The 461373-nt window shown below is 42.8% G+C and carries 467 protein-coding genes, 7 tRNA genes, 1 other RNA gene and 4 pseudogenes (2 of these 479 cut by a window edge); 238 read left to right on the top strand and 241 right to left on the bottom strand.

Annotated elements, in window-relative coordinates:
* On the top strand, positions 1 to 60 hold the final stretch of the coding sequence (locus METLIM_RS15530; protein ID WP_004077313.1) for a PKD domain-containing protein. 2103 nt of this gene lie to the left of the window's left edge; 60 of the gene's 2163 nt are visible here — the last part of the coding sequence; its start codon lies off the left edge, out of view; the stop codon is at positions 58 to 60.
* 134 nt (positions 61 to 194) lie between these two features.
* Here the strand turns inward: METLIM_RS15530 and METLIM_RS07300 are convergent.
* Positions 195 to 269 (bottom strand) — tRNA-Met (locus METLIM_RS07300).
* Between the two features lie 311 nt (positions 270 to 580).
* Positions 581 to 655: transfer RNA gene (locus METLIM_RS07295), tRNA-Met, on the bottom strand.
* Between the two features lie 164 nt (positions 656 to 819).
* On the opposite strand from METLIM_RS07295, the gene trxA reads away from it, so the two are divergent.
* Complete coding sequence (trxA, locus tag METLIM_RS07290; protein ID WP_004077312.1) at positions 820 to 1245, top strand: thioredoxin; 426 nt, start codon at positions 820 to 822, stop codon at positions 1243 to 1245.
* A gap of 161 nt (positions 1246 to 1406) precedes the next feature.
* On the opposite strand, the gene METLIM_RS07285 is transcribed toward trxA, so the two are convergent.
* The gene (locus METLIM_RS07285) at positions 1407 to 1745 is read right to left on the bottom strand and encodes a 4a-hydroxytetrahydrobiopterin dehydratase (protein WP_004077311.1); all 339 of its coding nucleotides are present in this window, start codon (positions 1743 to 1745) and stop codon (positions 1407 to 1409) included.
* 255 nt (positions 1746 to 2000) lie between these two features.
* On the opposite strand from METLIM_RS07285, the gene METLIM_RS07280 reads away from it, so the two are divergent.
* The 5 genes from METLIM_RS07280 (at position 2001) to METLIM_RS07260 (ending at position 5572) form a co-directional block, all read left to right on the top strand.
* Positions 2001 to 2546, top strand: a complete 546-nt coding sequence (locus tag METLIM_RS07280; protein ID WP_004077310.1) for a pyruvate ferredoxin oxidoreductase subunit gamma — start codon at positions 2001 to 2003, stop codon at positions 2544 to 2546.
* Complete coding sequence (porD, locus tag METLIM_RS07275) at positions 2546 to 2806, top strand: pyruvate synthase subunit PorD (RefSeq protein WP_004077309.1); 261 nt, start codon at positions 2546 to 2548, stop codon at positions 2804 to 2806. Before METLIM_RS07280 ends, porD begins: the two co-directional genes overlap by 1 nt.
* Before the next feature lie 2 nt (positions 2807 to 2808).
* Positions 2809 to 3969: a 2-ketoisovalerate ferredoxin oxidoreductase subunit alpha gene (gene porA, locus METLIM_RS07270; RefSeq protein WP_004077308.1), complete on the top strand. Its 1161-nt coding sequence runs from the start codon at positions 2809 to 2811 to the stop codon at positions 3967 to 3969.
* 1 nt (position 3970) lies between these two features.
* On the top strand, positions 3971 to 4870 hold the full coding sequence (locus tag METLIM_RS07265) for a thiamine pyrophosphate-dependent enzyme (protein ID WP_004077307.1): 900 nt from the start codon (positions 3971 to 3973) through the stop codon (positions 4868 to 4870).
* 63 nt (positions 4871 to 4933) lie between these two features.
* Entirely contained in the window at positions 4934 to 5572 is a 639-nt protein-coding gene (locus METLIM_RS07260; RefSeq protein WP_004077306.1) for a tetratricopeptide repeat protein, read from the top strand.
* Positions 5573 to 5612: 40 nt separating this feature from the next.
* On the opposite strand, the gene METLIM_RS07255 is transcribed toward METLIM_RS07260, so the two are convergent.
* Positions 5613 to 6674 carry a DUF3821 domain-containing protein gene (locus METLIM_RS07255; protein WP_004077305.1) on the bottom strand — a complete coding sequence of 354 codons (1062 nt, stop codon included), beginning with the start codon at positions 6672 to 6674 and terminating at the stop codon, positions 5613 to 5615.
* Positions 6675 to 6913: 239 nt separating this feature from the next.
* Between METLIM_RS07255 and METLIM_RS07250 the strand changes: the two genes are divergently transcribed.
* The 3 genes from METLIM_RS07250 to METLIM_RS07240 all read left to right on the top strand — a co-directional run bounded on the left by METLIM_RS07250 (position 6914) and on the right by METLIM_RS07240 (position 12178).
* The gene (locus METLIM_RS07250; RefSeq protein ID WP_004077304.1) at positions 6914 to 8308 is read left to right on the top strand and encodes a glutamate decarboxylase; all 1395 of its coding nucleotides are present in this window, start codon (positions 6914 to 6916) and stop codon (positions 8306 to 8308) included.
* Between the two features lie 210 nt (positions 8309 to 8518).
* Positions 8519 to 9376, top strand: coding sequence for a cache domain-containing protein (locus METLIM_RS07245; protein WP_004077303.1), 858 nt, complete (start codon positions 8519 to 8521; stop codon positions 9374 to 9376).
* Positions 9377 to 9577: 201 nt separating this feature from the next.
* Complete coding sequence (locus METLIM_RS07240) at positions 9578 to 12178, top strand: toll/interleukin-1 receptor domain-containing protein (protein ID WP_004077302.1); 2601 nt, start codon at positions 9578 to 9580, stop codon at positions 12176 to 12178.
* Positions 12179 to 13264: 1086 nt separating this feature from the next.
* Here METLIM_RS07240 and larE read toward each other — a convergent pair.
* Positions 13265 to 14080, bottom strand: a complete 816-nt coding sequence (gene larE, locus METLIM_RS07235; protein ID WP_048146265.1) for an ATP-dependent sacrificial sulfur transferase LarE — start codon at positions 14078 to 14080, stop codon at positions 13265 to 13267.
* A 205-nt stretch (positions 14081 to 14285) separates the two neighbouring features.
* Here larE and METLIM_RS07230 point away from each other — a divergent pair, with 205 nt between their 5' ends.
* From METLIM_RS07230 to METLIM_RS07210, 5 genes are all read left to right on the top strand, one after another.
* Entirely contained in the window at positions 14286 to 15023 is a 738-nt protein-coding gene (locus METLIM_RS07230) for a HesA/MoeB/ThiF family protein (protein ID WP_004077300.1), read from the top strand.
* A gap of 87 nt (positions 15024 to 15110) precedes the next feature.
* Complete coding sequence (locus METLIM_RS07225; protein WP_004077299.1) at positions 15111 to 15383, top strand: MoaD/ThiS family protein; 273 nt, start codon at positions 15111 to 15113, stop codon at positions 15381 to 15383.
* A gap of 3 nt (positions 15384 to 15386) precedes the next feature.
* Entirely contained in the window at positions 15387 to 15785 is a 399-nt protein-coding gene (locus METLIM_RS07220) for a molybdenum cofactor biosynthesis protein MoaE (RefSeq protein ID WP_004077298.1), read from the top strand.
* Positions 15773 to 16999 (top strand): YcaO-related McrA-glycine thioamidation protein, encoded by a 1227-nt coding sequence (locus METLIM_RS07215; RefSeq protein WP_004077297.1) that lies wholly within the window; start codon positions 15773 to 15775, stop codon positions 16997 to 16999. The genes METLIM_RS07220 and METLIM_RS07215 overlap by 13 nt, the downstream gene beginning before the upstream one ends.
* Positions 16950 to 17609 (top strand): TfuA-related McrA-glycine thioamidation protein, encoded by a 660-nt coding sequence (locus tag METLIM_RS07210; protein ID WP_004077296.1) that lies wholly within the window; start codon positions 16950 to 16952, stop codon positions 17607 to 17609. The genes METLIM_RS07215 and METLIM_RS07210 overlap by 50 nt, the downstream gene beginning before the upstream one ends.
* Positions 17610 to 17654: 45 nt before the next feature.
* Here METLIM_RS07210 and METLIM_RS07205 read toward each other — a convergent pair whose 3' ends face one another.
* On the bottom strand, positions 17655 to 18263 hold the full coding sequence (locus tag METLIM_RS07205; RefSeq protein ID WP_004077295.1) for a type 1 glutamine amidotransferase family protein: 609 nt from the start codon (positions 18261 to 18263) through the stop codon (positions 17655 to 17657).
* 367 nt (positions 18264 to 18630) lie between these two features.
* On the opposite strand from METLIM_RS07205, the gene METLIM_RS07200 reads away from it, so the two are divergent.
* Both METLIM_RS07200 and METLIM_RS07195 read left to right on the top strand, forming a co-directional pair.
* Positions 18631 to 19284 carry an RNA polymerase sigma factor sigma-70 region 4 domain-containing protein gene (locus METLIM_RS07200; RefSeq protein ID WP_004077294.1) on the top strand — a complete coding sequence of 218 codons (654 nt, stop codon included), beginning with the start codon at positions 18631 to 18633 and terminating at the stop codon, positions 19282 to 19284.
* Positions 19281 to 19526: a DUF3307 domain-containing protein gene (locus METLIM_RS07195; protein ID WP_004077293.1), complete on the top strand. Its 246-nt coding sequence runs from the start codon at positions 19281 to 19283 to the stop codon at positions 19524 to 19526. Before METLIM_RS07200 ends, METLIM_RS07195 begins: the two co-directional genes overlap by 4 nt.
* 80 nt (positions 19527 to 19606) lie before the next feature.
* Here METLIM_RS07195 and METLIM_RS07190 read toward each other — a convergent pair whose 3' ends face one another.
* The gene (locus METLIM_RS07190; protein WP_004077292.1) at positions 19607 to 20188 is read right to left on the bottom strand and encodes a nitroreductase family protein; all 582 of its coding nucleotides are present in this window, start codon (positions 20186 to 20188) and stop codon (positions 19607 to 19609) included.
* Between the two features lie 72 nt (positions 20189 to 20260).
* On the opposite strand from METLIM_RS07190, the gene METLIM_RS07185 reads away from it, so the two are divergent.
* Entirely contained in the window at positions 20261 to 20902 is a 642-nt protein-coding gene (locus METLIM_RS07185) for a 3'-5' exonuclease (RefSeq protein ID WP_004077291.1), read from the top strand.
* A 115-nt stretch (positions 20903 to 21017) separates the two neighbouring features.
* On the opposite strand, the gene METLIM_RS07180 is transcribed toward METLIM_RS07185, so the two are convergent.
* Positions 21018 to 22583 (bottom strand): sodium-dependent transporter, encoded by a 1566-nt coding sequence (locus METLIM_RS07180; RefSeq protein ID WP_083824942.1) that lies wholly within the window; start codon positions 22581 to 22583, stop codon positions 21018 to 21020.
* Positions 22584 to 22624: 41 nt separating this feature from the next.
* On the opposite strand from METLIM_RS07180, the gene METLIM_RS07175 reads away from it, so the two are divergent.
* Complete coding sequence (locus METLIM_RS07175) at positions 22625 to 22972, top strand: STAS domain-containing protein (RefSeq protein WP_004077289.1); 348 nt, start codon at positions 22625 to 22627, stop codon at positions 22970 to 22972.
* Between the two features lie 182 nt (positions 22973 to 23154).
* The gene (locus tag METLIM_RS07170; RefSeq protein WP_004077288.1) at positions 23155 to 25065 is read left to right on the top strand and encodes an ATP-grasp domain-containing protein; all 1911 of its coding nucleotides are present in this window, start codon (positions 23155 to 23157) and stop codon (positions 25063 to 25065) included.
* Positions 25066 to 25104: 39 nt separating this feature from the next.
* Here METLIM_RS07170 and METLIM_RS07165 read toward each other — a convergent pair whose 3' ends face one another.
* Positions 25105 to 26517: an MFS transporter gene (locus METLIM_RS07165; RefSeq protein WP_217178006.1), complete on the bottom strand. Its 1413-nt coding sequence runs from the start codon at positions 26515 to 26517 to the stop codon at positions 25105 to 25107.
* Positions 26518 to 26812: 295 nt separating this feature from the next.
* Here METLIM_RS07165 and METLIM_RS16910 point away from each other — a divergent pair, with 295 nt between their 5' ends.
* The 4 genes from METLIM_RS16910 to METLIM_RS07150 all read left to right on the top strand — a co-directional run bounded on the left by METLIM_RS16910 (position 26813) and on the right by METLIM_RS07150 (position 31727).
* The gene (locus METLIM_RS16910) at positions 26813 to 26971 is read left to right on the top strand and encodes a hypothetical protein (protein ID WP_004077286.1); all 159 of its coding nucleotides are present in this window, start codon (positions 26813 to 26815) and stop codon (positions 26969 to 26971) included.
* Positions 26968 to 27519 (top strand): GNAT family N-acetyltransferase, encoded by a 552-nt coding sequence (locus tag METLIM_RS07160; RefSeq protein WP_004077285.1) that lies wholly within the window; start codon positions 26968 to 26970, stop codon positions 27517 to 27519. Before METLIM_RS16910 ends, METLIM_RS07160 begins: the two co-directional genes overlap by 4 nt.
* A 463-nt stretch (positions 27520 to 27982) precedes the next feature.
* On the top strand, positions 27983 to 29782 hold the full coding sequence (locus METLIM_RS07155) for a cation:proton antiporter (RefSeq protein ID WP_004077283.1): 1800 nt from the start codon (positions 27983 to 27985) through the stop codon (positions 29780 to 29782).
* Positions 29783 to 30020: 238 nt separating this feature from the next.
* The gene (locus METLIM_RS07150; protein WP_004077282.1) at positions 30021 to 31727 is read left to right on the top strand and encodes a cache domain-containing protein; all 1707 of its coding nucleotides are present in this window, start codon (positions 30021 to 30023) and stop codon (positions 31725 to 31727) included.
* 176 nt (positions 31728 to 31903) lie between these two features.
* On the opposite strand, the gene METLIM_RS07145 is transcribed toward METLIM_RS07150, so the two are convergent.
* Positions 31904 to 32095, bottom strand: a complete 192-nt coding sequence (locus tag METLIM_RS07145; protein ID WP_048145738.1) for an acetate uptake transporter — start codon at positions 32093 to 32095, stop codon at positions 31904 to 31906.
* A gap of 286 nt (positions 32096 to 32381) precedes the next feature.
* On the opposite strand from METLIM_RS07145, the gene METLIM_RS07140 reads away from it, so the two are divergent.
* From METLIM_RS07140 to METLIM_RS07085, 14 genes are all read left to right on the top strand, one after another.
* Entirely contained in the window at positions 32382 to 32855 is a 474-nt protein-coding gene (locus METLIM_RS07140) for a flavodoxin family protein (RefSeq protein WP_004077281.1), read from the top strand.
* A gap of 112 nt (positions 32856 to 32967) precedes the next feature.
* Positions 32968 to 33999: a mechanosensitive ion channel family protein gene (locus METLIM_RS07135; protein ID WP_004077279.1), complete on the top strand. Its 1032-nt coding sequence runs from the start codon at positions 32968 to 32970 to the stop codon at positions 33997 to 33999.
* Between the two features lie 202 nt (positions 34000 to 34201).
* Entirely contained in the window at positions 34202 to 36295 is a 2094-nt protein-coding gene (locus METLIM_RS07130; protein WP_004077277.1) for a M3 family metallopeptidase, read from the top strand.
* Between the two features lie 126 nt (positions 36296 to 36421).
* On the top strand, positions 36422 to 36976 hold the full coding sequence (locus METLIM_RS15525; RefSeq protein WP_004077275.1) for a class I SAM-dependent methyltransferase: 555 nt from the start codon (positions 36422 to 36424) through the stop codon (positions 36974 to 36976).
* 167 nt (positions 36977 to 37143) lie between these two features.
* Positions 37144 to 37308: a DUF2080 family transposase-associated protein gene (locus tag METLIM_RS16080; RefSeq protein WP_004076083.1), complete on the top strand. Its 165-nt coding sequence runs from the start codon at positions 37144 to 37146 to the stop codon at positions 37306 to 37308.
* Between the two features lie 6 nt (positions 37309 to 37314).
* On the top strand, positions 37315 to 38172 hold the full coding sequence (locus tag METLIM_RS17535; RefSeq protein WP_048145736.1) for an IS66 family transposase zinc-finger binding domain-containing protein: 858 nt from the start codon (positions 37315 to 37317) through the stop codon (positions 38170 to 38172).
* A complete protein-coding gene (locus tag METLIM_RS17530) occupies positions 38108 to 38680 on the top strand; it encodes an IS66 family transposase (protein WP_217178004.1) in 573 nt (190 codons plus the stop codon). The genes METLIM_RS17535 and METLIM_RS17530 overlap by 65 nt, the downstream gene beginning before the upstream one ends.
* Before the next feature lie 272 nt (positions 38681 to 38952).
* Positions 38953 to 39825, top strand: coding sequence for a tetrahydromethanopterin S-methyltransferase subunit H family protein (locus METLIM_RS07110; RefSeq protein WP_004077274.1), 873 nt, complete (start codon positions 38953 to 38955; stop codon positions 39823 to 39825).
* A gap of 5 nt (positions 39826 to 39830) precedes the next feature.
* A complete protein-coding gene (locus METLIM_RS07105) occupies positions 39831 to 41669 on the top strand; it encodes an ASKHA domain-containing protein (protein WP_004077273.1) in 1839 nt (612 codons plus the stop codon).
* Between the two features lie 312 nt (positions 41670 to 41981).
* A complete protein-coding gene (locus METLIM_RS07100) occupies positions 41982 to 42617 on the top strand; it encodes a cobalamin B12-binding domain-containing protein (protein ID WP_004077272.1) in 636 nt (211 codons plus the stop codon).
* Positions 42618 to 43874, top strand: a complete 1257-nt coding sequence (locus METLIM_RS07095; RefSeq protein ID WP_004077271.1) for a uroporphyrinogen decarboxylase family protein — start codon at positions 42618 to 42620, stop codon at positions 43872 to 43874.
* Between the two features lie 128 nt (positions 43875 to 44002).
* Positions 44003 to 46015, top strand: a complete 2013-nt coding sequence (locus METLIM_RS07090) for a prolyl oligopeptidase family serine peptidase (protein ID WP_169312364.1) — start codon at positions 44003 to 44005, stop codon at positions 46013 to 46015.
* Positions 46016 to 46110: 95 nt separating this feature from the next.
* Positions 46111 to 46449 (top strand): hypothetical protein, encoded by a 339-nt coding sequence (locus METLIM_RS17360; RefSeq protein ID WP_052300889.1) that lies wholly within the window; start codon positions 46111 to 46113, stop codon positions 46447 to 46449.
* Positions 46347 to 47075 (top strand): alpha/beta fold hydrolase, encoded by a 729-nt coding sequence (locus tag METLIM_RS07085; protein ID WP_342633014.1) that lies wholly within the window; start codon positions 46347 to 46349, stop codon positions 47073 to 47075. Before METLIM_RS17360 ends, METLIM_RS07085 begins: the two co-directional genes overlap by 103 nt.
* A 571-nt stretch (positions 47076 to 47646) precedes the next feature.
* Here the strand turns inward: METLIM_RS07085 and METLIM_RS07080 are convergent.
* Positions 47647 to 48450, bottom strand: a complete 804-nt coding sequence (locus tag METLIM_RS07080; RefSeq protein ID WP_004077269.1) for a winged helix-turn-helix transcriptional regulator — start codon at positions 48448 to 48450, stop codon at positions 47647 to 47649.
* Positions 48451 to 48458: 8 nt separating this feature from the next.
* Entirely contained in the window at positions 48459 to 49175 is a 717-nt protein-coding gene (locus METLIM_RS07075) for a hypothetical protein (RefSeq protein ID WP_157202256.1), read from the bottom strand.
* 410 nt (positions 49176 to 49585) lie between these two features.
* Here METLIM_RS07075 and METLIM_RS07070 point away from each other — a divergent pair, with 410 nt between their 5' ends.
* From METLIM_RS07070 to METLIM_RS07050, 5 genes are all read left to right on the top strand, one after another.
* Positions 49586 to 50290: a hypothetical protein gene (locus tag METLIM_RS07070; RefSeq protein WP_048145730.1), complete on the top strand. Its 705-nt coding sequence runs from the start codon at positions 49586 to 49588 to the stop codon at positions 50288 to 50290.
* A 92-nt stretch (positions 50291 to 50382) separates the two neighbouring features.
* Complete coding sequence (locus METLIM_RS07065) at positions 50383 to 51564, top strand: hypothetical protein (RefSeq protein ID WP_048145728.1); 1182 nt, start codon at positions 50383 to 50385, stop codon at positions 51562 to 51564.
* A 410-nt stretch (positions 51565 to 51974) separates the two neighbouring features.
* On the top strand, positions 51975 to 52940 hold the full coding sequence (locus METLIM_RS07060; protein ID WP_004077264.1) for an alpha/beta fold hydrolase: 966 nt from the start codon (positions 51975 to 51977) through the stop codon (positions 52938 to 52940).
* A gap of 543 nt (positions 52941 to 53483) precedes the next feature.
* Positions 53484 to 57386, top strand: a complete 3903-nt coding sequence (locus tag METLIM_RS15515) for a DUF4062 domain-containing protein (RefSeq protein WP_004077263.1) — start codon at positions 53484 to 53486, stop codon at positions 57384 to 57386.
* A 45-nt stretch (positions 57387 to 57431) separates the two neighbouring features.
* Complete coding sequence (locus METLIM_RS07050) at positions 57432 to 58337, top strand: metal-dependent hydrolase (protein ID WP_004077262.1); 906 nt, start codon at positions 57432 to 57434, stop codon at positions 58335 to 58337.
* 121 nt (positions 58338 to 58458) lie between these two features.
* On the opposite strand, the gene METLIM_RS07045 is transcribed toward METLIM_RS07050, so the two are convergent.
* Both METLIM_RS07045 and METLIM_RS07040 read right to left on the bottom strand, forming a co-directional pair.
* Positions 58459 to 59070 (bottom strand): hypothetical protein, encoded by a 612-nt coding sequence (locus METLIM_RS07045; protein ID WP_245543611.1) that lies wholly within the window; start codon positions 59068 to 59070, stop codon positions 58459 to 58461.
* Between the two features lie 118 nt (positions 59071 to 59188).
* Positions 59189 to 60376 (bottom strand): hypothetical protein, encoded by a 1188-nt coding sequence (locus tag METLIM_RS07040; protein ID WP_004077260.1) that lies wholly within the window; start codon positions 60374 to 60376, stop codon positions 59189 to 59191.
* Between the two features lie 301 nt (positions 60377 to 60677).
* Here METLIM_RS07040 and METLIM_RS07035 point away from each other — a divergent pair, with 301 nt between their 5' ends.
* Positions 60678 to 61133, top strand: a complete 456-nt coding sequence (locus METLIM_RS07035; protein WP_004077259.1) for a hypothetical protein — start codon at positions 60678 to 60680, stop codon at positions 61131 to 61133.
* Between the two features lie 92 nt (positions 61134 to 61225).
* Positions 61226 to 61906, top strand: a complete 681-nt coding sequence (locus METLIM_RS07030; RefSeq protein ID WP_245543610.1) for a winged helix-turn-helix transcriptional regulator — start codon at positions 61226 to 61228, stop codon at positions 61904 to 61906.
* A gap of 13 nt (positions 61907 to 61919) precedes the next feature.
* On the opposite strand, the gene METLIM_RS07025 is transcribed toward METLIM_RS07030, so the two are convergent.
* Complete coding sequence (locus METLIM_RS07025; RefSeq protein WP_245543609.1) at positions 61920 to 63500, bottom strand: S41 family peptidase; 1581 nt, start codon at positions 63498 to 63500, stop codon at positions 61920 to 61922.
* 242 nt (positions 63501 to 63742) lie between these two features.
* On the opposite strand from METLIM_RS07025, the gene METLIM_RS07020 reads away from it, so the two are divergent.
* The 3 genes from METLIM_RS07020 to METLIM_RS07010 are packed head-to-tail and all read left to right on the top strand — an operon-like array spanning position 63743 to position 65397.
* Positions 63743 to 64561, top strand: a complete 819-nt coding sequence (locus METLIM_RS07020; protein WP_004077255.1) for a nitroreductase family protein — start codon at positions 63743 to 63745, stop codon at positions 64559 to 64561.
* A 10-nt stretch (positions 64562 to 64571) separates the two neighbouring features.
* Positions 64572 to 64790, top strand: a complete 219-nt coding sequence (locus tag METLIM_RS07015) for a hypothetical protein (protein ID WP_004077254.1) — start codon at positions 64572 to 64574, stop codon at positions 64788 to 64790.
* On the top strand, positions 64765 to 65397 hold the full coding sequence (locus METLIM_RS07010) for a DUF2115 domain-containing protein (RefSeq protein ID WP_004077253.1): 633 nt from the start codon (positions 64765 to 64767) through the stop codon (positions 65395 to 65397). Before METLIM_RS07015 ends, METLIM_RS07010 begins: the two co-directional genes overlap by 26 nt.
* Before the next feature lie 199 nt (positions 65398 to 65596).
* Here the strand turns inward: METLIM_RS07010 and METLIM_RS07005 are convergent, their stop codons facing one another.
* The 4 genes from METLIM_RS07005 to METLIM_RS06995 all read right to left on the bottom strand — a co-directional run bounded on the left by METLIM_RS07005 (position 65597) and on the right by METLIM_RS06995 (position 68339).
* Positions 65597 to 66187, bottom strand: a complete 591-nt coding sequence (locus METLIM_RS07005; RefSeq protein WP_004077252.1) for an acetate uptake transporter — start codon at positions 66185 to 66187, stop codon at positions 65597 to 65599.
* Between the two features lie 283 nt (positions 66188 to 66470).
* Positions 66471 to 66599, bottom strand: coding sequence for a hypothetical protein (locus tag METLIM_RS17525; RefSeq protein WP_281034214.1), 129 nt, complete (start codon positions 66597 to 66599; stop codon positions 66471 to 66473).
* A gap of 90 nt (positions 66600 to 66689) precedes the next feature.
* A complete protein-coding gene (locus METLIM_RS07000; RefSeq protein WP_004077251.1) occupies positions 66690 to 68054 on the bottom strand; it encodes a PFL family protein in 1365 nt (454 codons plus the stop codon).
* A gap of 12 nt (positions 68055 to 68066) precedes the next feature.
* Complete coding sequence (locus tag METLIM_RS06995) at positions 68067 to 68339, bottom strand: ACT domain-containing protein (protein WP_004077250.1); 273 nt, start codon at positions 68337 to 68339, stop codon at positions 68067 to 68069.
* Between the two features lie 389 nt (positions 68340 to 68728).
* Between METLIM_RS06995 and METLIM_RS06990 the strand changes: the two genes are divergently transcribed.
* Positions 68729 to 69367 (top strand): cobalamin B12-binding domain-containing protein, encoded by a 639-nt coding sequence (locus METLIM_RS06990; RefSeq protein WP_004077249.1) that lies wholly within the window; start codon positions 68729 to 68731, stop codon positions 69365 to 69367.
* Positions 69368 to 69631: 264 nt separating this feature from the next.
* Here the strand turns inward: METLIM_RS06990 and METLIM_RS17675 are convergent.
* Positions 69632 to 69778 (bottom strand): annotated as a pseudogene (locus tag METLIM_RS17675) (transposase); the annotation flags it as partial.
* Positions 69779 to 70216: 438 nt separating this feature from the next.
* Here METLIM_RS17675 and METLIM_RS06985 point away from each other — a divergent pair.
* A complete protein-coding gene (locus tag METLIM_RS06985; protein ID WP_004077248.1) occupies positions 70217 to 71521 on the top strand; it encodes a Fic family protein in 1305 nt (434 codons plus the stop codon).
* Positions 71522 to 71585: 64 nt separating this feature from the next.
* On the opposite strand, the gene METLIM_RS16065 is transcribed toward METLIM_RS06985, so the two are convergent.
* A complete protein-coding gene (locus METLIM_RS16065; protein ID WP_169312336.1) occupies positions 71586 to 71750 on the bottom strand; it encodes a type I restriction-modification system subunit M N-terminal domain-containing protein in 165 nt (54 codons plus the stop codon).
* Positions 71751 to 71893: 143 nt separating this feature from the next.
* Between METLIM_RS16065 and METLIM_RS06975 the strand changes: the two genes are divergently transcribed.
* Positions 71894 to 72346 (top strand): hypothetical protein, encoded by a 453-nt coding sequence (locus METLIM_RS06975; protein WP_004077247.1) that lies wholly within the window; start codon positions 71894 to 71896, stop codon positions 72344 to 72346.
* 97 nt (positions 72347 to 72443) lie between these two features.
* On the opposite strand, the gene METLIM_RS06970 is transcribed toward METLIM_RS06975, so the two are convergent.
* The gene (locus tag METLIM_RS06970) at positions 72444 to 73346 is read right to left on the bottom strand and encodes an alpha/beta fold hydrolase (protein WP_004077246.1); all 903 of its coding nucleotides are present in this window, start codon (positions 73344 to 73346) and stop codon (positions 72444 to 72446) included.
* A 394-nt stretch (positions 73347 to 73740) separates the two neighbouring features.
* On the opposite strand from METLIM_RS06970, the gene METLIM_RS16565 reads away from it, so the two are divergent.
* Complete coding sequence (locus METLIM_RS16565; protein ID WP_157202255.1) at positions 73741 to 73893, top strand: hypothetical protein; 153 nt, start codon at positions 73741 to 73743, stop codon at positions 73891 to 73893.
* 25 nt (positions 73894 to 73918) lie between these two features.
* On the opposite strand, the gene METLIM_RS17355 is transcribed toward METLIM_RS16565, so the two are convergent.
* From METLIM_RS17355 to METLIM_RS06955, 3 genes are read right to left on the bottom strand one after another with little or no spacing between them, the layout of a single operon-like run.
* Positions 73919 to 74179, bottom strand: a complete 261-nt coding sequence (locus tag METLIM_RS17355) for a hypothetical protein (protein WP_004077244.1) — start codon at positions 74177 to 74179, stop codon at positions 73919 to 73921.
* A gap of 9 nt (positions 74180 to 74188) precedes the next feature.
* Positions 74189 to 74488, bottom strand: a complete 300-nt coding sequence (locus METLIM_RS17350) for an ECF transporter S component family protein (RefSeq protein ID WP_004077243.1) — start codon at positions 74486 to 74488, stop codon at positions 74189 to 74191.
* Positions 74489 to 74532: 44 nt separating this feature from the next.
* Entirely contained in the window at positions 74533 to 75291 is a 759-nt protein-coding gene (locus METLIM_RS06955; protein WP_004077242.1) for a hypothetical protein, read from the bottom strand.
* Positions 75292 to 75536: 245 nt separating this feature from the next.
* On the opposite strand from METLIM_RS06955, the gene METLIM_RS06950 reads away from it, so the two are divergent.
* The gene (locus METLIM_RS06950) at positions 75537 to 76235 is read left to right on the top strand and encodes a phosphoribosylaminoimidazolesuccinocarboxamide synthase (RefSeq protein WP_004077241.1); all 699 of its coding nucleotides are present in this window, start codon (positions 75537 to 75539) and stop codon (positions 76233 to 76235) included.
* 103 nt (positions 76236 to 76338) lie between these two features.
* On the opposite strand, the gene METLIM_RS06945 is transcribed toward METLIM_RS06950, so the two are convergent.
* A complete protein-coding gene (locus METLIM_RS06945; RefSeq protein WP_048145722.1) occupies positions 76339 to 76746 on the bottom strand; it encodes a gamma-glutamylcyclotransferase family protein in 408 nt (135 codons plus the stop codon).
* Positions 76747 to 76896: 150 nt separating this feature from the next.
* Between METLIM_RS06945 and nifS the strand changes: the two genes are divergently transcribed.
* From nifS to METLIM_RS06925, 4 genes are all read left to right on the top strand, one after another.
* Complete coding sequence (nifS, locus tag METLIM_RS06940; RefSeq protein ID WP_004077239.1) at positions 76897 to 78084, top strand: cysteine desulfurase NifS; 1188 nt, start codon at positions 76897 to 76899, stop codon at positions 78082 to 78084.
* 49 nt (positions 78085 to 78133) lie between these two features.
* Positions 78134 to 78547 (top strand): Fe-S cluster assembly scaffold protein NifU, encoded by a 414-nt coding sequence (gene nifU / locus METLIM_RS06935; protein WP_004077238.1) that lies wholly within the window; start codon positions 78134 to 78136, stop codon positions 78545 to 78547.
* Between the two features lie 197 nt (positions 78548 to 78744).
* Positions 78745 to 79368: a hypothetical protein gene (locus METLIM_RS06930; protein WP_004077237.1), complete on the top strand. Its 624-nt coding sequence runs from the start codon at positions 78745 to 78747 to the stop codon at positions 79366 to 79368.
* A gap of 4 nt (positions 79369 to 79372) precedes the next feature.
* Positions 79373 to 80344 carry a cation diffusion facilitator family transporter gene (locus tag METLIM_RS06925; protein WP_004077236.1) on the top strand — a complete coding sequence of 324 codons (972 nt, stop codon included), beginning with the start codon at positions 79373 to 79375 and terminating at the stop codon, positions 80342 to 80344.
* A gap of 191 nt (positions 80345 to 80535) precedes the next feature.
* On the opposite strand, the gene METLIM_RS06920 is transcribed toward METLIM_RS06925, so the two are convergent.
* The 8 genes from METLIM_RS06920 to METLIM_RS06885 all read right to left on the bottom strand — a co-directional run bounded on the left by METLIM_RS06920 (position 80536) and on the right by METLIM_RS06885 (position 88865).
* Positions 80536 to 81234, bottom strand: a complete 699-nt coding sequence (locus METLIM_RS06920; RefSeq protein WP_004077235.1) for a hypothetical protein — start codon at positions 81232 to 81234, stop codon at positions 80536 to 80538.
* Entirely contained in the window at positions 81174 to 82376 is a 1203-nt protein-coding gene (thrC, locus tag METLIM_RS06915) for a threonine synthase (RefSeq protein ID WP_004077234.1), read from the bottom strand. The genes METLIM_RS06920 and thrC overlap by 61 nt, the downstream gene beginning before the upstream one ends.
* 57 nt (positions 82377 to 82433) lie before the next feature.
* Entirely contained in the window at positions 82434 to 83165 is a 732-nt protein-coding gene (locus METLIM_RS15510) for a metal-dependent hydrolase (protein WP_004077233.1), read from the bottom strand.
* Positions 83166 to 83180: 15 nt separating this feature from the next.
* Entirely contained in the window at positions 83181 to 83933 is a 753-nt protein-coding gene (locus METLIM_RS06905; RefSeq protein WP_169312363.1) for a nitrilase-related carbon-nitrogen hydrolase, read from the bottom strand.
* A gap of 42 nt (positions 83934 to 83975) precedes the next feature.
* Positions 83976 to 84179, bottom strand: a complete 204-nt coding sequence (locus tag METLIM_RS06900; RefSeq protein WP_004077231.1) for a hypothetical protein — start codon at positions 84177 to 84179, stop codon at positions 83976 to 83978.
* Between the two features lie 115 nt (positions 84180 to 84294).
* Positions 84295 to 84885 carry an indolepyruvate oxidoreductase subunit beta gene (locus METLIM_RS06895; RefSeq protein WP_004077230.1) on the bottom strand — a complete coding sequence of 197 codons (591 nt, stop codon included), beginning with the start codon at positions 84883 to 84885 and terminating at the stop codon, positions 84295 to 84297.
* Entirely contained in the window at positions 84882 to 86654 is a 1773-nt protein-coding gene (gene iorA, locus METLIM_RS06890; protein WP_004077229.1) for an indolepyruvate ferredoxin oxidoreductase subunit alpha, read from the bottom strand. Before iorA ends, METLIM_RS06895 begins: the two co-directional genes overlap by 4 nt.
* 141 nt (positions 86655 to 86795) lie before the next feature.
* Positions 86796 to 88865 carry an acetate--CoA ligase family protein gene (locus METLIM_RS06885; RefSeq protein ID WP_048146259.1) on the bottom strand — a complete coding sequence of 690 codons (2070 nt, stop codon included), beginning with the start codon at positions 88863 to 88865 and terminating at the stop codon, positions 86796 to 86798.
* 91 nt (positions 88866 to 88956) lie between these two features.
* Between METLIM_RS06885 and METLIM_RS06880 the strand changes: the two genes are divergently transcribed.
* A complete protein-coding gene (locus METLIM_RS06880; RefSeq protein ID WP_004077227.1) occupies positions 88957 to 89205 on the top strand; it encodes a DUF504 domain-containing protein in 249 nt (82 codons plus the stop codon).
* A gap of 38 nt (positions 89206 to 89243) precedes the next feature.
* On the opposite strand, the gene METLIM_RS15505 is transcribed toward METLIM_RS06880, so the two are convergent.
* Together METLIM_RS15505 and METLIM_RS06870 are read right to left on the bottom strand one after the other, a co-directional pair.
* Positions 89244 to 92912, bottom strand: a complete 3669-nt coding sequence (locus METLIM_RS15505; RefSeq protein ID WP_004077226.1) for an AAA family ATPase — start codon at positions 92910 to 92912, stop codon at positions 89244 to 89246.
* Positions 92913 to 92921: 9 nt separating this feature from the next.
* Positions 92922 to 94151 (bottom strand): exonuclease SbcCD subunit D C-terminal domain-containing protein, encoded by a 1230-nt coding sequence (locus METLIM_RS06870; RefSeq protein WP_004077225.1) that lies wholly within the window; start codon positions 94149 to 94151, stop codon positions 92922 to 92924.
* Positions 94152 to 94521: 370 nt separating this feature from the next.
* Between METLIM_RS06870 and METLIM_RS06865 the strand changes: the two genes are divergently transcribed.
* Positions 94522 to 94594 (top strand) — tRNA-Ile (locus METLIM_RS06865).
* Positions 94595 to 94669: 75 nt separating this feature from the next.
* Here the strand turns inward: METLIM_RS06865 and METLIM_RS16055 are convergent.
* Entirely contained in the window at positions 94670 to 95191 is a 522-nt protein-coding gene (locus tag METLIM_RS16055; RefSeq protein ID WP_004077224.1) for a zinc ribbon domain-containing protein, read from the bottom strand.
* 190 nt (positions 95192 to 95381) lie between these two features.
* On the bottom strand, positions 95382 to 95927 hold the full coding sequence (locus tag METLIM_RS06855; protein WP_004077223.1) for a hypothetical protein: 546 nt from the start codon (positions 95925 to 95927) through the stop codon (positions 95382 to 95384).
* An 86-nt stretch (positions 95928 to 96013) separates the two neighbouring features.
* Here METLIM_RS06855 and METLIM_RS06850 point away from each other — a divergent pair, with 86 nt between their 5' ends.
* Complete coding sequence (locus METLIM_RS06850; RefSeq protein ID WP_004077222.1) at positions 96014 to 96514, top strand: hypothetical protein; 501 nt, start codon at positions 96014 to 96016, stop codon at positions 96512 to 96514.
* A 61-nt stretch (positions 96515 to 96575) separates the two neighbouring features.
* Here the strand turns inward: METLIM_RS06850 and METLIM_RS06845 are convergent, their stop codons facing one another.
* Entirely contained in the window at positions 96576 to 97787 is a 1212-nt protein-coding gene (locus METLIM_RS06845; protein ID WP_004077221.1) for a tRNA (N(6)-L-threonylcarbamoyladenosine(37)-C(2))-methylthiotransferase, read from the bottom strand.
* Between the two features lie 297 nt (positions 97788 to 98084).
* Between METLIM_RS06845 and METLIM_RS06840 the strand changes: the two genes are divergently transcribed.
* On the top strand, positions 98085 to 99728 hold the full coding sequence (locus METLIM_RS06840) for a hypothetical protein (protein ID WP_004077220.1): 1644 nt from the start codon (positions 98085 to 98087) through the stop codon (positions 99726 to 99728).
* Positions 99729 to 99768: 40 nt separating this feature from the next.
* Here the strand turns inward: METLIM_RS06840 and METLIM_RS06835 are convergent, their stop codons facing one another.
* Entirely contained in the window at positions 99769 to 100230 is a 462-nt protein-coding gene (locus METLIM_RS06835; RefSeq protein ID WP_004077219.1) for a GNAT family N-acetyltransferase, read from the bottom strand.
* A 103-nt stretch (positions 100231 to 100333) separates the two neighbouring features.
* The gene (locus tag METLIM_RS06830; protein WP_245543607.1) at positions 100334 to 100720 is read right to left on the bottom strand and encodes a DUF5518 domain-containing protein; all 387 of its coding nucleotides are present in this window, start codon (positions 100718 to 100720) and stop codon (positions 100334 to 100336) included.
* A gap of 120 nt (positions 100721 to 100840) precedes the next feature.
* Here METLIM_RS06830 and METLIM_RS06825 point away from each other — a divergent pair, with 120 nt between their 5' ends.
* The 4 genes from METLIM_RS06825 (at position 100841) to METLIM_RS06810 (ending at position 103907) form a co-directional block, all read left to right on the top strand.
* The gene (locus METLIM_RS06825; RefSeq protein WP_004077217.1) at positions 100841 to 101437 is read left to right on the top strand and encodes an HdeD family acid-resistance protein; all 597 of its coding nucleotides are present in this window, start codon (positions 100841 to 100843) and stop codon (positions 101435 to 101437) included.
* 139 nt (positions 101438 to 101576) lie between these two features.
* Positions 101577 to 102872, top strand: a complete 1296-nt coding sequence (locus tag METLIM_RS06820) for a uracil-xanthine permease family protein (RefSeq protein WP_004077216.1) — start codon at positions 101577 to 101579, stop codon at positions 102870 to 102872.
* Positions 102844 to 103197 (top strand): hypothetical protein, encoded by a 354-nt coding sequence (locus METLIM_RS06815; RefSeq protein WP_004077215.1) that lies wholly within the window; start codon positions 102844 to 102846, stop codon positions 103195 to 103197. Before METLIM_RS06820 ends, METLIM_RS06815 begins: the two co-directional genes overlap by 29 nt.
* Before the next feature lie 221 nt (positions 103198 to 103418).
* Positions 103419 to 103907 (top strand): type IV pilin, encoded by a 489-nt coding sequence (locus tag METLIM_RS06810; protein WP_004077214.1) that lies wholly within the window; start codon positions 103419 to 103421, stop codon positions 103905 to 103907.
* A 59-nt stretch (positions 103908 to 103966) separates the two neighbouring features.
* On the opposite strand, the gene METLIM_RS06805 is transcribed toward METLIM_RS06810, so the two are convergent.
* The 12 genes from METLIM_RS06805 to METLIM_RS06750 all read right to left on the bottom strand — a co-directional run bounded on the left by METLIM_RS06805 (position 103967) and on the right by METLIM_RS06750 (position 115837).
* Complete coding sequence (locus tag METLIM_RS06805; RefSeq protein ID WP_004077213.1) at positions 103967 to 104977, bottom strand: chorismate synthase; 1011 nt, start codon at positions 104975 to 104977, stop codon at positions 103967 to 103969.
* Positions 104974 to 106368 carry a shikimate dehydrogenase gene (gene aroE / locus METLIM_RS16050; RefSeq protein WP_281034221.1) on the bottom strand — a complete coding sequence of 465 codons (1395 nt, stop codon included), beginning with the start codon at positions 106366 to 106368 and terminating at the stop codon, positions 104974 to 104976. The genes METLIM_RS06805 and aroE overlap by 4 nt, the downstream gene beginning before the upstream one ends.
* Positions 106365 to 107669 (bottom strand): 3-phosphoshikimate 1-carboxyvinyltransferase, encoded by a 1305-nt coding sequence (aroA, locus tag METLIM_RS06795; RefSeq protein ID WP_004077211.1) that lies wholly within the window; start codon positions 107667 to 107669, stop codon positions 106365 to 106367. The genes aroE and aroA overlap by 4 nt, the downstream gene beginning before the upstream one ends.
* Positions 107645 to 108472 (bottom strand): prephenate dehydratase, encoded by an 828-nt coding sequence (locus METLIM_RS06790; protein ID WP_004077210.1) that lies wholly within the window; start codon positions 108470 to 108472, stop codon positions 107645 to 107647. The genes aroA and METLIM_RS06790 overlap by 25 nt, the downstream gene beginning before the upstream one ends.
* Complete coding sequence (locus METLIM_RS06785; RefSeq protein ID WP_004077209.1) at positions 108469 to 109308, bottom strand: prephenate dehydrogenase/arogenate dehydrogenase family protein; 840 nt, start codon at positions 109306 to 109308, stop codon at positions 108469 to 108471. The genes METLIM_RS06790 and METLIM_RS06785 overlap by 4 nt, the downstream gene beginning before the upstream one ends.
* Before the next feature lie 14 nt (positions 109309 to 109322).
* Entirely contained in the window at positions 109323 to 110309 is a 987-nt protein-coding gene (locus METLIM_RS06780) for a 3-dehydroquinate synthase II (RefSeq protein WP_004077208.1), read from the bottom strand.
* A gap of 11 nt (positions 110310 to 110320) precedes the next feature.
* Entirely contained in the window at positions 110321 to 111103 is a 783-nt protein-coding gene (locus METLIM_RS06775) for a 2-amino-3,7-dideoxy-D-threo-hept-6-ulosonate synthase (RefSeq protein WP_004077207.1), read from the bottom strand.
* A 4-nt stretch (positions 111104 to 111107) separates the two neighbouring features.
* Positions 111108 to 111905 (bottom strand): 2-amino-3,7-dideoxy-D-threo-hept-6-ulosonate synthase, encoded by a 798-nt coding sequence (locus METLIM_RS06770; protein ID WP_004077206.1) that lies wholly within the window; start codon positions 111903 to 111905, stop codon positions 111108 to 111110.
* A gap of 391 nt (positions 111906 to 112296) precedes the next feature.
* A complete protein-coding gene (locus tag METLIM_RS06765) occupies positions 112297 to 112908 on the bottom strand; it encodes a hypothetical protein (RefSeq protein ID WP_004077205.1) in 612 nt (203 codons plus the stop codon).
* 1 nt (position 112909) lies between these two features.
* Positions 112910 to 113413, bottom strand: a complete 504-nt coding sequence (locus METLIM_RS06760) for a hypothetical protein (protein ID WP_004077204.1) — start codon at positions 113411 to 113413, stop codon at positions 112910 to 112912.
* A 296-nt stretch (positions 113414 to 113709) separates the two neighbouring features.
* On the bottom strand, positions 113710 to 115203 hold the full coding sequence (locus tag METLIM_RS06755; RefSeq protein WP_004077203.1) for a DNA-directed DNA polymerase II small subunit: 1494 nt from the start codon (positions 115201 to 115203) through the stop codon (positions 113710 to 113712).
* A gap of 148 nt (positions 115204 to 115351) precedes the next feature.
* Positions 115352 to 115837, bottom strand: coding sequence for a peptidylprolyl isomerase (locus METLIM_RS06750; protein ID WP_004077202.1), 486 nt, complete (start codon positions 115835 to 115837; stop codon positions 115352 to 115354).
* Positions 115838 to 115909: 72 nt separating this feature from the next.
* Between METLIM_RS06750 and METLIM_RS06745 the strand changes: the two genes are divergently transcribed.
* The 13 genes from METLIM_RS06745 (at position 115910) to METLIM_RS06690 (ending at position 127628) form a co-directional block, all read left to right on the top strand.
* Positions 115910 to 116281 carry a cupin domain-containing protein gene (locus tag METLIM_RS06745; RefSeq protein WP_004077201.1) on the top strand — a complete coding sequence of 124 codons (372 nt, stop codon included), beginning with the start codon at positions 115910 to 115912 and terminating at the stop codon, positions 116279 to 116281.
* A 51-nt stretch (positions 116282 to 116332) separates the two neighbouring features.
* The gene (locus METLIM_RS06740; RefSeq protein WP_004077200.1) at positions 116333 to 117844 is read left to right on the top strand and encodes a glycosyltransferase family 39 protein; all 1512 of its coding nucleotides are present in this window, start codon (positions 116333 to 116335) and stop codon (positions 117842 to 117844) included.
* A 2-nt stretch (positions 117845 to 117846) separates the two neighbouring features.
* Positions 117847 to 118971 (top strand): glycosyltransferase, encoded by a 1125-nt coding sequence (locus tag METLIM_RS06735; RefSeq protein WP_004077199.1) that lies wholly within the window; start codon positions 117847 to 117849, stop codon positions 118969 to 118971.
* 69 nt (positions 118972 to 119040) lie between these two features.
* Entirely contained in the window at positions 119041 to 119751 is a 711-nt protein-coding gene (locus METLIM_RS06730; protein ID WP_004077198.1) for a methyltransferase domain-containing protein, read from the top strand.
* A 199-nt stretch (positions 119752 to 119950) separates the two neighbouring features.
* A complete protein-coding gene (locus METLIM_RS17670) occupies positions 119951 to 120163 on the top strand; it encodes a hypothetical protein (protein WP_394295887.1) in 213 nt (70 codons plus the stop codon).
* Positions 120112 to 120837 (top strand): class I SAM-dependent methyltransferase, encoded by a 726-nt coding sequence (locus METLIM_RS17665; protein WP_004077197.1) that lies wholly within the window; start codon positions 120112 to 120114, stop codon positions 120835 to 120837. Before METLIM_RS17670 ends, METLIM_RS17665 begins: the two co-directional genes overlap by 52 nt.
* The gene (locus METLIM_RS06720; protein WP_004077196.1) at positions 120834 to 121592 is read left to right on the top strand and encodes a sugar phosphate nucleotidyltransferase; all 759 of its coding nucleotides are present in this window, start codon (positions 120834 to 120836) and stop codon (positions 121590 to 121592) included. The genes METLIM_RS17665 and METLIM_RS06720 overlap by 4 nt, the downstream gene beginning before the upstream one ends.
* A complete protein-coding gene (rffA, locus tag METLIM_RS06715) occupies positions 121576 to 122739 on the top strand; it encodes a dTDP-4-amino-4,6-dideoxygalactose transaminase (protein ID WP_004077195.1) in 1164 nt (387 codons plus the stop codon). The genes METLIM_RS06720 and rffA overlap by 17 nt, the downstream gene beginning before the upstream one ends.
* Entirely contained in the window at positions 122739 to 123512 is a 774-nt protein-coding gene (locus METLIM_RS06710; RefSeq protein WP_004077194.1) for a class I SAM-dependent methyltransferase, read from the top strand. Before rffA ends, METLIM_RS06710 begins: the two co-directional genes overlap by 1 nt.
* A gap of 8 nt (positions 123513 to 123520) precedes the next feature.
* Positions 123521 to 124498, top strand: a complete 978-nt coding sequence (locus METLIM_RS06705; RefSeq protein WP_004077193.1) for a glycosyltransferase family 2 protein — start codon at positions 123521 to 123523, stop codon at positions 124496 to 124498.
* Positions 124499 to 124553: 55 nt separating this feature from the next.
* The gene (locus tag METLIM_RS06700) at positions 124554 to 124880 is read left to right on the top strand and encodes an EamA family transporter (RefSeq protein WP_048146255.1); all 327 of its coding nucleotides are present in this window, start codon (positions 124554 to 124556) and stop codon (positions 124878 to 124880) included.
* A 24-nt stretch (positions 124881 to 124904) separates the two neighbouring features.
* Positions 124905 to 125276 (top strand): EamA family transporter, encoded by a 372-nt coding sequence (locus METLIM_RS06695; protein ID WP_004077191.1) that lies wholly within the window; start codon positions 124905 to 124907, stop codon positions 125274 to 125276.
* 87 nt (positions 125277 to 125363) lie between these two features.
* Complete coding sequence (locus METLIM_RS06690) at positions 125364 to 127628, top strand: hypothetical protein (protein ID WP_004077190.1); 2265 nt, start codon at positions 125364 to 125366, stop codon at positions 127626 to 127628.
* A gap of 67 nt (positions 127629 to 127695) precedes the next feature.
* On the opposite strand, the gene rfbB is transcribed toward METLIM_RS06690, so the two are convergent.
* Positions 127696 to 128688, bottom strand: coding sequence for a dTDP-glucose 4,6-dehydratase (gene rfbB, locus METLIM_RS06685; protein WP_004077189.1), 993 nt, complete (start codon positions 128686 to 128688; stop codon positions 127696 to 127698).
* Between the two features lie 162 nt (positions 128689 to 128850).
* Here rfbB and METLIM_RS06680 point away from each other — a divergent pair, with 162 nt between their 5' ends.
* Together METLIM_RS06680 and tsaA are read left to right on the top strand one after the other, a co-directional pair.
* Positions 128851 to 129468, top strand: coding sequence for an FmdE family protein (locus METLIM_RS06680; protein ID WP_004077188.1), 618 nt, complete (start codon positions 128851 to 128853; stop codon positions 129466 to 129468).
* Positions 129469 to 129567: 99 nt separating this feature from the next.
* On the top strand, positions 129568 to 130002 hold the full coding sequence (tsaA, locus tag METLIM_RS06675) for a tRNA (N6-threonylcarbamoyladenosine(37)-N6)-methyltransferase TrmO (protein WP_004077187.1): 435 nt from the start codon (positions 129568 to 129570) through the stop codon (positions 130000 to 130002).
* Positions 130003 to 130068: 66 nt separating this feature from the next.
* On the opposite strand, the gene METLIM_RS06670 is transcribed toward tsaA, so the two are convergent.
* Positions 130069 to 130341 carry a DUF5320 domain-containing protein gene (locus METLIM_RS06670; protein ID WP_004077186.1) on the bottom strand — a complete coding sequence of 91 codons (273 nt, stop codon included), beginning with the start codon at positions 130339 to 130341 and terminating at the stop codon, positions 130069 to 130071.
* A gap of 264 nt (positions 130342 to 130605) precedes the next feature.
* On the opposite strand from METLIM_RS06670, the gene METLIM_RS06665 reads away from it, so the two are divergent.
* The 5 genes from METLIM_RS06665 to METLIM_RS06645 all read left to right on the top strand — a co-directional run bounded on the left by METLIM_RS06665 (position 130606) and on the right by METLIM_RS06645 (position 136036).
* Positions 130606 to 131745 (top strand): iron ABC transporter substrate-binding protein, encoded by a 1140-nt coding sequence (locus tag METLIM_RS06665; RefSeq protein WP_004077185.1) that lies wholly within the window; start codon positions 130606 to 130608, stop codon positions 131743 to 131745.
* Between the two features lie 41 nt (positions 131746 to 131786).
* Entirely contained in the window at positions 131787 to 132857 is a 1071-nt protein-coding gene (locus tag METLIM_RS06660) for a FecCD family ABC transporter permease (protein WP_004077184.1), read from the top strand.
* On the top strand, positions 132854 to 133612 hold the full coding sequence (locus METLIM_RS06655) for an ABC transporter ATP-binding protein (RefSeq protein ID WP_004077183.1): 759 nt from the start codon (positions 132854 to 132856) through the stop codon (positions 133610 to 133612). The genes METLIM_RS06660 and METLIM_RS06655 overlap by 4 nt, the downstream gene beginning before the upstream one ends.
* A gap of 258 nt (positions 133613 to 133870) precedes the next feature.
* Complete coding sequence (locus METLIM_RS06650) at positions 133871 to 134254, top strand: ArsR/SmtB family transcription factor (protein ID WP_004077182.1); 384 nt, start codon at positions 133871 to 133873, stop codon at positions 134252 to 134254.
* A 381-nt stretch (positions 134255 to 134635) separates the two neighbouring features.
* Positions 134636 to 136036 carry a histidine kinase dimerization/phosphoacceptor domain -containing protein gene (locus tag METLIM_RS06645; protein ID WP_004077181.1) on the top strand — a complete coding sequence of 467 codons (1401 nt, stop codon included), beginning with the start codon at positions 134636 to 134638 and terminating at the stop codon, positions 136034 to 136036.
* Positions 136037 to 136347: 311 nt separating this feature from the next.
* Here the strand turns inward: METLIM_RS06645 and METLIM_RS06640 are convergent, their stop codons facing one another.
* Both METLIM_RS06640 and METLIM_RS06635 read right to left on the bottom strand, forming a co-directional pair.
* A complete protein-coding gene (locus tag METLIM_RS06640; protein WP_004077180.1) occupies positions 136348 to 136728 on the bottom strand; it encodes a response regulator in 381 nt (126 codons plus the stop codon).
* Between the two features lie 9 nt (positions 136729 to 136737).
* A complete protein-coding gene (locus METLIM_RS06635) occupies positions 136738 to 137916 on the bottom strand; it encodes a sensor histidine kinase (RefSeq protein ID WP_004077179.1) in 1179 nt (392 codons plus the stop codon).
* Between the two features lie 154 nt (positions 137917 to 138070).
* On the opposite strand from METLIM_RS06635, the gene artA reads away from it, so the two are divergent.
* A complete protein-coding gene (gene artA, locus METLIM_RS06630; protein ID WP_004077178.1) occupies positions 138071 to 138889 on the top strand; it encodes an archaeosortase A in 819 nt (272 codons plus the stop codon).
* Between the two features lie 181 nt (positions 138890 to 139070).
* On the opposite strand, the gene cbiB is transcribed toward artA, so the two are convergent.
* The 8 genes from cbiB to METLIM_RS06590 form a co-directional block, all read right to left on the bottom strand.
* Positions 139071 to 140000, bottom strand: coding sequence for an adenosylcobinamide-phosphate synthase CbiB (gene cbiB / locus METLIM_RS06625; protein WP_004077177.1), 930 nt, complete (start codon positions 139998 to 140000; stop codon positions 139071 to 139073).
* Positions 139982 to 140500: a DUF7524 family protein gene (locus METLIM_RS06620; RefSeq protein WP_004077176.1), complete on the bottom strand. Its 519-nt coding sequence runs from the start codon at positions 140498 to 140500 to the stop codon at positions 139982 to 139984. The genes cbiB and METLIM_RS06620 overlap by 19 nt, the downstream gene beginning before the upstream one ends.
* A gap of 259 nt (positions 140501 to 140759) precedes the next feature.
* On the bottom strand, positions 140760 to 140969 hold the full coding sequence (locus tag METLIM_RS06615; protein ID WP_004077175.1) for a methytransferase partner Trm112: 210 nt from the start codon (positions 140967 to 140969) through the stop codon (positions 140760 to 140762).
* 20 nt (positions 140970 to 140989) lie between these two features.
* Entirely contained in the window at positions 140990 to 142000 is a 1011-nt protein-coding gene (locus METLIM_RS06610) for an adenylosuccinate synthetase (RefSeq protein WP_004077174.1), read from the bottom strand.
* A gap of 421 nt (positions 142001 to 142421) precedes the next feature.
* Positions 142422 to 143018 carry a pyridoxal 5'-phosphate synthase glutaminase subunit PdxT gene (pdxT, locus tag METLIM_RS06605; protein WP_004077173.1) on the bottom strand — a complete coding sequence of 199 codons (597 nt, stop codon included), beginning with the start codon at positions 143016 to 143018 and terminating at the stop codon, positions 142422 to 142424.
* Positions 143008 to 143904: a pyridoxal 5'-phosphate synthase lyase subunit PdxS gene (gene pdxS, locus METLIM_RS06600; RefSeq protein ID WP_048146254.1), complete on the bottom strand. Its 897-nt coding sequence runs from the start codon at positions 143902 to 143904 to the stop codon at positions 143008 to 143010. Before pdxS ends, pdxT begins: the two co-directional genes overlap by 11 nt.
* Positions 143905 to 144197: 293 nt before the next feature.
* Positions 144198 to 145355 carry an aminotransferase class I/II-fold pyridoxal phosphate-dependent enzyme gene (locus tag METLIM_RS06595; protein ID WP_004077171.1) on the bottom strand — a complete coding sequence of 386 codons (1158 nt, stop codon included), beginning with the start codon at positions 145353 to 145355 and terminating at the stop codon, positions 144198 to 144200.
* A gap of 217 nt (positions 145356 to 145572) precedes the next feature.
* Positions 145573 to 146064, bottom strand: coding sequence for an Lrp/AsnC family transcriptional regulator (locus tag METLIM_RS06590; RefSeq protein ID WP_004077170.1), 492 nt, complete (start codon positions 146062 to 146064; stop codon positions 145573 to 145575).
* Positions 146065 to 146127: 63 nt separating this feature from the next.
* On the opposite strand from METLIM_RS06590, the gene METLIM_RS16555 reads away from it, so the two are divergent.
* Complete coding sequence (locus METLIM_RS16555; protein WP_048145713.1) at positions 146128 to 146931, top strand: hypothetical protein; 804 nt, start codon at positions 146128 to 146130, stop codon at positions 146929 to 146931.
* Here the strand turns inward: METLIM_RS16555 and METLIM_RS06580 are convergent.
* From METLIM_RS06580 to METLIM_RS06545, 6 genes are all read right to left on the bottom strand, one after another.
* Entirely contained in the window at positions 146924 to 148213 is a 1290-nt protein-coding gene (locus tag METLIM_RS06580; protein WP_048145712.1) for an ORC1-type DNA replication protein, read from the bottom strand. The two genes, METLIM_RS16555 and METLIM_RS06580, sit on opposite strands and share 8 nt — an antisense overlap.
* 2372 nt (positions 148214 to 150585) lie before the next feature.
* Positions 150586 to 151287 (bottom strand): KEOPS complex subunit Cgi121, encoded by a 702-nt coding sequence (cgi121, locus tag METLIM_RS15490; protein WP_004077166.1) that lies wholly within the window; start codon positions 151285 to 151287, stop codon positions 150586 to 150588.
* A gap of 172 nt (positions 151288 to 151459) precedes the next feature.
* A complete protein-coding gene (locus tag METLIM_RS06565; RefSeq protein WP_004077165.1) occupies positions 151460 to 153823 on the bottom strand; it encodes an ATP-dependent DNA helicase in 2364 nt (787 codons plus the stop codon).
* Between the two features lie 173 nt (positions 153824 to 153996).
* Positions 153997 to 154539: a KH domain-containing protein gene (locus tag METLIM_RS06560; RefSeq protein ID WP_004077164.1), complete on the bottom strand. Its 543-nt coding sequence runs from the start codon at positions 154537 to 154539 to the stop codon at positions 153997 to 153999.
* Positions 154540 to 154769: 230 nt separating this feature from the next.
* The gene (locus METLIM_RS06550; RefSeq protein WP_004077163.1) at positions 154770 to 155573 is read right to left on the bottom strand and encodes a serine protein kinase RIO; all 804 of its coding nucleotides are present in this window, start codon (positions 155571 to 155573) and stop codon (positions 154770 to 154772) included.
* A 100-nt stretch (positions 155574 to 155673) separates the two neighbouring features.
* Positions 155674 to 156627: a tyrosine--tRNA ligase gene (locus METLIM_RS06545; protein WP_004077162.1), complete on the bottom strand. Its 954-nt coding sequence runs from the start codon at positions 156625 to 156627 to the stop codon at positions 155674 to 155676.
* 239 nt (positions 156628 to 156866) lie between these two features.
* On the opposite strand from METLIM_RS06545, the gene putP reads away from it, so the two are divergent.
* Both putP and METLIM_RS06535 read left to right on the top strand, forming a co-directional pair.
* Complete coding sequence (gene putP, locus METLIM_RS06540) at positions 156867 to 158357, top strand: sodium/proline symporter PutP (protein WP_004077161.1); 1491 nt, start codon at positions 156867 to 156869, stop codon at positions 158355 to 158357.
* Between the two features lie 310 nt (positions 158358 to 158667).
* Positions 158668 to 162786, top strand: a complete 4119-nt coding sequence (locus tag METLIM_RS06535; RefSeq protein WP_004077160.1) for a HEAT repeat domain-containing protein — start codon at positions 158668 to 158670, stop codon at positions 162784 to 162786.
* A gap of 110 nt (positions 162787 to 162896) precedes the next feature.
* On the opposite strand, the gene thiE is transcribed toward METLIM_RS06535, so the two are convergent.
* Entirely contained in the window at positions 162897 to 163526 is a 630-nt protein-coding gene (thiE, locus tag METLIM_RS06530; protein WP_004077159.1) for a thiamine phosphate synthase, read from the bottom strand.
* Positions 163526 to 164326 carry a hydroxyethylthiazole kinase gene (gene thiM / locus METLIM_RS06525; RefSeq protein WP_004077158.1) on the bottom strand — a complete coding sequence of 267 codons (801 nt, stop codon included), beginning with the start codon at positions 164324 to 164326 and terminating at the stop codon, positions 163526 to 163528. Before thiM ends, thiE begins: the two co-directional genes overlap by 1 nt.
* Positions 164327 to 164589: 263 nt before the next feature.
* Between thiM and METLIM_RS06520 the strand changes: the two genes are divergently transcribed.
* Positions 164590 to 165417, top strand: coding sequence for a methyltransferase domain-containing protein (locus tag METLIM_RS06520; protein ID WP_004077157.1), 828 nt, complete (start codon positions 164590 to 164592; stop codon positions 165415 to 165417).
* 38 nt (positions 165418 to 165455) lie between these two features.
* On the opposite strand, the gene METLIM_RS06515 is transcribed toward METLIM_RS06520, so the two are convergent.
* Positions 165456 to 166478, bottom strand: a complete 1023-nt coding sequence (locus METLIM_RS06515) for a type II glyceraldehyde-3-phosphate dehydrogenase (RefSeq protein ID WP_048146251.1) — start codon at positions 166476 to 166478, stop codon at positions 165456 to 165458.
* Positions 166479 to 166741: 263 nt separating this feature from the next.
* On the opposite strand from METLIM_RS06515, the gene METLIM_RS06510 reads away from it, so the two are divergent.
* The 5 genes from METLIM_RS06510 (at position 166742) to asnB (METLIM_RS06490) (ending at position 175203) form a co-directional block, all read left to right on the top strand.
* Positions 166742 to 167839, top strand: coding sequence for a WD40 repeat domain-containing protein (locus METLIM_RS06510; RefSeq protein WP_157202252.1), 1098 nt, complete (start codon positions 166742 to 166744; stop codon positions 167837 to 167839).
* Between the two features lie 652 nt (positions 167840 to 168491).
* The gene (locus METLIM_RS06505) at positions 168492 to 170204 is read left to right on the top strand and encodes a PAS domain S-box protein (RefSeq protein WP_004077153.1); all 1713 of its coding nucleotides are present in this window, start codon (positions 168492 to 168494) and stop codon (positions 170202 to 170204) included.
* A 198-nt stretch (positions 170205 to 170402) separates the two neighbouring features.
* The gene (locus METLIM_RS06500) at positions 170403 to 171431 is read left to right on the top strand and encodes a hypothetical protein (protein WP_048145706.1); all 1029 of its coding nucleotides are present in this window, start codon (positions 170403 to 170405) and stop codon (positions 171429 to 171431) included.
* 136 nt (positions 171432 to 171567) lie between these two features.
* On the top strand, positions 171568 to 173217 hold the full coding sequence (locus METLIM_RS06495; RefSeq protein ID WP_004077151.1) for an ABC1 kinase family protein: 1650 nt from the start codon (positions 171568 to 171570) through the stop codon (positions 173215 to 173217).
* Positions 173218 to 173379: 162 nt separating this feature from the next.
* Positions 173380 to 175203, top strand: coding sequence for an asparagine synthase (glutamine-hydrolyzing) (gene asnB / locus METLIM_RS06490; protein ID WP_004077150.1), 1824 nt, complete (start codon positions 173380 to 173382; stop codon positions 175201 to 175203).
* 71 nt (positions 175204 to 175274) lie between these two features.
* Here asnB (METLIM_RS06490) and METLIM_RS06485 read toward each other — a convergent pair whose 3' ends face one another.
* Positions 175275 to 175685, bottom strand: a complete 411-nt coding sequence (locus METLIM_RS06485) for an LEA type 2 family protein (protein ID WP_004077149.1) — start codon at positions 175683 to 175685, stop codon at positions 175275 to 175277.
* Positions 175686 to 175842: 157 nt separating this feature from the next.
* On the opposite strand from METLIM_RS06485, the gene METLIM_RS06480 reads away from it, so the two are divergent.
* The 4 genes from METLIM_RS06480 (at position 175843) to METLIM_RS15480 (ending at position 179844) form a co-directional block, all read left to right on the top strand.
* Complete coding sequence (locus tag METLIM_RS06480; protein ID WP_004077148.1) at positions 175843 to 177033, top strand: ABC transporter substrate-binding protein; 1191 nt, start codon at positions 175843 to 175845, stop codon at positions 177031 to 177033.
* A 239-nt stretch (positions 177034 to 177272) separates the two neighbouring features.
* Positions 177273 to 178061, top strand: a complete 789-nt coding sequence (locus METLIM_RS15485) for a response regulator (protein WP_004077147.1) — start codon at positions 177273 to 177275, stop codon at positions 178059 to 178061.
* A gap of 207 nt (positions 178062 to 178268) precedes the next feature.
* Positions 178269 to 179222, top strand: coding sequence for a PAS domain S-box protein (locus METLIM_RS06470; RefSeq protein ID WP_004077146.1), 954 nt, complete (start codon positions 178269 to 178271; stop codon positions 179220 to 179222).
* Positions 179215 to 179844 (top strand): response regulator, encoded by a 630-nt coding sequence (locus METLIM_RS15480; RefSeq protein ID WP_004077145.1) that lies wholly within the window; start codon positions 179215 to 179217, stop codon positions 179842 to 179844. The genes METLIM_RS06470 and METLIM_RS15480 overlap by 8 nt, the downstream gene beginning before the upstream one ends.
* A gap of 201 nt (positions 179845 to 180045) precedes the next feature.
* On the opposite strand, the gene METLIM_RS06460 is transcribed toward METLIM_RS15480, so the two are convergent.
* On the bottom strand, positions 180046 to 181554 hold the full coding sequence (locus tag METLIM_RS06460; RefSeq protein WP_004077144.1) for an MBL fold metallo-hydrolase: 1509 nt from the start codon (positions 181552 to 181554) through the stop codon (positions 180046 to 180048).
* A gap of 18 nt (positions 181555 to 181572) precedes the next feature.
* Complete coding sequence (locus METLIM_RS06455) at positions 181573 to 182322, bottom strand: class I SAM-dependent methyltransferase (RefSeq protein WP_004077142.1); 750 nt, start codon at positions 182320 to 182322, stop codon at positions 181573 to 181575.
* A gap of 373 nt (positions 182323 to 182695) precedes the next feature.
* On the opposite strand from METLIM_RS06455, the gene METLIM_RS06450 reads away from it, so the two are divergent.
* On the top strand, positions 182696 to 184222 hold the full coding sequence (locus METLIM_RS06450; protein WP_004077140.1) for an SLC13 family permease: 1527 nt from the start codon (positions 182696 to 182698) through the stop codon (positions 184220 to 184222).
* Between the two features lie 221 nt (positions 184223 to 184443).
* Positions 184444 to 185262 carry a hypothetical protein gene (locus tag METLIM_RS06445; RefSeq protein ID WP_004077139.1) on the top strand — a complete coding sequence of 273 codons (819 nt, stop codon included), beginning with the start codon at positions 184444 to 184446 and terminating at the stop codon, positions 185260 to 185262.
* 120 nt (positions 185263 to 185382) lie between these two features.
* Here METLIM_RS06445 and METLIM_RS06440 read toward each other — a convergent pair whose 3' ends face one another.
* Positions 185383 to 185760, bottom strand: a complete 378-nt coding sequence (locus METLIM_RS06440) for a hypothetical protein (protein WP_004077138.1) — start codon at positions 185758 to 185760, stop codon at positions 185383 to 185385.
* A gap of 122 nt (positions 185761 to 185882) precedes the next feature.
* The gene (locus METLIM_RS06435; protein ID WP_157202251.1) at positions 185883 to 186503 is read right to left on the bottom strand and encodes a hypothetical protein; all 621 of its coding nucleotides are present in this window, start codon (positions 186501 to 186503) and stop codon (positions 185883 to 185885) included.
* 370 nt (positions 186504 to 186873) lie between these two features.
* On the opposite strand from METLIM_RS06435, the gene METLIM_RS06430 reads away from it, so the two are divergent.
* On the top strand, positions 186874 to 187701 hold the full coding sequence (locus tag METLIM_RS06430) for a tetratricopeptide repeat protein (RefSeq protein ID WP_004077136.1): 828 nt from the start codon (positions 186874 to 186876) through the stop codon (positions 187699 to 187701).
* A 251-nt stretch (positions 187702 to 187952) separates the two neighbouring features.
* Here the strand turns inward: METLIM_RS06430 and mch are convergent, their stop codons facing one another.
* From mch to METLIM_RS16535, 33 genes are all read right to left on the bottom strand, one after another.
* Entirely contained in the window at positions 187953 to 188900 is a 948-nt protein-coding gene (mch, locus tag METLIM_RS06425) for a methenyltetrahydromethanopterin cyclohydrolase (RefSeq protein WP_004077135.1), read from the bottom strand.
* Between the two features lie 57 nt (positions 188901 to 188957).
* On the bottom strand, positions 188958 to 190097 hold the full coding sequence (locus tag METLIM_RS06420; RefSeq protein WP_004077134.1) for an ORC1-type DNA replication protein: 1140 nt from the start codon (positions 190095 to 190097) through the stop codon (positions 188958 to 188960).
* A 35-nt stretch (positions 190098 to 190132) separates the two neighbouring features.
* A complete protein-coding gene (locus METLIM_RS06415) occupies positions 190133 to 190714 on the bottom strand; it encodes a hypothetical protein (protein WP_004077133.1) in 582 nt (193 codons plus the stop codon).
* Positions 190715 to 191235: 521 nt separating this feature from the next.
* Positions 191236 to 192201, bottom strand: a complete 966-nt coding sequence (locus METLIM_RS06410) for a P-loop NTPase family protein (RefSeq protein ID WP_004077132.1) — start codon at positions 192199 to 192201, stop codon at positions 191236 to 191238.
* On the bottom strand, positions 192156 to 192356 hold the full coding sequence (locus METLIM_RS06405; RefSeq protein WP_004077131.1) for a hypothetical protein: 201 nt from the start codon (positions 192354 to 192356) through the stop codon (positions 192156 to 192158). Before METLIM_RS06405 ends, METLIM_RS06410 begins: the two co-directional genes overlap by 46 nt.
* Positions 192356 to 192778: a hypothetical protein gene (locus METLIM_RS06400; RefSeq protein WP_004077130.1), complete on the bottom strand. Its 423-nt coding sequence runs from the start codon at positions 192776 to 192778 to the stop codon at positions 192356 to 192358. Before METLIM_RS06400 ends, METLIM_RS06405 begins: the two co-directional genes overlap by 1 nt.
* Entirely contained in the window at positions 192779 to 193240 is a 462-nt protein-coding gene (locus tag METLIM_RS06395) for a hypothetical protein (protein WP_004077129.1), read from the bottom strand. It abuts the gene before it with no gap.
* 4 nt (positions 193241 to 193244) lie between these two features.
* A complete protein-coding gene (locus METLIM_RS06390; protein WP_004077128.1) occupies positions 193245 to 193790 on the bottom strand; it encodes a hypothetical protein in 546 nt (181 codons plus the stop codon).
* Positions 193790 to 193936, bottom strand: coding sequence for a hypothetical protein (locus METLIM_RS16550; protein WP_004077127.1), 147 nt, complete (start codon positions 193934 to 193936; stop codon positions 193790 to 193792). The genes METLIM_RS06390 and METLIM_RS16550 overlap by 1 nt, the downstream gene beginning before the upstream one ends.
* Before the next feature lie 7 nt (positions 193937 to 193943).
* Positions 193944 to 194855, bottom strand: coding sequence for a hypothetical protein (locus tag METLIM_RS06385; RefSeq protein ID WP_004077126.1), 912 nt, complete (start codon positions 194853 to 194855; stop codon positions 193944 to 193946).
* Positions 194856 to 194868: 13 nt separating this feature from the next.
* Positions 194869 to 196305 (bottom strand): hypothetical protein, encoded by a 1437-nt coding sequence (locus METLIM_RS06380; RefSeq protein ID WP_157202250.1) that lies wholly within the window; start codon positions 196303 to 196305, stop codon positions 194869 to 194871.
* 65 nt (positions 196306 to 196370) lie between these two features.
* Positions 196371 to 196715: a hypothetical protein gene (locus METLIM_RS06375; RefSeq protein WP_004077124.1), complete on the bottom strand. Its 345-nt coding sequence runs from the start codon at positions 196713 to 196715 to the stop codon at positions 196371 to 196373.
* A 28-nt stretch (positions 196716 to 196743) separates the two neighbouring features.
* Positions 196744 to 197109, bottom strand: coding sequence for a hypothetical protein (locus METLIM_RS06370; RefSeq protein WP_004077123.1), 366 nt, complete (start codon positions 197107 to 197109; stop codon positions 196744 to 196746).
* Positions 197110 to 197120: 11 nt separating this feature from the next.
* Positions 197121 to 197282, bottom strand: coding sequence for a hypothetical protein (locus METLIM_RS16545; protein ID WP_004077122.1), 162 nt, complete (start codon positions 197280 to 197282; stop codon positions 197121 to 197123).
* 380 nt (positions 197283 to 197662) lie between these two features.
* On the bottom strand, positions 197663 to 198235 hold the full coding sequence (locus tag METLIM_RS06360) for a tyrosine-type recombinase/integrase (RefSeq protein WP_004077120.1): 573 nt from the start codon (positions 198233 to 198235) through the stop codon (positions 197663 to 197665).
* 302 nt (positions 198236 to 198537) lie between these two features.
* Entirely contained in the window at positions 198538 to 198888 is a 351-nt protein-coding gene (locus tag METLIM_RS06350) for a hypothetical protein (protein WP_048145700.1), read from the bottom strand.
* Positions 198878 to 199096 carry a hypothetical protein gene (locus METLIM_RS06345; RefSeq protein WP_004077118.1) on the bottom strand — a complete coding sequence of 73 codons (219 nt, stop codon included), beginning with the start codon at positions 199094 to 199096 and terminating at the stop codon, positions 198878 to 198880. Before METLIM_RS06345 ends, METLIM_RS06350 begins: the two co-directional genes overlap by 11 nt.
* The gene (locus METLIM_RS06340) at positions 199093 to 199503 is read right to left on the bottom strand and encodes a hypothetical protein (RefSeq protein ID WP_157202249.1); all 411 of its coding nucleotides are present in this window, start codon (positions 199501 to 199503) and stop codon (positions 199093 to 199095) included. The genes METLIM_RS06345 and METLIM_RS06340 overlap by 4 nt, the downstream gene beginning before the upstream one ends.
* 59 nt (positions 199504 to 199562) lie before the next feature.
* A complete protein-coding gene (locus METLIM_RS06335) occupies positions 199563 to 199760 on the bottom strand; it encodes a hypothetical protein (RefSeq protein WP_004077116.1) in 198 nt (65 codons plus the stop codon).
* Between the two features lie 20 nt (positions 199761 to 199780).
* Positions 199781 to 200062, bottom strand: a complete 282-nt coding sequence (locus METLIM_RS06330) for a hypothetical protein (protein WP_004077115.1) — start codon at positions 200060 to 200062, stop codon at positions 199781 to 199783.
* A gap of 1 nt (position 200063) precedes the next feature.
* Complete coding sequence (locus tag METLIM_RS06325) at positions 200064 to 200594, bottom strand: HNH endonuclease (RefSeq protein ID WP_004077114.1); 531 nt, start codon at positions 200592 to 200594, stop codon at positions 200064 to 200066.
* Entirely contained in the window at positions 200591 to 201067 is a 477-nt protein-coding gene (locus tag METLIM_RS06320; protein ID WP_004077113.1) for a hypothetical protein, read from the bottom strand. Before METLIM_RS06320 ends, METLIM_RS06325 begins: the two co-directional genes overlap by 4 nt.
* Positions 201067 to 201402, bottom strand: a complete 336-nt coding sequence (locus METLIM_RS06315) for a hypothetical protein (protein ID WP_004077112.1) — start codon at positions 201400 to 201402, stop codon at positions 201067 to 201069. The genes METLIM_RS06320 and METLIM_RS06315 overlap by 1 nt, the downstream gene beginning before the upstream one ends.
* Complete coding sequence (locus METLIM_RS06310) at positions 201399 to 201599, bottom strand: hypothetical protein (protein WP_157202248.1); 201 nt, start codon at positions 201597 to 201599, stop codon at positions 201399 to 201401. The genes METLIM_RS06315 and METLIM_RS06310 overlap by 4 nt, the downstream gene beginning before the upstream one ends.
* Before the next feature lie 47 nt (positions 201600 to 201646).
* Positions 201647 to 201922 carry a hypothetical protein gene (locus tag METLIM_RS06305; RefSeq protein ID WP_004077110.1) on the bottom strand — a complete coding sequence of 92 codons (276 nt, stop codon included), beginning with the start codon at positions 201920 to 201922 and terminating at the stop codon, positions 201647 to 201649.
* Entirely contained in the window at positions 201919 to 202224 is a 306-nt protein-coding gene (locus tag METLIM_RS06300; protein WP_157202247.1) for a hypothetical protein, read from the bottom strand. The genes METLIM_RS06305 and METLIM_RS06300 overlap by 4 nt, the downstream gene beginning before the upstream one ends.
* A gap of 69 nt (positions 202225 to 202293) precedes the next feature.
* The gene (locus METLIM_RS06295; RefSeq protein WP_004077107.1) at positions 202294 to 202620 is read right to left on the bottom strand and encodes a hypothetical protein; all 327 of its coding nucleotides are present in this window, start codon (positions 202618 to 202620) and stop codon (positions 202294 to 202296) included.
* A gap of 265 nt (positions 202621 to 202885) precedes the next feature.
* On the bottom strand, positions 202886 to 203248 hold the full coding sequence (locus METLIM_RS06285; RefSeq protein WP_048145691.1) for a hypothetical protein: 363 nt from the start codon (positions 203246 to 203248) through the stop codon (positions 202886 to 202888).
* On the bottom strand, positions 203241 to 203501 hold the full coding sequence (locus METLIM_RS06280; protein ID WP_004077105.1) for a hypothetical protein: 261 nt from the start codon (positions 203499 to 203501) through the stop codon (positions 203241 to 203243). The genes METLIM_RS06285 and METLIM_RS06280 overlap by 8 nt, the downstream gene beginning before the upstream one ends.
* Positions 203498 to 203860: a hypothetical protein gene (locus METLIM_RS06275; RefSeq protein WP_004077104.1), complete on the bottom strand. Its 363-nt coding sequence runs from the start codon at positions 203858 to 203860 to the stop codon at positions 203498 to 203500. The genes METLIM_RS06280 and METLIM_RS06275 overlap by 4 nt, the downstream gene beginning before the upstream one ends.
* The gene (locus METLIM_RS06270; RefSeq protein WP_004077103.1) at positions 203857 to 204078 is read right to left on the bottom strand and encodes a hypothetical protein; all 222 of its coding nucleotides are present in this window, start codon (positions 204076 to 204078) and stop codon (positions 203857 to 203859) included. Before METLIM_RS06270 ends, METLIM_RS06275 begins: the two co-directional genes overlap by 4 nt.
* Entirely contained in the window at positions 204075 to 204236 is a 162-nt protein-coding gene (locus METLIM_RS16540) for a hypothetical protein (protein ID WP_004077102.1), read from the bottom strand. Before METLIM_RS16540 ends, METLIM_RS06270 begins: the two co-directional genes overlap by 4 nt.
* Before the next feature lie 52 nt (positions 204237 to 204288).
* Positions 204289 to 204444: a hypothetical protein gene (locus METLIM_RS16535; protein ID WP_157202246.1), complete on the bottom strand. Its 156-nt coding sequence runs from the start codon at positions 204442 to 204444 to the stop codon at positions 204289 to 204291.
* Positions 204445 to 204583: 139 nt separating this feature from the next.
* Here METLIM_RS16535 and METLIM_RS06265 point away from each other — a divergent pair, with 139 nt between their 5' ends.
* Positions 204584 to 204892, top strand: coding sequence for a hypothetical protein (locus tag METLIM_RS06265; protein ID WP_004077100.1), 309 nt, complete (start codon positions 204584 to 204586; stop codon positions 204890 to 204892).
* 67 nt (positions 204893 to 204959) lie between these two features.
* Positions 204960 to 205442, top strand: coding sequence for a hypothetical protein (locus tag METLIM_RS06260; protein WP_004077099.1), 483 nt, complete (start codon positions 204960 to 204962; stop codon positions 205440 to 205442).
* Between the two features lie 428 nt (positions 205443 to 205870).
* Here METLIM_RS06260 and METLIM_RS16530 read toward each other — a convergent pair whose 3' ends face one another.
* The 5 genes from METLIM_RS16530 to METLIM_RS06230 form a co-directional block, all read right to left on the bottom strand.
* Positions 205871 to 206077: a hypothetical protein gene (locus METLIM_RS16530; protein WP_157202245.1), complete on the bottom strand. Its 207-nt coding sequence runs from the start codon at positions 206075 to 206077 to the stop codon at positions 205871 to 205873.
* Positions 206078 to 206850: 773 nt separating this feature from the next.
* A complete protein-coding gene (locus METLIM_RS06245) occupies positions 206851 to 208044 on the bottom strand; it encodes a site-specific integrase (RefSeq protein ID WP_004077093.1) in 1194 nt (397 codons plus the stop codon).
* A gap of 236 nt (positions 208045 to 208280) precedes the next feature.
* Positions 208281 to 209444: a cofactor-independent phosphoglycerate mutase gene (locus tag METLIM_RS06240; RefSeq protein ID WP_004077092.1), complete on the bottom strand. Its 1164-nt coding sequence runs from the start codon at positions 209442 to 209444 to the stop codon at positions 208281 to 208283.
* 9 nt (positions 209445 to 209453) lie between these two features.
* The gene (locus METLIM_RS06235; RefSeq protein ID WP_004077091.1) at positions 209454 to 210401 is read right to left on the bottom strand and encodes an NAD-dependent epimerase/dehydratase family protein; all 948 of its coding nucleotides are present in this window, start codon (positions 210399 to 210401) and stop codon (positions 209454 to 209456) included.
* A 72-nt stretch (positions 210402 to 210473) separates the two neighbouring features.
* Positions 210474 to 211430: a hypothetical protein gene (locus METLIM_RS06230; protein WP_004077090.1), complete on the bottom strand. Its 957-nt coding sequence runs from the start codon at positions 211428 to 211430 to the stop codon at positions 210474 to 210476.
* Positions 211431 to 211802: 372 nt separating this feature from the next.
* Here METLIM_RS06230 and METLIM_RS06225 point away from each other — a divergent pair, with 372 nt between their 5' ends.
* Genes METLIM_RS06225 through METLIM_RS06215 form a run of 3 tightly spaced genes read left to right on the top strand, consistent with a single transcriptional unit; the run spans position 211803 to position 214580 of the window.
* A complete protein-coding gene (locus METLIM_RS06225; RefSeq protein WP_004077089.1) occupies positions 211803 to 213050 on the top strand; it encodes a uracil-xanthine permease family protein in 1248 nt (415 codons plus the stop codon).
* Between the two features lie 2 nt (positions 213051 to 213052).
* Positions 213053 to 213682, top strand: a complete 630-nt coding sequence (gene upp / locus METLIM_RS06220) for a uracil phosphoribosyltransferase (protein ID WP_004077088.1) — start codon at positions 213053 to 213055, stop codon at positions 213680 to 213682.
* Between the two features lie 25 nt (positions 213683 to 213707).
* Positions 213708 to 214580: a DUF368 domain-containing protein gene (locus METLIM_RS06215; protein WP_004077087.1), complete on the top strand. Its 873-nt coding sequence runs from the start codon at positions 213708 to 213710 to the stop codon at positions 214578 to 214580.
* Positions 214581 to 215158: 578 nt separating this feature from the next.
* Here METLIM_RS06215 and METLIM_RS06210 read toward each other — a convergent pair.
* Positions 215159 to 216313, bottom strand: coding sequence for a CPBP family intramembrane glutamic endopeptidase (locus METLIM_RS06210; RefSeq protein ID WP_004077086.1), 1155 nt, complete (start codon positions 216311 to 216313; stop codon positions 215159 to 215161).
* A gap of 116 nt (positions 216314 to 216429) precedes the next feature.
* Between METLIM_RS06210 and METLIM_RS06205 the strand changes: the two genes are divergently transcribed.
* Together METLIM_RS06205 and METLIM_RS06200 are read left to right on the top strand one after the other, a co-directional pair.
* Positions 216430 to 217308 (top strand): methanogenesis marker 12 protein, encoded by an 879-nt coding sequence (locus tag METLIM_RS06205; protein ID WP_004077085.1) that lies wholly within the window; start codon positions 216430 to 216432, stop codon positions 217306 to 217308.
* Positions 217309 to 217436: 128 nt separating this feature from the next.
* Positions 217437 to 219392 carry a methyl-accepting chemotaxis protein gene (locus METLIM_RS06200; protein WP_004077084.1) on the top strand — a complete coding sequence of 652 codons (1956 nt, stop codon included), beginning with the start codon at positions 217437 to 217439 and terminating at the stop codon, positions 219390 to 219392.
* A gap of 84 nt (positions 219393 to 219476) precedes the next feature.
* On the opposite strand, the gene METLIM_RS15475 is transcribed toward METLIM_RS06200, so the two are convergent.
* From METLIM_RS15475 to METLIM_RS06185, 3 genes are all read right to left on the bottom strand, one after another.
* Positions 219477 to 221366 carry a HAMP domain-containing sensor histidine kinase gene (locus METLIM_RS15475; RefSeq protein ID WP_004077083.1) on the bottom strand — a complete coding sequence of 630 codons (1890 nt, stop codon included), beginning with the start codon at positions 221364 to 221366 and terminating at the stop codon, positions 219477 to 219479.
* A 312-nt stretch (positions 221367 to 221678) separates the two neighbouring features.
* A complete protein-coding gene (gene thsA, locus METLIM_RS06190; protein ID WP_004077082.1) occupies positions 221679 to 223331 on the bottom strand; it encodes a thermosome subunit alpha in 1653 nt (550 codons plus the stop codon).
* A 55-nt stretch (positions 223332 to 223386) separates the two neighbouring features.
* Positions 223387 to 224304: a transcriptional regulator gene (locus tag METLIM_RS06185; protein ID WP_004077081.1), complete on the bottom strand. Its 918-nt coding sequence runs from the start codon at positions 224302 to 224304 to the stop codon at positions 223387 to 223389.
* Between the two features lie 55 nt (positions 224305 to 224359).
* On the opposite strand from METLIM_RS06185, the gene METLIM_RS06180 reads away from it, so the two are divergent.
* Together METLIM_RS06180 and METLIM_RS06175 are read left to right on the top strand one after the other, a co-directional pair.
* Complete coding sequence (locus tag METLIM_RS06180; RefSeq protein ID WP_004077080.1) at positions 224360 to 225625, top strand: tRNA(Ile)(2)-agmatinylcytidine synthase; 1266 nt, start codon at positions 224360 to 224362, stop codon at positions 225623 to 225625.
* 7 nt (positions 225626 to 225632) lie between these two features.
* Positions 225633 to 226745, top strand: coding sequence for a glycosyltransferase (locus METLIM_RS06175; protein WP_004077079.1), 1113 nt, complete (start codon positions 225633 to 225635; stop codon positions 226743 to 226745).
* On the opposite strand, the gene asnB (METLIM_RS06170) is transcribed toward METLIM_RS06175, so the two are convergent.
* Positions 226742 to 228562 carry an asparagine synthase (glutamine-hydrolyzing) gene (gene asnB / locus METLIM_RS06170; RefSeq protein WP_004077078.1) on the bottom strand — a complete coding sequence of 607 codons (1821 nt, stop codon included), beginning with the start codon at positions 228560 to 228562 and terminating at the stop codon, positions 226742 to 226744. The two genes, METLIM_RS06175 and asnB (METLIM_RS06170), sit on opposite strands and share 4 nt — an antisense overlap.
* Before the next feature lie 111 nt (positions 228563 to 228673).
* Here asnB (METLIM_RS06170) and METLIM_RS06165 point away from each other — a divergent pair, with 111 nt between their 5' ends.
* The gene (locus METLIM_RS06165) at positions 228674 to 231244 is read left to right on the top strand and encodes an oligosaccharyl transferase, archaeosortase A system-associated (RefSeq protein WP_004077077.1); all 2571 of its coding nucleotides are present in this window, start codon (positions 228674 to 228676) and stop codon (positions 231242 to 231244) included.
* A gap of 381 nt (positions 231245 to 231625) precedes the next feature.
* On the opposite strand, the gene METLIM_RS06160 is transcribed toward METLIM_RS06165, so the two are convergent.
* Positions 231626 to 232750, bottom strand: coding sequence for a YcaO-related McrA-glycine thioamidation protein (locus METLIM_RS06160; protein ID WP_048145684.1), 1125 nt, complete (start codon positions 232748 to 232750; stop codon positions 231626 to 231628).
* A gap of 67 nt (positions 232751 to 232817) precedes the next feature.
* On the opposite strand from METLIM_RS06160, the gene METLIM_RS06155 reads away from it, so the two are divergent.
* Positions 232818 to 233144, top strand: coding sequence for a DUF2098 domain-containing protein (locus METLIM_RS06155; protein ID WP_245543604.1), 327 nt, complete (start codon positions 232818 to 232820; stop codon positions 233142 to 233144).
* 60 nt (positions 233145 to 233204) lie between these two features.
* Here the strand turns inward: METLIM_RS06155 and nikR are convergent, their stop codons facing one another.
* Entirely contained in the window at positions 233205 to 233627 is a 423-nt protein-coding gene (nikR, locus tag METLIM_RS06150) for a nickel-responsive transcriptional regulator NikR (protein ID WP_004077074.1), read from the bottom strand.
* Positions 233628 to 233962: 335 nt separating this feature from the next.
* Here nikR and METLIM_RS06145 point away from each other — a divergent pair, with 335 nt between their 5' ends.
* The 13 genes from METLIM_RS06145 to METLIM_RS16035 all read left to right on the top strand — a co-directional run bounded on the left by METLIM_RS06145 (position 233963) and on the right by METLIM_RS16035 (position 246582).
* A complete protein-coding gene (locus METLIM_RS06145) occupies positions 233963 to 235198 on the top strand; it encodes a translation initiation factor IF-2 subunit gamma (protein WP_004077073.1) in 1236 nt (411 codons plus the stop codon).
* Positions 235162 to 235575, top strand: a complete 414-nt coding sequence (locus METLIM_RS06140; protein ID WP_004077072.1) for a type II toxin-antitoxin system VapC family toxin — start codon at positions 235162 to 235164, stop codon at positions 235573 to 235575. Before METLIM_RS06145 ends, METLIM_RS06140 begins: the two co-directional genes overlap by 37 nt.
* Before the next feature lie 20 nt (positions 235576 to 235595).
* Positions 235596 to 236168 (top strand): DNA-directed RNA polymerase, encoded by a 573-nt coding sequence (locus tag METLIM_RS06135; protein ID WP_004077071.1) that lies wholly within the window; start codon positions 235596 to 235598, stop codon positions 236166 to 236168.
* Complete coding sequence (gene spt4, locus METLIM_RS06130; protein WP_004077070.1) at positions 236152 to 236355, top strand: transcription elongation factor subunit Spt4; 204 nt, start codon at positions 236152 to 236154, stop codon at positions 236353 to 236355. The genes METLIM_RS06135 and spt4 overlap by 17 nt, the downstream gene beginning before the upstream one ends.
* A 2-nt stretch (positions 236356 to 236357) precedes the next feature.
* Positions 236358 to 236864, top strand: a complete 507-nt coding sequence (locus METLIM_RS06125) for a GTP-dependent dephospho-CoA kinase family protein (RefSeq protein ID WP_004077069.1) — start codon at positions 236358 to 236360, stop codon at positions 236862 to 236864.
* Between the two features lie 41 nt (positions 236865 to 236905).
* On the top strand, positions 236906 to 237211 hold the full coding sequence (locus METLIM_RS06120) for a 30S ribosomal protein S24e (protein WP_004077068.1): 306 nt from the start codon (positions 236906 to 236908) through the stop codon (positions 237209 to 237211).
* Between the two features lie 5 nt (positions 237212 to 237216).
* Positions 237217 to 237369: a 30S ribosomal protein S27ae gene (locus tag METLIM_RS06115; RefSeq protein ID WP_004077067.1), complete on the top strand. Its 153-nt coding sequence runs from the start codon at positions 237217 to 237219 to the stop codon at positions 237367 to 237369.
* A 5-nt stretch (positions 237370 to 237374) separates the two neighbouring features.
* Positions 237375 to 238967, top strand: a complete 1593-nt coding sequence (locus tag METLIM_RS06110; RefSeq protein ID WP_004077066.1) for a bifunctional N(6)-L-threonylcarbamoyladenine synthase/serine/threonine protein kinase — start codon at positions 237375 to 237377, stop codon at positions 238965 to 238967.
* Positions 238968 to 239329: 362 nt separating this feature from the next.
* Positions 239330 to 243520, top strand: a complete 4191-nt coding sequence (locus METLIM_RS15470) for a PAS domain S-box protein (protein ID WP_004077065.1) — start codon at positions 239330 to 239332, stop codon at positions 243518 to 243520.
* A gap of 216 nt (positions 243521 to 243736) precedes the next feature.
* Positions 243737 to 245020 (top strand): APC family permease, encoded by a 1284-nt coding sequence (locus METLIM_RS06100; RefSeq protein WP_004077064.1) that lies wholly within the window; start codon positions 243737 to 243739, stop codon positions 245018 to 245020.
* Positions 245021 to 245096: 76 nt separating this feature from the next.
* On the top strand, positions 245097 to 245690 hold the full coding sequence (locus tag METLIM_RS06095) for a GNAT family N-acetyltransferase (protein WP_004077063.1): 594 nt from the start codon (positions 245097 to 245099) through the stop codon (positions 245688 to 245690).
* A gap of 106 nt (positions 245691 to 245796) precedes the next feature.
* Positions 245797 to 246357, top strand: a complete 561-nt coding sequence (gene rdgB, locus METLIM_RS06090) for an RdgB/HAM1 family non-canonical purine NTP pyrophosphatase (protein ID WP_004077062.1) — start codon at positions 245797 to 245799, stop codon at positions 246355 to 246357.
* Positions 246358 to 246435: 78 nt separating this feature from the next.
* Positions 246436 to 246582, top strand: a complete 147-nt coding sequence (locus METLIM_RS16035; RefSeq protein WP_004077061.1) for a 50S ribosomal protein L40e — start codon at positions 246436 to 246438, stop codon at positions 246580 to 246582.
* A 70-nt stretch (positions 246583 to 246652) separates the two neighbouring features.
* Here METLIM_RS16035 and METLIM_RS06085 read toward each other — a convergent pair whose 3' ends face one another.
* Both METLIM_RS06085 and METLIM_RS06080 read right to left on the bottom strand, forming a co-directional pair.
* A complete protein-coding gene (locus METLIM_RS06085; RefSeq protein WP_004077060.1) occupies positions 246653 to 247309 on the bottom strand; it encodes a putative phosphothreonine lyase domain-containing protein in 657 nt (218 codons plus the stop codon).
* Positions 247310 to 247426: 117 nt separating this feature from the next.
* Complete coding sequence (locus METLIM_RS06080; protein ID WP_048146245.1) at positions 247427 to 248191, bottom strand: sulfide-dependent adenosine diphosphate thiazole synthase; 765 nt, start codon at positions 248189 to 248191, stop codon at positions 247427 to 247429.
* Between the two features lie 140 nt (positions 248192 to 248331).
* Here METLIM_RS06080 and htpX point away from each other — a divergent pair, with 140 nt between their 5' ends.
* The 3 genes from htpX (at position 248332) to METLIM_RS06065 (ending at position 250529) form a co-directional block, all read left to right on the top strand.
* Entirely contained in the window at positions 248332 to 249219 is an 888-nt protein-coding gene (gene htpX / locus METLIM_RS06075) for a zinc metalloprotease HtpX (protein WP_004077058.1), read from the top strand.
* Positions 249220 to 249384: 165 nt separating this feature from the next.
* Positions 249385 to 249455 (top strand) — tRNA-Gly (locus METLIM_RS06070).
* A 111-nt stretch (positions 249456 to 249566) separates the two neighbouring features.
* On the top strand, positions 249567 to 250529 hold the full coding sequence (locus tag METLIM_RS06065; RefSeq protein WP_004077057.1) for a phosphotransferase family protein: 963 nt from the start codon (positions 249567 to 249569) through the stop codon (positions 250527 to 250529).
* Between the two features lie 64 nt (positions 250530 to 250593).
* Here the strand turns inward: METLIM_RS06065 and METLIM_RS06060 are convergent, their stop codons facing one another.
* Both METLIM_RS06060 and METLIM_RS06055 read right to left on the bottom strand, forming a co-directional pair.
* On the bottom strand, positions 250594 to 251475 hold the full coding sequence (locus tag METLIM_RS06060; protein WP_004077056.1) for an alpha/beta fold hydrolase: 882 nt from the start codon (positions 251473 to 251475) through the stop codon (positions 250594 to 250596).
* A gap of 127 nt (positions 251476 to 251602) precedes the next feature.
* Positions 251603 to 252988 (bottom strand): MFS transporter, encoded by a 1386-nt coding sequence (locus tag METLIM_RS06055; RefSeq protein ID WP_004077055.1) that lies wholly within the window; start codon positions 252986 to 252988, stop codon positions 251603 to 251605.
* Between the two features lie 219 nt (positions 252989 to 253207).
* Between METLIM_RS06055 and METLIM_RS06050 the strand changes: the two genes are divergently transcribed.
* From METLIM_RS06050 to METLIM_RS16030, 5 genes are all read left to right on the top strand, one after another.
* Positions 253208 to 253281, top strand: a tRNA-Val gene (locus tag METLIM_RS06050).
* A gap of 219 nt (positions 253282 to 253500) precedes the next feature.
* Positions 253501 to 254748: an AAA family ATPase gene (locus tag METLIM_RS06045; RefSeq protein ID WP_004077054.1), complete on the top strand. Its 1248-nt coding sequence runs from the start codon at positions 253501 to 253503 to the stop codon at positions 254746 to 254748.
* A gap of 5 nt (positions 254749 to 254753) precedes the next feature.
* Positions 254754 to 255206: a DUF4276 family protein gene (locus METLIM_RS06040; RefSeq protein WP_169312361.1), complete on the top strand. Its 453-nt coding sequence runs from the start codon at positions 254754 to 254756 to the stop codon at positions 255204 to 255206.
* A gap of 315 nt (positions 255207 to 255521) precedes the next feature.
* Positions 255522 to 256487 carry a hypothetical protein gene (locus tag METLIM_RS06035; protein ID WP_157202243.1) on the top strand — a complete coding sequence of 322 codons (966 nt, stop codon included), beginning with the start codon at positions 255522 to 255524 and terminating at the stop codon, positions 256485 to 256487.
* 166 nt (positions 256488 to 256653) lie between these two features.
* Positions 256654 to 256809, top strand: coding sequence for a type II toxin-antitoxin system HicB family antitoxin (locus METLIM_RS16030; RefSeq protein ID WP_004077052.1), 156 nt, complete (start codon positions 256654 to 256656; stop codon positions 256807 to 256809).
* A 25-nt stretch (positions 256810 to 256834) separates the two neighbouring features.
* Here METLIM_RS16030 and METLIM_RS06030 read toward each other — a convergent pair whose 3' ends face one another.
* From METLIM_RS06030 to METLIM_RS06010, 5 genes are all read right to left on the bottom strand, one after another.
* Positions 256835 to 258340 (bottom strand): BCCT family transporter, encoded by a 1506-nt coding sequence (locus METLIM_RS06030; protein WP_004077051.1) that lies wholly within the window; start codon positions 258338 to 258340, stop codon positions 256835 to 256837.
* Between the two features lie 12 nt (positions 258341 to 258352).
* A complete protein-coding gene (locus tag METLIM_RS06025) occupies positions 258353 to 259159 on the bottom strand; it encodes a universal stress protein (protein WP_004077050.1) in 807 nt (268 codons plus the stop codon).
* A gap of 196 nt (positions 259160 to 259355) precedes the next feature.
* The gene (locus METLIM_RS06020; RefSeq protein ID WP_004077049.1) at positions 259356 to 260774 is read right to left on the bottom strand and encodes an MFS transporter; all 1419 of its coding nucleotides are present in this window, start codon (positions 260772 to 260774) and stop codon (positions 259356 to 259358) included.
* A 281-nt stretch (positions 260775 to 261055) separates the two neighbouring features.
* Positions 261056 to 261445: a protease inhibitor I42 family protein gene (locus tag METLIM_RS06015; protein ID WP_004077048.1), complete on the bottom strand. Its 390-nt coding sequence runs from the start codon at positions 261443 to 261445 to the stop codon at positions 261056 to 261058.
* 158 nt (positions 261446 to 261603) lie between these two features.
* Entirely contained in the window at positions 261604 to 262395 is a 792-nt protein-coding gene (locus METLIM_RS06010) for a MerR family transcriptional regulator (RefSeq protein WP_004077047.1), read from the bottom strand.
* A gap of 135 nt (positions 262396 to 262530) precedes the next feature.
* Between METLIM_RS06010 and METLIM_RS06005 the strand changes: the two genes are divergently transcribed.
* Both METLIM_RS06005 and METLIM_RS06000 read left to right on the top strand, forming a co-directional pair.
* A complete protein-coding gene (locus METLIM_RS06005) occupies positions 262531 to 263007 on the top strand; it encodes a cation:proton antiporter regulatory subunit (RefSeq protein ID WP_004077046.1) in 477 nt (158 codons plus the stop codon).
* Between the two features lie 3 nt (positions 263008 to 263010).
* The gene (locus METLIM_RS06000; RefSeq protein ID WP_004077045.1) at positions 263011 to 264147 is read left to right on the top strand and encodes a cation:proton antiporter; all 1137 of its coding nucleotides are present in this window, start codon (positions 263011 to 263013) and stop codon (positions 264145 to 264147) included.
* 124 nt (positions 264148 to 264271) lie between these two features.
* Here METLIM_RS06000 and METLIM_RS05995 read toward each other — a convergent pair whose 3' ends face one another.
* The 7 genes from METLIM_RS05995 to METLIM_RS05960 form a co-directional block, all read right to left on the bottom strand.
* Entirely contained in the window at positions 264272 to 264745 is a 474-nt protein-coding gene (locus METLIM_RS05995; RefSeq protein ID WP_004077044.1) for a chemotaxis protein CheW, read from the bottom strand.
* A gap of 13 nt (positions 264746 to 264758) precedes the next feature.
* Positions 264759 to 266768, bottom strand: coding sequence for a methyl-accepting chemotaxis protein (locus METLIM_RS05990; RefSeq protein WP_004077043.1), 2010 nt, complete (start codon positions 266766 to 266768; stop codon positions 264759 to 264761).
* A gap of 272 nt (positions 266769 to 267040) precedes the next feature.
* Complete coding sequence (locus tag METLIM_RS05985; protein WP_004077042.1) at positions 267041 to 267490, bottom strand: hypothetical protein; 450 nt, start codon at positions 267488 to 267490, stop codon at positions 267041 to 267043.
* Positions 267491 to 267625: 135 nt separating this feature from the next.
* A complete protein-coding gene (locus tag METLIM_RS05980; protein WP_004077041.1) occupies positions 267626 to 268210 on the bottom strand; it encodes a hypothetical protein in 585 nt (194 codons plus the stop codon).
* 1 nt (position 268211) lies between these two features.
* Entirely contained in the window at positions 268212 to 269486 is a 1275-nt protein-coding gene (locus METLIM_RS05975; protein ID WP_004077040.1) for a hypothetical protein, read from the bottom strand.
* A 455-nt stretch (positions 269487 to 269941) separates the two neighbouring features.
* On the bottom strand, positions 269942 to 270520 hold the full coding sequence (locus METLIM_RS05965) for a hypothetical protein (protein WP_004077039.1): 579 nt from the start codon (positions 270518 to 270520) through the stop codon (positions 269942 to 269944).
* Positions 270520 to 271782, bottom strand: coding sequence for a nucleotide-binding protein (locus tag METLIM_RS05960; RefSeq protein WP_245543603.1), 1263 nt, complete (start codon positions 271780 to 271782; stop codon positions 270520 to 270522). The genes METLIM_RS05965 and METLIM_RS05960 overlap by 1 nt, the downstream gene beginning before the upstream one ends.
* A 228-nt stretch (positions 271783 to 272010) precedes the next feature.
* On the opposite strand from METLIM_RS05960, the gene METLIM_RS05955 reads away from it, so the two are divergent.
* Positions 272011 to 272202, top strand: a complete 192-nt coding sequence (locus tag METLIM_RS05955; protein WP_004077037.1) for a DUF1858 domain-containing protein — start codon at positions 272011 to 272013, stop codon at positions 272200 to 272202.
* 130 nt (positions 272203 to 272332) lie between these two features.
* Here the strand turns inward: METLIM_RS05955 and METLIM_RS05950 are convergent, their stop codons facing one another.
* A complete protein-coding gene (locus METLIM_RS05950) occupies positions 272333 to 273307 on the bottom strand; it encodes an adenosylcobinamide amidohydrolase (RefSeq protein WP_245543602.1) in 975 nt (324 codons plus the stop codon).
* On the bottom strand, positions 273250 to 273612 hold the full coding sequence (nrdD, locus tag METLIM_RS05945) for an anaerobic ribonucleoside-triphosphate reductase (RefSeq protein ID WP_004077035.1): 363 nt from the start codon (positions 273610 to 273612) through the stop codon (positions 273250 to 273252). Before nrdD ends, METLIM_RS05950 begins: the two co-directional genes overlap by 58 nt.
* A gap of 136 nt (positions 273613 to 273748) precedes the next feature.
* On the opposite strand from nrdD, the gene METLIM_RS17055 reads away from it, so the two are divergent.
* The gene (locus METLIM_RS17055; RefSeq protein WP_004077034.1) at positions 273749 to 273943 is read left to right on the top strand and encodes a MerR family transcriptional regulator; all 195 of its coding nucleotides are present in this window, start codon (positions 273749 to 273751) and stop codon (positions 273941 to 273943) included.
* Between the two features lie 475 nt (positions 273944 to 274418).
* Here METLIM_RS17055 and pyrF read toward each other — a convergent pair whose 3' ends face one another.
* Both pyrF and METLIM_RS05925 read right to left on the bottom strand, forming a co-directional pair.
* Positions 274419 to 275057 (bottom strand): orotidine-5'-phosphate decarboxylase, encoded by a 639-nt coding sequence (gene pyrF / locus METLIM_RS05930; RefSeq protein WP_004077033.1) that lies wholly within the window; start codon positions 275055 to 275057, stop codon positions 274419 to 274421.
* Entirely contained in the window at positions 275054 to 275995 is a 942-nt protein-coding gene (locus METLIM_RS05925; RefSeq protein ID WP_004077032.1) for a deoxyhypusine synthase, read from the bottom strand. The genes pyrF and METLIM_RS05925 overlap by 4 nt, the downstream gene beginning before the upstream one ends.
* Positions 275996 to 276156: 161 nt before the next feature.
* Between METLIM_RS05925 and METLIM_RS05920 the strand changes: the two genes are divergently transcribed.
* Both METLIM_RS05920 and METLIM_RS15465 read left to right on the top strand, forming a co-directional pair.
* Positions 276157 to 276702 (top strand): HEAT repeat domain-containing protein, encoded by a 546-nt coding sequence (locus tag METLIM_RS05920; protein WP_052300884.1) that lies wholly within the window; start codon positions 276157 to 276159, stop codon positions 276700 to 276702.
* A gap of 147 nt (positions 276703 to 276849) precedes the next feature.
* Positions 276850 to 278505 (top strand): sensor histidine kinase, encoded by a 1656-nt coding sequence (locus METLIM_RS15465; protein ID WP_004077030.1) that lies wholly within the window; start codon positions 276850 to 276852, stop codon positions 278503 to 278505.
* A 45-nt stretch (positions 278506 to 278550) separates the two neighbouring features.
* Here METLIM_RS15465 and METLIM_RS05910 read toward each other — a convergent pair whose 3' ends face one another.
* The 7 genes from METLIM_RS05910 to METLIM_RS05885 form a co-directional block, all read right to left on the bottom strand.
* On the bottom strand, positions 278551 to 279372 hold the full coding sequence (locus METLIM_RS05910; protein ID WP_004077029.1) for an EFR1 family ferrodoxin: 822 nt from the start codon (positions 279370 to 279372) through the stop codon (positions 278551 to 278553).
* Positions 279369 to 279983 carry a class I SAM-dependent methyltransferase gene (locus tag METLIM_RS05905; RefSeq protein ID WP_004077028.1) on the bottom strand — a complete coding sequence of 205 codons (615 nt, stop codon included), beginning with the start codon at positions 279981 to 279983 and terminating at the stop codon, positions 279369 to 279371. The genes METLIM_RS05910 and METLIM_RS05905 overlap by 4 nt, the downstream gene beginning before the upstream one ends.
* A gap of 51 nt (positions 279984 to 280034) precedes the next feature.
* On the bottom strand, positions 280035 to 280502 hold the full coding sequence (locus tag METLIM_RS05900) for a MarR family winged helix-turn-helix transcriptional regulator (RefSeq protein ID WP_048146241.1): 468 nt from the start codon (positions 280500 to 280502) through the stop codon (positions 280035 to 280037).
* Between the two features lie 155 nt (positions 280503 to 280657).
* Positions 280658 to 280828, bottom strand: a complete 171-nt coding sequence (locus METLIM_RS16520) for a hypothetical protein (protein WP_004077026.1) — start codon at positions 280826 to 280828, stop codon at positions 280658 to 280660.
* A 177-nt stretch (positions 280829 to 281005) separates the two neighbouring features.
* Positions 281006 to 281752, bottom strand: coding sequence for an ABC transporter permease (locus METLIM_RS05895; RefSeq protein WP_004077024.1), 747 nt, complete (start codon positions 281750 to 281752; stop codon positions 281006 to 281008).
* Positions 281753 to 281754: 2 nt separating this feature from the next.
* Positions 281755 to 282672 (bottom strand): ABC transporter ATP-binding protein, encoded by a 918-nt coding sequence (locus tag METLIM_RS05890; protein ID WP_004077022.1) that lies wholly within the window; start codon positions 282670 to 282672, stop codon positions 281755 to 281757.
* 331 nt (positions 282673 to 283003) lie between these two features.
* A tRNA-Ile gene (locus METLIM_RS05885) sits at positions 283004 to 283075 on the bottom strand.
* A gap of 327 nt (positions 283076 to 283402) precedes the next feature.
* Between METLIM_RS05885 and METLIM_RS05880 the strand changes: the two genes are divergently transcribed.
* Entirely contained in the window at positions 283403 to 283789 is a 387-nt protein-coding gene (locus METLIM_RS05880; protein ID WP_004077020.1) for a YigZ family protein, read from the top strand.
* 65 nt (positions 283790 to 283854) lie between these two features.
* On the opposite strand, the gene METLIM_RS05875 is transcribed toward METLIM_RS05880, so the two are convergent.
* On the bottom strand, positions 283855 to 284469 hold the full coding sequence (locus tag METLIM_RS05875) for a class I SAM-dependent methyltransferase (RefSeq protein WP_004077019.1): 615 nt from the start codon (positions 284467 to 284469) through the stop codon (positions 283855 to 283857).
* A gap of 61 nt (positions 284470 to 284530) precedes the next feature.
* Complete coding sequence (locus tag METLIM_RS05870; protein ID WP_004077017.1) at positions 284531 to 284947, bottom strand: hypothetical protein; 417 nt, start codon at positions 284945 to 284947, stop codon at positions 284531 to 284533.
* 273 nt (positions 284948 to 285220) lie between these two features.
* Between METLIM_RS05870 and hxlB the strand changes: the two genes are divergently transcribed.
* The 4 genes from hxlB to METLIM_RS05850 all read left to right on the top strand — a co-directional run bounded on the left by hxlB (position 285221) and on the right by METLIM_RS05850 (position 288219).
* A complete protein-coding gene (gene hxlB / locus METLIM_RS05865; RefSeq protein ID WP_245543601.1) occupies positions 285221 to 285805 on the top strand; it encodes a 6-phospho-3-hexuloisomerase in 585 nt (194 codons plus the stop codon).
* A gap of 22 nt (positions 285806 to 285827) precedes the next feature.
* Positions 285828 to 286877 (top strand): hypothetical protein, encoded by a 1050-nt coding sequence (locus tag METLIM_RS05860; RefSeq protein WP_004077015.1) that lies wholly within the window; start codon positions 285828 to 285830, stop codon positions 286875 to 286877.
* A gap of 12 nt (positions 286878 to 286889) precedes the next feature.
* Positions 286890 to 287202, top strand: an RNA gene (ffs, locus tag METLIM_RS16025) — signal recognition particle sRNA.
* 12 nt (positions 287203 to 287214) lie between these two features.
* Positions 287215 to 288219, top strand: coding sequence for a malate dehydrogenase (locus METLIM_RS05850; RefSeq protein ID WP_048146239.1), 1005 nt, complete (start codon positions 287215 to 287217; stop codon positions 288217 to 288219).
* Between the two features lie 260 nt (positions 288220 to 288479).
* Here the strand turns inward: METLIM_RS05850 and METLIM_RS05845 are convergent, their stop codons facing one another.
* Genes METLIM_RS05845 through METLIM_RS05835 form a run of 3 tightly spaced genes read right to left on the bottom strand, consistent with a single transcriptional unit; the run spans position 288480 to position 289557 of the window.
* Positions 288480 to 288737, bottom strand: a complete 258-nt coding sequence (locus tag METLIM_RS05845; protein ID WP_004077013.1) for an elongation factor 1-beta — start codon at positions 288735 to 288737, stop codon at positions 288480 to 288482.
* A gap of 2 nt (positions 288738 to 288739) precedes the next feature.
* Entirely contained in the window at positions 288740 to 288901 is a 162-nt protein-coding gene (locus METLIM_RS05840; RefSeq protein ID WP_004077011.1) for a zinc finger domain-containing protein, read from the bottom strand.
* A gap of 44 nt (positions 288902 to 288945) precedes the next feature.
* Positions 288946 to 289557: an amino acid kinase family protein gene (locus METLIM_RS05835; RefSeq protein ID WP_004077010.1), complete on the bottom strand. Its 612-nt coding sequence runs from the start codon at positions 289555 to 289557 to the stop codon at positions 288946 to 288948.
* 40 nt (positions 289558 to 289597) lie between these two features.
* Here METLIM_RS05835 and METLIM_RS05830 point away from each other — a divergent pair, with 40 nt between their 5' ends.
* Complete coding sequence (locus METLIM_RS05830; RefSeq protein ID WP_004077008.1) at positions 289598 to 291328, top strand: phospholipase D-like domain-containing protein; 1731 nt, start codon at positions 289598 to 289600, stop codon at positions 291326 to 291328.
* Positions 291329 to 291365: 37 nt separating this feature from the next.
* Here the strand turns inward: METLIM_RS05830 and METLIM_RS05825 are convergent, their stop codons facing one another.
* Positions 291366 to 291845, bottom strand: coding sequence for a response regulator (locus METLIM_RS05825; RefSeq protein WP_004077006.1), 480 nt, complete (start codon positions 291843 to 291845; stop codon positions 291366 to 291368).
* 417 nt (positions 291846 to 292262) lie between these two features.
* A complete protein-coding gene (locus METLIM_RS05820; RefSeq protein WP_004077004.1) occupies positions 292263 to 292757 on the bottom strand; it encodes a DUF367 family protein in 495 nt (164 codons plus the stop codon).
* A gap of 65 nt (positions 292758 to 292822) precedes the next feature.
* Here METLIM_RS05820 and METLIM_RS05815 point away from each other — a divergent pair, with 65 nt between their 5' ends.
* The 4 genes from METLIM_RS05815 to METLIM_RS05795 all read left to right on the top strand — a co-directional run bounded on the left by METLIM_RS05815 (position 292823) and on the right by METLIM_RS05795 (position 297302).
* Complete coding sequence (locus METLIM_RS05815; protein ID WP_342633009.1) at positions 292823 to 293626, top strand: nucleoside 2-deoxyribosyltransferase; 804 nt, start codon at positions 292823 to 292825, stop codon at positions 293624 to 293626.
* 238 nt (positions 293627 to 293864) lie between these two features.
* A complete protein-coding gene (locus tag METLIM_RS05810) occupies positions 293865 to 295229 on the top strand; it encodes a histidine kinase dimerization/phosphoacceptor domain -containing protein (protein WP_004077002.1) in 1365 nt (454 codons plus the stop codon).
* Between the two features lie 27 nt (positions 295230 to 295256).
* Complete coding sequence (locus METLIM_RS15460; RefSeq protein WP_004077001.1) at positions 295257 to 296678, top strand: response regulator; 1422 nt, start codon at positions 295257 to 295259, stop codon at positions 296676 to 296678.
* Positions 296679 to 297116: 438 nt separating this feature from the next.
* Positions 297117 to 297302 (top strand): hypothetical protein, encoded by a 186-nt coding sequence (locus METLIM_RS05795; protein ID WP_004077000.1) that lies wholly within the window; start codon positions 297117 to 297119, stop codon positions 297300 to 297302.
* A gap of 276 nt (positions 297303 to 297578) precedes the next feature.
* Here METLIM_RS05795 and METLIM_RS05790 read toward each other — a convergent pair whose 3' ends face one another.
* The 4 genes from METLIM_RS05790 to METLIM_RS05775 all read right to left on the bottom strand — a co-directional run bounded on the left by METLIM_RS05790 (position 297579) and on the right by METLIM_RS05775 (position 301562).
* Complete coding sequence (locus METLIM_RS05790) at positions 297579 to 298163, bottom strand: flavodoxin family protein (protein WP_004076999.1); 585 nt, start codon at positions 298161 to 298163, stop codon at positions 297579 to 297581.
* Between the two features lie 375 nt (positions 298164 to 298538).
* Positions 298539 to 299651 carry a DUF362 domain-containing protein gene (locus METLIM_RS05785; RefSeq protein WP_004076998.1) on the bottom strand — a complete coding sequence of 371 codons (1113 nt, stop codon included), beginning with the start codon at positions 299649 to 299651 and terminating at the stop codon, positions 298539 to 298541.
* A 95-nt stretch (positions 299652 to 299746) separates the two neighbouring features.
* A complete protein-coding gene (locus METLIM_RS05780) occupies positions 299747 to 300586 on the bottom strand; it encodes an ABC transporter permease (protein ID WP_004076997.1) in 840 nt (279 codons plus the stop codon).
* 1 nt (position 300587) lies between these two features.
* Positions 300588 to 301562 carry an ATP-binding cassette domain-containing protein gene (locus METLIM_RS05775; protein WP_004076996.1) on the bottom strand — a complete coding sequence of 325 codons (975 nt, stop codon included), beginning with the start codon at positions 301560 to 301562 and terminating at the stop codon, positions 300588 to 300590.
* A gap of 197 nt (positions 301563 to 301759) precedes the next feature.
* On the opposite strand from METLIM_RS05775, the gene METLIM_RS05770 reads away from it, so the two are divergent.
* The 3 genes from METLIM_RS05770 (at position 301760) to METLIM_RS05760 (ending at position 304718) form a co-directional block, all read left to right on the top strand.
* Positions 301760 to 301957, top strand: coding sequence for a hypothetical protein (locus METLIM_RS05770; protein ID WP_157202240.1), 198 nt, complete (start codon positions 301760 to 301762; stop codon positions 301955 to 301957).
* Between the two features lie 138 nt (positions 301958 to 302095).
* A complete protein-coding gene (locus tag METLIM_RS05765) occupies positions 302096 to 302542 on the top strand; it encodes a universal stress protein (RefSeq protein WP_004076994.1) in 447 nt (148 codons plus the stop codon).
* 100 nt (positions 302543 to 302642) lie between these two features.
* Positions 302643 to 304718 carry a response regulator gene (locus METLIM_RS05760; RefSeq protein WP_004076993.1) on the top strand — a complete coding sequence of 692 codons (2076 nt, stop codon included), beginning with the start codon at positions 302643 to 302645 and terminating at the stop codon, positions 304716 to 304718.
* Between the two features lie 94 nt (positions 304719 to 304812).
* Here the strand turns inward: METLIM_RS05760 and METLIM_RS05755 are convergent, their stop codons facing one another.
* The 7 genes from METLIM_RS05755 to argF form a co-directional block, all read right to left on the bottom strand.
* Positions 304813 to 306498 carry a PKD domain-containing protein gene (locus METLIM_RS05755; protein ID WP_004076992.1) on the bottom strand — a complete coding sequence of 562 codons (1686 nt, stop codon included), beginning with the start codon at positions 306496 to 306498 and terminating at the stop codon, positions 304813 to 304815.
* 88 nt (positions 306499 to 306586) lie between these two features.
* Complete coding sequence (locus tag METLIM_RS05750) at positions 306587 to 307858, bottom strand: YIP1 family protein (protein ID WP_004076991.1); 1272 nt, start codon at positions 307856 to 307858, stop codon at positions 306587 to 306589.
* Between the two features lie 314 nt (positions 307859 to 308172).
* Entirely contained in the window at positions 308173 to 309330 is a 1158-nt protein-coding gene (locus tag METLIM_RS05745) for an SLC13 family permease (RefSeq protein ID WP_157202239.1), read from the bottom strand.
* 217 nt (positions 309331 to 309547) lie between these two features.
* A tRNA-Ser gene (locus METLIM_RS05740) sits at positions 309548 to 309632 on the bottom strand.
* A gap of 154 nt (positions 309633 to 309786) precedes the next feature.
* Positions 309787 to 311118, bottom strand: coding sequence for an arginine deiminase (locus METLIM_RS05735; protein WP_004076989.1), 1332 nt, complete (start codon positions 311116 to 311118; stop codon positions 309787 to 309789).
* A complete protein-coding gene (gene arcC / locus METLIM_RS05730) occupies positions 311115 to 312065 on the bottom strand; it encodes a carbamate kinase (protein WP_004076988.1) in 951 nt (316 codons plus the stop codon). The genes METLIM_RS05735 and arcC overlap by 4 nt, the downstream gene beginning before the upstream one ends.
* Positions 312062 to 313108 (bottom strand): ornithine carbamoyltransferase, encoded by a 1047-nt coding sequence (gene argF, locus METLIM_RS05725; protein ID WP_004076987.1) that lies wholly within the window; start codon positions 313106 to 313108, stop codon positions 312062 to 312064. Before argF ends, arcC begins: the two co-directional genes overlap by 4 nt.
* A gap of 184 nt (positions 313109 to 313292) precedes the next feature.
* Here argF and METLIM_RS05720 point away from each other — a divergent pair, with 184 nt between their 5' ends.
* Positions 313293 to 313700: a hypothetical protein gene (locus tag METLIM_RS05720; RefSeq protein WP_004076986.1), complete on the top strand. Its 408-nt coding sequence runs from the start codon at positions 313293 to 313295 to the stop codon at positions 313698 to 313700.
* 77 nt (positions 313701 to 313777) lie between these two features.
* Here the strand turns inward: METLIM_RS05720 and ablB are convergent, their stop codons facing one another.
* The 5 genes from ablB to METLIM_RS05695 all read right to left on the bottom strand — a co-directional run bounded on the left by ablB (position 313778) and on the right by METLIM_RS05695 (position 319262).
* On the bottom strand, positions 313778 to 314617 hold the full coding sequence (gene ablB, locus METLIM_RS05715; RefSeq protein ID WP_004076985.1) for a putative beta-lysine N-acetyltransferase: 840 nt from the start codon (positions 314615 to 314617) through the stop codon (positions 313778 to 313780).
* A complete protein-coding gene (kamA, locus tag METLIM_RS05710) occupies positions 314604 to 315923 on the bottom strand; it encodes a lysine 2,3-aminomutase (protein WP_004076984.1) in 1320 nt (439 codons plus the stop codon). Before kamA ends, ablB begins: the two co-directional genes overlap by 14 nt.
* 239 nt (positions 315924 to 316162) lie before the next feature.
* On the bottom strand, positions 316163 to 317047 hold the full coding sequence (locus METLIM_RS17345) for a glycine betaine ABC transporter substrate-binding protein (protein ID WP_004076983.1): 885 nt from the start codon (positions 317045 to 317047) through the stop codon (positions 316163 to 316165).
* A gap of 89 nt (positions 317048 to 317136) precedes the next feature.
* On the bottom strand, positions 317137 to 318048 hold the full coding sequence (locus METLIM_RS05700) for an ABC transporter permease (protein WP_004076982.1): 912 nt from the start codon (positions 318046 to 318048) through the stop codon (positions 317137 to 317139).
* Positions 318048 to 319262: a quaternary amine ABC transporter ATP-binding protein gene (locus METLIM_RS05695; RefSeq protein WP_004076981.1), complete on the bottom strand. Its 1215-nt coding sequence runs from the start codon at positions 319260 to 319262 to the stop codon at positions 318048 to 318050. The genes METLIM_RS05700 and METLIM_RS05695 overlap by 1 nt, the downstream gene beginning before the upstream one ends.
* Before the next feature lie 216 nt (positions 319263 to 319478).
* Here METLIM_RS05695 and ilvD point away from each other — a divergent pair, with 216 nt between their 5' ends.
* A complete protein-coding gene (gene ilvD, locus METLIM_RS05690) occupies positions 319479 to 321122 on the top strand; it encodes a dihydroxy-acid dehydratase (RefSeq protein ID WP_048146237.1) in 1644 nt (547 codons plus the stop codon).
* 59 nt (positions 321123 to 321181) lie between these two features.
* Here ilvD and METLIM_RS05685 read toward each other — a convergent pair whose 3' ends face one another.
* From METLIM_RS05685 to METLIM_RS05675, 3 genes are all read right to left on the bottom strand, one after another.
* The gene (locus tag METLIM_RS05685) at positions 321182 to 322138 is read right to left on the bottom strand and encodes an ion transporter (RefSeq protein ID WP_004076979.1); all 957 of its coding nucleotides are present in this window, start codon (positions 322136 to 322138) and stop codon (positions 321182 to 321184) included.
* Positions 322139 to 322207: 69 nt separating this feature from the next.
* Positions 322208 to 322711, bottom strand: a complete 504-nt coding sequence (locus METLIM_RS05680; RefSeq protein WP_004076978.1) for a C-GCAxxG-C-C family protein — start codon at positions 322709 to 322711, stop codon at positions 322208 to 322210.
* 76 nt (positions 322712 to 322787) lie between these two features.
* Positions 322788 to 323426 carry a DUF2284 domain-containing protein gene (locus tag METLIM_RS05675; protein ID WP_004076977.1) on the bottom strand — a complete coding sequence of 213 codons (639 nt, stop codon included), beginning with the start codon at positions 323424 to 323426 and terminating at the stop codon, positions 322788 to 322790.
* A 180-nt stretch (positions 323427 to 323606) separates the two neighbouring features.
* On the opposite strand from METLIM_RS05675, the gene METLIM_RS05670 reads away from it, so the two are divergent.
* A complete protein-coding gene (locus METLIM_RS05670; protein WP_004076976.1) occupies positions 323607 to 324068 on the top strand; it encodes a GNAT family N-acetyltransferase in 462 nt (153 codons plus the stop codon).
* Between the two features lie 58 nt (positions 324069 to 324126).
* Here METLIM_RS05670 and METLIM_RS05665 read toward each other — a convergent pair whose 3' ends face one another.
* Together METLIM_RS05665 and METLIM_RS05660 are read right to left on the bottom strand one after the other, a co-directional pair.
* Complete coding sequence (locus tag METLIM_RS05665; protein ID WP_004076975.1) at positions 324127 to 324825, bottom strand: hypothetical protein; 699 nt, start codon at positions 324823 to 324825, stop codon at positions 324127 to 324129.
* A gap of 3 nt (positions 324826 to 324828) precedes the next feature.
* Positions 324829 to 326178 carry an ATP-binding protein gene (locus METLIM_RS05660; protein WP_004076974.1) on the bottom strand — a complete coding sequence of 450 codons (1350 nt, stop codon included), beginning with the start codon at positions 326176 to 326178 and terminating at the stop codon, positions 324829 to 324831.
* Between the two features lie 233 nt (positions 326179 to 326411).
* On the opposite strand from METLIM_RS05660, the gene METLIM_RS05655 reads away from it, so the two are divergent.
* Both METLIM_RS05655 and METLIM_RS05650 read left to right on the top strand, forming a co-directional pair.
* Entirely contained in the window at positions 326412 to 327485 is a 1074-nt protein-coding gene (locus METLIM_RS05655) for a DNA adenine methylase (protein WP_004076973.1), read from the top strand.
* Between the two features lie 72 nt (positions 327486 to 327557).
* Positions 327558 to 328187, top strand: a complete 630-nt coding sequence (locus METLIM_RS05650) for a hypothetical protein (RefSeq protein WP_004076972.1) — start codon at positions 327558 to 327560, stop codon at positions 328185 to 328187.
* A gap of 77 nt (positions 328188 to 328264) precedes the next feature.
* Here METLIM_RS05650 and METLIM_RS16515 read toward each other — a convergent pair whose 3' ends face one another.
* From METLIM_RS16515 to METLIM_RS05635, 4 genes are all read right to left on the bottom strand, one after another.
* The gene (locus METLIM_RS16515) at positions 328265 to 328411 is read right to left on the bottom strand and encodes a hypothetical protein (RefSeq protein ID WP_004076971.1); all 147 of its coding nucleotides are present in this window, start codon (positions 328409 to 328411) and stop codon (positions 328265 to 328267) included.
* A 27-nt stretch (positions 328412 to 328438) separates the two neighbouring features.
* Complete coding sequence (locus METLIM_RS05645) at positions 328439 to 328765, bottom strand: hypothetical protein (RefSeq protein WP_004076970.1); 327 nt, start codon at positions 328763 to 328765, stop codon at positions 328439 to 328441.
* 102 nt (positions 328766 to 328867) lie between these two features.
* Positions 328868 to 329698 carry a hypothetical protein gene (locus METLIM_RS05640; RefSeq protein ID WP_004076969.1) on the bottom strand — a complete coding sequence of 277 codons (831 nt, stop codon included), beginning with the start codon at positions 329696 to 329698 and terminating at the stop codon, positions 328868 to 328870.
* Between the two features lie 27 nt (positions 329699 to 329725).
* A complete protein-coding gene (locus METLIM_RS05635; RefSeq protein ID WP_004076968.1) occupies positions 329726 to 330850 on the bottom strand; it encodes a hypothetical protein in 1125 nt (374 codons plus the stop codon).
* Positions 330851 to 331131: 281 nt separating this feature from the next.
* On the opposite strand from METLIM_RS05635, the gene METLIM_RS05630 reads away from it, so the two are divergent.
* The 5 genes from METLIM_RS05630 (at position 331132) to METLIM_RS05610 (ending at position 335599) form a co-directional block, all read left to right on the top strand.
* Entirely contained in the window at positions 331132 to 331584 is a 453-nt protein-coding gene (locus tag METLIM_RS05630) for a peptidase (protein ID WP_394295886.1), read from the top strand.
* Positions 331585 to 331711: 127 nt separating this feature from the next.
* A complete protein-coding gene (locus METLIM_RS05625) occupies positions 331712 to 332389 on the top strand; it encodes a winged helix-turn-helix transcriptional regulator (RefSeq protein ID WP_245543598.1) in 678 nt (225 codons plus the stop codon).
* Between the two features lie 54 nt (positions 332390 to 332443).
* Positions 332444 to 333886, top strand: coding sequence for an ATP-binding protein (locus METLIM_RS05620; protein ID WP_004076965.1), 1443 nt, complete (start codon positions 332444 to 332446; stop codon positions 333884 to 333886).
* Between the two features lie 196 nt (positions 333887 to 334082).
* Positions 334083 to 335120: an AAA family ATPase gene (locus tag METLIM_RS05615; protein ID WP_004076964.1), complete on the top strand. Its 1038-nt coding sequence runs from the start codon at positions 334083 to 334085 to the stop codon at positions 335118 to 335120.
* Complete coding sequence (locus METLIM_RS05610; RefSeq protein ID WP_004076963.1) at positions 335117 to 335599, top strand: hypothetical protein; 483 nt, start codon at positions 335117 to 335119, stop codon at positions 335597 to 335599. The genes METLIM_RS05615 and METLIM_RS05610 overlap by 4 nt, the downstream gene beginning before the upstream one ends.
* A 33-nt stretch (positions 335600 to 335632) precedes the next feature.
* Here METLIM_RS05610 and METLIM_RS05605 read toward each other — a convergent pair whose 3' ends face one another.
* The 6 genes from METLIM_RS05605 to METLIM_RS05580 are packed head-to-tail and all read right to left on the bottom strand — an operon-like array spanning position 335633 to position 342179.
* A complete protein-coding gene (locus tag METLIM_RS05605) occupies positions 335633 to 336751 on the bottom strand; it encodes an isocitrate/isopropylmalate dehydrogenase family protein (RefSeq protein WP_004076962.1) in 1119 nt (372 codons plus the stop codon).
* Entirely contained in the window at positions 336739 to 337227 is a 489-nt protein-coding gene (locus METLIM_RS05600) for a 3-isopropylmalate dehydratase small subunit (RefSeq protein ID WP_004076961.1), read from the bottom strand. The genes METLIM_RS05605 and METLIM_RS05600 overlap by 13 nt, the downstream gene beginning before the upstream one ends.
* A gap of 3 nt (positions 337228 to 337230) precedes the next feature.
* Positions 337231 to 338481 (bottom strand): 3-isopropylmalate dehydratase large subunit, encoded by a 1251-nt coding sequence (locus METLIM_RS05595; protein WP_004076960.1) that lies wholly within the window; start codon positions 338479 to 338481, stop codon positions 337231 to 337233.
* Positions 338482 to 338486: 5 nt separating this feature from the next.
* Positions 338487 to 338990, bottom strand: coding sequence for an acetolactate synthase small subunit (gene ilvN, locus METLIM_RS05590; protein ID WP_004076959.1), 504 nt, complete (start codon positions 338988 to 338990; stop codon positions 338487 to 338489).
* Positions 338987 to 340690 carry a biosynthetic-type acetolactate synthase large subunit gene (gene ilvB, locus METLIM_RS05585; RefSeq protein ID WP_004076958.1) on the bottom strand — a complete coding sequence of 568 codons (1704 nt, stop codon included), beginning with the start codon at positions 340688 to 340690 and terminating at the stop codon, positions 338987 to 338989. Before ilvB ends, ilvN begins: the two co-directional genes overlap by 4 nt.
* Positions 340662 to 342179, bottom strand: a complete 1518-nt coding sequence (locus METLIM_RS05580) for a 2-isopropylmalate synthase (RefSeq protein ID WP_048145660.1) — start codon at positions 342177 to 342179, stop codon at positions 340662 to 340664. The genes ilvB and METLIM_RS05580 overlap by 29 nt, the downstream gene beginning before the upstream one ends.
* A gap of 274 nt (positions 342180 to 342453) precedes the next feature.
* On the opposite strand from METLIM_RS05580, the gene METLIM_RS05575 reads away from it, so the two are divergent.
* Together METLIM_RS05575 and ilvC are read left to right on the top strand one after the other, a co-directional pair.
* Entirely contained in the window at positions 342454 to 343977 is a 1524-nt protein-coding gene (locus METLIM_RS05575; RefSeq protein WP_004076956.1) for a 2-isopropylmalate synthase, read from the top strand.
* 135 nt (positions 343978 to 344112) lie between these two features.
* Positions 344113 to 345123, top strand: a complete 1011-nt coding sequence (ilvC, locus tag METLIM_RS05570; protein WP_004076955.1) for a ketol-acid reductoisomerase — start codon at positions 344113 to 344115, stop codon at positions 345121 to 345123.
* An 86-nt stretch (positions 345124 to 345209) separates the two neighbouring features.
* On the opposite strand, the gene METLIM_RS05565 is transcribed toward ilvC, so the two are convergent.
* The gene (locus METLIM_RS05565) at positions 345210 to 346517 is read right to left on the bottom strand and encodes an MFS transporter (RefSeq protein ID WP_245543597.1); all 1308 of its coding nucleotides are present in this window, start codon (positions 346515 to 346517) and stop codon (positions 345210 to 345212) included.
* Positions 346518 to 346673: 156 nt separating this feature from the next.
* Between METLIM_RS05565 and METLIM_RS05560 the strand changes: the two genes are divergently transcribed.
* The 3 genes from METLIM_RS05560 (at position 346674) to METLIM_RS05550 (ending at position 348633) form a co-directional block, all read left to right on the top strand.
* Positions 346674 to 347444, top strand: coding sequence for a TrmB family transcriptional regulator (locus METLIM_RS05560; RefSeq protein ID WP_004076953.1), 771 nt, complete (start codon positions 346674 to 346676; stop codon positions 347442 to 347444).
* Between the two features lie 79 nt (positions 347445 to 347523).
* A complete protein-coding gene (locus METLIM_RS05555) occupies positions 347524 to 348363 on the top strand; it encodes a GNAT family N-acetyltransferase (protein ID WP_004076952.1) in 840 nt (279 codons plus the stop codon).
* Between the two features lie 66 nt (positions 348364 to 348429).
* The gene (locus METLIM_RS05550) at positions 348430 to 348633 is read left to right on the top strand and encodes a ubiquitin family protein (protein WP_004076951.1); all 204 of its coding nucleotides are present in this window, start codon (positions 348430 to 348432) and stop codon (positions 348631 to 348633) included.
* 90 nt (positions 348634 to 348723) lie between these two features.
* Here METLIM_RS05550 and METLIM_RS05545 read toward each other — a convergent pair whose 3' ends face one another.
* Both METLIM_RS05545 and METLIM_RS05540 read right to left on the bottom strand, forming a co-directional pair.
* Entirely contained in the window at positions 348724 to 349401 is a 678-nt protein-coding gene (locus METLIM_RS05545) for a hypothetical protein (RefSeq protein ID WP_004076950.1), read from the bottom strand.
* Positions 349402 to 349549: 148 nt separating this feature from the next.
* Positions 349550 to 351160, bottom strand: a complete 1611-nt coding sequence (locus METLIM_RS05540; RefSeq protein WP_004076949.1) for an IS1634 family transposase — start codon at positions 351158 to 351160, stop codon at positions 349550 to 349552.
* Positions 351161 to 351405: 245 nt separating this feature from the next.
* On the opposite strand from METLIM_RS05540, the gene METLIM_RS05535 reads away from it, so the two are divergent.
* The 7 genes from METLIM_RS05535 (at position 351406) to METLIM_RS05520 (ending at position 354520) form a co-directional block, all read left to right on the top strand.
* Positions 351406 to 351822, top strand: a complete 417-nt coding sequence (locus METLIM_RS05535) for a hypothetical protein (RefSeq protein ID WP_048145659.1) — start codon at positions 351406 to 351408, stop codon at positions 351820 to 351822.
* A 90-nt stretch (positions 351823 to 351912) separates the two neighbouring features.
* Positions 351913 to 352077, top strand: a complete 165-nt coding sequence (locus METLIM_RS16020) for a DUF2080 family transposase-associated protein (protein WP_004076083.1) — start codon at positions 351913 to 351915, stop codon at positions 352075 to 352077.
* 6 nt (positions 352078 to 352083) lie between these two features.
* Positions 352084 to 352740 (top strand): IS66 family transposase zinc-finger binding domain-containing protein, encoded by a 657-nt coding sequence (locus tag METLIM_RS05530; RefSeq protein WP_048145658.1) that lies wholly within the window; start codon positions 352084 to 352086, stop codon positions 352738 to 352740.
* 51 nt (positions 352741 to 352791) lie between these two features.
* The gene (locus METLIM_RS15455) at positions 352792 to 353277 is read left to right on the top strand and encodes an IS66 family transposase (RefSeq protein WP_052300882.1); all 486 of its coding nucleotides are present in this window, start codon (positions 352792 to 352794) and stop codon (positions 353275 to 353277) included.
* A gap of 56 nt (positions 353278 to 353333) precedes the next feature.
* Positions 353334 to 353450 carry a hypothetical protein gene (locus METLIM_RS17660; protein ID WP_394295885.1) on the top strand — a complete coding sequence of 39 codons (117 nt, stop codon included), beginning with the start codon at positions 353334 to 353336 and terminating at the stop codon, positions 353448 to 353450.
* Between the two features lie 135 nt (positions 353451 to 353585).
* A complete protein-coding gene (locus METLIM_RS17340) occupies positions 353586 to 353753 on the top strand; it encodes a hypothetical protein (protein WP_245543596.1) in 168 nt (55 codons plus the stop codon).
* Between the two features lie 47 nt (positions 353754 to 353800).
* Positions 353801 to 354520: a transposase gene (locus METLIM_RS05520; RefSeq protein ID WP_048145656.1), complete on the top strand. Its 720-nt coding sequence runs from the start codon at positions 353801 to 353803 to the stop codon at positions 354518 to 354520.
* Positions 354521 to 355228: 708 nt separating this feature from the next.
* On the opposite strand, the gene METLIM_RS05515 is transcribed toward METLIM_RS05520, so the two are convergent.
* From METLIM_RS05515 to METLIM_RS05505, 3 genes are all read right to left on the bottom strand, one after another.
* The gene (locus tag METLIM_RS05515; RefSeq protein WP_004076948.1) at positions 355229 to 356554 is read right to left on the bottom strand and encodes an IS4 family transposase; all 1326 of its coding nucleotides are present in this window, start codon (positions 356552 to 356554) and stop codon (positions 355229 to 355231) included.
* A 431-nt stretch (positions 356555 to 356985) separates the two neighbouring features.
* Positions 356986 to 357366 carry a hypothetical protein gene (locus METLIM_RS15450; RefSeq protein ID WP_004076947.1) on the bottom strand — a complete coding sequence of 127 codons (381 nt, stop codon included), beginning with the start codon at positions 357364 to 357366 and terminating at the stop codon, positions 356986 to 356988.
* A 128-nt stretch (positions 357367 to 357494) separates the two neighbouring features.
* Complete coding sequence (locus METLIM_RS05505; protein ID WP_004076946.1) at positions 357495 to 358877, bottom strand: M12 family metallo-peptidase; 1383 nt, start codon at positions 358875 to 358877, stop codon at positions 357495 to 357497.
* 276 nt (positions 358878 to 359153) lie between these two features.
* Between METLIM_RS05505 and METLIM_RS17335 the strand changes: the two genes are divergently transcribed.
* Complete coding sequence (locus METLIM_RS17335; protein WP_245543595.1) at positions 359154 to 359327, top strand: hypothetical protein; 174 nt, start codon at positions 359154 to 359156, stop codon at positions 359325 to 359327.
* Between the two features lie 391 nt (positions 359328 to 359718).
* Here METLIM_RS17335 and METLIM_RS05495 read toward each other — a convergent pair whose 3' ends face one another.
* Together METLIM_RS05495 and METLIM_RS05490 are read right to left on the bottom strand one after the other, a co-directional pair.
* The gene (locus METLIM_RS05495) at positions 359719 to 360333 is read right to left on the bottom strand and encodes a hypothetical protein (RefSeq protein ID WP_004076943.1); all 615 of its coding nucleotides are present in this window, start codon (positions 360331 to 360333) and stop codon (positions 359719 to 359721) included.
* A gap of 33 nt (positions 360334 to 360366) precedes the next feature.
* Positions 360367 to 361311: a hypothetical protein gene (locus tag METLIM_RS05490; RefSeq protein WP_004076942.1), complete on the bottom strand. Its 945-nt coding sequence runs from the start codon at positions 361309 to 361311 to the stop codon at positions 360367 to 360369.
* 252 nt (positions 361312 to 361563) lie between these two features.
* Between METLIM_RS05490 and METLIM_RS05485 the strand changes: the two genes are divergently transcribed.
* Positions 361564 to 361719 (top strand): hypothetical protein, encoded by a 156-nt coding sequence (locus METLIM_RS05485; protein ID WP_157202236.1) that lies wholly within the window; start codon positions 361564 to 361566, stop codon positions 361717 to 361719.
* Positions 361720 to 361993: 274 nt separating this feature from the next.
* Here METLIM_RS05485 and METLIM_RS16890 read toward each other — a convergent pair whose 3' ends face one another.
* Together METLIM_RS16890 and METLIM_RS05475 are read right to left on the bottom strand one after the other, a co-directional pair.
* Positions 361994 to 362671, bottom strand: a complete 678-nt coding sequence (locus METLIM_RS16890; protein WP_004076941.1) for a hypothetical protein — start codon at positions 362669 to 362671, stop codon at positions 361994 to 361996.
* A 60-nt stretch (positions 362672 to 362731) separates the two neighbouring features.
* Positions 362732 to 363928, bottom strand: coding sequence for a hypothetical protein (locus METLIM_RS05475; protein WP_004076940.1), 1197 nt, complete (start codon positions 363926 to 363928; stop codon positions 362732 to 362734).
* Positions 363929 to 364203: 275 nt separating this feature from the next.
* Between METLIM_RS05475 and METLIM_RS05470 the strand changes: the two genes are divergently transcribed.
* The 4 genes from METLIM_RS05470 (at position 364204) to METLIM_RS05455 (ending at position 367384) form a co-directional block, all read left to right on the top strand.
* A complete protein-coding gene (locus METLIM_RS05470; protein WP_245543594.1) occupies positions 364204 to 364584 on the top strand; it encodes a hypothetical protein in 381 nt (126 codons plus the stop codon).
* A gap of 51 nt (positions 364585 to 364635) precedes the next feature.
* Positions 364636 to 365397: a winged helix-turn-helix transcriptional regulator gene (locus METLIM_RS05465; protein WP_004076933.1), complete on the top strand. Its 762-nt coding sequence runs from the start codon at positions 364636 to 364638 to the stop codon at positions 365395 to 365397.
* Between the two features lie 221 nt (positions 365398 to 365618).
* Complete coding sequence (locus METLIM_RS05460) at positions 365619 to 366821, top strand: AAA family ATPase (RefSeq protein ID WP_004076931.1); 1203 nt, start codon at positions 365619 to 365621, stop codon at positions 366819 to 366821.
* 2 nt (positions 366822 to 366823) lie between these two features.
* On the top strand, positions 366824 to 367384 hold the full coding sequence (locus tag METLIM_RS05455) for a DUF4276 family protein (protein WP_004076929.1): 561 nt from the start codon (positions 366824 to 366826) through the stop codon (positions 367382 to 367384).
* Between the two features lie 211 nt (positions 367385 to 367595).
* Here METLIM_RS05455 and METLIM_RS05450 read toward each other — a convergent pair whose 3' ends face one another.
* The 7 genes from METLIM_RS05450 to METLIM_RS05415 all read right to left on the bottom strand — a co-directional run bounded on the left by METLIM_RS05450 (position 367596) and on the right by METLIM_RS05415 (position 372988).
* A complete protein-coding gene (locus METLIM_RS05450) occupies positions 367596 to 368051 on the bottom strand; it encodes a tetratricopeptide repeat protein (protein WP_004076927.1) in 456 nt (151 codons plus the stop codon).
* The gene (gene msrA, locus METLIM_RS05445) at positions 368044 to 368523 is read right to left on the bottom strand and encodes a peptide-methionine (S)-S-oxide reductase MsrA (protein WP_004076925.1); all 480 of its coding nucleotides are present in this window, start codon (positions 368521 to 368523) and stop codon (positions 368044 to 368046) included. The genes METLIM_RS05450 and msrA overlap by 8 nt, the downstream gene beginning before the upstream one ends.
* A 108-nt stretch (positions 368524 to 368631) precedes the next feature.
* On the bottom strand, positions 368632 to 370209 hold the full coding sequence (gene thsA, locus METLIM_RS05440) for a thermosome subunit alpha (protein WP_004076923.1): 1578 nt from the start codon (positions 370207 to 370209) through the stop codon (positions 368632 to 368634).
* A gap of 248 nt (positions 370210 to 370457) precedes the next feature.
* Positions 370458 to 370919, bottom strand: coding sequence for a chemotaxis protein CheW (locus METLIM_RS05430; RefSeq protein WP_004076920.1), 462 nt, complete (start codon positions 370917 to 370919; stop codon positions 370458 to 370460).
* A gap of 37 nt (positions 370920 to 370956) precedes the next feature.
* Positions 370957 to 371565, bottom strand: a complete 609-nt coding sequence (locus METLIM_RS05425; RefSeq protein WP_004076918.1) for an orotate phosphoribosyltransferase-like protein — start codon at positions 371563 to 371565, stop codon at positions 370957 to 370959.
* A gap of 21 nt (positions 371566 to 371586) precedes the next feature.
* Complete coding sequence (locus tag METLIM_RS05420; RefSeq protein WP_004076917.1) at positions 371587 to 372039, bottom strand: NOB1 family endonuclease; 453 nt, start codon at positions 372037 to 372039, stop codon at positions 371587 to 371589.
* 103 nt (positions 372040 to 372142) lie between these two features.
* Positions 372143 to 372988 carry a ribose-phosphate diphosphokinase gene (locus tag METLIM_RS05415; RefSeq protein WP_004076916.1) on the bottom strand — a complete coding sequence of 282 codons (846 nt, stop codon included), beginning with the start codon at positions 372986 to 372988 and terminating at the stop codon, positions 372143 to 372145.
* 82 nt (positions 372989 to 373070) lie between these two features.
* Between METLIM_RS05415 and lonB the strand changes: the two genes are divergently transcribed.
* Genes lonB through METLIM_RS05395 form a run of 4 tightly spaced genes read left to right on the top strand, consistent with a single transcriptional unit; the run spans position 373071 to position 378119 of the window.
* A complete protein-coding gene (lonB, locus tag METLIM_RS05410; RefSeq protein ID WP_004076915.1) occupies positions 373071 to 375170 on the top strand; it encodes an ATP-dependent protease LonB in 2100 nt (699 codons plus the stop codon).
* A gap of 49 nt (positions 375171 to 375219) precedes the next feature.
* Positions 375220 to 376551: a TldD/PmbA family protein gene (locus tag METLIM_RS05405; protein ID WP_004076914.1), complete on the top strand. Its 1332-nt coding sequence runs from the start codon at positions 375220 to 375222 to the stop codon at positions 376549 to 376551.
* Positions 376544 to 377845: a TldD/PmbA family protein gene (locus tag METLIM_RS05400; RefSeq protein ID WP_004076913.1), complete on the top strand. Its 1302-nt coding sequence runs from the start codon at positions 376544 to 376546 to the stop codon at positions 377843 to 377845. Before METLIM_RS05405 ends, METLIM_RS05400 begins: the two co-directional genes overlap by 8 nt.
* A gap of 19 nt (positions 377846 to 377864) precedes the next feature.
* Entirely contained in the window at positions 377865 to 378119 is a 255-nt protein-coding gene (locus METLIM_RS05395) for a pro-sigmaK processing inhibitor BofA family protein (protein WP_004076912.1), read from the top strand.
* A gap of 430 nt (positions 378120 to 378549) precedes the next feature.
* Here the strand turns inward: METLIM_RS05395 and METLIM_RS05390 are convergent, their stop codons facing one another.
* From METLIM_RS05390 to METLIM_RS05375, 4 genes are all read right to left on the bottom strand, one after another.
* On the bottom strand, positions 378550 to 378765 hold the full coding sequence (locus METLIM_RS05390; RefSeq protein WP_004076910.1) for a type II toxin-antitoxin system HicA family toxin: 216 nt from the start codon (positions 378763 to 378765) through the stop codon (positions 378550 to 378552).
* 4 nt (positions 378766 to 378769) lie between these two features.
* Positions 378770 to 378988 carry a type II toxin-antitoxin system HicB family antitoxin gene (locus METLIM_RS05385; RefSeq protein ID WP_004076909.1) on the bottom strand — a complete coding sequence of 73 codons (219 nt, stop codon included), beginning with the start codon at positions 378986 to 378988 and terminating at the stop codon, positions 378770 to 378772.
* A 117-nt stretch (positions 378989 to 379105) separates the two neighbouring features.
* Complete coding sequence (locus METLIM_RS05380) at positions 379106 to 379804, bottom strand: KaiC domain-containing protein (RefSeq protein WP_004076908.1); 699 nt, start codon at positions 379802 to 379804, stop codon at positions 379106 to 379108.
* Positions 379801 to 380631, bottom strand: a complete 831-nt coding sequence (locus tag METLIM_RS05375) for an RAD55 family ATPase (RefSeq protein ID WP_004076907.1) — start codon at positions 380629 to 380631, stop codon at positions 379801 to 379803. The genes METLIM_RS05380 and METLIM_RS05375 overlap by 4 nt, the downstream gene beginning before the upstream one ends.
* 239 nt (positions 380632 to 380870) lie before the next feature.
* Here METLIM_RS05375 and METLIM_RS17615 point away from each other — a divergent pair, with 239 nt between their 5' ends.
* The 6 genes from METLIM_RS17615 (at position 380871) to METLIM_RS05350 (ending at position 388255) form a co-directional block, all read left to right on the top strand.
* Complete coding sequence (locus tag METLIM_RS17615) at positions 380871 to 383735, top strand: type II/IV secretion system ATPase subunit (RefSeq protein ID WP_004076905.1); 2865 nt, start codon at positions 380871 to 380873, stop codon at positions 383733 to 383735.
* A complete protein-coding gene (locus tag METLIM_RS05365) occupies positions 383732 to 385675 on the top strand; it encodes a type II secretion system F family protein (RefSeq protein WP_004076904.1) in 1944 nt (647 codons plus the stop codon). The genes METLIM_RS17615 and METLIM_RS05365 overlap by 4 nt, the downstream gene beginning before the upstream one ends.
* 164 nt (positions 385676 to 385839) lie before the next feature.
* Positions 385840 to 386424: an archaellin/type IV pilin N-terminal domain-containing protein gene (locus tag METLIM_RS05360; protein ID WP_004076903.1), complete on the top strand. Its 585-nt coding sequence runs from the start codon at positions 385840 to 385842 to the stop codon at positions 386422 to 386424.
* A gap of 42 nt (positions 386425 to 386466) precedes the next feature.
* Positions 386467 to 387366, top strand: a complete 900-nt coding sequence (locus tag METLIM_RS05355; protein WP_048145639.1) for a cation diffusion facilitator family transporter — start codon at positions 386467 to 386469, stop codon at positions 387364 to 387366.
* Between the two features lie 228 nt (positions 387367 to 387594).
* Positions 387595 to 387756: a hypothetical protein gene (locus METLIM_RS16500; protein ID WP_157202234.1), complete on the top strand. Its 162-nt coding sequence runs from the start codon at positions 387595 to 387597 to the stop codon at positions 387754 to 387756.
* 7 nt (positions 387757 to 387763) lie between these two features.
* Complete coding sequence (locus METLIM_RS05350) at positions 387764 to 388255, top strand: hypothetical protein (protein ID WP_004076900.1); 492 nt, start codon at positions 387764 to 387766, stop codon at positions 388253 to 388255.
* A 51-nt stretch (positions 388256 to 388306) separates the two neighbouring features.
* Here the strand turns inward: METLIM_RS05350 and METLIM_RS16495 are convergent, their stop codons facing one another.
* On the bottom strand, positions 388307 to 388498 hold the full coding sequence (locus tag METLIM_RS16495) for a hypothetical protein (RefSeq protein ID WP_157202233.1): 192 nt from the start codon (positions 388496 to 388498) through the stop codon (positions 388307 to 388309).
* Between the two features lie 29 nt (positions 388499 to 388527).
* Here METLIM_RS16495 and METLIM_RS05340 point away from each other — a divergent pair, with 29 nt between their 5' ends.
* The 9 genes from METLIM_RS05340 to METLIM_RS05300 are packed head-to-tail and all read left to right on the top strand — an operon-like array spanning position 388528 to position 396833.
* On the top strand, positions 388528 to 388851 hold the full coding sequence (locus METLIM_RS05340; protein ID WP_004076899.1) for a V-type ATPase subunit subunit G family protein: 324 nt from the start codon (positions 388528 to 388530) through the stop codon (positions 388849 to 388851).
* Positions 388844 to 390820, top strand: a complete 1977-nt coding sequence (locus tag METLIM_RS05335) for a V-type ATP synthase subunit I (RefSeq protein WP_004076898.1) — start codon at positions 388844 to 388846, stop codon at positions 390818 to 390820. The genes METLIM_RS05340 and METLIM_RS05335 overlap by 8 nt, the downstream gene beginning before the upstream one ends.
* 3 nt (positions 390821 to 390823) lie before the next feature.
* Positions 390824 to 391075: an ATP synthase subunit C gene (locus tag METLIM_RS05330; protein ID WP_004076897.1), complete on the top strand. Its 252-nt coding sequence runs from the start codon at positions 390824 to 390826 to the stop codon at positions 391073 to 391075.
* A gap of 36 nt (positions 391076 to 391111) precedes the next feature.
* The gene (locus METLIM_RS05325; RefSeq protein ID WP_004076896.1) at positions 391112 to 391690 is read left to right on the top strand and encodes a V-type ATP synthase subunit E family protein; all 579 of its coding nucleotides are present in this window, start codon (positions 391112 to 391114) and stop codon (positions 391688 to 391690) included.
* A gap of 15 nt (positions 391691 to 391705) precedes the next feature.
* Positions 391706 to 392764 carry a V-type ATP synthase subunit C gene (locus METLIM_RS05320; protein ID WP_004076895.1) on the top strand — a complete coding sequence of 353 codons (1059 nt, stop codon included), beginning with the start codon at positions 391706 to 391708 and terminating at the stop codon, positions 392762 to 392764.
* Positions 392765 to 392768: 4 nt separating this feature from the next.
* Complete coding sequence (locus tag METLIM_RS05315; RefSeq protein WP_004076894.1) at positions 392769 to 393071, top strand: V-type ATP synthase subunit F; 303 nt, start codon at positions 392769 to 392771, stop codon at positions 393069 to 393071.
* Complete coding sequence (locus tag METLIM_RS05310) at positions 393062 to 394810, top strand: ATP synthase subunit A (RefSeq protein ID WP_004076893.1); 1749 nt, start codon at positions 393062 to 393064, stop codon at positions 394808 to 394810. Before METLIM_RS05315 ends, METLIM_RS05310 begins: the two co-directional genes overlap by 10 nt.
* A 5-nt stretch (positions 394811 to 394815) precedes the next feature.
* Positions 394816 to 396192: a V-type ATP synthase subunit B gene (locus METLIM_RS05305; protein WP_004076892.1), complete on the top strand. Its 1377-nt coding sequence runs from the start codon at positions 394816 to 394818 to the stop codon at positions 396190 to 396192.
* A gap of 8 nt (positions 396193 to 396200) precedes the next feature.
* Complete coding sequence (locus tag METLIM_RS05300) at positions 396201 to 396833, top strand: V-type ATP synthase subunit D (protein WP_004076891.1); 633 nt, start codon at positions 396201 to 396203, stop codon at positions 396831 to 396833.
* Positions 396834 to 397022: 189 nt separating this feature from the next.
* Here METLIM_RS05300 and METLIM_RS05295 read toward each other — a convergent pair whose 3' ends face one another.
* Positions 397023 to 398087: a hypothetical protein gene (locus METLIM_RS05295; RefSeq protein ID WP_004076890.1), complete on the bottom strand. Its 1065-nt coding sequence runs from the start codon at positions 398085 to 398087 to the stop codon at positions 397023 to 397025.
* A gap of 166 nt (positions 398088 to 398253) precedes the next feature.
* Here METLIM_RS05295 and METLIM_RS05290 point away from each other — a divergent pair, with 166 nt between their 5' ends.
* The 10 genes and pseudogenes from METLIM_RS05290 (at position 398254) to METLIM_RS05255 (ending at position 405590) form a co-directional block, all read left to right on the top strand.
* Positions 398254 to 398730, top strand: a complete 477-nt coding sequence (locus tag METLIM_RS05290; RefSeq protein ID WP_004076889.1) for an ArsR/SmtB family transcription factor — start codon at positions 398254 to 398256, stop codon at positions 398728 to 398730.
* A gap of 17 nt (positions 398731 to 398747) precedes the next feature.
* Positions 398748 to 398894 (top strand): annotated as a pseudogene (locus METLIM_RS16015) (V-type ATP synthase subunit D); the annotation flags it as partial.
* 338 nt (positions 398895 to 399232) lie between these two features.
* The gene (locus METLIM_RS05285; RefSeq protein ID WP_342633008.1) at positions 399233 to 400624 is read left to right on the top strand and encodes an ATP-binding protein; all 1392 of its coding nucleotides are present in this window, start codon (positions 399233 to 399235) and stop codon (positions 400622 to 400624) included.
* A gap of 109 nt (positions 400625 to 400733) precedes the next feature.
* Positions 400734 to 401186, top strand: a pseudogene (locus tag METLIM_RS05280) (V-type ATP synthase subunit D); the annotation flags it as partial.
* Positions 401187 to 401259: 73 nt separating this feature from the next.
* On the top strand, positions 401260 to 402054 hold the full coding sequence (locus METLIM_RS05275; RefSeq protein WP_004076886.1) for a hypothetical protein: 795 nt from the start codon (positions 401260 to 401262) through the stop codon (positions 402052 to 402054).
* Between the two features lie 95 nt (positions 402055 to 402149).
* Entirely contained in the window at positions 402150 to 402884 is a 735-nt protein-coding gene (locus METLIM_RS05270; RefSeq protein ID WP_004076885.1) for a hypothetical protein, read from the top strand.
* A gap of 10 nt (positions 402885 to 402894) precedes the next feature.
* Positions 402895 to 403674 (top strand): PepSY domain-containing protein, encoded by a 780-nt coding sequence (locus METLIM_RS05265; RefSeq protein WP_004076884.1) that lies wholly within the window; start codon positions 402895 to 402897, stop codon positions 403672 to 403674.
* Between the two features lie 447 nt (positions 403675 to 404121).
* On the top strand, positions 404122 to 404616 hold the full coding sequence (locus METLIM_RS05260; RefSeq protein ID WP_004076883.1) for a winged helix-turn-helix domain-containing protein: 495 nt from the start codon (positions 404122 to 404124) through the stop codon (positions 404614 to 404616).
* A gap of 31 nt (positions 404617 to 404647) precedes the next feature.
* Positions 404648 to 404773: pseudogene (locus METLIM_RS16010) on the top strand (V-type ATP synthase subunit D); the annotation flags it as partial.
* Positions 404774 to 405014: 241 nt separating this feature from the next.
* Entirely contained in the window at positions 405015 to 405590 is a 576-nt protein-coding gene (locus METLIM_RS05255) for an AlbA family DNA-binding domain-containing protein (protein WP_245543592.1), read from the top strand.
* A gap of 61 nt (positions 405591 to 405651) precedes the next feature.
* On the opposite strand, the gene METLIM_RS05250 is transcribed toward METLIM_RS05255, so the two are convergent.
* The 5 genes from METLIM_RS05250 to METLIM_RS05240 form a co-directional block, all read right to left on the bottom strand.
* Positions 405652 to 406701, bottom strand: coding sequence for a helix-turn-helix domain-containing protein (locus METLIM_RS05250; protein ID WP_245543591.1), 1050 nt, complete (start codon positions 406699 to 406701; stop codon positions 405652 to 405654).
* 160 nt (positions 406702 to 406861) lie between these two features.
* On the bottom strand, positions 406862 to 407344 hold the full coding sequence (locus METLIM_RS17145; protein ID WP_245543624.1) for a PDDEXK nuclease domain-containing protein: 483 nt from the start codon (positions 407342 to 407344) through the stop codon (positions 406862 to 406864).
* A 165-nt stretch (positions 407345 to 407509) separates the two neighbouring features.
* A complete protein-coding gene (locus METLIM_RS17655) occupies positions 407510 to 407758 on the bottom strand; it encodes a DUF1016 N-terminal domain-containing protein (RefSeq protein ID WP_394295891.1) in 249 nt (82 codons plus the stop codon).
* Positions 407737 to 408012 (bottom strand): hypothetical protein, encoded by a 276-nt coding sequence (locus tag METLIM_RS17135; RefSeq protein WP_217178003.1) that lies wholly within the window; start codon positions 408010 to 408012, stop codon positions 407737 to 407739. The genes METLIM_RS17655 and METLIM_RS17135 overlap by 22 nt, the downstream gene beginning before the upstream one ends.
* Before the next feature lie 246 nt (positions 408013 to 408258).
* The gene (locus METLIM_RS05240; RefSeq protein ID WP_052300881.1) at positions 408259 to 408477 is read right to left on the bottom strand and encodes a hypothetical protein; all 219 of its coding nucleotides are present in this window, start codon (positions 408475 to 408477) and stop codon (positions 408259 to 408261) included.
* A 281-nt stretch (positions 408478 to 408758) separates the two neighbouring features.
* Between METLIM_RS05240 and METLIM_RS05235 the strand changes: the two genes are divergently transcribed.
* The 6 genes from METLIM_RS05235 (at position 408759) to METLIM_RS05215 (ending at position 413453) form a co-directional block, all read left to right on the top strand.
* Positions 408759 to 409430 carry a hypothetical protein gene (locus METLIM_RS05235; RefSeq protein ID WP_004076880.1) on the top strand — a complete coding sequence of 224 codons (672 nt, stop codon included), beginning with the start codon at positions 408759 to 408761 and terminating at the stop codon, positions 409428 to 409430.
* Between the two features lie 13 nt (positions 409431 to 409443).
* Entirely contained in the window at positions 409444 to 410313 is an 870-nt protein-coding gene (locus METLIM_RS05230; RefSeq protein WP_004076879.1) for a PepSY domain-containing protein, read from the top strand.
* A 115-nt stretch (positions 410314 to 410428) separates the two neighbouring features.
* The gene (locus METLIM_RS16005; RefSeq protein ID WP_245543590.1) at positions 410429 to 410617 is read left to right on the top strand and encodes a tetratricopeptide repeat protein; all 189 of its coding nucleotides are present in this window, start codon (positions 410429 to 410431) and stop codon (positions 410615 to 410617) included.
* Positions 410618 to 410850: 233 nt separating this feature from the next.
* Positions 410851 to 411234, top strand: a complete 384-nt coding sequence (locus METLIM_RS05225) for a hypothetical protein (RefSeq protein WP_004076877.1) — start codon at positions 410851 to 410853, stop codon at positions 411232 to 411234.
* Positions 411231 to 411809 (top strand): hypothetical protein, encoded by a 579-nt coding sequence (locus tag METLIM_RS05220; protein ID WP_004076876.1) that lies wholly within the window; start codon positions 411231 to 411233, stop codon positions 411807 to 411809. Before METLIM_RS05225 ends, METLIM_RS05220 begins: the two co-directional genes overlap by 4 nt.
* Before the next feature lie 114 nt (positions 411810 to 411923).
* A complete protein-coding gene (locus tag METLIM_RS05215) occupies positions 411924 to 413453 on the top strand; it encodes a LolA family protein (protein ID WP_157202232.1) in 1530 nt (509 codons plus the stop codon).
* A gap of 90 nt (positions 413454 to 413543) precedes the next feature.
* On the opposite strand, the gene METLIM_RS16490 is transcribed toward METLIM_RS05215, so the two are convergent.
* The gene (locus tag METLIM_RS16490; protein WP_157202231.1) at positions 413544 to 413711 is read right to left on the bottom strand and encodes a hypothetical protein; all 168 of its coding nucleotides are present in this window, start codon (positions 413709 to 413711) and stop codon (positions 413544 to 413546) included.
* 304 nt (positions 413712 to 414015) lie between these two features.
* On the opposite strand from METLIM_RS16490, the gene METLIM_RS05210 reads away from it, so the two are divergent.
* The 3 genes from METLIM_RS05210 to METLIM_RS05200 all read left to right on the top strand — a co-directional run bounded on the left by METLIM_RS05210 (position 414016) and on the right by METLIM_RS05200 (position 417059).
* A complete protein-coding gene (locus tag METLIM_RS05210) occupies positions 414016 to 415323 on the top strand; it encodes an ATP-binding protein (RefSeq protein ID WP_004076874.1) in 1308 nt (435 codons plus the stop codon).
* 129 nt (positions 415324 to 415452) lie between these two features.
* Positions 415453 to 415932, top strand: a complete 480-nt coding sequence (locus METLIM_RS05205) for an AlbA family DNA-binding domain-containing protein (protein WP_083824981.1) — start codon at positions 415453 to 415455, stop codon at positions 415930 to 415932.
* A gap of 206 nt (positions 415933 to 416138) precedes the next feature.
* Positions 416139 to 417059 carry an ATP-binding protein gene (locus METLIM_RS05200; protein WP_052300879.1) on the top strand — a complete coding sequence of 307 codons (921 nt, stop codon included), beginning with the start codon at positions 416139 to 416141 and terminating at the stop codon, positions 417057 to 417059.
* Between the two features lie 72 nt (positions 417060 to 417131).
* Here METLIM_RS05200 and METLIM_RS16485 read toward each other — a convergent pair whose 3' ends face one another.
* Positions 417132 to 417290: a hypothetical protein gene (locus tag METLIM_RS16485; protein WP_157202230.1), complete on the bottom strand. Its 159-nt coding sequence runs from the start codon at positions 417288 to 417290 to the stop codon at positions 417132 to 417134.
* 196 nt (positions 417291 to 417486) lie between these two features.
* Here METLIM_RS16485 and METLIM_RS05190 point away from each other — a divergent pair, with 196 nt between their 5' ends.
* From METLIM_RS05190 to METLIM_RS05180, 3 genes are all read left to right on the top strand, one after another.
* A complete protein-coding gene (locus tag METLIM_RS05190; RefSeq protein WP_004076873.1) occupies positions 417487 to 417957 on the top strand; it encodes a tetratricopeptide repeat protein in 471 nt (156 codons plus the stop codon).
* Positions 417958 to 418048: 91 nt separating this feature from the next.
* The gene (locus METLIM_RS05185) at positions 418049 to 419257 is read left to right on the top strand and encodes an MFS transporter (RefSeq protein ID WP_004076872.1); all 1209 of its coding nucleotides are present in this window, start codon (positions 418049 to 418051) and stop codon (positions 419255 to 419257) included.
* A 121-nt stretch (positions 419258 to 419378) separates the two neighbouring features.
* Entirely contained in the window at positions 419379 to 419861 is a 483-nt protein-coding gene (locus tag METLIM_RS05180) for a YkgJ family cysteine cluster protein (protein ID WP_004076871.1), read from the top strand.
* 81 nt (positions 419862 to 419942) lie between these two features.
* On the opposite strand, the gene METLIM_RS05175 is transcribed toward METLIM_RS05180, so the two are convergent.
* The 3 genes from METLIM_RS05175 to METLIM_RS05165 all read right to left on the bottom strand — a co-directional run bounded on the left by METLIM_RS05175 (position 419943) and on the right by METLIM_RS05165 (position 422113).
* On the bottom strand, positions 419943 to 420488 hold the full coding sequence (locus tag METLIM_RS05175) for a YqhA family protein (protein ID WP_004076870.1): 546 nt from the start codon (positions 420486 to 420488) through the stop codon (positions 419943 to 419945).
* A 219-nt stretch (positions 420489 to 420707) separates the two neighbouring features.
* A complete protein-coding gene (locus tag METLIM_RS05170) occupies positions 420708 to 421310 on the bottom strand; it encodes a flavodoxin family protein (RefSeq protein ID WP_004076869.1) in 603 nt (200 codons plus the stop codon).
* A 56-nt stretch (positions 421311 to 421366) separates the two neighbouring features.
* A complete protein-coding gene (locus METLIM_RS05165) occupies positions 421367 to 422113 on the bottom strand; it encodes a class I SAM-dependent methyltransferase (RefSeq protein ID WP_004076868.1) in 747 nt (248 codons plus the stop codon).
* Positions 422114 to 422305: 192 nt separating this feature from the next.
* On the opposite strand from METLIM_RS05165, the gene METLIM_RS05160 reads away from it, so the two are divergent.
* From METLIM_RS05160 to METLIM_RS05145, 4 genes are all read left to right on the top strand, one after another.
* Entirely contained in the window at positions 422306 to 423529 is a 1224-nt protein-coding gene (locus METLIM_RS05160) for a phosphoglycerate kinase (RefSeq protein ID WP_004076867.1), read from the top strand.
* Positions 423530 to 423788: 259 nt separating this feature from the next.
* Positions 423789 to 425600 carry a methyl-accepting chemotaxis protein gene (locus METLIM_RS05155; protein WP_004076866.1) on the top strand — a complete coding sequence of 604 codons (1812 nt, stop codon included), beginning with the start codon at positions 423789 to 423791 and terminating at the stop codon, positions 425598 to 425600.
* A 200-nt stretch (positions 425601 to 425800) separates the two neighbouring features.
* A complete protein-coding gene (locus tag METLIM_RS05150; protein ID WP_004076865.1) occupies positions 425801 to 426193 on the top strand; it encodes a hypothetical protein in 393 nt (130 codons plus the stop codon).
* A 61-nt stretch (positions 426194 to 426254) separates the two neighbouring features.
* Positions 426255 to 426743 (top strand): helix-turn-helix domain-containing protein, encoded by a 489-nt coding sequence (locus METLIM_RS05145; protein ID WP_004076864.1) that lies wholly within the window; start codon positions 426255 to 426257, stop codon positions 426741 to 426743.
* 79 nt (positions 426744 to 426822) lie between these two features.
* Here the strand turns inward: METLIM_RS05145 and METLIM_RS05140 are convergent, their stop codons facing one another.
* The 4 genes from METLIM_RS05140 to METLIM_RS05120 form a co-directional block, all read right to left on the bottom strand.
* On the bottom strand, positions 426823 to 429288 hold the full coding sequence (locus METLIM_RS05140; RefSeq protein ID WP_245543589.1) for a heavy metal translocating P-type ATPase: 2466 nt from the start codon (positions 429286 to 429288) through the stop codon (positions 426823 to 426825).
* A 402-nt stretch (positions 429289 to 429690) separates the two neighbouring features.
* Complete coding sequence (locus METLIM_RS05130) at positions 429691 to 429990, bottom strand: YunC family protein (protein ID WP_004076862.1); 300 nt, start codon at positions 429988 to 429990, stop codon at positions 429691 to 429693.
* Between the two features lie 85 nt (positions 429991 to 430075).
* Positions 430076 to 431185, bottom strand: coding sequence for an ATP-NAD kinase family protein (locus METLIM_RS05125; protein ID WP_004076861.1), 1110 nt, complete (start codon positions 431183 to 431185; stop codon positions 430076 to 430078).
* Between the two features lie 37 nt (positions 431186 to 431222).
* On the bottom strand, positions 431223 to 432584 hold the full coding sequence (locus METLIM_RS05120; protein ID WP_004076860.1) for a TrpB-like pyridoxal phosphate-dependent enzyme: 1362 nt from the start codon (positions 432582 to 432584) through the stop codon (positions 431223 to 431225).
* Positions 432585 to 432685: 101 nt separating this feature from the next.
* Between METLIM_RS05120 and METLIM_RS05115 the strand changes: the two genes are divergently transcribed.
* The 6 genes from METLIM_RS05115 to METLIM_RS15445 all read left to right on the top strand — a co-directional run bounded on the left by METLIM_RS05115 (position 432686) and on the right by METLIM_RS15445 (position 439100).
* On the top strand, positions 432686 to 433987 hold the full coding sequence (locus tag METLIM_RS05115) for a DNA methyltransferase (protein ID WP_004076859.1): 1302 nt from the start codon (positions 432686 to 432688) through the stop codon (positions 433985 to 433987).
* 39 nt (positions 433988 to 434026) lie between these two features.
* Complete coding sequence (locus tag METLIM_RS05110; protein ID WP_048145621.1) at positions 434027 to 434884, top strand: cache domain-containing protein; 858 nt, start codon at positions 434027 to 434029, stop codon at positions 434882 to 434884.
* A gap of 95 nt (positions 434885 to 434979) precedes the next feature.
* Complete coding sequence (locus METLIM_RS05105) at positions 434980 to 435381, top strand: GerW family sporulation protein (protein WP_004076856.1); 402 nt, start codon at positions 434980 to 434982, stop codon at positions 435379 to 435381.
* Between the two features lie 44 nt (positions 435382 to 435425).
* The gene (locus METLIM_RS05100) at positions 435426 to 436172 is read left to right on the top strand and encodes a DUF2953 domain-containing protein (RefSeq protein ID WP_004076855.1); all 747 of its coding nucleotides are present in this window, start codon (positions 435426 to 435428) and stop codon (positions 436170 to 436172) included.
* A 17-nt stretch (positions 436173 to 436189) separates the two neighbouring features.
* Positions 436190 to 436459, top strand: coding sequence for a hypothetical protein (locus METLIM_RS05095; protein WP_004076854.1), 270 nt, complete (start codon positions 436190 to 436192; stop codon positions 436457 to 436459).
* Between the two features lie 100 nt (positions 436460 to 436559).
* Positions 436560 to 439100, top strand: a complete 2541-nt coding sequence (locus tag METLIM_RS15445; RefSeq protein ID WP_004076853.1) for a PAS domain-containing protein — start codon at positions 436560 to 436562, stop codon at positions 439098 to 439100.
* 114 nt (positions 439101 to 439214) lie between these two features.
* Here the strand turns inward: METLIM_RS15445 and METLIM_RS05085 are convergent, their stop codons facing one another.
* From METLIM_RS05085 to METLIM_RS05020, 12 genes are all read right to left on the bottom strand, one after another.
* The gene (locus tag METLIM_RS05085; RefSeq protein ID WP_004076852.1) at positions 439215 to 440381 is read right to left on the bottom strand and encodes an ABC transporter permease; all 1167 of its coding nucleotides are present in this window, start codon (positions 440379 to 440381) and stop codon (positions 439215 to 439217) included.
* Positions 440378 to 441055, bottom strand: coding sequence for an ABC transporter ATP-binding protein (locus METLIM_RS05080; protein ID WP_004076851.1), 678 nt, complete (start codon positions 441053 to 441055; stop codon positions 440378 to 440380). Before METLIM_RS05080 ends, METLIM_RS05085 begins: the two co-directional genes overlap by 4 nt.
* Before the next feature lie 32 nt (positions 441056 to 441087).
* Positions 441088 to 442251: a COG1361 S-layer family protein gene (locus METLIM_RS05075; RefSeq protein WP_004076850.1), complete on the bottom strand. Its 1164-nt coding sequence runs from the start codon at positions 442249 to 442251 to the stop codon at positions 441088 to 441090.
* A 9-nt stretch (positions 442252 to 442260) separates the two neighbouring features.
* Positions 442261 to 442899, bottom strand: a complete 639-nt coding sequence (locus tag METLIM_RS05070; RefSeq protein ID WP_004076849.1) for a Yip1 family protein — start codon at positions 442897 to 442899, stop codon at positions 442261 to 442263.
* 114 nt (positions 442900 to 443013) lie between these two features.
* Positions 443014 to 443874 (bottom strand): arsenate reductase/protein-tyrosine-phosphatase family protein, encoded by an 861-nt coding sequence (locus METLIM_RS16885; RefSeq protein WP_004076848.1) that lies wholly within the window; start codon positions 443872 to 443874, stop codon positions 443014 to 443016.
* A gap of 95 nt (positions 443875 to 443969) precedes the next feature.
* Positions 443970 to 444380 (bottom strand): arsenate reductase/protein-tyrosine-phosphatase family protein, encoded by a 411-nt coding sequence (locus METLIM_RS15435; protein ID WP_004076847.1) that lies wholly within the window; start codon positions 444378 to 444380, stop codon positions 443970 to 443972.
* A 47-nt stretch (positions 444381 to 444427) separates the two neighbouring features.
* The gene (locus METLIM_RS05055) at positions 444428 to 445165 is read right to left on the bottom strand and encodes a small multi-drug export protein (protein ID WP_004076846.1); all 738 of its coding nucleotides are present in this window, start codon (positions 445163 to 445165) and stop codon (positions 444428 to 444430) included.
* Between the two features lie 203 nt (positions 445166 to 445368).
* Positions 445369 to 446505 carry a pyridoxal phosphate-dependent aminotransferase gene (locus METLIM_RS05045; protein WP_004076845.1) on the bottom strand — a complete coding sequence of 379 codons (1137 nt, stop codon included), beginning with the start codon at positions 446503 to 446505 and terminating at the stop codon, positions 445369 to 445371.
* 31 nt (positions 446506 to 446536) lie between these two features.
* Positions 446537 to 446944: a 6,7-dimethyl-8-ribityllumazine synthase gene (gene ribH, locus METLIM_RS05040; RefSeq protein WP_004076844.1), complete on the bottom strand. Its 408-nt coding sequence runs from the start codon at positions 446942 to 446944 to the stop codon at positions 446537 to 446539.
* A gap of 44 nt (positions 446945 to 446988) precedes the next feature.
* Positions 446989 to 447450: a riboflavin synthase gene (gene ribC / locus METLIM_RS05035; RefSeq protein WP_004076843.1), complete on the bottom strand. Its 462-nt coding sequence runs from the start codon at positions 447448 to 447450 to the stop codon at positions 446989 to 446991.
* 14 nt (positions 447451 to 447464) lie between these two features.
* Positions 447465 to 448595 carry a pyridoxal-phosphate-dependent aminotransferase family protein gene (locus METLIM_RS05030; RefSeq protein ID WP_004076842.1) on the bottom strand — a complete coding sequence of 377 codons (1131 nt, stop codon included), beginning with the start codon at positions 448593 to 448595 and terminating at the stop codon, positions 447465 to 447467.
* A gap of 519 nt (positions 448596 to 449114) precedes the next feature.
* A complete protein-coding gene (locus METLIM_RS05020) occupies positions 449115 to 449771 on the bottom strand; it encodes an HAD family hydrolase (RefSeq protein ID WP_004076841.1) in 657 nt (218 codons plus the stop codon).
* A 125-nt stretch (positions 449772 to 449896) separates the two neighbouring features.
* On the opposite strand from METLIM_RS05020, the gene METLIM_RS05015 reads away from it, so the two are divergent.
* Positions 449897 to 450292 carry a 5-(carboxyamino)imidazole ribonucleotide mutase gene (locus METLIM_RS05015; protein WP_004076840.1) on the top strand — a complete coding sequence of 132 codons (396 nt, stop codon included), beginning with the start codon at positions 449897 to 449899 and terminating at the stop codon, positions 450290 to 450292.
* A 132-nt stretch (positions 450293 to 450424) separates the two neighbouring features.
* Here METLIM_RS05015 and thiC read toward each other — a convergent pair whose 3' ends face one another.
* Entirely contained in the window at positions 450425 to 451693 is a 1269-nt protein-coding gene (thiC, locus tag METLIM_RS05010) for a phosphomethylpyrimidine synthase ThiC (RefSeq protein ID WP_004076839.1), read from the bottom strand.
* A 39-nt stretch (positions 451694 to 451732) separates the two neighbouring features.
* On the opposite strand from thiC, the gene METLIM_RS05005 reads away from it, so the two are divergent.
* From METLIM_RS05005 to METLIM_RS04990, 4 genes are all read left to right on the top strand, one after another.
* Positions 451733 to 452329: an MBL fold metallo-hydrolase gene (locus METLIM_RS05005; protein WP_004076838.1), complete on the top strand. Its 597-nt coding sequence runs from the start codon at positions 451733 to 451735 to the stop codon at positions 452327 to 452329.
* Positions 452330 to 452341: 12 nt separating this feature from the next.
* Positions 452342 to 452794, top strand: coding sequence for a GIY-YIG nuclease family protein (locus METLIM_RS05000; protein ID WP_004076837.1), 453 nt, complete (start codon positions 452342 to 452344; stop codon positions 452792 to 452794).
* A 146-nt stretch (positions 452795 to 452940) separates the two neighbouring features.
* On the top strand, positions 452941 to 453513 hold the full coding sequence (locus METLIM_RS04995) for a flavodoxin family protein (RefSeq protein WP_004076836.1): 573 nt from the start codon (positions 452941 to 452943) through the stop codon (positions 453511 to 453513).
* A gap of 131 nt (positions 453514 to 453644) precedes the next feature.
* A complete protein-coding gene (locus METLIM_RS04990) occupies positions 453645 to 457736 on the top strand; it encodes a tetratricopeptide repeat protein (protein ID WP_004076835.1) in 4092 nt (1363 codons plus the stop codon).
* A 277-nt stretch (positions 457737 to 458013) separates the two neighbouring features.
* Here the strand turns inward: METLIM_RS04990 and METLIM_RS04985 are convergent, their stop codons facing one another.
* Together METLIM_RS04985 and METLIM_RS04980 are read right to left on the bottom strand one after the other, a co-directional pair.
* Positions 458014 to 458562, bottom strand: a complete 549-nt coding sequence (locus METLIM_RS04985; RefSeq protein ID WP_004076834.1) for a hypothetical protein — start codon at positions 458560 to 458562, stop codon at positions 458014 to 458016.
* Between the two features lie 21 nt (positions 458563 to 458583).
* Positions 458584 to 458943: a tetratricopeptide repeat protein gene (locus METLIM_RS04980; protein WP_004076833.1), complete on the bottom strand. Its 360-nt coding sequence runs from the start codon at positions 458941 to 458943 to the stop codon at positions 458584 to 458586.
* A gap of 519 nt (positions 458944 to 459462) precedes the next feature.
* On the opposite strand from METLIM_RS04980, the gene METLIM_RS04975 reads away from it, so the two are divergent.
* Positions 459463 to 461373: the 5' portion of a methyl-accepting chemotaxis protein gene (locus METLIM_RS04975; protein WP_245543588.1), read on the top strand. It continues 363 nt past the right edge of the window; the window shows 1911 of its 2274 coding nt (coding positions 1-1911); the start codon lies at positions 459463 to 459465; the stop codon falls past the right edge of the window.

The raw sequence follows: 461373 nt of genomic DNA, 5'->3' as shown, positions 1-461373 counted from the left end.
ATTCAGGATTTCATAACAGGCACCAGTAATCCGGCAAATCGGTTTAAAGACTTATTCTGAAAGGATAAATCCTCACAGTTCAGAGTAAAAGCTGCCTGAAAATAAAAATAATTCATTTTTTAGATAAAAATGCACAATCAATGCCCGGACACGGCATACGCTGCTACAAAAAATAACATAACTAAGAGAAATAATAGCGAAGAATGGATTTGAACCATTGGTCTTCGGGTTATGAGCCCGACGGGATTTCCTGACTACCCCACCTCGCTCCACTGTGCTATATTACATTCACCTGCGAAGGGATAAACCTTCACCACAATAAGCCGCAGAATTCAGCAGAGAATAACCCGTAAAGTGCAGGCAGAAAAGCGCATAAACAGAATATAACTCTAAAAAAAGACCATATGGCTGATTAAATAACTCATCTGACCGGAGAGGCTCAAAAAGTTCCGGAGATAAACAAAAAAACAAACAGCAGGCCCTGACAGGATGAAGGTACAGTATGATGCAAAAGATTCCGGAAAACAAAGAAAGACTGCTTCTGCTCAAAGAAAATATTTCGGTAAAAGAAGAACGTTTATAGCGAGGAATGGATTTGAACCATTGATCTTCGGGTTATGAGCCCGACGGGATTTCCTGACTACCCCACCTCGCTCTGCGAGTGCTATATAACATCTACCAGATAACAGATATAACTTTCCATTCCTGATGCAAATACCGGAGAAGGGCTTAGCCGGCGCATTACTGAAATAAACAATTCAACAAAAATGGCCTCAGGAATCCGGAATATATTAAAGGATACGAGTCTGAACACTCATTATGGATCGCAGTGAAAGCTTTGATGATGACCTTGAGATGATAAGGCAGAAGAGACTTATGGAGATGCAGAGGACAATTGAGAGAAAATGTGCCATATCCGGCCAGGGAGTTACAGAGATAAATGAACTCAGCCTTGATGACTTTGTCGCTGCAAACAGACACGTAGTTATAGATTTTTGGGCTGAATGGTGCGGCCCGTGCAAAAAAATAGGACCGGCAATGGAGGAGCTGGCGGCAGAATTCTGTGGTGAGGTCGCCTTTGCCAAATGCAACACCGATGAAAATCAGCAGGTTGCAATGCGCTTTCAGATCTCTGCAATTCCGACTCTAATCTTCTTCTCAGGTGGGCAGATGGCAGACAGACTTACAGGCGCATATCCGAAGGAGAACATCAGGAAGAGAATAAAATCCACATTCCGCATATGAAGAATAACAGCTGAAAATAATAAATCAGCAGAATAAAAGAATAAAAAGGGGAGCAGAGAAGATAATTTTCAAAAATCGCCAGTGTGCCGTAATGTTCTGCCTGCATACAGATAATAGATGAAACATTCAGTTGCGCCCGGATGTGAATGTTTCATAAGAGATCATACCCTGAATCTTTCGCTGAAATTCATCTTTGCGGCCATAATAAAGTCATTCCTTGTGATTCCACCGCTCTCGTAAGTGTACCAGGCAATTACAAGATTTTTACGGTTATAAATAATAACATCCGGAAAATGACCCTCGCGCTTTGAGAGATCGTTTAGATCTCCAAGAAAATCCAGACATTCCTCAAATGATTCGAGATCAAACTTCCGTGTGAGTTTCCTCTCGGAAATCTCCCATCCGGGCACTTTGTCAATATAATCAAGTAGGTCTCTGCGTGCCAGAGGCGAAATTCTCGAAGGTTCAGGGTCACATCTCTGCTTATGAAGATCCATCATATAATTCTGCATGCTTATATAAGAAAAATATAATCATGCCTGACGCACAGGAAAACGCAGGATAAATCCGCACAGTCATGAATATCCTCCGGTAAAACAGCAGGTAAAGCATGGCAGTCACTGCACAGATATACCGGATACATCCCGGAACAGGAAGGAAACAACCCTTTTGCATTTATTTTTTTAAAAAATGAACAATTTGCGAATAACAAAAATTCTTATTAATTAATCATGTAAAATTACTTAGGGATTTTTTTGAGAGAACTCAGGATACACGGAAGAGGAGGACAGGGCTCAGTGACTGCTGCCGAGCTGATAGCTACAGCAGCATTCAGGAGCAAAGTCTATTCACAGGCATTCCCTGCATTCGGCGTAGAAAGAAGAGGAGCGCCGGTGCAGGCATTTGTCAGGTTTGATGACAATAAAATCAGGCTCAGAAGCCAGGTCTATGAACCTGATTATATTATCGTACAGGACAGCACTCTGATTAAAGACGTCGATGTCTTCAGTGGTCTTAAATCAGGCGGAATCGCACTGATTAACACAGAAAAGGATATAGATGCAGAAGTTCCCGAAGGTGTAAGGCTTATAAAAATCGATGCAACTTCTATTGCGCTTGAAATACTCGGCCTTCCGATTGCAAACACAACCCTTATGGGCGCGTTTGCGGCAGCAACAGGTGAGATCGAACTTGAGGCGCTTGAAGAGGCCTTAAAAGAGAGATTCCCCGGAGCACTCGGCGAAAAGAACATTATGGCCGCAAAGAAGGCCTTTGAATTAATAAAAGGGGAGGCGGAATAATGGCGCTTTCAGTCGGATGCACATCAAGACCGGGAAAAGCAAGAGACAATAAGACCGGATCATGGCGCGTCTTCAAACCGGAAATTGACCAGGAGAAATGCAACAAGTGCGGCACATGCACTATGATCTGCCCGGAAGTCTGCATCAAAGAGAGCGATGAGGGCTATCCTGAGGTTGATTATGACTACTGCAAAGGGTGCGGCATGTGCGCCGAGGAATGCCCGAAAGATGCAATTGAAATGAAACAGGAGGAGAAATAACAATGCTTCAGATAATGGAAGGATCACACGCCGTAGCAGAGGCAGTCAGGCTTTCCAGACCGGAAGTTGTATCTGCGTACCCAATCACACCGCAGACACATATCGTCGAGAGGCTTGCAGAGATGGTTGCTGACGGCGACCTTGACGCAGAGTACATCTGTGTCGAGAGCGAGTTCTCAGCTCTCTCCTCATGCCTTGGTGCGGCATGCGCCGGGTCAAGGGTATATTCAGCCACAACATCACAGGGACTCGCTTTTATGGCAGAGGTCGTCTTCAATGTTGCAGGCATGCGCCAGCCTGTTGTAATGACGATTGCAAACCGTGCACTTGGTGCCCCGCTGAACATATGGAATGATCACCAGGACTCACTCTTCCTCCGTGATTCAGGATGGATGCAACTCTATGCCGAGGATGCACAGGAGTCAATGGACCTTCACTTCCTTGCATACAAGGCAGCTGAAAACTACGATGTCCTTCTTCCGGCTATGGTCTGCTTTGACGGTTTCATTCTCACACATACCTATGAACCGGTTGACATTCCTACACAGGAAGAGGTTGACAGTTTCCTGCCGGCATTTAAACCATATCAGAGGCTTGACGCAAAGGATCCAATCTCATTTGGTATGTATGCAACACCTGACTATTACCAGGAGTTCAGATACGAGATCCATGCCGCTATGATCAAAGCAAAGAAAGTCTTAAGGGAAGTGGGTCAGGAATTCTCAGAGACCTTCGGACGTGACTACTCTGAGCTTGTGGAAGGCTACCGCCTTGACGATGCAGACACCGCAATTGTTGCACTTGGATCTGTATGCGGAACAGTAAAGGATGCAATTGACGAGATGAGAGAGGCAGGAAGAAAGGTAGGACTTTTAAAGATACGCTCATTCAGGCCTTTCCCGTATGAAGACGTAAGGGTTGCCCTCTCCGGAGTGTCAAAGATTGCAGTCCTTGAGAAGAATATCTCAATCGGTTCCAGGATGCTTGGTGCAGTCGGCCTTGAGGTCAAGGACGCCGTAGGAAAGCAGGGTGCTGATGTCTATTCATACGTCGGGGGACTCGGCGGAAGGGACATAAGAAAGAAAGATATTCACAAACTTGCAGACTGGGCAGAGCAGGGCAGAAATGACTGCTTCTTCGGCCTTAGAGAGGAGTTGCTTTAAAATGACGGGAGAAGAGACGGAATACTTTGACGCAGGGCACAGGGCGTGCGGAGGATGCGGCCCGGCACTTGCGGCAAGGCTGATTACAAAAGCCGCAGGTGAGAATACAATCGTTGTTGCATCAACAGGATGTATGGAAGTTTTCTCAACACCTTATCCCGAAACGGCATGGAAAACACCATGGGTTCACTCACTCTTCCAGAATGCCGCAGCTGTGGCATCCGGAGTTGAGGCCTCGATTAAAAAGCAGGGCCGGAGTGAGAAGGTTGTTGTCATTGCAGGTGATGGTGCAACCTTTGATATCGGAATCTTATGTATAAGCGGCCTCTTTGAGAGAGGGCATGATGTGACATACATCTGCTACGACAATGAGGCATACATGAACACCGGAATTCAGCGTTCAGGTGCAACGCCATACGATGCCGATACGACCACAAGTCCGTCAGGGAAACTTTCAACCGGAAACAAGAGGCCAAAAAAAGACCTCCCCGCAATACTTGCAGCACACGGATCACCTTATGTGGCAACGGCCTCTGTGGCATACCCGGCTGACCTCATGAAGAAGGTTGAGAAAGCGATCAACACGGAAGGCCCGTGCTACATTCAGGTGCACACACCGTGCTGCACAGGCTGGGGATTTGACGGCGCCAAAACGATGGAAATCGGAAAGATGGCAATCAACTCCGGACTCTGGGTTAACTTCGAGATGGAGGACGGTGTTGTCACAAAGGCAAAGAAGGTCAAAAGAGTACCTGTCGATGCCTACTTAAAAGCACAGAAGAGATTCCGCCACCTTTACAGGCCAACAGAGAATGCAGAGGAGATAGCAAAGATTCAGGCTATCGCCGACAAAAATGCAGAAAAATACGGCATTGATATAAAAATGCCGGATAAAAACTAAACCCGCAATATCTTTTTTCTCTGCCTTACAAACTATTCATTACAGAATATAAGAGGCAATAATTTGAAAATAACATACCAGAGATTACTGATTACAGCACTTGCAGTAACACTTTTTATTGCTGCACAGCCGGTTTCTGCCGGAGATATGAACAAAATAGAGTATTATAACCTTGCAGTGGACTGTGCAAATGCCGGAAATTTTGAAGAAGCGCTCTCTGCGGCTGACAGTGCCATTGCCATAGACGAAAACTTCACACTTGCATATACTACAAAGGCCGGAATCCTGAATGCAATGGGCCGGTATGACGAGGCTCTTGAATCTGCCGGAAAGGCGACTGAAATCCGGCCGGATCAGCCTGAAGGCTGGGTTAATATGGCATCTGCACTTATAGGGCTTGAGAGGTATGAAGAGGCCATAGAGGCATCGGAGAGTGCAATTAAGGCAGATCCTGAATCTGTCGAGGGATATATCACAAAAGGGACGGCACTTGGAGAACTGGGGCGGTACGATGAAGAGATTGCGGTCTCTGAAAAGGCACTCAGGATCTCACCCGGAGACAGCCATGCACTGGCCAACAAAGGATATGCAGAAGAGATGTCAGGCGGAGAGAAGAATACTGAAAAATCACCTGTAACTCTGCCGTTTGTGGTGACCGGAGTAATAATTGCAGGAATATTATTCTGCTTAAGAAAAAAATAAGCTCTGAAAATTAATTTTCAGACCGGAATATTAAGATAATTTATTCTTTTTTCAGGACATTTACTGCAATAAAAACCGCCAGAATTCCGGCAATAGCTGTATAAAGACTTAAAGGAGTCTGCGGGAGATCTGCCGGACCTTTCGATTCAGCTGTTACAGCCGGTGTCACAACCGGAGTATCGGTTACAACAGGTGCAGGAGTCTCCGTTTCAGTTACAGCATCTGTCGGTGCAGGTGTGGGGGCGGTCGTTGCAGGCACAGGGGTTGGAGTTTTTGCTGCTGTTGTCTTTTCCGGAGTCGGTGTAGGTGTCGGTGTTGCAGCAGCCGCAAGTGACGGGATCGGAGCGGTTGTGGTCTCGCCCATAACTGATCCAAGATTGTCCATCATTCCGTTTACATTGCATTCCGCCCAGACCTTATAGCTGCCCATCTTATAGGCGTCATTGCCCGTATCCCATACACATGCAGGGGTTCCGGACGGCAGGTAGAACACGGACGATGTCGGGTGGATGTTTACAATGCTTACAACTGCACCTGTGCAGTCATAAAGCGCTGTGAGGGTAGCGCCGACCTCATCCTGAAACTTTATGTCAACTCCGTCATCACCGGCGGCAACTCCGCTCCTTGTAAATATCGGGTAGAGGTTTGAGTCAATCCTGAAGTCAAGCCCCTCACCTTTCACAACTTTGCCGTTTGTAAGGTCAAAGGAGTCGCCCGGACGTACGGCATAGAGTTTCACTGAAAGTGACGGGGAGTTCACATAAAATGCAACATGCCCGTTCTTTGAGCCGTTCGGATAGGAGTACCATGCAGAACTCTTATCTCCGAATGTATTCGGATCTACATAAAAGCTGCTCTTGTCAGGTGTTATAACATAATTCGGTGCAGATGCTGCAGGATTTGCACCGGAACCAAAGTATGCCAGCTGAGTGTCAGTTACTCCGCCTGAGCTGTAGAATACCGATGGTGTAAGCGTCAGACCCTCCTCACCCAGAAAGACAGTATCTCCCTGACCTATATTTGTCAGCACGGCGGATGCCGGTGCTGTGAATATCAGGAAGAGGAGAAATCCTGTTATAACAATTAATCCGGTTTTTTTCATATGGATACCTCTATTAATTCTGATATTTTAATTCCTCCCTGAACTGATATAGTTTTTACTCCGGAATTTTACCCAGGATTATCTTAGGTGATCGCTTCAGAAAGTTGGAAAGGCTTATCAGTCTGCTGTAAAAAGAACTTAACTTACTGAATAATAAAATTCAGGATTCCGGGCGTGAACAGTCATCTCAGCTGATGCACTTTATCCCGGACAATACAGATATTAAAAGGAGAATTATCATGGGACTAAAACATCCGAAAGGGCCGCAAAAAAAGATTAAAGACCTGAAAATAGATCCTCTTTTCGTACAGGAAGGCGATGGAACAATACCGAGGGATCGCCTTGGACAGGATGAGACAGATCCGGATCTTGCATACCAGATTGTACACGACGAACTGATGCTGGACGGGAATGCAAGACTGAACATGGCAACCTTTGTCGGTACATGGATGGAACCACAGGCACAGAAACTTGCAGCTGAGACGTTTGACAAGAATATGATCGACAAGGATGAGTACCCGCAGACCGCCGATCTGGAGATGCGTTGTGTCAGCATTTTAAGCCACCTGTGGAATGCACCTGATGTGGATAAGGCCACCGGATGCTCGACTACGGGTTCGAGCGAGGCCGCCATGCTTGCCGGGCTTGCGCTTAAGAGGAGATGGCAGCATAAACAAAAGGCAGAGGGAAAACCGGCAGACAGGCCAAATATTGTAATGGGGATAAATGTGCAGATCTGCTGGGAGAAGTTTGCCAATTACTGGGATGTTGAGATGCGTCTTGTCCCGATGGAAGAAAACCGCTTCCATATCTCTGCCGAAGAGGCGGTAAAGCTCTGTGATGAAAATACAATTGCAGTGGTGGCGATACTTGGGTCAACATTTGACGGCTCTTATGAACCAGTACAGGATATCTGCACAGCACTTGACAGGTTTGAGGAGAAGACCGGAATTGATGTTCCGGTTCATGTTGATGCAGCTTCCGGGGGTATGATCGCACCTTTCCTTGACAGGGACCTCATCTGGGACTTCAGGCTGCCAAGAGTTGCATCCATCAACACTTCCGGGCATAAATACGGCCTTGTCTATCCGGGTGTCGGGTGGATTATATGGCGTGATGCCGCTTCCCTTCCCGAAGATCTGATATTTTACGTCAATTACCTCGGATCAAACATGCCCACATTTGCCCTGAACTTCTCAAGGCCGGGATCACAGATTGTGCTTCAGTACTACAATTTCCTGCGGCTCGGTATGGAGGGCTTTACAAAGGTGCAGCAGTATTCACGCGATATCGCCGTGCACCTTGCCTCCGAAATTGAAAACTTAGGTCCTTTTGAGCTGATTACAAGAGGAGATGAACTGCCGGTCTTTGCCTTTAAGTTAAAGGATGAAATTGATAATTTCACGGTCTTCGATGTCTCAAACAGAATGAGGGAGAGAGGATGGCTCATTCCGGCATACACATTCCCCAAAAACCGTGAAGATCTGGCCGCACTCAGGATCGTTATCAGAAGAGGATTTTCATTTGACCTTGCGGATATGCTGCTTGCAGATCTTAAAAGACAGCTCCCGCTTCTGGAGAGGCAGCCGGAGCCTGTCCATGATGAGAAGTCAGGAACGGGATTTCATCACTGAAGCTGAAGGGAGATAACCATCACAGGTGATGACGAAAAGGAGGAACGGGATTTAAGACCGGAAGAGAAAAGGGAGCAGTGACAGGAGGAAGAAAACCGGCCCAAATTAATATGAATAGAAATATTTTAACCAGATATATTTTAGACCTTAAGACCTGATGATGAGGGAGAATAGGTATCAGTAATAACCTTCTTGAGCTAATTTTATTATATGTCCCTCTCTGATAAACTGCCTCTATCAACAATTGCTGTGATAATAATTGCAGTAGCCGTTCTTCTTGCAGCACAGTACCTCTTTCCGCCTGCGATGGGAGAAGGGGAGAAGGCCATAATAAAAGACCTTGAATATCTTAAAAATAATATTGAGACAATCCTCGACTCCATATCAGGTGATCTTGAATCCGCCGCCGGGGAACTGTCAGCAGGTGATTCGGTGTCATCACCGGAGGTTCAGATGGTTCTTGACGGACTGTGGAACAGGTCGAAGTATGCACTATCATATGCCACAGTCGGTCCGGACGGTACAATTACAGCCGTTGCACCGGAGATCTACTCCGGCTCAGTCGGGATTGACATAACCGGGGCAGAACCCGGAGATTCCATAGTCGGTTCAGAAGAGCCATTCTTATCTGATGCATTCGTTGCAAAGGAGGGTTTCACAGGAATTCAGATTGCATGGCCTGTATTATCCTCCGGCGGAGAATACAGGGGCAGTGTTCTTGCAATGGCCGACCCTTCCGATTTTCTTGCAGAGGTAATAGGCCCGACTGAACATGAGAAGGACATTACAGTCACAGTAATGCAGCCTGACGGCTTTATTCTCTATGACAGGGATAAGGCACAGGTCGGCAAAAATCTCTTTACAGATGAGACATTCAGGAGGTTTAAAAACCTCCAGATGCTTGGAAAGACAATTTCTGCCAATGATGCCGGAAGCGGGGCATATACATTCTATAAATCTCCGGACAACACAGGTCAGCTTGCAAAGAAGCTGGCATACTGGAACACTCTGAAATTCTTAGGAAAGGAGTGGAGGATTATAATCTTTAAGGAAGCTATTTCGGGTTAAACAAGAAAACCAATCTGAAATTAAAAATAATGAGGCCACATAATAATCAACATAATATATCGAAATAATAATTTATAACTACATCATTTTTAACAAAAATTATAATTATCCACACACAAATAATAAATATAATATGCATTTGCCGCCAAAAGCGCCATAAATAATTATATAATAAAGAATTCAGATATTGGGGATATTTATATGCAAACATCAAAATTAAAACTATTTATAAGTTATTCACATGTGGATAACTTAAATGAACCATATATAGACAACTTTTACAATTACATTTCGCCTTTTGAAAAAAATGGACTAATTGAAATTTGGTATGATAAAAAAATATCACCAGGCGATGATTTTCAAAATATAATTGATTCAAATCTTGAAACTTCAGATATCATTTGTCAGTTTATATCAAAAGATTTTTTAATATCCAATAGTTGCATTAGTGAGAAAAATAAAGCAATCGAATTGAAAAATAAAAAGAATGTCAAAATATTACCAATAATATTATCTACGTGCTTATGGAAAGAAGATAATGAAATCTCTAAATTATTAGCATTGCCCACAGATGGAAAGCCAGTTACAGATTTTGAAGATCAAACCAAAGCTTGGGATAATGTTAGCACAAGATTAAAAGAGATAATAAATATTGAAAATTATATTAGGAATGTAAAAGTCAAAGATAATTTTAAAGATTTTTTAAATAATGCTGAAATGTTAACCAAAGCGCACCGTAATAAAGAGGAAGTATATTTAAACGATATTTATATTCATACTGAATTAGAAGAGTTTGATCGCTTAAAGGATTATTGTGACACTATTAATTCAAAGGACATATTAGATGTACTATTAAAAGAAGAAAAAATTACAATATCTGGAGAGGGACAATCAGGAAAAACAACACTTTGCAAAAAAATATATTGTGAATTAAGAAAATTAAATTATGTTCCAGTGTACATATCATTTAAGAGTTCCACATTTCTTGGAGAAAAACTTACTGGAAAAACAAGCAATATTATATTTAAACTATTAAAAAAACAATACATAAATATAGAGCTTGAAAAAATTAATCAAAACAGGATTGTACCAATAATTGATGATTTCCATTATACAAATAATAAAGAAAAACATCTAAAAGAATTTTTAAAATATCGCCTATGCACAATAGTAATTGATGACATATTTAGCTTAAATATTAATGATGTAGCGCTTACATCTTCATTTAAGAGTTATAGGATCAAAGAACTAAAACCATCTTTAAGAAATGAACTAATTAAAAAATGGAATCGTTTAACTGATAAAAATGGAAAAACAGATTATTTTGATATTGATAGAAACACAGATCTAATTAACACTACTTTAGGTAAAAATCTAGGTAAGGGAATAATGCCCGCCTATCCTTTTTTCATATTATCCACAATTATGACCTATGAGACATATATGGTTCCCCTTGATCAAGAAATAACTTCTCAAGGATATTGTTATCAAGCATTTATAACTTTTTACTTAAGAAATCGAGACGTTAAAAACGATGAAATTGACATTTATATTAATTATTTAACTGAATTTGCATCATATATATTTGAATCAAAAAAAGATTATCTAGATAAAAACGAGTTTTCAAAATTTAGGACAGAATATTCAGATAAATATAATCTGCCAATAAATGAAAAAGAATTATTAGAGAATTTAACAGACATTATTACAAAAAGCAGTTTCAATAGTTATTCATTCACATACCCATACCTATTTTATTTCTTTGTTGCTAAATCAATTTCCGAAAATCCTGAATTAGCAAAAGAAAAAAAGACAATTAGTAAAATTCTAAAAAATTTGCATGTAAATGAAAATGCGTATATTGCAATTTTTTTAACACATCATTCTAGAAATAATGAAATTTTTAAAGAAATTGAAGATATATCATCATCATTATTTAATAGGTACAAACCTGCTAAATTAACAAAAGATGAAACAAGTTTCATAGATGAACAAGCACACAATATAATTAATGCAATTCTACCACATAATAATGCCACACCCGAAAAAAACAGAACTCAAAAATTAAGTTTTGAAGATGAATTAGAACAATCTAATGAGGAATATCAAGAATTCACTAAAGAAGGAGAAGATGAAATAGCTAACGATCTTTCTAAAGACTTAAGGAGGGCAATTAAAACTGTTGAAGTTATCGGCTGTATTATAAGAAACAGGTCTGGTTCAATAGAGAAGATGAAGCTACATAACTTATTCCTAGAAGGAATGAATGTTCATTTAAGAATATTATCATCATTTTGTGAATTAATAAGGGAAGAAGATAATCAGAAATATACAATAGAGATCATATCTGAAAGATTAAATAAACTTGATGAAAATCTCCCACCACACCATAAAAAAAGTGAGGAAGAAAAAAGGAAAATAGCCAATAAAATCTTTTGGAATCTTGATTTCTTCATAATATATGGGATTATAGACAAGATAATTCAATCATTAGGTTGTGATAAAATTATAGAAATATCTAACAATGTTTGTGATGAAATTAACAATCCAGCAAGTTTTCTAATAAAGCATGGAATAACAATTAGATATAATAAAGAATTACAAATAAATGAACTTTCTAAAAAAATTGACGATAAAGATTTTTCTGAGGTCGCAAGAAAGATAACAAATTTTATGATTGTCGAATATTGTTCCTTAAATCCAATCAATTACAGAGATAGACAGAAAATAAAAACTAAATTAAAAATTCCAGATAATAAAATAAAAAGAAACATCTCAAAAATCAAAAAATATAATGGATAAAGAATTATTCAGTTATAATTTCAACAACAAGTCGAATAAGGGCGCAGGAGTGATCCTGTGCCCTTATTCGACACAATCACTGATGCAATGTATATTCCGGGTAGAACTGAACACTCAAAATCAAACCAATTAATAAGTTTGGCAACCCTTGCGCAGTCCGCTTCGCGAACACGCCCTGACCTCAGGGCCTGCGCTTGAGTGATAACCTGCTTCAAGAATACCCTCGTGGGTATTCTCAGCAGGCGATAAATCATTCTATGATGTGTCACCATATGCCTAAAAGCTTCAACCTAAGTTTGCCAGTTTACGCAACCGCTCTAATTTTGGTGAAAAAGAATTTGACAGTTTCATAATTTTGTGAAATAATCGCCCAAAATCTCCTTATTTTGAGATTAGATTTAATCCAACATTGTCATTCTGAAAATAAAACTCTCATTTTGCCCTTAAATTTATCCAAATGTCAAATTAAGTTTCGATTTTTTTGGATATTTTAGGGGTTTAAAACCTGGATTCCCGGAGACACATAACCGGGGTAGGACAAATGCGGCCAAATTCATATTTAATCAGAATTTAGCCAACATATTGCAGCCATTTTAAAAATGCACGGCCCAGTTATGCTTCGTAATTACTACCTAACGAGCGAAACAACATCCATCAATAAAATACGCACTATTTCTAATTTAAAATGTGATACGGCCATTTTAAAAATGGCTCGTTAGGAATTTTCGGGAATCCAGGTTAAAAAGCATTCATGGGCAAAGTGTCAAACTTGGGCTTCAAATCAGAATAAATTATAAAAATAAGCCTTATTTGTTGTCTTATGCAGTTTCATTTACTGCCAGTGTTACTGGGGGTGGATCAATTACGATGATTTTTTACAGTTGTCAATCATCTATAAATTTATGTGGGAAAAACTACTATATAGAGAATATTTTTATCGGCTTCATAAGCTGTTCAATGTCACAGGAAAGGGAGTCTAGTTTTGCCGGACTTAATGTTCAGTCCTGACGGAACGAGTGTCCAGTATTAGACAGAACAGGTGTTCAACTCAAGCGGAATATACAACAACACAATATTTATTTTAATTCATATACGCCGCAAATATTTCCGGTCAAAGTTCCCGCCGGAGAAATCCTCAAGGTCAAGTGTGGTGTAGAGATAACCGGCTTTCTGGAATTCTTCGGTTATTTCGTCCCGGAATTCCAGTATATTTTTCATTTCACCGCCGGAAACTTCAATCCTTGCAATATCGCCGTGATCCCTCACCCTGAAATATTCAAAACCAAGCCTTCTCAGGCAGTCCTCGGTTTTTTCAATCCTTCCAATCTTATCTTCCGTAATTTCAGTGCCGTATGGTATTCTTGTCGCAAGGCAGGGAGAGGGCGGTTTTTTGGCATTCGGAAGGCCGAATCTTTCAGACATTCTTACAATGTCCTGCTTTGTAATCCCGCATTCTACAAAGGGGTGCAGGATGCCTGCCTCACATCCTGCGGTGTAACCGGGGCGGTAGCCTTCGATCTCACTTGCATTTGTGCCGTCTGCAACATGATTAAAGCCTAAACTGCGTGCATGGTTCAGAAGAACTTCAGATAATGCCTTCTTGCAGAAGTAGCACCGTTCTCTGCTGTTTTTGCAGACATCCGGAATATTCAGGAGGTCAATGCTGACTGTTTCCAGTGGAAGTCTCAGCTCTTCCGCTATATTTATGGCAGAAAGATATTCACTTTCCGGCATAAAAGAAGTCTTCACAAGGCAGCATGACATTTTATCTCCTAAAACTTCCCTTGCAATTACTGCCAGAAGAGTGCTGTCAATCCCGCCTGAGTATGAGACCAGAAGGCTTCCGGCTTTACCTATTATTTTCTCAAGGCATTCGTCTATGCCGCTTTTTCCCAAATCCATACAATATACCCCGAATGTGAAACGAAAATCCCGGCCGCAGCCATATTCTGAAATGCCCGGAACTTTCGATAATCTAAATACCCCTTTGAGCAGATTCAATATATAGTTGTGTACCGGAAATATGCAGCAGTTGCCGGGTTCATCTTTAATAACCACAACAGCTGTTAAATTACATATATTTCCGGGATTGCGACACTTAAAGGTGATGAAGATAAATTCCGAGAGGTATAAGAGACAGATCCTCCTCTTCGGGGAGGAGGGGCAGGAGAGGCTCTCCGGTTCAAAGGCATTTATTGCAGGTGCAGGCGGGCTTGGAAGTCCGGTTGCGACATATCTCACAATTGCAGGGGTAGGTGAGATTACAATATCCGACTGTGATTCGGTTGATCTCTCAAACCTTAACAGGCAGTTTCTTCATCATGATAAGGACATAGGCAGGAGAAAGACTGAATCTGCGGCAGATAAGCTCTCCTCAATGAATCCGGATGTTGTCATCCGCGGCATTGATATGAGAATAAGTGAGGATAATGTCTCCGGGCTTGTGAAAGGCTGTGATATTATAATAGACTGTCTTGACAACTTTGAAACAAGGCAGGTCCTGAACAGGGCAGCGGTAAACCTGAATATTCCGCTGGTCCACGGAGGAATTTCGGGATGGTCCGGCCAGGCAACAACCGTTATCCCGCATAAGACAGCATGCCTCTCCTGCCTCTACCCGGCATCAGGTAAAACAGAGATATTCCCGGTTATCGGCCCGACCGCCGGTGTTATAGGGGCCATTCAGGCAGGTGAGGCGGTAAGAGTCCTTACGGGAGATAAAGGCGGACTTGAGGATGTTCTTATGCTCTGGGACGGAAGATACTGCACTGCCGAGAGGATTGAGATCAGCCGTGCTCCAAACTGTCCTGTATGCGGCAATAAGGAATTCGTTCCGGATATATAGATAAAATGGCAGTAAAATGATTCCGGCAGTAAAATCATAAAATATTCAGGGATGAGGTAAAATAATAGATAAAGGAGATTTTTGAGGATGAAAGTGGAATTTCAGGCATTTGCAAGATATAAGGATGTTTTCGGCCCGGGAGGGGAGGTAAGCCTTCCGGACGGGACCACAATAAAAGGGGCTTTACTCATTTTTGCGGAAGAGAAGAAGAGCAGGGAGACGCTCTTTGACGGCGATGAAATCCGTGATGATGTATTAATAATGCTGAACCGTCAGAGGGTGGACGCTGAATCTGCGGATGGGATAATTCCGGAAGACGGGGATAAGATAATTATCTATCCGCCGGTTTCAGGAGGATGAGATATGGGCAGAATTGAGATAACAAAGGAGGATATTGACATTGCAGCACTCTTTAAGGAGGCTGCAAACCCTCTTGCAGGCGGATTTGTAATCTTTGTCGGGACTGTCAGGGATGACGGCATTGAAGCGATAGACTTTGAGTCCTTTGATGAGGTGGCAGTTTCGGATATGAATAAAATTGCCGCTGAGGCAGAGGAGAAGTATTCTCTACTATCAATTGATATCATCCACAGAAACGGACTGTTAGCTGTCGGAGAGACGATACTCGTAATTCAGGTCTCGGCATCACACAGGCATGAGGCATTTGAAGGGTGCAGTTTCATTCTTGAGGAAATAAAGAGATTTGTGCCGATATGGAAGAAGGACATCAAAGCAGGAGGAGAAGAGGAGTGGCATCACTGAAGCTCAGACCATGCAAAAAGAAATACTGCGGCGGCACACACAGGACAAAATCCCCTGAAGAGACGCTCGATATTGTTGAACCTCTGGCACGATCCTGCGGCATTACAAGGGTTGCTGACATCACAAAACTTGACAGGCTTGGAATTCCGGTATACTCCTGTATGAGACCCGGTGCAGCCGAGGGTGCAATTTCGGTGTACAACGGAAAAGGGGCAACCCATACAGCCGCAAAGGTCTCTGCCATTATGGAGGGCATTGAGAGATATTCAGCTGAGGTGAACGGCCGTGAGCTGATTACTGAGAAGTTCTCAGCACTGGGCGAAGATTCGGCTGTGAACCCGGCAGATCTTATCCTTCCCCGTGGAATTGACCCGGATTCACCAATCCCGTGGACAACCGGATATGACATAATAAGTAATGAGGAGATTTTAGTCCCGGCACATGCGGTATTTCATCCTGTGCCTCACGGAAGTGTGAGGTTTTTCCGGACAGGAACCAATGGTATCGCATCCGGAAATGCGACTGAAGAGGCGGTTTTTCATGCCCTCTGCGAGATTGTTGAGAGGGATGCCTGGTCGGTTGTTGAGGCATCAGGAAATGCAGGGCCGGTCATTGAGAATTTCAGACATGAGATTCTTGACGGTATGATCTCGGCATTTGCAGAGAACGATGTTGATGTAATATTAAGGGACATCACAAGTGACCTGGGAATTCCGACCGTTGCTGCGGTTGCGGATGATGTTAAGCTTAAAGACCCGGCACTTCTCTGCATAGGCATGGGAACGCACCTCTCACCTGCGGTCGCTGCAATGAGGGCGGTCACCGAGGTTGCACAGAGCCGTGCAACCCAGATTCACGGTGCAAGGGAGAATGCAACCGAAGCTTCATTCAGGGTAAATCTTGGGTATGAGAGGACAAAGAGGCTTAATAAGAAGTGGTTTGATCTCTCAGAGTTCTCTGATTTTTCGTCCGCACACACCTTTGAGTCTGATGACTTCCTGACAGACATAAACTATCTCTCTGAAAAGCTGCATAGTGCCGGGTTTGAGAGGATAATTGTCTCAGATCTCACAATGGATGAGATCGGAGTTTGTGTTGTGAGAGTTGTAGTGCCCGGACTTGAGGTATTTGCGATGGACAATGAGAGGTATGGAAAGAGGTGCAATGAAGCCAGACGCAGTCGTGTTTCTCGGGCCAAGTCTGCCGGAAACTGAGGCAGAAAAGATTCTGCCCACCCCTCCTGCGGAGTACCGCCCTCCTGTTAAACGCGGTGATCTTGAAGCAGTAATGGCAGAAAAGCCAAAGATAGTCTGCATAATAGACGGCCTCTTCTTTCAGGACTGTTCGGTAGGCCATCGTGAGGTTTTAAAGCTGTTAAATTCCGGAATTAAAGTTTACGGTGCGTCCTCGATGGGTGCCCTTCGTGCGTGTGAACTTGAGGATTTCGGGATGACAGGCATCGGCAGGGTATTTGAGATGTACAGGGATGGTGTTGTTGAGTCTGATGATGAGGTTGCACTTGCCTGTGATCCGTTTACCGGGGAAGCAGTCTCCGATGCTCTGATTGATATAAGAATAAACCTTGAGAGGGCTGTTTACGAAGGAATCATAACTCCGGATGAGAGCGATATAATCCTGAAAACTGCCTCTGAGATCTATTATCCGGAAAGAACATACAAAAAAATAATTAAGGCTGCATCGGAAAGCATCGGAGAAGCATCAGCCGGAAAATTCCTTGAGTTCATCGGGAAAGTTCCCTATTCACAGAAGAAGGAGGATGCAAAGGCACTGCTCTCTCTTGTTGCCGGAAAGATGCAGGAATAAAAAAAAGATATTCACCGGAAGTATCAGGCCGGTCGCTTTTTTGTCCTAAAACTGATCCACATCCAGATATCCGGATTTAACCGCACCATGCCAGATTTCCAGAAATTCCGGCGTGAAAACTTCCAGTTCTTTTATGATATTGCAGGCAAAACCGACAAAACCCAAGGGATTTGCCGTGATGATGCCTCCGTCGCTTACACTCGGCACGGCCTCGTACAGGTGCTCTCCACGGTAATCCGGGGCATGCTCTTTCAGCCACTCCTGCCCGCAGCTTGTGTGCCTGACAGTATCGAGAAATCCATGTTTTGCAAGAAACAGTGTTCCGCCGCATATCCCCGCCACCGGGATATTATTATTGATACAGTTCCGGATGAGCGGGACCAGCTGAGCAGGGTCGTCACGTTCGTACTGCGATGAACCGGGAAGAATGACCATCGCCGCTTCGGTGAGATCTACGGTATCCACATCACAATCGGGAAGGATGGTAACTCCGCCGGAAGTTTTAACCGGATCTCCGGTAAGCCCGAATGTAATGATATTATAACTTCTTATCTTTGGGAGGTCAGTATTGAGGCTGGAGATCATTGCTATAGCAAGTGAAGGTTCCCAGTCAGCGAGGCCCGGGCATACATAGAGATATACATTTCTGTCCATTTCATCACCAATTTTCTGAGAATAATATGTGACTGTTCTCTTTAAAAATGAATGGAGACGGGCGGAACCAACACAGGGACAGTTCAGAACATAATGACTGAAATCATGCCGGATAAATTCTGCTTCACGACTGGCTATACTGTTATTTCACTGAATTCAGCAATTCACATCATCCGGAATTTCACTTTAACCAGGTAGGTAATCTCCGGTGGGTTCTTAACAGGAGTATCAGGTTCTTCTACTTTCACAGATTTCCAATTAGAACATGATAAATCATAAATATCATGCCACAGCACAATATTACAATAAAACACTATAATGCAATATTATCATATTATCAGTTGATATTTGGAGAGAGAGACAAAAGATGAGTAAAAGATTATTTGCAGCTCTAACCGGAGATTTAACTGACTATTCAAAACTGGAAGAAGAAGACAGAATCAACTATGTGAATTGCCTGCGGGAAATACTAAGCATTTTGAAAGAGAGAGGGCTTATTTATCAAATCTTCCGGGGAGATAGTTTTCAGGCGGTTCTGCCTTCACCAGGAGATGCCCTTAGTACTGCATTGATCATCAGAGCCTATATCATTTCCCGCAAATTTGATTCCAAAAGTAAGATCAGACCTGATGTAAGAATCGCCATTGGTGTAGGGGGCATAGATCACTATAATGAAGAAAATATTAGCAGTTCCGATGGCGAAGCATTCAGAAATTCCGGGCCGGAACTTGACAGGATGGATAAAAAAAGACAAAAAACGGTTATCAAAACGAATTTTCCGGAAGTAAACAGAGAACTAAAGACTGAATGTGCCCTTTTGGACGCAGTAATCTCAAAATGGACATCAAATCAGGCTGAGGTTGTTTATTATACACTCTCCGGAAAAAACCAGACTGAAACAGCTAAAATCCTCAATATCAGCCAGAGCAATGTATCATCAAAATTAAATTCAGCAAATTTTGATTCATTTAAAGTGATGATTGAAAGGTATAGAGAATTAATTGACGGAGCTGAACAATGATCATTGCAGTTCAGGCAGTGTTTCTCAGAATGTTTATAGCACACCTGCTTGGTGACTTTTACCTTCAGAAAGATGAATGGGTCGAAGATAAAAGAGAGAATATCTGGAGATCAAAAAAGTTATACATTCACTCATTTCTTGTTGCGGCACTAACATATCCATTTTCATTGGCAGTGTTATCTCCGGGATCATTGAGCGGGCTGATGAATATTTTAAGCCCTGCACCCGGAATATTACCTTAATCTGAAGACGCTGACAGATAAACTATCTAAACAGAACCTGCATCGGAAGTATAACCAAACCTTCAATATGGCCTGTGTTTTCACTTCAGCCAGGTAATTTCCGGCGGGTTTTTCACAGGGGTTTCAGGCTCTTCTGCCCTGTAGCCGAATATTATCGGGGCGACTATGTGGCAGCCGTCCGGAATTTTAAGTTCTGCCATCAGTTCCGGACTGTTCTCTGCGGTTTTTGCAGAACCGATCCAGCATGTCCCTATCCCAAGCGATGCTCCGGCAAGCATGATATTCTCAGCACATAAGGAACAGTCGATATCAGAATATAATAGATCATTCCGGCCGAGAATAAGTAGAAGATGCGGTGCATTGTAAAATATAGAAAATCCCTCCTCCCCGACCATCTCAAGGTACTTTTTCGTCATCCCGCCTGTCTTTGCCTTTTTCAGGCTTTCGATGACAATCGGCTTTGCATAGTCCGAAACTTTGTTCATAAGTGTCCTGTCCTTAATTACAACAAAACTCCACGGCTGAAGTGCAAGGGCAGACGGTGCATGTATGCCGGCATTGATAATCGTTTCAATAACTTCGTCAGGAACCTCCCTGTCCTGATAATTCCTGATGCTTCTCCGGTTCATTATTGCTTTGATTACTTCGTTTTCCCCAGACATAGTAAACTCATATACTACGCCTCTGTTATTTGATAATTTCCTCAGATCTCTCACAGATCCCAAACTCTGGTTATGCCGTTTAAATTTTCCGAATCAAATACCTACAAATACAATGCTCTCCGAAAATTGTGCATAATGTATCTCTTCTTCGATGTCGAAACCAACGGATTTCCAAGACGCAGCCATGATCCGTCAAACAATGAAATAATCCAGCCGAGGGTTGTTCAGATTGCCTTTGCCAGATATTCAGAAGAAGGGGAAGAGATGAGTTCATATGATGCAATTGTGCACCCGCTGACCTTTAGTATACCCATGCAGACCGTAAAAGTTCATGGGATTACAAGACAAAAAGCACTAAAAGTTGGAATTCCGGGAAAAGAGGTATTTAGTGTATTCAGTGCCGAAGCCCAAAAATCAAGATGTCTGGTTGCCCATAACATTAGTTTTGATTATCCGGTTGTATGTGCAGAATTAGCCAGATATGGCATCGAAAACGGGATAGAGGATAAAGAGTCAGTATGCACAATGAGACCAAAACCGGTTAAGGATTATTGTGCACTGCCAAGAAAGAACGGCGGATATAAAACACCGAAACTTAGTGAACTGCATGAAATATTATTCGGAGAATCGTTTGTTGGCGCACATGACGCAGCTGCCGATGTCAGGGCATGTGCACGCTGCTTCTTTGAGTTAAAAAACAGAGGCGTTTTGTAAAGAAGTCAATCCATCTGTTTTGATTTATTCATTCGTCAAAAACAGGAGGATAGTAATTTTCTTTAGCAATTGCTTATGATCTCCGGCATTTTGTCTCCCATGAGAAAACCATCCCTCAATGCTCTGAATCCATATCTCCCGGCACTTCGGAGTCCACATCATCATCACTATTACGGATAAGCCGGGACATGAATATTGCAAGAATAAAAATCACGCCGATAAGCAGGTATACGATTATATTGTCAAGCATCTCATAACCTCCATACGGCTGGAATATACCTTCATAAACGTTGAGACAAAGAGCGAAGATCAAAAAAACGGGCACGACAAAACAAATGCAGTAATCCCACCACCTGCCCAGATGAAGATCTGAGTACCTGTTGATAAAGGTCCTCATTTTTGGGGCACCATAAAGATATCCTATGAATACCACCTCTAAAAGCCCGATAAACGGCAGGATGTAAGCCATCAGATAGTGGTCTACAAGGTCAATCATATACAGACCCCCATTCGTCATATAAATGATGCCTACTATAAACGCGGCTATACAGATCACACCTGTTACCACCCATTCCGGCTTTTTTACGTAATCCAGAATTCCGGCATTCAGACTCTCAACTATGGAAAAAGACGAGCTTATACCAAGATTTACAAGCATCAGGAAGAAAAGAACGCCAAATAGTTCAGGCATTATAGGAAGGGCATTTATAACGGACGGGTAAGTGATGAAGGCCAGTTCAATTCCTCCTTTCACGACCTCAGTTACCTCAACACCACTGGTATGTGCAAGATATCCAAGAGTTGAAAATACCGCAAGCCCGGCAAAGATCGAGGTGAAACTATTAGCCAGGGCGATGATGATCCCGTTCTTGACGAGATCCTGCTTTTCACCGATAAGACGTGAATATGCGATGATTACCCCAGTTGCAAGTGAGAGTGAATAAAAGATCTGCCCGTATGCCGCAACCCAGACATCCGGATTCAGAAGTGCCCGGAAATCGGGTGTAAGGTAAAAAGCAAGCCCGTCCATCGCTCCCGGAAGCGTGATGCCGCGGACCACGAAAACAATGATAAGAATCCAGGGCAGAACCACAGTGATCCAGAGCATCTTCTCTAACGATATGACACCCTTGAATACAGATGCGTAAATCCAGAGCCATGCAACGATCGCTCCACCTATAACAACAATGTCGATACTGCCGATTCCATCAAAAGCATCCGAAATGTTTAGAAACGAATCATAAAAGAAAGCCGGTGGATCGGAGCCCCATGAAAGATTGATAGAGAAAACAGTATAATCAACGCACCAGGCGACGATCACTCCGTAATATGTAACAATTAAAAATGCGACCAGAACCATCATCCATCCAAACAGGTTATACTTCCTCCCAAGTAGCCTGCTGAAGGCACGTGGAGCACCGGATCGAGTCCTGTAGCCGATTCCCATCTCAAGAATAAGAAGAGGAATTCCTATGGTAAGAAGTGCAATCAGGTACGGAATGAGAAAAGCCCCTCCACCATTCGTGTAAACGACATAAGGAAATCTCCACAGATTTCCCAATCCGATGGCACTGCCTACCACCGCCAGGATAAATGTCGTTCGTGAACTCCAGATTTGCCGTTCTGCCATTATTATTACAATTGTATAAACATGATAAATAGATGATGATTCCTTTCGCATAACTGAAAAAACAGGAAGATATTATCTGTTCCGATTAGAAAATGAATATCATGGAAATTAACCGGAAAAAATCGGAACCAGCTGAAATTATTATGGTCAAAGGCAGGATAGATGCACAAAACTCAAGTATTCTCGATGAATATCTGAAAGAGGCTATAGAATCAGGTTCTGAGAAGATTATAATCAATATGAATGAAGTGGATTATATCAGCAGCTCGGGGCTTAGAGTAATGCTTTTGGCATCGAAAAAAGTAAAGCTATCAGGAGGAGACATAAAATTATCCGGATTAAAACCTTTTGTCATGGATGTATTCGTTGTATCCGGATTTAACAATATTTTTGATTTTTACGACTCGGATAATGAAGCACTTTCAGATTTTATAAAATAAATTTTTTTACCATCTGAGCGTGGAACCGGACTTTTTCATAGACCTTTTTTAACTGACAGGCGACAGATCTCTTCAATCTGACTAAATCCGGTTATCTCTGTAATTTCAAATTGAAAATCCGTTTTTAATCGCCGGACCACAATATTATAATTAAAAATAGCACAAACTAAAAATTAGATAATATGACCATGACAGAGAAACAAAAACCTGCAGTCGTAATCATTGATGCTTTTTCCACGGGAAAATTCTTTCCGGTGAAACTTTTCAATCGCGGTTACGACATCATCCATGTGGTAAGCACCCCTGATATGTCACCTGTATTCCGCTCGGAGATGGAAGAGACAAAGAACAAACTGGGAGATGTCTTTTCAGAGTGGCTGGTCAGCGATAACAACCCGGAAGAGATTGCAGAGAAGCTGAAAGGCTGTAATATTATTGCAGTTATCCCCGCAGCGGATTCCGGAGTAGAATTTGCCGAAGCACTTGCCGAATTGCTGAATCTGCCCGGAAACGGCAAGAATAAACGTGCTGCAAGAAAGGATAAATTTCTGATGCAAAAGGCCCTGACCGAGGCAGGTGTGCCCACTATGGCATATCATGAAGCCGAATCTGAAGACGACCTCCTGAAATGGGCAGAAAAACTTGGCAAATGGCCTATCGTCATAAAACCGAACAAAGGTGCAGCAACAGTAGGGGTTCATATATGCAGGAATGAAGAGGAATTGAAAACGGCATGGAAGGATCTGGCAGGAACCAGCGATCTGTTTGGGAACAAAAACAACACTGTACTTGCGGAGGAGTATCTTAAAGGCACGGAATATATCGTCAATACCGTAAGCTACAACGGAAGACATCTCCTGACCGATTTCTGGGTATATAAAAAGATCTACCTCCCCGGAATCTCGCAGATATATGACTATGCAAGGCTCCTGCCGTACCCTGAACCCGGAGATCCCCTTTATGAGATAATATCATATACTCTCAGCACTCTCGAAGCCCTTGAAATAACACGCGGACCCGCACACACGGAGATAATGATGACCGAATCAGGCCCCAGACTGATAGAAACAAATTTAAGGGTAATGGGAGGTTCACTGCCGCCCGATTTGATGGATGAGTGCATCGGACAGAACCAGGTGGACCTTGCAATTGATTCTTACGTGAATCCTGAAAAATTCATGGAGGAGATTGAAAATAAATATACAATTAAAAATCACCTGATGATGAAAGTCTTAAGATCAGGCAGGAGCGGGCAGCTTAAGGAGATACCGCTTCTTGATCTGCTGTGCGAACTTCCCAGTATGCACAGCGGAAATCTGGTCCATCTGATAGAGTCGGGGAATCTTGAAGATACCATTGATCTTCAGACGGCTCCGGGGCTTATATTCCTCAGGCACCCGGTAGAAGATGTTCTGCTTGCGGATTACAGGACAATATCTGATCTTGAAGATCTTGCACAGGACCGGCTTTATGAACTCGATGAAAAGGCGGATGAAAATTCCGGCATAGACAGTGTATTCAGAGAGAGCCTTAAATCCGGCATCGTGAGAGAGCAGGGAGAGTGCATATCGGATGCAGAATTGATATTCACTCATTTAAATCTCAAAGACGGCGAGGAAATTCTCTATTGCCCCTGCAATGACTGGGAAATGATCAGGGTTCTCGCGGGAAAGGGGCTGAAGATTACCGGAATAGACAATAATGCGGAAAGCGTCAGAACAGCCAGGGAGAAGTTTAAGGCCGACAATATTCCCGGAGAGTTCCTGAACCTGGACCTGAATGAAATGGCCTTCGAAAGTCGCTTCGACATTATATTGACAGGGCCGGGCCCGTTCAATGAAAAACGCGATCCGCTCACACTTCGCAGGTACATAACCTTCCTGAGACCGGGAGGAAAACTGGTTGTTGAAGCTCCGGTATCTCAGGGAGAGGGCAGCAGTCTTCCCGGTGAGCAGTCCGCCGGTGCCTACTCTTCAGTGTACAGGATTATGATGATTGCAGGCGGACTTGGGGACATATCTATAATCGATGAAAAAGGTGGGGATATTTCTGAAGACTCTGAGAGAATGTTCATATCAGGCATTAAACCGTAACGGCCAGAAAAGGATTTATTATAATGAGATCTCCAGAATTCAGGTATTGATCTCTTCTTTCACAAATTCATTTTTACCTTCATTTTTATCTTTTTTCTCTCCTGCCAGAATGTAGTTTGCTATTATCAGCAGGATCGAGACAATCATTCCGTATACAAAAAGTACACCGAATCCACCAGGATTAATCTCCTGTGTGAGCTCAGATATTTTTTGTGTATCACCCACAAATATGCTGAACAGAAGGCCGAATACCGCAATCCCCGTGACAGAGCCAAGACCGCTTATCGTCATTATCATACTCCATACAACTCCCTGTGATTCAGGCGGAGTTTTTGCAGTGACGATGTGGTTGTTAGCAGTTGTAAGCAGTCCAATTGCCGAACCACCGAGAAACAGAGCGACTGCAATCATAAAAAGGCCGGGAGAAAACATACTTATCAATGCACCTGCAAATGATAGCAAAAGGATCACAGAGGCTATGATACTGATCTGCTCCGAACTTCTTTTGCTGGAAATTTTCCCGTATAAAAACCCGAATACGCCCATGCCGGCTGCAAAGATCAAAATTAAAAGTCCCGAGGTCCATGCAGAAAGATCCTTTCCTGTTTCAAGGTAAAACGGATAGAGATATACCGAACCTGCATCCATCTGGGCGTTTCCGAGGCACACCAGGATTGCAAGTGCAAACCCGGATGAGCCAAGAAGGTGCAGGGGAAGAAGAGGACAGTTTGATCTTTTCTCCCTCCGGATAAATATTACCCAGCATGCTGCTGCAATGGCAAGTATCAGCACCATGAGGAGCGGATTTCTGATGAGATGATCGGCATATGACAGAAGGACAACCGATAATATCATGCCGGCAAAAAAAAGGGCCGAAGCAGGAAGATCGATTGGCAGTCCTTCTTCTTTTTGTTTTTTTATTTCCGGAATTATGAATGAGGCAATGAGCAGTATAATTACGGCCAAAGGAACGCTGATTAAAAAAACCCAGTTCCATGAGAGAAAACTGCTGATAAATCCCCCCAGTGGCGGACCGACTACATAACCGACAGCTATTGCGCATGTCATCAGTCCAAGATTCTTCCCGGCTGATTCCTGAGGTAAAAATCTGTTGACAATAATTCCGCCGACAGAAACAAGCATTGCTGCACCGATTCCCTGACAGAACCTGACTGCGACTAACAGCTCCAGATTCGGCATAAAAGCGGACATAAATGAAAAGAACCCGAAGATTCCAAGTCCGGTTATAAATATCCGCTTTGGAGAGCTTACATCCGCCAGCCGCCCGAATATGATAAGAGTCCCTGTAAGGCTCAGCAGGTATGCGAGGACCACCCATGAGGCATCGTCTGCAAAAACATGATAAGATTCGGCAATCGTAGGGAGGGCAACGCACACGATTGTGCTGTTAAGCGATATCATAAGCATCGAGAAGCAGACCGTAGCGAGCATTATTTTCTGTCTGAAATCCCCTGAAGGATTCTTATTGTTATTACCAGGCAAAATTCCCATCAATATAAAGAGTAATTTCTATGTAATGTTAAACCTTATGAAATCGTCTGGTATTAATTCTGACAAAACCCCGGCTTGAGCCTTTCGATCGCGGACCTGCGCAATGCCAGGACAGGCTCCTGAAATTTTCCGGGAGAAACAGACATTAATATTAATAATAACAGACAATACAGTTACGTTTTACATCTTCCACATAACAATGTAGAAAGAATAAATATAACAAAGCGAGGGAGAAATGGCAAAAAAAATTGAACTGGGTTTGTCTTTAAAAGGTGCTGATGCCCGAAGATTTCATGAGTATATGGAACATCCGGATGATACCAAAGAAGGCAGAGAACTTCTTAAAGAAGCATTGCGGTTGTCAAAACGTTCACGCACTTCTTCAGAAGTATGAAAATTCCTTTTAATCAGTTCTCTTTTTCAATAATAGATCCAAATACAGATATATCAGGATTTGAATGTGACAACCCGGATCTGAATGACTTTTTGTATACAGATGCAATCCATTATCAGGAAGAAAGACTGGCTGTAACCCGGTTAATCCACTTGCAAAATAATGTTGTCGGATATTTCACTCTTGTAAGTGACAGTATTGAAGTTGCAGCAATTCATTCTGATGATGGAAATTTTGAGTATCCTTATCGCAGATATCCAGCATTAAAAATTGCAAGACTTGCAACTGACAGCCACTATCAAAAGCAGGGCATTGGCCGTGCAATGCTTTTAAAGACTATGCAGATTGCAATTGTATTGTCAGGATATATAGGTGTAAGAATCCTCACTGTAGATTCAAAGCATGATTCCGTTGAATTTTATGAAAAATTTGGTTTTAAAAGAGCAACGAGAAAGAATCATGAAACTATCTCTCTATATAGGGATTTTCACAGGACATTATGTGACATCCAGGATAAAAGGGAAGAAAGTGATATAACGAAATATTAACCACCATGAGAGACTGTTGCACGGTTACTTTTCTGTAGACAATAAGATAATTTCGCACGACAATTGTTTATTGTTTGCCAATACTTTGCCCAAATGTGCTAATCATTTATTCATTTGTCTATTAATTTTTATTCACGCAACAGCCTCATGAGGTCTTAGTTAATTTCCAGATTCCGCATTCTCCACCCATATTCTGAAATCTATTCAGGATGAGGCAGGATTACTTCCTCATCCCATAAAAACTGAATTAATATAGAACAATAATAAATCGGGCCTCAAATGAAAAATATGAATTATTTAAAGGAAACAGGAACCGGAGATGAGACAACATTTGTATCAGAGATGAAAACGGCCAGGTACACAATGGATGGGACTGATTTTAATGCAAAACGGAGTTGAAAGAACTGATAATTCCTGTTTTTCCGGGCTGTTGGTGTGCGAATATCCAACATGGGTGGTTTGAATGAGCAGTGAATTAATTTATATTGGTCTGGGTCTTATCATCGGTCTTGGCATCTCAATGCAGTGGCTGGCAAAGATATTCAGAATTCCGGGAATCCTTCTTCTTCTGCCGGCCGGTATGATTGCCGGCCCGGTACTGGGGCTTGTTAAACCACAGGAAATCTTTGGAGATGCCTTATTTCCACTGGTGACAATTGGTGTTGGAATTTTACTGTTAAAGGGGGGACTGGAACTTCGTCTGAATAACCTGCAGTCCGGTGTGAGCCGTTCTGTCTGGCGGCTGGTAACTTCCGGGGCGGTTTTGACACTGGCCATCGGTACTGCGGCCGCACTCTTACTCCTTAATGTCCCTTTCCCACTGGCATTTCTCCTCTCTGCCCTGCTGGTGGTGTCCGGTCCCACCGTGGTTGGGCCAATCCTCAGCTTTGCCCGCCCAAAGGAGCCGGTAGGCACGGTTCTGCAATGGGAAGGCATTATTATTGACCCGATTGGTGCTGCTCTTGCGGTGGCCGCGATCAGCTTTATTACTGCTGAGAATCCAAACCCGTTCCTGGATATATTTCTGACCATGGCAGTGGGCGTGATTCTTGGTATTGCGGCAGCTCTTTCCTACACGTACGCGGATCGTACACGCAATATACCCAAAGGACTCAGCGGCCTCATTGCTTTGATGCTGGGGATAGTGGTTATCACCGTAGGGGAACTGATATTTTCAGAGGCAGGTCTCTTCGCCGCGTTAACCATGGGTTTTGTCATAGCAAACCAGCGCCTGACACCATTTGGCAGCATACGGGTCCTGACTGAAACACTTGAACCGCTTATCATCGGCATTCTGTTCATCATGCTGGCTGCAATGGTTGATCTCTCTGCCATGGGAGAGTATCTGTTACCCGCCCTGGCTCTGGTGGCGGTATATGTACTCATTGCCCGGCCGCTGGTAGCCTTCCTGGCCACCCATGGTCTGGGTTACAGCCGTGCACAGCGGATATTTATCGGGGCTCTGCACCCGCGTGGTATTGTGGCTGCGGCTACTGCTTCATTATTCGCCCTTAATTTAACCGAAGTCGGGGTTGATTTTCCCGGGATGGTTCCCATTGTTTTCATTGTGATACTGTCCACAGTAGTTATCTACGGACTGGGAACTCCTGTCCTCTCCCGTGTCCTGAATATTTCAGACCCGGAACCCACCGGAATTGCAATCTATGGGGAACAGCGCTGGGCTCTCGATCTGGCATCAGCCCTGCATTCAGCAGGAGCAACGGTTATGCTGCTGGCACCGGGCAGTAAGAGACTTCAGAGTGTTGCGGACTCCGGAAAGATACCGTTTGAATCCTATACCGGTTCTTTGGTTGATCTGGGGGATGAAGAAATTCTGAACGATGCACATTTTTTTAAGATGAAAATTGCGTGGCTCCTGATAGCTTCTTCAAATAAAGACAGCATCGGATCAGCGGAGGATGCGTTTATTGACTCTGTCGGACCGGAAAATATGATCATATTCGGAACGGAACGGGATATGCAGGACAGAAGGGTTTTTGAAGGGAAAATTGACATACTGACGAAAACTCCGTACGGCCTTTTTGGTCGTATGGAGGATGAACTGCTGGAGATGCTTGAGAACGGATATAGTTTCAGGGCCATCGACAGCAGAGAACAGCCAAAAGATGGCGGAACACCTGAAGGGACAAAACCCTTCATGAGAGTGAACAGTGACGGAACCCTTGCCGTACCCGGAAGTGATTCACGTCTTGGAGACGGAGAATTCCTTATTATCATCGCACAAAAAATAGAATCTGCATAAAAGAGAGTTTTTGATTCCAAAAAAATCAATCTGAGCCGGAAACGGGTCTTTGTGTACCGGAGAAACGGGAGATGTACTGTCCCGTCTAACACAAAGATCACCAATGATAATATCCAAAAAAACTCTTCTGATATTCAGCTAACTTCATATCCGTAAAACATACATATTAACAGTAAGACAGGGACGGGAATACCTGTCAGAATATTCTGGTAAAAATATTTACAGGTGAAATGGTTTCATGAAAAAATATTCAATCATCTCAGTTCTTCTGATTCTGGCAATTATAACTGCTTTTGCAGGGTGCACCGGAGAGGAGAGCGATACACAGACAAACGGAATCAACACTGCAAATGACACAAAAACAGAAAACGCTATGGAATCCGTTGCAGAAGAACTCACAAAGTCCATAAATGCAGGACTGGAAGAGATAAACAGCGGCCTTTCCGGAAACAGTGCCGCCCTCTCAGAAGCAGGACTCACAGGAGATTCGGCTGAAAAAATCCTCTCAGAAAACCTTCTCAGTTATCCGTGGGCGGTTTCATCACTGATAATATCAAAAGAGGGTGTAGTCCTGACAGCGATGCCGAAAAACTACGCAGACGTTGCAGGTGAGGATTTAAGCTGGCAGTCGCAGGTTCAGACCGCAAACAGAGAGCAGATACCGATTGTAAGTGATGTATTTACAATGGCAGAAGGGTTCACCGGAATATCACAGAGTTCTCCGGTATTCTCAGAATCAGGCGAATACCTCGGATACACCGATATAACCTACAAACCGGACACATTCCTTGCAAGACAGATAATTCCGGTCATTAAAAATACGCCATATGATATCTGGGTTGCACAGACAGACGGAACCCTGATCTATGATACCAAAGAAGAGGAGATCGGCAACAACCTTATGACCGATACGATGTACAGCAATCCGGATCTCCAGACAGTACTAAAACGGATTCTTAAGGAGCCGTCCGGAACAGCGGAATATACATTCTCGGACAAAAACTGGAACAAAAATGTCACAAAGACAGCCTCCTGGAAGACAGCCGGAATTAACGGTGCTGAATGGAGGGTTGTAGTCACTTATTCAGGAAATGAAAACGAAGGCGAAGCAGCAGCTGAGCCGGTGAATATTCCGGAAACGACTGACTCACGATATGAAAATCTTAAAGCTTTTGTGGATGATGCCGCTGCATACGCAAAGGAACACGGAAAAGAAGCTGCATTAAATGAATTCAATAACGTAAACGGATCTTTCATCAGCAAAGAACTGTACATATTTGCATATGAGACAGACGGAACGGTAATTGCACTCCCTTACCAAAAGGAGCTTTTGGGAACAGACCGTGCCGAAATAACTGATGCAAACGGCGTTGAATTTATCAGAGCAGCAATTGATACAGCAGAAAAAGGCGGCGGTTCACTCTACTACATATACCCCAATCCTGAAGATAACTATAAAGAAGAGTTCAAACTCTCATATGTAATGCCGGTTGATGACGAATGGTTTGTCGGGGCAGGGATTTACCTCCCGGAAATTCCCGCAGTATTCAATGAGAAAGAGATAGACGAACTTGTTAAAAGAGTGAAGAGTGCACGGGATTATGCGCAGGCAAACGATAAAGAAGAGGCAATTGCCGATTTCAATGACCTTAACGGGACCTTCGCAGACGGTGCAAATTACATCTTTGCCTACGAATATGATGGAGCCACGCTGGCACTTCCGTTCCAGCCGGAACTTATCGGCACAAACCGGCTCGAGTTCTCCGACACCTACGGAGTAGAAATTATCAGATGGGAGATATCCGCTGCAAAGCGTGGCGGAGGCTTTGTTTATGCTGAATATTTCAACCCTGAAACAGGAGATTCCGGATTAAAACTCTGCTATGTCACACCGGTTAACGATGAATGGCTTGTCGGTTCAGGCATCTATACCAAAAGCATATAGACGCATAAACAAAACTCAATTTTTTTCTGAGAATCAATTATCTGATCTAATATAATAGCTCATCAGTGCCAGTCAGGAATACAATTGTATTTTCTGCTGTGCCGGTGCAATTTCACGTAGATCTATTAAATCAGGACCACGCTGCATTCGCACAGACATATATCTGAAAATATGGATTAAACCGGAAGAATCCTTCTCCCGAATACCTCATTAATCACAGCACCGATTCCCAGGTAAAATGCAAGAAAACCTGTTATCACTCCAAGAAAGCCTGCAAACAGGTGGAAAAATACATTTCCGGTCAGGTCTGAGAGCACAGGCAGGATAAACACGATCAGAAGAGAGGCAAATGTCAGCCGGAGAATCATGAACACTCAGAAGAATTGTGGTCATAACAAATGCACATAATACCATTACCCTGAAACGCTTCCACAGCCGGTTGACGACCAGAAAGATTACCGGATTACCGGCCTTCACAGTCCAACAGAATTAAAAAACCTATTTTACCCGCAGGTCACCGGAGTATACCGGATCATTCACAGTATATTTTACTGATGCTAATGTTCATAATAATTACTCACACATAGGTATTAATTGCAGAAAGTAAAAAGAACAGATTACTTAAGCAGTATCCAGAGAGGAGGAGAAATAAAAATGAAACCGGCAATTATATTCTATTCATACACCGGAATCACCCGCGGAGTGGCAGAAAAAATTCAGCAGGCATGTGGAGGTGATCTAATTGAAGTTAAGACAAAAAAGCCATATTCAAAGATAACCGCTTACTCACTCGGATGCCTTCGGGCAGCAAAAGGTGAATGTGATGAGATCAAACCGGCATCAATTGATGTCTCCGCATCGGATGTAATTGTGATCGGCACTCCTGTATGGGCATTCAGGGCAGCACCTGCTGTAAATGCAGCAGTACAGGCTCTTTCAGGGTGCGAAGGAAAAAAAGCAGTAATCTTTGCCACCTGCGGAGGAAAGCCCGGAGATACACTGCCAAAACTTGCAGAGGCACTTGAAGAGAAGGGAGTGAAAGTTGCAGGCGGGTTTATATTCGACAGAAAAGACGTGAAGGATGAAAACAAAATCTGTGCACTAAACGATGCTGTGAAATCAGCATAAAACTATTTTTCCCGGAATTATCATAATTCCGGCCGGAAACAACAACCACACAAAGAATATTCATCACAAAATATAGCTTAAAATATTTTATAAAACAAACCTGTAAACCCAAATGGCAGATCTTAACATCGCAGCGGCAATCTTCTTTACAGGCATAATTCTGACATATGCCACGTACAGGATTTTTAAGGTACTTGAAAGGAAAGCCGAAAAAACAGAGTCAAAACTTGACGATATACTGATTCTGTCACTAAAAAAACCGGTGATTATTGGCATATTAGTATCAACAGTCTTTATCACCCTTCAGTATATCCCCTTTCCCGCAGATTATGCATGGATACTGAGCAGCAGATACTTCAATACACTGATCATCATCTTCGCAACTTGGATCGCGGCCACATTTGCTGAGAGTTTTATATGCCTTTACGGAAGATGGGTATCTGATCAGACTGAGAGCGACCTGGATGATAAAATAATTGATGTACTGGAGGTTTCAGCAAGGTACATCATCTGGTTCATAGGATTCCTCCTGATTCTAAGCTATCTTGAGATTAATATAACTCCACTTCTTGCAGCCGGAGGAATATTCGGAATAGCAATAGCACTCGCAGCACAGGACCTAATCTCAAACTTCTTCGGAGGAGCCTTAATAGTGGTTGACAAACCTTTCAAAATAGGCGACAGAATAAAAATCGAGGGCAAACTTGGGGATGTAATTTCTGTAGGCCCGCGTTCAACACGTCTTAAGACACTTGACCATCAGATGCTCACCATACCAAATTCAAAGATCTCCAATACCATCATCACAAATTACGCGATGCCGGATGTGAAGCTTAAAGTCAGGATTCCGGTATCCGTAGCATACGGAAGTAATGTCAGAAGAGTAAAGGAGATACTCTATGAAATTGCCGGTGATGCCATAAAAAACACAGATTATGTCTTAAGCGACCCCGCACCATCCGTTTATTTCCTGGAATTCGGGGCATCAAGTCTTGACTTCATGATGCTCGTCTGGGCGAAGAAGTTCAATATGTCATGGGACATAAAGGATCACGTAAACTTCGAGATAGAAAGCAGATTTGCCGAAGAAGGAATAGAGATCCCGTTCCCACAGATGGATGTTCATTTAAAAGATGGTGAGTAACCACAGCCACAATGCGTATAAAAACTGAAAATATCCCGAAAATTCAGGGAAACAGACAGCAAACAAAGAATTACATTTTTTAAAATCAGAGGAACCGCTGAAGGGAGATTAACACACAAACCGGCCGGCCTCTCCTCTTTTTGTCCTGCACAGATAATATTCTTTATCCCCCTTCAGAAAAATATCAGAATACTGATTTCCTATGCATAAAGACAGCAATAAATTTCTTAGATACAGTTTTTCATTTATCATTATCCTGACCGTTATACTTCTCATGGCAGCAGGATGCCTCCAGAATACAAGAGATGAGGAGACAGCAGGAACTGAACTTCCGGAAGAAAACAGTCCCATAAAGGCCCATTACTCCCCCGGAGAGATTACACAACTTACTGAGGAAGCAGAAGAGGCCGCAGATGTCTCACTGAATGCCATTGCTGAAATACCCCCGGAAGAGCGGAACTTTGACAACACAGTCCTTGCATTTGACCGGATAACGACGGACTATTCAGATGCCATCGGTCCTCTGACACTGATGGGATATGTATATCCTGATGCAGAAATAGCTGCGGAAGGCACATCCTGTGAAGAATCAGCATATACTTTCGAAACTGGGGTTTATACCCGCCGGGATCTTTATGATGCACTTAAGGAGCATAAGCCACGTAATCCGGAGGAAGCACGCCTCTACAGCGTAATAATCAGGGAGTTTGAAAAGAACGGGCTTAAACTTCCGGAAGAAAAGCTTTCAGAGGTCCGTGAGATGAAAAACAGACTCGGACAGCTTGAAACCCGGTATTCTGCCAACCTGAACAGTGACAACACCACACTTGAGTTTACCGCTGAAGAGCTTGCCGGGGTGCCGCTTTCATCAGTCAAAACATTTGCAAAAACTCCTCAGGGAACATACCTTGTCACCACGAAATCTCCCGACTATCTTGCGGTTATGACATATGCCGAAGATGAGAGAACGAGAATGAGGATGTACGGGGCATACAATAACCGGCAGGCAGATACAAACACGGCTCTACTTGAAGAAGCAATACTTCTCCGGCAGAAAATTGCTAAGGCACTCGGATACTCCACATGGGCAGATTATAAAACTGACGGCAGAATGGCAGAGAACACCGGCAATGTCATGGAATTTCTGGCATCAATGAAAGAACCCATAAAGGAGAAATACACCGGTGAGATGAGAGAACTCCTTACAGTCAAAAGGAGTACTGACCCTGAAGCAGCAACGGTCAGTCCCTGGGACATTACATACCTCCAGAACATAAAGAAAAAAGAGCAGTATGCATATAATGAAGAGAAGGTCAGAGAATATTTTCCGGCGGAAACAGTTCTTCAGGGACTTTTCAACACCTATGGTACCCTATTTGACATCAGATTTTCCGGGGTTGAGAATGCGCCCGTATGGTCTCCTGACGTGCAGCTTTACGAGGTGAAGAACGCAACCGGCAATGAGACTATAGGATATATGTATCTTGATCTCTATCCCCGTGAGGGCAAATACGGGCATTTCTGTGCCTCTCCGCTTATAACCGGGAGGCTGAAGGACGACGGATACTCAGTTCCGGTTGTGACAATCATAGGCAATTTCCACAGACCGGAAGAAGAGAGGCCGTCACTTCTGACAGTTAATGAGATAGAGACACTCTTTCACGAGGCCGGGCATGCAATGCACTTCCTTCTGACAGATGCTCCATATGGCAGTCTCTCCGGGTTTCATGTAGAATGGGACTTCATTGAGACACCCTCCCAGACGCTTGAGGAGTGGGCATGGGACCCAGAAGTGTTAAGATCAATATCCGGCCATTACAATAACTCCTCTGAAAAGATTCCGGCGGAACTGTGTGAACGGGTTATTGACGCCCGGAATGTCGGGTCAGGCAGTAAATACAGCCGCCTGATCATAAACTCCCTTGAGGATATGCGGTTTCACACTGCTGCGGGACCTGTAAATGCAACTGAGATCTGGTATCAGACATATGAGGAGATGACAGGAACGAGACCACCTGCCGGGATACATCAGCCGGCCTCATTCGGTCATATGATGGGTGGGTATGATGCCGGATATTACGGGTATCTCTGGTCAAAGGTCTATGCAATGGAAATTGTTGACGAATTCAAAGAGAACGGCATGACCAACCAGACAACCGGAATGAAATTCCGCAACGAAATTCTCTCAAAGGGCAATATGCAGGACGGAATGACACTTCTCAAAAATTTCCTCGGAAGGGAACCGGGACCGGAAGCACTGTATAAACACCTTGGAATAGAGAAAACACAGGCATAACAGTCCGGGGATTTTCCTTAAGGCCGGGATTCAGTCAGGGACACCTGGAAAAACCCTGAATCCGGCCCCACATATTACATAAAAAATATCCAAAAAACAGGCTAAAATTAATTAAGAGAGATGACAATGAGAGATTCCGCAGAAGAAAATAAGTGTTGGAATGAAGAAGATTTTGTAAAGGTCAGGAAGAAGGTTCTTGATCTCGCCAGGGTAAACAACCTCGAAATACTCGATATAGGTGCAGGACCACTCTCCGCCATAGCCGCGAAGTATTATGGCTGCACCGTCACATCCATTGATATTGACCGGAAAGAACTCCGGTTATGGAAGGAGTATGCAATAAAAGAGGGTGTTTCAGACAGAATCAGTTTTGAAGAGGAGGATGCAGCAGATCTCTGCTACTGCGACGATGCATTCGATGTCTGCATCAGCTTTTGTGCCCTGCACCATTTTCCCACAGGAATCAGAAATAAGGCCATATCTGAATTCCGGCGTGTCTCCTCAAAACGCCTTATAATTGCAGAATACACTGAAGAAGGATTTTCAGAGGTGCACAGCAGGGAGGATTTTGAACCTGTTGACCTCAAACGTCTGGAGGAAGATCTGAAAAATATGGGGGAACTCAGAGCATTTCCGGTAGTTAATATGATGATATATACTGTCGATAAGAATGACATATAGTTCCGGCAGCGGATACTAAAACCACAATATTAAGAGAATTTTTGTAAATGTTCAGTCTTCTGAAGCAATATCCTAATTTCCCATTTTTTTGAATCACTTTTCTGGAAATATCGCTATTTTGATTCAAATCGTAAGTTATATATACTTTAGATATCTAATAGATATCTGTGAAAAAAGTACCAATTGTTGCAGAAACTGAACTTAATGTCAAAAACATTGAGGGGTTCTACATTCGAAAAGTTACACCCTTTGGAACAAGTGCGAAGGTTGATTGTCCAAAGGAACACCTTGGAAAGAAAGTCTATCTTGTAATTGTAGGGCCTGAAGACTGATATCAGATGAATTGCGAAAGTATCCGTAATTACAACAAAACATACAGGTACAAGAAAGAAATAGCCAAATTATCTCATGATATTATTCAACTGAAGGTCGAAAACGAGAAGTTGAATAAAAAATTGAGTCAGGCTAATTCCACCAACATAGAGTTACTCTACGAAAATGAAAAGCTGAAAAAAGAATTCAATGAGTACAAATTCAGGCATCCACCAACTACAGGAGAAAAAGGTGGCAAACCATATGCCATAAAAAAAGAGTCAAAAAAAAGCACAACTAAAGATTCCAAGGATCCAGATAATAATAAAACAGAGAAGAAAAAGAAGAGAGGGGCACAACCTGGACATAAGGGTAATTTTAGGCCAAAACCGGAGAAGGTTGACATACATAAGACAATTGATGTGGCTGAATGCCCTTACTGCGGCAATACCAAATTGAGCAAAGTGCAGGAAGAAAGGACAAGAATTGTTGAGGATATCCCCATAGTTAAACCAATTGTTACAATGTATCATATCCCTCGGAGATATTGCTCAAAATGTAAAAAAATGGTTGAAGGAGAAGTTTTAGATGCTCTTCCAAACGCAAGGATAGGTTTAAGGGCTATGCTTACTGCGGTCTGGATGGATGTTGTAATGAAAGGTACTGCAGTTGGAATACCTAAAATATTTAAGAACTTTACCGGTTTAAAAATCAGCACTGGTGAAGTCAAAAAAATGGGTGAATTGATTGCAAAGGAATTCTCTGAATATTATGAGGTTCTCAAAGAGATGGTCAGAGAAGCCGGTGTCAGATACATGGATGAAACTTCCTGGAGAGAGAGTGGAATTAACAAATGGTTGTGGGTTTTGTTGCGGAAGGTGTAGCACTATACATGATTGCAAAACCCGCAGTCACAAGGAACCACTTTCTATTCTTGGAGAAAACCCAAAAGGAATAGATGTTCATGACCGATTCTCTGCGTATAATACATTGGCAAGAAAAACCGGAAACAGAGCACAACAGATTTGCTGGTTTCATCTTCTTGTAGATTCTAAAGATCTTTCAAAACTTTATGGTGAAGAGGGCAAACATATCCATGAAACAATGAAGTACATCCATGCTAAAGCAAAATCATTCGAGGGAAAAGGCCGCCCGGAGGATGTTGAAAATTTAATCTCAGAATTGCAGGATAAATTAGACCGACCTTATAAAAATTTAAAATGCAGGAAATTTGGGGAGAGTTTAAAGAGAGTTAAGGAAAAATTATTTCAGTTTGTGATTAATCCGAAAGTAGAGAGTACTAACAATAAAGCTGAAAGAGCTGTTAGGCCAATGACTGTAAAAGGAAAATTTCCGGAGGAACGAGATCACCAGAAGGTTCTCGGACATTAGAAATACTTGCATCTGTACTTTTTACCAGTCAGAACAATGGTGCAGATTTAATTGAAGATTTGCTTAATTTGATTCATCCTTCACAACACTGAATATATACGAATTTTTGTTATAACGCAACTGTGAAACTCATTTAATACAGGGGAATATGCCGGCTCTGACTACAGCAGAAGATATTTATCAGATTAACAGAGAATAGTCACAAATAGCCCGGAAAATTTATTTTCCGCCCTGTTCTATAACAGGACTGCATAATAAACAGGAGGAGAAATATGTTCAGATTTAAAGCAGACCAGAAGACGTATGATATAGCAGGCGTAAGAATTGGCGGACAGCCCGGAGAGAACCCGACTGTACTTATAGGCAGCATGTTTTATGGCGGGCATAAAATAGTCTCAGATGAGAAGAGAGGAATCTTTGATAAGGACGCGGCTGAAACACTTGTCAGAAGACAGGAAGAGCTCGGAGAGATCACAAAAAACCCTCCCCTCGTTGACATCATCGCCTCAAGCCCTGAAGCGATGATAAAATATATCGATTTCATTGCCGGAATTAATGACAAACCTTTCTTCATCGATTCCGCAAGCCCGGATGTGAAAATTGCAGCTATAAAATATGCAAAAGAGACAGGTCTTGAAAAGAGAGTAGTCTACAACTCAGTCTCAATAGAGACAAAAGAGAATGAGTTTGTGGCCTTAAAGGAGAACAGGATCGAGGCGGGAATACTTCTGACATATACAAAAGATCTCATGAGAAGCGGGGCAAGGGAGAAGGTGGTGGAAGATCTAAGGCCAAAGATGGAGGAAAAAGGTGTCACAAAGATTCTTGTTGACACTTTCGTAATGGATGTCCCCTGTCTTACACCTTCCGGAAAAGCAACCATTGAGATAAAAAGCCATACAGGCCTCCCATGCGGAACGGCGGCACACAATGCCGTATCCACGTGGAAAGGCCTTAAAGGAATGGTTGGAAAAGAGGGTGTAAAGGCAGCAGACCTGACTGCAAGCCTTATGCCGGCAGTAGCAGGTGCGGACTACATACTTTACGGCCCGATAGGAAGCTGTGAATACATATTCCCGGCCGTATTTACGGTGGATACATCATACAGGTACGCATACAGAATGAAAGAGACAATAGAAATCTGATTCCGATGCCTGAAGAGAAAAGCAGTGTCTCAGTGATGTTTGAACCGGACGGGAAAGTTGTCTCCGGAACTTCAGACACCCTTCTTGAACTTGCCCTGAACGGAAATGTGAGCCTTCGCGGAGAGTGCGGAGGGGCCGGAACATGCGGCAAGTGCAGAGTTCAGATAATAAGGCATTACGGGTCACTGAATGAACTTACACGGACAGAAGAAGAAAAGCTCAGTGATGACGAGATAAAAGACGGGTACCGCCTTGCCTGCCAGGCAAAAATCCTCAGCGGAAACTGCACAGTCTATATCCCTCCGGGAAGCAGAAGTGCAAAAAGAGAGATATCGGCAGTAGGACTTGACGAGGATGTAACACCGGAACCTGCGGTTAAAAAAATACACATACATATTGGAAAAAGTTCATTCAGTGACATCAGACCTGATCTGGAGAGGCTCAGGAGTGAACTCAGATGCCCAAAAGAAACTGAAATATCCCTTGGAACCCTGACAGAACTCCCGAAGATACTTAGAAAGTCCGGCTGGGATGTGACCGTTGGCATGTACGGCAACCGGATAATCTCCGTTGAACCGGGGGATACGACAGAAGAGATATTCGGTATTTCAGTTGACATCGGCTCATCAAAGGTCATATGCCACCTTGTAAATCTTATTACAGGTGAGACCATCGCAAGGGCAAATGCAGAAAACCCGCAGGTAATGTACGGCGAGGACATTGTCTCAAGAATAACCTATGCATCAAGAAAGCCGGAAAATTTAGGCAAACTGCGGAGACTTATAGCTGACACCATAAATTTCCTGATAGACTCTGTATGCAGGCAGAGCGGGATATCACCTGAAAGTGTATATGATATGGTATTTGTCGGAAATTCAGTGATGCACCATATATTCCTGGGAATAACCCCGAAATACATAGGTGTTGCACCATTTATTCCGGCTGTCGGGGATCTTGTCAGTTTCCCTGCAAAGGACCTCTCACTAAATATGAACGGCGAGGGGCTTGTGACTGCAATACCGCTGATCGGCGGATATATAGGATCAGATGCCGTTGCAAACCTTCTTATTACAAAAATCTATGAGCAGGACGAGATATCCCTTGTAATTGATATCGGAACAAACTCTGAAATTCTCCTTGGAAACTCAGAAAAGATCCTGGCATGCTCTGCTCCGTCAGGCCCCTCCTTTGAGGGTGCCCATATAAGCTCAGGCATGAAGGCAGTCAGCGGTGCAATCGAGAGTGTAAAAATCGAAGACGGAAATGTCATCTACAGAACAATAGATGATGTTAAACCAAAAGGGATCTGCGGAAGCGGCGTAATCGATCTTGTAGCAGAACTCTACAGGGAGAAGATAATTACAGGAACCGGAAAATTCAGGGACCTTTCCCATCCGAAAATCAAAGTGGACGGAGTCCCTGAATTTGTCATCGAAGAAAGCTTTGATACCGGAAATAACGGAGATATAACAATAACAGAGAAGGACATAAATGAATTCCTCCTTGCAAAAGGCTCACTTAAAACGGGCTGGACAATCCTTGCCGAAAAATTCGGAATAGAACCGTCACAGATAAAAAAAGTGTACCTTGCAGGGTCATTCGGGACTCACGTCAATATAGAGAATGCAGTAATTCTTGACATCATTCCGGGGATAAAGAGGGAGAATATTGTATTTGCAGGTGAGACTGCTGTTGGCGGGGCAAAGATAGCTTTAAAGTCGGTGCATGAAAGGAGAAAGCTTGAAAAAATTCTTGAAAAAGTTGAATATATTGAACTATCTGTTGAAAAATCATTTAACAGGCGATATATCAGGTCAATCCCTATATCCCGGGACAAAAATTAACAGTTACACCATGATTGCGAGAGAAACCCCGTCACGGAGGTTAATCCTGAACATTTCCGGATTAAGTCCGGACCGGACTTAATTCCATAATATCCAGATGTTACATCACAGCAGATATAAACTTTATGCATCTGTCAAAATAAAATGTCATATTAAAACCCTTTTTTTCCGGAAAATACTAAATTAAGGTCAGTTAGACCTAAAGTTCCTGCTAAAATGAGGCAGTCAGCGCCGGAGCATGGGAAAACTATTTTTACAACCTCCTCCAGATCACACACTTATCTCACATAGCTGTGAGAGGAGGCCATAAATATGACAGATATAAGAGAAAATTTCATCAATGCACTTGTCGATCTCGATGAAGTAAAGTGCATAGATATTCTTAATCAGAGAGTTAAATCTGAGGAAGATCCTTTCATCATTATTGAGGATGTGAGAAAAGCAACCGATATTGTAGGCCAGAGATTTGAAGAAGGACGCTTTTTTGTATCTGATCTTATGATGGCAGGGGAAATCCTGAATCAGATAATGGAAATACTAAAACCCGTCTTTGGTGAGAGCAAAGAGAACAAAGGAACAATCGTCATCGGAACTGTCGGGGGCGATGTCCATGATATAGGCAAAAACATAACTTCGGCCCTTCTTGAAGCCGAAGGATTCAATGTCATCGATCTTGGCGTGGACCAGCCTCCGGATGCATTCATTGAGGCGATTAAGGAAAACAAGCCCATAATTGTCGCCTTAAGCGGACTATTAACAGAAGCGACAGAGTCGATGAAAATTACTGTTGATGCCATAAAAGAGGCCGGACTCCGTGACCAGGTCAAAATCATCGTCGGAGGAGGACGGACAGACGAGGAGACCAGGGAATACACGGGCGCTGACGAATGGTCAGATGACGCAACAGCAGGAGTCAGGAAGTTTAAAAAGCTCGCAGGGGTGGAGTAGATGGATCCTGCACAGAGATATAATGAGAAACTTGCCCGCCTTGAGGCTGTAATTAAAGGAAAAGAACCCGACAGGGTACCGATTACCCCTATGATGAGCATATTTCATGCACATTATGCAGGCTATAAGTCAAATGATGTCATCTACGACTACCAGAAAAACAAAGAAGCAGCTCTGAAGGTAGCAAATGATTTCGACTTCGATTCCATGATCATTCTGACCGGCCTTGAAGCAACATTTATGAGCCTTACCTTCCTGCGCAATGCACCGGATGTTGTGCCGGTGGCAAGGTTTATGCAGGCGCAGTTCCATGAGGTGCTGGATGATGTCTATACCAAGTGGCCGGGCATTGAACTGGGGGACGACACTCAGCCACAGTTCATTGGCAGGGAGATTATGAAGGTTGATGAGTATGAGCTATTTACCAGAGATCCGACAGACTTCCTGAACAGGGTGGCATTCCCAAGAGTATGCAGAGCAATGGCTGAACCAGGATCTCCTGAGGCAAATGCAGCTTTTGCACAGTACGGCGCAGAGCTTGCAAAATTCGGTGCGGCACAGGGCGATCTTATTCAGTCACTCGCGCAAGCCGGAGTTCCCACATTTCCTACAGCCTGGAGTTATGCACCGCTCGATGTCATAAGCGATTTCCTCCGTGACATTAAAAACATCGTTCTTGACATCTACAGGCACCCGGATGAGGTAAAACGGGCGACAGAGGCACTAATACCATTACTTATAGAATCTGCAAAGGTAACCGGAAATATTCCGCCTGAAGTTCAGAAGGCACTCGGAACAGAGGTTGTGGAGTGCTTCTTCCCCCTCCACCTGAATGAATACCTGAATCCAAAGCTCTACAATGAGTTCTACTGGCCGGCACTCAGAAAGGTACTGGAAGAGGTGATCGCAATGGGCCAGACGCCGTATATTCTCTTTGAAGGAAGGCATGACGCCCACCTTGAAACTCTTCTCGAACTCCCGAAAGGAAAGGTAATCGGTGTATTTGACAAGACTGATCCAAGAAAGGTGAGAGAAGTGCTCGGTGACCATGTAATACTATCAAGCGGTCCGCCAAACTCACTTCTTATCGGAGGAACCCCTCAGAAGGTAGACAGCTTCATGAAAGATATGCTTAACGACTGCAAAGAAGGCGGAATGATGGTATATCCGGGAGTAGACGGCGGCATATCAGGTGAAGCAAAACCTGAAAACGTCCAGGCAGTTGTAGAAGCGGTAAAGAAATACGGGACATACTAATCTTACAGGAATAATAACCCAATCACATCTATTTTTAGAAATCGTACATCGTTTCGCCCGGAAATAAACTGCCAAATGTTATATATCAGAACAACCTCTGTAAAAATATGATATTGCGGCGCATTCCTGTGATTTTAACATATATTCTGCTTTCTGCTCTGGTACTGGCATTTATACCGGGGGCATCTGCTTCCACCCTGACACCGGATGATATTCTCTATATGGAGACTCCCGGCCATTTCACCCTCTCGGCAGACGGGGGAAACCTTGTGTATATCCGGTCAGCAGGAACCGATCTTACTCCTCCTGCAAACAACGGCACCCTGATGTATATTGATGTGAACTCCGCCACTGAACTTGCACTTACCGGCCCTGATCAGTCGGTCACCGCCTGTGCACTATCTCCTGACGGCAAAACGGTGGCATATGCGGCAATGCCCCGTGAAGGCGGGCCTGTATCCATGTATCTTGTGGATCTTTCAGATAAAAAGAGAACCCCTCTTTCCGGCATAACAGACGAACCTGCCGGAAGTTTTGCCTTCCTTGGAAACGACCGCCTGATCTTCACGGGAGCACCGGCCGGTGCTGCACCTGCGGATACCGAAGTTGCGATTGTCGTGGACGAACTGCCGGAACCTGTCATCCTCAGGACCTATTCGCTGAAAGACGGGGTTATTGCTCCCCTCTCTGCAAACAATGATGTCATTACGATCTGGTCGCCCTCGCCGGACGGAAAATATGTATTATACAAAGCATCCACAGACCCAAAGTCCTGGGAGACGGGGGCAACCTTCCGGTATGTTCTCCTAAACACGCTTACAGGAGAGGAGAAGGAACTCTTCATTCTTGTTGAGGGATACCAAGACGAAAATCAGTTTGCCTGGTCACCGGACAGCAGTGACGTCTATATCGAGAAGATCATCAACGGAGGACTTAGGTACCCGGTAGAAAATGCAGCAGAACTTCTTGTATATTCACCGGCCACCCAGAAACTTGAGGAAGTGCCCCTCAACTGGGAACGCGGGCTGCATATTGATATATTCAACAGTGATATTGAGGTCAACCCGTTCAACGGCGGAGCCTATCTCTTCCTCGCTGACGGCACAAACCCGAAACTTGTCCGGGCAACGCGGAGCAATGGCGGATGGAAGATGACAACACTTAACGGCAGGGATGCAGGAAACATCTTTGCTGCCGAATCCGACAGTACAGGCTCCACCATAGTATACAATTACAATTCAGCAAGCTCACCGCCCCAGTTATTCAGGGCAGCGGTTTCGGGAAGTGAGATAACAGACCCTGTAATGCTGACCGGCCTGAACCAGGATCTGATACAGAAGGACCTCGGGACTTCCGAAGTCACGAAATGGAAAGGTGCTCAGGGCGATACGGTATATGGTGTCATCCGGTACCCGCCCGGATATGAGAAGGGAAAGCTGTACCCACTGGTGCTTGTCATCCACGGCGGGCCGAACTATGCCGATTTTGACAGCTGGCGTGACACCTGGGAGTTTCCGTACCACCTGATAACAGACAAAGGTGCGGTAACCCTCTCGGTCAATTACCACGGCAGCACAAATTTCGGGCTGGATTTTGCCCGTTCAATTGAAGGAGGAAATTATTATAGCCTGCCAACAGAGGACATTATGACAGGAGTCGATCACCTTGCAGAAAGGGGCATCATTAACCGGTCGCAGGTCGGGGTGACCGGATGGTCGAACGGCGGAATCCTGACTCTTGCCCTTATAACCAAAGATCCAACGCTGAAAGCTGCGGTTTCAGGTGCAGGGACAGCCGACGAGAACTCACAGATAGCGAACACAAACGGCATCGTGATGGACAAGATGTATTATGAGAAGAGCCCTTACCAGGACCCTGCGGCATTCCGGAGTATTTTACCCGTCTACCAGGCAGAAAATGTCAGAACCCCGCTTCTGATGATGATCGGAACGAAAGATCCGCAGGTGGACCCGTCCAGTGCCTGGGTCACCTACCGGGCATATAAGGAGGGAAGCCAGGCACCAGTGAGGTTCGTTCTCTTCAAAGATCAGCCGCACCACATGACAACGCCGGAGACGCAGGCACGTAAGATACAGGAAGAGTTGGACTGGCTTGACCAGTATCTCTTCTCTTCATTATAACAGGGAAGATATAACAATCCGGCCTGTCACGAAGAGATATTACACAGACCGGACGCATCATAAATTATTTTAACCTCTTTTCTTAACAACTATCCATGGCAGAAAATTCATCGGACTCACTCTTCTCATCGGACTATCACAGGTGGCTGAAGGAGGAGATAGCACGGCAGAACGAACTCCTCAGTACAAAACAGACAACTGAAACATCCTGCGGGACGATGGAATACTCTCTCATCGGAAAAGGACCTGTAATACTTGCAATTCATGGTACACCGGGCGGATATGATCAGTCCCTGCTCCTCTTCGACTGGATAACACAAAAGGATTCTCACTGCTTTCTGTCAGCCGTCCGGGTTACCTGGGAACTCCCCTTGACACCGGAAAAACTCCGGCTGAGCAGGCTGATGCACTCGCTGCCCTGCTGGACGCCTTAAAAATAGAGAAAGTCCACCTGATGTTCGGCTCTGCCGGCGGAGCTTCCGGTTACGAATTTGCGATCCGGCATCCTGACAGGGTCAAATGCCTTGTTGCCATGGATGCAGTCTCTTCGCAGTATCTGCTCTCCGTCAATATCGGTAAGGTCATGGAAAAGCTCGTGATGTCAGGGCCGGGAGTTGAGTTAATGGAGCAGATGAGCCTGCATTTCCCTGAAAAGAGCCTTCAGGATGTCCTTAAGCACTCCTCACTCTGCCGTCCGGAGCAGATTAAAGAGCAGGTAAAGACAGCCATAAAGGACCCCGGTCAGATCAGAATGTTCTTCCGGATGGTACGCTCGATGACGGACTATAAGCACAGAAAACCCGGCCTTGAAAACGACCTGGATAAGATGGCCCGGATCGGCGACCTTCCGGTGGAGAAGATCACCTGCCCCTCTTTAATCGTACATGGCACTCATGACAGTGACGTACTCTTCTATCACGGTGTATATGCATATGAGAACATACCGGGTGCTGAGTGTTACTGGGTGAGAGAGGGATCGCACCTGCTCTGCGGGTGGATCTCACCTCGTGCAGATGAACTCAGGGAGAGGGTTGTTTCATTCCTCCTTGAGCACAAATAAGAATAAGAGTTCAGATTAGCTCAAATACACACAAATTTTGATCAAAATCAAAAACAAGCCAGCATAGGCCAATATAAACCAAAATAAACCTAAATTTTGACAAAATAAAGGACAAATTCCGACTAAAATCAAAAAATAACCGAAATAACCAGCAATAATCAATAATAAACAACCATAACAGAAGCCCGTCATTCCATGATCTCAGGTCAATCCGATATAAACACCGGCTGAAAAAAAGTGCCAATAGCAGGCCGTTATATCTCTGAATTTTATGCTCTGATTCCTGTAAAAAGCATGATATATGGCGAGAGGGTATGACTCTCAGATCTAATCGCTAGATCACAAAAATAAGCTCAAAATGGCGTTATTTTGGATAATATTTAGTTCCAAAATAGAGTGTTTTTCGCATCCTGATGAAGATCAGTTGGAATATAGGCTGTTCACAGGAGAGGTATCTTCAAGAACGGAAAAATTTATCATTGTAGTTTTGGTTTTGAAGCGGTGCACAAAAGGCAATAACAAAGAACAGAGATGTTGTTGACAGAGCAATATACATCCATTTCAGGCATCATTAGTGAACCCACCGGATAACATCCTCGTAAACTTCGATCATATGTCCAGTGAGATAATGACGGGTAATTGTCCCTTCTTTTTCCTGTACAATTATCTGATCATCTACCAGAAAGTGCATATGCCAGCTTACAGAAGGCCCTGATATCCCGGCATAACTACTAATCTCATGCCGTGATATACCCCTATGGTTCAAAACAGCCTCTATAATCTTTTTATCACTCCCATGTTTAAGGTGCATTATCATCTTTCGTTCTGCATCTGAAAAACTGCCTGAATTCTCAAAATACCGTACAGTATTCTTGCATTTCATCATTGTTATCATCCCAAAACCTATAAGGAGATCAAGATGATAAACCAGATTTTTATACGTATTTCCGGTACACTTTCCAATATCGGCCATCTGTACTCCCGGATTTTCCTTTACATAATTATAGATCTCACTCCTTGAGGGATTTTTAAGGATATTTTTCCGGGAAACCCTTTTAAATCCCCCTATAAGAAATAAACCGGACGATGAAAAACACTTGCACAAACAGATAATCACGGAGGATACCGCAGTAACTCCCAGAGCAACAAGTATCCAGAGAGGTAAATCAGAGAGATTTATCGTTTCCGGTACAGGATCATTGAGAAGTACAGTCTCTTCTGATCTGGGAGTAAAGTATAGATCACTATATTCAGGATATAGATCATATGCAGGCTGAACCACATAACCTCCTGTCTCAAAGGCCAAAACAGGAAATGTCACAACCGATGACAGGAGCAAAAGAAAAATTGGACACACCACCTTTAGATTAAACATAATTCACCTCAAAGTACAAGCAGCATAAATTTCCGTGTCCCAAAAACCCGTTCTCCTTCAACAACTGCATACCAGTCACCCGGATCAATACCATCCGGACGTGAGATCTGAAGAAATATTCTACCGTTTACCACACCATCACTGTCATCATAATATGGTCCCATAACTCCGTCCGGTGCAAAAATGGTGAGCTTTAAAGAGTCTTCTGCATCCCCCCATACCAGATCATAAGTAAACCTGTCAAGATCTTCCGGCATATCCCGGTGAAAATACTTTTTTTCGCCATCTGAGATGGATTTATCCATGTACCCGATTATGCGATACCCACTATAATCAGTGACAACATCTTCAAGACCCATCTCAGTTATCTGTGAAAGGTTTAGTTCGTGAATGTTTAATGGCCCGGTTTCATCCCAGATACTTGCACCGAACGGACACTCCGGGTATTCTTCACAAACCCGTGGATGCCTGCTGCCCCAGTAGTATGGCTGACCCCATACCTCATTAAGGAGTTTTAGATCAACATTTTCAATAATATTCTGATAATCCTCCTCAAAGTAAGCAATACGGGCTACATCTCCCAGCGTTATATTTTCTCCCCAGTGTTCATTGAGCCACTTCTGGCCTTCCACGGTATACTCTCCGGAAATTTCAAAGGCCAAAACTCCGGCATGCAAAGAGAGAATTGTTATTAATACACCAATAAACAGACAACTATTATTCACGGCAGTCAGACCCTCACCAAACCTCTGGGAAATACCCCGGATAAATCTAATATGACCAGCATAAATATAAATAGCTTATTCCGGATCGCTCTACACATTTATGGCACAGTCCTATAAAGGGGTTTTAACACGGAAAACCGGATCATTGAAGGTTAGACTATAGGAGTTTTTGATAGCCGTAATTTCAAAGTAAACCCATCACAAGTTAATTATTCACGACATTTTTGTAAAATTATCACATATAATACATATGTAGAGTATTCCGGAATAAAACGTTTTTAATACCACATCTTATCTGTTACTGTCAGCCGCCGGAAGAGAGGATTTTAACAATAACCTGCTCATCAGGGGGTTACGACAGCAAAACGGCAGGTCGGGCATAAAATGACCGGCTAAATGGAAGTGAAAATATGAAAAAATCTCTGAAATTCTCAATGCTTGCAGCATTTGTAATCCTGCTGGCATTTACAGCGCCTTCAGTAAGCGCCTTTGAAATATCAGGTACTTATACAGAAGAAGGACAGAAGTGGCTCAATGAACACTGGGGAGAAAAGATTACACTTGGTGAACTGGCGAAAATCGCATACACTGAAGAAAATTACGAAAAGATCAAAGAAAATGTAGACCCTAAACTGCTTGAAGAAGTCTGGAGTCAGACATACTTCTGGGGAGAGCACTACCCACCCAAAGAAGAGGTTGTACCCGGCCCAAAGATATTTAATGAAAATAGCAAGCTCGTCGAGGACCCGGACGGATCAATCCTTGCAGATATTATTAGTGGAAATATCAGAACACTTCGTTCAGGTATCATAGTTGACGCAGATCCGGTATCATACTCAGGAGGCCGCATCAGGCACAGTGGTAGCGGGTATGTATACGGGGCAGATCCAGTTGGATCTTTAATGGTTGAATCAAAACTACATGGAGATGGAAACTGGTTATCAACATCATACAATGCTGCATACGGTTATGACAACAGTCCTTATTACACTGTTTCTGCATCCGGCTCCAGAAGCCCTGTAAGCGGTACACTGTATCAATCACAAACAGTTGCACAGTCAGCAGATCCAACTGGCAGTGGAAGTACATGGTCACCTTCATACTATTATTCATGAAAAAAACTCATCTTTTTAGGAAATAAAGTATGAAACCAAAAATACATAACAACCATTTTTGTTTGCTATCTGCTCTATCAGTTATTTTCTGTTTGTTCTCTGTTGTGCCCTGTTACGCAACACCCACAGATATTGAAATACCAATACAGGCTTCTATCACGTCCAAAGTTTTTGTCTGCACTGACGATAATCTGGTTGCTACATATATAGGCAAATCCTGCCCTCCGGAGATCAAAGTATTCTATCCGGATGGAACACATTATAAGACCATTCAGCTATCAAATGAAACTTCAGACCTGGAATACCTTCAGATCTCAGATGACCGGCTTTATTACACTGAATATGACAGATCTGTAATATGGACTTCCCGGACTAAAACTGTCTATGAGTACAATATGACAACCAATAAAAAAAGTGTAATATATTCAGCAGGCTTCTATAACAATGTTGAACCAAGAATTGTTAAAATTGCCGCACACGAAGACTATGTTATAATTTATGAAGAATTTGGTGGTTCTGCCATTATACTCCACAAACTTTCAACCGGAACCAACCGGACAATATTTACATCTAATAAGATGATCCACGGCCTGTCTATTGATGGTGACAGAATAATGTGGGGATGTGAACGAACAGACGGGGAACCTGGAAGAGAGATCCATGTATATAATATCTCTTCCGGCAGAGATTACATCATTCCGGAGAGCAGATCCATTAAAACCTGGGGTTATGGAGACATTTCAGAAGATTATGTCGTCTGGAGCAGAACAGCAGAAGAACCCGACACATCTTGCGGACACCCCAGTCTCCTGACAGCTGGTTGTGAAATCCTGTTAACCGATCTTAATTCCGGAGATACCACCGTTGTGGAAGAAATCAACACGATAAGTACTCCATATATATCCGGAGATCAGATTGCATATTTAAAAAAGCCTGAGCTGGATTTTGAAAATACCGATACAGGTCTAATCAGGATATATGATCTCAAAAAGGAGGCATTCACCAATGCTGGATCAGATGTTGCAGGAATTTCCGATTTTGACGGTGAAATGCTGTTGTGGTACAGATTCCATCCGGCGAGTCACTGGATGACTGCAATATCAGGTAATATTCCGGATGTAACTGACCAAAAATCTATACAGGATAACCAGGAGGCTTTAGAAAAAGCCCAGAATATAAGATCTCAACACGAAAGTCCGATAGATTTTCCGGTTATCATTTCAGCATTAATAATCGACATCGTGTACCTTGTATCTGCAAATAAGAGAGAATAGCACTCTCTTTCAGAAATTTTGAGAAGAATTAAAACAATAAAAAGTGCATGAAGTTCCAAATGCATAAATAATTCAGAAAATCCATTTCAACAGTCCGGATTTATTCTATGCATAAAACAATCTGCAAAACGTGCAAAAATGAACTGACAGTCATGATAGACAACAAAGAAGAGAACAAATTAGGTAACGAAGATGAATATACAGAGATCAGGAAGAGTTAGACTGGCCTGACCAGTATCTCTTCTCTTTATTATAACGGGGAACATACGACAGCAGGGGAATGTAAAACCGTCATTGACAACAGGAGAACATCCAAAACCACACCCGTCTATACAGCATCATTCAGGTCAGGATTTCTGCGGAGCAGATACATCATAAATTATTTTAACCTCTTTTCTTAACAACTATCCATGGCAGAAAATTCATCGGACTCACTCTTCTCATCGGACTATCACAGGTGGCTGAAGGAGGAGATAGCACGGCAGAACGAACTCCTCAGTACAAAACAGACAACTGAAACATCCTGCGGGACGATGGAATACTCTCTCATCGGAAAAGGACCTGTAATACTTGCAATTCATGGTACACCGGGCGGATATGATCAGTCCCTGCTCCTCTTCGACTGGATAACAACAAAAGGATTCTCACTGCTTTCTGTCAGCCGTCCGGGTTACCTGGGAACTCCCCTTGACACCGGAAAAACTCCGGCTGAGCAGGCTGATGCACTCGCTGCCCTGCTGGACGCCTTAAAAATAGAGAAAGTCCACCTGATGTTCGGCTCTGCCGGGGGAGCCTCCGGTTACGAATTTGCGATCCGGCATCCTGACAGGGTCAAATGCCTTGTTGCCATGGATGCGGTCTCTTCGCAGTATCTGCTCTCCGTCAATATCGGTAAGGTCATGGAGAAACTTATTATGTCGAGAACCGGAGTTGAGTTAATGGAGCAGATGAGCCTGCATTTCCCTGAAAAAAGCCTTCAGGATGTCCTTAAGCACTCCTCACTCTGCCGTCCGGAGCAGATTAAAGAGCAGGTAAAGGTAGCCATAAAGGACCCCAATCAGGTAAAAATGTTCTTCCGGATGGTACGCTCGATGACGGACTATAAGCACAGAAAACCCGGCCTTGAAAACGACCTGGATAAGATGGCCCGGATCGGCGACCTTCCGGTGGAGAAGATCACCTGCCCCTCTTTAATCGTACATGGCACTCATGACAGTGACGTACTCTTCTATAACGGTGTTTATGCGTATGAAAACATACCAAATGCTGAGTCTTACTGGGTGAGAGAGGGATCGCACCTGATCTGCGGGTGGATCTCACCTCATGCAGACGAACTCAGGGAGAAGGTTGTTTCATTCCTCCTTGAGCACAAATAAGAATAAGAGCTCAAAATAGTTCAAATAACCCCAAAAAAGACCAAATGAACTAAAATTAGCCAGCATAAGCCAATATAATCCCAAAAACCCCCAAATTTTGACGAAATCAAGGCCAAATTTCGATTAAAATCAAAAAATAACCGAAATAACCAGAAAGATCCAACCATAACAGAAGCCCGTCATTCCATGATCTCAGGTCGATTGGATACAAACACCGACTGAAAAAAAGTGCCAATAGCGGGCCGTAATATCTCTATATTTTAGGCCCTGATACCTGTAAAAAGCATGAAAAGGAGCTGGAATTTATGACCCACAGATCCGATCGCCAGATCACAAAAATAAGCCCAAAATGGTGTTATTTAGGGTGATGTTTAGTTCTAAAATAGAGGGTTTTCGCCTCGTGACGAAGATCAAGCAGAGGAGGGACTATTCAAAGGAAGGCAATTTTTAAGAACAGTGAAGTCTCGGATGAAGTTGTTTTTGTTTGATTTAAACGGATAATACTTATCCCATTGGAAATAATTGAACTAATAAAGGCAGTTTATGAAATCCATATTTATCAGTTCAACATATGAAGACTTAATAAATGAAAGAAAGAAGGTAATTGAGACTATTGATAGACTTGATTCCACAGAAGCAATTGCAATAAATGAGAAAATACCTTCAAATCCTAACCCATCTCCAGAAGTCTGTTTATCTTATTTACAGAAGAGTGATTTGGTAATTCTAATTCTTGGTTCTAAATATGGTTCAGAAGATCCAAAAGAAAATATCTCAATTACAGAACTAGAGTACAATGAAGCAAAAAAACTTGAAATTCCGGTATTAGTTTTCATAAAAACCGACGATAATGGCACATGGATAGCTGATAAAGAAGATGTGAATAAAAAAAATAAACTTGAAAAATTTAAGAAAAAACTCGATTTTGAAAGAACAAGAGTCAAATTTAAAACTCCTGATGAATTATGTTATGAAATAACTACAGCATTATATAATTTTGAATCCGAAAATGGAGAGATAGGGATAAAAAATCCTCAGTTTTTAACAGGAGAGTCTTTTTTTAAACCCTTTTTAGAAAAGAACCATTTATTCAATTACTGTCAAACTTTTTTTGGAAGAATAAAAATAATCGAAGAACTTTTTAGTTTCGTAGAATCTGAAAAAAATGTATTAATATTATTCGGAAGAGGAGGAATTGGAAAAACTAAACTGCTTTATGAATTTTATAAACAATTATCAGAAGAAGAAGGATGTAAAATATGGTTTTTACGTGATAATGCACAATTTTCAAAAGATTCGTTTAAGCAACTTCCTTTGAAGAAGAAAAATCTAATTATTATTGACGATGTACATCGCCAAAATAGTTTATTTGAACTTTTAAAAATTGCAATTGAAAAACCAGAATCTATACAATTGATTTTTTCAACTAGAAATTATGGATTAGAATATATAAAAAATCTAATTTTCCAAAGCGGATTTGATCCAAGTGATATTGAAATTTTACCTGAAATTACTAATTTAAAGCGTAAAGATCTAATAGCTCTTGCAGATTCAATACTGGATAATAACCACAAATATTTTACCAACCCTCTTGTATCTGTAGCAAAAGACTCACCACTGGTTCTTGTAATAGAAGCTAAGCTAATAAATGAAAATTCAATAGATCCTGCACTATTATCAAATAATGAAAACTTTAAAAACATCGTTTTTAGTAGATTTCAAGACATTCAGATCGGTGATATCAGTAGAATATTTGATAAAACAGATATAAAGAAAATTCTCAGTTTGTTATCTGCTATCCAGCCCATTGATCTAATTAAATTAGATGTAAGACAAAGCGAACTATCTGAAAAAATATCAGAGTTCACAAAAATTGAACTGGAGCAAGTAATCTCAATAATCTCAGAATTAGAATCGGCTGGAGTATTATTAAAAAGAAGATATGGTGGATTAAGAATAACTCCAGATACTTTCTCGGATTATCTATTAAAAGAGGCTTGTGTAACTAAAAACGGATACATCACTGGATATTCGGACAAAGTGATAGATACTTTCTATAATCTTTCTTTTAAAGAGATAATTACCAATTTTGCTGAATTAGACTGGCGTATACAGGCTTGTGGCAATTCTATTGATTTAATGAATAATATTTGGACAAAAATATTCCAAGATTTTGAGCTTGGACCAAATTTATTTCGTCATCATATTTTAATATCTATTGAAAAAATTGCTAACATTCAACCTAGGAAATCGCTTGAACTTGTAGAATTTACGTTAAATAATCCTTCAACAGACAATGTAAATTATTCCGGATTGAAAGAATATACTCATGAAGATGTAAAAGATAAAATCCCAAAAATTCTTCAAAACATTTCGTATAATCTAAAATATCTCCCCAAATGTTGTGATCTCCTATGGGAACTTGGGAAAAATAAAGAGGGAATTTTACACTCCGATCTCAATCATCCGATAAGGATTCTTCAGGACATTGCAGAATATGGGTATTCTAAACCCAAAGAAGTTCAGGAAATAATTTTAGATTCCGTGGAAAAATGGATTAAAGACCCCTCGAAATATTACACTCTTCATTCTCCACTTGACGTAATTGATCCAATCCTGAAAAAAGATGGAGATGACCACTGGCTGAAGGGAAATACAATTGAAATTACATCATTTATGATAAGCTATCAAAAAACCAAATTAATCAGAAAAAGGGCTTTAGATATAATATCTTTAGCTTCTACACAAAAATCCACAAAAATAAGTTTAAGAGCAATACAGAGCCTTGCAGAAATGTTGCGCCCTCCCAGACCAATCCACGGAAGAAAAATTTCACAAGAAGAATTATCTCAATGGATTCCAGAAGAAAAGGAAATTTTAGACTTATTTGAAAAAATAGTTAATGGAACAAAAGATCCTATTGTTAAAATTAAAATTCGACAGGAATTAAAAACTTATGCAAGAGATTGCAAAGATGAGGACAATCAAAGACATGCCAGAAAAATAATTAAAAAAATAAGAGACAATTTTGATATTCGCTTGATGAAAGCTCTTCTTTTTTCATTTGATGATGATTACAGATTTGATTATGAAAAAAGAATTAAAGACACCGATACTAAAATCGAAAAAACAATTCATGATTTTATCTCAAAGAATCAATCCTATGATAAGATCTATTCCACTCTAAATAGATTAATTTACAACTTAGAAAATGAACAAATTTATCATCAACCGGGACGTTTTTTTTATCTTTTAGGGAAATTATATCCAAAAAAGTCAGGGATGATGTGTCAAAAAATAATATCAGATAACTCATCAGCCCTTGATAAATATTATGGAACAATCTTATCCGGGATAATCCAATCTGACACTAAACTTGCAGGTCAATTCATAAAAAAAGGAATTCAATCCAATCGATTATTAATTTGCAGATCAATTGCCTTTGGATATTCAAATGGATGGTTACAAGGAGGGATTAAAAAGGGAGAACTATCCATTATTGAAAAAATGCTAAATTCATCTGATGGTTTAATTAAAGAATATGCAATCTCATCACTTTCTAAATTCCCTGAATCGAAGAATAGGATGATAAAAACAATTGCATTAAATTTAGAGATTGAAGATAACATCTCTTATGCAGATGCTTTCTTAGAACTTTTTACTCCACCAAAATCAAAAAAAAGTATTACTTTTACTAAACCCGAAATAACGAAAATTTTAAAGAAATTAGTAATATTACCATTATTGACAAGAAATTATAATTCAAGGGGATATTACATTTGTAATTTTTTAAATTATGCAAGTGAAAAAAATCCAGAAGCAATGCTTTCTTTCTTTTTAGAGAGAATAATGCATGCTCAGGAAATTAATGATAATTCATGGAATAGATACGAACCAATTCCATTTCCTGAAAATTTTCATTGCATAGAGAATTTCTACAAACATTCGGAGTATAAAAATTTATTAAAAAAATTCCTATATGAGGCATACAATGCAAAAGGTAACAAATATAATTATGTGCAATTATTTGAAATCTTATCGAACAATTATTCTGAAGACGCTCTTCAAGTCCTAAAAAATTGGCCAGATTATAAAAATCAAGATGAAATTCTATTCTGCTGTGATTTACTAAAAGAAGCTTCTCCAAAATTCCTTATAGAATATCCAGATATTATTCATATAATTCTTGAATCATCATTAAAAATTAATGAGGCTCTATTAGATAATGTTAAAAGAAAACTCTTTGCAATTGCAAAATTTAGTCCCAGATTTGGATCTGTAGGCGAACCTTATCCTATTGATATTGAATTAAAAAATGGAGCTGAAGACTGTGTAAATAATTTCTCTGAAGGATCGGTTACAAACCAGTTTTATAATGAATTAGCCAAGATGGCAGTGGGATGGATGGAAGAATCAATTCTGGATGACGAAGATTTAATCGATTAAATAAAAAGACACACCTTTAATCACCCCACCCGCCAAAATGCATCCATGGATTTCCTCACTCATGCCTTCTCCATGATCCTCCTCGGAGGGCATATGGACATTTATCTGGTGTGTTTTGGCGTTATCGGGACGGTTCTTCCTGATATGGATATCCTTATGCAGCGCTTCTCCTATACCGACTCCCGCCTGTACATCTTCTCCCACGGCGGGATCACCCACAGCATTGCAGGGTCGATAATTCTGTCGGTCACCGGATTTATTACAATCTGCCTCCTGCAGCTCGCCGGGATATTATCGCTTCCGGCAGAACCCGGATTCCGGATATTCGGCTTTGGGATGATTCTCGGCGGAGCACTCCTGCATGTGACGCTCGATTACCTTGCCTGTCCCGGGATACCGCTGCTCTACCCGTTTTCGGATAAGAAATACACCCTCGGCATATTCCCCGGCCCAAGCATCTTCCTAACGATTATAAGCGTTGTATTTCTGGTTCTGCTCATTACGGGACTTATTACAGAATTTGCAGATACCGGCGGGATTTATACATGGGGGATAATCTTCTTCACAGTCATCGCCTTTGCTCTCATAAAAAAGAGCTTTGTCGCCGGCAGGTTCAGGGGTCATGAGGCAATTCCCACATTCAATCCCCTGCACTGGATACTCATATCGGATAATGGGAAGGAGTACACTGTCAGCCGGTACTCCATAACCAAAGGCGTGTATGAGGAATCAACATACAAAAAAACGGACGGTGTCGGAGAGGAGGATATCAAAGGCCTTGCAGACGACCCGGAGATGAAGAGGCTGAGGTATTATTCGTACCTCATTATATTTGAACGGAAAGATGGAAAAGTCAGGGCATATGATCCCCTGAGGGTTTCGGGACTGATTTTTTACCCGCCGAAATTCCGGGAATGTGAATTTATTGAAGAGCATAAGCAACAGAGATGACTGGAAGAAAGTTAAAAGGAGACCAGTCAATTTGTCGTCTGCCTTGTGAGGAAACATAGAAAATTAAATAGAAATTCAATCCCCCTGTCTTTCAACAGTAAGTTCAAAGAAATTTGGAGGTTTACACCATACTGCCGGCAAGGTATGCCTTATGAACAAAGAGAACATCTTCATCCTCGTTTATTTCTTCCAATAGTCTGATCATTTCTTCATTTGAATTATCAGGAGTGTACTTTTTTGTATAAGCGGTTTTTGTTCTTTTCACCGGAATTCCAGCTTTTTTCATCTCTTCAAAACAGTTTTTATGACTGATAGGACAATTATCAAGGCCAAGAATTACATTGTTATCTCTTTCTTTTTCAAATTCAATTATTCCCTCGTCATAACAGCCATAATGACAGTTCAGATGCAAACCCCAGTTTTCTTTGATGAGTGAAGTATAGTAGTTATACTGTGCCCTGGGAGAATCCAGATAATAAGGGAATTCTGATGAGCCGTCAAGGATTGTCCATTCATCATCATAATTGCCGAAATACCTGATCATAATCTCCTGAATTTCATCATCGGAAGTTTCCGAATCAAAAATCAGAGCGGGTTTCCATGAAGCATTTTTCAAAATAGACTGGCATCCGTCACTGTACAGTGCCGGCTCATAATATTCAGGACAATCATATTCAACCTTTTCGTAATATGAACTTTCATTTAAAGGTCCTGTACCATTATTTTCTTCCAAACATCCGGCTGATAATATGAATATATAAATTATCATTCCTGATATGATGGTTTTTTTTGTTAAATTCATTGAATATCACCGCAATAATGAGTAAATAATTCATTCATTAATAAAATGGTTAGGAGATGAAGATGGAACTATCCTTTGAAACTCCATACTTCGTAACTCCCCACACGCTTTCCCAGTAACTGCTTCCTGCAGGATCGTAGATATGCATATACTGACCGCCGGAATCATAGAATCCATATCCGTCGCACGCTCTTGCATGACTGGGTATTGAAGATACTATCACATCATCATTGTTTATTTGAGCTTTAAAGTCCAACCACTGGAAGTATTGATGATCAATCCGAACTGCATTCATCTGTAAACCCTCACTTGATCCGTCATAGTAATATTCTTCTTCTGAATCTGTAGCTCCTCCAGGAGATTTGGGCATCGTTGAATAATTCCATGCATCCATAACATTTGCAATATGAATTAAGGAATGTGAAGTACCATACCAGTACGCAATCATTTTTGCAGTTGTAACCTGACACCAATAATTATTTGGCTGTGTTTCAAGACTTCCAGCTGCCCAGAGAGTCTTATAATGGAAAGATTTGGATTTGTGACTGTTAGATGAGATATTAAAAACATTGATTTCCATGTTCCATTTATCAAGCCTTTCAGTTATTTGATCATCTTCAACTCCATCGTATAACGACCAGATACCTGCATCACCGGGATTCTGTGGATATTTATCCGGTACAATATACAGATTGTTCGCGTCGATAATTACTTTCTCAGCCTCACTGCCTTTTTTAGTTACTTCATACATTATTCCAATCTTGGGATAACTATAGCAGACCCATAGAGGTTCTGAACACTCTGCATCCTTAAATGTCGATTTTAAAAGCTCTTCAGATTTAGTAACGACATTATGATAATTTATATAATCAGGAGTTTCCTGAAGCATAATTAAAGGCGAACCGAGTACTTTGCTTGCTGCCATTCGTATAAGTCCAACATTTTTACCATCTTGTTTGATCTCATATTGATGAAACAGTTTCAAACCGTTCGAATCGTAAATTATCATAGGATCCTTTGACAATTGCGAATCAGCAAATATTTCATTGTCTAACGCTCCGGAAGAAATGAAATCATCAAGAGTCTGTTTTGCAATCAAATATGAATTTTCTGGATTAACATAATATTTTCCGACATTCTTAGCATCAACAGCACTAACTGCCGGAACAAACATCACCCCAACAAGTGCAACTACTAAAAGCAGGCTCAACGCCCGCATTCCTTTCTTTGCGTTCATGTTTTCGTCTCCATTTCTTATCTCATGCCCCCGGAGACAGAAAATCTAGAGGTTTCAAGTAGTATTTGAGACCAATCATATTTTGCCCCCGAGCACGCACAGGGCTCTGGACGTTACTGATCGTCGGGCAGAACCCCCTGCAACATCTTTTAGATGCTACATGGATTATTTTTCGTTCCGTGCAATATAAATTCAATAACCCGATCGTCAAACAATAAGTTTTCAGTTTGACGATCAGGCTATAGAACTTAAATAATTTCTTTTCCAACTGATCAATCATAGAGAACAGGAAAATGAAATTATGGTTAAAAAGATTGCAATTACATTAATAGTCCTTTTTTGCTGCGTTTCTTTTGTATCCGGCGCGTCCGTTGAAGAAAAAGCAGGTACAGACATTAAAAATAAATTTGGGGGTTACACCATACTGCCGGCAAATGATTCCGGTGGAGAACCCGGCATAAAGTATGTATCCGATACCATCACACAGGGCGAGACAAACTGGCATTCAAAATATGTCGGCTCGGATATCACAGTCTTAAACGTCGATCTCAACTGGGCCGATAACACAGATTCACTGAGACTGAAAATTTATACACCCGACTGGGAGTGCTTAGGCAGTTATTATGACAGTGCCGACGGATCAATTGACGGCAGGATCAATATTGACATCTATAATTCCGGCGGAATAGCAAAAGGCACATGGTATTATGAAGTGTATGGTTACGATGTCTCCGGAACCGAAGATTATTATATATAATGGCTCATAATTGATCATCAATGGGAGGAATAATAAGAATCTTCATCCTTTTTTCCGTTTTTCTGGTTTTTACAGTCCCGGGGATTGCATCAGTGGAATATATCGTACAATCGCATGAAAACAAACCGGAGCTTATTGAAAAAGGACTCATTGACTCAGCCGGTGCCGATAAAAATATCACATTTTGGGATCTCCCGTTATGGATCAAAATTTCGTTTATTGCCGGAATGCTTGCGGCAGGTTTGGGAATTATAAAATTAATCCCCGCCATCCTGGGCAGGATCATAGATCCACTGGAAAATGGAATGCGGCAGGAGATATTTGACTACATATCAGAAAATCCAGGATGCACAATTACAGATGTTTCAGACAATCTGGATCTTAACAGGAATTCAACAAAGTATCACGTCCTGAAACTCAAATACCATAAAGTAATTAATATGGATAAATATGAAAAATCACTTCGATTATTCAAATATTCAGCGACTTTCGACGAACACCAGAGAACAATTATATATCTCCTGAAAAATAAGACAGGGAGAACGCTTCTGATGAGCATACTGGAAAACCCCGGGATAACAAACAGTGAACTTTCAAGGAAGCACAACATGAATAAGAGCTCCATCCACTGGCACATCAGTAGATTTCAAAAAACGGGTGTCATCAATTATATTCCTGAAGGAAAACTCAGAAGATATTACCTCACCTCGTCTTTTGAAGACATCATAAAAAAGGAGAGAAACCTGAAGGCCGTCAGCCATTCACAGGAATAACTTTTTTTCAATTTTATTGCCCGGCCAGCCACTCCAGTGCATAAGTCAGCTGAACATCCTCGCCATCCATAGCCCTTGCAACCGTCTCCTCATTCAGCGGCACACGGATGTCAGGGGAAACTCCACCGGTGAGTTCAGCATTGCTGTCAACCTGAATATTACCGTTTTTATCAAGCGAAGCTCCGTCAGGGAACATGACGTACATGTCTAGCGGCATTATCGCCTGAACATTGTTCATACCAAATGCCCCGTCTGTTCCGTACCACGAGATTATTTTTCCTCTGCCCGTATTCTTAAAGACCATTGCAACACCCTCACCCGAACTTACTGTATCAGGGCTTACGAGCACCGCCACCGGACCTGTATAACCTTCAGGCTGCGGTGATGACCATGTTTCTGAGGCTACCGGAAATTCTCCTGTTCCGGGATCATAGGTTGTGGTATATTCATAGAATACAGGTTCTTCAACGAACCATCCGGCAAAACAGGCCGCAAGGTTGTCGTCACCGCCGTTGTTGAACCTGAGGTCAAGGACGATACCCGGCGAACCACTCTCAATCGCCGAGATCATCGCCGCCCTGAACGGTTCATATACATCGAAAGACTCCTCGTAGATGGCGATATAGGTGTAACCGCCGGGAAGCACCCGGTATGTCACCTTATCGCTGGTGAACTGTGGAAGGATATCCTCCCACGCCTTATCGACACCGTAATCGTTCACCTCTTTTCCGAGGAAGAACGAAGTCTTCTTCAGGCCCTCGTACCCGTCGTCATAGGCTGTCAGGTTCACGGCCCGGACGTCGCCCGACTCACCGGCAACGGATACGGAGGCAGTCGTCCCGACAGGAGCACGTGTAATCAGCCTCTCCCGGTGAAGCAGAATTCCTTCATTCGTGGAGGGTTTCTTGGTGGCCCAGATATATGAGGTCTCATTAACCGCATCATTGATCTCCTCTTCGTTCCAGGTCAGAACTTCATCTCCAAAAGCGATCCCTGCATCCTCTGCTTCACTTCCCTCTGCAACATAACTCACTATTACTTTCCCCGAATCGAGCTGTATTATACCGATACCGTAACCACCACCAATATCTGCGGACCTTGCACCGAACTCCCCGGACAGTGGAAGGACATTTACATGGCCGTCGGGGATTGAGAACAGGTACTCCCTTAAAGCCCTGTAGTATGCAGCTTTGTCCTGCTTTTCTTCTGCATCAGCAAATGCCGGGGCATAAGTGCTGTAGAGTCTGTCAAAGTCAACCGATCTCCACTCCTTAAATGCATACCGCTCATCCAGCAGAGTGTTAAGGGAGAGAAATGCAGAACTCCACGACTGGTTTGAGTAATCCGCAATTCCGGTCTTATTCGCAGCCGCACCTCCTGGTGCCCCTGCCAGGAGATCGTTATAATCAGACTCATTGCCGCATTCAAACGGAGTGCAGGCATCCTTCAGGACCAGCCTGTCAGAAACATTTTCAAAAGCAGCTCCTGAAACCGTCACAGGAGACTGCACATCAGTTTCAGACTGGATACACCCGGAAAATGCAATAAAAACTGCAAGAAGGCACATAATGAATAAAAGGAGAATTTTCGACATTTATTGTTCTAAACCGGATTTAGGAGAGATGAAAATAATAATGTTGTTATTCTGACTGCGGACAAAAATGAGAGTTGGAAATACGGTCTTCTCAGCAGACCGGATCACACCCCCTGAGGCATTCATATTCATAATCAGCATATTCGCAGTTACTTTTGCATATGTCGCATAGGACCGGGGAAGGGAAGAAAGTTAAAGGAGACCGGCCAAAACAAATCTGATAGTTAAGGAGAATATAAGAGATGGATACAATAATCGTTGACGAAGAACTCTGCACGAAATGCGGGATCTGCTCAGAAGCCTGCCCCATTAGCATTATCGATCCCGCCGGAGATGAAAAATTCCCGGAGGTCAGGGAGGAAAATTCGGGAAAATGCATCCGCTGCGGACACTGCGAAGCGTTCTGCCCAAAGGGAGCCCTTATCCTGAACTTCCGCCCGGAGGAGAAAGAGATCCTGCCTGAAGGTGCAGGAGAGATCCCGGAGAAGGAGATCGGGTTCTATCTAAAAAAACGCCGCTCGGCAAGGACGTATAAGACGAAATCCGTACCAAGGGAAAAGATCGAAGAACTCCTCGAAGTTGCAAGTTATGCACCCTCGGCAGAGAACGGCCAGCCGGTGGAGTGGATCGTCGTACACGATCCGGAGAAGGTCAGGAGAATAGGAGACCTTACAGTCGAATGGATGAAGACGTTCATAGGAAGCGATCATCCCGCAAGCGGATTCTTTGCGGCGCTGGCGGGGATATACGAAGGCGGCCATGATGTTATCTGCCGTGGAGCGCCCCACATGCTCTTTAACCATATCCCGGAGGACAGACCGGTCGCACAGGTTGACGGGATTATCGCCATGACATACTTCGATGTCGCAGCCCCTGCAGCAGGGATCGGTACCTGCTGGGCAGGGTTCGTCGCGATGGCTGCCGCTGAATATGAACCGCTTAAAAAGGAGATAGGAATTCCGGCCGGGCGGAAATGCTCTTACGCGATGATGTTCGGCTACCCGAAGCACAGTATTCACAGCATTCCACGGAGAGATCCGGTAAAAGTTACATGGATCTAAGTTATATCGGATGAAAGTCCCGGCAGAAAACAAAAATACTGCAAAAAGGCATATGAATCCGGGCGCAGGCCTGCCCTTATGCCCCGGTGCTGATTATAAAAAAGAGAACGAGAAGCCAGGCAGGGAAGAAAAGACCGGGGTAATGCAGAGACTGCACAGAGATGAAGCGATATTATCCCAAAAAACAGATATATGTGATAATTATGGCAGAAGAAAAACCAGAGAATGAATGTGAAAAGCTTGGAAGGCTTCAGACCCGTGGTGAACTTGGCAGGGCAATCGCGGCAATAGTTAACGGATACTCAACCCTCGACCTCCGCCGGATGCAGTGGAACTTTTCAGGCAGTGTAAAAGGAATTGAGCCTTCATACAAAAAGAAGCTTGAGAAGATGATTACAGGGCACCTGCACGAAACATGGGAGAATATAAGGCTTATGAACCAGCAGGGATCTTTTTCTCAGATGAAAGACCTTCTGCCTGAAAATAACAGAGAATTCTGGGAAATGGTTGCCCTTAAATGCTCAGATAAAGACGGAAGCACCCGCATACGGTTCCTGAAATTTCTTCTTGCAGGATTCTGTATATTCGTTAAAAAAATCCCCCCGCACCCTGTAGGGATGCCGTTTCCGGGCGGAGATTCAGTACAGTTTATTGAAGGCATTTATTACTGTCCGGTAAGAGAGAAAGCAAATGACGTTGATTCAGCATTATGTCCCTTCTGTCCGGCACTTCAGACACCTGAGGTCGGGTACCTTAAGCCGCCTGTAAAGGGAAGCACTCACAGAAAAGAAGAATACTTAAAAAAGACCTTCGATTTCCATCATTACAACGGGTAAACAGGAAAATATTCATTAAAGATCTCACCGTGACAAGGCATATGAATAGATCATTTAGAAAGAGAGAATCAGATCTTATCTTCCTATAAAATAATTACTCATATCCGTTCTTTATTGAAATAATTCTCCCTCATCCGGCTTTTGACAGGAAAGGCAGAAAAAAAGGAGAGATTATCTCTGTTAATACTGAAATTAAGGATTATACCGGAAGAATCCGGCTTCCGTAAATCTCGTTTATTACCGCACCGACACCCATATAAAGTGCAAGCAGACCGGCAATAATTCCGGTAACTCCGGCAAGTGTATGAACCATGTGAATGCCGGTTAAATTTGCGGCAACAAGGAATATCACAAGGAGCAGAACCGCTGCGAATGTTACCATAAGGATGCGGTGCATCTTTAAGGTGCAGATGAAAAGACCCAGGATTAGAAGACCCCAGACAATAAGGAAGGACGCCATATCAACGGCTGTTGGTGATGCTGCAAGTCCCAGTTCAGGCAGTATCAGAATTGCCGCAAACGAGATCCAGAAGAGGCCAAAACTCCCGAAAGTGACCATTCCAAAGGTGTTGTTCTTCTTCCATTCCATAATCCCGACTATGAGCTGTGCAAGTCCGCCGTATAAGAGAGCCATTGCAATAATGGGGCTTGTAAGTCCGGTTATTCCGGCATTGTGTATACTGAGCAGAATTGTAGTCATCCCAAATGCACACAGACCCAGCGGTGCCGGATTTGCTGTATTATCCATCAGGAAAAGATTGTTCCTGCTTTTCTCTTCAATAGGTTCCATAAACTCCTCAGATGCGGTGCACAACGCCAGAACATATCAAACAAATGTGCACCAAAATATTGACGATCACATATTGGAGGTGCAAGGTATTAAACTGTTTCAATTGATACGGCACCAAAATGGAGATTTAATACACCTAAAATCAATAAAAACACAAAAACTCCGCACCACGCAGGACATACCCTAATCATCCCCGTGTCCGGAGGCAAAAAAAAGTGAAGATAATATAATAAACAGAATGAAGACCCTAAAAATCAAATATAACTAAATTTTTTTCTCTGATTCATCTCTCCTGAGAGTTTTCCTGTACACCCATGCCCTGAAATATTGCTGTTTTACATTCGTCTTCATCGGTGATGGTCACTGTATATGTACCAGGTTTTGGATTTTTTGTAAACTCCTCTGCTGACATTCTAAAAGTTTGCAGGCGATGCAATAAAAATTTACTCTTACTTCAGGGGATCATAAGGAGGGGAGAAAATAGATTAATTAATTGTCCCATTTAGTTTTTAAAACTGTGAATCGGTGCCGGAATTCTGCCTCCTCGGTTGATGAATTCGGTGCAGCTGAACCTGTTCACCGGCTGAACGGGTGCATGGCCCAGAAGGCCTCCAAACTCAACGGTATCCCCTACATCCTTTCCGATTACAGGAATCAGGCGTACTGCTGTTGTCTTCTGGTTGATCATCCCGATTGCAGCTTCATCAGCGATAATTCCTGATATGGTTGATGCCGGAGTATTGCCCGGAATTGCAATCATGTCAAGGCCGACCGAGCATACACAGGTCATAGCCTCAAGTTTTTCAAGTGTAAGTGCACCACGGTTTACGGCATCGATCATACCCTGGTCCTCACTTACAGGAATAAAAGCACCGGAAAGTCCGCCGACAAAGGAGCTGGCCATCACACCGCCCTTCTTCACCTGATCATTTAACAGGGCAAGAGCTGCCGTTGTTCCCGGAGCACCGACAGACTCAAGGCCCATCTCCTCCAGTATCTCCGCAACACTGTCACCGACTGAAGGTGTCGGTGCCAGGGAGAGATCAACAATTCCGAAAGGAACACCCAGCCTCCCCGAAGCCTCCTGAGCAACAAGCTGTCCGGCACGGGTCACCTTGAACGCCGTTTTTTTAATGGTCTCACAGAGAACCTCAAAGTTCTCACCACGCACCTTCTCAAGTGCACGCTTAACAACACCCGGCCCGCTCACACCCACATTAATTACAACATCACCCTCAGTCACACCATGAAAAGCTCCGGCCATGAACGGGTTGTCATCCGGAGCATTGCAGAATACTACCAGTTTCGCACAGCCAAGGGAACTGTCATCCTTTGTAGCCTCCGCGGTTTCCTTAACAATCTCACCCATCAGCTTAACGGCATCCATATTGATTCCGGTTTTTGTAGATCCGATATTTACCGAACTGCATACCCTCTCAGTGGAAGAGAGAGCCTGCGGGATTGACCGGATGAGATTTTCATCGACAGGAGTCATGCCTTTGGAGACAAGGGCTGAATAACCCCCTAAAAAATTCACCCCCATATCTTTGGCAGCCTTATCAAGGGTTTTTGCAATTGTCACAAAATCCTCGGGGGATTTGCATGCCCGCCCTCCGACAAGTGCAACAGGAGTGACAGAGATGCGTTTGTTTACTATAGGGATACCATATTCAAGTTCGATATCACGTCCGGTGGAGACGAGGTCCTTCGCCGCAGAGGTGATCTTATTGTATATATTCCGGTTCAGAGTATCAAGATCAGAATCACAGCAGTCCAGAAGGCTGATGCCCATTGTTATTGTACGGACATCAAGCATCTCCTGCTCGATCATCTTATTTGTCTCATTCACCTCAAGTCTGTTTATCATTAAAAATACCTCTCAGATGCGGTGCATTTTTGTAAAAATATCCTCACGCTGGCATCTGATCTTTACACCGATCTCATCGCCGAGAGTTTCAAGTTCAGTCACCATCTCACCAAACGGTTTTGAAGATCCGCCGGTATCAACGATCATCATCATATTGAAATATCCCTGAACAATGGTCTGTGATATATCCTCGACATTGACCTGGTTATCTGCAAGGTAGGTACAGACCTTCGCGATAATCCCAACCGTATCTTTCCCGACGACAGTAATAATGGTTTTATTCATGCTCTCTCATTCCTGTAATATTATTGGTTTTCATCCGGCATTAATGCAAGTTTAAGTAGCATCCGACATCAGGTTTGTACTGTGAATCCAGATTAGCTGTAAACACAAATTAAACCAGAGAAGCAGAAAAAGAGCTTAAATAACAGCACCCCACATAACTGTAAAAATCATCAGCAGCGGATCACCGGGAGCACATTTATATATAAATATAGATAATACACCCAGTTCCCGGAATCAGATGTCACGGCCCATATTTGAGACATATATCAATAATTGCATTCCCCAGCCAAATACAGCATTATACCAAAATACTCTCTGCCGGGAAAGTATTATTTTAGCCCGGCACATATACCCCCTCAGTTTACCAAACTCAGGGGTGAAGAATTGTCATGACGGGGCGGAGTGAAGGATTTATAACCGCATTTCTGGAACACGACGAAGATACATGTATTGAGTCTGTCAGTAAAAGAATCAAAACAGGTGAAAAGCCGTCCGCAATCCTTGATGACATCAGGGAAGCCACGGCAAATGCCGGGCAGAAATTTGAAAGCGGAGAATATTCCGTCGCCGACCTCATGATGGCAGGGGAGAACCTCAACCAGGTGATGGAAGTTCTAAAACCGGCATTCGGTGAGAACAAACCTGAGAGCAGAGGGAAAATAGTTATCGGAACCGTTGAAGGGGATATCCACGATATCGGAAAGAACATTGTTGTGGTTCTCCTTGAAGCGGAAGGCTTCGAAGTAATTGATCTCGGTGTCAATCAGCCCCCGGAGGTATTTATCGATGCCATAAAGGAGCACAGGCCAATAGTCGTAAGTCTCAGCGGGCTGCTTACAGAGGCAATACATTCGATGAAAATTACAATCGACGAAATATGCAGGGCAGGTCTCAGGAACGACGTGAAGATAATCATCGGAGGGGGAAGAACAAATGAAGAGGCAAGGGAGTACACAGGTGCAGATGACTGGGCCGATGACGCAATAAGCGGAATAAGGAAGATAAAAAAACTTGCAGAAACTGAGTAAATATAAACAGTGACCTGTAGAGGCTGTTGCACAAATAAAATCCGGAGGACAATTGTATAATGTACAGACATAATAAACACAATATTTGTGGAAAAATTATCCGAAACAGACAATTCAATTATACCATGGTCAGTTGAAAAACAGTCATGCAACAGCCTCATATGATTTATTCTTCTCCATAGAGGCATTTGCTTCTATTTTCATCCCATCTAATGCAATAATTCCGGCTTTTGCAGCACCTCCCTCTCTTAAAATTTTGAGTACCTAAGCAAAAGCATTGGAGAAAGGTTCTCCAAATTCCTGTCTGAACCGTGCAATAGTTGTATGATCAATATAATTGTTCCTTGCTAATACACGAAATGAAATATCATATTTGATTGATTCTTCAATTTTTCTTGAAGAATTTACTCCCGTACAATAAGCTTAAATAAGAATCGAAAGTTTTACCGCCGGATCTAAAAATTTCCCTCCTTTACCATCATTTCGATACTTTTTGTAAAAGGGACTCATATCCATATCTGAAATTACATCAATAATGGTACATGCAAGAGATTATTCAGGCAACCATTCCATTAAATCAGGAGGTAAAAGGATGTGTCGATCTAAAGGCAGCTTACGCTCATTATATGTGATATATTGTTAGTTTACAAATCAAAAATAATTCATATTTTATATATTTGTCAATAATAAATATTTTTTGCATATATATCATTCGTGCAACAGCCTCCTGATTTTCTCTAAATACTAACGAACTACTAATACTTACCAAATTAGTATTATATTTATACCTGCAGATCTAAATACTAATGGAATACTAAAAAATACCAAATTAGTATTTTGGTGATCACCATGAAGAAACTCCCCGAAAAGCCACCGGACAGCCAGGAAAAGCCAAATCTTTTGGATATAATTGATAAAGGCGATCCGGAATTAATTAAGATGGTCAATGAATACAACAGCCGTTATCTCTACTATGATGAAATGAAGTACCGCATCCCTGATCTCAATAAGAGAACTGGGACATGGAGATTCATGAAGCTTCTCCGGATGATGAATTACGAGTCAGTCCCTTATCCGTGTCTTGATCTACAATATTCAACAACACCGGAGATATCGAAAAGTCTTCATATTTTCGATCAGTATCTCTCCGGAAAGATCAAAGTCAACGAGAGGAATATAAAGCTCGGGAATTCCTATATCCTGAATTCACTGATGGAGGAGGCGATTGCTTCCTCGATTATCGAAGGTGCAGTTACAACCCGGAGAGCCGCAAAAGAGATGCTCAGGAAAGGAAAGAGACCATCAAACAAGTCTGAGCAGATGGTAATGAACAATTACCGGGCGATGCAGTATATCATAGAAAACAAGGACGACCCGCTCACACCTGAGTTTATTCTTGATGTACACCGGATTGTTACGGAGAACACCCTTGAAGATGATGCGGTCGGCAGGTTCAGGGATAACGATGATGTCGTGGTTGCTGATCCTGTTAACGGAACAATTCACCATATCCCGCCTGTATATACTAATATTCCCGGCATGGTTGAGGAATTCTGCCGGTTTGCAAACGGGGATGATGAGGGATCGGAAAGTTTCATCCACCCGATAGTGAAGGGAATGATACTACACTTCCTTATCGGCTACATCCACCCATTCGTGGACGGAAACGGCAGATGTGCGAGGAGCATCTTCTACTGGTATGTCCTTTCAAGAGGCTACTGGCTCTTTGAGTACATGCCGATATCGAGGATAATCCTCCGGTCAAGGAAAGATTATTCGCTTGCATATCTTCACACCGAATATGACGAAATGGATCTGACTTACTTCATCCTGTACAATATCAGGTGCATCGAAAAAGCGAGAACAGATCTTCTCTCATATATCAAGCAGAAGCAGGCCGAACAGAGTTCGGCAAAGAAGATGATAAAGAATATCCCGAGGCTCAACACGAGGCAGGCGGAGATCTTAAGGGAGATGATGGAGAAGAAAGAAGATTTGTTCACGATCCGGGAGATAACGGAGACCTGGGGTGTCGTCTATGAGACGGCAAGAACCGATCTCATGACGCTTGCAGATCTCGGTTATATCATGAAGGAGAAGAGAGGAAGGGAGTTCATGTTTCGCTTTGATGAGGGGAGTAGGTTGGAGGACTGATAATGCAACCTCGTTCCTGTTGATCCCTTCAATTATCTTTTTGATTGTCAGAATGTCGCCTGTATCAAATATCTCGGAGATGCTTCCGGCGGCTGTCATTGAGATCCAGATCCCTGATGAAGATCAGGTACGTAATCTGCTCGATGACATCAAGGGGGTTGGTAAGGCCTCCGGTCCAGAACATCGTCCAGAGGGAATCGACCCTGTTCTTCATCTCGCCGGTAATCATTACCAGAATATTTCGCGGCTGTCAAAATAACCCTGACGAGTCGAAGCCGCAGGCATGCCCCGGAAACCCAAGTCCACTATAACCTAAAAAACTTGCAATAAGTTTTAATTTAGACTAAATGGACAATTATACAGGGATATTTCATGGTGGAGAATTTCAAAGGCGACAGTGTACCGGACATCTTTCAGAGAGTCTTAAAAATAGCAGAGATTTCTGAAAAAATTATCAGGTACTGCCTGATTGCAGTATTAATATTCTGGGGCGGTATGCTCATGTTTGTATTCATACTAAACTGGGAGGGCTGGTTTTTCGGCATCAGAATTGCAGGATTATATGCAGGAATTTATCTTCTTGCGGAAAGCCTGACTGCATTATTCCTGGCGGTTTCAGTCATCCGGTTCACTGGAAGAAGAATTATAACAGGAGGTCTGTCACTGATATTCTTCAGCTTTATGCTCCTTGATTCAGCAGTGACAAGACAGATTATTCATCCGGGCAGTAAAACCATACCGGAGTTATTTGTAATATTTGCACTCATCTCCCTTCTCTACCTAATCTCCTGCATCATAAAGGAATATACCGCCAAAAGGAGCTGAACAAGCTGGCATCTGGAGCGACTGTGACAGCGTTGCCCCTGGTGTATAGAAAATTTCAGGAAAAATAAAGAGAATATTATTGAACAGGCACAGGGTGTTAAGATAAAGCCTGCACTATAGCCACAAATGCTAAGTCCAGGATACCCAGCGGAGACTCGTCCGTATCAAGGAAGTATAATGCATTTTCACCGTATTCAACAGGGGCATAACCGGCACCGGCATGCGGGAGATCCTTAAACCGCACGAGCCAGGAACCGTTGATCTGTCCGGCCATCTGTACGGAGACGGAATCGGGCGTAAGGTCGTCTGATGTTCCGACGACAAGCATTACGTCCTTCTCAATTCCTGAAAGACCATCCCACGAACCTTGCCACGCCAGATTTGCCTCAGCCTCCATACGGATTCCTTCAGATGTCTCCGGATTGGATGCGGCCGACTCGATCTCCCCGAACAGTTTTTTAGTCTCCGGGATTTTGACGCTGTAGGTATTCGAATCGAGAATCATCTTCCTTACAGAATCAGGATGTGCAATTGCAAGCTGCTGAGATACCGATGAACCCATCGAAACGCCGTAGACATTCATGCTCTCATAGCCCAGCTCCTGTATGAAGACTGCAGCATCGTCGGCGTACATTGGTATGGTCGTATTAACATCCGATTCACTGCTGTAACCCATGCCCCGGTGATCGTAAATATAGACATGATACCCGGATGCCAGAATTCCAATAAAAGTCTCATCCCAGTCGTCGATAGTCGCACCAAATCCCTGTACCATAAGCAGAGGTTCTCCTGATCCAAATTCACGGTATCCGAGCGTAACACCGTTGACGGATATATACTCCACCGGAGTGTCGGCAAACGAAACTGGCGTATATACATGTGCAGCACCGGAATCACCCGGTCCCGGTGCGGACCCACCTGTATCGGCTGTGCATCCCGCTGCGGCGAGAAGACATACGATAAGGGCAATAAACAGAGAATAGATTTTCAGATTGTTCACACAAAGACCTCTTTTTCCGGTTTAGATTAAAACCGGTATTACCTGTTTGATAAATCCTGATAAATATATTCTGAAATCAACAGAAAAAGAAGGGAGACCAATACTGGAAATGAGAGACAACAGCCTGAAATGCGAATCTGAAACCCCCAATGGAAGGAAGTGCACACAGGAAGCAGAAGTTTTTAAGGAACACCTGTGATTCCCGTCACTACAACGGGTAAAACCCCTTAACCACAACTATTTCGTTATTTGTAATCCTGTTTATATTATTTTTTATCACCTTAGGTCGATGCCTGTTCAGGAATAATCATGGCAGATTTTGTTCTGATTCACGGCGGAAATATGGATACAGTCACATGGAACAGACTTACTACAGGCGATCCGGTTCACACAGATGACGGAAAGATGGGACGGAACCGCTGAATATCTCCGGAAGCATGGCCACAGGGTCTTTGCACCTACACTCACCGACGAATACACCTGCACGCTGACAGATCATATCGAAGAGATATGCAGGCTGCCGGCAGCGTCCCGAATCAGATCATAAAAGCCATTAATTTGAAATCCACGAATTAAACCTTCCATTTCTTTCCACAGACCAGCCCTTTCCGGACTGCAACATTAAATGTCAGCCATGAGAGAAGAGAACCTGCAATCATTGTCCATATGATATTGTTGCTAAAGTAATCGATGAACTTGCTCTCAAAGGGCCGGCCGAAGAAAACCGCCCCAAGAGCCGCAAGAAGTGCCATACACACGAAAGTGGCAATAAATGCAGTAAGCAGATAATAACCCGTACCATACCTGTCCATCTTTAATTCACGCCCTTTCATAAGCCTGTGTCAAAGGAGATAAGAAAGATACGGGTAGAGAAAGTTGATAAGAAAACCAGAGACACTCATCAGCGACCACGAACCGGTCAGATCTCCGGCAATGTTGCCAATCCCAAATCCCCAGGCTGCGGCAGGCCCCAGCAGGATCCCGAAGAGAACAGGAAGTGCTGCCGCAGGGCGTACCGCGATGCCTGCAATATCCCACTGGATCTCATTAAAGACAGTCAGAATAAGTGCATACATGACCGCAGTCGCTGCAATCAGAACCAGCCCTCTTTTGTTCTTCCAGACTTCTATGAGTTCATCCATAACACTCTTTTTCGTTTATCCGGAAAAGACCTTTTCCAAAACTATCACATAAGGGCTGCCTCTTCAGCGGCTATTACCCATGACATCTCCGGCCTGCAGAACCATATGACCAAAAAGAAAGCGATAAAGGCAATTGTGCCCATAATCCAGTCATTTGCTTCTGCCAGACGGATTCCGCCTGAAAACAGAAACAGGAAGAAGGCCATAACTATGAGGGTTATGTACTTATTTACTTTTGAACCGGGAGTAACGACGGCATTCATCCCCGGAAGTACATACCTGAGCAGGTACCAGAGCCAGATCAGAACAAGAGCAGTCCCAAAAACTGCTGCCGGCCACGGAGATAGCCCAAGCCCGTGATTGATGTTACCTATATCACCATGAGAAGAAAATGACCGCATAGGCATATAGGCGATAAGCTCAGCCAGATTTACGATGATAAACCAGAATATGAGATGAAAAGCCCACTTCCTCCGGACAAAGGCACCTGACTTCAGAATAAATATTCCGCAGGTTACAACAACGGCATGAAAGATCAAGGGCATCACGGCAATTACAGCAGCATGAACCCCAAGTCCCGATGCAAAGAGCGATGAATAACTGACCCCTTCATCCCATCCGGACAGAGTAATGGGATTTCCCCATTCAATTGCAAGAGGGTTCTGCATGTTTCCAAGTAGGAATGCAGTGGTGCTGTGAATGTGCTCGTGCGTGATTACGATGACAGTCTGGAAGAAGAAATAGGTTGCAATAACGATGAGAAGATATAGCAGAGCGCCCCTGACCTCATTCCTGCACAGCATAATATTACCCTGTTGATTTTGGGGGATAATAAAAGGATGGAATATATTCTGAAATTGGTGCAAAAAAGATCTTCCCCATAAACCATCAGGGAAGAACATATTCCGGTCTCTTAAAAGAGTTTTACGGAGTTTTCCCGGTTATCCCATCGCAGTCAACCGGAGCAGTACCCGTTCTGCCATGACAGCACCCTTTTAAACATTCTGAACCAAAAATATCATATAAAATTTATTAAATGAGGGAAACTATGAGTTCAACGGAGTCCATGAAACTTGTCTATACAGGCAAGACAAAAAACGTCTATGCACTTGATAACGGAAATTATCTGCTTAAATTCAAAGATGACTGCACCGGAGCTGATGGTGTATTTGACCCGGGCATGAATACCATCGGCCTTACTATGGAGGGTGCGGGCCGTGCAGGCCTCAGGATGACAAAATTCTTCTTTGAAATCCTGAACCAGAAGGGAATTCCAACCCACTATATAGATTCTGACATCGACAACGTCACAATGATTGTCAGGCCTGCAAAAACATTTGGTAAGGGACTGGAAGTTATCTGCCGTTTCCGTGCGGTAGGAAGTTTTTACAGGCGCTACGGAGATTATATAGAAGAGGCTGCACCACTGCCGGCGTTTGTAGAGACAACATTAAAAGACGATGACCGCGAAGATCCTCCGATTACAAAGGACGCACTCGAAAATCTTGGAATTCTCACCCCGGATGAATACGAAAAGGTCAAATCATTAACCCAGCAGATCGCAACCATCATAAAGGAAGAACTTGCGAAGAAAAATATCGAACTCTACGACATCAAATTTGAATTCGGCAGGATTGGAGACGAGATCATTTTAATAGATGAGATCTCAGGAGGAAATATGCGTGCTTTCCGGAACGGAGAGTACATCATGCCGCTTGAACTCGAAAGAATGGTTCTTGATGAATAAAATAACTTTTTTAAGGAGATCTCATCACAATTTACTTCAATAATCTGTAAATCCAAATTACGATGTGAAGTGTGTAAAAACTCTCAAAATAGCCTGCCTTTTTTCAGACATAATCCACATCCTCAATTTCATAGAGATAAGCCACTGTTCCGCTCTTTAAGGTAACCTCTCTTCTGCTGTAATACTCTCCCTCATAAATATCAGCATTCATGAAATCTTCACCAGAAAGCGTCAGAACAATACCTTTCACTTCATTATCAGCCATCTCATCCGCAGGACTACCCTCTGAATTAAGTCCGTCCAAAGGACCTGAAGAATTCCGGCCATTTTTATCTCCGGAAAGTGAATCTGAAATTTTCCGTACCGCGGGAAATGTCTCATTCCCAAAAGTAACCGTTCCAAGTCTGTAGCCATACAGTGAATCCGAAACTCCGGAAATTTCCCTGCCAAATACATCCTTCTGAATGTCAGAATCCATCAGTGTTCCGTACACAAAAAGTTTCTCAGTCATAAACCCTGCAATAATATTTGTCACACAAATTAAAAAAAGCAAATCAACAATACTATTACAGTATAACAATAGAGAAAAATCCTTCTGCATAATATCCCGGCAGAAAAAATCCTGACAGATATTACCCGGATAACGGAGATACAAACACCTATGAAAGAGATAAAACCCCTTATTTACATGGACAACGCCGCAACAACACCGACAAGGCCGGAGATTGTCAGCATTATGACAGAATATATGACAGAGAAGTTCGGCAATCCCTCTTCACTGTACAGTATTGCCAGAGATTCCAGAGAAGCGGTTGAAAAGGCACGTGAACAGGTCGCATCTGCAATAAACGCAGAGCCAAAGGAGATATATTTCACATCCGGCGGAACCGAATCTGACAACTGGGCAATAAAGGGTGCCGCCTTTGCGAACCAAAAATCCGGCAACCACATAATAACAACACCCATTGAGCACCACGCAGTTCTGCATACGGTTGAATGGCTTGAAAAACAGGGTTTTGAGATAACATATCTTCCCGTTGACAAATACGGGCTTGTTGATCCAGAGGACTTTGAGGCCGCCATAACAGACAGAACAATTCTTGCATCAGTTATGTCTGCCAACAATGAGATAGGAACGATAGAGCCGATTGCTGAACTAGGGCGAATTGCCAGGGATAAAGGAGTTATCTTTCATACCGATGCAGTGCAGGCGATAGGGCACATACCGATTGACGTTGAGGCTATGAACATCGACATGCTCTCACTCTCCGGTCACAAGTTCAGCGGCCCGAAAGGAACAGGTGCACTTTACATCCGGACGGGTGTAAAGATTGATCCCCTGATGCACGGCGGAGCACAGGAGAGAAGAAGGCGGGCAGGAACAGAGAATGTACCGGGAATTGCCGGACTTGGTCTGGCAATCGAAATAGCGGTAAAAAACATGGAAGAAGAATCTGCAAGAATTGCTGCACTAAGGGACAGGCTTACAGAAGGGCTTTTAAATATTCCAAAGACACATCTAAACGGTCATCCGGAGAAGAGGCTCCCCAATAATGTAAACGTGGTCTTTGAATACATCGAGGGTGAGTCAATCCTTCTCATGTTGAACAGAAAGGGCATATGTGCATCCACAGGAAGTGCATGCACTTCGGATTCACTTGACGCCTCTCATGTTCTGACAGCCTGCAATGTTCCCATTGAAATAGCACATGGTTCCCTTCGCCTGACCCTTGGTGAGGTGAACAGTGTTGAGGACGTTGAATATGTGCTTAATACAGTGCCCGGCATTGTTCAGAAACTGAGGAATATGTCACCGCTTACACCTGATGAACTCAGAACTGCGGAGTAACCAGCAGTATAAAGATTTGCAAAAAATACAGTCAGCCGAGGAGAAAAAAATGTACAATGAAAAGGTAATGGACCACTTTGAAAATCCAAGAAATACGGGCGTAATAAAAGATGCAGACGGCATAGGAGAGGAAGGAAACCCGCAGTGCGGCGATATAATGAAGGTTTTCATCAAAGTTAAGGACAACATTATTGAGGATATAAAATTCCAGACCTTCGGTTGCGGAGCCGCCATTGCATCAAGCAGCATGGCAACCGAACTTGTGAAGGGAAAAACCCTTGAGGAGGCATGGGACCTCTCCAATAAGGCTGTCGTTGAGGCACTTGAGGGCCTTCCTCCGGCAAAGGTCCACTGCTCCGTTCTTGCCGAGGATGCGATACACAGGGCAATAAACGACTACCGCAAAAAGCAGGGACTGCCTCAATGGGAAGAAAAATCTGGTAAAGAGTCACACCACCACTGACAAAAAAACAGCCCAACAGAATTGGAACCAACACAAATATATTTTGACAATATTATATTACACACATTACCGTGCGGATTTATCCTGTCAATACCAGACAGAGAGTAATTGAATCATACGCTCCCTATCATTTTATACGGCGAATATTTCTAAAAAACAGTCATGTATATCATTAATGATATACAGACCTAAATATTATGATTGAGTCGGACATAGCTTTCATACTGCTTTTTGCATATATAGGAGGCAGTCTGAAATATATTGATTCAGCTTTTGATGATGGTGTATTTAACCGGAAACTTGCTCTGATTCTTTCAGTATTGACCGGGTTTGTATTCTGTCTGGTTATCGCACTGAATGGATACACTGCCGGAATATATCTTGGAATTGTGATTTCTGTCATTCTTGCCGGTAAAATTGATAATTTTGCATTTTCTCTTATTACAGCAATGGTTCTTGCAGGAGTTATTCTTCTTGGTGCTGAAGGTCTGCTCTACGTAAATATCTTAACACTTGCTGTAATCGTACTGACATCATTTATCGATGAAATAGGAAACGACAGCGCTGATGCCCTTAAGACATCCATAAATATAAACAAACCGGCAGGAGTTAAAGGCGTTTTAACTGATCTTTACATACGGTGGTTTACATTCCGGTGCACTGCCTTTGCAGGGCTGATATTTCTTGCCCTGTTTGCAGATATGCCCTGGATATTCTTTGTTGCTGTTTTAGCTGATGAGGGAATGTACCAGTTTGTCGGTTCAGTTGCAGGGAAAAGGAAAAAAACGACAGATACAAATCCGGTAGTTCAGGTGGACTGAAACTGTGTTTAAAAGATATAAACGGCAGAATAATAAAAATTACCCCGATATATACGGCAGAGATGATCCATATTCACGTGCTGCAACTAAGGCTCTGATTATTTCCCTGATAGTCAGTGCCATTATCGGATTTGTAGAGATAATATTCTGGTTTTTCTCTAAAAATGACCTCTTTTTTATTGAAGGGTTTGGCAATCTTGCCTGGCTGGTTCCTGATACAATACTGCTCGCAACGGTTCGCTTGGGGGCCAGAAAAGCGGATTTAAAGATGCATTACGGTTATCAACGCATAGAAACACTGGCTTTGCTTATCTTCTCACTTGGTATTGCTGCTTATATCCTTAACTTCTTCTTTGAGACTCTTATGTCTCAGTCAAATGAACTTAATCCTGGATATGGAATGGCTACAATCTTCCTTTCACTTATGATAATTACAATGCTCTTTTTCCTTTACCGCTATCTGAGAGATGTAGGAAGAAGAATTAACAGCCGGCTGCTTCTGCTTAATTCAGTTATTATTAAGGCAGACATGGCCTGTGTGGCAATAATTCTTATAAGCGGAATGTTTCAGGTGATTGCACCTTCATTTGATATAATTCATACAGCACTGACACTCTTTGTTGCCCTTGCTCTCTTTGTTTATAGTTCCGGAGAATTTATAGGGGCTGCAAAAGAGCTTATCGATGCAAATCCTTCAGTTAATGTGATGAACCTCACAGAAGAGATCACTGAAGAAATGCCTGGGGTTTTTTTTATATCAGAACAGCGTATTCGGAGTTTTGGTGGTGCTATATCAGTAGATATTACAATCGAAACTGATCCTGAGATCACTGTCAGAGAAGCGTACTCAATAGCCTGCATGATTGAAGAACGGATATGTTCATCAGTTGAGGATGTTATTGATGTCCATGTACGGGTACACCCGGCAGGGGCATATCTGGCAAAAGAAACCTCTGAATGGAATATTTCCGGATAAACCACAAATAACAGTATTATCTCGGCTTTGTAGAAATCATACTGTAAACTGGTTTTGTTCCGGGATATTTATTATTACTTTATGTTCTCTCAACCGTGAATTCCCTTACAAATATAACAGATCCGCTGAATTACGCTGAACCTGACAAGAACAGTCGTGGCAGAAAAAACGCCTGAAAAAGTATGATGATTTTATCCCTTTCTTCTCCTTGTCATCATATATGGCACTAAAAAGACCACAGCAACAACAAGCCACAATGACCCAAATATCATCAGGATCTTCTCCTGGAAAGAGTCATAAAACCTTATTTCTGCATAAGTTCTCTTCACCCAGTCAATCCGGAGTCCGTCATAACCGGATCCTGTGCTGCTTAAAGTTTCGTCCCCGGCACCATCCACACTGCCGGCCCCGTTCTCTGAAACCTCAGCACCGGAAATAACCTCACCACCGGTGGATACCATCCCTAAAAGAGGATTTCTGACATCAAAGACCGGTGGCAGATATACCGAAATATTGTACCGGTCATCAAATATAAGCTGCAGATTATGGTTATCAATGGCGGAATCATAACCTACGGTATAATTGCCCTTCTCAAACTCTATGCTTCTCCCCTTATCCTCAAAAGATGCCTCAGTTCCGTTGGTATAATACAGGGATACATTCCCGTATTCCGCCGGAACCTTCTCGCCAAGCACACCGGGCTTTTCAAAACGGTATTCCGAGGCCTCTTCAATCTCTAAAGAGGCATGGTACGAAGAGCCATTCTCAGCCACAAAAAATGTGGCATTAAGGGCGGATGCCGGAAACACCACAAAGACAAGCAGCAGAATCAGCGCAGAACAGCACGCAAGGACATTAAGTCCGCGTCTATCTCCACCGGAGCATCGCATTGTCTTATCACCGTCTCCGGATCCTTTAGGAGATGTCCTGTTACAACACATACAATCTTTTCATCCTTATCAAGCAGACCTTCCTCTGCCATCTTCTTAATACCTGCAACAGATGCCGCAGATGCAGGTTCAACACCAATACCTTCCTTTCTGGCAAGATCACGCTGCATAGCAAGGATCTCATCATCGGTAACAGAGAGAGCAGTTCCGCCGGTCTTTCTGATAGCCAGAAGCGCTTTTTCTGCGTTTACAGGAGCACCAATCCTTATTGCGGTTGCGATCGTCTCAGGGTCCTTCTGAGGGACAAGCACATCAAGACCCTCTGCAATCGCCTTCACAACCGGCATAGAGCCTGCTGCCTGAACTCCGGTCATAACCGGAATTTTGTCTGTAAATCCAAGCTCCTCAAGCTCAAGCATTCCTTTGTAAACCGCAGATATATTGCCTGCGTTTCCTACCGGCAGAACCATCCTGTCAGGAACCTCTCCAAGCTGATCGACAGTCTCAAGCCCTATCGTCTTCTGCCCTTCAAGCCTGTACGGGTTCACCGAATTGAGAAGATACAGACCTTCGGTCAGGCAGAGTTCATGCACCATCTCAAGGGCACGGTCAAAATTACCCCTGATTGCAATGACCTTTGCCCCGTGCATCAGAGCCTGGGCAACCTTTCCAAGTGCAACCTTTCCTGCCGGAAGAAGAACCACTGCCGGAATTCCGGCTTTTGCCGCATACTGGGCAAGGCTGGCGGATGTATTTCCTGTGCTCGCACAGGCGACCGTCTTCATCCCAAGCTGAAGGGCCATTGAAACTCCGACAGTCATACCCCGATCCTTAAAGGAACCTGACGGGTTCAGACCTTCGTGCTTTGCATAGAGGTTTTTAAGGCCGAGTTCCTCACCAATCTTCTTCATATGGTACAGAGGGGTGCCGCCCTCCTGAAGGGTAACAGGTTCTCCTTTAACCGGAAGGATCTCCTTATACCTCCACAGACTGAGCGGGCGTGAATTCCAGTCAGCCCTTGAAAAGCCGGGTGACTCAAGGTCATATTTAACCGCCAGAAGGTGGTCACATTTTGAACAGCGGTATATTATCTCACTTTGATCATATTCGGCACCGCAGTTCACACAGACGAGACGAAACATACCTTATCCTATTGCTCTTGACGGAATTATAGCTGATGGATATGCACCGTCCCGGCATCAGGAATGCACACCGGAAACGGCCAGCACACCCGCCCACGCAATCGAAAAAACAATGAGGGCATATATAATTCTCCCGCCATCCGGAACCGGGATATGCAGCACAGGTGACGATACGAGCATAAAAAGAAAGGCACCTGCAATAATTACAGCCGACAGCCTCATCCTGAAACTCTTTGCAGCCAGATTTCCGGAGAGCTTTCTTTTGCTGAACGGATAAATCCAGCAGACTCCGGTTTTGGAGCATGAATCCTCAATGAGGTGCATCAGGTAACCGAACAAAAATCCGGCCATGAAGATATATATCCATCTTTCAGCATCAAACCCGGCAGAAATTACAAATATTCCATATAAAATCAGCCCGATTGCCAGTCCGGCAATAAAAGCGCCCAGCAGTGAATGCATGACACCACGATGGCGCGGTTTTTCCCGCCCAAGAGTAAAAACCCAGACAAGTGCCGAGGCAGGATAGAAGACAAGGTACCTCAGGATGTAGCCAAAGAAAGGCAGGAAGATCACAGTATGCCTCCTTACAGCCCTTAAATTTCCCCGTCCGCCTAAAAAACCATGCATAATGGAAGAATCCGCAGCATCGGCATCAGGTGCAAGTGAACCTATGAATACCCCGATGAGGCAGACCAGAGGGATTATCGGATCAACACTGCCAAAAAGCGGCGTGAGGATAATCCCGGCTGATAAAAGGCTCAGAAATACGTGCTCTTCTCCATGCATCAGATCAGCAGAGTACTATCTGATCCATTTTATGTATAACTCTTCTTTGCGGTCAGGAAATACAGGCAAAATCCTGCCTGCTTCCCCAACAGACGAGAGATCTGCCGATGCGAATGTCAGGCACTCACCTTCACCGGAATCAGCCGCAACTTCACCGTAAGGGTCAGCCAGAAATGAACCGCCACAGTATGAATCAACGTAATTTTCTCCGGCTGTATTAACCCCTGCAACAAAAAACTGATTCTCAGCCGCACGGGAGATGATAAACGTCCGCCAGTGCTTCATCCTCCTGCACGGCCATGCAGCAGGAACAAAGACAATTTCCGCACCGCATCTTTTGTAATATGTAAATAATTCCGGAAACCTGAGGTCATAGCATATCGCAATCCCGATCCTGGCACCCTTATATTCTGCAACAACAGGACTTTCTCCTGACCTGAATGCCTCACCCTCTCTTCCGGGTGTGAAGAGATGAATCTTTGAGTATGAGGCAATAATATCACCATTGTCCCCGATTAAAAGAGAGGTGTTCTCCGGAAATCCGTCTGTTTTTTTCCTGTACGAGCCGAGTATCCCGACAGAATATTCCTCAGCATATTTTTTTAGAGATGAGACGATAAGGCTCTCTTCACCGTCTGCATATCTCTGAGATAACGGATCCCAGCCCGTAAAGGCCTGCTCAGGGAAGATAATAATATCCGAACCATGAGAAGATGCCTCCCGAATCATACCTTCAGCCCGGACAAGATTCTTCTCCGGTTCTTCCATAAGGGATTTAAACTGGGAAAAACAGAGATTCAGCAGCATATATCAGTTTTCACTGGAGCATTCAGGCTCTTTTGAACCAAGAAGCATCAGCAGAACGCCTAAGACAACAAGAAGAGCAAAAACCGGCATCAAAGTATATATTATTCCTGTTTTAAAGCTGATTATCTCCATGCCAAGAATAACTCCCAAAAGAATTATCCCAACAGAAGCAAGTATTCCCCCGGCATAAACCTGAATTTCACTCATATAGCTTCTAAAAATTGGGCACTAACTGTTTTATACTATTCGGAGACAGAGCAGGAGCGGGAATTTCTCCGGAAATCAGATATACGCACAGAACAAAAGTTCCAAAAAAAGAATATTATTGAATATTATTTCCACAGGCATCAAAACCACACTCAAACGCACGGGTATTTACCTCAATAGTCTTTGGAGGTACAAGACCCTTTACAGCCTGTACCAGAGACTCTTTCTTCAGCGGAAGCGCAGAGGCGGAGGCGCCGAGCATCACCACATTCTGTGAAAGCAGACTTCCCGCTTCCTCTGCAATCTTCTCCGCGTCAATGACAGTAAGGTCAAATCCGGACATTCTCTCAATGATCTCTTCAGGAGACGGTATAACAATATTATGCTGGAAGGCAGAGACCGGAATTATAATTCCGGATGAGGTGATTATCTTTCCTCCTTCCTTCAGGAAATGACTGTACCTGAGTGCCTCGAGGAGATCGAATGATATTATCAGGTCAGCAGTTCCAGGTGAGATGAGTGACCCGTATTTCCCGTCTATCCTTATATGAGTCTCAACCGAACCGCCCCTCTGTGCCATTCCGTGAGTCTCGGCTGATCTTACAGACCTCTTCTCAAGGAGGCATGACTCCCCGATTATATTTGAGGCCAGAACAGTGCCCTGTCCTCCTACCCCGACAATTAACAGGTCAAAACTTTCGCTCATCTCTTTCCCTCCGGTCTTATTGCACCTGCCGGACAGATGTCAGCACAGACTCCACAGCCCATGCAGAGTGAATTTACTGATGCCTTCTTATCCGTAAATTCAACCGCCGGGCAGCCGAATTTTACACAGAGTCCGCATCCGTTGCATAGGTCTGTATCAACAATGACAGGCTTTCTTTTGATTCCTGATCTCTTCGCGTCAATCACGCATGGCTGCCTTGCTATGATGACTTTAACACCCTTCTTCGCTTTTGCCTTCTCAAAGGTCTTCAGAGTGCAGGTGAGGTCATACGGATCAATGGTCTCCACAAAGGAGACACCGCATGACCGGCAGAGCATCTCAAGAGAGAGAGAAGGACTTTCAATCCCTTTTGCCGTCATTCCGGTGTTCGGATTGGGCTGGTGGCCGGTCATTGCCGTAATCCTGTTGTCAAGGATCACGACCGTAATATTGGCGCCGTTGTATGCCGCATTAATCAGACCGTTAATTCCGGTATGCAGGAAAGTCGAGTCACCGATTGTGCAGACGACATCACTATCATCACCCGCTGATGAAATCCCGCTCCCGACTGTTATGGACGCACCCATGCAGATCGTTGTATCGACAGTTCCAAGCTGGATGCCAAGGGTATAACAGCCAATGTCACTTGGGTATATCGCTTTGCTGCCGAATACCTTCTTCATCGCATAAAATGCTGCCCTGTGTCCGCATCCTGCGCAGAGAATCGGCGGCCTTGGCGGCAGATCCTTTACAGGCTCAGGAATTATGTACTCGTATTTATGCTCAAAACCTGCCTTATCAAAGGCAAGTGCCACAGATGCGGGATCAAGTTCGCCCTCATAAGGAACACAGCCGTTCTTTTTGCCAAAAACTTCAGCACCGCAGGATACCTGCCGCAGAAGGTCTTCAGCCACCGGCGACAACTCTTCAACCACAAGGATCTTCTCATGCTTTGATGCAAACTCCCTTAACCATCCCTCATCTATCGGATATGCACCAATCTTTGCAAAAGATACATCATCCGGGATTATCTCAGCCACATATGAGGATGCAATTCCGGCTGCGACAACAGCAGTCTTACCCCTGATTTCAGCCCTGTTAAAGCCAAGTTCTACGAGTCTTTCTGCAATTTTACCCTGCTTCTCATTCAGTTTTTTATGAAGAACCCTGGTGTGCACCGGAATTACAACAAACTGCTTTGGATCTTTCTCAAAAGCCGCAGTTCTGTGCTCCTGACCGGCCTCACCCACGACAACATCACTCTTGGAGTGGCAGATGCGTGTTGTCGGCCTGAAGATTACAGGCAGGCCAAACTCTTCAGAGAGGTCATAGGCTGAGACCATCATTGAATAAGCCTCCTGAATATCTGCCGGATCAAGGCATGGAATTTTTGCAAACGCTGCATAATTCCTTGAGTCCTGCTCATTCTGGGAGCTGTGTGCATACGGATCGTCTGCCGAAACTATGACCATGCCGCCTTTAATTCCGGTATATCCGCTTGTCATTAGCGGGTCAGCAGCAACATTTAAGCCGACATGCTTCATTGTGACAAGCGATCTGACACCTGTCCATGCCGCCCCGAGGGCATTTTCAAACGCCACCTTCTCATTGACCGACCATTCCACGTAAAAGTCCCTCTCCTTTTGATATCGTAAAAAATCCACAATCTCAGAAGAAGGCGTTCCCGGATAACCGCTTGCGAAATCGAGGTTTGCCTCAAGGCATGCACGTGCAATGGCCTCATTTCCAAGCAAATATCTTTCAGACATATTTCAAACCTGTTGATTATGTCTGTCTCCGGTTGGCATTTAAGATGACGGAAAATATCCCGGCATTTCATGACCGGAAATTACAGTGCCGGGTTTCAGGACAACGGTGAAATAAAGCAGGATAAAAAATAAAGGAATTATCTATTTATCAAAGATACCGGCGCCTTTGCCGGCCTCAAGTGCAAGACCGACCGACTTAAAGGCGTCATACAGCTCAACGAAGTTGGGGATATGATTATCATTCAGGATATTAATTCCGGGCTGCATACTCTCACCGCTGATCATGCATCCGACAACCATCTTGTCAGTCTGTCTTGAAAACCGGACAATCTCCTTTGCAAGCTTAATCGGATCAATTGATGTCACAGGAGAGGCGACGACAAAGGCGATATCCCAGAAGTCCTGATATCTGATGAGAATGTCAAGCGCCCTTGCATACCTCTCAGCCCCGGCATCCCCGATTATGTCCACCGGATTGCGCCCGCTCCATCCGGCCGGCATGAACCCGTCAAGCTCCTCTCTCATCTCATCCGGAAGCGTGATCAGTTCTATACCGTTTTCACCCGCAAAATCAGCTGAGAGAACCGCAAAACCTCCGCCGCTTGTAACGATAACAGCACGGCTGCCTTTTGGCCAGCCTTCAGATGCCAAAAGACCCGCAACAGAGAAGGCGCTGCTGAGAGAGAAAGCGTTTATTATACCGGCCTCCCTGAAGGCCTCCCTGTATATCTCATAACTCCCTGCAAGCGAACCTGTATGTGACATTGCCGCCTTCTTTCCGGTCTCGCTCTTTCCGGCCTTAAGGACAATTACAGGCAGCTCTTTTGCATGCTTTCTTGCCGCCTCGGTAAATTCACGACCTGACTTAAGGCCTTCAATATAGAATACAGCGGCCTTTGACTTACTGTCTTTCAGGAGCATTCCAAGATAATCGGCAAAATTAAGGTCTGCCTGGTTTCCAACCGAAACCACAATTGAGAGGCCCGTATTACCGACAATACCCTTATCAGCCGCCGCCGTGATTATCGCGCCGCTCTGGGATATGAATGCAACAGGCCCTGGTTTTGGCATTTTCTGCCCGAATGTCGCATTCAGCCCTTCATAGGGAAGCATTACACCAAGACAGTTTGGTCCGGCAAACCTGATGCCGTATTTTTCTGCAATAGCCAAAACCTCGTCCTCAAGCCGGGAGCCTCCGTCTCCAAGCTCCTTAAATCCGGCAGAAATAATCACTGCATACTTTATTCCCTTCTCCCCCGCCTCCTTCATAACCTGCGGGACAGACTTTGCAGGAACAACAATAACCACCCAGTCAGGAACAGCAGGGATATCAGAGATACTCCTGAATACCTCTTTGCCAAGTATTGACCCGCCTTTGGGATTGACAGGATAGATACTGCCCGAGAAGGGCAGGAGGTTATGCATGAGATAATATCCGAGTTTACCCGGAGATGAGGATGCACCGACTACGGCAATGCTCTCCGGTGAAGAAAAACCCTCAGGAATTGCTGCGGTTTTCAGCTCAGAGGCAGGAACATCTCCCGGGATCTTCTCATCTCCGGCAATGATCCTTGCATCCACGGCGACAGCACCTTCAGGATAGAGGATAAGAGGATTTATGTCAAACGAGATAATATACTCATTTTCAAGAAACATCCGGGCGGCATCATGGATAATCTTCTCAAGTGTACACCGGTCATACTCCTCACCACCCCTGTACCCGCCGATAATTGCAGAGATCCTGGTCTCATCGATCATCCCGGATATTTTAGCTCCGTCAACAGGGAGGAGCCTGACAGAAATATCCTTTAAAAGCTCAACAAGAGTTCCGCCAGTGCCAAAGGTTATCACCCTTCCAAAAACAGGGTCCCATTTCCCGCCAACGATCACTTCAAGCCCCTTTTGCACATGCCTGGATACCAGCACACCTGAAATCCCGGCATCCGGCATCTTATCCTTTACACGGAGTAAAAGGTGCTCATACTCATATTCAAGCTCTTCCGGAGATGAAATCCCGGTAACCACCCCCCCCACATCACTTTTATGCGAAATATCAGGCGAGGTTATCTTCAGTACAACAGGATAGCCGATCTCTTCGGCAAAAGAGAGAGCCTCATCGGCGGATTTCGACAGATGATACTCCGGAACGGGGATATCATAGCGTTTCAGGAGATCATAACCTTCCGGTTCGGATAAAAGATGCCCAGCCATATCCTCTATTATATCCCATCTGGTATTTTTTACCTGCGGCAGATTTACCGCCCGGCAAACCTGAAATAAAATCAGCACCACTATCTGCATCATGAGAACAAGCCATAATCTTCTTCTCCGGATATGGCATGACCCGGAGTTTGACATGAAAAAAGCAGCCGTATATTACACCGATCGCGGTGCACCCGGCGATATCTCAGTTGCAGAGGGGGAATTTATCAGAAAACCTGAAAGGGACTGGTTTGAAGTGGAGACAGAAAAAGGGATTAAGATAATACCATATCACCGCATAAGAAAGATTTCATATGCCGGAATACCTCTGTGGGAGCATGACGGGTAAAGTGAACAGGGAAAATATAAAAAAAAAATATCTGATAATTATGCCATCTCCCTGCATCCCGGCCCGTTGATTACACTTCTCCCGCTGCTCTTCCTCTGCACCCGGATACGGGTTGATATTCTCTCTTTAAGGGCAGGAACGTGGGATATTACTCCTATTGTCTTGCCTTCATGCTGAAGCCCTGAGAGCGTGTCAAGTGCAATATCAAGGGCATTCTCATCAAGTGTTCCAAATCCCTCATCAAGGAAGAGCGAATCCACCCTGACCCGGCTGCCCGACATATCGGATAGTCCAAGTGCAAGGGCGAGGCTGACAATGAAACTCTCACCTCCTGAGAGATTTTTGGTTGACCTGACCTCTCCGGCCTGATAGTTGTCAACTATGCCAAGCTCAAGAGGATCTGAATCGCTTCTGACAAGTATGTACCGATCACTCATCTTCCTGAGCTGACTGTTAGCATGAGATACCAGAATCTCAAAGGTAAGCCCCTGCGCAAACCTCTGGAATTTGCTCCCGTTATGTGAGCCGATAAGCTCATTGAGCTTACCCCACCGGAGAAGAACCTTCTTCTGCTCCTCAATCTCCTTTAATTTTCCGGATGCGAGACCCTTCTGCTCATCATTTGTCTTCAGCCTCACGGAGACTTCACCGGTTGAACGGTCAGTCTCCCTCTGCCTCTCAGTAAACGCTGTATAAACATCACGGAGTTCACCCTCCGGCATCTCAGTCAGTCTCTTCTCCCTCTCAGCAGCAAGAATTCCGGACTGCTCCGAGAGAAGGTTTGTAACCCTCGTCTCTCCGGTTTTGATCTCCTCTTCCACTGCCGCAATACGTTCAGCGTCAGACTCCGGCATGAGCGCCTCCTCGAAAGTGGCTTCTGATTCAAAACCGGAATTCCGTATTTTAGAGAGGAAGCTTTCGCTTAAAACCGCAGTATCATATTTCAGGGAAGAGATCGTCTTCTCAAGGCCTTCAGCTCTGCTCTCAAGCCTTATAACTTCAGAATAGAGATTTTCCTTCTTTTCACGCACCTCAACAAGTAAAGCTTCAGCCAGGTCTGCAAGATTTTTAAGCCGCCCCTCCTCATCATCAGGATTTTTATCCCCGAATAATTTAAATCTTTGGGATTTCAGGATATCAAGCTCAGATTCAAGCTTTCCGGCCTCCCCGGAGCTGTGCTGAATCCGCTCTTCAGCCTCTGAGAGCAGTGCAGAATATTTATCGAGATCTGAACGGCAGATAGCAAGTTTTTCTTCGCAGCCTGCATACTCTCTCTCCTTTGTACTGTACACAGAGAGAATATCCCTCAGGATAACAGGTATTTCTCCTCTCTCTTCCGGCAGTTCATCTCCCGGAGAGTACGAAAGGAACTCATTCTCAAGCAGAGCCATAAGAACCCCTGCCTCATCCCTAATCTTTACGAGATCACCTGAAATTCTCTCTTCCGCAGATATGGCCTCCTTCAGGAGAAATTCGGCATCCCGGAGATCGCTCTCAGCAGCCGCTGACCTCTCAGAAAGTCCGGAGAGCATCTCTTCTGACTCACGGAGTTCATTGTACAGGGGTTCATAATCCCTGAGAACGGCCCGGACCTTTGCGAGTTCACCGTCATAACAGGCGATCTTCTCCAGGATCTCATCCCTGCCTGACTCTTCAGGGTTCATTCCGGCATTATCCAGGCACACTGAAAGCTTCGCATTAAGCTCTTTTGTTCCGGACATCAGCTCTTCAGATCTCTTCTTATCCGCTTTAATCTTTGATTCAAGAACCGCAATCGCGGAAAATATCCCTGAGATCTGAGAGGTGATCTCATCAAGAAGCAATTTCTCAGCCTCAATTTCAGGCTTCATTTTGTCAGATACAGGAGCCTCTTCTGCGTACGGATGTTCTGCCGAACCGCAGAGCGGACATGGTTTTCCTGGAACAAGCCTCTTCCTCTCCTCGTCAAGGCTTTTAATCTTCGATGCAAGTGCGTAATTCTCCTCCAGCACCCTGATAAATTCAGCCTTCTCAACCTTTCTGCCGGAGAGATCTGAATACTTATCTTTAAGTTTTATCAGCTCAGAACTGTCCTTTTCAACCTCTGCACCGAGCGAGGAGAGTTTATCATCAGCAGCTTTTATCTCATCGGAATACCGGAGAGCATCCTTAAGATATATGGACAGTCCGGAATATTCCCTGTCAAGTCCATAAAAGTCACCAATTTTCCGGCCGCCAAGAAGGCTCTCTGTTTTTTCCGAGAGTTCTTCAGTCTTAACCCTGCTTTCAGAAATGCTGCCTTTAATCTCTGCAAGGGTTTTTTGTCTGCCGGAAATATCCTCCTCTCTCTCAGAGATGTCATTTTGGGATTTTTCAAGTTTTAACGCCAGTGCCTCTCCATCCCTAAGGAAGGCAGAATATCTCTTTGCCTTCTCTTCAATGAGGGCAATATTATCCCTGAGTTTTTTGAGCCTCTCATTCCCGGAGAGATACTGCCTGAGTTTTTCTGCTTCAGACTCCAGACAGAGAATGTTGCCTGATATACGGGAGATATTTTCCTTATAGCTCTCCTTCTTATCCTTCATCTCCTCAAGGCTCTTTAAAGCAGAGGATATACTCTTCAGGCAACCGTTGATCCGTATATCATACTCTCTGGTTTTTTTAATAACTTCAAGGCTGTCGTTAAAATTCCGGGAAGCACCATCCCTCTGCCTGAGTGCAGACTCATACTCAGCTACAGAGAGCTGATATCGCTTTTGCAATTCAGGAAGAACCGCACTTAGTTCATCAAAGGCTTTACTCTCATCATACAGCCGTGCCCTGCTCTGCAGGAGATTATCATATATATTCTTAAAATGCGAGGCTCTTCTGAAAACTTCAAGCCTCTCAAGGTCCTCTGATGAATTGTCCCTTAAAAGAGAAATTCTCTCTCTTTCATCATTTAAACGGCCAATATCCGCTTCAATGCGGGAGATGTTTTCAATCCAGCGGATAAACCTTTCAGTCTCTTCAAGCTTTGCTTTTACAAGGGAACTTTCCTTTTCAAGTGAACAAAGCCTCTCCTTCAGTTCCGACTCCTCCTCATCAGAGAGAATGTTTATGGCCCTGAGCGACTCCTCCATTCCGTCAAGAATATTCTGCTCATATTTCCTTCTTTCATGCACCTTTACAGAGATTTCAGTGTAGATCTCAGTGCCGGTGATCTGCTCAAGAACGGGCGCACGATCTGCCGGACGGGAATTCAGGAAGACCGCAAAGTCACCCTGTGCCAGCATAATTGAGCGCTTGAAGCGATCATAATTCATGCCCGTCACCTCCTCGACAACAAGAGGCACCTTCGATTTTTTCTCCTCGATTATCTTTCCGGTTTTAAGGTCAGAAATCTCATGTTTAGGCCCCTGGAGTTTTCCGCCGGGAATATTTCCGGACTTCTTCTGGCTGAAACTACAGCAGAAGGACCCTTTCGCAGATTCAAACTCAACTTCGGCAAAGCAGTCGGATGAGAGCCTTGACATCGTCTCATTTGCAGACTGTGAGATCTTTCCAAGCCTTGGCGTCTCACCATAGAGGGCAATGGACAGAGCATCAAGTATTGTTGTCTTGCCTGAACCTGTCGGCCCTGTTATCGCAAAGATACCGCCGGACTCATACTCAGGCACTGTAAAATCAATCTCCCACCTGCCGTAGAGCGAGTTGAGGTTTTTAAAGCGTAATTTCAGAATCTTCATTTAAGCCACCTACTCTGCATTATGGTCTCCTTCATGGATCCCGGCAAGAATCTCACCATAAGCGCAGAGGAGTTCCCCGTAATCCTCTTCCGGCACCCCGTTTTCAGCAAGGCACCGCCTGAAGACCTCATTTTCATCGAGGTCCTCAAGTGTTGTGCAGGAGTCGTACGATTCCTCAGACTCCCTGGCAATACGGATATTCTTAATCCGGAGTACCTCGACAGGCGTATCCTTAACCATCTCAGAAAAGCGCCTGTTCACCTCAACTGCCGATGCCCCGCCTTCATAGATAATCTCCACAGAGCATTTTTCACCGGATGCTATAAGCTCCCTGAGTCTGCCGGCAACCTCTGCACTGTCACCCTTAAGGGAATAAAGCGGCAGAAAGCACGGTACAGTAATCTCTTCAAGAAGAGGTGTTTTTCCGGATGAAAAATCGGCAACCACCACAGACTTCTTCCTCCCTGCCTCACAGAACCCTATCGGGAGAGGTGCGCCGCTGTACCTGATATGATCTTTTCCTGATTTCTGCGGCATATGCAGATGGCCAAGCGCCACATAATCAAAGGCATCCGGAAAACCTGACGGGCTGAAAGCCGAAAGTTTCCCGACATAAAGGTCACGCACGCCGTCTCCTTCGGTGGTCATTCCTCCGGCAGCGAAGAGATGCCCGGTTGCGATGACAGGGATCTCACAGCCGGACTCTTTAACGGTTTTTTCTGCCTCATCTGCGACCTTTCTGTAAAATTCACCTATTGCAGCTATCATTTCAAGGCCCTTCTCTTCGGCATCCAGTCCGGGCCTGTATCTTCTTATATCCCTGTCCCTCAGATACGGCACTGCACAGACAACCGCACAGGGAATACCTTCAGCATTGTTAAGAACTACAATATGATCACGTATCTCATCTGTCACCGCCCCGAAGATATGAAGGTTCATGCACCTGAGAATCTCCCTTGGCGCGTTCAGAAGGGAGGGAGAGTCGTGATTGCCGCCGGTGATTATTGCGTAACGGCAGCCGGTCTCCGACAGTCTCCATAAAAACCTGTAATATATCTCAAGCGAACGGTTGGACGGATTTGTTGTATCAAATATATCACCCGAAACTATGAGGGCTTCAATGCGCTCTTTATTTATACAGTCGATAAGCCAGTCAAAAAAGGCCTCAAATTCCTCATATCTGCTTTTGCCATAGAGGTTATGCCCTATATGCCAGTCCGAGGTGTGAAGTATTCTCATTATCAATCAGTTCCTTGTTTTTTTTCCGGAAATTACGGCGCTCTTACATTATTGCCCGGTTACTTTCAGGAGCAGTCTCCTGAACAGTCATACTGAATAATACATTAAAGGCAGCATAACAGAATGGAAAACCGGAGTTTTCCCACTGTTCATGAGGGAACAAACAGGCCTTATATTCCTCTCATCTAAAATTCCGGATAATTATACAGTTTAAATTAGACATTTTAATAATAAAAGAGTGCTGTTATTTCACCCGGGAATCCGGTACAAAAAAAAGAGAAATAATTCCCCGATAACCTGCGTGAAAGCAGGATTAAAATCAAAAGATATAACAACAACCAGATCCAATGTATCTAGGCAACAGCAATCAGGGCCCGTAGCATAGTCGGTGGTGCACCCGGCTGATAACCGGGAGGTCGTGCGTTCGAGTCGCACCGGGCCCACTACACTTTTTGTAAATTATTACTTATTAACTGCTTCAGACTGAAAAGTTTCTTTAAAAAAATGACCTGATATTGTCATTCATTCCAGCGTTTAAGCCCGGATATGAAATTTTCAACCATAATTTTGGCCTTCTCTTCCGGCACGGAAAAACGATCTGCCATCATCGGCGCACATTTCTGAATCATCCCTTCCCTCGTCAGTCCCGGTTCAGTAAATTCTCCGTCACTGTAGCAGAAATGGCAGTACAAACGGTTTAAAGAGCCATCCTCTTCAGTTCCGAAATCACTCTCATCTTTCATAGGCATTCCGCAGCTCTGGCACGACGGGACTATCCTGCCGCTCCATCTCTTCAGAAGAGGCACCTGCTCAGATGCAAGCTCCTTCGCCTTTTCGGGGGGCATGCCGTAAATCTCTGCAAGAATCTGACCACCCTTTCCAATAACCTCAGCCTCAGTAAGTTCCGGAACGGTGAATTCTCCATTCATATAACAGTAAATGCAGTATATTCCGGATTTTCCACCATTCTTTTCTGTACCCCTGACTTCATCTCCGGAAAGCGGCATCCCGCAACTCTGGCATACGCTGCTCATCTCCATATCAGATAATCTCCATTCTTAATTAGAGGATATATTCGGGCAGAATATAATAATATTGTCTGAGATGTAACAGGTCCCGGCTCTGATTCAGAACCAGGTACACTTAAGAACCTGAGTAAAAAAAGTCACTCATGAACCAGCTGGTTCACAGATGATGAATGAAACAGTGTATTGTTTCATAGGAGGATTTTCAAGCCTTATTATCTTCAGAATCTTTCTTAAATACAAATGCAACCGTCTTCTCGAGTGAGTGCACAAGATCCTGCTCTTCCTTCAGATACTGCTGAAATGCCTTATAGAGCATAAATATAATCTCATATCCGTAAATTTCAAAAGCCCTTTCAGGAGTCATCTCTTCAGCGTATGAATCTGTCATGTATTCATGGGCTGAATAATAGATCTCAAAAAACTTCCCTTCCGAATCAAGGACGCAGAACTGGTCGGACACGGGCATTGAAGAATTGTCCGGCCTGAAAGGCAGGGGATCACTCTTTGCAAGTATGAACATTTTATTATCATAATATATAGTGTCGTAAAGTTCCCCCTTCCCGTCATTTTTCGCACGAAGAAGCATATTAAGCCCGTAATTCTCCACAAGAGACGCTGCCTTCTCGCCCATACGCGCAAGGAGAAGAACCTCATTCTCCTTTATTTTTCCGGATAACTCACTCTCATCCTTCTTTGCTTCCTTTAATTTACTGACAATACAGTCAAAACCTTCCTCAATTATATCCATTGATCAAAGAATTGTTCCGGATACTAAAAAACACTCTTTCTTTGATCCGTATATCACACGGGATAGTTACCCCGTCCGGTGAACATATGGAAACTGAAATATATCTTCCATCCAATTACCTTTTAATGAATACGTTCAGGACTGTCGTAATCGGAGTATGTATTGCGGCAACGCTATTCCTCGGTATGATAAACCTGCTCTTCATAGGTTTTGGAGTCATAATAACCGGGACAATAATAATGGCCTTCATAATCAATGACTCCGGCAAAAAAGTAGGTGAAAGACCTCTCGTAATCCCTTATGTATCAGACGACAAAAGAAAGATTGTCCTTGCAAATATCGGAAACCATCCTGCACTGGATGTAAAAGGGGAGATAAAGAAGAAGGACATAAGTTTCTCAGCCGGAAAGATTGAGCCTGACGGAGTCTTTGACTACAGCGCAGAAAACCTTGAAGGAAGTGCAAATATATACCTCAGCTACAAAAATGAGGACGGAAAGGAATATACAGGGACCCATAAGCTCATATTCGGGATGGATGAGGAATATGACCCTACAAAACCGATGTTCAATATGTTCGGGGACTGACAGAAAGAGAATTAAAAGCCCCTATAAAAAAAGGATATATTTTCCGGTAGCAACCCGTGGATCAGATCTTCTCACCGATCAGATAATGGGTTCTGTGCCCGGTGATCTCTGCATCGAAGGACTCACCGATGCTGTGATCCCCCATAACAACAATATTATTGTATGACCTGTCACGGGCGATGACCGTTCCCGCCTTCTTTTTCTCCGTAACCGACACCGGAATTATTCTCCCAATCAAAGACTCATTATTCCGGTTGTAAATATCATGCACAGCAATAGTAAGCGCTCTTGACCTCTCCTTCTTTATCCAGTCCGGCATATCCTTATATTCCGCCGCAGGAGTGTTTTCACGCACTGAAAACCGTGTGATATTGACCTTTGTCGGGCAGACCCTCTTAACCATCTCAAGGGTCTCCTTAAAGTCCTCTTCTGATTCAGTCGGAAATCCGACAATCAGGTCTGTTGATACCCTGATGTCCGGGACTTTCTTCCGGAACTCTGTCACAATTCTCTCAAAATCTGCTGATGTATAACCCCTACCCATATCAGAAAGAACTCTGTCAGAACCTGACTGGACGGGGATATGAATAAACTTAAAGATTTTATCTGAGAGAAATCCATCGATAATCTCGTCCAGATACGGCAGAACTGTCTTTGGATTCATCATACCGGCCCGGATCTCAAATTCACCCTCAACCTCTGCCATTGCTTTTAAAAGAGTGCCGAGATTTTCACCGTTATCATAACCGTAGGCACTTACATCCTGTCCTGTAAGCTGAATTTCATGAACACCCTCAGAAATCAGTCTTTCAGTCTCGGATACAATATCTGCAACCGGATTGCTGTGAAGCTCTCCACGGGCAAACCTGGTGATGCAGTAGGAACAGCTGCCAAGGCATCCGGTTCCCATCTGGACAACGCCGACACCACCCTCAACAGAATGACCGATTCTCTCAGAATGCCTGTAAATCTCCTCCGGGAGAATTATCCGGATGTCAGGCCTTACGCTTCTCAGCAGTTCTGCCTGAACAACCGGCATGCAACCCGTTACAACAACATCACGGTCGCTGTAGTCCTGAACTGCCCTAATCATTGCCCTTTCGGTCTGGGCGACAACCGTGCAGGTATTGATAACGACAGTGTCGGCCTCGTCCGCAGGGACAACTTTACAGCCCTGAGAGAGGGCTATATCCATTAATTTTCCCGTATCAGCGTAATTGAAGGTACAGCCATAGGTCTCAAAATGAACCTTTCTCTCTCTTAAAAATTCCATATTATTAATTAATTATTCTATCCGGCGGGAAAAAAGAGTGAGCATCAGAGCATAAAAAGTCACTCATGAACCAGTTGGTTCACAGATAATGAATGAAACAGTGTATTGTTTCATAGGAGATTACAGAAAATATCCTGAGAATTAAAATCGAGGATATATGTGGAAATGACAGGAATGTTTAACTGCACATATGTAGATCTACAGGATAAGAAAAAAATCAGGACTATGTAAAAGCAGAGAGAAGGAGATATAAACCCTAAAAGGTGGATCAGCTGATAGATTAAAATAACGGCAAATATGACCTTTAAAAAAAGCCCTCTTGAAGATTCAATGAGCACGGATATGCAGGGACAGGATAACGAAACTCCCCTCGTCACCCCGGGGCCGCTCAGAACAACTGTAAGAATAGGCCTCATAGTTACAGATGAAAATTTCAACCTGACCTGTATAATAAAGGCAGTCAAAAAAAATCTCAATAAAATAGACGGAATTCTTTCAGACACACCTCACAGATATCGCTTTATAATTCCGTACCGCCCCGGTTCAGAGCATAAGATACTGGAATCGCTTTTTGCCGATCAGGTCCGGAAAAGATGTACAGAAACTGAAATCGCCCTCATTAAGCATCCCTATGAAAACGATGAAAAATGCCCGTTTAACGAGAAGCTCCCTTACATTACAATATCCTTCTCACTTACGGATTCCACGCCGGGATATGATCCTGTATATGACGCAGTGATAGACAACTCAAACATCATCTTTCTAATTGGCGAATGGGAACCAAAATCAGCGGAATACAAAAAAGGAAGCGTATTCTCTCTTTCAAGAAGATATGGCAGAACTATTGTATCACTGGACCCTCAGAGCGGGCATACATATGAAATTCCGCATGAAGACAGAATATTTGAGTCATACAGGGACCTAAACATTTTCAATACTGAAAAATTCAGTGCACGGAGTTTTCAGAAGAACCAGAGCAGATACATGAAAGGGATCCATGAAGAGGCTGAAAAAGCAGGACTTGATGGGAAGAGTCTTGAACCTCTCTATACTACACTTCTGCCACATTTCACAAGAACAAGAGTTCTTATGAAGATGTACAAGAGATATTACAGAATCACCGGGATTTTAGTATCTCTGCTTGCCGCTCTTGCTGTCGCTACAATCGCCATGCAGACCATTTTCTTCCCGGAAAAACCTTATCTTGTATGGATTGAGGTCGCTGAGATCGCCCTTATTATCGTGTTAATGATGGGGTCAAGGTACGGAGATTATCACAGGAAGTGGATAGACTACAACTTTCTTGCAGAGAGGATGCGTGCAGCATTCTTTCTCTGTGTCATCTGTACAACATGCGAAAAACCGGATACTCCGCCACATATGAGCATTGCAAACCGTCCGAATGACTGGATGGTTATGGCCTTTGAGGAGATGATTAAGACCGTTCCGCTGAATTACTGCAGAATAGATATTCCATTTGAACCGCTGCGTAAATTCTTCCTCTCAGCCTGGGTGAATAACAGACTTGGTTATTACAAAAAATTTAGTGCAGATGCAGCAAAAAAATATAGAATTTTGGCAATAGTCGGTGAATTTCTCTTCATTCTGACATTGATTCTTGCAGTCATGCATGCATTTGAAGTAGGACACTGGGAACCGTATTATGATGACAGAATACCAATGTCACTTGCATTTCTGACGATCTCACTGCCGGCCATAGGTTCCGCAATAGGCGCTGTCAGAACTCAGAGAGAATATCTCAGAAATGCAGAGAGATATTCACATACTGTAAGGCACCTCTCATCAATTAAAAATGAGATCAACCATGCCAGTACAATTCCGGAACTATGTAACTTTTTGCAGGAGATAAATGAGCTGACACTTCGTGAACAGCAGGACTGGAGAATAATATTCAGATTCAGAAAAATTGAGGCTATGTGAGATTGCCGGAAAATGCTTAAATCAGGCATATTATTACCAATTAAACCTCAGGATGACTTTTATTCCTGACCATTAAGAACCGGTCCTCACCTTCTCCGAAATAATCCTTAATTCTCTCTTCAGGAGTAAAACCGTATCTTTGGTATAATAAAAGAGCCGGTTCGTTAGCCGGAGATACCGTCAGACAGATCTTCTTAACTCCCGAATCTTCAAGCACCCCGATAGTTTCTTCAAGAAGTCTCCTGCCTATTCCCTCGTGCCTCCTTTGGCAATCGACATAAATTTTTAAAATCCATCCGTCTTCCGGATTCCCCGGGATAATTCCTCCGATACAGTACCCGGCAATATTCCTCTCCTCATCCCGTGCAACAAGAAAAGTGTCTGCATGTATCGATGCTGCATGGCGGAAATATACCGCAGAGGCATAACTATCAGTGCCTGACTGGCTGTCAAGACTGAGGATGCCTGAAAAATCAGAATCCCTGTAAATCCCGGTTTCCATCACATGAATATGGCAGCTTAAAAGAGATATATCTCTGCGTGTATGCCATGAAAAAGGAGTGTGAAAAATATGAATCCGTAATTTATTCTTCTCTTCAGCAGGATCAGCGGGAGAAAAGCCCGCCGACTGCACCGCCGATCATTCCAAGAATGCCTAAGGAGAGTGAGAAAATCAGAATAATTACTATGTCAACAACAATGCCAACCGCAAGTCCGCTTATGCCGAAAAATGCAAGTCCCCCGACCAGAATCAGTACGGAAGCGATAATTGCGCCGAATATTCCGGAGGTGAATCCTGCCTTAGCTCCCTCCATCGTCCCCTCACTGACCAGTATTCCGGCGATGAAACCACCGATTACAGGTGCGGCAAAAGATGCCATAGGATGAGCATGTCCAAAGAGCAGTGCAAGCAGAATCATAACGAGAAACCCGGCAAATGCCGGAATCCAGAATGCCATACTCTCTTCTTGCTCCCCGGATGTATTAATCATATCTTATTTTTACCCGATTAGAAATATCTCAGGAATACTTTCCGGCTCACAAGAATGGATTTCCGGATACGAACAATTATATTACTTAATGCTTTAGAATAGAGCATAAGGTTGATTAAAATGACTGAAAATAACAGTTTAGGGTGTGCAATGAATTTCACACCCGGATGGTGGACTTTTGTCCTGATGGGCCTCTTTGCACTGATTATGGGGACAGCAGCGCTGGTATGGACTCCTTTTGTAATTCTCTTCTTTGGTTACTTCATCGGCGCCCTTGTAATCGTCTATGGAATTATTACGATCATTCAGGGCGCAAAGTCGCATGAGGGCGCAGGTGCATCTGCCGCTCTCATAATTCTCGGCGTTATTGCAGTAATCCTTGGATTTTTCGCAATATCGAATATTCTTTCCGCATGGCTTCTGGTTACATACCTGATAGCATTCTGGGCACTGATGACCGGATTTACTGATTTCTGGATGGCCTTTACAGGAAACGCCGGAATTGGCTATAAGATACTCCTTGTAATTGCAGGTTTACTCTCACTCTTTGTAGGCTTTTACATAATGATGTTCCCCGGAATAGGCACTGAAACAATGGTCTGGATTCTCGGTATTTTTGCGGTTGCCTGGGGTATTGTAATGGTAATTACCGGCCTTATGTTCAGGGGAAAGACACCGGAGGAGATCTCATCTTCAATGAGTGAAGAACAGCAGTAATATTACCGGAAAGGGATTTTATCCCATAATATTTCTTTTTTTAACGCAAATGTTTCAGGCAGTTTCAGCAGCGTCCTGTCTGCTGACCGCAGGATGATGACAAGAGGTATTAATTTCCGGGTATAAACTGAATTTGCAGATGAAATTCAGGTATGAGGTAGATGAAAAGCCACCACTTGTGGAGAATGTCGCCACCGGGATTATGTGGGCGGCTATTTCGCTTTCATTCGTGCTGATTATCGGAATGATAATCTCCGGGATGCACACCGATAATCCGGGTGAAGCGAATTTTTACCTGCAAAAGCTTCTGTTCATAACCGGTGTCGCTCTTGTCATACAGGTTATCGCAGGACACAGGCTTCCGGTGGTGTTTGGCCCTGCAGCAGTGCTTCTTGTAGGGACTATTTCATCTGCCGGTTATTCTCCGGATTCAGTTTATACTGCCATTGTAATTAGTGCGGTTATAGGCTCCCTTATTGCTGCTGCAGGGCTTTTGCAGTTTGTCGGGCGGATGTTTACCACACGGGTTATTACAGTTGTTCTTATGCTGATAGCATTCACACTCATACCGACAATACTTGACCTGATTATCGGAGACTGCTGTGATGAGGGAGTCTTTTTAAAACTGATTTTTGCTTTTTCTGCAATGATGCTGATAATCTATGCCAACCGGGTTCTTAAGGGATTGTGGAAGGCAACAATTCTGCTCTGGATTATAATCATCGGAACGGCGGCATATTTCATCGTTTTCCCCCAGGAATTGACATCATTTCTGGAGAACGGACTTTCTGCTGCGGTTTATGTGCCTGAAATAAACTCTATAATAATTCATCCTGAATTTGAACCAGGGGTGATAATCTCATTTTTAATCTGCTATCTTGCTCTTATTGTAAACGATATCGGCTCTATTCAGGGAATTGGTGATATAACAGAAGCCGAAGGTATGAGAGAGAGGTACAAGCGGGGAGTGTTCTTTACCGGAATTATTAACGCATTCTCCGGATTTTTCGGTGCTGTCGGTGGTGTCAATTACTCAACAAGTGCCGGAATGATACTTGACACTAAGAATGCATCACGATATACCCTGATTCCGGCAGGTGTTATTCTGGTATTACTTGCCGTTATTCCCGGAGCAGTGCCCCTTATGGCCGCCATTCCAACACTTATCATAGGGTGTCTGCTTCTCTTTGTCATGTCATCTCAGTTTTCTGCCGCTCTCTATGTATTCTTCAGGGACCTGAGAGGTAAGCCGTTTGACTTCGATAACGGAATTATCATCGGTTTTCCCATCATTCTTGGTAACCTGATCTCATTTCTGCCACCAGATGCCGCAGATTCACTGCCTTTACTTATACGCCCGGTTGTCGCCAACGGTTTTGTTGCCGGAGTGGTCAGTGTTCTGATTCTTGAGCATATCATCTTCAGGAAAAGATGACCTTCGCGACATCGGGGCAACAATCTCCGGCGGAGATTGGATAGGAACGGGCCTGAACCTTGCAGCACTGATCCCGGCGTATGGTGATGCGGCAAAGGCAGCGGCGACGGTTGGAACTTTTGTAGTCAAAAATCCGGCAATGCTCAAGCCCGCAATGGTGCTTTTAGCCGGGATTGCGCCGCAGTTGGATACGGCTGCGGAGGCGATAAGTGCAATCCGGAAAGCCCATGGCGACGAGGTAATCAGCCGCCTGCTTGTTAACAGCATCACCGAAGACGAGCTGAAAAATCTTACCTTCAAAATTACCGTAAACCCCTACATCTAAAATAAGTATGAATAACAGGCATATGAGTGATTCTGACACTTTAAGAAGAAAAAAGCAGCAAAAAATCTCAAAAACATAACATCCTTCAGACTGATGCATATTACGCCAAAATTATAAATCCCATCGTGATCTTTTATAAATTAATATCCGGATAGCGATTTCAGATTATAAAATTCTCTCAAAAAGATGTAATTCCGGGGAAAAACCATAACAGGAATCAGATGCTGAAGATAACTGAACATGAAAGGGCAGAAGCACCGATAATCGGTACCCTTCTGATGGTGGGGCTTGCACTTGTCTTCATAGCGGTTGCAGGGGTGTACGTATTCGGACTTCCGGTCTGGAAGGAAAGTCCGAAACAGGCTTACTTCGAGATTGAACCGGTCATAGCAACGGAAGGAGGCTACTACTTCAAGGTATTCAACGCTGCCGGGGATGACATTCTCGTACAGTCCGGCGATGAAGCGGAGATCAAAATAATAGACCCCAACGGACAGATGCATACAGTAACAAAAGGGAACTGTCTTACAGATTTCAGAACAGGGGATACAGGCTATCTATTCTATCATAAAATTAAAGAAAAATTTGTACTTTCTGCACAAAATCCTGAATCAGGCAATGTTACAGGCCTTGACGGAGGAACATGGACATTTATTCTGGTGGATACAGAGAAGGATATAACAATATGCAGAAATTCTATTGAAATATAATAAAACCTGCATCACAAAAAAAGAATTTTGCAGATATTCTGCCAAAAAAACCCATAAAATTATTCAAAAGGGGCATATGCCCTCATTGAGAGGTACGAATCGGCAATCACAACCGCCGCCATTGCCTCCGCAACAACAGTAATCCTCGGCACTATGCAGGGATCATGCCTTCCTCCGGTTGAGATTAACCGGTTATTCCCGTGAATATCAACAGTCTGCTGCTCAGACGATATGGATGGTGTCGGTTTTACAGCAATTCTGATGACAATATCCTCTCCGGTTGAGATGCCGCCGAGAATACCGCCCGAATGGTTTGAAAGAAATTTCACATTGCCGTACTCATCGGAAGCCATAGAGTCATTATTCTCACTCCCAAAAACTTCCGCTGAAGAGAAACCGTCCCCAATCTCAACACCTTTCACAGCACCGACTGACATCATCGCAGCCGAAAGAGCAGCATCAAGCCGGCCGAATACCGGATCGCCGACTCCGGCAGGGCATCCCTTTACAGTAACCTCAGCAACACCGCCTACAGAATCACCGGCCGATTTTGCCGAGAGAATCTCATCTTCAAACAAACCCGGATCGGATATACCGTGCACTGATAAAATCCTGCTTTTAAATGATATGCCGGTTATAGAGAGCATCTTCATCGCAAGGGCACCCGCCATAACCCTCGAAACCGTTTCCCGGCCCGAACTCCGGCCGCCGCCGCGGTAATCACGGATTCCGTACTTCTCACGGTAGGTGTAATCCGCATGTCCGGGCCTGAACAGCTCTTTTCCGGATTCATAATCACCGCTTCTTGCATCCCTGTTTCTGACAATCATGGCAACCGGCATTCCGGTAGTCTTACCCTCAAATATACCTGAGAGTATCTCAGGGTTATCGGACTCAGACCTCGGAGTTGAAAGCGGGGACAAACCCGGCCTTCTTCTCTCAAGGAGCGGTATCATATCAGCCTCTGAAAATTCAATCCCGGGAGGGCAGCCGTCAACAACAACTCCAAGTGCCCTGCCATGGCTCTCGCCGAATGTCGTAAACCTGAAAAATCTGCCGAAGGTGTTCAAAGCATCGCCTCACGGATAAACTCTTCTTCCGGCCTGAAACCAAACATCAGGAAGAACTGCTCCACTGCCTGGTGCACAAACATCTCAGTACCGGAGATAGGTATGCACCCCTTCTTCTCAGCCATCTTCAGGAGTTTTGTATCAGCCGGCGTGTACACGAGATCAAAGACCCTCATGCCCTCTCTAAGGACAGATTCAGGGACAACGGAGCCCCCGGACCTGTTCATCCCCACCGGAGTCGCATTGATAATTACATCAAAAACACAGCTGTGTATCTCATTTAACCCGCCTGAACGGCATTCAAACGACTCCGCAAGTTCAGCAGCCTTCTTCTCATTCCGGTTTAATACAGTCACATCAAATCCAAGGACAATCAGAGCATAAACAGCCGCACGGGCAGCGCCTCCTGCACCGACCACAACCGCACTCTTACCCTTTATGCTCTCGCCTGCATTCTTAAACGAACTCTTTAAGGGTTCTGCAATTCCAATCCAGTCGGTATTAAAGCCGTAAAATCTGCCGCAGAAATTAACGGCAGTATTTACCGCACCTATCGCCGCAGCATCGGGTGAAATTTCACTCATGAAATCCACAGCGTCCTCCTTGAACGGGATGGTGATGCTAAGTCCCCTCATACCTGAAATTTCGGCAGTTCTGATAATTTCCCCGAAATCAGCCGCTTCCATATATGTATAGAACCCGGAAATTCCATAATTTTCAAAGATTTTTCTGTATATCGCCGGACTTTTTGAGTGCATGCAGGGGTTGCCGGAGATTGCGCAGAGATTAAAGGCCTTTCTTTCACCGACAGCATCAAGGGCAAGTATCCTCTCAGCCTCTGAGGGCATCATGGAATTTTTAAAGAATTTCTGAAGTAACTCCCTCCCCTGAGTGGTCAGATCTCCGGACTCCACAATCCCGGCTATTTCATCAGAAACCTTCTCAGGACCGCGTTCTCCGTCAATGCAGAAATCCGAAGACCTGAGGTAAGCCGGCATCCGGTCTTTCATTATCACAGCAACCTCATGATCAAGCGGAAGGGAGGTCAGAGGCGGTCTTTCACTCCCGGTAATTCTCCGTACAGACTCCTCCGGTGTGATATTCAGGAAAAAAACGAGTGAATTCTCTCTCAGGACCCTGACATTCTCATGGTCAAGAATAACACCTCCTCCGGTAGAGAGAATACAGTCCCCCGGAGGAAGTTCTGAGATCACAGAAGATTCCGTAAGCCGGAAATCCTCCTCACCAAACTCCTCAAATATATCTGAGACTGACATTCCCCGCTCTTCCTCAATAAGGGTGTCGGTATCAATGAAGGGCAGATTCAGTTTAAGTGAGAGCAGTTTTCCGACAGTTGTCTTCCCGCTGCCGCGAAATCCGGTAAGAACTATTCGTGTAATAAGCCAGCCCTCCTTAATTCAGTGAAAAATTCCGGGTATGACTTTGAGACGCATTCCGGATTTTTGATCTCAACCCCGCCTGCACCAAGGCCGATAACAGCCGCAGACATCGCAGTCCTGTGATCATCAGCGGGATCGATCAGACATTCCCTGAACTCCGCGGGGTATATTGTAACACTCCCGTCTCCTGCCTCAGCACGCCCGCCGCATGCCTCAGCCATATCAATAACAGCCTGAATCCTGTCACTCTCCTTGTACTTCAGATTCCCGACACCATGTATTGTTGTGGGACTGTCTGCAAAGAGCGCCACAGCGGCAAGCGTCTGGATAACATCAGGAGATCCTGACATATCCACTTCAATGCCCTTCAGTCCCTTCCGGCACTCTGCAACAACATAATCCTCTCCTGAGTTCAGGTCAATATCGCAGCCCATATCTTTTAACATCCCCAGGAATGCCCTGTCACCCTGCAGGGAATGCGGATTGAGGTTATTCACCCTCACACGCCCGCCGCATACAGCAGCAACTGCAAACAGATATGATGCAGAGGAGTAGTCCCCCTCGACAGCATAGTCCGACGGAGAATATACATCCTGTGGGATCGTAATGCTGCCGTTGCTCACATCTGCGGGAACAATGCCAAAGGATCTCATAACGTCAGCGGTAATCCTGAGATAAGGTTTTGAGGCAATACTCCCTTTGGGCATAATATTCATAGGATGATCAGAGTACGGCCCTGTAAGCATGAGGGAGGACACATACTGACTTGACTTAGAGGCGTCAACAATGACCCTACCCCCGGAGAGGCTGCCTGAAATTCTCAGAGGGGGAAATCCATCCTTCTCAATGAAGATAACATCGCCACCGGCCTGCTTTATCGCATCCGCAAGATCCCCTATCGGCCTCTCCTTCATCCTCTTCGTGCCGGTAAGGGTCACTCTTCCGGGTGAGAGAAGGGCGAGGGTTGAGAGCAGCCTGAGCGTTGTGCCGGAATTTCTGCAGTCAATTATCACCTCTCCGACATCCGGAAATACACCTCCGCATCCTTCAACGGCAATGCCGTCTTTTATTTTCCTGCATGAGATCCCAAGCCGGATAAGGGCATTCACAGTCACATCAATATCCTCGGAATCAAGCGGATTCCCTATAAAAGACTCTCCTTCAGCAAGTGCGGCACATATGAGTGCCCTGTGCGTGTAACTCTTCGACGGCGGTGCTCTGAATTCCACATCAACAGTTCCCGCCTTTTTAATTTTTAAGCCCGTATTTACACCTCCTCCCTTCCATAACATCCAAGTTCCTTCACCTTTGCAATTCTCTTCAGCGAAGATATTAGTTTCTCCACGCATTCCGCTTCAAAGTCAATGAAGAAGACATAACTCCCGATACCCCTCCTGGACGGCCTGGACTCAATTTTTGTAAGGTTAATATTCTCACCTGCAAAAACACCAAGGATACTGTATAAAAGTCCGGGCCTGTCAATCTCCGGGTCGACAATTATACTGCACTTTTTCCTGCCGGAAGTAAAAGCCATTTCCGGCACACCGTAATTTTCACCGGAGGGTTCCCCTCTGTCAGACGATATAAGTACAAACCTTGTGATATTGTTCTCTGAATTCTGAATATCGGGACTGATTATTTCAAGACCGGAAATTTTTGCGGCTGAGAGGGATGTAACTGCACATGAACCGGAGTTTTTAAGCGCAAGCTGTGCACTGTCTGCATTGCTTGCCGTATGAATGACAGGAATGCCGAGATCTTCAATAAACCTGCTGCACTGTGCATGGGACTGTGGGTGGGCATAGATAACTCTGCATCCGCCCGCCGTTACACCATCAGATGCCAGATTATGCCGGATCTGCATATAGTACTCAGCAATAATCCTGCACCCTGTATCCATCAGCCCGTCAAGGGTCTCACCAACGCCTCCTGCATCACTGTTCTCAACCGGAACAAGGCCAAGTGACCTTCCGGACTCAGCTTCATCAAATACTCTCTTAATTGTAGGGAGCAGAAGAACCCCGGAACCACCTGAGATCTTCACGGCAAGTTCATGGCTGAACGTCCCTTCCGGGCCAAGTGCTGCAATTCTCATTTAAGCGGCCTCCCTGACTTGGCAAGTGCATCAATTACAAGGTCGGTATCCCTCGTGGCCTGGGGGATGTATCCGGAGAAGAACTCACTGTTCTTCTCAAAAATCTCCTTAAAAGATTCAAAGTCCTTCTCTGAGATACATTTAAGCATATTTTCCGACGACTCTGAAAATTTCCCGGCCATCACGCCGGATTCTGAATTCATCATAAGAATATCACCGTACAGCTCCGGACTCTGGCCGAGTATCCTTCCGATAAGACCCATCTCAATCCTGTACACCGGACTCATGACGGGAATTATAACATCAGGGGAAAGCCCTGAATTCCGGACGGCATCAGCAACACAGAGGGTCGCAAAATGGACAAGGCCCTGTACAACACCCATCACCCTGTCATGCTCTCCGGCATCCATCTCAATGACTGTCGCATCCTCTCCTCTGAATACCCTGTAAAGGAGAGCAGCACTCTCCCTCCTGCACCTTGCAGGAACTGAAATTACTGTCTGCCCTGAGAGTGATGAGACCGAAGGGCCAAACATCGGGTGAAGACCTATGACCTCTGCGTCAGTCTTTAACATGGCAGTGACCGGTCCGCTCTTTACAGAAGTAAAATCACAGAGGACCTGGTCTTCTCTGAGAAACGGCGCTATCTCTTCTATTACAGGTACAGTATCATGAATAGGAACCGAAACTATGACAATATCAGACTCTTCTGCAATATCACGGTTTGAGAGAGGCGTGCTCCTGCCGGAGACAGCGACATCAAAACCTGACCTCTCAAATACGGGGGCAAAGAGGCGGCCCATACCGCCCGTGCCGCCAATAATTCCTACCTTCATCTGAAAATTCCGGTTTACTTCTCCAGAATGCTCTCATCCACTGCCATTCCGAAATGCCGCCCGCCTTTCTCAATATGGCCGAGGATTTTGTCGCCCGGTTTTATGGAGATGACAGAGACGGGACTTCCGCCCTCTTTTACAAGCCTGATGGTCTCTGCATTCTGGAGTATCATGGTATGCTCTTTTCCGCCGGATTCAGCCTTAATGAGAAGCATCGGCCTCTTCTCAATCTTGACGCGGCCGACGGTCGCACCTGACGTTTTTCCGTCTCTGTCTGCGATGAGCACACGGTCTCCCGATTTAATCTCAGAAAGATATGAAGTTTTCATATTCTCCATCATTGCATAGGCATGCACTGCTCCGGCATTGACCCTGAACGGCCTCGGCGCAACATACGGGTTTTCAAGCGTTTCTGCATGAACAAGGAGGAATGCCGATGACGTATTTCCAATGAGCATTCCCTCACCCTCTTCCATCAGGGTGCATGTATCAACACAGACACGGTCGCCCATTCCGGCATCTGAAACAGAAGTCACTGTGAAGGTATCAAGACCTATCAAACCCGTACCTTCACTGATTATTGCTGAAACCTCCCTGATCTTTTCAGGGGTCGGATTTTTCAGGATAATCCCGGCAACACCTTTTTCAAGAACGCCAAGAGCCGTCTTTACCTCTGCTGCGTCTTCAGCCGCAGCAATTATCCGGTCAGAACCTGCCACCAGGTTTTCAAGCGGAATTACAGTCCAGTCTGTGGTGTGGACAATCGTGTAGCCCTTTTTTGAAAGCTCAGCAGCCTCTCCGGCTGTCTCAGTGTCCTTAATATGAGTTTCAAATACATCCCTGCCCAAAACTAGATCGCCATCTGCTGAGATCGTTTTAATACGGCCGAGTTTCCTGACATCCTCTGCCTTTTCGCATAATATTGCAGTTGCACCGCCCTCAATTGCAGCGGTTGCAAGTTCCTTGTCCCAGCGGCTGAGATCAACCCAGAATTCCTTCATATAACCCAGCCTCAGAGATTTTTTACCGCCTCTTCCGGCATTTCTTCATCGTGGACAACTTTGCAGAGTGCATTTATGAATTCTGCCGGATTCTTCCTCTGGAATGAATTTCTGCCGAGGCAGACACCTGCACCTCCGGCCAGGACAGATTCCCTGACAGTTCTAAGGGTTTCAAGGTCCCCGGCCTTCTCACCGCCGGCTACCAGGACAGGCACCGAGCATGACGATGTAATTTTCCTGAATGTCTCAGGATCTCCTGTGTAATTGGTCTTTATGAGATCTGCACCAAGTTCCTCCGCAACCCTGACACAGTGGCCTACAGACTGGAGTGAAACCGGATCAACCCCTTCCCCCCTGGGGTATATCATAACAAGAAGCGGAATTCCCCAGCGTGTGCATTCCCTTGACACCTTTCCGGCCTCCTCAATCATCTTTGACTCATGAGGGGCACCGAGGTTGATGTGGATGGATACCGCATCTGCACCAATGCCGATGGCTTCCTCAACCGTGCATACCATAACTTTGTCATTGGGATCGGGGTTTAGGGATGTGCTCGCTGACAGATGCACTATAAGTCCGATATCACGCCCGTGTTTCCTGTGTCCTGCCTTGACCATTCCCTTATGAAGGACGATGGCATTTGCACCGCCGTCGGATACATCGGATATGATCTTTGGCATATCGCCAAGACCCTCTATCTGTCCGAGCGTAAAGCCGTGGTCCATCGGAATAATAACTGTCCTTCCGGTATTTCTGTTCATTATCCTTTCAAGACGGATTTCCTTACCAATCATAATCTCAGATCCCCATTTTAATTACTTCAATCGCCTCTTCAGCGCTTCTGTTCTCATGCACTATCATTGCAGCGGCACGGACGAACCTGTCAGGGTGTGCATGCTGGAAAGCATTCCTGCCGATAGACACACCGGCAGCGCCGCCTTCCATTGCACCCTCAATAAGCTTTAAGGTCTCAATGTCGTTCGTCTTTGATCCTCCGGCGATAACCACCGGAACGTGGCAGCCGTCCGTAACCTCCCTGAAGGAGTCCGGATCTCCGGTGTACACCGTTTTTACGATATCTGCGCCAAGTTCAGAGGCCACCCTTGCAGCAATCTTAACCGAATTTATCATATTTTCGTCATTAATCTTTTTGCCCCTCGGGTACATCATTGCAAGAAGCGGCATGCCCCATTCGATGCACTCAATTGCCGTTCTCCCAAGGTCTGAAAGCATCCTCGCCTCGGATTCAGCACCTACATTTACATGCATAGAAACACCGTCAGCACCCATTTTAAGGGCGTTCTGAACAGTATTGACCATCACCTTGTCATTGGGATCAGGGCCTAAATCTGTGCTTGCTGAGAGATGCAGTATAAGCCCGATATCCGGCCCTCCCTTTCTGTGTCCGTGAAGTGCAAGGCCCATGTGCCCGATTACGGCGTTTGCACCACCGAGTGCGATGAGATCAACGCTTCTTTCAAGATCTATAAGGCCCGGAATAGGGCCTGACGATACACCATGGTCCATCGGTACAATAACGGTTGTGCCGGTTTCCCTCTTCATTATCCTTTCGAGTCGGATCTCTTTTCCCCTCATGTTTAATCATTCCATGAACTTACATATAAATTAAGGGACACCCGAAAAGCCATCTGAGTAACTGTACGCCATAAGCTGTAAGGCGGCTTTTCGGATGTCGTTTATTCAGAAGACATACAAAAAGCCGCAGCACCAGCTAAAAAAATAATAAAAAGTAAAAGCAAAGAAAAATGCAGATATAATAGCTAACGCTGCTGATGGTTGCGATTTCACAAAAGATAAAGCAACTTCTGTGCGGAGTATAGAGCGGTGGCTGTTAACGATAAAAACATTCACCGGCGAAAAAACATTCACCACACATTACCACAAATAAAAGACACAAAAATATATAAAATATACCCTGCTGCCAAAGCCCTGTCAGAAAAAAGAGAAGCCGCCGAAATAAAAAAGATTATTTCTTCCCGTAAAAACGGGATGCAAGACCGGCAGCCGCCGCTATAACAGCAAAAATCAGTGCCGGTGACAATTCTGATTTTACAGGAATTATCACCGAAAATCCGCCGGAATTCATTATCATATCAGAATATCCTGACAGAACGGGAAAACTTCCGGAAAAGCCGTATAATGAAAAGTACTGCGAGAAGATTATTCCTGCTGTTATTACTGCAACAAAAAAGACCAGAACAACAAATACAGCCTTCAGAGAACCTGAATTAACAAGTATTTCGGATATATTCTTCTTCTCCGGCATATTGGCAAATACTGACCCTAAAATAAGAATTATTCCGAATAATATCGTGATCCCCGTAAGCGCCATCGTCAGAGAGGTGATCAGAGGAGATATAATCGCGTCTCCAAATGAGTACACAGTTAGTGTGAACGGAGAGGCAGCGATATACAGGGCATCCTCACCAAAGGTCAGCTGCCACCACGCCCCTGTAAAAGGCAGTATTATCATCAGAATTCCGGCAATGATTCCCGGATAGTTAAAGCCGGAATTTTTATCAGCACTCTGTGAAGACTCAGTCCCCTGTGTTACCGGATTTACGTATTCATCCGTCATTTCACTTACCCCCTGATACTACTTTTATTCCGGACATATCAATTGCCATATCCGAGAGCGGACTGTCGCCATATGCAACCTTTTCGCCGGAGGAAAGGGCACTCAACTGGCTATCACTCACCGGGGCGGAGAGTACAACCTCGCTTGTGCCGGATGCCGGGATTGCCGCACTGCGGGTAAGTTTCAGTTCCGCAGTTTCACCACCGATTATGATGCTGTATCCGAGTTCTGTTACGATCAGGTCTTCAGAATAAGGATTTTTCATAATTCCTGTGAGAGTCAGGGTGCTTTTGTCATCAGAGAGAACATAATCCTGAGGGGTGAAATATCCGCTGCTCATATCCTTCCCCTTCATCTCAAACGATTCTATTACGGCTGCCGGGTCCGTGCCGTAAAGTGCCTGTTCAACGTCCCACCCGGTTGTGTAGAGCGGAATAATTACTGCGATAATAATTATCACAACCGGAAATGCGGCAAGAATTATCTTCAGGTTTTTCTCATTCATTATAACCTGAATAGTGTTTTGCCGGTATTTAAATTATATCTGCAAAATACAGATATTTAAGCAGGACAAGGGTAAAACCAGGTAATATTCAGGGTCAGGCAGTTTCATCACGAATAACAGTTATTCTGAGTAAATAACTGCCAGAACCATAAACCTGCATACGGTTTATGGCTGTATTTATCCGGACTTAATAAGAGGGCCATACATCCACAGTGAGAGGACAAAAAAGCCACAATACAGGGACATTACCCGGTAAAATGCGCTAAAACTCCCAAATAGGGCAACAGCCCCTATATTTATTCCATAACAGGGACATTGCCTGTGAAATCATATATCTTAGGTTCAAGCGTCTCCAGATCAACAACAACCGCCCTTGCAGGGGTCGGCTGAATATTCATCTGCTTCTGAAAAGATGTCTGAGACTGCCATGTGCCGGAATTTATGCATAATACCCCGCGATAGTTTACAGCACCGCAGATATGCACATGCCCGGTATGCAGGATTTCGGGGATAGGATCTATTACAAGCTCATCCTCTTTTGCGGCAAGAATCGGCGTCCTCATACCATAGGTGCATGCAAGATGGCGCCTCTTAAGCATCTCAACCATCATCTCCTCCGGTTTTGTGTATGAAGCACCCGGAATCATGGAGATTAAATCATCATAGCTTCTTCCGTGGTACATAAGAACTCCCACACCCTGAAGCCTGACAAAGGCCGGATTCTTAACTAGTGTGACATTCTCGGAGAAATGCTTTGAGAAGCGTTCAGGAAGACCCGGCTGAGGCTCAGAACCTCTTATTGCATCGTGGTTTCCGGGAGAGAGGATTATCTGTATGTCCTTTGGAAGTTTCTTGAGCATCTTTCCAAACGCCTCATACTGCCCGTCAATGCTCTGTATGGTAAGTTCCTTCTCCTGTCCGGGATAGATACCGATGCCGTCCACAACATCACCCGCGATCAGAAGATAACGGGCATCAAATTCATAGAGCCAGTCTGAAAAGCGCTCCCACTCCTTTTTAAGAAATGTATCGCTTCCCACATGGACATCAGATATTAAAACAGCCTTTCCGGAAGTTTCACTCTTAAAAGGTGCGTTTTTAAGCGGAATATCAGGTCTGTGCAGTGAATCGGCAAAGAAGAGATTGCCGTCACTTGATAATTTCCCCTTAACAAGTATGACCTCATCGGGAATCAGTTTTTCAGCCTCTTCAAAGGAATCTCTTTTGTTGTTGAAGAGTACATTGATTTTGTCAGTCGGATCTTCTATTACTGCCATTCTGTGACCCTTGGCAGTATTTCTCAGTTCGACGACCATACCAATAACCGCGACATCCTGCTGCTGATATCTCCCGGTCTGTGTAAGGGCAGATATAGGCATCGGGTCACCCCTCCCCCTTAGAAATTTAGAGAGTTTGTCATACCGGTTTCTGAAATAATATGTGAAATCGGTGTAGTCAACTCCGCCTTTCTCCTCAACACCTATTCCCCTGACAATATCAACATTGCCCGGTGTTGTAAAGCGTGTACCGTCCCTTTCTGCCTTTACAGGAGGCAGATTTTCCGGAGCGCCCGATTCCTTTAAACGCGGCCTTACGGGTTCAAATCCCTCCTGGCTGTATCCCGGGATATGACAGGGAAGTGCAACAGGTGCATTTTCAGGTACATTTGATATTATCCCGTCAATTAGTGTGACATCACCTGACTGCTGAAGATATACAACCACCTCAGGATGTACCTGAAGCCCTGCCTCCAGAAATCTCGTAATTATTGCTGTGGTGATGCTGTTCATTTCTTCATAAGTAATTTGATTTTATTTAAGATACCATTGACGGATGAAATCATTACAGCAGTAATAAAAGGCACAATGCCAGATAATTATCCATTTAAACAGATATAACCGCAAAAGTGCAAAAAAATTTAATTTTTTAAAAGCCTGATTATTCCTCAATGAGGGTTGCTTTGATTATTTTGGCTTCTTTCTTTGGCTTGTCGCCTCTGTCAGTCGGAAGTTTGGCTATTTTATTGACTACATCCATACCTTCTGAGACCTCTCCGAATACCGGGTGCTTATATGGTGTGGAGGTGTTGTCCCAGTCAAGATAGTTGTTGTTTACAAGATTGATGAAGAACTGGCTTCCGCCTGTATTTGGCTGTCCTGTATTTGCCATTGCAAGAGTGCCTTTTACATTGGAGTGCCCTTTTACAAACTCGTCTTTGATGTTGTAACCCGGACCGCCGGTACCTGTGCCCCTTGGGCATCCTGCCTGGATCATGAATCCGTTTATGACCCTGTGAAATATTATTCCGTCATAGAATCCTTCGGATACAAGCTTTTCAAAATTTCCGGTTGTGACAGGCATGTCATCATAGAGTGTGATGATGATCTCACCATGGTTTGTCTCGAATTTTACTTTCTTTGACATATTTTAACTCCTGCCTTAATATTTGAACTTACAAAACAAAAATTGATCAGTTCAGGAAACAAAATCTTCTCAATGTATATAAAGGATATTAAGGAAGAGGAATATTTCCGTTCAGCCGATGGATGTATATTGTGCGAGCTTCTCCACCGGAAAAATGAGGACTTTGATCTAAGGATTGGATACAGTATTGCGCATGCAGTTGTGCCGGCATGCGAAAAGACAGTTCCGCACAGGCTAAAGGAATCAAGTGAGGTCTATTATATCCTTTCAGGGAAGGGAATGATGCACATTGACGGGGAAAGTAAAGAGGTATTTCCCGGACAGGCAGTCTATATCCCGCCGGGAGCTGTTCAGTATATTGAGAATACCACAGGCTCTGATCTTATATTTCTTGCAGTTGCTGATCCGGAATGGAAGGGAAAGGACGAGGAAATTATCACCTGATTTATAGCAAATGTCTTTTTATTAAATAGATCAAAGATATTGTTGATATAAATGGGGAAGAAACCAGGCAGGAAAAAGAAAGGTGAAGAAGTAAAGAATGATAATGCTCCGGAAACAGGGAAGATAATTCCGGATTTATCTGCTGAAGGATTAATTAATTCGGTTAAGACCGATATGATGACACAGGTTCTTATAGGTCTGGTCATTGTTGCATTTGTGCTTCGCTTCTTTAACCTGGGATTCAACTCACTGTGGCTTGATGAGGCATCAACACTTACTTTCGCAACACAGAGCCTCTCAGGAATATGGGAGTCTACAGCCTCAGGAGAATTTAATCCTCCTCTGTTCTATTATATGGAGCATTTTATGCTCGCATTTGGGGACAGTGAATTTGTCCTGAGGTTCCTGCCGGCATTATTCGGTGCCTTTACAGTGCCGGTCATATACCTTATAGGTAAAGTTTTCACCGGAAAGACGGGCGGAATTTTCGCTGCTGCACTGATGACCTTCTCATCATTCCATATATTTTATTCACAGGATGCAAGGGCATACACAACAATGCTCTTCTTCTTCTCGCTTGCAATTCTCTTCTACCTGTGGGCGATAAATACGGATGAGATGAAGTGGTGGCTGCTCTTTGGAGTATTTTCCGCACTGGCGTTCTGGACTCATTTCTATGTATTTATCGGTGTGGGGCTGATTGTTCTTCATGCACTGATTGTAAAGGGAAAAGATATACTGGCTGACAAAAAGAGGATTATCCCGATTGCAACGTCAGTAATCGCTTTTATTATTGTATCACTTCCCCTGATAATGGTAACAGTAGGCCTCTTCTTTAAGAGGACTGCATCAGCTCCTACATGGGGACTTAGCGGGATGTCGGTGATAACCGATTCATTCAATATGATTCTCGGAGGGAATTTATTCATAACCGTAATTCTGCTTCTGCTTGCAGTAGGAGGTATTTACAGGATATACACACAGAATAAAAGCTATGCTCTCCTCCTTATTCTCTCTATATTTATCCCGTTTATTGTCAGCATGATTCTGTCAGCAAAAATCCCGATGTCTCCGAGGTACCTGATATTTGTTATGCCTTTTTTACTGGTGGCAATTGCCGGAGTCACCGGTTTTGTCCCGAGAAACATTGAGTGGAAAAAGGTGGCCGCAGTTGCGGTTGTATTTGCACTGCTGATAAACATACCAATGCTTGCAGGGTATTATTCCGGATTTACAAAGAATGACTGGCGTGGATTTTCCGGGAAGCTGAGTGATATTACAGAAGACGGAGATTATATCGTTGTAATGCCCGGATATATGAGACAACCCCTTAATTATTATTATAGCAGTACTGATGACAATACAATTGAAAAATTGGCATCAGACTCTGAAACCCTTAAGAAAATCAGCGATGAAGCAGGCGGGAAGACGACATATTATGTTCTGACAGGAGATATCTTTGCTGCAAATCCAAATGGCGACGCCATAGAGTGGCTTGATAATAACGCTGAACTTATGGGTCAGCATACAAACATCTACATCTTCAAATCAAAGACAGGGTAAATATGAATAATTCAGATATAACAATAATAATCCCCACTTTTAATGAATTTACAAATATTGAAAATATAATCCGGAAAAATTTTGAGGTTCTTGACAATGTCGGAATTAACGGAGAGATTCTTGTAGTTGATGATGACTCAAAGGACGGGACAATTCAGAAGGTCGAAGAATTAAAAAGTGAGTTTGAAAGGCTCAGAATAATTGTCAGGCATGAAGACCACGGCCTTTCACAGTCCGTTGCTGAGGGCTTTGATGAGGCCTCGTCAGATATTATCCAGGTCATTGATGCCGATTTTTCACACCCGCCGGATCTCATCCCGGAATTTTACCGGGCCATTAAAGAAGGCGGGTACGATGTTGCAATAGGCAGCAGGTATATGAAGGGAGGGGACATCTCCAACTGGCCGTTAAAGCGCCGGATAATATCACTCGGTGCGACATTCTTCGGGAGGATGCTGTTTCCGGAGATAACCGACCCTGTGAGCGGTTTTTTTGCCATAAAGAAGGATGTTGTCCGGAATGCCGGGCTGAAACCACGCGGGTATAAAATCCTGATGGAAGTACTTGGTAAAGGGAGATGGGAGAGGGCAAAGGAGATTCCGTTTACATTTAAGGACAGAGAAGTTGGTGAAAGTAAGCTTAAGCTCAGCACAATGCTGGATTATATTAAACAGTGTGTGGACATAGGCACTTTTGCCCTTTTCAATCACGATACTGCAACATGGAAAGAATGGAAAAAGATAATTAAATTCGGAATTGTAGGTGCATCCGGGATTGTTGTAAATTCTGCAATTCTATACACATTTACTGAATATATCGGGCTTTATTATCTCATATCAGCCCTTATTGCAATAGAAACATCAATAATTACAAATTTTATCTTAAACGACAGGTGGACGTTTGGTGGAAAAGGAAGTGCAAATCACAGGATAAAATCAGTATGGAAGAGGTTTGCATCCTTTCAGGTAGTTTCGGTTGGTGGGCTGGTTATTAACTTCGCCGTGCTGATGAGTCTGACAGAGTTCTTCGGGATTTACTATATGGTGTCTAATATTATTGGTATTTTTGTAGCATTTTTGTGGAATTTTATTGTTAACAGGCATATTACGTGGCATGCTGATATGTGAAAAATAGAATGTGACTAAAAAAACAGGTAACATATTTATCAGTCAAAAATCAAACTTTTCATACAAATTATGGTTCAAAATTCTGATTGGCTGGACTCCATAAAATTCAAAGTCAAAAAAAAGCCGAGACTTTATAAATTTCTTATAGAAGTGATATCTCCTGTTTTTTACTTCAAAAAATCATCCTATCAAAAAATATTCAGATATCTTGACCCAAAAGAAAATATCATTGTAAATATTGGTTCCGGACCTTTTAGACTGCATGATAATATTATAAATATAGATATCTCTGATTACACCAATGTTGATCTCATCGCCAATGCAAAGAAACTTCCATTAAAAAATGAATCGGTTGATGGAATAATTAATGTGGTTAGCCTTGAACATATCAACAATCCAGAACTTGTAATGGATGAATTTTACCGCTTACTTAAACCTGGCGGGTACATATATACTGCATTACCATTTATTGCAGGATACCACGCAAGTCCGCATGACTATAAAAGATGGACAATATCCGGAATAAAAAATCTGCACAATAAATTCTCCGAACAGGAAGTAAATGTATTTGGAGGACCAACATCAGGACTGGTGTGGATATTAACAGAATGGCTTGCATTGCTATTATCGTTTAGAATACTACCACTGTATAAAGCATTGTTTATATTATTCACACTCATATTGTGGCCATTGAAGTTCTTAGATATTTTGTTAATAAATCATCCAATGTCAAACAATATTGCAAGTTCATTTTACTATATTGGAATGAAAAAAACATGATGCATTAAAATGTGGCACAATATAAAAGCAACCAGATTGTAAAATCAAAATTGTAAAATCAAAAAAGTCACCCATGAGCCTGCGGGTTCACAGATGATGAATGTAACAGTGTATTGTTTTATAGGGAATATAACTGCAATAAACAGATCAAACAAAAATTCAGCTATTATTTAACTGTTATTAATCAGGAGGGCAAATATTGATAATTTGTAGTAAATGTCATCACAGTATGGAAATTATAGGCAGGGATTTCATATGCCCGAAATGTAACCAAAAATACACCCTGAATAATGATATTTATTCACTGACTTCTGAAAAAAAGATGAAGAATTTTTCTTCCCGAAAGAAAAATTCGACCGTCTGTATAGCGCTGAAAGTAAAAATTTCTGGTTCAGGGTCAGAAATTATATAATAGGCGAAACGCTATTAAAGCATGTTCCTGTTAATTCAAATATCATAGAAGTTGGTTCCGGTACTGGATTCGTATCAAAATACCTTAAAGAGATTGGATATATTACCAATTGTGGAGAACTATTTTCAGAAGGTTTAAAATACTGCCAGATAAGAAACTCAGGATATAAATACTGGGAATTTAATTTATGTGAACCTGTATTCAAAGAGGAATTTGATGCATACTGCGCATTCGACGTTCTGGAACATATCGATGATGACACCACAGCAATTCAAAATATATATCTTGGATTAAAGAAAAAAGGGAAGGTATTTCTAACCGTTCCAGCATGCAAAAAATTATGGTCTGATGCAGATTCCGGTGCTGGACATAAAAGAAGATATTCTGCTGATGAAATAAGAGAAAAAATGGAAAAGGCAGGATTCAAAATAATAAAAATCAGTTATTTTATGACATTTCTTTTCCCCATAATTTTTGCATCAAGAATTTGTATGAACAAAAATTCTACGCACAAAAAAGCGGTCAAAGAAAATATTATGGAGTTACAAATTAATCCAATCCTTAACTGGATTTTTTACTGGATTTTCAGAATGGAAGTACCACTTCTAAGATACATTAATCTGCCATTCGGAAGTAGTCTGCTATGCATAGCAATTAAAGAGGAAATATCTTGAAAGGAATAATACTTGCAGGTGGCACAGGTACACGCCTAGCCCCGTTAACAAAGGTAACAAACAAGCACCTGCTGCCGGTTGGAAGAGAACCGATGATTTTCAATCCTATAAGGCAGTTGATTTCAGCAGAAATAAAAGACATACTCGTAATTACAAGCAAAGAACATATGGGGGATATTGTTCAGCTACTTGGAAGTGGAGCCGAATTCGGATGTAGTTTCACCTTTAAAGTACAGGAATCCGCAGGAGGCATTGCACATGCACTTGCTCTTGCGGAGGGATTTTCAAATGGAGGAAGAATTACAGTAATCTTAGGCGACAACATTCTCACTCACAGTATAAAATCACACGTAGATGAATACCTGAAAAAAGAATCCGGCGCATACGTACTAATTAAAAAAGTTGGAGATCCTGAACGCTATGGTGTTGCTGCCCTCGACGAACAGAAAAAGATGATTATTAAAATTGAAGAAAAACCATCAAAGCCGGAGAGTGATTATGCAGTTATTGGGGTGTATATGTATGATTCAGATGTCTTTAGCATAATCAGAACAATCAAACCATCAACACGTGGTGAATTAGAAATAAGTTCTGTAAATAATGAATATATTGCTCGCGGAAAACTACAATACGGGGTAGTTAATGGCGGATGGACCGATGCAGGAACTTTTGAGTCACTCCAGTATGCAAATTCCCTCCTTCTTGAAGTAAAAAATAATATATTTACAGAGAAAAACAATGAAAATACCATTTAATCGCCCATATCTAACAGGAAATGAACTTAACTATATTGAAGATGCTATCAGATCATCTCAATCCGGAGGGCACATAAGTGGAGATGGTAAATACACAAAATTAGTACAGCAATTCTTTGAGACAGAATTCCATGCACGAAAAGTTCTTTTAACAACTTCAGGAACAAGTGCCCTTGAACTTGCATTTCACCTGCTTAATCTAAAACCCGGCGATGAAGTTATCCTTCCTTCATACACCTTTTCCTCGACCGCAAATGCAGTTATTTTAGCAGGTGGAAAACCTGTTTTTGCAGATATTTCAGAAGAAACCCTGAATATTGACCCCAAGGATATTATAAAGAAAATAACAAAAAAAACCAGAGCTATTTGTCCGGTTCATTATGGAGGAGTTTCATGCCAGATGGATGAAATAATGAATATTGCCAATAATCATAATCTCAGGGTTGTTGAAGATGCGGCACAGGGCGTTAATGCGAAATATAAGGGAAAATATTTAGGAACAGTCGGAGATTTTGGCTGTTACAGTTTTCATGAAACAAAAAATTATGTATGTGGAGAGGGAGGTGCTCTTACAATTAATACAGAGGACGAAAGAGTAATTGAATATGCTGAGATACTAAGAGAAAAAGGAACGGACCGAAGCAAATTTTTCCGTGGTGAAGTGGATAAGTATACATGGGTAAACATCGGGTCAAGTTTCCTGATAAGTGATATTTTAGCTGCTTTTCTATATGCACAGGTAGAAAATATTGACGAAATTCAGGAAAAACGGCTATTGGTATGGAATACATATTATAATGCACTAAAACCTTTTGAAGATAAAGGAGTAATCCGACTGCCAATCATTCCAGAATATTCCCAACATAATGCCCACATGTTCTATGTACTCTTCAGGAATGAAGAGATCAGAGATATGGCTATGCATAAATTGAAAGAAGCAGGAATATTCGCAGTATTTCATTATATACCACTTCATTCTGCACCCATGGGACAGAATTATGGCTATAAAAAGAATGATCTCCCTATAACTGAAAATCTAAGTGGAAGGTTGTTGAGGTTGCCAATGTATCCCTCTCTTCAACTTGGGGAGGTAGAATACATAACTAATCAATTATTAAATATTCTGAACTTAAACCTTAGATCATAATGGAATATCAAGATATTCAAAACCACTGGAATTCTCTTGCTGAATTAAAGGATTCATACAAAGCATCCTGGGGAGATTATTTCATGGTTAAAAAAGAAATTGATGAAATTTCAAAAAATATTACAGGTACTGAAGAAATCTGTGATTTTGGATGCAATAATGGATTTTGTACTTTTGAACTGATAAACCGATTTAATGATATACAAATTAACGGTATAGACTATTCGGAAGACCTTATTCAGGTCGCGAAAGAAAATCTAAAAAAATTCGAAAAAAAAGAACAGATCTCATTCTCTGTCGGGAACATACTCGATCTATCCAGTTATCCAGAAAAACAATTTGATATTGTATTAATAAAAAGAGTATTAATCAATTTAAAAAGTCCAGAAGATCAAGTTCTTGCTCTGGAAAATATTAAAGAGATATTAAAAAAGGACGGTAAAATAATACTGTCTGAAGCTGTGGAAGAAAATTGGGAAAATCTAAACAGACTCAGAACAGAATTTGATCTGGAAAAACTTGAACAACCCTGGCATAATAATTACCTCAACAAAAAAGTGATCAGTTATTTATATGATAACTTCTCTGTAGAGTTAGACAGTGATTTTTCAAGTTCATACTACATAATGTCAAGAGTAATTCATCCATGGGTTAAAAAAATAAATAATAAAAATAAATTAGATCCTCTATCTGAAATTAATAGACTAGCATCATTCCTACCCAATTTCGGTGATTATGGAATTCAAAGATTATTTGTACTAAAATTAAAATAGGATAATTTATGGAAGAATTTAATGAAAGAATCGCACCAAATAATGAATCAGGAGATCTTATAGAATACTCTATAGTAATCCCGGTATATAACTCCAGTCAAACATTAAATGAACTTATAGAAGAAATAAAATTAGTCTTTAAAAAACTAAACTCGGCATATGAAATAATAATGGTAGATGATTGCAGCAATGATAATTGCTGGGAAAGAATGAAAGAGCTTCATAAAAAAGATAATAATATTAAAATAATCCATTTAATAAAAAATTTTGGCCAGCATAATGCAACATTATGTGGTTTCAATCACTGTAACGGAAAATATGTAATTACAATTGATGATGACTTACAACATCCTCCAGAAGAAATACTGAAACTGATTGAAAAAATTAAGGAAGGATACTTAGTAGTTTATGGAAAATACAAATCTAAGAATGAAAATCTTCTCAGGGATTTTTTAAGCCGGAAATTCCAGAAGATTATACATGAAATACTATTATTACCGGATGACATCTTCTTGTCATCTTTTGCCATATACCATAGTAATGTTGTTAAGAATATGATAAAAATTAAATCATCATACCCTTTTATTCTTGGCTTAATGGCTAAATCAGCTCCGGTTAATAAAATTGCAAATGTTAAAGTGTTACATAATGAAAGAAAAGCAGGAAATTCAAATTATACTATCATAAAATATTTCAAATATTCATTAAATTTAATTATAAATTATTCATCACTTCCTCTAACCATTATTGCAATAATTGGATCCTTAGTCAGTTTCTTAAGCCTTAGTTATGGTTCTATGATAATAATAAAATCATTAACAGATTCCTCATATGGAATTATAGGATGGAATTCTCTCATGGTTGCAGTCACCTTTTTAGGAGGAATGACACTACTTTCACTTGGTATTGTAGGAGAGTATCTCAGGCGAATACTCACTGAAGTATCATATGGTCAGCAGTATGCTATTGACGAAATTCATTTATAACCCCATACAGATGAAAGATCAAATATATATTACACTGGCCATTATATTTCAGGCAATGGCCGGTATATCAGGAAAATATGCAGCAAAGACCATATCACCAGAATATTTATTCCCATTAAATATACTGACAAATTCATTTTACTTGTTATCCCTGTTTTGTATGTTCCTACAGGCAATTGTCTGGCAACAGGCGCTGAAACATTTCCCTCTCTCATTCGCATATCCTTTTATGAGCCTATTTAATTTTATTATCCTTATTGCTTCAGCAGTTCTTTTCGCGGAAGGTATTACTATAGGAAATATCATAGGACTTATACTGATATCTATTGGTATTGTAATAATATCAGGTGAATTAAAAAAACAGACAGATTTCAAGGGTTAATTCTAAAAAATAGGAGGAAATAAAATGTTAATAAACATAGATATACTATTTGCTGTTTGTGCAGTACTCCTAACCGGAATATCCCAAACGATTTTAAAATGGGCTACAAAACATGGAAAAAAAATAAACGGAATTATTGGAGATTACTTAAATTTACCGGTTTTAATTGCTTATGTGATTTTTATCCTTGTAACTGTATGCTCAGTACTGGCACTCAGAACAATGGATTTAAAATTTTTTTATGCATTTTCAAGTTTAAATTTTGTAATAATATTAATTTTTTCAGCTGTTTTTTTAAAAGAAAAAGTTAATTCCAGAATGATTTTAGCGGTAATTATAATTATTCTTGGTATATTTGTCTTTAATTCAGATTTACCAGTACTTTATTCGATTTAGTTTACACTTGGATCAGTCATTAATAGATTTACCCTCTGTGTCGTTAATCTGAAAAGTATTTATGTAATATTCATCACAATATATTGCATGAACATAAATCACCATATTAAACAGTTAAAAGAAAAATATGGGAACATACTATATCTATTTTTCCCAATAATAATTATATTAATTGCATTTAATTATATAATACTTAACAACTATTTACTTATTGGTGATTACAAAGATATTCTATCGGTTTATGAACCAAGTGTTTTTTTAGCCAGTAACCCATTATCCCTGTGGAATAATTTATGGCTATCCGGAATGCCCGAGATCTCAAACATAATGTCAGACCGGTTGTATCCGTTATCATTCCCAATTTATTTTATTTTCAACAACATTTATGCGGTAAATATTGTTGTTATTCTCCATATCATAATTGCATATTTTGCAATGTACAATCTTAGCACATTAATTACAAAAAATAAGGAGATAACACTACTGACTTCTTTGATATATGTTTTTTCAGGTCTTATGTTATCCAGAGTATTCGCAGGTCATATATTCTTTGTATTTGCCTATGCCTGGATACCCCTGATATATTATTATTTCGCCAAAATACTGTACTTAAAAGAGAATACAATTAAAAATTATATAATTATTACATTACTCAATTGTCTCCTCTTAGCAATGGGAAACGTCTACTCCTTAATCTTAACATATTTACTCATAGCAATCTTCATCCTATATTATATTATAACAACCAAAAAAATAATTAAATATATATCAGTACTACTTATACCAACACTATTAAGCACACTAATTATGGGTATTAAAGTAATACCTTCAATAAATTTTTCAGAAAATGTTATTCGTATTGACAATATCAATGTTTTAGAGGGAGGAGGTTCATTAGAAAATAATTTTGCCTCACTAATACTTGGTACGCCAATTGATGTTAACTCAGCTTTCTGGTTTCCAGAAAGTTGTGCTTTAATTGGAATTGTATGCATAATCTTTGCAATAATTGGTTTAGTATTCGGAAAAAAAGAGATTGCAGTCCCTTCAATAATTGCAGTTTTCTTCTCTTTAGTCTGGGCAGATGGTGGAAATAATCTCCTGTGGGCCATACATTATTTACCTGTACTAGATAATTTGCGGTGTCCGGGGAGGATATTTGGGGCATTACTACCTTTAATTTTAGTAATCGCAATTTATGGCATCAAAATATTATATAATCTGCCAAAAGACATTTCAAAGCTTAAACTCTCAAAAGAACAAAAATTTAACCTGAAACTCATAATAGGTGGATTAATTTTAATTAAATTACTTGAATTACCATATCAGACAGTTCCCAATGCTACATCAGTAATCAGTTTATTGTTAGTTATAATATTTATTGCATTACTCTACTTAGAGAAAGTATCAGAAAAAGTATTAAAATATTATCTGATATCCACTTTAACAATAAATCTAATAATTTTAATTATCTTTAATTCCGGAATGATATTAGATATTATTCCAGTATTCATAGTCATCACACTAATAACTATAATCACATTAACTTATATAAACAAAAATAATTTGAATTTAGGACTTAAGAATCAATACATTGCAATATTACTTATTTCCTTCTTAGTCATTTCAATGACTACATTAACCTATATTTCACCTGCAAATAAAATAGTCGAGATGAATCCCAATCTTGAAAATAGTCCTGCAAATGAGATTGCAGAAAAAATAATAGAAATGGGTTCTGATAATTCTCAAATATGGGCATACACGAATGGATGGGAATACTATCATCAGGATTTCAACTACATACTAATGAAAAACGGTATCCATACCGTCAGAGGGCATTATCCATATGTACTAAAGTCGTCTTTGCCAGCAGGAATAAACATTGGGAATGTAACGTACTACACAGCAGATTACATCATAGACACCGCATATTTAGACAATGGCAATCAAAATATTCATGATTACACATTTAAAATAGAAAATATATCCGTATACAAACCGGAAGAGGTTTTACCAAATGCATTTGTTATTCGGGGAGACAATATAATATCTTCTAAAACTACAACATTCTCACCTGACAAAATAATTATTGAAGGTGATTTTAAGAGTGGAGATGTTGCGATCCTAAAAACAGCATATTATGATGGCTGGAAAGTTAATGGCCAGGATGCTGCTCCAACGGGAAATATGGTTGCAAGCATACTAAATTCTGACACAAAAATAGTTGAATTTAAATTTGACCCAAATGATGTTAAATTTGGAATTATTGTCAGTATAATAGGAATTATATCTTTAATATTACTGATATTCAGAAGAAAAAATGTTGATGATTATTTAAATAAATTATAATCTATTATTTATTTACACACATCTTACTCTGATCTTCGACAAAAAAAACCGGAAAAATTTTAGAAACTTAGATACTGATATTAAAAAACTTAAGATACCAATCAACTGTCCTATTAAGACCTTCATCAAAATTTACCGTTGGTTTCCAACCTAAATCATTTCTTATCTTTGTTGAATCTATAGCATACCTTCTGTCATGTCCTTTTCTGTCAGATACGTATCTGATTAAATCATAAGATAAATTTAATGAGGGCAATTTATCATTCAGGCATGAAATAATTTTTCTTACTAGATCAATATTTCTAATCTCATTATTTGCACCAATATTGTAAACATCTCCTATTTTACCATTATTTATAACATTACAAATTGCAGAACAGTGATCATCTACATATAACCAATCACGTATATTAAGCCCATCTCCATAAACTGGTATAGCCTCTTTTTTCAAACATTTTGAAATAACCAGTGGAATTAATTTTTCCGTATGTTGATATGGCCCATAATTATTAGAACATCTTGTAATATTCACAGGTAAATCATATGTTTTAAAATATGACAGAACAACCATGTCCGCTGCAGCTTTACTGGCCGAATATGGGCTACTGGGGGAGAGTTGTGATCCTTCAGTAAAATATCCCATATCACCCAGTGTTCCATAAACTTCGTCCGTTGATATTTGAATAAATTTATCTATTCCATGTCTTTCTGCCGCATTCAATAAATTATGAGTGCCCAGAACATTTGTTGTTAAAAATATGTCCGGATCAGTTATACTACGATCAACATGAGATTCTGCTGCAAAATTAACTATAATATCAGGAGAGAACTTCTCAATAACATCAGATACACCTTTTTTATCACAAATGCTAGATTTAAAAAATGAGTAATTCTTTGAATCATTAAAACAGGATATATTTTCCAAATTTGCTGCATATGTTAGAGCATCAATATTAATTATATTTATATTTTGATCCATACTCATTAAATAATGAATAAAATTAGATCCAATAAAACCCGCACCCCCGGTTACTAAAAGAGTTTTTTCCTCATACTGCATGAAATTATGTCGAATTTATACGAATTAAATATTTGTATACATTATGCCACCAATCTAAACTATCCAGTTAATTTTACCGTTACAAATTGAAATATCCAAACTATCCTTGAAAAAAAGTAAAACAATCATAATATTTAGTAATAAAAAACTAAAATATCTGTTATGGAAATCACAATAAAACCATACGAAGAAGCAATAAAATTCCACGGCCACAACTGCCCCGGCCTTGCAATAGGCTACCGCGCATCAGAGATCGCAATGAAAGAACTCCTCTCCGGCAGATCAGAGGACGAAGAACTTGTCTGTATTGCAGAAAATGATGCATGCAGCGTTGACGGAGTGCAGTATATCACCGGATGTACAATGGGAAAGGGAAATCTCATATTCAGGGATTACGGCAAACAGGTCTATACATTTATCTTAAGAGACAGCAGCGATGCAGTGAGAATCGTCCTGAAAGATACGTCATCAATGGATAAGATCGATCCCAAAGCGATGAAAGCAAGGGCAAATGTCTTTGCCGGAACCGCAACACCTGAAGAAAAAGCAGCATTTGACAGAGCAAGACTGAAACTGATTGACATCTACCTTACATCACCGGCAGAGGAGATATTTGAGGTAAAGCATGTTAAACCGGATATTCCCGAGAGGGCAAGGATATTCAGCTCGGTTGAATGCAGTTCATGCGGTGAGACAGTATCAGAATCAAGGGCCAGAGTTCAGGACGGAAAAATTGTCTGCATACCATGCTATAATGAATACCTTGGCATAAACAGATAACAAAAATATAGATATCAAAACCCGGAGCCAGGATAGGAAATAATAACCAAAAATCCGGTTTTCCGGATTAAATATTAACCAGACACACAGGCGGCAGATATGGAAACCTATGAAACAGTCCCGATAGGGATAGTAAAATCGCCATACAAAATCCATGGAGATGCACCAAGACAGGGCGCATTAAAACCGGACGAAGAGATGGAGATAGAGATCTTTGAGGAGTTCAGGGAGGGACTCGGAACATTTGAAGGTATCACACACCTGATTGTCCTCCTGTGGTTTGATAAAGCAGACAGAAAACTCCTCTCAGGCACACCTCCGGGTGCAAAGGCTCCAAGGCCAGTATTCACCATAAGGTCACCCCACCGTCCAAACCCGATTGGATTTGATATAGCCCGTATAATTTCCGTTGAGAACGGAATCATAAAAGTATCCGGACTTGACGCTCTTGACAATACCCCGGTAATAGATATAAAGCCCTACGTACCTTCCATAGACTGCATTAAAGAATCAAAGGGGCTGGAGATAAAATAATTTTGAAACAAAAATAATTTAAAATTCAAATATAATCACTATTTCTGAGAAATAAGGAGATCCTATTCAGAATCTCCCTCTTCCCCTGCCTCTTCCTCCACGTCCGCCGCAAAATCCCATTCCGCAACCACGTGGAACACCACCACGGCCAGCACCATATACAATGTTTCCTGCCGGAGGAACATTGCCAGGAGTTCTGATAACACCAATATTAGCTGTTTCTCCTTCTGTGTCAGCCTGAGCGGTCGCACCTGAAATATTTTCAGACCGGCACTGTCCCATTCCTCTTCCTGTCATCGGCCCTCTTCCCTGAGGTCCTGTTCTGTCAAATCCTGGCATTTTTCTTTCACCTCGTTTGTATATATTACTCATATGCGCAAAAATACATTAAGGTATCCCTTGCTGCAAATTTCAACACAGACCCACCGCATTAACACAATTAATACCGGGGAGGACACTTCCGGGAAATAATCAGACCACAGTAAAATAGTGATGTAAATCATTATTAAAAAATTAAAATAGTATTGAATAATTCATACATTTTTAGAAATTCTTATTAACTACATTGAATAAGATCTATTATTGTTGAGGTACGCGTAATTTATGAAAAAAATTTTAAAACCGGCTACAGTCCTGATAATTCTTGCAGGATTAATACTGGCATTTACATGCGGATGCACCGGAAATGCTTCAGTAAATACACAAAATACAGATGAAACATCAGTAACTGAGACCATTAAAGTTACAGACTCTCTTGGAAGAGAAGTAACTGTTCCAAAAAACCCTGAAAGGGTTGTCTGCTCAGGACCGGGATGCTTAAGATATCTGACATACCTTCAGGCGCAGGATAAAATTGTCGGTGTGGATGACATTGAGATAAAGGAAACAATGTTTGATGCAAGACCATACTCACTTGCAAACCCACAGTTTAAGGAATATCCGTTAATAGGGGAATTCAGAGGCAATGACGATCCTGAAAAGATAGTTGCCGCAGACCCGCAGGTCATCTTTAAGACCTTTTTAACCTCCGCAGGTGATGCAGATGAACTTTCAACAAAGACAGGAGTACCTGTCGTAGCCCTCAACTATGGAACACTCGGAGTTTACAGGGAAGACATGGATAAAACCCTGAGAATCATGGGAAAAGTTATGGGGCAGGATGAAAGAGCAGAAGATGTTATAACATTCTTTGATGAGATGACAGGAGACCTTCAGAAGAGAACTGAAAATATTCCTGACGAAGAGAAAAAGACAACCTACGTTGGTGGAATAGCCTATCACGGTCCACACGGATTCCAGTCAACCGAACCAACCTATCCACCGTTTGCATTCATAAATGCACTCAATGTTGCAGAAGGTATGGGTACAGAACATGCTGATGTTGCAAAGGAGAAGATAATTGAATGGGATCCTGAAATTATATTTGTTGACCTCTCAACTCTTCAGACTGATCCAAATGCAATAACTGAATTAAAGGAAGATCCATCATATCAACAACTAAATGCGGTCAAATCCGGAGAAGTATACGGTGTCTTACCATACAACTGGTATTCCATAAACCATGGAAGTGAAATTGCTGATGCTTATTTTACAGGAAAAATTCTTTACCCGGATAAATTCAGCGACATTGATCCCGTGACAAAAGCAGATGAAATCTATACCTATCTCATAGGAGAACCGGTATTTGATCAGATGAAAAGTGAATTTGACAATAAAGTCTTTAAAAAACTGGAAATGAAGTAATTTTCCGGTAAAAAAACCACCTTTACAGTTCAGGACAGATTATGCATCTTAACGGCGGAGAAATTCCGGAAGAATACAAAAAATACACAGGCAGGAAAATATCAATTATAATTGCAGGAATAGTTCTGCTCTTTATACTACTCATATATTCAATATCAGTCGGTGCAGTCGGAATACCGCCCTTTGATGTACTTGAAACACTTCTCGGGGTAACGTCATCATCAAAGTGGCAGACAATAATCTGGAACATAAGACTGCCCCAAGCGCTTGCCGGAATCGTCGCCGGAGCAGGACTTGCGGTTGCGGGTGTTGCAATGCAGTCCATACTCAGAAATCCACTCGGCTCCCCGTTCACACTCGGAATATCCCATGCAGCAGCATTTGGCGCCGCATTCTCTGTAATAATTCTTGGTACCGGAACTATGCAGAGTTCCGGAGTGAACGCCGTAGTCTTAAACAACCCGTACATCACAACCATAGTTGCATTCATCTTTGCAATGATCGCAACCGGAATTATACTCTTAATCTCTAAAATCCGTGGTGCTTCACCCGAAGTAATGGTCCTTGCCGGTGTCGCTATAGGATCTCTCTTCACTGCCGGGACGATGTTTCTTCAGTACTTTGCAGATGACGTGCAGCTCGCGGCAGTCGTATTCTGGACATTCGGTGATGTCGGCAGGGCAGACTGGAGTGAACTCATATTTATGGGTATTCTGACAATAATCTGCTCAGCTTACTTCATCATGAATATGTGGAATTACAATGCAATTGATGCCGGAGACGAGACTGCAAAAGGCCTTGGAGTAAATGTTGAGAGGCTAAGACTCGTTGGAATGGTCATATCGTCCTTCCTCTCAGCCGTAATCGTATCATTCCTCGGAGTTATCGGATTTGTCGGACTCGTCTGCCCGCATATCACAAGGAGAATTATCGGAGACGATCACAGATTCCTTATTCCGGGAACTCTCGTATGCGGAGCAATACTCCTGCTGGCATCCGATACAGCAGCAAGGCTTATTCTTGCACCGCACATACTTCCGGTTGCGATCCTCACGGCATTCATGGGAGCACCGGTATTCATCTATCTGCTTATAAGGGGGCATGCAAATTGATTCTTGATATTAACGGAGTTGAATTTAACTACAAAAGCAGGGAAGTCTTAAATGAGATCTCATTCTCAGTCAGGCCCAATGAAATCCTCACAATTCTCGGGCCAAACGGTGTAGGCAAAACAACCCTCCTGAAGTGTATAAACAGGATACACAATCCGAGGGCAGGCTCTATCATGGTTGAAGATCAGGACATCATGAAACTCAGCCTGCCGGAAGTTGCAAAAAAGGTGGGATATGTCCCCCAGCATTGCGAAAAAGGACGGCTGACAGCATATGATGCCATTCTTCTCGGAAGAAGGCCTCACATTGTCTGGAGCACATCTGAAAAAGACATCAGGATTGTCGATGCCGTGATAAAAAGACTGAAGATGGAGGACCTTGCAATGCGTTACATCGACCAGATGAGCGGCGGAGAACTCCAGAAGATATCAATTGCCCGCTCTATAGTACAGGAACCAAAACTTCTGCTTCTCGATGAACCGACAAGCAGCCTTGATCTCAGAAACCAACAGGAGATCCTTAAAATAATATGTGAGGTTGTAAAGGGGCATAATGTCTCAGCAGTCATGACCCTGCATGATATAAACACCGCCCTGAGGTTCTCAGACCGCTTTCTCATGCTGAAAGACAACAGGGTATTTGCCGCCGGAGGATCAGAGATCATCAATCCTGAAAACATCAGGGCTGTATATGGCGTCAGTGTGGCAGTTGAGAGTGTTACAGGCGGATCTGTTGTAGTTCCGATAGCTGACTGAAAAGACCTTCACAGCCTGCCTCATCTGTCAGGCATTTATTTTACCACACAATATAGATAAAATCCTCAGGATATCTGTCAGGCATTTATTTTACCACACAATATAGAAAAAAATCCGCAGAATATCTGTCCATTAAGAACTATTTTTCAGGGAACATAATCAGCGAAGAAAGTCATAAGAAATCCTGTTAAATATAAACAGTTCTAAAAACTGTATAGGACTCCGGAATTAATTTTCTGTCCTTAAGGGTGATATAAGTTGGACAACTTTGGACTTGACAAAAACCTTCCATGCAGTATTGAAAAAAACCTGTGTGATTGCGGCGGGATAAAAGGTCTTATAGATGCAATACCCGAAAAAGATGAGATACTGGAGATGAGCGGGCTTTTTTCAGCAGCATCAGACCCAATCAGAATGACAATTCTTGAAATGTTGAATATTCATAAATTATGCGTCTGCATCATCAAACAGGCACTTGAAATTCCGGATTCAAAACTTTCATACCACCTTAAAATACTTCAGAACTCAGGGCTTATCAGAGGTGAAGCAGAAGGCACCTGGATAATTTACAGACTGACAGAAAAAGGCGAGATATTTATGGATAAACTATCCACTCTTAAAATATCAGAAACATCCATATAGCAGCATATAATATCAGACATAATTTATTTCCAGCAGGATAAACTCTGAGTTAACTACGCCACGCTTTCGAATGCAGCTTCCTGCGAGTTTAATTAAGATATCCGGATCTGTTCTTCGCATATTACCGGCAAATTACTGACAACCCTTTCACAGGGAGACATCCCGTTTTATCTGTTAAAATATAACCCACATTAAATAATACATAAATCCCACTTTAAATCAAATAAACGGCCTAAATAATCCCTTTAACACAAAATATCTCTTTTACACCCGGTGATAAAAATTATTATTTAAGAGGAAGATTTTTAAATTAATGAATGAACTATACTCAATAATGTAAGTCTGCCCGCATTTCAGGAAAAAGGAGTTAGGTAATAAAATATGACAAAAATAAACAATGACAATTTTTCTGTAAAATACTGCTCTGAAATACTGGACAGTATTACCTTCTCCCTGATTGCAACTGATAAAGGGGGCACCATCATCTGGGCAAACAAAGAGGCTTTAAAAACTTTTGGTGATGAAAACAGCTACCTCTGCGGGGAAAATATTACTGAGTTATTCAGCAGAAATAAAACCGGAAATAAAGGAGAAATAAATATTGAAGATTTTATTCCGGAAAAATCCGGAAACAGCGAATATATCATACTGGATAAGAGGGCCTACGAAATCAGTAAGAGCACAGCCGGCCCAAAAAATGAAATATTACTCCATACAATATCCGATATTACACCACTTTACAACTCCGGAGTTGGCTTATCAAAGATGAAGAGGATATTTAACGATATTTTTGAGAGCGTTAAATTTCCGGTTGCGATAATCGATGAAAATAAAGAAGAACCCGGTTTTAGAGTAATAAAAACCAATGGAATTTTTAAAGAAACTTTTATGCGGCAAAAACCAGGTTCTGACAGAGATATTGAAGAGGATATATGCAGAAGCATACCTGAAATATGCAGACTCTGCCCTGAAAGATTAAGAATTGTCAGAAGATGGAAGACAAGTTCTGAGACTGATATCTACATAGAATCCCTAAACAGGTATTTCCACCTCATTATGCTCCCTTCATTTTTCATGGACCAGATAATTCTGCTCCTGATTGATATTACAGATTCAAAAAATATGCTCTCATTAATGCAGAATTCCCTGAAAGAAAAGAATCTTATGCTCTCAGAGATGCACCACAGGGTAAAGAACAATCTACAGATCATCAAAAGCCTTCTTAGAATGCAAATTTCAGAAGAGGAGGAGAACGAATCAGCATCTGCACTGAAAGAGGCAGAGAGCAGAATATTTTCAATGGCCATGGTACACGAGAGTGTATATGAATCTGACAATTACTCCCGCATTGAAGCCGGTCCGCACTTTGAAAAATTATTCCGGCAGACAATTCAGAATTATGCTCCGGAAAAAAATATTGAACACCTGATAAATGCTGAAAAATGTACATTTACGGTTGAAACAGGATTACCGCTCAGTATTGCCATAAATGAACTGCTTATATATTCAGCAAAAAAATCATTTAAAAGTACAGAGAAAGGCCGGATAACAATATCAGTTATATGTGACCGGAATTTTGCCGAAATAATATATAGTGACAGCGGCAGCTGCCCGGAAGAGAGTGAAATTCAGGAGATCATCTCCGGGAAGTCGGAGAGATCCCTTGGCATTGAACTTGTAAAAAATATAATTACTGCACAGCTTGAAGGTGAATTCAGCATAGAACCTGTAAACGGAGATGAACAGAATTACATGATTAAAATGAAATTTCCTGTCAGTTAGAATACGGCAACTGCATGTGAAAAAATCATATGGATAACCATCCGGTTATACCATATGATTCAGGGCATTTCCATCTTATATATAGGCTCAAACCAATTATGTAGTATAACACCGGAAAAGTTCCGGTGCAGAAATCAGGAAAAACCATTACACCTCCATTACATACAAAAAGTCTTAAATGACTTTTTTTTAAACCTGATTTAAGCTTATGAAAGATAAGCATTTAATGTATTTTATTTATGGCACACAACGCAGAGTAAACGCCAGATCATGGATAAATTCCGGATAAATCCACACCGATTATATATCTGCTAACTTTCCGACAGTTCAGATTCCGCGGCTGCCAGAACCCTGTTAAGTTCATTTTCACGGATTGGTTTGACAATATAACCCAAAGGATTCGTCTTATCGGCCCTTTCCTTCATACCCTCATCAGAATATGCTGTAATATATATTACCCTTGTACCCATATCCTTGTACAGCCTGTCGGCAATGGATATTCCGTCCATCCCGCCCTTGAGATTGATATCCATCAGAATGAGATCCGGCTTTTTTTCAATTATTGCACGAAAAGCCTTCTCTGCACGATCAACCACCCCGACAACCTTATGGCCAAGCTTCTGAACTCTCTGCTCTATATCCATTGATATTATAGCATCGTCCTCAACAATCAAAATCGAGAATTCCTTCATAATTGCCCCTCAGTTATTCTCCTCTGCGAAATTAATTATTATTCTGGTTCCTTTTCCGGTGATGATATCCATTGACCCTGAAAGCTGCCTCTCTGCAATATTTTTAACCAGAGACAGACCAAGAGATGTAATATTCTTCCTGTCGAAATCTTCCGGGAAACCTGTTCCGTTATCTTCAAAAGTCAATGTATAAACTGATGGTGCAGCCTTCTTAAGCGTGACTGTTATTCTGCCGCTTTTCTTATCCGGAAAGGCATGCCTGAAAGAGTTTGTCAGAAGTTCATTGACCATCATCCCAAACGGTATGGAGAGATCAATCCCAAGGTCCATATCGGCACTTATCTCAACATCAATTCCTGAACAGTCAGTGTTAATTCCGGATGATATATCCTCTGCAAGGCTTTTTACATACTCAGCTACATTGATATGCTGCTGATCTGATGAATAATGAAGGTTTTCATGAACGAGCGCCAGGGCTGATAGCCTCATCTGCGCCTCCGATAATGCCTCCTTTGACTGTTCATCCTCAATGCCCTGTGACTGCATATTAAGAAGGCTGGAGATCACCTGGAGGTTATTCCTGACCCTTAGATGTATCTCATCAATCAGGAGCTCCTTCTCACGCAGCGCCTTTCTGATCTCAGTTACATCCTCAAGAATGATCGTAACTCCCGGATTACCCTCATCAAAAACTGTCGGTATTAGTTTTACAAGGTAGAAAAAATCCCCGGACTCATCTTCCCACTCTATCTCTTTTGCTTCGCCTTCTCCCCTGAGAAGGTCATTTATTGTTTTAAGGACAGTCGGATTTGTAACTACAGGAAGGGAGGAGTCAGGAATTCTCAGACCTATCAGTTCATTCCTGTTGTATCCGGTAAAAGATATGAAATTATCATTGGCCTGGACAACCTTCTGCTTCTCATCCAGAACAACAATCGCATCGGAGGAATAATCAAGCATCGCAGAGATTGGAACCCTGTGAGAGAGAAAATATACTTTTGCAACGCCAATACTCCTCATATCAACTTTTCCGGATATGAGAAGCATATTAAGATATTTTGAGACCGAATTCCGGTTCATATTCAGCAGTCTTGAAATATCTGTTATTGAAAGTCCTCTCGGCTCATCCTTCAGGAGTTCCATAACTCTTGAAAGTTCCCGCTTACTCTCTTCAATTTGTCTTGACATAATTACACCTGATTATGATATTATAATCCTCCAATATACTTAATTGTTATTCTTTCTGATATGCGTTAGTGCACCAAAAATGTTATATTCTGTAATATTTCCGGATCATTTCAGGCAAATATTATTGCATCACAAATCAAACTAAAACAGACAGATGATTCAGACCTTGCTTGCATCAATTTCATTTGCAGGTTTTCTTCTATTTCTCTTTCCGGGGAAGTACAAAAAAATATTTGCCTCCGCAGGATGGATATTTCTGGTTGCCTCAGTATTTGCAAACTTCCCGGAATATTTTTCAGAGAATAATATCGCATATCCCATAGTGGCATTCCTGTCCCTTCCTGTACTTTTAATTACAGTAAAAAAATGCCTCGCAGAGAATGAAAATATAATAATGCTCACAAGGGGTGCAGCAATAGCTTACCTCATCTTCGCACCCTTTGCCTATATACCCGTTCTTGGAGATACCCTCATACTCCTCAATGTAAAGATGACTGAAACTGTTTTCACAGCTCTCGGATTCACCTATAGCCTGCCGGAATGGAATATGTTTATGCATGACATATTCAGAGTCGAAATTGTGCTGGGATGCACAGGCATTCAGGCGATAGCTATTATGACGGGCGCGGTTTTTACTGCCAAATCCGGAATTAAGCAGAAGTTAATCTCAGTTGTGGCTGTTGTTGCCCTTATCATTCTGATGAATCTCATAAGAAATGTCTTTGTAATAATTTCATATACCAAACAGTGGTTTCCTTTCCTGCCCGAGATCGCATCAAACGGACAGTTCGGTTATGAAAGTTACTTCTGGGCGCATAATATCATATCTGAATTCGGACTTTCCCTCCTGACCCTCATCGCAGTCGGATATACAATCATTCTAATAAACCCCAAAATTGCGATCTTCATAAAAAATATTGCAGATATATACTACCGGGGCCTAAAAGATCTCTCAGAAGAAATCAGAAGATAAGACAAAAAAGTCACCCATCTGACGGGAATTCTCTCTGAACACATATAATGAAGGAAGCATTATCATATCTGATTTAAATATTTCACAGAAGTGATAAGGCCGGAAAATAACTGTAAGTAAGTCCATGATATCAGATTATAACTGCCAAATACCCTTTACACTGACAGAAAACACTTCTGATTTACATCAGTCTGAAAAAAATATTCAGCACAATATCACCTGAAAGGACAATTACAGCCGAAAATATGAGGGCTGAGATCACTGTCGCATACCTGACAGCTTTTACAATCTCTTTTCCGGACTCTGCAAGAGTATTAACAGGGTCACCGATTGTATAGCATCCGGGTTTTTCAAACCTGATCCCCGTTCCGCCTGCAATAAGCGCCATGGGAATGCCGCCGTTTATTCCCGGCCTTTTCCTGGCGTCCCGCCTCATGCAGAGCCATGCATCCTTCAGACTGCCATTAAAAAAGAAGTAAATTATAAGTGATAGTCCCGCAATCCTGGCCGGTATAAAATTAAGAAGGTCGTCCATCCTTGCCGGAAACCAACCAAGATACCTCCTGTCATCCTTATATCCCAGCATAGCGTCCATGGTATTGTACGCCCTGAAGAATGCCGCGCCTCCAAGTCCGGCCATTGTATAATAAAAGAGAGGCGATATTACAGAATCAACAAGATTCTCTGCCATTGATTCATACGCAGCTGAGAGCAGTTCCTCTTCAGAGAGTGAAGAGGTATTTCTGGATACAAGCATACCTGCCTCACTGCGTCCGTCCCCCTTCTCAACCGCCTCAGTTACAGATTCAACATGCTCTTCAAGGCAGCGCAGGGCAAGACAGATCTTTAACAGCACTGCCCCTGCAATGAAAGCTATTATTCCGTATGTGAAGATATCAAACAACAAAAACGGCAGCGTAAAGAGAACCGCAGTCAAAAGAGAGAAAATAACTCCGGATAATCTCTGTAACCACGCCGGGTATATCTCCGGACTGCCCCAGAGAGCAATAAACCGTCCAAGCCAGGCAACCGGGTGATACCTGTTTGGTGGGTCGCCTGAAACTCTGTCAAACAGGAGTGACAGCCAGATAATCAGGGCCGGTATTGCCATCCGATGTATGCCGCAGCAGTTATGAGAATTACCGATACAATGCCGGGGACAGTTCCCGGAAGATAAAGTCCGAATATATATGCGGCCCACCCTGCACCAAGAAGACCCATAAATCCGGCTTTCATATAGAGATCAGTATGATCCTCAGGTTCAGGAATCTCTTCTATCTCATCCGGAATTTCAATTGCCCTGTCCTTTACATTAATGGCAATCCCATATCTTAAAGTCCCGTAACCTGTAATAATCTCAATTTTAAAGCTCCCTTTGGGTGCATCAGATAAAACAGGGATTTTAAGTATGACTTTATTTTCAAGGAATAGATTTTCATGCAAAAAGGGAGTGAATTTCCTGGCGTTTACGGCAGATACTGTAAGATGCAGAGGTGTTCCGTTATTGATCAGTTTTAAGACAATGTTTTCACCATTCTCTATATCCACTTCTTCAGGTGCCTCTATTGAATTAATCCCTGATTTGTTTATATTTACCTCAAATTCACCCATAATATTACTGCCTGTGCCTATTGTCTTATTCCGGATATCAGAATATGAAATCTTCCCGCATCTGTTCAACAAAAGTTGGTTCTCTATTTAACAACTGTATGCCTGTTATTTAATTCTGTGCTTATAGTGCACTGCATAATGTTTTGGCATAATCGGAGTCTATCGGATATTATCCCAGAATATGCACATATACCGCACTTCATATTAATAACCAAACTTTCCGGACCATTCCGGAAAGTTCTGCATTATACTATGATCTTCAGCCTGAAATTATTCCTTTTTTGTCCCTTGGAAGGAGATCAGGTATTCCTTCACTGACTGGATAATCAACACCGCAGCTCTCGCACCTGAGAGTACCCTCAATTATATCTTCCTCACCAGTCTCAAGAATCTCCTTCTTATCGGTCTTAAGAGTCAGATCACCCTTACATACAGGACAGCAGAGTATCTCATAGGTTGACATCTTCATTTTTAATCCCTCATAAAAAATTATTTGCGATCCCTTATATCAATGATCTGAGTCATCTCAGGACCGGTTGATATAAGCTTTACAGGAACACCGATATCCTCTTCAGCCTGCTTTATGAATTCAAGTGCTTTTGGTGTAAGCTGTTCGTACTCTGTTGCGCCAAAGCATTCAGGATCTACATGATCAATTCCTGTTATTGCTGCAATTGTGCATCCGTTGATCATTGCTGAATAACGTGCCATCTTGCCGTCCCAGACCCCTATTCTTCTCTCACGCCGTGTTACAGTACCGAATTCCTGAATGCCAAGTTCATGTGATTCATCACGTGTCATCTCAGTTCCAAACGGACCTTCACCGACTCTTGTAGGATATGCCTTAAAGACTACAATGACGTCGTCGATCATTGTAGGGCCCACACCGTTGTCTGCTGCAATCTGTGAAGCTGATGTATCCTTGCTCGTCACAAAAGGATATGTACCAAAGTAAAGTGAAATTCCAAAGCCCTGGGTTCCTTCAAGGAGGACATTTTCTCCCCTTGCGAGCGCTTCATTGATCTCAAATGCGACATCTGCCAGATAAGGTTTAAGTTCAGGAATGTCCTTTGCCTGCTTTGCAACCCTGTTAACTCTTGCAACATTTGCAGGGCCGCATCCTGTTCCGGTAGAACCTATGGTCTTGGAGAGATGCTCATTGGCTTTATCCTGAAGGATATGCTCTTCTTCAATGATACTGCATCTTCCATCGACAAAAATTCTGTCTCCGACTCCGACCATATCAACTTCGCTTTTGAATACCTCGGGATTTACAAGAACACCGCTTCCAATGCATAATTTTGCTTCCGGGAATACAAATCCTGAAGGGATCATCCTTACACCGTATTCCTTTTCGCCTACCTGAACTGTGTGGCCTGCATTGGGACCGACACCACCGCGTGATATGATTGAGGGTTTATCTTTATGTGCAACATGGGCAACAATCTTGCCCTTGCCTTCATCACCAAAAAAACCGCCAACTATTATAGTACAACTCATTTATTTTTCATTAAAGATGGGGTTATATACACTGATGAATCTTTTGATGATAACCCGGATTATGAATATTTTTCTGACCGATTATACAACAAATTGAAATATCAGAATTTCAGATTCTGCCGGGTAAAGTAAGAGATGAAATATCAGAATTTCAGATTCTGCCGGGTAAAGTAAGAGATGAGATATCAGAATTTCAGATTCTGTCCACCAGGAAACAGATTCAAATATCAGATTCTGTCCGGTAAAACCACCGATTCAGACTGTAATAACAGTAAGAGTCCTCCCGTATGTACTCCGGAAATTTTATGAAATGGTTCTGAATGATAAATTCCGTCTGAAAAAACATTCCCCGCATAAATTAAAAAAGATGATATGGATATTTATTCCGGTTATTTAAACCGGAGATCTCTTTTTATTGGAATTATTCTTCCGTTATTCCAAGATTTTTAATAAAATCTATATGAAGTCTGAAATCACCTGTCAGTTCCGGGTGGAAAGAGAGCGCCATATGCTTACCTGATTTTACGGCAACAATGCCCTGATCAATCTCAGAAAGAACTTCAACACCACTGCCTGCCGATATTACAACCGGCGCCCGTATGAATATCGCCCTGTATGGCTCTTTATATCCTTTGATTTCGATTTCAGCCTCAAAAGAATCCTTCTGTCTTCCAAAGGCATTTCTTCCGACTTCAATATCAATAAGGGATAAGGGCTTTACCCTTTCGTCATCGACGGCACCGGCGCACATGACCATCCCGGCGCAGGTTGCAAAAATTCCGCCGCTGAAATTCTCAAACTCCTCCCTCATATGATTTTTATCAATAAGTCTTGATATTGTAGTTGACTCTCCTCCGGGAATGGCTATTGCGCTGCATGAGGGTATATCATCAGCTTTTTTTAACGGAAATACCTCATAATTTTTAAAGATACCCGACCTGGCTATTGCAGCTTCAAATGCATGGATATGCTCGGATACATTTCCCTGAAGGGCCAGAACACCGATCTTAATTGCCACGTGTCGAGAGCACCTCTTCATCACTTAATGTGTGTACGTCAAGGCCGGGCATCGCTTCACCAAGGTTTCTGCTTGCATTCGCAACAGCGAGCGGATCTTCAAAGTTGTTCACTGCTTCAACGATTGCACGCGCCATCACTTCAGGAGTCTCTGACTTGAAGATGCCTGATCCTACAAAGACACCATCACAACCGAGCTGCATCATCATTGCTGCATCTGAAGGCGTTGCAATACCGCCTGCTGAGAAGTTTACAACCGGGAGCCTGCCGAGTGTTGAGCATTCCTTAACAATCGCAAATGGTGCTTCAATATTTCTTGCGTACATTGCAATCTCCTGGTCATTCATGCCTTCAAGCTGTCTGATCGAACCAGAGATTGATCTCATGTGCCTTACTGCCTCAACAACATTTCCTGTTCCGGCCTCGCCCTTTGTTCTGATCATGGCTGCGCCTTCGGCAATTCTCCGGCAGGCCTCACCAAGATTTCTTGCTCCGCAGACAAAAGGTACTGTAAATTTCTGCTTGTCGATGTGAAATTCTTCATCGGCAGGTGTTAAAACCTCACTCTCGTCGATCATATCCACACCAATCGCTTCAAGTACCTGTGCCTCAACAAAGTGACCTATACGCGCCTTACCCATCACCGGAATAGATACGGCTTCAATAATCTCTTCGATCTTTGCTACATCTGCCATTCTTGCAACGCCGCCCGCCTTTCTGATATCAGACGGGACACGCTCAAGCGCCATTACTGCAATAGCGCCGGCAGACTCTGCAATCTCGGCCTGTTCTGCATTGACAACGTCCATAATGACGCCGCCCTTCTGCATAGATGCAAATCCCCTCTTCAATAGTTCGGTTCCAAACCTGAGGTCTTCTAATTTCATTGCATTTAGTTTGAACATGTAATAAAATAAATATAGGGTAGTCATCATTGCTTTACCCGGATGACTTTTAGGTGATTTTAAATTAATAGCCAAAAAAAGAACATTAAAATTTCTTTTTTTCTCAGATCAAACGATAAATATTATGATTTCCAGTGGAAATGATGGGGTACCGCAAAGGATTACACTTTTCCGGATTACAGGATTTTCCGGAGATGCCCTGCCACAGAATTTCCCGGAAACTGTAAAAATTATTCCCAGGCTCTGAATATCATATACAGACCATTTTACAGAACCTAAAGTTCGTTTACGAACTCTTCAATTCTTTCAATCGCTGTTACAAGGTTGTCCCTTGAAATCGCATAGCAGCATCGGAGATGGTCTGCCCCTGAAGGGCCGAATATGCTGCCCGGAACTACGGCTATATGCTTCTCTTTTAAGAGGCGCTCGGCAAATTCCTGATCTGACAGTCCGGTGGACTCAACAGACGGGAATGCGTATATTGCACCTTTGGGCATATGGCATTCAAGTCCTGCACGCCTCATCCCGTTTACGAAGAGGTTACGCCTTATATTATACTCTCTGACCATCTCATTTCTTGCCTCCCAGCCGTTTTTAACAGCTTCAATAGCTGCGTACTGTGACATAGTAGGTGCGGAGAGCATTACGTACTGATGTATTTTGAGAGCGGCGGCGGCAATCTCCTCCGGGGCACAGATGTACCCTATCCGCCATCCGGTCATTGAATATGCCTTTGAAAAACCGTTTATTATAACTGTTCTTTCACGTAGTTCCTCAACGCATGCAGCAGATGACGGCATTCCTTCGTAGGTTATCTCATTGTAGATCTCATCTGAGATTAAAAGGAGGTCATGATCCACAATGACATCTGCGATTGCTTTATAGTCATCCACAGTCATCACACCTCCGGAGGGGTTGTTCGGGAAATTACAAAGCAGCGCCTTTGATTTTGGAGTTATCTTCTCCATAAGGCTGTCAGGTGTGAGCCTGAAATTCTCCTTTGCAGGGCAGGGCACATATACAGGCACTCCTCCGGAGAGTATGACTCCTGAACAGTATGCTATGTATGCCGGTTCTGCAACAAGCACCTCATCGCCCGGATTAACGACCGTTCTTATTGTTATATCGAGCGCCTCTGATGCTCCGGTGGTGACCAGTACCTCATTTACAGGATTGTAATCAACCCCGAATCTCTCCTTCTGGTAGAGAGAGATCTCATCTCTGAGTTCATTTAAGCCGCTGTTTGAGGTGTACGCTGTATAACCTTTCTCAATAGAACTGATTGCTGCTTCCCTTACATTCCATGGTGTATCATAATCCGGTTCGCCGACACCAAGTGATATTACATCTTCCATCTCCTGGGCTATATCAAAAAATTTTCTTATCCCTGAAGGTGGTATTTCGCGTACTCTTTCTGAGCGAAAGTCTCTCATAATTTTTCTCCGGTTCTTCTCTTCTGTCTCTTTTTAATGTGGTAATATTTATCTTCTCTTTAAACCAGGACTGAAGTCCTAAAATCTACATCCTCTCTGCAGGAACTGCAGGAAATTTATGAATATTTATTGTCCTGATTTTTTACTGACTCTCAATATAATTCTGAGATTTTAACTGCTTTAACCAGTTATACCTGTTTTTACCGTTCTGCAGCACTTAAAATGAATATGGAAGTCTCTCAACCGGCTTTTTCTCAAAATAGAGCTGCCCGTTCTCTTTGTAGGTCTTCATTATAAGTATCGTCCCGGTCTCTCTGATATTCTCAAGGGGAGCAATCTGACCGGACACAAATCTTGCTATTTCATGTATATCCCTTCCGGTTACAAGAATTTCAAGATCATATGCTCCGCTTACAAGCCTGAGAGATTTTACCTGCCGGAATTTTGATATCTTCTCGGCAATTTTATCATACCCATAGTCCTTTTCGGGCGAAACTTTAAGCTCGATTATGGCTGCAACTACTCCGTCTCCTGCTTTTTCCCAGTCGATGCACGCTACATAATTTTTAATAATTCCTTCTTCCTCAAGCTTTTTTATTCGTGATATAACTTCCTCGCGGCTGAGGTTTGTCATATCCGCAAGGACCTGCTCTGAAATTCTGCAGTTTTCCTCAAGTATGGATAATATCATCCTGTCATTTTCATCCATTGGGCGACTCCGACAATATTTGTCAACGGAGTTTTTTGTTTTAATAATGATTAATAGATGCTATTGGATCTGGTTTTTATTCTGCAGGACCCTGATAAAACAGGACAGCAGAGTGAGAAACCGGAAGAGAAGAAAGAGAAGGAGAAAAACAGGACAAAAAAAGTAAAAAAAGCAGGACGGAACAGAAAAGGAAAACAGAAAGAAAACAAAACAACGGACAAGCAGAAACAGGAAGAAGAAGCAGAAGCAGAAAAGAACAGGGAAGGAAAACAGAAAGAAAACAAAACAACGGACAAGCAGAAACAGGAAGAAGAAGAAGCAGAAAAGAACAGGGAAGGAAAACAGAAAGAAAACAAAACAACGGACAAGCAGAAACAGGAAGAAGAAGCAGAAGCAGAAAAGAACAGGGAAGGAAAACAGAAAGAAAACAAAACAACGGACAAGCAGAAACAGGAAGAAGAAGAAGCAGAAAAGAACAGGGAAGGAAAACAGAAAGAAAACAAAACAACGGACAAGCAGAAACAGGAAGAAGAAGCAGAAAAGAACAGGGAAGGAAAACAGAAAGAAAACAAAACAACGAACAAGCAGAAACAGGAAGAAGAAGAAGCAGAAAAGAACAGGGAAGGAAAACAGAAAGAAAACAAAACAACGGACAAGCAGAAACAGGAAGAAGAAGCAGAAAAGAACAGGGAAGGAAAACAGAAAGAAAACAAAACAACGGACAAGCAGAAACAGGAAGAAGAAGAAGCAGAAAAGAACAGGGAAGGAAAACAGAAAGAAAACAAAACAGCGGAGAGAAAGAGAAAATATCAGAAGAAAATCCTGACTAAAAAATATCTATTTTATCCGGGAAACTGGTTTATCTGAAGAGGGTTCTGAATCTGCCTATGTCAATCTGATGCAGTCTCTCTTCTTCAAACCTCTCATCTTTTGAAAGGGTTTCCCTGATCCCTGAAGTTCCGGTTCCAAACCACATCTCTTTGGTTCTGCCGTATCTCCCTCTTGAGACAACTCTTGAATTGATGACACCCAGCATTGTAAGTTCTGATATAAGATCTGTAATTCTTCTGTGGGTTAAAACATCTACATCAAGTGCCTGTGCAACATCTCTGTAAACCTGAGCCACTTCTCCGGTTGTGAAAACCGGTCTGTTGAGATCGGATAAAATCAGCATTGCATAAAGAACAGCCTTGCTCTGTGTAGGCAGCGAAGATACACAGACAATAAGACTGTCAGTCTCAATCTTCTGCTGGGCTGATTTTACATGTACTTCAGAGACTTTGGGAGCATTTTCTCTCTCTGCAAGTTCTCCGGATATTCGCAGGAGATCAAGTGCTCTCCTTGCATCTCCGTGTTCCTGGGCGGCAAGTGCAGCGCATAAAGGAATACACCCAAGGTCTAAAACACCTTCTTCAAAGGCAACATCTGCTCTTTCCTGTAAAATATCACATAACTGAGGGGCATTATAGGGAGGGAAAACAAGTTCTTCCTCTGAGAGAGAGGAGAGAACCCTCGGATCGAGGAAATTGGTAAATCGCAAATCATTTGATATTCCAATCATGCTTATCTTTGCATTCTTTAGCTCGCCATTAAATCTTGTAAGGTTATAGAGAATCTCATCTCCGCTTTTTTTGACTAGTTTGTCAATCTCATCAAGTACAATTACATTAACTCCGCCAAGTGATTCAAGCAGATTTCTCAGTTCTGCATAGACCTGATCAGTTGGCCATCCGGTCATGGGGATACTTGTGCGTGGTTTATCACTGGGTTTGCTGTCCAGATTTTCTATTTCATTTGCAATCTGGGCAAGCACTCTGTACTGGGTATCAATAAGTTCACAGTTCAGGTGTATGACATTGCATCTCTTACCCATCTCAAGGCATGCATTTTCAAGTTCAGCCCCAACATATTTTACGCATGCTGTTTTTCCAGTTCCGGTTTTGCCATAGATAAGAATATTTGAGGGTGTCTCATTTCTTATAGAGGGAGCAAGAATTGCTGCAATGGAATCAATCTGTGGTGTCCTGTGAGGGAGATTATTAGGCCTGAAAGAATGTCTTAACACTTCCCTGTTTTTGAATATACCTCTGTTTTTCAGGTACTTGTTAAAAAGTCCGGATGAACCGGATTTTTTTTCAGCCTGAACCATTTCTTTTGTCCCATCCGGACTGTTAGTCAATAGTATTCCTCCTCATTTTCTGAATTGTCCTCTTAAACTGAATATTTATGATCCACTCCGGAATCTGTTAACAGACAAGATTTGACCTTTTTTGATGAAAATATTATTATTATTATTAGCAGGAAACTGCGCACTCCTGGTGTGGATTTTTCCTGTCATTACAGAATTTAACACTATAAGCAGTGCTGTTGATATGACCCCGGAAATTAATGTTCTATTCCGGAGGAATCAGATTTTAATCCTTAAAATGCCATATTTCAGAAATTTTTATCCTGAACGGCCCGGACTAAAATATTTGCAAAAATTCCGGAAATATCATTGCCGGTGAAGCTTTACCGGTTGCTGTTATTGATCTCATTCCTATAGCATTTAACCCCTTTGTTTCCACTGGAGTTTTTGAAATATTCAGAATAAATTATTCATTTTCCTGAAAATTTTTTGAAGGTCATAACCCCACCCCTTTATTTCCACTGGAACTTTTTTTGGATTTGGCAGGTTTTTTTTGGAGTTGTATAAATTTACTGAAAAAGTTGCAGTTCTCCTGTTGGTTTTGTCCTTACACGGAGAACAAAATAATATTTCACAAAGCTTCTTTTATGAAAGTAAAATTCAATTTTTTACCAGTAGGTCATATTTCAGTTTCCGGAAAAATTTTATCATTTCCTGACCTTTAGCTTATTTTTGCTCTTCTTTTGCTCTGATTTTGTTTATTCTTTTTCTTCTCCCTTGCTCCTTGTTTATCCCCAGGTTATTTTGCTTATTTTTCTTCTTTTCCTTATTTCTCTGTTATTACCGGGTTATTCTGCTTATTTCTGGCTGTTCTTTTTTTCTTGCTTTTTTGGGTATTCTCCGTTATTGTTGGATTATTCTACTTATTCTCTGCCTGTTCACGTTTTTTTTCTCTTTTTCCATGCTGTTATTTGGTTATTCTGCTTATTTTCTGGCTGTTCTTTTTTCTTGCTTTTTTGGGTATTCTCCGTTATTTCCTTGTTATTCTGCTTATTCTCTGACTGTTCACGTTTTTTTTCTCTTTTTCCATGCTGTTATTTGGTTATTCTGCTTATTCTCTGGCTGTTCTTTTTTTCTTGCTTTTTTGGGTATTCTCCGTTATTTCCTTGTTATTCTGCTTATTCTCTGACTGTTCACGTTTTTTCTCTTTTTTCATGCTGTTATTTGGTTATTCTGCTTATTTTCTGGCTGTTCTTTTTTTCTTGCTTTTTTGGGTATTCTCCGTTATTTCCTTGTTATTCTACTTATTCTCTGACTGTTCACGTTTTTTCTCTTTTTCCATGCTGTTATTTGGTTATTCTGCTTATTTTCTGGCTGTTCTTTTTTTTCTTGCTTTTTTGGGTATTCTCCGTTATTTCCTTGTTATTCTGCTTATTCTCTGACTGTTCTACGTTTTTTCTCTTTTTCCATGCTGTTATTTGGTTATTCTGCTTATTCTCTGGCTGTTCTTTTTTTCTTGCTTTTTTGGGTATTCTCCGTTATTGTTGGGTTATTCTGCTTATTCTCTGCCTGTTCCCGTTTTTCTTTCTTTTTGGTTATTTTCCTGTTGTTGTCCGGTTTTTTTTATTCCTAGTCCATCTCTTTATTTCCTGCTTACTTTGGTTAACTTGGTTATTTACTACTCAGTTTATTCTCAGTTTATTCTCAGTTTATTCTCAGTTTATTCTCAGTTTATTCTCAGTTTATTCTCAGTTTATTCTCAGTTTATTCTCAGTTTATTCTCAACTTTTCTTCAAATTATATCAAATGTCTGTACTTTATATATTATTACTTGCAGATTTACTTATGATTATTTTCTGTTACCTGTTTTTTTGCCACAGGTATTTTCCGCCGACCCGCATCCCAAAAAAAAGTTCCACAGGAAACAAAGGGGTGGGGGTGAGAAGAAAAAATTTCCAGTTCTTAGGTATATGCTAAAAAAATTTAACTCTTAAAAATTACTTAAATTTAAAAAAAAACAGATTTAAAAGCTTACAAAAAAATAAACCCAAAGAAAGAAGTTCAGGGTTTTAAACAAAAAATTCAAAAATTTTTCAGTTTAGAATAAGTATTTTGTAACATTATGAAACATTTACCCGAAAAAGAAGAAAAAAAACTATGACACTTCCAAAAAATCAGGAAAATTTCTGCTAAAATTCTGCAAAAAATCACAAAAAAAGATCAAAAATATAGAAAACCTGCAAAAATGTAAATTTTCGCCTGAACTTTCCTGTCTCCCAAAAAAGCAGGCATCTGTTACCCGAAAAAAAATATAATCAACAAAAAAAACTGCGGTTTTACAGAAAAAGTTCAAAAAATCTGAAAATCTGTAAAAAACCGGAAAATTTCTTAAATTATTTACTTATCTCAAGCAGTGCCACTCTCTCAAGAACAAAATCAGTAATTTTTTTCTCCGGAGATGCCTGAATTTCATCTTCTGAAATTTCAAAAAAACTTCTCACATATTTTCCTTCAGAACTTCCTGCATTTTTTGGAATATTTTCCGCAGATAAATCAGATTTTTTATCGTCCTGGTCTTTCTTCCGTAAGTCACCGATCGCAGGGAAGCTGCACGATATAATACTCAGAGAAGTTAGAATTCTTGCATATCTTCCCTCGAATTCATCAGATTTACAGGAATCATCCCGGGGATATTTCCGAATAGTAATTTTATCATCCAGAACGAAGAAATCCGGAATATCACTCCTGAATTTTCCTTCTCCTGAAATTTTTTGTTCACCGGGAAAATCAAAGATGAGAACATAATAATTACTCAGCCCTTTCTTGAGGCCGGTCTGAACTGCACAACTGCACTGTCTTGTTCCGGCAGCGTAGAGAAGAACCTCCATATCAGGTGATCTCGAAATATTTTCCCCTCTGCAAAATGCCCTTAAGGCATGTAAAAGTGCAGATTCAATATGTTTAACATCTGCAATATAGTCAACATCAAAAAAGGTTATGTAAACATTATTTTCAGCTGATATTTCCCTGATACCCTTTAAAAAGTCTCCTTCATCAGAAACAGTAACTTCTGCCTGTAAAATAATATATTCCATATCATCCCTCCTGTATCATCATAATGTTTCGTAAGTATGAAAACATATATCTCCGGTGTAAATTCTAAATACGCAGTCTGAATTAACAGCTCATTATAAAATTGTTACCGGAAATAAAGAAATTATCCGGCAATGAAAAAAAAGCTGAGAATAAATTACAGTTTTTCAGAGATTAAAAACTAAACAGTGTAGATTGTGTAGATCCATTCTTTCCGGCTTTTTTCCCGGTTTTAACCCTATCTTTACCGGAATTTTTTTCCACTCCGCCGGGGTCCATCCCTTCCTGGGAAATTTCAGGGATTGTTTCATCGGCTTCACTTTCTTCCTTCACTGTTTTTTTCGCTCTCTTCTGAGATACTTCCCCTACTTTCAGTTTTTCCTTAAGAATTTCATCACCGGAAACTCCGGAGTTGCTTTTGTTCTGTCCCTCCCCTTCAGACCTTAGGATTTCATCAAAAATGCTCCTTGCATTCTTCTCACCCACAACCAGGGAAACCTTGTCATAGCCTGCTTTTTTGAGATCAGAGACAGTTCTCATATTATTATTATAAAGCCTCCTTGCCCTGACCCGTCCGATATTTCTGAACTTAACCAGTGGCAGAAGCTCCTTTTTAATCCCGTGCTTCATCCTGAGGGAGAGATCATAAACATGCTTCTTATGAAAAGGAGCCATCATAGCTGCAATTCTTGACGCTGAATACAAAAGCCAGTTTATGGACTCAACAGAGTTGTAGATGTCCCCCGGCCCGATACTGTACCTCTTGCAGACCGTCTCCTCGTTCACCTCGGATATCCAGTCATTAAGCATCATTGCTGTTTTCAGTATCCGGAAATCCTCCTCCATTGAATCGTATGATACTCCGGACCACAGCTCCTCCTCATGCTCATAAAGGAATATCTCAAGCATAGGGATGTCATTTTTCCGGACAAAAAGCGTGTACATATCCGGAGTAACGCAGAGCATCTGTAGCAGTCCGATATCGGTAAAACTCTTCTCTTCCTCCGTTTCTTCAGTATGCTTCAGTTCAGCTGCAATAATCTCGGCGCTGTACGGGTTAATATAAAGCCGTGATACAAGAGAGCCGTATTCCGTTGCAGAGAGGCAGTCACCAATTGAGGTTATCATTCCGGAGGAGACTAAAAAGTCAATAATTTCTTCAAGAGTCTCTTCAAGATGCTTCATGCTCCTGTTCAGGTACCTGTAAAAAGTCCTGTCGAGGAATTCAGCCAGTTCCCTCTCATTTTTTACAAAACCGGTTGAAATTAATGAGAGCACCTGTCCGGTGAGGACATAATTGTCATCAAGCCTTGATTTGACATCCTCAGCCGGAGCCTCAATAAACTCCTCATAAAGTCCGGCGCCGGCCTCCTCACTCTTTGCAATCAGAACCGCCTCACCATAAGGGTCAAGATGCGGCCTTCCGGCCCTCCCTGCCATCTGCCTGTATTCCCTTACCGGGATAGGCTGCATCCCCTCTCCTGATTTAAACCTGAGATAATCTCTTATAACAACCCGCCTTGCCGGCAGGTTTAGTCCGGCGGCGAGGGTGGGAGTTGACGATATAACCTTAATATTTCCGTTGCGGAAATTTTCTTCGATAACAGCCCTCTGCTCTCTCTTCATTCCGGCGTGATGAAAAGCTGCGCCATAACCTGCACATACAGCAAGGGTTTTACCCATTTCAGTATCAGCGACAGCCTCAAGCTTTTTTTTCAGTTCAGAAAGTTCAGTATTCTCCGTTTTAAGTGCCTGCGCCATTCTCTTCGCAAAGCTCTCGGCATTTCTCCTTGAATTTACAAAGACGAGACACTGACCCCCATCTTTAATACAGTCGAGGCAGAGATTGACATCCTCATGCTTTGTAACAGGAGTTATCTCTTTTAACTCCTCACCAAAAAAGATCGAATTCCGGTAAAAAATCCCCTCTTTTAAGTCAACCGGACGCCAGTCTGATTTGACAAGAGTTGCATTCAGCCATCCTGCAAAGACTCTGGGATTTCCAATAGTTGCAGTAAGGGCGATTATCTGCATTTCAGGGTTTAAATACCGGAGTTTTGTTATCACCATCTCGAGCGTTGCGCCCCTGTCCGGTGAATCAATGAGGTGCGCCTCATCAAGGACGAGGCATGAAACAGATTTCATCCATCCCGCACCATTTCTGAGGAGTGAATCAACCTTTTCACTTGTGGCGATTATAATCTCATTTCTTCCGAGATAATCGTCCCTTCTGTCGAGATCGCCTGTTGCAATCCCGACTTTAGGTCCGCGTCCTGAAAATTCATCGAATTTTTCGCTTGCAAGTGCCCTGAGGGGTACAACATAGAGGCATTTTCCGTTGCCGGAGATATGATGATGCATCGCCATCTCGGCAACGAGAGTCTTTCCGCTGGCAGTGGGGATGGAGATCAGAAGGTTTGCACCCTCGAAGAGTCCACTGCTGACACACTCCTCCTGTGGAGGGTAGAGGTTAATGATTCCTTTTTTCTCATATTCCTCAATAAGGCCTGATCCTACGGGCAATGACGATATTCTCAAAGAGACCCCCTTTCTTCCAGTCTAAGTCTCCTTAAAATTAATATATTTAAAAAAAAGCTTTTAAAAAACTGTTTCTTCTGGAGTGGAAATGTTGGTTTCATATCCGGGAAAAGTATATTTTATTATCAGACCGGGCTTTAATGCAGCGTATCAGATCACTGCTGCCCGGAGTCTTAATAATAATATTCAAGCATATTCTGCTTTGCTTCTTTATTCTTCTTATCAAGGAATGAGAAGACGCTCTCGTGGGGCAGTCCTTCAATGAGCATCTCTACAGCAGTTCTTGTATTTCTGACCTGTTCGACTTCACCTATAATTGCGACTGTCTTTCCAAGAACAGACATTATGGCTCCGGTCATATCCTCAATCTGCTCCCGGGATTTGCCCTCCCTGCCGATTATTCTGCCTCTTATTCTCTCCATCTGTTTTGTGGTATTGCAGTATGCAGTGAGATCAATGATATCAAGCATCATATCTTCATCGTCAAGAAGTGTAAGTGCTCTCTGGGGAGAGAAACCACGGTTTATTGCCCGTATTATCTGGCTTGTATTTAAGACATTCACCGGGTCCTCCCCGCTGACTGTCACAAGGCCCTCCTCACTGTCGATCTTCAGTGAAGTATCCGTACTTTTCTCGATAGTCCTTTTTGTTTTACCGTTTTTGCCGATTATTACAGCAATACGATTTTGTGTAACTTTTATTTCCTGTTCTGCCATATTACCAACATCAAATAGTTAGTTATCAATTGTATCTCATGCCTCATATAAGGTAGTGGATGCGGCATTTATGCAGGAATGATCTGCTGCACAGTCAGATGCCGTCTATAGTTATATGGGTGAACCGGAAACTAAAAATAATTTCTTCTTATTATTCCGGCACGGGTGAAGAATATAATATCTCCGGACGGAATTTCCGCTTATATCCGGTGAAAAAAAGTTCTCCGCTCTCAGGGTTGTAATTTATCCTCCCCGATAATCTCTCTGAAGATCTCCTCCTCGTCCCGGATATCACACAACCGTGCAAAAAAACGGTTTATATTCAGAATATCCCTGACGAGAAACTTCACAGCACGCGGATGATCAGGTGTCACTGCCTGGCCCATATCGATTATAATATGCTCAGATCCGTCAAAGAGGAGATTAAATTCGGAGAGATCCGCATGGACAAGTCCTGCATCATTGTACATCCGGTCAATATCATGAATAATAGCATCATAATGCTTCTGCCCCTCTCCTTTTTCAATTCCGGCATGCCTGAGCTGCGGATAAGGTATCTCATTCTCGCCGCAGAAATCCATGAGGAGAATATTTCTGTCGAAATATCTCGCCTTCGGACATCTGATACCGGCATCGTGCGCCCTGTTGAGGTTTGAGTACTCCTTCCTCGTCCAAGCGAATATTACCTCTTTTTTCGATTTCCTGACCGATGAAAACCTTGGATCGCCCACCAGGTACTGGTTCATCGTATTGAAGTTTGCAGACTGAATGCGGTATATCTTTATCGCTACCGGGGCCCCTTCTGAATCCTCGGCATAAAAGACATTGGCCTCCTTTCCTGTGGATATAGACCCGCCTATTACTGAGAGTTTGCCTTTATTGACAAGTTTATAGAGTGCGACGAGGGTCTGGTCATCAAAGACATTCTCCATCACCTTCATACTGTCGGCATCTTTAATCCTGACGCCAAGTTTACTCACTTCTCGGTCAAGTTTCTCTATTATTCTGTCTCTGTCCAACTTTAATTTCACCACCGGAATTTTATATATGATATAAATGCTGCCGGAATATGTTATTGTGCGGTTTTACCCGGGAAAAATCCCGGAGATAACTTTTCCGGCATAAAATCAGAATTTAGTTCTGATTCATGTAATCCCTTGCATCTGCAAGGACTTCAATCAAACCGTCGGTTGTCATCGACTTCAGGTCGGCAGGATGAACATCCCCGGCTGCATATGCCTGCTCGCATTCTTCATATGATGAGAATTCACGGTTTCCTCCGAATTTATCAGGCCTTTTAAGTGTGACAGTCTCCATCCTCGGGAATATATGGTATTTCAGGGTCTGAAGGACGGGGTTTTCCTCTGTTTCCGGGGGGCAGAAAGCCTTCTTCATCTTCTTCTTAATTACATCCTCAGAGTCGGCAACTGAGATATAATTGCCCTCGGATGATGACATCTTTTTACCGTTCAGTCCGTTTAGAATAGGTGTGTGCATACAGAGAGGTGCTTTTGCACCGATTGTCGGCAGGTACTCCCTTGCAAGCATGTGGATCTTTCTCTGGTCAATGCCGCCGAGTGCCATATCGACATTGAGCGTGTTGATATCGACCATCTGCATAATAGGATAGACCATCTGTGATACCCGCGGCGCGTCCATATTTCTTCCGACTTCATCCATGCTTCTCTTTGCACGGTTGAGCGTAATCTGCTGTGAAAGCTCTAAAACCTGGAGTTCATATTCAGGAGTCAGCTGAACATCAGTTCCGAGGATAAATTCCACATTTTTGCCTTTAAGCCCCACAGCTTCAAAGCACCGTCTGTTGTAGTCGGCCATCTCACGTACTTCCTCCATAGTGCCTTTCTGGTTCAGGAATGCGTGAAGGTCTGCAAGCAGAACTTTAATCTTAAATCCTGCTTCTTTCAGGTCCATTAATTTGTTAATTGTGACAAGATGTCCGAGGTGGATCTCTCCTGATGGCTCATATCCGGCATAAACGGATCTTTCCGGTATGGTCATCAGCTCTTTTAACTGGTCCTCGGTGACAATCTCTACTGTATTTCTTATTGCGAGTTCGTATTCATCCATTTCATATTAATGGGTGAGGAATCAGGATTAAGTTATTGTCCCTGCAGGATCAGGGGTAAAAGGTCAGATTCAATAAATAAACCTCAAATAATTGCCATATATATACATCCCGGTGAAAAGTTTTAGAGGAATTTCCTCTGTCTTCCGGAAGAAGAAGTTTTATATGAATAATCCGGACGGTTTTTCAGGTTTTTTCAATAGGTACCCGTTCTTACAGAGGGGATCTCCGGAGGTTATGGATGTTTAATGACGGAATAGGAATAGTGGCTGCATTTATAGTTTATATGGCCTTAATGGTCATAATCGGCTTTTTATACTACAAAAAAACCAATACCGTAAGTGATTATATTCTCGGCAACCGGAGCATCAACCGCTATGTTGCTGCTCTCAGTGCTGAAGCTTCGGATATGAGCGGATGGCTTCTGATAGGCCTTCCGGGTCTTGCATATCTTTCCGGTATGCAGGCCATATGGGTTGCTATAGGGCTTATTGCAGGAACTTTCCTGAACTGGAAATTTGTTGCAAAACGCCTGAGGGTTTATACCCAGATGGCGAACGATTCGCTCACCGTTCCGGACTTTTTCAAGAACAGATTCAATGATAAAAATGATCTTTTAGGCGGTATTTCGGCTATATTTATCCTGATATTCTTCCTTATATACACATCAGCGCAGTTTGTTGCAGGCGGGAAACTCTTCAATACTGTGTTCGGGATCGATTATACATATGCACTCCTGCTGATCTCGCTTATTGTTGTCATATATACCTTTGCAGGTGGTTTTAAGGCTGTATGCCTCACCGATTTTATACAGGGTATTCTCATGTTCTTTGCACTGATAATTGTCCCGCTCACTGCGATAACTCTTGTCGGAGGATTTGGCAATACAGTCTCCGGAATTGAAGCGATAAATCCATCTCTCTTAAATCCGTTTTTAGATGCTGACGGCAGTCCGCTGACGTTTATTGCGATAGTTTCACTGCTTGCGTGGGGACTTGGCTATTTCGGACAGCCGCATATTCTTGTCAGGTTTATGGCAATAAACAGACCTGAGGAGATAAAAGAGGCAAGGTGGGTTGCGATGGTATGGGTAACTGTTGCACTTATCGCTGCTGTTGCTGTTGGTCTTGTCGGCAGAGTATTTCTGAGTGAACCTCTGACCGGTGCTGATTCAGAGACGGTTTTCATGGTAATGACCGGCGATGTCTTCTTTTCTTTCATTGCCGGAATTATACTGTGCGGAATTCTTGCCGCAATCATGAGCACTGCATCCTCGCAGCTTCTGGTCAGTGCTTCCGCAGTATCACAGGATCTTTATAAGGCGTTTTTCAGAAGAGATGCAGCAGATCGTGAGCTTATATGGGTTAGCCGGTTATCGGTTCTATTTGTTGCCGTATTTGCAATTGCCCTTGCAATAGATCCAAACAGTTTTGTCTTTTCAATTGTATCGTACGCATGGGCAGGATTCGGGGCTGCATTTGGTCCGACCATCTTAATGGCACTCTTCTGGAAGAAGACCACCCGTGAAGGCGCACTTGCCGGCATAGTTGTCGGAGGCCTTACAGTCCTTATCTGGAAGCAGTTTAACTTCTTTGGTCTGTATGAGATCGTCCCCGGATTCATCTTCTCTCTGCTTGCAATTTACATTGTAAGCCGCATGACAGTTCCGGATGAGTGCATTGTCAGGGTATTTGAGGAGACGGAAGAGAAATTAAAGGAGATAAAAGGATAATTCCCGGCAATAAAAGGGCGTAGCTGATGTATTTTCTGCGGAATGTTAAAAATAAAAATTTTATTTTCTTTTTTTCTTTCTTTCCCAAAATCCGGTTAAAATATCTGCATATTAAGTTTTATTCTGATATTTAAGTGATTATGGGGTTTTATCTGCTCTTTTTAACCTGTATTTGTATTTTTATACGAACCCTTAATATTCAGGCGGTTTAAAGGAAATATTACTGGACAGTATTACCGGGGCAATAATTCGGGGGAAGGTATGATTTTTCAAATGCTGACTAACCACTGGGATTGACGGATTTATCTGCGTGTCTGATGAGATAACGGGATTGCTTGAACTGCTGGACTCCGGCAGCAGGGGGGATAGGAAAAAAGCGATCAAAAGGCTGAAGGAAATTGGCAAAAAAGGAGCCATTCCTCTTTTAAAGGCATTGAACAGTGGCAATGAAAATATTCGAAGCGGAGCCGCTGAAGTTTTGGGGTCTTACAGCCAGGATAATATCGGCACTTTTGTCAATCTTCTGATAACCGGACAGGATAATGCAAGGGATGGTGCAGCAAGGACAATAGCGCAGATATCAGCAGAGGGCGGTGACATAGTCGGGCCGCTCTCCGCAATTATAAATGACAGACGGGCAAGAGCACGTCAGGGTGTTGCTTTAGCCCTCGGTTATCTCACAAACCCGAACGTGAGCCATAAAAATATGCTCGTATCACTTCTGAAGGACAGTGATAAATCGGTAAGGGAGGGGTCAGTAAAGTCTCTCGATAACATCGGCTGGGACTCACAGAATCCGGTTGAAAAATCATTTTATCACCTCTCTGCCGGAAACTGGGAGGAGCTCGGGAAGATGGGCCGCCCGGCGCTCACTGCCCTCAGGTTTGGGGCAGAAGATCCTGATCCTCATTTCAGGCAGAAGGTTGCGCATACACTTGCCAGGGTAAGTGAGACCGGTTCGGTACATCTGCTCTGCGAAATGCTTAAGGATAAAGATCCTTCTGTCAGGCAGGCCGCTATTGAATCTGCCTGTGACAAGAGGGATCCGGTCTTAATACCACATATTGTAAGGGCACTTGACGATCCTGAATTTGCCGTCAGGGTTGAGGCCTCCTGGTCACTGGAGAAGGTTGGCTGGCGGCCTCCCGACAGTTACTTAAAAGCCAAATCACTGATGGTCAGGGGGAGCTACAATGATGTAACAAAGATGGGCAGATATGCACTGCCGTGCCTCATTGATCTTTTAGGGGACGAAAATCCGATAATTAAGGAAAATACTCTTAAAACCCTATATTCAATCGGAAAACCGGCATATGCTGCCATTGGCGAGGCTAAGAGATCAGAAAATCCTGCTGTCAGGAAAGGTGCGCTGGATGCAGTCCGGTATTTTAAGGAAGAGGACCAGAGAGCCGAAGAGAATGAGGCGCTTGAGCTTCTTAAAAAGGAGTCTGAAATACTTGACCTGAATTCTGTGGAATACTGGGAGGAGAACCTTAAGAAAAGCGGTTTTTCGGCTATAAATTCTGAAAGGATTGCCCAGGCCCTTGCAAGTGATGATCCGGTTATAAGAATTGTGGCTGTTGAATCACTGAAGAGATATGGCAAAAAGTCAGCTGATGCCCTCCTTAAACTCCTTAAAGATGATAAAAGCAGTGTAAGAGTTGTCGCAATTGAGGCACTTGGTGATCTGCAGTCAGATGAGGCAATAACGGTTTTTTTCGATATGATTGAGGATGAGAATGCAAGTGTCAGGAGGGCGACAGCCTATGCCCTTGGAAAACTGAGGAAGAAGGAGACAATACCGATTCTTATAAGACATTTTGCTGATCCCGATGAGGGCGTAAGGGACGAATGCTCAGAATCGGTTGCAAAAAACGGTAACAATGCCCTCCCGTTTCTTGAAAATATGATATTTGCACCTGATGAAAACGTCAGAATATCTTCACTCAAAGCAATAAGCGGTATAAGCGATCCTTCGGGTATTCTCCCGGTCACCCGGTCACTCAACGATCCGCAGCTGAATGTCAGAAATCAGGCAATGGCTGGCCTCTTAAGGATAAGCAATTTCATGTTCAATTACCTGATGAACGAAGTCAGAAGGGTGAGCATTCAGGGGACAAAGATGGAAAAACTTGGAATGCTCAGCGTCCTCTCTAAGATAGATGATCTCAGGGTTATATCATATGTCAGGGGCTTTATAAAGGACAGTGATGAAGAGGTCAGGCGGAATGCCGGGACAATTCTTGAAATATTCAGGCAGAGGGAAATTAAACGTGAACTGAGCAAAATTTCGGAGAAGAGCCGCGAAACCGCCGGGCTTATCAGAAGAAAACTGTCGGTGAGGGAGATTGACAGACTGCTTGATCAGCTTTTAGGTGCCGATGATGAGGACGCCTTAAAGATTCTCGACAGAAAGCTCAGGCAGGATGAGATCGATGAGCTGATCCGTGGTGCGAGATCCGAAAGGCAGGAAAGAACAGGGGAACTGCTCGGCAAAAAACTAAGCCAGGATGAGATCGATGAACTGCTCCATAGATCTGTTTATGCTGTCAATAAGAAGACGACCGAACTTCTGGGTGACAGACTCAGTCAGGATGAGATCGATGAGCTGATAAAGAATGCATCGTCCGAGAAGGATGAAAAAGCTGCAAAGGATATTAAGAAACAGCTCACCCAGAACGAGATCGATGACATAATCAAAAAAGAGCTTGAGCTTAAGAAGAAGATCTCAATGGAGATCTCAAGGCTTGTAATAGGTCTGAAAAGTGAAGATAAAAAGAGAAGAAAAGCTACTTCTGAGAAGATTATCAGTATGGGTGAACCTGCGGTTGAGCCTCTTCTGAATACAATGAGCGGTGCTGATGACGAACTTCGTGAGATTATTGCCGGAATTCTGCCGGAATTTGGTGAACCTGGAATAAGCGGCCTTATGAGGTATTTAAACTATGGCAGTCCGGAGATAAAAATACTGGCGGCAGAAAAGCTGTCGGAAACAGGCAGCAGAGTTGCCTCAAATGCAGTATTCGACCGTATTTTTGTTGAAAAAGATACTCAGGTCAGAGTGTCCCTGATATATGCCCTGTATAAGCTTGGACACAAAAAGATTCTTGATGCCCTGACCCATGCCTTAAAGGATAACAATCCGGAGGTAAACCTTGCGGCTGTGGAAATTCTCGGTAAGATTGACGATGAAAGGGCGATACCGCTTCTCATATCTCTCTTTGCCTCAAAGAACGGAAGAATCCGCGGGCCTGCTGTCACCTCCCTTAAAAGTTATGGTTCAAAAGCCGGGCCTGGACTGCTGTCGGCCCTGAAGAGTGACGAAAATGATCTTTTAAAGGAGACTGCTGCATCTGCAATGAAGGACCTCTCCATAATTCCGGAAGATCCCACCGATAAGTCATATTATCTTGCAACTCTGGGTGAATGGAAGGAGCTGGAAAGATCAGGTTCTGCTGCATTTCCGGCTGTAAAAAATATAATGGAGAACCCTTATTCCGGCAGGAGAAAAGAGGCACTCGAATTTATCATCGCAGCGGGCGGCCCGGACTTCTACCCCCTTCTTGTCTGTGCACTTTCTGATGTTGATGATTCAGTATCGGGCAGGGCGGAGGAAGCAGTTCTGAGGAAAGGTGCCCTTCTTCTTCCGGCACTGAAGCGTGCTGAAAGAGAGAGGTCTGATCCGGATGAGACTGAAAGACTGAGCCGGGTTATAAAAAAGATTGAATTCAGGCAGAAATTCCGCTCTCTCTTTTCGGAAGGGGACTGGCATGGAATTGAAGAGATGGGCAGGCCTGCTTTAAAAGAGCTTATAATTATACTGAAAGGGCACAATCCGGATGCAAGAAGACAGGCTGCCCGGATTATAGGAAATATCGGAGGTGATGATGCACTCCGGATACTGTCAGTCGAGAGCGCTGATGACGATCCTGTGGTCTTGGAGACTGCATCCAAATTCATGATCCGGGCCGGGGGCAGGTCACTGCCATATCTCAGGAGAGCAGCAGATAATGCCCAGACCGGGAAGAGAAAGCAGAAGATCAATGATTTATATGAATTCATAAGCAGAAGGGAGAATATTGTAGACCTTATCGGGAGTAATAACTGGGCTGAGGTTGAGAAGGCGGGCAGTTATGCTGTCAGATATCTGGTCTCCTATGCAGGTGAGGAGGATGCTCCTGACCGGACATCTGCTGTAAAAACCATATTCTCCATAGGGGGTGACGAGTCTGTGCCGGCACTTGCCGGACTTGTTCTGAGCGGTGACCCTGAAGTATCTGAAACTGCTGCCGGATTCCTTGCTGAGTCGGGACCTGGGGTAATCCCGGTTCTTGAGAGATATGCAGACGGCATTAAGGATAACAGCAGAAGGGATATCATTGAATTGCTGATTGAGAGGATAAAAGATTCATTGGATAACCCTAAGTGAAAAAGAATTACTGCCGGAATATCTGAACTCTCCGGCAGGAGATAATAGTAATGACTCAGAACCCGGAGCCGGCCTCCAGAAGTATCTGAAGACAGGTATAATTCCGGAATTCAGGCTGTTTTTGCACCCTCTATAATTTTTTTCAGATCTGCCGCAGCCGATACCGCATCTTCTCTTCCAAAGACTGCCGATATCACAGCAACCCCGTCAGCCCCGGCACCAATAACTGACGCGGCGTTTTTCCCGGATATTCCGCCGATAGGGACCACAGGAATTTCAACTGCGGCTGAAATGGTAAAGACCGTATCCAGTCCCAGAGCATCACCCGCATCGCTCTTTGTTGCGGTAGTGAATACAGGGCCGGGTGACACATAGTCCGCGCCGGAATTCCGGGCTTTTAGGGCCTCATCTGGTGTTGAGACTGAGATCCCTATAATAAAGTCATCAGGGACTATTTTTCGAGCGTATTCTGCCGGGATATCAGACTGGCCCAGATGCACACCATCTGCCCCTGAGGCGAGTGCGATATCAATCCTGTCATTGACTATGAAGAGCGTGCCGGAATCTTCTGTTATTTCCCTGATATTAACCGCCTCGGCTGTAAGATCTGCCGCCGGCATATCCTTGTCCCTCAGCTGGACGACGTCTGCCCCTCCTGCAACAGCAAGTGCAGCCATATCTGCGTGTGTCATTCCCCTCCCGATAACTCTGTCAGTTACAATGTACAGGCCGTATGCCATTATATCATCCTGAAATCTGCATATCTCTCTATTGTCTCTCTCTTAATCCTGAAGAGGGTGTCAAAGAGTTCATTCCTGAAGGAGTAGGGGCCTTTGCATGAGCTGCCTGCGATCTCACCGGAAATTCCGAATATTACGGCCGCAGCGAGTGATGAGAGGAGCAGTTCATCGCCAGCAGCTGCAAAGGAGCCGCAGAGTGATGCCGCCATACATCCTGTACCTGAAAGGCTGCCCATCATCGGATGGCCGTTTGAGACCAGATATGACCTCCTGCCGTCAGTCAGAATATCATCCTGACCTGTCATAAACACGGCCGCACCGGTAAGATCAGAGCATGCCCTGGCTGCTTCCAGTGGCTCACCCGCAGACCCTCCTGAATCAACACCACGTACAACACCTCCTGTGCCGGCTATTACCGAAATTTCCCCTGCATTGCCTTTTATAACCGAAATTTCAACCTCTTTTAATATTTTAAATGTGCTCTCTGTCCTGATCTTTGTCGCCCCGGCGCCGACAGGATCAAGGATCACCGGCACTCCTGCTTCATTTGCCCTCTTTCCTGCAATCAGCATTGCATCCACAAGTTCGGGGGAGAGTGTTCCGATATTCAGAACAAGAGCGCCCGCAACCGCCGCCATCTCCTCTGCGTCATCGGGATGATGGGCCATCACAGGAGATGCTCCGGCGCAGATTGTTATATTAGCGCAGTCGTTTACAGTCACATAATTTGTTATATGGTGGACAAGTGGCTTTTCTGCCCGAACTTTATCCAGCAGACCGGAAATATACTCTGGGTCCATAAAATCAGATAATATTATATCTTCTGTCTGTAATGAAGGGAAGTGTTTTATCAACAGTAATTCAGGTTCCCGGTTCTGCTTCGCAGATATTAAAATATCCGTATTTTTTCCTTATTTTAAGCTTTAGTATTTAATTTATTGATATTTTTGATGCTCTACTCTGATTTGCTGTACTGCGCCTGCTCTTCCGGGAATTTTTCCGTCCTGAAATGAAGATTTTTTCAAGAATTATTATCTTTAACCTGCAACAATAATGAACTGTTATGAGGAGGATCATTGACTACAATGAACTCTGGAAACTCTCGGTGAGCAGAAGGCCGTCCTTCTTTGAGGATGAGGCAGATCCGGGTTCTGTATGGGACATGCGGGCGGACAACTATGTTGAGTCCGGGGAAGGCAATTACAGCAATACCTTAAAGGAGGTGGAGCTTTTGAATCTCTCTTCAGGTGACACTGTTCTTGATGTCGGTGCAGGGACAGGAAGGCTTACAGTTCCCATTGCAGAGAAGGTCAGTTTTGTAACGGCAGTCGATCCGTCTGCCAGAATGCTGTACTATCTCAGGCAGAATATGATTAAAGCCGGACTTAAAAATGCCAGGTGTATTCAGAAGAGGTGGGAGGATGTATGCCTTAAAAGGGACTTTGACCTCCATGATGTTGTAATTTCGGCCTACTCTATGGGATATTATGATGCCGAATGGGCGCTTGACAAACTGAACAGGGCAAGCAGAAGGGATGTGTATATATTCTGGTTTGCCGGTGAAAGAATAAAAGAGAAGATAAGGGCTTATATTGCAGAAGAGAAGGGAGTCCGGTATATCAGATCGCCGCATTATCCTGATTATATCTGCCTGTTAAATGTCCTCCATGATATGGGCATATTTGCGGATGTGAAAATTATTGAGAATGAATGGGTCTATAAGTATAACAGTATAGAGGAGGCTGTATCTTCTGCTGTTGTGAATAAGGTGATATCCGGCGATGAGAAGGTATATGCAAAGAAATACTACAGCGATCTGCTTGAGGAATCGTCAGGCAGTTATTATATGAAGGAGACGACAAAACAGGCGCTCATATCGTGGCGCAAGTAGTCTCTCTACATTTTTTAGTATAAAAAAGGGGTTGAATTTTAAATAGCTTCAAAATTCATTGACCTATCTGTAAGAGCTATTGATTCAGCGGCTGTGATGTTCTCTCCTGCCATTGCACGGATACAGTCCACATTCTCAACAACTACATCAGCTTCCTGGTGTATTGCCTGGAAGAGGTAGAGTTCTTTCCCTTCAACTATTGAGACTGAGTCCTCAAAGACGCATGATTCCCATAGATCAGATCTTGGCCTTCCGAGATCAGATGCATACTCCTTCAGTTCGGCTGTGCTCTTTATCCCGGTAAATCCTTTAATAAGTCCGATTCTTGGGTGGTCCTTTATCATTTCAAGGATTTTATCCCGGTCTCCGGTCTCCTTCAGGTCCATCTGGAGGATATGCATATGCATGAATGTTGTCGGGACCACAAGGGCGGTTGTTACAATGTTTATCTCCGGAAGAACGGTCTGCAGATCAGGACCGTGGTGCGAAGGTATTGTAACGGGATTTAAGACAATGGCATCGACAGGCCCTCTCTTTGCATCTCCGGGATCTGCACCCCTTCTGACCATCGTCGCACGGACTTTTTCAACACCGAATGCGTCATCTGCAAGCTTAATAATTCTGCAAAGACCTGTCGTATTGCAGGATACAACCCTTGCAAACTTTTTGCCTTTTGCTTCATCGAAATTGCATGACGAGCTGAATGAAAAACCTGCGATATCATGGTCCTCTCCACCCTGCCAGATGGCCATTTTGCCGTATTTTTCGTATAATTGCCTGTTTTTGGCACCGATACCTCCGGGCGTGGCATCAACGACAATATCTGCCGTCTGCACCATCTCCTCAACGCTTCCGGCGACAGGTATTCCGTTTTTCTCGAAGTCGGCCTTCTTTGATATGTCAGCTATATATAGCGGATATCCTTTTTTTCCGGCAATCAAAGCCTCTGCACTTGGCTTTGTCTTCGATACACCCACAATTTCCATATCCGGCTGAGCTGAAACAGCATCGGCAACCCTCTTGCCGATCGTTCCATAGCCGTTTACTGCAACCTTAATCATTACCATCTGTTAGGGTTATGCTAAGATAAAATATTTTCACCTGGTATCTCTGAAAATCACGGTCTGTAAGTCTCTGCTAATATATGAGGCAGAGTAAAAAAAGCAGTTCGGGTGAATGCGACGCAATCAGGGCAATCGTTCTTACTGCCTGTGAACTGCTTTCAATCGGACAGGATTATTAATTATTAACCCCATTTTTAATTATGGTTATTTGCAGGACTTTAGGGGTTAAAATTTCTGCTGTATTGGTAATTCTGGTACTTATGGCAGTGCTTCCTGTTTCAGGCGCATGCACTCCGGATGAATGGTTAAGGACTTTTTCCGGTACTGATACTGTGATTAACAGCGTCTGGCAGAATGTCGACGGAAGTTATATCGCTGGCGGAAGCGATGAATATGGCCGTGCAGTCTTTGGTCTTGACTCTTCAGGCCAGACTCTCTGGACCTCGCATGTTCCTGGCGGCGATGAGAACGGAAGCGTCCGGTTTGTGGAGGCCTCGCCTCTTGGCGGTTATATTCTCTTCTGTGATGGTGAAGACCTGATTAAGATGAATGAATCCGGCGGAACTGAGTGGACATACCATCAGCCTCTGGGTGTAATTAACTCGGTTGAGGTAACTCCTGAAGGCGGTGTCCTTCTCTCCGGTTCGTGGCTGAACTCGTTCCTGTATAAGGTCGGTTCTGACGGTATTGAAGAGTGGAATAAGACGATGGGCAGTGTTGCAAACGGTATGATCGACCTTGAATCTGTCCAGAATGATCGCGGCGGCGGGTTTGTTGCATCTGGGGCAATATCATCCTTCATCTCTTCCGGGGATGACAGGGGCCTTGTAATGAAATTTAATGATACAGGGGGAAGGGTCTGGGCAAACCAGTATTTCGGACCTCTTTCAGGCAGTTTTTATTCGATAGCCCCACGGCACGATTCAGGTTATATTGCAGCTCTTCTGGAGATAAAAGAAAATCCGGTCTTCCTGAGAAATGATGAATATGGCTACACTGAGATGGCATATATCCCGCGAATTGCATTTCTTGATGACAGCGGCGCTGCCGTAGGTGTCAGGAGTGCTGCGTCAGAATTTTCATTTATCTATTATATCACAGGTTCAGCTACAGATGGCTATTATATGTCAGGCCTGACTCCCTTTGGGCTTTTTAAGCAAAATGGCTACCGTATTGTGAAGATGGACAGTTCTGGTGAATTTGTATGGGAGAAGACTTTTTACGATGCAAAACTGACCTCGGTTCATCCAACGTCAGACGGTGGTCTTGTAATATCGGGTATAGCAGAGAAGGACTGTTTATATGGCAGAGATGGTGAGTCATTCATCCTTAAGATGCCTGAACCTGCCACTCTTTAACTTTTTAGTCTTTTTTTGTTTTTAAAATGGAGGGTTTATCTTCTCCGTTAATTGATTAGGTTCAGGTTAAGACATTATTTCGTTCTGTTCTGTATTATAATGCATAATCCGGTGTTCAGATATTTCCGGGATATGTAAAGATTATGCTGTGAGATAAAAGTTATTTGATCTTTAAAAGGAGTGTTATGTTTGGTTTAAGGTTGGTTTATGGGTGAATTTGGCTGTTTTGGTACGTGTGTTGCTGTTATTATGGGCATGGTGGTATCTGCGGAAACTGTACTGCTTTTAGAGAGGTACGTTTTTCCCATCAGTCTGGTAGCTTAATCTTTCCTTGGGTATGGGGAGGATTTTCGGATGGAACTTAAGTTATGGAATTTTGTGTGTTTTTCATTGAGACTGCCGGAGGCAGGATTTCAAATGATTAAATTATAACCATTTTTGCAGACAATATTCCGCAGATACCGGATTTTATTATTTTATCTGGTTTTTCCAGTGTTCAAAAAATGCCACTGGTATGCATTTACTATGTTTGAGGGTTCACTATTTAAATGTATCTTTCAATGCCAGGCGTTGTATTTTGCATTGAGTGAGGCGTTATGTCGTGCAGCAACGAAATCAATAAGTAAGGCGATGTAGTACATATCTTACCAGAATGGATTGCTATGCTGAAGAACTTGAAAAAATAATTGCAGTATTAAAAACAAGTCCTCGTGGGATGTCTGTTTCAGATATAGCTGCTCATCTCTCACTTAACAGGAATACTGTCTCAAGATATCTTGACATGCTCAGAATCTCCGGACAGGTTGATATGAAAAATTATGGTAAGGCAAAGGTCTTTTTCATATCACAGCGCGCACCCATATCGACAATAATAAATTTTACTCTGGATATGGTTGTTGTTCTTGACAGCGGTCAGGTAATTATCCAGGCAAACGATCATCTCTGCGACATGATCGGAATTGCAAAAGAAGATCTGATTGGGGAGGAGATTAGAAATTCTGCACTTGTCGGATTTGATCATCCGCTCATAAATAATAAAATACAGTCTGCACTTGAAGGGCAGGAGACAACGGACGAGATAAGGATAGTCAAAGGTGGGGAAGAGAATTTTTACAGAATAAGAATAATCCCTACAGTTCTGTCCGATTCTTCTCCTGGGGTTACAATAATTCTTGAGGATGTAACTGATAAGAGGGTGGCAGAGGAGGCCTTAAAGGCGAGTGAGAGGAATTACAGATCACTTGTAGAAGAGATAAATGATGCCATACTGGATCTTGATGAGAGTTATAATATCACATATGCCAGCCCAAGAACATCCCACATTCTCGGGCATGAATCCGGAGAAATCGTTGGTAAATCCATCCTTGAATTTGTAGAGGACAGTGTTAAGAGAGGTGTTATGGAGGAGTTTTTCTCCGGAATCTGCACCAATGGCGGAAGTGCTGAATTATTTGAATGCTCTGTGCTGAACAATGCCGGAAAGGCCGTAACCCTTGAATCAAGCATATGCCCAAAATTTGATGAATTCGGAGATCTTATAGGATTTCGGGTTGTATGCAGGGATATTACTGAGCGTAACAAGGCGTACCGTGATCTCTTCAAGTGGAAATCATTCCTCAACTCAATATTTGAGAATATACCCTCGATGGTTATGGTTAAGGAGATGAAAAATGGCCGGTATATCTTCTTTAACCGTGCTTCAGAGGTCTTCTTTGGTATTGACCGGAAAAAGGCCAACGGAAAGATGGGTTGTGAACTTTTCCATGATAAAATTACAGAATATCTCATATCCGGAGATCGCGAAGTTGTACGATCCGGAGATTCAGTTGAGATGCCTGATTTAAGAGTTGAGATCCCGGGTAAGGGTGAGCGCATATTGAGGGTGAGGAAATCTCCGGTGAAAGGGCCTGACAGCGCTCTGGAATACATAATGACAATTGCTGACGATATCACTTCCATAAGAAAAACAGAGGAGGAGACGATCAGACAGAGGGATATAGCTCAGGGTTATCTTGACGTTGCAGGTGTTATGATAGCCGTTATAAGGGGAGACGGAACAATTGAGTGCCTCAATAAAAAAGGCTGTCAAATGACAGGTTACATGGAGAGTGAAGTATCGGGTAAAGACTGGTTTTCACTCTTTGTTCCGGAAAAAATCAGGAATTGTTCTAAAAAGACCTTTGAGGAGATAATCTCCGGAAAAATTGTACCGTCTCCGGATAAAAGGGGCACTCTCATGAGAAGAGACGGGACGGAAATCGAGGTTATATGGCAAAATACTCTCTTAAAGGACAATGACGGAAATGTTACCGCTATGGTATCCTCTGCGTCTGAGATCCTCCTTAAAGGTAATTCCGTGTGTTAAACACCCGGCCTTAGAATTTTTTACCGTAAAACTTGTATACTCCGGTTAAATCCTGCATTATCCGATATTCCTTTCTGCATATTCCTCCCACAGGCAATTTTTTCTAATATCAGATACAACGCGGTATAATTGTACCTGTGAAAGTTCTGCCTGTTCTCTCTAATGAAATGTGGCAGAATTTTTCTTGGTTGTGATACTATGAATAGATCAAAAATTTTTGTAATCTTATTATCTGCTCTTTTTTTAATTCCTGCTCTCTTCGCAGGAGCTGTATCGGGTTCAGATTCTGCCGGTGACCTGCTTTACTATGCGAAGGGTGACGCTGTAACCATTTCGGGCTTTGCGGCCGGAAATCCGTCCCAGGGTGTTGCTGTATGGTTATTTGGCAATAACTTATGGGACCGGAATGCGATCTCAGTAAGTTCTTCAGGTGAATACAGTTATGAGATTTCCCCTTCTGAGACATCCGGACTTTCCGCAGGGCAGTATTATGTGATTGTTCAGCATCCCGGCTACAACGGGAAGTTTGATGTTTATACATCAACCGGTGCGCAGGGGCAGACTGTTGTTACTTCAGATGCAGGTTCTTCCTTTATTATCGGTGGTTCAGGCAGTCTTCAGGGGCGGCAGGCCGCAGCGGCGCTTATGGGCATGCTCGACTCAAATGACATTGATGATATGTATTCATATACCTCCTTTATCCTTGAAGATCCCCTCATTGAGGATGATTCGGATGAGAATGTATATGAGAGGGGAATTATATCACTTAGCGGCAGCACAAATTTCGCCGCCGGAGAAAAACTCTTTTATTCACTCCAGCCGCTTGAATTTGGTCCTACTTCAAAGGATTCAGGGACAACTGAGAGCGGCTCATCAGGAAATATTTACGTCACCGGATCATCTCCCTTAAACCTGTGGAATGTTGAAATTGACGCATCGGATTACCCGGCAGGCGAATATATGTTTGAGACTGGAAGGCCGGACGGCTCATATAAGACAACGATGACACTTACAATAACAGATGTTGCTGACAATACTCAGGGTGAAGATGAGAATACTGTAACATATGCACAGACTCCGGTACAGACTCCTTTAGCAGCAGAAAATGGAGATGTAACTCCGGAGGCGGGGCAGCCCACAGCCCGGTCTCCGCTATCTGCTGTGATTCCGGTTATTGCGGCAGCTCTGTCAGTGATATGCTTGATATGCGGGAAAAGGCTCCTGTAGCATAGCCGGGCGGGAACTTTCCCCTGACTGTTGACCTTTTTTTCATTCCGGAGATGACATTTTCCGGAAATTTGTCCACTTATGACCGGTTTTCAGGTTATATCTTTTTTTAGTATTAAGCAGGAATATTTTCCTTATGGTAACCCGCCTGACAAGGTATAAACAGATAGCCGATGTCATGATGAATTACGGGTTTGGGATTGTCCTTGATGAAATTGACCCGGAAGCGACCCGAAGAAAGGTTTTTTTCAAGAAGGCAAGACCGGACGAGAGATCCGTTTATGAGAGAATCCGGCTTGGACTTGAAGAACTGGGTCCGACATTTGTAAAATTCGGACAGATGCTTGCATCGCAGTCTGATAAACTTCCGCCTGAGATGATTAGGGAGCTTAAAAAGCTCCATGAGCATGTAAAACCTGTACCCTTTGAAGAACTCCGGCCCACAATAGAGAGTTATACCGGGCGTCCGGTTGAGGAGGCTTTTGCCTATTTTGAAAAGAAGCCTATAGCTGCCGCATCAATAGGGCAGGTTCACAGAGCTGTTCTTCATGACGGAACTATAGTTGCAATTAAGATACAGAGGCCCGATATAGAAGACAAGATCGCCACAGATACGGTTATTCTTGAAAATATGGCGTCACGTCTTGAAAAAGTCAATCCGATGGCAAGGGCCTACAATCTCACCGGACTTGTCGGCGACTTTACCAGGATGATGAAGAAGGAGCTTGATTATGCCTCTGAAGGGAAGAATGCAGATATATTCCGGCGAAATTTTAAGGACCGGAAAGATATAAAATTCCCAAAGATATACTGGGAATATTCCGGCTCAAAGATGCTTACAATGGAGTATATTGAGGGCATCAGGGTGGATAACGCTGACGGCATAAGAATTTACGGCTATGATCCTAAGGAGATCGCTTCAAGGGGTTTTTCAGCATATCTCAAGATGATATTTGAGGATGGCTTTTTTCATCTCGATCCCCACCCGGGAAATCTACGGGTGACGCCATACGGCGATCTCTCTTTTCTTGATCTCGGTGCGGTTGCGATTGTCAGGCCTGAGAGGCGCGATCTCTTTATAAGGCTTCTTCTGGCAATCGTTGACAATGACGTTGATATGCTCATAGAGACTCTCCAGAAACTCGGGGTAACTATCAGAGAAGAGAATATGGAGGATGTAAAGGATGAGATCTACTATTCCCTGTTTGACAGCGAAAGTGTGGACCTCTCCAGTGTAAATCCGGGTGAAACAATAGAGAATATTCCAAGAGTTCTGAACAGATATGACATTAAGATACCTGACACCCTGATGTCACTTCTGAAGGTGATTGTCATGGTTCTTGATATAGGCATTAAACTCTCTCCGGACTTCAACTTCTATGAGGAGTCAAGACCGTATCTAAGAGAGATTATTGAGCACAGATACCTCTCCAAAAAGAGGCTGAAGAGGTCCACTTCATCCATGCTGGACGGAATAGACGGGGTGCTTAAACTTCCAAAGATCATCAGCCGGACGCTCAACAATATCTCAACCGGAAATATTCATGTTGATATTGTGGCAAATGATGTAAAGGATCTCTCACGCACTATTGAACAGGCTTCAGACAAGATGGTTCTCGGACTTGTAGCCTCTGCGCTTGTAATTGGCGCTTCTATCGTCATTTTTTCGGCAGACATTGAATATTCGTCCTGGCTTTTGTACTTTACGATAGTTGTTTATGTAATAGCCTTTGGTCTTGGAATTGCAATGCTGGTTAAATTTCTTTTTTATGATAAAAAGCGGTGATAGTCCTGTAAAATTTTGAGAAACCCTTTTTTTTACATAGAGATTTCTCAATCCTCTCCTCTCTTCCCCTGAGCTTCAGGGATATTTTTTCGGTAGACAAACTTTTTTTCGGATACGACGAATTGCTATTTATTATAATAAGTCAGATTTTTATGCAGTAATATGTGCGGAATTGCCGGAATTTATGCTCAGGACGGGGCTGTGGGAAAGGATATGCTCAGCAGGATGTCCTCAGCAATTGCCCACCGCGGACCTGACGGTGAGGGATTTTATTATGGTGACAGTATCGGGCTTGCGCACCGCAGACTCTCCATCATTGATATTACTGACAATGCCTCGCAGCCGATGTCAGACGACAGTTCTGAGATAATTCTCGTTTACAACGGTGAAATCTACAACTATATTGAGCTGAAATCCGAACTGAAAGAGGCCGGGCATACATTCCGTTCGGAGAGCGACACCGAGGTTATCATTCATGCCTATAAGGAATGGGGCTTTGAATGTCTGAAGAGATTCAACGGAATGTGGGCCTTTGCACTCTATGATAAAGTGGAGGATCTCTTATTCTGTGCAAGGGACAGGTTCGGGATAAAGCCTTTTTATTATTCTGTATCCGGGAATTCCTTTTATTTTGCATCCGAAATTAAGGCTCTTCTTAAAAACCCCGAACTTGGCACCGCTCCTGATGATGAAAAACTGCTCCTCTATCTCTCAGGCGGCATAACAGATAATGACGAAAGGACACTGTTTGAAGGGATATTCAGTTTAAGGCCTGCGCATTATATGGCTGTAAGGAGGGGAATACCTGAAAATCCGGTCCGGTACTGGTATTTATCAGTATCAGATAAGTTGTTCTCCGCCGGAAATATTACTGATGATAAAGCTGCATATGGTTTATATGAACTTCTCCGTGATTCCGTAAGCCTGAGGCTCAGAAGTGATGTCCCCGTGGGAACATGTCTCTCCGGCGGGCTTGATTCATCCACAATAACTGCGATAATAAGCGATCTGATAAGGGATGAGAATCCTCTGAGCGTCAGGAACCGCCAGAAGACATTTACATCATGCTATGAGGATGAGAGGTACGATGAAAGAGTTTTCGTTGATGAGATTATCAGGAAGACCGGGGCGTCAGGGTACAGAATATTTCCGGCTGTTGATGACCTTAGAACTGAAATTTATGACCTTATAACCACTCAGGAGGAGCCTTTTGATTCGCTATCGATATATTCACAGTACTGTGTGATGAAACTTGCCGGGAAGAGCGTAAAGGTTGTACTTGACGGTCAGGGAGCGGATGAACAGCTTGCAGGTTACCTTGGTTATCAGGCTTCACATATAAGATCCCTCTCAGCACATCCTGCCGCACTGATAAGAGAGATTGCGGGCATTATGAAGTACCACAGGAAATTTTTCATTGATGCCGCAGCTAAGCTTAAAGCCGGGAAAAAGAGGAGAGCATACCTAAAGGGGGATGTACCGTTTACTGACCGCTATGCCGGAAGACTTGACGAGGTTCTGGCTAATGAAATGTCCGGAAATAACCTTCAGGCACTCCTGCGTTATGAGGACAGAAACTCGATGGCATTCTCTATTGAATCAAGGGTGCCTTTCCTTGATTACCGGCTTGTTGAATATATTGCCTCACTACCTCTGGACCAGAAGATCAGGGGCGGAATTACAAAATACTGTCTCAGAAAAATGACAAAAGGTCTGATCCCTGAGTGTGTGAGGTGCAGGATGGACAAAATGGGTTTTGTTGCACCTGATGAGGTCTGGTTTGGTGAAGATCTCTCCGAAATTGTCGGAGATGTTTTTAATTCGGATGAATTTGCCTCAAGAAAGTACTGGGACGCAGAAGATGTTCTGAAGGATTATAATATGTTCCTCTCCGGAAAAACAGGTTATTCAAAGGATTTCTGGAGGCTTTTCTGCTCGGAAATATGGCTCAGGATATTTTTTGACAGGCGCAGTGAACTGCTGTAGTCTCCGGGCAGGATTATTTTTTTTGGAGCAGCTGCTCACGACCTGTGTTTTTGACAGGTAAAGGGAGATGCTCAGAGAAGGTCAGTCAGTGAATTTATCCTCTCCCTCCTCTCAAATGGTATTGCTAATGATGTAATTTTAAGGTCAAGCTCTGCACTGCCTCTGATAACAATTTCAATCCTGTCAGTTATTGCTGTGATGAGGGCACTTATTGCGGAGATGTTCTCTATCTCAACAGGGACTGAGACTGGTGTGCTGCCGCTCTTCTCTATTTTTATACTCTCTTTTCTGCCTCTGCCAAGATATACCTGTTCACCAGTCTTTTTTTCAAAAAAGATTTTGAATTCTACTGATTTTACATTGCCGCCCACCGGAAAAGGGTTGATTATTTCAAGATCAGCAGATAGTGAGAATTTTCTGGTGGTAATTCCTGAGAGGTGAATATCCTTTAACTGAATATCCGGTTTTATATCATCGTCCATTACTGAATGATTGTTTCATGATGAAAAAAAGTTTTTCAGTTCTTGCTATAACAGGATAGTTTGAATATCATCAGGGTTATAATCAGAAGCAGTAGGAATATCATTATTATTTATATAGATGATTCATCTGATTCAGATTAAAAAACGGTGTTAGGTTATGGCTGTAGCGAATTTCCGGAAGAAATTGATTATTGCAGTGTTAGCTGCAGCCCTGATTTCAGTAGCAGTTATAATATTTACAGCCATATTCCCATCCTTCTGTGCTGTGGATAACTGCACGGATAATAATCTTTCTCCTGTAAAAAAGAATGATAATTCCGTCTGGAACATTGCTGTTGTACAGGGTGGGCATCACCAGACATATTCGGAGCTTTTGAAGAGTTTTTCTGCCGGCATTGCAGAATACGGGTGGATTGAAGGCTATTTAACGGAAGATACGGTAAATTTAACCGGCACATATGATGTTCTTGATTATATCACGGAAGAATGCCGGAGTGATTATTTAAACTTCAGAGAGGAGCACCGTTTCTCTTCAGAATGGAATAAAACACTCAGGTCTGAAAATCTGAAGGCGCTGAAAAGTAAGTCAGAGGCCGGAGAGATTGATCTTGTAATCGCGCTTGGCACCTGGGCGGGAACTGACTGCAAAAGTCTTAGTGCAGATATTCCGGTGATTGTCATGGGTTCTGTAAATCCCGCCGATACAGGGATTGCTCCGGATTTTGCTGGTGATTCTTCGGGTAATATTTACACTCTCTATGACCCGGATTTCTACTACGATCAGTTCAGGCTGTACCACTATTTCTTCCGGTTTGAAACAATCGGGATTGCATATGATAATTCAACTCCTGAGAGCAGATCATACAGCCATATTGATGATCTGAGGAGATTTTCTGACGATTACGGAGTTGAGATCGTGGAGTATTATACAGTGGATGACCATCCGGATATTGAGATAAGCCGCAGGAGTGTCTATGATGCCTATGAATACCTCGCACCTTTAACTGACGCTGTCATAATCACAACTCAGAACGGAGTAAGTTCTATAAATGCAGAAGAGTTTTTAAAACCGATAAAAAAGCACAGAGTGCCTTCTTTTGCCATTGATGATCCTGAACTGGTCAGGTATGGTGTGCTGATGAGTTTTGCTGAACCGGATTATGATAATCTTGGGAAACGTTATGCAGAGGCATTTTCCAGGATATTAAACGGTTGTAATGTCTCAGATATAAGCACCGAATACAGGAGGGATTCATCAATTATAATCAACCTGAAAACTGCTGAAGAGATCGGATTTGAAGTCCCTCCGGGACTTGTAAAAGCCTCTGACACTCTGTACACCGGGTGATTTTTCTGCAAATATATCATAGTCTGTGGAACCAAATCGTGGTAATTTATATATTCTGAAATTTAAGGATTTGTATTGTGGCATATACCGGCTACGGCCATGGATTATGCTGTCCGGATAAAGTATATGGGCCTGTTTTCTGGATTTTAAGCGATTAAGCGGGATTTGTATCTGCTAAGGCGTTGAAAAGTTCAGAAAAATAATTCCATTTTAAAGATTTATACCGGATCTGAAAGGAGTTGATCTTTCTGGTTGTCAGCAGTGTGGATGAAGAGGAAATTCCGGCATACAGGGTTCTCATAGTTGAAGATGAGATTATCGTTGCATTAAGTCTTGAGAGGTCTCTTGGCTCTTTTGGGTACGATGTTGTCGCCCTTGCTACCAAAGGTTCTGATGCAATCCGGATTGCAGAGGAACTAATGCCGGATATCGCCCTGATTGACATTAACCTTGAGGATGAGATTGACGGTATTGATGTTGCTGAAAGGCTCAGGGAGATTGGTGATATTCCTTTTGTTTATCTGACTTCATACAGCGGAGATGAGATCTTAAAGAGGGCCATCGGAACAAGACCGTATGGTTATCTAACAAAACCTGCAAGGCCAAGAGAGATATACACAACAATTGAGACTGTTCTTCATAAACATAAAGCTGTAAAGGCGGAGAAGGAAAGGCTTGACAGTGAGGAGAAGTACAGGAAGATATTCAACAATATCAGTATTCCTCTGCTCATATTCAGTGCTGAAAACGATGACTGCGGGAGGATAATTGAGGTAAACAGATCATTCTGCCGGATAGCGGGCAGAAATCCGGAGGAACTTGCTGGTGGTGAGGTGGATGAGGTTTTGAAATTTGCAGGTGAGGATCTTAAAAATCATCTCATTTCCGGTGCAGCTTGCCGGTATTTAAACAAAGATATCTCAGCTTCTGTCAATGGGGATGAGTCTGATAAAGATTATTATATCTCTGTTAAAGAAATTGATAATAAAAAATCACTGTACTGTATTTTTTTTGAAGAGGAGAGATGATCTTATCTTTGTGGCGTATTTTTGCACCCGCAGATATATTCCTTTGTATATTATTATAAATTATATGATGAATCGGGCCTGCATGCCTGAAGATTATTGAGAACCATTATATATGCTCAGCATCCTAAATCCGGAAATGGGGAGATAGGGGTATTGGGGTTCTCCTGTGCAGCAGAGTATTGATAAAGTGGTCTGGAGGAGTTTAAAATGGCTGTTCAAAAAGATGTCAGTAAATCAGGAATAATCAGGAGACCTGCCCTGAGAGCCTCTGCAAAGATATTTTTATATTTTATTCTGCTGGGTGTTTTATTCTGGATAGCTGACAGTTTTTTCCAGTATTACTTCTTCTCGTCGAATCTTCATTTTATGATAAATAAGGTTCCGGAATCTGTAGCAGATTCAATGCTTTTCACTGCATCGGCGTACAGCATATTTGTGAGGTTTATTTTCCTTTCATTCTGTATCCTCGGCGGTTTTCTGATCTCGCTTCATATCAAAGGGAAAGAGGCTGCTGAAGATGATCTGAAACATAGTGAGGAGAAGTTCAGAAGTCTTGCGGAGAGCAGTCAGGATCTTATTCTGCTTACATCCGGGGGGCGTGATATTGAATATGTCAACCCTGCGGTGGAAAAAATTCTTGGATATTCTCCTGAAGAGATTACAGGGAGGGATTTTTTATCTCTGGTATCTCCGAAATCAGGTAATAATATAACAGATATTGTGAATAATATTCACAATGTTGGGAATGATACCTTCCTTCTGAGGATTGGCAGGTCTGACGGCACTGAAGCCCTGATTGAATTCAGTCTTTCAGCAGTTGATAATAAGGGAGATTCAGGTGCAGTCCAGTACGTAGGGAGGGACATCTCCGAGCTGGCTGAAGCTAAAAAACAGCATGAGGAGGCCCTTATACAGATAGAGAATAATCTGAATCAGTTTGCGATACTTAACGATGAGATAAGAAATCCTCTGGCAATTATTGTAGGTACAGCAGATTTTTTGGACAGTGAAGAGTCTGAGATTATTATCAGGCAGGCAGATATTATAAACGGTCTTGTCGCAGAACTTGATATTAAATGGCTTGAATCATCTAAAATAAGGGAATATCTGATAAAACACTATAATTTCAGTTTTGAGAGGGTGAGCGTCAAAGATGAATAATATCATTATGGTGGTGGATGACACAAAGGTTCTTGCAAATCTGTACTGCAATTTCTTAAAAAAATCCGGATATGGTTCGGTTGCTGCATACAGCAGCAGGGAGTGCCTCACTCTTCTGGAGGAGATAGTTCCTGATCTGATCCTGCTTGATATTGTGATGGAGCCTGTTGACGGATGGGAAACCCTTCTGAAGATCAGGGAAGATGAGAGATTCCTGGATACTGCGGTTATAATGATGACCGCAAAATCAATTGTACCCGGTGATATCATCAGTTATGGTACTCTTATAGATGGTTATGTTATGAAACCGGTAAAACCGATAGAACTTATTGATCTTATTGATATTGCCGACCGGAAAAAAAAGGAGTCATCCGGATTAAGAACCTCTGCTGAAAAATCCGGGGTAGAAAAACGGGAAATAGACCTGTTTATGAGGAATTTAAAGGAGTATGGAGTTATTCTGGAATTAAGGGATATGATATTTAAAATTCATTTTCCTTTAGAGGATTCCGGAGAATATGATGAGGAATTTCTGGCTGGTATGGCTCAGGTAGATAATATGATTAATGAGCGGAGATCTGCCATAAATGCATTTAAATCTATTTATTCAGATATAGAATAAAAAAGTCACTCATGAGCAACGGCTCACAGACGATAGATGAAAAATATAAGTTTTTCATAGGAGATAAGGCATTATATCAGGGGGATATAATGCTTTTTATCCGTAATTATCCTAATTGGCAGTATTGTTTATCTCCCCGGATATTATCTGACTTTTTTACTGTGTGTGTTTGATTGTGCTGACGGTGGATCATGCCCATACCTATATATTATGTGTATAGTGCTCTGTTTCTCCGTATATCTTCAGTTTCCCGTTTTCATCCGGATATGATACTGCGCCGTGACCTCCGCATATGATGCATCTCTCATCTGTTCTCTTGAAGTAATCAGCGGCTATCTCAGAGATTGCCTTTCTCTCTATTTTTGCGAGGTCACTGTCAACATTGACCGATGTTATCAGGAAATCGGCAATTGAATTGTATCTCTTTCTCTCTTCTGATAAACTTGAGAAGTTCATGAGTGTGTCGGCGGTGAAGATTATTCCTTTTTCATCTGAATATATTATCAGCTGGCCGTACTGATGCCCTCCTTTGCCCACAAGAACTTCAAATTTAATGCCGCCTATTTCAATAACTGAAATAATATCAAAGACAGATCTCTTTTTGTCTGAACCTTCCGGATATAGTACAATATTCTTCTTCTCAGGAGGGTTCCATCCTGAGAAGAGTGCAATCATCGTAGTGTAGATTCTTTCAAGCACCCAGTCTTCATTCTTTGATCCCCATGCTCTGTTGCCGCATTCAATTATTTTCATCGTTGCAGGGTGCATATATGCCGGCACATCATAAGCACCTCCTGCACCGCAGTGATCTGCATCAGCATGGGTTGTGATGATATATTTCAGTTTATTCCGGAGGTCCAGACCATAATATTCAAACATCTTCCTGACATCTCCGGCATATATTCCGTAACCGGTATCTATCATGACAATCTCTTCCGGAGTGTCAAAGAGGAATATGCTGCCACCTGCCGGAAGCTGGAAGCAGAAGAGGGTGACATCTCTGTCGATCTCAATCTCCTGTACATCTGCATAAAATCCCGGTCCTGTGGTTGAGTTTAGATACTCACCACATCTGAGATAATATTCAAAGACTTTGTCCGGATCTTCACCGTGTTTTTTCAGCTCCTGGACATTGTGATTTATATCTTTAATAAAATCTAACAGGAGTTCGTCTGAATCATCTGTAAGATATTGTCTGATTTTATGTGCAAATCTGACATAAAAGACAGTTCTGTCCAGTTCATCGCCTGTATCATTATAATCAAGAATCTCAATCGGATATATGGCCTTAAGTTTATTCAGGAGAATCTCTGTCCTCTCTGTATCCTCAAGATTCATGCTGACAGTTACCCTGTCAGGAATGCTCCCCGAGTCATCAAAGTCAATAGATCCAATCATCGCTCTCTCACTATTGGTATATTCCAGAAATTCGAGCAGCGCTCCGCTTCTGTGCGGAAGTTTTACATCAAAACACAGATAAGGCGGGCTTTTTATCGATGTCCTGAGGTAACCTATCTCAGATAGTTTTATTCTAATCTGTCCATATTCATCTTCGGTGCATGTAACTTCAAAAAAAGCGGTATTTGGATCAATATGCCGGTCGTAGTGGATTCTGTTTATATTACCGTTAAGTTCGGTTATGATCTCTGCTGCTGTTTTCAGCGATTTTGGTCCTTCACTGACCTGGGATACAAAGGAGTACCGGTTCAAAATTTCACCTGATATTTATTATTGATATTTTTCTGACGGAGTCAGGAGGTACATGGCCCAACCGATATATTCACGTGCATATGCAAAATACTCCTCCTGGATTCTGCTGAAATAATTTTTTACATCATCAGCCTGAGGATGTCCGGGGTTATCTGAAAGCCATTTCAGGCAGTTGGCCCATATGGCTGATTCATAACGGTCCCATTCCCTCTCCGCTGAATGAATCACAGCATGTATTTCATATCCGTTTTCTCTGCATATCTGAAGAATTTCGTACTCGGTAAGTATTTCCGGCCATTCTCTTGAGAATTCCGGAGAGAGAGTGCTGCATCTCCAGTACCTCTCACCGATTATTATTTTTCCGTCTTTTTTGATGATATTTTTAAGCCCTGAGACTGTCTCTTCGATACCGCCCCAGATCTGTGAACTGCCAAGGGATATTGCAAGGTCATAATCCTCGTCCGGTTCGGGTGTGTATTCCGATGCATCTGCAAAGTAGATGTTTATAAGTTCTTCCAGACCTGCTTCTTTAACGGCTGAAACAGCATTTAAACATCCTTCCTCACGGATATCTATGCCTGAGCACCGGGCACCGAATGCGGCTGATATTGATGTAATTACTGTACCATTCCCGCACCCTGCGTCAATTACAGAGGAATCTTCTGATATGCCTGCAAGTTCGCACAATTTCAGTATATTTTCTGGATCTACAGGGTTCATTATTGCAAGCGGGCCCTGTGATATATTTACGATTTCTTCAAAATTCATGTTCGTTATAACCTGCTGAAGTTCACTCCGGTCATGAGCTGTCTGGATAAATTTAGTTTTTAAATGAAATAATATTGTGGCAGTTTGCGGTATATATGTGGGTATATTTCTGGTTATATATTTTGGTTCGTGTAAATGTCGGGAGAATGCCCGATTTTTATTAGACTCTCTATGACTTTTTTTAAAAAAGATATTTTATCGTTTTTATCCGGATTAAGGGTCTATTTGGGGCTTTGTTTAAATTTTAGCTCTTTATTTTTTGTTTTAGTGAATTTAACGGTTATTTATCAATTTATATTGGATTTGTGGTTTAATAAGTCTCTATTTCAAAAGAGCAACTTAAAAATAGAAATAAGGCTAAAAACACTCTGTTATGAAAAAGAGATTGGGCCGGTATCTCGGGATAATAGTTTTTATTCTTATACTTATATTTCCTGTCGACCCTGCTGTCTTTCCTGTACTGGCGAAATATGTCGCTGCTGCCACAACACTCATGGTGATCTGGTGGGTGACTGAGGCAATACCTATTCAGGCGACTGCCCTTATTCCTATAGTGCTTTTCCCTCTTCTTGGTGTTCTAACCGCCGCTGAGGCCTGTGCACCTTATGCTGACAAGATAATTTTTCTCTTTATGGGTGGTTTTATCATTGCGATGTCAATGCAGAGATGGGGTCTTCACGAACGGATTGCCCTGCATATAATAAGTAAGGTGGGCAGTTCACCCAGGATGCTTGTTCTTGGTTTTATGATCGCAACCGGTTTTTTATCAATGTGGATCTCAAATACTGCGACTGCGATGATGATGGTGCCGATTGCGATTGCAATTATTGCAACCATATTACCAAAATCTGATTTAAACCTTGATGAGATGAGCGAGACGCAGCGTGATTTTTCAGAATGCCTCGTGATCTCAATTGCATATGCTGCAACCATAGGTGGTCTGGCAACCATAATTGGAACACCTCCAAACGGTATATTTGTCGCACAGCTCGATGCAATATTCCCCGATTCACCCTCTATTGATTTCTTTACATGGATGAAGTTTGCACTTCCGATGACATGTGTGCTTATGCCTCTGGCATGGCTGTGGCTCGTATATGGGCCTTATAGGAATATGCCGGATAAAATTTCGTCCGGAAAAGACGTCATTCAGGATAAGTTAAAGGGTCTTGGTGAGATGAGCAGAGGTGAAAAATGGACGCTTGTCATCTTTGTCTCCACTGCCATTGCCTGGATTATGAGAACTGAGAAGCATATCGGGGATATTGTGATTCCGGGTATAAGCACATATCTTCCATTTGTCGATGATTCCACAATAGCTATAGCCGGTGCAATAATGCTCTTCCTCCTGCCTGTTGACCGGGAAGAAGGAATATATACGATGAACTGGGAATGGGCAAAGAAAATTCCCTGGGGCATTCTTATTCTGTTTGGCGGTGGTATATGCCTCTCAAAGGCCTTTATTAAGAGCGGGCTTGCAGGTGTAATTATGGAGCATATGACATTCCTTCACGGACTGCATATAATAATTGCAATTCTGATTGTTGGCATAATAGTTTCACTCCTGACTGAGGTTACATCAAATACTGCAATGGCGTCGGTTATGATGCCTATTATGGCGGTCACTTCAGTAAGTATGGGTGTTCATCCTTACTATCTCATGCTTACGGCGGCATTTGCATGTTCAATGGCGTTTATGCTGCCCGTTGCAACCCCTCCGAATGCTGTTGCCTATGGTTCAGGTTATGTGACAATGCGTGATATGATGAGAACCGGATGGATACTGAATATGATTGGAATTTTTGTTGTTGCACTCTTTATGCTCACTGTGATTACGTGGGTGCTTGGACTCACTCCGGATGTTCCTGTATGGGCGCTTGAACCCGTGACAGGTGTCTGAGTGTGCTTAAATAAATACCCCGGTTTTAATTTTTTTAAAGGCTGATGTAGCATCTGAATTTTGTCGGGTTTGATCTTACTGTTGTAAAATATCCTTTTAATCTGTCAATTTGCCTAACCGGTGGCATTATTGTCTTTTTTAACTGTGTACGCTATATTTTCCCTTTGTTTTCCTTAATCGCATCATTATTATTATATGTGGATTCTATAGTTGTTAGGTATATGAGAAGAGAGAAGTTTATATCGGGCGGACTTGAGGGGGCAGGTGTTGAGGGAAAAAATAAGAATAAGTTATCCTCAAAGGAAAGACATGATTCTGAAGGTAAAGACCCTATGGATACAGGATTTGGGCATACCGGCAAACCTCAGGTGAAGAAGAGTTCAGGCTCAAGAATTAACTCCGAAGACCCGTTTTATACGGGTTTTGGTGAGTCCAGACAGGAGAAAAAAGGATATTACTCAGAGAGATCCGCAAAAGAGAGATCTTCTGATATATTTTCTGACGGTTTTGGCTCAAAGGAGATCTCAGGTGGTAGATCTGCCGGAGAGAGGAGAAAATCAGGGAGTTTTGAGGAGGAGAATGTGGAGGCTGGCAGGGATTTCTCTGATGATGTGCACACAGTGTCAACTTCAGGTCCAGGCAGGAAGAAAAAAAGTCCCGAGGATGACCCATTTTATACAGGTTTTGGCTATACAAATCAGAGGGAGGATGACAATGTCAGACACAGTGAAAATGAACCTTTGAAGAGAGAGGATTTACCTGAAATTCCGGAGAAGTCCGCTCATAAAGAGGTAAAGGAAGAGATAAATTTCATTCGGAGGGATGATGAAATCTTTGAGGATATAAGTCCTGAAAAGGGATTTTTGGAAGATGAGAGCAGAGATTACATCTCAGAAGAGACTGAAATGTCTGAGCCTGAAAATAAGGCTGAAAATTCTCCTTTGTCTGAAAGAGGTTATACTGAAGAGTCCGTCCATGAGAAAAAGGTTAAGAAATCCTCAATATTTGACCGGGATGATGACGATCTCTTCAGTGTTTAATTATTATTCAGAATATTTAATCTGAATATTTTATTTCTTCGGGTTTTTGGTTTCCTGAGCAGGGCGGCGGAAGTTTCAGGGGTGATACAGATATGAGCTGTCAGGTGGATATGTGACTGTTCAGCCTTTATCGTCTCTGATTCTGATGCCGTCCCTGCTATCCACGACTATCTCTCTCTCACCGTTGTAAAGGTCAACATTTCCAATTATTTCAACAATATCGTCTCTCTGAAGTGAGAGATTGTATTCCTCCCCTCCCGGAATGAATACTTTTACACCAGCGACATCAAGGATTATATGCCCGCCGGATTTTGTCCTTTCTATTGAGTTTATCCCCCCGTTTAAGATAACCATACTGCCCCTCTCTGACTCGTTTGAATAGGTCTGCGCAAATTCAGCTTTGTCAATACCTGAGATAATAATATGTGCTGAAAAGAGTATGATAATTACTGCGAAAAGTATAATTAGGGCCGTCTTCTCTTCTCTCTCAAATAACATGATTGTACTTTTTCCTTAATCTCTCTTCTTCTGTCAGAATTTCTTTTTTTTACGGGGGCTTTTCCTGGCAGTTAATGATCAATGCGGTGGATAAACTGTGTTGCAAAATTTACTGATTCTTCTCAGGGTTTTAAGATTACCACCTTTTGGGAATTTATCTGCGGGGGGACTGTCAGTTTCTCTTTTAATGACATTCCTGTCCCTGATGAAATCTCAACTCCGAAGTTTGCTCCTGAAGAGAGTGAACTTCCGGGATAAACCAGTATATCAAATATTTCGTTTGGTTCGATCAGGTAATCGTCATCTGCATCCTGAAGAGGGATATAACCTGATTTCTCTGCAACTGTCCATGACGGTTTTTCAAGCGGATTTTTCTCTGAATAGGGAAGAGTTTCACTGCTGGCACTGTAATATATCGTAACTGTGAAACTTCTGACATCAACAGGATTTTTTGTGTATGATGATATGGTTGTTTTAACCGGCAGGAGTATGCTTCCGAGTTTTCTGCTGTCGGGTTTTTCTGTATAGAGTTCCACTCCGTCAAATGTTCCGCATATATCTTCATAACCGGAAATGCTGCCTTCAGTATAGATGACTGTAGTTTCATCCCTGACACTTTCTGATACTATTCCACCTGTCATCTGCGCATCTGAACCAAAAAATGCGCTGAATATTGTACTGCCGAATAGGCCGATAAATATCAGGAATAAGCCTGTAAGGATCAGCAGTTCAAGTACGGTCATACCTTCCGTGTCTGAGTGCATATTGATATTCTAATAGTCGGTTGGGAGATATTTAATATTTGACAAAATCCGGTCTTATTAACCGGGGTAGCATGCTGAATGTATGTAGCTAAATGTATGTGGCTGAATGTATGTGGCTGAATGTATGTGGCTGAATGTATGTGGCTGAATGTATGTGGCTGAATGTATGTGGCTGAATGTATGTGGCTGAATGTATGTGGCTGAATACATCCTTTTTCTTACCTCAGCGAATGCCGTTAATTTCTCCCTGATTTCTTCAGATGTGCTTGTAATATGCTTTCTTTGTTACGCACATCAGTATTGATCTAAACTTTTAAATATCATATTGTTCAGACAGTTCTGTAATATAATGAAAGTCAAGACCCTTTTAATTATCATTGCCGTAATTGCGTTTGCATGCATTGTAATTCCTCCCGCAGTCTCTGAAAATACTGACCTTAGATCAGGTATCGGGAATTCGCTGGCCGGAAATCTGATTGAGCAGAAGAAGTATGACCTTGCGGTTATGACAACAGACTGGGTTTTGGAAGCTGATTCTTCAAATCTTGAGGCGCGTGAGCTGAAGGTTGACGCACTCTCCGGTCTTGAAGAGTATGAACTGGCATCAGAGATGCAGAAATATATTATTGCAGACAAGGGTGCCTCAACAGATAAGAGTGATCTGTACAAACTTGCTGAATTAGATTTAAAGTCAGGGAACCTCGCTGAATGTGTGGAGGCCTATGAGGTGATCGTTTCCATGTATGATCTCCCGTCTGCGGATGCGGTTACATCCGGGGCGGATGGGGTATCCTGTTCATATTATGAAAAAGGTTCCGTGCTTTTAAAACTTCAGAGATATGATGAGGCGATTGCCTGTTATAACTCAGTAATTGAGGCAAATCCTTCAGATTCAAAGGCCTGGATCGGTCTTGGGGACGCCTATCTGTTCAAGTCCCTATATGATCAGGGACAGCTTAAGGATATGTACAAAGAACTTGGAAAAATACCTTCAGAGAGGGATTCTTCTGTTAAGAGAATGGATATATCATCGTTTGAGTCACACAGAAAGGCGGTAGAGGCATACCAGAAGGCTGTTGAGATCGATCCCCTTGTATATCCGGCGGTCGCAGCCAAAATTATGGGCAGTTATGAAAAGACCGTCAGCAGTTACCAGGACATCCTGGAAAATCTCTGAATAACCATCTCTCTTTTGGCGAAACCGATATTTAATGGAAATTCCGGTACAAAATAAGCGGAAAGGCACAATCGAATAATATAATGCAGAACTTTCCGGAATGGTCCGGAAAGTTTGCATATTACTATTGTGTGCTGTATAAGTGGATATTTTGGAATAATCTCCGCTGCATTCCAATTATACGGAAACATTATGCAGTGCACTATAACCGTAATTTCCGTATAAAAAAAGATTAAATTGTTATTTTTGGATTATAACAATCCAAAGGACTTTAATGTGACTTCAGGATTGACTGCACCCACGCGGTATGTCTCTCCTTCTGTAAGTTCATTGATTATGACCTCTGCCGGTGAGAAGAGGGATGTATCAATCTGGTAGAAGTCAAAGTTTGCCTTCTTGAATGTGTCATAGAACGGTTCGCCGTATGACGAGGACTTGTTGGATGGAATCTTTTCGAGATAGTCGGTTATCTCAGGTGCTCTCATTGTAAGATAGATCTGACCGTGGTAGATAGTTGCGTCATTTGTGCATCCCATTGCCTTTGTTGAATCCTTCTTGACAGGTGGAATCGGTGCAGTACCCATTGCAGACTCGATCTTCTTTGTGTCAAACCCAAGTTCATTGAGCTTGTAGATTGCTGTTTCAACACAGCGTCCTGCGACCTGAATTGAACCGACAATTGATGCTGTAGGTGCGACAAGTGCGCATACATTTGCAACATCCACACCGCATTTCTCTGCAATATGCTCCATTACAGCCTCATCAGGGAGTGTGTCTGATTCAAGGCATATTACTGCATAGTCTGATTCGTCCTCATATTCGATGACTTCGTATGTGTGCTTTGGCATGAGTGAGAGTGCACGTGCCGGTCCGCTTCCCATTGCGAAGAATTTGCCGGCCTTTACTGTCCATCCGGCCTTCTGTGCGCCAAGGCATGATATTGAAGGGAAATCTGTGTTTACGTCAATAAACGGCATCGGTACGCCGTTAATCTGTCCGTTGCGGAAAGTTACCTCTCCAAGTCCGCCCATGCAGATCTCTGTAAAAATTCTACCTGCTGAGTAGCCGCCTTTTGTATTTACTCCACAGTCTACAAACCGTGCGCCGTTGTCCATCTGGTGGAATTCAACGTTATAATCTTCCGGAAACTCTGCGAGTCCCTCAAATATGTCCAGAGCAAGCTCATTTACACTAATCAAGAGTTAAACCTCCTGATTCATACATTGATCAAACAAAATAGATAATATTTGTCAAATTCATTTGGTGTTTTCTTTACGGAGATTCTCTTTTACCTTGTCCGGTTCATACCTCAGAGTGATAATTCTTGACCTTCCCCGTATGCCTTTATAATTGATGTTGATGATTCTGAGTGAGTCCAGTTTTTTTACTGTCTCGGTGAATCTTGTATAACCCATCTTCAGTCTGTCCTTAACAGTAATGAATAGATCAGCAGTAGTTATCTCATTATTTTCCGTTGAAAGCTCTGAGATCAGTCTGAGGATCTCCTTCTCATCACCTTTCAGTGTCTTGAGGGTATTTTTCAGGTGGATATTCTTTGAGACGTCATATGCGCGGCATATGTCATCGATCTCAATTGTTTTTCTTGCATCCATCTCTGCATTAATTCCGGCCCTCTTTAAGAGGTCAATTCCAACCCTGAGATCTCCGGCCTTCATCGTCTGCTCGACAACAATGTCAAGAAGATCGGATTTTATGACATTTGGATAAAATCCCTGGTACACTCTCTGGAGAAGAATCTCCTTCATTTCATCAATGGTGTACGGCGGAAAATAGATCTCGTCAGGCCTGAAGACGGATGATACTCTCATATCTACTTCATCCATCAGGTTTATGTCCATATCCGAAATAACCGTAATTATCCCTACTCTCACTCCTTTTACAGCCTCATGGGCGCGGAGGAGTGTATATAGTATTTTATTGATCTCTTTCTCATAAAGGAGATAATTCGCATCATCAAGACAGATTAAAAGGACAATATTTCTCTCCAGGGCTATCCTGCATATCATATCAAAGACTGTCTTAAAGGATGTACCTGATGAGGGAATACTATTGCCCGAGAGTTTGTGGTATATCTGGGCAAATATGGCAAATTTTGTATTATCGATCTGGCAGTTGATGTGCACCGGAATAAGTCTCTGCGTGTGTGCCTCAATCTCACTGAAAAGTTTCTTTATTGTTGTTGTTTTGCCTGTACCGGGAAGTCCCCTGCATATTGTATTCAGGGGCCTTGAACCTGAAAGTCCGGGTTTGATCTTAAAAGCCAGTTCTTTGATCTGATTCTCTCTGAAATTGAACTGCTCCGGAATAAAATCCGTCTCAAATACCTCCGGGTCCCGGAAGATTGTCTCATCCCACATCAGAAGATCTTTAGTCATGGCTTATCTCTCAGTTATCTGACTACCGGATATTATCACTGTTCATCTCTTTTCATCCCCTCAAGGCATCTCCGGCAGAGCACCCTTCCGGCAATGACCTTTGAGGCATGCTCTGTCTGTGGAGTCACAGCAGAACCGCAGATTTCACAGATGGTGGTTTTATTTATAATTTTATTATTCTCTTTATACCGGATAATCCCTTCCGGACTCTCTGAAACCCTCTCCGGATAATTCTCTTTTTCACCGGAAATATCCGTACTCTTTAAATCTGAACCCGGTGTTGTGCCTTTACTCCAGTATTTTTTCCTTTTTTTCCCTTTTATCTCCGTTTCTCCGGGTGAGAAGGCCTTCAGACTCTCCTCTTCTCTCTTTTTGGTCTGCTCTGATTTCCTGCATTCCTCTCCTCTCTGACCGGTTACCCTTCTTCTGTAACTGTCCACCCTCTTTTTTGTATCCGGATCATTACTGCCGAATTTTCCGAGGACCATGTCGAGATAATTTATGAGTTCGTCCGGACTTTCATCCCCGGAGATATCTCCTTCTACCTCTATCCTGAGATTCTCGTAATTCTCAAGGTTTACAGTCACTCCAATTCTGAGTTTCTTTTTATCTGGCATATTTTGTATCCGGAGATTTTTTCTGCTTATCTGGCCTGCCTTTCTTTTTTCTCTCTTCGGGCGCGGATTGTATCCGGTATTTTTTTATCTGTCAGCCCCCGTTAATGCATCTTTTTCAGGAGACCTTTTTTACGGTATCTTTTGGCTGAATGGTGTACTATTTGTATTACCTGGATGAAATAATAATTACTGTTCTGTCTGAAGGCCGGCAGATGATGAAAGTTACTGCATAAAGTTTCTGGGAGTAACTAAGTATTTTTATTTTTGAGATTTTGCAGAATCACTCACCTGCGCATATGGATATTGTCCTTTCAGGATTATAAAGTTAGATTCGTTTTATAGTATAGATTACCAGTGTTAGCGCAGGTTCAATTCCTCTGATGGTTTATTCTAACTTTTTTGGGAGTTAGTATTTAAAAATCTGGGTAAACATGATCTCCCGGAAGATTAACTCCACGGGAGACAAAAGAAAAAGTTGGATTAAAAAATCTCAACCTACCAAATAATATACTGAGATTATTTTATTTATTATCTTTGTCCTCCTTCGTGTAGATTCCATCATACTCTACACTTCCAAGGTTATTGGGGATCCTGTAGTGCAGGCATCTGAAAGGGCCTAAGTGGTCGCCTTCCGGAATTACGATATATGCCTGGTGCGTCTTCATCTTTTTCCACCTGGGGTTAAACCTGGCAAGGTCTGGTGCGTCATTTGTGAAGAGTGTGCGGCGTCTTGGAACAAGCCATTCAAAGGAAAGCCTGACAGGTTTGTATAATTGCGTCCACTGGTGGGTTGTTGATATGAAGCGGATGCCGGTGCTTCTTAGCTTCTGAAGATTCTTCTTAAACTGGTTGTTAGTCTTCTTCTGAATTGCAGCTGCTTTCCGGTCTTCATAAATGCCATGTCCCTGAGAAGGACAGACGTTGTGAATTTCATCATAGATGACTGCCAGAGGCCTGTGAATCCAACCCCTGTTAGCAAGCCAGACCAGACGTTCAAAGATGACTGCAAGGACTGAAGCGTGCGTTACATCGTCAAGTATGAAGGGGTCTATGCTTACGATATTGAGCCGGTCAGGCTTGCAGTATTTCCATATCATCTTAGGGTTATCTACATGGACATATTCAATGTCATAATCCTGATCTGATATTATTTTTACATCGCAGCCAGTCAGGGTAATTATCCGGACTGCTCCGAAGTAATACAGGAGGGTTAGGATCTCGTTTCCGGATTCTCCGGTATATTGGTTATACTGAGCCTTCCCGATATCAAACCAGACCAGGGCTTCCCTGGGTGCGTACTCTTTGAAGAGATCAATTAACCAGTACAGGAAATTGGTTTTACCTGTTCCGGTGCTGCCGAGTTCTAAAAGGTGCTGCCCTGGGTTCTTAACAAACCGGGTGATAAAAAACTTCAGTATTTTATCGACAGTCTCCTGATTATCTAACAGAATATCTTCGTCATTATCCTGAAATACAACTGTTTCCATCCGAAAGCACTTCCAAAACCGATTATTAATCCAAGCCAGAATATCAGAATGATAGCAAGATCCAGCATCCAGTAAGGACAGAAGAAAGATCCTGCCGGGATAAGTATGCAGTCAGTTCCCGGAGCGGAGGCAGAGAGTGCAGAAGATAGATTCATTATTCTTCCTCCATCATCTTTGCATGAGCTGCACCCGGAAGGGCGATCTCTTTTATCAGTTCCCGGTCAAGGATGTTGAATTCTTCAATGATGCTTTTAGCCTCAGCCAGGATTGCATCATAAGCTGACTCATATGTTCCCATTTTGCCATAATTGTAGAGCTGATTCTCCATGAGTGGCTGATATCCCTGCCTTAAAAGTCTGAAGTCAGCTTTCAGGGTTTCGATTCTTGCACTGAGATCTTTTACTTCCTTGCCTTCTGACTTCAGACCGTTTTTCTTTGCTTCAAGGTCTGTTACTATCTCTGAGATTATATTCATCCGGAAGCGAAGGGTATTTCCTCCGGATTCTATGAGCTTAAGCAGAGAGTAAAACAGATGATAGCTCATTGGAGATAGGATATTATTCTGCCTCCTGTTCATTTAGTTCCTCCAGAATGCAATTCTATCCATTAAGCTGGTCTTCTCAGGATCTACTGTTCCAGGTGATCCATAATATGCCTGTGGCTGTATCTGGCCGTTTATCTGCCCTATGACTCCCTTCAGGTATTCATCAATGCCTTTTCTGTCAAGCGGAACCCTGTTTCTTTTCAGGATGGTGATGAAATCTATTACTCCATCTAACCGGATGACTCCGCTGTCATGAAGAGCCTGGAGTATTGCAAAGTCTATTGCTTCATCATATGACAGTTCGGTGAGGGTGTTCTCCGGATCTCTTCCAAGCACCTGCACCATGTCAAGCCTTCTCATCAGGGGATCGTTGCCTGAGATGTCGGTCTGGATTTTCTGCCGGATGTCATCCGGAAGAAGGCTGCTCTGGTTTACTGCTGCATTCCTCACCTGAGCCATAAGATCGCCCTGATTTGTTGCTGCACTCTGAGTCATAAGATCATCCCGCCATTGCCTGGCCTATGAGTATTCCGAGGAAGAGGGTTGCAAGACCGACCAGGGCGAGCATAGCAATTGCAGGCTGCCGGTTAAGTGCATTGCTTAACATCGTTTTTGATGTCAGGACTCCCATAAGGTCGGGGTCTGTTTTCATCCGGATGACTGTTTCATCTATTACGATTCTTGCCGGTCTGCCGGTCTCTTCATCGAATACATGAACCTTGTTTCCGTCTTCGTCATATATCGGGGTTGCAGTCCATCCGTCCAGGGGATCGACTTCTACAGGCATCCTTTCAACCACTGCCTGAAGTGGTGCTCCGGTCTCCTCGTTAAAGAGATAAGCAGGTTTTCCCTTCAGGTCGAAGAGAGGCCTTAACCTCATTGGACCATAAACCCGGTCTTTTCCTACATCCCTGACAAAGTCACCTTCCTTAAGGAGAGTCGGGAATTTATACTGGCCTCCGTTTTTTCCTATGAGCAGACATCTGACCTGTTCTGTTCTCTTTACAAATTTGATTGGATTCCATGATTTGATATTCCATGCCATTATCTGTTACACCTCTTTTTCAGAATCTTTTTGTCTTCAAGCTGTCTTCTTGCGTCCTGGTCTGCCTCCTCCGGGGAAGCTCCAAGGCCTTTTGCTATCCGGGTTCCGTAATAGCTGTATTCTGTTTTCCATTGTTTTGCTGACATATTCACCTCAAAACGGTTTGATTGCGTCAATGATTTTGTGGAATATGGATATGACTACACTGATGAATCCTATCAGGGCTTCCACCAGGGCACGGTTATATCTGATAAACTTCCTCAGGAATGAGATGATATCTCTGCTCTGTGATGCTGAATAGGCCATGCAGACCGATTCATACAGGACAATGATACTCAGAAGATGATCCACAAAAAGGAGCTTAAAGACATAAATCAGGCCGAAAATTATTGTTCCTACACTGCCTGCGAAACTGAGAATATTTCCTATCCAGGCAAGGACATCTATATTCTCATTGTCCATAGAATCCAGAACAACTTCCGTATCAGCGTAAGTAATTCCAACATTAACGGGGCTGGTACTTGCTAATGTGATTTTTTTAAGTGGATATCTGTCAATGTCGGAAGCTTCTGAAAATACGCATTTGTCATCTCTCAATATATAATTGATAAAAGACACTTCTGAAATGAGAAGACCTTTTTTTTGAGTGTCTTCCTCTTTGACATATGATGTCAGGAATACTTTCTCTGGTGTTACATCCAGTCCTTCCCATGCCTTTGATTCTCCGTCTAATTCTAATGAATAATAGCTATAACCTACATCACCAAGTTTATATGCAGTATAATTGATTTGTCCGGTATGCTCTACACCATTCCATTGTGTGAGTGTGAAATTTACAATTTTTGCAGATGATAAGCCATAAATTTCAATTTTAGTTATAGCTAATGATCCTAAATCATCACCTGAGCCACCAGATACGTCATAGTTTACACTGGTAACACTATCAAAAATAGTTACATCAGTATTTAAGTAATCTGCTCCCAAAGTTGAATAATTCCCAGCTGATGCAGGAATTATGAACAATGCCAGGACTAATAACAGGAAGGGAAGGAGGATCTTCTTCATCTGTATTCCTCCCTCATCTTCTCCTTTTAGGAGTCATCCAATCGCACATGGCCAGGATAACCACCACCACACTTAGAGTTGCAATTGCTTCTATATTATCAAAAATTATGTTGAGAGCGGATTCGGCTTTTGCTTCAGATGTCCTGTGGTCGGGGGTTGGTGCTGCTGTAGGATCTCCGGGGAGAACCTGCCCTTCCGGCCTGATGGCTATATACTCATTGATTGTGTCTCCCGTCCATGAAGGAGTATATATTCGGGATACTGTTACATAGCCGTCCTTCCGGATTGTGTAAGATACTTGTGCCGATTTGTTGACCTGGAAACTGACATAACCGGAAGATGTTGTAAGCTTGGTCTGCCAGTTAAGGGTGACTGCTGCCGGGCTTGTCAGTGGGGCTGTGTCTCCGGCTGCATTGGTCTGTTCTGAGATATAAAAATTATAGACTCCCATTCCTTCCCCCGGTTCATCTCCATAGGTCGGCGTTAGTCTGATTTCATTGGATGAGTCGGCATAGAATGCAGCCTGATCCGGTATGGATGTCTGATTTTCATATCCGGAAGCCTCAGCCCAGTATTCATATCTTAGGCCTTTTTGCAGGAGGAATTCACCTGTGCCGGAGGGGAGGGTTTGATTGACAAGGTCGCTGCCGTCCAGTGCACGATAATAGGCTTTTGAGCCGGCTATGAGGGAGTTGTCGGAGAGGGATTTTACGCGGGTTATTATTGAGACTTCGTTTGATGGGGCTGCTTCATTATCGTTTGTATAAGTATAATTATTACCGGCTAAGGATGTTATTACGATGCTAAAATCATTTGTTGATACTACGTCATTTATATCATTGTCTGATATATCAGTTACTGTAATAATGTCATTAGTATATCGGGAATATGTAGAAAAATAACCATCTCGGTTTAATGATATTTGATAAGGGTAACTCTCACTAATTGTAAGCGTGTTTTCCCATGCCATATTTCTTACACTTTGGTAATTACCTTCGGCTACATATCCCCCTGAAGCCAGAAATATTCTTCCGACTTCAGAATTACTTGAGGTATTATATCCTGTATATTTAAAATATGGAACATCAAAATAAATCCCTGTAAGTGTTATAGTATTTGACCCACTGGCTAAATCCTTAGTAAAATAAGCCCATAACCTATAATTTGTAACCGAACCGCCAGCATTCCTGTATATCTGCCAATATAAAGTACCTACATTTTCGTCTGATATATATATGGGTGAATTACCATTATCATCTTCGGCATTTATACCCAAGCCAGTTCCTTCATATGTCCAAAAATATGTTCCACCATATTTATCTTGAGTATCAGGTAAATACAATTGGTTAAATACATAACCATAACCCTTATGTTGCGTACCAGTACCAGTGCCAGAATATTGACCTAATTCTATACCTTCTTCCGAAAATGTTTCTTCATAGGCACTCACCGGACTGCAAATCAGCAGAACCGCAAGCCCCACTATCATCAGGAATGGGAGGGCCTTTCTTCCGTTCATGGGGTGGCCTCCTTTAGCAGCTTCCGGATTTTCTTTTCTAATCTTTTTTCTGATTTCCTTATCTGAAGTTTGAGAGATATTCCTGTACCTACAAGGAAGAAAAAAATCCCCAGTATGCCATCCTGAATGGCAAGGAAAAGATTACCTACAGTGCAGTGCATTGTGAAGAATACTAGGAAGATAATTCCAAATATCAATGAGAAAGCACCAACGATATATTCAAAACTCTGGTTACTCTTTTTTTTCTCTTTTTTCCTGTCACTTTTAATGATATTTGAAATATCTTTCAGAATCTCATTTTTTTCATTGTTTTCCGTTTTTGGTTTAGTTAATTCATTCATTTCTAATCACCTCACCTTCTGCCAGAACTTAGCGTTTCTTCGCCAGCATGAATATCACGACAAGAATCAGAAATACGGCAATCCAGTTATTCAGGACGAAATTCAGAAATTTCTGGTACATCGTTTCCGGCTGAATGTTTACTGCTCCAGGCTGAAGCTGCACTGTGAAAAATGTAGATTCGTTGTAGTCAAGCCGGACAACAGAACTGGTGTTGCTGTGGATGATGTCATCCCCGGAAGAATCAAAGACTGTTATGTCCTGAGTAGTAAGGCCGAGGTCCTGAAACTGAACTGATATCCTTGTGTCTTCCTCTGCTGATGCCGGAACAGCTGCGAGGATGAGAACTGAAAAGAAGGCTACTAAAAGGAGGATTGGAAAAGTTGAAATTTTCATCTTTTCACACCTCAGAACTTTGCGAGAATCGCGGCAAAGATGCCACCGATAAATGCCGAGATTGCAATTGCGATACTGAGCGGGATTAGATTGACCACAAGATCCACAAGATTTGGTACGAATGAGACGACCCCATCAAGGATCTCTGCGATTGGAGTAAGGTTGATTGCCATCGGAGTTTTCACCTCGTTATTGGCAGTATAGGTCAGGGGTTATAATATAGGTCTCAAACACTACGCCGAGAGGACGACCTTTTTTATTACTTACATACATAGAAAGTAAAAAAGAAAGCGAACCACCCATGCCGGAACTGAACCTTGGAAAGGTAGAATTAACAAATGACAGTCTGATAGGGAGAGTATTCAGGAGATCCTTATATCGGCAAAGTCATTCCAGAAAGAAGCTGACTGTGTATATTGATGTTGAGCTTCTGGAGCATTATGAAAAAAATCAGCCCAGGAAGAATAATGGATCCTTCGGTGGTGCACTTTCGGATGATATCAATAAAGGCCTGGCCGTGTGGTTGCAGGTGCATGATTTAATCTAAAAAATGTCAAAGTATTTCTCTGTCCTTTACTACATCCGCCATTTCTCCGGCTGAAGGGGTTGCATAATGCAGCTGGATCACCCGGATTGTATCTCCGGTAAGCCTGGAGACCTGTTCAGGAGTCCAGCCGGCAGCCTGGCAAAACTTTACGCATGTTGCCCGGAGTGCGTGGATGGGTCTTCCGGGGACTCCGGCACGATTACATAATTTTTGAAAGCGGTTGTATGCCTGCCGTTCTTTGAAGCTGAAGAGTGTTTTTTGTTTCTTTGGGATTGTTTTTAGAAGTATTTTGATCTCCTGGAGAAGTTTCGGAGATATTGGAACTGTTCTTATCCGGCTGCCTTTCTTCTTTTCTGCATATGACATAGTTGCTGAGTTGAGATCAATATCAGATATTTTGATTGATACCAGGTCAGCTCTTCTCAGGCCGAGGGAGACTCCAAGCATTATGAGCACCCGATCTTCCTGGCATTCGCAGGCTGCAAGGACTGCATCATACTCCTGCCTGGTAAGTGCCTGCTCTCCGGAAGTAATGACAGTATGCAGGCCGCCGTAACTGATTGCCGACTTGTGTTCCATGTCGGTAATGTTAGGCTTTTGCTTATAAAGAAATTATGTTGATATTTTAAAAAAGTGCCATAATTGCAGGTTATCGGCAACGGAGAAAGAAGAGGAGTTATCCTCTAACCCACCAAAGATGATTACCACAGTTAGAGCAAATTGTATTCACTGCTTGCAAATTTGTATCAGGATAAACTAACTCCGTTTTGAGATTATCCCATTGCCTATATGTATAATAGGCATTGCATTCTTTACAGTAGCATCCTTTTTTTAACCAACCGGAGGGAATCCCTTCATAAAAATTAGTTTTTACCTGCATTTTAGATCACCTCCGGCAGCAGACCCATGATCCCCATGAAAGCCGTTACCAGATAAAACACAAATAGCAGCATAATGTAAAAGTCCTTAACTTTTGTCCCATGCCAGACCCAAAGACCATTAGCAATAATCCAGCAGGTGAACCCTGCCAAGTGTGCAGCTGCTGCCGGAACTGCCACCAGTGCTGCACCTGACATTCCGAGGATGACCGCCGGGGTTTTGACGGGATGAAACTTACTCTTAAGTTTTCGGCATCTGTCGATTGATTCTGATATTTTCAGAGGATGTTTAGTACGGGGTGAAGGGAGATCTGCCAATACAGACCCCTTCTCGTTGATGTTGTTATCTGACATCACACTCACCATGTAAAATGTGAGATATTTCATCCGCTACAAGAGTTTTGAAGGTAACATCATTGTCAATGATATCTTCCTGGTTCATTCTGTTCCGGACCATCTCTTCCCGGAGAAGATACAATTGTGAGTTAATCCCTTCCATGACAATTGTCATATTGACAATTGCCTGAGTCAGTGCAGCAAGGCCGCCGAGATCCTGATTCATAGATATGCCCCCAGGGATGATTGCCCAAAATCCGGATGATGATTCCGGGGAAAAACATCAGGCTTTTCCACTAAAGGAGCAGCTTCAATCTTAGCGTCAATCTCTGCCAATTTATGAATTTCCTTACGAATACTCTGAATGGCTGCTTCATTCTTTTCAGCATCTGCAAGAGCGTCAGATTCTTCTTTTTCCAGACTGAGTAGAACATCATCAAAATCGGCCTTAATTTCAGGCTTAAGGTTGATTGCTACTTTTATAGATGAGATTTCATCCTGGATATTTACAACCCGTCTGGAAATATATAGTTCATCGTCCCGGTATGAGTCCAACTGCCGTCTGAGATCTTCCAGTTCCCGGATGTATCCCCAGGAGAACTTACAACTATGACAGATTGGTGCTGTACCCATAGGTCCGGACCCTGATAGATTCAGCCTCCCACATATCGGACAAAGCCATTCTTCCGACATCAAGCATCACCCTCCAGGATCTCTAAAGCTGTCCTGGCTAACCTCCGGTCCTCGTGGATAGGACATTCATATCCATACTCTGGATCACATACACAGTCCAGCGAGTCGGCAAGGTCTCGGAACCGGGTAAGTGCCTTTTTGAGCAGATACATTTCATATTTGTTGATTGTTATTGTTTCATTTCCATCTGTTATCATAAAATTCACCTCTTTAAAATTCACATAAAATCCGCCAATGAAATTCCTTCATTAGCCGCAGCCTTCTGAATTCTCTCAAAGGCTTTCCGGTCCTGTTCCTCATCCTTAATGAGATCATAAGCAGCTGCTGCGGTGTGCATCAGCTGCCGTAAAATATCCCTCGGCCATTTCTCAAGCTCATAGCCGTATTCAAACCGGAATTTTCTTGCCTGGTTGATGTATCGCTTTATTGCGGCCTTTGTCTCCGGTTTTTTAGCTTTCTCCAGGTCAGCATAGGCTTTTGATATGTTGATAGTGGCCATATCAGCACCTCTCCTGAATCACTGCATCCATGAATCTTATCAGGGAAGTCTGATGGAGTTCTGAAGAATCTGAAATTCCCGGTTCCTGATCTGATTTTTTCCTTAAGCTTGAATGCACCAGGACATGACAGTCATGACAAAGTGTAATAACATTTTCCGGAAGGGAATTTCCACCTATAGCAATCGGAAGATTATGATGAAATTCAAAGAGATAATGGAAAACTGAAGGATTACATTTCAGAATATTTTTTATTCTCTCAGGTGCGACACTCTCAGAATTCTTTTCCCAGTAAAGATCTTTATGGGTTTTCCCGCATAACCGGCAGCAGTAATTATCTCTCTTAAAGACCTGGTTGATTACCCAGTCCCACGACCCCGGAACTCTGGGTCGTTCACCCTTCCGGGAGCAATCCCATGTATAGATACCTTCCCACTTGCATTCCTTGCTGCAATATGTATGACCAGCATGATCCTTCCATTTCATGTTTTCCGGAATTTCCTTTCCGCAGTTGTGGCAGGGAATGAATTTCATGTCCTTCCCTCCTCTCTGAAAAGGTTCTCTTGTATGGGAGTCCAGGCATGCAGCATCTTCCCGGAGTATTCAGCGTGTTCCAGATATTCATTCAGGAAGGGGAGAACATAAGATTCCGGTAAGATATTCCCGCCTGCCCTGTATTTTCCTGCAAGCTCTTTTCCTATCTTTTTGGCTTTCCTCTTGCTGTATCTGGCCAGAAAGATAGGATAGTTCTGATTATCAAGAAATGAGAAGAAATCTTCCTTCAGCTGATTCTTTTTCTTCAGATATTCCTGTCTCATCTGAGAGGATCTCCGGACATAAACAACCTCTTCAGCAATTTCCGGAGGTAGTTCTCCAAGTTCAGTACCCATTATGAGAGCATCAGCCAGATATCTGACCAGCTGAGAGAACTTCTGAGGATATAACTGTTGAATGATAGCCTGATCTGGTCTGAGATAAACTGCTGTTTTAAACCTTTCAGAATCCATCAGAGAACACCTCCATTAGAAGACCTGGAAGAATACTCTAACAAGGCACTGACATCTGACAGCAGTCTGTACTTTTTGACCTTACAGGAAAGACCCCCTGGTCCGAAGAACCAGAAATTCTGAGGTAAATAATATATATCTTTAAGTCGTAGAATACCTTGATACTTTTTTGCGTGATTTGTAAAATAAACGTCTTTTTGACGTGATTTTTTGATTTTATCCAAAGATTCAGGGATTCTGTCAGGTCGCACCTTCTCCGGCATACAGGTTTTTGTATAGTACCTTCTGACAGCAGTCTGTACTTTTGAAAAAAAATTGGCCAGAATGGGCTTCATTCTGACACCTCAGCTAAAGCAACCTGAACATCAACAGGTGGATAGTATTTCACCGTTTTAACTCTTACAAAATTTTCAGAATCTTCAAACAGTCTTTCCAGAACTGATATTGTCTCTAAAATTTTTTCATGACTACTGGAAATCCTACAGCTTAACCTGACTGGATATTCTGTCAGATTACCATCATCATCCTTCAAAATGACATATATCCTGTAAGATGACTTTCTGAACAGTGATGCCGGCATTATGCCATCACCCCAAGGCCGACATTCCCTTCACCTTTAAGAATATGATAAGATACCTTTCTGTTCTTCCTGACTCTTCTCTTCCGGAATTCTTCATTCAGGGTTTTTCTGATGACTGCCTGAACATGCGGATGAAGTATAGAGAAGCTCTTCCTGCAGCAGCTGCACCGCCACCCCATGACCGGCCAGCCCTGAACAATGACAATGAGATTCTCTAAGTTCTCCAGGCCTCCATCATAACAGAAGGGACAGGTTACAGGAATGATTTCTGTCATAGGGCATCAGCCTCCCTGATCAGAATAAGATGCTTATTCTCGCAAGTCTGGAAAATGCAGCCTTCACATTCCCCATTGTCATATTTACGACATCCTATCAGGCATTTATGAACAAAAACCTCAATACAGGGAATTATTCCTACAGCATCACAAATAACCTGAGTATCCGAAAGCTTATGCAGAATACTTCTCCAGGGTGCATCCGGCTGAATACTTTCAATCATGCTGCTGCCTCCCATGAGATAAGGCACATTCAGAACATTCCTTCCTGTACTGCCTGATTCCGGCTGATTTCCCTTCATGATATCCCCAGAGAAATAGTGACGCACTGAGAACAGCCAGAAAACCAAGTGCTAAGATGAAGAGCAGCATCACTCATCACCGCCTGATTTCTTCCCGGAATTCCGGCGGTAAATCGTCATCCTGTCAAAGTCCCCGGTCACTCTGTAACCGTCATCAATGACTTTCCCGTCTCTTTTCCGGACCTTTACCTTATCCGGCATCTTCTCAGTAACAGACCAGGAGCGGAAATTCAGAGTTGTCATATCTCCGGATTTTTCAAGAAGGGTAATCCACTTCTGTTGTGGTACCTCTTCGGAATCCCCATTCCACTGAGGGATTAAAAGGTGGACGTTCTGAAAGGTTCTGATACCTTCCTTACCGTCTTTTCCGGTGAAGATTGTAACATCAAAAGCCATTCTCAGATCCCTCCTTTCAGAATAGTTTTCAGCTGGGGAGGAGGGGAATTGATAGCATGATCCCACATCCAGAAAGCCAGTTTCTTTTCCCGGCAGCTCCCCCGAAAAGATCTGCTGAAGGCCTTTCTCTGATATCGGGCTGCTCTCCGGCACTGATGATTACTGACAATCCTGTCTAATTTCAGAAGCCTTCCGGAAATTGTTTCAAGTCCGGAATTCTCACAGAGTTTATTCAGGTAGTTAAGGAGGAAGACAGAACCGTGCATCAGGCATCACCGCCTATCTCATCAAGTAACTTCTGATGCAATTCCTCTGCAAGTTCAGAGATATTCAGATATGAAGTGCTCCTCGCTAAATGATCATGGTCATTATTTATTAGTTCTCTTCGTGCTTCAGATTCTGCTATAATCCACTTTTGGATTTCGTCAATCAGAATTTTCAGTAATCTGTCTATATAACTTACTTTTGTGATATTTTCATCATACCAAAATATTTCACTTCCAAAAGGTGATCTAATCCCAATACAATTTAGTGAGGTATAGAAACCTTCAACATGATTTTTGCTGATTACAACACTTGATGGGGTGTTAGATCTGTGATATTTAATGAAAGTAAGGCAATTAAGCATTCAAACCAATCCCCCTTAATGAATCTTCATTGTCCGGGCGGTTTAGAATTGCCCTGGTAAAAAGTGAATTCTCCTGAAATTCCGGAGGGAAACTATCATAATCTTCAGCATCAATAATGCTGCTGTCTGTCTGCTCACTGTCAGATGGGCAATTTATATTGCCTGAGAAATCAAATTTATTTCTGGCGGCCTCAAATAACTCGTTCGTGGTGGTTCGTTTTAGTCGGGGTTCGCCATTATGATTTATTATCATAAAATCACGCTCTTTTCCTCTTGTTTACTTTCATTCAGTATGTTCTGTACGTCAAGTTTCCTGACCTGATACTTTGTGTTTTCAATCGCAGTCCTGGCATATCTTTCAAATAATTCAGAATCTTCTTTCAGCTCTTTTACATTGTCCTCCAGGCCTGTTATTCTTTCAAATGCCGTATGGAGAAGTCTGCTCTGAACCTCTATCTCCTGCCCCTGCTTTTCAACCAGGGCTGACAGTTCTGAGATCTTCTGGTCCTGTTTATTGCATTCCTCCTGTATCTTCTCAAAAGCACCCTTCAGTTCCTCAATGAATGTCTGAAGCTGCTTCTGGATCGAATTTCCGGCAAGTATCTTTTTCATGCCTCATCACCTGAATTTCCTTTTCTATTAAGAAATACTCCAAAAACCATTAAGAAAATACCAAGTACAAGACCTACAGAAATAATATCATTCAACTGGTCAGGATTTATCCAGGTTACAAGAGCGAATGTTAAAAACCCTGTTCCTAAACCTGCAATGAAACCGAGTTTATCGCAATTCAGGACAGATCCCTTAAACTCTTTTTTTGATTCACTCATGCTGTTGCCTCGGCAGTGTTTACATTGACTTTTTTACCGTTGCTGTCAATCACTTCAATCTCGCCAATTTCAAGACCTATTATAACATACTCTTTGGCTATTGGGTCTTTCATCAGCGCAGCATACTCATCTTCTCTCATTACAATATTTGCAGTCATAATTGGCCTCTTTTTAATTCGTTCGTGGTGGTTCGGTTTTCGGTTACTGTTCTCATGCTGTTGCCTCCTCTGAATTTGCAATGGTCAAAAGTCCTTCACGTTTGGCAAGGCATCGGAGACCTTCTTTAAGAAGTTCTGCATCTGTGTACCTCTTTCTTAAATTCTGAATTGCATTCATCAATGCAGGTTCTCTATCGCTTACGATCATTACCTGCAGGCGACATTTCTTAGTAACATCTTCTGCCATAGAGATTAATTGCTCACCATGAGTTATAAATTTAACTCCTCATGAGCATGTGTGAGTCATGAATACATATAATAAATGAATGATAATGTTTAATTCTAAGATGGCTAAGAAAAGTGCAAACCCTCCAAAAATTTCAGTTTACTTTGTGGAGGAAGATGATATTCCACTTTATGATAAATTAGAGAATTTAAGGGCAAAAAGGAAATTATCTAAAAATAGACTCATCTTAGAAATTATCAGGGAACATTTGGATAATTTAGAGAATGAATCAAATTTAACTTCTCAACCTATGACCGAAGAAGAAGCACAAAGGCTTGCAGAGTGTGAGCGCGGTATGGTTGAGATGAAAAATGAGATTGCTGAAATTAAGAAACTGATTCTTTCAGTTATGCCTGAGCCGGATGAATAGAGTGGAGGCGCGGCAGGGTTTGAGGTTAAAGGAAAATAAAAACTTACTTTTTTGATGGGGTGCGTAAATGGAAGATAGTAGTAAATTGATAATATTGGGGTCATTATTCGTCAGTATCTTAATGTTCTTTTTTGGAGCAATTACCAAAAATAATGGAATATTTTTCGTAGGGTATATATTTTTTGTAGTGTTCATAGCAGGGCTGATTATAGCAGCCATACTTCATTTTACAAAAGGGGATGAGGATGATTATTATGAGAGACCAGTAACCAGGCCTGAAGTAATAAAGAAAGATAATTCTTCTAAGTCTGGTGAGCAAAAATCAGGCTCTCCAATTGCAGGAATATTGGTAAGTGTTACATTTCTTATCATTGGTGTAGCCATCTACATTTATGGAGATTATATGAGCAGCAAATACCAGTTGATGCATTCTCTTCTCCATATGTACAATAGTGAATATGCACAATACGCATTTATGAAAATTATTGGGAGTGTTGTTGCTATCGTTGGACTGCTGGGGATAATTATCACGCCATTCATGAAAAGGTAATACTGACAAATTATTGATTTTATGGGGATTTTAAAATGTGGGGAATACTGGGGAAATTTAAAGATAAAGCTCAGGCTTTAGAAAGTGGAAATGATACGGAAAACTGGCTGAAATCTTTTGAGAAAGAGACAAAGGAATATTACCGGAACAATCCGGAGAAGGTTTCTGGGTTTTATGATAGAGGGAAAGGAAAGAATGGTTTTTAATTATGATAGCACGCTTCTTTTATAATCTTGCTGATAAATGTATTAAACATCCAATAATTTCAGGTTTTGCCGGTTTATTCACTCTTCTTGGATTCAGTTTGGCGTTAAATGGGCTTCAAACTCTTTTGAACTCCATAATCTGGTTTATTGGGATCATCCAGGGAATTCCCTTCTTATCTGAAGGTATTATAGGTTCAATTATTGGTTTTGCCATTCTTGGTGTTATTGTGTGGTATTGCAAAGGTAATACTCCATAGTCCTGTAGATTGTTTCTGTCGTAACTCCCATAACAAGGACAATAGTCCCAAAAATTGCAATTGCCAGTGAATTTGCCCCAATCCCAAGAGCAGTAACTAAAATGCCTGTGATTGTCAGGATAAATGATTTAAGGTAATTAGGTCTTCCCGGAATTTTTCTCTCTGCTTTCAAAATAATCACCAAGTGAATTTAAGGTTTTAATGGTTTCAGTATATGAACCTAAAGAGGTTAATATTAACCCTGTAATCAGAAGCACTAAAATATTAGAAATATATCCAAATAAAAAGGCAGATACCCCAATTGAACAACATAAGAAACATTCATGGTATTCTGGCAGGAACTCTGATATCATAGACATTCAGTATATGATAGTAAGATATCATCCGTATTTAATCTACCTTTCCCGGACTGTTTTGAATTTTGGCGGCACAGTTACATATTGTAACTTGGAATTATAATAATATTATCTCAAATTGTTTGAGTTAAGGAAAATCTTTGAGACCTAAAGTGGAAGGGTCCCAAAGCAAAAAATCCACCTCAAGAAGATACAAAACATCAATTCAATCAATGTAACATTCAGCCACAGAGATTTGAATGACGCAACATCTTTACGAGTTGACAATATTTCTTATGTGGTAATAGTTAATAAAATTACTGAACGAACCTGAAGTCCTGACTTTCTTTTATATAGGGGTAGTCTTAAAACTTTATTGCCGGAGGGGCGTGGAAGCCCTGTAGAAGGCAAATAAAAAATCCACAAAAGGAGGTAAAACAGGGATGTCAATTCGTTTATCAATTGATGTATGCTTAGACAATGTAATTTCAGTAATTCTTGACATTGCAAAAATCTTAGCATTCATACTTGTATTCAGCCACTAAAAAACTATTGGGGATTAAAATCCCCATTTCGAGAACCTCATTTATCCTGCCTCCGATTCTGGAAGTCAGATAATCCCTTTCTCTTTTGCCTTCAACAGCATCCGTGTAAACATCTCTTCTGATATTCCATCGTTTTCTTTTATCTTATCTTTGAGCGAAATCAGGGAATGTCGGGCATCATCGGTAAGAGGAGATCCGCACTGGTGACACAACCTTGCACCCGGTACGTTTATGGTGCTGCATGAAGGGCACTGTACGGGTTTTATTGTCGGGCCTTTTGGCCGGCCTGCTTTTTTGACAACACCATTTTTCTCCAGGAGAATTGAATCTAACTGGTCATTGCTGAGATGACAGTATGTAGCCATCATCGGAGTACTGAGGCTCCCCCATGCCTGAAGTTTAATCACGCTTTCCGGAATACCGTCAGCATTCATATTTGTAATCCTGCTGTGTCGTAAAATATATGGGAATATTTTTTCAATCCCTGCTGCCTCTGCTGCCTTGGATATAATCTCATCAAAATATTGCCGGGACAAAATGTTGCCGCGCCGGGTAATAAAGATCGGCATATTCTCGTCCGGGTTTCCTCTGAAATAATCTGCCTGCCATTGTGCCAGGTAATGAGCGTATGTAATGATCCTGATGTACCTGGGTTTCCCTGTCTTTTTTGAGGTTGTGAATACCGCGCCATATTCATCAAATTTTACCTGTGACCAGGTGGCCTCACGTATTTCAATTGGTCTTAGTGCACCCTCGTACATCAGTGAGATCATTGCGCGGTCGCGGGAGTTTTTACACCCCATGATCATCCGGTTCATATCTTCCGGAGAAATCATCTGAGACGCTGTTTTTGTAGCCTTGTCAGCTTTTGGTGTTTTTATTGATTCTATTTTTTTGGGATCTAAATTAGGGTTCTGGCCTTCTTCGATTAGCCACAGCAGGAATATTTTCAGATAGTGCACTCTCAGCCGCCGGGTGTTCTGTTTCCATATTTTGCTGACTACATTCAGAGCCTGATACACATCGGATGTCTTGCAATCTCTGAGCGGAGACAATATCTGTTCTCCTCTTTCTGTTGTTATGGCTACAAATTTACATATTGCTTTTGCCGTAGCTATACTGGTTGAATCCGCAAGGCCGCAGGTTGCCTTGCGCTCTTCAATAAACTCCTGGATAAGATCGGCATCGTCCGGACAGATGTGGCCGTCTGTGGCCTGGCCTGTCAGATATGATTTGATATTGATCTCTGCATATGGCATACAGTAAAATAGGTTTAAGAAAATATATAGTATCTGCTGGTAATATCGGCAGATGATGAAAGTTACCCCCACTGACGGAGATTTTCTCCGTATGAAGAAGCAGGGATCTGATGCCGGTCTAAATGTTCAGAGAACATTTTTCTGAATTATTTTTTATATCCGGTATTCTCAGGAATTTTTCCACTAAAAGCGGCATTGTCTCCTTAGAATCTTTCTGCTTCATTCAGGTTATGATATCAGATCTCCCCGAAAATTATCTTCATCAGATCTTCAGATCTCCTCAGTCCGAATCCGCCTTTCTCTGCAATCTCTCTCTCACTGTAGCATTCCGCATCGTCATTCCCCCTGCCGAGTACTGCGAAGGGTACAGGTTCTGAGGTATGCGTCTTAATCCTGATTGGTGTCGGATGGTCAGGAAGGACTGCAATGATGGTATCTTCTGTATTATCAAGTATATAGCCTGTGACCTCATCGACACTCTCGATTGCCTTTATCTTCTCTTCAGTGCTGCCGAGATGTCCGGCTTCATCAGGTGCCTCGATATGGAGATATACGAAGTCATAATCTCTGAGTGCGGAGACTGCATATTCTGCCTTTGCCATATAGTCGGTATCGAGATATCCTGTAGCACCCGGCACTTCAATTGTGTCCATCCCTGCGCAGAGGGCTATGCCTTTGAGGAGGTCAACTGCCGAGATCATTGCACCCCTAAAGCCGAACTTATCCTCAAAATTCTCCATTGCAGGTTTCTTACCTCCGCTCCATGGCCATATGGATGTTGCAGGCCTTTTTCCGGCTTTCAGCCGTTCGGCATTTACCAGGTGTTCCTTAAATACCTCTCTGCTCTCCTCCATGCACCTGAGAAGCACTTCGCTGTCCCCGCCTTTTGGGAGGTATGATGCAATCTCCCGGTCCACTATGTCATGCGGCGGGGTTGTGCTGCACCCTTCTCCGCCCGGTACAACAAGGAGGTTTCTGTAGCTAACTCCGGGATAGCCTTTTGCTTCCCGGATTTTTTCGTTTAAGGATTCGATAAGCTCTTTTCCTTCTTCACCGGAGATATGTCCGGCTGAGAAGTCCTCCATAATTCCGTCTCTGATGGTTACGAGATTGCATCTGTAGGCGATGTCATTCTCTCCGAGGTCCACTCCCATGCTTATCGCTTCAAGGGGGCCTCTGCCTGTGTAGCACTCCTCAGGCCTGTAACCGAGAACGGAGAGGTTTGCTATGTCACTACCCGGTTCGTAGCCTTCAGGTACGGTTTTGAGCATGCCGCATCTGCCTTCTCTTGCAATTCGGTCCATATTCGGGGTTTTTGCAGATTCAAGGGGGGTTTTTCCGCCAAGTTCCTCAAGGGGTTCATCTGCCATTCCGTCCCCGAGGATTAGAATATATTTCATAATTTTATCTCAGTTTTCCCCGCAGATCTCTTTTATCGAGGACCTGCATGCCGCCCTGACAGCCCCTTTTGAGGTCTCTTCCGGAATCCAGCCTATACTTTTCATCTTCTCAACCGAGAGCTGCATCTTTGGGACATCGCCGACCCATCCACGGTCTCCGCCGGTATAGTGGAATGGCACGCCTTTGAGATTCATCTCTTCGGTGATTATCTCACCTATATCAGTGACGCTTATCCAGTCCTCAGAACCGATATTATAGAAGTTGAAGGTTTCGTCTGAGTTCTCAACCGCAAAAAGGACTGCATTTACGCATCCTGTGACTGAAAGGTATGATTTTACCTGCTTTCCGTCTCCGAGAATTTCAAGCTCTGTTGGGTTCTCCTTTAACTTATGTATGAAGTCCCATATGACTCCGTGGTTGCTCCTCTCACCGATTATGTTTGCAAACCGGAATACCCATGCCTTCATGTTAAAGGAGTGTGCATAGGAGGCTATCATGGCCTCACAGGCCATCTTGGTGGCACCGTAGATTGATATTGGTATCATTGGTGAATAATCCTCAGGTGTGGGTATTACAGTCGCCTCACCATACACAGTTGACGTTGAGGTGAATACTATCTCTCCGACATTGTGAATTCTCATGGCCTCAAGGACATTCTCGGTTGCGGCCACATTGTTGTCAAAAATAGGTGCCGGAGTTACTGCGCTTGCCCTGACATCCGGATCGGCGGCTATATGGTACACGCGGTCAGCACCGGCAAATGAATCCTGCCAGCCGTCTGAGAGAAGATCGGCCTCTAAAAACTCAACTCTTCCGCTCTTTATATAAGCTTTTATATTATCCAGGTTTCCTGAGCTTAAATTGTCAATTATTAGGATTTTATCCCCTTTTTTCACAAGGGCATCTGTAAGGTGCGACCCGATGAACCCGGCCCCGCCTGTGATTACTGAATACATTACTGGAATATATGCACTGCTTATAATTTTTTATTTCTGCTTATGCCGGAGATGGAGGAGATATTGTCCGGTTCAGAATAGTATCAGGATTATGATTACTGCAATGAGCATCATCCCGTTTCTGAGGGCTGTTGAGATTATCATAATGTATGCTCCGGTCTTAGGGCCAAAAATTGCTGCGTACGATGAGCCGTACCATTTTATGTTTCTTGTAACACTCGTCAGTATATTTCCTATGAGCAGTGTTGTTACAATATCTGCCGGAGTTAACTCACCTCCGTTTAAGAGAGCAGAAGCAACACCTGCGCCTGCGATAAACGATCCAAACTGTGCTGCAATAATCGCAAGTGCGGCTGTTGGTATTGGGAAGAGGAAACTCAGGTTTTTCATTCCGTTTCCAAGATGGTCAAATATTCCCAGATTTATAAGAACTGATACAATAAGCAGTGTTGGGATGGTGATTGAGAGAATTTTTATGAGAGGTTTTTTTGAACTTTCAATAGCTGTTTTTAACGCAGCTTTCGAGGTTATGAACTCTACACTTCCTCTCTCCTCTTCAGGGATATACTCCCTCTCCCTGAATTTAAATCTTCCATATAGCATGACCACTCCGGTCTTTCCAAATCCCACTGCCATAAGTATCAGGAAATAGAGAAGCCCTGTAAATCCAAGGAGTGGGATATAAACAGGGAGAAGATAACGCCAGTGCATAACTACGGTTGGAAAGGAGTTCATGACAGAAGCTACAATCATCTCTTTTTCTGAGATCAGCTCCTTATCTTTATAATTTACAAGCATGGTGTTTGCAGCTTTCGGGGATATAAAAGCCAGGAGAAATGAGGTTCCGCATATATCATTCAGATTTGCAAATCCGGTCAGAGGTTTTGTCCATTTTGCAATTTTTCCGGTAATCTTCTTTGCAATCAGAAATTCTGCAAATATCACTCCCGGAATCATAAAAGGAATCGTCTGGAGAGAAAGATTTAGGAACTGTATCAGCGTCTCTTTGAGAAAATCCAGTGTTATCAATTCATAATCTCCCGGAGGTTATTTTCTTCTTTTTTAGAGGCATTTTTATATTATGGGTGATTTCTTTAAATTTTAATTTGTTCCTGTCTGAACTCCCTCTGTTTGTTATGAAATATATTGTTAAAAATGTTACTCTATTCAATTTTTAGTTCAAATTACTTTTACTTAATTACAATATTTTTAAATATTGTCTGATTGATCGGGTATATTATTGAGTCCGGCACTCATTCCGAGGGCTAAAAAGATCATTATATCTGAAAGTCTCCTCAAAATTATTATGATCTCCATTCTGCTGGCTCATTTAAGATACACGGATGGCTTCTATATGGTATTAGCAATAAACCGCTCTTAATTTCCAAGGTGTGTTCTGATATGGAAGGAATAAATCCCATAACTATAGTTAAGAGAGGCTTTCAGGGACTTCAGATTCTTTTTGTTGCATTCGGTGCACTTGTCCTTGTTCCCCTTCTTACCGGCCTTGCTCCCAATGTGGCGCTCTTCACCGCCGGGGCCGGCACACTGATATTTCAGCTGATTACGAAGATGAAGGTCCCAATCTTTCTGGCATCCTCCTTTGCCTTTATTCCGGCTATAACATACGGTGTGGCGACATGGGGCATTCCGTCAACTATGTGCGGCCTTGCCGCCGCAGGTCTCTTTTACGTCTTTTTAAGTATAATCATCACGATCTTTGGCATAGAAGTAATAACCCGCATATTCCCTCCGATTGTTGTCGGCCCTGTAATCTCGGTGATTGGTCTCTCACTTGCACCTGTTGCAGTCGGAATGGCACTTGGCAAATCCGGAGATCTTCAGGTAATACCTGTTGAGACGGCTCTTATAGTGGCAGGAATATCTCTCATCACAACTCTTGCGATATTCATGTTCACAAAAGGCTGGCTTAAGCTTGTGCCTATTCTCTTTGGAATTACAACAGGATATCTGGTCTCCCTCTGGTTTGGCCTTGTTGACTTCACGACTGTCGGCAAAGCAGGGTGGATTGGCCTGCCGGATTTCGTATTTCCGGAATGGAACCTTGCAGCCATTCTCTTTATAGTTCCGGTTGCTATTGCACCTGCGATAGAGCATTTCGGTGATATTTTGGCGATAGGGTCAGTTACGGGGAAGAATTACCTCAAAGATCCGGGTGTAAACCGGACAATGCTTGGGGACGGTATAGCCACATTCTTCGCATCATTTGTTGGCGGACCTCCCAATACGACGTATTCTGAGGTCACAGGTGCAGTGGCACTCACAAAGGTTTTTAATCCCTGGATCATGACAGCAGCTGCCGTCATTGCAATTATATTCTCATTTATCGGAAAGATTGGAGCATTTTTACAGACCATTCCCGGGCCGGTTATGGGTGGTGTTATGATACTTCTCTTCGGCCTTATTGCAAGCCTTGGAATTGATCAGCTGATTAAGAACAGGGTTGACCTCTCGAATCAGAAGAATATTGTAATACTCTCATTAATTCTCGTCACCGGAATAGGGGGACTTTTTATTCCTGTCGGCGAATTTAAGCTTGCAGGCATCGGCCTTGCAGCAATAATCGGTGTCTTCCTGAACCTTGTTCTTCCGGAGGATGTTAAAAGTAGTGGGGAGGCGAATAATTAATTATGTCTGTTCACTCTTTTTCGCACCCGCTTGTGGCGCATAAGGTCAGCCTTCTGAGAGATATGAAGACAAATTCCAAGGACTTCAGGGATATCGTCACTGAACTCACCATGCTTCTCACCTATGAGGCTACAAAAGATCTTGAACTTTCAAAGGATTTCATAACCGGATGGGAGGGTAAACCTGTTGAGGTTGAGAAGTACCTGGAGAAGGATCCTTCAATAATCCCTGTCTTCAGGGCGGGAATCGGGATGCAGGAGGGATTTATGAAAGTATTTCCTACTGCCAGAATCAGTTATATTGGCTATTACAGGGATCATGAGACCCTTCAGCCGATGAAATATTACGCAAAGCTAGCAGATGGTATCAGCGAGAGAACTGTATATATCCTTGACCCGATGCTTGCAACCGGTGGAACAACCTCGGCTGTATGTACTCTCCTGAAGGAGGCCGGCTGCGGGAAGATTAAGGTGCTCTGTGTCATTGCAGCGCCTGAGGGAATTGAGAGGATGGAGAAGGAGCATCCTGATGTAGTCATAATTCCGGCAGTTATAGACACTAAGCTGGATGAGAACGGGTACATCGTACCGGGACTTGGAGATGCGGGAGACCGCCTCTTTGGAACCAGATAAATATTTTAGTTTTTTTCTGATTATTATGAATGATAAATTATCGAGCTTTCTTCCGGTGTACATCAAAGGCATTCTTATGGGTGTCTGTGATATAATTCCGGGTGTATCCGGCGGAACAATGGCCCTCATTACAGGGATTTATGAGAGGCTGATCAGGGCTGTCGGCAATATTGAGCCAGATATTCTGATAACTTTCCTGAAGAGGGACTGGGACGGATTTCTGGAGGAGCTTAAGAGAATTGATCTCTTATTCCTGATTGTTCTTGCTGCCGGAATAGGGACATCTTTTATCCTGATGTCAAATGTAATACTTATTCTTCTGAATGACTATTCGGCAGAGACTTATTCATTCTTTTTAGGTTTAATTGCTGCATCTGCTGTTGTGATCTACGCAGGGTCAGGTCCTGTCTCAGTAAAGACCGTCTCAGGGCTTATAGCCGGAATTTTAATCGGTCTTATTGTATCCGGCCTGAGTGCCTTTGATCCGGGTCATAGTCTGCCTGTTCTGTTCATCACCGGGGCATTTGCGATATGTGCAATGGTTCTTCCGGGAATTTCCGGTGCATACATTACAATGATAATGAATCAGTATGAGTACATGCTCCATGCCATAAAGACACTCTCGGTGATTGATATTGCGGCGTATATGGGCGGTGCTGTTATAGGTATTCTTCTCTTTACAAAAGCGCTTAAATATCTGATAAGCCACTATCATGCTCTCATGCTGGCTGTCCTCACCGGATTTATGCTGGGTTCATCAAGGATGCTGTATGGAAAGATTATGGAGGATGGCGGTTTTGATGGGGGCATTTATCTCTTCCTTCTCCTTGGAATATTTGTCATTGCGCTGATTGAATTTATCAGAAGGCGATGCGGTAGTGGATGTCTTGAAAACTGAACATTTTACCTTTTTTTTAACTGTAATGTCTGGATCCGGCGGAGAATGAATATTTTTTCTGATTCTTTGATCTTCTGACAGTTCAGCCGGAAGTACAGGAATAAGAACCAGGCTTTTATTACAGAAAAGAAGAATTTTTAATTTTCCAGGCGAAAATTTTGCCTGCCTGAACTGACGGCAGTTCACCTGATAAAAGCCGTTTTACCGGATAAATTTAAGTTTACAGGATTTTTCCGGTCTCGTGCTCATATTCTGGTTTATGTTATGGACAGATGTTCTGGTTTATTATCTTACCCGGAACGGTCGTTAATCCCGGGTTTTGATACGGAATACTTTATTTCAGTTCTGGCACAGACTTAAGGTTACTGACGTCTGTTTTTACCTGATTTTAATGGATATTATGTCATATACCTTAATCAGGTTCACTTTCTGGTGCTTTTGGTATTGCAGACTGCCGGCCGGACGGGTCAGGTAATTGTCCGGCGGGCAGTTCTACAATAGTAATATTATAGTCATGTGTTATGAACTTTACTCAATTTTGTATGAATTACGGTTAATGAATTAATTAAACCTATTTACTATAGTGATACTCCAAGCATTAATAGTAAGAACAGGATGAAGTCATATGTACTGTGGGTCACTGCACAGAATGTTGTATTGTAGCGTGTTCTTAAGAGTCCAAAGAGAATTCCGGCGATGAAAACCGTAATTATGCCATCCCAGTTGTACTGAAAGGCGTGTAGGGCGGCAAAGAACATGGCCGAGAGTATTATTCCGTATCTTGGCTGAAGAACTCCCCTGACTGCAATCTCCTCACCAAAGCCTGCTGATACAGACGCTGCGATTATGCCCGGAATTGTGAGGTATGGTGATAGGAGGAATTCAAATTTATCGGTGTCTGTAATATTCCAACCGAAAAAACTCCATATTGCGGTGACTATATCGTCAAGAGCTGTGAAGAGGAGAACCAGAACTGCTCCGGCTGCCAGTGCCGCCAGCACCTGCCTGACCGTTGGCCTTTCAAGCCCGATTCTCTTAAGTACGCCTTTTAGATCTCTCTTCAGGAATAGTCCGGCAGCGGCAAACGATCCTATTGTCATCCATATCAGGCCGTATATGTCAGTTCCCACTGTGCCGGAAAAAAATTCAGGATCTGATACCACTGAACTCAATATAATCTCTGAGAGGAAAGGAGGTTCACCTGTTACTGTTACCGGTATTATCAGAATCAGCACCACTGACAGGACAACTGCAAGCCCGGATGCATGAAGGAATGATTCAGGGTCGATTGGAATGCAGCGGGAGAGGTACCTGCGTAACGGCCTCAGATAACAGAGGCAGGCTATAATAAACCCAAGAAATGAGAGGAGAATTATCTCAAGTGACTGTATGATCTTTCCGGTATCCACAGAGTCCGGTATTGCATTGATATTTCCGGTTGTCAGAAGATTTGCGGGCATTACCCCCATTATACCCACAAATACAGATATGAGGGCTATGCCTGCAATTAATGCGATAACGTACAGTGCTGCCAGAGGTTTTGGTATTTTGCCGGAATCTGCCAGATATGCAAGTACTGCTGCAAGGACAAAGGGTGAGACCTCAAGTGATGCGGTTGCAAAGGCGTTCACCTCACCTCCGGGCCATTGTATCAGTGCAAAGAGGGAGAATACTGCGAAAAAAAGTACAAGTGCTATTACCCCGTTTTTGTCAAAATATTCTTCATTAGTCATTTATTCATCAGTATTGTTATATTATTGTCCTATTGAATCCTTTAATCTCTTTTGGATGAACCAATGTTATTCTTATTTTAGTTATTGAAGGCAAATTAATCAGACGGAGTTATTTAATGTATATTGGCATTGATCACGGTACCTCTGCGATCAGGTTCTCCTCAGGTGAGGATAAATTTAAAATATCCAGAAAGGATGCAGTTAATTTCAGCTATGGTGATTTAAACCGGCTCTGTCCTCTGGAATGTATAGAGGGCATTGCTGTCTGCTACTCGATGGGCGATGCGATTACTGAAATTACCCCGATAAGTAAAGTCAAAAACAGGGGTATTGTCACAAGGGAAGGTGCCGGTGAGCATATCGGCGGCGGGACAAAGGTCTATGACGAGATTGAAAAGAGCGGCATTCCTGCGGTTGTAATTCCCGGCATACACCGTGGTTCGCCAACAGATCCCAGATTTAAGGTATATTCTCACCAGACAAGCCCTGAGAAGATTGGCATTGCCTACCAGGTTTATCAGGACCTCGGCAGTAATTTCATAGTTTCGGATATCAGTTCAAATACAGTCAGTCTTCTTGTGACCGGCGGTCATATCACCGGTGCATTTGATGCCTGCATCTTCGCACCCGGAACAAAGCACGGGGCTATTGATGTTGACGGAATAAGAAAGATTGACAGCGGTGAATGGACTGCAAACGAGGCATTTCTCCATGCCGGCATTGATGAGAATGTTCCTCCTGAATACAGGAGGGATACCCTTGCAATGTTTGCTGCGATGGAATGTGCCTCTCTTAAACTTTTAAACCGTGATGCACCTGTTGCCCTTGCCGGTTCAATGGCAGAAGATGTTTCAGCAATTGTTTCATCCCTGCTGGATGAGGAAGTATTTGTGTATGATGAATGGGCGGCATCAGACGGACTGTCAATGATTGCTTCTGATGTCTTCTCCGGCAAAAAAGAGATTCTTGGTCTTTCAGTCTCTGGTCAGGACTAAATATATAGATCATATCCCTAATATATTTTATTTCGACAGAGTATTTATTTTTGGGCCGTAAATTATTCTCATTGGCAGAATTACAGGTGCAAATCCGTACCTGGATTTCTTCTGCTCCGGGTGTATTTATGGACATTGCATCATTTAACTCTGAATCAATAACCACGGATAATTTTCCGGATGGTAATATGCTGCCATCCGAAGTGGATTCTCTGGCTGGTGTTCTGGAGAGAATCTCTGAAGGCAGAGATTTTAAGGCGCTGGAACTGAGTTTATCCTCAGATCTTTCCTTAAGGCTTTTATCTGCCATTAAACGGGCGTTTGGAAGTTATATAGAGCAGAATAAACTGGGCCGGCTGGCACTGGAAGCGGTTCACAGTAACCCCGTGCCCATGCTTCTATACGATCCCGGCGGGAATATTGTGGACCTTAACCGGGCATTTATTGATATGAGCGGCTATTCTGAAGATAAACTGCGTTCAATGAATATCAGGGACTTTAAAGCTGTCTCAGATGAGGGTGCCGGATTTAAGGCATGCCTTGAGAGAAGGAGTGCGGTCAAATCATACCAGAATGTCTCCCTTCCCACAGGAGAGAAATTTATAGACCAGAGGCTGACTCCGATATCTGGCAGTTCAGGTGAAATAGAGTTTATATTTGGCACTTATATTGATCAGACGAAGATCATATCCCGGTATATCTATACTGACGGCTGTATTGAGAAGATGATCTTTAACCTTGAACTCCTCTCTGCCGGAAGTACGGCTTTTGATTACTCACTCCCTGAAGGCAATGAATATACCGGGAGACTGGAAAAGAAGTTTGCAGGTATGAATGATCAGCTAAGGCTTGCAAAAGGGGAGATTGATCTCCTTTTAGACGACTCTGTTCATCTGACTGAGGCGGCCGTAATGGGAGACCTCTCTTACAGGGTTGATGAGTCAAAACATCCTGGTGATTTTGGGAGGGTTATCAGTGGTATTAACAGGGCACTGGACTATGTTTCGGGTCCGGTCTCAGAGACAGTAAGAGTTGCCAATGCATATTCCTGCAAAAATTTTGGTACCCGTTTTTCTGAAAAGATTGATGTCAGAGGGGATTTTCAGGCTCTTAAGTCTGCCCTGAACTCTGTTGGTGTAGATATCGGTCAGGCAATGAATGAGGTAAACACTGCTGTAAATGAACTGGCTGATTACTCGGCAGGGACATCAGAGAGCATTAAGGAAGTTCAGAAGGCCATAGAAAAAGTTGCGGAGAACACCCAGGAGCTCTCTATGGATTCCGGAAAACAGCTTGATTCGATAGATAATGTTGCAATGGCGGTCACTGATCTCTCAGCGTCCATAGAGGAGATAGCCAGCCAGTCTTACGAGGTTAAAGAGATTGCATCCCGCGTAATAGAGAGTGGAGGAAAAGCCAGAGGGATGGGTGAGGAAGCCTCCGATAAGATGAAGTCTGTTGAATCGGTTGCCAGAGAGAGTGTTGAGAGGATCTCCGGACTTAACGGAAGAATGCATGAGATAAATGATATTGTGAAGCTCATCAATGAAATCTCAGGGCAGACAAATCTTCTGGCTCTGAATGCCGCAATAGAAGCTGCGAGAGCGGGTGAACACGGACGAGGTTTTGCTGTCGTTGCAAGGGAGGTAAAGAGCCTTGCCGGTGAGTCAAAGAAAGCTACGGCTGATATTGAAAAGCTGATCTCTGAGATTCAGAAAGAGTCTGCAGATACGGTTCTCTCAATGAATAATGCATATGAGGAGATTGGGGAGGGAATTGACAGTGTCAGACGGACTCTTGAGGTCCTGAATGAAATTGTCGTCAGTGCTGATCAGGCATCGTACGGCATAATTGAGATCTCAGGGACTACGGAGATTCAGGCACATTCAACAAATAAGGTGATGTCTCTTATGGAGGAGGCGAATGTTTTAACAAAAGAAAATCTTAGCAGAATTGAGGATGTAGCTGCATCCAGTGAGGAGGTGCTGATGTCAGCGGAAGAGATCTCAGAGAGCACTGAGGAGGTTGCGGCAATGTCAGGAGAACTGAATGCCCTGATTCATACGTTCAGATTCCGCTGCTGAATTATGAAATATTCAGGAATTTATTTTTCACTCCTATTCACCACAAAGAGGCCTTATCTGGTAGTATTTTATTTTCTGGCTAATTTATGCTTTTTTCAGTGAGAAGCAGATTTTCAGGCCCTCTTTTTCACTGCCTGATACTCTGTCGGCAGCGTAAATGACTCCTCCGTACCTCTCTTCAATAAGAGTCCTGACTATGTATAAGCCAAGACCTCTGCCTGATTTAAGTTTTTCAGCCCCCTCACCCCTTACTGTTCTCTCAAAACATCTGGCTTTGAGTTTATCCGGCATTCCGGGGCCGTTGTCTTCGATGCAGATAAGTACTTTTTCCCCTTTTGGTTCAGCTGTAATTTTTATTCTGCACTCTTTTTCTTCCGAATATTTTTTTGAGTTCTCTATCAGATTTACAAAAACTTCTGTTAAAAGTTCATCTGCAAGGACTTTGATATCTGTTTTTTCATATTCGGGACTTATGCCGGATATATGGTCCAGAGCTTCATCAATGGTTTTTGAGAGGCTGACCGGTTTTAATGCCTTATTGTAGTCCCTGATCTTTCTTATCATTGAGACATTGTTTATTATCCTTATGCTCTGTTTTACGGCATTTTTTACCTTTCCGGAACATTCCGCTTCAAAACCTTCCGTCTCTTCACTGAGCATTTCAGCATAACCGAGTGCTGCCATATTTGCATTGTTTATGTCATGCGTCATCAGGTCCAGATAGAAGTTGGCTTCCTCATTTGCCTCTTTCAGTTCAGATGTTCTCTTTTCAACGAGATTTTCAAGGTTTTCATTCTGCTCTTTTATTATCTCTTCTGAATTTTTCAGCCGGAATATCATCTCATTGAGGGTTTCAACCATATTTCTGATACTCTTCTCAAGCTGAATGAATTCGCGGCCTCCGTTATTGGCACTTATCTGATGCTTAAGCTCACCTGAGGCAATTATATCAACATCTCTGACAATCGCCCTGACCGGTCGTGTCATAATAACCGATGCCAGGTATATCGAGATTATTATCAGGGTCAGCATAAGCAGAAGCGTAGCAATCTGCGATATCAGTAGGCTTGTAAGATTTCCTTTCAGGATTGAGTCATCATACTCAAAGGCTGCTACAATTGAGATATCTGATGCATATTCCTGATTGTAAAGGTCAATATAGCGATAGTTTACTGTCGTCAGGTTTTTGGAATCCACGTAGGTATAATCACTTTTGGAACTTATGATCCGGCTTACTGTTTCTTCCTCGCCCGGAAATTTATATCCGGAAGTTCCTATTGCATCAGAGAAGACGTCAAAAAATCTGACTCCGATGAGATTTGGGTTGAGTTCCTGAATTTTCCCTGCGGTATCACCATATTTTAAATAACTTCTTGCATCGTTCTCTTCAATATCATATGAGATCTCAAGAATTTCTGTATGGTCCGGTGATGGCATGTAACCATATTTTTTTGTGACTGAATTGTCCAGAATGCTTGTTACAACCCTGTCTCCATGATATGAATCACTGTTTCTGATATTGTCAAGGTAATCAGAGAAAAATTTTATTTTACCTAAATCCAGCCCTAAATCCGGTTTAAATGTAGTTTTGGTGATGACATTGCTCTCATTGAATATATACAGGTTATACCGTTCACCAAGCCGGTATTTTATATCAATGAGGTCACTGTCAGACAGTTCTCCGCCGGATGAACTGTACTCTGCCAGGTATATTTCAAATGCAGATTTCAGTTTTCCATCAAGACTTCGGTCATAGATCTCAAGGCCTTTGTTTATGACATATGTCAGTTCTATCATGCTGCTTTCGGTATTTTTCTGGAGCTGAATGCTGTTCTCAGTAAGTTCGTCCGAAAGCTGAGTATAATGTAATAATGAAAGGGAGATTACAAAGGGCACTATAATAACAATGCAGAGCAGCAGGATATATGTTGAATATGAATGGCTACCTATGCCTGTCATCTTCTTTATACTCATATCATTTCCTGTCCGATACCTCTTTTCCCCGGAATAAAATTATTCAGAATTATTTTATTGTATTATAATTTTTCCTGATTCAATAAAAGTATGTCTGTCTGTAAATTGACTGCATTGCGATATCTGCTATGCATTCTGATCGCACTACAAGGTCTTAGGCAGACTTTCCTGAGAATTCGTGAAAGTTTTGTTAGACTACAATCCGGACCATTATTTCAGCCGGATGTCTGGTAAAAGTCCGGTTCTGTTATCGGTGTCAGAAAAAAAGAATATAATTTAAAATTTATTTTGATTGGGTTTTGGCTGATGTTATTACATCATGGGAGGCATGCCGCCCATTCCACCCATTCCGCCGCCCATTGCAGCCATCTCTTCAGGGCTTGGTCCGCCTGAGCCTGATGATGCAATGACGTCATCAATGCGAAGGATCATTACTGCTGCTTCTGCTGCTGATGCAATTGCCTGTGTCTTTACGCGCAGTGGCTCGATTACACCTGCTGCAAGCATGTCTTCCGGCTTTGCATCGAATACATTGAGACCAGTTGTTTTGTTTCCTGCCTCGTGCTCTGAGCGGAGTTCTACAAGCATGTCGATTGGGTCAAGTCCTGCATTCTCTGCAAGTGTGCGTGGGATGATCTCAAGAGCTGTTGCGAATGCTTCGATTGCAAGCTGTGAGCGTCCTTCCTGTGATGCTGCGTATTCACGGAGTCTGAGTGAAAGTTCAACTTCAGGTGCACCGCCGCCTGCGACAAACTTTCCGTCTTCGACTGCAACTGATACAACGCGGAGTGCGTCTTCAAGTGCACGGTCAAGTTCATCTACTACGTGCTCTGTACCGCCACGGACGATGAGTGTGCATGACTTTGGATTCTCACAGTCTGTGACAAAGATCATATCTTCGCCGCCGACCTTCTTCTCCTCTACCATTCCTGCCTTTCCAAGTTCACCTGTATCAATTGCGTCAATTGATGAGATGACTGAAGCGCCTGTTGCACGTGCAAGTTTTGTTAAGTCTGACTTCTTTACACGGCGTACTGCAAGGATTCCTGCCTTTGCAAGGTAGTGCTGTGCGATGTCGTCAATTCCTTTCTGGCAGACGAGGACATTTGCGCCTGATTCGATGATCTTGTTGACGAGGCCTTTGATCATCTTCTCTTCTTCATCAAGGAACATCTGGAGCTGGTCCGGTGATGTGATTGAGATCTCTGCATCAACTTCGGTCTTTTTGTACTCTACCGCAGCGTTGAGGAGAAGGATCTTTGCTGCCTCTACCTTCTTTGGCATAGCAGGGTGTACACGCTCTTTGTCGATTACAACACCTTCGATAATCTCGGAGTCCTCAATTGTGCCGCCGACCTTCTTCTCGACCTTTACAAAGTCTGTGTCAACTGTGCCGTCCTCATCAGCGATCATTGTGATTGCCTTTACGACGAGCTCATTGAGTTTATCCTTTGCTGCTTCTGCACCTTTGCCGGTCATTGCTGTGTCGGCAATCTTTTTGAGCATCTCGATGTCATCTGCTTTAATCTCGATTGCCATCTCTTTTAGCAGTGCCTGTGCTTTGTCTGCTGCAAGGCGGTAACCGTGTGCAATTACTGTTGGGTGGACATCCTGTTCGAGGAGATCTTCTGCACGCTTTAAAAGTTCGCCTGCAACGACAACTGCTGTTGTTGTACCGTCTCCGACTTCATCGTCCTGTGTCTTTGCAACTTCGACCATCATCTTTGCGGCCGGGTGCTCGATATCCATCTCTTTGAGGATTGTGACACCATCGTTTGTGATTACTACATCACCGATTGTGTCAACGAGCATCTTGTCCATGCCTTTTGGTCCGAGTGTTGTCCTTACTGCGCCTGCAACTGCCTTTGCTGCTGCAATGTTTCCGCTCTGTGCGTCGCGACCGCGTGTGCGGGTGCTTCCTTCTTTAAGAATAAAGATTGGCTGACCACCAAGATTTGCTACCATAGTATAATCACCTATATTATTTCCTAAAAATGTGGTTAGTGGTTCTATATATACTTTACTGGTGGTCGATCATCTCAATGAAGTCGGTTCCGGAACTCAGGTCTGAGAGTTCTGATTCGCCAATAATCAGTGTTTTGCCTATCTTTTTCTTCTTTTTATAATCGGTAAGGACGCACACCGCCTTTGAATCTGTGATGTCAGATATATTTCCTATGAGGGCAGCGCGCCTGATTGTTTTCTGAGTTGTCCCGTATCCGGTGAGGACGGTCTCCTTCTCAAATACAACCAGCGCCTCAAAAGGTGCTCTCTGCATAATGTGGGTTTCAAGTCCGAGCCTCTCGAAGTCTGCCGGAATTTTCTCGTTTGAAGTTTTTTCCTTCTGTCTGGTCTCGGGTGTTTTATGCGAGAGGAGATCTATTGCCTCAACAATTGCACTGTCAAACATCTCCTCAAGTTTAATGGCTATATCGAGCGTTGTACTCATACCGCCTTCATATTTGGATATCGTCCGCCTTGAGACACCCAGTATGGCTGCAAGGTCGCCCAGGGAGAGGTTTTGATCTTCACGCAGATTTCTTAGTCTGTTTCCGTTGATATTTACATAAAGGCCGCCTGGCTGGGCATAGACCAGGGGTGGAACCTCATCAACAAAAAAATCATAGAGGGTTGTTGCACTTGTGGCGATGATGCCATATCTGAGATAAACGGCGCCTCTTTCAAGGTCAGAATCTCTGGCCTTTTCACCAACTATTATTGGTTTACCTCTGAGGTGTGTTGCAATAATATGAAGATCGCTTGCACTATCCTCACCTACACTGTCTATATGAGGCACGACCTTTATTACGAGAATATTCTCTCTCTTTCTTGCGATAAGATCAAAGCTTCTGGGGCGTATGCCACATCTCTCCGAGATATTGTAGCCCGCCATAAGAAGGATACTGATTACAGTCTGAAGCAGTCTCTCATGCGTCATTGCACTATACAGTTTGATTAGTATCCGGAGGATATATATTAATACTGTATTTGCCATGATATTCAGACTCGGACTTGATGATACTGATTCTCCTGACGGGATGTGTACAACTTATCTCGCCTCAGTAATCTCTGATAAGCTCATAAGTGAAGGTATAGCTGTTAATGAAATGCTTCTTCTCAGGCTAAATCCCAATGTGAAATTTAAGACAAGGGGCAATGCTGCTGCCTGCCTGATATGCGTGGGGGATATGGATTCAGCCTTTGATACAGCCTGTGTACTGGTTGAGAGATATTCAGATTTTGACTGTGAAAATACAAATCCCGGTGTTGTTGTAGTTGCAGAGGATGCAAGACCTGATTCCGGGTTCTATCTCCGGGCGCTCAGGGACTTCTGTACAATTGACGAAGCTGTCAGGCTTCTGGACAGTATTCCGGACGGGAAAGTGAGGTACAGGGGATGGAAGAATAAAAGAGGTCTGATCGGTGCTGCCGCGTCAGTTTCAGCAGAACCTGACGACTGCACATATGAGCTTCTTGTGTACAGGAACCCGGAAGATAAGGGTCTGCGGTATGTTGACAGGGAGAGTCTCTTTGAGGCCGAGGAAAAGACATATCCCCATACCTGGGATTCGGTTGATATGGTCAATAACGCAGTTGTGTGTGTGCCGCATACTCCTGACCCTGTGCTTTACGGAATCAGGGGCGAGTCTCCGGAATGGGTGAGGAGGGCTGATTCATATATTATATCCCAGGTCCCTGAGAGAAGATCGGTTTTCAGGACAAACCAGGGCACTGATGCACATCTCACAGATGCAGATGCCGGTAGCATTGAGGATGGAAAGTCCTACAGGGTTCCCGGCAGAGTCCTCTCAGTTCCGGAATCAGGGCATGGCGGGCATGTCTCCTTTATGCTTGAGGGAATGGGTGGCTCTCCGGTCAGGTGTATGGCGTACGAGCCGACAAAGAATTTCAGAAACACTGTCCGGGCGCTTATCCCGGGAGACCTGATCATTGTATGCGGCAGTTATAAGGGTGGCAGCATAAACCTTGAGAAGATTCAGGTCATGGAAACTGCGGTGCTGACTGAGGAAAAGCCTCCGGTATGCGTATGCGGGAAGAGGATGACAAGCGCAGGTTCAGGCAAGGGGTATAAATGCCGGAGATGTTCGGGGAAGAGTATGGTACCCGAAATTTCGGACCTTAAAAGAGATCTCAGTCCGGGGTGGTACGAAGTTCCGCCGGTTGCCAGGAGGCATCTGTCAAAACCTCTTGTCCGGGATATTGTTAAGATTTCAGAATTAAATCATACTAATTTTTGAGGGAAATATGTTTATTTTTGTAGCTTCTGTCATGTTAATTTCAATTTCAGCATTTCCATACATATATTATTTATTTGGGATGAAATTTGGAAAAAAAACTCGCCCTGTGAAATTATTGAAGGAATTTCCTGAAATATCTATAATTATTTCTGCATACAATGAGGAGAAAATTATTTCAGAAAGAATTGATAATCTGGCAGAAAGCGGATATCCCAAAGATAAGTTTGAACTTATTTTCATAGATGATCATTCTGATGATAACACCAGAATTCTTGCAGAATCTAAACTAAATAGTTCTGGAGTAAATTACAAAATATTTTCAAATGCTGAAAGAAAGGGAACAAACAAGTCATATAATTTTGCTTTGACTAAAACCAGAAACAATATTATTGTTACAACTGACGCAAATAAATTTTTTGAAAAAAATACCCTGGAAATTTTAATCTCACGCTTGGTTTCTGATGATTCTATTGCGGCGGTATGTGCTGATGTCAGACCTTTTGAAGAGTCCAAAATTGAGAAACTGGGGGGAATGGAGAATATATACAGAAATTTTTATGGAAGAATGTGTGACTGGGAGTCTGCGAATGACTCAACATATAACTTCAATGGTGCTCTGGTTGCCTTTAAAAAGGAAATAATATCTTCAATAAAGGAAAACAGAGGTGCAGATGACGCAAATACTGCTTTTGAAGCAATAAGGAACGGGTACAGAGCCGTCTATGTCATTGAGTCAGTAATATATGAAAAAATACCATCCGGAATAAATAAACAGTACAGGCAGAAAGTTCGTAGGGCAAAGAGACTTATTGAGGCAACATTATTCAATCTGGACTTACTTAAAGAGAAGAGGACCTTCTCGAGAAGATTCTATCCTTTTAGAATAATGATGTATGTTTTGTCTCCGGCATTTTTCCTTGTTGGTTTAGCCTTGTTTATACTATCAGTGTTATTTTATAATGTTCTAGCCGGGGCGATAATTATTGTTTTATTCATACTTTTCATCAGGTTGAATGGGTCCTCATTTATCTCTTCATTCACACTGAATCAGATATATCTGCTGGCAGGGTTATTTAAAATTAATGAGAATATGACTTTGTGGGAAAGTACTTCTGTCTAAGTTATTCGGTTGGCAGGGAAAAATTTTCTAAGCCACAATTCAGTACATACTATTCTCCAGATTTCTGAAGAATACTCTTTTTTACCGTCAATAAAATCACAATAGTCTGAACAGACCATTTCAGAATTCCAGTATTTCCTTGAAGCAAATGAATCAGACCTCATTACTTCAAGGATATTTTCCTTTAATTCTTCTTTCATCCAGACTTCTTCGGGGGTGGAAAAGCCTTTTTTATCCATCCTGCACCTGATCTCTTCAGGGATAATTCCTTTAACTGATTTTCGGAGGATATATTTTGTAATTCCGTTTCTGATCTTCTTATCAGCAGGCAGTTTATTGACATATTCAATTATCCGGTAATCTAAAAAAGGCACTCTGGCTTCAACTGAGAAAGCCATTGACATCCTGTCTTCCCAGTGAAGCAGGTATGGCAGATTGGCACTTGTCAGGTCTGTCAAAAGGGCTTCATTCAGATTACCCTGATATCTGACCAGTGGTTCTTCATATCCGTTTATCAGGTCTCTTCTGTCTTTACGGACAAAGAATTGCTTCAATGCGTATTTTAGGAATCCTGAATGGTATTTTAACATCCCTGCCAGTTCTTTGCAGGCTTTAAGATAATATCTATTATGGATAAGGCTGGAGATATGACTGTATAAATAAGCAATATAACCTGCAAATATCTCATCTGCCCCCTGTCCGTCAAGTACAACTTTTACATTTTTTGATAAATATCTCATTATGCAGTACTGTGAGTAAAGAGTAAGCTGCATGAATGGTTCATCATTTGAATATATCAGGTGATCAAGATCGTTCCATAAATCTTTGGGGTTTGGGCTGATATAGTGGGCATTTACATCCGTAGAATTGACAACGATTTTGATATAGTCACTTTCATCAAACTTTTTTTCATTGAAAACTGCTGAAAAAGTCTTCTGCTTTGGGGCATCAGGGTTATTTTCTTTAAGTATTTTATTGATTAGTACTGTAATTGTTGATGAATCAAGCCCGCCGCTCAGGCATGTCCCTGTCGGGACATCACTTCTCAGATGTAGTCTTGTTGAGTCTTTTAACAGCTCAAATAATTTTTCTGCGTCTTTTTTATCTGTTTTATCGTTGGATATTATATCATTGCTTTTTCCGGGAGAATAATATTTTGTTATTTCAGGTTGGCTGTTCATATGTATTTTCATGAAATGGCCAGCCGGCAACTGTAGAACTCCTTCAAACATGGTTTCATTTGTATGATCTGAGAGACCCCATTTAAGGAAATTTATTACCTGCCTGTCATTTGGCTTTTTACCGACATCCGGGCAGCAGCAGAGTGCTTTTATCTCTGAGGCGAATATGAAATTGTTATTTTTTACTGTATAATATAATGGTTTGATTCCATATCTGTCACGCGCACAAAATAGTTCTTTTTTATTTTTATCCCATATTGAAAAAGCCCACATACCGTTAAATCTTAAGAGGCATTCCGGTCCCCATTCTTCATAACTGTGGATAATTACTTCACTATCAGTTCTGGATCTGAAAATATGGCCTTTTTCTATGAGTTCTGTTCGTATCTCCTGGAAATTATATATTTCACCATTGAATGTCATCCAGAGTGTTTCATCTTCATTTGTCATTGGCTGTCGCCCTTCATCTGAGAGATCAATTATTGAAAGGCGGCGGTGTGCAAGTCCGATCTCGTTTTCGATGAAGATACCCGAATCGTCCGGACCTCTGTGCGACAGGGTTTCTGACATTAGCATTAATTGGTTTTTATTGATATTTTCTCCTGATAAGTTATAATGTCCTGCAATCCCACACATTGTAATAGATATTTTTTATTTATTCCAATAACTATTCTTCCTCTGGGGAATTGTTTCTGATTCAATAATAATTTTAATATCATAAGCTAAATGTTAAACAAAGGAGATTTTATGGATTTTAACCAGTTTAAAAATAAGAGAATATTAATTATTGCGGGACTTGTTGCTGTATTTACACTTCTCTCCTTAATGATCCGGCTTATCCCTGCCGGAAATTTAGTTGCTGTGGACGGGGTAAATCTGCTTGGCAATGATCCGTGGTATAACCTGAGGCAGATTGAGCTCCTGATATCGGACTCGCTGCAGTACCCGTGGTATGACCCGATGACAAAATACCCTATTGGGACTAACAACTTCTGGGGGCCGCTCTATCCCCTCATTGCAGCAGTTATGTGTATTGTTACCGGTGCGGCAACACGCACCGACATCATGTACGTCTCTTCCTGGCTGCCTGCCCTTATGGGTGCTGCAATGGTGCCTCTGATGTACTTCACAGGTGAGCGCCTTTCCGGGTATAAAACCGGACTTATTGCAGCCTTTCTGGCAGCAATAGTGTCCGGACAGTTCTTTTACAGGTCTCTCTTCGGGTTTGTGGATCACCACGTGGCAGAGGTCTTCTTCAGTACTCTCTTCTGCCTTGTGATTCTCTTCTATCTCTCATATGTCAGGGATAATCCTGTAAATCTGAAGGATACGGAATCACTTAAAGTTCCGGCAATGATAGCCGCAGGGGCAGGATTTGCCTATTTCCTGGGTCTTGCCGTAATGCCGACAATGCTTCTCTTTGCATTCATTATGGCTGTATATACCGGAATTCAGTTCATCTATGATCATATCAAGAGTAAACCGTCAGATTTTCTTCTTCTGTTCAATGTGGTTGCATTTCTGACAGCCATAGTCCTCTATGTTGCACTCATCGGCATCAGGTTTGAGGGCTTTGATATGGCAAGATATTCTGTCGGTCATATTTTTGCATATCTGGCTCTGATCGCCGGAACGGTGGTATTATATGCCCTTTCAAATAAACTCTCGGATAAACCGTCATACTATTATATCGGGGCGATATTCGGGCTTGCAATAGCAGGTCTGCTTGCTCTTATGGTCGTCCTGCCTGACCTGTACACAATAATAGTGAATGGCCTGTGGAGTTTTTTTGGATATCAGACGACACTTTCAACAATCCAGGAGGCAAACCACTGGAGCCTGGGACAGGCATGGAATGCATTTAACTTCGGCCTGATAATGATAGTCCTTGCATTCTTTGTGATGGTCTATCAGTTTATCCGCGAGCACAAACCGGAACTTATCTTCACCATTGTCTGGTCGCTTGTTATTCTTTATGCGACAACCGTTCAGCTGAGATATGAGTACTATCTCGGCGCAAACATTGCATTGATGTCAGCTTTCTTCATAGCGTGGACGCTTGATTACGGCCTGAAGGATATACTCGGATTTGCCGGAATAAAGCCTCAGGAGAAAGTTACCGATGAGGTGGCTGAAGAAGAGAATTCCGGGAAAAAGAAGAAAAAGCCGGCAAAGAAGGTTCATGTTTCAAAACCAAAAACAGTCCCGGCCGGAATCACCGTTGTTGGTGTAATATTTCTGCTTCTCTTCAGCTATTTCTCACTAAATGTCGATCTCGCTGTCTCAAATAATGTTGATGGCATAAACGGAGACTGGATGGAGTCGCTTGAGTGGATGGGTGCGAATACCCCAGAAACCGGAGTTGATTATTACAAACTATATGAAAAAGAATCCTTTGAATATCCTGAGGGGGCCTACGGTGTTATGTCCTGGTGGGATTACGGCCACTGGATAACTTTCAATGCCAAGAGAATGCCTAATGCAAACCCGTTCCAGGAGGGAGTTGCCGGCGAGAACGGTGCTGCTGCATTTTTTGTTCAGACCGATGAGAGCGCTTCAGACCGCGTGCTTGACAATCTTGATACAAGGTTTGTCATAACCGATATTGAGATGGATACCGCCAAATTCTGGGCAATGGCAACGTGGTTCAATCCGGAACTTCAGCAGTCCCCGTATGTAATGAATCTCTATCAGCACCAGGAGGACGGTTCTCTGACTCCTGCCACACTGTACAATGACAAATATTTCCGGACGATGATCTCAAAACTGCACAACTTTGACGGTTCGCTTGTCATACCGTCTGAGGTGCTGTATGTCGAATATGTCAGCGGGGATATGTACGGCGCACCGCTGCCAATAATATCAAAAGCTGAGTATATGCCTTACGAAACTGCTGAGTCTGCGGTTGCAGAGTTTAACGGTAAGAATACGAAAGCAGGCGCTGCCCTCCTGAGTCCTTCAGTTGTTCAGCCTTCTACAAAGGTGCCGGCGCTTCAGCATTACAGGCTTGTGCATGAATCCCCGACAAACCTCCTTCAGGGACAGGGTAGTGCTGATCTCAAGTACGTCAAGACATTTGAGTACGTGCCCGGTGCAAAGATCCGTGGTAACGGTATTATTGCAATAAACCTTGAGTCAGATCAGGGCAGGAAGTTTACATATATGCAGGAGAGCGTAAACGGTGAATTTACAGTTCCTTATTCTACCGGCGGTGACAATTACGGGACGAAAGTTCTCTCTGATTATACAGTCATAGATACCAAAGAGACATTTAAGGTTTCAGAGGATGCTGTGTTAAACGGCCTTTATGTCAACTGAAGCTTAAATATATCTCAAATTATACTTTTTTTGATACTGCCCTTAAAAGAAGACTGAATTCTTTCTTAATCACCTCTGCGGATGACAAACGGCTGCGGTGCCATAATTTTAAAATTTTAGTGTAAATCCCCCTGGTCTTTAGCCAAGGGGATGTAAGCGACACATATAAATATTGGCCATTATAATGTGGGAAATATATCGATTACGATAACCAAGTATTCGATATGTTACACCCTTGGGACGAGGGGTAGAGCCTGTGGACTTACGAACAATGGTTTGGGGTATGAAGCAGGAAGCCTCTGGGCCTTTAGCCCAGAGGTAGTTCACTTGGTGGAGCGGAAGAATAATCCGGAAATCTGACTCTACGAAAAAAAGAATGGATTATTTTTTAATCCTTGTGGGGTCCATATGGGTGACCTCAAATCCCGGTATAATTATCCTTACCACCGGGATATCTGTCTTACTGAGGATGCAGGCGCATATCCGGTCGGCATGCATCTCAACCTCTTCTGTCACCCGCTTAATATCACCGTCAACCGAATCGGTGCTTCTGTCAGGAATAACAGATAGTTTTACTGTATCTTCATTCTCCCTGAACCACATTCTGTTGATCTTTTTAAGTCTCTCATATCCGGCTTTCTGAATCATAAGATTTTTAGCGGCATTTTCGTTCTCTCCTGCCAGGAGTGACGCGCGGCTTTTTGCAATTCCGGTGAGTGCCCTTATAACTGCAATCTCTGGGTTAAGGTGCGCACCTGTCCCCATTACAAGCATTGCAGGATCTTTTGTCTCTGTATCGTCCGCTGCCGCAGCTACCACAGGCACGGAAGTTTTTCCGTCAAGAAGCCACAGGTGAATATCTATCCCGTTTTCCACAAATTTACCCAGGAGATCTTTTGCAGGGCCCTCTGTATCGATCACAACTCTTCTGCCAAGCATTCTTTTGCTTTCGGCAATGCTTATGGCGTCCTTTTCTATTATCTGATACATGGCATGCAGTATGGCCTCTTCCATATTGTTTCCGGCTGCAAGTCCGGTTGTGCTGCTTTTAAACAGCTGGTTGGCCATTCCCGGAGGGTCATACGGGTGATATACAGCATTTGAGGGAATAAGGACCTCTTCTTCGTTCAGTAAATCCCACACCGGACTCCAGTAAAGCAGCTGGTTGTTTTCAGGCTCCTCCGGCAGAATCAGCTCTCTTGGATCAACAGCCCTTGCCGGCCCGAAATTCTCGTAACTTCCGGTGATGAGCCTCTCGCCGCGATATTCCGCGCAGTAACTCTCCACCGCATTCATTATCGCCGCAATTTCAGCATCGTTTGGTGTCAGGCCCTTTCCTGTATGTTCCTTTGGTGCGCCGGGCCTGGTGTCAGGTGTTTTTGCGGAAAAAACCGGGATTTTTACCCTGTCAGAGGTTGTTAAATCCCTTACTTCAGTGACTCCTATGTCCATAAGAACTGATTTTAAGAGCTTTAAGGTCTCTTCAGGATCTTCTGACCTCTGCATTATGCTATGGCCAGTTTTTTTAACATTTCCGATAGCTATTGGTTCGGCACTGTACATTACTGAAAAATTGGAAAAACAACCATATATTATAGCCGACACAAAATTCATTACAGGTATGGAATCAGTTGCTGTAGGTTCGTTTGTCAGGTATCCGAGAACCGGTACTTCAGGCAGGGTTGATTCAGTTGAATTCTTTGACGGAGAGGAGTTTGCGAGAATTGAAGAGACCGGTCTGTACTACCGGACGGATACTCTGATACTCACGGATAAATATGAGAAGAGAGCTGAGCGTGGTGAACATTCCGGCATTGAAGGGCTGAAATATGAAAAAAGTCTTGATTCTGACGGAATCAAAGATGCGTTTGATAAAGTGGATGGTGTTGGTGCGGGGTAATAACTGGAAAATATTATTTTTGTTGTCCTGGCACAGTTTATCTGTCTGCGCCTGAAAATATCACTCTTCAATCGCAATTGTTGTGAGTTTTACCGACTCCACGCCCTTCTGCGCCATCAGGCTCTCAGCGATCTTTTTAATGTCACCCGCATCTCCGCGTACAAGAATGATCTCCAGGCATTTGTCATGTGAGACATGGCTGTGCAGGGATGACTGGATTATGTCTGTATGCTCATGCTGTATCTCGGTAAGTGTCTGAAGAAGTCCCCGGTGTTCATGGTCATAAACCATTGTAATTACTCCCTGTCTTTCTCCTGTAACATCAGACATCCACCTGTAGTAAGTGATGTAATTTCTGATTGCATCGCGGATTCCCTCTGAACGGGATGAATATCCTCTGTATTCCAGAATTTCATCGAATTTATCCAGAAGGTTTTTTGGGAGCGATATTCCTATTCTTGAAAGATCTGATTCCTGTGACATTTTACTCACCGTTTAGTTATTGTGTCTATTAGAAATAATTTATTTCGGACGTTTTACTATTTGAGTGAATTATTAAAAAAATTTCTTACTTATTATGTTCTGACAAAGTATTTCGATAAGAAAAAATTGTGTATTTTTATCGTATCCCGTAAACCGGGATAAGGGGTAATAATTGCGGGGTGTGTCCGGTTATATATCGAATCAGCTCTTTAATTCATAATCTGTCTGTTTTTTTGCCGTATTTGTGTTGCTATCATCACTTTAATGAGTTTTCATTTCCCACAGATCAGGTATAAGTAATATTGTCATATATTTATAAGGAGGTTTGAGTAGTAGTGAGCGATCCATTAATCCCAAGTGTAAATATCGGTCTTGTTGGTCATGTTGACCATGGAAAGACAACCCTGGTGTCACATCTGACCGGCCAGTGGACAGACCGTCACAGTGAAGAGATAAAACGCGGAATATCAATCAGGCTTGGCTATGCCGATGCAACATTTTATGAATGTCCTGAATGTGAAGGTCCTGAATCATATTCGACAGATAAGGTGTGTCAGGTATGCGGCAGTAAAACCGAACCTTTCAGAACAATTTCATTTGTAGATGCGCCGGGGCACGAGACTCTTATGGCAACGATGCTCTCAGGCTCTGCACTCATGGACGGCGCAATGCTTATTATTGCAGCCAATGAGAAGTGCCCCCAGCCGCAGACAAAAGAGCATCTGATGGCCCTTGAGCTTGTCGGAATTGAAAATATTGTAATTGTTCAGAATAAGATAGATGTTGTTTCCCAGGAAGCAGCACTTGCTCACTACCAGCAGATTAAAAAATTTGTAAAGGGCACCATTGCTGAGGATGCCCCGGTAATTCCTGTTTCAGCACAGAAGGGTATCAATATGGGCGCGCTTATTGAGGCGATCAATGCCCATATCCCTGTACCTGTAAGAGACCCCGAAGATGACCCTCTGATGCTCGTCGCCCGTTCTTTTGATATTAACAAACCGGGATGCAGCTGGCGGGATGTCAGGGGCGGTGTCATCGGAGGTTCCCTTACACAGGGTGTCTTAAATGAAGGCGACGATATTGAGATTCGGCCCGGAAGAAAGGTTGAGGCAGAAAACCAGATCCGGTGGGAGCCGATTCAGACAAAGGTGACGACCATGAATTCCGGTTCAAGAAAGGTTGCTGAGGCAACTCCGGGCGGACTGCTTGGTATAGGAACAAAACTTGATCCTGCAATCACAAAGAGTGATGCACTTTCCGGACAGGTTGCAGGGCATGTTGGCAAACTACCTCCTGTCTGGAACAAACTCTCGTTTAAAGTGTCGCTAATGGATCGTGTTGTCGGGGCGGATGATGAGTTTACTATTGATCCACTGAAGCACAAGGAACCACTGATGCTCTCTGTCGGGACAGCGGTTACAGTTGGTGTTGTTACTAATACCAAAAAGGATGTAGTGGAAGTTGTTCTCAAAAGGCCGGTCTGTGTAGCTGTTGGTTCAAGGATTGCAATAAGCAGGCAGGTCGGTGGCAGGTGGCGCCTGATCGGAATGGGAACCCTGGTAGAATAAAGGTAATCTTTGATGCCAATGCCCTTATGATTCCGGGGCAGTTTGGTGTGGATATCTTCTCTGAGATAGAGGGTGTTTTAGGTTCATATGAACCCCTGACCCTTGAGGATGTCCTATCTGAACTGAAGGGAATTTCGACCGGAAAGGGGCGTGATTCGTCTGCGGCACGTGTCGGAATAATGCTCTCTAAAAGGTGCAGAGTCGTTAGCGGCCCTTATTCCGGCTTAACTGTTGATGACAGAATAATCTCGTATGCAGAATTCTGCGGCGGGATTGTCGCAACAAACGACCGGGGACTGAAAGAGCGCCTCCTGGATAAAAATATAGATGTAATAACCTTAAGAAAACAGAAGACATTTGAGATTATTAAGGCCTGAAAAATCACCGGAGATTAAATATGTATTTTAGAATGACGCTTGAGGATAAGGTGCGTGTGCCCCCTGACCGCCTTGGTGAGGACCTTGAAATTGTTGTTATGGATGAACTTCAGAAACAGCTTGAGGGCAGTATAGACAAGGATATTGGAATATTTATTGCAGTAACTGAGATTAAGGAGATCGGAGAGGGAGATATAATTCCCAGTGACGGCGCTGTTTACTACTCTGTAATATTTGATTCAGTTGTCATGAGGCTTTCAATGCAGGAGATAATTGAGGGTGAGGTTGTTGAAACCACAAGTTTTGGCGCTTTCGTCTCTCTTGGTCCGATTGATGCAATGCTCCATGTCAGCCAGATTTCCGATGAGTACATAAATTATGACGAGAAGAACGGAAGGCTCGTCTGTCAGGAGAGCCGCAGGCAGATTGCAGTCGGAGACGGTCTGCGTGCACGTGTAGTCTCGCTCTCACTCTCAGAAAGGGACCCAAGGGAGAGCAAAATCGGTCTCACTATGAGGCAGGCGGGACTTGGAACTGAGGCCTGGTTAAAGGAAGAGGTTGAGGGAGAGATAGCGGATGGCTCCTCGCAATAAGAAATCCATTAAAGTATGCCGCAACTGTCACCACGTTGTTGACGGTGAGTCATGCGTGACCTGCGGCAGTTCAAATCTCAGCGATGACTGGGGGGGCTATCTGTATATTGTGGATCCCAAAAACTCAGACATTGCAAAAAAGATGAATATTGACATGCCCGGAAGGTATGCCCTTAAAGTTCGCTGAATATGTGGTATCTTCCAGAAGAGCATCGCAGCAGGTTTAAAGAGCCCTTTGGAGAGCTTTTTACTGATATAGTCTCGGCTCTGAATTTTTCAGGTGAATCTCCGGTCTATGCCGTTGGGGATGTTGTAACGTACAATCTCGCCAAAAACGGTGTTGTGCCTGAAGTGGCAGTTATTGACGGCATAACCATGAGAAAGATCTGCACCAAAACTCCGGTTCTGCCGGCAGAACTGGTTGAGGTTGAGAATCCTGCGGGGACGATCACACAGGAGCTTATCAATGTGCTTCTTTCAGCTCTAAAGAATCCTCCCGTTCTTGTCTATGTTATTGGCGAGGAGGATCTTGCAGTTATTCCGATGGTGATGTATGCACCTTTAGGCTCGGCAGTCTTTTATGGTCAGCCTGGTGAAGGGGTTGTTGTCAGGGTTGTTGATTCCGAATCCAAAAAAGTAGCAGAAGAGCTTTTTTCACTGTTTGTTAAGAAGGATATTCCTGATTCTTCCGGTTGATATGTTTAAATAAATCTGCGGACAATATCTGAGGGATATCGATGGACTTTGTATTCGTAAAAGAAGAGGAAAACAAGCTTCTTAACCGCACTGAGCTTGATTTTGTAATTAATTATGAAGGCGCTACACCTTCAAGGAAAGAAATTCTCGGCAAACTCTGTGCAATGCGCAATGTGCCGGTGACGAACTGTGTCGTTGATTCACTTAAGAGTGAATTCGGTAAGCAGGAGATCATTGCAAAAGCACGTATTTATACAGATGCAGAGGCTCTTAAGTCAACTGAGCTTGATTATCTGGTCAGCCGCAACAGCGCTGCACCTGAGGCAGAGGCAGAAGAGGAGGCCTGAATATCATGGTGAGCCGCTATAAATATTATAATGTTGAGGGTGACAGGGCAGAGGTGCAGAAGAAGAACTGCCCGCGCTGCGGACCCGGAGTCTATATGGCTGAGCACGGGGACCGTGTCTCCTGTGGCAAGTGCGGATATACAGAATTCAATAAATAAGAATAATGCCTGAACCGGGGCTTATACTGGGTATTGAGGGGACTGCCTGGAACCTTAGTGCCGCAATTTTTGGAGAGGATGTACTCTCTCTGCATTCAAAACCATACAGCCCGCCGACCGGTGGTATTCATCCGCGCGAGGCTGCACAGCACCACGCATCTGCTTTAAAGGACGTTATATCAAAAGTCCTTGAGGGCCATAATCCGGCTGATATTTCCGGTATTGCCTTCTCGCAGGGGCCAGGGCTTGGTCCGTGCCTGAGGACAGTCGGTACTGCTGCGAGGGCATTGTCTCTCTCTCTTGGTGTGCCTCTGATCGGTGTCAATCACTGTGTTGCGCATGTTGAGATTGGCAGGTGGCAGTGCGGCTGTGATGACCCTATAGTGCTCTATGCCAGCGGAGCGAATACACAGGTACTTGGTTTTTTAAAATCACGATACAGGATATTTGGAGAGACCCTTGATATCGGCCTTGGCAATGCCCTTGACAAGTTTGCACGCAGTAAAGGGCTGCCACACCCCGGAGGGCCGTTAATTGAGAAATATGCACTTGAAGGGTCTCCTGTTGATCTGCCCTATACAGTGAAGGGTATGGACCTTGCTTTTTCCGGCCTGATGTCTGCCGCAAAAAGCTGTAATGCCCCGATTGAGGATGTCTGTGCCGGTTTTCAGGAGAGCGCCTTTGCAATGTGCGTTGAGGTGACCGAGAGGGCGCTTGCACATGCCGGCAAGAATGAGGTTTTGCTTGTCGGAGGTGTGGGTGCGAATACAAGGCTCCGGGAGATGTTAAAGTCCATGTGTGAGGAGAGGGGTGCTGAATTTTTTGTCCCTGAGAGGCGGTATATCGGGGACAACGGTGCTATGATCGCTCTGACCGGAAAGATCATGCTTGAGGCAGGCCAGACTGTTTCTGTCAGAGATTCTGCTGTAAACCCGTCCTTCCGCTCCGATGAGGTGGAGGTTTTATGGCGGAAGGATACCGGGGATCTGCCATACAGGTCTGCCAATATGCTCTCTGACGGTTTTGCACGGGGTGCGGAGGCACTTGTCAGTGAGAGGGGTGATTATGTGATTAAGAAGCGCCTCTCCAAGAGATACCGCTCTCCTTCACTTGATCAGAGGCTCATATCTGAGAGGACAAAGGCAGAGGCCAGGTTAATCTCGCTCTCCCGGAGGTCAGGTGTCCCTACACCTGTAATCTATGACATCACTCATGACTCCATCGTAATGGAGAAGATAAACGGCCTCATGCTGAAGCAATCGCTTACTGTTGAAGATGTCATGGATGCCGGAAGAATTGTCGGCAGGCTCCACAATGCCGGAATCATTCATGGTGATCTGACAACTTCCAATATCATAGTCCGGGAATATGACGGAAGGTGTGTTCTGATTGATTTTGGTCTTGCGTTTATATCATCAGAGATTGAGTCAAGGGGGGTTGATCTTCATGTATTCTTCCAGACACTTGAGAGCACTGCACCTGACCATAATGAACTCAGGGATGCCTTCTGCACCGGATATAAAGAGAGTTTTGCAGAGGCTGCTGAAGTTCTGGAGAGGGTTGAGGAGATCAGGCTCCGGGGCCGTTATCTCCACTGAAGTTCATCTCTTCTCCTTATCTCAATATATTTTTAAGTTATATACCGTTTTTCTCATATCTTACTGCACCCGCCTTAACACGGGTTTATTTGTGCAGGTGTATTATCCAGTCTGCCTGTTTCACCGGTCCGGATGAATGTGGGATTTATTGTGAGAAACATTTCTTCGTGCTTAGAGTGTTGATATCAATATGCCGGTATGTTGTGCTGATTTGTTGTGCCCAATGTACACGTCTGTTAGTAAATGCCCGTCATTCATTTCAAATTATCTTTAAATTCTCATTTGTGGATTTATTTTATTTTTTTGTCCTGTGTCGCCATATATATATGTTCCGGATTTTAAAATGTATATCAGGTATTCGGATGGCTGCAAATAATATGTTTAATATTCTCTATGTTGATGATGAAGAGATTCTCCTTACGGCAACTAAGATATATCTGGAAAATTCCGGAGAGTTTCTGGTTGACACAGCATCTTCAGCAGATGAGGGGCTGAACAAAATATATGGCAACAGTTATGATGCAGTTGTCTCCGACTATGAGATGCCTGAGATGAACGGTGTTGAATTTTTAAGCAGAGTCAGGTCCACAGGCAATGATATTCCGTTTATTATCTTCACCGGAAGAGGGCGTGAAGAGGTTGTTATAGATGCCCTGAACAATGGTGCGGATTTTTACCTCCAGAAGGGTGGTCAGCCGAAAGCCCAGTTTGCCGAGCTTACCAGTAAAATAAGCCAGGCAGTCAGAAGAAAGAAAGCTGAATCTGAGATCGAAGCCGGAAAGAAACAGATGATTGCACTCCTGAATGCTGCAAGTGAGGCCGAGATGCTGATCTCTCCGGAAGGAGAGATACTTGCAATAAACAGGCTTATGGCAGAGAGGTTTGGGAGAGACCCGAAATCCCTTCTTGGCGCCAGTGCCTTTGACTCTCTGCCCTGCGGCCTTAAAAATCTGAAAGAGATAATTCTGTCTTCTCTTCCGGAGGATTCCGGGCAGTATTTCTATGAAGAATCCTCCGGCGAAAGATATTATAATAATACAATCAGTTCTCTCTCAGATTCATACGGTGATGTTGCCTCATATGCTGTCTTCTCAAAAGATCTTACTGCTAAACTGAACGCAGAGTCTTCTCTTGCAACAGCAAAGGAGCATCTGGATGTCACCCTTAAATCGATCGGAGACGGTGTGATAGTTACAGATGAGAATGAGAATATTACTGCAATAAACCGTGTTGCAGAGAAACTTACGGGCTGGAGGGAAGAGGATGCAAAGGGCATGCATATATCGGACGTATTCTGCCTTTCAGACCTTTCAGACAACAATATGGTTGTTAATCCGGCAGGTGAGGCGATTCACTCCGGTAAAACAGTGAACCTCTCTGATAATATTCAGCTGGAATCAAAAGACGGCTTAAAATACATTATAGGGGACAGTGCAGCACCAATCAGGGATAATAATTCAGATATCAGGGGTTCAGTGATCGTCTTCCGTGACATCACCAGAGAGAAAGAGGCACAGGATTACCGCCTGAGGCTTGCTTCGATAATTGATTCGGCAGATGATGCAATAATCAGCAAGAACACTGACGGCACCATAACAAGCTGGAATAAAGGTGCGGAAGAGATATTCGGCTATTCTGAAGAGGAAGTTATTGGAAAGAATATCGGTATACTGGTTTTGGAAGAGGATAAGGATGACCTGGACTCCGTTATGGGCTGTGTCTGCCGTGGGGAAAAAATAAAACACCATACGGCCCGCAGGAGGAAGAAAGACGGCCTTATTATTGATATTTCCCTCACAATGTCTCCGATTGCTGATGATGACGGTGAAATAACCGGTATTTCAACTATATCCCGGGATATCAGTGATATTATTAAGTCGGGGAAGAAGCTTAAGGAGAGTTATGAGTGGAATTCGACTGTCTTAAAGAGCATTGGCGATGCGATTATTGCAACTGACCGCAACTGCAATGTAACATACATGAATCCGGTCTCTGAGCACCTGACCGGATGGACCCTTAAAGAAGCAAAGAACAGGCCACTAAGTGAAATTTTCAGGATAACCAATGAATATACCGGGGAAGTCGTTGAAAGTCCTGCTGAGAAGGTGATCAGGGAAGGCCGTGTTGTCGGACTTGCAAATCATACTGTTCTCACCGGGAAAAATGGTGAGATCTGGCCTATTGATGACAGCGGTGCTCCTCTCATCGGTTTTGACGGGGCCATTAATGGTGCCGTAATTGTATTCCGGGAGATTTCGGAGAGAAAGAAATCTGAAAAGCTTCTGAAGGACTCTGAAGCCAGATACCGGGCACTGTTTAACTCCACAGGGGCTGCAACTGTGATTTACGGCCCTGATAATATCCTCCTCCTTGTAAATTCCGGATATGAAAAATTATCCGGATACAGCAGGGCTGAAGTTGAAGGCAGGATGAGATGGACTGATTTTGTTCATGAGGACGATCTCAGGCTTATGCTTGATAAATATTCCCGGAGGCCGAAAGGAGGGGAATTTTACCATGATTCCTACGAGTTCAGGTTTGTGGACCGCTCCGGCAGAATTCATGACATTCTTTTAATTTTTGAACGTATTGTGGGAAGCAGCAATGTTGTCTGCAATTTAATTGATATCACCGCCCAGAAGAGGGTTCAGAGGGAACTCTTTGAGAGCGAGAATAAATTAAAGGCAATACTCGACAGTCTTCCTGATGTAGTTGTCCATAAAGATCCTGAACTCAGGATATTGTGGGCAAATGCTGCCGCAAAAAAGCTGAGTCCGGATATTATCGGTAAGACCTGCTATGAAGCATTTCTGGGCTGTGATAATGTCTGCGATGAGTGCAATGCCTTAAAAGCCATGGTTTCCGGTGAGATTAAACACAAGACCATTTTTCACAGGGGTGTTGCGGGTGTTGGTGACAGTTACTGGGATAAGACGTCTGTCCCGATAAAGGATTCTTCAGGGGGATATTCATCAGTCGTTGAGATGACCAGAAATGTTACCAGCAGCAGGCAGTCAGAAAGAAGGACGGTGTTTCAGCATAATCTTGCTGAGAAGTTAAGTGCAACGTCCTCCCTGCAGGATGCCCTGAAGATGATATTTGAGAGTCTGACGGGTAATTCAGGGATGAACTCGGGTATGCTCTATCTGAGTGACAGGCTGAACGGCGGACTGTCACTGACCCTGCACAGAGGCATCTCCGGGGAATATAAATCAGCTGTAAGTTATATCTGCCCTGAAAGTCCGTGCTTTTGTCGTCTGGCACATAAAAAACCGGTATATGGTGTTTTTGATGATATCAGTCCGAACCTGAAGGATGTTTCCCGGCGTGAGGGTATTAAATCCTTCGCTTATCTTCCTATTGTTGCCGGTGCGGAAATTATCGGGGCCTATTTCCTCTTTTCACGCGATGAACCGGAAGTCACACTCTTTTCAAAGGATATTCTCGAATCGGTAAATGATCTCATCGGAAATACACTCTCAAGAATTATTGCCGAGGAGGAACTGCGTGAATCAGGGGAGAGGCTTGACATTGCACTGAAGAGCGCTGAACTGTTTGTCTGGGAATATATGGTCGGGGAAAATAAAGTTGTCTGGGACCATAACCTGCTTACAGGACTTGGATACTCCTGCGGCAATACTGTTGATTTATCCTGGTGGGAATCCCTTATTCATCCGGAAGACCGGGAGGAGAGGAGAAATAAATTAAGGCTGACTATTGACGGCAGTGAGGATTATTATTCCGGTGAATACAGGATTCTGTCTGCCGGTGGCGAATGGAGATGGATAAGGGTTCTTGGTAAGGCAAAAAAGAGGGATGATGAGGGTTTTGCGACACATCTTGCAGGTGTTATCCAGGACGTCACTGAATCAAAGGAGGGTGAGCTTGCCCTTATGATGGCCAATAAAAAGCTGAATCTTCTCTCAAGCATAACGAGGCATGATATCTTAAACCGGATAACTCCTACGCTGATCTATCTTGAGATGGCTAAGGGATTGTGCGAAGGTGATGAGAAGGTAACTGAGTACCTGAATTTCATGGAAAAATCAGTGAATGATGTCACAACTCAGATATCCTTTACGAAGGACTATCAGGATCTGGGGCTTAAAAGTCCGCAGTGGCAGAATATCGGCACTGTGCTGGATAATGCGGGTTTAAATGCCGGAATATCTTCTGTCTCTGTTGTGAGTTCTGATCTCTGCTGCCGTCTGGAAGTTCTGGCAGATCCTATGTTTGAGAAGATATTCTTCAATCTCCTTGACAATTCCCTGAGGCACGGGGGTAATGTCTCAAAAGTCTCAGTCCGGTGTACTGATGATGGTGAGGTCTGTAAGGTGATATATACTGATGACGGCTGCGGCGTTCCTTCTGATATGAAAGGTAAGATCTTTTACAAAGGAGTTGGCAGCAATACAGGGCTTGGCCTTTTTCTGGCTAAGGAAATTCTGGATATTACCGGAATTTTGGTTGAGGAGAATGGCATTTATGGTGAGGGTGCAAGGTTTGAGTTCTCTGTTCCCAAAGGTAAATGGAGATATTCGGAAGAATATTGATTATTATGTCAGTTTAACGCATGTTTGATTATTAAGTCAGTTTAACGCATGTTTTTGCGCTGTTCAGTTATGTGCAGTCATCCTGAGCGGAAAACCCAAATCTCGTTCTGCTGAAAATAAGAATTTTTTGTCCGTTATTTTTCCGGCATTGCTCTGCTTCACGCTATTTTTTAACTCTGGAAGGTTATATCATCTTTAACGCGTGGATTCTTTAAAATGACAGGTGATGGCAGGAGGGATACGAAGCTTATGAGGACACTTTCACTGCCGGAGGTTGTCCTTTCCGGAATCGGGGTAATTCTTGGAGCAGGTATTTATGCCCTTATCGGTGAGGCGGCGGCTACTGCCGGAAATGCACTATGGCTCTCTTTTGTATTCTCTGCCCTGATTGCCTCGTTTACCGGATTTTCATATATGGAACTGTCGTCAATGTTTCCGCGGGCAAGTGCGGAATATGAATATACTAAGCATTCTTTCGGCAGCAATCTTGCATTTATGACCGGAATTATGGTCATTCTCTCCGGAATTATCGGTGCGTCAACCGTTGCACTTGGTTTTTCCGGGTATTTCCGTGGTATTTTTGACCTGCCTGTTCTCCTTATCTCATCTGTTCTGCTTCTGCTTCTATCCCTGCTTCTCTTTGCCGGGATAAGGCAGTCTGCCATGGTTGCAATTGTATTTACTCTCATTGAGGCAGGCGGCCTTGTCGGGATTATACTGATAGGTCTGCCCTATATCGGTTCTGTTGATTATTTCTATATGCCGCTTGGAATGGCCGGTGTCTTTCAGGCGGCGGCGCTGATATTTTTTGCGTACCAGGGTTTTGAGGAGATTGTTAAATTATCGGAGGAGACGAAGGACCCTGAGAGGACTATACCCTTAGGTCTTATTATTGCGCTCTCTGTGACAATTCTGCTCTATGTTCTTGTCTCAGTCACGGTTGTGAGCATCTCCGGCTGGGAGGCAGTTGCCGGTTCAGAGAACCCCTTTGCCATGATAGCCGGTGAGGTGTTTGACGGCGGCCATCAGGTCTTTACTCTCATTGCCCTTTTCGCAACCGCAAATACCGTCCTTCTGATGCTTCTCTCATCATCGAGGATTATCTACGGGATGGCGAAAGAAGGACGCCTGCCGGGTTTTCTTGCCCGCGTGCATAAGAGGACGAGGACTCCTGCTTATGCTGTTTTTGTATCGGGGACGCTCTCTCTTCTGTTTCTGTCATTCGGAAATATAAGGGATGTTGCTTCTGTTACAAATTTTACGCTTTATTTCACATTTACGGCCATCAATGCCTCAGTTATTGTATTAAGATTCAGTATGCCGGAGAAAAGGAGACCTTTTAAGGTACCTCTGAGTTTTGGCAGACTTCCCCTTATGCCTGTTATGGGTATTGCGGCGTGCCTTTTTTTCCTCTTCCAGATGGACTTCATCATCCTTTTAACCGGGGTTTTTCTCACCGCTTGTGCGTTTGCGGGTGCGAAATATTTCGGGGTGGAGTGACCGGGATCTCTCCCTTCTCCGTAATTTTTATCCTTTCTGACTATTAACTGTTGAATGGTTATCCGGAGTCGGAGATATGAAGAAGGAATGGTCTGGTGAGAGGATAGCAGTCTCATATATTGCTATTGAGGATCTCGGAGATATATGCCGGATGCTTGAAAAGGAGTCGGTATGCAGGTGGCTTTTTTTTGGTCCGAACAGTTATGAGGTGACAGAGTCTTATTTTACGCCCCTGATTGAATCAGTAATTCTGAGCCTTTCTGACGGCAGGGTGCCTGAATCTCCGGTTTTCACAGTCCGTTCAAAGGAGAGTGGTGAATTTGCCGGACAGTGTGCCATTCTTCCGGTGGACTTCAGTCCGGGTGCATATCTCATAGGGTACCAGATTGACGAGGGCTTTCAGGGACTGGGTTTTGGCACTGAGGCATGTGAATTTCTGGTTTATTATGCGTTTAGATATGCCGGCGCTTACCGCTTAAACGGGGACACTGTCTATGAGAATTTTCGTTCATGGAAGATCATGGAGAGGTGCGGTTTTGTATTTGAGGGGCGCAGAAAGAATTACTGGCATGCACGCGGTGGCTTTTATGACCAGGTGCTATATGGTCTGTTAAAAGATTCTCTGGATGACGGATATCTCGTTTATCTCGCGGAAAAGTGGTCAGGGTAGGTTATGAGTTATTTTTTTGCTCATCCTCTCCCTGCTCTCTTCTTTCTGACCTGATATTCTGCAGGGGTATCTCTAATATAACTCAGACTGAATAATTACTGTTATTATGACTGAGGCTGATCTGACGGTGGTCACCGGAAATCCGGGTAAGGCAAGGGAAGTTGCAGCATTCTTCGGGGATCAGGTGCATGTTGCCCATGTAAAACTTGATCTTCCGGAGTACAGAGACAATGATGTCGGGAAGATTGCGGCCCTGAAGGCAGAGGCTGCTTATGAGGCGGTGGGCGGACCTGTTATTGTAGATGATACCGGGTTTTATATTTCTGCCCTGAACGGTTTTCCGGGTGCATATGCTGCATATGTTCTTGATACGATCGGAATGGAGGGGGTTCTTAAACTTCTTGACGGTATATCTGAGAGAAGTGCATATTTTGAGACTGCCATTGCCTATAAGGACGGGGATGTTGAGAGGCTCTTTAGAGGGCGTGTTGACGGAGTAATTACCGAATGCAGCAGGGGTGAGGACGGATTTGGCTATGACCCGATATTTGAAGTTGATGGCCGGACTTTTGCTGAGATTCCGCTTGAGGAGAAGTCGGAGATCTCTCACAGGGGACTGGCGCTTCTCGCTTTTTCTGAGTGGTTCAGGTATGAATATGGTTTCTGATCCTGACGGGTGATAATCCAAAATGTTAATATTGCAGACATCAACGTATATAGAACTGATATTCAGGGGTATTACAAAATGGCAAGATTCGCAGAGGCAGAAGCAAGAAACCTCAATGTTAAAATTTGCATGTCATGCAATGCTAGGAACGCTATACGCGCAAGCAAGTGCCGCAAATGCGGTTCGTCTCAGTTAAGACCAAAATCAAAGGAAAGAAAAGGATAATATTTCTTTTCGTGCTTTATGCACGCTTTAATATTCAGAAAAAACTGAATATTTTGTGCTGGAATTCCGGTTAAATGCTGTAATAAGTGACTTTTTTCCCGGGAGTGCTGTACTCGCCGTGGTATGTTTCAATATTTCTTTTATAGCCAATGCGCTGTTCTACACCAAGTTTTTTCAGTTCTTCCCGGATATTCATGACCTCTTCTTCATTGCTCCAGTCATGTGTATAGACATATATCACGAACCGTTCGTCCCGTGAATCCGGGTTCTCCTTTGCTGTGCTGACCTTTGCTGAGAATCCAAGAAGACCTTTTAATGTTGCGTTGCGTATTTTCACCCACATTTCGTCTGTTTCATCTTTATCCAGGAATATGAGCCATTTTCCGGCCTTCTCGTCTTCGTCAGGTGCGGGTATGTATCCTGTCCTGTCCTGTACTATCCAGTACATTAATTCTGTCTTTGTCGGAAGAACCCCTTCACCTTCGCAGATCTTTGTGTATATGCCGTCTATAACTGCCGGGTCATTATTCAACGCTCCGGCAAGGTCTGGATAGTCTGCTGAAAAATCTGAGAATATCTCCCTGAAGTCCTCTGAAAAATCCTCTCCGTTTTCGACCCTGTCAAAGAGATAACTCCCTCTTCTCTTAAGCTCTTTATTCAGGATTATCTCAAAGATACCATATGCGGCTTCCCTGAGTGCGTCTGCAGGGGCATCTTCTTCAGTCATAATATCTTTATTCACGGATATTACAATAAAAATTTATTATTTGTCACCGGAATTCTCTAAAGGCTTTTTGGATTATTCCGGGTAAAAAAAAAGGTTTCAGAAATTTTGATTTCTCTCTTATTTTTTCAGCGCTGATTTTGCAAGTTTCGCGGCTTTCTCTCCGGAAAGTAGCATTCCGCCAAATACCGGCCCCATTCTTGTCTCTCCTCCGACTGCGTTTGCCGCCATTCCGGTTACGATGAGTCCGGGGAAGATCTCTTTTGTATGACTGAGGATGTTGGATTCTGCACGGTCGGCCCACATGAAGCCTTCACCCTTTATCTCTACGCTGCCGCCTTTATCTCTTACAAGGTGTGCAACCACCGAGTCATGTCCGGTTGCGTCTATTGTTACCTTTGTGGCGAGTGTGAGGGGGTCTATATGCAGTCCGGTCATCTGGATGGGTGTCTGGTTGATTACAAGTCCGCTTATCCTGTTATCGCCCTTTATCACAACATCTTCGACATAGGTCAGGTTGAAGAATTCTGCGCCGGCGTCACATGCGGCTGATGTTATCTTTGCGACAGCCTCTACGGACGATGAGACGAAATAGCCTGATTCATATTCCCTGTATTTTATCCCAAAGTGGTCGAGAAGGCGGCGTGCCTCTTCCTGGACGACAATTCTTGGAAATGTCATTCCTCCGCCCCACATACCCCCGCCGACAGAGAGTTTCTTCTCGATTACCCCTACTTTAAGGCCTTCTTCTCCAAGCATTGCAGCGCAGGTGAGCCCTGACGGTCCTGCTCCGACTATGGCGCAGTCAAGGTCATAATAGTCAAGCATGACTTTGCTCTGTTCTGAGACTATAGCCCTTGATATAGCAACTTCATCGAGTTTCATCTTATTTTCACTCTCATACACTTTTGTTTTCATCTCTATTATACAGGTCTTTAAAAATTTCCGTGTAACCGGAAAGTTATACTGTGAAACTTTCCGGATGCGCGATATTTTTATCCCTATGATGCGTATTATATGAGTTAATGATCACAAAATGGAAGAGAGACTGGGGTCTTACTGCCAGGGTATTTGTTACCTGGGCACTACTCCTTGCGGTTTATCTCGTATTTATCGGAGTCCTCAATTTCTTTTTCCCCGGATATTTCTATATGCTTGTGGGTATAGCATTTCTGTTCGCCTTTGGTCAGTATTTCTTCTCTGACAGGCTGGTTCTTGCGACCACAAGATCAAGAATCGTTGCCGAGGATGAAGAACCTGAACTCCATGCAATGATAGAAAAGCTCTGTGCAGAGGCAAATCTGCCAAAGCCAAGGATTGCTGTTATGCCTTCACCTGTTCCTAATGCTTTCGCAACCGGAAGAAGCCCTAACCATGCAGTCGTTGCTGTGACTGACTCTATCGTCAGTACGCTGAATAAGGAAGAGCTTGAGGCTGTTCTTGCACACGAACTTTCGCATGTGAAGAACAGGGATATTCTCACGATGACTGTTGCGAGCTTTATTGCAATGCTTGCGTCCATGATTATGCAGAATGCACTCTTCATGAATCTCTTTGACGGAAGGGAGAACAATGGTGCATGGATTATCATCTGGATTGTTTCAATTGTCGTATGGATTGCGGCAACTCTCCTGATGCTTATGCTCTCAAGATATCGTGAGTTTGCGGCTGACCGTGGTGCTGCCATGATCACAGGCAGGCCTGAAGCTTTAATTTCTGCTTTAAAGAAGATCAGCGGGAAGATGGAGTACGTAAATCCGAAGAAGAAGCAGGAGATTGAGGGTGCAAATGCATTCTATATCATTCCGGCAATTTCAGGTAAGAGCATTACTGAGCTTCTTGCAACGCATCCTCCTCTTGAGAAGAGAATTGCGGCCCTTGAGAAAATTCAGAGTGAATTAAGGGGTTATTAACACCTCTTTAAAATTTTATTTTTCTTTTCACATTTTTTTATCAGGGCAATGCCGGTTTTTCCTGTAAGGGGCCATATGATGGCAGGAGGAAGTCTGACCTTAGATCAAAATCACTATTCTTAATAAGGATCAGTGTTAATCTAATATAGCACGACTATGTGTCCTGCACCGATGGTCTAGTGGTATGACTTTGGCCTTCCAAGCCAATAGCCCGGGTTCAATTCCCGGTCGGTGCACTCGTTTTTTCAGGTATTGTTCTTAATATTTTAATCTGATGGACCTGGAGCAATATCTCCGGTACTGATTATTACTTCTGACTTTTAAGTTCATTCGGGGTCTGAAATATTATGGATTCTTTCAGTAAAATCAGGGATTATCTTTCTGATCTGACCGGTTTTACAGATGTGAAAAGGATAGAGAAGGGCTACTCTTTTGAAAAGAAGTACATCCTGTCCGGCAGTTGTGATCAGAAATATCTCCTCCGGATTGCAGAGATCCCAAAAGGTCAGTCTGCGGCCGGAAAAAAAGCTGAGTTTGAGGTTATTGGGCGGGCCGGGCAATATTCTGAACTTGTTCCAAAGGCGCATTATTTTGGCGTTTCAGATGACGATAGTCTCTGTTACATGCTACTTGATTATATCCCGGGAAGGGACTGTGAAGATGCCCTTGTGGAACTTTCTTCTGATGACCAGTACAGCCTTGGGTTTGATGCCGGAAAGGAACTGTTAAAGCTTCACAGGCTTGATGCGCCGGAGGATATGGAAGAATGGCATGAGAGGTACTCATCAAAATATAAACGGAAATGCTCTGTTTTTGATGAATATAATATAAAATCCGGTATTGTTGACATGGAGAAAGTCTCCCGGTTTATCCGGGCCAGTAACTCCAATATGGGATGTGAAAGGCAGTCATTTCTCCATGATGATTATCACCCGGGAAACCTCATTGTGGATAAAAAAAAGCTCTGCGGTATAATTGATTTTAACAGGTATGACTGGGGTGATCCTGTGCATGATTTTGTAAAAACTGCGTATTTCTCAAGTGCTGTCAGTATTCCCTTTTCCGTGGGCCAGATTGATGGTTATAACGGAGATGAGGTCTCTTCCGAATTCTGGGGTAAGTATTCGCTGTATGCAGCCATGATGATTGTACCTGATCTGGTCTGGTCATGCTGGTATTCACATCAGGTTGGTTCCCCTGAACAGGCTGAGTTGTCAGAAGAGAGGGTAAGGAGAGTGTTTTGGGATCACGACGGATTTGATTCAGAAGTTCCGCTGTGGTACAGGGATTACAAAGGGCTATGGGACTGACCGGCCCGTAAAATAAATATTGGTTTCTTTTGACTGTTCAGGTTATCAGGTCCTGAAGTGTCTCTTATCTTTTTCCGGTCTCCTCATCGGCAGTGTCAAAGATGAGGTCCTGGTATTTGTACGGGAAGAGATGCCCTTCTCCTTCGAGGACATGAAGTCTGCATTCGGGGATGTTTTCCCCGAGATGCTTTCCGTATTCAAACGGAACCAGATGGTCTTCTGTGCCGTGGAATACATGGACTTTACATTTTATCTCTTTCAGCCTGAATCCCCAGTCCACATAATGTACTGCTGCATCGGTGGTGACGCCCCGGCCTCCCTGCCGGAATGCCTCGTTTCCCTCCTCCATGAAGATTTCTTTGAACGCGGGGTCTGCTGAGATCTCTTTATCTGATTCACAGAGTTCTTTCATCATGGCTTTGTAGAATGTTTCAGGCATATACTTTTCACCGGCGCCCATAATGTCAAAGAAGAATCTGAACATTTTAGGATGGCTTTTTGAAAGTGCGACAGATGTCTGGTCCATCTTTGATCTGAGGTACTTCTCTGCACCCGGCAACTCTGCAAAATTTGTATAGCCTGCAAAGCTCATGTTGAATAAGAGCCTTTCCGGGATTGCAAAGGCGCAGACTGTTGTATGTGCACCCCCGCCTGACCATCCGGTCACTCCGAATTTATCAATCTTTAAGGCATCTGCAAGTTCTGCAATATCCTTCGGATAGTCCAGAAGCTTTCGTCCCTCAAGATATGTGGACTCACCCATTCCCGGTCTGTCGGTTGCAATTATCCTGTATCCCCTCTCCTTTGCAGCAGAATCAAATATACTGCCCTCGAATCTTGAACCGGGCCCTCCGTGTGCATGAAATACGGGTGTGCCGTCCGGATCTCCGTATTCACAGTATGCAAGTGTTCTTCCGTCTTTTAAGGTAAGATGTCTGGTTTTCATAATAATCAGCTTTTGAAAATTGAATTTTAAATTTATTTAATGTAACTGCCGGGATTTTCCCGGGAAAAAAATTTCGAACCTCTATTCGGTGTTGCCTTATTCCCTGTTGATTATGGTTATGCAGATGTTAATCTGGTTTTTTCGGGTTTCTGATGTAGGACGCAACCGTTCCTATGGCACAGAGGATTACAAATACCATAAATGCAAGGTTTACAGATTCGGTTATCATTCCGGGGGGGACTTCCGCAAGCGGAATTTCCTGCATGATTATTGCAAAGATCATCATTGATATTCCCATGGATGCCATCATCCCGCAGAGTCTTGTCGTGCCGAGCATTCCGGATGCAACCCCGTAATATCTCTCGCTAACACTGCTCATGACAGCATGGGTATTCGGGGATGAGAAGAGTGCATAACCAATCCCCAGGAAGGCAAGATTTGCTATGATTATTATAACCGGAGTTTCATCTGTTAAAAATGAGAAGAGCAGGAGTCCTGCTGTTATCATAGCCATTCCTGCGGTAGCAGGGATTCTTGATTCAATTCTGTCGGAGAGTTTTCCTGCTGATGGCGAGAGGATTACCTGCATTACCGGCTGAGCTATCAGGATAAGTCCGGCATTGAGTGGTGAGAATCCCTTTATCATCTGGAGATATATCGAGAGCAGGAATCCGATTGCGAAGGTTGCACTGTAGTTTATAAACGCAGCAAGGCTTGAGAGGGCAAATACCCTGTTTTCTGTGAGGAGGGTTATGTTGAATACCGGATGCTCTGTTCGCTTCTCCCATATGAAGAAGAAGGCGCCGGTAAATACTCCTGCGAGCATGAGCAGTAATCCCTGCGGTTCTGAAAGCTCCTGAAAACCCAGCATTACGAAAAATATTGTCACTGCGTATAGCAGGGACCCCTGGTAGTCAAATCTGGTCTTCTTCTCGGTAATTTCATTTATCTTCAGGTATTTTAGTCCGGCTATGAATATGAAGAGGCCTATTGCGACATTTGCATAAAATATACTCCTCCAGCCGAAGAACTCTGTCAGTATCCCGCCGACTACAGGACCTACTGCAAGTCCGGAATATACAAATGCGACATTGATGCCAAGTGCCCGCCCCCTCAGGTTAGCGGGAAATACACTTGTGACTATTGCGACAGATGTCCCGAATATCATGGCGCCGCCTATTCCCTGCAGTACCCTAAACATTATCAGAACCTCTATTGACGGCACCATGGTTGAGAGAAGGGAGCCGAGGGTGTAGATCACAATTCCGGCAAGGAATATTTTTGTCCTGCCCCTGATGTCCGCAAGCCTTCCCATGGGGACTATCATTATGGCGGATGCCAGGAGATATGCCGTTGGCACCCATGAGAGGAGGACTGCATCGGAGAGGAATTCTGCTCCGATTTCAGGTATGGCAATATTTATTGATGAACCCATAAAGGGTGTAAGGAATGATCCGAGTGAGGCCACAAGGAGAATTATATTTCTGTTTATCGTCCTCTGCTCACAATTCATGATAAGGATTGAATCCGGATTTTATATAAATGGTCTTTCTGGAGCGGAGTTTATCCGGCATATAACTGTCTCTTTTGGGGCGGAAGATTGAGAAGCCTTAATATTTTATGAAAGGTAATATTATCTGGATATTTACGGTTCCAAAAGGATATGTGAATAATCCCGTCAGAAGCAATTAGATGCAGATAAATGCAAAATTAAGTGTTAGATTAATTCTCTGGACTCGTGGTCTAGCTGGTCATGACGTCGCCTTCACACGGCGGAGGTCTCGAGTTCGAATCTCGACGAGTCCATTATAACTATTTATATTATATTATATTATTGTCACCTTATGTCTGTTGATTGCTGCTCTATGTTAATTATTGTCAGTACCTTCAAATATGGTGCATTTATGCTGCTACTTTTATAGCTGTATTTTTTGCTTAATGCAAAGTAATCTTTTAAAACCAATAGTTTATTTATATAAATGCAGACAATTGTCTGAGACCTATCAAATAAATAAGGGAATTGTAATGATAATGGAATTATCCGTTCCACGAATTGAGGAACTTACCGTAAAAAATTATCGTGCTTTGCGTGATCTTGAACTGAAATCACTCACTCTATTTACGGTTTTTCTTGGTCCGAACGGGAGCGGCAAATCAACAATCTTTGATGTTTTTGCTTTTTTGTCGGAATGTTTTCAGTCTGGTTTAAAAGGTGCATGGAATAAGCGGGGAAGATTCAAAGAGCTTAGGTCAAGGGGTGTTGGTAAAGATGAAAAAATTGTAATTGAGCTAAAATACCGGGAAGCAAAGAATCTGCCTTTAATTACTTATCATCTGGAAATTGCAGAGGATAAGAAAGGATTTCCGGTTGTCAGCGATGAGTGGCTTCAGTGGAGGCGTGGTTCGCAGGGAAAGCCGTTCAGATTTTTGGATTTTCACAACTGCGAAGGTTACGTACTTAGTGGTGATAATCCCGATAAGTCTGCCGAGCGTGTAAAGGAGATATTATCAAATCAGGATATGCTTGCTGTAAGTACTCTTGGCCAGTTTGCGAAGCATCCACGTGTGAGTGCTCTCCGGAAATTCATTACTGACTGGAATCTCTCTTATCTCTCAGTGAATGATATAAGGGGTACTCCTGATGCAGGGCCTGAGGAGCGTTTGTCTGCCTCGGGTGACAATCTGCCGAATGTTATTCAGTATCTTTCCGAGAGTGAACCTGGGATTTTAAATGATATCCTTCAGAAACTTTCAGTACGCGTTCCGCGTCTGGAGTCTGTAAAGTCGGAGTTTCTGGCGGATGGAAGACTCTGTCTTATGATTAAAGATGCACCCTTTAAGGATCCTGTCCTGTCCAAATTTGCATCAGACGGAACTCTCAGATTACTGGCATATCTGGTTCTTCTGTACACTCCTGATCCTCCTCAGATGATTGGTATTGAAGAACCGGAAAATCAGCTGCACCCGCGTCTTCTTCCCGGTCTTGCAGAAGAATTCAGAATTGCATCAGCCCGTACGCAGATATTTGTGACAACCCATTCTCCGTATTTTGTGGATTCACTGCATCCCGATGAGGTCCGGGTATTATACCGCGATGAAGACGGTTTTACCCGTGTAATTCGTGTTTCTGATATGGAGGCTGCAATGGCATTTTATGAGGAGGGTGGCCTTATTGGCTCCTTGTGGATGGAAGGGGTGTTAACGGCAGGGGACCCAATGGAAAATCAGGGAATGCCTAAAAGATCAATTCAAACTCATCTCAATACGGAGTAATATTTGTGGCATGCATTGATTTTTTTACAGAGGAGGAGTCTGCAAAAATTATTCTGGATGAGATCCTGCCTCAGATCCTGCCTCATGATATTGAATGGAATGTTTATTCGTTTCGTGGGAAAAAGGACATGCTTGGAAAGCTGCTATTCCGTCTAAGGGCATATCACCATACCCCTCTCGCTTTTCGTAAGGTTGTGGTCCTGATAGATAGTGATCACCAGGATTGCATTGAGCTTAAATCAGAACTGGAGCAGATTGCAGCCAAAGCAGGCCTCCCTACAAAAACTTCCGGCTGCGAATCTTTCCGTGTCGTTAACCGCATCGTTGTTGAAGAGCTTGAAGCGTGGTTTTTTGGAGATGTGCAGGCATTATCTTCTGCATATTCATCTGTTCCAAAGAGTCTTTCCGGAAGAAGAGGTTATGAATTTCCGGATAAGATTCATGATCCCGCAGAATAACTGGCTCATCTTTTAAGAAAAGAGTACTCCGGAAGACTGCCAAAAATGGAGGTTGCAGGCAGGATTTCACGTCACATGGTTGCAGAAAGAAATAACTCTCTTAGTTTTCAGGCATTCTGTGAAGGTGTCTGTGCCTGTGCCGGAGATATGCGATAATAGTTCATATCATTTAACGGACAGCATAATTTAGAATATATCTGTAATTTTTATTCATCCTGCCAATTCACTGCCGGAATTATTATCTGGTCTGGTTGTATAGTATCTTTCATAGGGGATGTTCAGATGCGTTCACTTATTTTATTTATTTCTCTGGTTTTGGCAGGTCTGGTTTTAATTGCAGGATGTACGGGAACCACACCTGAAGTACAGAAAACTCCGGCGGTGACAGCGGCACCTACTCCGGCAGCAACACCTATACCGACACCTCAGGCGACTGAGGCTCCTTCTCAGGCGATGACTCCGGCTCCTGTTCAGATGCCGGGAAAGGTTGCTTACTCTGTGGATTCTGCTGTCACTCTTGGCAGGATGCATGGTGTTATGATGGAGGCGATTGAAGAAGCGCTTGCGTATCCTGTCCTCGCTGAGCCTGAAGAGAAGGAAGATTTTGAAGGTAAAGTAAAAGAGTTCGACCTTCTTGCTGTCATGTTTGAGAAGCAGGCAGGTCTTGACAGACCTGAAAATGCTGATATTAAGGCGTCATATGACTCCATACTATCAAAAAAGAAGGCACTTGTGACAGATGCTGAGAATTTCTTTGCCGTATATGAGAAGAAAGGAATGGTAACTGACGGAGATGTGGTAGTTCTTGAGGAGTCCATTGATGGTTTCACATCAGAATTCGGGCCTTTTACAGAGAGCTACTTTGCAGTGGTCAGTGAGGAGGATTTAAAAGACAATGATCATGCCCGTGTGGCACTTGATATTCTTACAATGCACCGTACCCTGATGGAAGGTATTGAGGAGGTCTTTGGTTACGTGCTTTTAAATGAGTCCATTGAAAAGGAAGAGTTCACAGCTAATATTCAGAAATTCAATGAAGCCGGAGCGGCCCTGGTTAACGATGACTATCTTGGAGAGTCGGAGAACAAGGCCAAACTTGCGGCTTACACATCAGTGATGAGTGCAAAGGAGAGGATGGTTGATGCAGCCTATGTTATGTTTGCAGAGTTTGAGGATACCGGTAAAGTCTCCAAATCTACCGGAGATGCCTTTGAAAAAGAGGTTGACTCTACAACGACTGCATATGATATACTTCTTGAAGAGGTCTTAAAAGACCTTTGATTACATTTTTTAGCGATTTTAAACTTTTTTTCAATGTGACAGAAGATGGATCACTATGAAGTGTGGTATGAGTGCATGATTTAGAATAATCTCCGTTACACTTCGATAATCCCAAAACATAATGAAATGCACTATAAAACAGGCAGGAATTAAGGAGAGTTAATAGATGTCCGGATTTTTGATCATTGCTGAGAAGGGGGATGACAAATATTTTCCATATTCACCTGGTCTTTTGGGACGTGTCGCAAACGGAAAAACCTGTGAGGAGGCAGAGGAAAATATGCACGGGGCGATTGCGTTTCATACTGAAGGCTTAAAATAAGACGGACTTTTGATTCCTGCTCCTCTCACTCCTCTTCCCTCATTTTCATCTCCTGTGAAAGACCTACATACAGGTTATAGCAGAGTAGCAACATCACAAAGAGAAAAGGAAATGCCGCAGTTATTGCCATAGTCTGCAGGGACGAAAGTCCGCCTGTGAAAAGCAGGATTATTGCAACCGCTGATAACGAGAGGCCCCAGATAATTTTTTTGTAAACCGGAATATAATTGCCTCCTCCGGATGTAAGTGAACTTAAGACAACGGTCGCAGAATCTGCGGAAGTAATGAAAAAAACCATCAGAAGAAAAATCGTCAGAAGTGCCAGAAGAGACGAAAACGGATAATTTTCAAGGAACAAAAATAGTGCAGTTGAGATATTCCCGCCCGCCGTATCTGCCAGTGAAATCCCTGAGTCTCTCTCAAAAAGAAGGGCAGAACCTCCAAAAACCGAGAACCAGAAGAATGTAAAAAGCGGCGGAACTGTAAGAACAGTAAGTACAAACTCACGTATTGTCCTTCCACGTGAGATCTGAGCAATAAACAGTCCGACAAACGGCGACCAGGATATCCACCATGCCCAGTAAAATATAGTCCACTCCCTGCTCCAGAGATCACCTTCAAAAGGATACGACTGAAGGCTCATATCTACTATATTGTTGATATATCCCCCCATTGAAGAGGAGAATATATTCAGAACTTCCGGCGCCGGACCAAGGAGAAGAATAAATACCAAAAGCCCTGCTGCAAGGGAGATATTTATCTTTGAAAGCGTCTGGACTCCTTTCTCAATACCTATGATTGCAGACGCCATAAAAAGTGCTGTAGCTATAATAATTATCCCGATTGTCACTGATATAGCAGATGAGATCCCATAAAGGTGAGTCAGACCGCTTTGAATCTGAAGTGCTCCAAAACCAAGTGATGTTGCTGTGCCGAATATCGTTGCAAAAACTGCCAGAACATCTACTAATTTTCCTGAAATTCCATATATCCTCTCTCCGAGCAGAGGGTAGAAACATGAGCTTATAAGTGCAGGCATACCCCTTCTAAAGGAAAAATAGGCGATGGATATGCTGACTATCGTGTATATTGCCCATGGGTGTATTCCCCAGTGAAAAAAAGAGTACCTCATAGCAAATTCTGCCGAACCGGGAGTTGCCGATTCCAGAAACGGCGGTGGATGAATGAAATGTATTATTGGTTCAGATACTCCCCAGAATATCAGCCCTATACCCATTCCGGCTGCAAACAACATTGCAACCCATCCAAAGAAACTGTAATGCGGCCTGTCGCCTTCATTTCCAAGTTTTATTGTCCCGAACTTTGACAGTGCAAGAGCCAGAGAGAAAATCAGAAAGAAAAATGCTGACATCAGGTAAAGCCAGCTGAAATTATCCAGAATTACAGTATTAACTCCTGATGAGAGCGTATCAAGTGTTTCTGGGTATAATATCCCCAGAACAATAAATGTTAAAATTAATCCGGCTGAGATAATAAATACAGTCTCTTCTTTCAGTTTTTCAGCTATCATAAATTTTAACCTTCAGGGAACAAGGAAAATGGATGCCTTTAGCTCATTCACTATTCTCTCAGCCGTACTCCCCATAGGTGCCGAGAAGAATGTGGGTGGTTTTCTCCCCATAATTACTATGTCAGCATTTATCCGTTCAGAAGTGTTTATGACTTCAGTTGCAGGATTACCGATTCTCTGTTCAGATACAACTTCTCTGTAATATGGCCTTAGCTCTTCCTCAATTATTCTGAGTTCGCTGTCGGTTTTTTCCTTCCATCTTCTCTCAGAGTACGGATCTGCCCTTCTGTCCCTTATATGAAGAATATAGCATAATGCACCTTTAAATTCTTTAACGTAAGGGAGAGGACGGTAAGATGCCTTTCCAAGATCAGTTGCATAAAGAACAGTGAGTTCCTCCTTATTTATACCCGCTCTCTCTTCCGGAAGGTTTGGGCGGACTTTATGTACAAATGTAGGTATCTCAGTCATACGAAGCAAATCCCTTGAAACACTTCCAAGAAGCATAGTTTCGATATGCCACTTCCGCCTGGTTTTCATATAGACTGCATCTGCATTTTCAAACATTGCAGCCTCTGCAATTGCAGATGCGGTATGCCCTGTCCCTGTTTTTGCCTCAACGGGTAACCCGGCTCCTTCAAGTTCCTCCATCATATTGTCAAACCAGGAATAACTGTTTTTACTGAATATTGATTCAGGTTCATGTACATTGAAAAGAACTGCTGAATTCATGCCGAGGTTTGCGAGTGTATCTGTAATTTTAATAATTTCCTCAGTTTTTTCTCCTTTTGCAACCGGAATAAGTGTTCTCTCAAACATCTCTTATGAATCTCCATGCTGAAGAATTATAATTATATAGTGACATTTATGGTAAACTACTGTTTTAAAAATTTGAGTCTCTCCGACATTAACTTACCGGAAATATCGGGATTAAATAAGTATATTTTCATAAAATATATCCATGCGGGCAAAAACCCGTAATGTCTGGTAATTCAGGAGTGTATATGGTTTTAGTTCACGTTGGTTTACCCTCAGAATAACGGCAGATCAGATATACCAGCAGAAGTATCAGAAGTGTCAGGAAAATTCCGAATCCGAACGAGAGGTCAAATGCCTCCTCTGTCGGTAAAACCCATTTCTCGCCGCCGATTGTGAAGCTGGCATTATAAGCCGCAAGGAAAACTCCGGCAACCATCGGCCCTGCCATTCCCCCTATATTGATTGAACTGTGCAAAAGCCCGGTAGCCCCGGCTGTTCTCTCCTTAGGGACTGAATTTATCATAATTATCATATAGCACGTTGCAACAATGCCCATACCTCCGGAGAAGAGAACCCAGATGATAGCAAGTGAGATTACTGACTGCGGCAGCACAAAGTAGAGCATACATCCGGCCAGCATCATAAACGCCCCAAGATAAACCGGAACCTTTGCAGACCTTCTTCGCATCCACCTCCCGGCAAGAGGGCTTGCAGTCATATCGGCAACAGCTCCGGGCATCATCACAAGCCCGACAAACCGTGCATCAAGCATAAGTCCTGTCGGACTCTGAATAATAAACGGCATAGTCTGAATCAGCAGGTACGTGATCAGGCTTACAAGAATGGCAGTTGCAGAAATTACAATTACCACCGGCTTTTTCAGCATTGAGAGGTCTATTGCGGGGAAATCTGCTCTTCTTTCAATGTAAAAGAAGAGCAGTCCGGAGATTATACAGATGGCCATTGCAGGAAGTGCCCACAGAAAAGCCCCGCTACTGTCATAGAGAAGAGTTATCGAGATCATAAGCGACAGAAGGGAGACAAAGAGGCATAATGTCCCTTTCCAGTCTATACCGCTGGCATTTGTCTCGTATGACGGTCTGATGAGCCACAGTACTGCAATAAGATGTACCGCAACGACCGGAGATAATATGTAATATGTAGCCCTCCAGCCGAAAAAGTCTATAATATAAGCTCCAAAGAGCACGCCTGTCAGGGACCCGGCACCATAAGAGGCCGCAAGAAAGCCAATCCCCATCGGAATTTTGTGCAGCGGAAACTGCTCCGACACCAGTGCATAGGCGATAGGTGACGCTGCAATTCCTATACCCTGCAGGAAACGGAAGAAGAGCAGGGACCAGATGTCCCACGCAAAACCACCCATAAAAGTTCCTGCAACATAAAATGAGAGAAATATGCAGAGCACCTTCTTCCGGCCGAAACAATCACCGAGTGTCCCTGCAAACGGTGCAAAAGCCGCACCCACAAGAAGGACAACCGGAAGAATCCATGCGCCAAGTATGCCTGAGACTGAGAACTCATGCTCAATTACCGGAAGAGCCGCGATGAGCATAGTCTCGCTCATCATGGGTATGAGAATACAAAGAGAGAAGAGAGCCAGTGCAACAGTATAATACCTGCCGTTCTCCCAGCTTCCCTGTTCTCTCTCCTTCAAAATAAAATCCCCGCATTATCTGCCATTTCAGCCGGAAATTCCGTCTGAAAATAGATCATATATCTCTGTTTTCTGAAGTTATCTTCCTTATCATTCCTACCCCGTCAGAGCTGATGGTGATTATGAATCATCTGATAAGAAAGAGGCTTTTGAGCATAAAGGCGGCAGAATTACTTCCTTTAAACACTGCAATGAGAGCCGTGGGCACTACCTGAGCCGGTAACTCCCATACGGTAAGAAAAGGGGCAGAAAAGATCAGTTACCCCTATACTGAAAATAAATTATTTCACTTCGACAGTTGCCTGCCAGCGTTTGTCATCTGTGGCAGTCTCTTCCCAGGCTCTCTTGTAGATGCCGCTTATTGTGTATGTACCGGTTTTTTCGGCCTTAAACTTCCACTCATGAGTGCCGCCGCTGCCGACAGTTCCCTCCGGAACTTTGTCAGGATAATATTCATCCCCGACTGCTGTAAGTCCGCCACCGTTCATCTCCCATGAATACCCTGTTGTCGGGTTTTCCGGCAGTGATAATATGATTTCTGTACCTGACGGAACTTCTACTGTCTTTCCGTTATCCTCTTCATAAAGCCACTGGATGGATGTGCCTGTGCAGCCGGCAACAAGTGCAAGGGCCAGTGCAATACCTGTGACCATTATTACTGTTATTTTCATAATTTCTCATCACCTTTGCAATTCTTTGGCACTGTAAGCCGCCGGATTATATCCGGTTTTAATCTGTGCCTCTTAACTAAATATAGAGCATAATACTGTTTAAATCCTCTTATAACTTCCAAAAATCCGGAAGTTACCGTTTAACTATCATATATATCTTAAAGATATTTTCTTCTCTTCAGCCAGGGAAGTTTAAGAATCTCAATCTCTTTTTTCACCTTCTTCAGTTCATCTTCATGATTTAACAGGCTCTCATCAGTCATCTTTCTCACTCTCTCAAACTCATATTTCCGGCTTAAATGGCTCCCCTCGATTCCGTCTCTTATCTTCTCCCTATCACCGTCAAAGAACTCAATCCACTCCGACACTATATCAAATTTCTTCTCTATCGCCTCAAAATGGGACCGAATTATCCTCCTGTCATCTTCCATTCTGGCTTTCAGACCGGAAATATCCGATTCCAGTTTCTCTATCCGGAGAATTACCCTGTCAGTCCTGAGAGCCTGTGCGGCGATCTGGTCAGTATTATTGCCGGACATTCTCTCTCTTCCGGATTCTGCCAGTCTCCTGAATCTGTCAGAATTGGTCTTTGTATAATTTTCAGCACCTGGTGATATTTTTGGAGGTTTTTCTGGATTATCCGGCTGCCTGGATTTTTTAGGCAGTCCGCTCCCCTCTTTCCTGACTCTCTCCCTGACCTTCTCATGTGTGCTCTTCTTATCCGGCTTCTTACCAAATTTTTCATATATCCCGTCCTTTGAAAGCCCCTGATTTCTCATCCTGACAATATCGGAGATCTTTGAAACTGCATTCTGTTCATACAGATTAACTCTCCCCAATTTCCGGCAGGGAACAATATCGTGGAACTCCTCAGTAACTGTTCTAATCTCATTCTCGGTCAGTCCGGATAACTTTGCAATATCTGCCGCCTTTAATTGTTTCTCCTTCATGTGAACTACCAGTGATTTAAAGAGAGAAAAGATAATTCCTCTCTTTTTTACTATGAAATCTCACAGGATAAAAACCCGGCAGAATTAAAAACAGATCGCAATTTAATTAACCTTTCATCTCAGAATAGGTCATCAATGAGCATAAGATCACGTGATATGCCCGGCATAGGGAAAAAATATGAACTTGACACCGACTTTGGCGACAGAGTCTCAGTGATACAGCTTGAAAGCGGCGGTGCACAACTGTATGTCTCCTCAAAAAACGGTGAATCCGGTTCTGCTGAATTAACCCTTTCAGAGGCTGTAAGGGTCTCAAATGTCCTTGCCGGACCTGTGCTTAAGGCAGAGGATGAGGGTGTTTCAATGGTCTTCTCATCCCTCTCCGACCTTCCGATAGAACTTCATTCCTACACCCTTGGTTCAAAGACTGCCGGAAAATGCATAGCTGATCTGAGTATACGGAGTATTACCGGAGCTACGGTTGTTGCTGTAAGAAGTTCAGGCGGCAGCATCTTAAATCCCTCCCCTGATTTCAGGTTCAGAGAGGGTGATTCAGTGCTTGTAATCGGGGAGGAAGAACAGATTGCAGCTTTTAAAAAAAGGTTCCTCTGATTTATGATAGAAGGTGATATAGCATTTGCACTTCTGCTCTGTCTGAGCTTTGCTTTATTCTCTAAGAAATTTAATTTTCCGCCTGTTCCAATGTATATGCTTGGCGGGATTGCGATCGGGGTGAGCGGGTTAAATATTGTCCATGAGTCCGGCGTATCTAATTTCCTGACTCATCTTGGCCTTTTATTTCTGCTCTTCATGATGGGGCTTGAACTGAACCCTTCTGGATTTTCCGGGAAGAAACGCAACTTATTCTTCTCTGGTCTGACCGATTTGGGCGTAAATATCCTAATAGGGTTCGCGGCCTCAGTTCTTCTCGGATTTCCTCTCTATGAGGCTTTTGTTATCGCCGCTGCCTTTTACATAAGCAGTTCGGCGATGGCAGTATCATCCCTTATAGAGAACAGAAAACTTTCCTCCCCTGAGTCCGAGACTATACTCTGGCTGATGGTATTTGAGGATATTATGCTGCTCTTCATCATAGTTGCCTTCTCTGCCGCTTCAGCAAATCCTGCAAAGATCCTTCTGAGTGCCGCTTTTGTGATTGCCTTCTTCTTTATTGCAGTCAGACTGCTTGGTTCTAAAATCAGGGTTCTGCTTGAGAGGGATGACGACATACCTCTCCTCTTTACATTCACAGCAGTAATCGCTGCTGCGGGAATATCCGGAATACTGGGGATTCCTGACACCCTGACGGCAATTGCACTTGGCTCTGCCCTTTCATCCACAAATCCTGAAATGCTTGAGAAGCATGCCAAACCTTTCAGGGATGTATTTCTTATATTATTCTTTGTCTTCTTCGGAATTTCAGTGGACCTCACCGATGGTTTCCCTGTAATTCCGGTTGTGATCCTTGCATTGCTTGCAATAGCCTCAAAACTCTTATCTTCCATGGCAATAGGAATGTTTGTCCATAAGAATCCATATTCAGGAATTGAGGTCTGGTCTGAGACAACAGCCCGGGGTGAGTTCTCACTTGCCATAGCCTCGATGTACGGCACACCGCTTATTACAACAACTGTGGCAATGATCGTCCTGATTACATCTTTTACAGGTGGATTTATGGGGCGGTATTCATACCGGATAAAAAGATTTTTCCGGGAAAAAAGAAGGGCTAAACAGGATATATTATCCGCCTGAACCGGTATTGTCTCCGGTTTCAGGTTAAAATATATTTTTTTATCGCAGTGATTTTTACCGGTTGTCTGCCTGTATTTTAGGCATTTATTGTCGGAATAACATTCTGAATGGAGTATTTCTCTATTCAGGCCCGGTTTGCCTCAAGGATATCCCGCAGTATCTGGGCGACATCAAGCCACATAATCAGCCTTTTTTTGTCGCTTCCGTCCTCTTTATCCTCGCCAATCTTGATTATATTTTTTATATATGCTTCATTTGAGACTGATTTTGAGATCTCCTCTATATGATCCTCACTTACCTGGAGAACAGAATGGACATTGTCAACAATAATTCCGACATTTGATCCTTCCGCTGCTTCAGGTATCAGGACAATTATCTTCTGCTCTTCACGGTTTTCCTTATCCGGAATGGCAAGTATTCTGTTCAGGTTGATGATGTTTGTAATCTCACCCCTGAGATTAATTATTCCTGCGATATGATACGGTGCCCTTGGTACTGGTGTGATGGGCATCATCTCGACAATTTCTCTTGAAAGGCCTATATCGAGCGCATATCTCTCGCCGTTAATTTCAAATTCTACCACATTTATTATTGCCATATTGTTTCGCCACTTATACTCTGAGCCTGTTAAGATTGTTTTTAATGCTTTCAGCAAGGCCGCTGACTTCACTGATTGCGCCCGAGATCTCCTCTACGGATGCACTTGTCTCCTCTGAGAATGCTGCAAGCTCTTCTATCTCTCTTTGTGTTTCTTTTGTAACCTGATTACTCTTTTCAGTCTCATGTACGATCTCGTTTGTGATATTTGCCTGTGCTTCAATGGCTCTTACAATCTCACCCATATCCTTTGTGACATGATCTGCACCTTTAACGATATTATTCAGGGATATGATTGTCTCGTTTACGATAGCCACTCCGGATTCTACTTCAGAATTTGCTGATTTTATTGAACTGACTGTTTCTGAACTGCTCTTCTGAATATTGACTATAACTTTATCTATCTTTGATGTGGCCTCTTTAGCGTCTGTTGCAAGATTTTTAACCTCACCAGCCACTACAGCAAAACCTCTTCCATGCTCACCTGCCCTTGCGGCCTCTATTGCAGCATTAAGAGCAAGCATATTGATCTGGTTTGTGATCTCATTGATCATCCTGAGGACATTGTTGATCTCAAGCATCTCGGCATTCAGATCTTCCATCTCCCTGACAGTATTACGGGTGATCTCCATAACTGCCCCCATCTTTTCATTTGCAGATTTTCCAAGCGTTTCAGCACTCTGTCCCATCTCAGAAAGCCTGTCGGCCTCTGAAAGAACTTCCTGCGATGTGCCTGCAATCTCCTCATTTGAAGCTGAGAGATCTGCTATATCCCTGTTGATTCCATCGATCTGCTCCAGGAGGACTCTTGTAAGTTCGGCACACTTCTGGCTTCCGACTGCGACCTGTTCAGCAGCTTTTGCAACCTCTTCAGAACTTCCGTCAGCATCCTTCATATGTAGCCCGACTTCAGTCATGGCTGCCACCACACCCGAGAAGAGATTTCTGAGTTCGCTTATGGTCTCATTATAGTCCTTTTTAATCTGTATCAGCGGGTCTTCCTCTATTATCTTCATCTCGCTGGTAAAGTCGCCCTTCCTGAGGAACTCCATACCCTCTCCGACTTCACCGATACTCTTATTCAGTACCCTGGCTCTGGCCCTCTCCTCCTCCATCATCCTGAGGACTTCCTGTTGCCTCTCCCTTATTTCGGTGATGTCATTATAGACTATCAGTATGCTTGCAATCTCCCCTTCCGAATTCAGCACCGGAATTCCGTACTGTTCAAGAATCTTTTTTCCGGTTGGGAACTCAACGGTAACTTCACCATAACTCCGCTTTTTCTCCTCAAGGACGTATTTTATCCCATCCCCTTCGGTTTTAAGAACTGAGAAATCCCGGAGCGTCATCTTTCTTAGTTTATCAGATTTTATTCCGCTTAACTGTGAATAGGCGTCATTGACAACACGGATGTTAAACTGCTTATCACAGAGAATAATCGGCATGGGGTTTTGCTGAACTATTGTTTCAGACCTCTCCTGGAGGGTTTTGATGGTCTGGATCTGCTTCTCTATCTCTTCCTCCTCCTCTCTCTGGAGAGTAATATCGTCATATACAAAAATTCCGATCTCAACACTGCCCCTTTCATCCTTAAGTGGTGCGCCAAACTGCCTCAGAATTTTTTTTGTTCCGTTTTTTAACGTAAATTCAAGTTCACATTCCGTCTCTTTTTTATCAGAAAAAAGTTTTTCAGCAGATTCACCTCTGATAAATTTTATTGAATATTGTGCTGTGTCCTGCTGCATAAGTTCCGGTTTGGATGCTCCCATGAGCTTAGTATATGCCTGGTTCATGTCAACCGGATTAAAATTGCGATCGACAATAATCATGGGCTTGGGATTCTGCTCTATCAGCATCATTACATTGTTACAGGTTTTTCTGCTGTCAATGATGAATTCAATTGCTGTATTTACAGACTCTGCAAGTTCCTTCTCTTCACCGTCAAAGAGATTTTCATCAACTCTTTCTGAGTAATCTCCTTCTATTGCCCTGTTAAGAATTTTTGTGATTAAGCTTATGCTCATTGGATACACCCGGTATAATTTACAGATAATCGGATCTTATGGATTTTCTTTAATCTGAACCATTGCACTGCCAGAATAAAAATCATTTCTTATGGTATATTTTTGTTAATTGATTTTAATTTATTTTCTATTGTATTTTATTATTTTTAGTTGTCCTGCGACTCTCATCAAATATCTGTATCAGGCATATGATCTCTCATTTATTATCTGTGTGCAGGCAGAATTGCCGCTGCATGGGTGATCTTTTAACCGGTTTTTCCTTCCGGCAGCAATCAAAAAAGTCTGTATATGTAGTATTCCCCAAATGATCTCTCAGTCTGGTCGTAATCTGCAAGGATGTTTGCCCGGTTACCAAGTGAGAGCATCTTTTCAGAGAGGATCTCCGACCCGCAGGTGGCCTCGACAAGCCTGTATATTCCGGCATTTATCTCGCGGATCTCCTGGTGATTCAGTCTTTCCAGTGCATCTGCGGGATATGATTCTATCCCGAAATATTCAAATGCGGCCTCCAGTGTGATCACCCATAGTCTGCTTTTTATTGCGCGTCTTGCGGCGACATTTGCCTCAATATCGGTAAGCACAAGATATGCCGTATTTGTCCCGTAATACAGGGCCTTAAAAGAGTAGAGCGTCCCTTCAGATTCAGTAATTTTGGCTGGGTTTACATTGAGGTATTCCGAGAGAGCCTTTATTTTATCCTGTATGCCTCTTCTGTGACTCATATTTCAGTACACCCTGATATTCCCTTCAGGCAGTTATAATCAGGTGATGTAACCATTTACTGATCCTGCGGAACTGCTGTATATTTTCTGAATGTAAGATAATAATTATTTAATTAAGGGTGTTTTCCCTTTTTTTTAAAGTTTCTGGCCTGCCAGTGCATCGTAGACCATCTTTCTGTACACCGACAGATCTGTATTATAGAATTCTGAAGCCTTTATTGAATCTTCTGTCTCTCCAAAGAGTTCTATCCTTTCAAGTGTCGCCTTTGCCGTGTCATCAAGCCAGGTTCTGCATGTCTCTTCATCAACCTCGGCTATAGTCTCGACTCTTATATTTGTCATAACAGCACCGTCAGGTGTCTGTCTAATGGCAGGTTTTCCAACTACTGCGACATAGGCATCGTTTTCAACCGATGAGAGTTCATGCGATGCATTCTCATTGTAACTTCCGGCATTTATAAAGAAAAGGCCTGTAGGATCCCTCACTCTTGCAATTATAAAATTATTATCCTCGCCGCGCCTTTCCTTATTGGTGAGTGTTCCGCAGAAGAAGATCCTGTTGCACCTCTCTCCTGTTGGAAGCATTATGTATGTCGGACTGTATTCCTCCTCGCCGCCTTTGAACTGAAGTCTTGTCTCACGCAGTTCTGAAGCTAATACACGCTTTGCCGGTTCCCTTAAATATCTTCTTCTTTCTGAGCTGCTGGTTTCGTCTGCCATTTTAGAATTCGCCTCCTTCCTTCTCTTCAGGTGCAGCACGGTTTAACAGTTCTGCATGTTCCATTGAATCAAATCTCTTTGGGGTGCATGAGGAAACCAGAACCGATCCGTCAATATCACTGCCTCTGCATGTATAGTATCTTCCGGTAAGGACCTCCTTCATCTTCAGAATTACGTCATCAAGGCCAAGAGGGTTGTTCTCTGCCATCTCCATCGCCTTTTCAAGTGTTATACCGGTTATCTTTTCCGTTTCATCTCTCTGAATGATGGTATTGTATGCCTTTTTCCCGTCATCTATAACGCCGATAATTCTCAGGTCATATTTAGAGTTGTTCTGAATTTCATGTACCGGACAGTAATTCTGCCTTGACAGTGCTCTGTTGCACCCTTCGACAGGACACCTCTTTATAAGGCCTGAATTTGGTGAGAAGTTCACGAATGCACCTGTTATTTCGGTTTCACCTGATACAACTTCGATATCGGCGCCCTCTTCTTCAAGTGCCATAGAATCACTTATATTCAGTGAGATATTTCCGTTATACTCGTCCACAACGGCGTAGTATATTGAATATACTTTATTCTCCTCGAGTAATTTGTCATGGCTCTCTCCGAGAAACTCATTGTTTCTCTCCTTCCATGTGATGAATTTGACAGTCCCTGTCTCATCGCCTAAAAGTCCGGACTGGAGCATATTTTCATGACGCGGTTCCCAGTTCTGGATCATTTTTACCCTGACTGTCGCAACTCCGGGTTTCAAATCCGAAATTCTGACCGGGTTCGGCATAAGCGGTTTTTCCTGTTCAGACTTTGTGATGGTTGTTCCGGAATGTATCTTCATGCTCGGTGCACCGCGGTACTCGTCAACAACTGCTGATTCTATCCTGTACCATCTGAGTTCCTCAAGAGGTTCTGCACCGGCTTTTTCCCATATGACGAATCTTATTGCTCCTGATTCGTCAGCAATTATCCCGGTCTGGGCTATGGCTTCGTGGGGGTGAACAGATACCGATACGACCTTTCCCTCAATAGTGACCCAGTCTCCGGGGTTTGCATCTGCAATCCCTATTGTTTCGGATGAAGGTTCCCTGGATACGGAAGAGACGTTGTTCTCTCTTAGTATCTCATTTGTGACTGTTTTTTCTGCTTCCTCAGGGGGGATATGGAAATCCTCTATAAGTAACCTTAATTTGGAAGCAATTCTGTCCTCTTCGGCATTAATGCCTTTTTCTGCAATCTTCTGGGAGATTCTTTCTATTATTTCCGGATATTCATCCACACCAAACATCTCCTGTTAATCATTAAATTTTTAAATTTTCCCGGCGCCCGGAATAACAGCTTATTCCGGTTTTAATATGGCATTATTGCCTCAATTTACACCGTTTCTTCTTCTCTGGATTTTAAAGCCTGTAAAAAACCGTTATTTATTCTGGCTTTGGAAGTTACTTATTTTTTTGTTTGTTGTGATGCGGAAAAATCCGTCTCTGCATTTTATAGTTTTTTTATTGTCGGGGTGCGGCGGTTTTTCCTCTCTGCCGGCCTGGTTTTTCGCCAGTGTTACAGGTAAAAAAAGATAATCGTCTGGAGAACCTCTGTGGAGGTTCAGTGTATGTTTCCGGAGGTTTACTTATGTATTATATGTTTTAAGGGTTACAATGCGCAATTTTAATAAGTCATTTTCGTGTTTTGCGCTTTATATCCCATATTTTCTGGAATGTGGCTGTGCCCTTTGATTCAGTAATTTTCACCTGCAAGGGCGCTGTAGATAATTTTTAAGTACTTTTCGGGGTCAGTGCTGTAGAACTCACCTGCCTTTGCCGAGTCCTCTGTCTCACCGAATACTTCTATCCTGTCAAGTGTGGCTTTTGCTGTATCATCAAGCCATAGCCTGTATGTCCCGTCATCTACTTCTGAAATGCTCTCCACTCTGACCGATACGAAGAATCCACCGTCCTGCATCTCTCTTATGATCGGTTTTCCGGTTACTGCCACATATGAATCGTTTTCCAGGGACGCCATCTGAAGCATTGCATCCTGCTGATAGCTTCCTGCGTTTATGAAGAACAGTCCGGTTGCATCTTTCACTCTCGCGGTGTAGAAGATATTCTGATCCCCGCGTTTCTCCTTGTTCTTAAGCTCTCCACAGAAGAAGATTCTGTTGCAGCGCTCACCGGTCGGGAGCATGATATATGATGGACTCATCTCTTCCGAACCTTCCTTAAACTGAACCCTGGCCTCCCTGAGTTCAGATGCAAAGACTCTCTTTGCAGGTTCTCTCTCAAATGTTTTCCCTGAGCTTTCCTTTTCTGCCATCAGCAGTCACCTCCCTTCTCCTTAAGCATCTCCGCCGTCCGGTTTAAAAGTCCGGCATGGAATGATGAGTCGTACTTTTTGGAAGTGCAGGATTTTACAAGAACTGTTCCGTCCATCTCATTTCCTTTACAGGTGAAATATCTGCCGAGGATGGCATTCTTCATCTTCATTACAATGTCGTCGTAACCAAGGGGGCTGACTGTTGCGGTTTCAATTGCTTCATTAAGTGTTATCCCGGTGATTCTTTCCGCCTCTGCCCTCTGGATAAGGATGTTTTTTGTGGACTTTCCGTTGTCAATGGCTCCGGTTATCCTCATGTCATACCGGAAATCATTCTGAACCTCATGTACAGGACAGAAATTCTGCCTTGAAAGGGTTTTGCCGCATCCCTCTACCGGGCATCTCTTAATCAGACCTGATCCATTGCCCATATGTATGAATACCCCTGAAATTTCAGTATCTCCTTCATATACCTCTATCTCGGTATCTTCATCTTCAAGGATCATTGCACTGGTGATGTCAAGAGAGATTTTTCCCTGATATTCGCTGACCTCTGCGTAGTATATCATGTAGTTCTTATCTTCTTCGAGGACCTCACTGTTGCCGTCTTTCCATGTTACGAATCTGACAGTTCCTGTTTCATCCCCTAATAATCCGGCCTGAAGCATTCTTTCATGTCCGGCATCAAAGTTTCTGACAAACTTTGCACGGATGGTTGCTATTCCGGGTTTCAGCCCGGAAATTTTGACCGCTTTTGGAACCAGGGGTGTCTCCTGTTCAGTTTTTGTAATTTTTGTTCCGGAATGTATCTTCATGCTCGGTGCACCGCGGTATTCGTCCACCACGGCAGATTCAATTCTGTACCATTCCAGTTCCTCAAGTTCTTCTGCGCCGGCTTTTTTCCAGACGACAAATTTCACTGCACCTGTTCTGTCAGCGATAATACCTGACTGGGCTATCGATTCTGAGGGAGGCTCTGATACTGAAACAATTTTTCCCTCAACTGTTACCCACTCTCCCGGGCATATGTCTGCAATGGGAGTTACCTCGGAGGTATCTTTTCCGGAAAAATCCTTAACCTTATTTTCCTTCAGAATTTCGTCAGTGACTGTCTTTTCCGCTTCTTCAGGCGGGATATGGAAATCCTCGATAAGAACGCGAAGTTTTGCGGCTATCTCTTCATCTCTGGCATCAATGCCTTTTTCCTTAATCTTAAGGGAGATTCTTTCTGTAATAACAGGATCAATGTCCATTTCAAACATCTCCGGTTAAGTATCAGCAACCTCTTTCTATATAATCTGTTGCCGCGTGGGGTGAAAGTAAAAACTCTGTGTATTTCCATTTATATCTGGTATATGGGCATTATTGTGGTTTTTTTAGTGGAGTCTTTTTTCAGCCCGGTTGCTTCATGCATTTTTTGAAGCATTTTTTTCTCTGACAGGCAGGGCAACACCAGAATATATATTACAAAAAAATTCAAAGTAATATGTATGGTTTTAACAGCAGACAGTTTACTGTCAGAACTTCTTCAGGAGAAACCTGAAGCAGCAGAGATTCTTATGCGCTTTGGAATGGGTTGTGTTGGCTGCGCCCTCGCAAGCGGAGAGAACATCAGGCAGGCCGCAGAAGGTCATGGTATTCCTCTTGCGGAACTTCTTGATGCGCTTGGCATAGAAGAGTAATTTTGGTGAATATCCGGATTAGAAATCCGGAATTATTATTGTATCAGTATTTATTTTTTTACTCCTGATCTCTCTGAGAGATCAGGTTTATTTTTCACAGTCAGCCGGTTTATGGTTTTATTCCGGTATTTTATGTCTCTGTTTCAGCATTTATCTTCAGGTTCTTCACTTCTGCAACTTTTTTCAGTTCACTGATGGTGGCCATAGGATATTTTTTCATGTGGTCCACGATCTCAGGATGGTGCATAAGTATGCAGGTTGTGCATGCCCAGACTGTGCCCCCTGCGGATGTCTCAATAAAATATCCAAGTTCTTCGTCATTGCAAGGGTAAAACGGGCAGTAACAGTAGTTGCATGCCTGTCCTCTGAAATGGCACGGGTAATAAGGGCATCCCTCCGGTGACCATTCAATCCAGTGGTCTCCTCCGATTGTGCTGAGTACATACAGGGCGGGCTTTTCTGCCGGTTTTTTGCCATCGTGCCTTGCAATGGCCTCCTGAACACCGAAGAGGACAGCCTCGGCGGTCCACCTGCCGATGTCGGTCATTCTTCCGGCATACCTGTGTATCTTCTCGTTATCTTTACTGCAGCATGCGACCACTGCATCGGTTGTGGTTCCGGCGAAGTCATAGCCCATTGAGAAGAGTGCCTCGGTTTTTGCCTCCGTTGCAGTGATTATAAGCCCTGCCATTGCCTCGTCAAAGAGTCCGTCTCTGCTGTGCACAATTATGTTTATTGTACCGGGAAGTTTCGGGTTTTTTGGGTTTGGGTTGCTCACTCCGGCTGTGATGAATACGGTAACTGTACGGTTTATCAGGACACAGAGTGTCTTCATATCAACGGCTGTCAAAAGCCCATAAAAATCCCCTGTGCACCCTTCTTCCCTGACAATCCCCTCAATAAATTTTTCAGGACTGTCATGCACGAAATTCTTCTCAACCGTCCGGTTGATTATTGTTGAGACGTCAGAAAGCCCGCCGCCTGCGCCTGAACTGACAGCCCTGAAATTTCCGCGTAAAAAAAGAGTCTTATTTTTTATATAATACTTCATGCAACAGAGTATCTCGCTCTGTCTTTTAATTCCTGCTGTTTCCCTTTGTTCCATCCGGAAACATCTGCAAGATATCCTGTAACTCTTGACACCTGTGATACATCATGGCTCCCGCATTCCGGGCAGACGGGCTGGCCGCAGAGCGGGCAGTACTCGATCTTCTCAATTATGTTGTGGTGGCAGTTGCAGTGATCAAGAGGGCACATGATCTCAAGGTTTGTCTCGCCGCAGCACGGACAGGGGTTTTCGGTGACCACATGGTGGCAGGTGTGGCACTTGTACCTCCGCTCTTCCGTTGGTATTTCCTCGAGATTTCTGTATTTTTTTGACAGTTTTAACTGTTCCTCAGTCCAGATCATAAAGAAGAATATACCACTCAGCAGATAAGGATTATTGTTGCGATAAGGTTGCGGAAATCTGATCTCCTTAACCCGTGTCAGACTCTGATCAGATATATCCTGGCAGGAGAGATTATTTTACAAACGATGAAAGGAGGTGAAAGGAGATAAAATTCCGATAGGGACATTTTCGTATATCGCTCATATCCCGCAGAAAGCGCTGAGGATTTATGATGAGAAGGGACTTCCTGTTCCGGCAGGGCCGACAAGGGAGTTATACATCAATGACCCGGCAGAGGTTCCGGAGGAGGAGCTTTTGACCGGGGTTATGATTCCGGTAAGGAAGGGCTGAGGTGTTTCAGATTTCCAAAAATAAAAAATTAATACCTTATCCCGGGAGATTAAATGTTATCTGAGATGGATTCCTTTCAGTGTTCATATATTTTTTCTCTGTTTTTTCCATTATCAGCACTGCAATGTTCCTGAATATCATCATTTTTTTAAAATTTCCGGAAGCTAATTGTAATTCCGTAAGATATTATGACTTAATTAATGCTGGTCAAAAAAAAGTTGCTGTTCCCTAAACAGAATTTAATGTCAGATTTACCTGTGATGTCTTGCCGGGAGAGATCTTTTATCCTGTTGAATTTCTGCTGTATATGTGCAAAACGGTATATTATCAGGTTCGCCTCAGGTGACTCATAGGGCTCTTCATTCCTCTTTGGAATCGCTTCCTTTAAGGTCAGATCGGTTTCACTCATCATCGGCGAACGGGATGGGAAGGTGGAGGTGAGGTTTAATTTGGCCTGCCCCGAAACTTTTCCGTGTTATAAGTCCCGGACACACGAGTATGACTGTGCAGCCTTCGCCGGGTCCTCACTGTTGTATATCGAGCGTCCGACAATCATAGAATCTATCAGTGGTGCAATCTCCTCTGCACTGCCGCCCTGTGCACCCACTCCGGGTGAGAGTATCTTCTTTGACCCGATTATCTGCCTGAGTGCCTTAACCCTCTCAGGCCTCGTTGCAGGTGCTATAATGCCGTCTGCATTGCATTCAACGGCAAGCTCTGCAAGTCTTTCTGCAACTCCTTCCCCCATGAAGTCAAGTGCTCCGGGGTGGCTCATCTCGGTGACGACATAACACTTCCCCCCGGCATTGTGTGCAACATCCACACAGGCGGATACAGAATCCCGGCCTGTAAATCCCTGTGTAATAATGCCTGAAAATCCGGCTTCAAAGACATGCTCGGCAATCAGCCTGTTGGTATTCGGAATGTCGGCAACCTTGAAGTCCGCGATAAGGGGCAGGTCAAACTCAGCCAGGTCCCTCGCAACTGAAAGCCCTGACCCAAGTACAAGCGGATATCCTATCTTTATTGCGTCAATATACGGGTATGTCTTCTCTGCAATATCCATCGCCTCTGCCCTTGTCAGGACATCGAGTGCAAGCATAAGTTCTGTCATCTCTCAATTCTCTCCAAAACTGCGGCTACAATAAGCGGGAGATTTATTGTGGCATCGCCGTAGACTGTCTGTGAGGTTGCCTCTCCTGTAAGCTTGCCCCATGACTTCGCTTCATCAAGGGTAGCACCGGAAAGCCCTCCAAGGTCAGGCCGGTCACCGGTGAGCTGCACGGCGTAGTCAAAGCCTTTAGGAGTCATGAGCATGCTCTGGAATATATAGTTTTTCGGGACGCCTCCGCCGACAAGCATTGCACCGGATTTTTTAGCGCCAAAGCAGATGTCCATAAGTTCAGACATATCCTTAAAGGCATCGACAGTTACACTGGATGCCTGGTCAAACATCCAGTACTGAAGCCCAATCATTGAGTCCTGAATTGCCGGACAATAGACTGGTATATCTTTTTTTGCAGCCGATGCAAGAATTCCTCTGTCCAGGTTCTCACCTATCAGACGGGTTAAGTCACTGATTGATATCTTTTTTCCGGATTCTATCCCTGAGAAAACGTCCTGAAGGAACTCTTCAAACTTTACAAAGGCGTCATTTGGCAGAAATATATCGTATATCCTGTTGACTTCCTCTTCCCTGAGCATTACATCATCACATACTTCAGTGCCGTGGTAGTGATGGCATCCTATCGCCTCAATGACATCATGTGTAAGGTTTGCACCTGTGGATACTAAGACATCTATATGTCCGGCATCTATAAGATCTGATACTATCCCTCCCATTCCTCCGGGCACCATTGCGCCTGAAAAACCGAAGAATTTTACAACTTCGGGATCGTTAAGCATCTTTTCATATATGTTTACGGCCTGCCAGAGTGAACCTGCATTGTATGCCCTGGATTTGCCGAACTCCTCGACAAGTTCACCTACTGTCATTTTAGCTCTTACTTTTGCCTGAATTACCGGCGTTCCACAGAAATTATCACTGGTCATGGGATTGAAATTACTCCTGTATTGTAATGTATGTGATGTAATATTTGTCTCTGATCAACAATAATCCAACCGAATGTACGGGTCAATGTGAGCAGATATTCCGGGCTGGATAATATTTTAAAAGTTCTGTGTTCTATCTTTCAGAAGGTTGTTCTGATTAAATGAGAAGAGAGAGGGAAGATCCGATGGCACGCCTTTACGCGGAGAGGATGAGGCGCAGCAATGAAAATCTGGAGCTTTATATTGTTCAGTTAGGGCACAGAGGCATCTCATACAGGGTACGTGCTGCTGAGGCTCTTGGGAATTCCGGTGATGAAAAAGCCGTTATGCCGCTTATTGACTGCATGATGAATGACTCTGAGACTGAGGTGGTCTATATGGCGGCATCTTCACTTGGTAAACTGCATGACAGAAGAGCAGTGCAGCCTCTTATATCTAAACTTAAAAGCAGTGATAAATGGGTGAGGCGCGGAGCTGCGAGATCTTTGGGGATGATAGGTGACCGTGAGGCAGTTGATCCTGTATCTGAGCTGCTGTCAGATAATGTCCCTGAGATACGCGCCGCAGCGGCTGAGGCTATAGGGATGATCAGTTACTGGGATGCTGTTGACAGTATCATACCACTTCTTGATGATCCCGAGCCTGAGGTGAGGATCTCTGCAAGGAGGGCTGTCCGGATGCTTGGCAGAGGGGATCTTGCGGACTGAGTTTTCTGTGGGAGTCCGGTTATTTCAGAAGATATCTGAAGCTTCATAATCCCTTTAAACTGAGGGAATGGGAAATATTTACATTTTTTCGCTCTTAAAACGTCTATTCCTGTAATTCTCTCTTCTGCCTGCTACGGGAGAATATATATGATTTGTGGAATAATTATGGATAAGGTGGAGATTATTCCGGAATGTCATCACGAATCGGGGGAATCTGAAGGATGGGAAACTTCCGGGAAGAATGTGGTCTGGCTTAAGTCAGCTGTCCTGCTGTCACCAATTCCTCAGTTTATTATTGATAATAACCATAAGATCATCTACTGGAACAGAGCTATTGAGAAGTACAGCGGAATTAAAGCTGAGGATGTAGTCGGCACAAGTCAGCAGTGGAGGGCATTTTATCCTGATGAGCGTCCGTGTCTGGCGGACCTTCTGGTTGATCAGAGTATTGACCAGATTCCTGAGTGGTACCGGGGTAAATACTCCAAATCCGGACTTGCTGAAGATGCATACGAAGCTACCGATTTTTTTCCGCATATGAAAGTTTCCGGTGCATGGCTCTATTTTACCGCCTGTCTTATCAGGGATGATGACGGCAGGGTAATTGGTGCCCTTGAGACACTTGAGGATGTCACTGAACAGAGGAATGCGGAGCTGTCCCTCCGTGAAAGTGAAACTCTTTACAGGACCTTATTTGAGGATTCACCAATCTCATTATGGGAGGAGGATTTTTCTGCGGTTAAGTCATGGCTTGACATGAAACAGAGGGATTCTCTCTTTGATATCTCAGTCTATTTTCAGGAACACCCCGATTCAGTCTTAAATTTTCTTTCAATGGTGAAAATTAACAATATTAACAACGCAACTGCGGAGCTTTTTGCTCTTCCTTCTTACAGGAGTTCTTTCAGTAGCCTCCTGGGGATAATTTCAGGAGATTCATATGATATTTTTGGAAGAATTATTATTGCACTTGCCAGTGGCAGAAGAGAAATCGAAGAAGAGCTATCACTTCAGACCATGAAAGGGGAGAGAAAGAACATCATAATGAAGTTAAATGTCGTCCCCGGACATGAGGATACCTTTTCTAGGATTTTTGTCTCGGTAATCGATATTACGGAGAGGAAAATTATGGAGGAGGCACTGAAGCAGGCAAATCGCAAACTGAATATGCTCTCTTCGATCACAAGGCATGACATACTGAATCTTATCATGGCAATCCGTACCTACATCGAGTTTTCTGAGGAACTCATAACCAGTCCTGAAGCACTGGAATATATTCGGAAGGAGAAGAGTGCTGTTGATGCGGTCAGGAACCAGATCGAGTTTACAAAGTACTACCAGGATATTGGCGTTGAAAAACCGAAATGGCAGTATGTGGAGGATATTGTTGGCCGGGTATTAAATATACTGAATTTAGGCAATATTAATCTGGATATCGCCATATCAGGGGTTGAAATCTTTGCAGATCCGCTTATCGAAAAAGTATTTTACAATCTTATCGAGAATTCCATCCGGCATGGCGAAAATGTTACTGAGATCACCTTCTCTTTTTATGAAGCAGAAGACGGTCTGGTCATATCGTACAGTGATGATGGTGCCGGAATTGCAGAAGATAATAAAAATAAGATTTTTAAGAGAGGTCTTGGGAAAAATACCGGTCTTGGCCTCTTTCTCTCCAGAGAGATCCTTCTTATCACCGGTATTTCCATCAGGGAGACGGGTGTTCCGGGTGAAGGGGTTAATTTTGAGATAACTGTTCCTAAGGGGAGTTATCGTATGACTCGGGGCAATGTTGATGACTGATGTCCGGCTCTCTTCTTTAACATTTATTTCCGGTCAGATTCCGGTTTAAAGATAGATTCTGCTCTTTTTCTCCATCATCTCCTCTTCAGAGATATTCTCGTTTTTAAGCTTGAATTGCCAGCTATCGCTCATGTCATTGATCTTTAAGGCATCTTCAGGGCATTTTGCCACGCAGGCAAGGCAGGCTGTGCACCTTTCAGGATCAGGTTCTCCCCCCTCTGCATTCATTGCACCTGAGGGGCACGCCTCCTCACAGATTCTGCACATGCAGCATTCAGAACCCTCTCTTGTCGGAAGCTTTGTCAGTATTCTGAATCTGAAACTCTCGATTTCATCGAGGAATTCTTCAGAATGTTTTGTCTTTTCCATCTCTCCAAGGACGCCTTCATCCTCTCCTGTAAATCTGCGGTAGGTTGCAGCTGCATACTCCTCCGCCATATCATAGTCTGACTGGTCCGGCCTCTCTTCCATAGCTTTCCAGCCGCCGGTGTTGAATGTGTGCGGTGACAGAAATTCGGCAGATGAAACTACGGTAAAGCTCCGCTCTTCCAGTATCTTTTTTGTGGAGTGGTGGGCAGGGTGGATGCCGAAACCACCGTATGTGAAGAAGATTGAACACTTCTTATTCATTCCTTTAAGGGTGTGCAGCCATTCCCTTGCTTCCCGTGGGGCACGCCATGAGTGCACCGGAAATCCGAATACTACGGCATCATAGGGCGTAAGATCTGTTTCCTTCTGTCTTGCCTCATGTGGTGTGATGTCGGCTGTTTCTGTCTCTGCTCCGAATGCAGTAAATTTTTCTGCAATAAAGTCTGCAATTCCGGCTGTATTTCCGGTTGCTGAAAAGTACAGTATAAGTATTTTCATGGGTTTTCATCCGGAATTTTCATCTTATTGTCTCTTTTCGAGAGTATGACGGCCCTGCTCATCGAGATCTGTGGGTATTCTTCTGCTGTAAATCCTGCATCTTCTGCTGATTCTATTGTTTTTTGAAATGCAGTTTCTGTAACATGAAACTTTGGTTCTGCAATGAGGTATTTTCCTTTGGGCTTTAGCATATCATAGACTTCCACAAGAAAGGAATTCCGGTCCGAAACTTCATGGACCATGTAAAACGAGAGGATAAAATCCGCTTTCTTCTCTATTCCTGTCCTTTCCGGTGAACTCCTGTGCCAGATTATCCGTGATTCCGGGCCTGTTCTTCTGCACCTTTTCTCTGCATATCTCAGCATTTCATACTGGAGATCGCATCCTATTACTGTTCCTTTCCCGCCCGCCAGCTCTGCCATTGCGCAGGTGAAAGTTCCCGGCCCGCAGCCGAGGTCTATGATAGTCATTCCCTGAGTGATGTACTCTGAAAGGATCTTTTTTGGGTTCTGGAAGAATTTTCTGATTCTGTTATCAAGCATAAATGTATGTGTGAATGAATACCGGCAGAGTTTCTCCGGTGGGTTAGTGTTTTTCTGAATTGTTCTCATGTCGCTCTCCTTTTTGTTAAGTATGTTTACATTCTCAAATATGAAAAAAATTTAGTCTTCTTTTCTGCTGCATTCATCAAAGGTCTCTTCAATAGCCGATAAAAAGCGCATTATTAGATTAAATTCCTGTTCTGTGATCTCACCGAGTTTCCGGTGCATCAGGGCGTAGATCTTTGCGTGATGCTGCTCATGTCCGAGGTGGGCGATGTTACCCTGTGGTGTGAGTCGCAGGAGGACTGCCTTTTCATTGTCGGAATTTTGGTATTTTTCAGCCAGTTTCTTCTTCTCAAGCCTGTTTACCATCTGTGATATGGCACTTTTTGATATCCCGAGCAGTTCTGAGAGGCTGGTGATGTTTATCCCCGGATTTTTACCTATTGCCATGACAGTGTGGATCTCGGAGCAGTGAAGCAGGTCTCCTGTACCGAAATCCCTGGGGCTTTTCTCGTGCTCCTCAATTTTATTGAGGATTCTGATCCATTTATCCGATAGTTTCAGGAAGTCTCTGCTGTCTGTCATTGTATCTTTGTCCTGGGCTGATCTGCTCATTATTGTTAAGTTTATTAACTATTTAATATTTTATGCAGTTCAGTCCTGATTTTATTTCCGGTAAAGATCTGCTGATTTTTCCCGGAAGTCTGATGTCCTCCGGAAAACTGCCTCCGGTATGTGCCTTATTCTTCTTTTCTAAGGGTAGCGGCAATTACTATGGCGAACATAAGGATTACAAAAACGGAGACCCAGAGTCCTGTTCCGTCTGCACCTGAAGCAATATTAAATATGGATGCGATGATTGCAAGAGTACTCCCGGCGAAGACAATCATCTCTCTTGTGTTGTATTTCATGAACTGTAATTCACAGGGCGTTTATTTATGAATTCCGTCAGGGATCAGGCTAAAAACTGTGTTTTTCTCTCCGGTTATGACTGCCTGAATTTAAATTGCCGGAAATTCTGTGACAAATTCTTCTTCTCCTTTATTCCGGTTATGCAGTATTGTACTATGCAGTGCAACCGGAGTGCCCTATAGTCCTTTTACAAGGTTTCTCCTCTGGATAACCTTTGCAGAGAGTACAAACAGAAAAATAACCATGACAAGCACCATTGCGTCAAGCCAGACAGGATAGACTGCATCTCCATTTAGGCCTGCATGGAAGAGATCGACAAGATATGTCAGAGGCGAGAGTGATGTCAGTATATACAGCCAGCCTGTAAGCTCCCCAAGAGGAATGAATATGCCTGATATGAAGATGAGCGGGAGCCGGACGAGGCTTGAGAGCATCATTATATTTGACGGGTTGTTTGTGGTGGGTGAGGCAAGAAGTGTGCCAAGCGCTGCAAATGTTACTGCTCCGAGTACCAGGGAGAGCAATACAAGACCTGCATTCATGAGGGGAAGTTGCAGGAGTAATATGCAGGCACAGAAGACAAACGATGTTGCTGCAATTCCAAATAATGCACCTGCAAGTATGTCTCCTATTATGATGCTCTCAAGAATGACCGGGAGAGATACAAGCCGCTCATAGGTCTTCTCACGCTTCTCCCAGGGGGTTATCAGCGGGCCGACTGAGGACGAGGTGAAGAATAGCATCATCCCGACAAATCCGGGGAAGAACAGGACCAGATTAAGATTTCTGCCTATGAAGAAGGTGAGGAACATTATCAGCGGAAAGAGAAGGCCGAATATCATAACCGGCCCTTTGAAGTAGTATATCCGCATGTTCTTCCATGTAACTGTGAGAATGCTCCTCAAAAAGATCTTCCAGTCCATCTTCAGGCTCCCTCTGTCAGTTTAACAAATGCCTCTTCAAGAGTGGGATTTGATGTCCTGATTGAGACAAATGCCAGTTTTTCCCGTTCTGCAACATGGACGAGGTGCTTAACCGCAATGTCCGGGTCATCTGAATATATACGCCATTTATCCCCCCATGGCTCAGCACGGTTTATGCCGGGTGCAGAGAAGATGTCAGGTCCTACTGTTCTGTCAAATGAGATCTCAATATAACGGGAAGTATCAAATGTCTTTTTAAGTTTTTCAGGACTTCCCGTTGCGACTATCTTTCCGCTGTTGATTATGCTGATGTCTGAACATAGTGCATTTGCCTCTTCGATGTTATGTGTTGTGAGAAGAACAGTGCTGCCTTCACTGTTCATCTGCCGGATTGTATCGATTACAAGGCGGCGGCTGTACACATCAAGGCCTGTTGTGGGTTCATCGAGAATTAAAAGCGGCGGCGAATGGATGATGGCAGATGCAATGCTTATTCTCTGGCGCATTCCTTTGGAGAATGTCCGCACAATATCGTTTTTCCTCTCTGAGAGGCCGAGGCGTGCGATGATCTCCTCTGCCCGTCTCTCCCGGACGGTTTTATCCATGCCGTAAAATTTTCCGGTCAGGAGGACATTCTGCACTGCTGTAAGGTCACTGTAAACCGTCCCGTTCTCCGGAATTACTCCCATCTTCATTTTTGCTGTAAGAGGATCTCTGCGGACATCAGTTCCGAATATCCTGACTGAACCTGAATCAGGTATCAAAACTCCGGTTATCATCCTGATTGTGGTCGTTTTTCCGGCACCGTTTGGTCCTAAAAAACCGAAGATGCTCCCTTCCGGAATTTTTATACTGACATCATCAACGGCTGTGACTGTACCGAATGTTTTCCTGAGGTTATCTGCTCTGACTGCATCCATGCCTGTTGTTCCGTGATATTGATTATTTTGGAAACCTAATGAGATTTCTCTTCTGGCATTTCTACCTCTCCTGTTGAAAGTAATATTGGTAATGTCAGGGATGTCCGGTGCGATATATGGGAGATTAAGGCGGAGAAGAGTTCTTATTCTCCATATTATGTATGTTTTTTATCTGAAAGCAGATGCAGATTCTGTTCTGATGAAAAAAGCTGTCAGGGCAATTTAAAGTTTAAATAAAATGATTTTTGTCTTCAACTCTGACTTATCATTAACGCCGGATTAAATATTGGTCCAACTGGAATTGAATTCTGAATTTCTTGCAAAAAGGAGATGGGCCTGATGCGATTCGAACGCATGACCGCCCGGTTATGAGCCGGGCGCTCCACCACTAAGCTACAGGCCCTGTGGACTATAATATTTGTATCTTTTAGCAAAAAAACCTAACCATTGCCGGATGTGCATAACGGACTCCTGCCGGTTATCTTATTTTGCGTAAATAAACTTGTAATTCCGGATTTAAAAACATTTTGAGTAAATTTTGATTATATTCCTGATTCCGGGTGCAAAGCCGGTGTTTCTGACATTTAACTTCTTTATGCGCACATTAATTCATGTGGATTTTCAGTAATTCCAATTACCCGTAACATTTCTGAGCTGTATAGATCTCCGGCCAATCCTGAAATTTAAGGTCAGTTCCGGAGATGTCAATACCCGTCAGGATAAACCCTGCATGGGGTCCGGTTTTATGGAGGAGATATCTGCAATAAAATATGAAGAGAAGAAGTCACGGTTCTATGCCCACCTTTACAGAATCACTGATGAAAGGGACCTTGAAGATGTCATCGCAGTCCACAGAACCAAATACAGAAAAGCTGCCCATCACTGTGTTGCTGCCCGCTTTACTGGCAGATCGGGCAACTTTCATGAAGAGTTCAAAAATGACGGTGAGGTAGGTCATCCGGCGAAGGGGATGCTCAGGATAATGGAGGTGAACGGACTTGATTCACATGCAGTTGTCGTCTCAAGGATTTTTGGCGGAATAAAACTCGGCCCCGGCGGTGTATCGAGGGCCTTCAGGAAGTCTGCCGAATATGCAGTATCATCATCTGAAAATTAAGCCGCTCTGAAAATAACTGATCCGGACAGCCTCTATTCAGTTGTCTGACAATAATCTGTTCTGATTTACTCCTTCAGAAATACTGCATGAATCTCTTCTCTCTGGTGTTCATGCCCCTTAACTCTCATCTTCCAGTGGATATATCCTGAATCGACAGGCTTAAAATCCCGGAAAAGTTCAGTCACTCCGGCCATATCAAAGAAATGCGTGGATATCCCGTTTCCCTTGCGGAATGTATTCCTTTCAGTCTCCACGCCCTTTCCGCATCTGAGATCGCCTGCACCAAAATCCCTGAAATAAAATCTGCCTTCATTCCTCAGAACTCTGTATATTTCAGATGCCGCTTTGAACCTCTCAGTCTCATTAAGGTGGCTTATCGTATGAAATGAGATTACTGTGTCATAAACTTCGTCTTTTGCCGGAATTGCGGTTATATCCCCTGCATAAAACTCAGCTTTCCTGCATGCCCCTGCTGCCATTCTTATGGCAGATAAGGATATGTCCATTCCGTGGCATATTATCTCCCTGCTGCATAACTGAACGGCGGTCTTCCCGTTGCCGCATCCTGTCTCAAGAACCCTGTCTCCTTTTTCGATCTCCGGAAGGAGATGCTGGTGACCTGCCCAGAGGCTCCCCTGTTTATTATATGCATTCTCCCAGGGGTTCTCCGTCTTTATCATAATATACAGAAATATTCTCTTCAGGAAGTGAATATAATGCCTGATCTGCGGGCCGGGATAATCAGGCGCCTGTCATCGCAGCCGGAGGTGCCATATCACTGCCTGTGGGACTTCTGTATTTCCTTTTTGCAGGAATAATCTCCCCCACATATACATATGACAAATGGCCTTTCAGGAGATTTTTAAGGCTCTCAAGTGAGATTGTAAATCTCCTCCCGGAAATTGTCTCAATATTAAATGCCCGCTTATTCTGTGAGATCACTCCTTTCCCCTCCCTCTCACTCAGCCGGCAGCCCCATTCTCTTCTGACTGTCCATATCTCTGCCGGTCTTCCGGACGCGAAAGTCCTCCTCAGATCTCCGGTTTTAATACCTAATACACAGTTGCCCGCCTTTATCTCTATTATTTCAGTGAGCCTGCCGTCTTCATCAGTTGCGCCGTTTCTTCCCCGGACTGCATGACCTGCACGGTTTATCATTGGTTATTCCTCTACTTTCTCCTATCCATGGGGGACTATTTTAATACTCGCCGTGCGCGGGGTGAAAGTAAAAAGTCTGTGTATATCTTGTTAATTCTTATTTTTTGACCATAAGTCTGATATTTTTCGCCATGGTGCCTTTAATGCCGTTATTATTATTTCCGTGATTTCTGCAAAATTCCGGGTGTGCCAATATCCCTCCTCTGCTTCCTGTTAAATATTATATTCACTAATTATCTGATTATGACCGGATGCGGAGATGTTCTTGAGAATATGAGAATTATGGAAGAGGAGATCAGAGCACTTATTGATAAAATAGAGCCTGAAAATGTCGATCTCTTCCTTTCGGAAATGGTTAAGGAGAGGAGGATATATGTTGCCGGTGCGGGCAGATCCGGTCTTATTGGGCGTGCCTATGCAATGAGGCTTATGCATGTGGGCCTTGAGAGTTATGTAGTCGGTGAGACTGTAACGCCGGCAATGAGGGAGGGTGATGCAGTAGTTATCTTCTCAGGCTCAGGTGAGACAAACTCAGTTGTTGATATTGCAGAGACTGCAAAGTCCCTTGGCGGATATCTCTGCCTGATAACCTCGCATAAAAACTCCACAATAGGAAAGATTGCAGACTGTGTTGTTGAACTTCCGTCCCCCACACCTCCTGAAAATGAATGGGAGAACACCTTTGAGATAAGGCAGATTACAGGTGGCTATAAGTCTGCATCACTCCCGCTTGCCTCTATAGGCACTCTGTTTGAAACATCGGCCATGATATTTTCAGATGCTGTTATAGCCTCAATAATGGAGGTCAATCTCTGCGGCATCGAGGACGTGATGGAAAGGCTGAACAATATACAGTAAATGTAATTCACCCGGGAAAGAGATGGATAAACTATTATGCCCGGTCTGCGGCGGAAACTGTATCGCGGAGATCGACAGAATTCCGGACAATCCAAGGAAATTATTTTCGCCGTGCAGCAGATGCCGTGCAGATTTCCGTGACAAAAGCATTCCGCCATCCGGAGATTTTCCTCTGGCATGCCCCGAATGCGGCAGGAGATTTATAGACGATGTCATGGCTCACTGCCACAGAATCATCTCTGAAGAAGAGGATGATTTCAGATCCATGTCCCTCTCTGCCGTTGGAATGCCTCTGCTCTCCCCCGGAATTTTTATGCTCAGGCCGCCGTTTCTCTCTCCTGATTCTGTGGTTCTCTTATCCAAATCTGTCACCCGCCATACCGCAGACAGAATATTCCATGAAGTTCCGGAGATAAAGGGAGTCATACTGGACAGGGAAGCTCTGCCCGGAATAGGGCCTGATGGATATTCCGGGAGCAACGAACTGATTTGTGGCTGCGATGTGAGAGGAGATATATTTCAGGTTCAGAAGAAGAGATTCATCATCTATAAGCAGCAGTCTCTCTGCCATATCGAATATCCCAAAGGTTCAGATCCAAAGATAGAGGCAGTCCGGAAGAATGTCCTCCGCAATCAGCCCGATATTTTTGTGGATGCCTTCTGCGGATGCGGAACACTTGGTATTGCAGCCTCCATAACCGGCGCTCAGAATGTCATCCTCAATGATGCATGGTACTCATCTGCATGGTGGTCAGCTATAAACATCCTGGCAAACAGGTCTCTTCTTGGGGCAGATGAAGTTATATTCAGATCAGGTCTGGAAAAGCTTTCAGAGAAACCTGTAATGCGCCCTGGTGATCCACCCTCTGTGGTGGCTGAGGCATCAGGCGCAGGCAGGAGTCTAAAGGTCATACACGGTGATTACAGATCCATCCTCAAAATGATTCCTGATGACAAAAAAATGACTTCTATTGCCGCAATTGATGTATTTGACAAGGAGAATACTGCCGGAACAGATGAGCTTATCCGGTGGTGGAATGATGAGACTGGCGGTGACTCTTTTATTCCTTGAATGATAATATATCTGGGGACTAACCCGGGTGGTTAGGCGTCACCTGTTACCCGAAACCGCCGTTATGCGGGGGGTGATAGGTCGGGAGCGGCTTTGGCGATCTTTCCGGAGCGTGCCCGCCCTGACTGCGAAGCCTTGTCCTGTGAGATCAGTGGAAAAGTATCAAAATTCCGGAGGGGATGGAGACTTTTAGCTGCGGAGACCGGTTCAGGCCCGGAAGGGAGCAGACTTACCGCAGACATCTGGTGCCCACAGGGTTGCAGGGTGGAGGAAGGGTATCACGCGAAAGAAAGGCACGCGATTCCCACCCCGATCACGTCCCTTTTTGGTGAATTTTGTGACCAAAGTTTGTATTATCGGAGCATCGGGCAAAGTGGGGCAGTTTGCTGCGTATGCGGTTTCCAAGATCCCTTTTGTATCGCGCCTCGTCTTATTTGGAAGAGAAGGCAATGAGGACTTTCTCGAAGGCATAAAATTAGATTTTATTGACTCATTTTCGGCCCTTGGCCGGGATGTAAAGCTCTCTGCTTCGACAAATCCGGGAGATATCGAAGGTTCTGATGTTGTGATTATCACATCCGGAGTTCCAAGGTCACCGGGACAGGACAGGCTGGATCTCGCAAAGCAGAATGCAAGAGTGGTTGCATACTATTCTAAAATGATTGCCGGATATGCACCTGATGCAATAATCATGGTAGTCTCAAACCCTGTCGATGTTATGACGGCAGTTGCCCTTGAGTGTTCAGGGTTTATTCCTTCAAGAGTATTCGGGCTTGGCACGCATCTTGACTCTATGAGACTGAAATCGTATATTGCAAACCATTTCAGTGTGCACGTAAGTGAAGTTCATACAAGGATTATCGGTGAGCACGGCGAGACTATGGTCCCTCTGTGGTCCGCAACGACAATAGGAGGTATTCAGGTTCAGAATCTGCCTGAGTTTTCAAGTCTTCCAAAGGATGAATTTGTCGAATGCGTAAAAGTTGCAGGGTCAGAGATCATAAACAAATGTGGTGCTACAATCTATGGCCCGGGTGAAGCTATAGCAACGATAGTAAGAACAATTCTTGGCAATGAAAACAGGATACTGTCCGTCTCTGCATATATCAGAAGTGAAGTGAACGACATCGGTGATGTCTGTATAGGTGTACCTGTAAGGATCAACCGTAAGGGTGTATTTCCAGTGCCTATAAGAATTAGCGAGGAAGAGGTCTCAGGATTTCAGAGATCTGTTGACAGAATTAAGTCAATAACATCTGAGGTATTATCTGATCTCAAATCAGAGAACGCCGAAATAGATAAGAAAAATAACGTAGTTCATGAAAATGATCTTTTATTCTGAATGAATTATCTTTTCAGATTCACTTAATTATCTTCTGGCTTATCCGGAAATTATGTTATTACAGTTATTTTTCCTGACCGGCAATTCTTTCGTCGGAGCTTTCTCTGTATCGGATTTAGTTTTTTTAATAATCAAAGATTTGCCCTTATGATGGTTCGGAAAGGTAGCATCCGCTCCCTGAGAAAAAATTTCTGAAAAATCCGGTAAGGATTTTATGTTAATGTTTTGTGGAGAAATATCTCCTTTAATTAAAAAAATATTCAGGTAAGTGTTACAGATTCAATCTCTGCGCTTTCTACTCCCTCAATTGCCTTGAGTGAAGCTTCTGCGTCTTCCGGTGTACCTTCACCGTCAGGAACTACAATTATCATTTTAAGTGCAGACAGGCCGAATCCGATTGGCTCTACCTGAATATCCTGTGTTCCCGGGAGTAATTCCTTAATTGTTGCTTTAAGTGCTTCAAGATCCACTTCGGGTGATTCCGGCATAACCTTGAAGATAACTGCTACGTCACCCATGATTATGGCCCCTCAAATCCACATTTCTGACATGTGTAAGGGACACTCTGGTGTCTGCATCTGTGGCATCTGTAGATGGTCTCGCGGCATTTAGGACACTCGAATTTTGTCCAGCCCGGCTCAGAGAGCGGTGCTTTGCAGGAAGTGCATTTATCAACTGACATTATTTTATCTCCTGAATTATCTTATAATTTCATCCTTTAAACTCTTAATAACTTCTGATAATGCGTGTCCCGAAACCAGTCCCGGTTTTCAGGAAATTCTTCAGTTTTCCGGGGTCACGCCCGTTTATCATATAAGAATTAATGTTATTTTCAAGGGCATAATCAACGAAATAATTGTCCACATCGCCCGAATTTCTGAATTTTGCCGCGTCACTGATCTCAGTGACATAACTGTCTCCAGATCTTATTTTGTCAACAGATTTCACAAGAACCAGATCTGACCCTCTCAGTCCGGCAACCCAGGCTGCAACTGAATCTGATGTTACGTCCCAGGAATGCGGCAGGGGATCTCTCTCATACAGAATCCTGTAAGGCAGTAGTATATGTAGACCATCTCTCTTTTCAGGGTTAAAAGTAACAGGAACTCCAAATCCTGAGAGATAGAATCCAAACTGCTCCATCGCAAGTACAGCCATCCAGTGCGCAGTGTCGTCATCAGGATCAAGGCGGCGTACTATGTCAGCCGATTCTCCGCCTCCCGGAACTATAAGTGCGCTTACCCCGCTTGCCTGTATGGCCCGGATAATCTCCTCCGCACACCTGGTCAGGCTTCCCCCGATTTTAATGACTGGATTTTTATCTGAAAAATCATTCATTCCGCCAGATATAATACCTGATTATGCAAATAGCTTATCTATGAGGTCACGGTTTCTCATCTTTCTTCTGCTCTCCGCAGTGTTTGTAAATGCGGGTTCATGCTTTGAGATAACAGCCTTCTGCCCGGATACATGGCTGTCTGGTGAAGGAGATGAATATTTTGTTATAAGCGGAACGGGGAATGGTGAGAAACTCCTTATAACTGACAATGAAGGCAGTGTCAGATTTCCTGATGGATCATATCTCTCAGGCAGTACAGTTGTGGCAAGGGAAGCAGTGGCATATTACAGCGTATATGGAAAAAACCCGGACTATGAGATAATTCCGACTGATAAGTCAGTCCCTGATATGATACGGATCGGGAATTTCCGGATGGCAAACAAAGCCGATGAACTGGTGCTTTTAGATGACGGAAGAAAGATACAGGAGGTCGTCTGGCCGGGAGCAGTTATCTCCGGTGAAGGGCGCGTACATATTCTATCTGACGGTGAATGGGACTTAAGAGTATATTATGAGGGTCAGTCATCTTTTGAGCCGGAGACGTTCTTTGATACAGCAGTTACCGCTTTTGTCTCACCTGACTGCTCTTATGAAGTTCTTAAGTCCCTGATCTCTTCTTCATGTGAATCCATCCGTCTCAATGTCTATGAACTGACAAAATCCGGAATAGCATATGAGCTTTCAGAGAGGTCATCGGCAGGTGTGGATGTGAAGGTGCTGCTTGAAGGTTCTCCTGTCGGCGGAGTTTCAGATTCCGAATATGCGGCAGTAAATGTTGTGCAGAATTCCGGCGGTGAAGTGAGGATGATGCTGACCGAAAATAAGGGTTCGCACGCACCATACAGGTATGACCACGCCAAATATCTGGTCTCTGACGGAGAGAGCGTACTTGTTGCCAGTGAAAACTTCGGCGAGACCGGTTTTCCGCAGACAGGGTGCAATGGCAACCGGGGATGGGGTATTGTAATTAACGATGCCGGGGTGTCAGACTATTTTGACGGGGTATTTGCATACGACTTCAGCGGAGGATGGTCGGGGTCACCTGGTGAGGATTCTGGCCGGTTTGATGAGACCGATTCATCAGGGTATTATGGTGGCTATAATTCAGTCTTCACTCCCCAAAGGTTTGATGGTGTAACTGTCACACCCGTAATTTCGCCCGATACAAGTTATCTGATACAGGATATGATCTCAGGTGCGGAAGAGTCGGTGGATATTGAACAGGCGTACATCAAAAACTGGTCATCCGGTGAAAATCCGTATCTTGAAGAGGCGATAGATGCTGCGAGGAGGGGGGCATCTGTCAGGATAATTCTGGATTCATATTATTATAATGTCGATGGTGATGACGACAATGACGAGATGGCGGCATATATCAACTCTGTCGCAGATGCAGAGTCCCTGAATCTTCAGGCCAGGCTTGCCAGAACCGGTTCCGGAATGCCTGTCAAGGTTCACAACAAGGGGGTAATTGTTGACTCTGAAAAGGTGCTTATAAGCTCGGTGAACTGGAATGAAAATTCACCTCAGATGAACCGTGAGGCAGGAATTATTGCAGAAGGGTCTGGTATTGCCGGGTATTACGGGGATGTCTTCAGTCATGACTGGGAGTTTGCCGGTGGTGTGGGGATAACTCCGGGTAAGAGTAGTTCCGACTTTTTTTCACCCGGAAGTCCGGGAATTGCAGAAATGCTCTTTCAGAAGCAGAATGTGGCGCTGCTACTCGTTGCTCTTCTGGTAGTGCTCTATGCCGTCAGAAAAAGGGGCTGAATAAGAACCTGGCAGGGGACTGAATAATATCTACGGTTTATGCCACGTTTCTTCCGGCTGCTGTTATCTTCAGGTTCTGGTCATGTGTTCTATGTATGCCGGGTTTTAGTCCTGAAAAATCGTATATATTGTTGTTTTGGGAATTATATCTCTTTAAGAGTGTGATGAACTGTATGACATCAAAATTTTGGATCAGGAATGGCCTTTTCAGGATCCCAAGTGCGCCTGCTTTTTTCGCCTTCTTCACATCATCTGAATCGGGATTTGTGGACAGAAAGATTACAGGTCTGTGTGAATAGCGCCTCAGATGTCCTGCTGCTTTTATTCCACCAAAATTCCGGATGAAATCAATATCAATCATTATTATATCCGGTGAATTCTCCGACATAAACTGCATTGCCTCTCTGCATGTGGTGGCATGTGCACATATATAGTGGCCGTAAAATGCCGCCATTGTGGATACTGTCGCGGCTACATCTCTGCTCTCATCGACAAGCAGTATTCCGGCTGAATTCATCTTCTGATCTCTGTTGTTATTTTATGATGTTCTGCTGTTCTGGTGTATTTATGCTGTTCTGGATTTTGTTCTTCGGAAATATTCATTCTCAGACGGATTTATTCCTCTTATGAATATGTACTGGCACCTCCCGGTTCCTGTGAATGCGGTCCCGAAAGGATATTACATAATCTGAATCATCAATATATAGTTTTTGCGAGGTGTGACTATATTTAAAATATATTTTATTGGTATCCTGTGTAGATTATATTTTATTTTCTGGCAGATTGTAATGTCTGAACCATTTACTTTTAAAAAGTCATTCATGAACCAGCGGTTCACAGATAATGAATGAAACAGTGCACTTTTTCATGAGATTGATCTATAGTTATGCCGGAGATGAAATATGGCTGTTCATCTCTGAACTATTGCATGTTTTCAGTAGTAACAGGACTGGATTTTTATTATTTCGGATGAGTTCTTCGCCTGTGCATATTCGTCAAGCGGTTCTTTGTTGACCTCTAAAAACCTCAGGCCCCAGCCGAATTTTGCAAGTATTGTCTCTGCCTGCTCTTTCTCACCAAGTATATATAGAGCTGCGGCAAGTGCCTCAACTGAATTCAGCATAAACGGCCTCCCGAAATGTCCCGGATTTGCGGCAACAAGAAATGGGAGCGCCCTTCTCCTCTTCCATTCACTAAGGGCTGATGTATTGAGTACCTCCCATGAACAGTCCAGAACTGTAATGGATGGCGCGATCCTGTCTGCCGGAGAAATTGCCTGCTCTGCTGTCGGGTCGAGGATTATTGTCGATTTTGGGATCTTTTTCATCTCCGGAAATACCCTTATCAGGCCTGCACGCTGGAGTTTTTTTACTGAACATACCCTTGGGTCACAGGAATTGTCCCGCCATGCAAAAAGCGGCATTGTCATAATTATGTATTCACCAAACTCTATTGATGTATATTCTGGTCTGCCCCTGCATAATAAATCCTTCTTTGAGAGCAAAAGGCATAACAAGCGATGAGGACCTGAGGATATTTTCTGCCTGCCTTAAGAGATGTGAGAGTTTTGGCATAGAGACTGTACCCCTGCCATGTCCTGAAACTGAATATCTGGGCCCCGGCAGAGAACCGACAAACTTCACTGAATCACTTGACAATTCTGAATTTTCAGCAATTCTTGATGAGAGGGAGAAGAATGTCCGCGAAATTTTCTGTAAGAGAGGGTTACCGCTCTTTATTCTCGGTGTTGACTCCTCGCCGTCATGCGGGGTTGGTATGACATATTACAGCGAGAGGAAAATTCCCGGAAGAGGTGCCTTTTTATCCCGTTTTTCTGAGGTTCCTGCAGTTGATGTGAAGGAATTTGCTGATTACAGAATATATCTTGCAGCGCCTCTCTTCTCACAGGCAGAACAGGAGTTCAATCTGAAGGTTGCTGAAATTCTCCGGAGGAGTTATTTTGAGGTTTTCATCCCGCAGGAGCACGGGGATGACGGAGAAGAGCGTGCTGATGACAGGATGAGAATAATATTTGAGCGAAACCTGTCAGCCCTTGATCATTCTGACATTGTTGTGGCTGTAATTGACGGTGCAGATGCAGATTCCGGCACCGCATGGGAGATGGGCTATGCATATGCAAAGGGTAAACGGGTAATCTCGCTCAGAACTGATTTCAGGTCTTTCGGGGACGGTGAGCTTGTCAATCTTATGCTTGAGGAGTCATCCGATGTTGCTTTACACCCAAAAGATCTCCCATTCATTATCATGCCCTCCCTGAACCTGAATGATCGGCCATGAAGAAGATTTCTTCGTGAGAATTGCGTCTGCAAAGCCGGCAGGCTGTTATATTCTCCTTTCCCAATCTTTTTTTTAATATCTGCGCCGGCTTCTCCTATGAAACAGTGCGCAGTTTCATTCATCATCTGTGAACCGGCTGGTTCATGAGTGACTTTTTTGATCCGCAATAACCATTCCGTCTCACCTGCATACACAACAAACATTATCTGTTATTCAGTCTATTTTCTCTTCAGGCAGTATGGATCTCTTGTCACTGAAAAAGATGTTTACCTCTAAGGATTTCCGCTGGATGGTCTTTATAATAGTGCTGACCATACTTGCATTTGTTGTAAATTATTTCTCTTATTTCTATGATATTACTGATTCAGCTTCTAATCTTTTTCTTCTGCCGATAATTATTGCGACATTTTATTACCGGAAGAAGGGTTTTATCTTTTCGCTCGTTATAATTTCGCTATTCCTGTCAATGCTCAGTGTAATTGACCCTGATCCATATCTGATAATTAATACCGGGGATAATGCTATAATCATGGTCGGCACAGCCGGAATTGTAACGCTGATGTCGGTTGCACTGGGAAAAACGGAGAATAAATACAGGCTTTTGTTTGAGACTTCCCCATCCCCTCTTATAACCATACTTCCGGGAGGTAATGTCTCTGAAATCAACCGTAAATTCATGGAAAATTTTGGTTATGCAGCTGACGATATTGTTGGAGAGGATTTTCAGGCGCTGCCTTTAATCCCGGATGAGTGTAAGGATGTCGCATCAGGGCTTATAAGCTGTTTTAGTGAAAATTCCGGGCAGGAATTCATAAACGTCATCTCAAAGAAAGGGGATGTTCATTTCTGCAAAGCTTTTTCTGCACCCCTTTTCAGTGATGAGGGTAAAAATGAGGGTTTTATCGTATCACTTACCGATATCACTGAAAATATCATTGCACAGAGGAAGATTGAGACATCACTGCGTGAGAAGGAGACTCTCTTAAAGGAAGTTCATCACAGGGTTAAAAATAATCTCCAGATCATTGTGGCAATGATAAGTCTTCAGATAAGAAGAACTGATGATTATGATACCATCCGTATATTGAGGGATTTCAGAAACCGTGTCTATACTATGGCAAGGGTGCACGAAAATCTCTATCAGTCTGACAGTCTGTCAGAAATTAATGTCAAAAATTTCCTCAGAAACCTTGGCAGGGATGTTATAGTCCAGTACACTCTTCCGGACAGGAACATCGGCCTCAAAGTTAATGTTGAAGGTGATCCTGAGATGGATCTGGATATGATAATTCCCCTCGCACTGATTACAAATGAACTGATGACCAACTCTCTGAAATACGCTTTCTCTGAGGGTGAAACCGGAGATATTAAACTCTCGTTTTCAGAGGAGGGCGGTGAGTATTTTGTTTACCGTTATTCTGACAACGGGACAATAAACCGTGATTTAATATTTAATCAGGAAAAGTCCGGGCTGGGCATGAAGATAATAAATTCGCTTGTGGATCAGTTAAACGGTGATTTTGATATAACTCCTGACTATAAGGAAATTATCATTAAATTTCCGAATAAAATATATTACAGCAACAGCCATTCCCAGGGGTGAGATACTATAAACAACAGAAAGATACTTGTGGTCGAGGATTCGGGTCTTGTAGCACTTGAGATAAGGGAGACTCTTGAGGGTCTTGGCTATCAGGTTGTCGGAGAGGCAAAGACAGGAAAGCAGGCGGTTGAGCTTGCAGGCCGGACCCAGCCGGATATTGTCCTGATGGACATAATCCTTCAGGGTGATATGGATGGCATTGAGGCGGCTGACAGGATATATTCTCTGTATAATACTCCTGTGATCTATCTCACCTCACATTCGGACGATTCCACGCTTAAAAGAGCTCTGAAGACAAATGCCTTCGGTTATATTTTAAAACCTTTTAATGACAGGGAGCTGTACAGCAATATCGAGATGACCCTTCATAAGCACAGGGTGATGAAGAATGTTGAGCCTGAGGAGGTTGTTGATTCAACACTCAACTTTGTCTCTGATGCCATAATTTCCATTGATAATGACGGTTCAGTTACAAGGATCAATCCTGCGGCTGAGGCACTTACAGGGTGGAGTCGTGAGGAGACTATTGGCAGAGATTTCTTCTCGGTATTTGATCTTGAGAGGGATAAGATCGAAGAGGTTATGATCTCTCTAAGGAAGGAATCCGGGGATAAAAAGTCACTCCTATCCTGGATTGACGGTCTGAAATTCCTGTCAAAAAACGGCAAAAAAACAGATGTTGCGCTTAATATTGGCTTTGTACCGGGTTCTAAATGGAGAGATGACGAGTACTTTATACTGCTTGTGCCCGGAGATTCAATAATCAATCTTTCATCAAGGGAGTCCAAGCTTGAAAAATATTACCGGCTTGTAACTGACGCGATTCATGAGCCTGTTTTTCTGATAGATTCGTCTATGAAAATTATCATCTATAATAAGGCATTTGGAGCATTTTCCGGACTTATGGGTGTCAGCCAGAGGGATTTTGACAAACCTGTCTATGATGTCCTGCCAAATTCCGTGTTTGGAGGGAAATATGATCTCATTGAGTCTTTCAGAACCGGAAGTACGTTTGTGAGGGAGAGAACGCTCAATACCGGTGAAGGCAACCGCTATCTCACAATAGAATCTATCCCGATCTCTGACAGTTCCGGTGTGACTCATATTGCCGTTATTGTTACCGATTATACCTTCAGGACAGATATGGAGAACAGGACAAGGATTCTTAGCGAGAATGTAGAGGAGTACAGCAGGAATATGGAGGAGATCGCAGATCTCTGCACTAAAATAAAAGAACCGCTGAGTCATATCAGGAGGATTTCCGAGCTGAATAAATCATTTTATTCAAGGGATGTCCTTAAGTCCTGCAATGAAATTGGTGATATTTTATTTGATATTGATATGATGTGGCTTAAGTACGAGAATATTAAGAAGTTCTTTGAATATAAGACTGAGTCACTGATTCATAATGAAAGTGAGAAGAGGATTGACAGATTAAAGGAGACATGATCCGGGAGGCCATTGTATGCAGATTATCGTCTGTGAAATATATTTTTCTGCGTCTGTTTGTCTGTTCCCCTTCATCCTGTCTGAACCGCAATCTGTCTGATGGTGCGGCACCACGTAATATATTCGCCCGTATTTTGCCGGAATCAAGGTATGGATTTTTATATTGTGCGCGCAAAAAGCATTTTATTTTTTTTTAAATTTGCTAAAAAACGTAAATTCACTCTGTTTATGGGATTATCCCATTTATTTATCATGAGTTTTTGTGAAGAGGATATCTTTATATGTGTTCTGGTTCTGCCGGCCGGAATATGTGATTTTTCGCTTAAATGTTGATATTATTCAATATTGTCGTTTATTCATATATTTTGGGATAATTTTGAGCCTTGTCGCTACCACAAAGATTATATGCTGCATTTTCAAATCTATCTTTTACAGGATATGTTTCATTTCGGATTATCTGAGAATTCAGGCTTTCTAAAACCTATGGATCACAACGATCTTCTTGAGCACGACGAATACCCGTCTGGTTATCATACCAGCATCTATCAGGATTACTCCTCCTCTATGAAATACGGTTCTAAGGAGATCAGAATGATGGTTCTGGAACGTGACGAGGCGGACTGAATTTTCTGTTGACTGTTATCTGAATCAGTAACTGAGCAGAAAGGAGAGTAAAACCCAATTTGGGGTGGATGTTCTTCCATACCCCAAAATCTTTCCATAAATGTATAATATTATGCCTATAAACCATATGCCGGTTTATGTGTTTTTGTCTGAGAACTTTTCTCTCCCTCTCAGACAGGTCGGGTTCCGGGTGAATCTGTAATTTTCAGCATATTTTAAAGAAATTCTGAGTAGTTATACTTTCTTCTCTGAAATTAAAAATAGTGGTTTATTCAATTATTCTGTAATATCCCTGTTCATGGCTTTTATTATCTCTGCAACATTACCCCCGAATTTTCTGACGGTTAACAGACCTTCCTCATCCTCTGCAACCTCTCCAGCCTGCTTTCCAAAGGCGATATTCCAGTAGTCAGAGCCTGCAACAATCATATCGTTTATAAAATAGAACATCAGTAGTTCCTGAATTGTCGAGGTGTGTCCGCCACGCCTTCCGACTGCAATCGGGCCGCCGACCATTTTTGAGAGGAAGCGCTCTCCCCCGTAAGAGACCATTGAAATTCTCTGTACTGCTGACATGATTTCACCTCTTGCGGTTCCAAAATATACCGGAGATGCAACAATGAGCCCTTTTGCGTCTTTTATCTTCTCAATTATCTCGTTTAAGCCGTCATCTATTGAACAGGACCCAATCTTCTTCTTACATGAACCGCAGGCTATACAGGACCTGAACTCCTTTCCCCTGAATGATATTATCTCGGGTTTAAGTCCGGATTTTTCAATTTCAGCGGCACATTCCCTGCATAGAATTTCTGTATTCCCGTTTGCACGCGGACTTCCGTTTAAAATTATTACATCGCTCATTGAGTTCTTCCTCTGCCGGTATTATTTGTAAAACAGGTTAAAATAGTGTTCTTTTCCGGAAAATATTATTTATGGCTGGTAAATTTCGGCCTGGGAATTATTCTGTTTTACATGGTCAGAATTTTGTTTTACGTCATATAGGTGCCTGAATCAATAATATATCCGGCTGGGGCACCTCACCATTTGTTTAAGGCTAGGTTTCGGTCTCCGTTTTTGCTCTCTGAACTTTTTTTCCCTCACCGTTCAGATCTTTTCCTGCCGCCCTGATATTTTCCATAGCTTCATCTGGTAGTTAGATATTACGAAGTCCGGGGTGCAATTTTATATTCACCGGTTGCCTCTCAAAGGCACTAATTTATGAAGCGTGCATCGGTTTTAGTCCACCACTATCAGTTCGTAATCCATACTGCCAAGACCGATCTCTTCGGCGTATTTAAGCTGTATATCAGGGTTGGTGTGGGCCCATGTCCCCCTGAATTTATCCCCTCCGGGCTCATGGTTTGTCTTCAGAAGTGTTCCTTTAAATCCTCTTTCACCGTTGACAAGGTCTCTTGAAGCTGTGTCTATCGCAACCGGATCTGCGGATGCGAGAATGCCTATGTCCGGGACAATCTGATGCTCGCTCCATGGAACACAGTCACAGTCAGGTGTCACATTGACTATGAAATTGAAATAAAATGCCTTATCCATCTTATTAAGGGCTGCACCATATGCGTATTCTGCAAGCCGCTCATTGAACGGGGCAATTCCCGACTCCCATATGAATGAGATGGCATCGGCAGGGCACCGGGAGATACATTCACCACAGGATGCACAGAGATCTTCATCGATAACAGCTTTTTCATCTCTGATTGTTACGGCATTTTCCGGGCATATTTTTGCACAAAGTCCGCAACCCGTGCATAATTCAACATCTGTTACCGGCTGAAGCACCCTGTGCTGATCCCTCTTTCCCTCTGCTGTTGCACATCCCATTGCGAGATTCTTAATGGCACCTCCAAATCCTGCAACAATATGTCCTTTGAAATGTGATATCACAATCATGCTGTCAGCAGATGCGATGCCGTCGGCAATTCTGACTGATTTAAGGTTTTTGCAGTTTATCTCAATATCAGTTGATATTCCGGATTTAAGGCCGTCAGCAATGATCAGCGGCACACCTGTAACCTCATATCCAAAGCCATGCTCAAGCGCAGTCATTATATGATCAACGGCATTCTTCCTTGAGCCGGAGTAGAGTGTGTTTGTATCTGTCAGAAACGGTTTTGCACCGGCGGATTTTATCATGTCTGCAATCTGCCTGACATAGACAGGGTTTGTATAAGTGGTGCATCCCTTCTCCCCGAAGTGCACCTTTATTGCAGTGAGGTCACCTTCATCCAGCACACCGGCAGTGCCGGATACTTCAAAGAGCCTTCTGATGAGATCATTTATACTGGCATATCTGGGTTTATTTTTAAGGTCAAGATACCATACCTTTGAAGACATGATAGTAATCATCCTGTCAGTGTAAAAATATTTTTCCTTCTCTTAAAGTGAGGTACTATTGAATTCTCGTCTCTCTGCTGCCGGTTAAGATATGCCTATGTCACCACAATACTCTCAACCGTCTTATAGGCAATTGCAAACATAATGAGTGTGAATACTACCAGAAATGCGAATGAAATCAGGATGTCCTGCGTGGAATAGATGAAATGAGTCCCTATTGCCGTAAAATCATCACCTACCGCAAAGTACCTGATTCCGTTTGTCAGGTGTGTAAGAGGATTAAAATCCGAAGCCGTCTCCAGAATGCCCGGCATTCCGCTTGTCGGGTAGAGGGCGTTTGACATGAAGAATAGCGGCATTGTGAGAAGGGTTGTGACACCCTGAAATCCCTCTGCCGAATCCATCCGGAGGGCAATGGATGCAGAGATGCAGAGGAAGGCTACAGCAAAGAGGGATACAAAGAGAAGTATTCCGGCAACAGAGATGATAATTCTTAATGGTGAATAACCTCCAAAGAAGGAAACTCCAAGAAAAATTCCGAATACAAGTACAATTGTCGCCTGTATGCAGGATTTTGTAACTCCTGACATTGCAAAGCCAAGTATCAGGTTTCTCCTTGGCATCGGGCTTGCCACAATCTCCCTTAAAATACCCCAGTTCTTATCGAACAGGAAGAAAAATCCCCCGTAAATATTGGTGAAAAGTATAGTTACGGCAATAATTCCGGCACACATAAATGTGAGATAATCTATCTGTGGAACCCCGGTAACTGCATCTCCGGCAGGCATAATCCTCTCAAAATTTCCGGTCATTGCAATACCAAAGAAGGCCAGCCATAATGCCGGCATAAGGAGGGATGAGAGGAGCTGGGTTTTGAACCGGAAATATCTGGTCATATCGCGCTTATATATGCTGATAAACCTTAAATCTACCATATTATCTGCCCTCTGCGCCAATATCCCTGTCTGATCCGTCCCTTAGTTCCTTCCCCGTGTAATGCATAAATACATCGTCCATGGATGGTTTTTTTAGGTTTACAAGTTCGATTGTGATGCCGTCATGTTCAAGAGTTTTAATCAGCTCAGGAAGTATTCTTGTCCCGTCTTTCGTTGTTGACAATATCAGTCCGCTCTCCTTCCCCCTTACTTCTTTCACCCCCGGAAATTTACCTAAAATATCTTTTGAAGCCCGAATGTCCGATGTTTCGAGGTATATTAAGTCCTCTCCAAGGTTATTTTTAAGTTCTGCCGGAGTTCCGGTGATGATTATCTCCCCATGATCAATTATGCTGATTCTGTCTGAGAGAACATCGGCCTCATCCATGTAATGGGTTGTCAGAAATATTGTTGTGCCTTCCCTGTTGACATCCCTGAGGTACTCCCATGTCTTTCTTCTTGTCTGCGGGTCAAGCCCTATTGTAGGTTCGTCAAGGAAGAGGACATCAGGCCTTGTCATAAGCCCCCTTGCAATCTCAAGCCTTCTCTTCATTCCTCCGGATAACTCCTTTGTGTATTTATCCCTTTTATCATTCAGCCCGACAAGATTCAGCAGCTCGTCTGTCCTGCTCTTAATCTCTTCAGTCTTCATTGAGTAAAGTCTGCCATGAAACTGAAGTGTCTCTTCAACGGTCATGTCCCGATCAAGGGTTATCTCCTGGAAGACTATCCCGATTGACTCTCTGACACCCTGTGGGTCTGTTGATAGTTCATATCCGGAAATTGTCACTCTGCCTTTCTGAATTTTAAGCAGAGTAATAAGGACATTAATTGCAGTACTTTTACCTGCTCCGTTAGGTCCGAGAAATGAGAATATCTCTCCCCTCTTTACTGCAAAACTGATCTCTCTTACTGCCTCAAAGTCTCCGTAACTGTGGCTTAAGGCGCTGACTTCAATTATGTTTTCATCAGACATCTCACATATATTTCTGTTTTAATATGGTATTTCATAGTATCTTTACGTTTTTCCCTATTATTCCGGAGAAAACCTGTATGTTGTAATTATTACTGATTGTAGAGAAATCTCATGTTCTCTCCCTCATTAATGATTTGTAGTTAAATTATATATCCGGATAAATCAGATATTATAATATGTCATCCTACCCGGAATTAATGGAAGAGAATATAAATTCGCTGTCTCCGGATCTGCGAAGGGAAGTTCTGAGCTATATGGATGAACTAATCAAGAGGACCAAAGAGTCTGAAGAACTGGCTCTGAGGTTTACCCGTGACACTGAAGTTAAAAAATATATACTTAAACACTCCTTTCACCAGATACGCCAAAAAGCTATAAAATCATGGGAAACCTGATTTAATAAGCTTTATTTTTCCTGCATCTGCTGTTAAATTTTATTTATCCTTCCGGAAGCTGAAAGTGCTGTTTTCGGAAATTCATCACAAATCTAAAATACTGGTAGTGTTTATGTCTATTCCGGGAGAGTTATTAATTTGTTCTCAAAAATTCTTGTTGCCGTTGATGGTTCGGCAAAATCAAATAAGGCGCTTAAAATTGCGCTGGAAGATGTTGCAGATGACGGTACTGAAATTCATGTCATTCATGTACTTAGTAAACATCTCTATCAGGCGATTGAATCCGAAGTTGGGTATGACGGTGTTGAGTCGCCACATGAAATAAGGCGGAATTTACTTGATAAGGAGAAAGAAAAGGTTGTCAGCTTCCTTAATGAAGTATGTAATGGTAAAAATGTCAGGTATGAACTTCATGTTCTGAAAGGGGATCCACGCCATGTCATTCTGGATACTGCTGAAGAAATCGGAGCAGATCTGATTGTTGTCGGGTCATATGGAAAGGGACTTGGTGAGAGACTCATTCTGGGCAGTGTCAGCAGTCATATTGTAAGCCACAGCAAAATTTCGACGCTTGTTATAAAGTAAGTGAATATCCACAACAAAATCCATTCTTTTGTGGAATTTTTTGTTCTGGCTGATTTTAATTTTATATCGGCATTAATACATTTTTAGAGCAGGTTTCTTTATGAAAAAGACAAGAGTTGTAATTGTTGAAGATTCTGAGTTCATAGCGCATGGACTTGAGAAAATCCTTCAGTCTATGGGTTATAATGTTGCCGGAATTGCATCTGAAAAGGCAGCTGCATTAAAACTTGTAGAAGAGAGTTCCCCTGATGTGATCCTGATGGATATTGAACTTTCATCCGGAGGTATGGAGGGCATTTCAATTGCAGAGGAGATCAAGAAGGTCAGGGCTATTCCTGTTATTTTTCTGTCCGCACATGATGATGATGCCACTCTCAGAAAATCCCTTCAGGCAGAGCCTTACGGCTTCATCTCCAAACCGGCAAAATCCCGTGACATAAGGGCTGCCATAGAGATTGTTCTCAATAAAAACAGAGCCAGAATTGCAGAGGAGGAACTGCTCAGGAAAGATGCGATTCTTCATGCAGTATGCCAGTCTGCAAACAATTTCTTCTCGGAAAATATTTTTGATACCAATATCCGGAGCGCAATTAAAAATCTTGGTATTGCAAGCGGTGCTGACAGAGTCAGCATTTTTATTCTTCCTGACGGAGATAAAACTCCCTCTTCTGTAAAGAAAGCATACAGCTGGCATAAAGAAGGCTATGGAGAGTTTAATGGTGGTGGAGTAGTTTCTGAATATTCTGCTATAAGTATTCATCAGGAATGTTTTAACGGTTTAAGGAAAGGGGCGGTTGTAACAGGCAATCATCCCGGATGCGGTTTATCAGGAGGTAGTGGGAGTGATTCTGACGGAAAATTCTCCTTTATGGCAGCACCTGTTTTTCTGGATGAACAGTGGTGGGGCATAGTCCGTTTTGATAACTGCCATGATTCAAGAGTATGGTCTTTATCAGAAAAAGAGGCCCTCACTGCTGCCGCATCAATGATAGGTTCTGCTGTAAGGCATGAAATTATTGAAAAAAATCTCAGGAATGAAGAGGACAGATACAAATATCTCTATAATCTTGTGAGGGTGATGTGTGACAATGTGCCGGATATGATCTGGTCCAAGGACAGGAATAACTGTTATACTTTTGCTAACCGTGAATTATGCAGGAAATATCTTTTTGCATCAGATACCAGCGAACCTGTTGGAAAACCGATTACATATTTCATTGAACGGACTAAAGCAGAACGGCCTGATGATCATGAATGGTTTACCCTCGGAGATATGTCAGTAAAAACAGACCTTGAGGTGATGGAGACCGGAAAACCGGTTAAGTATGAAGACCGTGGTTATTTGAGGGGCAGATATGTTTACCTTGATGTCTTTAAATCACCTTTCTTTGATTCATCCGGAAATATAATCGGGACACTTGGGTGTACAAGAGATATTACGGAGGAGAAGCGAACCCGTGATGAGATTAAGAGGTCACTTGATGAGAAGACCATTCTTTTACAGGAAGTTCACCACCGGGTCAAGAATAATCTTGCAATAGTCAATTCCCTCCTTTCAATGCAGGGCAGGAGTGTTGAGAGCAGTGATATCAGAAACAGTCTGAAGGATGCTGAGATGAGAATTTTTTCAATATCATCTGTTCACGAGGAACTGTATAAATCTGAGGATTTCTCGCATATAGATGCGGACAGGCATTTTACTCTCCTTGGGGAGGAGATAATAGGTAATTACGCTGCCGGAACTTTGATTTTGCTTGATGTTGACTGCAAAGGGATCAGGCTTGGTCTGAATACGGCGATACCCGTAAGTCTCGTTGTGAATGAACTGCTGACAAATTCATTAAAATATGCTTTTTCCGGCAGGGATGAAGGAGTAATCACTATAAAGGCAGGGAAGGAGGATATGCCGGAGAAAGAAGCCGGTGGGAATTGTGACAGCGGTATGGATAATATGTACGGTGCTGCTGAGAGAAGCGGAGGATGCAGGATCTGTATTGAGGTGAGTGATGACGGGATAGGCATGAAAAATACCGTTGACCCGGAAAATACATCGTCACTCGGTCTTTCGCTGGTGAAAAATATCGTCCGGATGCAGCTTGACGGTGAACTGACTTTTGAGTCACCTGATGAAGGCGGGACAATATGCCGGTTCTGTTTCTCTCCGGAAAACAGCTGAAGACTCTGACTGATGCATAAATCCGGTCAGGCATCGTCCGGATTTTTCAGCTGCCCCTTATTCTCCAAAAGTTGATTTATGATGGACCGAATCATCATTTTATTCCAAATACTCCTGTGATTAGTCTGATATATTCCCTGTAAAATCCATGGTATCTGGTAATTTCTGTCCTGAAATATTCTGTTCCGGGAAGGCCGAATATCTTTGTTCCTGCTGAAGGGGCTGCCATTACAGTCTCATCTGTGTCCTCCTTTGTCCGGGTGGCTGTAGCGGTCGGAGTTGCGGTGACTGTAGTGGCTGTATTTGCAGCCGAAACTACTATGTAGCCGTCTCTTTCACAGGTATATCTGTTGTCCTCCTCATCAATGACGATCAGTTTTACATCATATGTACCGGCTGAAGTATAGGTGTGGCTGGGGCTGTCATCGCTTCCGAGATTGGTTAAGCCGTCACCGAAGTACCAGTAATAGTATTCAATATCATACTCGTTGTCACTTCCGTCAGTTGCATAGAAGTTTACTGTCAGGGGCTTGTAACCTGCTGTAGGGGAAGCCGTAAATGTTGCAGAGAGTTCCAGAGTAACTTCAATATAATTTTTCTTTGTTTCGGTATCTGAAATGCCGTTTTCATCCGTGACTCTCAGGGTTACTGTATAGGTTCCCTCGTCTTCAAAAGTGAATTCAGGGTTTTGTGCAGTTGAATAGTCATATTTGTCTCCGTCCTCATCGTAGATTGCCCAGTACCATGCAATTATGTCAGCATCGGTATCATCTGACTCATCTGATTCGTCAATGAAGGCTACTGTAAGGGGTGCACTTCCTTTAGTATCATAGTCATCATCAACAGAGAAGTCCGCCTCCGGTGCGGCATCATCATCTACAACTATATCCATCTCATATGTGTCTTCCTCACCGTTTTCATCCGTGACTGTCAAGGTTACGGTGTATGTGCCTTCTTCATCGAAAGTGAATGAGGTGTCAGGGTCATCGTCATCCTCTTCTTCGGCACGGTAATAAGAGTTATCGTCATCATCAAATTCCCAGTACCATTCTACAATATCTGCATCTGTGTAGGGGTTTTCATCTGAATCATCGGTAAACTCGACATATAACGGGGCACTGCCTGTAGTATTGTCAACCGTAAAGTATGCCTCAGGTGCTGCACTGAATGTTATGGATTCTGTATAGGTGTCAGTATCACCCGCAGGACTTGTTGCAGTGAGGGTTACCTGATATGTCCCGGTATCATCATATGTATATGAGCCGCTCTTATATGCTGAAGTGCCTTCATCATCCCCGAAGTCCCAGGTCCATGATATGGCACCTTCGGTTGTGCTTTCGTAATCTATTAAAAGCGAAGTTTCGCTCATCTCTATATCTGCTGAAGCGTCAAAATCCGGTTCACTGATTACGATTACCTGCGAAAGGGTGTCGTCGGTCAGTTCACTGTCAGATGATGTCACTCTAAGCGAAACTGTATAGGTTCCTGTTTCAGAGTATGTATATGTCCCCGACTGAGTGGATGATGAGTTGCCGTCCCCGAAGTTCCACTCCCATGAATCCGCGGTTCCGCCGTCAATTGAACCTGAATATGTTAACCGGAGATAGTTGTCCCATGTAGCTCCGGCTGAAATGTCTATACTTATCGTTGATGTGACTGTTGTATTTGTGACAGTTGTATTTGTTTCTGTTTCGTTACCGTCCGCAGCAGCGGGTGAAATAAGTAATGCCACAGATAATGCTATGAATATGAACAATACACAGGTTCTGTTAATCTTCATTTTTTATTGCGCCTCTTTATAAGGTGTTTTTCATATTTTATTCCACTTTTAATGCCTGATCCAGTTGATATTTGTGATTGGTATTTCTTTATGAGCTCCCGAATATTGAGAAATTGTCATCACCCAGAGTTACGAATATGAAGAATAAGACTGCGAATATTAATACCATAATAAGTACTGCAAACATGGACTGTGCCTGGTTCATTGAAAATGTCTCACGGAGTCCCTTAATCTGAAGTATAATGCTCCATACCGGAGCGATTATTATCCCGAAAACAGGGATTATTCCGGCTAATGCAAAAGGCGCCGAAGAGTATGCCGCGACCTTAATATAATCCTGCATATCATTGTCAAAACCTTCGTATGACCCAACAAAGTACAGTATTATTCCGCATAAAAACATCGCCATGGACCCGAATATTACACTTTCAATGACTATGAATATGAGTGTACCAAAGTCAGAAAGGGCAGATAATCCGGGATAGGCAGTGGCGGAGGATGAAGTCATCATTCCGAGAATGACTGAACTGAGAAGTGCGAATAATGCCAGTGATACTATCATCACCGGAACTGCTTCTATAAGCTCCTTACTTCTGTTGCTGCTAAATGTCTGATCGGGAGAGATTATGAGGCCAATTAATGTGCCGGTTAATGAATCACTGCCTGCAAACCCTCCGGAATATGTTCCGCCGAGAATATCCGTATTTCTGCTTCTTCTCTTCTTAGGGCGGGCTGTTTTTACTTTACTCTGCCTTGTTCTTCTGACAGGGGGAGGATATTCTTCAGATGCGTGATAATCATAGTCCTCCTTTTGATAACCATAAGGACGGTTCTTTGATTCGTAATCATATGAATCATATTCATCTCTCCCTCTCTGTCCGGAATAATGGTTCTGATCTCCATAACTGCCGTAGCTCTCAGTCTGTTTCCTCTTTCTGTAGAGATTGTTCTGATTTGCAGTTCTTCTCTCATTATAAGGAATCTCACATGACCGGGAGTAGTTTTCGGATTCAAAAGAATTATTTCCGGGATTCGTCTGGAAAGGATCTCTCTGGTAATTCTGTGGATATTGCCTCTCTGTGGCAGTGTACTGAAATGTTCCTGTCTGTGGCGGACTTTTTTTTACAGAATGTTCCGGTGAATAACCGGATGTGCGTATATGATTATTTTCTGCACCGGACTTTCGGTGATGAAATATAATATTCTCAATTTCATTTTTAAGATGATTCCTCTCAATTTCTCCGGCATATCCGGAAAAATTCAGGATAATTCTTTTTTTTGAGCCGTCCGGAGCATTAAAAGAGACTGATAATGACGGTTCTTTGTAAATTCCTGATTCAGGCACTACAGAATATATCACAGGAACCGGAATTTCGATATGATCTGACGTATTCCCGGAGGGTACAAGAATAATTCTTCTGTCTGTAAGATAAAGCCAAAAATTAATATTTTTAACATTAATTATTGTATTTTCAAGGATTATATATTCATTACCGCTTAAATGAAGTGTCGTTTCATCACCTTCTTCTCAGGTCGAATCATCATTTTGCCACAGGTTAATTCTGAAATGTAATTTATATTTTACATTCACCTATAAAAAAATTAACACTCATTGTATAATAAACCTGTATATGATTTTACTTATTTTCCGCTCCATGTTTTGGTAATTCAGTATCACAAAACTGCAAAAAAGATGTAATATACAATTGTCTGAAGGAGCGTAAGCGGAATTCCTGCCTTTGCAAAATCAGTAAATCTGAGTGATATTCCTTTTTTCTCGGCGTTCTGTATAATTATGATGTTGCTTGCGGCGCCGAATATGAGGAGATTTCCCGCAAGCGTGCTTCCGGCTGCAAGGGCCATAAGCCCTGCATCTGTTGCTGTTTCTCCGGAGAAAAATGGCAGTGCGAGTGCCACAAAGGGGACATTGGATATGATCTGGCTTACAGTTAAACCAAGGAGAAATATAATATCCGGTTCTGTGAATGAATATGGCAGGCATTCCGCACTGCTCTGAATAATCCCTGTATTCCAGACACTCTGCATCAGAATAAAGAGCGCTGCAAAGAATATGAGTGTCTCCCAGTCGATATTTCTGAGAATCCTGAATCTCTCATGCGAGAAGATTAATATTGGCAGTGCTGCGGCGACTGCAACTGCCGTGAGCGGCACTGTGATTCCGGTGTTGAAAAGGACAAGTCCGATTTTCAGAAGAATTACTGCCAATATGAGGGTGATGGATATTTTTGTCAGCCGGATGAGTGGATTTTTCCCGGGAAGTTTTGGCCTTTCAGATTTTATCGGTATTATGCATTTCATGAACTCTTCCGGATATAACAGTCTGATGACTGCAAAAATCAGAATCAGGCTTATAAGAGATGGGACTGCAAGATATTCAGCAAATGTTAGAAAGGGATTTTCAAGGCTGCCTTCAACTGCAATCAGGAGGTTTTGCGGGTTTCCCACCGGACTCATCACGCTTCCGGTTGTGACGGAGAATGCAAGGGTTAGAAGCAGCATTGATGGCTCTATATTGTACTTCCGGGAGAGGTACAGAACAAACGATGTCCCGATAATTGCAATTGTGTCATTCATAAGTATGGCGGAAAAAAGGCCTGTTAATGCAATGAGCATTATTATGAGGACATTCATACTCATCTGCCGGCGGAATAATTTTTCAGAGATCAGTATCAGAGACTCGCTCCGGTGGATAGCCTCACCTGCAACAAACATTCCGAAGAGAAAGATCATCACATCCGGATTTATGGATGCGGCGGCCTCAGAAGGACTAATCTGACCTGTGATTAGGACAGCAACCGCTCCCCCGAGCATTATCTGCCATATTCCTGGCTTAATTCCTAATTTATCTCCTGTACTGTTCCTGACCGCTATCAGGATGAGCACTATCAGAAGAACTGCAACCGGAATTAGTGTCTGGTCTGTCGTGAGTTAAGGTCAGACTCAGATGTATTTCAGGTTATCTGCGGTATTTGGTGGCAGTTAAATAAGTACAGAGATTTTTGGTGATGTTTAAATCTTTAAATACGTACGCCGAGAGGGAGATTTGAACTCCCGCGGTGCAGAGCACCAGAGGCTTTCGAGGCCCCCGCCTTTCCGGACTAGACAATCTCGGCAAAAAGTAAACTGCCGGCAGAACTGAGTTATCATTACTTTTGATCCTGAAATCCTGCCTGGGTTATGCAGTTAATATTGGCGTTCTCCTGACATAAGGATAACGCTATAGGGGTGGGTGGTATTTTCTCTGTTTTTAATCTCTGCTCCGGTAACCTAAGCGTCTCTTGAGAGAGGACAAGTCATACAGTGTGTCCCGCCCCTTCCCCTTGAGAGTTCTGATCCGGAAATTTCAATCACATCAATCCCTTCCTTCCTGAAACTGCTGTTTGTGGAGGCGTTTCTCTCGTAGGCTATCACCTTTCCGGGGCGAAGGGCAAAGACATTGTTTCCCTCGTCCCACTGCTCCCTTCTGGCCATAAATGAATCTCCGCCCGTAGGTATCACATTCAGCCTGCCTTCACCGAGAGCATCTTCAACAGCCTTTATGAAGCTCTCTGCCTTCTCAATCCTGAACATACCGGCATCTGAAGATGCAGAGAGCCTCTTTTTATCACTCATTTCATATCCGGAATCTATCCCGTCATTCTCTTCTGTTTTTTTTCCCGGAGTTATAACCCATGTATCCGCCTTATCTGTCACCTCCGGAAAAACGGTCACAGTCCCGTAGTCAAGCATTGAAAAGACAGTGTCAAGGTGCATATGCGATCTGTCCCTGCCGATACTGCATGCAATTACCCTCTCAACCTCTCCTCTCCTGAAGAGGGCGGCTGAAATTCGCTCAACCATCTGTGCATCAGTTCTCTCGCTTATTCCGGCAATAACGGTCCGGTTTCCGACAGGCATTATATCTCCGCCCTCGGCAGAGAAATTCCAGAGTTTGCCGCCCTCAAAGATAAGATTTGGATCATTCCCCGGAAATATTACCTCAAATCCGCCTCCCTGAAATTCCGGATGGGAATAAAAGACAAGGGCTGTATTGAGCACTTCCCGCCATCTCGCCGGGTGCTTCATTACATTCAGAAGCGCTCCGCTGTATATCCATGTTGAAGGGTCTCTTGTGTAAACTGAATTGGGGAGAGGCGGAATGAGAAATGAGTCATCTCCTTTAAGTGCCCCGACAAGTGAATTTTCTCTGAAACTATAACCGACCTCCTCCTCTGCTTCACCCAGCATAAGTCCGCCTGTAAGATAGCCTGAGATAATTTCAGGTTCAGCGTCCAGCAGAAAATCCTTCAGTTTATCCTTAATGGAAACCCCGGCATTCCCCTCATTCAGAATAACATCAGTTATTCTGCTCCTTGCGGAAGGATTTTTTGAGACTGTTTCAGTCAGAAGGTCATGAAGGTATAAGACCTCTGCACCATCACCCCTGATCTCACCGGCAAAACTGTCATGCTCTTCACATGCCCTGCTGACCCACAGTGTCTCATCAAAGAGATATCTCTCCCTGTTTTTTGGTGTCAGCCTTGATATGGCAATATCAGGCCTGTGCATAAGGACCTTCCTGAGCCTTCCGGTCTCTGAAAAAACACCGTAATGCCTCATACTTCCTCCTTTGCTGAAAATTCCGGCAGGCAACCAGAGGATGGCAGGACAACTGTTCCTGCCTCCCCGTTTGCAATTCTTCCTATGTCCTTTAAGGCTCCTATGGCTGCAATTCTGCCGGTATTTTCTGCAAATTTTACTGCCGCCTCAACCTTCGGCCCCATTGAGCCTGCCGGAAAAGAGTATTTTTTAAGCTCTGAAGCGCTGATTAGCCCGATTCTCTCTTCATCTGACTCCCTGAAATTAATGCAGACATTTCCGACATCAGTTGCCAGAATAAGGAGGTCGGCATCAGTCTCCTCTGCAAGGAGTTCAGCTGCAAGATCCTTGTCAATGACCGCTTCAACACCGGCGAGACAGTTTTTCCCGTCTTTAAAGGCTGTAGGTATGCCTCCGCCGCCTGCACAGATCACAATCGCTCCCTTCTCAATAAGCCATTTTATCGGCTTTATCTCGAAAATTCTCAGCGGAGCAGGGGACGGGACAACCCTTCTGAAATGATCACCGTCTTTTTTAAATGTCCAGCCTTTATCCGCCTGAATTCCGGCTGCTTCGCTCTCAGAATAAATCCCTCCCACAAACTTGGCGGGATTAAGAAACGCGGGATCATCAGGGTCAACCGCGACCATAGTCAGAAGTGTTGCAATCGGCTTATCCTCAGGCAGAACATTTCCAAGCTCCTGTTCAATCAGGTAGCCGATCATTCCCTCGCTCTCAGCACCTATCACATCAAGGGGGTATGACCCGGAATCTTTCAGGCATTCGGACTGGAGGGCAAGAAGCCCTACCTGAGGGCCGTTGCCGTGTGTAATGATGATCTCATGTTCATCAGCAAGAGGTGCAATAGCCACTGCCGCCTCTCTGATATTTCTTCTCTGCGCTTCGGCGGTCATAGCCTCACCTCTCTTCAGGAGTGCATTTCCGCCGAGTGCAATTACAATTCTCATATGGTTTCAGGATAATCTGAAAGCGTGGCAATCATCACTGCCTTTATGGTGTGCATACGGTTTTCAGCCTGATCAAATACGATGGAGTAGTCTGATTCAAAGACCTCATCAGAGACTTCCAGGCATTCAAGCCCTGTCTTCTCATAGATCTTCTCCCCGATAATTGTGTCCCGGTTATGAAATGCCGGCAGGCAGTGCATGAAGAGGACATCCGGGTTACAGGTCTTTTCAATAATGTCCATATTTATCTGGTACGGAAGAAGGAGGGAGATTCTTTCATTCCATACTTCTTCAGGCTCGCCCATAGATACCCATACGTCTGTATACAGGAAATCTGCACCATTCACTGCCTCACTGATTTCTTCCGTAAGTTTGAGCCTTGCTCCGGTAGATTCAGCGATTTCTGAGCATTTTTTTATCAATGATTCTGCGGGACGCAGAGTTTCCGGGCTGCAAATCCTGATGTCCATGCCTAGTTTCGCACCGCCGACAAGAAGCGAATTGGCGACATTATTCCTGCCATCTCCCATGTAGCAGAGTTTAATCTCGTTTAAGGGCTTATCTGAGTGCTCGGTAATGGTCAGAAGGTCCGCCATAATCTGAGTGGGGTGGAACTCATCCGTAAGTCCGTTGTATACCGGGACCCCGGCAGAATCCGCTAAAATCTCTACATTATCCTGTGAAAAACCCCTGTATTCTATTGCATCATAGTACCGGCCGAGTACCCTTGCAGTATCTTTTATGGTCTCCTTTTTGCCAAGCTGCGATCCTTCAGGGCCTAAATATGTAACATTTGCCCCCTGATCATATGCTGCCGTCTCAAAGGCGCAGCGTGTCCTTGTGGAGTTTTTTTCAAATATCAGGGCAATGTTTCTGCCGCTTAGGTATTTTTTCTCTCTCTTCTCAAGTTTTGCCTGCTTAATTTCCTTTGAAAGGTCAATTAAGTACAGTATCTCCTCACCTGAGAAGTCCAGAAGTTTAGTAAAACTCCGGTTACGTACTGTCTCTCTGATTTTTTCTTTTTTATTTGTAATCTGTGACATTTTTATTGTCCGGTGCCATTATCTGTTTCCGGCGTTTTTTTGTAAAAAGTAATGTTGAATTTAATTTTAATGGTTAGGTCAAATTCAGTCATAAATATATCGCAATCTACCTGATTAAAAATAACTGGTTATCCTCTCATATAATAGTGATATATTTAAATTGTGGTGCAAATACCACTATCTGATGAATAAAAAGGCGGGATTTTCAGGAAAAATTTATTTTGACGCAGAAGAGACAGGAATTATCGGTTCATACTCATCTTTCTTTGGCCTGTTATTAATTGCAACCATTCTCAGCTATAAGACTATATTCGCTGCCGGCTTTGATTTTATCTATAATGATTCGGGTATAGGTGATGCTCATATAGCTGTAATTCTGATGTTTGCAGCCTTTCTGATAGTTTTTGTTGCAATACCTTCAGTGCCGCTGATTTCAGAGATAGTTAATGGTATCCGGGAAAAAAGATGGTATCTTGTATTTATGCTTGTTTTTCTTCTGTTGATCTACTCGGTTGCACTTGTATTCCAGTTTGTTCATTCCTACTTTGATTTTGCAGGGGAGGCATTGTCTGTAATTTCCCAGAGCAGGTGAAATACTGTCCGGGCGGTGCTTTTAACACTGTAAACCGGGGTGGGGGAGATCTTTTTTTTAGTTTCTGTATTTATGTGTTATATTTTTTTATACCAGACATTCATGCTCTCAAAACTTCCGCAGATATTTGTATTATTGAGAAGTCTTCCGGCATATGAGTAGCCTGCACCTGCAAATGTATAATTCATCGGTGCCTCAAGTGACCTTGCAATTGTGTAAAATAATATTATGCCCCTCTCTTTCATTATCTTCTCCATCTCCCGGAGAAGGTACCCCGCAATTCCCATCCCGCGTGCAGCCGGACTTACGGCAAAGTCGGTCATCTCGGCATTTTTGTAATCATAATCTGCTTCAGCAGATGATGCGGCAATTATCTCATCTCCTCTCTTTACAATGAGATATACTGTCCCTTCATCTATTGATTTCCGGATGAAATCAGGGTCATCTACAGGGAAGGGATAGGTCTCAAATACCGCTGCAAAATGTCTGCACAGAGATAATATGTCTTCTTCTCCTGCGACTTTTACTGTAAGCCCTTCAGGAAGGGCTTTATTCTCTCTTTTTTTACTCCTCCTTTCAAGGCATTTTCTGAGAATTTCATCTTCTTTTTCCCAGGTTTTACTGATTTTTCTCTCATCACTGAGAAATCTGGAGAGAAATACTGCATTTTCCCTGCCCCTGAAAAATTCCGGCACGAAAGCCTCTTCAGTGTACCCGGCGTCTCTGAAATATCCTGCCTTCACCTCCGGAATTTTGCCGAATATCTTTCCATAGCCATTTTCTGAGGCAAGTTTTTCAGTCTCTGAAATGAGATTGGATGGATCGTCCTCCCCCATCTTCATAATATAAATTCGGCTGTTTAAATTTCCGTGCTGGATGAGTGAATTCCCGATTTCTGTGAGACTATCGGGACTCATTTCTTCTTTCCATCCTTTCATTGTTCTCAGGGACAAGCGCGATGGTTTTATCGTAATCTGAGAGCAGTTTCTCGACTCCGACTGCTTTTGATTCGTCTGCGTCATCAAGCATCAGCTGAAGCTGACATTCCTCGCAGTTACGGTCGCAGTAGATCTGCTCGTAGCTGTCAGGCTCTTTGTAGGTTGTGATAACTCCCTCATAATTCCTGAGAATAACCTTGTTAGTTGACCAGGAGATGAGGTAGTTTGGCATAATCGGAATTTTACCTCCTCCTCCGGGAGCGTCAATTACATAAGTCGGCACTGCAAGACCGCTCGTATGGCCAATCAGGCTCTCGATTATCTCAATGCCCTTTCCGACAGGTGTTCTGAAATGGGTCAGGCCCTCTGACAGATCGCACTGGTACATATAATACGGCCTTACACGGTTATAGACGAGCTTTTGATTGAGCGCTTTCATAATTCTCGGGCAGTCATTTATGCCTGAAAGAAGAACAGACTGGTTTCCAAGCGGAATTCCGCCATCTGCAAGCATTCTCAGTGCTTCTCTTGACGATGCAGTGATCTCTTTTGGGTGGTTGAAATGGGTATTGAGCCATACCGGATGGTGCTTTCTTATAATACCGACAAGCTCTTCTGTAATCCTGTAGGGAAGAACAACAGGTACTCTTGAACCAATCCTGATTATTTCAACATGGGGTATTGCCCGTATTTCAGACAATATCCAGTCGAGATATTCGTCCGGAAGCATGAGGGGATCTCCTCCGGAGAGCAGAACGTCCCTTATAGACGGATTATTTCTTATATATTCAATTCCGGCTTTAATCTTATCTTTTCCGGGTATTGAGTCCTGATCACCAACTTTTCTCTTCCGTGTACAGTGCCGGCAGTACATTGCACAGACATTGCTTACAGTGAAGAGAACTCTGTCAGGGTACCTGTGGGTTATGCATTCAACAGGTCTGTCCTTATCCTCTGCAAGAGGGTCAGACATTTCACATTTCCTGTCAATAATCAGTTCTGATTCTGAAGGAAATGCCTGCATAAATACGGGGTCATTCCTGAAATTATCGGCATCTATCAGCGATGCATAATATGGCGTTGTGCTGAACGGGAATTTCTCTGTAGTTTTTTTGAAAGAACTTCTCTCATCTTCTGTAAACTTCACTCCGGTGACTTTCTCAAAGGTATCCAGGTCTTTTATTGAATGTGCAATCTGCCATTTCCAGTCCTTCCACTTGGATTTTGTTACCTTTGCATCAATTATTCTCCCCATCTTCTCCTGGTTTTCTGAATATACTGTCATTTTATCTCCTTCTTCTCTGATTGATTTTTATTATATCTGTAATTTTTCAGATTTTTCGTTTAGGTCCTGTTTTTAGCATTCAGATCATGTACAGGCTAATATACCCTGCATGAACTGAATAACTCTTTAATAGCCAAAATTACAGTTAATCCTGGAAAAAATACGGATTTATGTGCCTCCTTTGGCCATTAGATCCGTCATAAAAAAAAGAAAGCCTGAGGCTTTCTCTTTAAAAAAATTTATGCAAATTTCTCTTTGACACTGTTCAGTTCGTCAATAGAGCTGATAGTAACATATGCCGGAACAACAAGTCCGACTTTTGCTCCTTCAAGGTTCTTTCTGACAACTACGATTTTATCGCCGTATTTGTCCAGATAACTCTGATGGGTTGCCGGAAGCCAGGCTGAAACTGTAAAGTCAACATCACCATCTGAGACCGCCTGATAGAGCGGGCCTGCATCGACAGCAGATGTTTCAACGTCAAATCCTGCCTTTTCAAGGACCAGTTTTACAACATTTGTGCTTGCAATCTCGGAATCCCAGAGGACATATCCGATCTTAACTTTCTCACCGTCTGATGATACATCTCCGATCCATTCCGTGACAGTTTCCGGATTGTTTTCAACCCATTTCTCTGCTGCGTCTTCCGGTTTCATTCCGTTTTCTGCATCAAGCATTACGGATTCCATGTCTGCCGGTGTCCAGTGGAAACGCTCAAGAACTGAATATAGATCGGGCTTGTCCTCCGAAAGTCCCGTCCTTGCAAGTGTGGCGATGTACTCTTCTCCGCCATAGACTCCTTTTGGATCATCAAGGTACTTGAGATCATATCTTGCAAATTTCCAGTGTGGTGTCCATCCTGTAACGACAATCCATTTCTCATTCTGTATTGCCTTTGTGAGTTCGGATGCCATTCCTGCGCTGCTGCTTGAGACAAGATCATAATCGAGGCCATATTCCTCAATGGCCTTCTCGGTCATCATCATGATTCCTGCGCCCGGCTCAATACCTGTTATTTTCCCTTTCTGGGCTGTTTCTGTTCCCTGATCTGTACATCCTGCAATCATTACCGCTGCAATTGCGATCAGAGCGACCATAACTATTCTTTTGTTGATTAATTTCATAAATACACGACCAAAAAATTAATATTTTGCCAAACTGGGCAAAAATTTCAGTTTTACATCTAAACTTAACCTGTAGATATTATTTATAATTAACCCTGCTGTCCCCTGACATGGATGATATTCTGTGTCAGTCTGTCAAGGATAATTGCGATGATTACAATGGCAAGTCCTGCCTCAAATCCGGTGCCGATATCCACCCTCTGAATTCCGTATAATACCTGATATCCAAGTCCGCCTGCACCTATCATGGATGCAATGACGGTCATTGAGAGTGCCAGCATTATACACTGGTTCACGCCGGCCATAATGGTGGGCATCGCCACCGGAAGTTCGACCTTTACGAGTTTCTGGGACGGCTTTGCACCGAAGGCATCTGCAACTTCAACAAGTTCCTTTGGAATCTGCCTGATTCCAAGTTCGGTCAGCCTGATTGCCGGGGGCATTGAGAAGATGACAGTAGCGATGACACCCGGAACTTCACCAAGCCCGAAGAATATCACTGCCGGTATAAGATATACAAAGGACGGCATTGTCTGCATGAAGTCAAGAATAACCCTCATCAGACCCTCAAGACTCTCGCTTTTTGCTGCGAGGATCCCTATTGGAATTCCGATTATCAGTGAGATCACTGCTGCGACAATTACGAGAGCCAGAGTTTCCATAGCGTCGTCCCATAGCTGGAGGTCCCATATCAGAAGCAGGCACACTAATGTCATTAGCGGGAGCTGAAGGAGTTTGAGTCCGTTTTTAGTCCTGGGTGATGTTGGTTCGTTATTGAACAATGCTTTTCTTCTGACAAGGAAATACATAATTCCGGAGATTACCAGTGCCATAAGGACAGGAGGAATTACTGTCAGAATATATTCTGCCACCCCAATAAGTGCATCAAGTATCTCAGTTATCCCGTCAAGAAGCCATCCAAGGTTGATCTGTATCCATTCCACGATCGCTTCGACTATCCCGCCGAGGGGCAGTTTTGGGATCGAAGGCTGCGCTGACATTATTCTTCACCCTCCTTTCTGCCAATTGCTGCAAGAACAGTTCCTCTGACTATTATTCCTTTTATTTTCCTTTCACTGTTTACAACCGCTATAGGATAACGACTGTCTGCTATCATGGGAATTATGCTGGTAACAGGTTCTTCAAGGTTTATAACCGGAATGTCACGTACCATAACTTCATTTATTGTCTTCTTCTCCTTTGCTGCGCGCACTGCGTCATCCACCATTATAAGGCCTTCAAGGACGCGGTTTCTTCCGGCAACGAAGACACTTGAAATTCCGTACTCCTTCATCATGTGAAGGGCAACATTTGGCCCGGCTGTGAGGGATACCAGTGGTTCAGGTTTTTTCATTATGTCTTTTGCAAATAGAACCCTTGCCATATCAACGTCCTCAACAAAACGCTCTACATAGGCATTTTCGGGGTTTGTGAGGATCTCTTCGGGTGTTCCTATCTGGATTACCTTTCCGTCCTTCATAAGTGCAATTCTGTCACCCAGTTTCAGGGCTTCATCAAGGTCATGTGTCACAAAGATTATCGTTTTGTTCAGTCGTTCCCTGATCTCTATGAGTTCGTCCTGCATATCACGCCTGATAAGGGGGTCAAGTGCAGAAAATGCCTCATCCATCAGCAGAATGTCCGGAGAACTTGCAAGTGCCCTTGCAAGGCCGACTCTCTGCTTCATTCCGCCTGAAAGCTGGTCCGGATAACTGTCGCCATATCCTTCAAGCCCGACAAGGTCAAGTGCCTCTTCTGCTGCTTTATATCTCTCTTCCTCGGATTTTCCCTGTATTTCAAGGCCGAATGCAACATTGTCAATAATTTTTCTGTGTGGGAGGAGTGCAAAATTCTGAAATACCATCCCCATCAGATGGCGTCTTGCCTGGAGGAGTTCCTCTTCGTCCATGGCGGTTATGTCACTGCCTTTTATTGTGATCTTTCCTTTTGTAGGGTCTATCAGCCTGTTGATGCATCTCAGAATGGTTGATTTTCCTGAACCTGAAAGGCCCATAATTACAAAGGTTTCCCCTTCAAAGACTTCAAAAGAGACATTGTTTAATGCAACAATGTGGTTTGTTTTTTCACGAATATCGTCTTTGGAGCATTTCTCATCAAGATATTTTAGTATTTTCTGTGGTTTAGGGCCAAATATCTTGTAGATGTTCTCCGCTTTTATGATGATTTTGTCATCATCTGCCTGTTCATCATTCATATTGTTTTCTCCTGTTAAAAAAAAGTAGTCCTCCGATGTTTTACATATTTTATTAATGTGATATAGTTTTTATTGCTGATTTCCGGTTCTCTGTAATGGTTGAATTGGGCTGAATTGATAAATAATTTTCTTCTCTGCGATTTTTTTTAATTGTACATATTCGCATATCCGGGGCGGTTTTATTATTGATTATAACCTTTTAACTGGGTAATGAATATGAGAAGTGACGAAGTCAAATCAGGGTATGCGCGTGCACCCAACAGGTCACTGATCCGTGCCCTTGGAATCACTGAAAATGAGATGCATAAGCCTTTTATAGGTGTTGCAAACTCATGGAATGATATTGTTCCGGGGCATATCAACCTCCGGTTGGTTGCCGGAAGGGTGCGTGAGGGTATTGCAGCAGAGGGCGGTGTTCCTTTTGAGTTTAATACAATAGGCATCTGTGATGGAATTGCAATGGGACATGAGGGTATGAGATACTCACTTCCTTCAAGGGAGAATATAGCTGATTCTGTTGAACTTATGATTCAGGCGCACAGGTTTGACGGACTTGTCTGCATCTGCACCTGCGATAAGATTGTGCCTGGTATGCTTATGGCAGCCGCACGATGCAATATTCCTGCGATTGTTATCACTGGAGGTAATATGCTTCCGGGTTACCATGAGGGCTGTGAAGTTTCACTGACTGATGTATTTGAGGGTGTCGGTAAGGTCGCAGCCGGAAGTATGACTGAGGATGAACTTTTTGAGATTGAGTGCGATGCAATGCCCGGGTGCGGGAGCTGCCAGGGGCTTTATACTGCCAATACTATGGCCTGCATGACTGAGGCTATGGGTATGTCCCTTCCGGGATGTGCTGCAATTCCTGCGGTTGATGCCGCTAAGATGAGGATTGCATATGAGACCGGCAGGAGATCGGTTCAGCTTGTAAAAGACGATATTAAGCCGAGGGATATCATTACGATGCAGAGTATGAGAAATGCCGTCAGGGTCGATATGGCACTTGGCGGTTCAACGAATACAGTTCTTCATCTTATGGCTATCGCAACCGAGGCAGAACTTCCTTTCAACCTTGAGGATTTCAATAAGGTGGGGGATGTTGTGCCGCATATATGTGCGATGCAGCCCGGAGGGCCTCATTCGATGCAGACTCTGCACAGGTCAGGCGGTATTCCGGCGGTTTTTAAACAGATTGAGAGGTACCTTGAGGATACGATGACAGTTTCAGGTATTTCTGTACAGGCGATTGCCGATTCTGTAAAATACCTCAATGAAGCGGTTATAAAATGTCCTGATTCTCCTGAACATGCCGGAGGAGGACTCAGAATTCTGAAAGGAAGCCTTGCTCCTTCAGGTTGTGTCATTAAATGTGCGGCTGTCAACGATGATATGTGGAGGCACAGAGGACCTGCAAGGGTTTTTGAGGGTGAGATGGATGCTATGGATGCGATTCTTGCTAAGAAGATAAGTGAAGGTGATGTCATTGTTATCAGGTATGAAGGGCCAAAAGGTGGGCCGGGGATGCCGGAGATGCTCTCTCCGACATCTGCCCTGATGGGTCTTGGTTACACTAAGGTCGCTCTTATTACTGACGGGAGATTCTCCGGCGGGACAAGGGGGCCGTGCATAGGCCATGTGGCTCCGGAAGCAGCGGCAGGCGGGCCGATTGGTATTGTTGAGGAAGGCGATGAGATTGAGATCGACCTCTTTGAGAGGAGGCTTGACCTGAATATTTCAGAGGATGAGATGAAGAGCCGTCTTGATAATTTCAGGCCTCTGAAAAAAGATCTCAAAGGTGTTTTAGCCAGATATTCAAAGATGGTCGGTCAGGCGGATAAAGGTGCCGTCACCGAATAATCCAGAATATATTTTTTTATTATTGTGTATTTATCTGTTTATCGGGTTCTGACAGTATCTCATTTCTTATTCACTGTCAGAATGATTTCCGCACCGCAGTCCGGGCATTTAATCATATTTATATCCGGGTTGTCTGAATTGTTGTATTGAGGTTCGTTTCCGTATTCTTCTTTATCTGTGGTGCCGGGGTCTGTCTCTTTTTGTCTTTCATTTTCCTGATTATCTTCCATATTTTCTTCTTCTTTTTTATCTGAAAACTGCTCGTAGAACCCGGAGGCGAGAATACCGGCCGGAAGGGCGAAGAGTCCGATTCCAAGTATTGCAACAAGTGCACCAAGCACTTTGCCAAGCGGAGTTATGGGATACATGTCACCATAGCCGACTGTCGTAAGTGTGATTACTCCCCACCACATTGTTGCCGGAATGCTTGAAAAACTCTCCGGCTGGGCCTTGTTTTCTACATAGTACATCAGGGTTGAGACGAGCACCAGGAGGAAAAAGAGCATGTAGATGAGCATTGCAAGCTCTTTTTTCTTTGAGTAAAATACATTTGTAATTCCCTGCAAAGACTGTGAATACCTGATTAATTTGAGTATTATGAATAGTTTCAGGAGCCTTAAGGCGTTTGTTTTGTAATCTGCCGGAATCAGGTCCGGTATCAGGAACGGGATCAATACAAGGAGATCAATAATTGCATATGGTGAGAGTATGTATTTTATGCGGCCCTTTATGGAGTATTTATATTTATATCTATTATCCTCAACTGAGAACCAGACTCTCAGGATATATTCGATGATGAATATGAGCATTGAAAGTCCGTAAAATGCATAGAACAGGTTTAGGACGGCTGAGGAGAGATTTGGTATTGTTTCAAGGTTTACAAAGATGATATTGACTGTAATTACAAGGAACATCAGATAATTGAATATCCTCTTTAAGGGAGTTTCCGGTGCACTCTCAGACATCACACCGTAAACCATTCTTCGTATCTTTTTTATCTCAGTGGTTCCTTTCATAATAATCTTAAAAGATATTATTTTTCATCCGGAATTTCCTCTGGTTATCTTTCGGCTGTTTTAATTATTTTAATGTTCTGACTGAAATAATGTCATATCTGCTTTTCTTTTTTTATCCTCCTCTATGATTTCACTCAGGATTATTACTGCACTTCTGATAAATTTCCGGCACACGGTCTTTGGCCTCTTCTCCACAGGCTGTTTTTCCTCTTCTTTGGGGTCTGTATGGTCATATCCAAGAAGATCTATGCAGTCCGTTGCACCGTGAGTTTCTTCAAATCTCTTCTGGAATTCCTTTGAGAGCCTGTATGCCTCTTTCTTTCTCTCTTTTATATCCGGAATTTTTGCAGTATAAAGGCCGGCTGCCATAACCGCACCGGTGCATACACCGCATATCCTTCCGGTTGCCATCCCGCTTCCAAACCCTGTTGCATAATTTATGGCATCTTCCTCCTTAATGCCGAAATCTTCTGTAAATGCACTGAGAACCGACTGTGCACAGTTGTATCCGGCTGAGAAGTTTTTCAGGGCATGTTCTGCTTTCCCCGTAATATCAGTAATGTCTTTAATCATGTTAATTACCGTAATGATTGATTTGTATCTGGTGATTTATTGTTCTTTTCCAAAGTAAAACCAGTTTTTTCATTTTTTAGTCTATCAGTAAGAGAGCTATTGGTTCGGGATTTTTAACAAACGGGAAAACGATTGGCATTCCTGCACGTTCGGCTGTCTTTATTATATTTATCCCGACTGCTTCTCCTGATATCCTCGCTCTTGTCGGGTGCAGGCATATTCCGCCTTTTACATTGCATGTTTCACAGAGGTTGCACGGTCCGTTTGCAAGTGCGACGGCCAGAGTGTATCCGGCATTGAACGCGGTTTTTTCAAGTTCAAGCATTACCGGTAGAATTACGTTTGTACCTTTAAACCAGTCTTTCCAGAATTTATCTGTTTTCTCTTTTTTATCGGGGGGGGAATTCGGGTCGAGGCAGTATCTGTATATTGAGTGTAATACCTCCGGTTCAAGTTCAGCATCAGACGGGAATTTCACCAGAAGGGCAAAACTGTATTCACTGGCAATCTTACGGAACTCGTCCGGGGTTGGAGCGTAAGGGGGGCATGTCAGTTTATTTCCGTAGGAGATGCATCCTGACCTGCATTTCAGGGTGACCCTGTTCTCAATAATTATGTCGGACGCCGGGATTATTTTTGCTTCCTTCACGCCCATTTTCAGGGCAGCTTCCCTGAGAAATTTAAAATCTTCCGGTTTTCTTATTTTGTCAGTCATTTTGATCAGCTTTCCCTTTTAATTTCTTCTTTTGCAGGAGATTTATCCTGTTATTTACTGTAATTGAGTTATTCAGACTATTAGGTATTACTGCCTTTTGCTTAATTTTCTTATTCCCCAATCCCATTTTTGGATATTTCAAAGCTATTTTCTGGAAGGCCGGTGATATAACAGATACAGATGAGTGATATTTCAATAATCAAAGTATCTCCGGAGAATTTTCCGGATTTTGTATCACTAATCCGTGAGCTTGCGGATTATGAAAAATTAACTCCTCCGGACGCTGATGCAGTCCTGCGCCTGAAAGAGGATGCCTTCTCTGAAAATCCAAAATATGAGGCATATCTGTCCTTTTTGGATGAAATTCCGGTGGGCTACATCACATTCTACTTCACCTACTCGACATTTCTTGCAAAACCAACCCTGTACCTTGAGGACATATTTGTATCAAAGGATTACAGAAAGATGGGCATAGGCGGTATGTTCTTTGATTTCTGCCGGAATGTTGCAAAAGAGAGAGGCTGCGGGAGAATGGACTGGACTGTTCTGACATGGAATCAGCCTTCAATAGATTTCTATGAAAACAGGGGTGCAGAGAGGCAGGACTGGTATCTCTATCGCATTGAGGGAGATTCCCTCTGAATATTTTTTCCGGAAAGGATTCCTGCGAATTCACTTATTTAGGGGGCGTTAATCTTCTCTATAGTGGTGGAATCTCTCTTATTTTTACACAGAGATCCTGAAACCATCTCTCATCTGAGAACCAGTTTTCATTTACAGAAGTCCTTATGACTTCTTCCCTGTTTTTGAATTTTTCATTGACGGCGGCGATATATTCAAGGGCTTTGTGTGGGTCCATCCCTTTCAGCCTTTTTGATTCCGTTTTGTTTGGTCGATATTTATCTGAATATCTGCTCACAATCTCACTTTCAAGACTGCCGGATACAAAGATGAAAGAGAAAGTAAAGGAATAAGAATTGTCTTCTGTTGAAGTAATTAACAGATTTTGAGTATTTCTGTCAAGAGATATATCAGCTTTTTTTAGATTTTTAGCTGGCAGAATTCTTTTTGTTTTAGCCAGGTACTGTCTCATAAGCATTTCATCCGGGGAGCCATCGTTATCCTTCAGAACTATAAATGTGGTATTCCCCGCGTTTGTTTTGCCAAATAAATCACGTATGGTCTGTGGGAGGTATTTGTCCATCAGCTGATGGCCGTTATCACTTAAGATCAGGCATGGATATCTCTCTTTGTAGTAACTGCTGCTGCTTTGTACAGCCCTTAAAAATTCTGAAATTTTGTTGTCATATAGTAATGGTTCTTTCTGATAATCTCTGGTAATTAATTCCTGGAGAAACCAGCCATCGTTTATCCCCTCACACAATATCGGGTCTATCAAAAATTATACGCCCCTTAAATCACAGTTTATTGATTCAATATCGTCCAGTGCTTCAGTTCCGGATAAGATCTCGATTTCACTGGCATGCAGGTCCATACGGTTATGCATTCTTAATATTGCAATGTCATCTAAGGAATTCTTCTGTCTGGCAGTTTCCAGTATCTCTTCTATGATGTCTCTGGAATGAGTGGAAAAGAAAAACTGTGTCTCTTTTGATGAATTTATAACCATCTCACAGAACATCTGAATATATCCGGGATGCAGTGATACCTCCGGTTCTTCAAGTATAACAACGCCCTGTTTTGCCAGTGCACTTAAAAAGAATACTTCAAGAATGCTTTTAAAACCGTCACCCATTGAAGATATTGGTAGCATATTGTCATGTCCGGCTAATGATACCATCATTCCTTTGTCTGTCTTCCTGATATCGTTTATATACGGAATTTCATTCACAATTCTGGTGATTGTCTCGTTTATCAGGTTTTTTTCCACAACAAGGTCATGCAGTTTTTCCAGCGGTACAGCTTTTTTTTCAAGGCCTGAGATTAGTGTTCTTTTTTGGCAATTATTGTTTATCTGTATTCCAAAAGGAAATTTATCCTGGAAATAATTCATAAACCTCTTCAACATCTGGTTCTTTAAATTGTCCCTGAATATAAGTCTGAATTGGATATTTTCAAGAGATTCTGATTTAAATCTGGATAATATTAGTTTTTTTGCGTTGAATATCTCTGAATTAATGTCTTCCTTTAGGGAATGAATATATCTGTTTAAATTTTCTGAAAAGGAATTTTCAATGTTTTTAATATAAATGTCATTTTCTTCATCTGAAATAATATTGCTGTCTTGCTTTTTATCCGGGTAAGTATCCCTTAAATTCCAGTCATGTATATTTATTGGTGCAGGTTGTGATTGCTGCCCGGATTTCAGGTTGTATTTACTGTTTTCATTAAATGAATAGTTTATCTCTTTTATGATGTCCGCTCTCTCAAAGAAGGAATCTATGCTTTTTTTCAGAAAGTCCTGAATTACTCTGCCTTTTTCATTATCAGGATATCCTGAGTAAATAACTGTAAGTTCAGTTTTGCAGTTGTCAATATCTATCAGAACCGAATCTTTTGGATTTCTGGCCAGATTCCCGATAGAATATTTATTGCTAAGATATTGGAGGACAGAATAGCCAAGAGAATCTTTAAAATTATTATCTTCAGAAATAGCCAGTGACATTGCTTCCAGAACTGAAGATTTCCCACAATTGTTTGGTCCAACAATTATTGTAATTGGTTTTGCCTTAAATTCTGCGTTGTCAATAGCCCTGTAATTTTTAATCGAAACACCTGAGATACTGTTCACAATATGTCTTTATTTGTTTAATGTGTGTAATTTAATTTTCTGTTGAGATAGAATCCATGATCTTTCTCCGGTCAGGAGTCTTATTTTTGTTATATAACGGCATCATATTTGAACCCTGAAATTCAAAATATATACAGATACTGTATCTGGCTGAGTTACAAATTCCTATGAATTGAGCAATTTAAGGCTAAAATGCTGTAATGGAGACATAACTCTAAAATAAGGAATATTTCATGGCAATAGCAAGAAAAAATATTGATGCAGGGCCTTTTTTAAAATGGGCCGGTGGGAAGTCGCAGATACTTCCTGAACTTGAGAAGAGGTTTCCAAAAGAGCTTACCGGAGGTCCGGGCAACCGGAAGGGTAAGTATGAAGGCGGAGATAGTTTTGAGATCACCCGGTTTATTGAGCCGTTCATTGGTGGAGGTGCAGTATATTTCAGGGTAAATTACCGTTACCGCCCGGAAGAATGCCACATCTTTGATATAAACCCTGAACTTGTCCTCTGCTACCGGACGGTGAAGGATTCGGTCGAAGAGCTTATTGAGATTTTAGAGAATCATCAGGGTGAATATCTCCCTCTTGATGAAGAGGGGAGAAAGGAGTACTATTACAATATCCGGTCCTCATACAATGACGAAAGGGATGGGTTTGATTACCCGGCTTCCGGTGCTAAAGGAATAGAGAGGACTGCAAAACTGATATTTCTGAACCGGACGTGTTTTAACGGTCTGTACAGGGTGAACAGCAGCGGCGGATTCAATGTTCCGATGGGAAAATACAAAAACCCGACAATAGCAATAAAGAATTATCTCATTCCAGCATCAGAATCCCTTGAGAATACTCAGGTTCATCATGGAGATTTTGAAGAGGCTGGCAGGCTTGTGGATGAGAATACATTCCTCTACTTCGATCCGCCATACCGTCCCTTAAATAAGACATCAAGCTTCAACAGCTATGCAAAGGGCGGGTTTACTGATGACGATCAGAGGAGGCTTGCAGGATTTTTCAGGATGTGCAGTGAAAAGTCAGCAAAGGTCATGCTCAGCAATTCCGACCCAAAGAACAATTCTCCGGATGACAACTTCTTTGATGACCTCTACAGTGATTTTAATATCGAAAGGGTGCCTGCGAAGAGGATGATAAACTCAAAAGGTAATTCCAGATCTGCGATTAATGAGATTGTTGTAACCAATTATACTCCTGAAGTTCCGGAAATAGCGGAGGAATCAGAGCAGGAACTTTCTTTAACAGGGTCTAAGAAATCAAAGGTTTCTGCCAATACAACATTTGGTGATTTCTCTTAATCATTGATAATTCAGGGGTCGTAAGATTTTAAAATCCCTGAATAAATCCATTTGTGTGCGTAATAGTCAGATATGATAAATATAAACAATAAATCCGGATATGCTATAATTTCTGTAATTGTCGTGTTGGTAATTATTTTTGCTGCTGTAATTTATTCTGGCATTTTCAGCGGAAATAATTCTTATACTGCTGCGGTTGAAAATGAGAATATCATTCTGATCAGGGGTTTTAGCGTAAATTCCGAATCTGCGGGTATAAATACATCGGCAAAAGGAACTGTATTTATCAGAGGAAGTGAAGGAGTTCCTGAAAATGTTCAGATTGTTGCCGGGGTTGAGATAGATCCGGGTGACTGGGGCGGTGTTGCTTTTTATATCCCTGATGGATGGCATATTTCAGGCATAACAAGCAGTTTTCCGGAGAATAAATCCGGAGCAATGCCTCCTGAATACTATGTGTCAGCATGGACTACAGCGGGAACCGGATATAACTGGAGTACTATGGTAGAAGTTGGCAGGGATCGTACTTTTACGCCTGTTGGCGGCGGTACAGGAACTGTTTTAATTGACCTTGTTCCGGTTGAGAACAGCGAATCAGTAAATGCTAAAGCTCCGGGTATTCTGGTTTCAGTTGGTTCTGATGAAAAAGACGGCATAAATATTTGTGGCACTGACAGTATTGAGATACCGGTTTTTTTGTAACTTCTGATGAATAACCATCTCATATTCTCTTAATACGAGGTCAAAACCAGAATTTCTGAGATTTTAGGTTATTCTCTCTACACAATTTTAAGTGTAATCCACCATTTCTCCTCCACAGAATCCTCAAAAGTCATCCCAAAACAGAACACATAATCACCTTTTAAAAGATCATGGTTGGTTGTTATAATGACGGCAGAATCATAAGTTCTGTTCTGGTATGCCATAATGTCAGATGGTTTAATTCTGATATTTTATCCATCTGGCTGTGGAAGTTTTACATTGGAATTAATCTCTTCAACACGGGAGAGGAGAGTATGATGAACCTCTCCCGGTCCGTTTTCTTTTGTTTCCAGGGTGATATTTAATTTCTTGCTTTCCCCTGCTTTCAACTCAACAATTTCAGGATGGATCAGCACTGGTGCGTTCATGAGTGATACACCGGGAGTAATCTCCGGAGGTGTCCATGAATTATTTTCAGGGCTTTCAGGTAACAGTTCCCCAAAGTTAAAGAGCATTATAACTACAATTACTGATATCACCAATCCTGTTATTATCACGACTAAATGATTTATGTTCATAATTGTATCATCACCTTGGAATCTAGTGTATCAGTATTTTCAAAAATTATATTCCACTTTTTAGTGCCTGGATTCCAGCCCATTGTTCCTTATAACCTCGCTTTAAAATTTCTTTAGTCTAAAAATTAACAGTACAAAAACCATTAGTACTGTAAAAACAGACAAACCTGAATTATTAACTCTTTCAGCTTTTTCATTGTTGTTTTCTTCCGTTAAAAGGACTAACTCTCTGGAATCAGACTCTTTAGAAATATTCAGACTTTCATTTAGCTGAGTAAAGCAACCCACGGAATTGGGAAAATGATCGTTCCATGAATCTACTGCTTCTTTTGGGTCGTAAGGATAATTTTTGTAGTATGATTTAAATTTATCAACTGATAGTTCCTTATTCCACCAGGTATCAAAGATAAAACTTTCTTTATCGGAATCACTGCAATTTACGAAGAGGTAATTATTTCCATAATATGAACCTACTACCATTACATGATAGCCTTGATTATTGAAATAATCAGTATAATTTGATAAATTGGCTTTAATCTCAGTATTTGGGCTGCAATCAATAACTGGTGCAGGATAGCCGATTAATTTATTGGCAGATGATCTTACTTTTCCTAATACAGCGTTATCTCTAACTATATCAAATTCATAAAAAAGAATCTCTCCAGAAATGTCATATACTTTTAGCGGATTACTTCTTTTAACGTATGCTCCATTCCAGGTATCGGGATATTCACAGCAGAGATCTCTTTCTATGTATGGAGTTACTTCAAGTAATGCTGCCTGGTAAGCAATATCCGGAATTACTTCATATTCAGTAATTGTTTTTTCATCCAGCTCTATGGGTGCTCTAAGTTCAAGTTCTGCACTTGAAATAGAAATAAAAAAAAGGAGTGATGAAATTAGAAGTAATATGGATATTTTCTTTATTCTCATTGTATTATCGTTCCTAAACTAAATTAATTAGGGATAAGTAAATGCTGCAAATGGGTGATTTGAGACAAAATACTCATAACTACTTGAACTTTTAGCAGGGTCATGTACTTTTAATATTTTTGATCCTCCTGTATATTCCTGCCAACCAACTGCAACACGGTCATGATAACCCAGTGAAGTAAGTATTTCATCAATTACAGGATATCCTGGATTTGAATCAGTACCAATTGCATCTATATAGTCATCAAATGGAATATCGTCATCATCACTGAAATGATTGTAGTTCAGGTGGAAGTAAAAATACCTGTATTGGTCATTAAATGTACAACCTTGAGTTGTATTAATTCCCATATAATCTGCAATTTCAGATTGAGACTCATAATCTCCATTAAAGCCAGCTACCATTTGAGCTGATGCTACTCCACACCATTTGTCATGGTCCCAGTGCTGAAAGGGTACCCCTGATAATTCATAATAATTCTGTAATGTTTTGGATTTTGTTAAATTTACAGATGCATCCTGCTCAAATTTGTATAAATGGTTCCAGTTTTTTATCATATTATACGCTGTTATATCTTCCATCTCATAACATGACTTAAGATCAGAAGCCAAAACTTTAGAGTTCCAATATAAATCATAGACATAATTATTTGACTTAATACCCGGAGCAGATTCGATCAATAAGCCCTGATATGTAGAATAACTTACAATCGTTGAATCTATTCCTTTTTTATCGTAATAATTCTTTGTTTCAGATAATTTTTTCTTTAAATTATTTGGTTGGCATTCAATAGATAGAACCGGAGTACCAAGCAATTTATTTGCTGATGCTCTGATTTCACCAACAACAATGCCATTATCTACGATATCAAATTCATAATATTGTAAATTTTTAGAGATGTCATAAACTTTTAAGACATTTTCTTTTTGGATATTTGCCTTTTTCCAAATTTTAGTGTCAGTACTTTCAATACTGTTTATGTGCAATTTAAATGCTGCAACTGCTGAGTCATATGCGGTTTCTAGATCTATTTGATTTTCAACAATTAATTTTTGAGGTGCAACTGCACTAACCACCGGAACAAACATCGCCCCGACAAGTGTAACTACCAAAAGCAGACCTAAGGTCCACCTTTCTTTTTTTGTTATCATTTTTCACCTTAATTTAATTCCTGTTCTTCTTCAATTCTATACTCTCATTTTGAGTTTTAAGCTTCGGATAAAGGGATTTTACGGAACTACGGAACTTTGGCACTGGCAAAGTAGGGTCTGTTAAAATTACACTTTTACCCGGCTAATATCAGAGAAGACACAATCTGCCTCCAGTTACTCGATAGAATTTAAAAATATATACCTCTTATATGACAAAACCAGAATCAATTCGTACTTTGTCATAGAAAATTTATAGGCAGCTTTTTTCATACAGTAAACCGGTGAATGATTTGAAACAAAAAATGTTCACAGTTTTGCTTGTATTAAGCATAATTCTGATTTCTGTACCGGTTGTTTCGGCAAAAGAGGATTGCAGTTATTCGGTGCGCCCTTCAGTTCATAAAGAGCCGTTTGTCAGCGTGAAACTCTCTGATACAATTACGCAGTCTGAAACAAACAGACATCAGATGTATATTGGGAATGAGGTGAAATACTTTGAAATGTATCTTAACTGGCAGTCTGACTCTGACTCACTTGCTCTAACGGTTTATACACCTTCATGGACAAATATTGGTAATTTCCATGATTCAGATGATGGAATATTAGATGGAAAAATTCATATTGATATCGTACCTAACGGAAATTATGTTGATCAGGGAACATGGACATTTGATGTTTATGGTGAGAGTGTGTCATCCCAGAGATCATATACCTTTAGTATTATCAGCCATTAATTTTAGAAGGGTGTTACAATTAACACTTCTTTTTTTCTTTTTATTGGTGCTGCTAACACCTGCTGTAAGTGCAACAGAATATACTGCAAGACCATCATTGAATATCGGGAAGGTACCTGGTGCATCGGTGGCTGGAGAAGAAGTTAAAGAAATTCAGCCAATTCCTGCCTGGCTTGCAATTGTATTCCTGTTATTCCCTCATATGACTGCCCTTCCAATGGAATTTTTGATTTCATTAAAAGGCATATCATATCTTGGTTTTAAGCAGATAAATAAGAAAAACACCCTTAATAATTTGAACAGACGGTTATTATATAAGTACATCGGAGATAATCCGGGAGTCTATTTCAGAGAGATCGAGAGGAACTGTAATTTAAACAGAGGTACAATTGAATACCACCTGAGGGTTATGGAACTTCTGAAAATTGTTACGACCTATAAAAGTAACAATAAAAAGAGATATTTTACTGAGAACTCACTGAGTCCGGAAGATATAACTGTTATTTCCGTAATTAAAAATGAAACTAAAATGAAGATTCTTTCGACAATATTTTTCAATCTCAGTGCAAGCAATAAAGAGATCAGTGAGAAAACATTGCTTTCACCTTCAACTGTCAGCAGGCATCTAAGGGATCTGAAAAATAATGGTTTAATTGTTGGAAAAATAGATGGTAGGATAATTAAATACAATATTTCGGATAATTACTATGATACAATATTTCAATATCTGAGTATTTCATCTTATTTTGGGCAGTATGATAACTTACAACAGGTGCCTCTATTGAGAGCAGATTCGGGTCGCTGAAAGATTCCCGGAGAAAACATTAAATCAGTTTGTTGAGTATAAAGTAGTATACTTATGTCTCAACAAAAGTCTGTGCCGGAGTTTGTTGACCGGAATGATGAGATGGAGTTCTTAACCGGTCATTATAATTCCAGAATTCCGGAACTGATAATAATATACGGCAGGAGAAGGGTTGGAAAGACTACTCTTATCTCCCGTTTTCTCAAAAACCGTCCGGGATTTTACTTCATGGCCTCAGAGGAGGGCAGGGCCGGAAATATCCGTGATTTTGCAGATGTTGCAGGTGATTACCTCAAAGATCCGGACTTTAAAAGAACCATTTTTCCGGACTGGCAGGTTGTATTAAAGTCCCTCGTCAGCCACAGAAATTTTAGTCCTGCTTCCGGTGAGAGGGTTATAATTGTAATTGATGAGTTCTCATATCTTATTTCAAAGGATAAAGGTGTTCCATCTGCGTTTCAGAAGATCTGGGATCTGATACTTTCAGATGAAAATATAATGCTTATACTCTCCGGTTCTTCGGTCAGCACGATGGAAACTGAGGTGCTGGGTTACAAAAGTCCGCTGTACGGCAGGAGAACAGGACAGTGGCAGGTTGAACCTCTCTTTTATCCGTATCTCCGGGAATTTCTTCCTTATAGAGAGGAGGAACTTGTAATGGTCTGGTCGGTCATCGGGGGAGTGCCGGCATATCTCAGGTTTTTCAATCCTGATACCGGCCTGTGGGAGAACATTTTGCAGCAGATGCTAAGCAAGGGTTCATACCTGTACCTTGAGGCCGAGATCCTGCTGCACTATGAATTCCGTGAAGCGGGTAATTACATATCAATCCTCCGTGCCCTTTCATCCGGATTTACAAATCTCTCTTCGGTCTGTCAGGAGACCGGCCTTGATAAGAGTATGGTATCGAAATACCTTTCAGTTCTGACAGGTATTCATCTCATTGCGGATGAGATACCTGTAACTGCACATGCAGGCTACCGGAAGAGACACTACAGGATTTTAGATCCATACCTTAACTTCTGGTTTGCAGTTGTATATCCGCACAGGATGGATATTGAGACAAAGAAAGGTTCTGATGTGCTTGAGTCTGTCAAAGCTGAACTGCCCCCGTATTTTGGCAAAATGTTTGAAAATCTCTGCATGGAACTTGTACGAAACAGCTTTTTCTTTGAGGATATGTATTTCTCTAAACTGGGGCGATGGTGGTTTAAGGAGAATGAGATTGATATTGTCGGCTTTGATGAATCGTCAGAGAAAGCACTGTTCTGTGAGTGCAAGTGGGTGAATCTCTCTGAGAAGAAAGCAAGAGGTATATTAAAATCACTGACAAAAAAAGCACCACTTGTTGAATGGAAAAACCAGAAGAGATCTGAGGTCTATGGCCTCATAGCAAAGGAGATTTCCGGGAAAGAAAATATGAGAGCAGAAGGTTACCAGGTCTTTGATCTGGAGGATTTAAGAGAATTAAGCAGACCTTATCTTTCCAGAGCGTAAGTGCCCGTTCTGTAAAAACTATCCGTTTTGCAAAATGATCTTTTCCGTAAAGGTCGATTGGTGAATTCGCCGGAGCTTTTTCATTTGATTCTCCAGCGCAAAATTTTATTATCACTGAATAAAGAGATCTGAGTAGTTATTCTAATTTCAGGGAATTAAAAATATATCTTCTGAAAATCTCATAACAGGTAGGAAAATGATAAAATTCATTAAATTTGAAAACTTTACTGCTTTTAAGGAACTGGAGGTTGGTCTTTCTTCCGGAATAAATGTCTTTACCGGAGAAAACGGTACTGGTAAGACACACATACTAAAAGCAGTGTATGCCGGTTGTGAGATTACTAAAAGTAGGAAAAGTTTTGCAGAAAAACTGACCAAAGTTTTTCTTCCATCCGGAGAGCATACCGGGCGCCTTGTTAAAAGAACCAAAGGAAGTTCCAATGGCTTTGTGGAACTCCGTAGGGAACCAAAGATAAATAAAAGTCCGGTTATACGGCTCAAAATTATGAGCCGTGCAGAGAGTCCGGCAGGTGCGGAAATTTCCGGTGCGTACAAATCATGGTCTGATGAGCCAATTGAGTCTGTATATATTCCTGTTAAAGATATGATGGCCAATGCTCCGGGATTCCGTTCATTGTACAGTCTGCGGGATATTCATTTTGAGGAGGTTTATGCAGATATTATTGACCGTGCCTTCCTTGGTTCTCTTAAAGGTCCTATGGATGCTGAAAGAAAAAGACTCATGGATATCCTCCATAAGTCCATTGACGGAAGGGTTGTGATCAAAAATGAAGAGTTCTTCCTGAAAAACAGGCACGGTGAGCTTGAATTTACACTGGTTGCAGAGGGCTTTAGAAAACTGGCACTTCTATGGCTTTTGATACAGAACGGTACCCTCACGAATGGTTCTGTTCTTTGTTGGGATGAACCTGAGGCAAATCTGAACCCAAAACTGATGAGAACGGTTGTGGAAATTCTGGTTGAACTGCAGAGAATGGGTGTTCAGATACTGATTTCAACCCATGATTATATTATCCTGAAAGAATTTGACCTCCAGACGACTGAAAATGATCAGATAATCTATCACAGCCTTTTCAGGGACAAAGAAACCAGTGAGATCTCCATCTCCTCAACTCCGGATTATGAAAAGATTTCTCCCAATGCGATTGATGATACATTTGCGGACATTATTGATCGGGATATTGCGAAAGAGATGGGGAGCAGTCTTAAATGATATTGCAGGAGGGAGATCTGCAGTTTGAATTCAATAATGTGATTGATGCATTTAAATTTGATGAGAAAGACCGGTCAAAAGAAACATTTCATGGTCTATCTCACTGCATGAAAGCGGTTGATTTCATCATCGAGACGGAGGAGTATTATCATTTTGTTGAGGTGAAAGACTATTCAACTGCTTCTGAAAATTACTTTGAAGATAATTACATGGATGTAATAAATTCCCTGAATATAAAATTCCGTGATTCCTTTTTGTACAGATGGGCAGAGGACAGACTGGACAAACCAATAATATATGTCTGCCTTCTTGAACTGGAAAATCCTATGATTCCCAAAATTATGAAGGACTTAAGGCTTCGGCTTCCAAGTAAAAACCTTCCCGGCAGGTGGCGGAAAAAACCTGTGGATAAGTGCTTTGTTGTCAATGTAGAGAGATGGAATAAAAACTTCCCCGACTGGAAGATAACCCGAATTTAAGCAGTCTGAAAAAAAAGTGTCAGTGATGAAAGCTCATCCCTTCAGGATGTCCTTTGCAATCCAGTCACCGATATCCGATGTCTTCATAAAGCCGCCCATGTCCTTTGTGACAGCTCCCTTCTCAATTGAATGGCTGATTGAAGTGATTACTGCAGCAGCGGCTTCCTTCTCTCCTATGTGATCCAGCAGCAGTGATCCTGCCCAGACTGTCGCAAGCGGGTTTGCAACATTTTTGCCTTTGTACTTCGGTGCAGAACCGTGAATAGGTTCAAACATCGAAGTGCCTTTAGGGTTGATATTCCCTCCCGGAGCAAGGCCAAGTCCGCCCTGGATCATAGCGCCAAGGTCAGTTATAATATCGCCGAACATATTGGGTGTTACAACAACATCGAACCATTCCGGATTCTTGACAAACCACATGGTGATGGCATCAACAAAGTTGTATTCGGTGGTGACGTCAGGGTATCTCTTCTTTGTCTCCTCAAAAACCTCACGCCAGAGACCATATACCTCGGTCAGCACGTTTGCCTTGTCAACCGATGTAAGCTTCTTATCCCTGGTCCCTGCAAGGTCAAAGGCGTACTCCATCACACGCTCTGACCCTTTTCTGCTTAAGACCCCTATCTGGTATGCAAGCTCATCCGCATCAGTCTCAACATCAATGCCAAACCTGACATTGTAGAGGTTTCTCATAACCTCAAGTTCATCCCTCTGTTTACCCGCCTTTGCCCTTGCACCGATTCCTACATAGAAGTCCTCGGTATTCTCCCTGACAACGACAAAGTCGATCTCCTCAGGGCCTTTATCAGCAAGCGGAGTTGAAACTCCGGGCAGGAGCTTAATCGGTCTTAAGTTCACATACTGGTCAAAGTAGAACCGGATGGCAAGTAAAATTCCCTTCTCTAAAATTCCGGGTTTAACCCTGTCATCTCCAATTGATCCGAAGTATATCGACTTAAACTTAGAAAGCTCCTTTAACTCATCCTCGGTTATCAGTTCGCCGGTCTTAAGATATCTTTCTGCACCGATCTCATAGTCAGTCCACTCGATATCAAAGCCGAACTTCTCTCCGGCAGCATCGAGAACTTTCCTGCCCTCTGCAACGATCTCCGGTCCGATTCCGTCACCCGGCATGCAGGCTACTCTGTACAAGTCTTCACCTCATCCATCTCTTTTGCATAGTTAACAAGTCCGCCGGCATCAACGATATGTTTCATAAATTCCGGCACAGGCTCTAGTTCATATTTATTCCCGCCACTCATTACGTATCTGAATTCAGAGTCTATCTCAATCCCGGCACCGTCTTCGATCTCATCCGCACAGGGACAGATGACAGGCAGAAGTCCGGTATTGATGGCATTCCTGTAAAAGATTCTTGCAAAGGATTTTGCAAGAATCACCTTAACCCCTGCACCCCTCAGTGCAAGAGGTGCGTGCTCCCTTGAAGATCCGCAGCCGAAATTCCTTGAAGCGACAATGACATCGCCGTCCTTTGCCTCAGCTGAGAACTCGTCCCTTGTGCCTTCAAAGGCATGTGATGCAAGTTCCTTTTCATCGTATATCGTCAGGTACCGCCCTGGGATTATTGCATCGGTGTCGATATCACTGCCAAATTTCCACACTCTCATAATTCAGACCTCCCTTGGATCGGTTATCACGCCGGTCATTGCACTGGCAGCGGCGGTTGCAGGTGAGCAGAGATATACTCCGGCTTCAGTGCTGCCCTGCCTGCCTCTGAAATTACGGTTGGATGTCGAAAGTGAGACCTCGCCCGGTGCAAGCAGTCCGAAAGCCCCGCCCATGCAGGGGCCACAGCAGGGAGCCTCAACAAGTGCCCCTGCCTCAACAAACTTCTCAACAAGTCCGGCCCTTAAGACTTTCAGGTACTCTTCCTTTGATGCCGGAACTATGATGACCCTTAAGTCATCTGAGAACTTCCCGTCTCCAAGAACCTCTGCCGCCTCGGCAAAGTCCTCAAAACGTCCGTTGGTGCATGATCCGATAAATACCTGGTCAACCTTCCGTCCGGCAACCTCGGTCACATCCACTACATTGTCCACATTATGCGGCACTGCCACCTTTGGTGCGAGACCGGAGACATCATAATGCCTCACCTCAGCATAACCGGCATCCTCATCACCGGTCATCTCAAAAGGTGTGACATCTGCCCTTCCGGAGAGATAATCCCATGTCTTTGCATCCGGAGGAACAATGCCTGCCTTTGCTCCCATCTCGATTGCCATGTTGGCGCAGGTCATCCTGCCGGATATGTCCATATCTGACACAGTCCCGCCGTAAAATTCAAGTGCTTTGTAGGTTGCACCATCAGCCCCGATGTCGCCTGCAAGGTTCAGGATCAAATCTTTTGCACCTGTCCTCCTTGGGAATTTACCCTCTATTTCAAGCCTGATGCTCTCCGGAATTTTGAAGTACAGTGCCCCGAACTTCAGCACAAAGCCCATATCGGTGGAGCCGATTCCGGTGGAGAAAGCACCGAGTGCCCCGTATGCACAGGTATGGGAATCCCCGCCTACGATTATATCTCCCGGCCTTGCCCTGCCTTTCTCAGGCACAACCTGGTGGCAGACTCCCTCTTTTATATCGTAGTTGAAGATGCCCTGCTCCTTTGCAAAATCCCTCATCATGACGTGATTTTTCGCCGCCGGTATTGAATCAGCCGGGATCTGGTGGTCAAAGAGCATTATGACTTTTTCCGGGTCAAAAACCTGCTTTCCACCCATCTCCCTGAATACATTTATCGCCAGCGGGCCGGTGATGTCATGTATCATCGCACCGTCAACAGGCGCCATCACCATATCTCCGGCAGAGTAGTCCCTGCCGCATTTTTTAGAGAAGACCTTCTCAACATATGTCTGTTTCATACTTGTCACTTTGAATTAAGCACAGTAGCAGACCCTCTCTGGAGTGCCACCTTTCCTGTCCGTACCATCTCGGTTATTCCGTACGGGCCAAGAAGTTCTTCTATCGCATCTACCTTTCCCGAATCTCCGGTGATCTCTAGGACAACCGTCTTTGGTCCGACATCGATAACCTTCGCCCGGAATATGCCTGCGATCTGCATAATCTCGGACCTCATATCCCCCGGTTCTGCGTTCACTTTTATAAGCGCAAGCTCCCTTTCAACATGCTTCTTTTCAGTGATGTCAGTCACTTTGATGACCTCGATCAGCTTATTGAGCTGCTTTTTTACCTGCTCAATCTGTGCCTCGTCACCGCAGGCGACTATCGTCATTCTGCTTATATCGGGAGATTCACACCTTCCGACGACGAGGCTCTCGATATTATATCCCCTCCTGCTGAAAAGACCCGATACCCTGGCAAGGACACCGGACTGGTTCTCGACAAGAACGCTCAATATCTGCTTCTTCATCTTCCGGCCTCCTTTTCCTCCGGTATGTGGCATCCGATCATATCGCTTATCGCCGCACCTGCCGGAACCATAGGGAATACATTCTCCTCCCTTTCGATCCTGAAGTCGATTAGGAACGGACCTTTTGTCTCCATAGCCTTTTTCAGAGCCTCTCCGACATCTTCCCTCTTCTCGACCTTCAGGCCGGGAATGCCGTATGCTGCCGCTATTCCGACAAAGTCTACCTGGGGCAGTTCGGTATATGAATACCTCCTCTCGTAGAAGAGTTCCTGCCACTGCCTTACCATGCCGAGGTACATATTATTCAGGATGAGCATCTTTACAGGGACATTATACTGTGATACTGTCCCGAGCTCCTGTATATTCATCTGGAAACTGCCGTCCCCGGCTATCAGCACAACGGTCTCGTCAGGCTTTGCAAACTGTGCGCCAATCGCTGCCGGAAATCCGTATCCCATAGTTCCAAGGCCGCCTGAGCTTATCCACTGCCTGGGCGACTTAAAGCCGTAATACTGTGCGGCCCACATCTGGTTCTGGCCGACTTCGGATACTATTATGCCTTTCCCTTCCAGAATTCCGGAGAGCTGCTCTATGATGTACTGCGGATGAAGCCCTTCGTCATCCCTGTATTTCATCATATGGTTCTCCCTCCAGTTTTCTATCTTTTCAAGCCAGGGGTCCTTCTTTTTAATATCCAGAGTTTCTGAAAGGTTTATCATCTCCCTCAGAACTTCACCCGCATCGCCGACAATCGGAACATCCACAGCTTTATTCTTACCGATCTCAGCCGGATCGACATCTATGTGGATAACTTTTGCACCGGGGGCGAACTCTTCAATCTTGCCTGTAACCCTGTCATCAAACCTTGCACCGACTGCGATGAGCAGATCACACTCGGTAACTGCATAATTGGCAGCCTCTGTCCCGTGCATACCGAGCATTCCGAGGTTTAACGGATGGTGTGCCGGAATTGCTCCAAGGCCCATCATTGTTGTCGTAACCGGAAGGTCAAGCATCTCTGCAAGCTTTACGAGATCAGCTGAGGAATCAGATGCGATTACGCCGCCTCCTGCATAGATTATAGGCTTTTTTGCCTCCGCAATGAGCTTTATCGCACTCTTGATCTGTCTGGGGTGGCCCCTGTATGTGGGCTTATAGCCTCTCAGGTTAATTTCCTCGTTTAAAACCTCAGATTCATCAACCAGCCCGGTCTGGACATCCTTTGGCAGGTCGATGAGCACAGGACCTTTACGGCCTGTTCCGGCGATGAAGAAGGCCTCCTTTACTACTCTCCGGATGCTGCCCGCCTCGTTTACGAGATAATTGTGCTTCGTAACCGGCATTGTGATTCCGGTTATGTCAGATTCCTGAAAGGCATCATTTCCAAGCATGCCTGTCGGAACCTGCCCTGTCAGGGCCACAACCGGAACAGAGTCCATATTTGCGGTTGCTATTCCGGATACGAGGTTGCATGCCCCCGGTCCTGATGTCGCAAGGCAGACTCCGGTTCTGCCCGATGCCCTTGCATATCCGTCTGCCGCATGAACGGCTGCCTGTTCATGCCTGACAAGAATATGCTTAATGCCTGAATCATAGAGAACGTCATAGATTGGGAGGACTGATCCTCCCGGATATCCAAATATTATATCTGCTCCCTCTTCTTTCAGGCTTTCAATCAGTATCTGTGCTCCTGTCTTCATTTTCTCTCCTGAGAAGTCTGTTCATCCCCGAAAGGACTGCTTCAACACTTGCTTCTATTATATCTGTTCTTGCACCGCGGGATGTTATTACTCTTCCGTCCCTGCTTAGTTTGACTGTCACGTCAACGACAGCATCAGTGCCGCCTGTTATGGCATCCACATGATAATCCTCAAGTGTGATGTCACCTCCGACACTGACTGACTGCTGAAGCACTTTCAGTGCGGCATCTACAGGGCCTGTACCTGTTGAAGCGCCTGTAACCTCTTCGCCGTTTACAGACATTGTAACCGAGGCTGTTGGTATGACCGTATTCCCGCTTACAACCGTGAACTGCTTCATACTCAGAACCGGTCTGCACTCAAGGAGCATTACTGCGTCTGCTATTGCCATAACGTCTGCATCACTAACTTTTATTCCGGAATCTCCGAGCTCCTTTATCCGTTTTACTATCTCTGCAAGCTGCTTCCCATTTGGTTTATATCCAAGTTCGGTGAGCGCCGCCTGAACGGATGCCGAACCGGAATGCTTGCCCAGAACTATCCTTCTCGTCCTGCCGACGGTCTCAGGGTGCATAGGTTCGTAGGTCCCTGAGTCCTTCATAAGGCCGTGGGCATGGATTCCGCTCTCGTGTGTGAATGCCATAGCACCCACTATCGGCTTGTTTGTCGCAAGAGGCACCCTTGTAAGTCTTGAAACAAGCGTTGAGAGCTTGTAAAGCTTTTCTGTCTGAATTCCGGTGCGGAAATCGTAGAGTTTCTCAAGCGACATTACAAGTTCTTCAAAGGAGGTGTTTCCTGCTCTTTCTCCAAGCCCGTTTACTGTCACATGAGCACATGATGCTCCTGCTCCAAGTGCTGCAACCGTATTTGGCAGTGCAAATCCGAGGTCATTGTGGCAGTGTATTGAGAGGGGTGCAAAGCAAAGCTTTGGTATGTAATCCTTTACTCTCTCGGGCGTCATCAGGCCCACAGTGTCACAGAAGCATAGTCTGTCAGCCCCGTGTTCAACTCCGGCTTTAAAAAGCCCTTTCAGGAAATCCTGATCTGCCCTTGAAGCATCCTCCCCGGAGAGTTCAACAATAAGCTCTCTCTCTTTGGCATACTCTGTAGTCTCCATTGCCATTTTAAAGACTTCATCACGGGTTTTGCCCATCTTCTTTTCAATGTGCAGGTCAGATACCGGAATAACAAGATGAACCGAGTCTGCACCACTTTCCACTGCCAGATCTATATCTCCGGTGCGTGCTCTGGAATATGTGCAACATTCAGCAGGGAGACCTGCCTCAGAGATCAGTTTGATTGCTTCTCTTTCACCTTCGGATGCTATGGCAGAACCAGCTTCAATGACATTCACACCTATGTCAGAGAGTGCAGTGGCGATTTCGAGCTTCTGTTCCGGAGTCAGTGATACTCCCGGCGTCTGTTCCCCGTCTCTCAGGGTGGTGTCCAAAAATCTTATCTCTTTTTTATCGAAAAATAAAGTAATCACTCATAGGTTTTCACTCCCACTTATGATAGTGTTCAACCTAATATATATAATTTGTCCGGGTCAGGCATTTTTTGCACCAGATGCTGTGGGGTGTGTGGTGCGCATGCACCATATTTGTAATGTTTTCTGGTGTGGTGCACCGCAATTCGGCAAAGTTTTATTATCTATTAGTGCGTTTTAATTTGTATGTCTCAGAATAATTTCGGGACCGGGAAAGTCACTGCACAAGTGGCAGATCGCTTTCTTATTCGGTACTAAATTTGCGAACAGGAAAGTGTCAGTTTTTGATACGACACTCAGGGATGGAGAACAGACTCCCGGAGTTTCATTTACGATTGATCAGAAGATAGAGATCGCCCGCCGTCTCTCCGATATCGGTGTTTCAATGATTGAAGCAGGTTTTCCGGCTTCTTCTGACGCGGAATTTGATAATGTCCGACGTATTGTTGAGGCAGATACCGGTGCTCCGATATGCGGACTTGCACGTTCTGTAAAAGGCGATGTTGACAGGTGCGTTGATGCCGGAGTTGACATGGTGCATGTATTCATCCCTACTTCGGAGATACAGAGAATTCATACGATTAAAAAAACACACCCGCAGGTAGTGGAAATAACCGATGATATTGTCCGTTATGCCGCCTCAAAGTGCGATCGTGTGATGTTCTCTGCGATGGATGCCACAAGAACGGGAATTAAAGACCTTATTGAGGTTTATTCCACCGCATCGGGTGCCGGTGCCGAGATTGTAAATATTCCGGACACTGTCGGAATTTTTACTCCTACTGCGATGAAGGATATGGTCTCTGCTGTCCGTGAGCACGTTAACTGCCGGATTGATGTCCACTGCCACAATGACTTTGGTCTTGCCGTTGCCAATACCGTATCTGCGGTTGAGGCAGGTGCAGATCAGGTCCAGGTGACTGTGAACGGGATCGGTGAACGTGCCGGAAATGCCGACATCTCCCAGACTGTGATGATTATGGAGGCGATTTACGGGATTAAGACCGGAATTGTAACCGAAAAACTGGTTGAGACCTCAAGGCTTGTATCGCGGTTCTCAGGAATCGCCGTACCGCCGGTTCAGCCGGTTGTGGGTGATAATGCCTTCTCACATGAAAGCGGCATACACTCCCATGGTGTGCTCTCAAATCCGGGAACTTTCGAGCCGGGAATTATGACTCCTGAGATGGTCGGCCACAGGAGGAGGTTTAAACTCGGAAAGCACGCCGGCAGCCATGCCGTAAGGCAGACTCTCGTTGATGCAGGCATAAATCCGGATGACAAAGAACTTGAAGAGATTGTCAGAAGGATGAAGGAGATCTCCGGGAGGGGTAAGAAGGTCACTGACAACGACCTCTTCCAGATTGCCGATACGGTTATGGATTCGGATGTATCCGAAAAGGCGATTGAAATCGATGACATCTCAATATTCACAGGCATACATGCGATTCCGACTGCCAGTGTCAGGGCGTTTGTCTATGGTAAGGAGAAGGTCTGTTCAAGCACGGGTGATGGCCCTGTTGATGCTGCCATGAATGCGCTGATGGGCATTATACCAAAGCCCGTTGAGCTGAAGTCCTATCAGGTTGAGGCAATATCCGGCGGTACAGATGCAATCGGCTGTGTTACCATTGCAGTTGAGGACAGTCGCGGAAGAGTATTTGACTCGTCTGCTACAAACAGTGATATTGTCCTGGCCTCGGTAGAGGCGATGGTGAATGCACTGAACCTTGTATATCGTGCAAACAGAGAACCAGGCTTAGCAGGATCTGCGGATTCCGGTCAGGTCCTGAAATAAGTGAGTAATGTCCGGGAGAGGAGGGTAAACTTTCCCGGGTTAAATTACGGGCGGAATATTTATTCTGATAATACCCGTTTTAATGGCAAAAGAATAAATCATAAAGAGAATAATTCAGAATCAGGAAGTACAGATATGATAAAGAAGTATTATGAATCCGATGCAGACCTGAGTAATCTTTCAGGGAAAAAAATAGCCGTAATCGGGTACGGATCACAGGGAAGGGGACAGGCACTTAATCTTCGTGACAGTGGCCTTGATGTTATTATCGGAATCAGACCCGGTAAGAGCAGGGTGCAGGCTGAAGAGGACGGTCTTGAGGTATATGACGTATCTGAGGCTGCAAAAACTGCACAGGTTGTAATGATCCTTCTTCCTGATGAAACACAGGCAGATGTATATGACGCTGAGATTAAGCCTTATCTTGAAGAGAATGACTGCCTTATGTTCTCGCACGGTTTCAATATCCACTACGGGCAGATAATTCCGCCTGAGAACGTGGATGTTGTCATGGTTGCACCCAAAGGTCCGGGGCATATGGTAAGAAGGGTATATGAGGAAGGCATGGGAGTTCCTGCACTAATTGCAATTCACCAGAATGCGTCCGGAAATGCAAAGGAGATCTCACTTGCGTATGCAAAGGGAATTGGTGCTACAAGGGCGGTTGTTCTTGAGACGACATTCAGGGAGGAGACTGAGACTGATCTCTTCGGTGAGCAGGCAGTGCTCTGCGGCGGTGCAACCTCACTTATTAAAGCAGGCTTTGAGACTCTTGTGGCAGCCGGATATGCGCCTGAGATGGCATATCTTGAGGTTCTTCATGAATTAAAGCTTATTGTGGATTTGATCTATGAGGGCGGATTTACAAAGATGCGTGATTCTATCTCCAATACCGCACAGTTTGGCGACCTTACAAGAGGGCCGAGGGTAATCGGGCCGGAGACATATGCCGCAATGGAGGATGTCCTGACCGAAATTCAGACCGGAGAGTTTGCAAAGGAGTGGATTTTAGAAAACAGGGTCAGAAGGCCCGTATTCAACGCACTGACAAAAGCGGACGAGGAACATTTAATAGAGGTTGTTGGTGCTGAGATCCGCGGCATGATGCCTCAGTTCCAGAAGAAGGAAGAGTGCGACGAGGAGTAAATTCCTCTTTTTATATCACCATAATCCTATTAAATCTCAGATTTAAACCAGATCCCGGTTTGATTTGGAACCGGGGAATGATTTTTTTAATTCCGGACGGGGCTGGGTTCTGCGAGATTCAAAGCTCTTGTTTTCAGGTAGGCTATAAGATAAACAACAGTGAGGAGTGCCGCCAGAATGCTGAATGCCAGATACAGGCCGGAGTATGTCCCTACAACTGCAAAGACCGGCACTATGATCAGAGATGATGCGAACTGTCCCAGATTGAGTGATACTGAATATCCTCCCATTATTCTCCCCATAACTGCCATTGGTGTAACTGATGTCAGCCAGTTTAAAAGTGTTGGTATCATAAGGCCGTTTCCAATGCCTATAATTACTACTGCTATTCCGGCTACCGGCAGTGAATGAGATAATCCGAGTGTAATAAATCCGGCACAAAGCATGAAATATGTCAGGACAAGAATTAAGTTTTTGTGCATATGTACTGCAATTTTCCAGTAAAAAACTCCCATAAGGGCTGAGACCAGACCGACTACTCCGAGAAACATACCGCTGAGTAATGCGGGGTTTGCAAAGATCCCTCCGGTTTCAGAAAGATCCATTGTGGTAAGAATATCCGGTATAAGGTAGGGGAGTTTTGTCGGCAGTAAAAAGAACATAACCATACTCAGGAAAAGTGTGATATAGACCGAAAGGATTTCACAAACTGGTCTGGTATTACTTTCTCTTTTTCTGTTGGGTTTTATTAATCCCTTCTCTCTCTGTATTGCGTCTTTCCCGGTTTCTGCTGTGCTTTTATCTGTGGATTCATGTAAGAATGTTTTTTGTTCTCTCAGTGGCTCTTTCATTGTTGCAAGGACACCGATAAGTATCACAAGACCTATGAGATATATCAGAAATGAAAGTCTCCAGGAGATTCCTGCAAGAAATCCTCCGCTGGTTTCAAGGATTAAAACACCTGCACCCATTGAGGCTCCCTGATATCCGAGAACTTTTGTGCGTGTCATTCCGGAATAATAGTCTGTTATAAGGGCGGTTGTTGTGGTGGTAATGCCTGCAATTCCTATACCCAGAATAAATCTTCCTGCAAGGATTGCCGGAAGCGAATTAAGAAAGAAACCGGATGCTCCTGCAACTGAGAATATTAAGAGGGATGCAGAGAGTATGGGCAGTCTTCCAATTCTGTCTGACAGGCCGCCGATAAAAAAACCGGTAATGGCAATTGCAAGTGACGGGAGTGTTACAATTAATGAAACTAAAGCCTCGGAACAATCAGGAAATGCTTCACTGATTAACGGGAGCGCAGGTGCGACTGCTGCGCCGCCCATTAATATGAGCATCGCAGACGCAAGCAGAAACACCAGAGTCCATTTTGTGGGCTGAAATTTCACTGGTTTGAAAATGGAGTTAAATATTGAGTTTTGCATTCCCATACATTCAGAATTATTTTGATAAATATGTGGTGCTCCTGGTGTCAGGAGCAACAGGATAAATAGACTTCCGGCAGATATTATTCAGTAATTAATTCTTATTCCGGGGTTTTTGTTATGATAGATGAATCACTTATTCCTGAATTAAATAAACTGGGTATGAGTGAATATGAGGCGAAGACATATACAGTTCTTCTCGCTCTGCGGGTGGCCAGTGCACGTGAAGTTCACGAGATCACAAATATCCCGCGTGGAAGAGTATATGAAACCCTGAATGCCCTGATCGAAAAGGGGTTTGTTAATTCTTCATCTGATAACCCTGCAAGATACAGTGCAACGGATGTTTCCCGGACGTTTGACAGGCTTAAGCGTGAAAAACTGATATTTCTTGACAGACTCAGCACAAGGCTTCAGAATTTTGAAAAAGAGAGGCCGGAACAGGTATTGCAGGCTTATGAACTTAGAACTGCGTGGTCAATAGATAAGCAGATCCGGCTTAGTTTTGCAAGAGCTAAATCTGAAATGATAATTCTCTGCAATGATTTATCATTCTTAGAGAAGTTCTCAGCGGAAATTATACGCACTCAGAAACGAATTCCGGTATATCCTGTTGTAAGTAATGTGGAAACCGCAGGAAAACTCCGTGTAAAGTGTTATCTTGGTGATAAGGATATTAATTCTGCCTTTTTTTCTCCACCGTCAGAAGTAACGGAGATCAGCACAATTAAGCTTGTCATCTATACCGACCGGCATGAATCTCTGCTTGTATTTGAGAGAAACGGAATTCTTGAGGGGGTGTTTCTCTCAAATGATATCCATGCAGTATACCAGTCAAGGACAATTCTGAAAAATATAAAGGAAATTAAGAGTTCAAAATCCAGTTTGTAACTGTGAGATTAGTTTCTGATATTCTGACATTAATCGGAATGGCAAAGTATGATACTTCTCTCATGTAATAATTAGATAAATGGAAGACGAAATCCGGATTATCAGTCTTACCCCTGAAAATATTTCTTTATATGGTGTCTGCGGTTATAAAGACGTAAATAAGCATGAGGAACTCCGGCGAAAAATTGCATGGTATGAGGAATATTATCCTAAGGGCCTTAGGATTAAAGCCCTTGTATCTGAAAAGGGCGGTTATCAGGGGATGATTGAGTATATTCCCGGAGATTATGCCCACCGCCCGGTTGACGCTGCCGGATATATGTTTATTCACTGCATATTTACCGGATTTAAGAAGGAGTATAAAGGTAAGGGATATGGTTCTGCACTGATTAATGAGTGCATAAGAGACGCAGAGAGTCATAATATGAATGGCGTTGCAGTTGTGACAAGAAATGGCTCTTTTATGGCGAAGAAGGATATTTTCATTAAGTCCGGGTTTACTGTCGCAGATACGGCAAAACCTGATTTTGAACTGCTTGTCCTGAGATTTGATGAATATTCAGAAAATCCTGGGCTAAAGTCCCTTTCAGAGCACCCTGTGTCAGAACTGCCTGGGTCCAAACTGCCAAAGTTCAGGGAAGGTTTAAGCGAAAAGGCGGCAGGATATCCTGAAGGTCTGACGATCATCCGGTCACCCCAGTGCCCGTATTCAGTCAAGAATGTAAATGCGATTATGAAGACGGTTGAGGGAAAATTTGGCATAACTCCGGTTTTAATCGACCTGAAGAGCCACGTGGGGGCTCAGCAGTCACCCTGCCCGTTCGGGACTTTCTGCATAATATACAACGGGAAGGTTATCAGCCACCACCCGATAAGCAACAGCCGTTTTGAGAATATCATGAATAGACCTGTAAAATGAAATGATATGGGCTGAGATAGCATAGCCATGATAAAATGGCTGGGATAATATAACTAAGATGATAATATGAGATGTAAATTCACATTAACAAAAGAAAATATTACAAAGGAGGCAGAGTTTGAAGAAGGAACTCCACTTTCAGATCTCCTGTTTAACTGTGGAATAATTCCGGATACTGTAATAATTGAGCTTAACGGCAGAATTATACCGGAGGATGAGCCGGCAGAGGAAGCTGATTATGATGTTGTAACCACTGCTTCGAGAGGGTGACCATTCATTTGGGTTTAAAAAATGATTAGGAATTTCATTAGTTTTCTGCTCTCCTTTTGAAAATTCCCTGAATTATTAGAGGATATAATATTATCTGTCGTTGATATATGACTTCATAACGAAAAGAACCTCTTCATCTTTGTCTATTTCTTTCAGCAGATTGATCATTTCGACATCTGAATTATTTGTTCTGTATTTCCTTGGAAATGCACATTTTGTTTTCTTTACCGGAATCCCTGCTTTTTTCATCTCTTCAAAACAGTTCTTATACTTTATACGGCAGTTATTAAGTCCAAGTATTACATAATCTCCCCTTTCTTTTTCAAAAGAGATAATTCCCTCATCATAACAGCCGTAATGGCAGTTTAAACATAATTCCCAGTTTTCCTTAATCTGGGACGTATAGTAATTGTATTTTTCTTTAGGTGATTTCAGATAGTATGGAAAATCTGAGGAAAAATTAAAGATTCGCCATTCATTATCATATTCCCCAAAATACCGCTCCATAACTGCTTTAATAGAACTGTCTGAAACATCTGAATCAAAAATTAATGTGGGCACCCATGAACCATTTTTAAGAAATGACTGGCATGCGTCACTATACAGTGATGGTACGTAGTCCTCCGGACAGTCAGACTCAACTTTTTGATAATCCTGGTTATTGTTTTGGTATGAGGCATAATCTGTTTCATCTATACATCCTGATGATAATGTAATAATACAGAATATCATCCCAAATAATACAACATTTTTAAAAGATAATTTCATAATTGTGCCCTTATTGTCATTGTCGGTCAGGAAATACAGAGGTTTTATCTGCCTCAGGTCGGTATGGATTTTGCTTGAGTTTGTTTATTCAATGTGGACAAATTTTTTTCAGTGCTGTCTACACACTATAACCTGGATTCCCGCCCATTCATAACGATGTGGGTGGTGTCACCCCCAGGTCCCGGTACAGCTGCTCCTGTTTATCGAGTATCTCACCCACTCTGAGAGATTTTCCTGGTTGTTCAAAACACTCGATGACATCCAGTTTGTCCAACATACCAGGCAATGTGTAATTCCTGAAAAGGTTATGATCCTGCATCTGCTTTTTGAGATAAGATAAGTAGATCAGTGCCACAAACTGCACAAACAGTTTCCCATCAAGGCTCTGTTCTGAAGAAACGAGTGTACGGCGCATATTCAGGCGTTCTTTGAGATTTCCAAAGGCCTTTTCAACCACATCTTTGTTGCGGTAGAGTTCAAGAGCAGTTACTGCATCCATCTTTTCATTGGTAATCAGAGCAAAAAACCCAAAATATCGCTTGGCTTTGATGACATTTTCATCAATAATCTGTGCCTTTGTTCCTCTCTTAGGTGTTGTTTTGGTAATGAAGTACTGCTTGTAAAGTTTAGCGTGTCCTGGAACACGCTCTCCTGATTCCAGTTCTTTTTTTAGTGCAATTAGCTTACGGTCGAAGTTTTTCTCATCTTCGGCTGCCCGGTCGATGTTGTAGTAATAATGAATGTAAAGGCGGCGTGATTCCTGAAGAGTATCTCCTTTGTAAGGACGCTCCTGCGTATAATTCCAGGTGGTCCGGATAGTCTGGTAATACAGTTCGTAATTCTCACTGTAACGCTCAAAGCTCCTAAAAATGTCATAGACTGCATCAAGTTCTCCATAGACAAATTTCAGAGACATTCTGACACCTGCAAGGAACTTCACGTGATTCTTAAACAGGTTGTTAATATTGACCTCACTGTAAAAGCCCCGGTCAAGAACCAGTTTAACTCTTGAGTGATCAAGAATATCCAGCTCTTCAAGCAGGCGTGTAATGGTCTTTGAATCCGGGATATTACCTGCGAGTTTTCTGTAATAGAAAGGGAGATTGGACTCCTGTCCAAAGACCAGAGCAAGATTCAGCTGTGCCAGTTTGTCGTGCTCCTTGTTGCGACCATACTGTACCTGCCTGAGGGTTTCTGAATAGCTGGACAGAGATGTTGTATCATAAGCCCAGAATTCATTATCCATCCTTCTCTTTCCCTGAAGTCTGAAGAACTGTAGTTTATTTGCCTCGGTAATGCTGGAAAACAGTTCACTACTGCGTTGTGAGGTGATGTCTTTGCCATAAGGATGCTTATGCAGGAGTCCCCACTTCTCAAAACGGTATATCGGAGTGCTGTCTTCAAGGATTAAATAGTACACAACGGATAAGATTTGCTCATATGTGTCGGGGAAACACTGTTTCAGATCATGAATGATACCTAATTTCTCACCAATAGCATCCAGTAGATATGTGGCTCCGTAGAATGAACGATGTGCTTCCTCAAACCTCTTTGTATTACGTTTCACAGGCGGATTACCTTCTTTTTTCTTCCTGTTGCGTCCATCAGTGGGGACTATTTTACCTGTCTCTTTGTCTACACGCCCAATAAGGGTACGTTTGGCACGTGACTGTTTCTTTTCCTTGTCCCAGTATGATACGGAGCGGTAAGCATAGGTTATCCCGGATCTTTTGTCTGTTTGGTGAACTATTGCGACCATGTAAACTCCTAATCGTTATGTGTATTATTTAACACATGACGATTATAGAACTATCGGTTTGATCTTGGGGAGTATTTTGGAATATTAAGAAAAATGTGGAGTTAGATTTCAGAGCATATAAGTCACTTTTAGCGTGAAGTCATCAATATTTCATTTTTGAGTATTACTCCCCAATAATCCCACACCCCACAACAGATCGGAACCTTTATATACTTTTCGCGCGCCGCTTCGCGGAACCTGGAAATATGAATCATCAGCAAAAAGATGATAACAATTCCCTGAGGAATTGGCAGGAGAAATTACTCCCTCCTGAAGTTATTATGGAAAAGGCACGCAGTACTGGATTTATTAAGAGAATGAGGAAATTAGATCCGACATATCTCTTATACGTCCTTATTTTTGGAATCAGTAGTCACTGTAAACCTACACTTGAAGAAATTCATCGTGACTATCAAGACCTGGGTGGGAAATCCGCAGGGACAAAAGAGATTAGATATCAGAGTTTTCACAATCGTTTTGACAGTAATATGGCTCTTTTCTTACGAGCGATGCTGGATCACTATATCAATATAACCTTTGCAGATTCACCTGCAAGATTAAAGGGTCCGGTTGGGATCCTGAAAGATATCGTAAATGTTCAGTCTTCTGAAGCAATATCCTAATTTCCCATTTTTTTGAATCACTTTCTGGAAATATCGCTATTTTGATTCAAATCGTAAGTTATATATACTTTAGATATCTAATAGATATCTGTGAAAAAAGTACCAATTGTTGCAGAAACTGAACTTAATGTCAAAAACATTGAGGGGTTCTACATTCGAAAAGTTACACCCTTTGGAACAAGTGCGAAGGTTGATTGTCCAAAGGAACACCTTGGAAAGAAAGTCTATCTTGTAATTGTAGGGCCTGAAGACTGATATCAGATGAATTGCGAAAGTATCCGTAATTACAACAAAACATACAGGTACAAGAAAGAAATAGCCAAATTATCTCATGATATTATTCAACTGAAGGTCGAAAACGAGAAGTTGAATAAAAAATTGAGTCAGGCTAATTCCACCAACATAGAGTTACTCTACGAAAATGAAAAGCTGAAAAAAGAATTCAATGAGTACAAATTCAGGCATCCACCAACTACAGGAGAAAAAGGTGGCAAACCATATGCCATAAAAAAAGAGTCAAAAAAAAGCACAACTAAAGATTCCAAGGATCCAGATAATAATAAAACAGAGAAGAAAAAGAAGAGAGGGGCACAACCTGGACATAAGGGTAATTTTAGGCCAAAACCGGAGAAGGTTGACATACATAAGACAATTGATGTGGCTGAATGCCCTTACTGCGGCAATACCAAATTGAGCAAAGTGCAGGAAGAAAGGACAAGAATTGTTGAGGATATCCCCATAGTTAAACCAATTGTTACAATGTATCATATCCCTCGGAGATATTGCTCAAAATGTAAAAAAATGGTTGAAGGAGAAGTTTTTAGATGCTCTTCCAAACGCAAGGATAGGTTTAAGGGCTATGCTTACTGCGGTCTGGATGGATGTTGTAATGAAAGGTACTGCAGTTGGAATACCTAAAATATTTAAGAACTTTACCGGTTTAAAAATCAGCACTGGTGAAGTCAAAAAATGGGTGAATTGATTGCAAAGGAATTCTCTGAATATTATGAGGTTCTCAAAGAGATGGTCAGAGAAGCCGATGTCAGATACATGGATGAAACTTCCTGGAGAGAGAGTGGAATTAACAAATGGTTGTGGGTTTTTGTTGCGGAAGGTGTAGCACTATACATGATTGCAAAAACCCGCAGTCACAAGGAACCACTTTCTATTCTTGGAGAAAACCCAAAAGGAATAGATGTTCATGACCGATTCTCTGCGTATAATACATTGGCAAGAAAAACCGGAAACAGAGCACAACAGATTTGCTGGTTTCATCTTCTTGTAGATTCTAAAGATCTTTCAAAACTTTATGGTGAAGAGGGCAAACATATCCATGAAACAATGAAGTACATCCATGCTAAAGCAAAATCATTCGAGGGAAAAGGCCGCCCGGAGGATGTTGAAAATTTAATCTCAGAATTGCAGGATAAATTAGACCGACCTTATAAAATTTAAAATGCAGGAAATTTGGGGAGAGTTTAAAGAGAGTTAAGGAAAAATTATTTCAGTTTGTGATTAATCCGAAAGTAGAGAGTACTAACAATAAAGCTGAAAGAGCTGTTAGGCCAATGACTGTAAAAGGAAAATTTCCGGAGGAACGAGATCACCAGAAGGTTCTCGGACATTAGAAATACTTGCATCTGTACTTTTTACCAGTCAGAACAATGGTGCAGATTTAATTGAAGATTTGCTTAATTTGATTCATCCTTCACAACACTGAATATATACAAGATATCTTGATACAGGACAGCAGCATCGTTCGATTGAGCAAAAAACTTGCAGAGGAATTTCCACCGGCAAGATCACGTAGTGAAGCTGCGGGATTGAAAATTCATGCAGTATATAGTGCTGTATCACATTCACTTAAATCATTTGAAATTACTGATGAAAAACGCATGACTACAAGAAAATCAGGATTGATGGGAACATAAAAGACGTTCTTTTCCTTTTTGATTTAGGCTATTATTCGCATTATGTTTTGGCAAACATCAATGAAAGAGGAGGATTTTTTGTTAGTCGGGTCAAGAATTCAGCCAAACCAAAATTAAAAGAAATTGTATCAGAATCTAAGATTTTTGATAGTATTTTTGAAAAAGGAATGAATTTAGGAGACTTTCTTGAGAAAGTTCCAAAAAGCGATGAAATTGAGCTAATATGCACCTTTACTGGAAGAGATAAAGAAAAACCATGGGGCAAAAAAAGAATTAATGCAGATTTCAGAGTCGTCTGTTTCTGGGATGAAAATGACAAGATTTGGCATAATTATGCAACAAACTTACCTGGTGATGCTTACAAAAAGGACGAGATTTATCAGCTATATCGGTATCGATGGATAATTGAGCTGTTATTCAAGGAGATGAAAAGTGACTATGATCTTGGGAAATTTCTTTTAGCCAGGGAACCGCTTGCTCTGATCCATGTCTATTCTATGTTAATAAGGCTTGTTTTGAGCAGAAATCTGTACAAAAAAATGGTAGCATCACTTGATGAAGATGAAAAACCTCGTTATGGTCCATTTTTATGGTCTAAAGTTTTTGCAGAGAAAGCTCACGAGTTCCTGAGTATCATTGATCAGAGTATCTTTGGAAAAGAGAGTGTTGGTGAAAGATGGAAAAAACTGGAAGATTCATTGCGGCGACTTGCATGTAGCCGACATAAAGGATACGACCGAATTTCACTCAAATATGTTGGCTTTTAAAGAGTAGAAGTCAATCCAACAATATTTGAGTCGTTAGCCTTAGCGATAGCTGTATTCAAAAATTCTAAAAATACGTTTAATATGCCATTATTTTACATTTGACATAATACAGCTTAGAAAATGGCTTGAGATAGCAACATTTTACCTCTTATTTCCTAATCTGCGCGAAGTATCTTCTTTTAGAATTTCTAAATCCTGTTAATTTAATCGGAAAATGTTACTAATTAATACGTACACTCAAAAATGTATGCAATTTTTCAGTCCAGATCCCTTAAACTGACTTATATGGATTTCAGAGTGGGTTATGTGTTTCCGGGAATGCAGGATCCAATGTACTGGTAGGTCTAAAGAGATCTATTACTTCCTAATTATAACACATTATTTTTAACGTATTCCTCAAATTTAGGATATGATACGGGTTCAGTATGCATTTTTGGCATAATTATTGTCAAATAAGTATTATCTCTTGTTACAATGCTGGAAAATAGAGACTCTTTTTGATCTCTGAATATATTCTATTTTCGCGCATAAAGTGTAAAAATCAGAAAAATAGTAATTATTGTGGACCACACATATATCTACAATAAATATCTATTTAATTTCCAGGCTTTAGCTCATGAAATAAGGTATTTCCCAAATTTTTGAAGTTAGCTTACGCTATGACTATGTATAGAACCAATTGAAGGTTCTAAAAACTGAAAACGAGCTTCAGTGATAACAGTCCATGGTTAGATATTTTCGTTTTTTACGATCAGTCCGAGTTCCACGGATTAAATCTCTTAATATCCAATCCCATTCGTTCTCTTTATCAAGTGGAAATATTTCCCTAAAGTATGTTCTCAGGATTCTAATTGAATTTTCAGCAAATATTCTGGCCCATTTGGTAATTCTATAATCTTTTTTGTCTTTTTCATCGACAAGTTCAAGAACCGACCAAAAGAGTTTCCTGCTAATAATTAACGTCAATATGGGTATTTTTATGGCAATCTCCATTAGATATTCATTTTTAGTCTTTATTTTCCCTAAGCCATATTCACTTTTCATCTCTTTAAACAGGAGTTCAATATCCCACCTAAGAGAATACAGATCCGAAACTGTTTTGGCCTTATATTCTCTGGATAAATTTGTAAGATAAGTGTGGTAATCTTCTTTTTCCTCGTTGTATATGGCAATAAATCGTAATTCAAAAGGGATTAAATCTCTTTTTCCATTGGAATTTTGAACTGGATAATTCAAAGTTACATTTGCATCTATATCTCTGCCTTTGAGAATCTCCATTGCCTCAAATATTGTCTTACCGTAACATTTCTCCCTTAAATGCTCTGGAATATCAAAGCCCAATTCTTTAATTCTGGGTTTGGAGGTTTTTTTTACTCTGGAGATAAAGAAGCCTTCATTCTCCATTATATTAGCAAAAGTTTCATGCTTAAAAAAACCCCTATCTATTAGGAGGAGTTTGTCCTTAATCCAGGGACCAATCTCCAGAGTTTTATTGTCATTTGTATTTTCAGCTGATAATGTAACTTTAGCCGGTGAATTGGTAAGTTCACTGAAAAGACAGGCAATTTTAATTCTGGCAGCTTTAGAACGTGTTCTGGTTGCCGGATACTTCTCTGAAAAAGATGGATGAATTCTAACTATGCTATTGTCCTGAATCAGTAAATCTTTAAATTTCCTTAAATGACCATATAATTCAGCACTGGCTTCGGACATAGCCTTATTTAGACAGATATCAAGGCATTCATTGATGAAACTAAGGCAACTTTCATCAAAACGGTCGTAAAATGAGTTATACTCAATAGAATGATCCTTACCGGACAATGAGTTGTATATTCTGTTATACTTTACAATGGACGGCGTGTCCTGAGAAAATCTACCTAAAACCAGTGCAAATAAAAATGCAAATGGATCAGTTTTCCTTTCTCTGGTGATAAAACCTGTTCTGGTGGCCGCGCAATATATTTCCTCAACATTGAGGTATTTCTCAAGGATTTCCTTGATTTTAAGCCCTTCTTGCTCTAATTCAAGAGACATGAGCACTTTGCAGCTGGACTATATATAGTTTCCTAAAGCGCCGCAGGCCGCAAAAAAATGGCATGACTACGTAAAATCAGTTCCAGTATGAAGTGGCCCTAAAACTAAGACGTATGAATATGAATTCAAATTACAAATTCATTTTGTTTATCTGTATATCTCCCTTTAAACAAGAACTGCTATGTTTTCTCTTCATTGACATGTATTTCTGGAAATACAGGATATAGGATTTCCTGAAGTTCTCGGGCAGGTCAATATCCTGTTTGAAGGGTCAAACATACATATGTCATCAAGAGCTTCAAGAAAAGCGTTCTTGTCAAGTGATTTTTCCAAAATTCCTGTTAAAATGTATATTACGCCTGAATTGAACACCTGTTCCTAAGAGTCAGTTATCCATTTGGGTTATATCTGTATTGTTTGGAAAATGAGTATTATGCATAAACTGGGAAAATATGATAATAGCTATTATTCCAGTACAAATATTTGTCAGGGGGGTAATCAGACCATATTGTATCAATTACATTTTGTTTTACTTTAACTGTACTGACTTTGGATTCCCGTTCTGGATTTATTTTAGTGAATAATTCTTTTAGTTTAGGGCATTTTTTGAAATCTTTTTCGGAAATATTTATTACATTACTTTGGTTAATCTTAGAATAATTTGATTCCTCGATAAGGTCTAGATATCCATCATATTCAAGCCCTGTGATAGATAACAGGAAATAAACAATCAATGCGTACAGGCCGGAAAAGTACAATAATGTGATAATAATCACAGTGATAACTAGTGCTAAAATTTTTTTCTTCTCCATTTATGAAATCTCCTTATTCATTATTTACTGATAAATGCAAATTAAAAAAGTTTAATTTGTTGTGGGATGATATTCCAAATGCTCCTATTATTTACTATGTTGTTTCATATGTGTACACAGATATATATTTATACAAATGATGCAATGTTCCCCTTTACTGCACTTATTGCTCCTGCATTGTTATGTGCAATGTCTCCATGATAACTGGGTGATGAATATTCGTATGTCTGTTCAATAATTCCTAAATAAGTGGGTGTCATTACAGTTGTTTTGAAACCTCCATCATAAAATGTACATGCTTTTTCATGTGTTGCATTAAATATATGTCCTAACTCATGAATTATGCAATACACTCTTGCTTTGTATGATCCATCATATATGAAACCCCAAACAGGAACATTATCGGCTATCATCTGTGACCATAAGTAGCGACAATAATCTTCATATATTGTATTATAGTAAGAATACCCCCATGATAATCCCTGAGCCTGATCATATTGTCCAGTTGTGAGATCGTTTCCACCCAGGTAAATTGCTATGTCTGCATTTGCATCATTCAAATCAGATACAGGGTATATGTCCTTAAATAAGCATAACGGATCCGATGTTTTTCTGCTATCACCTGACAGTGCAACCCGTTTTGTTTCATTATCATCGTATGATGCAACATTTAGGAATACTCCTAAGTCTGCTCTTTGATATTGGTATGCCGCCTGGGAAATATAACTCTGTGCGGATGATACCCAGTTCGTTTCAAGTTCATAAAATTCCTGATCAGTTGCTATAAGAACATAAACAGATTCCCAACTTCTTGATGATTTAGATGTATCTGATAATATTGGTACATCTGCAGGAGAGCTATTATCTGGTAGCTTCATCTTTATCTGAGGCAATTTTTTAATCTCAGCTATTTCTGCTGTACTTGGTTGTATCATATCTTTTGAAGAGTAAACAGCGTGTAAAGGCATTGCTGTTTTCATACCATTCTCTCTGTTTTGAATAGGTGTTATGAATATAGTTTCATCTTTAAGTTGAATTGTTCCATGAACCAGAGATTTGTTCATACTTTCATCAAATGTTAACAATGCTATGGAGTTTTCCAGTCCTTTTATGTATCCTGAATATGAATCTATTCTGTCATCAATATCTTCAAAATCCATTTTTTCAAGGACTAGATTATATGTTTTGCCGTAGATTGAAATATTTAAGGAATTTGTTTTATCTGTTTCAACATCTGCTTTGCTGAACTGAACAATATCGTATCTAAGAACAGTCGAAGGAATGTTTAATTTTCCGTATTTATTTTCGAGAATATTGACACTCTTTTCAGAATCAACATTTGTTTTCACGTTAGTTGTAGTTCCAATTATCTCAAAAATTGCTTCTGAAGAATCTACGAATAACAAATCAGATTTTTTTTCCTCAGCACTAACAGCCGGAACGGCCATCGCCGCTAGCAGTGCTATTATCAATAAAGGGGTTAATGCCCGTATGATTTTTTCTGGTTTCATAATTTTCCTCTCATCTAACAGCAAACCATATCTCTAAATTTCCAAGTTCTTTTTTCTGGTAAGATTCCGGTTCACTAAGCAGAGGTTTTTCCCGCTTATATTTACGTCTTCTGACCAAATCGTCTAATTACTGATACCTAATTCGATGATTTGGTCAGAACAGCAATATATCATTAAATTATACCCGCATAGTGATGACAGGAAAATCATCATTTTTACTGTCAGCCTTTGTTACCTGCGGCATTTTTTATAATGCCTGTAACAGCGGAAAGTGCAATGGATAAAGCAGAGAACAATGAAATTATTGTGATCCCCTCGGTTGACAAGTACAATCCTGCAATATCGGACACAAAGGCACAAAATCAGATTTCAGAAGGGGAAATAATCAGTCATTCAAGATATATCTGGCCATTTACATCAAAGATTGATGTAACAAATGTCCTGGGATGAAAATTATGGGGATCTTGAACTTTATGTTTACAGGCCGGATGATACTTTAATTGGCATTATACAGATTTATATGACAGTTCAGAAAAGGACGGCCTGATTGATATTGATATTAAAACGTCCTCAGGCTTCCTTCCAATGGGGGACTGGAAACTCAACGTATATGGCAGGGAGGTATCCGGAGCATCTCTTGATTATTCACTAACTTAATGCCCTTAGTTTGGGAGAAATATATTTCATATTTTTGGCTCCTTGCTGAACTGTTTGGGTAATTATAATATATTTCACAGAGTCACTTATTTTTCATTAGGATTATGTAGCATTTTTTATTCAAATAATAAATTTTCTGAATTTTTGATTTATTTTGTGATTCAACCTATCAAATGTTACTCACTTACGGTAGCAGGATAAGAAAAATAATCATAGGTATCACTAACCACACAAGAAAAAAAATTATGATAAACGTTGCCATTGCCAGTATCAGGTTATTCCATGTTGCATATTTTTCTAAATTTTTTATCCCGGTTGTTTTTAAGGAAAAATTAGTTTCATGTTCATATTTTATAGAATTCCATATAATGTCACCTTTTAATGTATTATCTTCCTTCTTGTAGAAGCGTACAACAATAAGATGAGCAGCCAGGATATTTATAGAAATAATCACCCGTGCTGCGGATAAGCTTGTAAATAAATTTTTACCATTACTCAGTTCCTGTACTGTAACTGAGGAGTCCATAAATAAAAATCCAAAGAAAACAACTGACGAACCGGCAATGATTACAATTTTTTCAGGATGCCTGATTAAAAAATATGCAAGAAATGATGAAATCAGAAAATAACTGAATAATATAAGACCTGCATAAAGACCTTCCATCTTAATTCCAAAAAACCAGGCCTCCCAGTTTATTATAAACATAAAAAAATTGGTGATAGATGTGAATATAAGAATTCCAAGGAGACAATAGTAAAATACCTGATCCATGCCTTTTGCAGTCAGCTTCATTTTCATCACCTACTGCCTCTTTTATTTATCATTGGAAAATCAGTAATAATAATAGGTTTTTGTTGCCATATTCGAATTCCGGTTATCCAGACTCATAGCATGATTCCATACATTACTGATATAGATCCGGTAACCTACATTCCAGGATGTTGTTAATGCACCGTGTTGGCCAATAACAGTTCCATATGAATTTCCATTATCGTAGTCATTTCCAAATTCAATGTACCTGTGTCCATGATCATCTGGTTCTGTAATGAAAAATCCCTGAATATCATGAAGCGTACCATATACTTGCATCCTCAATTCATCATAGGAGATGTCAAGGGCAGTATTGGGAGCATCTTCATCCATAAATAGACATTCATAAAGATCCTTTCCTGTGTATGCAGTGTTTACTGATACAGATAATAGATCATTTTCGCCATTAACAATATATGGTATCCCGGCTCCATCAAGACCTGCACCCCCGTATATATCGTCTGATACCTGAACAAGGATTAGAGATAGTGGTAGTCGGCTTTGTTCTGTATGAGTTAATATTTTACCCTGACTTAATAACATGGGTTTAAAATTTTCATCTTTTACGCCCATTTTTTCCTTTAATTGTGCCCATGACACTTTATCCATATGCTCCTGAATGATAATTTTTTTAAGATCTTCTTTTTCATCTGTTGATAACTTCTGACCGGTTTTTTTCTCAAGTAAATCTATAATCTGATCCAGATTTTTCTGGTAAATACACATCAGTTTTTCTGAATAATCTCTGGGATTAAATGTTGTCTTAGCGAATCCATCTTTTGTAACAATGGTGGCCATTTTATTGACTATTTCATTGTTTATTGGTTCAAATAGATTGGTGATATCCTGATTACTATCAATTGGTTCAATAGCTTCCTCAGCACTAACAGCCGGAATAAACATCGCTGCTAGCAGTGCTATTATCAATAGCGGGTTTAAAGCCCGTATGATTTTTTCTGGTTTCATAATTTTCCTCTTATCTAACAGCAAACCATATCTCTAAATTTCCAGGTTCTTTTTTCTGGTAAGATTCGGGTTCACTAAGCAGAGGTTTTTTCCGCTTTTATTTACGTCTTCTGACCAAATCGTCTAATTACTGATACCTAATTCGATGATTTGGTCAGAACAGCAATATAGCATTAAATTATACCCGCATAGTGATGACAGGAAAATCATCATTTTTACCGGCAGCCTTTGTTACCTGCGGCATTTTTTATAATGCCTGTAAAAGCAGAAAGTGCGATGGAAAATACAGAGAAAAATGAGATTATTGTAATCCCTTCGGTTGACAAATATAATCCACTAATCTCAGGCACAAAGGCACAAAATCAGATTTCAGAAGGGGAAATAATAAGTCATTCCAGTTTTTCCTGATTTTGCTGTCAAAAGCCAGTAAAAAGCAGAGTTTGAAGAAGGCACTCCGCTTTCAGATATCCTGCTTGCCTGCGGGATTATTTCGAATACCGTAATTATTGAACTCAACGGCAGGATTATCCCGGAGGACGAGCCGGCAGAGGAAGCCGGTTATGATATTATAACCACTGCTTCGAGAGGGTGACCATTCATTTGGGTTTAAAAAATGGTTAGGAATTTCATTAGTTTTTTGCTCTCCTTTTGAAAATTCCCTGAATTTTTAGAGGATATAATATTACCTGTCGCTGATGTATGACTTCATAACGAAAAGAACCTCTTCATCTTTGTCTATTTCTTTCAGCAGATTGATCATTTTGACATCTGAATTATTTGTTCTGTATTTCCTTGGAAATGCACATTTTGTTTTCTTTACCGGAATCCCTGCTTTTTTCATCTCTTCAAAACAGTTCTTATACTTTATACGGCAGTTATTAAGTCCCAGTATTACATAATCTCCCCTTTCTTTTTCAAAAGAGATAATTCCCTCATCATAACAGCCGTAATGGCAGTTTAAACATAATTCCCAGTTTTCCTTAATCTGGGACGTATAGTAATTGTATTTTTCTTTAGGTGATTTTAGATAGTATGGAAAATCTGAAGAAAAATTAAAGATTTGCCATTCATTATCATATTCCCCAAAATACCGCTCCATAAATGCTTTAATAGAACTGTCTGAAACATCTGAATCAAAAATTAATGTGGGCACCCATGAACCATTTTTAAGAAATGACTGGCATGCGTCACTATACAGTGATGGTACGTAGTCCTCCGGACAGTCAGACTCAACTTTTTGATAATCCTGGCTATTGTTTTGGGATGGGGCATAATACGTTTCATCTATACATCCTGGTGATAATGTAATAATACAGAATATCATCCCAAATAATACAACATTTTTGAAAGATAATTTCATAATAGCGCCTTTATGGGTCTTCTAATAATTTGAATATATTATATTGTGACAATATAAATGTTATGTTACAAAAATGTAACTAACTTTTGTGACTCCTGTTAAGCTTTCCCAAAAAGTACATCCTGTGCTGGCAGGATTTCCTGGGTCAAATATGTGCAGGTATTTACTTCCTGAGCTATATTCGGCATAACCATCGCATGCGCGAACATGTCCGGGTATTGAAGATGTTATTACGTCAGAATTTTTAATATGGTTCTTAAAGTCCATCCAGTAGAAGCCTGCTGCAAAAACACGTTCAGCATTCATCTGGAGACCTTCGGGTGACCCTTCGTAATAGCTTAATTCTTTAGAGTTGATTACTCCTCCGGGAGTTGGAGGCACAGCTGAATGGTTCCAGGCATCCATTACATCAGCGATGTGAGTCATAGTATGGGACGTCCCGTACCAATAAGCAATCATTTTAGCAGAAGCGACTGCACACCATACTCCATTTATCTGAGGCACAAGATTTGCAGGGCCCCATAATTTTTTGTATGTATAAGATTTGGAGCTCTGAGAATTGTTATTGTCTACTGACTCAATTGCTAGATATTCTTTATTCCATTCATTAACTTTGGTTTTTATTTGTTCATTTGTGATACTATCATACAATGACCAAATCTCATTTTCACCAGAAGAAATAGAATATCTTTCTGGTACAATATACATTTCAGCTGCATCTATTATTATTTTCTTTCTCTCATTTTTATTGTTAATTATATCATACATTATTCCGATTTTTGGGTAATTATAGCAGACAATTTGTGGTTTTGGATGTTTTAAATCTTTAAAGTTTGATTTTATGATCTCTTCTGATTTTAATATGATGTCATGATAGTTTATGGTGTCTGGAGTTTCCTGAATCATAATTATTGTAGACCCAAGAACTTTGCTTCCTGCGGCTCTTATAAATCCCAATTTTTTCCCATCTTTTGTGATGTCATATTGGTGAAATAATATTGATCCATTTACATCATATATCAGCAGTGGCGAATTTGATAATATTTGTGAATCTTTGAATATTTCATTATCTAATGCTCCGGATGAAACAAAATCATCAAAGGTATTTTTTGCAATTAAATATGAGTCCTCAGAACTAACTGAATATTTTTCTATAGTTTCAACATCTATTGCACTAACAGCCGGAATAAACATCGCCGTTAGCAGTGCCATTAGCAATAGCAGGCTTAAAGCCCGTATGATTTTTTCTGGTTTCATAATTTTCCTCTCATCTAACAGCAAACCATATCTCTAAATTTCCAAGTTCTTTTTTCTGGTAAGATTCCGGTTCACTAAGCAGAGGTTTTTTCCGCTTTTATTTACGTCTTCTGACCAAATCGTCTAATTACTGATACCTAATTCGATGATTTGGTCAGAACAGCAATATAGCATTAAATTATACCCGCATAGTGATGACAGGAAAATCATCATTTTTACTGGCAGCCCTGTTACTTGCGGCATTTTTTATAATGCCTGTAACAGCGGAGAATGCAATGGAAAAAACAGAGAACAATGAGATTATTGTAATCCCCTCGTTTGACAAGTACAATCCTGCAATATCGGGCACAAAGGCACAAAATCAGATATCGGAGGGGGAAATAATAAGTCACTCCAGGTATGTCTGGCCGTTTACATCAAAGATTGATGTCACATTATCCTGGAATGAAAATTACGGAGATCTTGAACTCTATGTTTACAGATCGGATGACACCTTAATCGGGCATTATACAGATTTATATGACAGTTCATCAAAGGACGGCCTGATTGATATTGATATTAAGACATCTTCAGGTTTTCTTCCAATGGGCGACTGGAAACTCAACGTATATGGCAGGGAGGTATCCGGAGCATCTCTTGATTATTCACTGACCTGATGCTGCTGAATCAGGAGAAACATATTTTATCTCATTGTCTAAAATATATTTGTGAAACTTAAAGGTGTTGCAGTAGCCCTTTTTCTGATACTTGTATTTGTTTATATCAACCAGGCATCAATAGGTTCTAATATCGTTGTAACTCCAAGTGAAGAACCACGGGATCTTTCAGGGGAGGATGTTGTTTACGTTCTTGAATGGTGGGAAATCCCGTTAAAACATCACATTGTCTCATATATTGCTGTCAATGCCTCTATTTTAGTTCCTCTGGCAAATCTTATTGCAGTTCTGGGGGTTTTGTTTTTTGGGATCAGGCAGATAAAGAAGAAAAATTTGCTTGATAATGATAAAAGAGCCGGGATTTACAGGGAAATTCAGGAAAATCCCGGGATAAACCAGACTGAAATTGAAAATATTACAGGGATTAATCGCAGTTCTCTAAGACATCATCTAAATCTTCTTGAGGAGAACGGCAAAGTTATCTCTCAAAAAGTTTCAAAAAAGCGACATTATTTTGAAAATCACAATAGATTCAGCCCAAAAGATCGTATTGCAATTTCGATTCTAGATTACAGCAAAACCAAGGATGTTCTGAATTATATCGGGCAAAATCCTGGATGTACCCACAAAGATCTGGTGGGATTCACCGGACTTTCCGGCTCAGCAATATCATGGCACATCAGCAGGCTGAAGCTTGGAAATCTCATAAATGTTGAGAAAGTAAAAAATTTCAGTCACTATCGGGTAAATGCTGACGTAAAATCATTGGCTGATCAATTAGCTGAAGAATCTACTGAAGCATATGATAACTGAAATTGGGCTTGTTAAGAATACATTTTAAAATGAATATGATTGACTGCATATGTCCATGTGCGTATTGGTGGTTGGTGTTGGCAGATGTTAAACTCTGAATGTCATGGCACATCATTTAAGAAAAGATAAAACAGATATTACTTTAGCTACTTTAACTGCTTTAAAGACCCAGTTCTATCTTGCAACTTTGACAATTCTGGTATCTAAAAGGCTGTGGAAATATGAAAATTGAATCAATAAGGCTGAAGAACTTCAAGGCATTTCAGGATGCTGAGATGACAGACATTCCGGATTTCTGTATAATTGTTGGGGCTAACGGGAGCGGCAAAAGCACAATATTCAGCATATTTAAATTTTTAAAAGATGCACTCTCAGGCAATGTAAACTCAGCACTTGTAAAACTTGGAGGCAGCAGAGGATTTGAAGAAGTCCGCAGCAGAAATTCAAAAGGTCCGATAGAGATAGAAATTAAATTCAGGGAATCTCCAGAGAAGCCCCTTATAACTTATTTCCTCCGGATAAATGAGCGAAAAGGTCGGGCATATGTTGAAAATGAGATATTGAAATACCGCCGGGGCAGCAGAGGAAAACCCCTGAGCATTCTTGAATTTGCAGATGGTAAGGGTTACGCAGTAACAGAAATTTCTGATGATGTACAGGATAAAGTACCGAGTGAGACATCAGACATAAGCAAACTCCAAAGAGAAGAACAGAACTTAAAATCCAATGATATTCTGGCGATAAAGGGCCTGACTCAGTTTGAAAAATTTTCGGCTGTGGTTTTACTTGGAAATCTTATTGAAAACTGGCATACATCCGATTTTCATATAAACAGGGCACGGCATGAACAGGATGCCGGATATGCAGAACATCTCTCAACTGAAGGTGAAAATCTTTCGATTGTAATACAGTATCTGCACAGGGAATATCCTGAGACATTCGGAAGAATTATTGAACTGCTAAAGGACCGGGTCCCCGGCATAACAGATGTAGAATCAAAGACAACCGAAGAGGGGCGTGTCCTTCTGAAGTTTCAGGACGGATCTTTTGAAGATCCATTCCTTGCCCGTTATGTCTCTGACGGAACAATAAAGATGCTGGCATATCTCGTTCTCCTCTATGACCCACATCCACACCCTCTCTTATGTGTTGAAGAACCAGAAAATCAGCTGTATCCTAAACTGTTATGGGAACTTGCCGAAGAATTCAGGGACTATGCAAATCGCGGCGGGCAGGTGTTTGTATCTACCCACTCGCCCGACTTCCTCAATGCCGCCCTCCTTGATGAAGTGTACTGGCTTGAAAAATCAGATGGCTATACGAAAATAAAACGGGCAAAAGATGATGAACAGATAGCTGCCTACATGGAAGAAGGCGATCAGATGGGGTATCTCTGGAGAGAGGGCTTTTTTGGTGAGATCTGAATATGATCACAACTCTTGTCTTCTTTCTCGAAGAGCCATCAGCAAAAGAGATGCTTAAGGGGCTTCTTCCTTCAATGATTCCGGAATATATTCAGGTACGCTATGTGATATTTCAGGGGAAACAGGATTTAGAGAAGCAGATTGTAAAAAAACTCAGAGGCTGGAGAACTCCCGATACTTTTTTTGTAATTCTAAGGGATCAGGACAATGGCAACTGTATAGAGATCAAGGAAAATCTTATGAACAAATGCAGGGAAGCACACAGGGATAATACAATGGTGCGGATTGCGTGCACCGAACTTGAATCATTTTATCTTGGAGATCTAAAAGCGGTTGAAGATGGCCTTGGTATTCCCGGTATCGCTGAAAAGCAGAGCTTAATTAAATTTCAGAGTCCGGACAGCATTAATAAACCCTCCAAAGAACTCAGAAATATTACGAATGGCAAATATCAGAAGATCAGCGGTTCCAGAGCGATAGGGAAACATCTTAAATATGACAGTTCTAATCTCTCATACAGTTTCAATGTCCTCACAAGAGGAATTGATGGCATATTCAGTTAAAATACTCATGTTTTTAAAAATTCATATTATTTCAGGATAAGAATATTCTAATTTAAGGGCTTCCGGCGCAATTGTCTCATCATTGATGAGATAATTTATTGCCCGGAAGTGCAGTCCGTTAAATGGATAATATGTAATTAATTCTGTAAAACTTCATTCTTTCATATCATTCACTTATGGAGGTTAGGTAAAGCCGGAATCGGAGCCGAACCTAATCAAGGTTATATGTCCTTCTGAGCTTATCAGCCAATGGCTCATACCTGCTGTCAAGTCCAACAGCAATTTCCAGGCACTCTGCACTCTCATTAAACCTCTTCAGATTGCCGAGAGACTCAGCCTTTACGCAGTATGCCATCGGAAATTCAGGGTCGATCTCTATTGCCCTGTCATAATATTCAATTGCCTCTTCGTCCCCGAAAGGCGTTGCACTGCTCTGCATGCCTTTTAATGTCCATTCAAGCGGATTTTCCGGATTGGTGAGATACTTCTCAGGATTTTCTTTATACTCCTCTATCCACTGCAGATATGTCTCGTTGTCAACCTCAATATGTGTTCCGCCCGGAAAAATCCCGGGATTCTCAGTGCAGCCCGGAACTATGAGAAAAGCGGCAAGGAAGATCAGGGCCGGGATTATTTTGAAAACTGCTGTGCAGGAATATTTAATCATAAAAGCCCCACTTACGTCCCATCTTCTCGAAATACTTCTGGTGGTAGTCCTCTGCTTTCCAGAACTTATCAAGCGGCAGAACCTCGGTAACTATCGGCTCTTCAAACGCTTTCTTATCCTCAAGTTCTTTTATATACAGAAGAGCCTCCTCCTTTTGTTCATCATTCCGGTAAAATACAGCAGACCTGTACTGATCACCAACATCCGGCCCCTGCCTGTTTAATGTGGTCGGATCATGTACTGAGAAAAATATCTCTAACAATTCCCTGAATGTTATAATGTCAGAATCAAATGCAATCTGCACGGCTTCAGCATGGCCCGTATTTCCGGTGCACACAGTCGTATAATCCGGCTCTTCAGCATCCCCGCCGGTGTAACCGACTCTTGTAGCAATGACACCCTCTTTCTTCTGAAATGCTGCTTCAACCCCCCAGAAGCACCCTGCTGCAAATGTGGCATTATCTTTCTCCATAAAAACTGCTTTGTCCTAAACAGAAAAAAGGCTGTCGCTATCCTTTTGTGGTTCTGATATGAGATAAACTGCTCCGGTAAAAAAAAGGAAATAATTTTTATTATGTGTTTACATATGGGATGATTTTGAGATCAGCATATCATCAACACGGATGAGCAGTGATGCAGTCTCGGCAGCACTCTCAATTGCCTGCCTCTTGACACGCATTGGCTCAATTACACCCTCATCATACATATTGGTGATCTTTCCGGTGTACACATTAAGACCTGCATACTTCTCTCCTCTGGAATGTGCTGCCTTAAGGTCAACAAGAATATCAATAGGGTCAAGACCTGAGTTTTCTGCAAGTGTCTCAGGGATTGTCTCAAAGATATTGGAGAATGCCTCAACTGCAATCTGGATTCTTCCGCCTATTGTGGCGGCATATTCACGCAGTTTCAGGTACAGCTCAGTATCAATTGCAGCAGCACCTACGACATATTTACCGTCCTCAAGTGCATCCATAACAACTCTTGCTGCGTCATAGACTGCACGTTCAAGCTCATCAACGTAGATCTGGTTTGAACCTTTGATCAGAATTGTGACTGTGTGTCCGTTTGTGCATCCGGTGAACTTTGTCACCTTGATGTCCTTCATCTCCTCAACAGTTTCTGCATTTCCAAGAACTGCCTCTTCAAGATCATCAACACTGTTTACAATTGTACCTGAAAGGGCACGTGCAAAAGCCTTCATGTCTTTCTCAGGAACGTCCTGAATTGCAAGAATGCCGTGGTGTGCAAGATAGTACTGGACTGCATCTGCGATTCCCTTCTGGCAGAGAAGAACATTTGCACCGGCTGCGTGGACCTTGTCAGCCATTCCTTTAAGTGTCTCTCTCTCCTGTTCGGAGAACGCTTCAAGCTGCTTAGAGGATGTGATTTTGATCTTTGATTTTGTCTCTGTCTTGGCTATCTCAAGAGGCTTTAACAGAAGTGCAATCTTTGCATTATCAACCCTCTTTGGCATACCATCATCACAGCGTGTCTTGTCAATCAAAAATCCGGTGATGAGTTCTGCCGACTCAAGGCTGTCACCGATGACAGTCTTTATCCTTACATCGTCTTCGTCGACAGTGAACTTTCCGTTCTCTTCAGTTGCAACTTCACAGACTGCATCCACTACAATCTTTGTGATTGGTTCTTTCATTGACTCAATTGACTTTCCGGTTACAGCGGTTGCTGCAACTTTTGTTAAGAGATCAATGTCCTTTCCTCCTGCAACGATTGCATTCTCCTCAAGGATTTCAAGAGCCTTCTGCATTGCAAGTGTATATCCCTTTGCTATTATTGTAGGATGAATACTCTTTGCAATAAGTCTCTGTGCCTCATCCATCAGTGCGCCGATTAGAATTGATGCGGTTGTTGTACCGTCACCAACTTCATTGTCCTGTGTTTCAGCAACGGCGATAACCATCTTCGCAGCCGGATGCTCAACTGCAAGCTCATGGAGAATTGTTGCGCCGTCGTTTGTGATGACCACATCACCTGATGGTGATACAAGCATCTTGTCCATTCCGCGTGGACCAAGAGTTGTTCTTACTGCCTCAGCGATGGCCTTGCATGCCATGATGTTGGAGTTCTGTGCCTCCCTTCCTGATGTGACATCTACGTTGTCACGTAATATTACAATTGGTTGATTTCCTAACATATGCAGATACTCCTTTCTAAGATCTTCCATAAATGTAGAATTGTGGTTCTATATATAATTTCCGATGGGTTCCCGGCATATTCTTCCGCTCAGTAATATCTACCCGCCTCTCGGATCAGCCGGATTTATATTCAGATGTTCTATCATCCTCTCTTCCCTTCCGGAAGTTTTCCTTCATAATGAGACAATATACTGTGCCTTAAAAAAGATTCAGTGCTGTTTAAGGGCTTATATCGGTGAAAAAAAGATTATTCCTCTTTGAGGGCATTAAGGATCAGCCCAAGATCAATCCATATTATAAGCTCGGTCTTCTCCTCACCGTCAAGATCCGATCTCTCCTTAATGATCCCCCTGACATATGCCTCTTTTGAGAATGCAGAGTCCATTTTGTCAATGGTATTTTCATCTACCTGAATGACAGAGTGAACATTGTCAACGATGATTCCAAGATTTGAGCCTCCTGATTCATCTGACATAAGCACAATTATCTTCTGGTTTTCCCTGTCCTCATTCTCGGGAAGGGCGAGGATCTCATTGAGTTTAATTATGTTTGTAATTTCCCCCCTTAAATTGATGATTCCTGCAATATGCAGCGGCGCCCTTGGGACAGGCGTTATCGGCATCATCTCAACTATCTCTCTTGCCAGATGTATATCGAGTGCATACAGAGTACCCCCGATCTCAAAGACCACCACATCAATAATTGCCATAATTTCTCCTTAATTAAATCTTATTTATCCGTTTTTATCAGTCAATTCTCTCTATCATTACGAGTGATATCAAGGGAACTCCATCTACCTCTTTAATACCAAGTTTATTGAAGAGCACCAGAATCGCAACCGGATTTCCGCCGTGGCTTTTAATATATGAGACTGTTTCGGTCACAGTATTCCCGCTTGTGATGACATCATCGACAATGATGCAGTTCTTGTTTGCCACTTCAGCAAAACTGCTGTTGAGTGAGCCTGCCGGATGCTCTCCGGCTGCGTGTTTCTTCGGGTGAAACATCGTAAAGAGGCAGTTCTCCTCTGCTGCAATGAGAGTTGCAAGCGGAATTCCGGAATGCGCAATTCCTATTACAACTTCCGGCGGACAGTAATCTTCTCCATTATCATCTAAGGAGTAGTAATACCGTTTAATCATCATTAACGCGGAGTCTTTTAACATATCCGCATGTCCGCTTATTGCAGACCAGTCTATTAAAACGTCCTTTGGCGCTTCACTGCCTTTCTGCTGCGTTAAAAGCCAGGTGACGGTCTCTGCGGAGAGGCTCAGTTCATCTGCAATCTGGCTTGTGCTTCTTCCTTCAGAATGCAGCATCTTCGCTTTTCCGACAAGTTCTTCAAGGGATGACATAAGAATAGGATTTGTTTTCAATCATTTAAGCTTTCTTTTGATCTCTGATCCGCAGACATCACATATGCCCGAATCCCCGGCATACCTTCCACATCCGCTGCACCTGTATTTCCATTTTCTGAGTGCAGGTTTTCTCTGCTGGATTGGCTTTACCTCTATGCCGAGATACTGGGCGGTATTTGATACTGCAAAGTCATCGGTTGCAAGCTCAGCCTTCTTCTCTATCGCAAGTGCGATGACTTCAAGATCGGTCTCCGAGAGCACGGTTATATCCTTCGTCTTCTCCGCACCCGCCCTTGCGAGCGCAAGAGACTCTGCCGAAGGTGATTCCACCGATACCATGCACTGACTTAGTGTCTCAAAACGGCATTTTGACCTGAAATCCTTAAGTTCTGAGAGCACCGACGGAGGTATCAGTGCCTTCTCACTGAGCGGGATATCGGTAAAAAAGAATGATGAGTCAAGAATTATCATAATATTTTCTGATTCCGGATATTTTCTTTATTTTTTCGTATTTCGCCGTTTTCATCTCTATACCTGCCTCTCCTTCCGGCTTAATTCCCTGAATTATCCTATTTTATCTCCGGAGTGCATCAGCTATGCACTGGGCAGCTGAGATAACACTTGATGCCGACTCAATCGTATCGGCTGATACAACTGATTTAAGCCCGGAGGAACAGAGTTTTGAGTAGCCGCCCTTTGCAAAGACACCGTGGACGCATGCCGCATGGACACCTGCTGCCCCCTGTGCCATAAGCATTGAAGCCGCGTTTGCAAGTGTGCCGCCTGTTGCGATGATGTCATCAACAAATACAACTTCCCTTCCCTTCGCTTCAATGGTCTTTGGTTCGATCCTTACCTCGGTGCCGGAGAGCCTTGTCTTTACGAGATGGTCACTGTCCCATCCGTTCCCGTCAGCAACTGCCTTTGCAAACTCGGCTGCACCACCGTCCGGTCCAAGGACAAGGGGATTTTCAAGGCCGAGTTCTTTAATGTACCTGCCCATATACGGTGCGAGTGAGAGGTTTTCGGCATCTGTATTAAAGAAATCAAGGACTGACTCTTCGTGGATATTGATTGTATAAATCTTTGAAACATTACGTGACAGTGCGCCTGCAATTGCCCGGCTGCTGATGGGTTCGCCGTCATGAAACTTCTTGTCCTGCCGTGCATATCCCATATACGGAATAACAAGGGTGATTTTTGCCCTCTCGCAGGCATCTATCAGGAGCAGGAGCTGAACAAAAGAGTCGCTGTCAACAATGCTTCCGATTATGGTTATCTCATCGCCAATGCCCTCTGCCCTCAGAAAAAGTTCTCCGTCAGGGAATTTTCGAAACTCAACCGGCAGCAGCTCCGCACCTAAAATCCCGGCTGTTTTTGCCGCGAGAACCTGTGATTTTTCATTTCCGATTATCTTCATTTCAATTACCTGTTCTAGAAAGTACTTAAACTATCACAAAGAATCATTTAAGAACTATCGCTTATGTGAGGTTAACCAGTTAATGGAAAAAGACGATAAAATAAATCCCAATATTGATAATGTCTCTCCTGAGGTCAATATTCAGGGTGGTGCAGGGGAATCTTTGTCACCTGACGAAACCACGGGGAGCATAAATCAGGATAATAACAAGACAATAACAGACAATCCAAATGTATCAGTTGTAGGTTCTGAAGAAATTACGGAGGAGAAGAAAGAAGAGCCGAAGATTAAGCCGGAGGATATTGAGCTTGAAAGCCTCCATTCATCTTCCGAGATTGAGGTGCCCGAAAAGCTCATCGACCAGGTTATAGGTCAGGAGCATGCAGTAGAGGTCATAAAGAAGGCCGCCATCCAGAGGCGTCATGTTATGATGATCGGAACCCCCGGTACCGGCAAATCAATGCTTGCAAAGGCAATGGCCGAACTTCTTCCGAAAGAGGAGATGCAGGATATACTCGTATATCCGAACTCCGAAGACTCTAATAACCCGATAATCAGGTCCGTAAAAGCCGGCAGAGGCAAGGAGATAGTCGCTGCCCACAAAGCAGAGGCGAAGAAGAGGGCGCAGACGAGAAATACCCTTATAATGATTCTTATATTCGGAATCATGGGCTATGCGATAATTACCGGACAGCTCCTTATGGGTATCATCGGAGCTGCCTTCATATTCATGGCACTCCAGTACTCAAGGCCGAAAGAAGAGGCAATGGTGCCAAAACTTCTCGTCTCCAACACACCTGACAGCACAGCACCATACATTGACGGAACAGGATCACATGCCGGCGCACTCCTCGGAGATGTCAGGCACGATCCGTTCCAGTCCGGAGGACTTGAGACACCGGCACATGACCGTGTTGAAGCCGGAGCAATTCACAAGTCCAACAAGGGTGTACTTTTCGTAGATGAGATCAATACACTGACCCCACATTCACAGCAGAATCTGCTTACAGCACTTCAGGAAGGGGAGTTCTCAATCACCGGACAGAGTGAGCGTTCAAGCGGTGCAATGGTCAAGACCGAACCTGTGCCATGCCGTTTCATAATGATAGCAGCCGGAAATCTGGATGCTATGGAGGGCATGCACCCGGCACTGCGTTCAAGGATCAGGGGATATGGTTATGAGGTCTATATGCAGGACACCATGCCTGATACACCTGAGAACCAGAAGAAGTTCATAACATTCGTTGCCCAGGAAGTCAAAAATGATGGCAAGATTCCTCCGTTTGACAGGTCTGCCATTGAGGAAATTATGAGGGAGGCCAGAAGGAGAAGCAACCGCAAGGGTCATCTGACGCTCAAGCTGCGTGACATCGGCGGTCTTATCAGGGTCTCCGGCGATATGGCAAGGCAGGATAATTCAGAGATAACAACAGCTGAGCATGTCTTAAGGGCAAAGGAGATTGCAAAGTCTGTAGAGGATCAGATCTCCGATGAATACACCAGAAGAAGCCGCGAATATGACCTGACAATCGTTGAAGGAACTTCGGTCGGCAGGGTCAACGGCCTTGCAGTCGTTGGCCACGACTCAGGACAGGTGCTCCCGATAATGGCTGAGGCAACCCCGACACAGGGTGCAACAGGCAATGTTATCGCAACCGGACTTTTAAAGGAGATTGCACAGGAGTCTATTAAAAACGTCAGTGCAATCCTGAAGAAGTTTACCGGAAAGGACATCCGGAATATGGATATTCATATCCAGTTTATCGGCACTTACAACGGTGTTGAGGGCGATTCCGCTTCAATCAGTGTTGCAACCGCTGTCATCAGCGCAATTGAGGGTATACCTGTAAGACAGGATGTTGCAATGACTGGTTCTCTCTCTGTAAGGGGCAATGTCCTGCCTATAGGCGGCGCAACCTACAAGATTGAGGCCGCGGCAAAGGCTGGTATAAAGACGGTCATAATTCCGGAATCAAACCTTGATGATGTCCTGATAGAGGACAGATACAGGGATATGGTAGAGATAATTCCGGTCAGCACAATAGAAGAGGTGCTTGAAATCGCTCTTGTGCCTGAGAGGAAGGAGGACTTCATGGAGAAACTGCATAAACTTGCAAATATGAAGCCTTCTGAATTCATCGAGTCTATCTCCGGCAATCTCACCTCTTCAACCGGACTCTGAATAAATTTCAACCAATTTTTTTATTTTTTAATGTTACAGGTGGTCCTGAATGGAAGAACCAAGATATTATGATATAAGGCACACTGCCGGCACTTCCACGCACATTGATATTGACAACGGCGTGGTTGAATCTGCGGGAACATCGTTTTTTGATACCGCAATTCTCCGGGTGCTTGGCATTCACGGGTGGGGGATTGTAACTATTGACAATTACAGTGCAAAGAGCAGAAAGGAGAAGGATGAATACATCAGTCAGGCTCTCCGTCACGCGATGGTGACTGTGGAGGATGTAGAACTCGGTGATGTGAAATCCGGAATTCTGCCAATGCCTGCGATGAAGGAGAACCCTTTATCTGTCCCTCTGGAGGAGAAATGTTCCCTCCTCTCTGCAATAGAGTCGGAGGCCAGAAAGATCGATGGTATTGTAAGCACCCGTGCCGGGTATTCCGAAGGGTCGGGCACTGTCTCATTTGAGAACTCTTCCGGTGCTGAATTTTCATACAGCATATGCCGTTCGGGATACTCTATATCGGCGGTTGCAGGGCGAAACGGTGTGATGCAGGCCGCAAGGGAGAGTGAGCATACAATCTCCGGCCTAAACCTCAGACATAAGGAGAATATGGGCACAAAGGCGGCTGAGAGGGCAGTTGCTCTTCTTGATGCCTCTCCGGCAAAGGGCGGAAAAATGAACGCTGTTCTTGACCCGCAGCTTGCAGGCGTATTTGCTCATGAGGCTATCGGCCACGCAAGTGAGGGCGACCTTGTAAAAGAGGGTATCTCGGTCATTAAGGGAATGATTGGCGAAAAGATCGGCAGTCCGAACCTGACTGTTGTCGATGATCCCACTCTGCATGAATTTGGTTTTATGCCGGTAGATTCCGAGGGTGTTCTTCCGGTCAGGACAGAAATTATCAAAAGCGGCGTTTTAAGTGCATATCTTCACAACCGTCAGACTCTTGCTGTTGTAGGTGACGGCGATGCCGGGCATGCAAGGGGGCAGTCAGGCGAGGTTCCGCTTGTCCGGATGAGCAACACATACATAGAGAACGGCGATTCCTCGTATGATGAGATAATTTCAGAGTGCAGAAACGGAATACTTCTGAAAGGCTCACGCGGCGGTCAGGTCGATCCCGGAAGGGGAGTCTTCCAGTTCAATGCGGAATACGGCTATGTGATAGAGAACGGGGAATTATCAGGGATGGTCAGGGACGTCTCACTTTCGGGAGACATCTTAAAGACCATGCATAATATAGGTCTCTGCGGCAATGACAAAAAAATGACACCCGGATACTGTGGCAAGGGTGGGCAGAGCGTACCTGTTACAGATGGTTCTCCGCATATTCTGCTTAATGATGCTGTGGTAGGTGGTTGCGGTGAATGAAGAAAAAATAAGAGAGATCTCTGATCTTATCATAAGGGAAGGGCGGAAATGTGCTGATGAGGTTGAGATCTTCTTAGCCGGCGGCAGTGGTGTTGAGGCACAGCTTAAGGGTGATTTAATTGGCGAGGCCGGGGGGTCAGAGTCATTCGGTATCGGCATCAGGCTGATTAAAGATGGAAAGATTGGCTCCTCCACGACAGGCAACCCTGACAGATGGCAGGAATGCCTTGCAGCCGCTGAGGCGAGCGCAAAACTTGCGACAGGACAGAAGTGGGAAGGCCTTCCCTCTCCTGTACCTCTAAGCGATATAGATCTGGATATTTTTGACAGCTCCTTAGATCCCGATATTTCGGTTGCGTCATCCTTTATTGAGGAGATGAAAGAGGGTGCCTCGGAGTTTGATGTCAATATCGCCGGCGGAGGTTCTTCTCTTGGAACGGGCTACTCTGTAATCTTAAATTCTGAAGGTGTATTTTATGCCCGGGAAAAGAGCCGCGTTTCTGTCTCCCTTGAGGCAATATCAGGTACATCCACCGGTTATGAATTTGACTCGGCCTGTTTTACAGACAGGATTGACGCAAAGGAGACCGGAAAACAGGCTGCATTTCTTGCCGCCCATTCAGTAAATGCTGAGGAGATTGAATCGGGGCAGTATGATATAATCTTCTCACCTATAGCATTCAGCCAGCTGCTGGGCTCCATACTTCTGCCCTCATTTTCCGGCAGAAACGTCCATTCCAACAGGTCCTTCCTTGCCGGAAAGCTTGGTGAGCAGGTCTTTGATGAATGCCTCTGTGTCTATGACGATCCGATGGACGGCCAGGGGAGCACACTGCTTGATGCAGAGGGTGTTCCGACCCGTAAAATTGATTTTATTGAAAATGGTGTCCTGAAATCCTTTGCATATGATTTAAAGACTGCATACAGATATGGTGAAGAGTCTACCGGAAGTGCAAAGAGGGGCGGCGCCGGGGGACTGCCGTCAATCGGGATGCATAATCTGCATGTTGACGGTGAGAGAAGCAATATCTTCGATGAAAAAGCGCTCTATGTCCATGATGTCGTAGGTGCACACACTGCAAATACAATTACCGGTGACTTTTCACTTGAACTGTCAAATACGTCATGGATGGAATCAGGAGAGTATGGCACTGCTGTACGGTCGGCTATGGTATCCGGTAATTTCTTTGAGATGATGAAGAATATTGCGGGACTTTCAGAGTCTTCAAGAGAGATTGGCTCATCAAAACTTCCGTCGGTGAGGTTTAATACTATACGAATAATTGGTAAGTAACTATGACAGGAGTGAAATCATGATTGGAACAATAATTACAATTCTGATCGCAGTCGGGATTGTATTTTTCATATGGTATATGCTGAAAAATGTCACAACCCTGATAATCAATTCGATTGTCGGTATAATTACTCTGATAGTTGTAAGTCAGTTTGGAATTTTGGGTATGGAGACCTTTAAGGTTACATGGGCATCCGTCATAATCTGTGCTATAGGCGGACTTCCGGGTGCGATACTCTTAATTCTCCTCAATGCAGTTGGAATTGCTGTATAGTTGACAATAAGTTATCTGATAATTTATTGATTCTATCTTTTTTTGCTTGTTCTGCCTGTTCTGGTGATATTTGCATATTGGTTCATGCAGGCTGATATTTCCCGATATTTGCATATTGGTTCATGCAGGCTGATATTTCCCGATATTCAATGAAAACGGATATGTTGATATAGGTGATGTCTCTAGGGTCTCATTTATGGTTGCCGGAAAGGTCCCCGAAATCTTGCCTGAGGCTGATTTCAATGGCAATGGTTGTGTTGATGTCGGAGACTCTGCAAAGATAGCCTGGTACTTCGTTAAAAAGATTAACCAACTCTGAAAAATACTGTTTTTACAGTGCAAAGTTAGATTTTTTATAGATATAATGTCTGGAAACGATTATTAAGGCTTTATACCTGAGATTTCCTGTGAGTATGAGATTGTTATATTCTCACCTGAATTCATCCAGGGGTATTCCGGTGTCTTCTGAAATTTTGTTAAGGATTTTTGGATGTATTATTTTACCCGAATGTATTGGAACAGTAATTCTGATCCCATCCGGGTTTTTGTATATTCTGTGACTCCCGCTCTGCCTGACAGGTACATATCCATGCTTTTTGAGTGTTCCGGATACTTTAGCTGCATCAACACGTGGGGTTCTGCCCATGGTGTCACCCGGGAATTTCTACGGTTGTCAGGCTAATGTGATGTATTTTTGGAATTTCCTGCCCGGATTTTATGATATCTTCAAGATGAAGTATAATGGCATCTTCAATATTTATGAGTACTTCCTCATAAGTGTCGCCCTGAGCATAGCATCCCTGAATTGCGGGTACATGGGCAAAGTAACCGTCTTCGTCCTTTTCAATTATGACACTGTACTGAGTCATCGTTAATTTTTATATTAACGTATCAGATTATATTATTTTGGTATCTGCTCTCTTCCGGATTTTCACGGGATAAAATAATTTTCAGTGTCTGCCCAAAAATAACAAAAATCAGAGTGATCAGAATATCCCGGCCTCTGAATATACATTCACTTTATCTTCCATTATCTCGTAAGGTTTGATCTCCCTTGAATGGTTTGAGCGCCTCATCTTTACCACTTCAACTGCTGTATGGACCTCTGAGAGATCAGACGGGCGTATGTATCTGAGAATTACAACGGCGTCTGCGAGATATTCAACAAGGCCATACTTGCTTGAGAAGAAATCACCTTTTTCAGACTCCGTTGTCATTACATAAGTGCATTCCATCTTTCTCAGCAGTTCAAACAGCCTGAACATCTCTTTTCTTCTGAGTGCTTCGTCATCAAAGAGTCCTTCAAAGAGAGATATAGGATCAATTACGACTCTTTTTGCATTGACGCTCTTTATAAGGTCAGGAAGTTCGTTCTTTATGCTGTTTATGGATATATTGAAGTCAGTCGGGTCAAGTTTGAGGACGAAGAATGATTTGTCCTTATATGGTTCGATGTCATAACCCCGGTCATCAATCTTCTCGTATATTATATCGGCATCCTCTTCAAGACTGATAAATACTCCCGGTTCATCATTTTTAAGACCTTCATAGAGAAATTCAAGGGCAAATGTTGTCTTACCTGTACCATATGTCCCGATTATGGTGCATATGCTCTCTTTAATTATTCCTCCGCCCATCATCTCGTCAAGGCCGGGAATTCCCATAAATATTCTCTCTTTTTTCATATGACTACCCTGATATTGCTGACTTCAAAACCTGCCTCAGGTGAGATCTTTACCCCGAACTTTACAAGGTCATTCTCTTCAAGGTGGGGCATAACTCCGGCAAACTTCTCAAAGAACATAATCCTCTGGCGTTTCCTGCCTGAACTCTCTTCCCATGAGAAGTTTACAAGTGCATCGCAGCAGTCTGCTATCTCCATGAACTTCTGTTCCGGAAGTATGCCTTCTGATATCAGGATCATAATTGTAGAATTCCACTTCTTTGAAATTCTCTGTAGCCCTCTTAAAAATCCGACAATCTCCTTCCATCCGTTGGGGTCGCTAAATCCCGTTGCGACATCAGATATTGAATCTATTATTATGAGGCTTTTATCCGGCAGTTCGTTAAGTTTTGCGGCAAGTGCACCTATGAGGCTGTCATCGCTCGATTTTTTCTGGAACCTCTCAAGTATTGTTGAATCGGAGTACCATCCGGTTGGCACTATCGTTGATTCAAAGTATATCTCGGAAAGGTCTATAAACCTGACATTTTCCTCTATTCCCACGATCAGATCTTTCTTAAATGAGAGTGAAATCTCTTTTAGAATTGATGATGAAAGCCTTGTGAATGTAATATATGCTATCTCTCCCGGAAGAATTGTGTTCTCCCTAATCTGGCCGGATTTTTTCATGTTTGCAAGGAATATTATAGAACTGTACACAAATTCCCTGTTCCCTGACCCCTGGGTGCCTGAAAGAAGAACTACTGACCCCGGGGGAATGCCGCCGTCCAGTACCGGGTCAAGTGAGGAAATTCCGGTTGGCATTCTCTCTGCCGTAACCTCTTCCATAATAATTAACTAATAGGTGGTTTTTTATCTAAATATTGTGTTTGTAGATCAGAGGTAAGTTGATGCATGGTGCGGGCCTTAAAGGTACAATCCGCGGAAAAATTCGTATGAATGTATCTGTTTTTATCCGGGTCAATAAAATAGATTATATACCAGTTAATTGCAATTGAAGTTATCAGATAAGCCTGCAATATCATATATTAATATTATTTCATAGTCAGAGGAGAAGGTGTAAGGTTTTGGCATTTAAGTGGTTTGGGAAGAATAAAGGGGATAAAGAGAATTCTGTACGGAAAGAGGATGATATTGAACTACATGATCTTTTAAACCGGACGTCCGGCGAAGCATACGGGAAAGAGACCCGGGGTTTTGGCCCGGATAATTCAGAAGGCATAACAGAACCGGTGGATTATGGTCCGCCGGAATCCACAGAAGAGGGTGAGAAGGCCGGAGTTCCTGAAGGGGCAGAGAATCCTGAAATGTTTGAGTTTCATAATCTGTCAGACTCTGCCGTTTCTGATGGCAGCGGTCAAACCGCTCCTTCTCCTTCGCCCTCAGCTGCCGGGCCTTTATGGCCTGTAATCTCCCGCAGACCTGAAAGTTCTGCTGTGTCTTCCGGAAATCCTGCCGGTGCAGATAATGATTATTCTGAAGTATCTTCCGGCTCTCCTGAAATCTCTTCATTTTCAGAAATCCCGGAGAACGATGCTGAGACGTCACCTGGATTTTCAGCCGTTTCTTCAGCTGATTCTTCTGATTCCCCTTCTTCAGAAGCTCTCTCTGCCTCTCCTAAGACTTCAGAACCTGCTTCTTCAGAACCTTCGCCTGAATCTCCTGTGGATGACAGCGGTGGTGCTGCCCCTGTGCTCCCGGCTGACGGTGATACTTCCCCTGTAATCTCTTCAGAAGCTCTCTCTGCCTCTCCTAAGACTTCAGAACCTGCTTCTTCAGAACCTTCGCCTGAATCTCCTGTGGATGACAGCGGTGGTGCTGCCCCTGTGCTCCCGGCTGACGGTGATACTTCCCCTGAAATTTCTTCAGAAGCTCTCTCTGTCTCCCCTGAGACTTCAGAACCTGCTTCTCCAGAACCTTCGCCTGAACCTCCTGCGGATGACAGCGGTGATGCTGCCCCTGTGCTCCCGGCTGACGGTGATACTTCCCCTGAAATTCCCCCCGAAATCTCTCCAGAAGCTCTCTCTGTCTCCCCTGAGACTTCCGGTAATGGTGGCAGTCTTTTGGATGATGCGGATGAAGCACCTTCTGAAGAGCCGGCAGGTACTTTATCAGAGTCCCGGTCAGAAGAGATTACTCCGGTTATAAGGGATGAAAATCCCGCTGAGGCTGCTGTATTTATTCCGGGCGGCAGCACTGCCCCTTTAATTCCTGAAATTGAACCTGAAGATTCGGGCATGGGACCGGGCAATGATAAAGGGAAGAAAAAATCGTTTGGAGGACTTTTTGGCAGAAAAAAGAGACCTGATAAAAAAGACTCCCTTCTCAATACCCTGAACGGTGAAATACCGGTAAAGAAAGGCTTACTGTCCGGATTTAGCGTCAAAAAAAGAGAGCCTGTAAGATTTTACCACCCTGAGACTGACGAAACTCTTCTCGATGCCAAAATTCCGGACGGCTACGAAGAAGTTGAGAGCTACTGGATAGAGGAGGGAGCAACAAAGGTTATCATCGGAAAAAATGTAGTGTCCGGCTTAAATGAATATCTTCTCTTTGAACCCGCGCTTACAGAGTTTGAGCACGAACTTGCAGAAAGGCTTTATGAGGATATGCGAGACGTGCTTATTCTTACGGATGAAGATCTCCTGAAGGACAGAAAGGAAGTTCTTATGGAGAAGATGGCAGATCTTCTGAAGGAATACCATGTTTCCCTTGAGGACAATTCTCTCTTTAAACTCCAGTACTACCTGATCAGGAATTTCCTCGGCTGGTCAAAGCTTGAACCTCTTATAAAAGATCCAAACATTGAGGACATATCCTGTGACGGTGCCGATATTCCGATCTTCCTCTATCACAGGAGGTACCACAATGTGAAGACAAACCTGAAGTTTGAGGAGGAGATGCTGTACTCACTTGCAATCACCCTTGCCCAGAGGTCTGGCAAGCACATATCGGTATCTCAGCCCATGCTTGATGCTACAATGCCGGACGGCTCCAGACTTCAGCTGACACTTGGGAAAGAGGTTACAAGCCGGGGTACATCTTTTACAATCAGAAAGTTCAGGGAGGAGCCTTTCACCCCGGTTGAACTGATTGAACTCAATACTTTCAGCATAGATGAACTGGTATATTTCTGGCTTGGTATTGAGAACAACAAAAGTCTTCTCTTTGTCGGTGGCACAGCAAGCGGAAAGACAACCTCACTCAATGCCGTATCCCTCTTCATTCCTCCGATTGCGAAGGTCGTCAGCATTGAGGATACAAGGGAGATTACTCTCTTTCATGACAACTGGATCGCAAGCGTCACCAGAGAGTCCGTAAGTGAGTCAAACGCTTCAAAGATTGATATGTTTGACCTATTAAAAGCCGCAATGAGACAAAGGCCGGAATACATCCTTGTCGGTGAAGTGAGGGGTATGGAGGCCCAAACGCTCTTTCAGGCGATGAATACCGGACATACAACCTTTTCGACACTTCACGCAAACAATGTCGATGCTGCCATACACAGGCTTGAGAATCCTCCTTTAAATGTTCCGAGAAATATGGTTCAGGCGCTTGATATTGTGAGTATCCAGTCACTCATCTACAGGGGGCAGGACAGGGTGAGACGTTCGATGGAGATCGTTGAAATTATAGGAATAGATCCTTCAACAGGAAGTATGAGGGTCAATACCGTCTTTGAATATGATCCCATCTCAGACCGCCATAGCTATAAGGGAAGATCACAGGTTTACTCAAATATAATGGAGATACGTGGGTGGAGCAATCAGGAGATGTCTGAAGAGGTTGAGAAAAGGATGAAGATACTTGATGCCATGCATGACCAGGGTATGAGGGACTATATCTCATTTACACGGGTTGTGCAGTCCTATGCGATAAATCCGGGAAAAGTTCTTGAAAATCTCGATGACCTTAAGAAGGCACTGATATGATAATTGACAGGTATGTTGACCGGAAAATCTCACGGAATAAGGATGCCTATCTCACACTTCATGGCGATCTGGTGTCATCCAGGAGCGGTATTACTCTGCACCGGTTCCTCAGTTATGCAATAATCATATCACTCTGTGCCGGGCTGGCGCTTGGTGTTGCAGGATATCTGGTCTCTTCCCTTTTTTTTATTCCGGGATTTCAGCTTCAGATATACAATGTTTTTAACCTACCCACCCCTGATTATTCATTTGTAGGTAATATGCGCCTGTATGTAGGAATATTTGCATTTCTGGTAGCTTTTGTTATCGGGACATTTTTTTCGTATTTTATCATGCTGATTTTTCCCGGAATGCAGAAGAATGCACGTGCCACCAAGATCAATCTCACACTGCACAACGCGGTCTCATATCTTTATGCTATGAGGAGAGGCGGGGCAGAACTCCTCACAATTTTTAAATCAATATCTGACAATGCTGACATTTACGGTGAAGTTGCAATTGAATTCAGACAGGTTGTAAGGGATGCCGAGTATTTTGGCCTTGATATCCTTGCAGCTCTCAGAAACCTGAGCCTTACGACCCCCTCTGAGAAGTTTAAGGATTTCCTTGAGGATCTGATTTCGGTGATAAACAGCGGAGGCAATGTTTCCACCTATCTTGAGACCCGTGTTCGTCTCTATCAGGATGAGGCAAGGTTTGAGCAGAAGCAGTTTCTCTCACTGCTCCAGATGGTGGCTGAGAGTTATGTGACCGTTTTTGTGGCAGGCCCTCTCTTTCTGATAATTATTATGGTTGTGATGGGTATGGTCGGCAGTTCTGCTACCCTTCAGCTTACTGCAATAACCTATCTTCTTCTTCCTATAGGCGCGGTCATGTTCATGCTCTTTCTGGATATGGTCAGTATAAAGGATGAAAAGGTTGAGAGGTACGAGAAAGCGACCGAACTGAAGGAATTTTCTGATGTTGCAATTGTCAGGATTCCCGGCGGTGAAGAGGAGAAATTTAAGGACCTTGAAAAATATGAACGGTCAAGGAAAATTAAGGAATTCTTAAAAGACCCTCTGAAATGGTTTGAAGATCGGGCGGAGCGCATCCTTTATGTAACAGTTCCTATTGCAGCAGTTTATCTGCTTTTACTCTTCCTGAATACCCCGCATTATTCTGATTCTGAGATATATTACGCAGTCATTGACGATCACCTGATCATTGCGCTTCTGATTGTTCTGCTGCCATATGCGATATTTGTCGAACTGTGGAGGAAGAGGGTCAGGAGCATTGAGGGGAGCACCCCGGATTTCCTTGACAGACTTGCCGGAATCAACCGTGTGGGAATGACGATTGCCGGAGCAATCGGGATTCTTGTCAGGGCCAATCTTGGTCTTATCTCATATGAGATTAAGAGAATCAAGAGGGATATAGACTGGGGAGCAAGTGTAAATGATGCCCTTTACAGGTTTGAGAAGAGGATTAAGACTGCAACCATTGCAAGAACGGTTACTCTGATAACAAAGGCAAGTGAGATGAGCGGGGACATCGGGGAGGTGTTAAACATTGCATCCAGCGATGCCAGAATGACTGAGACTCTGAAAAAAGAGAGGAACGGAGAGATGTTCATCTATACGGTCATCATATATCTGGCATTCTTCGTCTTTGTCTTTGTAGTATCAGTTCTGAATACAAATTTCCTCTCCATTATCGAAAATATGGCTGAAACCGGTGCATCGGGCGCTTCTGTTGGAGCATCCGGCGGTGCTTTTTCCCAGACATCCACAATGGCAGTCGACTCATTCAGGAGGCTTATGTACCATACATGCCTGATACAGGCCTTCTTCTCCGGACTTATAGCCGGACAGATGGGTGAAGGGTCTGTTAAGGCCGGAATTAAGCATGTTGTTATTCTCCTGCTGGTTGCGCTTATAATATTCAATCTATTCATCTGATTTTTTAAAATTTTCTGCCTGCAATATTTCTGTGCCTGTGAATGCCGGAGGGCTTAAGAAATATTGTCACACTCAAAACGACTATATACCATTTTTTGCAATAGTAACGTAGATATCTTCTAAGTTCTGCTTTCTTATTGACGGCAGTCTGGTTTGTGTTTGTGATGCGGGAGAATTCTGAAGCTTTTACAGGCCTTGAGGCCGCAATAGTCCTGATTGCATTCGTAGTTGTGGCTTCGGTCTTTTCATTTGCCGTAATCGGGGCAGGCTATTTTACAACTCAGACTACAGAGAGGGTGCTGTACTCCACTATTTCGCAGACCGGTTCCACTCCTGTTCTTCTCGGCAGTGTACACGGGATTAAAAAGGAGGGTGTTGACGGAATAGGTGCAATCCGGTTTAATGTCGGAATATCTTCCGGTAATAATCCCATCTCTTTTGAGAATATGGTTCTGCTTTACAGTACCTCTGAATATCTGAGAACATATGATCAGAATGTCCCTTTTTATGACAGTACTATGATAGATGAAGGATACTGGGGGATTATTGATATTAAACCCGCAACCGCAGCGGGGGACACATATCTTGAGGCTAATGAGGTTTATACTGTCTATCTCAATCTGACTGACGGTGAGGAACTTGAACCCGGGCAGGACTTCAGAATTGAGATGAATTCCCCTAAAACCACGACATTTATCATTCACAGGAGTGCCCCCTGGGGAATTGACAATATAAATGTCCTTTCATAATGGATATATCCGGATTATTCCGGAGGATTTTTTCTTTTGAATATGAATGACAGTCTGAATTCCGGTGAAATAAATCAGAGGAAGAAAAATGTCGCCGCTCTTTCAGTTATATCAAACTCCGTTCTTGTTGTTTTTAAGCTTATAGCCGGAATTTCAATAGGATCAATTGGTATCATCTCTGAGGCGATCCATTCAGGAATTGACCTGATTGCTTCGGGGATTGCGTTTATCTCTGTAAAGAAATCAGGGATGCCTCCTGATAAGTGCCATGCGTATGGTCATGGTAAATATGAGGACATCTCCGGAATGGCCGAGGCGCTTTTAATCTTCGCAGCCGCAGGGATCATTCTCTGGGAGGCACTTCAGAAACTGGTATTTGGCGGAGAATTACTATCTGAGGAATTTCTTACAGTCGGTATCATTGTGATGCTCATTTCTGCATGTGCAAACTGGATTGTCTCTTCCAGATTATTTAAGGTTGCAGATGAAACCGGTTCAATCGCCCTTGAAAGTGATGGATGGCACCTGAGAACCGATGTTTATACATCCCTTGGTGTATTTTCCGGTCTGATTCTCATAAAGATAACAGGACTTGAGATAATTGATCCGCTAATTGCAGTCGGAATTTCACTGATAATTATTCATACTGCATATGGTCTTGTAAAGAGGTCATTCTGGGATTTAACTGATAAATCCCTGCCGCCTGAGGATGCCCGTGAAATAGAGAATATTATCCTTCAGTACTGCGGGGAATCGTGCAGTTACGCCAGAATCAGGACGAGGAAATCCGGCCCTGACAGGCATGTTGAGTTTGATCTGATTGTTCCTCCGGATATGGATGTGGTGAGTGCACATGCCCTCACCGAAAAGATTGAGGAGCATTTCTACAGGCATTACGGGCAGATTTATGTCACCATTCATATCGAACCGGATAAGAGATGATTCGGGCTGTGACACAATGCCCAAACGTTATAGAAATAAGCCCAATATGCCCTTTAATTGGAGGCATGCATAAATAACATGAGTTTGCAGTTGTAGTTCTGTCACAGCCTGGATTCCTGTTTTTACTGAAGTTTATGCCAATACTGATCTTAAATGCCAGATTTAACCTGATGTTGAATCTTAAAATTTCAATTTTTTTCAAAACATTTATCCGGTGTTCTGACTATATTGAAAACTATGTGTTCTGTAGGCGGACCAATGGATGTAGAACTTGCTGAGCGTCTCAAAGGTAAAAAGTACCGCTGCAATGACTGTGGTACAACATTTGAGGCTGTGGGCAGGCATCCGGTATGTCCTTCATGTCAGTCTGAAAATGTGACTCTGGTATGACCGGGCAATGAAGTATGATTTAAAGGAAGGAAATCTTCTTCTGAAAGGAAAAAACTCTTTTATTCTTATTGGAAGAGCGAAGCGTCTGTTTGTTCTTTTTATCGAGACTTTTGATAAGGAACTCTGTCAGACTGTATGTAAAGATGACCTCATTGCCGTATCTGCACCTGAGGGTGGTGATCCCAGACAGGCATTTATGCTCCTTGAACTGATCCGGGAGTATAATGTGCCGGTAATGGTGCTCCCTAAAGGTCATCCGGGTTCATCGAGGCTGAATATGGTTGTCTCTGCCGGACCGGAAATAGTGCCGGGGTGCGGCATTATGAGGGGTACTCACCCTGAGCAGAATGTAATCTGCGCATCTGATGATTTTTCAGGATTTTCCTTCTATTCTGATGGTAGATATGTCAGAATTGAATCTGAATTGTCCGGTGATACAGCATCAGATTCCGGAAATAATATTGATATTGTCCTGCTGTCGGATTCTGAATTGAGGTAATGAGATCTGTTTTTCAGCCTTACCGGTGATATTCGTCTGATTATTTATTTCTCATTTCGTCTCTGTTTTTATGGTGGCGTGGGGGTAAAATCCCTGAAAGATTATGAGGGTGAATATTCCGCGTATCAGTTTCTCTGTTGAAAAAGCTATTATAGCACATTCTGAACTTTCTGTTCTCTTTATCACATTATGGGCATGCTTCAAACCTAAAATGATAACTCTTAATACTAATCCATTCTCCATTTATAATATTGCCGTGAGAGGAGGGTTGGATGAAGACTGAGGTCCTCAAGAGCATCAAACAGACTGAAGAAAACTACAAAAAATCAATCAGCGCTGCCAAAGCAGAGAAAGTAAAACTAATTGCATCTGCTGAAACAGAAGCTGAAAACCTTGTTTCCAAAGCGGAAAAAGATGCTGAAGAGTACAAAATCAAGCGTACCGCAGACGCACGTGCTGAAGCGCAGAAGAAGCATGACATAATCCGTAAAGACGGAGAAAAGCGTGCTGAATCGCTCAGAAAAGACGCCGCTTCTAACCTTGACGGAGCAGTAGATATGCTTGTTTCCAAGTTCAAGGTGAAAGTAAATGTTTAAGGCACAGATGATGAGCAAACTGCTCATCGCCGCGTCCAAAGATCAGCTTGATCCGATTGTACGTGAGTTGTACCGCTATAATGTATTTCATGTAGAAGACTTTGTCGAAAAGGAGGAGGAAGAATATCAGGGCTTTAAGATCGGAAAACCGATGAAGGGAGCCTCTGAAAATTCCACCGAGCTGTTGAAAATACGATCCATAATCAATATGATCGGACTTGGTTCCGGTGATGTTGAGCCTGGAACAGTGCATAAGTCAGGCCCGTTATCTGCAAAAGTTGAAAGTGAGCTTCCTGCAATTGAAAAGGAAGTTTCGTCTCTGGTTGATAAGAAGAACAGCCTTGAGACTTCACTTCGCGAAAACCAGCAGAAAGTAGCGGAGCTTGAGCCTTTTGTTCCTGTACCTCTGGATCTTTCACTGCTCAGGGGCTACGAAGAAGTAAATGTATTTGCAGGTCATATACCCGCGGACACTGAACTTCCGGTTGACTGTGAAAAATATTTCACATCTGAAGTGCCCGGTAATCTCCTTATTGCAGTTGTATCCAAATCTGAATCTGATAAGGCTGACAGAGCATTATCAGAGGCCGGTTTTACATCTGTTGTCATCCCTGAAGGAGATGGCACGGCAAAGGACAGCATTTCCCGGCATACTCATGAGATCACCCGTCTCGAAAGCGAGATTGGTAAGTTAGAAGAGCAGATATCTGCTCAGAAAGAAAAGCATGCATCGTTTTTGGTGGCATGCGATGAACTGCTCACGGCAGAAGTTGAACAGGCGGAAGTTCCGCTTAGATTTGCCACCACAGATGAGGCGTTCGTTGCTGAAGGATGGGTTCCATCTGACAAGACAGCGGCTCTCATAAAGGACCTTGAATCCGTTACCGGAGGTAAGGTCTTCGTTACCGAAACAGAAGTCGATTATGCTAAAGACGCTGTTCCGGTAGAATACGACAACCCGGACTTTGCAAAGCCAACCGAAGTTTTGGTTGACATTTATTCAAGGCCGAAATACAGTGAATTTGACCCGACACTGCTTGTTGCAATTGTCTTCCCGATTTTCTTCGGATTTATTCTTGGAGATGTGGGCTATGGTCTTATACTGCTCGCAATGAGCTTTGGGCTCCGCAAACTTGTTAAGGGAAGTGAAGCAGGAAATCTGCTCCTTGACGTACTTAGAAATGCGAGTGTATCGAGTATCATTTTCGGTCTCTTTTACAGTGAATTCTTGGGATTTGCGCTGCCGTGGGACCCGTTATGGGTCAGCCGTCACTTCAATATAGGAGCGGCACACGGTGGTCACGGACCTGACGCAATACTTCTGCTGATTATATCGGCATGGGTTGGAATTTTACACATCACTCTCGGAAGGAGTCTTCACATTTATAACGCAAAAAAGACTATTCACCCCGGTGAGCACCAGAAGAAAGTTATTTTTGGGCAGCTTGGATGGATTTTTGTAATGTGGGGTATTCTCTTTATTCTCTGGTCGATGTTTGCAATGCCTCTTATGCCTGATCTTTCAGGATTTGCGCCGATCGTCTCCGGGTTTAATATATTCGGAATATTTGGAGCAGTTCTGCTTATTGCAGGTGTTGTCGGAATCGGACAGGAATCAGCACTTGAGCTGATGGAACTCCCGACGGTTATCAGTCACGTGCTTTCATATGCACGTCTTGCAGCAGTTGGTCTCTCATCTGTTGCAATTGCAGCGGTTACAAATTTTATATCAATCGGTATGATGATAGAGCCTGCAATGGCTGATTTCAGCATTATGAGTATAGTTTTAATTATCGCAGGAATTGTTGTGTTCCTTCTCGGACACATTTTAAACACCGCACTTGGTCTCCTTGGCGGCGGTTTGCATTCAATTCGTCTGCACTATGTCGAGTTCTTCACCAAATTCTATCAGGGTGGAGGACGGAAATATGAACCATTTGGAATTAAAAGGAAATTTACAGAGGATTAGATTATGGTAGTAGAAGCTATGACAGTTGAAGTGGCACAGGCATCAGCAGTTGGACTTAAAGCAGTTGGTGCAGGCCTTGCAGTAGGTCTTGCAGGTATGGGAACAGGTCTCGCACAGCTCGGTATCGGCGGTGCAGCAGTCGGAGCAACCGCAGAGAACAAGGAGATGTTCGGTCTCGCACTTCTCTTTACTGTAATTCCGGAAACAGTCGTTATCTTTGGTCTTGTTATTGCACTCCTGCTGTTGTTCACGTAAGTTGGTAGCCCGACTTAAATATAGAGGTAATGAACAATGGCATTGGATGCTGTAGTCAGTGAGATCAAAGCAAAAGGTGAAAAAGAGGCTGCCGCGATTATAGCGGAAGGAAAAGCGGAAGCAGATAAGATCCTTGCAGAAGCAAATGAGGAAGTAATTTCTATCAAGAAGGCTGCAGAGAGTGAGTCAGACAGACAGTCAGCGCTCATTGTGACAAGGGAGGTTGCAGCTGCAAACCTTTCTGTCAAACGTGGTATTCTTAATGCAGAAAAGGATCTTTTAGATGAGACCTATGAGAAAACTGTCAGGGCAATCAATGAACTTCCCGCAGATTTCCACTCCAAGGCTGTCCGTGAGCTGTGTAAGGCCGCGGCAAAGGAACTTGGTGAAGGTCTATTCTACTGCAATGAACGTGATTCAGCAGCAGTTGAGGCAGCTCTTTCAGAGCTTAAAACGCTTAAAGGTTTTTCACTGGCAGGAATAAAGGACATATCGGGTGGCGTCATTGCAGAGAGTGCAGACGGGCAGTTGCAGCTGGATTTCAGCTACAATGCCTATCTCTCAGAGGTCTGGGAAGACAGTCTGAAAGACGCATCAGAGGCCCTTTTTGGCTAAAGGAGGGTTGCAGAAATGGCTGCTGTGAATACAACAGGCCCTGCTCCCTATATCTATACATGCACTCGTATGCGGGTGAGGAGATCAAAACTCATTCCCCGTGAAGACTACATGCGCATGCTGAATATGGAGCTGCCTGAGATTACGCGTGTTATTGAAGAGACACGCTATAAAGCAGAGATCGATGAGCTTGCTCCATCATTCTCAGGTATAGATCTGATTGAGATCGCACTTTCCTGGAATCTTGCGAAGGAATATCAGAAGATTATTGAACTTGTGCCGGGGCACCTGAAGGGCTTTACAAAGAGTTACCTTCTGCGCTGGGACATTCAAAACGTCCTTACAATAATCCGTGGTAAGCACCAGGGTGTCAAAACCGGAAAGATCAGGGAGATCTTAATTCCGGCAGGATGCCTCGACAGGACGGTACTGGACCGCCTGTTAAATGAGGATTCACCTGACAGGATTATTGAGAGCCTTAAAGATCATAAATTATATCCTGTATTTGAGAGGGAACTTGCCGGAGCAATGGAGTCCGGCTCCTTTGCAGATATGGAGAATGAACTTTACAAGGCGTATTACGCAAACCTCATCAGGGAAGCCAAGGGCGGTGTGAAGGGAGGATATGCATTTTTGTCCTACATCAAGGTGGACATTGATACCAGAAACCTTCAGACCCTTTTCCGTGTTAAGGGAGAGGCAGATCCTGAGGAGATTAAAGCTCTGATGGTGGAAGGCGGAAGTTTCACAGTTGATGAACTTGTCCGTCTGGCATCTTCTGATAATATGGATGAGGTTGTTGATACTGTCAATAAGCGTATTAAGGGCGAATCTTTTGACGAAGTTTTCGAGCTTGTAAAGATGGGCGGTTCCTCGTATGAGGTAGAGGTCGGACTGATTAAGGCAAAGCTTAGTGAGATGGAAAAACTCTCAAGGCGTTATGCATTTTCGGTTACTCCGATTCTGGTCTATCTTGAAGAGAAATATTACGAGGTTGCGAACCTTCGTGCACTTGCAAGAGGAAAGGAGTCAAAGCTCCCTTCAGAGAGGATAGAGGCCTCAATGGTGGTGTGAAAATATGGAGATTGCAGTTGTTGGAAACAGTGAGTTTATCCTTGGATTCCGTCTTGCCGGTGTTGAGAAGACATATCCGGCAGAATCTGTGGATCAGCTGACAGAACTTGTCACAAAGGTCATGAGCGATTCTGAAGTAGGAATCCTTGTCCTTAAGGGCGAGGATATGCAGAAACTCTCTGTAAGACTTCGCACTACCCTATCGGAATCAGTCAGGCCAACTGTCATTGCAATCGGCGGTGAAGAGGGCGGACTTTCCATGAGAGAGAGAATTAAGAGATCAGTGGGTGTTGATCTGTGGAAGTAAAAGGAAAAAGTAAAGGAATTCTAAAGAGGATTTCCGGTCCGGTCGTTACTGCCGTTAACTTTGATGCACATATGTATGATGTGGTCAGGGTTGGCGATGAGCAGCTGATGGGCGAGGTCATCAAGATTGACGGTGACAACGTTATCATTCAGGTATACGAAGCGACCGACGGTATCCGTCCGGGTGAACCGGTTGAAAACACCGGACTGTCCCTGGCAGTTGAGCTTGGACCAGGTCTTCTGACAAGTATCTATGATGGTATTCAGAGGCCGCTTGAAGTGCTCATGGAAAAGATGGGCAATTTCATTGAACGTGGTGTCACTGCACCTGGTCTTGACCATGAAAAGAAGTGGGAATTTGAGCCGCTTTTAAAGAAGGGCGATCTTGCTAAACCTGGTATGGTTATCGGTCAGGTTCAGGAGACAAACATTGTCACAAAGATCATGGTTCCGCCGAATTTCAAGGGCGGAAAGATCACAGACATAAAATCCGGCAGTTTTACTGTTGAAGAGGTTGTCTGTGTCCTTGACAGCGGTGAAGATGTCACCATGATGCAGAAGTGGCCTGTCCGTGTCCCAAGACCGGTCATGGAGAAGAAGAATCCGGATATCCCTCTGATTACCGGACAGCGTATTCTTGATGGCCTCTTCCCGATTGCAAAGGGTGGTACAGCCGCAATTCCGGGTCCTTTTGGATCAGGAAAGACTGTTACCCAGCAGGCTCTTGCAAAGTGGTCTGATGCAGAGATTGTTGTCTATATCGGCTGTGGAGAGCGTGGCAATGAGATGACAGAGGTACTTACCGAGTTCCCGTTCCTTGAGGATCCAAAGACCGGAAAGCCTCTGATGGAGAGAACTATTCTCATTGCAAACACCTCAAACATGCCTGTGGCAGCACGTGAGGCATCAGTTTACACCGGAATTACAATTGCTGAGTACTTCCGTGATATGGGATACGATGTATCACTGATGGCAGATTCGACATCCCGCTGGGCTGAAGCAATGCGTGAAATTTCATCACGTCTTGAAGAAATGCCTGGTGAGGAAGGTTATCCTGCATACCTTTCAGCACGTCTCTCAGAATTCTATGAGCGTGCGGGCCGTGTAGATACTCTCAACGGAGAACTTGGTTCAATTACCGTTATCGGTGCTGTTTCCCCACCTGGTGGAGATTTCTCAGAACCGGTTACACAGAACACGCTCCGTATTGTAAAGTGCTTCTGGGCGCTTGATGCAAAACTCTCACAGAGGAGACATTTCCCGGCAATCAACTGGCTGAATTCGTACTCTCTTTATCTTGACACTCTTGCACCATACTACGATGAGAATGTTTCACCTGAGTGGAATCCGATTCGTGCATGGGCAATGGAAGTTCTTCAGAAAGAGTCGGAACTTCAGGAGATTGTACAGCTTGTCGGTTCAGATGCACTTCCTGACGAAGAGCAGGTCACAATTGAAGTGGCACGTATGCTTCGTGAGGTATTCCTTCAGCAGAATGCTTTCGACCCGGTTGATACATTCTGTTCAATGGATAAGCAGTTTGACATTATGAAGGCAATTAAGAAGTACGCAGAGCTTGCATATTCCACACAGAAGGCAGGGTTCCCGATTGCTTCTATTATTGCTGTCAAGTCAAAGAATGAACTTGCACAGATCAAGTTTATTGAAGATTACAAAACTGAACTTGCAAAGATCTTCAAGGATATGGAAGCTGAGTTCGCAAAGATCAAGGAGGCCTGATTCAGATGAAAGAATATCGCACTATTCAGAAGGTTCAGGGGCCTCTTGTATTTGTTGAGAAGACTGAGCCTGTCGGATACAATGAGCTTGTAAACATTGTCCAGGCGGACGGGACCACAAAGCGTGGTCAGGTCCTCGATACATCTGATGATATTGTGGTTGTTCAGGTCTTTGAGACCACAGCAGGTATCGGCAGGGATGCAGGTGTCCGCTTCACTGGTGAGACCATCAAGATGCCTGTCGGACATGAGATGCTTGGACGTATTCTCTCCGGCGGCGGTAAGCCAAAGGACGGAGGACCTGAGATTGTTCCTGAGAAGAAGATCGACATCAACGGTGCTGCTATCAATCCATATGCACGTGCATCACCGTCTGAGTTTATCCAGACCGGAATTTCGACCATTGATGCGACAAACACACTTGTCCGTGGTCAGAAGCTTCCTATATTCTCCGGTGCAGGTCTTCCGCACAATGAGATTGCTCTTCAGATTGCACGTCAGGCAAAGGTTCCCGGATCAACCGAGGAGTTTGCTGTAGTTTTTGCTGCAATGGGTATCACAAAGGAAGAGGAGAATCAGTTTATGGCTGATTTCGAGCGTACAGGTGCTCTTGAGCATGCTGTTGTATTCCTCAACCTTGCAGATGATCCTGCTGTAGAGCGTATCATCACCCCGCGTCTTGCACTTACAACTGCTGAGTACCTTGCATTTGAGCTTGGATATCACGTTCTGGTTATCCTGACTGATATGACAAACTACTGTGAGGCTCTCCGTCAGATTGGTGCAGCACGTGAGGAAGTGCCCGGAAGACGTGGATATCCGGGTTACATGTACACTGATCTTGCATCACTCTACGAGCGTGCAGGTATTATCAAGGGCAACAAGGGATCTGTTACTCAGCTTTCAATCCTTACAATGCCTGGTGATGATATCACACACCCGATTCCTGATCTCTCAGGTTATATTACCGAGGGTCAGATTGTGGTCAACCGTGAACTTCACAGGAAGGGTATCTACCCGCCGATCAATGTCATGCCGTCACTGTCACGTCTGATGAACCTTGGTATCGGAGAGGGCAAGACCCGCGACGATCACAAGAAGGTATCTGATCAGATGTATGCAGGATATGCGGAGGGTGTTGATCTCCGTGGTCTTGTGGCTATCGTCGGTAAGGATGCTTTATCAGAGCGTGATCAGCTCTTCCTCGAATTCGCTGACCTCTTTGAGGGCAGATTTGTCCGCCAGGGCCATGATGAGGACCGCTCAATTGCGGATTCACTTGATCTCGGCTGGGAGCTTCTCTCGTCACTTCCGGAAGACCAGCTTACACGTATTGACCGTGACCTGATCAGGAAGTATCACCCTAAGTACAGAAAGGAGTGAGACTGTAAATGGCGCTTAAAGATGTAAAGCCGACCCGCTCTGAGCTTATTGCTTTAAAGAAGAAGATTAAGCTCTCAGAGCGTGGCTATAACATCCTCAAGATGAAGCGCGACGGACTGATCCTTGAATTTTTCAAGGTTTTAGAAGATGCAAAGGAAAGCCGGGGTGCTCTTGCCGAGGGCTATGAGCGTGCAACCGGTATGATTGCAATGGCAAATACAGTTGAGGGTTCAATCAGGGTTAAGGCAGCTGCAATGGCTGTCAAGGAAAAACCCCAGATTACTCTTAAGGAGAAGAACATCATGGGTGTTGTTGTTCCTGAGATTGAGTCTTCAGCTGTTAAAAAGAGTGTTACACAGCGTGGTTATGGTGTTCTCGGAACATCAGCGGTTATTGATGATACTGCCTCCTCCTTTGAGGATCTGGTCGATGCTATCATTCAGGCTGCTGAGATTGAGACCACTATGAAGCGTCTTCTCGATGAAATCGAGTCGACAAAGCGCCGTGTCAATGCTCTGGAGTTCAAGGTAATCCCGGAACTTTCCGAAGCACGTGACTTCATTAAAATGAGGCTTGATGAGATGGAAAGGGACGAAATCGTCCGTCTCAAAAAGATCCGGGCCAAAACCCAGGCCAAATAATTTTTTTTGTTTCGTTTTTTCCTCAAAAAAAGAATTTGTAGTTTTAGTTAATTTATAGTGCAGAACCTGATTTTCTGGAATAATCAAAGTGAAACGGAGATTATTACAAGACCGGCACTCTAAATTGCACTACATAGAATTAATCAATTTTACCAAATAATTACGGAAAATTTAGTATTATTCTAAAATTTATGTTTTTACTGAAATATCAAGATCATTCATTACATTTGATATTGGAGAAAAGCATGAATAGCTTCCTTTTCCCCAGTGTATGCCAGAAATATGAACTCTGTGGTTAGTATCTTTGTAATATACCGGTCCTCCGCTATCTCCTCCACTACTGGAATAACTTGCATACCATTGGTTGTAAAGAGTTGTCTGGAAATAACTATTCCATAAGGATGTCTCGGCAATAACCTGTCCTGTTGTGGTTCCTGTATTAATTCCTGATTTGATCACCCAAAGATTTTGCCATGGATCTGAGTATGAATATACGGATGGTTGACTTGAAGAACTTTCAAAGATTTTAGCTGCAACATTACTATATTGGATAAATGATGAATCTGATGTCGAACCACCTGAAGAAACTGTGACAGAACCTACGGAATTAGGCGAACTCGGTTGATAAACAGTTGTTCCGGTACCTCCAATATGTCCTGTTGTTACAAATCCATTTTGTCCGTTTCTTGTTGCGGCAAATCCTAATGTAAAATCTCCTATATTGCATGAACCTTGGATTCCTCCGATTACTGGCCTCCATGTGTCGGTTCGTGATACATGCAGTTCAGGCATTGCAGCATTAAAGAAAATGATCGGGATATTGTTAATGCCTAATTTATCTGCTTCTGATTTAATGGTTGAATATATTTGATCCCGGTAGGAACTGTTAGTTTTTTCTTTGTCATATATTCCGACAATAACAGATCCTAAGGCATCAGTGCCATAAGATATGATCGGACCTCTTGGATATGAGTATTTTTTATCGATTTCATATTTTGTATTTTCATAAAGACTATGCATCTGATCATACCATTCTTTCTGAAGAGTATCATTTGAAAATGAAGCAGAAATTCCGGCTGATTTTAACAGATTGTTTTCGTCAAATACTGGTATGAGTCCGTATGATGCTATAAGATTTTCAGAGTAACATGGTGCAAGTGCATTATAGACATTATCATCTATTGCAGCACCAGAGACGTTTGAGAACAATAGTATCACAAAGACGAAACTTAATATGATTGTTCGTTTTTTCATTTAGATTTACCTCATTAATTAGTTTATTGGAGGTCTTTATCCTCCATAAGAAACTGTGATTTGGACCACTATATAAGTATTAATTTCCTTAGATGCGCATCGAATTGTTTGGAATAATTTTTATGAGGAATATGATTTTTATTTAATTAATTACAAGTAAGTACACATGGAAGATTCTGAATATATTATAGATAAAAACATTATTAATTCATTGTCCTCAGATACCCGGATAAATGTACTTAAATTGCTTTCTGTCCGGAAAAAAACTAATTCAGAACTTTCAAAGGATCTTTCCCTTCAGGAATCAACTGTGCATTACCATCTTAAAAAGATGGAATCTGCCGGTCTTATTATATCAAAAGAGGATGGTCACAAATGGATATATTATGAACTTACTCCTTTTGGAAAAGCTGTTACAGGTTCTGATAATAATTCCAGATTTTCGATTATAATCTCTTCAATTCTGAACTTTACAATTGCGTTTGCTGCAATTTATACTTATTACACAATTCCCCGTCTTCAAATGAGTTTAAGTATTCCACTATTTGATGATCCATATTTTCCACTGTTTATTATTGCAATTGGGGCAGTAGTATTACAGATAATTATTTTGTGGAAAAACCGGGTATTGCTAAAAATATAAATCTATGATCTAATTTCTCTAAGATGCGTGTCAATGCTCTGGAGTTTAAGGTAATCCCCGAACTTTCCGAAGCACGTGACTTCATTAAAATGAGGCTTGATGAGATGGAAAGGGACGAAATCGTCCGTCTCAAAAAGATCCGGGCCAAAACCCAGGCCAAATAATTTTTTTTGGGTTTTTGCTTTTATTTTTTCTTCCTAATTAACAATATTGCGCACGGATTATCAGAATTATTTTTTGTACATGCCCTGATTATAATATTGCCTGATGGAAATCAGAGGAATTTATTTTAGTTTTGAGACGAATAACTCTGATCACTGTGAGTGATTAGCATTTTATTGTTCGTTTAGATGGGATTTTACAGAGGGAGATTACGAAAATATCCTGATTAATTATAGGGAGAAGATGATGACAGAATCCAACCGCATTGAGTATAAACAGGAGTTAACGGAATCTCTTGAAAAGGAGGTTGTGGCCTTTTTAAATACATCTGAAGAGGCTGTTGCACGGTTACTTTTCTGTAGACAATAAGATAATTTCGCACGACAATTGTTTATTGTTTGCCAATACTTTGCCCAAATGTGCTAATCATTTATTCATTTGTCTATTAATTTTTATTCACGCAACAGCCTCTGAAGGTGGTGTTATTTATCTGGGGATTGATAAGGCGGGAAATGTGTTCGGTCTGAGTGACGCTGATGAGATCCAGCTAAAGGTTAAGGACAGGTTAAGAAACAATATCCGGCCGTCATGCCTTGGGTTATTTGATGTTATTCATGAATTGCGGAATGGAAAAGATCTCGTCAGGATTGTATTGGCTGGTGGTTCTGAGAAGCCATATTATCTCCGGAAATATGGGATGACAGAAAAGGGATGCTTCATCCGGATTGGCAGTGCAAGTGATCCAATGCCGGCACGTATGATCGAAGAATTGTTTGCAAAACGGGTTCGCAATTCCATCGGTAATATAAGGTCCCCACGACAGGACCTCAGTTTTGAACAGCTTCGTATATATTATCAGGAAAAGGGATTTAATCTTGGAGATAAATTTGCCTCAAATCTCGAACTGTTAACTAAAGAGGGTGATTATAATTATGCAGCTTATCTTCTTGCTGATGATAACGGAAATTCGGTTCAGGTTGCCAGGTACCGTGGTCCGGACAGGGTTGACCTGATTGAAAGCAATGAATATGGCTATTGTTCTTTGATTAAATCCTGTAAACAGGTTCTTGATCGACTGGAGGTTGAGAACCGTACTGTAACGAAGATTACTTCTAAAGAACGAATCAATATACGCCTGTGGAATGCCGTTGCTTTACGTGAGACTGTAATTAATGCCATTATTCACAATGACTATACCAGTGGGGCTGTCCCGAAGTTTGAAATTTTCCAGGATCGTATCGAAATTACTTCTGCCGGAACTGTTGCACCTGGTATTGCACGTGAGGAGTTTTTTGCCGGTTACTCAATTCCACGTAACAAAATACTTATGCGGATCTTTAAGTATTTGGGTATTGTAGAATATCTTGGTTCAGGTATGCCTCGTATTCTTAAGGCCTATCCAAGGGAATCTTTTCTTTTTACTGCAAACTTTGTCCGTACCGTCTTTCCTATGGATTCTGGTGCGCTGGAACTTCAACAGACTGGAACTGTAACCAAAATAATGGAAAACACCGCTCAGAAAAGTTCACAGAAAAGTTCACAGAAAAGTTCACAGAAAATTTTGCAGCTTGTCAAAGATAATAATAGTATTACCACAACAGAAATGGCAGAATGTCTTAAAATTAGCAGAAGGGCAGTTGCAAAACAGATAGATAAGCTAAAAGAGGCTGGCAAACTAAAACGCATTGGTCCTGACAAAGGTGGACACTGGGAAGTTTTGGGTGAGTATTAAAGTTATTATGGTTCTGAGGGGAGAACCATTTTTTTGTTAGATTGAGATTTGAACCTGAAAGTTAGTTTGTGGATGTCCAATTCGTGGTGCTCCTGCCGAGGGCTTTGAGCGTGCAACCGGTATGATTGCAATGGCGAATACAGTTGAGGGTTCAATTAAGGTTAAGGCGGCTGCAATGGCTGTCAAGGAGAAACCCCAGATTACTCTTAAGGAGAAGAACATCATGGGTGTTGTTGTTCCTGAGATTGAGTCCTCGGCTGTGAAAAAGAGCGTTACTGAGCGTGGCTATGGCGTTTTAGGCACATCAGCGGTTATTGATGATACTGCGGCCTCCTTTGAGGATTTGGTCGATGCTATCATTGAGGCTGCTGAGATTGAGACCACTATGAAGCGTCTGCTCGATGAAATTGAGTCGACAAAACGCCGTGTCAATGCTCTGGAGTTCAAGGTAATCCCGGAACTTTCCGAAGCACGTGACTTCATTAAAATGAGGCTTGATGAGATGGAATGGGACGAAATCGTCCGTCTTAAGAAAATCAGGGCCAAATCCCAGGCCAAATAATTTTTTTTGGGTTTCGTTTTTTTCCTAAAAAAAAGATATTTTTCTTATACCTGTTCTGTTTAATTAAATAACAATGTTTTTTGATGGGAGGGGGAAGGTATGTATTTGTGCAATAATTGTTTTAATTATTGTGGCTATAAATTCAGCTGTTATTCTTGTATTTATCTTGGAAAATTCATCAGGTACATCTTCTTTGCCTTATTTATACAGGTGCAATGAACTTCCTGTGATGCCTGATCAAAACTATTCAATTTTTAGCCCCGTTCATATGCTTGCGATAGATGATGGAGAGTTTGCAGATGTTCCCGTGAATAGGATTCCTTCAGTATATCATACCATTATTCCCGTAATGTACTATTCCTCTGATGGTTCTTTTTCGATAGAGGAGGTTTTTGGGGATGAGTATTCATTTGATTATTATCTTGATGCTACTGAAGAAAATATGAGTATTTATTATACTCCTGATCTTAACATAGATAATCTGTCTGTCATCTATTCGCCGGATGTCAAACTGGATGGGAATAAACTTTCGTTTGATATCCTTATAGTCAACAGAGGAAATGAGGATATTGAAATTTCAAATGTTTCTGTAAAATACAGTCTTGAACAGGTAAATGGGCAATGTGATTCTGAACGGAAGTTAATTTCTGATTATGCTCCGGAAGTTTTGATTCCTTCTCATGAATTTAGGGAAATAAGGGTTGAAGTCACTCTGTTATCTCCCAGTGAAGCTAAAAATCTTAATATTTGTAAATATTTTGATGAAGATATTCAGTATCAGGAAAATGTTGTGATTGAGATTACTAAAAAGGATTCTCACTACTCTTATGCAACCAATCTAAGATTTAAAATTAAATCTTTTTTTTGACTTTGTTTCGGTAAAAACCGAAGGAAAAACATATTCTAATCTATTTTATAATTATAATCTGTTTGTGCATTTTTGTACGTGACAGGAGGTATAATGTGAAAATATATTATAGAGTTATTATGATTTTGGTTATTGCTTTCAGCATAACCGGAGTTGTATCTGCTACACAGCACAGTCCACCTTATGCAATGAATTATGATTTCAGTGATATACCATCGACACCTACCGCTTCGAATGCTGAAAATTATCAGGATCAAATTGGTTATAATGGTTATTCTTACACTGATCAATCAGTTATAAGTGGTACCCAGTGGTTAAGTGATTCTTCGATTTATTTTTTCAATGGTCATGGAGGTACATATCAGGGTGACGGTGGTGGTATTTTAGTATTTCAGGATTCAAATGGCAGTTCATCTTATCTGTTTGCCAGTGATGTTCCTGATGATTTAATGAGTACTAATCATAAAGTACTTTCAGATTCAGCTTTTGAAATTAATGATGTTTTATTAATGGTGCTTGAGGCTTGTTATTCAGCAAATTATAATTCTGAAACCGGTAATTTACTTTCCACGGCCTCAAGTAAAGGAGTTGACTACAGAATAGGATTTTCAGGTGCTATTGGCAATGGCAGGTCAAATTACTGGGGGAATAAATTCTGGGAATATCTTGAAGATGGGTATTCTATTGGGTATTCTGCATCAACTGCGGTTAATGATGCTATAGATGATATTTTTCCATGGGGATGGACTGATGGAGTAGATACTATTGTTGTTCAAGGAAATAGTCCGAGTACTGCGTATTTAACTCCTGTAAGGTATGGAACAATTTGAGGTATAATTTATGAAAAGAATTCTTATATTGACATTGATAGTTGCAGTTATAATTTCTGCAGCAGCTGTAATGGCAAATAATTCCTTCAATTATTCTGAAGATGAAATTGCAGAAAATTCGCTTCATGCATTTTTTGGGGAAAAGGATCAGGCTGTTAAATATGTAGGAACTGGAAAAAATCACTATGGAGAATATTATCAATTTTCCACTGAATGTGGCGGGAATTATTATGTAGATGCTGGTACCTATACAGTCAGCCGTGCAGAATTTCCTTTTGAATGGTCAGAGACAAATACTGTTAAGATTAGTTTAGAAGACGCAGAACAAAATGCTTATAATTTCATAAAAGAAAAGTCCTCATTATCGGGTATTGATAAATCTGATCTTATAGACTCTTCATTATTGAACCATGGAAGTTATAAGGAGTATAAATTTGTATTCAGAGATGTAAAAGATGGTGTTTTACTCTTTAATTCCGCAATTGTGTCTGTAAATCCGTATTCTGGTGATATAATTTCCTATGTGTCTGTTGATAAAAATTTAGAAATCTCTCTTGCGCCTGAAATAAGCGAAGAAAAGGCAATAGAAATCGCAACAAATCAATTTGACAACATCAGGATTGTGAAAAAGGATGCAAAAATTATTGTTGATTATCCAGATGGAACTGAGCAGAAATTATTGTGGCTTGTAGTTATTGAAGGAGAGCCTGATAATTATATACTTCGTGGGGGATCTGTGATTATTGATGCTCTTTCAGGTGAAGTTTACTTGAAAAGTTCATTCAAATAAACTAAATTTGGCTCCTCGCTGTTTGGTGTGGGTAAAATTTGATCGGTCGAATAACCAATTCGACCACAAAATCTATGGATACTGCATTTAGCTAAAATAATCTATTAGAATCCTGCAAAAAAACAAGTGATTTGTTGGAACCTTTGATAACTACCCACAGGATTTAGCGAGGAGCCCTAAATTTATAGTGTTAGTGAGATTCTAATTATAATACATGGTAAACTTTCAGGAATATACACCGGAATTATCCAGAAAATGTGCTAAGTGCTATGTAGTGTTATAAGAGTGCACGTTTTGGAATCATCTTCGTTTCACTCCGATAATTCATAAACGTCAAGGTTCTATACTATGACGAATCACTAGCACCATCTTTTTTCTATAATTAATTGTCAATATTGGTATTATTTCCGATAGGTTATATAGTATCTTTGTATTATGTAATTGTTAATGATAATTGATGAAATCATTCTTGATTCCAAGAAGATTGGAGCATTATCATCTTCTTCAAGGGTACAGATCTTAAAGCTGCTTAATATGCGAAATATGACCGTTACTGAGATTGCGAGTACATTGAATTATTCTAATTCAACTGTCCATCAGCATCTGGCTCAACTTGTTGAGTCAGGTTTTGTGGATAAAAGGGAAGATGGCCACAAATGGAAGTATTATTCACTTTCAGCCTCAGGGAAGGCAATACTAAATCCTGCTAAAAAATATAATGTATTTTTTGTGCTTTCTTCACTTATTTTGTTTACAGTTTCAATATTTTCTATTGTGATTTATATAAAGGGTTTTGTAGTTAAGTCTGATTTTCAGCCAATTATGCATGAACCTTTATTTTTCTTTATTGGAGAATTATTTTTATTGGTTTGTATTGCTTTTTTAGTCATATTTTACCGGAGGAAAAAATATTCTCAAATATTGAAGAGGTATGGTCTGTAATGTCTTCTATAATGTCATGTTACTGCTGCTCCTGGAGTTCAAGGTAATCCCCGAACTTTCCGAAGCACGTGACTTCATTAAAATGAGGCTTGATGAGATGGAAAGGGACGAAATCGTCCGTCTCAAAAATATCCGGGCCAAAACCCAGGCCAAATAACTTTTTTTGGGTTTTTGCTTTTATTTTTTCTTCCTAATTAACAATATTGCGCACGGATTATCAGAATCATTTTTTGTACATGTCCTGATTATAATATTGCCTGATGGAAATCAGAGGAATTTATTTTAGTTTTGAGACGAATAACTCTGATCACTGTGAGTGATTAGCATTTTATTGTTCGTTTAGATGGGATTTTACAGAGGGAGATTACGAAAATATCCTGATTAATTATAGGGAGAAGATGATGACAGAATCCAACCGCATTGAGTATAAACAGGAGTTAACGGAATCTCTTGAAAAGGAGGTTGTGGCCTTTTTAAATACATCTGAAGGTGGTGTTATTTATCTGGGGATTGATAAGGCGGGAAATGTGTTCGGTCTGAGTGACGCTGATGAGATCCAGCTAAAGGTTAAGGATAGGTTAAGAAACAATATCCGGCCGTCATGCCTTGGGTTATTTGATGTTATTCATGAATTGCGGAATGGAAAAGATCTCGTCAGGATTGTATTGGCTGGTGGTTCTGAGAAGCCATATTATCTCCGGAAATATGGGATGACAGAAAAGGGATGCTTCATCCGGATTGGCAGTGCAAGTGATCCAATGCCGGCACGTATGATCAAAGAATTGTTTGCAAAACGGGTTCGCAATTCCATCGGTAATATAAGGTCCCCACGACAGGATCTCAGTTTTGAACAGCTTCGTATATATTATCAGGAAAAGGGATTTAATCTTGGAGATAAATTTGCCTCAAATCTCGAACTGTTAACTAAAGAGGGTGGTTTTAATGGAGTAACCAAGACTAAAGAGATGGTTTAGTATTCCTGCATTGAAGAGATCGATGATGATGCAGGTGTCACTTATCCAGACCTCTTTAGGATTATCCATTTACCACCTTCTGTTCACTGCCATCGTTTAGGATGTTTGTCAGTGGTTCACCGAAAAGTTCTGCTGCCCGGTTTCTGGTAATTTTTTCCTCAGCCTGTGCTCTCAGGATTAATAGTTCCATATGTGACGGCCTTTCGCCTGGGAATGGCCGGCCCGGCTCTTTTTTATTCCATCCTTTCTTTGAAAATTCTCTGTAATACCTGACTGCAACTTTGTCAGGAATTATTTCCAGATCGGCGGCACGATGCACAAGAGCCTTCATGCTGATGCCATATTTATGCTTCAGGCGGTAGAGTTCGTTTATATCAATTGATTTTCTCTTCTCCCGGAGTTCATATTTTATCATCTCTTCCGGAATCAGAAATGCTCCGGCAAATCTGTGTGCCGCTTTTTCCTCATCAATTTCCGGGTTTAAATCAAGAATTATGTGGCCAAGTTCGTGCGCAAGGTTGAACCTCTGTCTGTCTCCGGGAATGTTTTTTGCAACCGCTATTACGGGCTGACTGTTATGCCGGAAAGTAAGTGCATCAAATCTGCTGTCTGCATCAATAAGTCCGACTTTTATTCCGTGCATCTCAAAACTGTCAATTAAATTATCTATTGGATCTAACCCCAGATTCCAGTGTTTTCTGATTTTAACGGCGATATTTTCAATATCTGCAAGAGTATCTGCGTGGCAGTTCTTCTTATCCGGGAGATCAATCTCAATTTTCTCATCACTGATATGCTCTATTTCCAGATATCTCTCAAGCCAGTCAACAGTTTTTGCATGGATAATGTCCTGTTCTTTTTTTCCAAGGCTTTTTCTGCAGCGGTAGTTTGGTTCCAGTAATTTAACTTTATTCTGCCTGAAAAAGAAGTCCGGACTTTTACTGGTGCTGTTAGCAATCCTGATCAGCATTCCGGAATCCGGTACAATCTCACCCTTTTCATATTTTGAGACCGCAGTCTGTGATACACCTATTATCTCTCCCATTGCCCTGAGGCTAAGCCCTTTGCCTTTACGGGCTGCATGTATTCTCTCGCCTATCTGATTCATCATAACCACCTTGCCTTTTGGTTTACAAGCTTGGGTTTATCATATAATTTGTAAACTAATAAGAGTTATGTGTGACTTAAAAGCATCCTTTGGTTATTCAATGGTTTTTTCTAAGAAAATTGTCCTGTTAATCCGGATGTTTTTGGGCGGTGATATTCTCTTACTATGTGCTCTCTTCAGACCATTCTATGAGCTTTTTCCGGAGTTCTTCTTTTGACGGGAGGTACAGCTGGTAGCGTGATGCATATACATTTCCGTCTTCCGGAAGTGTGAGCTTTACAAGTGCATCATTTTTGGTTTTGCAAAGAATTATTCCGACTGTTGGCTTTTCATCGTCCAGTTTTACATGCCTGTCATAGTAATTGACATACATCTGCATCTGTCCGAGGTTTTCATGCGATAGTTTTCCTATTTTCAGATCTATTAGGACATAACACCTAAGCAGTCTGTTATAGAATACCAGATCGACATAATAATTTTCAGAGTCAAATGTGAATCTTTTCTGGCGTGCTTCAAATAAAAATCCTTTTCCAAGTTCAAGCAGGAAATTCTCTAATTTGTCTATTATTGCGGATTCAAGTTCGCTTTCGGAATATCTTTCTCTCTCATCAAGTCCGAGAAATTCGAGAACGAATGGATCTTTAATCAGATCTTCGGGTTTTTGAATGATCTGGCCGTTTTGTGATAGCTCTAAAACTCCCGTTTTATCTCTGCTCAGAACAAGTCTTTCGTATAGGCCGGAGTTGAACTGACGCTTTAATTCTGCAAGCGACCAGTTGTTATCTCCGGATTCTATTTCATAGAATCTGCGTTAATCTCTGTTATTTATTCCCATCAGGAATACATAGTGAGACCAGCTAAGATTTGGTAATCTTAATTGCCCAGACAGTGTCTGGGCGATTGCTACAGGACTTCTTAAATAATCAGATTCCCCGGACGCTTTCTGGGAAATTTCAGTGAATTCATTTTTGTATTCTACAAAAAATCTGCGCATATATTCAAGATTGCTTTTTGAAAATCCCCTTCCAAATTCTTCAGTTAGACTTTTTGAAAGCTGAATATGGGTATTTTTCCATATTCTGCATTTATTTTTCCGGACTGCTCATTTTCAATGATAAGTCTTCCAATCTCAAAGTTTGTGATCACCTGAAGGATGTTTATATTTTGTGCCGCGGTTCTTCTGGCCGTTATTATCAGATTACGGACTTCGTCTAAAAGTGGAAGTTCTACACCCCCTTTCTCTTCATGGACTAATCTGTTTTTAGATGCTGAATTCATCATCTCTTTTGTGCTTTTATAATTATCCTCATTCATCCCTGCTGTTTCCTCTCATGAATTTTAATTCTGATAATGTATTGTTAAAACATCGTCTTAAAAGAACATTTTGATTTTGAGAGATAAATTTTTTTGATCTATTTCCCAATCCTGAAACTGAGAGGCACTGTCTGAAAATCCAGTGATGACTGAAAATCCTTAAACATAAATTACCTTTTCAGCTTATTTAAGCTGAGATAGTATATTTCAAATATCCCTTTCACTGAAAAATCCAACGTTGCCGTGTCACTGCCGGGTAATTTTTACCCATTTTTTCCTCAGCTTTTCGCATTCTTCATATGGCAGTCGTCCGCCGGCTTTTATGATTTTTTCAAGCGATTTTAGTGCTTTTTGTGAGGATATGCAACCGGCGATGACGAACTCATCAAGAATCCATAATATTCCATGAACATTAACTCCGTTTCTCTGTGCAGTTTTCCGGAGCAGGTTATCTCCGGTAATCAATACAAAGCCTTATTTTTTGCGTGGTAATAGACTGAAATATCGGTTATGGAAAGCCCGGGATGTGAGTTTTTGAGATATTTGATGGCTTTTTGGATATGACATATCCCGGCGATAAATTTCCCGGACTGAATGAGGATGAATTATACAGGTCCAAAATTTAAAATGGTAAGAAATATCCGTGTTTGATTGAAGGAAGTTGAGATACCGGCAAGCTTTTAGTGATAAATATGGATATATGTCAAAGGATCTAATCAAACAATTATTATATGGGAGTATTATTAATGATGTCAAAGAAATTATTGATGGTGGTGTTGTGTTTTACAGCAGTAATTCTTGCCATAGTTGGAATGACAGCTGCCTTCTTTTTTGGGCAAGGAATAGGTGGTTTTGGGACAGATAATCCAAAAAATCAGGAACTTGTCTGTGAGGTAGTCGGTTACACTGATGCAGTTGAAGCAAGACTCAGTGCAGATGACCCTCTTCCGGATTATATCACGGAAAAATATGGGGAAATTCGCGTACCTCCGGATGTAAAAACCTATGATCTTGCAGAGTTCAGGGATTTTGGGCTTAATCAGGATAATTCCACTTCACTAATCACAAGAATATATGATACAGAGTATGATTTAAATTATAACTTTATTGACAGCAGCATTAACAAAAAAAATATGAGTGCGGATACATATTCTGCCATAATCTATTATATCAATGACTCTGAGAGTGCAGTGGCACTTCTTGCCGAAGGCACGGATCTCAGTAAAAAAGATGAAAATGGCCTCAGTTTTTTCATCCTCAATATCAATTTTCAGTCTGAGTCTGGTGATAATTATGGCATATACATAAAACCAGTTCAGGCAACCGAATCTGCTGTGAAAAGTAAGAGTCCGCTATATATTATCTATTCATCAAAAGACATTGATCACAATTATATGCCGCCGCTCCCGGCAATTTAAATGAGGTAATGTTATGGAAATAAAAAGTGAAGTTACAGTTCTTCTGGCACTTGCAGTGGTTCTGTTAATTCTGATTTTTGTCCCATCAGGATATTCAGGTGAAATTGTGACCGCAGATGATCGTGGAACAGAATATTCTGCTGGTAATTCTGAAGAATCCGGTGTTTTGGCCAGTCTGGCGGGCATTGCCGGAGAAGATGCTGCAAAAACCGCTGTTATTAATTTTCTGGCTAATTCATCTGTGATTTTAAAATATGAAGGCACTGGTGAATCTTATTATGGAGACTATTATAAATTCTCAACGGATGGTGGAGAGAGGTATTATGTTAATTCGGAAACTCTGGAGATTACCCTTGCACATTTTCCGGTTAACTGGAGTGAGACTCTTGATGTCAGGATAGAACCTGAGGACGCAGAGGATATTGCCCGTGACTATATCGCAGAAAAGACATCTGCATCAAATGCAGAAAAACTTGAAATTACCGAATCAAAGCTCCTTGATCACGGGGCTTACAAAGAATACTCGATAACGTTTAATGAAATAAAAGACAGAGTTTACCTCCCAAATTCGGCATTAATCTCACTAAATCCTTCAACGGGAGAGATTATTACTTATATGGCAATAAGCGGGGAGACTGAGGTTTCACTTGTTCCGGAGATCAGTGAAGATGAGGCTCTTGAGATTGCAAAAGATCAGTTTGACGGAATTGTTGTGACTGAATCGGATGCACGGCTTATTGTCGACTGTCCGGCCGGAACAGAGCAGAAACTTCTCTGGCGGGTCGATATTAAAGGAAAACCAAAGAATTACATCTCTGTGGGTGGGATAGTTCTCATTGATGCAGTGACAGGGGAAGTTATTCTGAAAGATCCTTACCTTTGATAATTCTCTTTCAGGACATTATATTCAGATTTCATCAGGTAAATATTAGAGATAATAAGTCCTTCCTCTAATATCATCCACCAATAAATAAAACACCTCATCAGATTCCTTTCTTGTGTCAATCTCTTTGGGAATGTATTACAACAATAACTTCAACAGGTATGATGAAGCTCTGGAAAGTGCGGATAAAGCTATTGAAATCAATCCCGAATATGGTCTCGCATGGCTTTTGAAAGGATATGTCCTGCTCAACATTGCCAATATCAGCGAAGCGGAGTTTTCATTTGAAAATGCAATTTCATAAAGCCCGGAACTAAAAGAATACGTCCCTGATGCTGAGAATTACAGTTTCGGAGGCTCGGATTCATTCTGCCTGTTTTATTCGGTTTCAGACTGAAGTACCATTATTTTTTTACAATGGGAAAATAGATCGCGCAATTATACAATTAATTCAATTGTCTGAAAGAACAGTTCAAGGACATAGTGAGAGAATATATAAATGACTGTACTCAATTTTTAACCGGAGTATATGCTTATATGAAAAAATTACAGAAAGCTTTACTTGCGCTTTTAATTGTAGTGGTTATCCTGGCATCGGGACTGATGCTCTTTTTGCACCTGCTCTCAGGCGATCTCGGAGGATCCATGTCGCTTGCAAAAGTGTCAAAAGAGAACCTGGCTCATTACGAAATTGTAGAGATAACAGATGATGATTTCAACAAATACCCTTCCTTAAGAGAGCTTTTTGAAAACATCAACGGCGACGGGGGGGAGTTTATAAGCCATGCATCTGTCCGGGGAAGAGCGACAGACGAGATTATGTCAAAATACTCTGTTGAAACCGACGGCCAGGGCAAACACATAAGAAAGGCCCTTTTTTGGAACGGGGATTATTACTGTATTCTTATGGCCAGATCATGAAAGGGGCTGATAAAAAACTGATTGCTGCCGGAATTTTTTCGGCACTGATAATTCTGGTTGTAACCTGCTTTATAATAAATTCCGGGGGAGATATGCCGGAAGTTCCGCTTGTTGATTTTACAGGTGCAACTACGCTTGTACATTCACAGAAGAACGGCACGGAGCTTAATATACAGGGCACCATTGAAAACTGCGACCTCGTGATCCTTGATATAGAAATGATCAGAAATCAGCTTTTTTCAGGTGAAAATATTCCTGTAAAAATAGAAGGAGAGCCGTATCTTATGGTTCTTAAAGGTTTTACAATAAAAAATCCCCGCGAAGTTTTGGGGATATATTCCTACACCGGATATCTTGAGGGTTTTTCTGAAAGCGAGATAGTTCTGACAGCAGGCGAGCATTCGGTTGTAGCATCTGTTCGGGCATTCGGTGAGGAGTATATCGTGGACAGCGCCTCGTACACCGATAAAAATGGAAACTATTACCACTACGAATACAGGACAGGTGATGTAAGAGTAGAAGGCGAACCTCTCCCTCCTGTACAGGATTATCTTGCCCATGCAGACGATGCTTGAGGAGAGCCATAAATACTGTATGATAAAGATTAATGTGTTAATATCTGATCTGATTTTAATTCAAAAAAAGCATAATATTCATGTGGGGTTTAAATCGTGAAATATCCGGGAAAATTGATATGTCTGTGTCTGGTGCTTCTTCTTGTAACAGCCTCTTTTATTGCAGGATGCACGGAAAGCGGGCAGAAAAACCCTGACGCAGGCGAACTAAAAAATAAGTATCTTGAAAATGCAGGCAAAATTGAGGATTATCAGTCTGAATATCACTCAAAAAAAGACGGCCTTATTTTCTTCGACTGGAAAAAACCTTCAGAATACCGTATGGAATACCGGGACAGCACAAAAAATGCTCCCGGAACACTTCTTCTGATGAATAAAACAACAGCAGTACGCTATGATGCCGAAGAGAACACATACAGGATCATGCCTGAGATAGCATATCTTCCCCGGCATGATTACCAGAATATGATCCGGAGAGCTGTCAGGGATGAGAAATTCACCATAACTGATACAGTGCAGGCTGACGAGCGTATGCTGTATAATATAGAGATCCTGACCGAACCCTGGTCAGACAAATACACTGATTATATCAGCTCAAAGATCTGCGCCCAGATAGATCCACAGTCAGGGCTTGCATGGAATATCACCACATATTACCCGTCAGATACGTTAAACGATATCATAGAGTACAAAAAAATCGAAGTGAATACAGGCATACCTGAAGAGAGATTCTCGTTCTCTCCTCCATCCGGTTCAGGACTTGGGTGTGAAAGTAAAAGTCCTCTGTCTTGTGCGGCTGGAAAAAATGACTCTGATAGAGACTGCACAGAAGATCTGCTGACACAGCCTATAGGCGGTTTTAGCGGGAACAGATTCTTAATTGCCCTCTACAACTATGACAGGGCAGAAAGGATAAGTGATCCTGACCCTTCAGGCTCTGTAAACTACACATTCTACTCCAGAAACATGGAGCCCGGAATCGTGAAATATGAAATATGCCGTGTTGCAGGACTTTATGAGGCCACTCCTCTCCCCCTGCCCCGAAATTTTACCGTTGCCGTTGAGCCTCGTGAATTTGCGGCAGAGCCCGGGAAGATATATACATCTGAGGTGACAGTTCACCTTCAGCCTGAATCTGAAATTGACAACCTGTGGCTTTACCTGCACGCCGATGTCGAAGGTGCGCCTGGTGCAGTAACCGATGACTGGGTAAGGGTGTCAGCTGATGACGGGACTCCTATGAGTGGTGCAGGACTCTGGCATTTCTACCAGGGCAAAGGCGAATACTGTCAGGATCTCCTGGTAGTTTCACAGGGAGAAAGCGGACATGCACAGTTTCACATCAGTACAGGCGAGCTTGACACTGGTACAGTGACAATGAAGCTTAAAACAGTGCCCTGCAGCCTGGATCATGGGCCTGTTGGTGAGGATGAACGCCCCCCGTGGCCTGAGGGGATAGATGTGTCGGTAAAGCCTGAAAGATTTACAGCCAGAAGTTTTGCTGATTATTACATTGATATGATATTTTCAGTTGATTCTACGGTTAAACCCGGGGATTACTGCTTCAGTGTACAGCTGAGGACACCTACGGGAGGTTTTGATTATTCAGCATTCACGCTCAGGGTTATCAGGGGTGAAAAATAAAAAAATCCCGGTCATTATTTTAAATTGCACTACATAGAATTAATCAACATTTCCGAATAATTACTGTAAAATTTATAATTGTACTAAAATTTATGTTTTAACTGAAATTCCAAGATCATTCATTACATTATATATTGGAGAAAAGCATGAGTAGCTTCCTTTTCCCCCAGTGTATGCTGGAGATATGAACTCTGTGGTTAGTATCTTTGTAATATACTGGCCCTCCACTATCTCCGCTACTACTGGAATAACTTGCATACGGTTGTAAATGTCACTGCCGGATAATTTTCATCCATTTTTTCCTCAGTTTTTCGCATTCTTCATGTGGTGGTCGTCCCCCGGAATTTATGATTTTGTCAGGCGATTTTAGTGCTTTTTGTGAGGATATGCAACCGGCGATGACAAGAATTTTTGGATTTAATCTGAAAGCAATTGAATGCAGGAATAGCCTGTGCTTTGGATAGCTAAAAAGGCAATCTTGTTATGCTACAATGTAACATATTTTAAAAATAACTTTTATTGTACCATAAGTTTTTAATGAATTAAATCATATTTGATCATAATGGCTCTGCTTACCAAGATTCAGGTTCTGGAGATCCTGAATGACTGGAATTACTGGCAAAAAGGTCCTGAGGCGTTTGATGAATATCTGGACCGGCCAAAATATCAGGATAAAATTAAACTTTTTCGTGATTCCGGTGAGATAATTGTACTTTCAGGTATCAGGAGAAGCGGGAAGTCAACACTACTTAAGCTGGAGATAAAGGCCCTCTCTGAAATTGTGGATAGGAAATGTCTCTTGTATGTGAATTTTGAGGATTTAAGGCTCTATAACTGTGATAATGAGGATATTTTATCTTTGATATTTGCTACATATCGTGAGAATATAAATCCTGAGGGAGAAGTTTACTTATTTCTGGATGAGGTTCAGAATGTTTCCGGTTGGGAAAAATGGGTCTATACTCTCCATGAATTAAATCAGGCAAAGATCTATGTTACAGGTTCATCATCAAAGATGCTTTCCAGTGATATTGCCACTGCACTGAGCGGCAGGCATCTTAGTATTGAGGTATATCCACTGACATTTGCAGAGTATATCTCTTTTAAAGGTTTAAACTGCGGTAACCTTCTTGACTACACTTCTAAAAAAATTCAGATAAACCGTTTATTTAATGAATATCTGGAGTTTGGCGGGTTTCCAAAGATTGCAACTTTGAGGGCTGAATTAAAGCACGAGGATCTAATCTCATATTTTAATACAATTCTGGTGAAGGATATTGCAGGAAGATATAATTTTGACTACAACAAACTTGAAAATCTCACTTATTACCTGCTCTCAAGTGACACTAAACAGAACAGTATTAACAGTATTTCAAAAGCATTAGGATATAATTACGCTACTGTTGAGAGTTATGTAAATGCACTAAAAGAAGCTTACATGCTCTTTAGTATCCGGAATTATGACTACTCTTTAAAGAAGCAGCTTAAATCCGATAATAAATACTACTCTGTCGATACCGGATTTGTAAATGCAGTCTCATTTAGGTTTTCTGAGAATATGGGGAGGCTTTATGAGAATGTGGTCTTTAATGAACTTAAACGGCGTGGATATGAGATATTTTTCCTGAATCAGAATAATTCAGAGTGTGATTTTATAATTAAGGAGAGGAATGAAATTACGGGAGCCTATCAGGTCTGCTATGATCTGAATAATAACAATCTGCAAAGGGAGGTTGGTGGTGTTGTCATGGCCTGCAAAAATTTCGGGCTTGATAAGGGTTATATCATCACAGAAAGTCGTAGTGAGCTTATGAGTTTTGATGGTATTGATATTGAGGTAATGGCTATTACGCAGTTTCTGCTTTTTTAGGTGTATTGCACAGGCAGGTAAATTTCTGAAATATCAGCAATTTTTAATTTAAATCGGATCATAACTGTCTTTAACCGTAGAATTATCCAGATTTATTGATATATGAGGTCAGAACTTCCAGAGGTGTTTATGAGAGAATCCAGTCGCATTGAATATAAACGGCAGTTAAATGACAACTTTGAAAAAGAGGTCGTTGCCTTTTTAAATTCCCGTGAAGGTGGAGTAATTTATATCGGGATAGAGGATTCCGGAGAGTTGTATGGAGTTTTAGATGTTGATGACGTCCAGCTTAAGATAAAAGACCGGCTTAAAAATAATATTCAGCCGTCAGTTATGGGTCTTTTTGATGTAATCCATGAGGTCAGGGATGATAAGGATATTGTCAGGATAAATATAGCCGGAGGTCCGGAAAAGCCGTATTATCTGAAAAAATACGGCATGACAGGTAAAGGCTGCTTTATGCGTGTCGGTTCTGCATCCGAACCAATGCCGCAGAGGATGATTGATGAGTTTTATTCCGGAAGGACCCGCAGCTCAATTGGAAAGATACGATCCCCCCGTCAGGACCTTACATTTGAACAGTTAAAGATCTATTACCCATTTAGCTAGTTTTTAATACACTACTGCTTAATAAATTGGTCAATTTCTTTTTTAAATCCTTCATTTCCAAAATTACGACATTTTTGTGGAGAATATAAATACATACTGGCAGTGTACATATGCACTGCATTCAATAAATCCTTTTCAGCAGTATATCGAATATTTTAATGAAATAACGAAGTGACGTTAATATTTTCAAAATATTACTGGTAGTAGTGTACACTTTTTTAGCTATTTGGGTCTATTACAATGAGGCCGGCTTTGAACTGAATGACAAATTTGCAGCAAATCTTGAACTTCTGACCAGTTCCGGAGAGTACAATTATGCAGGCTATCTTCTTGCAGACAGCAACGGAAATTCGATAAAAGTTGCAAAATATGCCGGACTGGACAGGGTGGACCTTATTGAAAATAATGAGTACGGCTACTGCTCCCTTGTAAAAGCTGCAAAGTATGTGCTTGATAAACTTGAACTGGAAAACCCAACATTTTCCCGTATAACCTATAAAAAGCGGATTAATAAACGGTTGTGGGACCATGTTGCAGTTCGTGAGGCTATCATCAATGCACTGATTCACAATGACTATTCAAACGGAGTCCCGCCAAAGTTTGAGATATTTGATGACCGTCTGGAGATAACATCTGCCGGAGGAACAATTCTTGGAATTAATGAAGATGAGTTCTTCGATGGTTTTTCCAATCCAAGAAATCAGGAACTGATGCGTATCTTTAAAGACCTGGATATGGTTGAACAGCTTGGTTCAGGTATGCCCCGTATTCTGAAAGCATATCCAAAAGAATGTTTTAGATTTACCCAGAATTTTCTCAGAATAACATTCCCGATGAGTCCGGATGCTATAAAACTGTTAAATGCAGAGGACGAGGCTGCTACGAAAGCAGTTATTACTGATGATGCTTCCGGTTCGGAAAAGAGTTCGGAAAAGAGTTCGGAATATAAAATAGATCACTTAATCGGTTTAATGTCCGAAAATCCCAATATAACAACTTATGAGATTGCTGATGAACTGAATATTTCAACAAGAATGGTTGAAAAATATCTGTCACAGCTAAAAGAAAAGGGAATAATTGTAAGAATCGGAGGCAGAAAAACCGGTCACTGGGAGGTTTTGGAATGAGTAATAAATGGCCGGAAATCTGTATTGTCAATGCCGGCTTTATTTTCTTTAGATGTGCCGGGAAAAAGGCGGTCACGTAAAAAAATCAGATGATCCGGGTGAGATCAGTATCCTGCCTAAATGAGCCTCCAGAAGTATTTTGGAGATATGTTCATCGTCCCACATCACGGCGTTTCCTTTCTCGTATATTGCCGGTTTTTCTGTTATTGAGTGAAGTTTAATTAAATCCATTTTCTTTTCACATATCCTGTATAAATATTTCTCTAAATTTCATTCTAAATCTGTTATGTTGCCGTTATTTCTGGTTTTTCATGTCTTTATGCGTTAAATTTATTTTGTCATTAATATTTGTGCGAATTCTCCTTTGGATCGGTAAATTCCGGGATAATCAGGTAGATTAATCTTTCCTGAAAAGATATACAATGCAATGAGATATTTATCAGGAAATATCTGCCTTGTCTGTTTTCTGGTTTTTGCTCTCTTCGCCTCTGGTTGCATAACCGGAGCAGAAGACCCCGATGAACGGTTTTCTGAATTCATGATTAAAGTAAATGAAACCGGGAAACATTATGATGATATGGTTGGATTGGACCCTGAAAATGCAACTGCATGGTGCTACAGGGGGATGTTTTACAATGATAATTTCAACCGGTACGAAGAAGCAATGGAGAGCTGCAATAAAGCGCTTGAACTAAACCCGGAATACGGGCTTGCCTGGTACCTGAAGGGCATAATCTTCATGAACATGAACAACAGTTCTGCTGCACAGTTATGCTTTGAAAATGCCACTAAATATGATCCGGATCTTAAAGCTGACATTCCTGTAAGCAGTAATTCCGGTTCGGAAACCTCCGGCAGTTTCTATGTTATTGCCGCAGATCCGGGTGAGAGCACCTGATAAATAATAACTGCTTTGCAGGGAAGAATTGATCACTTGATAATATTGAACCCGGTAATTTGGTAATTCTTCCTGTTTCCGGAGAGATTCTATGAGTAATAATAATTCATCTGAAAGGAATTTGCGTATAAAAAAAGCCTACATTGTCATATTTCTGTTTGGCATTGTGGCAATGTTTGGCGATGTCATTTATGAAGGGGCACGCAGTGTTACAGGGCCATATCTGTACATCCTTGGCGGGAGTGCTCTTGTAGTAGGGTTTGTTGCAGGTATCGGGGAGTTCTCCGGATATGCCATGCGTCTTTTATCCGGATTTGTTGCTGACAGTACCAGGCATTACTGGGCACTGGTATTCCTCGGTTACGGCATGCTGATTGCCGTTCCTATTCTTGCCTTTGCCGGTTCATGGGAGATTGCCGCAATTCTCTTTATCTTTGAAAGAATGGGAAAGGGAATTCGTGCACCGGCAAAAGATGCAATACTCTCAAATATTACCGTAGATGTCGGACGAGGGTGGGGATTTGGAATTCATGAAGCACTCGATCAGATCGGTGCCGTTTTGGGTCCCCTGATATTTGCGGCTGCATTTATCTTCAGGGGAGATTACCGGAGCGGATTTGCCCTGCTCATAATTCCTTTCATACTTATGATTATGACACTTATTCTTGTTCGGGCCAGGCTGCCGGAACCGGTTGAATTTGAACTGGATTCCGGTGCTGAAAATAAGAACCCGTCAATTAAGGCACTTATTCCTTATGGTATATTTACGGCTCTGACAATCGGCGGTTTTGTCGCATTTCCTTTAATTGCTTTTCATATGAGCTCAACAGGTGTTGTGCCGGATGCAGAGATTCCTCTGTTTTATGCAATTGCAATGGGGGTTGATGCGGTTGTGGCACTTGCTGTCGGAAGATTATATGATAAAAAAGGCCTGATTGCCATGATTGGAATGCCGGTTATTGGAATAATCATTCCCTTTGCGGCTTTTAGTTCCAGTTATACAGCTATTATAATATCAGCTGTTCTATGGGGTGCGGTGATGGGAATTCAGGAGACTGTTCTGAGAGCAGCAGTTGCCGACTATACACATATCTCCAGGAGGGGGACTGCATATGGTATTTTTAACACAGTATATGGTTTTTCATGGCTCATTGGGAGTATAATCATCGGGTGGGCGTATTCGGCATCAGTAGAGATTTTGATTTCATATGTTGTTATAATGCAGCTTTTATCCCTTCCTGTTTTTGTATGGGCCAAAAGAGGGATGGAGAAGAGCAGAATGTCAGGAATAAATGAATAATCCGGGTATTGATTCTGTGTGTTCTTTATATTTCCGGGTGCAGGGAATAATCAGATTAGCTTTTTTTGTTTCTTATCCTATATCATATAATTATTTAAGATAATCATTTTGTGAAAGTACCATGTCATTTTACTGCCAGCAGTGCGGGGAGTGCTGCTCATGCCTCGGCCTTGTTCTGACAATTATTGAGCAGACCGGAGAATATGAATTCAGAATAAAGAATGAATACACAAACGAGGAGCACTATGTGACTGTTGATGAGGACAAGAGGCATCTCTTTCCAGACAGAAGCATATTTGACAAAGAACCTTACGCCTGCCCTTTTCTCAGGGAAGACCCGGAGAACAACCGTGTCTGCTGCACAGTCCATGCAACAAGGACAGATATGTGCAAAAGCTACTCCTGCTGGAGGATTCTGATACTTGACAAAAACGGAAACCGGGCCGGCAGGGTGATGGAAAACCGTTACTTCTCGGCAGAAACCAATGAGCTTGAAAAATTCCGGGAAGAAGAAATTAAAGATATAACAGAACCTGATACAGACAAATGGGACCGGATTATCATTGATAAGCTAAGGAAGGCCGGTTATACCATACATAAATAAACCTTTTATCTGCTTAATTAAATTAATAGGTCCTAAAAAATTGCTCTGGCTGATTATTTTGCCAGACCTGCTATTTTCTGGTCAGTAATTATGCTTCCCGAGGAAATAGACACCAATACAGATCAAACATATTGATACTGCCATGCTTAGCATATCCATGGCATCTCCCATCTCCATAGACAGGATTTTCTGGAAGAAATTGACGATCAGAACCATGATTATAACCTTCAGAATCTTGTTTTTGAGGTCGTCAAGATTTTTCACCTCAAGAATGCTTGTAAATCCACCGCATTTCCTCGCAATATCAAGTTCAGATATAAACAGCTCATATGTACCAAAACTGAATATCAGCAGTACGAGCCCTATCAGGTAAAAGTCAATCGCACCTATAAGTCCGACGAGGATATATTCATGGCTGACATGGCCGGAAGTGATCGAAACGCTTTCAATAATTATGTCAAGTATCTCTTTTGACCCTATTACAAAGAGCACAATTGCACTGAGTGCGCTGAATATCACCCCTAAAATTACAACATACCTGAGGCTCCAGAGGAATTTTTCAAAGATATTTTCAACTGAACTCTGCTCTTTTTTATCTGATATTTTATCTCCGGTATTTTCACTCATATTAAATCCTTGTTTCAGATCAACTCTGGATCTTAATTATCAGTCTTTATGGATAATAAAAATTCACCCTGCCGGAATAAAATCTGCAAATGCTCCTATGAAACAGTGCACTGTTTCATTCATTATCTGTGAACCGGCTGGTTCATGAATGACTTCTTTGGTTTAAGAAATTCTTTCTCGAGAAAAATTTTGCAGATCCGGTTCCCTGTTATATTTAATTCAGATATTTTCCTGTTCTGTTTTTCCGTCTGAACTGATCTTCTTCAGAATCCAGGCCATATTCTTTCCAAGTTCCTGCATGGTTAAAAGCCCTTCCTCGTCCTTCAGTACATCCCCTTCATCAAGCCCGATTCCAAGGTTCCAGTATGAAGATCCGACAGTGAACATACTGCTTATCCCGAAGAAGTGGTTTATTGTATCATAGGCGTGCACAGCCCCTGCCCTCCTGACAGCAACTACGGCAGCGCCCACTTTTCTCCTGTAAAGCCCTCCGTTCGCCGTGCCGACAAAACCGGCCCTGTCAATAAGTGCCTTTGTCTCTGCCGTCACGTCGGCAAAATATGTGGGTGATCCGATAATTATACCGTCTGCATCAATCATCTTTTCGATACATTTATTGACAAAATCGTCATCAAAGACACATCGGCAGTCCTGGTTCTCAAAGCATTTCATACAGGCCGTGCATCCGTGAAATTTCTTTCCGGCAATGTGCACGATTTCAGTCTCTATCCCTTCATCATTAAGGATCTTTTCAACCTCTTTTAGCAAAATCCCGGTATTGCCCTTCCTTCTCGGACTTCCGTTAAACATTACAACCTTCATAATTAACCCTCTCTTTTTTATTTTAATTAATAATATATCTACAATGTCCCGTATATTCACTCTTTTTTCTCTGCAATAAAGAATACATATCCGTATTCACCACTGAATTTCCTGAATATTTCTATTTCGGTTAATGTGAAGTCAAGTATCTCTTCTTCCTCTCTGCTGTGTTTTCCTTCCTTAAGTTTCATCACTTTCTTCTCAAGCGGAATGTAGTAATTCTCCAGCCATGCAGAATCCGGCAGCCTGAATTTCTTTATATTTGTAAATCCGGCTGATTCAAGAATCCGGCAGATCTCAGCTTCATTTTTCATACCCGGATATTCTGTCAGCCAAAACTCCTCGGCTTCATCTGATCTTTTATCCGTGAGCCATACAGCCTCAGAGAATGCAATTTTACCTCCTTTTCTGATGAGACTTTTCCATTTACTGATTGCCTCCTCAACTCCGAGTATAAAGATTGACCCTTCAGCCCAAAGGAGGTCAAAAGTCTCTTTATCAAAGTCCAGTTCCTCCATTGAGGTGCGAATTGTATTTATTCTCTTTTCAAAGCCCTCCTTCTCAGCTCTTTTTTTCAGTTCATCAAGGAAAGGCTGATAAATATCAATGGCAGTAATCGTGCATTTACTGCACAGTTTTGCAAGGGCAATGGTCTGCATGCCGCTCCCGGAGCCAATGTCGAGAATTTCAGGATTTTCCGGAAGAGGTTTTGCGAGTGCAAAAGCTTTTGCCGTGCACCTGTCATCTCCCGGACCCTGCCGGGGCAGGCCTTCAAATATGCTGAAGAAAAATGAATCATCCATATCTGTACAGATGGAATACTCATAATAATATTTTTGTGGTCGGAAATCCGGTTTTTTGCATAATGGTGACAATAGCGATCCAGTGTAAGTTTTTGGGGACTGATCTAAAATTTCTCAGCAGAGGAAGAAAACCAATATTTTAGTGCTGCGCCAATATATGTATCAATAGTTTTTCTCCGGTGGCGGGCAAGTATGAAATTCGGTACATTAAATGATCTTGATACACTCAAAGGAACGGCACTTCTCCGTGTGGACTTCAATTCTCCAATAGATCCGGCCTCCGGCCTGATTCTTGATGATAAAAGGTTCAGAGAGCATTCCCCGACTGTAAAGGCACTTGAGGATGCAAAATGTGTAATTCTCGCACACCAGAGCAGACCTGGCAAAAAGGATTTTACAACCCTGAATGCCCATGCTGAAAAGCTTGGGAAGCTGATCGGCAGGAATGTGGAGTATATTGATGACATATTCGGCCGGTGCGCAAGAGATATTGTAAACCAAATGAAGGCCGGAGATGTTCTCATGCTTGAAAATATCAGGTTCAGTGCTGAAGAGAACCTCAAACTCTCAGGCCCGGAGGCCGCACAGACTCATCTTGTAAGGCGCCTCTCTGCGATGGGTGACTATTTTGTAAATGATGCGTTTGGGACTGCGCACAGGTCGCAGCCCTCAATTGTCGGACTTCCGTTTGCGATGAAGTCTGTTGCCGGAACTCTGATGGAGAAAGAAGTTAAGACTCTTTCAAGAGTATTTACAGATGCGCCATCTCCTGTAACCTTCGTCCTTGGCGGGACAAAGGTGGATGACTCACTCGATGTCGCGAAAAATGTCCTTGATTCAGGAATTGCTGATCAGGTCATGGCTGTCGGCGTTGTTGCAAATGTCTTCTTATTTGCAAAAGGGATTAATGTCGGAGATCCCGCAATGGATCTTATACGAAAACTCGGTTATACATCAGAGATTGAGAAGGCGAAGGAGATACTCTCTGCACATGGAGATAAGGTCATAATCCCGGATAATGTGGCAGTCCGGGAAGACGGTGCAAGAGTCGAATATCCGGTAAACCGTCTCCCCGGAGATCTGCCGGTTCTTGATCTCGGCATAGATTCACTTGCGGAGTTTACCGGAATTATAAAAGAATCCGGCACCGTTGTATTCAACGGCCCTGCCGGAGTTTTTGAGGAGGAGATCTTCTCAACCGGAACTTTTGAACTGCTGAGGGCATCTGCCGAGGCGGAGTTTTCGGTTGTCGGCGGGGGCCATACCGCGGTTGTTGTTGAATCGCTTGGAATAAATGATAAATTCAGTCATATCTCAACCGGAGGCGGGGCCTGTATTGAGTTTTTAACCGGAAAAAAACTGCCTGCGGTTGCTGCCCTTGAGGAGTCCTGGCAGATATTCGGGAATAAGGCCTGACTATAATTTAAGTCCGAATATATATTTTTGTATTCTCTATTTTAATACGCTCTCTTTTTATTGACTGTCGGCATAACGCCGGGTTGTGTTTGTCCTATATATTCTACATTTATTTATTGAACTAAATTTATATGTGTTCTGTTCTCAATATTTCTGCTGAAGCCAGAATTTACATTTCAATAACTAATGGCAGTATTTTGTGAATAATTCCTTTTTATGGGCTGATTGACGGCTTAGATATTATTTTTGATGGTGGAATATGAAATTTGAAGGGCTCAGAGAGTTACTTGATGCGGATGAGATGGCTGAGATAAAACTTGAAACGCTTGCGTATCAGTATAACGAGAGATTAAAGGAACAGGCTCTTGTAAACGGAATATCTGCCATACTTTTTGACAGAAACCTTGAACGGGAATCTATTCTCAGAAAAGTGGTTGATATGATCCCGCCGGGATGGCAGTATCCTGAAATTACGGTTGCAAGATTCCGGTATAAGGATATTGATATCAAAAGTCCGGGCTACAGGGAAACACCCTGGATACAGAGTGTTGAATTTACCGACTCTGACGGTATATCCGGGACTCTTGATGTACTGTATCTTGAAGAGAGGGCTGAAGATTATGAAGGGCCTTTTTTAAAAGAGGAGAGAAACCTCATTAATGTAATCGGGAGTCTTCTTCCGGCATCAATGAACATTTTCAATCAAAAGGATGCCAATGCACGTGTAATTGAGGATATCCTGTATATCAGCAATAATATCAGGTCGGGGGACATCAGGGGAAGAATTGATACTTCGTGGCATAAAGGCGAACTGAAAGAGGTAGTCTCCGGAATCAATGATGTTCTTGATGAGTACGGGTTTTTCTTTAAAGAACTTATGAAGGTATTCAATAGTTATTCTGAGTGTGATTTCAGTGTGGTCATGGACCGGGGGAATAAATTTCGTGGAGATTTTCTGCTGCTTAAAAACAGTGTTAACAAAGCCGGAGAAGAGATTGGCAGGGCAGTCAATGAGATCGGAAGAATATCCCGTGAATTTGAGAGAAATAATTTTCTGGCAAGAGTAGATGAAAATCTTGAATTTAAGGGAGATATGCTTCATATTAAGAACAGCCTCAACATTGTCGGGGAGTCCTTCTCGGGAGTTGTCACTGATGTCTCTGAATCTGTCTCAAAGATTGATTCAAACTGCTCTGAGGTGAGCAGAGGGGCAGATGATGTCTATAAAACCTCTGAGAAGGTGGCTTCATCATGTTCCGGTGCTGCTGAACTTACAGGTAAACTGTATGGGAGAATTGAGGATATCAACAGCAGGATATCTGACCTGTCAGCATCAAACGAAGAGATCGCCTCAACTTCAAATGAGGTATATAAAAAGACAAGTCTCGTTGTTGAAACCGGCAGGAGGGCACAGACCGCAGGTGATCTCTCCAGAGATAAAATGAATAGTGTTGGAGCTATATCAAAGGAGAGTGTAAATGGGATTAATTCACTTTCTGAGCAGATTAAGGAAGTATCAGATGTCATCAGGCTGATAAATGATATCACAGGTCAGATCAATCTTCTTGCTCTCAATGCAGCTATTGAGGCTGCAAGGGCCGGTGAACACGGGAGGGGTTTTGCAGTAGTTGCCGGGGAGGTGAAAAACCTCGCCGCTGAAGCGAGGGCTGCAACCGATAATATCGAAAAAGTAGTCTCGGTTGTTCAGTCTTCGGGTGAGAAGACGGTATCGTTAATCAAAAAGGCCAATGAAGAGATATATGATAGTATTGATTGTGTGAATGAGGCGATTGACGGACTGAATAATATAATCCGGAGTGCCGGGGAGGTGAATGGCGACATTAGCAATATTGTGCGTGCGATTGAGGATCAGGCAGATATTGCAAATAATATTGTAAGGGATACTGATGAGGGGACATCTATTACAAAAGAAGTAAATGATGTTATGGATGAACTGGCAACCCTTGCAGAGGAGACCAGTGCTTCAATTGAGGAGATTGGGAGTGCAATTCATGAAGTGAAGGATCTGACCGGATTTCTGAATAAAAGCATGGAGAGATATATTGTCTGAGTGATGCCGGGCTGGGGTTCCAGTGGATATTATTCCGAAGCCCTGCATGGAGAGATATATTGTCTGAGTGATGCTGCGGGAGATCATACGGTTACTCAGGTATAACCTGAAGGTTAGAACAGTTAATCCGGAGTATATAATTCATTTATTTAATATAAATTCAGATTGTTGATCCTGAATAACTATACTGGTGATATAATATGATCTGTAAAACCGGCTTAACCGGGAGGTACTGCACTAAGAAAAAGGAAGAAATTACTCATGGTGCGGCGCCCGGAAAATCATGCCGGTCTGCCTCATGCCTCCCCGGCAGTGAGACACTGGTATCTGAAAAAGGAAGTCTCTGCGGGTGTGAAGAGGCTGAAATACTTGATATTCAGCCTTCAGATGAGATCACAATGATGGAGGATATGCTCACACTTGCAGGAATTGAGGGCCGGGATGCCGCTACACTGAGGGCGCATTTTAATAAAGCCTCCGGAAATCTTAAATCCGGAAACAGCAGGGGTTTTGAGGCGGAGGCTGAACTCTTTTATCTGGAGTTTGACCGCCTGTACAATGATGAGACTGAATGCCTCTTTCACTGTTACTGACTCATGAAATTATCCTCCGGGGAAATTATTTTAAATAATGTATTACTATTGTATTAATCATATGTTTTCCAGAAAAATCTTTCACTATGACTTTAAGACTGTCCTCGAAGATGAGCTGAAGAGAACAGGAATGTCAATAAAGGATCTCTCTGAGAAGGCAGGCATCCCTTCTGCAACAATATATAAGATCACATCAGGAGAGCGTGATCCGAGATTCTCAACTATTAAGGCGATATGTGCAGCATTTGAACCGTCGGGCGGGGAGTTTGTGGCAGTTATCGGTGCAAAATTTCTCCTTGATGATATTGAGACGAAAAGCATCAGTGCTGCAGGAAAGGAGTACAGGATAAAGGGTTATCCGTCATATTCACTGGAAGAGTGCATTGTATCTGCCGTTAAAGCTGAAAAAGACGGTGCAGGCGGGATTGTCTGTGCCCCGGTCCTCGCCTCTCTTGTTGAGAGGATAGTTGATATTCCGGTTGTGATTATGAAACCCGGAAACAAGGCGATGACTGATTCGATAAAGTCGCTTGAAAAAAGGCTTGAGTGATTTTAGGCATTTTTCAGGCTGAAATCTAAGATATTTCCCGGAGGACCTGGCGGGGTCTGTGATATTAATTTCCTCTTTATCAGTCCTTTATTCTCTTTTCCTTTATTTTCCTGCCTTCTTTAACTGCTTCCGGTGTATAATTTTTCAGGAGAAGTGACAGGGATATGACTGTAACCGAACTTAGCATCATCGCCGCTCCTGCAAATTCCGGCCTGAAAGTTATGCCATATAACGGGTACAGGACACCTGCGGCAACCGGAATCAGTGCGGAATTGTAGGCAAACGCCCAGAAGAGGTTGAGTTTAATCCTTGACATCACCTTTCTGCTGAGCTGAATGGCAGCTCCGACGTCATAGAGGTCATCTCTCATCAGCACAATATCAGCACTTTCAATTGCGATTTCTGTGCCACTTCCTACTGCGATTCCTACATCTGAAGCAGCCAGTGCCGGTGCATCATTTATGCCGTCACCTACAAAAGCTGTAAATCCTGAAGACTTTTTTATCTCTTTTACCTTCTCTGCCTTCCCCCCCGGCAGGACATTTGCATGTATATCCTCAATTCCCGCCTTTCTGCCGACAGCCAGTGCTGTTAAGGCATTGTCTCCTGTTATCATCGAGACAGAAGCCCCCATATCCTTTATCATCTTCACAGCCCCGAAGGCTCCCGGTTTAAGACTGTCTGAGATCCCGATAATCCCTGTGACTTTTCTGTCAGTTGTTATGATAACGGTTGTCATGCCCTCTCCCTGTATTCTGTTTAAATTCTCCTTTATTTCGGGTGGTATAATAAATCCGTTGTCCTCGGTAAACTGTTCATTTCCGGCTGTAACCTCTCTGCCGTCTGCCAGAGCTTCAATGCCTCCTCCGGAAACAGACCTGAAATTCTCCGGAGCGGCAGGTTTAATTCCCTTTGATTCTGCAAAACTTACGATAGCTCCTGCAAGGGGGTGTTCTGAACCAGTTTCCGCCCCTGCCAGCAGGGCCAGCAGTTCATCTTCATCTATTCCGGAGGAGAATATCTCAGTCACAGTCGGTTTTCCGGTTGTAAGCGTGCCTGTCTTGTCAAATATCACATTTCTGATCTTCTCGGAAACCTCGAGCGCCTCACTGTTCCGGATTAAAATTCCAAGTTCCGCACCCCTGCCGATTCCAACCGTCACAGCAGTCGGGGTGGCGAGTCCGAGTGCACAGGGGCAGGCGATTACTATAACCGATATAAACACCGTCATTGAGAAGAGGGGTGTTGCAGAGAGGACAAAATACCAAACCAGTGCCGATAATGTGGCAATTGTCAGAATTGCGGGGATGAACCAGGCAACCACCCGGTCAGCAATTCTCTGCACAGGGGGTTTTGCCCTCTGCATATCCTCTACCGTCCTTATGATCTGTGAGAGCATTGTGTCCTTTCCAACTTTTTCAGCAGTCATCAAAAAAGACCCGGCAGTCAGTACAGTTCCTCCTATAACATTATTTCCTGAGGTTTTTCGTACCGGAAGAGGTTCTCCGGTTATTACTGACTCATCCACGTATGCCTCACCTGAAAGGACAGTGCCGTCAACGGGAATCCTGCTTCCCGGCTTAATCATAACCAGATCTCCGGATATGACCGATTCAACCGGAATTTCCTCAAAATGATCATTCTTTTTTACAAAGGCGGATTCCGGCCTCAGACTGATGAGCTTCTTTATTGCCGTTCCGGTCTTTCCCTTTGCACCTGCTTCAAGGTATCGGCCAAGGGTCAGAAATCCGGCGAGCATAAGCGGTGTTTCATAAAAGAGGTATTCGGTATTCAGAAGAATTCCGAATGTCCCGAGAAATGATGCTGCATAGGAGACACCTATTCCGAGGGCATACATGACGTCCATATTGAGATTCCGGTTCCTAAGCCCGGAGAATGCCGCCCTGAATATGGGAACCGAGAGATATATGAAGACCGGTGTTGCGATTACAAAGAGTATATATTTCAGGGGCAGAGGATATTCAGCAGGAAGGTACATCAGAGCCATTATCAGGATAGCGGTTCCGATTCCGGTAAATACCCTTAGTAGTCTCTCTTTCTGCTCTTTTTTAAACAGGACCTCTTCAATGTCGGGCCTTCTCTCCTCTTCAGGTCCTTCGTATGCAAATCCGGCTCTTTCAACCGCAGATTTGAAATTTTCTTCTCCCGCTGCGCCGGGTATGAATTTAACATAGGCGGAGTTGTCCAGAAGGTTTACATCCGCAGATGTAACGCCTTCTGTTTTCATCAGTGACTCTTTCACTGCCGCAGAGCACGCTGCACAGTGCATACCACCGATTTTAATCTTAATCTCATCTTCTAAAAGGCCGTATCCTGACCTCTTTACTGTTTCATTAATCTTGTTTATGTCCGTCTTTTCGGGATCAAATGAGATAACTGCACTCTCTGTGCCTATGCTGACATCTGCCTCACTGACTCCTTCAAGACCGTTCAGCGCCTTTTTAAGATTTACAGCACAGGCTGCACAGTGCATTCCGGTAACTTTAAGTTCGCTTTTTTTCAGTTTCTCAGGCATTTTTATCATATTTCCTTATATTCCGGAAGTGGTATTTAGAGGTCAGAAGATCCATCTCTCCTGTTTTAACAGTTATATTTTCAATATAATCTGCAATACCCGTTGCTGGAGGTATTTTTTTTGGCGGTATTATACGTTGTCCGAAATATTTTCTGAAATTTCCGGACAGTCTGTAATATGCTGGTATTTATATTAGATTTTTCCCGGTCGGTCTTCATATAATCCTGTAATCTGAATAATTCCGGATTCAGTTTCCGTCTGGACAAGAACTGTCCGGAAGAAACGTAAATAATGTGTGGCGGAATGACAACGGATTCTTAATTTGTGAATTGTTTCAGTTTAAAAAAAGTTTATTTTGTGGATTTTTTTATTCTCTCCGAAAGATTGGCAGTACTTCCGGAAGGAATATTTTCAGATCAGTTTTTCGATGGCTTCTCTTCCGGACATCCCTTCAGTTATGCCTTTATCCTTTGCAAATCTGTTTGCAAGGGCAATCTCTCCGTTTAAGAGGTCTTCTACATCTTTAACTGAATTTCCTGAAGGTCTCACCTTTGCTGCCGCATATGAGAACTTTTCAAGTGCAATGACATCAAAGGCGCCGCACCCTATAAGCCCATCATCTGTTTTTGCAAATACGAGATTTACATCTCCAAGCGGTATCTCAAAGCATTCTATCTCTTTACCGGATATTTCTATTTTTGATTCCGACATTATATTAACATCTCATCTTTATATTATTGAATCTGTCTTTTTATCTTTTTACGGGAGATTCACTTTGTAAGCAGACAGCAGCGGTTTATGAGTGAATAAGGGGCATTCTTCTTGCAACCGCATATCCGCATATCACCTGAATACTGTCTCCAAAACTTTCGTCAACAGAAGAGTCTCCGGTGTCAATGTAAAGTTTTGGTGTCATCTCAAGTTTTGCCGCCGTTGCGATGACAATTACGTTTCTGCTCCCTGCTTTCTTAAGCACTTCCGGAGAGAACTGCTGGTTTCCCCTCCCGAAAATAAAGCCCTGCGCTCCTATGGGACTTATGATAATCTTACTTCTGCTGTATTTGCCGAGCATCTCAAGGATATCCTTCTCCGAGAGGTCTTTTCTGATTATCTGACCTTCATACACGGCATCAACTCCAAGAAGGGTGCATTCACCTTCAGCATGATTGCACAGGGATTTGGCAGTCGAACCGGCGCCTATCAGGCAGAGCGTATTTCTGCTTAACAGTGAGGTTAAAAATTCTGCAATCTCGTTTTGTGCTTCTGTTTCGTTCCCGGAAGACGTTATCTTTGAAGTCTGATTCATTGCAGGAATCCCGGGTGTTTTTGCGGTTCCGAATAGTTTAAGTTCCAACTTTCCTGCCCGGTATTTGTCCTCGTCAATGTCAAGGACTTCTGTTGATATGTAAGCCGTTTTTTCAGGGCTGCTGATGATATTTGCAGCGGCAGCCGGACTCCGGGCAAAAATTCCGGAGTACATCTTCACTCCTGAAGGTATCCCAAGAACAGGCACCTCCTCTCCTGTAATGGAGATGATATCCCTTGCAGTGCCGTCTCCTCCGCAGAATACTATCAGGTCTGCCCCTTCCTTCTTAAACTGCCTGCAAGCCTCTTTTGTATCTTTTGCAGTGGTATTCTTCTCCGGTGTGTATACAGTTCTGATGTTATGAATTCCGTTTATTCTGAGTGTATTCTCTCCCATATCACCTCCGGCAGTCAGGAATTCTGTCTCTTCTCTTCCGGGGCTGTGGGTTTTCAGGGCCTTTATGAAGGCCTCTGCACGTTTATGCGAGACCGGTTCTGCACCAAGACTTAACGCTCTATCTGCCATTCCGTCTGTGCCTTTTAGTGCCACCCTGCCGCCCATCCCGGCGACAGGGTTTATGATAAATCCGATCTTTCTCATTATTCTCTTCTGCTTTCCGGTGTTATCATTCCGGTTTTCAGACCTCTACCTTTGGCAGATCCGCGAGTGACTCCCTGATAAGATCGGCAGGGTATTCATAATCCTGAAGTTTTCCTGAGAGGAATGCCTGGTATGATGAGAGATCAAAGTGGCCGTGCCCGCTCAGGTTAAAGACTATTGTCTTCTCCTCCCCTGTCTTTCTGCACTCAAGAGCTTTGTCGACGGCTGCTTTTATGGCATGTGCGGATTCCGGTGCAGGGATTATCCCTTCGCATCCTGCAAACATAACTGCTGATTCAAATACCTCATTCTGGTGGTATGATACTGCGTTTATGTATCCGTCTGCATGAAGTTTTGATACCAGCGGTGCCATCCCGTGGTACCTGAGGCCGCCTGAATGGATTGCCGGTGGGATAAAGGCATGGCCCAGGGTGTACATCATCATTATAGGTGTAAGCCCTGCCACATCACCGAAGTCATAGGCGTAAAGCCCTTTTGTAAGGGTTGGGCATGCAGACGGCTCAACTGCGACGATTTCGGTATCCCTGTCTTTGCCGGAGATCTGATCTCTTATGAAAGGAAATGCAATTCCGGCAAAGTTCGACCCGCCGCCTGCACAGGCGATCACCACATCGGCCTTCTCTTCCGCAATTTCAAGCTGTTTCTGCGTCTCCTGTCCGATGACAGTCTGGTGAAGGCAGACATGGTTTAAGACCGAACCAAGTGCATAGTTGGTATTTTCGTGCTTTGCCGCGTCTTCAACCGCCTCAGAAATGGCAATGCCCAGACTTCCGGCCGTATCCGGATTCTTCTTCAGCACTGCCCTTCCGGCATCGGTCATATCTGTCGGGCTTGGGTAGCACTGTGCCCCCCAGGTCTCCATCATTATCTTTCTGTAAGGTTTCTGGTCGTAGCTGCCCCTGACCATATAGACCATACACTCAAGGCCGAAGATCTGCGTTGCATATGCAAGCGAAGATCCCCACTGTCCTGCACCTGTTTCGGTTGCAATCCTCTCAATGCCCTGCTTTGCATTGTAATAGACCTGTGCTATGGCGGTGTTGGCTTTATGTGATCCTGGAGGGCTTAATCCTTCATATTTGAAGTATATCTTTGCCGTTGTCTTCAGTTTCTCCTCAAGCCTTTTTGCACGGTAGAGCGGGCTTGGCCTGTACTGGGTGAGGATCTCCCTGACTTCATCGGGAATGTCGATGTACTTTTTTGTGCTCATCTCCTGCCTGATAAGCTCATCTGCAAAGATCGGCTTTAAGTCATCCGGGCCGACCGGCTTCATCGTTGCCGGATTTATCGGAGGTTTTGGGAGATTTGGCATATCTGCCTGGATGTTGTACCATTGTTTTGGTATCTCATCCTCATCAAGGATAATGCGTGACTTCATACTATGTTATATGGTGGAGTACATATTTATACATTGTTGTGCTTTAATTTCGGAAGATTCCGGTTATAATGATTTTATGTGCAGTGCAATACTATTGCAGAATGCCTTTAATTAATTCAGCCGCTGAGTTCCGTGAATATATCCTGGATTTTGCCTTCACAGAAGATGAGAGCAGCGTTTGCAGGAGAGGTCAGAAGCTGACAATCTGCGAAGATGCAGCAGAAGAAGAGGTTCGCAGCACAGTTGTCACTTCTTCAGCTGTGAATGCTGAAATTCCGGTTTACACAAACGAATTCTGGACTTCCAGGCAGAGGGCAGCGTCAAGACTGCATGAAATATCATACCGGGCATGCTTTAAGCCGCAGCTTCCCGGTTTTTTCATAAATCTCCTGACAGATATGGGTGAGCGGGTGTATGATCCCTTTACAGGGCGGGGCACTACCATAATAGAGGCAGCACTTCTCGGAAGGAATGTTGTCTCAAATGATATCAGTCCTTTAAGCAGGTTAATCTGTGAACCGAGACTTTATCCTCCTTCTGTGTCTGAGATAAAAGAGAGGGTGGATTCAATACCTTATGACTACAGCCTCTCACCTGATATTGATCTCTCGATGTTTTATGATGAAAAGACAGCGTCTGAGATTATGTCACTGAAAAGTTACCTTGACGGAAGGAAAAATTCCGGAGATGAGGATCACACTGACCGGTGGATAAGGATGGTGGCAACAAACCGCCTTACCGGTCATTCTCCCGGTTTTTTCTCTGTATATACTCTCCCCCCCAATCAGGCAGTTCTGCCGGAGAGACAGGTTATAATTAATGAAAAGAGGGGTCAGTCTCCGGAATACAGGGATACGAGGAAACTGATAATAAAGAAGAGCGTTTCTCTCCTGAAGGATATTGATAAAGATAAGCTTTCCTTCCTGACATCAGCGGGGGATAATGCAGTGTTTCTGAATGCAGATGCTGCAAAAACCAGACTTATTGAAGATGGGAGCATCAGCCTGACAGTGACATCGCCGCCTTTTCTTGACATTGTAAATTACCGTGATGACAACTGGCTTAGGTGCTGGTTTAATTCCCTTGATGCAGAGGCTATAGGCAGGGAGATCACAATGGCACGGACTGCCGCAGAATGGGCATCCTGTATGCAGGATGTATTTCATGAACTCTTCCGGATTACAAAACCTGGTGGCTGGGTTGCCTTTGAAGTCGGCGAGGTCAGGAACGGAAAAATCCGTCTTGATGATTACATTGTCCCTGCCGGGATTACTGCCGGATTAGAGTGTGCAGGAGTTCTGATAAATGAGCAGAACTTTACCAAGACTTCAAATATATGGGGGGTGAGCAATAAGAAGAGGGGCACAAATACAAACCGGATCGTTGTGTTCAGAAAATCTTAAATGATAATTATGATATATCAGCCGGACTAATTTTCATTAATGGGGAATCTGATGAATCTGCTGGTCTTTGCAGTTGCAACTGCTGCCGTTTTCGGTGTCATTGTAACGTGCGGATGTATTAATTCCGGTGAGGGATGTCCGGGTGATATTGCTGACCGGAACACTGCTCTCTCAGAACTGATTGTTTTTCAGGGGGGAGTCAGCAATGCCCTTCATCATCTTGGCAGGATTACGGCAGGATGCAGTGCTGCTGTTACGGGGGGCGGTCCGGATGAGAATACCGTAACAGAACTCTTTGATGAAGTCATGGCAGAAAATTCTGCTGTTTATACAGTCATCTATATCGACAGTTCCGGAACTGTGAGGTTCAATAATTCCAATGCATCCGGGAATATTTCCGGTATGAACCTTCTCTCACAGGAGAGTGTGAGGAAACAGACTGAGAGGAGGGTGCCGATGCTGACAGATAATTTCGTGCTTCATGACGGCACTTCTGCCTCTGCACTTTATTATCCTGTATTTGATTCAGAAGGCATATACAGCGGATTTGTAAGCCTGACATTCGTTCCCTGTGAACTCATTAAAGATAGTGCGGAAGATATCATGAATACTTCAGGTCTTTCGTCAATGGTGACAGAACCCGGCGGGCTTATACTGTATGATCCGGACCCTGAGGAAGTTGGCAAAGAGACTTTTGACAATTCGCTATATGAGGACTATCCTGAGATATTAAGCTTTGCCAGATCCTTATCTGAAGACTGGTCAGGTATTTTTGAATACAGTTTTTATGATACAGGATTTGACAGGGAGATCAGAAAGGAGGCCTTCTGGACAACAGTTACTATGTGGGATAATAAATGGCGGATTTTTGTAATCAGAGAGATATCAGACAGCTGATTTATGCAGGTTCTGTGCCGGGAATTAAAGCAACCCTTTATTTTTTATATTATTACAGTTATTACTCAATAACAACAGATATGAGGTATTAAAATATGGATGCAGATAATTTATTTGAAAAAGCTCTTGCTGAAATCGACCGTCTTGTAAACGCAGGCACCGTTATGGGAGACCCTGTTGAGATGGGGGACCGGATTGTTGTCCCTGTTGCAGGATTCGGGTTTGGATTTGGTGCCGGTGCGGGCGGCAGTGAAGGTAATGGTGGTGCCGGTACCGGTGCAGGCGGAGGTGTGTCGCCTGTCGCACTGATAGTCATTGAGAAGAATGTCAGCGGCCCTGAAGGAATAAGAGTTGTTCCGGTGAGAAAACCCGGCCCTATCACCGAGGCTATTACCGCAGTAGGCGAGGATGTCCTTCCCAAAGTTGTTGAAATCATAAAAAAAGAGATGGGAAAGGAAGAAATGGAAGAGAAGGCAGAAGGAAATCCGGAGGATTAATTCTCCGGAAAATTTCTGATGCAGACTGTTAAACCTCCAAAACAATGATTCTACAGATCATTTTTCTTTTTCTGCTGCTGGTCCTTTTAACTGCGGTTCTGCATATTTTTATTTTTCCTGTGCATATCGGGCTTAAAGGTGGTTATCCATTTAAATGTGGGGTTGTTTTTGAATTCCGCTGGGGTATTGCTTCTGTTTCCGGTGATGTGAAGGATGGTTTTCTTACAGTCAGGTTATATGGGTTTAAGGTATTCAGAAAGCCTGTAGATGAACTTAATAAGAATAATTCCGGAGATGAAGAGCAGAAAGATTCCAAATCCGTGGAATCAGAAGATTTAACTGTCGGGGATAAAAAAGATCTCTTAAAGATCATCTGTTTTGCAAAAGATAATTTCCTGACAGAGGAGTTCTCTTCTCTTCTCCGTTTAATTAAGTTTGACAGTCTGCATACCGATATCACAGTCGGTCTTGACGATCCGGTTCTGACCGGGAAGGTGTACGGATATCTGATGGCAGTCAGTGGTTTTCTGTATTCATGCAGAGGTCTCTCTTTAAATGCTTATTCACGGTTTGACAGACCGGCATTTGAGGTTTACTGTGACGGAAGGGTTAGGGTCTGCGGAATTTACAGAATACTCTTCTTTGCATTAAAGACCTACAGGAGGTTAAGGGGGGCAGGCCTTGCCGGAAAGAAGACTGATGCGAAGGATAAGTCCTCAGGTACTAAGGATGGTATTTCAGAGGGCAGAGGTGCTGAATCTTCCTTAAAAGGAATGAATAATCCCGTGTGAATGTGAAGGTGTGATAAATGGCAGGTTCAGTTAAAATCAGTTCAAAAAAAACTTCCGGGAAATCTCTTCTGGCAGATGGTGTAAGAATAGTCCCTCTTGTCAGCAGTCAGGTGATTTCCGGAAATTCCTTCATTCATGCAGATGTCAGACCTGAGTTTCTGCTCTTTTCTGTAAAGGGGAAATATTATTTCTTTAATCTGAATGGTAAATGCATCGAAAATTCCGTGAATGAACTGAATGATTTCCTTTTTCTCGTTGAATCTGAATCTTCAGACATTTTTATCTGATTTACTTTTTTTTAGATAAAGTAAGGATGTTTAATTTATTTCATTGCGTCTCAGGAACGAAAGGCATAATAATATATGTGGTCAGATAACTTTTCTGATTATGGGGGCTAAATTTAAAAATTATATCTGTGCACTGGGTGACACGGATTCTGCGGTTGTGTCTGTCGGGAAGAAAATTGCGGAAAATTGTGGTTTTGAATTCAGGTTTTTTGAGGACCATAGCTCTTTTGAAGATTTAATCCGGGAAAACAGCCCGGAAAATATTGTTGCAGTATTCTCAAACGGTTATTTTCCGGAGAAAGAGTATAATTATAATGGTTCACTGTCCGGTATATTCTCTGACCCGGTATATATCTGCACTGATTCAGATTATATGCTCCCGGTTAATGTAAATGACCATAATGGTGTTGTTTATCTACCTAAAAATGAGTGCGGCAGTGAATTTACATATAATCTGATCTTTCACCTTGTCAGTAAACATTCTGACGGAGTAGAATGCTTCAGGAACCTTGAAAACTACAGGAATTTCTTCCATCGTGCACCCCTACCCTATCAGTCGCTTGATGAGAACGGGAATTTCATCGATGTCAACCTGAAGTGGACTGAGGCTCTGGGCTACAGTAAGGCTGAGGTTCTGGGGAAATGGTTTGGGGATTTCGTATCTCCTGACTGCCGGGATTTTTTTGTACGAAATTTCTTGGAATTTAAAAGAGAAGGTGAGGTCCATGATGTCAGGTTTATGATGGTCAGTAAAACCGGAGAACTGATTTCTGTATCATTTGACGGGTGCATAGATCATTATCCTGACGGCTCTTTTAAGGGTAATCACTGCATATTCAGGAATATCAGTGAGGAGGATAAGACTGGGTGGGAACTTGAAAAGGCGAGGGTTTCACTTCGGTTTACTTCAGATCCTATGGGATGGATCAGTACAGACGGTACAATTATTGATGCCAATGATGCGGCCTGTAAACTCACAGGATACTCTGGTAAAGAGATAGCCGGTCATAATATCTCTGAATTCTATAACGAGATTACTCCCGGTAACTGGGGTGATTTTTTGAGTGACCTGAGGAAAAAAGAGAGTGTTAGTCTTGAAATATCTGTTAATGTCTGTAATGGTCTTAAAATTCCTTTTTTAATCTCGTTTTCCATATTTGTATATAAGGGCAAGGAGTTTATATTCGCTTTCGGGCAGGATATCTCACTTTTAAAAGCACAGGAAAAACTGCTACAGAATAATATCTTCAGTTATGAAAAATATTTCTCCGGTTTTCAGGGCATTGCATATCTGTCAGCTATTAACAGGAAACCGGTTTTCTTCAGGGGCGCTGTTGAGAAGATTACCGGTTATTCTGAGGAGGATTTTATATCCGGAGCTGTTTCATGGGACCGGTTGGTTCTTCCGGAGGATTTGGATGTGATTATTCACCGTGATGAAGAACTTCGTACGGTTCCTGGATTCAGTACTGTAAGGGATTACCGTATTACTACAAAATCCGGTGGCCTCTGCTGGGTGAGGGATTCAATTCGGAATGTCTCTGATCAGGATGGATACCCATTTCTCCTTGCCGGTTCACTTGTGGATGTCACTGAGCAGAAGAAAGCCGAAGAGATTAACCGGAGAAATGAGGAGAGGTACAGGATACTCTCGGATGCTTCTGATCAGGCGGTTGTTGTTCTTGGGGAGGACCATAAAATTCTTTTCATCAATAATTTTGCTTCGGAGATTCTCGGGTTTACTCCGGGGGAGCTTGAAGGTCACAGTCTTATAAATTCTGAAATTCCGGGTAACCTGAATGAGCTTCAGGATATGTATTCCCGCTGTGTAAATTCCGGCAAACTGGTGGAAGGAAATTATTCCGTATTCTCTGACGGGCATGAGAAAATCTTTCACGTCCGGTTTACTCCGCAGAGGGATGATGACGGTTCTGCATCATATCTTCTGACTGCGAATGATATTACGGAGAGTATCAGTATTGAAGAGGCACTTAAGAAAGCGAATCATAAGATGAAACTTCTCTCCGAGATAACAAGGCATGATATTTTAAACTGCATCACTGCACTTGACATCTATGAAGATATGCTCTCTGAAGAGGAGATATCCGAATCTGCAAAGGATGATCTTGAAATGATGATGCTCCTTACCGAACAGATTAAGAATCTGGCGGTTTTTACCCGTGATTATCAGAATCTTGGTTCTTCTGCGCCCAAATGGTACAGAATTGATCATATTGTAGATAAGCAGAAAGAAAATCCCAATCTCAGCTGTGTTAAGGTTGAGAATATTAAAGGCCGTCTTGAGGTCTTCTCAGACCGTATGATTGAGAAGGTCTTTTACAACCTTTTCATGAATTCAGTCTGTCATGGGGGTGATAAGATGGACTTGATTAAAGTATCATTTTCTGATGAAGGGGGCACAGGCGTTATTACGGTTGAGGATAACGGGAAGGGCGTCTGGGATGATAATAAATCAGATATATTCCTCAGAAGTTTTGGTGAAAATACCGGGCTTGGTTTATTTCTGGCAAAGGAGATTCTCTCACTTACAGACACCTCCATTGAAGAATCCGGGATATTTGGTGAGGGTGCAAAATTCGTAATTAAAATACCTCCGGGATCCTGGAGAATTTTCGGGTGATAAGCTGTTTTTCCGGGAATTTGTATTTTTACCCTGCCATTAGGTGCCTCTTATTATCTGCCGAATATTTTATGCCCGGAAAAATGTATTGAGAATTTATGAATATCTCCGCATTCACTCAAACCTGAGTGCTTCAATCGGGTTTAAGTTTGCTGCCTTCCATGCCGGATAAAGTCCTGATATAAGGCTTGTCCCTATTCCGAATGCCATCCCGAACGGAATGTATATCAGGGTTCCGGGATCGTAGAGATATGAAGTTTCCTGAAGCATAACCAGAATTGCAAGGTAACCGCCTGCGAAACTGAATACGGCACCTATCCCCGACCCTAAAAAGCCAAGAATCAGGGCTTCATAGAGGAATGTCTTCATTACCTCCCTTCTTCTTGTACCTATACTTCTGATAATGCCTATCTCTTTTATTCTCTCTGTAACTGACATCATCTGTACGTTAAAGATTGAAACTCCGGCTACTATGAGCGAAATACCACCTATTGCGGTTGTGAACGCAGAAATTTTGCCGAAGGTGTCAAGGATCACCTCAAGTATGGCTTTTGTATCAAAGACATCAACTGTATCTTCTCTTCTGTTCATCTTCTTGTTAATGTCTTCCTTTACAGATTCTATTTCATCAAGGTCTCTTACCTTCACGATTACAAGATTGAAGTCATTCTGGTCATATATTGATGAAAAGGACCTTTCTGAAATGATGAATCCGTTATCCGGACTTATATCAAAACCCATTCCTCTCTCTTCAAGTATTCCGGCAATTCTGAAGCTATCCTCTCCGATCTTTACACGGCTTCCGACTGTAAGATCGTAATCCTTTGCAACTTTTGATCCGGCAAGTGCACCGGACGTTCCCCTCAGCCACTGACCTTCTGCAAGACTGAGGAGAATTTCAGTGTCATCCTCATACAGACCATATATGGAAGAGATCGTGTCATCGCTGCCGATAAATACCCTGTCTGCCGTAGAATGTACGGGTATGACATCATTTGAGCCTGCTGCCCGTTTGATATCTTTTAAATCCCTCTCAGTTATATATTCCTTGACCGATGTTGTGCCCGGCCCCTGCTGTATGCCTCCGTGCGGGTAAATTACCACTGAATCCCCTACATCTGAGAGGGATTCGGAGACCGAGAGGACAAGGCTGTTTCCAAGCATTCCCATGGAGGCAATAGCCGAAACACCTATTACTATTCCTATTATTGCAAGAAGGGATCTCAGCCAGTGAAGCCTTATGCTCCTCTTTGCGAATTCAAAGAAAATGGCAGTACTCATTTTATCACTCCATCTTCTATTCTTATCATTTTATGGGCATACTCTGCTGTGTTTGAGTCGTGAGTGACCATTATAACCGTTTTTCCGGCTTCATTCAGCTCATTCAGCAGGTCCATAACCTGTTTTCCGGTCTTTGAGTCCAGATTTCCGGTCGGCTCATCACAGAGCAGTATCTTTGGGTCATTGACCAGTGCCCTTGCAATGGCAACCCTCTGCTGCTGGCCGCCGGAAAGTTCGGTCGGTTTGTGGTGGATCAGGTTGTCTGTTAAGCCTACTTTGTCCAGCAGTGCCTCACATATGCCTTCTTTGTCGGAATGACGGTATTTCAGAATATATGGGTATTCAACATTCTCCTTTACGGTCAGGAGGGGTATGAGGTTGAACTGCTGGAAGATGAACCCTATAGTGTCCCTCCTGAGATCAGTAAGTTCGTCATCAGTGAGTTTTTTTACATTTATCCCGTCAATATAAAGTTCACCTGATGTCGGTACATCCAGAGAACCCACCATATTAAGGAGCGTTGATTTTCCTGATCCCGAAGGTCCCATAATTGCGATGAAATCGCCCTGGTGTATGTCCAGCGTTATTCCGTCAAGTGCTCTCACCTCTCCAAAAGGGAGTTTGTATATTTTCCTGACATCTTCAAGCTTTATTACCGGAGATCTGGAATTCACAGTTTATTCCTCCAGAAAATGTGAATTCATGGTTATTTTTTCCATGTATGATATATTATCCCACCGACGGCAGCTATAACCACGACTATCAGTATTATTATCATAACCGGCATCCCCTCATCGCCTGCATCTGAGGTCTTTGCTTTTGATGATGTATATGTGTCAGTTTTAACCGGAAATTCCTTTGAATAACTGTTCCCGTCCTCGTCTTTGTACTCGACAATCAGAGGTATCTCTCCCGGTTCATCGGTCTCAAACGTAACTTCAAAGCTTGAGAAGTCATCGGGTTCAAGTTCACCAACTACGTAAAGCCTGTTAGGTTCTGTTGGTTTTGCCGGACTTTTGGTGGTTACAATCACTGACTTGGCAATTTTAAGGCCTGCATTTGTTACATCGCCTGCAATGTACTGTGCTCCGTCCCTGAATCCGGACTCTATGTTGTTTATTACCGGATCTGCATCCTTCTTTCCGGTTCCGGGATTCAGGTTGAGAGTTTTGAAAGATTCATGGTGGTTTATCCCGTTTCTGTAATCTGCGATGAACTGCACCCCGCCTTCAGAGTACGGTGTCACCTCAAAGGTTACTTCTGCATTTTTATTTGCTTCAAGTTCACCGACAAAATAGCTGTTCTGTGTGAATTCTGCGGAGTCGCTCACAGGCCGGACAACCACGCCGGTTACTCTGTTGTCACGGGGATTTCCGATGGATAATTTTATTGTGGATTCCACATCTTTTTTGTACTCGTCCGGCTCGCTGACTACCGATATTTCAAGTGGTGTGCTCTGCACTTTAACAGGGATAAGGTATGAGAGGCTTCCTCCGGCTGAGAAGTCCATATAATATTTCGGGTAATAAATCCCGTCAGGTGCTGCTGCTTTGACTGAAAATGTAAATTCTCTTGATGTTGACGGTCCTATTGCACCCACTGTGTCGTATGACCGTTCATTAATCAGGAGAAGGTCTTCAGAGAAGAGAGTCACTCTTCTGATGTCCACCGGAGATGTGCCTGAGTTTGTAACCTTTACAGTAATAGTTCCTGTATCATACTGCATCAGTGCTTCGGGTTCAACGGTGTATGATGCTATAGATATATGAGTTGCATCCGGGTTTATTATAGCAGATGCCGGTGTGAGCAGTAATGCACATATAATCAGTGCAGCCAGCATTATTCCTTTTATAGATGGTATATGTTTCATATTTTCCTCCTAAATTCCGATAAGCGGCAGATATGACACAATAAGGTATATGATCACCGGGATAATGACTGTTATTGCCGATTTTCTGAAATCAAGCTTTCTGCATTTCATGACTCCGAAGATCCATATATTTGCACTCCAGAAGAGGAATATTAAACCGAGTAATGTTGCTGCGATCATCATTGGATCTGTCAGCATGGTCTGGGTATATGCCTCTATCTGTGCAGGATCTGTCATTGGTCTGATATCAAGGCCGGACATATAATATAATGTTATTATTGCGCCGAATATTCCTCCGATTATCTGGGGCACTGAACCATAGCCCACGATTTCCATCATTCGCTTAAAGGAACCTTCACCTTTCAGAAGGGACGATATGACGAAAAATGCAACTGACCATATCAGCCAGATAATATACGTCATAATCACAGCACCCACAAATCCGACAACGGGCAGAATTCCGGCCAGGAACTGTGCTTCTTCAGGCAGAAGGCCTGCTGATTTCTGGGAGACGATCGCTGCGGCAATTCCGGAGATGAGGCCGAGAATGCTGATGATTATAAAGGGTTTGCTGAGGCTTTCAGGCTGACCGCATAAACCATCAAAAAAGCTTTTTGGTGAAAGAATAATTTCTTTTATCGGTATCATACCGCTTATTATGACTGCATGATATTATAAATATTGCAGATGCCTATTTTCCCGGATATGAAAGATACTGATATGTGTCAGTTTTTTATTTTGCCGATATTTTTGGTTTTGTCTTTAATCCATGGAATCAGCCGCTTTTTTTACTGCAAGCCTCAGCACTGATTCCGGTATGTATTCATATATTCTGCTGCATGTTGTCCCTGCCGGTTTTCCGCCACAGTCTGCGCAGGCCATCCCGCAGTATTTTGAGGGGTCAGGAAGCGGTACCAAATCCTCTATCGGTCTGCCGCCTATCAGAAGAAGACTTTCTGTTGTATTCTCACTCTCCGGCCTCTCCTCATATCTTATCACAAAACCCTGTTTTTTCATTATGATATCTGTGTCCTTTATCACTTCACTTAAACTTCTGCCCGTATCAGGACAACGTAATGGTGGTCCCGAAGGATCGCCGGATACGAAAACAGTTACAGTAACCGGTCTGCATTCGTTATCATCGGGAAAATTACTCTTGTAGATATTGTTATTCGCATTACCATTGTCACTGTTTTTGTTATTCATCTCATTATCTCCGGTAAATTCCTTATCTGTCCATTCCATTATCTCATCCCTGACTTCCCTGAAACTTTTAAGGATGTCCTCATCAGAACCTGAGAAGAGATAAGGGTCTGGGAATTTTTTCTCAGTTATCCTCTCCGTCGCAGGCAGTTCATGATTATCAGGGTCATAATCACATGCAATAACAATTTCGTCAAATTTTACATCCCGGTATTCCGATACGTGCAGAGGAGTTTTTCCGGAGATGTCAATGCCGATCTCCTTTAGCACTTCTATTGTATGTGGATTTACTGATTCTGTCGGGTTTAATCCTGCACTGAATGCTTCATATTTATCTCCGGAGTAATGGTTCAGCAGTCCCTGTGCCATCTGTGACCTTCCTGCATTATGGTTGCAGATAAATAATACCTTCCTCTTCATTTTCGTCTCCAGTTTAACCTTCTGAAATGGATCATGGATTGTAGGTTATGAATCATTGATTGTGAATTATTCCGGAAATTTAAGCTTAAATTTATTTAATTGAAGAGAGGATCAGTCTCAAACATGTTGATGAGAATATCTGCGAGTCTGGAATAAGCCAAAACAGGATCGCCGCCTTCTGCCGGCGGGAGTGAGACTAATCTGCATTCTGTCCTGTCAGATACCGGCAGGTAATGTGCTCTCATACGGGCGTTTTCACACAGGAATATTATCATACTGTATTTTCTGTCAGATATTCTGCCTATTGATTTTGATGTAAGCCCGGAGGTATCAATCCCTCTCATATTAAGGGCTGATATTGCGTATGGATCAACACCTCCGGGTATTAAGCCAGCACTATCTGCATGAAATTTCTCTGAATATCTGCTGTTTATTATGGCCTCAGCCATCTGTGATCTCACTGAATTATATGTGCAGATGAATAGAATCTTCTGTTTTTTCACCATAATTACGATATTTTTTCTGTATTAGTATTATTCCTGCCCGGTCCCCTTTAATCCTTTTTTTCCTGCCCGGAATCTGACATGTGCCGGTTTCTGCGGTGCGGTTTTTTCGACCGGAGTTTCCACTGATTTTTTCTGTATATCAAAAATCCGGCAATAACTGCCAGAACAATGCCGATGATTACCATAATTCCGGTTGTGAAATCCGCAACAAGTATATCTCTGATGTACTCCGTACCAAGAGCGATAACGGTACAGCCAAGAATAGATCCCGATATTACGGCAATCATTACTTTTAACGGAGGTATGCCGATCATCCTGCCGACTATTGGTGTTGATACGCCGCCTGTACCCTGCATTGGTATCATTACAAAGATTGCAAGACCTATGGTTGAAAGTCTCTCAATATATTTATGCTTCTCAAAAAAATCCTGTCCGGCTTCCATAAAGGATTTCATATACCTGTCACCGAGAATCGGAATCTTCAGTGCAAGGTCGAAATTGAGCACCATGAAAAGTGATGACAGTATGTCCATCAGGGCCACTGAAAGTGCTATGAGCCACCAGGGCACTCCCATAGCAATACCGAGCGGAATTACAGATTCCTTCCCTGCCGGAGGGACGAAATAGATGAACATCAGGCCGGCAAGTGTGAGAAATTCGCCATAGGGCATTGAGATGTACAGTCCGCCAAGATAGGCGATGCCTAATATAAATGGAAGAAAAAACCTCAGTAATATCATCATGTATCCGGAAATATTTATAACCGGGATCTCTTCTTCAGTCATTTCAATAATTATGATTGTTAAAACCTGATAAAATCAGGGTATATTCCGGTTGCCAAAAGAGAATAAAAGGTCTGATTTATCTGAATATCTCCGGAGTTACGCAGGGATTTCTGACCTGGCAGTTAATTGTCCGGAGAAGAGATGGTTGTTTTTCTCCGGAATTATTCATAATTATCTCTCAGATCTTTCGTCTTTGCGGCAGTTCACTCTGGCAGTTCTGATATTCTTCTCATCGCCTCACGCAGCCTGTCCGTTCCGGCGGCGTATGAGAGGCGAATCCATCCGGGTGTGTTAAAGGCAGTACCGGGAGTTGCTGCAACATGGGCTTCATCAAGCCATCTTGCGGCGACTTCTATGTCATTGCCGCCTGTGTACACATAGGCATAAAATGCACCTTCTGCCGGGGCTGTCCTCATACCCATATCTGAAAGTGCACCTGTGATATACTTTCTCCGGTTGTCAAACTCCTGCCTCATATTTTCAACGCAGGACTGATCCCCTCTAAGTGCAGCAACAGCCCCCCACATCGCAAATGTTGTCGGGTGGCTTATTGTATGCTGCTGGATCTTTGTCATAGGTTTTATGATCTCATCCGGTGCCGAGGCATATCCTATTCTCCAGCCTGTCATTGCATATGCCTTTGAAAAGCCGTTTACGGTTATAGTTCTCTCGTGCATGTCGCCGAGTGATGCCACCGAGATGTGCTCTTTTTCGTATATAAGTTTCTCATAAATCTCATCCGCAAGTGCGATTATGTCATTGTCCTCGCATATGTCTTTTATGAGATTAAGTGAGTCCTGATTCAGAACAGAACCTGCCGGGTTTGAAGGAGTGTTGAAGATTAACATCCTGGTCTTTGGTGTAATCTTTTCAAGAACATCGTCCTTTAACTGGAAGTGTACATCGTCTAAAGGATGGTGGACAGGTTTTCCGTCTGCAAGCATGACAATCGGGTCATATGATACCCATGATGGGTCAAGTATCAGGACTTCGTCACCTGGATTTATACATGCCTGGACACCCTCATAGATGGTATCCTTTGCACCACAGGAGACTATGATGTTATCCGGTGTGGTGAAAACCCTGTTCTCACTATTCAGCTTGTCTGATATTGCGGAGCAGAGTTCCGGAATGCCTCTGCTCGATTCGTAGTGGGTTTTGCCCTCATTTAAGGCATTTATGCATGCCTCGGTGATATGGCCGGGAGTGTCAAAGTCAGGCTCGCCTATTGAGAGAGATATAACATCTATTCCCTCTTTTTTCATGCGGCGTGCTTTGTCTGTGATCTCGATCGTTGCCGACGGGGGTATTCCCTGAATTTTTTCAGAGAGTTTTCTCATAATTAATTAACACCGGAAAAAAAGGAACTAATTATTTAAGTCTCTGTACGAGCTTTATTGCAGATTCAACGGCACGCTTTGCGTAGTCGATTCTCTGTGTTGCCTCAAGCCTTGTCATGCCCGGACCTGAAATTCCGAGTGCTACAGGTTTGTCATATTCAAGTGAGAGATCGATTATCTTCCTTGCCGCATGCTGGACCACAATTTCATCGTGGCTTGTTGCACCTTCAATGACGCATCCGATTGTCACAACAGCATCTATATTGTCGTCTTTGAGGAGTTTTTTGATTGCAAGGGGCATGTCATATGCTCCGGGTACGTAAATTCTGTCAACGATCTCAGCACCGAGGAACTTTGCGTGCTCCTCTCCCTCGATCTCCATCATATATGTAAGGTCGCGGTTGAATTCCGCAACTACGAATCCTAATTTTATTGTCATTTCAAATCCTCTTATTGATTATATTCTGATATAGCTATAATACCCTACCTTCGTGCCGGGCCGGCATCGTCAAAACCCTGCCTCTGGCCTGTACCGGCCTCTTTTACAAGTGCCTCAGGGTAGAGTATCAGTTTGACTGCATTGACTGCATGCTCCCTTGTTCTTCTCTCTGCAAGCCATGCAAGTTCGTTTTCGTCTTTTGCCTCGTCTTCGTGGACAAAAACCTCAATAATATGGGTGTTTGTCATAAGCTGTGCTTTGATAAGTCCCTGTGAAGCTTCATGGGCACACATCTTGTCCTTATCAACACCGCCGGGCATGCCGAGAGCCATGACAATGTCGCACGCCCTTTCTTCTATCATTTTTTTGCAGGCGACGGGGAGGTCCTTCACTCCCGGGACTGTGACCCTCTCAACTGCAACACTTGCATGTCTCTTTATCTCATCCACTGCCATTGCACCCATATTAACACGGGAGAAGGTTGTGTCCACAATTCCGATCTTCATAATAAATACCTGGCTTATATCTTCAGAACGTCTGCGGCAGCTTCTGTACCTGAACTCTCCACTTTAAATCCAAGTTCACGAAGGGCCTTTTCAGCAGCAGAGACGACCGATAGGACTTCAGGTATGCCGGTTGCACCCATTGTGCCTATACGGAATATTTTGCCCTTGACGTGGTCCTGTCCGCCGGATATCTCAATGCCGTACTTCTTGACCGCTCCCCTGAAGTCACTGTCGATTATTCCGTCCGGGTATGATATCGCGGTTGCAGTGTTTGAGTAGGTATGGAATTTATCTGTCTGGCAGAATAGTTCAAGTCCCCATGCGCCTGCGGCTGCACGGACAGCCTCAGCCATATTTTTGTGTCGTGCAATCCGGTTTTCAAGACCTTCCTCTTCTATAATTCTGCATGCCTCGCGCATAGCAAAGAAGAGCGGGACTGCGGGTGTAAAAGGCGTCTGGTCCTTTGCCGCACTCTTTTTGTATGCTGCAAGATCAAGGTAAAAAGGCCTCTTCTCAGCGAGATTCTCCCAGGCCTTCTCTGATGCGGATACCGCAGAAAGACCTGCCGGTGCGGCGAGGCATTTCTGTGACCCGACCACTGTAACATCAGCACCCCATCTGTCTGCAAGAACTTCATCGCCTGCGATGGATGTAATGCCGTCCATAATGAAGAGTGCATCGTACTTCCTGCAAAGCCTTCCTACCTCCTCAGCCGGATTTTTGATTGCCGCGGATGTTTCATTGTGGACAAGTGTTACAGCCTCTGTGCCCTCCTCAAGAGCCTTTTCAAGCTCTTCGAGAGGAAGCGGTGTCCCCCATTCGGATTTGAATTCTGTGGCCTCTTCTGCATAGATCTCACTGATCTTAAAGAGCCTCTCACCAAACTTGCCGTTTACAAGTGAAGCGACCTTCTTTCCGGCGCAGAAGTTCGCAACCGATGCCTCCATTGCGGCAGTGCCTGACCCGGAGATAACCATTATGTCATTCTCCGTTCCAAACATCGGTTTTAGCATTCTGTTTAAGTCTTTCAGGCATTCCCCGAACTCCGCTCCGCGGTGGTTTATTGCCTGTCTTGCCATTGCCATCCTGACACGCTGGGGCATCGGGACAGGTCCTGGCATCATGAGAAGTGTTTCGTCCTGCATAATAAATCAGTTGTAATAATGTTTTCAGTTAAAGGCAATTTATATTGTCGATAAATGATCAAAAGAATTCTGAAAAATGCCGGGTGATTATGGGATAGTTGCCGGAATTTTTTCCGGCGGGTGAAATCTCCGGCATAAAAATGTATGGAGATAATCAGAATTAATTTCAGGCTTATTAAAATAAGCCGCTTTCTGCAATAATTTTTAGAATCTCTGCAATTAAACTTAGAAATGTCGCCCAGTCAAACATCAGTAAACCTCTCCTCTTATTATATTTACTCCGGCCATATTTTCTGTTGGGGATATGGCCGGATAAGTAGTCTGCTTTACCGTTATAAAAAGTATTTATGAATAATTTTTGTTTGGCTATTCTTTCCGTCTGATTTAATAAAAGAAATATTATTTCACTAAATCGCTCCGAGCGGGCGATAATTTCTGAACTGAAAACCAATATTTAGTCTGCCTGCCCCGATATTTCCGGCAGTGGTGACTAAGACCGAATCTGACAGTTCAGGTTTTTCAGAGCATGTAAGCCTTTACATACATCTCAAAATCCTTCAGATCCTCTACAATTGTCTCGACATCGGGCAGCCCTGAAATCGTATCCGGAATCTGGTCACATACTCTGCCGATAAACCTGACTTTGTTTTCAACCGCTGCTTTCCAGTCATTCTTCGCATCGCCGATGAATACTGCATTTTCCGGTTTTACGCCTGTATCTTCAAGAATTTTTCTGATATGTGATGCTTTCGTCTCAGGCGATCCAAATACTCCATTAAAATACCTGTTTATGCCCTTCTCCTTTATAATCTCCCTTATTTCATCCTGAGGTGTTGCAGATACCACATACAAAGGGACCTTGCCCAGTATTCCGGAGAGGAACTCCTCTGCTCCTGATACAAACGGGCTGTTTATCACCTCATGCTTCACAATCTTCTCAAAATTCTCCGATAACTCCTTTATCTTTTCATCAGTCAGTTCTTTATTGAGTATTTCTGCGTAGATATGTCTGAACTTGTCAAACCGGGGCATCCCTCCGTTCTCAAGGTGATAATCTATTATTTTCTTTAGATCTTCAGGTTTTTCTCCGGAAAAAATCTCACTGAATGCTTTTGTCTTTGCAGAGACCGATTCAAGGATCACTCCGTCAAAATCGAGTATTATCAGGTCAATCATTGAATCATGTTTTATCCGCCACCCTAAATAATGTAAACCCTTCGATTACCCTTTGGGGTTGGTGTGAACAGCTATATGACACGCGTCCATAAACAATTAATTAAAAGAGATTCATTATAATCTGTATGTCTTTAATATCCATAATATCCGGTTCTGCATCTGATGAACAGATTGTTGAGAGGACAATCCGTGTGCTTGATGAAGCCGGCATTGATTATGACTACCAGATATTGTCTGCGCACAGAAATCCTGATGAACTTGATGAATATGTGAAGAATTCTGACTCACTTGTATTCATCTGTATTGCCGGACTTTCTGCAGCACTTCCCGGAGTTGTCGCCTCAAAAACTGATAAACCGGTGATAGGTGTGCCTGTTTCGGGCACTCTTGGCGGAATTGATGCGCTGCTTTCAATTGTGCAGATGCCGCGTGGCGTCCCTGTAGGCTGCGTTGGTATTGACAACGGAGCAAATGCAGCGCATCTTGCAGTAAAGATTCTTGCAGTTGCCGGGAAACTGTAATTCCTGATATAAATCCGGGTTTCCGGCAGAATAGTTCACAATCTGTTTTTTTATATGCTGAGATATCAGTTTGCTGTTTTCCCGGACCTTCAAAGTGTTCTGAATGTCTTAAAAAAGTATTTATCTCCGGAATCAGTTCCGGTTATCGAGTGATTCCCTTACTATTTTTATTGCGCAGAGTTCGCCGCACATTGAGCAGGTCTCAGTCTCGCCGTCTCTATCATGGATGCTTCTGGCATAATCACCATACACGGCATGTGAAAACTGTGCATTCCAGTCGAGATTTCTCCGGGCAAAAGCCATCCCCGACTCCCCCTTGTCAAACCATTTATCTCCTTTACGGGCACGGTCGCCGACATGGGCGGCAAGTTTTGCAACTCTTGTACCCTCTCTGATGTCATCAATATCCGGGAGAGCCAGATGCTCTGAGGGTGATACCATACAGAGGAAGTCTGCGCCGCTCATAGCAGCGATAGAGCCGCCTATTGCACCTGAAACATGGTCATATCCGGGGAAGATGTCGGTCACAAGCGGCCCGAGGAGGTATAATGGCGCATTTCCGGTGATCTCTTTTATGAACCTGACATTGTAGTCTATCTGATCTATCGGGATATGTCCCGGTCCTTCAATCATCCGCTGCACTCCTCCTTCAAGTGCCCTCTGTGAGAGATCGCCGAGTGTCATGTACTCTGTTGACTTTGCTCTTCTTCCTGCATCTATGACAGCTCCCGGCCTCATTCCGTCCCCGAGCGAGATTATAGTCTCGTTTTCGGCCAGAATTTCAAGCAGATAGTCATATTCGGAATATAGAGGGTTTTCCTCGCCTGTTGAGGCTATAATTGCGGTATGAAATGCCCCACCCCTTGAGACAACGCCGGTAACTCTTGGGTCCTTTCTGAGTGATTCTAAGGAGTCCTTATTTACTCCGCAGTGAAGGGTAAGGAAGTCGACACCTTCCTTGCAGTGTTCCCTGATTACACTGAATAAGAGGTCCGGAGTTACGTCCAGCGCATTGCCTGCACGCTTTACTGCCTCATATATCGGCACAGTACCGGTGGTTGTATTAAGGGAGAGGATTTTTTTCCTGATTTCCTTTAAGTCTCCTCCGGTTGAGAGGTCCATAATAGCGTCTGCCCCTTCTGCTATTGCGCATGCCGCCTTTTCAAATTCGTATTCCGGACTGCATCTTGCACCTGATGTGCCGATATTTACATTGACCTTTACTGTGCAGTTTTCCCCTATTGCTATCGGGTCGTGCTCCCGTACAGGGTTTGCCGGTACTACAGCCCTTCCATTTGCCACAGCCGATGCAAGCATTTTGCCGTCAATGCCTTCCTTTTGTGCTGCCCTGGCAATTATATCCGGAACTACTGAGTTGCATTTTTTTACAAGAGTACTCATGGATATACTTTAGTCCTGATTAATTTAAACAGTAATTGCATGACAGTTGAGTGGATAAGAGGAACCGGATATTATGCCAATTCGTATGTATGCGGGAATGTTCTTTTCGATGCCGGAATTATGCCCGATCAGATATCCGGGTATTGCGATGAAATAGATACAATAGTACTTACACACTGCCATTATGATCACATTGCCCACGTGAAGGAGATACAGGCACTGACTGGTGGAAAAGTCTGCATACATCATCTGGATGCTCCCGGTCTTACTGAAGGGAGTATTAGTCTTTCAGTGATGTTTGGAGAGAGAAGTCCGGGAATAATTCCGGACAGGATTTTAAATGACGGCGATGTCATATCCGGAATTAAGATCATTCACACTCCGGGTCACACCCCCGGAGGAATCTGTGGTTATATCGAAGAAGAGAAAGCCCTGATGTCCGGTGATACCGTCTTTACAGACGGAGGTTACGGGAGATTTGACTTTCCGGGCGGAAGCGCAGACGATCTTGAAAAATCCATAGATAAATTATCTGTGTATGATATTGAGGGCCTCTATCCCGGCCATGGAATACCGGTACAGTCCAATGGGAAAGGACATATTCTCTCTGCCCTGAAGATGATCAGATTATACTGATGATAAGGCCAAATGGTCTCTGAAATACTCTGTGGAAAGGGGATATATTGTCTTCTTTTTAAAAACAGCTCATCCTCTGTTGCTGTCGGCAGTCTTGGAGAGTTCACCTTTAATTCCGGGTGGCACATCTATGCCGGCTCTGCACTTGGTCCTGGCGGGCTTAAGAGAGCACTCAGGCATGCCAGGATTAACCGGGATAAGTGCGGTAATCTGAGATGGCATGTTGATTACATATCTGCATCCCCGGACTTTTCACTTGAGTTTATCGTAGCTGCAAAGACCTCTGAAAGACGGGAATGCGAGGTTGCAGGAAATATAGGGGGCACAGGCATCAGAAATTTTGGTTGCAGTGACTGCGGGTGCGTTTCGCATCTCTTCTATCGTGAAATCTGTCCGCTTCATGAAGTAAATGAGGCATTTAAGGGAGCCGGGCTGGTACCTTTTACAGTCAAAACAATATTTTGATGAACTTATATTCTTCTGCCGGGTTAAACTGCTTTTAACAGTTCTGAATTTTTAGCCCGGAATTATGAATATGCCCGGTGTTCCGTCATTATGCTTCTAATTTTTTTGAAGACAAATATCAAATAATTTAAAGTCGTGTTTTAATTATGAAGGTACTTGGTATTTCCGGGAGTATGAGAAATCAGGGCAATACAGCGATGTTAATAAAGAGGATTCTTGCACATATTCAGGCAGAAGGTTGTTCTGAGATTGATACGGAGTTTATCACTCTTGCAGGCAAGGATATCAAGCCCTGCATCGGATGTGAGTTGTGCAGGGATAAGAAGTGGTGTGTCAGAGGGGGTGACTGGGATGATATTGCTGAAAAGGTTGTGGACTGTGATGTTTTAATCATTGGTGCCCCCACTTATTTTTATGATGTAAACGGACAGACCAAAAATTTTATAGACAGGACTTATTCTCTCTATCATGACCGCAAACTTGGGGGTAAAAATGCTGTTGTTGTCGCTGTCTGTGCAGACCGTGGATGTGAGAGAACTCTTGAAACACTTGAAGGTTTTGTAAATACCCATAATTTTTCATCGCTTGGTTATATCTCCGGCAGGGGATTTGGTGAGGGGGATGTCCTCAGAGATGAGCATGCTGTTAAAAAAGCTATTGATATTGCCGAAAAAATTATGAAACTTCTCTCCAACACACATCGTGAAGGAAAGAGGTGATTTTTTTATAACAGACAATAATTTTTTATTATATCCTCTTCAATTCTATTCTGATTCTATATAGGCAGTTACACCGATTGATAAAACATTGTTGTCAAAAGATGTTGCCTATCAATATATTGAGGTAGAGGATGGCAAAAATAAATATTGAACGATACTTTGAAGAAAATAACGGGATGTTATTTCCTGCAGAATTCACAATAAGCCTTGACAGTTCAGATCAGGAGCTTATGGATGAGATGTCCAAAGATTATAATCTGCTTACTGTTGAGCCTGGTCAGGATAAAATCATTGTTTCACTGCCATCCAAACGTTCAATGATTGAAGGCGCTGCGGATCAGATTAATGATCTGATCGACAGGGTAAAACTGTCCTGGGAAAATGCCGGAGATAATATTCCCTCTGCCGATATTAATATTTCTGACGACTCTTCTTCAGATTCTGAATACACGGGCGATTATCAGCTGATAAATGAATATTCCTCTCCCGGTTTTGTAAGTAAGCTTATACCTGAGAAGAGTTCACTGCGTGATCATTTAAGGTTTAAATCCTCTTCCAGAGTCTGGGCTGACAGTTCCGGGGATGAAATATCTGAAGATGCTCATTCTGCCGGAGATAAACTTAATTTTCCGCTTCTGAAAAAGAGCAGTCCTCTGGATCCGGATTCTGGTGGTTCTGCCCTGACAGAGCCGGCTGGGAGGCAGGAGTCCTGTTTACCTGCTGAATATGTCGCAGAACAATTCCTGCCGGGTGCTACTGAAGATTCTGTTCCGGATGAATTTGCAGAGGATATTGGAACTGAGGATTTCCTGAATATTGATGAAATTAGTGGTATTTCCGGTTTTGAAGAATCCGGAGATGTACCTTCTTCTGCTGATGCTCTCTTTGGATCCGATGAATCCCTGTCAGATGAAGAATTGGTTTTGCAGAATTCAGGGCTTGTTCTCCCTGATCTGCCGCCTGAGGACTCTGATTTCCTCTCTTCAGCCCCTGCTGATCTCTCCGATGATTCTATGCTTTCTGAATTGTCTTTTATTCCGGAGGATATATCTGAAGACGATGAATTAACTTTTGATGACAGTTTATCGTCTGTTATTCCTGAAGATGCTTTTTGCGGCGAATTTCCGGATGAATTCGGTGAAGAGGGGTATGCTCCTGTTCAGGATGAGTTATCCGGTGATTATTCTGATTTGGATGCCGCTTTGGGTGATGATTTATTATCTGAATCTGACTTTGATGCTAAAGGTTCTGTTCCGGACAGGTTTATCGCCCCGGGTTATGATGATACAGAAAGTTTAGTACTGCCTGATCTCCCCGGCGGAGGGTCTGAAATTCTTTCATCTGATTCTTCGGAGTCTGAAATTATCTCTGATCTTATCCCTGATAATGCAGAACTGGAGAACCTCAGTGATTCCATTGCTTTTGAAGGTCTGGACGAATTCGGTGATCTGAGCGATATTGACGATGTCACTGCTGAAGCTGTAGAGAGCGTCTCCGGTTCAGAAACAGTTCTCCCTGATCTCCCTGACGGTTCTGATGACCTTAGCGGATATTCTGATGATCTTAGCGGTTTTGAAGATATTGATAATTTTGAAGGTCTGGACGAATTCGGTGATCTGAGCGATATTGACGATGTCACTGCTGAAGGTGTAGAGAGCGTCTCCGGTTCAGAAATTGTTCTCCCGGATCTCCCTGACGGTTCTGATGACCTTAGCGGATATTCTGCTGATCTTAGCGGTTTTGAAGATATTGATAATTTTGAAGGTCTGGATGAATTCGGCGATCTGAGCGATATTGATGAAGTCACTGCTGAAGCTGTAGAGAGCGTCTCCGGTTCAGAAATTGTTCTCCCTGTTCTCCCTGAAGATTCTGCTGATCTTAGCGGTTTTGAAGATATTGATAATTTTGAAGGTCTGGATGAATTCGGCGATCTGAGCGATATTGATGAAGTCACTGCTGAAGCTGTAGAGAGCGTCTCCGGTTCTGAATTTCTTACTGAGTTATCTGAAGTGCCGTCAGAAGGCCTTTCAGATGAATTAGCTGATGATTTATTGTCAGATTACTCTGATGATTTTGCAGAGGCTGAAAGTTATTCAGGGGCCACGGATGCAGGGTTCATTGCCGGGGAATCCGGAACTGAACCTAAAATTTCAGCATTGCCTGAATACCCCGATACTGATAAGCCCACTGATGAGGATTTTTCCGGAGATGAAGAGGAATATTTCCGTAATCTTACAGAGGGTGATCCTTCAGACTCTTCAGGCTGGTCCGGCCTTGGAAGAGTTCTTGCAGAAAAAGGCATGAGTGAAGAGGCAGAATATGCCTTCAACCAGGCGGTTAATCTGGATTTTGGCAATGAAGAGGCTTTAATGGGTCTCTTTTACATCTTTAAAGGTAAGAAATGCTATGGTGAAGCAGTTGAATTTATCACTGTTTTGATCCGGAAGAAGCCTTGGGACTCCTCATTATTGTATGAAAAAGCAATTGTTGAAGAGATGGCAGGGAATAATGAAGTTGCAGAGAGGGAACTTAAAAAAGCTGTCATTCTTGATCCGGAAAACACTCTCGCGTGGGCTAAACTGGCACTTATACTTGTGAAGAAGGGCAGAAAAGAGGAGGCCCTTGAATGTTATTCCGAGCTTACAAAATTAAAACCGGGAGTATCTGAAGTATGGTATTCAAAAGGTCTTGTACTGAAATCCCTCCAGAGAACTGATGAGGCTCTCTTTTCATTTGAAAAGTGTCTTGAGATTAATCCGGCAGATGATGATGCACAAAAGGAGAAGGCAGGTATCCTGTTGGCTGAGGGTAAGTACAGTGATGCTGAGCGGGTCTATGAAGGTGCTTTGAAATCTGATCCAAAATCCCTGTGGGCTTTATCCGGCCTGGCCCTGTCATATGAAAATACCGGGCATAATGAAAAGGCCCTGAATGTTTATAATAATATTCTGGAGATAAATCCGGCTGACATTTCTGCCCTTGAAAAGAAGGCCGAAATACTTCTCAAAAGCCATCTGTTTGCTGAAGCAAAGGATGTTTACATTGAGATCTCTTCACTTGAACAGGATAATGCTGACATCTGGCTGACCATTGCAAAACTCTCTGAAAACAGCGGTCAGTTTGATGAAGCAATGGAAGGATATAACCGTGTCCTTAAAATTGACCCTGCCAATCAGGATGGTCTGCGTGGAAGAATTCGCGTGCTTGTATCTCAGGGCCGGTATGAAGAATCTCTTCCTGATTATAACTTTCTGATAATTCAAAACCCCTCTGATGCTTCCCTGATAGCTGATAAGGCAATAGCCTGCATCAGAACCGGAAAGCCTGATGAGGCAATAGTACTTTACAATTCTGCATTAAATCTTGATAAGAAGAACACCAAAATCCTCATGGAGCTGATAGATCTTCTGACATCACTTGGGCGGCTTGAAGAGGCTCTGCCGGTTTATGACAGACTGATCTCTCTTATGCCTGAAGAGACTGATCTTTTAATCTCAAAAGGACTTATTCTGGCCGGAGTAAAGAGGCACCGGGAGGCTGTAAGCTGTTTTAACCGTGTGCTTGCCAAAAAGCCGGGCGACCCTGAAATAATGCTGAATCTTGGCATATCACTTCTCTGCCTCGGTGAAAAGGAAAAAGCGCTCCGGTGCTATAAAAAGTCACTTGAAGCCGATCCTGAATTCGGCAACAGATGGCTTGAATCCGGAATCAGTGCTGCCTCATTTTTAATGGCCAAAGAACCGGTTATATCTGGCAGTTCTGAAAGTTATGGATATAAAAAGGATTTTGCTGATAAGGAGAGAAAAGCAGAGATTAAGCGTGATCCTTACGGTCATGGGCGTGATTATCCCTATGGTATCTCCGGAGAAGATCTCGAAAAATATGCACGGGAGTTTTCAGAGGATAAAGTCCCGGCTGAACGGCCGTCAGGCCGGGATATTTCCGGCAAAATTCCGGATGAGAGACCAGGAGATCCCAATGAACTGGTAAGGAAAGGGATTGAACTTACAAAATCCGGATATTATGACATTGCAGAAAAATCATTGATCCAGGCGCTTGATATTGATGATTATAATGAATCCGGATATTTTTCACTTGGTGTGCTTTATGGTAAGACCGGCAGATATACTGAGGCTATTGACTGCTTTGAGAAGGTTCTGATGATTAATCCATCAAATAAAAAGGCAGGGCGTGGTATTATTATGGCACGGAATAAGGCCTGATGCTAAATTCTCTCTTTTTATACGTATTTTACTGAAAAAATTGAGGTTTTCCGATTTTTAACCTGCTAAGTTATAATTTATTCTGATATATTATTGGATTATTTCGGGCTGATGGCTGACTGAATATCCGGCAAAAGGGATTATTTATAGTGAACAGCATAACATTTGGGATAATCGGAGTGTAAAGGAGATTATTCCAGAATATGCACTTATACCGCACTTTATAGTAATAAGCAAACTTTCCGGATCCTTCCGGAAAGTTCTTTATTATACTGTATTATTTCCGGAAAAACCATCTCATCCTTTTTGGTTTATTCCCGTCTTCTGTCTCTCTGATCTCTTCCATATCATCTTTTCTGACTTTTCCTTCGAGTGCAGGTTTAATTGCAGACTGGAGGGCAACGGAATGAGCTGCGGCCTGTGCCTGAAGGTGTTCTATCATTTTGTTGAGGTCTTTAATTCTCTCATCCCTGTCAAGAAGTATCTGGTCAGTCATCGTCATGCTCATTGACTCTATCCTTGCAATCTCTTCTTTTAAGTCATCTATTCTCTGGACTTTTTCTTCGAGGAATCTGCTGTAAGTCTCTTTCAGTTCGATCTGGTGATTTATCTCTTTCCTGAGAGAGAGGATCTCGTTGTCTTTTTCTTTGATTGAAGAATGCAGTTTATTGTAATCCTCCGGAATTTTTGCCGGAGTATTTTCTCCCGCATCAAGTGCTTTTGTGCATGCTGCAATCATCCATTCTTCTTTTGTAAGGCCCTCTCCTTCAGCTGCTTTTGTAATCCTAAAAGCAGTTTCATCATCTATTGCTATTGTTACTCTCATCAGTATATCACCGGCTTTAATCTATTTGTCCAGAGAAATTTTAAGGTTTAACTTTATTGCGGGATTTTCGGGGTCAATCTCACGTGCTTTATCAAAACAGGATTTAGCCTCACTGGTTTTGTTCAGTTTTGCAAGTGCAACACCCTTATTGTTCAGTGCTGCTGCATTTTCCGGACTGATTCTGATGGACTCGTTAAAACTCCTGACGGCCTCTTCCGGATTTCCGGTATGAAAGAGTGACAGACCACGCCTGAACCAGATCTCTGCATCTTCTGTTTCAAGTTCGATTGCTTTATCAAAGCATTTAAGTGCCCTTTCGTATAGTTCTGCCTCTGAGAGTGCCACCCCTTTTTTGTACCAGTATCTGACGCCGACTTTCATTTAAAAATCCCGAGTTATCATGTGAGGAATAACTGAACTATTCCAATCAGTTATTATTTATAAAATATCTCTATTAACTGTTTGGTAACTATTTTCTTATTGTTATTGTAATTATAATTAATTATCTCTACTTCTTCTTTTTTTAATCCTCTCTATAGGTCTTAATGATGATTTTAATTTTAATATTGGCTTTGTTTTCAATATTGTGGTTATATTGGCCGATTATTCATTATTGATCTGTAATTTTGTATATTGTATATTATATGGTTTGGATAATCCATTTTGATATTCTTTTATGTATGTCAATGTTCGGTTAATATCATTAATTCTGTTTTTTAATTACTGCCCGGAAAAATGATTGTTGGCTCCTGTTTTTTTTAAAATTGCCTGATTGTAATTATGTTTACAGTTCTGACAGTCCCTGATGCTGAACTCCGGATAATTATTATGTACAATAGAATTTATCTCCGGTTGAATCCTATTTTTAGAGAGGATTTTATAAACATATGGTGTATTTATATGGATTTCAGAATTATTGAAGATGCTATAGACAGAGCAGTCTCAGGCGATGCCTCTGTCCGGGTTAATGAAGCTGATATTTCCGGGGATTTGAGGTTTTTAGCCGGAAAAGTCAATTGTCTGATTGAGAAGAACAGAGTGCTTAACGATGCCGCGATAATGCAGGCACGATTTGAATCATTTCTGACCAATAATCCTCAGGCAGTTGCAGTACTTGCTGCCGACAGGAGAATTATTTATCTTAACCGTGAATATGAGCGCCTCTGGCGAGGTACCCACGATGAACTTATAGCTAAGAATCTTTATGATTTTGATATTAATATTGTCGGGGGGGATGATCTATATGCCTCTTACAGGACAAAGAAGAATGCAGTTTCTGAACTTGAAATCCGCTGGAAGAATGGCGAAAAATCATATGTAAGGCTTTTTCAGACTCCTGTTATAAATGCAGACGGTGAGATTGATGTCAGCTATTATACCTTTCAGGATATGACTCATGAGAGGGAAGAGATGGAAGAGATCGAAAGGCTTCAGAAGCGTGCTGAAACTTTCCTGAAAGAGAATCCTCAGGCTATAACCGTTCTTGCATCTGATAAACACAGGCTTGATCTAAATAAGGAGTATGAGCGTGCATGGCGTGGAAGCTACAGTGAGCTTATGGCGAAGAAACTGTATGACTTTGACATAGAAATCACAGGAGGGGATGACTTTTATGCGTCATATGATACTAAGAGAAAAGCCGTCACTGATATGACAATCTCCTGGAAGGACCGGACGCAGACTCATCTGAGACTTTTCCAGTGCCCTATTCTGGATGAAAATGGTGAGATAGATGTCAATTATTATATCTACCAGGACAGGACTGCCGAGGTTTCACAGAGCGATTACATGAACCGGGAGGTTGAGAGGGTTTCAGCCAACCTTGAGATGCTTGCCAGGGGAGAACTTGATATGAATCTCTCGGTTGGTGAGGCCGATGAATATACCGGAGATTACCGTGCTCTGATGGAAAAGATCAATACAAACCTTGGCATGGCGAAGGACGGCATACATAATCTCGTTATTGAAGCTGAGAAGATTGCTGAGATATCTTCCAGAGGAAGATTTGACGAGAGGTCCGATACCTCAAAGCTTACCGGAGATTATCGTAAAGTTATAGAAGGGTTTAACCGGGCACTTGATATGATCTCGGCGCCGCTTGGTGAATCAATGAATGTTATTGAAGCTTTTGCAAATAATGACTATTCTGTCAGATTCAGGGATAATATCCCTGCTGAGGGTGATTTTTCAAAGTTTAAAATGTCAATTAACGGTCTTGGAGAGACACTGGTTGATGTAATTGGTGATGTTATTAAAGCTGTCGTCCATGTGAGCGTGGGAACATCCGAGGCAAGTAAGGGTTCAGATGAAGTTGCAAAAGCTACTGAGGATGTTGCGATGACAAGTCAGAAGTGCGCAGATCTCAGCAAATCTGTCCTTGAACAGATGGAGAGCATCCAGATGCAGATAGCTGACCTCTCGGCATCCAATCAGGAGGTTGCCGCAACTTCTGCCGATGTGCTTAAAAATGCAGAAAATGTTACAAAGATGGGCAATGATGCCCAGGCTCTGGGTAATGATGCAAATGGCAAGATGAACAGAGTTGAGGAGATAACAAGCCGCAGTGTCTCTGAAATTGAGGTACTGAACGACCAGATTAAAGAGATCAACAGCATTCTGAAGATGATCAATGAGATCGCCGGACAGATCAATCTCCTTGCCCTTAATGCTGCAATAGAGGCGGCACGTGCCGGTGAACACGGACGCGGGTTTGCAGTGGTTGCCGGTGAGGTCAAAAATCTTGCAGGTGACGCCCGTAAGGCAACCGATCATATTGAGAAGGTTATAAGCGGAATTCAGAAGAACAGCCGT

The sequence above is a fragment of the Methanoplanus limicola DSM 2279 genome (genome assembly GCF_000243255.1).
Classification (GTDB): Archaea; Halobacteriota; Methanomicrobia; order Methanomicrobiales; family Methanomicrobiaceae; genus Methanoplanus; species Methanoplanus limicola.
This window is presented reverse-complemented; position numbering and strand designations above follow the sequence as displayed.

What these genes read in the sequence shown, in the direction of transcription:
- METLIM_RS06200 (WP_004077084.1), top strand. Translation starts at nt 217,437, where the DNA reads ATGGACATTGCATCATTTAACTCTGAATCAATAACCACGGATAATTTT.
- METLIM_RS06560 (WP_004077164.1), bottom strand. Translation starts at nt 154,539, where the DNA reads ATGGCAGAACAGGAAATAAAAGTTACACAAAATCGTATTGCTGTAATA.
- METLIM_RS06210 (WP_004077086.1), bottom strand. Translation starts at nt 216,313, where the DNA reads ATGACTAATGAAGAATATTTTGACAAAAACGGGGTAATAGCACTTGTA.
- METLIM_RS06770 (WP_004077206.1), bottom strand. Translation starts at nt 111,905, where the DNA reads ATGAGGGGAAAAGAGATCCGACTCGAAAGGATAATGAAGAGGGAAACC.
- METLIM_RS05220 (WP_004076876.1), top strand. Translation starts at nt 411,231, where the DNA reads ATGAAAGGGGCTGATAAAAAACTGATTGCTGCCGGAATTTTTTCGGCA.
- METLIM_RS05255 (WP_245543592.1), top strand. Translation starts at nt 405,015, where the DNA reads ATGATGACAGAATCCAACCGCATTGAGTATAAACAGGAGTTAACGGAA.
- METLIM_RS05990 (WP_004077043.1), bottom strand. Translation starts at nt 266,768, where the DNA reads ATGAGCATAAGCTTAATCACAAAAATTCTTAACAGGGCAATAGAAGGA.
- METLIM_RS06095 (WP_004077063.1), top strand. Translation starts at nt 245,097, where the DNA reads ATGAAGAAGGAATGGTCTGGTGAGAGGATAGCAGTCTCATATATTGCT.
- METLIM_RS05760 (WP_004076993.1), top strand. Translation starts at nt 302,643, where the DNA reads ATGAAAAAGACAAGAGTTGTAATTGTTGAAGATTCTGAGTTCATAGCG.
- METLIM_RS06710 (WP_004077194.1), top strand. Translation starts at nt 122,739, where the DNA reads ATGGAATATCAAGATATTCAAAACCACTGGAATTCTCTTGCTGAATTA.
- METLIM_RS05020 (WP_004076841.1), bottom strand. Translation starts at nt 449,771, where the DNA reads ATGATTGACCTGATAATACTCGATTTTGACGGAGTGATCCTTGAATCG.
- METLIM_RS05030 (WP_004076842.1), bottom strand. Translation starts at nt 448,595, where the DNA reads ATGCAGGACGAAACACTTCTCATGATGCCAGGACCTGTCCCGATGCCC.
- METLIM_RS05655 (WP_004076973.1), top strand. Translation starts at nt 326,412, where the DNA reads ATGGCAATAGCAAGAAAAAATATTGATGCAGGGCCTTTTTTAAAATGG.
- METLIM_RS06260 (WP_004077099.1), top strand. Translation starts at nt 204,960, where the DNA reads ATGGAAGATAGTAGTAAATTGATAATATTGGGGTCATTATTCGTCAGT.
- METLIM_RS05300 (WP_004076891.1), top strand. Translation starts at nt 396,201, where the DNA reads ATGGCGCTTAAAGATGTAAAGCCGACCCGCTCTGAGCTTATTGCTTTA.
- METLIM_RS06470 (WP_004077146.1), top strand. Translation starts at nt 178,269, where the DNA reads ATGGCTGTTCAAAAAGATGTCAGTAAATCAGGAATAATCAGGAGACCT.
- METLIM_RS06745 (WP_004077201.1), top strand. Translation starts at nt 115,910, where the DNA reads ATGTATATAAAGGATATTAAGGAAGAGGAATATTTCCGTTCAGCCGAT.
- METLIM_RS07210 (WP_004077296.1), top strand. Translation starts at nt 16,950, where the DNA reads ATGAAGCCAGACGCAGTCGTGTTTCTCGGGCCAAGTCTGCCGGAAACT.
- METLIM_RS07035 (WP_004077259.1), top strand. Translation starts at nt 60,678, where the DNA reads ATGGTTAAAAAGATTGCAATTACATTAATAGTCCTTTTTTGCTGCGTT.
- tsaA (WP_004077187.1), top strand. Translation starts at nt 129,568, where the DNA reads ATGGAAACCTATGAAACAGTCCCGATAGGGATAGTAAAATCGCCATAC.
- ribH (WP_004076844.1), bottom strand. Translation starts at nt 446,944, where the DNA reads ATGACAATAAAATTAGGATTCGTAGTTGCGGAATTCAACCGCGACCTT.
- METLIM_RS15465 (WP_004077030.1), top strand. Translation starts at nt 276,850, where the DNA reads ATGATTTGTGGAATAATTATGGATAAGGTGGAGATTATTCCGGAATGT.
- METLIM_RS06360 (WP_004077120.1), bottom strand. Translation starts at nt 198,235, where the DNA reads ATGGAACACAAGTCGGCAATCAGTTACGGCGGCCTGCATACTGTCATT.
- METLIM_RS05905 (WP_004077028.1), bottom strand. Translation starts at nt 279,983, where the DNA reads ATGAGAACAATTCAGAAAAACACTAACCCACCGGAGAAACTCTGCCGG.
- METLIM_RS05875 (WP_004077019.1), bottom strand. Translation starts at nt 284,469, where the DNA reads ATGATAAAGACGGAGAACCCCTGGGAGAATGCATATAATAAACAGGGG.
- METLIM_RS06180 (WP_004077080.1), top strand. Translation starts at nt 224,360, where the DNA reads ATGATATTCAGACTCGGACTTGATGATACTGATTCTCCTGACGGGATG.
- METLIM_RS16910 (WP_004077286.1), top strand. Translation starts at nt 26,813, where the DNA reads ATGGCAAAAAAAATTGAACTGGGTTTGTCTTTAAAAGGTGCTGATGCC.
- METLIM_RS06065 (WP_004077057.1), top strand. Translation starts at nt 249,567, where the DNA reads ATGGATTCTTTCAGTAAAATCAGGGATTATCTTTCTGATCTGACCGGT.
- METLIM_RS06690 (WP_004077190.1), top strand. Translation starts at nt 125,364, where the DNA reads ATGAACATAAATCACCATATTAAACAGTTAAAAGAAAAATATGGGAAC.
- METLIM_RS05405 (WP_004076914.1), top strand. Translation starts at nt 375,220, where the DNA reads ATGGAAGAACCAAGATATTATGATATAAGGCACACTGCCGGCACTTCC.
- METLIM_RS07170 (WP_004077288.1), top strand. Translation starts at nt 23,155, where the DNA reads ATGACCATGACAGAGAAACAAAAACCTGCAGTCGTAATCATTGATGCT.
- artA (WP_004077178.1), top strand. Translation starts at nt 138,071, where the DNA reads ATGATTCAGACCTTGCTTGCATCAATTTCATTTGCAGGTTTTCTTCTA.
- METLIM_RS05470 (WP_245543594.1), top strand. Translation starts at nt 364,204, where the DNA reads ATGGAAAAAACAGAGAACAATGAGATTATTGTAATCCCCTCGTTTGAC.
- METLIM_RS15515 (WP_004077263.1), top strand. Translation starts at nt 53,484, where the DNA reads ATGAAATCCATATTTATCAGTTCAACATATGAAGACTTAATAAATGAA.
- METLIM_RS05170 (WP_004076869.1), bottom strand. Translation starts at nt 421,310, where the DNA reads ATGAAGGTTGTAATGTTTAACGGAAGTCCGAGAAGGAAGGGCAATACC.
- METLIM_RS05160 (WP_004076867.1), top strand. Translation starts at nt 422,306, where the DNA reads ATGAAATTCGGTACATTAAATGATCTTGATACACTCAAAGGAACGGCA.
- METLIM_RS06985 (WP_004077248.1), top strand. Translation starts at nt 70,217, where the DNA reads ATGAAGAAACTCCCCGAAAAGCCACCGGACAGCCAGGAAAAGCCAAAT.
- METLIM_RS17535 (WP_048145736.1), top strand. Translation starts at nt 37,315, where the DNA reads ATGAATTGCGAAAGTATCCGTAATTACAACAAAACATACAGGTACAAG.
- METLIM_RS05330 (WP_004076897.1), top strand. Translation starts at nt 390,824, where the DNA reads ATGGTAGTAGAAGCTATGACAGTTGAAGTGGCACAGGCATCAGCAGTT.
- METLIM_RS16885 (WP_004076848.1), bottom strand. Translation starts at nt 443,874, where the DNA reads ATGAAGAGGAAGGTATTATTTATCTGCAACCATAATGCAGGAAGGTCA.
- spt4 (WP_004077070.1), top strand. Translation starts at nt 236,152, where the DNA reads ATGGCTCCTCGCAATAAGAAATCCATTAAAGTATGCCGCAACTGTCAC.
- METLIM_RS16545 (WP_004077122.1), bottom strand. Translation starts at nt 197,282, where the DNA reads ATGGCAATCAACCTTACTCCAATCGCAGAGATCCTTGATGGGGTCGTC.
- METLIM_RS05005 (WP_004076838.1), top strand. Translation starts at nt 451,733, where the DNA reads ATGACAGTTGAGTGGATAAGAGGAACCGGATATTATGCCAATTCGTAT.
- METLIM_RS05840 (WP_004077011.1), bottom strand. Translation starts at nt 288,901, where the DNA reads ATGTCAGTTGATAAATGCACTTCCTGCAAAGCACCGCTCTCTGAGCCG.
- METLIM_RS05490 (WP_004076942.1), bottom strand. Translation starts at nt 361,311, where the DNA reads ATGAAACCAGAAAAAATCATACGGGCTTTAAACCCGCTATTGATAATA.
- METLIM_RS06395 (WP_004077129.1), bottom strand. Translation starts at nt 193,240, where the DNA reads ATGACTCAGAGTGCAGCAACAAATCAGGGCGATCTTATGGCTCAGGTG.
- METLIM_RS06730 (WP_004077198.1), top strand. Translation starts at nt 119,041, where the DNA reads ATGGTTCAAAATTCTGATTGGCTGGACTCCATAAAATTCAAAGTCAAA.
- METLIM_RS15455 (WP_052300882.1), top strand. Translation starts at nt 352,792, where the DNA reads ATGGGTGAATTGATTGCAAAGGAATTCTCTGAATATTATGAGGTTCTC.
- METLIM_RS06430 (WP_004077136.1), top strand. Translation starts at nt 186,874, where the DNA reads ATGAAAGTCAAGACCCTTTTAATTATCATTGCCGTAATTGCGTTTGCA.
- METLIM_RS07225 (WP_004077299.1), top strand. Translation starts at nt 15,111, where the DNA reads ATGAAAGTGGAATTTCAGGCATTTGCAAGATATAAGGATGTTTTCGGC.
- METLIM_RS05100 (WP_004076855.1), top strand. Translation starts at nt 435,426, where the DNA reads ATGATTCTACAGATCATTTTTCTTTTTCTGCTGCTGGTCCTTTTAACT.
- msrA (WP_004076925.1), bottom strand. Translation starts at nt 368,523, where the DNA reads ATGGAGAAAGATAATGCCACATTTGCAGCAGGGTGCTTCTGGGGGGTT.
- METLIM_RS06025 (WP_004077050.1), bottom strand. Translation starts at nt 259,159, where the DNA reads ATGTTTGAGAGAACACTTATTCCGGTTGCAAAAGGAGAAAAAACTGAG.
- METLIM_RS05355 (WP_048145639.1), top strand. Translation starts at nt 386,467, where the DNA reads ATGAATGACAGTCTGAATTCCGGTGAAATAAATCAGAGGAAGAAAAAT.
- METLIM_RS16890 (WP_004076941.1), bottom strand. Translation starts at nt 362,671, where the DNA reads ATGAAATTATCTTTCAAAAATGTTGTATTATTTGGGATGATATTCTGT.
- METLIM_RS15510 (WP_004077233.1), bottom strand. Translation starts at nt 83,165, where the DNA reads ATGCATGGAGAAGAGCACGTATTTCTGAGCCTTTTATCAGCCGGGATT.
- METLIM_RS07150 (WP_004077282.1), top strand. Translation starts at nt 30,021, where the DNA reads ATGAAAAAATATTCAATCATCTCAGTTCTTCTGATTCTGGCAATTATA.
- asnB (WP_004077078.1), bottom strand. Translation starts at nt 228,562, where the DNA reads ATGTGTGGGATTGCAGGACATTATAACTTATCAGGAGAAAATATCAAT.
- METLIM_RS07155 (WP_004077283.1), top strand. Translation starts at nt 27,983, where the DNA reads ATGAGCAGTGAATTAATTTATATTGGTCTGGGTCTTATCATCGGTCTT.
- METLIM_RS05600 (WP_004076961.1), bottom strand. Translation starts at nt 337,227, where the DNA reads ATGAGAGTGTGGAAATTTGGCAGTGATATCGACACCGATGCAATAATC.
- putP (WP_004077161.1), top strand. Translation starts at nt 156,867, where the DNA reads ATGTTTAATGACGGAATAGGAATAGTGGCTGCATTTATAGTTTATATG.
- METLIM_RS05830 (WP_004077008.1), top strand. Translation starts at nt 289,598, where the DNA reads ATGAGGTCACGGTTTCTCATCTTTCTTCTGCTCTCCGCAGTGTTTGTA.
- METLIM_RS07010 (WP_004077253.1), top strand. Translation starts at nt 64,765, where the DNA reads ATGGCAGAAGAAAAACCAGAGAATGAATGTGAAAAGCTTGGAAGGCTT.
- METLIM_RS06580 (WP_048145712.1), bottom strand. Translation starts at nt 148,213, where the DNA reads ATGGTTCAGGCTGAAAAAAAATCCGGTTCATCCGGACTTTTTAACAAG.
- METLIM_RS05055 (WP_004076846.1), bottom strand. Translation starts at nt 445,165, where the DNA reads ATGACTGAAGAAGAGATCCCGGTTATAAATATTTCCGGATACATGATG.
- METLIM_RS05360 (WP_004076903.1), top strand. Translation starts at nt 385,840, where the DNA reads ATGCGGGAGAATTCTGAAGCTTTTACAGGCCTTGAGGCCGCAATAGTC.
- METLIM_RS06235 (WP_004077091.1), bottom strand. Translation starts at nt 210,401, where the DNA reads ATGTATTCAGTAATCACAGGCGGGGCCGGGTTCATCGGGTCGCACCTT.
- METLIM_RS05495 (WP_004076943.1), bottom strand. Translation starts at nt 360,333, where the DNA reads ATGAAAATGAAGCTGACTGCAAAAGGCATGGATCAGGTATTTTACTAT.
- METLIM_RS06160 (WP_048145684.1), bottom strand. Translation starts at nt 232,750, where the DNA reads ATGCAGAGGTCAGAAGATCCTGAAGAGACCTTAAAGCTCTTAAAATCA.
- METLIM_RS06660 (WP_004077184.1), top strand. Translation starts at nt 131,787, where the DNA reads ATGCATCTTAACGGCGGAGAAATTCCGGAAGAATACAAAAAATACACA.
- argF (WP_004076987.1), bottom strand. Translation starts at nt 313,108, where the DNA reads ATGTCACAGATTACAAATAAAAAAGAAAAAATCAGAGAGACAGTACGT.
- METLIM_RS07265 (WP_004077307.1), top strand. Translation starts at nt 3,971, where the DNA reads ATGACGGGAGAAGAGACGGAATACTTTGACGCAGGGCACAGGGCGTGC.
- METLIM_RS04990 (WP_004076835.1), top strand. Translation starts at nt 453,645, where the DNA reads ATGGCAAAAATAAATATTGAACGATACTTTGAAGAAAATAACGGGATG.
- METLIM_RS06515 (WP_048146251.1), bottom strand. Translation starts at nt 166,478, where the DNA reads ATGATTAAGGTTGCAGTAAACGGCTATGGAACGATCGGCAAGAGGGTT.
- METLIM_RS05755 (WP_004076992.1), bottom strand. Translation starts at nt 306,498, where the DNA reads ATGAAGATTAACAGAACCTGTGTATTGTTCATATTCATAGCATTATCT.
- METLIM_RS06755 (WP_004077203.1), bottom strand. Translation starts at nt 115,203, where the DNA reads ATGAACAGCATCACCACAGCAATAATTACGAGATTTCTGGAGGCAGGG.
- METLIM_RS06085 (WP_004077060.1), bottom strand. Translation starts at nt 247,309, where the DNA reads ATGACTGAAGAAGATGCCCCTGCAGACGCACTCAGGGAAGCCGCATAT.
- METLIM_RS07180 (WP_083824942.1), bottom strand. Translation starts at nt 22,583, where the DNA reads ATGCGAAAGGAATCATCATCTATTTATCATGTTTATACAATTGTAATA.
- METLIM_RS15445 (WP_004076853.1), top strand. Translation starts at nt 436,560, where the DNA reads ATGGGGGCTAAATTTAAAAATTATATCTGTGCACTGGGTGACACGGAT.
- hxlB (WP_245543601.1), top strand. Translation starts at nt 285,221, where the DNA reads ATGAGAATTATGGAAGAGGAGATCAGAGCACTTATTGATAAAATAGAG.
- METLIM_RS15475 (WP_004077083.1), bottom strand. Translation starts at nt 221,366, where the DNA reads ATGAGTATAAAGAAGATGACAGGCATAGGTAGCCATTCATATTCAACA.
- METLIM_RS15525 (WP_004077275.1), top strand. Translation starts at nt 36,422, where the DNA reads ATGAGAGATTCCGCAGAAGAAAATAAGTGTTGGAATGAAGAAGATTTT.
- METLIM_RS17355 (WP_004077244.1), bottom strand. Translation starts at nt 74,179, where the DNA reads ATGAAAGGGCGTGAATTAAAGATGGACAGGTATGGTACGGGTTATTAT.
- METLIM_RS05720 (WP_004076986.1), top strand. Translation starts at nt 313,293, where the DNA reads ATGAATAAAAAGGCGGGATTTTCAGGAAAAATTTATTTTGACGCAGAA.
- METLIM_RS05165 (WP_004076868.1), bottom strand. Translation starts at nt 422,113, where the DNA reads ATGGATGATTCATTTTTCTTCAGCATATTTGAAGGCCTGCCCCGGCAG.
- METLIM_RS05535 (WP_048145659.1), top strand. Translation starts at nt 351,406, where the DNA reads ATGAATCATCAGCAAAAAGATGATAACAATTCCCTGAGGAATTGGCAG.
- METLIM_RS05390 (WP_004076910.1), bottom strand. Translation starts at nt 378,765, where the DNA reads ATGGGCAGAACCCCACGTGTTGATGCAGCTAAAGTATCCGGAACACTC.
- METLIM_RS05545 (WP_004076950.1), bottom strand. Translation starts at nt 349,401, where the DNA reads ATGAAATTATCTTTTAAAAATGTTGTATTATTTGGGATGATATTCTGT.
- METLIM_RS05615 (WP_004076964.1), top strand. Translation starts at nt 334,083, where the DNA reads ATGATAAAATTCATTAAATTTGAAAACTTTACTGCTTTTAAGGAACTG.
- METLIM_RS06895 (WP_004077230.1), bottom strand. Translation starts at nt 84,885, where the DNA reads ATGAGCGAAAGTTTTGACCTGTTAATTGTCGGGGTAGGAGGACAGGGC.
- METLIM_RS07190 (WP_004077292.1), bottom strand. Translation starts at nt 20,188, where the DNA reads ATGTCTGGGGAAAACGAAGTAATCAAAGCAATAATGAACCGGAGAAGC.
- METLIM_RS07160 (WP_004077285.1), top strand. Translation starts at nt 26,968, where the DNA reads ATGAAAATTCCTTTTAATCAGTTCTCTTTTTCAATAATAGATCCAAAT.
- ribC (WP_004076843.1), bottom strand. Translation starts at nt 447,450, where the DNA reads ATGAAGATCGGAATTGTGGACACAACCTTCTCCCGTGTTAATATGGGT.
- METLIM_RS05880 (WP_004077020.1), top strand. Translation starts at nt 283,403, where the DNA reads ATGGGGTCCGGTTTTATGGAGGAGATATCTGCAATAAAATATGAAGAG.
- METLIM_RS06335 (WP_004077116.1), bottom strand. Translation starts at nt 199,760, where the DNA reads ATGATAACAGATGGAAATGAAACAATAACAATCAACAAATATGAAATG.
- METLIM_RS07095 (WP_004077271.1), top strand. Translation starts at nt 42,618, where the DNA reads ATGGATCCTGCACAGAGATATAATGAGAAACTTGCCCGCCTTGAGGCT.
- METLIM_RS07165 (WP_217178006.1), bottom strand. Translation starts at nt 26,517, where the DNA reads ATGCTCGCTACGGTCTGCTTCTCGATGCTTATGATATCGCTTAACAGC.
- METLIM_RS15450 (WP_004076947.1), bottom strand. Translation starts at nt 357,366, where the DNA reads ATGGAGAAGAAAAAAATTTTAGCACTAGTTATCACTGTGATTATTATC.
- METLIM_RS05190 (WP_004076873.1), top strand. Translation starts at nt 417,487, where the DNA reads ATGAGATATTTATCAGGAAATATCTGCCTTGTCTGTTTTCTGGTTTTT.
- METLIM_RS05595 (WP_004076960.1), bottom strand. Translation starts at nt 338,481, where the DNA reads ATGAAACAGACATATGTTGAGAAGGTCTTCTCTAAAAAATGCGGCAGG.
- METLIM_RS05295 (WP_004076890.1), bottom strand. Translation starts at nt 398,087, where the DNA reads ATGAAAAAACGAACAATCATATTAAGTTTCGTCTTTGTGATACTATTG.
- METLIM_RS05980 (WP_004077041.1), bottom strand. Translation starts at nt 268,210, where the DNA reads ATGGCAGACGAAACCAGCAGCTCAGAAAGAAGAAGATATTTAAGGGAA.
- METLIM_RS07015 (WP_004077254.1), top strand. Translation starts at nt 64,572, where the DNA reads ATGAAAGTCCCGGCAGAAAACAAAAATACTGCAAAAAGGCATATGAAT.
- METLIM_RS06055 (WP_004077055.1), bottom strand. Translation starts at nt 252,988, where the DNA reads ATGAATTGTGAGCAGAGGACGATAAACAGAAATATAATTCTCCTTGTG.
- METLIM_RS05365 (WP_004076904.1), top strand. Translation starts at nt 383,732, where the DNA reads ATGATAATTGACAGGTATGTTGACCGGAAAATCTCACGGAATAAGGAT.
- METLIM_RS05385 (WP_004076909.1), bottom strand. Translation starts at nt 378,988, where the DNA reads ATGACTCAGTACAGTGTCATAATTGAAAAGGACGAAGACGGTTACTTT.
- METLIM_RS06790 (WP_004077210.1), bottom strand. Translation starts at nt 108,472, where the DNA reads ATGAGAATTGCAGCACTTGGCCCGGAAGGGACGTTCAGCCATGAACTT.
- ilvB (WP_004076958.1), bottom strand. Translation starts at nt 340,690, where the DNA reads ATGAAGACAGGAGCACAGATACTGATTGAAAGCCTGAAAGAAGAGGGA.
- thiM (WP_004077158.1), bottom strand. Translation starts at nt 164,326, where the DNA reads ATGGACCCAGAGTATATTTCCGGTCTGCTGGATAAAGTTCGGGCAGAA.
- thsA (WP_004076923.1), bottom strand. Translation starts at nt 370,209, where the DNA reads ATGTTAGGAAATCAACCAATTGTAATATTACGTGACAACGTAGATGTC.
- larE (WP_048146265.1), bottom strand. Translation starts at nt 14,080, where the DNA reads ATGGATTTGGGAAAAAGCGGCATAGACGAATGCCTTGAGAAAATAATA.
- METLIM_RS06390 (WP_004077128.1), bottom strand. Translation starts at nt 193,790, where the DNA reads ATGGCATGGAATATCAAATCATGGAATCCAATCAAATTTGTAAAGAGA.
- METLIM_RS05350 (WP_004076900.1), top strand. Translation starts at nt 387,764, where the DNA reads ATGAAGTATGATTTAAAGGAAGGAAATCTTCTTCTGAAAGGAAAAAAC.
- METLIM_RS06350 (WP_048145700.1), bottom strand. Translation starts at nt 198,888, where the DNA reads ATGTCAGATAACAACATCAACGAGAAGGGGTCTGTATTGGCAGATCTC.
- METLIM_RS16550 (WP_004077127.1), bottom strand. Translation starts at nt 193,936, where the DNA reads ATGTCAGCAAAACAATGGAAAACAGAATACAGCTATTACGGAACCCGG.
- METLIM_RS05265 (WP_004076884.1), top strand. Translation starts at nt 402,895, where the DNA reads ATGAAAAGAATTCTTATATTGACATTGATAGTTGCAGTTATAATTTCT.
- METLIM_RS05420 (WP_004076917.1), bottom strand. Translation starts at nt 372,039, where the DNA reads ATGATAATTCTTGACTCATCATTCTTTTTTACCGATATCCCGCTCAGT.
- METLIM_RS05890 (WP_004077022.1), bottom strand. Translation starts at nt 282,672, where the DNA reads ATGGATGCAGTCAGAGCAGATAACCTCAGGAAAACATTCGGTACAGTC.
- ilvC (WP_004076955.1), top strand. Translation starts at nt 344,113, where the DNA reads ATGATAAAGAAGTATTATGAATCCGATGCAGACCTGAGTAATCTTTCA.
- METLIM_RS05745 (WP_157202239.1), bottom strand. Translation starts at nt 309,330, where the DNA reads ATGCTCGGGGGAGCGGTTGCTGTCCTAATCACAGGTCAGATTAGTCCT.
- aroA (WP_004077211.1), bottom strand. Translation starts at nt 107,669, where the DNA reads ATGTTATGGAAGGGAGGAGGTGTAAATACGGGCTTAAAAATTAAAAAG.
- METLIM_RS06370 (WP_004077123.1), bottom strand. Translation starts at nt 197,109, where the DNA reads ATGAAAATTTCAACTTTTCCAATCCTCCTTTTAGTAGCCTTCTTTTCA.
- thsA (WP_004077082.1), bottom strand. Translation starts at nt 223,331, where the DNA reads ATGGTAGCAAATCTTGGTGGTCAGCCAATCTTTATTCTTAAAGAAGGA.
- porA (WP_004077308.1), top strand. Translation starts at nt 2,809, where the DNA reads ATGCTTCAGATAATGGAAGGATCACACGCCGTAGCAGAGGCAGTCAGG.
- METLIM_RS15470 (WP_004077065.1), top strand. Translation starts at nt 239,330, where the DNA reads ATGGCTGCAAATAATATGTTTAATATTCTCTATGTTGATGATGAAGAG.
- METLIM_RS05670 (WP_004076976.1), top strand. Translation starts at nt 323,607, where the DNA reads ATGAGTGATATTTCAATAATCAAAGTATCTCCGGAGAATTTTCCGGAT.
- METLIM_RS05340 (WP_004076899.1), top strand. Translation starts at nt 388,528, where the DNA reads ATGAAGACTGAGGTCCTCAAGAGCATCAAACAGACTGAAGAAAACTAC.
- METLIM_RS06590 (WP_004077170.1), bottom strand. Translation starts at nt 146,064, where the DNA reads ATGGATGAAAATGACAGGATGATATTATCCATACTTGAGGAAAACTGC.
- METLIM_RS06295 (WP_004077107.1), bottom strand. Translation starts at nt 202,620, where the DNA reads ATGGCTTTTGATGTTACAATCTTCACCGGAAAAGACGGTAAGGAAGGT.
- METLIM_RS15480 (WP_004077145.1), top strand. Translation starts at nt 179,215, where the DNA reads ATGAATAATATCATTATGGTGGTGGATGACACAAAGGTTCTTGCAAAT.
- ilvN (WP_004076959.1), bottom strand. Translation starts at nt 338,990, where the DNA reads ATGAAGAAGCAGATATTGAGCGTTCTTGTCGAGAACCAGTCCGGTGTC.
- METLIM_RS06520 (WP_004077157.1), top strand. Translation starts at nt 164,590, where the DNA reads ATGAGGAGGATCATTGACTACAATGAACTCTGGAAACTCTCGGTGAGC.
- METLIM_RS06280 (WP_004077105.1), bottom strand. Translation starts at nt 203,501, where the DNA reads ATGATAATAAATCATAATGGCGAACCCCGACTAAAACGAACCACCACG.
- METLIM_RS05680 (WP_004076978.1), bottom strand. Translation starts at nt 322,711, where the DNA reads ATGATTAAAGACATTACTGATATTACGGGGAAAGCAGAACATGCCCTG.
- METLIM_RS06415 (WP_004077133.1), bottom strand. Translation starts at nt 190,714, where the DNA reads ATGCCAGATAAAAAGAAACTCAGAATTGGAGTGACTGTAAACCTTGAG.
- METLIM_RS05275 (WP_004076886.1), top strand. Translation starts at nt 401,260, where the DNA reads ATGTTTTTTGATGGGAGGGGGAAGGTATGTATTTGTGCAATAATTGTT.
- METLIM_RS06700 (WP_048146255.1), top strand. Translation starts at nt 124,554, where the DNA reads ATGGCCGGTATATCAGGAAAATATGCAGCAAAGACCATATCACCAGAA.
- METLIM_RS06995 (WP_004077250.1), bottom strand. Translation starts at nt 68,339, where the DNA reads ATGAATAAAACCATTATTACTGTCGTCGGGAAAGATACGGTTGGGATT.
- METLIM_RS05530 (WP_048145658.1), top strand. Translation starts at nt 352,084, where the DNA reads ATGAATTGCGAAAGTATCCGTAATTACAACAAAACATACAGGTACAAG.
- METLIM_RS07175 (WP_004077289.1), top strand. Translation starts at nt 22,625, where the DNA reads ATGAATATCATGGAAATTAACCGGAAAAAATCGGAACCAGCTGAAATT.
- asnB (WP_004077150.1), top strand. Translation starts at nt 173,380, where the DNA reads ATGTGCGGAATTGCCGGAATTTATGCTCAGGACGGGGCTGTGGGAAAG.
- METLIM_RS05185 (WP_004076872.1), top strand. Translation starts at nt 418,049, where the DNA reads ATGAGTAATAATAATTCATCTGAAAGGAATTTGCGTATAAAAAAAGCC.
- METLIM_RS07020 (WP_004077255.1), top strand. Translation starts at nt 63,743, where the DNA reads ATGGATACAATAATCGTTGACGAAGAACTCTGCACGAAATGCGGGATC.
- METLIM_RS05145 (WP_004076864.1), top strand. Translation starts at nt 426,255, where the DNA reads ATGTTTTCCAGAAAAATCTTTCACTATGACTTTAAGACTGTCCTCGAA.
- METLIM_RS17530 (WP_217178004.1), top strand. Translation starts at nt 38,108, where the DNA reads ATGAAACTTCCTGGAGAGAGAGTGGAATTAACAAATGGTTGTGGGTTT.
- METLIM_RS05920 (WP_052300884.1), top strand. Translation starts at nt 276,157, where the DNA reads ATGAGAAGAGAGAGGGAAGATCCGATGGCACGCCTTTACGCGGAGAGG.
- METLIM_RS04980 (WP_004076833.1), bottom strand. Translation starts at nt 458,943, where the DNA reads ATGAAAGTCGGCGTCAGATACTGGTACAAAAAAGGGGTGGCACTCTCA.
- METLIM_RS06175 (WP_004077079.1), top strand. Translation starts at nt 225,633, where the DNA reads ATGTTTATTTTTGTAGCTTCTGTCATGTTAATTTCAATTTCAGCATTT.
- METLIM_RS07285 (WP_004077311.1), bottom strand. Translation starts at nt 1,745, where the DNA reads ATGATGGATCTTCATAAGCAGAGATGTGACCCTGAACCTTCGAGAATT.
- METLIM_RS06320 (WP_004077113.1), bottom strand. Translation starts at nt 201,067, where the DNA reads ATGGATTCTGAAAGGTTTAAAACAGCAGTTTATCTCAGACCAGATCAG.
- METLIM_RS16495 (WP_157202233.1), bottom strand. Translation starts at nt 388,498, where the DNA reads ATGGAGAATGGATTAGTATTAAGAGTTATCATTTTAGGTTTGAAGCAT.
- METLIM_RS05685 (WP_004076979.1), bottom strand. Translation starts at nt 322,138, where the DNA reads ATGAAAGGAACCACTGAGATAAAAAAGATACGAAGAATGGTTTACGGT.
- METLIM_RS05110 (WP_048145621.1), top strand. Translation starts at nt 434,027, where the DNA reads ATGGGGAATCTGATGAATCTGCTGGTCTTTGCAGTTGCAACTGCTGCC.
- METLIM_RS05380 (WP_004076908.1), bottom strand. Translation starts at nt 379,804, where the DNA reads ATGAAAAAAGAGAGAATATTTATGGGAATTCCCGGCCTTGACGAGATG.
- METLIM_RS06485 (WP_004077149.1), bottom strand. Translation starts at nt 175,685, where the DNA reads ATGGACGATGATATAAAACCGGATATTCAGTTAAAGGATATTCACCTC.
- METLIM_RS05620 (WP_004076965.1), top strand. Translation starts at nt 332,444, where the DNA reads ATGTCTCAACAAAAGTCTGTGCCGGAGTTTGTTGACCGGAATGATGAG.
- METLIM_RS05085 (WP_004076852.1), bottom strand. Translation starts at nt 440,381, where the DNA reads ATGAGTACTGCCATTTTCTTTGAATTCGCAAAGAGGAGCATAAGGCTT.
- METLIM_RS06330 (WP_004077115.1), bottom strand. Translation starts at nt 200,062, where the DNA reads ATGGCCACTATCAACATATCAAAAGCCTATGCTGACCTGGAGAAAGCT.
- METLIM_RS06325 (WP_004077114.1), bottom strand. Translation starts at nt 200,594, where the DNA reads ATGAAATTCATTCCCTGCCACAACTGCGGAAAGGAAATTCCGGAAAAC.
- METLIM_RS16490 (WP_157202231.1), bottom strand. Translation starts at nt 413,711, where the DNA reads ATGCAAGTTATTCCAGTAGTAGCGGAGATAGTGGAGGGCCAGTATATT.
- METLIM_RS17135 (WP_217178003.1), bottom strand. Translation starts at nt 408,012, where the DNA reads ATGAATGAGGATAATTATAAAAGCACAAAAGAGATGATGAATTCAGCA.
- METLIM_RS07220 (WP_004077298.1), top strand. Translation starts at nt 15,387, where the DNA reads ATGGGCAGAATTGAGATAACAAAGGAGGATATTGACATTGCAGCACTC.
- METLIM_RS05450 (WP_004076927.1), bottom strand. Translation starts at nt 368,051, where the DNA reads ATGATTAAATATTCCTGCACAGCAGTTTTCAAAATAATCCCGGCCCTG.
- METLIM_RS06780 (WP_004077208.1), bottom strand. Translation starts at nt 110,309, where the DNA reads ATGAAGGAATTCTGGGTTGATCTCAGCCGCTGGGACAAGGAACTTGCA.
- METLIM_RS05965 (WP_004077039.1), bottom strand. Translation starts at nt 270,520, where the DNA reads ATGGCAGAAAAGGAAAGCTCAGGGAAAACATTTGAGAGAGAACCTGCA.
- METLIM_RS05835 (WP_004077010.1), bottom strand. Translation starts at nt 289,557, where the DNA reads ATGAATGATTTTTCAGATAAAAATCCAGTCATTAAAATCGGGGGAAGC.
- METLIM_RS06010 (WP_004077047.1), bottom strand. Translation starts at nt 262,395, where the DNA reads ATGAAGGAGAAACAATTAAAGGCGGCAGATATTGCAAAGTTATCCGGA.
- METLIM_RS06125 (WP_004077069.1), top strand. Translation starts at nt 236,358, where the DNA reads ATGTGGTATCTTCCAGAAGAGCATCGCAGCAGGTTTAAAGAGCCCTTT.
- METLIM_RS05250 (WP_245543591.1), bottom strand. Translation starts at nt 406,701, where the DNA reads ATGATGAATCAGATAGGCGAGAGAATACATGCAGCCCGTAAAGGCAAA.
- METLIM_RS06855 (WP_004077223.1), bottom strand. Translation starts at nt 95,927, where the DNA reads ATGGATATAATTGAGGAAGGTTTTGACTGTATTGTCAGTAAATTAAAG.
- METLIM_RS06990 (WP_004077249.1), top strand. Translation starts at nt 68,729, where the DNA reads ATGACGGGGCGGAGTGAAGGATTTATAACCGCATTTCTGGAACACGAC.
- upp (WP_004077088.1), top strand. Translation starts at nt 213,053, where the DNA reads ATGTCTGTTCACTCTTTTTCGCACCCGCTTGTGGCGCATAAGGTCAGC.
- METLIM_RS06870 (WP_004077225.1), bottom strand. Translation starts at nt 94,151, where the DNA reads ATGAGAATACTTCACACCTCGGACTGGCATATAGGGCATAACCTCTAT.
- METLIM_RS06680 (WP_004077188.1), top strand. Translation starts at nt 128,851, where the DNA reads ATGGAAATCACAATAAAACCATACGAAGAAGCAATAAAATTCCACGGC.
- METLIM_RS16030 (WP_004077052.1), top strand. Translation starts at nt 256,654, where the DNA reads ATGTCCGGATTTTTGATCATTGCTGAGAAGGGGGATGACAAATATTTT.
- METLIM_RS05150 (WP_004076865.1), top strand. Translation starts at nt 425,801, where the DNA reads ATGATCTGTAAAACCGGCTTAACCGGGAGGTACTGCACTAAGAAAAAG.
- METLIM_RS07070 (WP_048145730.1), top strand. Translation starts at nt 49,586, where the DNA reads ATGAAAAAATCTCTGAAATTCTCAATGCTTGCAGCATTTGTAATCCTG.
- METLIM_RS06455 (WP_004077142.1), bottom strand. Translation starts at nt 182,322, where the DNA reads ATGAATTTTGAAGAAATCGTAAATATATCACAGGGCCCGCTTGCAATA.
- METLIM_RS05430 (WP_004076920.1), bottom strand. Translation starts at nt 370,919, where the DNA reads ATGGCAATTATTGATGTGGTGGTCTTTGAGATCGGGGGTACTCTGTAT.
- METLIM_RS05995 (WP_004077044.1), bottom strand. Translation starts at nt 264,745, where the DNA reads ATGGCAATAATAAATGTGGTAGAATTTGAAATTAACGGCGAGAGATAT.
- METLIM_RS05455 (WP_004076929.1), top strand. Translation starts at nt 366,824, where the DNA reads ATGATCACAACTCTTGTCTTCTTTCTCGAAGAGCCATCAGCAAAAGAG.
- htpX (WP_004077058.1), top strand. Translation starts at nt 248,332, where the DNA reads ATGATCACAAAATGGAAGAGAGACTGGGGTCTTACTGCCAGGGTATTT.
- METLIM_RS06635 (WP_004077179.1), bottom strand. Translation starts at nt 137,916, where the DNA reads ATGTCAAGACAAATTGAAGAGAGTAAGCGGGAACTTTCAAGAGTTATG.
- METLIM_RS06705 (WP_004077193.1), top strand. Translation starts at nt 123,521, where the DNA reads ATGGAAGAATTTAATGAAAGAATCGCACCAAATAATGAATCAGGAGAT.
- METLIM_RS05515 (WP_004076948.1), bottom strand. Translation starts at nt 356,554, where the DNA reads ATGTCTCTTGAATTAGAGCAAGAAGGGCTTAAAATCAAGGAAATCCTT.
- arcC (WP_004076988.1), bottom strand. Translation starts at nt 312,065, where the DNA reads ATGAGAATTGTAATTGCACTCGGCGGAAATGCACTCCTGAAGAGAGGT.
- METLIM_RS06185 (WP_004077081.1), bottom strand. Translation starts at nt 224,304, where the DNA reads ATGACGCATGAGAGACTGCTTCAGACTGTAATCAGTATCCTTCTTATG.
- METLIM_RS06345 (WP_004077118.1), bottom strand. Translation starts at nt 199,096, where the DNA reads ATGAATCAGGATCTCGGCGGCCTTGCTGCACTGACTCAGGCAATTGTC.
- METLIM_RS06930 (WP_004077237.1), top strand. Translation starts at nt 78,745, where the DNA reads ATGATTGAGTCGGACATAGCTTTCATACTGCTTTTTGCATATATAGGA.
- METLIM_RS15505 (WP_004077226.1), bottom strand. Translation starts at nt 92,912, where the DNA reads ATGAAGATTCTGAAATTACGCTTTAAAAACCTCAACTCGCTCTACGGC.
- METLIM_RS07105 (WP_004077273.1), top strand. Translation starts at nt 39,831, where the DNA reads ATGCCTGAAGAGAAAAGCAGTGTCTCAGTGATGTTTGAACCGGACGGG.
- METLIM_RS06840 (WP_004077220.1), top strand. Translation starts at nt 98,085, where the DNA reads ATGACCTTTAAAAAAAGCCCTCTTGAAGATTCAATGAGCACGGATATG.
- nikR (WP_004077074.1), bottom strand. Translation starts at nt 233,627, where the DNA reads ATGTCACAGGAATCAGATCTTTCAAGAATAGGAATATCGCTCCCAAAA.
- METLIM_RS05125 (WP_004076861.1), bottom strand. Translation starts at nt 431,185, where the DNA reads ATGAGAAAGATCGGATTTATCATAAACCCTGTCGCCGGGATGGGCGGC.
- METLIM_RS06000 (WP_004077045.1), top strand. Translation starts at nt 263,011, where the DNA reads ATGATAGAAGGTGATATAGCATTTGCACTTCTGCTCTGTCTGAGCTTT.
- METLIM_RS05105 (WP_004076856.1), top strand. Translation starts at nt 434,980, where the DNA reads ATGGATGCAGATAATTTATTTGAAAAAGCTCTTGCTGAAATCGACCGT.
- METLIM_RS07060 (WP_004077264.1), top strand. Translation starts at nt 51,975, where the DNA reads ATGGCAGAAAATTCATCGGACTCACTCTTCTCATCGGACTATCACAGG.
- METLIM_RS05205 (WP_083824981.1), top strand. Translation starts at nt 415,453, where the DNA reads ATGAGAGAATCCAGTCGCATTGAATATAAACGGCAGTTAAATGACAAC.
- METLIM_RS05640 (WP_004076969.1), bottom strand. Translation starts at nt 329,698, where the DNA reads ATGAGAATAAAGAAAATATCCATATTACTTCTAATTTCATCACTCCTT.
- METLIM_RS05175 (WP_004076870.1), bottom strand. Translation starts at nt 420,488, where the DNA reads ATGAGTGAAAATACCGGAGATAAAATATCAGATAAAAAAGAGCAGAGT.
- METLIM_RS05120 (WP_004076860.1), bottom strand. Translation starts at nt 432,584, where the DNA reads ATGAAGTCACGCATTATCCTTGATGAGGATGAGATACCAAAACAATGG.
- METLIM_RS07195 (WP_004077293.1), top strand. Translation starts at nt 19,281, where the DNA reads ATGATCATTGCAGTTCAGGCAGTGTTTCTCAGAATGTTTATAGCACAC.
- METLIM_RS05895 (WP_004077024.1), bottom strand. Translation starts at nt 281,752, where the DNA reads ATGGACTGGAAGATCTTTTTGAGGAGCATTCTCACAGTTACATGGAAG.
- METLIM_RS05235 (WP_004076880.1), top strand. Translation starts at nt 408,759, where the DNA reads ATGATGTCAAAGAAATTATTGATGGTGGTGTTGTGTTTTACAGCAGTA.
- METLIM_RS05610 (WP_004076963.1), top strand. Translation starts at nt 335,117, where the DNA reads ATGATATTGCAGGAGGGAGATCTGCAGTTTGAATTCAATAATGTGATT.
- METLIM_RS06920 (WP_004077235.1), bottom strand. Translation starts at nt 81,234, where the DNA reads ATGCGATGCTCCGGTGGAGATAGACGCGGACTTAATGTCCTTGCGTGC.
- thrC (WP_004077234.1), bottom strand. Translation starts at nt 82,376, where the DNA reads ATGTTTCGTCTCGTCTGTGTGAACTGCGGTGCCGAATATGATCAAAGT.
- kamA (WP_004076984.1), bottom strand. Translation starts at nt 315,923, where the DNA reads ATGACAGTATATTCAGAAAACCAGGAGAAGATGGGGAGAATAATTGAT.
- METLIM_RS05785 (WP_004076998.1), bottom strand. Translation starts at nt 299,651, where the DNA reads ATGTCTTCAAAGGTATGGTATCTTGACCTTAAAAATAAACCCAGATAT.
- METLIM_RS06440 (WP_004077138.1), bottom strand. Translation starts at nt 185,760, where the DNA reads ATGTTATTTGAGAGAGAAGAGAAGACGGCCCTAATTATACTTTTCGCA.
- METLIM_RS16055 (WP_004077224.1), bottom strand. Translation starts at nt 95,191, where the DNA reads ATGGAGATGAGCAGCGTATGCCAGAGTTGCGGGATGCCGCTTTCCGGA.
- METLIM_RS17360 (WP_052300889.1), top strand. Translation starts at nt 46,111, where the DNA reads ATGGCAGAAAATTCATCGGACTCACTCTTCTCATCGGACTATCACAGG.
- METLIM_RS07080 (WP_004077269.1), bottom strand. Translation starts at nt 48,450, where the DNA reads ATGTTTAATCTAAAGGTGGTGTGTCCAATTTTTCTTTTGCTCCTGTCA.
- rdgB (WP_004077062.1), top strand. Translation starts at nt 245,797, where the DNA reads ATGACTGAGGCTGATCTGACGGTGGTCACCGGAAATCCGGGTAAGGCA.
- METLIM_RS06285 (WP_048145691.1), bottom strand. Translation starts at nt 203,248, where the DNA reads ATGCTTAATTGCCTTACTTTCATTAAATATCACAGATCTAACACCCCA.
- METLIM_RS17335 (WP_245543595.1), top strand. Translation starts at nt 359,154, where the DNA reads ATGGATAAAGCAGAGAACAATGAAATTATTGTGATCCCCTCGGTTGAC.
- METLIM_RS05335 (WP_004076898.1), top strand. Translation starts at nt 388,844, where the DNA reads ATGTTTAAGGCACAGATGATGAGCAAACTGCTCATCGCCGCGTCCAAA.
- METLIM_RS06695 (WP_004077191.1), top strand. Translation starts at nt 124,905, where the DNA reads ATGTTAATAAACATAGATATACTATTTGCTGTTTGTGCAGTACTCCTA.
- METLIM_RS05695 (WP_004076981.1), bottom strand. Translation starts at nt 319,262, where the DNA reads ATGAATGATGAACAGGCAGATGATGACAAAATCATCATAAAAGCGGAG.
- METLIM_RS05825 (WP_004077006.1), bottom strand. Translation starts at nt 291,845, where the DNA reads ATGAATTCAGCCGGAATACTGCTTGTCGATGAGAGCAGAGATGTAGCC.
- METLIM_RS07025 (WP_245543609.1), bottom strand. Translation starts at nt 63,500, where the DNA reads ATGTCGAAAATTCTCCTTTTATTCATTATGTGCCTTCTTGCAGTTTTT.
- METLIM_RS06115 (WP_004077067.1), top strand. Translation starts at nt 237,217, where the DNA reads ATGGTGAGCCGCTATAAATATTATAATGTTGAGGGTGACAGGGCAGAG.
- METLIM_RS16065 (WP_169312336.1), bottom strand. Translation starts at nt 71,750, where the DNA reads ATGATTACCGGCGAGATGAAGAACAGGGTCGATTCCCTCTGGACGATG.
- METLIM_RS05820 (WP_004077004.1), bottom strand. Translation starts at nt 292,757, where the DNA reads ATGACAATGCCGCTTTTTGCATGGCGGGACAATTCCTGTGACCCAAGG.
- METLIM_RS06825 (WP_004077217.1), top strand. Translation starts at nt 100,841, where the DNA reads ATGACTGAAAATAACAGTTTAGGGTGTGCAATGAATTTCACACCCGGA.
- METLIM_RS07240 (WP_004077302.1), top strand. Translation starts at nt 9,578, where the DNA reads ATGCAAACATCAAAATTAAAACTATTTATAAGTTATTCACATGTGGAT.
- METLIM_RS06165 (WP_004077077.1), top strand. Translation starts at nt 228,674, where the DNA reads ATGGATTTTAACCAGTTTAAAAATAAGAGAATATTAATTATTGCGGGA.
- METLIM_RS06375 (WP_004077124.1), bottom strand. Translation starts at nt 196,715, where the DNA reads ATGAATGAATTAACTAAACCAAAAACGGAAAACAATGAAAAAAATGAG.
- METLIM_RS06100 (WP_004077064.1), top strand. Translation starts at nt 243,737, where the DNA reads ATGACAGGTGATGGCAGGAGGGATACGAAGCTTATGAGGACACTTTCA.
- METLIM_RS05870 (WP_004077017.1), bottom strand. Translation starts at nt 284,947, where the DNA reads ATGATAAACCGTGCAGGTCATGCAGTCCGGGGAAGAAACGGCGCAACT.
- METLIM_RS05460 (WP_004076931.1), top strand. Translation starts at nt 365,619, where the DNA reads ATGAAAATTGAATCAATAAGGCTGAAGAACTTCAAGGCATTTCAGGAT.
- METLIM_RS06785 (WP_004077209.1), bottom strand. Translation starts at nt 109,308, where the DNA reads ATGAAGGTAGGAATTATTGGCGGCACGGGCGGTATGGGCCGCCTCTTT.
- METLIM_RS06120 (WP_004077068.1), top strand. Translation starts at nt 236,906, where the DNA reads ATGGACTTTGTATTCGTAAAAGAAGAGGAAAACAAGCTTCTTAACCGC.
- METLIM_RS06975 (WP_004077247.1), top strand. Translation starts at nt 71,894, where the DNA reads ATGGTGGAGAATTTCAAAGGCGACAGTGTACCGGACATCTTTCAGAGA.
- METLIM_RS16540 (WP_004077102.1), bottom strand. Translation starts at nt 204,236, where the DNA reads ATGACTGCAAATATTGTAATGAGAGAAGATGAGTATGCTGCGCTGATG.
- METLIM_RS06880 (WP_004077227.1), top strand. Translation starts at nt 88,957, where the DNA reads ATGAGAACAAGCCATAATCTTCTTCTCCGGATATGGCATGACCCGGAG.
- METLIM_RS06750 (WP_004077202.1), bottom strand. Translation starts at nt 115,837, where the DNA reads ATGTCAAAGAAAGTAAAATTCGAGACAAACCATGGTGAGATCATCATC.
- METLIM_RS17345 (WP_004076983.1), bottom strand. Translation starts at nt 317,047, where the DNA reads ATGAAATTAATCAACAAAAGAATAGTTATGGTCGCTCTGATCGCAATT.
- METLIM_RS05320 (WP_004076895.1), top strand. Translation starts at nt 391,706, where the DNA reads ATGGCTGCTGTGAATACAACAGGCCCTGCTCCCTATATCTATACATGC.
- METLIM_RS06225 (WP_004077089.1), top strand. Translation starts at nt 211,803, where the DNA reads ATGGAAGGAATAAATCCCATAACTATAGTTAAGAGAGGCTTTCAGGGA.
- METLIM_RS06420 (WP_004077134.1), bottom strand. Translation starts at nt 190,097, where the DNA reads ATGACTAAAGATCTTCTGATGTGGGATGAGACAATCTTCCGGGACCCG.
- METLIM_RS16520 (WP_004077026.1), bottom strand. Translation starts at nt 280,828, where the DNA reads ATGAAATACAACACAAGAGAGATGATTGTCTTCGCCGGGAGTACTCTT.
- METLIM_RS05395 (WP_004076912.1), top strand. Translation starts at nt 377,865, where the DNA reads ATGATTGGAACAATAATTACAATTCTGATCGCAGTCGGGATTGTATTT.
- METLIM_RS06510 (WP_157202252.1), top strand. Translation starts at nt 166,742, where the DNA reads ATGGCAGTGCTTCCTGTTTCAGGCGCATGCACTCCGGATGAATGGTTA.
- METLIM_RS06945 (WP_048145722.1), bottom strand. Translation starts at nt 76,746, where the DNA reads ATGACTGAGAAACTTTTTGTGTACGGAACACTGATGGATTCTGACATT.
- METLIM_RS16485 (WP_157202230.1), bottom strand. Translation starts at nt 417,290, where the DNA reads ATGGATTTAATTAAACTTCACTCAATAACAGAAAAACCGGCAATATAC.
- METLIM_RS07100 (WP_004077272.1), top strand. Translation starts at nt 41,982, where the DNA reads ATGACAGATATAAGAGAAAATTTCATCAATGCACTTGTCGATCTCGAT.
- METLIM_RS06385 (WP_004077126.1), bottom strand. Translation starts at nt 194,855, where the DNA reads ATGAAGAAGATCCTCCTTCCCTTCCTGTTATTAGTCCTGGCATTGTTC.
- METLIM_RS06450 (WP_004077140.1), top strand. Translation starts at nt 182,696, where the DNA reads ATGAAAAAGAGATTGGGCCGGTATCTCGGGATAATAGTTTTTATTCTT.
- METLIM_RS05130 (WP_004076862.1), bottom strand. Translation starts at nt 429,990, where the DNA reads ATGTCGGAATCAAAAATAGAAATATCCGGTAAAGAGATAGAATGCTTT.
- METLIM_RS06060 (WP_004077056.1), bottom strand. Translation starts at nt 251,475, where the DNA reads ATGAAAACCAGACATCTTACCTTAAAAGACGGAAGAACACTTGCATAC.
- METLIM_RS06300 (WP_157202247.1), bottom strand. Translation starts at nt 202,224, where the DNA reads ATGAAGGGAAATCAGCCGGAATCAGGCAGTACAGGAAGGAATGTTCTG.
- METLIM_RS06435 (WP_157202251.1), bottom strand. Translation starts at nt 186,503, where the DNA reads ATGACCGTACTTGAACTGCTGATCCTTACAGGCTTATTCCTGATATTT.
- METLIM_RS06505 (WP_004077153.1), top strand. Translation starts at nt 168,492, where the DNA reads ATGGATTGCTATGCTGAAGAACTTGAAAAAATAATTGCAGTATTAAAA.
- METLIM_RS06905 (WP_169312363.1), bottom strand. Translation starts at nt 83,933, where the DNA reads ATGGAAGAACCGGAGAAGAATCTTGTCCGGGCTGAAGGTATGATTCGG.
- METLIM_RS06820 (WP_004077216.1), top strand. Translation starts at nt 101,577, where the DNA reads ATGAAATTCAGGTATGAGGTAGATGAAAAGCCACCACTTGTGGAGAAT.
- METLIM_RS06275 (WP_004077104.1), bottom strand. Translation starts at nt 203,860, where the DNA reads ATGAAAAAGATACTTGCCGGAAATTCGATCCAGAAGCAGCTTCAGACA.
- METLIM_RS07200 (WP_004077294.1), top strand. Translation starts at nt 18,631, where the DNA reads ATGAGTAAAAGATTATTTGCAGCTCTAACCGGAGATTTAACTGACTAT.
- METLIM_RS05415 (WP_004076916.1), bottom strand. Translation starts at nt 372,988, where the DNA reads ATGAAGATAATCGGAAATGAAAAATCACAGGTTCTCGCGGCAAAAACA.
- METLIM_RS17350 (WP_004077243.1), bottom strand. Translation starts at nt 74,488, where the DNA reads ATGGATGAACTCATAGAAGTCTGGAAGAACAAAAGAGGGCTGGTTCTG.
- METLIM_RS05735 (WP_004076989.1), bottom strand. Translation starts at nt 311,118, where the DNA reads ATGAGGCATTACGGTGTTTTTTCAGAGACCGGAAGGCTCAGGAAGGTC.
- METLIM_RS05015 (WP_004076840.1), top strand. Translation starts at nt 449,897, where the DNA reads ATGTCTTTAATATCCATAATATCCGGTTCTGCATCTGATGAACAGATT.
- METLIM_RS05845 (WP_004077013.1), bottom strand. Translation starts at nt 288,737, where the DNA reads ATGGGTGACGTAGCAGTTATCTTCAAGGTTATGCCGGAATCACCCGAA.
- METLIM_RS07135 (WP_004077279.1), top strand. Translation starts at nt 32,968, where the DNA reads ATGGCAGATCTTAACATCGCAGCGGCAATCTTCTTTACAGGCATAATT.
- METLIM_RS06110 (WP_004077066.1), top strand. Translation starts at nt 237,375, where the DNA reads ATGCCTGAACCGGGGCTTATACTGGGTATTGAGGGGACTGCCTGGAAC.
- METLIM_RS17525 (WP_281034214.1), bottom strand. Translation starts at nt 66,599, where the DNA reads ATGTCAGCAGAGGAGTTTACAAAAAATCCAAAACCTGGTACATATACA.
- METLIM_RS06305 (WP_004077110.1), bottom strand. Translation starts at nt 201,922, where the DNA reads ATGACAGAAATCATTCCTGTAACCTGTCCCTTCTGTTATGATGGAGGC.
- METLIM_RS05550 (WP_004076951.1), top strand. Translation starts at nt 348,430, where the DNA reads ATGAGATGTAAATTCACATTAACAAAAGAAAATATTACAAAGGAGGCA.
- METLIM_RS05960 (WP_245543603.1), bottom strand. Translation starts at nt 271,782, where the DNA reads ATGTTTGAAATGGACATTGATCCTGTTATTACAGAAAGAATCTCCCTT.
- METLIM_RS05505 (WP_004076946.1), bottom strand. Translation starts at nt 358,877, where the DNA reads ATGAAACCAGAAAAAATCATACGGGCATTAACCCCTTTATTGATAATA.
- METLIM_RS06080 (WP_048146245.1), bottom strand. Translation starts at nt 248,191, where the DNA reads ATGAAACTCGATGAAGTTGCTATATCAAGGGCTATAGTCTCAGAACAG.
- METLIM_RS16515 (WP_004076971.1), bottom strand. Translation starts at nt 328,411, where the DNA reads ATGGCATACCAGAACAGAACTTATGATTCTGCCGTCATTATAACAACC.
- METLIM_RS05675 (WP_004076977.1), bottom strand. Translation starts at nt 323,426, where the DNA reads ATGACTGACAAAATAAGAAAACCGGAAGATTTTAAATTTCTCAGGGAA.
- METLIM_RS06400 (WP_004077130.1), bottom strand. Translation starts at nt 192,778, where the DNA reads ATGAACAGGAGGCAGAATAATATCCTATCTCCAATGAGCTATCATCTG.
- METLIM_RS05955 (WP_004077037.1), top strand. Translation starts at nt 272,011, where the DNA reads ATGGTTTTAACAGCAGACAGTTTACTGTCAGAACTTCTTCAGGAGAAA.
- METLIM_RS06665 (WP_004077185.1), top strand. Translation starts at nt 130,606, where the DNA reads ATGAAAAAAATTTTAAAACCGGCTACAGTCCTGATAATTCTTGCAGGA.
- thiE (WP_004077159.1), bottom strand. Translation starts at nt 163,526, where the DNA reads ATGGCATACGGCCTGTACATTGTAACTGACAGAGTTATCGGGAGGGGA.
- METLIM_RS06495 (WP_004077151.1), top strand. Translation starts at nt 171,568, where the DNA reads ATGGTAACCCGCCTGACAAGGTATAAACAGATAGCCGATGTCATGATG.
- METLIM_RS05985 (WP_004077042.1), bottom strand. Translation starts at nt 267,490, where the DNA reads ATGAGTCACAGAAGAGGCATACAGGATAAAATAAAGGCTCTCTCGGAA.
- METLIM_RS07185 (WP_004077291.1), top strand. Translation starts at nt 20,261, where the DNA reads ATGCCGTTTAAATTTTCCGAATCAAATACCTACAAATACAATGCTCTC.
- METLIM_RS05115 (WP_004076859.1), top strand. Translation starts at nt 432,686, where the DNA reads ATGCCTTTAATTAATTCAGCCGCTGAGTTCCGTGAATATATCCTGGAT.
- METLIM_RS05475 (WP_004076940.1), bottom strand. Translation starts at nt 363,928, where the DNA reads ATGAAACCAGAAAAAATCATACGGGCTTTAAGCCTGCTATTGCTAATG.
- METLIM_RS07000 (WP_004077251.1), bottom strand. Translation starts at nt 68,054, where the DNA reads ATGATAAACAGACTTGAGGTGAATGAGACAAATAAGATGATCGAGCAG.
- METLIM_RS06765 (WP_004077205.1), bottom strand. Translation starts at nt 112,908, where the DNA reads ATGACGGATGAATACGTAAATCCGGTAACACAGGGGACTGAGTCTTCA.
- METLIM_RS05000 (WP_004076837.1), top strand. Translation starts at nt 452,342, where the DNA reads ATGGTCTCTGAAATACTCTGTGGAAAGGGGATATATTGTCTTCTTTTT.
- porD (WP_004077309.1), top strand. Translation starts at nt 2,546, where the DNA reads ATGGCGCTTTCAGTCGGATGCACATCAAGACCGGGAAAAGCAAGAGAC.
- METLIM_RS05645 (WP_004076970.1), bottom strand. Translation starts at nt 328,765, where the DNA reads ATGAACATAAATCATTTAGTCGTGATAATAACAGGATTGGTGATATCA.
- METLIM_RS16535 (WP_157202246.1), bottom strand. Translation starts at nt 204,444, where the DNA reads ATGATCGTAAGCGATAGAGAACCTGCATTGATGAATGCAATTCAGAAT.
- METLIM_RS07230 (WP_004077300.1), top strand. Translation starts at nt 14,286, where the DNA reads ATGAAGATAAATTCCGAGAGGTATAAGAGACAGATCCTCCTCTTCGGG.
- METLIM_RS05775 (WP_004076996.1), bottom strand. Translation starts at nt 301,562, where the DNA reads ATGTCTGATGAAAACATAATTGAAGTCAGCGCCTTAAGCCACAGTTAC.
- METLIM_RS06445 (WP_004077139.1), top strand. Translation starts at nt 184,444, where the DNA reads ATGAGAAGAGAGAAGTTTATATCGGGCGGACTTGAGGGGGCAGGTGTT.
- METLIM_RS05315 (WP_004076894.1), top strand. Translation starts at nt 392,769, where the DNA reads ATGGAGATTGCAGTTGTTGGAAACAGTGAGTTTATCCTTGGATTCCGT.
- METLIM_RS06215 (WP_004077087.1), top strand. Translation starts at nt 213,708, where the DNA reads ATGAATGATAAATTATCGAGCTTTCTTCCGGTGTACATCAAAGGCATT.
- METLIM_RS05540 (WP_004076949.1), bottom strand. Translation starts at nt 351,160, where the DNA reads ATGGTCGCAATAGTTCACCAAACAGACAAAAGATCCGGGATAACCTAT.
- METLIM_RS05290 (WP_004076889.1), top strand. Translation starts at nt 398,254, where the DNA reads ATGGAAGATTCTGAATATATTATAGATAAAAACATTATTAATTCATTG.
- METLIM_RS06405 (WP_004077131.1), bottom strand. Translation starts at nt 192,356, where the DNA reads ATGAATCTATCTTCTGCACTCTCTGCCTCCGCTCCGGGAACTGACTGC.
- METLIM_RS06835 (WP_004077219.1), bottom strand. Translation starts at nt 100,230, where the DNA reads ATGGAAACCGGGATTTACAGGGATTCTGATTTTTCAGGCATCCTCAGT.
- METLIM_RS06500 (WP_048145706.1), top strand. Translation starts at nt 170,403, where the DNA reads ATGAATAGATCAAAAATTTTTGTAATCTTATTATCTGCTCTTTTTTTA.
- METLIM_RS04985 (WP_004076834.1), bottom strand. Translation starts at nt 458,562, where the DNA reads ATGAGAGTAACAATAGCAATAGATGATGAAACTGCTTTTAGGATTACA.
- METLIM_RS05700 (WP_004076982.1), bottom strand. Translation starts at nt 318,048, where the DNA reads ATGTCAGCGCAGCCTTCGATCCCAAAACTGCCCCTCGGCGGGATAGTC.
- METLIM_RS05925 (WP_004077032.1), bottom strand. Translation starts at nt 275,995, where the DNA reads ATGACCAGTGATAATTTCTGTGGAACGCCGGTAATTCAGGCAAAAGTA.
- lonB (WP_004076915.1), top strand. Translation starts at nt 373,071, where the DNA reads ATGGAAAAAGACGATAAAATAAATCCCAATATTGATAATGTCTCTCCT.
- METLIM_RS05155 (WP_004076866.1), top strand. Translation starts at nt 423,789, where the DNA reads ATGAAATTTGAAGGGCTCAGAGAGTTACTTGATGCGGATGAGATGGCT.
- rffA (WP_004077195.1), top strand. Translation starts at nt 121,576, where the DNA reads ATGAAAATACCATTTAATCGCCCATATCTAACAGGAAATGAACTTAAC.
- METLIM_RS06015 (WP_004077048.1), bottom strand. Translation starts at nt 261,445, where the DNA reads ATGAAAATAACAGTAATAATGGTCACAGGTATTGCACTGGCCCTTGCA.
- METLIM_RS05910 (WP_004077029.1), bottom strand. Translation starts at nt 279,372, where the DNA reads ATGAAAATACTTATACTGTACTTTTCAGCAACCGGAAATACAGCCGGA.
- METLIM_RS16565 (WP_157202255.1), top strand. Translation starts at nt 73,741, where the DNA reads ATGACGGAAAGATGGGACGGAACCGCTGAATATCTCCGGAAGCATGGC.
- METLIM_RS05260 (WP_004076883.1), top strand. Translation starts at nt 404,122, where the DNA reads ATGATAATTGATGAAATCATTCTTGATTCCAAGAAGATTGGAGCATTA.
- METLIM_RS05795 (WP_004077000.1), top strand. Translation starts at nt 297,117, where the DNA reads ATGTTTCATTTCGGATTATCTGAGAATTCAGGCTTTCTAAAACCTATG.
- METLIM_RS06340 (WP_157202249.1), bottom strand. Translation starts at nt 199,503, where the DNA reads ATGGGTACAGCACCAATCTGTCATAGTTGTAAGTTCTCCTGGGGATAC.
- METLIM_RS07140 (WP_004077281.1), top strand. Translation starts at nt 32,382, where the DNA reads ATGAAACCGGCAATTATATTCTATTCATACACCGGAATCACCCGCGGA.
- nifU (WP_004077238.1), top strand. Translation starts at nt 78,134, where the DNA reads ATGTACAATGAAAAGGTAATGGACCACTTTGAAAATCCAAGAAATACG.
- METLIM_RS15435 (WP_004076847.1), bottom strand. Translation starts at nt 444,380, where the DNA reads ATGGTGAAAAAACAGAAGATTCTATTCATCTGCACATATAATTCAGTG.
- METLIM_RS05045 (WP_004076845.1), bottom strand. Translation starts at nt 446,505, where the DNA reads ATGAGAAAACTCTCTGAAAAAATTCAGGGAATACCCCCGTCGGCAACG.
- rfbB (WP_004077189.1), bottom strand. Translation starts at nt 128,688, where the DNA reads ATGCAGTATGAGGAAAAAACTCTTTTAGTAACCGGGGGTGCGGGTTTT.
- METLIM_RS05140 (WP_245543589.1), bottom strand. Translation starts at nt 429,288, where the DNA reads ATGATAAAAATGCCTGAGAAACTGAAAAAAAGCGAACTTAAAGTTACC.
- METLIM_RS05305 (WP_004076892.1), top strand. Translation starts at nt 394,816, where the DNA reads ATGAAAGAATATCGCACTATTCAGAAGGTTCAGGGGCCTCTTGTATTT.
- METLIM_RS05950 (WP_245543602.1), bottom strand. Translation starts at nt 273,307, where the DNA reads ATGGAACAAAGGGAAACAGCAGGAATTAAAAGACAGAGCGAGATACTC.
- METLIM_RS06670 (WP_004077186.1), bottom strand. Translation starts at nt 130,341, where the DNA reads ATGCCAGGATTTGACAGAACAGGACCTCAGGGAAGAGGGCCGATGACA.
- iorA (WP_004077229.1), bottom strand. Translation starts at nt 86,654, where the DNA reads ATGTCTGAAAGATATTTGCTTGGAAATGAGGCCATTGCACGTGCATGC.
- METLIM_RS16035 (WP_004077061.1), top strand. Translation starts at nt 246,436, where the DNA reads ATGGCAAGATTCGCAGAGGCAGAAGCAAGAAACCTCAATGTTAAAATT.
- METLIM_RS05325 (WP_004076896.1), top strand. Translation starts at nt 391,112, where the DNA reads ATGGCATTGGATGCTGTAGTCAGTGAGATCAAAGCAAAAGGTGAAAAA.
- METLIM_RS06610 (WP_004077174.1), bottom strand. Translation starts at nt 142,000, where the DNA reads ATGAGTTGTACTATAATAGTTGGCGGTTTTTTTGGTGATGAAGGCAAG.
- METLIM_RS05860 (WP_004077015.1), top strand. Translation starts at nt 285,828, where the DNA reads ATGGATAAACTATTATGCCCGGTCTGCGGCGGAAACTGTATCGCGGAG.
- METLIM_RS06265 (WP_004077100.1), top strand. Translation starts at nt 204,584, where the DNA reads ATGGCTAAGAAAAGTGCAAACCCTCCAAAAATTTCAGTTTACTTTGTG.
- METLIM_RS05375 (WP_004076907.1), bottom strand. Translation starts at nt 380,631, where the DNA reads ATGGAAGAGGTTACGGCAGAGAGAATGCCAACCGGAATTTCCTCACTT.
- METLIM_RS06620 (WP_004077176.1), bottom strand. Translation starts at nt 140,500, where the DNA reads ATGGGTGAATTTGAGGTAAATATAAACAAATCAGGGATTAATTCAATA.
- pdxS (WP_048146254.1), bottom strand. Translation starts at nt 143,904, where the DNA reads ATGAAATTAGAAGACCTCAGGTTTGGAACCGAACTATTGAAGAGGGGA.
- cbiB (WP_004077177.1), bottom strand. Translation starts at nt 140,000, where the DNA reads ATGGCAATACCGGCCCTGATTATCTGGCTGTCACTCCTGTTTGACAGA.
- METLIM_RS05230 (WP_004076879.1), top strand. Translation starts at nt 409,444, where the DNA reads ATGGAAATAAAAAGTGAAGTTACAGTTCTTCTGGCACTTGCAGTGGTT.
- METLIM_RS06850 (WP_004077222.1), top strand. Translation starts at nt 96,014, where the DNA reads ATGGAAACTGAAATATATCTTCCATCCAATTACCTTTTAATGAATACG.
- METLIM_RS06955 (WP_004077242.1), bottom strand. Translation starts at nt 75,291, where the DNA reads ATGCTGTGCAGGAATGAGGTCAGGGGCGCTCTGCTATATCTTCTCATC.
- METLIM_RS06240 (WP_004077092.1), bottom strand. Translation starts at nt 209,444, where the DNA reads ATGAAATATATTCTAATCCTCGGGGACGGAATGGCAGATGAACCCCTT.
- METLIM_RS07245 (WP_004077303.1), top strand. Translation starts at nt 8,519, where the DNA reads ATGTCCCTCTCTGATAAACTGCCTCTATCAACAATTGCTGTGATAATA.
- METLIM_RS04995 (WP_004076836.1), top strand. Translation starts at nt 452,941, where the DNA reads ATGAAGGTACTTGGTATTTCCGGGAGTATGAGAAATCAGGGCAATACA.
- METLIM_RS05650 (WP_004076972.1), top strand. Translation starts at nt 327,558, where the DNA reads ATGATAAATATAAACAATAAATCCGGATATGCTATAATTTCTGTAATT.
- METLIM_RS05900 (WP_048146241.1), bottom strand. Translation starts at nt 280,502, where the DNA reads ATGACAGACAGCAGAGACTTCCTGAAACTATCGGATAAATGGATCAGA.
- METLIM_RS06900 (WP_004077231.1), bottom strand. Translation starts at nt 84,179, where the DNA reads ATGAGTGAAATTCAGGTTTATGCCGGGGGAATACTTGCTTCTGTTGGG.
- METLIM_RS06760 (WP_004077204.1), bottom strand. Translation starts at nt 113,413, where the DNA reads ATGAATGAGAAAAACCTGAAGATAATTCTTGCCGCATTTCCGGTTGTG.
- METLIM_RS05635 (WP_004076968.1), bottom strand. Translation starts at nt 330,850, where the DNA reads ATGATAACAAAAAAAGAAAGGTGGACCTTAGGTCTGCTTTTGGTAGTT.
- METLIM_RS05095 (WP_004076854.1), top strand. Translation starts at nt 436,190, where the DNA reads ATGGCAGGTTCAGTTAAAATCAGTTCAAAAAAAACTTCCGGGAAATCT.
- METLIM_RS07145 (WP_048145738.1), bottom strand. Translation starts at nt 32,095, where the DNA reads ATGATTCTCCGGCTGACATTTGCCTCTCTTCTGATCGTGTTTATCCTG.
- METLIM_RS05425 (WP_004076918.1), bottom strand. Translation starts at nt 371,565, where the DNA reads ATGTCATCCCTTGAAGAACTTGTCGGAAAAGCGAAGATGCTGCATTCT.
- METLIM_RS07255 (WP_004077305.1), bottom strand. Translation starts at nt 6,674, where the DNA reads ATGAAAAAAACCGGATTAATTGTTATAACAGGATTTCTCCTCTTCCTG.
- thiC (WP_004076839.1), bottom strand. Translation starts at nt 451,693, where the DNA reads ATGAGTACTCTTGTAAAAAAATGCAACTCAGTAGTTCCGGATATAATT.
- METLIM_RS06270 (WP_004077103.1), bottom strand. Translation starts at nt 204,078, where the DNA reads ATGAGTGAATCAAAAAAAGAGTTTAAGGGATCTGTCCTGAATTGCGAT.
- METLIM_RS06845 (WP_004077221.1), bottom strand. Translation starts at nt 97,787, where the DNA reads ATGGAATTTTTAAGAGAGAGAAAGGTTCATTTTGAGACCTATGGCTGT.
- METLIM_RS05180 (WP_004076871.1), top strand. Translation starts at nt 419,379, where the DNA reads ATGTCATTTTACTGCCAGCAGTGCGGGGAGTGCTGCTCATGCCTCGGC.
- METLIM_RS06315 (WP_004077112.1), bottom strand. Translation starts at nt 201,402, where the DNA reads ATGAAGCCCATTCTGGCCAATTTTTTTTCAAAAGTACAGACTGCTGTC.
- METLIM_RS07250 (WP_004077304.1), top strand. Translation starts at nt 6,914, where the DNA reads ATGGGACTAAAACATCCGAAAGGGCCGCAAAAAAAGATTAAAGACCTG.
- nifS (WP_004077239.1), top strand. Translation starts at nt 76,897, where the DNA reads ATGAAAGAGATAAAACCCCTTATTTACATGGACAACGCCGCAACAACA.
- METLIM_RS05790 (WP_004076999.1), bottom strand. Translation starts at nt 298,163, where the DNA reads ATGAGCGATGTAATAATTTTAAACGGAAGTCCGCGTGCAAACGGGAAT.
- METLIM_RS05555 (WP_004076952.1), top strand. Translation starts at nt 347,524, where the DNA reads ATGGAAGACGAAATCCGGATTATCAGTCTTACCCCTGAAAATATTTCT.
- METLIM_RS06005 (WP_004077046.1), top strand. Translation starts at nt 262,531, where the DNA reads ATGAGCATAAGATCACGTGATATGCCCGGCATAGGGAAAAAATATGAA.
- METLIM_RS07050 (WP_004077262.1), top strand. Translation starts at nt 57,432, where the DNA reads ATGGATTTCCTCACTCATGCCTTCTCCATGATCCTCCTCGGAGGGCAT.
- METLIM_RS05780 (WP_004076997.1), bottom strand. Translation starts at nt 300,586, where the DNA reads ATGGTAGATTTAAGGTTTATCAGCATATATAAGCGCGATATGACCAGA.
- METLIM_RS06205 (WP_004077085.1), top strand. Translation starts at nt 216,430, where the DNA reads ATGTATATTGGCATTGATCACGGTACCTCTGCGATCAGGTTCTCCTCA.
- ilvD (WP_048146237.1), top strand. Translation starts at nt 319,479, where the DNA reads ATGAGAAGTGACGAAGTCAAATCAGGGTATGCGCGTGCACCCAACAGG.
- METLIM_RS05225 (WP_004076877.1), top strand. Translation starts at nt 410,851, where the DNA reads ATGAAAAAATTACAGAAAGCTTTACTTGCGCTTTTAATTGTAGTGGTT.
- cgi121 (WP_004077166.1), bottom strand. Translation starts at nt 151,287, where the DNA reads ATGGAATATATTATTTTACAGGCAGAAGTTACTGTTTCTGATGAAGGA.
- METLIM_RS07130 (WP_004077277.1), top strand. Translation starts at nt 34,202, where the DNA reads ATGCATAAAGACAGCAATAAATTTCTTAGATACAGTTTTTCATTTATC.
- METLIM_RS07205 (WP_004077295.1), bottom strand. Translation starts at nt 18,263, where the DNA reads ATGGACAGAAATGTATATCTCTATGTATGCCCGGGCCTCGCTGACTGG.
- METLIM_RS06645 (WP_004077181.1), top strand. Translation starts at nt 134,636, where the DNA reads ATGACAAAAATAAACAATGACAATTTTTCTGTAAAATACTGCTCTGAA.
- METLIM_RS05485 (WP_157202236.1), top strand. Translation starts at nt 361,564, where the DNA reads ATGCCTGTAAAAGCAGAAAGTGCGATGGAAAATACAGAGAAAAATGAG.
- METLIM_RS05075 (WP_004076850.1), bottom strand. Translation starts at nt 442,251, where the DNA reads ATGAAACATATACCATCTATAAAAGGAATAATGCTGGCTGCACTGATT.
- nrdD (WP_004077035.1), bottom strand. Translation starts at nt 273,612, where the DNA reads ATGATCTGGACTGAGGAACAGTTAAAACTGTCAAAAAAATACAGAAAT.
- METLIM_RS06545 (WP_004077162.1), bottom strand. Translation starts at nt 156,627, where the DNA reads ATGGATGAATACGAACTCGCAATAAGAAATACAGTAGAGATTGTCACC.
- METLIM_RS07040 (WP_004077260.1), bottom strand. Translation starts at nt 60,376, where the DNA reads ATGAACGCAAAGAAAGGAATGCGGGCGTTGAGCCTGCTTTTAGTAGTT.
- METLIM_RS05810 (WP_004077002.1), top strand. Translation starts at nt 293,865, where the DNA reads ATGGATCTCTTGTCACTGAAAAAGATGTTTACCTCTAAGGATTTCCGC.
- METLIM_RS05770 (WP_157202240.1), top strand. Translation starts at nt 301,760, where the DNA reads ATGGAAGAGAATATAAATTCGCTGTCTCCGGATCTGCGAAGGGAAGTT.
- METLIM_RS06410 (WP_004077132.1), bottom strand. Translation starts at nt 192,201, where the DNA reads ATGGAAACAGTTGTATTTCAGGATAATGACGAAGATATTCTGTTAGAT.
- METLIM_RS06810 (WP_004077214.1), top strand. Translation starts at nt 103,419, where the DNA reads ATGCTGAAGATAACTGAACATGAAAGGGCAGAAGCACCGATAATCGGT.
- METLIM_RS06885 (WP_048146259.1), bottom strand. Translation starts at nt 88,865, where the DNA reads ATGGCTGGGCATCTTTTATCCGAACCGGAAGGTTATGATCTCCTGAAA.
- METLIM_RS07110 (WP_004077274.1), top strand. Translation starts at nt 38,953, where the DNA reads ATGTTCAGATTTAAAGCAGACCAGAAGACGTATGATATAGCAGGCGTA.
- METLIM_RS05210 (WP_004076874.1), top strand. Translation starts at nt 414,016, where the DNA reads ATGGCTCTGCTTACCAAGATTCAGGTTCTGGAGATCCTGAATGACTGG.
- METLIM_RS06480 (WP_004077148.1), top strand. Translation starts at nt 175,843, where the DNA reads ATGGCTGTAGCGAATTTCCGGAAGAAATTGATTATTGCAGTGTTAGCT.
- METLIM_RS05560 (WP_004076953.1), top strand. Translation starts at nt 346,674, where the DNA reads ATGATAGATGAATCACTTATTCCTGAATTAAATAAACTGGGTATGAGT.
- METLIM_RS06245 (WP_004077093.1), bottom strand. Translation starts at nt 208,044, where the DNA reads ATGCCATATGCAGAGATCAATATCAAATCATATCTGACAGGCCAGGCC.
- METLIM_RS06615 (WP_004077175.1), bottom strand. Translation starts at nt 140,969, where the DNA reads ATGAAGATGTCAACCTATGAGATACTCTGCTGTCCTGTATGTAAGGGT.
- METLIM_RS06135 (WP_004077071.1), top strand. Translation starts at nt 235,596, where the DNA reads ATGTATTTTAGAATGACGCTTGAGGATAAGGTGCGTGTGCCCCCTGAC.
- METLIM_RS06775 (WP_004077207.1), bottom strand. Translation starts at nt 111,103, where the DNA reads ATGATTGGTAAGGAAATCCGTCTTGAAAGGATAATGAACAGAAATACC.
- METLIM_RS06045 (WP_004077054.1), top strand. Translation starts at nt 253,501, where the DNA reads ATGATAATGGAATTATCCGTTCCACGAATTGAGGAACTTACCGTAAAA.
- trxA (WP_004077312.1), top strand. Translation starts at nt 820, where the DNA reads ATGGATCGCAGTGAAAGCTTTGATGATGACCTTGAGATGATAAGGCAG.
- METLIM_RS06735 (WP_004077199.1), top strand. Translation starts at nt 117,847, where the DNA reads ATGAATAATTCAGATATAACAATAATAATCCCCACTTTTAATGAATTT.
- pyrF (WP_004077033.1), bottom strand. Translation starts at nt 275,057, where the DNA reads ATGACAGAACTTATGCTTGCACTCGATGTCCTGACAAGGGCAGAGGCG.
- METLIM_RS06830 (WP_245543607.1), bottom strand. Translation starts at nt 100,720, where the DNA reads ATGATTAATACATCCGGGGAGCAAGAAGAGAGTATGGCATTCTGGATT.
- ablB (WP_004076985.1), bottom strand. Translation starts at nt 314,617, where the DNA reads ATGAGTCCCGATAGTCTCACAGAAATCGGGAATTCACTCATCCAGCAC.
- METLIM_RS05070 (WP_004076849.1), bottom strand. Translation starts at nt 442,899, where the DNA reads ATGATACCGATAAAAGAAATTATTCTTTCACCAAAAAGCTTTTTTGAT.
- METLIM_RS07005 (WP_004077252.1), bottom strand. Translation starts at nt 66,187, where the DNA reads ATGGAACCTATTGAAGAGAAAAGCAGGAACAATCTTTTCCTGATGGAT.
- METLIM_RS06740 (WP_004077200.1), top strand. Translation starts at nt 116,333, where the DNA reads ATGGGGAAGAAACCAGGCAGGAAAAAGAAAGGTGAAGAAGTAAAGAAT.
- METLIM_RS06640 (WP_004077180.1), bottom strand. Translation starts at nt 136,728, where the DNA reads ATGAAGGAATTCTCGATTTTGATTGTTGAGGACGATGCTATAATATCA.
- METLIM_RS06950 (WP_004077241.1), top strand. Translation starts at nt 75,537, where the DNA reads ATGAGTTCAACGGAGTCCATGAAACTTGTCTATACAGGCAAGACAAAA.
- METLIM_RS06595 (WP_004077171.1), bottom strand. Translation starts at nt 145,355, where the DNA reads ATGAGAGACTTTCGCTCAGAAAGAGTACGCGAAATACCACCTTCAGGG.
- METLIM_RS06030 (WP_004077051.1), bottom strand. Translation starts at nt 258,340, where the DNA reads ATGATAGCTGAAAAACTGAAAGAAGAGACTGTATTTATTATCTCAGCC.